The organism is Bordetella genomosp. 8, assembly GCF_002119685.1.
GTDB lineage: Bacteria > Pseudomonadota > Gammaproteobacteria > Burkholderiales > Burkholderiaceae_B > Bordetella_C.
Map to the genome: position 1 here is coordinate 5,705,480 of NZ_CP021108.1, position 456,477 is coordinate 6,161,956.

The 456,477-nt window shown below is 65.7% G+C and carries 429 protein-coding genes, 5 tRNA genes, 2 pseudogenes and 1 riboswitch (2 of these 437 only partly in view); of the genes and pseudogenes, 156 read left to right on the forward strand and 280 right to left on the reverse strand.

Annotated features, from left to right (window positions below; genetic code table 11):
* The 13 genes from CAL12_RS28345 to CAL12_RS25840 all read right to left on the reverse strand — a co-directional run.
* Nucleotides 1-754, reverse strand: the 5' portion of a protein-coding gene (locus tag CAL12_RS28345) for a hypothetical protein (RefSeq protein WP_086067213.1). The gene continues 185 nt to the left of window position 1, outside the view; only the first 754 of its 939 coding nucleotides appear in the window; it begins with the start codon at nt 752-754; the stop codon falls past the left edge of the window.
* A 159-nt stretch (nt 755-913) separates the two neighbouring features.
* Nucleotides 914-2,083: a PepSY-associated TM helix domain-containing protein gene (locus CAL12_RS25785; protein WP_086067214.1), complete on the reverse strand. Its 1,170-nt coding sequence runs from the start codon at nt 2,081-2,083 to the stop codon at nt 914-916.
* Between the two features lie 196 nt (nt 2,084-2,279).
* Nucleotides 2,280-2,705: a F0F1 ATP synthase subunit epsilon gene (locus CAL12_RS25790; RefSeq protein WP_086067215.1), complete on the reverse strand. Its 426-nt coding sequence runs from the start codon at nt 2,703-2,705 to the stop codon at nt 2,280-2,282.
* A gap of 9 nt (nt 2,706-2,714) precedes the next feature.
* A complete protein-coding gene (gene atpD, locus CAL12_RS25795; RefSeq protein WP_086067216.1) occupies nt 2,715-4,115 on the reverse strand; it encodes a F0F1 ATP synthase subunit beta in 1,401 nt (466 codons plus the stop codon).
* Nucleotides 4,116-4,191: 76 nt separating this feature from the next.
* Nucleotides 4,192-5,091: a F0F1 ATP synthase subunit gamma gene (atpG, locus tag CAL12_RS25800; RefSeq protein WP_086067217.1), complete on the reverse strand. Its 900-nt coding sequence runs from the start codon at nt 5,089-5,091 to the stop codon at nt 4,192-4,194.
* Nucleotides 5,092-5,196: 105 nt separating this feature from the next.
* Nucleotides 5,197-6,738, reverse strand: a complete 1,542-nt coding sequence (gene atpA, locus CAL12_RS25805; protein ID WP_086067218.1) for a F0F1 ATP synthase subunit alpha — start codon at nt 6,736-6,738, stop codon at nt 5,197-5,199.
* A 41-nt stretch (nt 6,739-6,779) separates the two neighbouring features.
* Nucleotides 6,780-7,319: a F0F1 ATP synthase subunit delta gene (locus CAL12_RS25810; protein WP_086067219.1), complete on the reverse strand. Its 540-nt coding sequence runs from the start codon at nt 7,317-7,319 to the stop codon at nt 6,780-6,782.
* A 12-nt stretch (nt 7,320-7,331) separates the two neighbouring features.
* On the reverse strand, nt 7,332-7,802 hold the full coding sequence (locus CAL12_RS25815; RefSeq protein ID WP_086067220.1) for a F0F1 ATP synthase subunit B: 471 nt from the start codon (nt 7,800-7,802) through the stop codon (nt 7,332-7,334).
* 183 nt (nt 7,803-7,985) lie between these two features.
* Nucleotides 7,986-8,228 carry a F0F1 ATP synthase subunit C gene (gene atpE, locus CAL12_RS25820; protein ID WP_003815363.1) on the reverse strand — a complete coding sequence of 81 codons (243 nt, stop codon included), beginning with the start codon at nt 8,226-8,228 and terminating at the stop codon, nt 7,986-7,988.
* A gap of 109 nt (nt 8,229-8,337) precedes the next feature.
* Nucleotides 8,338-9,219: a F0F1 ATP synthase subunit A gene (gene atpB, locus CAL12_RS25825; RefSeq protein WP_086067221.1), complete on the reverse strand. Its 882-nt coding sequence runs from the start codon at nt 9,217-9,219 to the stop codon at nt 8,338-8,340.
* 66 nt (nt 9,220-9,285) lie between these two features.
* Nucleotides 9,286-9,735 carry an ATP synthase subunit I gene (locus CAL12_RS25830; protein ID WP_306437105.1) on the reverse strand — a complete coding sequence of 150 codons (450 nt, stop codon included), beginning with the start codon at nt 9,733-9,735 and terminating at the stop codon, nt 9,286-9,288.
* 142 nt (nt 9,736-9,877) lie between these two features.
* Nucleotides 9,878-11,431: a DUF1254 domain-containing protein gene (locus CAL12_RS25835; protein WP_086067222.1), complete on the reverse strand. Its 1,554-nt coding sequence runs from the start codon at nt 11,429-11,431 to the stop codon at nt 9,878-9,880.
* 162 nt (nt 11,432-11,593) lie between these two features.
* A complete protein-coding gene (locus tag CAL12_RS25840; protein WP_086067223.1) occupies nt 11,594-12,370 on the reverse strand; it encodes an enoyl-CoA hydratase in 777 nt (258 codons plus the stop codon).
* A 127-nt stretch (nt 12,371-12,497) separates the two neighbouring features.
* Between CAL12_RS25840 and CAL12_RS25845 the strand changes: the two genes are divergently transcribed.
* Nucleotides 12,498-14,264, forward strand: coding sequence for a M61 family metallopeptidase (locus tag CAL12_RS25845; protein WP_086067224.1), 1,767 nt, complete (start codon nt 12,498-12,500; stop codon nt 14,262-14,264).
* A gap of 11 nt (nt 14,265-14,275) precedes the next feature.
* A complete protein-coding gene (gene mnmH / locus CAL12_RS25850; protein WP_420042802.1) occupies nt 14,276-15,409 on the forward strand; it encodes a tRNA 2-selenouridine(34) synthase MnmH in 1,134 nt (377 codons plus the stop codon).
* A gap of 70 nt (nt 15,410-15,479) precedes the next feature.
* Here mnmH and CAL12_RS25855 read toward each other — a convergent pair whose 3' ends face one another.
* On the reverse strand, nt 15,480-16,379 hold the full coding sequence (locus CAL12_RS25855) for an NAD(P)/FAD-dependent oxidoreductase (protein WP_086067225.1): 900 nt from the start codon (nt 16,377-16,379) through the stop codon (nt 15,480-15,482).
* 166 nt (nt 16,380-16,545) lie between these two features.
* On the opposite strand from CAL12_RS25855, the gene folB reads away from it, so the two are divergent.
* Together folB and ttcA are read left to right on the forward strand one after the other, a co-directional pair.
* Nucleotides 16,546-16,905 (forward strand): dihydroneopterin aldolase, encoded by a 360-nt coding sequence (gene folB / locus CAL12_RS25860; protein ID WP_086067226.1) that lies wholly within the window; start codon nt 16,546-16,548, stop codon nt 16,903-16,905.
* Nucleotides 16,906-16,970: 65 nt separating this feature from the next.
* A complete protein-coding gene (gene ttcA, locus CAL12_RS25865) occupies nt 16,971-17,975 on the forward strand; it encodes a tRNA 2-thiocytidine(32) synthetase TtcA (RefSeq protein ID WP_086067227.1) in 1,005 nt (334 codons plus the stop codon).
* An 85-nt stretch (nt 17,976-18,060) separates the two neighbouring features.
* Here the strand turns inward: ttcA and CAL12_RS25870 are convergent, their stop codons facing one another.
* From CAL12_RS25870 to hemA, 5 genes are all read right to left on the reverse strand, one after another.
* Nucleotides 18,061-18,624 (reverse strand): UbiX family flavin prenyltransferase, encoded by a 564-nt coding sequence (locus tag CAL12_RS25870; protein WP_086068118.1) that lies wholly within the window; start codon nt 18,622-18,624, stop codon nt 18,061-18,063.
* A gap of 8 nt (nt 18,625-18,632) precedes the next feature.
* Nucleotides 18,633-18,959, reverse strand: coding sequence for a Grx4 family monothiol glutaredoxin (gene grxD, locus CAL12_RS25875; protein ID WP_086067228.1), 327 nt, complete (start codon nt 18,957-18,959; stop codon nt 18,633-18,635).
* A gap of 69 nt (nt 18,960-19,028) precedes the next feature.
* The gene (prmC, locus tag CAL12_RS25880) at nt 19,029-19,841 is read right to left on the reverse strand and encodes a peptide chain release factor N(5)-glutamine methyltransferase (protein WP_086067229.1); all 813 of its coding nucleotides are present in this window, start codon (nt 19,839-19,841) and stop codon (nt 19,029-19,031) included.
* Nucleotide 19,842: 1 nt separating this feature from the next.
* On the reverse strand, nt 19,843-20,925 hold the full coding sequence (gene prfA / locus CAL12_RS25885) for a peptide chain release factor 1 (RefSeq protein WP_086067230.1): 1,083 nt from the start codon (nt 20,923-20,925) through the stop codon (nt 19,843-19,845).
* A 91-nt stretch (nt 20,926-21,016) separates the two neighbouring features.
* Nucleotides 21,017-22,291, reverse strand: coding sequence for a glutamyl-tRNA reductase (gene hemA / locus CAL12_RS25890; RefSeq protein ID WP_086067231.1), 1,275 nt, complete (start codon nt 22,289-22,291; stop codon nt 21,017-21,019).
* Between the two features lie 167 nt (nt 22,292-22,458).
* On the opposite strand from hemA, the gene CAL12_RS25895 reads away from it, so the two are divergent.
* Nucleotides 22,459-22,534 (forward strand) — tRNA-Phe (locus CAL12_RS25895).
* A 511-nt stretch (nt 22,535-23,045) separates the two neighbouring features.
* On the opposite strand, the gene CAL12_RS25905 is transcribed toward CAL12_RS25895, so the two are convergent.
* From CAL12_RS25905 to CAL12_RS25925, 5 genes are all read right to left on the reverse strand, one after another.
* On the reverse strand, nt 23,046-23,657 hold the full coding sequence (locus CAL12_RS25905) for a nucleotidyltransferase domain-containing protein (protein ID WP_086067232.1): 612 nt from the start codon (nt 23,655-23,657) through the stop codon (nt 23,046-23,048).
* A 99-nt stretch (nt 23,658-23,756) separates the two neighbouring features.
* Nucleotides 23,757-25,427, reverse strand: coding sequence for a hydantoinase B/oxoprolinase family protein (locus tag CAL12_RS25910; RefSeq protein ID WP_198298324.1), 1,671 nt, complete (start codon nt 25,425-25,427; stop codon nt 23,757-23,759).
* A complete protein-coding gene (locus CAL12_RS25915; RefSeq protein WP_086067233.1) occupies nt 25,424-27,475 on the reverse strand; it encodes a hydantoinase/oxoprolinase family protein in 2,052 nt (683 codons plus the stop codon). Before CAL12_RS25915 ends, CAL12_RS25910 begins: the two co-directional genes overlap by 4 nt.
* A gap of 72 nt (nt 27,476-27,547) precedes the next feature.
* Nucleotides 27,548-28,522 (reverse strand): Bug family tripartite tricarboxylate transporter substrate binding protein, encoded by a 975-nt coding sequence (locus tag CAL12_RS25920; RefSeq protein ID WP_086067234.1) that lies wholly within the window; start codon nt 28,520-28,522, stop codon nt 27,548-27,550.
* 137 nt (nt 28,523-28,659) lie between these two features.
* A complete protein-coding gene (locus CAL12_RS25925; RefSeq protein WP_198298325.1) occupies nt 28,660-29,556 on the reverse strand; it encodes a LysR family transcriptional regulator in 897 nt (298 codons plus the stop codon).
* 120 nt (nt 29,557-29,676) lie between these two features.
* Here CAL12_RS25925 and CAL12_RS25930 point away from each other — a divergent pair, with 120 nt between their 5' ends.
* Entirely contained in the window at nt 29,677-30,624 is a 948-nt protein-coding gene (locus CAL12_RS25930; protein ID WP_086067236.1) for a 2-hydroxyacid dehydrogenase, read from the forward strand.
* A gap of 17 nt (nt 30,625-30,641) precedes the next feature.
* On the opposite strand, the gene CAL12_RS25935 is transcribed toward CAL12_RS25930, so the two are convergent.
* From CAL12_RS25935 to CAL12_RS25965, 7 genes are all read right to left on the reverse strand, one after another.
* Nucleotides 30,642-31,403: an amino acid ABC transporter ATP-binding protein gene (locus CAL12_RS25935; protein WP_086067237.1), complete on the reverse strand. Its 762-nt coding sequence runs from the start codon at nt 31,401-31,403 to the stop codon at nt 30,642-30,644.
* Nucleotides 31,404-31,413: 10 nt separating this feature from the next.
* Nucleotides 31,414-32,058: an amino acid ABC transporter permease gene (locus tag CAL12_RS25940; RefSeq protein WP_086067238.1), complete on the reverse strand. Its 645-nt coding sequence runs from the start codon at nt 32,056-32,058 to the stop codon at nt 31,414-31,416.
* Entirely contained in the window at nt 32,051-32,707 is a 657-nt protein-coding gene (locus CAL12_RS25945; protein WP_086067239.1) for an amino acid ABC transporter permease, read from the reverse strand. Before CAL12_RS25945 ends, CAL12_RS25940 begins: the two co-directional genes overlap by 8 nt.
* 24 nt (nt 32,708-32,731) lie before the next feature.
* The gene (gene ehuB, locus CAL12_RS25950) at nt 32,732-33,613 is read right to left on the reverse strand and encodes an ectoine/hydroxyectoine ABC transporter substrate-binding protein EhuB (protein WP_086067240.1); all 882 of its coding nucleotides are present in this window, start codon (nt 33,611-33,613) and stop codon (nt 32,732-32,734) included.
* An 89-nt stretch (nt 33,614-33,702) separates the two neighbouring features.
* Entirely contained in the window at nt 33,703-34,875 is a 1,173-nt protein-coding gene (locus CAL12_RS25955) for a mandelate racemase/muconate lactonizing enzyme family protein (protein ID WP_086067241.1), read from the reverse strand.
* A gap of 128 nt (nt 34,876-35,003) precedes the next feature.
* On the reverse strand, nt 35,004-35,738 hold the full coding sequence (locus tag CAL12_RS25960; protein ID WP_086067242.1) for a GntR family transcriptional regulator: 735 nt from the start codon (nt 35,736-35,738) through the stop codon (nt 35,004-35,006).
* Between the two features lie 46 nt (nt 35,739-35,784).
* Entirely contained in the window at nt 35,785-36,579 is a 795-nt protein-coding gene (locus CAL12_RS25965) for a helix-turn-helix domain-containing protein (RefSeq protein WP_086067243.1), read from the reverse strand.
* A 180-nt stretch (nt 36,580-36,759) separates the two neighbouring features.
* On the opposite strand from CAL12_RS25965, the gene CAL12_RS25970 reads away from it, so the two are divergent.
* The 6 genes from CAL12_RS25970 (at nt 36,760) to CAL12_RS25990 (ending at nt 40,995) form a co-directional block, all read left to right on the forward strand.
* Nucleotides 36,760-37,728 carry a Bug family tripartite tricarboxylate transporter substrate binding protein gene (locus tag CAL12_RS25970; protein ID WP_086067244.1) on the forward strand — a complete coding sequence of 323 codons (969 nt, stop codon included), beginning with the start codon at nt 36,760-36,762 and terminating at the stop codon, nt 37,726-37,728.
* The gene (locus CAL12_RS25975) at nt 37,721-38,593 is read left to right on the forward strand and encodes a PhzF family phenazine biosynthesis protein (protein ID WP_332458707.1); all 873 of its coding nucleotides are present in this window, start codon (nt 37,721-37,723) and stop codon (nt 38,591-38,593) included. The genes CAL12_RS25970 and CAL12_RS25975 overlap by 8 nt, the downstream gene beginning before the upstream one ends.
* A 92-nt stretch (nt 38,594-38,685) precedes the next feature.
* Nucleotides 38,686-39,069, forward strand: coding sequence for a BlaI/MecI/CopY family transcriptional regulator (locus CAL12_RS25980; RefSeq protein WP_086067246.1), 384 nt, complete (start codon nt 38,686-38,688; stop codon nt 39,067-39,069).
* Nucleotides 39,066-39,191, forward strand: a complete 126-nt coding sequence (locus CAL12_RS28660) for a hypothetical protein (RefSeq protein WP_269768414.1) — start codon at nt 39,066-39,068, stop codon at nt 39,189-39,191. Before CAL12_RS25980 ends, CAL12_RS28660 begins: the two co-directional genes overlap by 4 nt.
* Nucleotides 39,184-40,302 carry a serine hydrolase gene (locus tag CAL12_RS25985; RefSeq protein ID WP_086067247.1) on the forward strand — a complete coding sequence of 373 codons (1,119 nt, stop codon included), beginning with the start codon at nt 39,184-39,186 and terminating at the stop codon, nt 40,300-40,302. The genes CAL12_RS28660 and CAL12_RS25985 overlap by 8 nt, the downstream gene beginning before the upstream one ends.
* 12 nt (nt 40,303-40,314) lie before the next feature.
* Complete coding sequence (locus CAL12_RS25990) at nt 40,315-40,995, forward strand: DNA-3-methyladenine glycosylase I (RefSeq protein WP_086067248.1); 681 nt, start codon at nt 40,315-40,317, stop codon at nt 40,993-40,995.
* Nucleotides 40,996-41,081: 86 nt separating this feature from the next.
* Here the strand turns inward: CAL12_RS25990 and CAL12_RS25995 are convergent, their stop codons facing one another.
* Nucleotides 41,082-42,095 carry a cation diffusion facilitator family transporter gene (locus tag CAL12_RS25995; RefSeq protein WP_086067249.1) on the reverse strand — a complete coding sequence of 338 codons (1,014 nt, stop codon included), beginning with the start codon at nt 42,093-42,095 and terminating at the stop codon, nt 41,082-41,084.
* A gap of 279 nt (nt 42,096-42,374) precedes the next feature.
* On the opposite strand from CAL12_RS25995, the gene CAL12_RS26000 reads away from it, so the two are divergent.
* The gene (locus CAL12_RS26000; RefSeq protein ID WP_157793131.1) at nt 42,375-44,732 is read left to right on the forward strand and encodes a hypothetical protein; all 2,358 of its coding nucleotides are present in this window, start codon (nt 42,375-42,377) and stop codon (nt 44,730-44,732) included.
* Between the two features lie 56 nt (nt 44,733-44,788).
* Here CAL12_RS26000 and CAL12_RS26005 read toward each other — a convergent pair whose 3' ends face one another.
* The 4 genes from CAL12_RS26005 to CAL12_RS26020 all read right to left on the reverse strand — a co-directional run bounded on the left by CAL12_RS26005 (nt 44,789) and on the right by CAL12_RS26020 (nt 49,473).
* Complete coding sequence (locus CAL12_RS26005) at nt 44,789-45,805, reverse strand: 2Fe-2S iron-sulfur cluster-binding protein (protein WP_086067251.1); 1,017 nt, start codon at nt 45,803-45,805, stop codon at nt 44,789-44,791.
* 18 nt (nt 45,806-45,823) lie between these two features.
* Nucleotides 45,824-46,303, reverse strand: a complete 480-nt coding sequence (locus CAL12_RS26010; RefSeq protein WP_086067252.1) for a GlcG/HbpS family heme-binding protein — start codon at nt 46,301-46,303, stop codon at nt 45,824-45,826.
* A gap of 49 nt (nt 46,304-46,352) precedes the next feature.
* Nucleotides 46,353-47,813 (reverse strand): aldehyde dehydrogenase family protein, encoded by a 1,461-nt coding sequence (locus CAL12_RS26015; RefSeq protein WP_086067253.1) that lies wholly within the window; start codon nt 47,811-47,813, stop codon nt 46,353-46,355.
* Between the two features lie 124 nt (nt 47,814-47,937).
* Entirely contained in the window at nt 47,938-49,473 is a 1,536-nt protein-coding gene (locus CAL12_RS26020; protein WP_086068120.1) for a hypothetical protein, read from the reverse strand.
* Between the two features lie 272 nt (nt 49,474-49,745).
* Here CAL12_RS26020 and CAL12_RS26025 point away from each other — a divergent pair, with 272 nt between their 5' ends.
* Nucleotides 49,746-50,465 carry a GntR family transcriptional regulator gene (locus CAL12_RS26025; RefSeq protein ID WP_086067254.1) on the forward strand — a complete coding sequence of 240 codons (720 nt, stop codon included), beginning with the start codon at nt 49,746-49,748 and terminating at the stop codon, nt 50,463-50,465.
* 31 nt (nt 50,466-50,496) lie between these two features.
* Here CAL12_RS26025 and CAL12_RS26030 read toward each other — a convergent pair whose 3' ends face one another.
* Genes CAL12_RS26030 through CAL12_RS26045 form a run of 4 tightly spaced genes read right to left on the reverse strand, consistent with a single transcriptional unit; the run spans nt 50,497 to nt 52,225 of the window.
* Nucleotides 50,497-50,799: a 2Fe-2S iron-sulfur cluster-binding protein gene (locus CAL12_RS26030; protein WP_086067255.1), complete on the reverse strand. Its 303-nt coding sequence runs from the start codon at nt 50,797-50,799 to the stop codon at nt 50,497-50,499.
* A gap of 54 nt (nt 50,800-50,853) precedes the next feature.
* Complete coding sequence (locus tag CAL12_RS26035; RefSeq protein WP_086067256.1) at nt 50,854-51,180, reverse strand: hypothetical protein; 327 nt, start codon at nt 51,178-51,180, stop codon at nt 50,854-50,856.
* Nucleotides 51,177-51,479 (reverse strand): 2Fe-2S iron-sulfur cluster-binding protein, encoded by a 303-nt coding sequence (locus CAL12_RS26040; RefSeq protein ID WP_086067257.1) that lies wholly within the window; start codon nt 51,477-51,479, stop codon nt 51,177-51,179. Before CAL12_RS26040 ends, CAL12_RS26035 begins: the two co-directional genes overlap by 4 nt.
* A gap of 14 nt (nt 51,480-51,493) precedes the next feature.
* On the reverse strand, nt 51,494-52,225 hold the full coding sequence (locus CAL12_RS26045; RefSeq protein ID WP_086067258.1) for a TenA family transcriptional regulator: 732 nt from the start codon (nt 52,223-52,225) through the stop codon (nt 51,494-51,496).
* A 171-nt stretch (nt 52,226-52,396) separates the two neighbouring features.
* On the opposite strand from CAL12_RS26045, the gene CAL12_RS28190 reads away from it, so the two are divergent.
* The gene (locus tag CAL12_RS28190) at nt 52,397-52,612 is read left to right on the forward strand and encodes a hypothetical protein (protein WP_157793132.1); all 216 of its coding nucleotides are present in this window, start codon (nt 52,397-52,399) and stop codon (nt 52,610-52,612) included.
* A 156-nt stretch (nt 52,613-52,768) separates the two neighbouring features.
* On the opposite strand, the gene CAL12_RS28350 is transcribed toward CAL12_RS28190, so the two are convergent.
* The gene (locus CAL12_RS28350; RefSeq protein ID WP_198298326.1) at nt 52,769-52,942 is read right to left on the reverse strand and encodes a hypothetical protein; all 174 of its coding nucleotides are present in this window, start codon (nt 52,940-52,942) and stop codon (nt 52,769-52,771) included.
* Between CAL12_RS28350 and CAL12_RS28355 the strand changes: the two genes are divergently transcribed.
* The 4 genes from CAL12_RS28355 to mdoH all read left to right on the forward strand — a co-directional run bounded on the left by CAL12_RS28355 (nt 52,941) and on the right by mdoH (nt 57,910).
* A complete protein-coding gene (locus tag CAL12_RS28355; RefSeq protein ID WP_198298327.1) occupies nt 52,941-53,099 on the forward strand; it encodes a hypothetical protein in 159 nt (52 codons plus the stop codon). The two genes, CAL12_RS28350 and CAL12_RS28355, sit on opposite strands and share 2 nt — an antisense overlap.
* A 127-nt stretch (nt 53,100-53,226) precedes the next feature.
* Entirely contained in the window at nt 53,227-53,490 is a 264-nt protein-coding gene (locus tag CAL12_RS26055; protein ID WP_086067260.1) for a DUF1488 family protein, read from the forward strand.
* 375 nt (nt 53,491-53,865) lie between these two features.
* Nucleotides 53,866-55,395 carry a glucan biosynthesis protein G gene (locus CAL12_RS26060; RefSeq protein WP_086068121.1) on the forward strand — a complete coding sequence of 510 codons (1,530 nt, stop codon included), beginning with the start codon at nt 53,866-53,868 and terminating at the stop codon, nt 55,393-55,395.
* Nucleotides 55,376-57,910: a glucans biosynthesis glucosyltransferase MdoH gene (gene mdoH, locus CAL12_RS26065; protein WP_086067261.1), complete on the forward strand. Its 2,535-nt coding sequence runs from the start codon at nt 55,376-55,378 to the stop codon at nt 57,908-57,910. Before CAL12_RS26060 ends, mdoH begins: the two co-directional genes overlap by 20 nt.
* Before the next feature lie 45 nt (nt 57,911-57,955).
* Here mdoH and CAL12_RS26070 read toward each other — a convergent pair whose 3' ends face one another.
* From CAL12_RS26070 to apaG, 5 genes are all read right to left on the reverse strand, one after another.
* The gene (locus tag CAL12_RS26070; RefSeq protein WP_086067262.1) at nt 57,956-58,909 is read right to left on the reverse strand and encodes a D-2-hydroxyacid dehydrogenase family protein; all 954 of its coding nucleotides are present in this window, start codon (nt 58,907-58,909) and stop codon (nt 57,956-57,958) included.
* Nucleotides 58,910-58,956: 47 nt separating this feature from the next.
* Nucleotides 58,957-59,871: a DsbC family protein gene (locus CAL12_RS26075; protein ID WP_086067263.1), complete on the reverse strand. Its 915-nt coding sequence runs from the start codon at nt 59,869-59,871 to the stop codon at nt 58,957-58,959.
* Between the two features lie 31 nt (nt 59,872-59,902).
* Nucleotides 59,903-61,072 carry a UbiH/UbiF family hydroxylase gene (locus tag CAL12_RS26080; RefSeq protein ID WP_086067264.1) on the reverse strand — a complete coding sequence of 390 codons (1,170 nt, stop codon included), beginning with the start codon at nt 61,070-61,072 and terminating at the stop codon, nt 59,903-59,905.
* Nucleotides 61,069-62,388 carry a murein transglycosylase A gene (mltA, locus tag CAL12_RS26085; RefSeq protein ID WP_086068122.1) on the reverse strand — a complete coding sequence of 440 codons (1,320 nt, stop codon included), beginning with the start codon at nt 62,386-62,388 and terminating at the stop codon, nt 61,069-61,071. The genes CAL12_RS26080 and mltA overlap by 4 nt, the downstream gene beginning before the upstream one ends.
* Before the next feature lie 66 nt (nt 62,389-62,454).
* Nucleotides 62,455-62,829 (reverse strand): Co2+/Mg2+ efflux protein ApaG, encoded by a 375-nt coding sequence (gene apaG / locus CAL12_RS26090; RefSeq protein WP_086067265.1) that lies wholly within the window; start codon nt 62,827-62,829, stop codon nt 62,455-62,457.
* 99 nt (nt 62,830-62,928) lie between these two features.
* On the opposite strand from apaG, the gene rpe reads away from it, so the two are divergent.
* From rpe to CAL12_RS26125, 7 genes are all read left to right on the forward strand, one after another.
* Nucleotides 62,929-63,633 (forward strand): ribulose-phosphate 3-epimerase, encoded by a 705-nt coding sequence (rpe, locus tag CAL12_RS26095; protein ID WP_373454505.1) that lies wholly within the window; start codon nt 62,929-62,931, stop codon nt 63,631-63,633.
* Nucleotides 63,634-63,682: 49 nt separating this feature from the next.
* Nucleotides 63,683-64,426, forward strand: a complete 744-nt coding sequence (locus CAL12_RS26100) for a phosphoglycolate phosphatase (RefSeq protein ID WP_086067267.1) — start codon at nt 63,683-63,685, stop codon at nt 64,424-64,426.
* 271 nt (nt 64,427-64,697) lie between these two features.
* Nucleotides 64,698-66,218, forward strand: a complete 1,521-nt coding sequence (gene trpE / locus CAL12_RS26105) for an anthranilate synthase component I (RefSeq protein WP_086067268.1) — start codon at nt 64,698-64,700, stop codon at nt 66,216-66,218.
* A gap of 40 nt (nt 66,219-66,258) precedes the next feature.
* A complete protein-coding gene (locus tag CAL12_RS26110; RefSeq protein WP_086067269.1) occupies nt 66,259-66,828 on the forward strand; it encodes an anthranilate synthase component II in 570 nt (189 codons plus the stop codon).
* A 36-nt stretch (nt 66,829-66,864) separates the two neighbouring features.
* Entirely contained in the window at nt 66,865-67,890 is a 1,026-nt protein-coding gene (trpD, locus tag CAL12_RS26115) for an anthranilate phosphoribosyltransferase (RefSeq protein WP_086067270.1), read from the forward strand.
* A gap of 1 nt (nt 67,891) precedes the next feature.
* The gene (gene trpC / locus CAL12_RS26120) at nt 67,892-68,680 is read left to right on the forward strand and encodes an indole-3-glycerol phosphate synthase TrpC (protein WP_086067271.1); all 789 of its coding nucleotides are present in this window, start codon (nt 67,892-67,894) and stop codon (nt 68,678-68,680) included.
* A 20-nt stretch (nt 68,681-68,700) separates the two neighbouring features.
* The gene (locus tag CAL12_RS26125) at nt 68,701-69,219 is read left to right on the forward strand and encodes an acyl-CoA thioesterase (RefSeq protein WP_086067272.1); all 519 of its coding nucleotides are present in this window, start codon (nt 68,701-68,703) and stop codon (nt 69,217-69,219) included.
* On the opposite strand, the gene CAL12_RS26130 is transcribed toward CAL12_RS26125, so the two are convergent.
* Nucleotides 69,197-70,870, reverse strand: a complete 1,674-nt coding sequence (locus CAL12_RS26130; RefSeq protein WP_086068123.1) for a response regulator — start codon at nt 70,868-70,870, stop codon at nt 69,197-69,199. The genes CAL12_RS26125 and CAL12_RS26130 overlap by 23 nt on opposite strands.
* Nucleotides 70,871-71,062: 192 nt before the next feature.
* On the opposite strand from CAL12_RS26130, the gene CAL12_RS26135 reads away from it, so the two are divergent.
* Nucleotides 71,063-73,000: a glycoside hydrolase family 15 protein gene (locus tag CAL12_RS26135; protein WP_086068124.1), complete on the forward strand. Its 1,938-nt coding sequence runs from the start codon at nt 71,063-71,065 to the stop codon at nt 72,998-73,000.
* A gap of 18 nt (nt 73,001-73,018) precedes the next feature.
* On the opposite strand, the gene CAL12_RS26140 is transcribed toward CAL12_RS26135, so the two are convergent.
* Both CAL12_RS26140 and CAL12_RS26145 read right to left on the reverse strand, forming a co-directional pair.
* Entirely contained in the window at nt 73,019-74,593 is a 1,575-nt protein-coding gene (locus tag CAL12_RS26140) for a DHA2 family efflux MFS transporter permease subunit (RefSeq protein ID WP_086067273.1), read from the reverse strand.
* Nucleotides 74,594-74,656: 63 nt separating this feature from the next.
* The gene (locus CAL12_RS26145; protein ID WP_086067274.1) at nt 74,657-75,154 is read right to left on the reverse strand and encodes a MarR family transcriptional regulator; all 498 of its coding nucleotides are present in this window, start codon (nt 75,152-75,154) and stop codon (nt 74,657-74,659) included.
* Nucleotides 75,155-75,322: 168 nt separating this feature from the next.
* On the opposite strand from CAL12_RS26145, the gene CAL12_RS26150 reads away from it, so the two are divergent.
* Nucleotides 75,323-76,078, forward strand: a complete 756-nt coding sequence (locus CAL12_RS26150; RefSeq protein ID WP_086067275.1) for an aldolase — start codon at nt 75,323-75,325, stop codon at nt 76,076-76,078.
* A gap of 48 nt (nt 76,079-76,126) precedes the next feature.
* Here the strand turns inward: CAL12_RS26150 and CAL12_RS26155 are convergent, their stop codons facing one another.
* On the reverse strand, nt 76,127-76,912 hold the full coding sequence (locus CAL12_RS26155; RefSeq protein WP_086068125.1) for a MetQ/NlpA family ABC transporter substrate-binding protein: 786 nt from the start codon (nt 76,910-76,912) through the stop codon (nt 76,127-76,129).
* Nucleotides 76,913-77,211: 299 nt separating this feature from the next.
* On the opposite strand from CAL12_RS26155, the gene argB reads away from it, so the two are divergent.
* The 3 genes from argB (at nt 77,212) to slmA (ending at nt 79,498) form a co-directional block, all read left to right on the forward strand.
* Nucleotides 77,212-78,111 (forward strand): acetylglutamate kinase, encoded by a 900-nt coding sequence (argB, locus tag CAL12_RS26160; protein WP_086067276.1) that lies wholly within the window; start codon nt 77,212-77,214, stop codon nt 78,109-78,111.
* Entirely contained in the window at nt 78,111-78,857 is a 747-nt protein-coding gene (locus CAL12_RS26165) for a pyrimidine 5'-nucleotidase (RefSeq protein ID WP_198298329.1), read from the forward strand. Before argB ends, CAL12_RS26165 begins: the two co-directional genes overlap by 1 nt.
* A 65-nt stretch (nt 78,858-78,922) precedes the next feature.
* Nucleotides 78,923-79,498 carry a nucleoid occlusion factor SlmA gene (gene slmA, locus CAL12_RS26170; RefSeq protein WP_086067278.1) on the forward strand — a complete coding sequence of 192 codons (576 nt, stop codon included), beginning with the start codon at nt 78,923-78,925 and terminating at the stop codon, nt 79,496-79,498.
* Nucleotides 79,499-79,588: 90 nt separating this feature from the next.
* On the opposite strand, the gene CAL12_RS26175 is transcribed toward slmA, so the two are convergent.
* From CAL12_RS26175 to gpmA, 4 genes are read right to left on the reverse strand one after another with little or no spacing between them, the layout of a single operon-like run.
* Nucleotides 79,589-80,380, reverse strand: coding sequence for a HesA/MoeB/ThiF family protein (locus CAL12_RS26175; protein WP_086067279.1), 792 nt, complete (start codon nt 80,378-80,380; stop codon nt 79,589-79,591).
* Entirely contained in the window at nt 80,377-81,846 is a 1,470-nt protein-coding gene (locus CAL12_RS26180; protein WP_086067280.1) for a S41 family peptidase, read from the reverse strand. Before CAL12_RS26180 ends, CAL12_RS26175 begins: the two co-directional genes overlap by 4 nt.
* A 33-nt stretch (nt 81,847-81,879) precedes the next feature.
* Nucleotides 81,880-83,520: a murein hydrolase activator EnvC family protein gene (locus tag CAL12_RS26185; protein ID WP_086067281.1), complete on the reverse strand. Its 1,641-nt coding sequence runs from the start codon at nt 83,518-83,520 to the stop codon at nt 81,880-81,882.
* A gap of 3 nt (nt 83,521-83,523) precedes the next feature.
* Nucleotides 83,524-84,276, reverse strand: a complete 753-nt coding sequence (gene gpmA, locus CAL12_RS26190) for a 2,3-diphosphoglycerate-dependent phosphoglycerate mutase (protein ID WP_086067282.1) — start codon at nt 84,274-84,276, stop codon at nt 83,524-83,526.
* A gap of 159 nt (nt 84,277-84,435) precedes the next feature.
* On the opposite strand from gpmA, the gene CAL12_RS26195 reads away from it, so the two are divergent.
* The 5 genes from CAL12_RS26195 (at nt 84,436) to CAL12_RS26215 (ending at nt 87,961) form a co-directional block, all read left to right on the forward strand.
* On the forward strand, nt 84,436-84,858 hold the full coding sequence (locus CAL12_RS26195; protein ID WP_198298330.1) for a rhodanese-like domain-containing protein: 423 nt from the start codon (nt 84,436-84,438) through the stop codon (nt 84,856-84,858).
* Between the two features lie 68 nt (nt 84,859-84,926).
* A complete protein-coding gene (gene grxC / locus CAL12_RS26200) occupies nt 84,927-85,181 on the forward strand; it encodes a glutaredoxin 3 (RefSeq protein ID WP_086067283.1) in 255 nt (84 codons plus the stop codon).
* A gap of 88 nt (nt 85,182-85,269) precedes the next feature.
* Nucleotides 85,270-85,782 carry a protein-export chaperone SecB gene (gene secB / locus CAL12_RS26205; protein WP_086067284.1) on the forward strand — a complete coding sequence of 171 codons (513 nt, stop codon included), beginning with the start codon at nt 85,270-85,272 and terminating at the stop codon, nt 85,780-85,782.
* A complete protein-coding gene (locus CAL12_RS26210) occupies nt 85,766-86,869 on the forward strand; it encodes an NAD(P)H-dependent glycerol-3-phosphate dehydrogenase (protein ID WP_086067285.1) in 1,104 nt (367 codons plus the stop codon). The genes secB and CAL12_RS26210 overlap by 17 nt, the downstream gene beginning before the upstream one ends.
* Nucleotides 86,870-86,989: 120 nt before the next feature.
* Complete coding sequence (locus tag CAL12_RS26215; RefSeq protein WP_086068127.1) at nt 86,990-87,961, forward strand: Bug family tripartite tricarboxylate transporter substrate binding protein; 972 nt, start codon at nt 86,990-86,992, stop codon at nt 87,959-87,961.
* Nucleotides 87,962-88,022: 61 nt separating this feature from the next.
* On the opposite strand, the gene CAL12_RS26220 is transcribed toward CAL12_RS26215, so the two are convergent.
* The 3 genes from CAL12_RS26220 to CAL12_RS26230 form a co-directional block, all read right to left on the reverse strand.
* Nucleotides 88,023-90,755: a hypothetical protein gene (locus CAL12_RS26220; protein ID WP_086067286.1), complete on the reverse strand. Its 2,733-nt coding sequence runs from the start codon at nt 90,753-90,755 to the stop codon at nt 88,023-88,025.
* A 311-nt stretch (nt 90,756-91,066) separates the two neighbouring features.
* Nucleotides 91,067-91,537 (reverse strand): tRNA (cytidine(34)-2'-O)-methyltransferase, encoded by a 471-nt coding sequence (locus tag CAL12_RS26225; RefSeq protein WP_086067287.1) that lies wholly within the window; start codon nt 91,535-91,537, stop codon nt 91,067-91,069.
* A gap of 77 nt (nt 91,538-91,614) precedes the next feature.
* Nucleotides 91,615-92,517, reverse strand: a complete 903-nt coding sequence (locus CAL12_RS26230; protein WP_232464637.1) for a ComF family protein — start codon at nt 92,515-92,517, stop codon at nt 91,615-91,617.
* A gap of 117 nt (nt 92,518-92,634) precedes the next feature.
* Between CAL12_RS26230 and CAL12_RS26235 the strand changes: the two genes are divergently transcribed.
* Nucleotides 92,635-93,570: a methyltransferase domain-containing protein gene (locus CAL12_RS26235; protein WP_086067288.1), complete on the forward strand. Its 936-nt coding sequence runs from the start codon at nt 92,635-92,637 to the stop codon at nt 93,568-93,570.
* A gap of 14 nt (nt 93,571-93,584) precedes the next feature.
* Here the strand turns inward: CAL12_RS26235 and CAL12_RS26240 are convergent, their stop codons facing one another.
* The 8 genes from CAL12_RS26240 to CAL12_RS26275 form a co-directional block, all read right to left on the reverse strand.
* Nucleotides 93,585-94,832: a YbdK family carboxylate-amine ligase gene (locus CAL12_RS26240; RefSeq protein WP_086067289.1), complete on the reverse strand. Its 1,248-nt coding sequence runs from the start codon at nt 94,830-94,832 to the stop codon at nt 93,585-93,587.
* 249 nt (nt 94,833-95,081) lie between these two features.
* The gene (locus tag CAL12_RS26245) at nt 95,082-96,572 is read right to left on the reverse strand and encodes a TrkH family potassium uptake protein (RefSeq protein ID WP_086067290.1); all 1,491 of its coding nucleotides are present in this window, start codon (nt 96,570-96,572) and stop codon (nt 95,082-95,084) included.
* Between the two features lie 14 nt (nt 96,573-96,586).
* Nucleotides 96,587-97,966, reverse strand: a complete 1,380-nt coding sequence (trkA, locus tag CAL12_RS26250; RefSeq protein WP_086067291.1) for a Trk system potassium transporter TrkA — start codon at nt 97,964-97,966, stop codon at nt 96,587-96,589.
* Nucleotides 97,963-98,640 (reverse strand): response regulator, encoded by a 678-nt coding sequence (locus CAL12_RS26255; protein WP_086067292.1) that lies wholly within the window; start codon nt 98,638-98,640, stop codon nt 97,963-97,965. The genes trkA and CAL12_RS26255 overlap by 4 nt, the downstream gene beginning before the upstream one ends.
* Nucleotides 98,641-98,652: 12 nt before the next feature.
* Nucleotides 98,653-100,965, reverse strand: coding sequence for a sensor histidine kinase (locus CAL12_RS26260; RefSeq protein WP_086067293.1), 2,313 nt, complete (start codon nt 100,963-100,965; stop codon nt 98,653-98,655).
* On the reverse strand, nt 100,962-101,546 hold the full coding sequence (locus tag CAL12_RS26265) for a DUF4390 domain-containing protein (RefSeq protein WP_086067294.1): 585 nt from the start codon (nt 101,544-101,546) through the stop codon (nt 100,962-100,964). The genes CAL12_RS26260 and CAL12_RS26265 overlap by 4 nt, the downstream gene beginning before the upstream one ends.
* Before the next feature lie 39 nt (nt 101,547-101,585).
* Nucleotides 101,586-102,929 carry a 16S rRNA (cytosine(967)-C(5))-methyltransferase RsmB gene (gene rsmB, locus CAL12_RS26270; protein ID WP_086067295.1) on the reverse strand — a complete coding sequence of 448 codons (1,344 nt, stop codon included), beginning with the start codon at nt 102,927-102,929 and terminating at the stop codon, nt 101,586-101,588.
* Nucleotides 102,930-102,997: 68 nt separating this feature from the next.
* A complete protein-coding gene (locus tag CAL12_RS26275) occupies nt 102,998-103,804 on the reverse strand; it encodes a MipA/OmpV family protein (protein WP_332458723.1) in 807 nt (268 codons plus the stop codon).
* Nucleotides 103,805-103,933: 129 nt separating this feature from the next.
* Here CAL12_RS26275 and CAL12_RS26280 point away from each other — a divergent pair, with 129 nt between their 5' ends.
* Together CAL12_RS26280 and CAL12_RS26285 are read left to right on the forward strand one after the other, a co-directional pair.
* A complete protein-coding gene (locus CAL12_RS26280) occupies nt 103,934-104,599 on the forward strand; it encodes a response regulator transcription factor (RefSeq protein ID WP_086067296.1) in 666 nt (221 codons plus the stop codon).
* Nucleotides 104,596-105,996, forward strand: coding sequence for an ATP-binding protein (locus CAL12_RS26285; RefSeq protein WP_086067297.1), 1,401 nt, complete (start codon nt 104,596-104,598; stop codon nt 105,994-105,996). The genes CAL12_RS26280 and CAL12_RS26285 overlap by 4 nt, the downstream gene beginning before the upstream one ends.
* A 9-nt stretch (nt 105,997-106,005) precedes the next feature.
* On the opposite strand, the gene CAL12_RS26290 is transcribed toward CAL12_RS26285, so the two are convergent.
* Nucleotides 106,006-106,932 carry a LysR substrate-binding domain-containing protein gene (locus CAL12_RS26290; protein ID WP_086067298.1) on the reverse strand — a complete coding sequence of 309 codons (927 nt, stop codon included), beginning with the start codon at nt 106,930-106,932 and terminating at the stop codon, nt 106,006-106,008.
* 99 nt (nt 106,933-107,031) lie between these two features.
* Between CAL12_RS26290 and metC the strand changes: the two genes are divergently transcribed.
* From metC to CAL12_RS26305, 3 genes are all read left to right on the forward strand, one after another.
* Nucleotides 107,032-108,210 (forward strand): cystathionine beta-lyase, encoded by a 1,179-nt coding sequence (gene metC, locus CAL12_RS26295; protein WP_086067299.1) that lies wholly within the window; start codon nt 107,032-107,034, stop codon nt 108,208-108,210.
* 66 nt (nt 108,211-108,276) lie between these two features.
* Nucleotides 108,277-108,927 carry an amino acid ABC transporter permease gene (locus tag CAL12_RS26300; protein ID WP_086067300.1) on the forward strand — a complete coding sequence of 217 codons (651 nt, stop codon included), beginning with the start codon at nt 108,277-108,279 and terminating at the stop codon, nt 108,925-108,927.
* On the forward strand, nt 108,924-109,706 hold the full coding sequence (locus CAL12_RS26305; protein WP_086067301.1) for an amino acid ABC transporter ATP-binding protein: 783 nt from the start codon (nt 108,924-108,926) through the stop codon (nt 109,704-109,706). The genes CAL12_RS26300 and CAL12_RS26305 overlap by 4 nt, the downstream gene beginning before the upstream one ends.
* A 61-nt stretch (nt 109,707-109,767) precedes the next feature.
* Here CAL12_RS26305 and CAL12_RS26310 read toward each other — a convergent pair whose 3' ends face one another.
* Nucleotides 109,768-110,829, reverse strand: coding sequence for a succinylglutamate desuccinylase/aspartoacylase family protein (locus CAL12_RS26310; protein WP_086067302.1), 1,062 nt, complete (start codon nt 110,827-110,829; stop codon nt 109,768-109,770).
* On the reverse strand, nt 110,823-111,731 hold the full coding sequence (locus CAL12_RS26315) for a transporter substrate-binding domain-containing protein (RefSeq protein WP_086067303.1): 909 nt from the start codon (nt 111,729-111,731) through the stop codon (nt 110,823-110,825). The genes CAL12_RS26310 and CAL12_RS26315 overlap by 7 nt, the downstream gene beginning before the upstream one ends.
* A gap of 336 nt (nt 111,732-112,067) precedes the next feature.
* Between CAL12_RS26315 and CAL12_RS26320 the strand changes: the two genes are divergently transcribed.
* Entirely contained in the window at nt 112,068-112,937 is an 870-nt protein-coding gene (locus CAL12_RS26320) for an ABC transporter substrate-binding protein (protein ID WP_086067304.1), read from the forward strand.
* A gap of 88 nt (nt 112,938-113,025) precedes the next feature.
* Here CAL12_RS26320 and CAL12_RS26325 read toward each other — a convergent pair whose 3' ends face one another.
* Both CAL12_RS26325 and CAL12_RS26330 read right to left on the reverse strand, forming a co-directional pair.
* Nucleotides 113,026-114,021 (reverse strand): GlxA family transcriptional regulator, encoded by a 996-nt coding sequence (locus CAL12_RS26325; protein WP_198298331.1) that lies wholly within the window; start codon nt 114,019-114,021, stop codon nt 113,026-113,028.
* A 7-nt stretch (nt 114,022-114,028) separates the two neighbouring features.
* A complete protein-coding gene (locus tag CAL12_RS26330; RefSeq protein ID WP_086067306.1) occupies nt 114,029-115,003 on the reverse strand; it encodes a tripartite tricarboxylate transporter substrate-binding protein in 975 nt (324 codons plus the stop codon).
* 259 nt (nt 115,004-115,262) lie between these two features.
* Here CAL12_RS26330 and CAL12_RS26335 point away from each other — a divergent pair, with 259 nt between their 5' ends.
* The 3 genes from CAL12_RS26335 to rimO all read left to right on the forward strand — a co-directional run bounded on the left by CAL12_RS26335 (nt 115,263) and on the right by rimO (nt 118,014).
* Entirely contained in the window at nt 115,263-115,928 is a 666-nt protein-coding gene (locus CAL12_RS26335; protein ID WP_232464997.1) for a DJ-1/PfpI family protein, read from the forward strand.
* A 271-nt stretch (nt 115,929-116,199) separates the two neighbouring features.
* Nucleotides 116,200-116,463, forward strand: coding sequence for a helix-turn-helix domain-containing protein (locus CAL12_RS26340; RefSeq protein ID WP_086067307.1), 264 nt, complete (start codon nt 116,200-116,202; stop codon nt 116,461-116,463).
* A 60-nt stretch (nt 116,464-116,523) separates the two neighbouring features.
* Complete coding sequence (rimO, locus tag CAL12_RS26345) at nt 116,524-118,014, forward strand: 30S ribosomal protein S12 methylthiotransferase RimO (RefSeq protein ID WP_232464638.1); 1,491 nt, start codon at nt 116,524-116,526, stop codon at nt 118,012-118,014.
* 79 nt (nt 118,015-118,093) lie between these two features.
* Here rimO and CAL12_RS26350 read toward each other — a convergent pair whose 3' ends face one another.
* The gene (locus CAL12_RS26350) at nt 118,094-118,639 is read right to left on the reverse strand and encodes a ferritin-like domain-containing protein (protein ID WP_086067308.1); all 546 of its coding nucleotides are present in this window, start codon (nt 118,637-118,639) and stop codon (nt 118,094-118,096) included.
* A gap of 202 nt (nt 118,640-118,841) precedes the next feature.
* Here CAL12_RS26350 and CAL12_RS26355 point away from each other — a divergent pair, with 202 nt between their 5' ends.
* Nucleotides 118,842-119,426 (forward strand): TIGR00730 family Rossman fold protein, encoded by a 585-nt coding sequence (locus CAL12_RS26355; protein WP_086067309.1) that lies wholly within the window; start codon nt 118,842-118,844, stop codon nt 119,424-119,426.
* Between the two features lie 117 nt (nt 119,427-119,543).
* Nucleotides 119,544-120,074, forward strand: a complete 531-nt coding sequence (locus CAL12_RS26360) for a hypothetical protein (RefSeq protein ID WP_086067310.1) — start codon at nt 119,544-119,546, stop codon at nt 120,072-120,074.
* Between the two features lie 10 nt (nt 120,075-120,084).
* On the opposite strand, the gene CAL12_RS26365 is transcribed toward CAL12_RS26360, so the two are convergent.
* Nucleotides 120,085-123,036 (reverse strand): hypothetical protein, encoded by a 2,952-nt coding sequence (locus CAL12_RS26365; RefSeq protein WP_157793134.1) that lies wholly within the window; start codon nt 123,034-123,036, stop codon nt 120,085-120,087.
* Nucleotides 123,037-123,258: 222 nt separating this feature from the next.
* Here CAL12_RS26365 and CAL12_RS26370 point away from each other — a divergent pair, with 222 nt between their 5' ends.
* On the forward strand, nt 123,259-123,885 hold the full coding sequence (locus CAL12_RS26370) for a pyridoxamine 5'-phosphate oxidase family protein (RefSeq protein WP_086067312.1): 627 nt from the start codon (nt 123,259-123,261) through the stop codon (nt 123,883-123,885).
* 20 nt (nt 123,886-123,905) lie between these two features.
* Here CAL12_RS26370 and fmt read toward each other — a convergent pair whose 3' ends face one another.
* Both fmt and def read right to left on the reverse strand, forming a co-directional pair.
* Nucleotides 123,906-124,850 (reverse strand): methionyl-tRNA formyltransferase, encoded by a 945-nt coding sequence (gene fmt, locus CAL12_RS26375; protein WP_086067313.1) that lies wholly within the window; start codon nt 124,848-124,850, stop codon nt 123,906-123,908.
* A 2-nt stretch (nt 124,851-124,852) separates the two neighbouring features.
* Complete coding sequence (gene def, locus CAL12_RS26380; RefSeq protein WP_086067314.1) at nt 124,853-125,356, reverse strand: peptide deformylase; 504 nt, start codon at nt 125,354-125,356, stop codon at nt 124,853-124,855.
* A gap of 194 nt (nt 125,357-125,550) precedes the next feature.
* Between def and dprA the strand changes: the two genes are divergently transcribed.
* From dprA to CAL12_RS26395, 3 genes are read left to right on the forward strand one after another with little or no spacing between them, the layout of a single operon-like run.
* Nucleotides 125,551-126,750: a DNA-processing protein DprA gene (gene dprA / locus CAL12_RS26385; RefSeq protein ID WP_086067315.1), complete on the forward strand. Its 1,200-nt coding sequence runs from the start codon at nt 125,551-125,553 to the stop codon at nt 126,748-126,750.
* Between the two features lie 38 nt (nt 126,751-126,788).
* Nucleotides 126,789-127,697: a hydroxymethylglutaryl-CoA lyase gene (locus CAL12_RS26390; protein ID WP_086067316.1), complete on the forward strand. Its 909-nt coding sequence runs from the start codon at nt 126,789-126,791 to the stop codon at nt 127,695-127,697.
* 48 nt (nt 127,698-127,745) lie between these two features.
* The gene (locus CAL12_RS26395) at nt 127,746-128,234 is read left to right on the forward strand and encodes a hypothetical protein (RefSeq protein ID WP_086067317.1); all 489 of its coding nucleotides are present in this window, start codon (nt 127,746-127,748) and stop codon (nt 128,232-128,234) included.
* Nucleotides 128,235-128,236: 2 nt separating this feature from the next.
* Here CAL12_RS26395 and CAL12_RS26400 read toward each other — a convergent pair whose 3' ends face one another.
* The 8 genes from CAL12_RS26400 to CAL12_RS26435 form a co-directional block, all read right to left on the reverse strand.
* Nucleotides 128,237-129,211, reverse strand: a complete 975-nt coding sequence (locus tag CAL12_RS26400) for an amino acid ABC transporter substrate-binding protein (protein WP_198298528.1) — start codon at nt 129,209-129,211, stop codon at nt 128,237-128,239.
* 207 nt (nt 129,212-129,418) lie between these two features.
* Nucleotides 129,419-130,708, reverse strand: coding sequence for a phenylacetate--CoA ligase family protein (locus tag CAL12_RS26405; RefSeq protein WP_086067319.1), 1,290 nt, complete (start codon nt 130,706-130,708; stop codon nt 129,419-129,421).
* Nucleotides 130,709-130,755: 47 nt separating this feature from the next.
* On the reverse strand, nt 130,756-131,577 hold the full coding sequence (locus tag CAL12_RS26410) for an ABC transporter ATP-binding protein (RefSeq protein WP_086067320.1): 822 nt from the start codon (nt 131,575-131,577) through the stop codon (nt 130,756-130,758).
* Nucleotides 131,574-132,908 carry an ABC transporter substrate-binding protein gene (locus CAL12_RS26415; RefSeq protein ID WP_086067321.1) on the reverse strand — a complete coding sequence of 445 codons (1,335 nt, stop codon included), beginning with the start codon at nt 132,906-132,908 and terminating at the stop codon, nt 131,574-131,576. The genes CAL12_RS26410 and CAL12_RS26415 overlap by 4 nt, the downstream gene beginning before the upstream one ends.
* Nucleotides 132,909-132,991: 83 nt before the next feature.
* The gene (locus CAL12_RS26420) at nt 132,992-134,056 is read right to left on the reverse strand and encodes a branched-chain amino acid ABC transporter permease (protein WP_086067322.1); all 1,065 of its coding nucleotides are present in this window, start codon (nt 134,054-134,056) and stop codon (nt 132,992-132,994) included.
* Between the two features lie 32 nt (nt 134,057-134,088).
* Nucleotides 134,089-135,018 carry a branched-chain amino acid ABC transporter permease gene (locus CAL12_RS26425; protein ID WP_086067323.1) on the reverse strand — a complete coding sequence of 310 codons (930 nt, stop codon included), beginning with the start codon at nt 135,016-135,018 and terminating at the stop codon, nt 134,089-134,091.
* Nucleotides 135,019-135,036: 18 nt separating this feature from the next.
* On the reverse strand, nt 135,037-135,786 hold the full coding sequence (locus tag CAL12_RS26430; protein WP_232464998.1) for an ABC transporter ATP-binding protein: 750 nt from the start codon (nt 135,784-135,786) through the stop codon (nt 135,037-135,039).
* 157 nt (nt 135,787-135,943) lie between these two features.
* Nucleotides 135,944-137,851 (reverse strand): AMP-dependent synthetase/ligase, encoded by a 1,908-nt coding sequence (locus CAL12_RS26435; RefSeq protein WP_232464999.1) that lies wholly within the window; start codon nt 137,849-137,851, stop codon nt 135,944-135,946.
* Nucleotides 137,852-138,115: 264 nt separating this feature from the next.
* On the opposite strand from CAL12_RS26435, the gene CAL12_RS26440 reads away from it, so the two are divergent.
* Nucleotides 138,116-138,802: a Crp/Fnr family transcriptional regulator gene (locus CAL12_RS26440; RefSeq protein ID WP_086067326.1), complete on the forward strand. Its 687-nt coding sequence runs from the start codon at nt 138,116-138,118 to the stop codon at nt 138,800-138,802.
* 189 nt (nt 138,803-138,991) lie between these two features.
* Complete coding sequence (locus tag CAL12_RS26445) at nt 138,992-141,349, forward strand: hypothetical protein (RefSeq protein WP_157793135.1); 2,358 nt, start codon at nt 138,992-138,994, stop codon at nt 141,347-141,349.
* Nucleotides 141,350-141,371: 22 nt separating this feature from the next.
* Here CAL12_RS26445 and CAL12_RS26450 read toward each other — a convergent pair whose 3' ends face one another.
* From CAL12_RS26450 to CAL12_RS26475, 6 genes are all read right to left on the reverse strand, one after another.
* The gene (locus CAL12_RS26450) at nt 141,372-142,094 is read right to left on the reverse strand and encodes an ABC transporter ATP-binding protein (RefSeq protein ID WP_086067328.1); all 723 of its coding nucleotides are present in this window, start codon (nt 142,092-142,094) and stop codon (nt 141,372-141,374) included.
* A gap of 47 nt (nt 142,095-142,141) precedes the next feature.
* Nucleotides 142,142-144,070, reverse strand: coding sequence for a branched-chain amino acid ABC transporter ATP-binding protein/permease (locus CAL12_RS26455; RefSeq protein WP_086067329.1), 1,929 nt, complete (start codon nt 144,068-144,070; stop codon nt 142,142-142,144).
* 31 nt (nt 144,071-144,101) lie between these two features.
* Nucleotides 144,102-144,974: a branched-chain amino acid ABC transporter permease gene (locus CAL12_RS26460; RefSeq protein ID WP_086067330.1), complete on the reverse strand. Its 873-nt coding sequence runs from the start codon at nt 144,972-144,974 to the stop codon at nt 144,102-144,104.
* A gap of 85 nt (nt 144,975-145,059) precedes the next feature.
* Complete coding sequence (locus tag CAL12_RS26465) at nt 145,060-146,289, reverse strand: ABC transporter substrate-binding protein (protein ID WP_086067331.1); 1,230 nt, start codon at nt 146,287-146,289, stop codon at nt 145,060-145,062.
* A 55-nt stretch (nt 146,290-146,344) separates the two neighbouring features.
* Entirely contained in the window at nt 146,345-146,527 is a 183-nt protein-coding gene (locus CAL12_RS26470; protein WP_086067332.1) for a hypothetical protein, read from the reverse strand.
* 311 nt (nt 146,528-146,838) lie between these two features.
* On the reverse strand, nt 146,839-147,468 hold the full coding sequence (locus tag CAL12_RS26475) for a LysE/ArgO family amino acid transporter (protein WP_086067333.1): 630 nt from the start codon (nt 147,466-147,468) through the stop codon (nt 146,839-146,841).
* A 66-nt stretch (nt 147,469-147,534) separates the two neighbouring features.
* On the opposite strand from CAL12_RS26475, the gene CAL12_RS26480 reads away from it, so the two are divergent.
* Entirely contained in the window at nt 147,535-148,437 is a 903-nt protein-coding gene (locus CAL12_RS26480; protein ID WP_086068132.1) for a LysR family transcriptional regulator ArgP, read from the forward strand.
* Between the two features lie 33 nt (nt 148,438-148,470).
* Nucleotides 148,471-149,040, forward strand: a complete 570-nt coding sequence (locus CAL12_RS26485) for a copper chaperone PCu(A)C (protein WP_086067334.1) — start codon at nt 148,471-148,473, stop codon at nt 149,038-149,040.
* 123 nt (nt 149,041-149,163) lie between these two features.
* Here the strand turns inward: CAL12_RS26485 and CAL12_RS26490 are convergent, their stop codons facing one another.
* Nucleotides 149,164-150,138 carry a Bug family tripartite tricarboxylate transporter substrate binding protein gene (locus tag CAL12_RS26490; protein ID WP_086067335.1) on the reverse strand — a complete coding sequence of 325 codons (975 nt, stop codon included), beginning with the start codon at nt 150,136-150,138 and terminating at the stop codon, nt 149,164-149,166.
* 59 nt (nt 150,139-150,197) lie between these two features.
* Nucleotides 150,198-150,917: a YggS family pyridoxal phosphate-dependent enzyme gene (locus tag CAL12_RS26495; protein ID WP_086068133.1), complete on the reverse strand. Its 720-nt coding sequence runs from the start codon at nt 150,915-150,917 to the stop codon at nt 150,198-150,200.
* A gap of 139 nt (nt 150,918-151,056) precedes the next feature.
* Here CAL12_RS26495 and CAL12_RS26500 point away from each other — a divergent pair, with 139 nt between their 5' ends.
* A complete protein-coding gene (locus CAL12_RS26500) occupies nt 151,057-152,301 on the forward strand; it encodes an aminotransferase-like domain-containing protein (protein ID WP_086067336.1) in 1,245 nt (414 codons plus the stop codon).
* On the opposite strand, the gene CAL12_RS26505 is transcribed toward CAL12_RS26500, so the two are convergent.
* The 5 genes from CAL12_RS26505 to CAL12_RS26525 are packed head-to-tail and all read right to left on the reverse strand — an operon-like array spanning nt 152,285 to nt 158,447.
* Complete coding sequence (locus CAL12_RS26505) at nt 152,285-153,679, reverse strand: four-carbon acid sugar kinase family protein (RefSeq protein WP_086067337.1); 1,395 nt, start codon at nt 153,677-153,679, stop codon at nt 152,285-152,287. The genes CAL12_RS26500 and CAL12_RS26505 overlap by 17 nt on opposite strands.
* Nucleotides 153,672-154,937: a ribulose-bisphosphate carboxylase large subunit family protein gene (locus tag CAL12_RS26510; protein ID WP_086067338.1), complete on the reverse strand. Its 1,266-nt coding sequence runs from the start codon at nt 154,935-154,937 to the stop codon at nt 153,672-153,674. The genes CAL12_RS26505 and CAL12_RS26510 overlap by 8 nt, the downstream gene beginning before the upstream one ends.
* Before the next feature lie 7 nt (nt 154,938-154,944).
* Entirely contained in the window at nt 154,945-155,484 is a 540-nt protein-coding gene (locus tag CAL12_RS26515) for a VOC family protein (RefSeq protein WP_086067339.1), read from the reverse strand.
* Between the two features lie 13 nt (nt 155,485-155,497).
* Nucleotides 155,498-157,387, reverse strand: a complete 1,890-nt coding sequence (locus CAL12_RS26520; RefSeq protein WP_086067340.1) for a TRAP transporter large permease — start codon at nt 157,385-157,387, stop codon at nt 155,498-155,500.
* A 43-nt stretch (nt 157,388-157,430) separates the two neighbouring features.
* Entirely contained in the window at nt 157,431-158,447 is a 1,017-nt protein-coding gene (locus CAL12_RS26525) for a TRAP transporter substrate-binding protein (RefSeq protein WP_086067341.1), read from the reverse strand.
* 134 nt (nt 158,448-158,581) lie between these two features.
* Between CAL12_RS26525 and CAL12_RS26530 the strand changes: the two genes are divergently transcribed.
* Nucleotides 158,582-159,499, forward strand: a complete 918-nt coding sequence (locus CAL12_RS26530) for a LysR family transcriptional regulator (protein WP_086067342.1) — start codon at nt 158,582-158,584, stop codon at nt 159,497-159,499.
* Between the two features lie 82 nt (nt 159,500-159,581).
* On the opposite strand, the gene CAL12_RS26535 is transcribed toward CAL12_RS26530, so the two are convergent.
* Together CAL12_RS26535 and selD are read right to left on the reverse strand one after the other, a co-directional pair.
* Entirely contained in the window at nt 159,582-160,232 is a 651-nt protein-coding gene (locus tag CAL12_RS26535; RefSeq protein ID WP_232464639.1) for a 2-hydroxychromene-2-carboxylate isomerase, read from the reverse strand.
* A 48-nt stretch (nt 160,233-160,280) separates the two neighbouring features.
* On the reverse strand, nt 160,281-161,354 hold the full coding sequence (selD, locus tag CAL12_RS26540) for a selenide, water dikinase SelD (protein ID WP_086067343.1): 1,074 nt from the start codon (nt 161,352-161,354) through the stop codon (nt 160,281-160,283).
* 120 nt (nt 161,355-161,474) lie between these two features.
* On the opposite strand from selD, the gene CAL12_RS26545 reads away from it, so the two are divergent.
* The 5 genes from CAL12_RS26545 (at nt 161,475) to CAL12_RS26565 (ending at nt 166,623) form a co-directional block, all read left to right on the forward strand.
* Complete coding sequence (locus CAL12_RS26545) at nt 161,475-161,939, forward strand: HIT family protein (RefSeq protein WP_086067344.1); 465 nt, start codon at nt 161,475-161,477, stop codon at nt 161,937-161,939.
* Nucleotides 161,940-161,990: 51 nt separating this feature from the next.
* Nucleotides 161,991-162,452 carry an STY0301 family protein gene (locus CAL12_RS26550; RefSeq protein ID WP_086067345.1) on the forward strand — a complete coding sequence of 154 codons (462 nt, stop codon included), beginning with the start codon at nt 161,991-161,993 and terminating at the stop codon, nt 162,450-162,452.
* Entirely contained in the window at nt 162,453-163,205 is a 753-nt protein-coding gene (locus CAL12_RS26555) for a uracil-DNA glycosylase (RefSeq protein ID WP_086067346.1), read from the forward strand.
* Nucleotides 163,206-163,510: 305 nt separating this feature from the next.
* Entirely contained in the window at nt 163,511-165,250 is a 1,740-nt protein-coding gene (locus CAL12_RS26560) for a DEAD/DEAH box helicase (RefSeq protein WP_086067347.1), read from the forward strand.
* A gap of 170 nt (nt 165,251-165,420) precedes the next feature.
* Complete coding sequence (locus CAL12_RS26565) at nt 165,421-166,623, forward strand: class I SAM-dependent methyltransferase (protein WP_086067348.1); 1,203 nt, start codon at nt 165,421-165,423, stop codon at nt 166,621-166,623.
* Between the two features lie 7 nt (nt 166,624-166,630).
* Here CAL12_RS26565 and CAL12_RS26570 read toward each other — a convergent pair whose 3' ends face one another.
* Nucleotides 166,631-167,737 carry a CCA tRNA nucleotidyltransferase gene (locus CAL12_RS26570; protein WP_086067349.1) on the reverse strand — a complete coding sequence of 369 codons (1,107 nt, stop codon included), beginning with the start codon at nt 167,735-167,737 and terminating at the stop codon, nt 166,631-166,633.
* 31 nt (nt 167,738-167,768) lie between these two features.
* Nucleotides 167,769-169,928 (reverse strand): lytic transglycosylase domain-containing protein, encoded by a 2,160-nt coding sequence (locus CAL12_RS26575; RefSeq protein WP_420042803.1) that lies wholly within the window; start codon nt 169,926-169,928, stop codon nt 167,769-167,771.
* Nucleotides 169,929-169,950: 22 nt separating this feature from the next.
* Between CAL12_RS26575 and CAL12_RS26580 the strand changes: the two genes are divergently transcribed.
* The 5 genes from CAL12_RS26580 (at nt 169,951) to CAL12_RS26600 (ending at nt 174,976) form a co-directional block, all read left to right on the forward strand.
* On the forward strand, nt 169,951-170,574 hold the full coding sequence (locus CAL12_RS26580; RefSeq protein ID WP_086067351.1) for a 5-formyltetrahydrofolate cyclo-ligase: 624 nt from the start codon (nt 169,951-169,953) through the stop codon (nt 170,572-170,574).
* Between the two features lie 228 nt (nt 170,575-170,802).
* Nucleotides 170,803-172,194, forward strand: coding sequence for a circularly permuted type 2 ATP-grasp protein (locus CAL12_RS26585; protein ID WP_198298529.1), 1,392 nt, complete (start codon nt 170,803-170,805; stop codon nt 172,192-172,194).
* A gap of 2 nt (nt 172,195-172,196) precedes the next feature.
* Nucleotides 172,197-173,168 carry an alpha-E domain-containing protein gene (locus CAL12_RS26590; protein WP_086067353.1) on the forward strand — a complete coding sequence of 324 codons (972 nt, stop codon included), beginning with the start codon at nt 172,197-172,199 and terminating at the stop codon, nt 173,166-173,168.
* Between the two features lie 35 nt (nt 173,169-173,203).
* On the forward strand, nt 173,204-174,004 hold the full coding sequence (locus CAL12_RS26595; RefSeq protein ID WP_086067354.1) for a transglutaminase family protein: 801 nt from the start codon (nt 173,204-173,206) through the stop codon (nt 174,002-174,004).
* Nucleotides 174,005-174,112: 108 nt separating this feature from the next.
* Nucleotides 174,113-174,976 carry a proteasome-type protease gene (locus CAL12_RS26600; RefSeq protein WP_086067355.1) on the forward strand — a complete coding sequence of 288 codons (864 nt, stop codon included), beginning with the start codon at nt 174,113-174,115 and terminating at the stop codon, nt 174,974-174,976.
* Nucleotides 174,977-175,007: 31 nt separating this feature from the next.
* Here the strand turns inward: CAL12_RS26600 and CAL12_RS26605 are convergent, their stop codons facing one another.
* The 9 genes from CAL12_RS26605 to leuC form a co-directional block, all read right to left on the reverse strand.
* Nucleotides 175,008-175,868 (reverse strand): CDP-diacylglycerol diphosphatase, encoded by an 861-nt coding sequence (locus CAL12_RS26605; protein ID WP_086067356.1) that lies wholly within the window; start codon nt 175,866-175,868, stop codon nt 175,008-175,010.
* A 168-nt stretch (nt 175,869-176,036) separates the two neighbouring features.
* Nucleotides 176,037-176,885 carry a methylenetetrahydrofolate reductase [NAD(P)H] gene (gene metF, locus CAL12_RS26610; protein ID WP_086067357.1) on the reverse strand — a complete coding sequence of 283 codons (849 nt, stop codon included), beginning with the start codon at nt 176,883-176,885 and terminating at the stop codon, nt 176,037-176,039.
* Nucleotides 176,882-177,220, reverse strand: a complete 339-nt coding sequence (locus CAL12_RS26615; protein WP_086068135.1) for a phage holin family protein — start codon at nt 177,218-177,220, stop codon at nt 176,882-176,884. The genes metF and CAL12_RS26615 overlap by 4 nt, the downstream gene beginning before the upstream one ends.
* A gap of 81 nt (nt 177,221-177,301) precedes the next feature.
* Nucleotides 177,302-178,720 (reverse strand): adenosylhomocysteinase, encoded by a 1,419-nt coding sequence (ahcY, locus tag CAL12_RS26620; protein ID WP_086067358.1) that lies wholly within the window; start codon nt 178,718-178,720, stop codon nt 177,302-177,304.
* 139 nt (nt 178,721-178,859) lie between these two features.
* Nucleotides 178,860-179,005: riboswitch (S-adenosyl-L-homocysteine riboswitch) on the reverse strand.
* The gene (locus CAL12_RS26625) at nt 178,998-180,119 is read right to left on the reverse strand and encodes a glycosyltransferase family 4 protein (protein WP_086067359.1); all 1,122 of its coding nucleotides are present in this window, start codon (nt 180,117-180,119) and stop codon (nt 178,998-179,000) included. (Overlaps the previous riboswitch by 8 nt.)
* Nucleotides 180,120-180,220: 101 nt before the next feature.
* A complete protein-coding gene (locus CAL12_RS26630) occupies nt 180,221-180,448 on the reverse strand; it encodes a DUF1289 domain-containing protein (protein WP_086067360.1) in 228 nt (75 codons plus the stop codon).
* 151 nt (nt 180,449-180,599) lie between these two features.
* Nucleotides 180,600-181,490 carry an alpha/beta fold hydrolase gene (locus CAL12_RS26635; protein ID WP_086067361.1) on the reverse strand — a complete coding sequence of 297 codons (891 nt, stop codon included), beginning with the start codon at nt 181,488-181,490 and terminating at the stop codon, nt 180,600-180,602.
* Nucleotides 181,491-181,550: 60 nt separating this feature from the next.
* Nucleotides 181,551-182,192: a 3-isopropylmalate dehydratase small subunit gene (leuD, locus tag CAL12_RS26640; protein WP_086067362.1), complete on the reverse strand. Its 642-nt coding sequence runs from the start codon at nt 182,190-182,192 to the stop codon at nt 181,551-181,553.
* A 31-nt stretch (nt 182,193-182,223) separates the two neighbouring features.
* Complete coding sequence (leuC, locus tag CAL12_RS26645; RefSeq protein ID WP_086067363.1) at nt 182,224-183,651, reverse strand: 3-isopropylmalate dehydratase large subunit; 1,428 nt, start codon at nt 183,649-183,651, stop codon at nt 182,224-182,226.
* Nucleotides 183,652-183,748: 97 nt separating this feature from the next.
* Here leuC and CAL12_RS26650 point away from each other — a divergent pair, with 97 nt between their 5' ends.
* Nucleotides 183,749-184,672 (forward strand): LysR family transcriptional regulator, encoded by a 924-nt coding sequence (locus CAL12_RS26650; RefSeq protein WP_086067364.1) that lies wholly within the window; start codon nt 183,749-183,751, stop codon nt 184,670-184,672.
* A gap of 33 nt (nt 184,673-184,705) precedes the next feature.
* Here the strand turns inward: CAL12_RS26650 and CAL12_RS26655 are convergent, their stop codons facing one another.
* The 6 genes from CAL12_RS26655 to metK form a co-directional block, all read right to left on the reverse strand.
* The gene (locus CAL12_RS26655) at nt 184,706-186,385 is read right to left on the reverse strand and encodes an ATP-binding protein (protein WP_086067365.1); all 1,680 of its coding nucleotides are present in this window, start codon (nt 186,383-186,385) and stop codon (nt 184,706-184,708) included.
* Nucleotides 186,382-187,401 (reverse strand): ATP-binding SpoIIE family protein phosphatase, encoded by a 1,020-nt coding sequence (locus CAL12_RS26660; RefSeq protein WP_086067366.1) that lies wholly within the window; start codon nt 187,399-187,401, stop codon nt 186,382-186,384. Before CAL12_RS26660 ends, CAL12_RS26655 begins: the two co-directional genes overlap by 4 nt.
* Nucleotides 187,386-187,799: an anti-sigma regulatory factor gene (locus CAL12_RS26665; RefSeq protein ID WP_086068136.1), complete on the reverse strand. Its 414-nt coding sequence runs from the start codon at nt 187,797-187,799 to the stop codon at nt 187,386-187,388. Before CAL12_RS26665 ends, CAL12_RS26660 begins: the two co-directional genes overlap by 16 nt.
* Nucleotides 187,799-188,173, reverse strand: a complete 375-nt coding sequence (locus CAL12_RS26670; RefSeq protein ID WP_086067367.1) for an STAS domain-containing protein — start codon at nt 188,171-188,173, stop codon at nt 187,799-187,801. Before CAL12_RS26670 ends, CAL12_RS26665 begins: the two co-directional genes overlap by 1 nt.
* Before the next feature lie 4 nt (nt 188,174-188,177).
* Nucleotides 188,178-189,044: an STAS domain-containing protein gene (locus CAL12_RS26675; RefSeq protein WP_086067368.1), complete on the reverse strand. Its 867-nt coding sequence runs from the start codon at nt 189,042-189,044 to the stop codon at nt 188,178-188,180.
* Nucleotides 189,045-189,329: 285 nt separating this feature from the next.
* Nucleotides 189,330-190,493, reverse strand: coding sequence for a methionine adenosyltransferase (gene metK / locus CAL12_RS26680; protein WP_086067369.1), 1,164 nt, complete (start codon nt 190,491-190,493; stop codon nt 189,330-189,332).
* A gap of 270 nt (nt 190,494-190,763) precedes the next feature.
* Between metK and CAL12_RS26685 the strand changes: the two genes are divergently transcribed.
* The 5 genes from CAL12_RS26685 to xerC are packed head-to-tail and all read left to right on the forward strand — an operon-like array spanning nt 190,764 to nt 195,133.
* A complete protein-coding gene (locus CAL12_RS26685; protein WP_086068137.1) occupies nt 190,764-191,648 on the forward strand; it encodes a lysophospholipid acyltransferase family protein in 885 nt (294 codons plus the stop codon).
* Complete coding sequence (locus tag CAL12_RS26690) at nt 191,645-192,535, forward strand: lysophospholipid acyltransferase family protein (RefSeq protein WP_086067370.1); 891 nt, start codon at nt 191,645-191,647, stop codon at nt 192,533-192,535. The genes CAL12_RS26685 and CAL12_RS26690 overlap by 4 nt, the downstream gene beginning before the upstream one ends.
* Nucleotides 192,536-192,569: 34 nt before the next feature.
* Nucleotides 192,570-193,487, forward strand: a complete 918-nt coding sequence (gene dapF / locus CAL12_RS26695; RefSeq protein ID WP_086068138.1) for a diaminopimelate epimerase — start codon at nt 192,570-192,572, stop codon at nt 193,485-193,487.
* 18 nt (nt 193,488-193,505) lie between these two features.
* A complete protein-coding gene (locus tag CAL12_RS26700) occupies nt 193,506-194,165 on the forward strand; it encodes a DUF484 family protein (protein ID WP_086067371.1) in 660 nt (219 codons plus the stop codon).
* A 14-nt stretch (nt 194,166-194,179) separates the two neighbouring features.
* The gene (xerC, locus tag CAL12_RS26705; protein ID WP_086067372.1) at nt 194,180-195,133 is read left to right on the forward strand and encodes a tyrosine recombinase XerC; all 954 of its coding nucleotides are present in this window, start codon (nt 194,180-194,182) and stop codon (nt 195,131-195,133) included.
* Between the two features lie 2 nt (nt 195,134-195,135).
* On the opposite strand, the gene CAL12_RS26710 is transcribed toward xerC, so the two are convergent.
* The 3 genes from CAL12_RS26710 to aztA are packed head-to-tail and all read right to left on the reverse strand — an operon-like array spanning nt 195,136 to nt 197,797.
* The gene (locus CAL12_RS26710; RefSeq protein ID WP_232464640.1) at nt 195,136-196,158 is read right to left on the reverse strand and encodes a metal ABC transporter substrate-binding protein; all 1,023 of its coding nucleotides are present in this window, start codon (nt 196,156-196,158) and stop codon (nt 195,136-195,138) included.
* A 35-nt stretch (nt 196,159-196,193) separates the two neighbouring features.
* Nucleotides 196,194-197,066: a metal ABC transporter permease gene (locus tag CAL12_RS26715; protein WP_086067374.1), complete on the reverse strand. Its 873-nt coding sequence runs from the start codon at nt 197,064-197,066 to the stop codon at nt 196,194-196,196.
* A complete protein-coding gene (gene aztA / locus CAL12_RS26720) occupies nt 197,063-197,797 on the reverse strand; it encodes a zinc ABC transporter ATP-binding protein AztA (protein WP_086067375.1) in 735 nt (244 codons plus the stop codon). The genes CAL12_RS26715 and aztA overlap by 4 nt, the downstream gene beginning before the upstream one ends.
* A gap of 441 nt (nt 197,798-198,238) precedes the next feature.
* On the opposite strand from aztA, the gene CAL12_RS26725 reads away from it, so the two are divergent.
* From CAL12_RS26725 to CAL12_RS26760, 8 genes are all read left to right on the forward strand, one after another.
* On the forward strand, nt 198,239-198,790 hold the full coding sequence (locus CAL12_RS26725; protein WP_086067376.1) for a Fur family transcriptional regulator: 552 nt from the start codon (nt 198,239-198,241) through the stop codon (nt 198,788-198,790).
* Nucleotides 198,791-199,138: 348 nt separating this feature from the next.
* Nucleotides 199,139-200,236: a CobW family GTP-binding protein gene (locus tag CAL12_RS26730; protein WP_086067377.1), complete on the forward strand. Its 1,098-nt coding sequence runs from the start codon at nt 199,139-199,141 to the stop codon at nt 200,234-200,236.
* A gap of 49 nt (nt 200,237-200,285) precedes the next feature.
* Nucleotides 200,286-200,750 carry an RNA polymerase-binding protein DksA gene (gene dksA / locus CAL12_RS26735; RefSeq protein ID WP_086067378.1) on the forward strand — a complete coding sequence of 155 codons (465 nt, stop codon included), beginning with the start codon at nt 200,286-200,288 and terminating at the stop codon, nt 200,748-200,750.
* A gap of 166 nt (nt 200,751-200,916) precedes the next feature.
* Nucleotides 200,917-201,456, forward strand: a complete 540-nt coding sequence (gene hslV, locus CAL12_RS26740; protein ID WP_086067379.1) for an ATP-dependent protease subunit HslV — start codon at nt 200,917-200,919, stop codon at nt 201,454-201,456.
* Between the two features lie 25 nt (nt 201,457-201,481).
* The gene (hslU, locus tag CAL12_RS26745) at nt 201,482-202,816 is read left to right on the forward strand and encodes an ATP-dependent protease ATPase subunit HslU (RefSeq protein ID WP_086067380.1); all 1,335 of its coding nucleotides are present in this window, start codon (nt 201,482-201,484) and stop codon (nt 202,814-202,816) included.
* Between the two features lie 166 nt (nt 202,817-202,982).
* Nucleotides 202,983-203,450, forward strand: coding sequence for a GNAT family N-acetyltransferase (locus tag CAL12_RS26750; RefSeq protein WP_086067381.1), 468 nt, complete (start codon nt 202,983-202,985; stop codon nt 203,448-203,450).
* On the forward strand, nt 203,443-204,006 hold the full coding sequence (locus CAL12_RS26755; protein ID WP_086067382.1) for a cob(I)yrinic acid a,c-diamide adenosyltransferase: 564 nt from the start codon (nt 203,443-203,445) through the stop codon (nt 204,004-204,006). Before CAL12_RS26750 ends, CAL12_RS26755 begins: the two co-directional genes overlap by 8 nt.
* 78 nt (nt 204,007-204,084) lie before the next feature.
* Nucleotides 204,085-204,675 (forward strand): DUF4142 domain-containing protein, encoded by a 591-nt coding sequence (locus tag CAL12_RS26760; RefSeq protein WP_086068139.1) that lies wholly within the window; start codon nt 204,085-204,087, stop codon nt 204,673-204,675.
* Nucleotides 204,676-204,700: 25 nt separating this feature from the next.
* Here CAL12_RS26760 and CAL12_RS26765 read toward each other — a convergent pair whose 3' ends face one another.
* From CAL12_RS26765 to CAL12_RS26795, 7 genes are all read right to left on the reverse strand, one after another.
* Entirely contained in the window at nt 204,701-205,360 is a 660-nt protein-coding gene (locus tag CAL12_RS26765; protein ID WP_086067383.1) for a YoaK family protein, read from the reverse strand.
* A gap of 17 nt (nt 205,361-205,377) precedes the next feature.
* Nucleotides 205,378-206,433, reverse strand: coding sequence for a lipoyl synthase (gene lipA / locus CAL12_RS26770; RefSeq protein ID WP_232464641.1), 1,056 nt, complete (start codon nt 206,431-206,433; stop codon nt 205,378-205,380).
* Nucleotides 206,434-206,505: 72 nt separating this feature from the next.
* Complete coding sequence (locus CAL12_RS26775; RefSeq protein WP_086067384.1) at nt 206,506-207,249, reverse strand: tetratricopeptide repeat protein; 744 nt, start codon at nt 207,247-207,249, stop codon at nt 206,506-206,508.
* Nucleotides 207,250-207,312: 63 nt separating this feature from the next.
* Nucleotides 207,313-207,933, reverse strand: a complete 621-nt coding sequence (gene lipB, locus CAL12_RS26780; protein WP_086067385.1) for a lipoyl(octanoyl) transferase LipB — start codon at nt 207,931-207,933, stop codon at nt 207,313-207,315.
* A gap of 7 nt (nt 207,934-207,940) precedes the next feature.
* Nucleotides 207,941-208,216 (reverse strand): YbeD family protein, encoded by a 276-nt coding sequence (locus CAL12_RS26785; protein ID WP_086067386.1) that lies wholly within the window; start codon nt 208,214-208,216, stop codon nt 207,941-207,943.
* Between the two features lie 5 nt (nt 208,217-208,221).
* A complete protein-coding gene (locus tag CAL12_RS26790) occupies nt 208,222-209,115 on the reverse strand; it encodes a D-amino acid aminotransferase (RefSeq protein ID WP_086067387.1) in 894 nt (297 codons plus the stop codon).
* 24 nt (nt 209,116-209,139) lie between these two features.
* A complete protein-coding gene (locus CAL12_RS26795) occupies nt 209,140-210,465 on the reverse strand; it encodes a D-alanyl-D-alanine carboxypeptidase family protein (RefSeq protein WP_086067388.1) in 1,326 nt (441 codons plus the stop codon).
* Nucleotides 210,466-210,793: 328 nt separating this feature from the next.
* Between CAL12_RS26795 and CAL12_RS26800 the strand changes: the two genes are divergently transcribed.
* On the forward strand, nt 210,794-212,311 hold the full coding sequence (locus CAL12_RS26800) for a putative bifunctional diguanylate cyclase/phosphodiesterase (RefSeq protein ID WP_086067389.1): 1,518 nt from the start codon (nt 210,794-210,796) through the stop codon (nt 212,309-212,311).
* Between the two features lie 107 nt (nt 212,312-212,418).
* Complete coding sequence (locus CAL12_RS26805; protein WP_198298334.1) at nt 212,419-213,801, forward strand: aminotransferase class III-fold pyridoxal phosphate-dependent enzyme; 1,383 nt, start codon at nt 212,419-212,421, stop codon at nt 213,799-213,801.
* On the opposite strand, the gene CAL12_RS26810 is transcribed toward CAL12_RS26805, so the two are convergent.
* Genes CAL12_RS26810 through CAL12_RS26830 form a run of 5 tightly spaced genes read right to left on the reverse strand, consistent with a single transcriptional unit; the run spans nt 213,754 to nt 218,138 of the window.
* Nucleotides 213,754-214,404: an alpha/beta hydrolase gene (locus tag CAL12_RS26810; RefSeq protein WP_086067391.1), complete on the reverse strand. Its 651-nt coding sequence runs from the start codon at nt 214,402-214,404 to the stop codon at nt 213,754-213,756. The two genes, CAL12_RS26805 and CAL12_RS26810, sit on opposite strands and share 48 nt — an antisense overlap.
* Before the next feature lie 12 nt (nt 214,405-214,416).
* Nucleotides 214,417-215,220, reverse strand: a complete 804-nt coding sequence (locus CAL12_RS26815) for an ABC-type transport auxiliary lipoprotein family protein (protein WP_232464642.1) — start codon at nt 215,218-215,220, stop codon at nt 214,417-214,419.
* On the reverse strand, nt 215,217-216,173 hold the full coding sequence (locus tag CAL12_RS26820; RefSeq protein ID WP_086067392.1) for an MlaD family protein: 957 nt from the start codon (nt 216,171-216,173) through the stop codon (nt 215,217-215,219). The genes CAL12_RS26815 and CAL12_RS26820 overlap by 4 nt, the downstream gene beginning before the upstream one ends.
* The gene (locus CAL12_RS26825; RefSeq protein ID WP_086067393.1) at nt 216,160-217,005 is read right to left on the reverse strand and encodes an ABC transporter ATP-binding protein; all 846 of its coding nucleotides are present in this window, start codon (nt 217,003-217,005) and stop codon (nt 216,160-216,162) included. The genes CAL12_RS26820 and CAL12_RS26825 overlap by 14 nt, the downstream gene beginning before the upstream one ends.
* A complete protein-coding gene (locus CAL12_RS26830; RefSeq protein WP_086067394.1) occupies nt 217,002-218,138 on the reverse strand; it encodes an MlaE family ABC transporter permease in 1,137 nt (378 codons plus the stop codon). The genes CAL12_RS26825 and CAL12_RS26830 overlap by 4 nt, the downstream gene beginning before the upstream one ends.
* 244 nt (nt 218,139-218,382) lie before the next feature.
* Between CAL12_RS26830 and CAL12_RS26835 the strand changes: the two genes are divergently transcribed.
* Genes CAL12_RS26835 through CAL12_RS28360 form a run of 3 tightly spaced genes read left to right on the forward strand, consistent with a single transcriptional unit; the run spans nt 218,383 to nt 220,384 of the window.
* Nucleotides 218,383-219,294, forward strand: a complete 912-nt coding sequence (locus CAL12_RS26835) for a biotin--[acetyl-CoA-carboxylase] ligase (RefSeq protein ID WP_086067395.1) — start codon at nt 218,383-218,385, stop codon at nt 219,292-219,294.
* The gene (locus tag CAL12_RS26840) at nt 219,291-220,226 is read left to right on the forward strand and encodes a type III pantothenate kinase (RefSeq protein ID WP_086067396.1); all 936 of its coding nucleotides are present in this window, start codon (nt 219,291-219,293) and stop codon (nt 220,224-220,226) included. Before CAL12_RS26835 ends, CAL12_RS26840 begins: the two co-directional genes overlap by 4 nt.
* Nucleotides 220,226-220,384, forward strand: coding sequence for a hypothetical protein (locus tag CAL12_RS28360; RefSeq protein WP_086067397.1), 159 nt, complete (start codon nt 220,226-220,228; stop codon nt 220,382-220,384). The genes CAL12_RS26840 and CAL12_RS28360 overlap by 1 nt, the downstream gene beginning before the upstream one ends.
* A gap of 2 nt (nt 220,385-220,386) precedes the next feature.
* Here CAL12_RS28360 and CAL12_RS26850 read toward each other — a convergent pair whose 3' ends face one another.
* The 10 genes from CAL12_RS26850 to CAL12_RS26895 form a co-directional block, all read right to left on the reverse strand.
* A complete protein-coding gene (locus CAL12_RS26850) occupies nt 220,387-220,830 on the reverse strand; it encodes a GtrA family protein (protein ID WP_086067398.1) in 444 nt (147 codons plus the stop codon).
* Entirely contained in the window at nt 220,827-221,732 is a 906-nt protein-coding gene (locus CAL12_RS26855) for a class I SAM-dependent methyltransferase (protein ID WP_086067399.1), read from the reverse strand. Before CAL12_RS26855 ends, CAL12_RS26850 begins: the two co-directional genes overlap by 4 nt.
* 91 nt (nt 221,733-221,823) lie before the next feature.
* A complete protein-coding gene (locus CAL12_RS26860) occupies nt 221,824-222,627 on the reverse strand; it encodes a class I SAM-dependent methyltransferase (protein WP_157793136.1) in 804 nt (267 codons plus the stop codon).
* Between the two features lie 13 nt (nt 222,628-222,640).
* Nucleotides 222,641-224,593, reverse strand: a complete 1,953-nt coding sequence (locus CAL12_RS26865; RefSeq protein WP_086067401.1) for an NAD-dependent epimerase/dehydratase family protein — start codon at nt 224,591-224,593, stop codon at nt 222,641-222,643.
* The gene (locus CAL12_RS26870) at nt 224,593-225,504 is read right to left on the reverse strand and encodes a transketolase family protein (protein ID WP_086067402.1); all 912 of its coding nucleotides are present in this window, start codon (nt 225,502-225,504) and stop codon (nt 224,593-224,595) included. Before CAL12_RS26870 ends, CAL12_RS26865 begins: the two co-directional genes overlap by 1 nt.
* The gene (locus tag CAL12_RS26875; protein ID WP_086067403.1) at nt 225,501-226,283 is read right to left on the reverse strand and encodes a transketolase; all 783 of its coding nucleotides are present in this window, start codon (nt 226,281-226,283) and stop codon (nt 225,501-225,503) included. The genes CAL12_RS26870 and CAL12_RS26875 overlap by 4 nt, the downstream gene beginning before the upstream one ends.
* A 51-nt stretch (nt 226,284-226,334) precedes the next feature.
* Nucleotides 226,335-227,891 carry a hypothetical protein gene (locus CAL12_RS26880; RefSeq protein WP_157793137.1) on the reverse strand — a complete coding sequence of 519 codons (1,557 nt, stop codon included), beginning with the start codon at nt 227,889-227,891 and terminating at the stop codon, nt 226,335-226,337.
* 84 nt (nt 227,892-227,975) lie between these two features.
* Nucleotides 227,976-229,274, reverse strand: coding sequence for a 3-deoxy-D-manno-octulosonic acid transferase (locus CAL12_RS26885; RefSeq protein WP_086067405.1), 1,299 nt, complete (start codon nt 229,272-229,274; stop codon nt 227,976-227,978).
* A 45-nt stretch (nt 229,275-229,319) separates the two neighbouring features.
* Nucleotides 229,320-230,255, reverse strand: coding sequence for a lipopolysaccharide heptosyltransferase I (gene waaC / locus CAL12_RS26890; protein WP_086068142.1), 936 nt, complete (start codon nt 230,253-230,255; stop codon nt 229,320-229,322).
* A gap of 156 nt (nt 230,256-230,411) precedes the next feature.
* The gene (locus tag CAL12_RS26895; protein WP_157793138.1) at nt 230,412-231,563 is read right to left on the reverse strand and encodes an acyltransferase family protein; all 1,152 of its coding nucleotides are present in this window, start codon (nt 231,561-231,563) and stop codon (nt 230,412-230,414) included.
* A gap of 141 nt (nt 231,564-231,704) precedes the next feature.
* On the opposite strand from CAL12_RS26895, the gene CAL12_RS26900 reads away from it, so the two are divergent.
* Both CAL12_RS26900 and CAL12_RS26905 read left to right on the forward strand, forming a co-directional pair.
* A complete protein-coding gene (locus tag CAL12_RS26900; RefSeq protein WP_086067407.1) occupies nt 231,705-232,544 on the forward strand; it encodes an ABC transporter permease in 840 nt (279 codons plus the stop codon).
* A complete protein-coding gene (locus tag CAL12_RS26905) occupies nt 232,534-233,859 on the forward strand; it encodes an ABC transporter ATP-binding protein (RefSeq protein ID WP_086067408.1) in 1,326 nt (441 codons plus the stop codon). The genes CAL12_RS26900 and CAL12_RS26905 overlap by 11 nt, the downstream gene beginning before the upstream one ends.
* Nucleotides 233,860-233,887: 28 nt before the next feature.
* On the opposite strand, the gene CAL12_RS26910 is transcribed toward CAL12_RS26905, so the two are convergent.
* From CAL12_RS26910 to CAL12_RS26920, 3 genes are all read right to left on the reverse strand, one after another.
* On the reverse strand, nt 233,888-235,228 hold the full coding sequence (locus tag CAL12_RS26910) for a glycosyltransferase family 4 protein (protein ID WP_086067409.1): 1,341 nt from the start codon (nt 235,226-235,228) through the stop codon (nt 233,888-233,890).
* Nucleotides 235,225-238,602 carry a glycosyltransferase gene (locus CAL12_RS26915; RefSeq protein ID WP_086067410.1) on the reverse strand — a complete coding sequence of 1,126 codons (3,378 nt, stop codon included), beginning with the start codon at nt 238,600-238,602 and terminating at the stop codon, nt 235,225-235,227. Before CAL12_RS26915 ends, CAL12_RS26910 begins: the two co-directional genes overlap by 4 nt.
* 73 nt (nt 238,603-238,675) lie before the next feature.
* A complete protein-coding gene (locus CAL12_RS26920) occupies nt 238,676-239,620 on the reverse strand; it encodes an NAD-dependent epimerase/dehydratase family protein (RefSeq protein ID WP_157793139.1) in 945 nt (314 codons plus the stop codon).
* A 294-nt stretch (nt 239,621-239,914) separates the two neighbouring features.
* Between CAL12_RS26920 and CAL12_RS26925 the strand changes: the two genes are divergently transcribed.
* Together CAL12_RS26925 and CAL12_RS26930 are read left to right on the forward strand one after the other, a co-directional pair.
* Nucleotides 239,915-242,422 carry a rhamnan synthesis F family protein gene (locus CAL12_RS26925; protein WP_086067412.1) on the forward strand — a complete coding sequence of 836 codons (2,508 nt, stop codon included), beginning with the start codon at nt 239,915-239,917 and terminating at the stop codon, nt 242,420-242,422.
* A 22-nt stretch (nt 242,423-242,444) separates the two neighbouring features.
* Nucleotides 242,445-244,352, forward strand: coding sequence for a hypothetical protein (locus CAL12_RS26930; RefSeq protein WP_086067413.1), 1,908 nt, complete (start codon nt 242,445-242,447; stop codon nt 244,350-244,352).
* 16 nt (nt 244,353-244,368) lie between these two features.
* Here CAL12_RS26930 and CAL12_RS26935 read toward each other — a convergent pair whose 3' ends face one another.
* From CAL12_RS26935 to CAL12_RS27025, 19 genes are all read right to left on the reverse strand, one after another.
* Entirely contained in the window at nt 244,369-246,366 is a 1,998-nt protein-coding gene (locus CAL12_RS26935) for an ArnT family glycosyltransferase (protein WP_157793140.1), read from the reverse strand.
* Nucleotides 246,363-246,746: a GtrA family protein gene (locus CAL12_RS26940; RefSeq protein ID WP_086067415.1), complete on the reverse strand. Its 384-nt coding sequence runs from the start codon at nt 246,744-246,746 to the stop codon at nt 246,363-246,365. The genes CAL12_RS26935 and CAL12_RS26940 overlap by 4 nt, the downstream gene beginning before the upstream one ends.
* Nucleotides 246,743-247,696 carry a WxcM-like domain-containing protein gene (locus CAL12_RS26945; RefSeq protein WP_086067416.1) on the reverse strand — a complete coding sequence of 318 codons (954 nt, stop codon included), beginning with the start codon at nt 247,694-247,696 and terminating at the stop codon, nt 246,743-246,745. The genes CAL12_RS26940 and CAL12_RS26945 overlap by 4 nt, the downstream gene beginning before the upstream one ends.
* Complete coding sequence (locus CAL12_RS26950) at nt 247,693-248,700, reverse strand: glycosyltransferase family 2 protein (RefSeq protein WP_086067417.1); 1,008 nt, start codon at nt 248,698-248,700, stop codon at nt 247,693-247,695. The genes CAL12_RS26945 and CAL12_RS26950 overlap by 4 nt, the downstream gene beginning before the upstream one ends.
* Nucleotides 248,701-248,705: 5 nt before the next feature.
* Nucleotides 248,706-249,821, reverse strand: coding sequence for a DegT/DnrJ/EryC1/StrS family aminotransferase (locus tag CAL12_RS26955; RefSeq protein WP_232464643.1), 1,116 nt, complete (start codon nt 249,819-249,821; stop codon nt 248,706-248,708).
* Between the two features lie 98 nt (nt 249,822-249,919).
* A complete protein-coding gene (locus tag CAL12_RS26960; RefSeq protein WP_086067419.1) occupies nt 249,920-250,315 on the reverse strand; it encodes a GtrA family protein in 396 nt (131 codons plus the stop codon).
* A complete protein-coding gene (locus CAL12_RS26965) occupies nt 250,312-251,622 on the reverse strand; it encodes an NAD(P)/FAD-dependent oxidoreductase (protein WP_086067420.1) in 1,311 nt (436 codons plus the stop codon). The genes CAL12_RS26960 and CAL12_RS26965 overlap by 4 nt, the downstream gene beginning before the upstream one ends.
* Before the next feature lies 1 nt (nt 251,623).
* Nucleotides 251,624-252,562: an NAD-dependent epimerase/dehydratase family protein gene (locus tag CAL12_RS26970; RefSeq protein WP_086067421.1), complete on the reverse strand. Its 939-nt coding sequence runs from the start codon at nt 252,560-252,562 to the stop codon at nt 251,624-251,626.
* Nucleotides 252,559-254,067, reverse strand: coding sequence for a hypothetical protein (locus tag CAL12_RS26975; RefSeq protein WP_086067422.1), 1,509 nt, complete (start codon nt 254,065-254,067; stop codon nt 252,559-252,561). Before CAL12_RS26975 ends, CAL12_RS26970 begins: the two co-directional genes overlap by 4 nt.
* A 16-nt stretch (nt 254,068-254,083) precedes the next feature.
* Nucleotides 254,084-254,827, reverse strand: coding sequence for an SDR family oxidoreductase (locus CAL12_RS26980; RefSeq protein WP_086067423.1), 744 nt, complete (start codon nt 254,825-254,827; stop codon nt 254,084-254,086).
* On the reverse strand, nt 254,824-256,140 hold the full coding sequence (locus CAL12_RS26985) for an FAD-binding oxidoreductase (protein ID WP_086067424.1): 1,317 nt from the start codon (nt 256,138-256,140) through the stop codon (nt 254,824-254,826). Before CAL12_RS26985 ends, CAL12_RS26980 begins: the two co-directional genes overlap by 4 nt.
* Nucleotides 256,140-257,570 (reverse strand): UbiA family prenyltransferase, encoded by a 1,431-nt coding sequence (locus CAL12_RS26990; RefSeq protein WP_086067425.1) that lies wholly within the window; start codon nt 257,568-257,570, stop codon nt 256,140-256,142. The genes CAL12_RS26985 and CAL12_RS26990 overlap by 1 nt, the downstream gene beginning before the upstream one ends.
* 12 nt (nt 257,571-257,582) lie before the next feature.
* Complete coding sequence (locus CAL12_RS26995) at nt 257,583-259,538, reverse strand: glycosyltransferase family 2 protein (protein WP_086067426.1); 1,956 nt, start codon at nt 259,536-259,538, stop codon at nt 257,583-257,585.
* Nucleotides 259,535-260,092, reverse strand: a complete 558-nt coding sequence (rfbC, locus tag CAL12_RS27000; RefSeq protein WP_086067427.1) for a dTDP-4-dehydrorhamnose 3,5-epimerase — start codon at nt 260,090-260,092, stop codon at nt 259,535-259,537. The genes CAL12_RS26995 and rfbC overlap by 4 nt, the downstream gene beginning before the upstream one ends.
* The gene (gene rfbA / locus CAL12_RS27005) at nt 260,089-260,985 is read right to left on the reverse strand and encodes a glucose-1-phosphate thymidylyltransferase RfbA (protein WP_086067428.1); all 897 of its coding nucleotides are present in this window, start codon (nt 260,983-260,985) and stop codon (nt 260,089-260,091) included. Before rfbA ends, rfbC begins: the two co-directional genes overlap by 4 nt.
* On the reverse strand, nt 260,982-261,899 hold the full coding sequence (rfbD, locus tag CAL12_RS27010) for a dTDP-4-dehydrorhamnose reductase (protein WP_086067429.1): 918 nt from the start codon (nt 261,897-261,899) through the stop codon (nt 260,982-260,984). Before rfbD ends, rfbA begins: the two co-directional genes overlap by 4 nt.
* A complete protein-coding gene (gene rfbB, locus CAL12_RS27015; RefSeq protein WP_086067430.1) occupies nt 261,896-262,966 on the reverse strand; it encodes a dTDP-glucose 4,6-dehydratase in 1,071 nt (356 codons plus the stop codon). The genes rfbD and rfbB overlap by 4 nt, the downstream gene beginning before the upstream one ends.
* Nucleotides 262,967-262,968: 2 nt before the next feature.
* Nucleotides 262,969-263,958 carry a glycosyltransferase family 2 protein gene (locus CAL12_RS27020; protein WP_232464644.1) on the reverse strand — a complete coding sequence of 330 codons (990 nt, stop codon included), beginning with the start codon at nt 263,956-263,958 and terminating at the stop codon, nt 262,969-262,971.
* Nucleotides 263,955-265,067 (reverse strand): MraY family glycosyltransferase, encoded by a 1,113-nt coding sequence (locus CAL12_RS27025; protein ID WP_086067431.1) that lies wholly within the window; start codon nt 265,065-265,067, stop codon nt 263,955-263,957. The genes CAL12_RS27020 and CAL12_RS27025 overlap by 4 nt, the downstream gene beginning before the upstream one ends.
* Before the next feature lie 426 nt (nt 265,068-265,493).
* Here CAL12_RS27025 and CAL12_RS27030 point away from each other — a divergent pair, with 426 nt between their 5' ends.
* Both CAL12_RS27030 and CAL12_RS27035 read left to right on the forward strand, forming a co-directional pair.
* Nucleotides 265,494-266,063: an SRPBCC family protein gene (locus tag CAL12_RS27030; protein WP_086067432.1), complete on the forward strand. Its 570-nt coding sequence runs from the start codon at nt 265,494-265,496 to the stop codon at nt 266,061-266,063.
* Between the two features lie 86 nt (nt 266,064-266,149).
* Nucleotides 266,150-267,031, forward strand: coding sequence for a DMT family transporter (locus CAL12_RS27035; RefSeq protein WP_086067433.1), 882 nt, complete (start codon nt 266,150-266,152; stop codon nt 267,029-267,031).
* Nucleotides 267,032-267,113: 82 nt separating this feature from the next.
* On the opposite strand, the gene CAL12_RS27040 is transcribed toward CAL12_RS27035, so the two are convergent.
* The 8 genes from CAL12_RS27040 to CAL12_RS27075 form a co-directional block, all read right to left on the reverse strand.
* Nucleotides 267,114-268,313: an acetyl-CoA C-acyltransferase gene (locus tag CAL12_RS27040; protein ID WP_086067434.1), complete on the reverse strand. Its 1,200-nt coding sequence runs from the start codon at nt 268,311-268,313 to the stop codon at nt 267,114-267,116.
* Nucleotides 268,314-268,407: 94 nt separating this feature from the next.
* Nucleotides 268,408-270,912: a 3-hydroxyacyl-CoA dehydrogenase/enoyl-CoA hydratase family protein gene (locus CAL12_RS27045; protein ID WP_086067435.1), complete on the reverse strand. Its 2,505-nt coding sequence runs from the start codon at nt 270,910-270,912 to the stop codon at nt 268,408-268,410.
* A gap of 150 nt (nt 270,913-271,062) precedes the next feature.
* Nucleotides 271,063-272,304 carry a cardiolipin synthase ClsB gene (gene clsB / locus CAL12_RS27050; protein WP_086067436.1) on the reverse strand — a complete coding sequence of 414 codons (1,242 nt, stop codon included), beginning with the start codon at nt 272,302-272,304 and terminating at the stop codon, nt 271,063-271,065.
* Nucleotides 272,301-273,161: an endonuclease/exonuclease/phosphatase family protein gene (locus tag CAL12_RS27055; protein WP_086067437.1), complete on the reverse strand. Its 861-nt coding sequence runs from the start codon at nt 273,159-273,161 to the stop codon at nt 272,301-272,303. The genes clsB and CAL12_RS27055 overlap by 4 nt, the downstream gene beginning before the upstream one ends.
* Before the next feature lie 20 nt (nt 273,162-273,181).
* The gene (aspS, locus tag CAL12_RS27060) at nt 273,182-274,969 is read right to left on the reverse strand and encodes an aspartate--tRNA ligase (RefSeq protein WP_086067438.1); all 1,788 of its coding nucleotides are present in this window, start codon (nt 274,967-274,969) and stop codon (nt 273,182-273,184) included.
* Between the two features lie 92 nt (nt 274,970-275,061).
* Nucleotides 275,062-275,724 (reverse strand): DUF502 domain-containing protein, encoded by a 663-nt coding sequence (locus CAL12_RS27065; protein ID WP_198298534.1) that lies wholly within the window; start codon nt 275,722-275,724, stop codon nt 275,062-275,064.
* A gap of 16 nt (nt 275,725-275,740) precedes the next feature.
* Nucleotides 275,741-276,088, reverse strand: a complete 348-nt coding sequence (locus tag CAL12_RS27070; RefSeq protein WP_086067440.1) for an FmdB family zinc ribbon protein — start codon at nt 276,086-276,088, stop codon at nt 275,741-275,743.
* A 207-nt stretch (nt 276,089-276,295) separates the two neighbouring features.
* A complete protein-coding gene (locus CAL12_RS27075; RefSeq protein ID WP_086067441.1) occupies nt 276,296-277,561 on the reverse strand; it encodes a putative Na+/H+ antiporter in 1,266 nt (421 codons plus the stop codon).
* Nucleotides 277,562-277,760: 199 nt separating this feature from the next.
* Between CAL12_RS27075 and CAL12_RS27080 the strand changes: the two genes are divergently transcribed.
* Entirely contained in the window at nt 277,761-278,633 is an 873-nt protein-coding gene (locus tag CAL12_RS27080) for an HpcH/HpaI aldolase/citrate lyase family protein (protein ID WP_086067442.1), read from the forward strand.
* A gap of 67 nt (nt 278,634-278,700) precedes the next feature.
* Here CAL12_RS27080 and CAL12_RS27085 read toward each other — a convergent pair whose 3' ends face one another.
* The 4 genes from CAL12_RS27085 to CAL12_RS27100 all read right to left on the reverse strand — a co-directional run bounded on the left by CAL12_RS27085 (nt 278,701) and on the right by CAL12_RS27100 (nt 287,868).
* Nucleotides 278,701-283,908 carry an autotransporter outer membrane beta-barrel domain-containing protein gene (locus tag CAL12_RS27085; RefSeq protein ID WP_086067443.1) on the reverse strand — a complete coding sequence of 1,736 codons (5,208 nt, stop codon included), beginning with the start codon at nt 283,906-283,908 and terminating at the stop codon, nt 278,701-278,703.
* 375 nt (nt 283,909-284,283) lie between these two features.
* The gene (locus tag CAL12_RS27090; RefSeq protein WP_198298535.1) at nt 284,284-285,936 is read right to left on the reverse strand and encodes a GMC family oxidoreductase; all 1,653 of its coding nucleotides are present in this window, start codon (nt 285,934-285,936) and stop codon (nt 284,284-284,286) included.
* Between the two features lie 203 nt (nt 285,937-286,139).
* A complete protein-coding gene (dapA, locus tag CAL12_RS27095) occupies nt 286,140-287,045 on the reverse strand; it encodes a 4-hydroxy-tetrahydrodipicolinate synthase (protein ID WP_086067444.1) in 906 nt (301 codons plus the stop codon).
* A 334-nt stretch (nt 287,046-287,379) separates the two neighbouring features.
* Nucleotides 287,380-287,868: a GAF domain-containing protein gene (locus CAL12_RS27100; protein ID WP_086067445.1), complete on the reverse strand. Its 489-nt coding sequence runs from the start codon at nt 287,866-287,868 to the stop codon at nt 287,380-287,382.
* Nucleotides 287,869-288,133: 265 nt separating this feature from the next.
* Between CAL12_RS27100 and CAL12_RS27105 the strand changes: the two genes are divergently transcribed.
* Together CAL12_RS27105 and ubiA are read left to right on the forward strand one after the other, a co-directional pair.
* Nucleotides 288,134-289,339 carry an aminotransferase-like domain-containing protein gene (locus CAL12_RS27105; protein WP_086067446.1) on the forward strand — a complete coding sequence of 402 codons (1,206 nt, stop codon included), beginning with the start codon at nt 288,134-288,136 and terminating at the stop codon, nt 289,337-289,339.
* A 9-nt stretch (nt 289,340-289,348) separates the two neighbouring features.
* Nucleotides 289,349-290,290, forward strand: coding sequence for a 4-hydroxybenzoate octaprenyltransferase (ubiA, locus tag CAL12_RS27110; RefSeq protein ID WP_086067447.1), 942 nt, complete (start codon nt 289,349-289,351; stop codon nt 290,288-290,290).
* Nucleotides 290,291-290,332: 42 nt separating this feature from the next.
* On the opposite strand, the gene CAL12_RS27115 is transcribed toward ubiA, so the two are convergent.
* Nucleotides 290,333-291,817, reverse strand: coding sequence for a DUF1254 domain-containing protein (locus tag CAL12_RS27115; RefSeq protein ID WP_198298335.1), 1,485 nt, complete (start codon nt 291,815-291,817; stop codon nt 290,333-290,335).
* A gap of 247 nt (nt 291,818-292,064) precedes the next feature.
* On the opposite strand from CAL12_RS27115, the gene panB reads away from it, so the two are divergent.
* Nucleotides 292,065-292,907: a 3-methyl-2-oxobutanoate hydroxymethyltransferase gene (gene panB, locus CAL12_RS27120; protein WP_086067449.1), complete on the forward strand. Its 843-nt coding sequence runs from the start codon at nt 292,065-292,067 to the stop codon at nt 292,905-292,907.
* A 3-nt stretch (nt 292,908-292,910) separates the two neighbouring features.
* On the opposite strand, the gene CAL12_RS27125 is transcribed toward panB, so the two are convergent.
* Genes CAL12_RS27125 through CAL12_RS27160 form a run of 8 tightly spaced genes read right to left on the reverse strand, consistent with a single transcriptional unit; the run spans nt 292,911 to nt 300,547 of the window.
* The gene (locus tag CAL12_RS27125) at nt 292,911-293,690 is read right to left on the reverse strand and encodes an SDR family NAD(P)-dependent oxidoreductase (protein WP_086067450.1); all 780 of its coding nucleotides are present in this window, start codon (nt 293,688-293,690) and stop codon (nt 292,911-292,913) included.
* A 49-nt stretch (nt 293,691-293,739) separates the two neighbouring features.
* Nucleotides 293,740-294,813 carry an ABC transporter substrate-binding protein gene (locus CAL12_RS27130; RefSeq protein ID WP_086067451.1) on the reverse strand — a complete coding sequence of 358 codons (1,074 nt, stop codon included), beginning with the start codon at nt 294,811-294,813 and terminating at the stop codon, nt 293,740-293,742.
* Complete coding sequence (locus CAL12_RS27135; protein WP_086068145.1) at nt 294,810-296,078, reverse strand: NAD(P)/FAD-dependent oxidoreductase; 1,269 nt, start codon at nt 296,076-296,078, stop codon at nt 294,810-294,812. The genes CAL12_RS27130 and CAL12_RS27135 overlap by 4 nt, the downstream gene beginning before the upstream one ends.
* Nucleotides 296,075-297,511, reverse strand: a complete 1,437-nt coding sequence (locus tag CAL12_RS27140; RefSeq protein WP_086067452.1) for an FAD/NAD(P)-dependent oxidoreductase — start codon at nt 297,509-297,511, stop codon at nt 296,075-296,077. The genes CAL12_RS27135 and CAL12_RS27140 overlap by 4 nt, the downstream gene beginning before the upstream one ends.
* Nucleotides 297,508-297,819, reverse strand: coding sequence for a (2Fe-2S)-binding protein (locus CAL12_RS27145; RefSeq protein WP_086067453.1), 312 nt, complete (start codon nt 297,817-297,819; stop codon nt 297,508-297,510). Before CAL12_RS27145 ends, CAL12_RS27140 begins: the two co-directional genes overlap by 4 nt.
* Nucleotides 297,816-298,610, reverse strand: coding sequence for an ABC transporter permease (locus tag CAL12_RS27150; protein ID WP_086067454.1), 795 nt, complete (start codon nt 298,608-298,610; stop codon nt 297,816-297,818). The genes CAL12_RS27145 and CAL12_RS27150 overlap by 4 nt, the downstream gene beginning before the upstream one ends.
* Before the next feature lie 3 nt (nt 298,611-298,613).
* Nucleotides 298,614-299,474 (reverse strand): ABC transporter permease, encoded by an 861-nt coding sequence (locus CAL12_RS27155; protein WP_086067455.1) that lies wholly within the window; start codon nt 299,472-299,474, stop codon nt 298,614-298,616.
* On the reverse strand, nt 299,471-300,547 hold the full coding sequence (locus CAL12_RS27160; protein WP_086067456.1) for an ABC transporter ATP-binding protein: 1,077 nt from the start codon (nt 300,545-300,547) through the stop codon (nt 299,471-299,473). The genes CAL12_RS27155 and CAL12_RS27160 overlap by 4 nt, the downstream gene beginning before the upstream one ends.
* A gap of 238 nt (nt 300,548-300,785) precedes the next feature.
* Here CAL12_RS27160 and CAL12_RS27165 point away from each other — a divergent pair, with 238 nt between their 5' ends.
* The 3 genes and pseudogenes from CAL12_RS27165 to CAL12_RS27175 all read left to right on the forward strand — a co-directional run bounded on the left by CAL12_RS27165 (nt 300,786) and on the right by CAL12_RS27175 (nt 303,362).
* Complete coding sequence (locus CAL12_RS27165) at nt 300,786-301,628, forward strand: IclR family transcriptional regulator (protein ID WP_086068146.1); 843 nt, start codon at nt 300,786-300,788, stop codon at nt 301,626-301,628.
* 140 nt (nt 301,629-301,768) lie between these two features.
* Nucleotides 301,769-301,984 (forward strand): annotated as a pseudogene (locus tag CAL12_RS27170) (helix-turn-helix domain-containing protein); the annotation flags it as partial.
* 37 nt (nt 301,985-302,021) lie between these two features.
* Complete coding sequence (locus CAL12_RS27175; protein WP_086067458.1) at nt 302,022-303,362, forward strand: type II toxin-antitoxin system HipA family toxin; 1,341 nt, start codon at nt 302,022-302,024, stop codon at nt 303,360-303,362.
* A 29-nt stretch (nt 303,363-303,391) separates the two neighbouring features.
* On the opposite strand, the gene CAL12_RS27180 is transcribed toward CAL12_RS27175, so the two are convergent.
* The gene (locus tag CAL12_RS27180) at nt 303,392-304,261 is read right to left on the reverse strand and encodes a LysR substrate-binding domain-containing protein (protein ID WP_198298336.1); all 870 of its coding nucleotides are present in this window, start codon (nt 304,259-304,261) and stop codon (nt 303,392-303,394) included.
* A 156-nt stretch (nt 304,262-304,417) separates the two neighbouring features.
* Here CAL12_RS27180 and CAL12_RS27190 point away from each other — a divergent pair, with 156 nt between their 5' ends.
* From CAL12_RS27190 to CAL12_RS27215, 6 genes are all read left to right on the forward strand, one after another.
* On the forward strand, nt 304,418-305,413 hold the full coding sequence (locus CAL12_RS27190; RefSeq protein ID WP_157793142.1) for a Bug family tripartite tricarboxylate transporter substrate binding protein: 996 nt from the start codon (nt 304,418-304,420) through the stop codon (nt 305,411-305,413).
* Complete coding sequence (locus CAL12_RS27195) at nt 305,410-306,801, forward strand: MmgE/PrpD family protein (RefSeq protein ID WP_157793143.1); 1,392 nt, start codon at nt 305,410-305,412, stop codon at nt 306,799-306,801. Before CAL12_RS27190 ends, CAL12_RS27195 begins: the two co-directional genes overlap by 4 nt.
* A gap of 227 nt (nt 306,802-307,028) precedes the next feature.
* On the forward strand, nt 307,029-308,003 hold the full coding sequence (locus CAL12_RS27200) for a Bug family tripartite tricarboxylate transporter substrate binding protein (RefSeq protein WP_086067461.1): 975 nt from the start codon (nt 307,029-307,031) through the stop codon (nt 308,001-308,003).
* A gap of 55 nt (nt 308,004-308,058) precedes the next feature.
* The gene (locus CAL12_RS27205; protein ID WP_086067462.1) at nt 308,059-308,967 is read left to right on the forward strand and encodes an NAD(P)-dependent oxidoreductase; all 909 of its coding nucleotides are present in this window, start codon (nt 308,059-308,061) and stop codon (nt 308,965-308,967) included.
* A gap of 142 nt (nt 308,968-309,109) precedes the next feature.
* A complete protein-coding gene (locus CAL12_RS27210) occupies nt 309,110-309,625 on the forward strand; it encodes a MarR family winged helix-turn-helix transcriptional regulator (RefSeq protein WP_086067463.1) in 516 nt (171 codons plus the stop codon).
* Nucleotides 309,615-311,213 (forward strand): MFS transporter, encoded by a 1,599-nt coding sequence (locus tag CAL12_RS27215; protein ID WP_232464645.1) that lies wholly within the window; start codon nt 309,615-309,617, stop codon nt 311,211-311,213. The genes CAL12_RS27210 and CAL12_RS27215 overlap by 11 nt, the downstream gene beginning before the upstream one ends.
* A gap of 54 nt (nt 311,214-311,267) precedes the next feature.
* Here CAL12_RS27215 and CAL12_RS27220 read toward each other — a convergent pair whose 3' ends face one another.
* Together CAL12_RS27220 and CAL12_RS27225 are read right to left on the reverse strand one after the other, a co-directional pair.
* Complete coding sequence (locus CAL12_RS27220) at nt 311,268-312,329, reverse strand: alpha/beta fold hydrolase (protein ID WP_086068148.1); 1,062 nt, start codon at nt 312,327-312,329, stop codon at nt 311,268-311,270.
* A gap of 56 nt (nt 312,330-312,385) precedes the next feature.
* Nucleotides 312,386-313,786, reverse strand: coding sequence for an amidase (locus CAL12_RS27225; protein WP_086067465.1), 1,401 nt, complete (start codon nt 313,784-313,786; stop codon nt 312,386-312,388).
* Between the two features lie 147 nt (nt 313,787-313,933).
* Here CAL12_RS27225 and CAL12_RS27230 point away from each other — a divergent pair, with 147 nt between their 5' ends.
* Nucleotides 313,934-314,497, forward strand: a complete 564-nt coding sequence (locus tag CAL12_RS27230; RefSeq protein ID WP_086067466.1) for a TetR/AcrR family transcriptional regulator — start codon at nt 313,934-313,936, stop codon at nt 314,495-314,497.
* A gap of 27 nt (nt 314,498-314,524) precedes the next feature.
* On the opposite strand, the gene CAL12_RS27235 is transcribed toward CAL12_RS27230, so the two are convergent.
* The 3 genes from CAL12_RS27235 to CAL12_RS27245 all read right to left on the reverse strand — a co-directional run bounded on the left by CAL12_RS27235 (nt 314,525) and on the right by CAL12_RS27245 (nt 316,409).
* On the reverse strand, nt 314,525-315,466 hold the full coding sequence (locus CAL12_RS27235; protein ID WP_086067467.1) for a LysR family transcriptional regulator: 942 nt from the start codon (nt 315,464-315,466) through the stop codon (nt 314,525-314,527).
* 43 nt (nt 315,467-315,509) lie between these two features.
* Nucleotides 315,510-315,905: a cupin domain-containing protein gene (locus tag CAL12_RS27240; RefSeq protein WP_086067468.1), complete on the reverse strand. Its 396-nt coding sequence runs from the start codon at nt 315,903-315,905 to the stop codon at nt 315,510-315,512.
* Between the two features lie 108 nt (nt 315,906-316,013).
* On the reverse strand, nt 316,014-316,409 hold the full coding sequence (locus CAL12_RS27245; RefSeq protein ID WP_086067469.1) for a carboxymuconolactone decarboxylase family protein: 396 nt from the start codon (nt 316,407-316,409) through the stop codon (nt 316,014-316,016).
* Nucleotides 316,410-316,779: 370 nt separating this feature from the next.
* Between CAL12_RS27245 and CAL12_RS27250 the strand changes: the two genes are divergently transcribed.
* From CAL12_RS27250 to CAL12_RS27265, 4 genes are all read left to right on the forward strand, one after another.
* Nucleotides 316,780-317,745: a tripartite tricarboxylate transporter substrate binding protein gene (locus CAL12_RS27250; protein WP_086068149.1), complete on the forward strand. Its 966-nt coding sequence runs from the start codon at nt 316,780-316,782 to the stop codon at nt 317,743-317,745.
* 13 nt (nt 317,746-317,758) lie between these two features.
* The gene (locus CAL12_RS27255) at nt 317,759-319,237 is read left to right on the forward strand and encodes an aldehyde dehydrogenase (protein ID WP_086067470.1); all 1,479 of its coding nucleotides are present in this window, start codon (nt 317,759-317,761) and stop codon (nt 319,235-319,237) included.
* Between the two features lie 124 nt (nt 319,238-319,361).
* Entirely contained in the window at nt 319,362-320,087 is a 726-nt protein-coding gene (locus tag CAL12_RS27260; RefSeq protein WP_086067471.1) for a GntR family transcriptional regulator, read from the forward strand.
* Nucleotides 320,088-320,307: 220 nt separating this feature from the next.
* A complete protein-coding gene (locus CAL12_RS27265) occupies nt 320,308-321,690 on the forward strand; it encodes an MmgE/PrpD family protein (protein ID WP_086067472.1) in 1,383 nt (460 codons plus the stop codon).
* A 103-nt stretch (nt 321,691-321,793) separates the two neighbouring features.
* Here the strand turns inward: CAL12_RS27265 and CAL12_RS27270 are convergent, their stop codons facing one another.
* The 5 genes from CAL12_RS27270 to CAL12_RS27295 form a co-directional block, all read right to left on the reverse strand.
* A complete protein-coding gene (locus CAL12_RS27270; RefSeq protein ID WP_086067473.1) occupies nt 321,794-323,026 on the reverse strand; it encodes an ABC transporter substrate-binding protein in 1,233 nt (410 codons plus the stop codon).
* 69 nt (nt 323,027-323,095) lie between these two features.
* Nucleotides 323,096-323,803 carry an ABC transporter ATP-binding protein gene (locus tag CAL12_RS27275; protein ID WP_086067474.1) on the reverse strand — a complete coding sequence of 236 codons (708 nt, stop codon included), beginning with the start codon at nt 323,801-323,803 and terminating at the stop codon, nt 323,096-323,098.
* Complete coding sequence (locus tag CAL12_RS28575) at nt 323,796-325,829, reverse strand: branched-chain amino acid ABC transporter ATP-binding protein/permease (protein ID WP_232464646.1); 2,034 nt, start codon at nt 325,827-325,829, stop codon at nt 323,796-323,798. Before CAL12_RS28575 ends, CAL12_RS27275 begins: the two co-directional genes overlap by 8 nt.
* Nucleotides 325,826-326,788 (reverse strand): branched-chain amino acid ABC transporter permease, encoded by a 963-nt coding sequence (locus tag CAL12_RS27290; RefSeq protein WP_198298337.1) that lies wholly within the window; start codon nt 326,786-326,788, stop codon nt 325,826-325,828. Before CAL12_RS27290 ends, CAL12_RS28575 begins: the two co-directional genes overlap by 4 nt.
* 39 nt (nt 326,789-326,827) lie before the next feature.
* A complete protein-coding gene (locus CAL12_RS27295; protein WP_086067475.1) occupies nt 326,828-327,571 on the reverse strand; it encodes an SDR family NAD(P)-dependent oxidoreductase in 744 nt (247 codons plus the stop codon).
* Between the two features lie 236 nt (nt 327,572-327,807).
* Here CAL12_RS27295 and CAL12_RS27300 point away from each other — a divergent pair, with 236 nt between their 5' ends.
* Nucleotides 327,808-329,331, forward strand: coding sequence for a glucosyltransferase domain-containing protein (locus tag CAL12_RS27300; RefSeq protein ID WP_086067476.1), 1,524 nt, complete (start codon nt 327,808-327,810; stop codon nt 329,329-329,331).
* 67 nt (nt 329,332-329,398) lie between these two features.
* Here CAL12_RS27300 and CAL12_RS27305 read toward each other — a convergent pair whose 3' ends face one another.
* Nucleotides 329,399-329,827: a hypothetical protein gene (locus CAL12_RS27305; RefSeq protein WP_086067477.1), complete on the reverse strand. Its 429-nt coding sequence runs from the start codon at nt 329,825-329,827 to the stop codon at nt 329,399-329,401.
* A 165-nt stretch (nt 329,828-329,992) separates the two neighbouring features.
* Here CAL12_RS27305 and gspG point away from each other — a divergent pair, with 165 nt between their 5' ends.
* From gspG to CAL12_RS27365, 12 genes are all read left to right on the forward strand, one after another.
* Nucleotides 329,993-330,469 carry a type II secretion system major pseudopilin GspG gene (gene gspG / locus CAL12_RS27310; protein WP_086068152.1) on the forward strand — a complete coding sequence of 159 codons (477 nt, stop codon included), beginning with the start codon at nt 329,993-329,995 and terminating at the stop codon, nt 330,467-330,469.
* Nucleotides 330,441-331,070, forward strand: a complete 630-nt coding sequence (locus CAL12_RS27315) for a prepilin-type N-terminal cleavage/methylation domain-containing protein (RefSeq protein WP_086067478.1) — start codon at nt 330,441-330,443, stop codon at nt 331,068-331,070. Before gspG ends, CAL12_RS27315 begins: the two co-directional genes overlap by 29 nt.
* The gene (gene gspI / locus CAL12_RS27320) at nt 331,067-331,438 is read left to right on the forward strand and encodes a type II secretion system minor pseudopilin GspI (protein ID WP_086067479.1); all 372 of its coding nucleotides are present in this window, start codon (nt 331,067-331,069) and stop codon (nt 331,436-331,438) included. Before CAL12_RS27315 ends, gspI begins: the two co-directional genes overlap by 4 nt.
* Nucleotides 331,439-331,446: 8 nt before the next feature.
* A complete protein-coding gene (locus tag CAL12_RS27325) occupies nt 331,447-332,163 on the forward strand; it encodes a PulJ/GspJ family protein (protein ID WP_157793144.1) in 717 nt (238 codons plus the stop codon).
* 74 nt (nt 332,164-332,237) lie between these two features.
* Nucleotides 332,238-333,254, forward strand: a complete 1,017-nt coding sequence (gspK, locus tag CAL12_RS27330; protein WP_157793145.1) for a type II secretion system minor pseudopilin GspK — start codon at nt 332,238-332,240, stop codon at nt 333,252-333,254.
* Nucleotides 333,251-334,306, forward strand: a complete 1,056-nt coding sequence (gene gspL / locus CAL12_RS27335; RefSeq protein WP_086067482.1) for a type II secretion system protein GspL — start codon at nt 333,251-333,253, stop codon at nt 334,304-334,306. Before gspK ends, gspL begins: the two co-directional genes overlap by 4 nt.
* A complete protein-coding gene (gene gspM, locus CAL12_RS27340) occupies nt 334,303-334,905 on the forward strand; it encodes a type II secretion system protein GspM (RefSeq protein WP_086067483.1) in 603 nt (200 codons plus the stop codon). The genes gspL and gspM overlap by 4 nt, the downstream gene beginning before the upstream one ends.
* Complete coding sequence (gene gspN, locus CAL12_RS27345) at nt 334,902-335,651, forward strand: type II secretion system protein N (RefSeq protein ID WP_086067484.1); 750 nt, start codon at nt 334,902-334,904, stop codon at nt 335,649-335,651. Before gspM ends, gspN begins: the two co-directional genes overlap by 4 nt.
* A 15-nt stretch (nt 335,652-335,666) precedes the next feature.
* Complete coding sequence (gene gspD / locus CAL12_RS27350) at nt 335,667-338,468, forward strand: type II secretion system secretin GspD (RefSeq protein WP_086067485.1); 2,802 nt, start codon at nt 335,667-335,669, stop codon at nt 338,466-338,468.
* Nucleotides 338,469-338,487: 19 nt separating this feature from the next.
* Nucleotides 338,488-339,912, forward strand: coding sequence for a type II secretion system ATPase GspE (gene gspE, locus CAL12_RS27355; protein ID WP_086067486.1), 1,425 nt, complete (start codon nt 338,488-338,490; stop codon nt 339,910-339,912).
* Nucleotides 339,913-339,917: 5 nt separating this feature from the next.
* Entirely contained in the window at nt 339,918-341,129 is a 1,212-nt protein-coding gene (gene gspF / locus CAL12_RS27360) for a type II secretion system inner membrane protein GspF (protein WP_086067487.1), read from the forward strand.
* Between the two features lie 87 nt (nt 341,130-341,216).
* On the forward strand, nt 341,217-341,558 hold the full coding sequence (locus CAL12_RS27365) for a four-helix bundle copper-binding protein (protein ID WP_198298338.1): 342 nt from the start codon (nt 341,217-341,219) through the stop codon (nt 341,556-341,558).
* A gap of 22 nt (nt 341,559-341,580) precedes the next feature.
* On the opposite strand, the gene CAL12_RS27370 is transcribed toward CAL12_RS27365, so the two are convergent.
* The 3 genes from CAL12_RS27370 to CAL12_RS27380 are packed head-to-tail and all read right to left on the reverse strand — an operon-like array spanning nt 341,581 to nt 343,175.
* Nucleotides 341,581-342,183, reverse strand: a complete 603-nt coding sequence (locus CAL12_RS27370) for a papain-like cysteine protease family protein (RefSeq protein WP_086067488.1) — start codon at nt 342,181-342,183, stop codon at nt 341,581-341,583.
* 30 nt (nt 342,184-342,213) lie between these two features.
* Nucleotides 342,214-342,720, reverse strand: coding sequence for a hypothetical protein (locus CAL12_RS27375; protein ID WP_086067489.1), 507 nt, complete (start codon nt 342,718-342,720; stop codon nt 342,214-342,216).
* A 32-nt stretch (nt 342,721-342,752) separates the two neighbouring features.
* The gene (locus CAL12_RS27380) at nt 342,753-343,175 is read right to left on the reverse strand and encodes a hypothetical protein (protein ID WP_086067490.1); all 423 of its coding nucleotides are present in this window, start codon (nt 343,173-343,175) and stop codon (nt 342,753-342,755) included.
* 340 nt (nt 343,176-343,515) lie between these two features.
* On the opposite strand from CAL12_RS27380, the gene CAL12_RS27385 reads away from it, so the two are divergent.
* On the forward strand, nt 343,516-344,781 hold the full coding sequence (locus tag CAL12_RS27385) for a hypothetical protein (RefSeq protein ID WP_157793146.1): 1,266 nt from the start codon (nt 343,516-343,518) through the stop codon (nt 344,779-344,781).
* On the opposite strand, the gene CAL12_RS27390 is transcribed toward CAL12_RS27385, so the two are convergent.
* The 3 genes from CAL12_RS27390 to CAL12_RS27400 form a co-directional block, all read right to left on the reverse strand.
* A complete protein-coding gene (locus CAL12_RS27390) occupies nt 344,734-345,405 on the reverse strand; it encodes a YrbL family protein (protein ID WP_086067492.1) in 672 nt (223 codons plus the stop codon). The genes CAL12_RS27385 and CAL12_RS27390 overlap by 48 nt on opposite strands.
* A 288-nt stretch (nt 345,406-345,693) precedes the next feature.
* Entirely contained in the window at nt 345,694-346,218 is a 525-nt protein-coding gene (gene ssb / locus CAL12_RS27395) for a single-stranded DNA-binding protein (RefSeq protein ID WP_086067493.1), read from the reverse strand.
* 268 nt (nt 346,219-346,486) lie between these two features.
* The gene (locus CAL12_RS27400; RefSeq protein WP_086067494.1) at nt 346,487-347,671 is read right to left on the reverse strand and encodes an MFS transporter; all 1,185 of its coding nucleotides are present in this window, start codon (nt 347,669-347,671) and stop codon (nt 346,487-346,489) included.
* A 152-nt stretch (nt 347,672-347,823) separates the two neighbouring features.
* Between CAL12_RS27400 and uvrA the strand changes: the two genes are divergently transcribed.
* The 3 genes from uvrA (at nt 347,824) to CAL12_RS27415 (ending at nt 353,024) form a co-directional block, all read left to right on the forward strand.
* A complete protein-coding gene (gene uvrA / locus CAL12_RS27405; protein WP_086067495.1) occupies nt 347,824-350,721 on the forward strand; it encodes an excinuclease ABC subunit UvrA in 2,898 nt (965 codons plus the stop codon).
* A gap of 72 nt (nt 350,722-350,793) precedes the next feature.
* Entirely contained in the window at nt 350,794-351,459 is a 666-nt protein-coding gene (locus CAL12_RS27410) for a glutathione S-transferase family protein (protein WP_086067496.1), read from the forward strand.
* 116 nt (nt 351,460-351,575) lie between these two features.
* Nucleotides 351,576-353,024, forward strand: a complete 1,449-nt coding sequence (locus CAL12_RS27415) for a DHA2 family efflux MFS transporter permease subunit (RefSeq protein ID WP_086067497.1) — start codon at nt 351,576-351,578, stop codon at nt 353,022-353,024.
* On the opposite strand, the gene CAL12_RS27420 is transcribed toward CAL12_RS27415, so the two are convergent.
* Genes CAL12_RS27420 through CAL12_RS27430 form a run of 3 tightly spaced genes read right to left on the reverse strand, consistent with a single transcriptional unit; the run spans nt 353,018 to nt 355,773 of the window.
* On the reverse strand, nt 353,018-354,154 hold the full coding sequence (locus tag CAL12_RS27420; protein WP_086067498.1) for a deoxyguanosinetriphosphate triphosphohydrolase: 1,137 nt from the start codon (nt 354,152-354,154) through the stop codon (nt 353,018-353,020). The two genes, CAL12_RS27415 and CAL12_RS27420, sit on opposite strands and share 7 nt — an antisense overlap.
* Before the next feature lie 48 nt (nt 354,155-354,202).
* Complete coding sequence (gene aroB, locus CAL12_RS27425; protein ID WP_086067499.1) at nt 354,203-355,279, reverse strand: 3-dehydroquinate synthase; 1,077 nt, start codon at nt 355,277-355,279, stop codon at nt 354,203-354,205.
* Nucleotides 355,276-355,773 (reverse strand): shikimate kinase, encoded by a 498-nt coding sequence (locus CAL12_RS27430; RefSeq protein WP_232465003.1) that lies wholly within the window; start codon nt 355,771-355,773, stop codon nt 355,276-355,278. The genes aroB and CAL12_RS27430 overlap by 4 nt, the downstream gene beginning before the upstream one ends.
* A gap of 243 nt (nt 355,774-356,016) precedes the next feature.
* Here CAL12_RS27430 and CAL12_RS27435 point away from each other — a divergent pair, with 243 nt between their 5' ends.
* The gene (locus CAL12_RS27435; protein WP_086067501.1) at nt 356,017-358,452 is read left to right on the forward strand and encodes a penicillin-binding protein 1A; all 2,436 of its coding nucleotides are present in this window, start codon (nt 356,017-356,019) and stop codon (nt 358,450-358,452) included.
* 2 nt (nt 358,453-358,454) lie between these two features.
* Here the strand turns inward: CAL12_RS27435 and cyaY are convergent, their stop codons facing one another.
* Entirely contained in the window at nt 358,455-358,784 is a 330-nt protein-coding gene (gene cyaY, locus CAL12_RS27440; RefSeq protein WP_086067502.1) for an iron donor protein CyaY, read from the reverse strand.
* A gap of 31 nt (nt 358,785-358,815) precedes the next feature.
* On the opposite strand from cyaY, the gene lptM reads away from it, so the two are divergent.
* Nucleotides 358,816-359,043: an LPS translocon maturation chaperone LptM gene (gene lptM / locus CAL12_RS27445; protein ID WP_086067503.1), complete on the forward strand. Its 228-nt coding sequence runs from the start codon at nt 358,816-358,818 to the stop codon at nt 359,041-359,043.
* Nucleotides 359,040-360,332 carry a diaminopimelate decarboxylase gene (gene lysA / locus CAL12_RS27450; RefSeq protein WP_086067504.1) on the forward strand — a complete coding sequence of 431 codons (1,293 nt, stop codon included), beginning with the start codon at nt 359,040-359,042 and terminating at the stop codon, nt 360,330-360,332. The genes lptM and lysA overlap by 4 nt, the downstream gene beginning before the upstream one ends.
* Before the next feature lie 81 nt (nt 360,333-360,413).
* Here the strand turns inward: lysA and ccsB are convergent, their stop codons facing one another.
* The 3 genes from ccsB to CAL12_RS27465 all read right to left on the reverse strand — a co-directional run bounded on the left by ccsB (nt 360,414) and on the right by CAL12_RS27465 (nt 364,726).
* Entirely contained in the window at nt 360,414-361,703 is a 1,290-nt protein-coding gene (ccsB, locus tag CAL12_RS27455; RefSeq protein WP_420042804.1) for a c-type cytochrome biogenesis protein CcsB, read from the reverse strand.
* A gap of 61 nt (nt 361,704-361,764) precedes the next feature.
* Nucleotides 361,765-363,768, reverse strand: a complete 2,004-nt coding sequence (locus CAL12_RS27460) for a cytochrome c biogenesis protein ResB (RefSeq protein ID WP_086068154.1) — start codon at nt 363,766-363,768, stop codon at nt 361,765-361,767.
* Nucleotides 363,769-364,024: 256 nt separating this feature from the next.
* Nucleotides 364,025-364,726, reverse strand: a complete 702-nt coding sequence (locus CAL12_RS27465) for a c-type cytochrome (protein ID WP_198298339.1) — start codon at nt 364,724-364,726, stop codon at nt 364,025-364,027.
* 212 nt (nt 364,727-364,938) lie between these two features.
* Here CAL12_RS27465 and yihA point away from each other — a divergent pair, with 212 nt between their 5' ends.
* On the forward strand, nt 364,939-365,562 hold the full coding sequence (gene yihA, locus CAL12_RS27470) for a ribosome biogenesis GTP-binding protein YihA/YsxC (protein ID WP_086067506.1): 624 nt from the start codon (nt 364,939-364,941) through the stop codon (nt 365,560-365,562).
* Entirely contained in the window at nt 365,559-366,572 is a 1,014-nt protein-coding gene (gene hemB, locus CAL12_RS27475) for a porphobilinogen synthase (RefSeq protein WP_086067507.1), read from the forward strand. Before yihA ends, hemB begins: the two co-directional genes overlap by 4 nt.
* 36 nt (nt 366,573-366,608) lie before the next feature.
* Here the strand turns inward: hemB and dsbD are convergent, their stop codons facing one another.
* From dsbD to CAL12_RS27585, 22 genes are all read right to left on the reverse strand, one after another.
* A complete protein-coding gene (gene dsbD / locus CAL12_RS27480) occupies nt 366,609-368,660 on the reverse strand; it encodes a protein-disulfide reductase DsbD (protein ID WP_086067508.1) in 2,052 nt (683 codons plus the stop codon).
* 11 nt (nt 368,661-368,671) lie between these two features.
* A complete protein-coding gene (cutA, locus tag CAL12_RS27485; RefSeq protein ID WP_086067509.1) occupies nt 368,672-369,019 on the reverse strand; it encodes a divalent-cation tolerance protein CutA in 348 nt (115 codons plus the stop codon).
* Nucleotides 369,020-369,090: 71 nt separating this feature from the next.
* Nucleotides 369,091-369,483 (reverse strand): 50S ribosomal protein L17, encoded by a 393-nt coding sequence (gene rplQ / locus CAL12_RS27490; protein ID WP_086067510.1) that lies wholly within the window; start codon nt 369,481-369,483, stop codon nt 369,091-369,093.
* Nucleotides 369,484-369,757: 274 nt separating this feature from the next.
* Nucleotides 369,758-370,744, reverse strand: a complete 987-nt coding sequence (locus tag CAL12_RS27495) for a DNA-directed RNA polymerase subunit alpha (protein ID WP_086067511.1) — start codon at nt 370,742-370,744, stop codon at nt 369,758-369,760.
* 154 nt (nt 370,745-370,898) lie between these two features.
* Nucleotides 370,899-371,522 (reverse strand): 30S ribosomal protein S4, encoded by a 624-nt coding sequence (gene rpsD, locus CAL12_RS27500; RefSeq protein WP_086067512.1) that lies wholly within the window; start codon nt 371,520-371,522, stop codon nt 370,899-370,901.
* 11 nt (nt 371,523-371,533) lie between these two features.
* Nucleotides 371,534-371,935 (reverse strand): 30S ribosomal protein S11, encoded by a 402-nt coding sequence (gene rpsK, locus CAL12_RS27505; RefSeq protein ID WP_086067513.1) that lies wholly within the window; start codon nt 371,933-371,935, stop codon nt 371,534-371,536.
* A 15-nt stretch (nt 371,936-371,950) separates the two neighbouring features.
* Complete coding sequence (gene rpsM / locus CAL12_RS27510) at nt 371,951-372,316, reverse strand: 30S ribosomal protein S13 (protein WP_066357338.1); 366 nt, start codon at nt 372,314-372,316, stop codon at nt 371,951-371,953.
* A 39-nt stretch (nt 372,317-372,355) separates the two neighbouring features.
* On the reverse strand, nt 372,356-372,469 hold the full coding sequence (gene rpmJ / locus CAL12_RS27515; protein ID WP_066357345.1) for a 50S ribosomal protein L36: 114 nt from the start codon (nt 372,467-372,469) through the stop codon (nt 372,356-372,358).
* Between the two features lie 34 nt (nt 372,470-372,503).
* Nucleotides 372,504-372,722 (reverse strand): translation initiation factor IF-1, encoded by a 219-nt coding sequence (gene infA, locus CAL12_RS27520; protein ID WP_086067514.1) that lies wholly within the window; start codon nt 372,720-372,722, stop codon nt 372,504-372,506.
* 8 nt (nt 372,723-372,730) lie between these two features.
* Nucleotides 372,731-374,062, reverse strand: coding sequence for a preprotein translocase subunit SecY (gene secY, locus CAL12_RS27525; RefSeq protein ID WP_086067515.1), 1,332 nt, complete (start codon nt 374,060-374,062; stop codon nt 372,731-372,733).
* A gap of 10 nt (nt 374,063-374,072) precedes the next feature.
* Nucleotides 374,073-374,513, reverse strand: coding sequence for a 50S ribosomal protein L15 (gene rplO / locus CAL12_RS27530; RefSeq protein WP_086067516.1), 441 nt, complete (start codon nt 374,511-374,513; stop codon nt 374,073-374,075).
* A 9-nt stretch (nt 374,514-374,522) separates the two neighbouring features.
* Complete coding sequence (rpmD, locus tag CAL12_RS27535) at nt 374,523-374,708, reverse strand: 50S ribosomal protein L30 (protein ID WP_066357352.1); 186 nt, start codon at nt 374,706-374,708, stop codon at nt 374,523-374,525.
* A gap of 3 nt (nt 374,709-374,711) precedes the next feature.
* On the reverse strand, nt 374,712-375,233 hold the full coding sequence (gene rpsE / locus CAL12_RS27540) for a 30S ribosomal protein S5 (protein ID WP_066641764.1): 522 nt from the start codon (nt 375,231-375,233) through the stop codon (nt 374,712-374,714).
* Between the two features lie 15 nt (nt 375,234-375,248).
* A complete protein-coding gene (gene rplR / locus CAL12_RS27545; RefSeq protein ID WP_086067517.1) occupies nt 375,249-375,614 on the reverse strand; it encodes a 50S ribosomal protein L18 in 366 nt (121 codons plus the stop codon).
* A 21-nt stretch (nt 375,615-375,635) separates the two neighbouring features.
* Nucleotides 375,636-376,169 (reverse strand): 50S ribosomal protein L6, encoded by a 534-nt coding sequence (gene rplF / locus CAL12_RS27550; protein ID WP_086067518.1) that lies wholly within the window; start codon nt 376,167-376,169, stop codon nt 375,636-375,638.
* A gap of 10 nt (nt 376,170-376,179) precedes the next feature.
* The gene (gene rpsH, locus CAL12_RS27555) at nt 376,180-376,575 is read right to left on the reverse strand and encodes a 30S ribosomal protein S8 (protein ID WP_086067519.1); all 396 of its coding nucleotides are present in this window, start codon (nt 376,573-376,575) and stop codon (nt 376,180-376,182) included.
* A gap of 10 nt (nt 376,576-376,585) precedes the next feature.
* Entirely contained in the window at nt 376,586-376,891 is a 306-nt protein-coding gene (rpsN, locus tag CAL12_RS27560; RefSeq protein ID WP_086067520.1) for a 30S ribosomal protein S14, read from the reverse strand.
* An 11-nt stretch (nt 376,892-376,902) separates the two neighbouring features.
* Entirely contained in the window at nt 376,903-377,442 is a 540-nt protein-coding gene (gene rplE / locus CAL12_RS27565; protein WP_086067521.1) for a 50S ribosomal protein L5, read from the reverse strand.
* 12 nt (nt 377,443-377,454) lie between these two features.
* Nucleotides 377,455-377,775 carry a 50S ribosomal protein L24 gene (rplX, locus tag CAL12_RS27570; RefSeq protein ID WP_066357369.1) on the reverse strand — a complete coding sequence of 107 codons (321 nt, stop codon included), beginning with the start codon at nt 377,773-377,775 and terminating at the stop codon, nt 377,455-377,457.
* Between the two features lie 10 nt (nt 377,776-377,785).
* On the reverse strand, nt 377,786-378,163 hold the full coding sequence (rplN, locus tag CAL12_RS27575) for a 50S ribosomal protein L14 (RefSeq protein WP_066357374.1): 378 nt from the start codon (nt 378,161-378,163) through the stop codon (nt 377,786-377,788).
* Between the two features lie 361 nt (nt 378,164-378,524).
* Nucleotides 378,525-379,277, reverse strand: a complete 753-nt coding sequence (locus CAL12_RS27580) for an aspartyl/asparaginyl beta-hydroxylase domain-containing protein (protein WP_232464647.1) — start codon at nt 379,275-379,277, stop codon at nt 378,525-378,527.
* Between the two features lie 38 nt (nt 379,278-379,315).
* On the reverse strand, nt 379,316-380,236 hold the full coding sequence (locus CAL12_RS27585) for a LysR family transcriptional regulator (protein WP_086067523.1): 921 nt from the start codon (nt 380,234-380,236) through the stop codon (nt 379,316-379,318).
* Nucleotides 380,237-380,338: 102 nt separating this feature from the next.
* Here CAL12_RS27585 and CAL12_RS27590 point away from each other — a divergent pair, with 102 nt between their 5' ends.
* From CAL12_RS27590 to CAL12_RS27605, 4 genes are all read left to right on the forward strand, one after another.
* Nucleotides 380,339-381,364, forward strand: a complete 1,026-nt coding sequence (locus CAL12_RS27590) for a Bug family tripartite tricarboxylate transporter substrate binding protein (protein ID WP_086067524.1) — start codon at nt 380,339-380,341, stop codon at nt 381,362-381,364.
* A 38-nt stretch (nt 381,365-381,402) separates the two neighbouring features.
* A complete protein-coding gene (locus CAL12_RS27595; protein WP_086067525.1) occupies nt 381,403-381,789 on the forward strand; it encodes a Rid family hydrolase in 387 nt (128 codons plus the stop codon).
* 3 nt (nt 381,790-381,792) lie between these two features.
* The gene (locus tag CAL12_RS27600; RefSeq protein ID WP_086067526.1) at nt 381,793-382,593 is read left to right on the forward strand and encodes an alpha/beta fold hydrolase; all 801 of its coding nucleotides are present in this window, start codon (nt 381,793-381,795) and stop codon (nt 382,591-382,593) included.
* A 216-nt stretch (nt 382,594-382,809) separates the two neighbouring features.
* On the forward strand, nt 382,810-384,237 hold the full coding sequence (locus CAL12_RS27605; protein WP_086067527.1) for an NAD-dependent succinate-semialdehyde dehydrogenase: 1,428 nt from the start codon (nt 382,810-382,812) through the stop codon (nt 384,235-384,237).
* 86 nt (nt 384,238-384,323) lie between these two features.
* Here the strand turns inward: CAL12_RS27605 and rpsQ are convergent, their stop codons facing one another.
* From rpsQ to CAL12_RS27685, 16 genes and pseudogenes are all read right to left on the reverse strand, one after another.
* Complete coding sequence (gene rpsQ / locus CAL12_RS27610; protein ID WP_066357377.1) at nt 384,324-384,605, reverse strand: 30S ribosomal protein S17; 282 nt, start codon at nt 384,603-384,605, stop codon at nt 384,324-384,326.
* Nucleotides 384,606-384,607: 2 nt separating this feature from the next.
* Nucleotides 384,608-384,799 (reverse strand): 50S ribosomal protein L29, encoded by a 192-nt coding sequence (gene rpmC / locus CAL12_RS27615; protein ID WP_086067528.1) that lies wholly within the window; start codon nt 384,797-384,799, stop codon nt 384,608-384,610.
* A gap of 10 nt (nt 384,800-384,809) precedes the next feature.
* Nucleotides 384,810-385,226 (reverse strand): 50S ribosomal protein L16, encoded by a 417-nt coding sequence (gene rplP, locus CAL12_RS27620; RefSeq protein WP_066357379.1) that lies wholly within the window; start codon nt 385,224-385,226, stop codon nt 384,810-384,812.
* Nucleotides 385,195-386,023: pseudogene (gene rpsC, locus CAL12_RS27625) on the reverse strand (30S ribosomal protein S3). The gene rplP and the pseudogene rpsC overlap by 32 nt, the downstream one beginning before the upstream one ends.
* A 9-nt stretch (nt 386,024-386,032) precedes the next feature.
* A complete protein-coding gene (gene rplV, locus CAL12_RS27630) occupies nt 386,033-386,362 on the reverse strand; it encodes a 50S ribosomal protein L22 (RefSeq protein ID WP_086067529.1) in 330 nt (109 codons plus the stop codon).
* A 3-nt stretch (nt 386,363-386,365) separates the two neighbouring features.
* Nucleotides 386,366-386,641: a 30S ribosomal protein S19 gene (gene rpsS, locus CAL12_RS27635; protein WP_086067530.1), complete on the reverse strand. Its 276-nt coding sequence runs from the start codon at nt 386,639-386,641 to the stop codon at nt 386,366-386,368.
* 12 nt (nt 386,642-386,653) lie between these two features.
* Nucleotides 386,654-387,481 carry a 50S ribosomal protein L2 gene (gene rplB, locus CAL12_RS27640; RefSeq protein WP_086067531.1) on the reverse strand — a complete coding sequence of 276 codons (828 nt, stop codon included), beginning with the start codon at nt 387,479-387,481 and terminating at the stop codon, nt 386,654-386,656.
* Entirely contained in the window at nt 387,482-387,778 is a 297-nt protein-coding gene (rplW, locus tag CAL12_RS27645; RefSeq protein WP_066641800.1) for a 50S ribosomal protein L23, read from the reverse strand.
* On the reverse strand, nt 387,775-388,392 hold the full coding sequence (gene rplD, locus CAL12_RS27650) for a 50S ribosomal protein L4 (RefSeq protein WP_086067532.1): 618 nt from the start codon (nt 388,390-388,392) through the stop codon (nt 387,775-387,777). Before rplD ends, rplW begins: the two co-directional genes overlap by 4 nt.
* 5 nt (nt 388,393-388,397) lie before the next feature.
* Entirely contained in the window at nt 388,398-389,087 is a 690-nt protein-coding gene (gene rplC / locus CAL12_RS27655) for a 50S ribosomal protein L3 (RefSeq protein WP_179283491.1), read from the reverse strand.
* Between the two features lie 321 nt (nt 389,088-389,408).
* The gene (rpsJ, locus tag CAL12_RS27660; protein ID WP_066357409.1) at nt 389,409-389,720 is read right to left on the reverse strand and encodes a 30S ribosomal protein S10; all 312 of its coding nucleotides are present in this window, start codon (nt 389,718-389,720) and stop codon (nt 389,409-389,411) included.
* 62 nt (nt 389,721-389,782) lie between these two features.
* Nucleotides 389,783-390,973, reverse strand: a complete 1,191-nt coding sequence (gene tuf, locus CAL12_RS27665; protein ID WP_086067534.1) for an elongation factor Tu — start codon at nt 390,971-390,973, stop codon at nt 389,783-389,785.
* A gap of 78 nt (nt 390,974-391,051) precedes the next feature.
* Entirely contained in the window at nt 391,052-393,157 is a 2,106-nt protein-coding gene (gene fusA / locus CAL12_RS27670) for an elongation factor G (RefSeq protein WP_086067535.1), read from the reverse strand.
* Between the two features lie 18 nt (nt 393,158-393,175).
* Nucleotides 393,176-393,646 (reverse strand): 30S ribosomal protein S7, encoded by a 471-nt coding sequence (rpsG, locus tag CAL12_RS27675; RefSeq protein ID WP_066641805.1) that lies wholly within the window; start codon nt 393,644-393,646, stop codon nt 393,176-393,178.
* 187 nt (nt 393,647-393,833) lie between these two features.
* Nucleotides 393,834-394,211 (reverse strand): 30S ribosomal protein S12, encoded by a 378-nt coding sequence (gene rpsL, locus CAL12_RS27680; protein WP_066641807.1) that lies wholly within the window; start codon nt 394,209-394,211, stop codon nt 393,834-393,836.
* Between the two features lie 350 nt (nt 394,212-394,561).
* A complete protein-coding gene (locus CAL12_RS27685) occupies nt 394,562-395,878 on the reverse strand; it encodes a serine/threonine protein kinase (RefSeq protein ID WP_157793148.1) in 1,317 nt (438 codons plus the stop codon).
* 470 nt (nt 395,879-396,348) lie between these two features.
* Between CAL12_RS27685 and CAL12_RS27690 the strand changes: the two genes are divergently transcribed.
* The 5 genes from CAL12_RS27690 to CAL12_RS27710 all read left to right on the forward strand — a co-directional run bounded on the left by CAL12_RS27690 (nt 396,349) and on the right by CAL12_RS27710 (nt 400,209).
* Entirely contained in the window at nt 396,349-396,747 is a 399-nt protein-coding gene (locus tag CAL12_RS27690) for a TssQ family T6SS-associated lipoprotein (RefSeq protein ID WP_086067537.1), read from the forward strand.
* 410 nt (nt 396,748-397,157) lie between these two features.
* Nucleotides 397,158-397,877 carry an amino acid ABC transporter permease gene (locus CAL12_RS27695; protein ID WP_086067538.1) on the forward strand — a complete coding sequence of 240 codons (720 nt, stop codon included), beginning with the start codon at nt 397,158-397,160 and terminating at the stop codon, nt 397,875-397,877.
* 1 nt (nt 397,878) lies between these two features.
* Nucleotides 397,879-398,574, forward strand: a complete 696-nt coding sequence (locus CAL12_RS27700) for an amino acid ABC transporter permease (RefSeq protein WP_086067539.1) — start codon at nt 397,879-397,881, stop codon at nt 398,572-398,574.
* Nucleotides 398,571-399,308 (forward strand): amino acid ABC transporter ATP-binding protein, encoded by a 738-nt coding sequence (locus CAL12_RS27705; protein ID WP_086067540.1) that lies wholly within the window; start codon nt 398,571-398,573, stop codon nt 399,306-399,308. The genes CAL12_RS27700 and CAL12_RS27705 overlap by 4 nt, the downstream gene beginning before the upstream one ends.
* A 13-nt stretch (nt 399,309-399,321) precedes the next feature.
* A complete protein-coding gene (locus CAL12_RS27710) occupies nt 399,322-400,209 on the forward strand; it encodes an amino acid ABC transporter substrate-binding protein (RefSeq protein ID WP_086067541.1) in 888 nt (295 codons plus the stop codon).
* A gap of 53 nt (nt 400,210-400,262) precedes the next feature.
* On the opposite strand, the gene CAL12_RS27715 is transcribed toward CAL12_RS27710, so the two are convergent.
* The 5 genes from CAL12_RS27715 to CAL12_RS27735 all read right to left on the reverse strand — a co-directional run bounded on the left by CAL12_RS27715 (nt 400,263) and on the right by CAL12_RS27735 (nt 405,451).
* Entirely contained in the window at nt 400,263-401,717 is a 1,455-nt protein-coding gene (locus CAL12_RS27715; protein WP_086067542.1) for an N-acyl-D-amino-acid deacylase family protein, read from the reverse strand.
* 8 nt (nt 401,718-401,725) lie between these two features.
* On the reverse strand, nt 401,726-402,718 hold the full coding sequence (locus tag CAL12_RS27720) for a Bug family tripartite tricarboxylate transporter substrate binding protein (protein WP_232464648.1): 993 nt from the start codon (nt 402,716-402,718) through the stop codon (nt 401,726-401,728).
* A 54-nt stretch (nt 402,719-402,772) separates the two neighbouring features.
* Nucleotides 402,773-403,912: a hypothetical protein gene (locus CAL12_RS27725; protein WP_086067544.1), complete on the reverse strand. Its 1,140-nt coding sequence runs from the start codon at nt 403,910-403,912 to the stop codon at nt 402,773-402,775.
* 110 nt (nt 403,913-404,022) lie between these two features.
* Entirely contained in the window at nt 404,023-404,484 is a 462-nt protein-coding gene (locus tag CAL12_RS27730; RefSeq protein ID WP_086067545.1) for a GNAT family N-acetyltransferase, read from the reverse strand.
* Nucleotides 404,485-404,497: 13 nt separating this feature from the next.
* Nucleotides 404,498-405,451, reverse strand: coding sequence for a LysR family transcriptional regulator (locus tag CAL12_RS27735; RefSeq protein ID WP_086067546.1), 954 nt, complete (start codon nt 405,449-405,451; stop codon nt 404,498-404,500).
* Between the two features lie 496 nt (nt 405,452-405,947).
* On the opposite strand from CAL12_RS27735, the gene CAL12_RS27740 reads away from it, so the two are divergent.
* Nucleotides 405,948-407,636 (forward strand): hypothetical protein, encoded by a 1,689-nt coding sequence (locus tag CAL12_RS27740; protein WP_157793149.1) that lies wholly within the window; start codon nt 405,948-405,950, stop codon nt 407,634-407,636.
* Between the two features lie 88 nt (nt 407,637-407,724).
* On the opposite strand, the gene rpoC is transcribed toward CAL12_RS27740, so the two are convergent.
* The 16 genes from rpoC to CAL12_RS27820 form a co-directional block, all read right to left on the reverse strand.
* Nucleotides 407,725-411,972: a DNA-directed RNA polymerase subunit beta' gene (rpoC, locus tag CAL12_RS27745; protein WP_086067548.1), complete on the reverse strand. Its 4,248-nt coding sequence runs from the start codon at nt 411,970-411,972 to the stop codon at nt 407,725-407,727.
* The gene (gene rpoB, locus CAL12_RS27750) at nt 411,972-416,084 is read right to left on the reverse strand and encodes a DNA-directed RNA polymerase subunit beta (protein WP_086067549.1); all 4,113 of its coding nucleotides are present in this window, start codon (nt 416,082-416,084) and stop codon (nt 411,972-411,974) included. Before rpoB ends, rpoC begins: the two co-directional genes overlap by 1 nt.
* Before the next feature lie 170 nt (nt 416,085-416,254).
* Complete coding sequence (gene rplL, locus CAL12_RS27755; RefSeq protein ID WP_086067550.1) at nt 416,255-416,638, reverse strand: 50S ribosomal protein L7/L12; 384 nt, start codon at nt 416,636-416,638, stop codon at nt 416,255-416,257.
* Nucleotides 416,639-416,715: 77 nt separating this feature from the next.
* Nucleotides 416,716-417,240, reverse strand: coding sequence for a 50S ribosomal protein L10 (gene rplJ / locus CAL12_RS27760; RefSeq protein WP_086067551.1), 525 nt, complete (start codon nt 417,238-417,240; stop codon nt 416,716-416,718).
* A gap of 311 nt (nt 417,241-417,551) precedes the next feature.
* The gene (rplA, locus tag CAL12_RS27765) at nt 417,552-418,256 is read right to left on the reverse strand and encodes a 50S ribosomal protein L1 (RefSeq protein WP_086067552.1); all 705 of its coding nucleotides are present in this window, start codon (nt 418,254-418,256) and stop codon (nt 417,552-417,554) included.
* Between the two features lie 2 nt (nt 418,257-418,258).
* On the reverse strand, nt 418,259-418,690 hold the full coding sequence (gene rplK / locus CAL12_RS27770; RefSeq protein ID WP_066357453.1) for a 50S ribosomal protein L11: 432 nt from the start codon (nt 418,688-418,690) through the stop codon (nt 418,259-418,261).
* Nucleotides 418,691-418,766: 76 nt separating this feature from the next.
* Entirely contained in the window at nt 418,767-419,300 is a 534-nt protein-coding gene (gene nusG / locus CAL12_RS27775) for a transcription termination/antitermination protein NusG (RefSeq protein WP_086059100.1), read from the reverse strand.
* 10 nt (nt 419,301-419,310) lie between these two features.
* Entirely contained in the window at nt 419,311-419,691 is a 381-nt protein-coding gene (gene secE, locus CAL12_RS27780; RefSeq protein ID WP_086068156.1) for a preprotein translocase subunit SecE, read from the reverse strand.
* Nucleotides 419,692-419,763: 72 nt separating this feature from the next.
* Nucleotides 419,764-419,839: transfer RNA gene (locus CAL12_RS27785), tRNA-Trp, on the reverse strand.
* Between the two features lie 278 nt (nt 419,840-420,117).
* Nucleotides 420,118-421,308 (reverse strand): elongation factor Tu, encoded by a 1,191-nt coding sequence (tuf, locus tag CAL12_RS27790; RefSeq protein WP_086067534.1) that lies wholly within the window; start codon nt 421,306-421,308, stop codon nt 420,118-420,120.
* A gap of 51 nt (nt 421,309-421,359) precedes the next feature.
* A tRNA-Thr gene (locus tag CAL12_RS27795) sits at nt 421,360-421,434 on the reverse strand.
* A 60-nt stretch (nt 421,435-421,494) separates the two neighbouring features.
* Nucleotides 421,495-421,568, reverse strand: a tRNA-Gly gene (locus CAL12_RS27800).
* 294 nt (nt 421,569-421,862) lie between these two features.
* A tRNA-Tyr gene (locus CAL12_RS27805) sits at nt 421,863-421,949 on the reverse strand.
* Nucleotides 421,950-422,047: 98 nt separating this feature from the next.
* On the reverse strand, nt 422,048-423,238 hold the full coding sequence (locus tag CAL12_RS27810) for an iron-containing alcohol dehydrogenase (RefSeq protein ID WP_086067553.1): 1,191 nt from the start codon (nt 423,236-423,238) through the stop codon (nt 422,048-422,050).
* A gap of 57 nt (nt 423,239-423,295) precedes the next feature.
* Nucleotides 423,296-424,684 carry an aldehyde dehydrogenase family protein gene (locus CAL12_RS27815; protein WP_086067554.1) on the reverse strand — a complete coding sequence of 463 codons (1,389 nt, stop codon included), beginning with the start codon at nt 424,682-424,684 and terminating at the stop codon, nt 423,296-423,298.
* Nucleotides 424,685-424,703: 19 nt separating this feature from the next.
* The gene (locus tag CAL12_RS27820) at nt 424,704-426,089 is read right to left on the reverse strand and encodes a glutamine synthetase family protein (protein WP_086067555.1); all 1,386 of its coding nucleotides are present in this window, start codon (nt 426,087-426,089) and stop codon (nt 424,704-424,706) included.
* Nucleotides 426,090-426,277: 188 nt separating this feature from the next.
* On the opposite strand from CAL12_RS27820, the gene CAL12_RS27825 reads away from it, so the two are divergent.
* Nucleotides 426,278-427,048, forward strand: a complete 771-nt coding sequence (locus tag CAL12_RS27825) for a DeoR/GlpR family DNA-binding transcription regulator (protein ID WP_086068157.1) — start codon at nt 426,278-426,280, stop codon at nt 427,046-427,048.
* Nucleotides 427,049-427,103: 55 nt separating this feature from the next.
* Here CAL12_RS27825 and CAL12_RS27830 read toward each other — a convergent pair whose 3' ends face one another.
* From CAL12_RS27830 to CAL12_RS27860, 7 genes are all read right to left on the reverse strand, one after another.
* Entirely contained in the window at nt 427,104-428,111 is a 1,008-nt protein-coding gene (locus CAL12_RS27830; protein ID WP_086067556.1) for an asparaginase, read from the reverse strand.
* Nucleotides 428,104-429,021 (reverse strand): ParB/RepB/Spo0J family partition protein, encoded by a 918-nt coding sequence (locus tag CAL12_RS27835; protein WP_086067557.1) that lies wholly within the window; start codon nt 429,019-429,021, stop codon nt 428,104-428,106. Before CAL12_RS27835 ends, CAL12_RS27830 begins: the two co-directional genes overlap by 8 nt.
* Before the next feature lie 33 nt (nt 429,022-429,054).
* Complete coding sequence (locus tag CAL12_RS27840; RefSeq protein WP_232464651.1) at nt 429,055-429,855, reverse strand: GNAT family N-acetyltransferase; 801 nt, start codon at nt 429,853-429,855, stop codon at nt 429,055-429,057.
* Nucleotides 429,856-429,859: 4 nt separating this feature from the next.
* A complete protein-coding gene (locus CAL12_RS27845; RefSeq protein ID WP_086067558.1) occupies nt 429,860-430,660 on the reverse strand; it encodes a ParA family protein in 801 nt (266 codons plus the stop codon).
* Complete coding sequence (gene rsmG / locus CAL12_RS27850) at nt 430,657-431,349, reverse strand: 16S rRNA (guanine(527)-N(7))-methyltransferase RsmG (RefSeq protein ID WP_086067559.1); 693 nt, start codon at nt 431,347-431,349, stop codon at nt 430,657-430,659. Before rsmG ends, CAL12_RS27845 begins: the two co-directional genes overlap by 4 nt.
* Nucleotides 431,346-433,262 carry a tRNA uridine-5-carboxymethylaminomethyl(34) synthesis enzyme MnmG gene (gene mnmG, locus CAL12_RS27855; RefSeq protein ID WP_086067560.1) on the reverse strand — a complete coding sequence of 639 codons (1,917 nt, stop codon included), beginning with the start codon at nt 433,260-433,262 and terminating at the stop codon, nt 431,346-431,348. The genes rsmG and mnmG overlap by 4 nt, the downstream gene beginning before the upstream one ends.
* 1,169 nt (nt 433,263-434,431) lie before the next feature.
* Nucleotides 434,432-434,638 carry a cold-shock protein gene (locus tag CAL12_RS27860; protein WP_066357490.1) on the reverse strand — a complete coding sequence of 69 codons (207 nt, stop codon included), beginning with the start codon at nt 434,636-434,638 and terminating at the stop codon, nt 434,432-434,434.
* Nucleotides 434,639-435,030: 392 nt separating this feature from the next.
* On the opposite strand from CAL12_RS27860, the gene CAL12_RS27865 reads away from it, so the two are divergent.
* Nucleotides 435,031-436,197 (forward strand): pyridoxal phosphate-dependent aminotransferase, encoded by a 1,167-nt coding sequence (locus CAL12_RS27865; RefSeq protein ID WP_086067561.1) that lies wholly within the window; start codon nt 435,031-435,033, stop codon nt 436,195-436,197.
* A 1,100-nt stretch (nt 436,198-437,297) separates the two neighbouring features.
* Nucleotides 437,298-437,579 carry a hypothetical protein gene (locus CAL12_RS27870; RefSeq protein ID WP_086067562.1) on the forward strand — a complete coding sequence of 94 codons (282 nt, stop codon included), beginning with the start codon at nt 437,298-437,300 and terminating at the stop codon, nt 437,577-437,579.
* 46 nt (nt 437,580-437,625) lie between these two features.
* Here the strand turns inward: CAL12_RS27870 and CAL12_RS27875 are convergent, their stop codons facing one another.
* Entirely contained in the window at nt 437,626-438,084 is a 459-nt protein-coding gene (locus CAL12_RS27875; RefSeq protein WP_086067563.1) for a MarR family winged helix-turn-helix transcriptional regulator, read from the reverse strand.
* Between the two features lie 183 nt (nt 438,085-438,267).
* Here CAL12_RS27875 and CAL12_RS27880 point away from each other — a divergent pair, with 183 nt between their 5' ends.
* Nucleotides 438,268-439,641, forward strand: a complete 1,374-nt coding sequence (locus CAL12_RS27880; RefSeq protein WP_232464652.1) for an MATE family efflux transporter — start codon at nt 438,268-438,270, stop codon at nt 439,639-439,641.
* Nucleotides 439,642-439,681: 40 nt separating this feature from the next.
* On the opposite strand, the gene CAL12_RS27885 is transcribed toward CAL12_RS27880, so the two are convergent.
* Nucleotides 439,682-440,896: an MFS transporter gene (locus tag CAL12_RS27885; protein WP_086067565.1), complete on the reverse strand. Its 1,215-nt coding sequence runs from the start codon at nt 440,894-440,896 to the stop codon at nt 439,682-439,684.
* A gap of 77 nt (nt 440,897-440,973) precedes the next feature.
* Between CAL12_RS27885 and CAL12_RS27890 the strand changes: the two genes are divergently transcribed.
* Nucleotides 440,974-441,969 carry an AraC family transcriptional regulator gene (locus CAL12_RS27890; protein WP_086068159.1) on the forward strand — a complete coding sequence of 332 codons (996 nt, stop codon included), beginning with the start codon at nt 440,974-440,976 and terminating at the stop codon, nt 441,967-441,969.
* A gap of 9 nt (nt 441,970-441,978) precedes the next feature.
* Here CAL12_RS27890 and mnmE read toward each other — a convergent pair whose 3' ends face one another.
* Complete coding sequence (mnmE, locus tag CAL12_RS27895; protein ID WP_086067566.1) at nt 441,979-443,337, reverse strand: tRNA uridine-5-carboxymethylaminomethyl(34) synthesis GTPase MnmE; 1,359 nt, start codon at nt 443,335-443,337, stop codon at nt 441,979-441,981.
* A gap of 106 nt (nt 443,338-443,443) precedes the next feature.
* On the opposite strand from mnmE, the gene CAL12_RS27900 reads away from it, so the two are divergent.
* The 7 genes from CAL12_RS27900 to CAL12_RS27930 all read left to right on the forward strand — a co-directional run bounded on the left by CAL12_RS27900 (nt 443,444) and on the right by CAL12_RS27930 (nt 451,190).
* The gene (locus CAL12_RS27900; protein WP_086067567.1) at nt 443,444-445,045 is read left to right on the forward strand and encodes an ABC transporter substrate-binding protein; all 1,602 of its coding nucleotides are present in this window, start codon (nt 443,444-443,446) and stop codon (nt 445,043-445,045) included.
* Between the two features lie 77 nt (nt 445,046-445,122).
* Nucleotides 445,123-446,097: an ABC transporter permease gene (locus CAL12_RS27905; RefSeq protein WP_086067568.1), complete on the forward strand. Its 975-nt coding sequence runs from the start codon at nt 445,123-445,125 to the stop codon at nt 446,095-446,097.
* Nucleotides 446,094-447,026, forward strand: coding sequence for an ABC transporter permease (locus CAL12_RS27910; protein WP_086067569.1), 933 nt, complete (start codon nt 446,094-446,096; stop codon nt 447,024-447,026). The genes CAL12_RS27905 and CAL12_RS27910 overlap by 4 nt, the downstream gene beginning before the upstream one ends.
* A gap of 45 nt (nt 447,027-447,071) precedes the next feature.
* Nucleotides 447,072-448,067 carry an ABC transporter ATP-binding protein gene (locus CAL12_RS27915; RefSeq protein ID WP_086068160.1) on the forward strand — a complete coding sequence of 332 codons (996 nt, stop codon included), beginning with the start codon at nt 447,072-447,074 and terminating at the stop codon, nt 448,065-448,067.
* Complete coding sequence (locus CAL12_RS27920) at nt 448,064-449,125, forward strand: ABC transporter ATP-binding protein (protein ID WP_086067570.1); 1,062 nt, start codon at nt 448,064-448,066, stop codon at nt 449,123-449,125. The genes CAL12_RS27915 and CAL12_RS27920 overlap by 4 nt, the downstream gene beginning before the upstream one ends.
* A gap of 5 nt (nt 449,126-449,130) precedes the next feature.
* A complete protein-coding gene (locus tag CAL12_RS27925; protein WP_086067571.1) occupies nt 449,131-449,991 on the forward strand; it encodes an N-formylglutamate amidohydrolase in 861 nt (286 codons plus the stop codon).
* A complete protein-coding gene (locus CAL12_RS27930) occupies nt 449,988-451,190 on the forward strand; it encodes a M20 aminoacylase family protein (protein WP_086067572.1) in 1,203 nt (400 codons plus the stop codon). Before CAL12_RS27925 ends, CAL12_RS27930 begins: the two co-directional genes overlap by 4 nt.
* A gap of 61 nt (nt 451,191-451,251) precedes the next feature.
* Here the strand turns inward: CAL12_RS27930 and CAL12_RS27935 are convergent, their stop codons facing one another.
* Nucleotides 451,252-451,743 carry a hypothetical protein gene (locus CAL12_RS27935; protein WP_086067573.1) on the reverse strand — a complete coding sequence of 164 codons (492 nt, stop codon included), beginning with the start codon at nt 451,741-451,743 and terminating at the stop codon, nt 451,252-451,254.
* A gap of 190 nt (nt 451,744-451,933) precedes the next feature.
* Complete coding sequence (locus CAL12_RS27940) at nt 451,934-452,401, reverse strand: winged helix-turn-helix transcriptional regulator (protein WP_086068161.1); 468 nt, start codon at nt 452,399-452,401, stop codon at nt 451,934-451,936.
* A 96-nt stretch (nt 452,402-452,497) separates the two neighbouring features.
* Here CAL12_RS27940 and CAL12_RS27945 point away from each other — a divergent pair, with 96 nt between their 5' ends.
* The gene (locus CAL12_RS27945; protein ID WP_086067574.1) at nt 452,498-453,343 is read left to right on the forward strand and encodes an SDR family oxidoreductase; all 846 of its coding nucleotides are present in this window, start codon (nt 452,498-452,500) and stop codon (nt 453,341-453,343) included.
* A 22-nt stretch (nt 453,344-453,365) separates the two neighbouring features.
* Here CAL12_RS27945 and CAL12_RS27950 read toward each other — a convergent pair whose 3' ends face one another.
* Both CAL12_RS27950 and CAL12_RS27955 read right to left on the reverse strand, forming a co-directional pair.
* Complete coding sequence (locus tag CAL12_RS27950; protein ID WP_086067575.1) at nt 453,366-454,523, reverse strand: acyl-CoA dehydrogenase family protein; 1,158 nt, start codon at nt 454,521-454,523, stop codon at nt 453,366-453,368.
* 109 nt (nt 454,524-454,632) lie between these two features.
* Nucleotides 454,633-456,477 carry the 3' portion of an acetate--CoA ligase family protein gene (locus tag CAL12_RS27955; protein WP_086067576.1) on the reverse strand. Its footprint extends 234 nt past the window's final position, so the window shows 1,845 of its 2,079 coding nt (coding positions 235-2,079); its start codon lies off the right edge, out of view; it ends in the stop codon at nt 454,633-454,635.

Below are 456,477 nucleotides of genomic sequence, written 5' to 3' on the forward strand. Positions count from 1 at the left end.
GCGACTTGGCGATGCGGAAGGGTTCGTCGGGATGCACGCGCGGCGCCGCCTGGATGGCCAGCAGCCCGCTGTCCAGCGCTTCCCGTGGCAGGCGCGGCCGCGCGTCCCCCAGGCCCAGGGCCATGGTCGCGGCACGCGCGGCCCGCGTGATCGCGGCCGGGACGGGACCGGTTTCGTAGTACGGCGCCATGGGCTCCCGCACTGCCCTGGGCATGGCGAGGGATGGCGGCCACGACTTGGCCGGCGGGACGGCGCTCGGATCGGCGTTCGGGGCAACGTTCGAGGCAATGTTCGGGGCGGCGCGATCCCCGCCCGCCACCCGGTCCACCCGCACCCGCAGCTCTTCAGGGCACAGCGGATCGCGCACGAAGTCCTTCATGCCCAGCATCAGCAGGTCCTGCACGGCGGCGGCCTTCAGCCCGCGCGCCAGCCCGATCAGCGGGGTGTGCAGGCCACCGCCGGCGCAGGACAGCGCCATGCGCGTCCAGCCCAGCGTATCGGGTGTGATCGGCAACAGGCAGGCATCGAAGCGGCGCAGGGACAGGGCCAGCCGCGCCAGGACGTGTCCGGCGGCCTGCGCGCCGGGGCAAGCCGTGGCGATGCCGTCCGCGCCCGCCACCAGCGTGCTGTCGTCCAGCGCGACAGCGTGCAGGCGTAACCGTGTCGTCTGGCCCGCATGCCGCTGCATCCAGGCATCCATCCAGCCGGCGTGCGCCGGCACCATGAGCACGCCGCAATCTAGCGTCTCGCGCATTGCCACTCCTTCGTATCCATCGAAGCAGCAAGGCTAAATAGCGCGTGGCGCGGCGGCAATCCGCAAAGTCCACACTGCGGCTTATACGTAGGGGCTTACCCGCGCGACACGTGCACGGAAACTACCGCATACGCCGGCCCGCATCAGCCGCATGCCCTGTCACGCCTTGGCGCCCTGCGCCCAGGCCTTGTGCCGCGCCTCCAGTTCCGCGATGCGCGCGGCCGCCGATTTCCGCCGCGCGATCCACAGATACAGGCCGCTGCCCAGCACGATGATGGTGATCAGGTCCAGCACGGCCCAGATGATCTTCAAGGGGATGCCGGCGTAATCCCCGAAGTGGAGCGGCCGTGACACTTCCAGCGCGCGCAGATACCACGGCATTTCGACCTGGGTGCCCAGGGCGCCGGTGCGGGCATCCAGCAGTACCGGGCTGAACAGTCGCGACGTCAAGGCGGTATCGCCATTCAGCCACACCACGTAGTGGTAAGGACTGCCATAGGGATTGCCGGGAAAAGTGACGGTATTGACGGTCATGCCGGGCTGCGCCTTGCGGGCCGTGTCGTATGCGGCATCCACCGAACTCAGCTCGGCCAGTTGCGGCCTCGTCTTGCCCTTGTAGGGCGCCAGCAGCGCCTGCATCGCCGTGCCTTGCCAATACTTGAACATGGGGGTCGACAGCTCGTTGATCACGCCGGTGAAACCGACGACGAACGCCCACGCCAGCGTCACGACGCCAAGCAGATTGTGCAGGTCCAGCCACTTGATGCGCGCCGAGCGCTCGCCGCGCACGCTGCCGAAGGGAATTTTCTTCATATAGGGTCCGTACAGGACCACGCCCGACACCACCGCCACGCAGAACAGCAGGCCCATGAAGCCGAGGAAAAGTTCGCCCGCCAGGCCGGCGAACAGGTCCACGTGCAGATGCAGCATGATCTCCATGAAACCATGGCCTTCCTGCTCCGCGGGTGGGAAGTGCTTCAACATCTCACCCGTATGGGCATCGAAGCGCAGCCGGTGCGCCAGGTCCTGGTTGCCCGGCTGCGGATTCATGCCGATGACGACCTGCGGATCGTCATCGTCGATCCACAGGTATTCGATGCCTTCGTTCGGAAACAGGCGTTTGCTGTGGGCGATCATGCCATCCAGGCTGGCGCGCGGCGTGCCGGGCTCGACCTGGGCATAGGGCTTGGCATCATCCAGCCAATGATCGATTTCGTGCGCGAAGATCAGCGGCAGGCCGGTCAGGCAGAGCAGCAGCAGGAAAACGGTGCAGACCAGGCTGCTCCACTTGTGTATTTCGAACCAGGTCTTGATGGACAGCTTCCCCATCTGTCGAACTCCAAAAAGGCCCCCGCGTGCCGTGGATGCGTCGTTAGTAATAAGAATCTATCTCACTATTGTACCCATTTGGGAGTACCGGACGCGGGGCGGCCCTGGACGTAAAAAAGCCAGGCATAGCCTGGCTTTTTTGTGAGCATCGTCTATCCGTTCCGAGGCCGGGCACCGCCCGGCGCGCTGGCGCGGATCAATGCCCGCGGTGAGGCGTCTTCAGGCGACGCGCCGCAAGGGCCTGGGCCGCCAGCATGGCGAGCTCGGCTTCCACGACGGCGATGTCGGCCTTGTCCTTGGCGTTGCGCAGGGCTTCTTGCGCCTTTTGACGGGCGGCTTCAGCCTTGGCTTCGTCCAGGTCGGCGGCACGGATGGCCGTGTCGGCCAGCACCGTGACGCTGCCCGGCTGCACTTCCAGAATGCCGCCGGCGACAAAGACGTTCTCTTCGCTGTTGTCCTCGCGGACGATCTTCAGCGTACCGGGGCGGATACGCGAGATCAGCGGGGTGTGGCCGGGCAGGATGCCCAATTCGCCCGATTCGCCAGGCAGAACCACGAACTTCGCCTCGCCGGTGAAGATCGCCGATTCCGCGCTGACCACATCGACATGCAGGGTAGCCATACCGGATCCTTATTGCAGTTTCTTGGCCTTCTCGAAGGCCTCGTCGATGGTGCCGACCATGTAGAACGACTGTTCCGGCAGCGCATCGCATTCGCCGTCCACGATCATCTTGAAACCGCGGATGGTTTCGGCCAGCGGCACGTACTTGCCCGGCGAGCCGGTGAACACTTCGGCCACGTGGAAAGGCTGCGACAGGAAGCGCTGGATCTTCCGGGCGCGCGACACGGCCAGCTTGTCTTCCGGCGACAGTTCGTCCATGCCCAGAATCGCGATGATGTCGCGCAGTTCCTTGTAGCGCTGCAGCGTCTGCTGCACGCCGCGGGCGACCGCGTAGTGTTCTTCGCCGACCACCTGGGGATCCAGCTGGCGGCTGGTGGAATCCAGCGGGTCCACGGCCGGGTAGATACCCAGCGCGGCGATGTCACGCGACAGCACGACGGTGGAGTCCAAGTGCTGGAAGGTCGTGGCGGGCGACGGATCGGTCAAGTCATCCGCCGGCACGTACACGGCCTGGATCGACGTAATCGAGCCGGTCTTGGTGGACGTGATGCGTTCCTGCAGCTTGCCCATTTCTTCGGCCAGCGTGGGCTGGTAGCCCACGGCGGAAGGCATACGGCCCAGCAGCGCCGACACTTCGGTACCGGCCAGCGTGTAGCGGTAGATGTTGTCGACGAAGAACAGGATGTCGCGGCCTTCGTCGCGGAACTTCTCGGCCATGGTCAGGCCGGTCAGGGCCACGCGCAGACGGTTGCCCGGGGGCTCGTTCATCTGGCCGAACACCATCGCGACCTTGTCCAGCACGTTCGACTCTTCCATTTCATGGTAGAAGTCGTTGCCTTCGCGGGTACGCTCGCCCACGCCGGCGAACACCGACAGGCCGCTGTGCTGCTTGGCGATGTTGTTGATGAGTTCCATCATGTTCACGGTCTTGCCCACGCCGGCGCCGCCGAACAGGCCCACCTTGCCGCCCTTGGCGAACGGGCAGACCAGATCGATAACCTTGATGCCGGTTTCGAGCAGTTCCACGGAGGGCGACAGTTCGTCGAACCGCGGTGCGTTCTGGTGAATGGCGCGCTTTTCTTCGTGCTGGACGGGGCCGGCTTCGTCGATCGGACGACCCAGCACGTCCATGATGCGGCCCAGCGTACCCGTGCCGACCGGCACGGAAATGGGCGCGCCGGTGGCGGCCACCACCATGCCGCGACGCAGGCCGTCGCTGGAACCCAGCGCGATCGTGCGGACCACGCCGTCACCCAGCTGCTGCTGGACTTCGAAGGTCAGGCCCTTTTCCGCGAAGGCGTTGCCTTCTTCGGTCAGCGAAAGCGCTTCGTAGATCTTGGGCATTTGATCGCGGGGGAACTGAATGTCCACCACGGCGCCGATGCACTGAACGATGGTTCCGTTGCTCATGTCGATTCCTTTGATAACTCTATGTCCTGTCAGGATGTCGCGTCCGCGGACGCCGGTGACGATGTCGAACCGGGCGTCAAACGGCGGCGGCGCCCCCCACGATTTCCGAAATTTCCTTGGTGATCGCGGCCTGGCGGGTCTTGTTGTAGACCAGTTGCAGGTCGCCGATCACTTTCTTGGCGTTGTCCGAAGCGGCCTTCATGGCCACCATGCGGGCGGATTGTTCCGAAGCCATGTTCTCCGCGACCGCCTGGAACAGCACGCCTTCGACATAACGTTGCAGCAGATCGTCGATGACCGTGCGGGCATCCGGCTCGTAGATGTAGTCCCAGCTGTACTCGGACTTCAGCGCCGCCGTGCGCTCGCCGGCATGGAAGGGATCTTCCAGGTCGCCGCCGGGCAGCGGCAGCAGGCGCATGAAGATGGGTTCCTGCTTCATCGTGTTGACGAAACGGGTGGTCGCGACATACAGCTCGTCGATCCGACCATCCAGATAGGCATCCAGCTGCACCTTGATCGCGCCCAGCAGGCGGGCCAGTTGCGGCTGGTCGCCCAGGCCGACTTCCTGCGACACCAGGTTGGCGCTGATACGGGTCAGCAGGCCCAGGCCTTTATTGCCCAACGCCGTGAACTGCACCTTGACGCCGCGTTCCTGGAATTCCTTCAGCTTGGCCAGCGTGACGCGGGACACGTTGGTGTTCAGGCCCCCACACAGGCCCTTGTCGGTGGTGACCAGTACGACGCCGACCGCCTTGACCTGTTCGCGCTCGACCAGATAGGGATGGCTGTATTCCGGATTGGCCTGCATCAGGTGCGACGCGATGGCGCGCACCTTGGTGGCGTACGGACGGCCGGCGCGCATCCGTTCCTGCGCCTTGCGCATTTTGGACGCGGCGACCATTTCCATCGCCTTGGTGATCTTGCGCGTGTTCTGCACGCTCTTGATCTTGGTACGGATTTCCTTGATTCCGGGCATTGCGCTTTCCTGGTGAGACGGTCGGCGTGGGCAGCACCCGCTGCCCCGCCTGGTCGGCCGGCCGCGGCGCTAGGCACCCGCCGGCCTCGTCACAGTCAAAATGTCTTAAAAAGCACCGTGCTTCTTGAACTCCTGGATTTCCGCGGCCAAGACGGCTTCGTCATCCTTGGAGAGTTCCTTGGTATCTTCGATGCGCTGGATCAGCTCGGGCATCTTGGACTTCAGGTGATCCTTCAGCGCCTTTTCGAAGCCCAGCACCTGCGGCACTTCGACGTCATCCAGGTAGCCGTTGTTCACGGCGTACAGGCTGACCGCGAGTTCCCAGACCTGCAGCGGCTGGTACTGGGGCTGCTTGAGCAGCTCCACCACGCGCTTGCCACGCTCCAGCTGACGACGGGTCGCGTCGTCCAGGTCGGAGGCGAATTGCGCAAAGGCCGCCAGTTCACGGTACTGCGCCAGGTCGGTACGGATACCGCCGGACAGCTTCTTGACCACCTTGGTCTGCGCGGCGCCACCGACGCGCGACACCGAGATACCCGCGTTGATGGCGGGACGCACGCCGGCGTTGAACAGGTCGGTTTCCAGGAAGATCTGGCCGTCGGTGATCGAGATCACGTTGGTCGGCACGAAGGCCGACACGTCGCCCGCCTGCGTCTCGATGATGGGCAGCGCGGTCAGCGAACCGGTCTTGCCCTTCACGGCGCCGTTGGTGAACTTCTCGACGTACTCTTCATTGACGCGCGCGGCACGCTCCAGCAGACGCGAGTGCAGGTAGAACACGTCGCCGGGGTAGGCTTCGCGGCCCGGCGGGCGGCGCAGCAGCAGCGACACCTGGCGGTAGGCCCAGGCCTGCTTGGTCAGGTCGTCATAAATGATCAGGGCGTCTTCGCCGCGGTCGCGGAAGTACTCGCCCATGGTGCAGCCGGCATACGGGGCCAGGTACTGCATGGCCGCGGAATCCGAAGCCGAGGCGGCGACGACGATGGTGTATTCCATCGCGCCGTGCTCTTCCAGCTTGCGCACCACGTTGTTGATCGTCGACGCCTTCTGCCCGATGGCGACGTACACGCAGGTGACGCCCTTGCCCTTCTGGCTAATGATGGTGTCGACGGCGACGGCGGTCTTGCCGGTCTGGCGGTCGCCGATGATCAGCTCGCGCTGGCCACGGCCGATGGGCACCATGGAGTCGATCGCCTTGATGCCGGTCTGCACCGGTTGCGACACGGAACGACGCGCGATCACGCCCGGCGCGACCTTTTCGATCACGTCGGTTTCCTTGGTGTTGACCGGACCACGGCCGTCGATGGGCTCGCCCAGCGTGTTGACCACGCGGCCTTTCAGTTCGGGGCCGACCGGCACTTCCAGAATGCGGCCGGTCGTCTTGACCTGGTCGCCTTCCGACACGCCGGTGTAGTCGCCCAGAATCACGGCGCCGACGGAGTCGCGCTCGAGGTTCAGGGCCAGGCCGAAAGTGTTGTTGGGAAATTCGAGCATTTCGCCCTGCATCACGTCGGACAGGCCGTGGATGCGGGTAATACCGTCAGTCACGGAAACGACCGTGCCCTGGGTACGAATATCGGTCGAAGCGCCCAGGCCCTCGATGCGGCTCTTGAGCAGTTCGCTGATCTCGGAGGGATTGAGTTGCATGTTCAGACTCCTGGAATCCTGTTAGTCGCCTGGCGATGGGCTTATGCCGCCAGCGTGTCGCGCATGCGGGCCAATTGGGCTTGCACGGATGTATCGAGTACCTGGTCCCCGACGGCCACGCGGACGCCCCCGATCAGGGAAGCGTCGACCGTGACTTGAGGCTTCAGCTTGAGGCCGAACTTCAATTCCAGCGCGCTGAGCAGGTCCTTGACCTGTTCGGGGGTCATCTCGAAAGCGCTGGTGATATTGGCCTGCGCCGTGCCTTCGTGGCGGTTCTTCAGCGCCACGAACTGCTCGGCGATTTCCGGCAGCAACAGCAGGCGGCCGTTTTCGACCAGCAGGTCGATGAAATTGCGGGCGGCCTTCGGTACGTCCCCTTGCAGCAGGCCGGCGAAGGCCTGGGCGCGCTCGGCATCCCCGAGGCGCGGGTCCGCCATGGCCTCACGGACGTCCGCGTTGGCGGCGACCTGGGCCATTTGATTCACCAGGCCGGCCCAGAGGTCCAGCCCGGCCTTGTCGTCGCAGGCGGCGGCGAACAGGGCTTCGGCATAAGGCCGGGCGACAGTCGATAGTTCAGCCATGACGTTTCCGGATTAAAGCTGGGCCTTGAGCTGGGTCAGCAGCTCGGCATGGGCGCGGGCGTCGATCTCGCGCCGCAGGATCTGCTCGGCACCCTTGACGGCCAGCGCGGCGACTTCGTCGCGCAGGCTGTCGCGTGCACGCTGCACTTCCAGCTCGGCGTCCTGCTTGGCTTGCGCCAGGATGCGCGCGCGTTCGGCTTCCGCTTCACGGCGGGCCTGATCGAGCAGCTGGCCGGCCTGCTTTTCAGCTTCCACCATGCGGGCGTGGTTTTCGGACTTGGCAGAAGCTTCGATCAGACTGATGCGCGCCTGTGCCTGGGCGAGGTCGGCCTTGCCCTTTTCAGCCGCGGCCAGGCCGTCGGCGATTTTCTGGCGGCGCTCATCCATCGCCTTCGTCAGGGGTGGCCACACGAATTTCATCGTGAACCAGCCCAGTACGAAGAACACGAGCATCTGGAAAAAGATCGTCGCGTTCAGATTCACGGTCGTTTCCCTTTAACACCTTAAGGCTCGGACGTTTCCATGGAAACGCCAACGAGCACTCGATACTTGCCGGTGGCAAGGCCTGTGTGCGGCATGCGGCTGCATCGGATCAGGCCCGGCCCCGGCTTCTTCGACCCGCCGGACACCGGCGGGCATGCGCCATCAACTGACGACTCAGCCGAATTAACCGACGAACGGGTTGGCGAACGCGAACAGCATCGCGATACCGACGCCGATCAGGAACGCCGCGTCGATCAGGCCAGCCAGCAGGAACATCTTGGTTTGCAGGGCGTTCATCAGTTCAGGCTGACGAGCCGAAGCTTCCAGGTATTTGCCCCCCATCAGCGCGATACCGATGCAAGCGCCGATAGCGCCCAGACCGATGATGAGACCGCAGGCGAGAGCAACGAAAGCTACGTTGGTCATGACAACTCCTTGTTGAGAAATCTGAATGTCTAGAGATTGGAAGTGGTACAGCGCAATGCAAGAAGATCTTGCGTCCCGGCGCGGGCCGGAACCCACGCCGAAAAACCGGTCAATGTCCTTCGTGAGCCTGGCCGATGTACACCAGCGTCAGCATCATGAAGATAAAGCCCTGCAGCAGCACGATCAGGATGTGGAAGATCGCCCAGATCGAACCGGCCAGCAGCTGGCCGATACCCAACCCGATGCTGCTGCCGTTCAGGCCCGTCCACGCGCCGCCCAGCAGGGCGATCAGCATGAAAATCAGTTCGCCGGCGAACATGTTGCCGAACAACCGCATGCCCAGCGATACGGACTTGGCGGCGTATTCGATGATGTTCAGCAGCAGGTTGAAGGGGAACAGCAACACGGCGGCAAAGCCATGCGCATGGAACGGCGCGCTGACCAGGTCCTTGAAGAAACCGCCCGGGTGCTTGATCTTCAGGCCGTAATAGAACATCAGCAGCAGCACGCCCAGCGACATGCCCATCGGCACGTTGAGGTCGGCGGTCGGCAGAATACGGTGGTAGTACAGCAGGTCGCCGTGATGGGCGCCCCAGCCCGTCCAGCGCAGGACCGTGGCCAGCAGGTCGACCGGAATCAGGTCGAGCGCGTTCATCATCACGATCCACAGGAACACGGTCAGCGCCAGCGGCGAGACGAAGCGGCGCGAGACCTCGTTCGGAACGATGGACTTGGCCTGCTCTTCGACCATGTCGACCAGCGACTCGACGAACATCTGGAAACGGCCGGGCACGCCGGTGGTCGCGCGGCGGGCGGCGCGCCACAGGAAGAACACCACGACCAGGCCCATCAGGATGGACCAGAACAGGGAGTCGTAGTTGATGACACCGAAATTGGCGATCGCGGTCTGCTTTTCGCCAATATTGTTGAAGTGCACCAGATGGTGCTGGATGTATTCGGACTGAGGCGACACGCCGCTGGCAGCAGCCATTATTCCCTACCCTGTTTGCTGTCGCTGGCGCGTCACGCCAGCCATTTTGAACGATTAGTAGCGTCGCTACGACAACTTGCCGAACATCAAGAGCAGCACGTACCCCTTCAGCGTACAGATCAGGCCAACCAGCATGGCCGGCCAGACTATCCTGTCGCCCCCAAGGCGCACCGCCAGCCACAACAGCAATACCGTTGCGACAAGCTTGAACGCTTCGCCCAGGAAGAAGGTGAACGGATTGGTTTGGCCCGGCCGGTGAGTATCCAGCAGCAACCGTAGCGCAAACAAAGTGTTTGGCACTAGATACGCCCCCGCCCCCACCAGCGCCGAAATACCCGCCGCCGTCCCCGCTACTCCCCACGCGATGGCCGTTGCCAGTACCGCCATGACGCACTGCGCCAACACGGCCCTGCCCAGCCCTCGACTTGTTCTCGCACGCAACGCGGCCTGCTGTTCCGCACTGAGCACCAGCCTGGTCGGCTCAGTTTCGAACCCGTCCTCGGACGACCCAGTCACGATGCTATCCCGCAAGCGTCAAACTATTGGAGTATAGCTGGAATTCAGCTTGGGTCGCAAATGGACCAGGCTGACAAGACGCTGAGCGGCGCCCAGAAAAAAGGGGGCGGTTGCCCGCCCCCGATACCAGCTTCCTCTACCGTCAGTCACGCACCGGCGGCGGCGCCCATTGCTGGTCCAGGGCGATATCGCGCGGCCAGTACAGCCGCATGTTCAGCATGAAGGGACCGCTCTCGGGCGTCGGCAGCCAGTTGGCCTGGCGGTCGCGGCTGGGCGCGCGCCGCTGGATGTAGATATCCAGCGAGCCGTCCGAGTTGTAGCGCAGGTTATCCGTACTGCGGATCGCGTAACGGCGGGCCTGGTTCTCCACGAAGGTCTGGTTGGGACCGTACAGGTTGATCGACCAGAACGCGTTGACCGGCGGCAGCTGCCCCTTGTCGAAGTGCAGCACGTAGTCGTCATCGCCGGTCAGCATGTCGCCGTCGGAGTCGATCAGCGTCACCGGATACAGGATGTCCTCCGGCAGGCCCGCCCCCAGCCCCGCGTAGGCCACGGCCGCGCGGCGCAGATAGTTGGTGCCGTAGGTGCCGATGCCGCCGAACACGGTATTCCAGCCGTTGATGCCGGTCCCCAGATGGCTGACATAGTCGGCGATGCGGCGGCCGGCTTCCGGGGCAGCCTGGGTCAGGGCCTGCTGCACGGCGGGCTCCAGCTGCGAGAACGCCATCGGCGCGCTGGTGCCCAGGCCGATGCGGCGCAGGCGGTCCAGCATGGGATAGTCATTGGCGTGCGGCGGATTGTTGCGGACGGCGTCGGCGAACACGCCGAAGAAGGTGGCGGCGTCCATGGCGGCAACCTGCTCCACCGGCGGCGCGGAGCTGGGCGGCACCTGGGTGGTCGGCGTGTAGGCCGGCGGCAAGGGCATGGGCGTGATCGGCTGAGGGCCCGGACGGTTGGCATACATGGGAGTCAGCGATCCCGGCGCCGCGGGGCGGCCCGCGACCGGCGCGGGGGGCGGCGCGACGAAAGGCGTCACCGCGATATTGGCCTGCCACTGGTTGACGGCCGGATAATCCTGCTGGCCCATGGACTGCACATGGCCCACCACCCAGCCCATCGACGTGGGGCTGCGCACGACGTCGACGCCCGGCGGCAAGGTGCCGTTCCAGTAAGGTCCGACGATGGCGAAGGTCTGCGCGCCACCACCGTTGGTGCGGGTGCCCCGCGAGGCGAAGACGTCCGTCCACATGTCGAGCAGGGACAGGACATAGAAACGCTGGCCCGCGTCCGGCACCCGGACGATCAGCGGACCGTTGCTGACGTCGTACCACATGCTGGAGTACAGCGTATCGGTGTTGGGCCAGCGCGCATTGGGGGTGCCGGCGTCGGGAAACGACGTCTTGTGCCCGAACTGGTTCATGGGCGCCTTGCCATCCGCCGGCGAAGCCACGCTGGTGGTGTTGCGGCGGGTCAGCTCCATCAACACCATCGGATAGGCGTAGACATAGGCGTCGACGGCGGTGTCGTGCAGCTCCTGCGCGGTCATGGGGGCGAGCGGCGCCGGCGCGCTGACGGGGGTCTGCGACACCATCCGCAGGGTGGGCTGGGGAGATTGCGCGGACGCGATGCCGCTGACGCCGAAAATGCAGGCCAGGGCGGCCAGCCGCCATTTGGCGGAATGGGGGGCAGTGCGCATGGATGGGCTCCTTTGTTGTTGCCGGACGGGGCCCGTCAGCAACCGGCGCGCCTGCTCATCCGCACCAGGCCAAAGGCCCCGCCTTCGTTCGTAGGAACCCCAAGAATAGGCGTGTGCCCTGATACATCCTCTGCAAGATCGTATCAGGGCGTAACTGCACGGTCAGCGGTGGTGGAAGTTCGGCTTGCGCTTTTCCACAAAGGCCGCCATGCCCTCTTTCTGGTCCGGCGTGCCGAACAGGGAGTGGAAGGAGCGGCGCTCGAACAGCATGCCCTCGTTCAGGGGCGCCTCGAAGGCGCGGTTCACGCATTCCTTGGCCATCATGGCGGCCTGCAGCGGCATGGAGGCGATGACGGTGGCGACCTCGATGGCTTCTTCCAGCAGCTTGTCCGCGGGGACGACGCGCGCCACCAGGCCGGCGCGCTCGGCTTCTTCCGCGCCCATCATGCGGCCGGTCAGCACCATGTCCATGGCCTTGGCCTTGCCTACCGCCCGCGGCAGGCGCTGGGTGCCGCCCGCGCCGGGAATGACGCCCAGCTTGATTTCCGGCTGGCCGAACTTGGCGGTGTCGGCGGCGACCAGGATGTCGCACATCATGGCCAGTTCGCAGCCGCCACCCAGCGCATAACCCGCCACCGCGGCGATCACCGGCTTGCGGACCCGTTTCAGGGTTTCCCAGTTGCGCGTGATGTAGTCGGTGCCATACACGTCCATGTATGACCAATCCTTCATCGCGCCGATATCCGCGCCCGCCGCAAAGGCCTTGTCGCTGCCGGTGATGACGACGGCGCCTATCGTGGCATCCTGTTCGAAGGCCAGCAGCGCCTGGCCCAATTCATCCATCAAGGCATCGTTCAAGGCGTTCAGGGCCTTGGGCCGGTTCAACGTCAATAAACCGACGCGGCCGCGCGTCTCGATCAGAACCAGCGATTCACTCATGGATGTCTCCTGTGGTCAAAAATGCTCAGGCCAACCAGGGCCGGACGGCGGGACAAACGCCGCGCCTCGGGCCTGGAACGGGTCTAACCATTAGAATGCGCCCATTTGATGACGCGCTATCGGAACAATGGACCCGCACCCCGTAATTTACCGCCTGCAACCCCGTGACCTGGCGGGTCATCGTTTCCATATCGTGCTTACGATCGAGTCGCCCGACCCGGGCGGCCAGTCGCTGAGCCTGCCTGCCTGGATACCCGGCAGCTACCTGATCCGCGACTTTTCCCGCCAGATCGAGACGCTACGGGCCCATGCGGGCGGACGCGCGGTACCGGTGGCCAAGACCGACAACCATACCTGGAAAGCGGCGCCCGTGGTGGGCCCTTTGACCGTGGAATACACGGTTTATGCCTGGGACCTCTCGGTGCGCGGGGCGCACCTGGACGAAACCCACGGGTTTTTCAATGGCACCAGCGTGTTCCTTTGCGTGGACGGGCAATCCCACCTGCCCTGCCTGGTGGATCTGCAACCGCCGCCCGGCATCGACAACTGGAAGGTCTATACCAGCTTGCCGGAGGCGCGCGGCGTCAAGGGCGCCGCGCGGCGCCATGGCTACGGCCTGTACCGCGCGCCCGACTACGACGCCCTGATCGACCACCCGGTGGAAATGGGCACGCCCCAGGTCGCGCGCTTTACCGCGCATGGCGCCGAGCATGAACTGGTGTTCACGGGCGTCATCCCGCGCCTGGACCTGGCGCGCATCACGCGGGACGTCCAGCGCATCTGCGAAACGCAGATCGCCTTCTTCGAACCGCAGTCGCGCCGCGCGCCCTTCCTGGACAGCAGCGACCGCTATGTGTTCATGACGATGGTGACCGGCGACGGCTACGGCGGCCTGGAACACCGGGCGTCCACGGCGCTGATGGCCGCCCGCAAGGACCTGCCGGTCAAGGGCCAGACGGGCCAGGGCGAGGGCTACCGGGGATTCCTGGGCCTGGTCAGCCACGAGTATTTCCATACCTGGAACGTCAAGCGCATCAAGCCGGCCGCGTTCGTGCCGTATGACCTGGCGCGCCCGGCCCTGACCCGGCTGTTGTGGGTCTTCGAAGGCTTCACCTCTTACTACGACGACCTGTTCCTGCTGCGCGCCGGCACCATCACGCGTACCGACTACCTGCGCCTGCTGGGCAAGACCATTACGTCCGTGGCGCGGGCGCCCGGCCGCGCCAAGCAGTCCGTGGCGGAAAGCTCCTTCGACGCCTGGACGCGGTATTACAAGCAGGACGAGAACTCGCCCAACGCCATCGTCAGCTATTACACCAAGGGCGCGCTGGTGGCCCTGGGACTGGACCTGACGATCCGGCGCAAGAGCGGCGGCCGGCACACGCTGGACGACGTCATGCGGCTGATGTGGCGGCGCTATGGGCGAGACTTCTATCGCGGGTCGCCGGCCGGCATCCCGGAAGATGCCCTGCCGGCGCTGGTACGCGAAGCCACCGGCGTGGATGCGCGTGCCTACCTCGCGCGTCATGCGGATGGCCGCGCCGATCCGCCGCTGGCCGAACTCCTGGCGGAGCACGGCATCACCCTGCAATGGAAGCCTTCCTCCAACCTGCCCAGCCTGGACGTGCGCACGCGCAAACAGGGCGACGCCTTGGCGCTCGCCAGCGTGCTGGAAGGCGGCGCGGCGCACAAGGGCGGGCTGTCCGCCGGCGACGTGCTCGTGGCCATCGACGGCCTGCGGGTGGATGCGCCCGCGGGCATGGAGGTGCTGCTGGCCCAGTACCGGCCCGGCGATACCGTGACGGTCCACGTATTCCGACGCGACGAACTGCGGGCATTCCGCGTGCGGCTGGCCGCCCAATCCGCCCTGGATTGCGTTTTGAGCGCCGCTTGAGTTCCGATTTAATGCCCGACTCGATGTCCGATTCCGTCGTCCGTGAGGACGCCCGTACTTTTCGCGACCTGTTCCTGTCCGACGTGCCGCTGATGGATGTCCGGGCGCCGGTCGAATTCGGCCGCGGCGCCTTTCCGACAGCGGTGAACATCCCGCTGATGGACGACGGCGAACGCGAACAGGTGGGCTTGCGCTACAAGGAACAGGGCCAGCAGGCCGCCATCGTCCTGGGCACGCAACTGGTCTCGGGCGATATCAAGCGGCGCCGCATCCAGGCCTGGGCAGAGTTCGCGCGGGCCCATCCACAAGGCTATCTGTATTGCTTCCGCGGCGGCCTGCGTTCGCAGATCACCCAGCAATGGCTGCGGTCGGAAGCCGGCATCGCCTATCCGCGCGTGATGGGCGGCTACAAGGCGATGCGCACCTATCTGGCGGACGTCATACGCGCGGCCGCCGCGACGCCGGGACACCTCGTGCTGGGCGGCCTGACGGGCACCGGCAAGACCGACGTGCTGCGGGAGATCGACAACGCCATCGACCTGGAACGCCATGCCAACCATCGCGGTTCGGGCTTCGGCAAGCGCGTCACGCCGCAACCCTCGCAGATCGATTTCGAACACCGCGTGGCGATCGACCTGCTGCGCAAGCAGGCGAACGGCTGGCAAAGCGTGGTGCTGGAAGACGAAAGCCGGCTGATCGGCGTCAACGCCCTGCCGCTGGAGCTTTTGCACGCGATAGGCGCCGCCCCCCTGGTCTGGCTGGACGCCAGCCTGGAGGATCGTGTCGAACGCATCCTGCGGGATTATGTCGTGGAGCTGCGCGCTGAATTCGTGGCCCGGCATGGCGAGGCCGGCGACGCCCTGTTCGGCCAACGCCTGCAGGACAGCCTGACGGGCATTTCGCGCCGGCTGGGCGGGGAACGCCATGCCCGGCTGATCGCGCTGATGCGCGACGCCTTGGCGCGCCAGATGGCGACCGGCGAGTGCGATGCGCACCGAGCCTGGATACAAGGGTTGCTGAGCGAATACTACGACCCGATGTACGCCAGGCGCATGGAGGAAAAGACGGCACGCATCGTCTTCCGCGGCAATGCCGTGGAAGTCGCCGGCTACCTGCGCGACCAGGCGGCTCGCGCACGGCTATAGGGCCCCCGAAGGGTCCCCGAAGCGCTCCCGAAGGGTCACCGATAGGGTTCCCGAAGAGCCACCGACAGGGTCAGCCCGCGCGCTCCAGCTCCGCCTGTATGGCCTTGGCCGCCACCACGCCGTCCGCCATCGACGTCACGACGCAGGGATGCATGCGATTGGCGACCTCGCCGATCGCATAGACGCCCGCGGCGCTGGTGCGCGCGGTCGCCGGTTCGGTGGTGATGTAGCCGCGCGCGTCGCGCTCCAGCTGCAGGCCGTCCGCGAAGGCGGCCTGCGGCTCCCAGCCATAGAACACCAGGATCAGGTCGTAACGGCGGCCATTGACGCTGCGGGCATTCGGTTCCACCACGTAGTCCCCGACGTGCAGATCCGGCGTGGCGGCCGCCGCGACCAGCTGCGATCGCGCCCGCACCGTGCGCGAATACAGATGCACTTCCCGCGCGCCGCGACCGCGCACGTAGGCGTAGTTCTCGAAGCCGTTGTCGCCGCCACCCAGGATCGCCACCGACAGGCCGCGGTAATCCTGTTCCTGGATCGCCACGCCCGGACCGACCAGCACGCCGGGCCATTGCTGGCCTGGCTCCGCGCCAGGCAGTCCGCGCGCCCGCACCCCGGTGGCGATGACCAGGAAACGGCCATGCAGCCGCGCGGGCGCCCCGCCCGCCGTCTCGAGCACGAGGTCGAAGCCGCGACCGGCGCGGGCGACCTGTCGCGCGCGATGTTGGGTCAATGCCGGCACGCGGGCGGCCGCCACGCTTTGCGCGATATTGGCGGCGACCTGCTGCCCGGTCACGCCCGGCAGCACGGCGATCCAGTCATCCCGGAAAGGATTGTCGTTTTCCAGGCCGCCCAGGCGCGGCGCGGCCTCCACCAGCACGGGCGACAGGCCCAGCCTGGCCAGCCAGATCGCGCAGGAGGCACCCGCCGGGCCGCCGCCTACAATGATGGCATCCGATGTATCCCGCATTCCCTAGCGATTTCCGTTCCGGTTAGCACGCGCCGATCGCGCCGTTTCGCGACGATTGTAGCGACAGCTTCGACCGCGCAGTGTGGAACGGTACGCGGCATACAATTGCGGCTCACATCCTGAACTCGACGCCGGACCGCCAGCCGCGGACGCGTGCCTTCCGACCATGCCTACTCGCCGTATCATTTTTTCGCGCCTCGCCCTGGATGCCCGCATCGGCATCCTGGAGCACGAGCGCCGCGCCACGCAGCCGCTGCACGTGGACGCCGAAATCGACGTGGACATCACGCGCAACGTGGACGACCACGATATCCACAGCGTGCTGGACTACCGCGCCCTGCGCGAGGCCATCGTCGAAGAATGCACCCACGCGCACGTCAATCTGATCGAAACGCTGACTGAGCGCGTGGCGGACCGGCTGATGGCGGACTTCAAGGACATCCGGGCGGTGCGCATCCGCATCAGCAAGCCCATGGCATTTTCCGACTGCGCCGCCGTCGGCGTGGAGATCTACACGAGCCGTTGACGCTCCCGCCGACTTCGCCGCCGGCATCTGGTGGCGGTGGCGCGGCACCCGACCCGCATTCCATCATGAACGCTCCCGATACCTCCGCCTTACGCTTCCAGACCGCAGACCCGGAACCCGGCACCCCGCCAGGCACGCGCGCCGCGCGGGACAAGGCCCGCGTGGACGCCAACAAGCTGGCCAAGCGGCTGGCCCGCGAAACGACGCGCGCCATCTCGGACTACAACATGATCGAAGCCGGCGACCGCGTGATGGTCTGCATGTCCGGCGGCAAGGATTCCTACGGGCTGCTGGACATCCTGATGCGGCTGCGCGAACGCGCGCCCTTTCCTTTCGAACTGATCGCGGTCAACCTGGACCAGAAGCAACCCGGCTTCCCCGACCACATCCTGCCCGAATACCTGCGCGGCCTGGGCGTGCCCTTCCATATCGAGACGCAGGACACGTATTCGGTCGTCACGCGCGTCATCCCGGAAGGCAAGACGATGTGCTCCCTGTGCTCGCGCCTGCGGCGCGGCATCCTGTATCGCGTGGCGGGCGAGCTGGGCGCCACCAAGATCGCGCTGGGGCATCACCGCGACGATATCCTGGGCACCTTTTTCCTGAACCTGTTCTACGGCGGCAAGATCAAGGCCATGCCGCCCAAGCTGGTGTCGGACGACGGCAAGCACACGGTGATCCGTCCCCTGGCCTACATACCGGAAGCCGACATGGCCGCCTACGCCGAACAGCGCGGCTTTCCCATCATTCCCTGCAACCTGTGCGGCTCGCAGGAGAATCTCAAGCGCAAGGAAGTCGGCCGCATGATCCAGGAGTGGGATCGCAAGCATCCGGGCCGGGCGTGGAATGTGTTCAATGCGCTGGCCAACGTGGTGCCGTCGCACCTGATGGATCGGCAGCTGTTCGATTTCGTGGGCTTGCGACCGACCGGACTGGCCGACGCCAACGGCGACACGGCTTTCGACCAGGAAGATCCGGGCAGCCCGGAAACCGCTTGCGGCGACCACTCGGGCAGTGCTGGCGCCGAGGCCGGCCGCGAACAGAGTTTGAGCTTCGTCCGCTTCGAATAGTAGCGGGACCAGCGTTGGGGCCAGAAGCGGGACCGGCCGGCAGGCGACCGTGCCGCCAAGACGGCACGCGTCGAGCAGCCAGCCTTCAGCGGGCGCCTTCCCAGGTCGGCCCTGGAACGTGGATGCCGAACAGTTCCAGCACCCGCACGATGCTCTGGTCCACCATTTCCTGGATGGACCCCGGCCGGAAATAGAACGCCGGCAAGGGCGGGAAGATGATTCCGCCCATCTCCGTCACCGCGGTCATATTGCGCAGGTGGGCAAGGTTGTAGGGAGCCTCGCGCACCATCATCACCAAACGGCGGCGCTCCTTCAGCGTGACGTCGGCCGCCCGCGTGATCAGATTGTCGGACAGGCCATGGGCCACGGCCGCCAGCGTGCGTATGGAGCACGGGACGATCACCATGCCAGCGGTGGGAAACGCGCCGCTGGCCAGGGCGGCGCCCACGTCGCGCACGCTATATACCTGATCCGCCAGCGCCTGCACCTGTGCCCGGGTCATGTCAAGCTCGTGCTTGATATTCAGAACGCCGGCCGCCGAGACGACCAGATGCGTTTCCACATCCGGCACGTCGCGCAGCGCCTGCAGCAGCCGGATCGCGTACAAGGATCCGGTCGCACCCGTCACGCCGACAACCAGCCGGCGCACGGCCATCGTCATGCAGTGGCTCCGACGCCATCCAGCAGCGACTTCAGTTCGCCGCTTTCATGCATCTGGCCCAGGATGTCCGAACCGCCGACGAATTCGCCGCCCACGTACAGCTGCGGGATGGTCGGCCAGTTGGAAAACTCCTTGATGCCCTGGCGGACTTCGTCGTCGTCCAGCACATTGACGGTGACCAGCTTCTTGACGCCACAGCTCTTCAGCAGCTGGATGGCCTTGCCCGAGAAGCCGCATTGCGGAAACTGCGCCGTGCCCTTCATGAAAAGCACGACCGGATGTTGCGTCACGGTCTCGCGGATGAATTCTTGAACGTCGCTCATGGTGTACTCACAAAAGTGATTCTTCCGATCAGGGAAGTGATACTTCCATTATAGGTATCTGCCAGCATTTCACAGATACCCCCCAGAAATCCTTTCAATGCCCGCCAGGTCGCGCCGGCTGTCCACCCCGCGCAGGCCGGCCGCGGCCAGCAGGCCGCGCACCGCCTCGGCCTGGTCCCAGCCGTGCTCCACCCACAGCATGCCGCCGGGCTTCAAGTGGGCCGGCGCACCGCCGATGATGGCGCGCAGGGCATCCAGGCCGTCGGCATCGTCGGTCAACGCCAGTCGCGGCTCGAAACGCAGGTCTCCCTGCTCCAGATGGGGATCCCGCGCGTGGATGTAAGGGGGGTTCGACACGATCACGTCGAATTTTTGCGCGGCGGTCAGCGCGCCGTACCAATTGCCCTCGGCAAAATGGAGCTGCGCCTCCAGCCGGATGGCGTTCTCGGCCGCCACTTTCAGGGCCTTCAAGCTGCGATCGGTGGCCAGCACCGCGGCATCCGGCCGCGCCAGGGCGATGGATATCGCGATCGCCCCGCTGCCGGTGCCCAGGTCCAGCACGGACAGCGACTCGAAACCCGCCAGCCACTCCAGGGCCGCCTCGACCAGCAGTTCCGTCTCGGGCCGCGGGATCAACACGTCGGGCGTGACCTTGAACATGCGGCCCATGAATTCGCGCTCACCCACCAGGTAGGCCATGGGCTCGCCGGCCGCGCGGCGGGCCGCCAGCACGGTGAAGGCGCGCACGGCCTGCGGCGGCAGGGGGTCGGTATCGTGCGCCAGGATCCAGGCGCGCGGCTTCTCCAGCACGTGCTCCAGCAGCATGCGGGCTTCCAGCCGTGGCAGGCCCGATGCGAACAGGATGTCCTTGGCGCAGGCCAACTCAGACCTCTTCGCCCAGGGCGGCCAGTTGCTCGGCCTGGTGTTCGGCGATCAGGGCGCCGGTCAGTTCGTCCAGGTCGCCTTCCATGATCTGCTGCAGCTTGTACAGCGTCAGGTTGATACGGTGGTCGGTCAGGCGGCCCTGCGGAAAGTTGTAGGTGCGGATGCGTTCCGACCGGTCGCCGGTGCCCACCAGGCTCTTGCGTTCGGCCGCTTCCTTGCTCTGCCTTTCGCGCTGCTGCTTGTCCTTCAGGCGCGCGGCCAGCACCTGCATGGCCTTGTCCTTGTTGCGGTGCTGCGAACGATCGTCCTGGCATTCCACCACCAGGCCGGTCGGGATGTGCGTGATACGCACCGCCGAATCGGTTTTGTTGATGTGCTGACCGCCGGCGCCGCTGGCCCGGAAGGTGTCGATGCGCAGGTCGGCCGGGTTGATGACGATCTCGCTCACCGCGTCGGCTTCCGGCATGACGGCCACCGTGCAGGCAGACGTATGGATGCGGCCTTGCGCTTCCGTGGCCGGCACGCGCTGCACCCGGTGCGCGCCGGATTCGAACTTCAGCCGACCGTACACGCCCTCGCCTTCGATGCGGACGATGACTTCCTTGTATCCGCCCAGCTCGGAGGGACTTTCGGACATCAGTTCCACCCGCCAGCCCTGGCGTTCGGCATAGCGCGAGTACATGCGCAGCAGGTCGCCGGAGAACAGCGCGCTTTCGTCGCCCCCCGTGCCGGCGCGGATTTCCAGGAACACGCTGCGGCCGTCATCGGGATCGCGCGGCAGCAGCAGGCGCTGCAAGGCGGCGTCCAGCTCTTCCAGCTTGGCCTTGGAGACCTTGATTTCGTCTTCCGCCATGCTTTTCATGTCGGGATCGGAGAGCATTTCCTGGGCGGTCGCCAGATCGTCTTCCGCGCCGCAATAGGACGCAAAAGCGGTGACCACGGGCTCGACTTCGGCGCGCTCGCGCGACAGTTTGCGGAAGCGGTCCATGTCGGACGCGGTATCGGGTTCGGCCAGCATGGCATCCACTTCGACCAGGCGGCGGGACAACTGCTCCAGCCGGTCACGCATGGAAGATTTCATAAACGATGGGAATGAGAAAGTGGGACGGGCGCGGGCGCTGCAAGCCAGGGCCGGCGCGTCGGCGCGGCATGGCGGTATCCAGGGAGCGTCGCTAACGCCGCGTGTCGCGGCCGGGGAATAGGCGCGGGACCATGGCCAGCAGTTGGTCGCGATCGGCGCCTTCGCTGCGATTGAGCGCGGCCATGGGGCCGTGCAGGTATTTTTGTGTCAGGCCGTGGGCCAGCTGTTCCAGTACAGCCTCCGGCGACTCGCCCCGCGCCAACATGCGGCGGGCACGTTCGAGTTCCGCGGTACGGATCGCGTCGGCACCCTGCTGCAGTTCCTGCACCACCGGCACGATGGCACGCGACGCCATCCACTGCATGAAATTGCGCACGCGGGCGTCGATGATGGCTTCGGCCTGCACCATCGCCGCACGGCGCGCGTCGGTGCCGCTTTGCACCAGCCGGCCGAGGTCGTCGACGGAATACAGATAGACGTCGTCCAGGCGGCCGACTTCGGGCTCGATATCGCGCGGCACGGCCAGGTCGATCATGACCATGGGGCGATGGCGGCGCTGCTTGGTGGCACGTTCGACCATCCCCAGGCCGAGGATGGGCAGCGAACTGGCCGTACAGGAGACGATGACGTCGAATTCGTGCAGCCGTTCCGTCAGGTCGGCCAGGCGCATGGTGCCCGCCGAGAAACGGCCGGCCAGCGTTTCGGCGCGCTCGACGGTGCGGTTGGCCACCACCATTTCGCGCGGCCGCTGGGCCGCGAAGTGGGTGGCGCACAGCTCGATCATTTCACCCGCGCCGATGAACAGCGTGCGCGCGTCGGCCATATCGCCGAACACCCGCTCGGCCAGGCGCACCGCGGCGGCGGCCATGGAAACCGAATGGGCGCCGATCTCGGTGGTCGACCGCACTTCCTTGGCGACGGAGAACGTGCGCTGGAACAGCTGATGCAGCAAGGTGCCCAGCGATCCGGCTTCGTCGGCGGCGCGGACCGCGTCTTTCATCTGGCCCAGGATCTGCGGTTCGCCCAGCACCATGGAATCCAGGCCGCTGGCCACGCGGAAAGCGTGGCGCACGGCGCCGTCCTGCTGGTGCTGATAAAGATGCGGCTGCAGATCGATGGCCTGTACCTGATTGACGTCCGCCAGCCAGGCCGGCAGATGCTCGACCACATGGGGCTCGGCCGCGCAATAGACTTCCGTGCGATTACAGGTGGACAGGATGGCGGCTTCGCGCACGGAGCCGCCGAAGGCGCCCCGCAATCCTTCCAGGGCCGGGCGCAGCAGATCGACAGGCATGGACACGCGTTCGCGCACCGACACGGGCGCGGAAGTGTGATTCAAGCCGAAAGTAAGAACGTCGACCGACATTTGCCATTGCCTGCGTCGCGCCGCAGGGCCGGATAGTGAGGGCAGTCCCGGGGCGCCCAAACAGGCTGGCCAGGGCTGGAACGCGTTGAATTATAGCGCTTTGCTACCGAACGGTACGTGAGCTGAGCACGACCCCGAAAAAGTGTGTATAGTAGCGGGCTCACGTTGGCCTGGTAGCTCAGTCGGTAGAGCAGAGGATTGAAAATCCTTGTGTCGGTGGTTCGATTCCGCCCCAGGCCACCAAAGAATTTGCTTGTCACTGTTCGCTTGTCACTCAAGCACGTACGCCGCGTCTTAACGCGGCGTTTTTGTTTTCTACTTCACGTCGAACAAAGACCTCAGACATTTGCGTGCGCAGGCGGCAACGCGTCCACCTTCTCCGCCACAGCCTGGCACGCAGCCACAAGGTCGGTGACGATACGGTCATCGACATTGAGATCGCCTTCATACTCGCCAAGGTTGCGAACGTTATGGCATTTCGAAAGGACTCGCCAAACTTCGGGCCCGAGGCCAAGCGTGTGAGGTAGCAGCTGGAATACCCAGATACCGATTAGCACAGCGGTAGCCATTCCATCGAAGCGCGGCCAGACACAGTGCGTGGGCGGCGTTGTAGGCCAAGTCGAACCGGCTCTCGATTGAAAGCGTGGTATTGAGAGCGTCCCGCAATCGCGCATGGCCGGATCGCTTCAGGCCCTCGAGTTCTCGTAGGTCTGGAGGTTCGGCCTTGAGCGGCTTCCCCGGCCCGGTCAGGCCATCAAATGGGGAGGTCATCTTGGCCTCCTAATATCCAGATCTTGGGTTGATCCAGCACCCGCGTCAGAAAAGACTCTCGCGCAACGGAGCGTTTCTTGAATTCCTCACGGGTCAAGATGGTCGGATTCACTGGTCGGCCGAGCCTGATCCCAGCCTCTTCCAGGATCGCGAACACATCGCTGTAAGTGATATGGTCGCTGATCAACATGAGATCGATGTCGCTACCGGAATGATCTGTTCTCTTGGCAACGGAGCCATACACGAACGCCGCTACAACTTTTTGCCTGAGAGGCTCAAGCGCAGCACGCAACGGTTCTGCCACGGCGATCGTCTTCTCGACGATCGCGCATAGCTCCGCAAAGATGGGGCAGTCGGGGTTAGCTTGATAGTGCTTCTGGTTGCCGACGGGCTTCATGGTGATGAGGCCGCTCTGCAGCAGCGTGGCCAACTCGCGCTGCACCGCTCCCGATCCACTATTAACGAGCCCAATCAGCTCCGCGGCGTAAAAGCTGCGCCCCGGGTGCCCGTATAGCCACCCTAGCACCCGCTGTTTGGTGCCAGGAAAAAGGGCGTCTGCGATGCCACAGCCGGGGTGGGGCCTGGTCGCCGCCATACCGTCTCCTGGGTTTAAACCCTATTTGGGTTTCATTAAACCTTAAATGGGTTTTATGTTACCCAATTTGAGAACCTTGTCAAACAGCGCTCGGCGCGCCTAGCTTTCGTCATATGCGTAGACCTGACGCGCCGTTGTGACGTCAATGTTCCCGGCGCGCAAGTCTTCCCGCACCAGGTCCCGCGGACGTTCGCGCGGATCGCCGTAGCCTCCCGCGCCCGGGGTAATCACCTCCACGATGTCGCCGGCTTTCAGCACCCCAATGTTGCCCTGGAACGGCTTCGTACCCGCGCCGAAGCGCAGTTCGCCCTTCCCGCCGGGGCCTCCGCCGTCCAGGCCCCAGGGCGAATACTTGTGCCGGGAGCCGTTCACCATCATGCGGCAGTCACGTTCGGCACGGTAGACGCGGCGCAGGCCCATGCCGCCGCGATGCCGTCCAGGGCCGCCGGAGTCGTCGACCAGCTCGTAACGCAGCAAGGTCAGCGGATACTCCTGTTCCAGGGATTCCGCCGGCAGGTTGGATGTATTGGTCATATGGACGTGTACACCGTCCAGGCCGTCCAGATGCTGGCGCGCTCCCATGCCGCCGCCTATGGTTTCAAGGTAGGCCCAGGTACTGCCGTCGTCCCGGATCCCTGAGAACACCGCGGACACGCACGACCCATTGCCCGCAGCGGTGACGCGATCCGGGATGGCGGGGGCCAGGGCGCCGTAGACCAGGTCCACCACGCGCTGGCAGGCGTTGATGCGGCTGTTGACCGCAGCGGGATGCTTGCAGTTCAACACCGTGCCTTCCTCGGCCGTCACCGCCAGCGGCCGCGCCAGGCCGCTGTTGGGCAATACCTCCGGATCCACCAGGCTCTTGACGGCGAAGTACACGGCGGCCAGCAAGGCCGTGTAGACCACGTTGATCGACGCGCGCACCTGCGGCGGGCTATCGAAATGCAGGCGCATCGCGTCGCCTTCGACGACGATCTCCACCGACATCTCCAGGTCCAGATCCTGGCCAAAGGGATCGAAGCGGTCCGTATAGCGATAGGTGCCGTCCGGAATCCGGGCGATGCCGGCCCGCATTTTCTTTTCCGCATAATCCTGCAGGGCCTGCCCGGCCGCCACGATGGTGTCGGCGCCGTAGCGCGCGCACAGCGATTGGATGCGCTGCACGCCCAGCTGGTTCGCCGCGCGCTGTGCGCGCAGGTCGGACAGGCGCTCTTCCGGCACCTGGCAATTCAGCAGGATCAGCGCCTGCACTTCGCGTTGCAGTTCTCCGGCCCGATACAGCCGCACCGGCGGGATACGCAGGCCTTCCTGGTAGATGTGGGCGTTGCCGCGGTCGATGAAGTCCGCGTGGTGAGCGGTATTCATGGCCCAGGCGACCACGCGGCCATCGAAGAAGATGGGTTCGGCCAACACGATGTCGGGCAGGTGGGTGCCACCGCCTTCGTAGGCATCGTTGCCGATGAAGACATCGCCCGGATTCAGCGTCTCGGGGCTGTAGCGCGCCAGGATGTGAGGCAGCATCGCCAGGAAGCTGCCCAGGTGCATAGGAATATGCTCGGCCTGGCACAGCACCTGCCCCTGCGCATCGAACAGCGCTGTCGAGCAATCCCGGCGCTCCTTGATGTTTGTCGAGTAACTGGTTCGCACCAGGGCCTCGCCCATTTCGTCGGCGATGGACGCAAACGCATTGCCCAGGATCTCCACGGTGATCGGGTCCAGCCTGGCGGGCGATCCCGTGCCCGCCACCGGGACGGATTGCTGCATGTTCATTGAAACTCCAGGATGATGTTTTCTTGCGTGTCGACAGTGGCGCGCATGTCCGGCAACACCAGCGTCGTGGCGTCCATCTGCTCGACGATCGCCGGCCCCTGGAATGCATGGCCGGACCGCAGGGACTGCCGCGTATACACCGGACACGTCATCCACGACTTTTTCTCCGAGAACCAGACGTCGCGCTGGCCGATCACCGCGCCTGCGACGCCATCCCCGGTAGGCTCGATGTCCGGCAAGGCGATCTTCGGCGTCTTCCCTATCGCGGCCAGCCGGCAGGTGACCAACTCTATCTTTCCGTCTGGCACCACGAAGCCGTACTGGCGTTGGTGGGCCTGCTCGAAGCCGTCGACCAGGCCGCGCAGCAATGTCGCGTCGTCGTCCGCTTGCGGCACGGTCACCGGCAATTCATAGTTCTGGCCCGCATAGCGCATGTCCACGGTCATTTCGACGACCCGAGCGCCAGCCAGCACGCGCTCGCCCCCGAACCAGGCGGATGCTTCACCGGCCAGCTTGCCGAAAGTGTCGCGTATGACCGGCACGGCTTCCGGACGCAGTTCCTGGAACTGCGTCTGCATGAAATCGGTGCGCAGATCCGTCAACAGCAGGCCCATCGCGCATAGGATGCCGGGCGTCTTGGGAACGATGATCCGCTGCATGTCCAGCTCGCGCGCCAGCCTGGCCGCGTGCAGGGGCCCTGCGCCGCCGAAGGCGAACAGCGCATACCCGCGTGGGTCGTGGCCTCTTTGCACGCTGATCACGCGTATGGCCTTGGCCATGTTGGCCGTGGCCACCGCGATGATTCCGTGCGCGGCTTCCATCAGGCTCAGTCCCAGCCTGTCCGCCAGGCGCTGAATGGCGGCTTCGGCAAGATCCTTACGAACGGTCAGACGCCCGCCAAGCAGGGTGGTCGTGTTCAGCGTACCCAGCACGATATTCGCGTCCGTGACCGTCGGCTCGTCATTGCCCTTGCCATAGCAGGCGGGACCGGGATCCGCCCCCGCGCTGCGCGGCCCGACCTTGAGCAGGCCGCCGCTATCGACGTAGGCGATCGAACCGCCGCCCGCGCCGACCGCGTGGATGTCCAGCATCGGCGCCTTGATCGGATAGCCGCCGGCATCCGCCTGGTTGGCTTGCGCGCATTGGCCGTCGGTCAGCAGCGCCACGTCGCTGCTGGTGCCACCCACGTCGAAGGTAATGACGTTGGGAAAGCCGGCCTTGCGCGAAATGGCCTGCGCGGCCACCACCCCGGTGGTCGGGCCGGACAGGATGGTGCGCACGGGCAGGCTCGCCGCCGTATCGAAGCTGATGATCCCGCCGTTGGACTGGGTCAACTTGGGCTCGACCCCGATGCCCAGGCTCTTGATACGGTCGTACAGGCGCCGGATATAGCGCTGCATGACCGGGCCGAGATACGCATTGACCACCACGGTCGACATGCGCTCGAACTCGCGGAACTCCGGAGCCACGTCGCTGGATGCGCAAACGAAGACGCCAGGCAATTCTTCCTGCAGGAGTTCCAGCGCGCGGCGCTCGTGCGCCGGATTGCGGTAGCTGTAGAGAAAGCACACGGCCACCGACTGCACGCCTTCTTTCGCCAGGTCTCGCGCGGCCGCGCGCAGTCCATCCTCGTCCAGCGCCAGGTCCACTGAACCATCGTGGCGCAGGCGTTCGACCACGCCCTTGCGCAACACGCGGGGCACGAGTACGGTCGGCTTCATCGCCTGGGTGTCGTATAGATGCGGCCGCTTCTGCCGGCCGATTTCCAGCAGGTCGCGGAAGCCATCCGTGGTGATAAGTCCCGTGGGCACACCGCGCAGCTGTATCAGCGCATTGGTCGCGACGGTGGTGCCATGGCCCAGGAAGCCTACTTCGCCCGGGTCGGCGCCGGCTCGTTCCAGCGCCTGCGCAATCCCGTCGGCGATGCCTATCGAGGGATCCTCGGGCGTGGAGGAAAGCTTCCAGACATGGCTCGCGCCCGTCCTGTCATTGAATAAACACACGTCCGTGAACGTGCCGCCGGAATCGACGCCTAGTCGCCAAGCCATGTTCCATCCTGTTCCGCGTTATCTACATAAGGCCCGCCGGTACCGCGAAGGCGGCCGCGCGAGCCATCATCGCTACTGCAATTCCAAGCCCAATCGGTCGATGACGTTCTTGAATTCCCTGTTGTCGGACCGCACGCGCTGGGTGGCTTCTTCCGTGCTGGATACCACCGGGACCAGACCCATGTCCTCCAGCTTCGCGCGCGTGCCGGGGTCGTTAAGGAAGGCCGCGATTTCACCCTGGATCTTCCGGACCACGTCCGCCGGCGTCGCCTTGGGCGCCGCGACGCCGTACCAGGGCAGGCTCTGGAACGACACCCCCGATTCTTCGAATGTCGGCACGTCCGGCAACTGGCGGATGCGCTTCGCGCTGGAAATCGCCAGCGGCCGCACCTTGTTCATGCGGATCATCGGGATTTCGGTAATGACGTTGTCCATCATCGAATCGAGGGAGCCGCCCAGCAGGTCGGTCTGCTGCTGCGGCGTGCCCTTATACGGAATCAGGTTCAGCTCGATGTCGGCAGCCGCGACGAACTGCTGGGCGGCCATGTATTGATGCGAGCCTATGCCCGAAGAACCCAAGGCCAGCGAGCGGGGCCTGGCCTTGGCCGCGGCCAGGTAATCCGCCAGCGTCTTGATGGAGGACTTCTGGTCCACCACCAGGACGAAGGGCACTTCGCCGATCACGATGATATTGACGAAATCACGGTCGCTGTCGAACGGCGGCTTCTTGTACAGATACGGCGTGATCGAGGTATTGCCCGACGACGTCAGGACCAGCGTGTAGCCGTCCGGCTCCGACCGCATCGCCTGCGTCATCGCGATGACGCCGCCCGCCCCCGGCTTGTTCTGCACGATCACCGACTGGCCCCACACCTTGCCCAGGTGCTCGGCCAGCATGCGCGCCATGATGTCGGATGTTCCACCCGATGTGAAAGGCACGAGCAGTGTTATCGGCTTATCCGGATAAGCCGCCGATGCCACGCCGACGCGGCAAACCAGCATGGCGGCAAGCAGCCAACCCACGAGACCCACGAAACGCCTGATCATGCACTTCCCCTTGTAAGAGACGGGCTCCGCTTTTTGATGCGGGATGCCCGGAAGCCGTCATGATCGAAGACGCGTGCACCCGTCGCAAATTCTTTGTACGCGTGCAGCCATTCACTTCAGGAATGACCGTGATAACCCTAGAGTTCTTTCAGGCACTGTTCCAGCGTTTCGACGAAGCGCTGCCCCTGCATCGACAAAGGCACGCGCTCCGAAAGCACCAGGCCGACGCGCATCAGGCACTCCGGCAGGAAGGGTCGGCATTCGATATTGGAATAGTTGTTCGCGGCCAGCGAAAGGCGATCGACCACCGCCACGCCGTATCCTTCCTCGACGATGCGACAGGTCACGCCAGTATTGTTCACGCGGATTTCCGCGGGCAAGGGCACGCCCGCGCTGGTGAACGCGTTTTCCACCATTTTTCCCAAGCCCAGGCTGGACCGGTATGCGATCAGCGGCTGTCCCGCCAGGTCTTCCGGAGTGATTTCAGCCCTGGCAGCCAGCGCATGTCCCTTGGGAAAGATGCACACCATGGGTGCCGACCATACGGTGCGTACCAGGGGGAATTCTTCTTCCGGGCCCGTGATGACGATGCCGATATCCGTGTGCTGGTTGCGCACGCTGCTGACGATGGCGTCCGCGCCTGACACCGTCAGGCTAAGCCTGGATTCGCGCCATGCCTGCTTGTAGCGCGCCACGACGCGCGGCAGAAGGTAGGTCGCTATCGCCGCGGTCGACTGCACGTTCAGGTGCGCCGCCTGTCCCGCCTGCAGCTCGGCGGCGACCTGCAGGAAGGATCGCAGTTCTTCGTTGACGCGATTGCCTTCCACCATCAATGCGTAGGCGTCGGCGGTAGGCTTGAGCCGGCTTCCGGCGGTGCGGACGAACAGCTGGAATCCCAATTGCCGTTCCAGCGCACCCAGCGTCTTGCTGATGCTGGGTTGCGTCGTGCACAACAGGTTGGCGGCACCCTGCGCGGAGCCGGTCTGCATCAAGGCCAGGAAGACCTCGATGTATCGAAGGCGGATTGAAGTCATGCTCGAAACGAATAGGCTTGCGGTGAAAAAGAATTGGCGGGCCCATCGATGCGGCCTCACCATATGCCTGCAAAGTTCAAAACCGATACTCCGGACACGAACAAGAGCAAGGGTCGAAGAATGAAACTCCTACTGTATGTTGGCGGTGACGCGACACGGACGCGGATGTTCCTGGATGCATTTACCGAACGCCTGCCGGATGCGCATATTCGCGTATGGGAAGCTGGCGATACCGCGCCGGCCGACTACGCGCTGGTCTGGAAACCGCCCGTCGAACTGCTGCGCGCCCGCCCCGGCCTGAAGGCGGTGATCTATCTGGCGGCGGGCGTGGAATATCTGGCCGACCTGCTGCGGCGCAATCCCGGCCTGCTGCCCGCCAACGTGGCCTTGCTGCGACTGGAAGACGCCGGCATGGGCCGGCAGATGGTGGAGTATGCGAAGTACCATGTCCTGCGCTATTTCCGCCGCATGCACGAATACGACCTCGACCGCGGCAAACGGGAATGGCGCAAGCGCCCGCCCGAAGCGCTATCCGGGTTTTCCGTCGGTGTCATGGGCCTGGGCGTGCTGGGCCGGCAGGTCGCGACCGATATCGCGGAAATGGGCTTTCCGGTACGGGGCTGGAGCCGCTCGTCCAAACAGATCGAAGGCATACGATGCCATGCGGGCCAAGGGCAGCTGGGCGATTTCCTTGACGGCCTGCGCGTGCTGGTGAACCTGCTCCCGCTTACGCCGGAAACCGAGGACATACTCAATCGCGATTGCTTCGACCGCATGCGCGCTCCCGGCTATCTGATCAACATCGGGCGCGGCCACCACCTGGCCGAAGGCGATCTGCTCGCCGCCATCCAGGACGGTCGCATCGGCGGCGCGGCGCTGGACGTGTTCCGGCAGGAGCCGCTGCCAACCGACCATTTCTTCTGGAGCGAGCCTCGCATCAACATTACTCCGCACATTGCAGCCGTCACGCTGAACGATGAAGGGATAGCCCAGGTCGTACAGAAACTGCGCGCTCTGCAGGATGGACTGCCCGTGTCCGGCCACATCGATATGGCCCGCGGCTATTGAAGCCGCGGCAACCGCGGTCAGTGCAGCAGCTGGGCCAGGAAGCGCTGGCTGCGTTCGTGCTTCGGCGAACCGAAGAAGGATTCCGGCGTGTCCTCTTCGACGATCGCGCCGCCGTCCATGAAGACGACGCGGTCGGCCACCTCGCGGGCGAAGCCCATTTCATGCGTGACGCAGATCATCGTCATGCCATCGTTGGCCAGTGTCCGCATGACGTCCAGGACTTCCTTGATCATTTCCGGGTCCAGGGCGGAAGTCGGTTCGTCGAAAAGCATGATGCGCGGCTTCATGCATAGCGATCGCGCGATGGCGACCCGCTGTTGCTGGCCGCCCGAAAGCTGGCTGGGGTATTTGCGCGTGTGATCGCCCATGCGCACCCGTTCCAGCAAGGCGTTGGCGATATCCTCGGCTTCGGCTCGCGCAATGCGTCGCACCCGCGTCAGCGCCAGCGTGCAGTTCTGCAGCACCGTCAGGTGCGGGAAAAGATTGAAATGCTGGAACACCATGCCGGTGTTCTTGCGGATCTCGCGCATCGTCCTGGCGTCTTCGCCGACCGCCAGCCCGTTGGCCAGGATCGTGCCCTGGTGATGCCGTTCCAGCCCATTGATGCACCGTATCAGCGTCGACTTGCCGGACCCCGAAGGCCCGCAGATGACGATGGTCTCACCCGGCGCCACGGTCAGGTTGACGTCGCGCAATGCGTGGTACTTGCCGTACCACTTGTTCAAGCCATCGATTTGCACGGCGGGGCCCGAAGCTGCCACGCGCTGATCTTGTGTCATGGAGTTTTCCTCAGCGCTTTGCCGAGCGCATCATGTGAAGTTCGAGCAGGCGCACCAACTGCGCGATAGCGATCGCCAGCACCAGGAAAATGACTTCGGTGGCGACCATGGGTTCCGCGTAGCGGAAGCTGTCGGAACCCAGCTCCAGCGCCGCCCCCAGCATTTCCGGCACGGCGATCACGGCCAGATAGGGCGTGGCCTTCAGCAGTGACACGAAGTAGTTGCCCATGGGCGCGGCCACGTGCCGCAGCATCTGCGGCATGATGATGCGGATCACCTGGTCCGCCCAGGACAGGCCCAGGCTCTGCGCCGCCTCGGTCTGGCCGCGCGGTATCGCATCGATGCCCGCCTTGAAGACTTCCGCCAGATAAGCCGAGTAGTACAGCCCCAGTGCGAATACGCCGATGACGAGCGCGGGCAAGGTAATGCCGAACCTGGGCAGAACGAAATAGAAGAAATAGATCTGCACCAGGATGGGCGTGGACCGGATGAAGTCCGTGATGAAGCCGAACCACTTGTTGGCGCGACGCAGGAGCTCCAGCGCGAAGCCCAGCACCGTGGCGAGGATGCAGGAAGCGACCGTGATCCACAACGTCGTTCCCAGCGATTCCAGGATGACCGGGAACGCCTTGATCAGGAATTGGGCATCAAACATCCTGCTTGCGCTCCCGCATGCCATGGTGCCTTTCCAGGTAGCGGCCCAGGATCGTCAATGGATAACAAAGGACGAAGTACGACAGCAGCAAGGCCGTGTATGCCGTGGTGGGCATGAAGGTGACTTGCGCGATTTCCTTCGCCCGGAAGGTCATGTCCGCCAGGCTCAACAGCGAGACCAGCACCGTACCCTTGATCAGCTGTATCAGCAGGTTGATGTAGGTGGGGATGCCGGCACGCAGCGCCTGCGGCAGCTGTATCAGCAGCAGGTTTTCCAGCGGCGACAATCCCAGCGATATGCCGGCTTCCTTCTGCCCCGGATCCAGCGCCTGCAATCCGGCGCGCACCGCCTGGGTCCCGTAGCCGCCGATGTTCAGGCCCAGCACCATGCAGCCCACCGCCAGGGCGCTCAGCTCGATGTGGATCATGGGCAGCGCGTAGTAGAAGACGAACAACAGCACGATGATCGGCGAGCTGCGCCAGAACTCGATGATCGAGGTGACGACGAACCGCTTCCAGCCCGTCAGCTCGTGCTGCAAGGTGCCGAACACCAGGGCGAACGGAATTCCGTACAGCAACGCCAGCGCCACTACGCTGGCCGTGATGCCGAATCCGCTCCAGACATTGCCGAGAATAGCGAAGAAATCCATGGCACGAGATCCTGGTCCCCGGCTTCAGCCGGCGGCGCAGATCTGGCTGCTGGTCAGCCCGTCGGGAGCCTTCTCTTCGATGCTGAAGCCATATTTTTCGGCGATCTTGTTGATGGCGCCGCTGGCTTTCAGCTTGGCCAGTTGCTGGTTGTAGGCGTCGCGCAGCGGCTGGCTGTCCTTGCGGAAGGCCGCGCCGATATAGGATTGCACGACCTTGCCGGTCTTCGCGTCGATCAATCCGGTGAACGGCTTGGCGCGCTCGATCTTGTCGCCCACGTTCGGGCCTTCCAGCAGGGCGTTGGCGGTGCCGGAGGTGAACACGATGCCATCGACCCGATTCGCCAGCAGGGCCGAGACGGTGGACTCGGTGTTCTGGAACTGTTGAAGCTGGTCGCCCGTCACGCCCGCGGATGCGGCGTTCTTGGTCTGCTGGCCGCCGCGGCTGCCACCGATCTTCAGCGCGGGATTCTTGACCACGTCATCGAAGCTATGGATCTTGCGTGGATTGCCCTTGAGTACCAGCAGGGCGTCCAGGCTGGTCAGTTCCGGGTCGCCGAACAGCACCAGTTCGCAACGCTGCGGCGTGATCACCACGCCGGAATCGACCACGTCGAAGCGCCGGGATGCCAGCCCCGGGATGAGCGAGCCGAAGTCGCCGACGGTGAAGTTGAAGTGCTTGACGCCCAGCGGTTCGAACACGGCGCGTAGGATGTCGATGTTCACGCCCTTGTAGGCGCCGTCCGTATCGCGATAGGCCCAGGGCTTGTTGTTGGCGATGCCGACGGTCAACGTATCCTTGTCCAGGGCCGGCGCCGTATCGGCCGCCAGGCTCGCCGCAGTCGCGCCCAATCCCGCGGCGGTCACGGCCAGCATGCCGGCGAGTTTCTTCAGATCGATGCGTTTCATGTTTTCCCCTTTTTCTTTGGAGTGAGCAACTGATCAGGCATCGCCGCGCTTCGCGACGCGGCGTGCACGAATGAATCTGGAACGAAGGCTTAGGCGGCGGTGACGGTGTGCGCCAGGAAGGACTTGATTGCATCCGTCCTCAGGTTCACGCCCCAACCCGGCTTGTCCGAAATGGCCAGGCGGCCGCCCTTGATGCGAGCTTCCGGAGGTTCGTCCAGGATCTCGATGTAGCCGGGCATGGTTTGCCAGTACGGGTAGATTTCCTGGATGGCGAAGTTGGGAATGCAGGCATCCAGGTGCAGCGCGATGGCGGTCGACAGTGGACTGCCGCACACATGCGGCTGCACGCGGACGTCATAGGCTTCGGCCATCGCGGCGATTTTCTTCGCTTCCATGATGCCGCCCGTCAGCGCGATATCCGGCTGGATGACGTCCACGGCATGGGCCTCGAGCATGGGCCGGAAGCCATAGCGGGTGTAGACCCGTTCCCCCGCCGCGACGGGGATGCGGACGTGGTCGGAAATTTTCTTCAACGCGCCGACGTCGAACGGATCGCAGGGTTCTTCGATGAAGAAGATGTCCAGCTCCTCGGCCCTGCGGCAGAAGCGGATGGTCTCGTCGCAGCTCAGGCCGCCGCTCAGGTCCAGCATGATGTCGACGTTCGGCCCCACGGCCTGCCGCGCCGCTTTCAGCTTGTCATAGGCAAGGTTGAGGATGTCCTTGTCCAGGCTGCGCATCGACGGATGGCGGGACGTCGCGCGCGGATCGGGGTCGCGATAGGCAAAGGGATAGCACTTGAGCGCGTCGAAGCCTTCGCTGACGGCCTTTTCTGCGGCATCGGCGAACGGCTTCACCTCCCGATGGGGCTGCCCCCAGCCATTGGAATACAGGCGCACGTCTTCGCGGATCTTGCCGCCCAGCATCTCGTACACCGGAACGTTCAGGGCCTTGCCCTTGATGTCCCACAGGGCCGTTTCGATCGCGCTGATGGCGCCATAGACGATGGCCCCGCCGTTGCCCTTGGCCCAGAACGTGTGGTCATACATCTCCGACCACAGCGCTTCGATGCGGAAAGGGTCCTTGCCGATGAGGATGCGCTCCGCGATGTCCTTCACCATGCCGGCCGCCGCCGTCTGTCCCAGCCCGTAGGCGATGCCGGCTTCGCCTATGCCGATTATTCCCTCGTCGGTTTCGACTTCGACCACCACCGGGTGCAGGCGGGCGGTATGGATGACGTAGACGCGTACCTCACGGACCTTCATTGGCTGAACCTTGAAAAGTTAGGGGCGCCCATGGACCCGCGCGCCTTGCTGCCGGCGCTTGATAGCCGATGGGCGATAGTCGATGGTCGACCATATACGGCGAAGTATGAAACGTGATTCTGGTCGCGTCAAGAAGAAAGGATGCCCAGCTTGCCGTCCGCGGAACCGGCTTTCGGCTCGGCGCCAGCAACCTGGCGTGTTTCCAGCGCGCGCAGATGCGCCACCAGCTTTTCGCCCGCGGCGACGTTGTGCTCGGCCGACAGCCGAGCCGCGGTCTCCGCGTCGCCGGCCAATATGGCCTTCACGATCGGGCCGTGATGCTTGGGCACGGTGGCATAGACGTTCTTCGGTATGAAGTCGCTCCACGTGATGTACAGCGAGATCTGCTGTTCGACCACCTTGTACCACTGGGCCAGCCGCGCGTGGCCGCTCAACTCGATGATGGTCTGGTGCAGGCCGAAGTCGGCGCGCGAAACCGCGCGGTTGTCCTCGGCGGCACAGGCGTCCACCAGGCGCTTGTACGCCGCCTCCAACGATCCCCTGCCCTTCTCATCCAGGCTGGCGCAGGCCAGCCGCGCCGCCAGCGACTCCATGCTGGCGCGCAAGGTGTAGAGCTCCCATGCGTCGTGGGATGTGATCCTGATCGTTTCCCATCCGGTGTACGGCACGAGCTGCACCAGGCCTTCCTGCGACATGCGCTGAAGGGCGCCGCGCACGGTGGCCCGGGACAAGCCGAAGCGCTCCGCCAGGAAAGCCTCGGTCAGCTTGGAGCCGGGCGAGATCTGGCCGCTGAGGATGTATTCGCGTATGGCGTCAGCGGCCAGCTGCTCGGCCGACTGTTTTTCGATCTTGTCCAATGCCATCGCTGCGTCCTCATGCCAATTCCGCCGCGAAGTTTAACCGGTCCGCTCATGCGGCCGGCGGGGTGGCTGGCCGCGATGCGGGCACTTCCCTCAGCAGACGGCCGAGGTGGCCGCTGTTGGCAAAGCCCAGTTCCACGCTGACGCGCGCCAATGGTTCGCCGGCGGCCAGCCTGGCTCGGGCGGCTTCGGCCAGGGCCAGGCGCCGCAGCGCTATCGGGGCGAGACCGTATTCCTGCATGCAGGCGCGCTGCAGGGCGCGGACGGATACGCCGAGCTGGCTGGCGGACTGGGCGATCGACGGCAATGGCCCGCCATCCCGCAGGCTCGCCTGTATGTGGCCCAACCAGCGGCGCGCCACCTGCACCGCCGGCTCCGGCGAACTTGCGGCGGGGTGGCTGGCGCCCAATTGTTCGATCAGCGCGCGCACCAGGCCCGGCATGGCACCGGGCGACAACGCGGGCATCCACAACGCGTCCAGCATTGCTTGCGCCGCGCCATCCAGTTGCAGAGCACCGCCGCGGCCCAGCGCCCCCGGCAGGCGCCGCACCAGTTCCGGCGCCAGATAGAGTTCTCCATGCTGATGCGTGCCCACGCCCGAACGCGTGCTGTGCGACACATAGGCCGGCAGCAGTAGCGCCTGGCCGCGCACCAGCCGCCCGCGACGACCGCTACCCGCCATTTCCCACGCGCTGTCCAGCGCGCCCGCGCGCGGCCACAGCAACATGGCGCAATCGTGGGCGTGCCAATGGAAGGTATAGCCGGGCTGGCGGCTGGCGGCCAGCGCGTAGCCGTCGCGCGCGATCAGGTCTAGCTTGGAAGATAGCGGGACATGCCGAACCATGCGATTACTCCGATCGTGCGACTATGCTAACTCGCGCTTGCGTCGGCGACGGCCTGGCGCGCCGTAGGCGTTTTCCCGCAAGCAGGCGCCGCTGTCGCGATTCGGATCGCGCCATGTCGCATGCCGGTTCGCCGGCGGCGGCACAGGGACCTAGGATGGGCGCTTCCAACAGGAGTCGCCATGTCCCCACGTACCTGGTATCGCCTTGCCGGCGCGATGGCCCTGGCCATCGTCGCGCCGGCCGCGCACGCGCAATCCGCCTGGCCGCAGAAGCCGGTGACCATCGTCGTCCCCTTCCCGCCCGGCGGCGGCACCGACCTGGTCGTCCGCGCCCTGCAGCCCATGCTCGCCAGCAAGCTGGGACAGACCGTGATCATCAATAACGTCGGCGGCGCCGGCGGCACCATCGGATCGGGGCAGGCCGCCCGCGCGCCGGCGGACGGCTATACGGCGCTGGCGGTCACCACCAGCACCCACGCGGTCAGCCCCAGCCTGTACAAGAACCTGCCCTACGATCCCACACGCGATTTCGCCTATGCCGGCTTCATCGGCACATCGCCCTATGTGCTGGCCGCCAACCCGGCGCTGAAGGCGAACTCCCTTGCGGCGCTGACCCAGGCTTTGAAAGCGCGCGGCCAGGGCACCTTCGCGTCCGTCGGCGTCGGCACCGTATCGCACCTGCTGGGCGAGATGTTCCGCAAGGACCAGGGCCTGAACCTGACCCACGTGCCCTATCGCGGCGCGGCGCCCGCATATACCGATCTGATCGGCGGACAGGTGGACATCATGTTCGACAACCCCGTGGGGCTCGCGCCCTTCGTCCGCGCCGGCAAGCTGATCGCCGTCGCCACCACGGCGGCGACCCCCATCCTGCCCGATGTCCGGACGTTCGCGCAGCAGGGCATGCCGTCGTACACGCAGCAGCTGTGGTACGGACTGGCCTTTCCCAAGGGCACGCCTCCCGCGATCGTCACACGCATGAATGCCGCGTTGAATGAAGTGCTGCGCGATCCCGCCGTGGCGGCGGACCTGGCATCCAAGGGCGTGGACGTTCGTCCCGATACCCCCGCCGCCCTGGGCCAGGCGGTGGCCCGCGACACGCCGTTCTGGGGCGACATCGTGCGCGCCGTGGGAGCCCAGCTTGATTGATGCTTCGAATACGCGCCCTGCGCCAGGCACGGCCGCGATGCTGGACGTGTTCGTCGATCCAGACGCGGGCGATCGTGGCGGCAATCCCGTGCCGCTGGTCCTCGATGCCCGCGGCATGTCGGCCGGGCAGATGCAGGCGCTGGCGGCCGCGCACGGCCACGAGTCTTCCTTCGTGCTGCCGCCGGACGATCCAGCCACCCATGATTGGCGGCTGCGTTTCTTCGTTCCCGATCATGAAATGGAGATGTGCGGCCACGCGACCGTGGGCACGCTGTGGGCGCTGCGGCAATGGGGGCTGTGGTCGACGCCGACCGCCCGCGTCCAAACCCTGAGCGGCAGCGTCGACATCGAATGGGACGACACGCGGCAGTGGGCCTGGGTCTCGCAACCCGGCGTGTCCCTGCAAGCCTTGTCGGCGGCGCAGATCGAGCATATCGCCCGCGCCATGCGCATCGATCCCGCGACGCCAGGCCTGCATGCCGTCAACGCCAGCACGAGCCGCGTCAAGACGCTGGTGCGCCTGCCCGACGACCGGGCGCTGGACACGCTGGCACCTGATTTCAGCGTCATGGCAACGCTGTGCGAAGCGATAGGCTCCACGGGCCTCTATCCCTATGCCTTGCAGGAAGGCGGCGCCTGCGCCAGGCAATTTCCCAAGGCATCCGGTTATCCCGAGGACGCCGCCACGGGCATTGCCGCCGCTGCCCTGTGGGGCTATCTGCGCGCACAGGACCAGATACCGGCAACACGGATCTACACCGTGCGGCAAGGCGTGGCGATGGGCGCGCCATCCGCCATCCATCTGCGAGCCCGGGGCGAGCAAGGCGGCTGCTGGCTGGGCGGCCAGGTGCGATGGCGGCGCTGATCGGCGCGCCCCCCGGGCAAACCCTGAAGTAGACGGATCGTTCTAGAAAAAGTATTCTACGCGGCAATTTTGTTCTTCAAGCCTGCGTTTTTGTGACCCTCGCCACCCTTACCGCCAAGCCCACCGCAGCCGAGCTCCAGGTCCTCCGCGCCCTGTGGACGCTCGGCCCCGCGACGGTCAAGCAGGCCCACCTGGCCATGCAGGCGGAACGTCCCGACCTGACCTATGCCGCGGTCCTGCGCCAGATGCAGATCATGCACGCGAAGGGGCTGCTGACGCGCGACGAAAGCGAACGGTCCCATGTGTATGCGCCGGCCCACACGCAGAACGCACTGCAAAGCAGGCTGCTGAAAGACCTGATCCAGAAGGTCTTCTCGGGATCCGGCAAGGCCCTGGTGCTGGCAGCCCTGAGCGGCCACGTCACGCGAGAAGAACGCGCCGAGATCGAAGAATTCCTGCAGGGACAGCAGCCATGACCGCACGCGGCCTGCTCGCCATCCCCGCATTCCAGACGAACACGACGATGTACTCCGCCGCGGCCTCCGCGCCCGCGCAGGCCATCGCCCCACCATGGTCCGATTCGCTTTCCCATGCCTGATTTCCTGCCCCCCTTGCGCGTCCTGGCGCGCCGCGTCTCAACCGGCCTGATACTGCGGACCGCCGCGGCGACCTTCCTGGCGCTGCCGTTCGCCACCCATGCCAGCGCGGCCGACGCGCCGCAGACGACGAAGAAGCCCGCCGCCAAGAAGCCCGCCGCCAAGCCGGTCGCGGCCAAGAAGAAAACCAGCAAGATCGTCTACCGATCCCGCTCGCACGAAGCCACTTCCGCCCACGGCCGCGCCGTGACGCATAAAGCCGTGGCGACCCGCACGGCGCTCGAGCTGGACCGCTACGCCAAGCTGCCCTTCGCGCCGGACGGCAGCACGCTGCACTCCGAAATCGCCTACATGGTCGACGAGAGCACCGGTCAGCCGCTGGTCGACAAGGATGCCGACGCCGTGGTCCCCATCGCCTCGATCACCAAGTTGATGATGGCGATGGTGGTACTGGATTCCGGCGCCTCGCTGGCCGAACCGATCCGCGTCACCGAAGAAGACCAGGACTTCGAGAAACATACGGGATCGCGCCTGCGCGTAGGCTCGGTGCTGTCGCGCGAAGACATGCTGCACATCGCGCTGATGGCATCCGAAAACCGCGCGGCGGCGGCGCTGTCGCGCTACTACCCCGGCGGACGCCCGGCCTTCATCGCCGCGATGAATGCGAAGGCGCAGGCGCTGGGCATGACGCACACGCGTTTCGAGAACGTCGCCGGCCTGTCCAAGTACAACGTGTCGACGGCGCGTGATCTGGTGCGGATGGTGCAGGCGGCCGCGCATTACCCCTTGATCCGCCTGTATTCGACGGACCAGACCTATACGGTGAATACCGGCAAGGGCGTGCTGGACTATCGCAGCACCAATATCCTGGTGGGCAAGCCCGACTGGGACATCGGCCTGCAGAAAACCGGCTTCATCAATGAATCGGGGATATGCCTGGTGATGCAGACCACCGTGGAAGGCCGACCGGTGGTCATGGTGCTGCTGAACTCCAGCCGGCGCCACGCGGATTTCATGGACGCCGAGCATCTGCGCACCGCCATGTTGAACAACACCTTCCCCATGCCCAGTCTGCAACGCAATTACGCCAACGCCGACGCGCGCCCGATGTAAGCGGACGGCGCCTTGGCTACCCGTGGCAAACCCGGTAGGCCGGCAAGGCCGGCGTCCGCACCGGACCTCGCCGACAGCGGCCTGATCGTCGGCGCCGACGGCTTGGCGCGCCCGCCCTGGGCGGCGGTCGATCCGCTGCTGCAGGCGTACTACGACACCGAATGGGGCATGCCCGTGCGAGACGAGCGCGGCATGTTCGAACGGCTGGTGCTGGAAGGCTTCCAGTCAGGCCTGTCCTGGGCCACCATCCTGCGCAAGCGGGAGGCCTTCCGGGCCGCCTTTCATGGCTTCGACCCCGACACCATCGCGACCTACACGGATGACGACGTCCAGCGCCTGATGGCCGACGCGGGCATCGTGCGCAACCGGGCCAAGATCCTGGCCACGATCAACAACGCCGCCGCCACCCTCCGGCTGCGCGAGGACGGCGGACTGGCGGACTTCATCTGGTCGTTCCAGCCGGCGGAAACGCCGGCGCCGCGCACGCTCGCGGAAATCCCCACGATATCGGCCGCTTCGATCGCGTTGAGCAAGGCCTTGCGCGCCCGCGGTTTCGGCTTCGTCGGGCCTACCACCATGCACGCGCTGATGGAAGCGACCGGCATGATCGACACGCACCTGCTGGGCAGCCATCGACGCGGCTGCTCCGGTGTCTGGACGACGGCGGATAAAGCGGCGGACAAAGCGGCGTAGTGCCGCCCGGGCCGCTCAGGTCACCGGCGATTCGGCGACCGATTGGCCGATGGCGCCGAACCCGGCGATACCGATACGTAGTCCTCTCATGGCGATCCTTGTCCGGAGGCAGCGGCATCGCACCCGCCCGCGTCGGCCGCCTCCGCGTCGTGGTGGTCGGAATCCTCTACCTGCACCGTCACATGCGAGATGTTGAATCGCTCCGCGACGCGCTTGCGCACCGCCTCGATGACGTCGCGCGCGGCGACGCCTTCACGCGGAACGACGTGCAGCGTGAGCATGTGCTGCTCCGCGGTGATGGACCAGGCGTGAATATGATGCGCGACGCGCACCACGGCGAGATTCTCCTCCAGATCGGCCTTGATCGCATGCGGCTCCAGGCCGCCGGGCGTGCCTTCCAGCAGGATGTGTCCGGAAGAGCGCACCAGGTGCCACGCGCCTTTCAGCACGATCGCGGCGACCAGCACCGACAGGATGGGATCGATCGGCGTCCACCCCGTCCAGATGATCACCAACGCGGCCACGATGGCCGCCACCGAGCCCAGCAGATCGCCCATCACGTGCAACAGCGCGCTGCGCATATTCAGATTCGCCTGGCTGCCGCCCGTCAGGATCAGGAACCCGACTATGTTGGCCAGCAGGCCGGCGACGGCGATGGCCAGCATGGTGCCTGCCATGACCTGCACCGGCTGCCAGAATCGCTGGACGGCCTCGACCGCGATCCAGATCGCGATGGCGAACAAGGCCAGGCCGTTCACGAACGCCGCCAGTATTTCCAGGCGTCGATAACCGTACGACATGCGCGGTGTCGCTGAGCGGCGGCCCACGCGCAAGGCCACCAGGCTGAATGCCAGGGCCGCCGCGTCGCTGACCATATGGCCGGCGTCCGCAAGCAGCGCCAGCGATCCCGACAAGACGCCGCCGACGATCTCGACCACCATGAACACGGTGATGACACCCAGGGCCCAGGCCAGCCGGCGTTCGTCGGCGGCGCCGTGGCCGGAATGAACATGGCCGCCGTGGCTGTGCCCGCCATGGCTATGGCCGCTATTGCCGTGGCCGCCTGGGGCGGCGTGGTCATGGTCATGGACGTGCGGCATCGGGGGGCTCGGCGGAACGGGTCGCGACGAATATACCGCCGGATGCTGACAAGCGGTGGTTACTGCGTGCGCTGGCGCGCGGACAAGCAAGGCGGCGGGTGGGCGACATGCCATCGTAAGTTGCACGCCATCACTGGAATCATCCATATCCGAGACGCGCAAGCTCGAACCGACTGGGCGGGACAGGTAACCGATCTGCCGGTAAATGCCAGTACGGCAGCACCCCGGCCCGCCACGGCGGCGGCTCCGGCTCTTCAATACCCAGCAGAGTGATGCACCATGACAGCAGGCACAGCAGCCGTCCAGGCAACCTACCCCCACACCGACCCTAGCGCGTTCGACACGCAGGCCCGCCCCGGCCGATTGGGCAGCCATTCCTTCGAACCCGGCGCATTCGGCGAAACAGGCCGGGCCAGCCACAAGCACATGTACGGCGAACGACCGGTCCCGGCCGTGCGCACGCTCAGGCTGGTCGCGGGCGTGGGCCTTGCAAAAACCGAGCTCCCGCGGGCCATGACGCGCGACAGCACCGGCAGCGCGGACGCCCTTTCCCTTGCATCGGCCCACACCCCGGATTCGGGCGTGCCCCGCACCCTATCCAATGGCATCGGGTCCGCGGATTCGCTCTTCAGCGGCCTCGATGCGCTCGATACGTTCGACGAGGGCTTTCCGCTGGCGCAGGAACCGCCGATCCCGCATGTAGCCCCGGTCGCCCGCCCGCGATCCAACGTCAAGGCGCCGGGAGACACGCGCGGCACCGCTCACGCTACTTCCGACGTTTCCACGCAAACGAGCGCCGTCTCCGGCTTGTCCCTCGCGTCCACGCTGACGGCGAATGCCAGGCATCATCCGGACGTCGACCTGGTTATCGCCAAGCTGCGGCAAGCCTTGACGCCTGTCCCGTCGACGGACGACGCGCACGGCACGCCCGCCGCCCGGACAAAGTTCAAGCCCGCGGGCGCGTCGATACTGCGCCGCATCGCGCGCGCGGAACGTCAGATGCCGGACGCCCTGCACTATCGCGCCCTGGACTTCTACAAGTCGTTGATCGCGCTGACCGAAACCGACGGCGACGCGAAAGCCGTCCGTCGCGTCGCGCTGATGGTGGCCGCCCTGGCGCAACGTGGCCATGCCGAGGGCTACGACGCCGTCGACAGGCAGTTCGTCAAGCGCATCCTCGACCCGCTGATGCATAGCCTGCCGCTGGAAACGCTCAGCAGCCTGGCGCGCTTGAACGATCGCACCGATGACATGGGCGACAACATCCTGCGCGAGGCGGGCAAACTGCTCGCCGTACGTCCACCTTCCGACCGGAAAGCCGCCACGCCCAAGGCTCGGCAAGCCGCCCGCGAGCACAACGCCGCCTCGCTCCTGCTGGGCACGGTCGCCGAACTGGCGCGGGAACACATACGCGCGGCATCCTGGGATCGGCCGGGTGCCGCCATCCTGGAAGCAGCGGCCAACGGGCAAGCCCAGCAGATCGACGCCGGCATCCGGGAAATGGTCTACGGCGATCTCCTGTCGGGCGAAATCGACCTGCCTCGCGTGGAGCGCCTGATGGACTCGATGCGCCGGCTGTCCTCCACGCAGCAGTACGCCATGGCGACCATGCTCGGCGAAACGCCGGAAAGGAATGCCGCCACTCGAACGTTCGGCAAGTTCATGACCGAAGAACTGGCGGATTTCGAGCGCGACGTGGCCATACGCGACCAGATGACCCGCTTTGTCGACGACCTGCGCACCGCCTGCCGCGGGATATTGGCGGGCGCCGCGCGGGAACCCGGCTTCCGCATGCGCGGCGCGAACATTCGGGCCATCCCTGACGCCGCCCTCCCGCCGAACGCCGCCGAGGGCAGCGCGCCCACCACGGAGCCCCCGACCGGGCAGCCGGAATACCCGCCAGTCGTCACGCCCTACACGACGCTGCGCATGTCCTTCCGCAACGCCCGGCACAGCATCGCGGCCAAGCTGCGTTGGACGCCTACTCCGCAGGACGCCGCCAAGGCGCTGATCAAGGGCGCGGTGAACGCCCTGATCGCCGGGGACCGGCTGACCCACAGGCAACTGCAGGCGCTGCAAGACCTGACGCAGCGACGGGACGGCAAAGGCCGCGCCACTGCCGCCAGCATGCCCTTGAACGCACTGGTACGCGAACGCATCGCCAAGCTGGATCCTGCCAGATTGGCCCGGCTGCAAGACAGCCTGGCGGCGGCACGCCATGAACTGCAGTCGGCCGCCGCGCCGGATGCGGGCCTGGCGGAGCTCTACCGTGCGCTGCACCTTCGCCTGGAAAAGGAAGCCGGCATCAGGAAAGGCGCCGTGGCCCTGGCCGGCGTCATCGCCACGCTGCCCAGGAAAAAACAGGCCGAGGCGCTGCTCGCTGCCCTAGACAAGCTGTCCGACGCCCAATGCCAGTCCCTCAAGCACCAGAGCGAAATGGATTTCCACGAAGAAGCGCTCAACCGCCTGGGTGCGCCGGCACGCAAGGCCCTGCACAAGCTGCTGAGCGGGCGCGACGACGTTCGCCGCTATATGGAGCGCCTGCACGGCCAGATCAGCTATATGCCCAAGGTATGGCAGCAGTACCGCCAGAGCCAGTTGGAAATCCTGTCCCGCCTCGCCCCCGGTCGGGCTTAGGCAACCGGCGAGGCAGGCGGGTTAAGCAGCCGGACGCAGGCGGGCGCGGCCTACGTTCATACTGCAGGTGCGGATTCCTGGAAGGTGAAGCTGTCCGCGTACACGTGCGCCATGCTGGCTCCCAGCATGGCGAAGACGGCCTTCGCCTCCGACACCATGGCGGGCGATCCGCACAGGTATATCGCGTGTTCGGACAAGTCATCATGATCCTCGGCCACCGCGTCCTGGACATGTCCGCGCCGGCCCTGCCAGGACGCGTCGGGACGCGATAGCACAGGCACGAACTCGAACTCGTACAGCCTGTCCTTCCAGCTTTCGATGACGTCGCGCATGTACAGGTCTGCCTCGGTACGGACGCCCCAATAAAGCTTGATGGGAGGACAATCGGCGTCGTCCAGCAGCGACTCCAGTATGGCCTTGATGGGCGCCAGTCCGGTGCCCGTCGCGACCATCAACAGGGGCCGGTAGTCTTCTTCGTGATAACAGAAGCCACCGAGCGGCGCCTCTATCCGAAGCGGCATTCCTGGCGCCGCCTGGGCCAGGAACGTGTCGGTGAAGCGCCCGCCGGGTATGCGCCGGATATGCAGGTCGATCTCTCCGCCACGGCCGCGCGACGGCGACGCCATCGAAAAACTGCGCTTGCTGCCATCGGGCAACAGGATATTCATATACTGGCCCGGCCGGTATTCCGGCAGCCCGTCTTCCGGCACCGCCAGGGTGACGTGCAGCACACCGTCGCAAGCGCTGCGCACGTGCAGCACCGACGCGTCGGTCGTCGTCGGCTCGGCCAGGGCGGGGCCACGCGCGGGCAGGCTCAGGACCAGATCGGACATCGCCCTGGCCTGGCAAGCCAGCGCGTATCCTTGGGCATGCTCCGCTTCGGTCAGGGCCGGCGGCATCTCTTCATACGCGACGGCACCTTCCTGGATCTTGACCCGGCAACTGCCGCACGCGCCGAATGTGCATTCGTGCGGCATCGCCACGCCGGCGCGTTCCGCCGCGTCCAGGATGGATTCGTCGTCTTCCGCGGCGAAGGTGTCGGCGGATTCCAGTATCACCACACGGTAGGGCATGGCAGGCCTCCCTGGGTATCACTTCTTGATGTCAGCGGCCACCAGCACTTTCATGCCCTTCTCCGCCAGCAGATCGGCAAGCGCCTGCAACGCCGCCAGGCCGGCCGCCGTGTCCTGTTCGCCATTGCCGCCGCTCAGCCCCACGCCGCCGATGACCTCATCGTCGACCACGATGGGAAAGCCGCCGACGAAGACGGCGAACTTGCCGTCGAAGCTCCACTGGATGCCGAAGGCTTCGTTGCCGGGCAAGGCGGGACCATTGGGCGCCGTATTGAACAGATGCGTGGAACGCTTGTGGCCGGCCGCCGTGAATGCCTTGTTCCAGGCGATCTGCGGGCCTGTGATCCGCGCGCCGTTCATACGCTCCATGGCGATCGGATAGCCGCCATCGTCCACCACGCATACGGTTTCAAGCACGCCGATTTCCTGCGACCTGGCGATGGCCGCGGCGATCATGGCGCGTGCTTCCTCGAGTTCCAGCCTGTATACCTGCTTCATGGGATGCTCCTGCTGTGTTGCGGTCGTTCAAGCGATGTAGGCGCCGTGCCTAGGCGGCCCGATACACCGTCTTGATTTGCGTATAGAACTCCAGCCCTATCCTGCCGGACTCGCGGAAGGTCGACGTGCTGGAACGCTTCAAGCCACCGAACGGGGCGTTGATCAGGTTGCCGGTCGTCGTTCGATTGATCTTGACCGTGCCGGCCTGGATGTCCTTGGCGAAACGATGTGCATAGGCGGCACTGGTGGTGGCGATCGCCGCGGACAATCCGTATTCGGTGTCGTTGGCCTTGGCGATCGCGTCCTCGTAGCCATCGACCTCGATAATGGCAATGACAGGCCCGAAGATCTCTTCGCGCGCGATACGCATCTGCTGCGTGACATCGGTGAAGATGGCGGGCGACACGTAGTAGCCCTTGGCCAGGCCGCCTTCCATCAGGCGGTCGCCGCCATACAGATGGGTCGCCTCGCTTTTTCCCACCGCGATATACGACAGCACGTTGTCCAGCTGGCGCGCGGTGGCCAATGGCCCCAGCTCGCAGCCGGGCTCCAGGCCGCTTCCTATCTTCATCGTCTTTACCTTGGCCAGCAGCTTTTCCGTATAGGCGGCCTTCACGCCGGCATCGACCAGCACCCGGCTGGTGCCGGTGCAGGCCTGGCCGGTCAGGGAGAATCCGCCTTTGACGGTCAGGTCCACTGCCTTGTCCAGGTCGGCATCCGCCAGCACAATGAGCGGGTTCTTGCCGCCCAGCTCCATCTGCGTGCGCGTGGTCAGGCCGACCGAACGATGGATTTGTTCGCCGGCCTGCGTGGACCCGGTAAAGGAAATGGCCTTGACGTAGGGCGACTCGGTGATTGCCGGACCCACCGCCGCGGCGGGCCCGGTCAGGAAGTTCAACACGCCGTCCGGTATGCCCGCTTCGACGAAAGCTTCCGTCAGGCGATAGCCGCTGAGCGGCGCATCGGATGACGGCTTGAACACCACGGTGTTGCCCATGATCAATGCCGGCGCGATCTTGCGCGCCGGAATGGACACGGGGAAGTTCCAGGGTGAAATGACGGTCACCACGCCCAGGGGTTCCAGCTGGCTGTAGACGACCATGTCCGGGTCGTCGTTGGGAAAAGTCTCGCCTGTGAAGGACTGGCCTTCCGCCGCGTAGAAGCGCAGGGTCTGGGCGGAGCGCAGGATCTCGTCGCGACTGAGTCCGACCGCCTTGCCTTCCTCGCGCGTGAGTTCTTCGGCGAACTGGCTGGCATGGGCTTCCAGGTAGTCGGCCGCGCGGAACAGGATCTGCGCCCTTTTGGAGATGGGCGTCGCCTTCCATTTCTCGAAGGCGGCTTGCGCGGCGGCCACGGCTGCCGCGCCATCGACGTCGGCGGACGCCTGGAAATGGCCCACGATGTCATCGGTATTGGCCGGGTTGATGTTCGGCACTGTCCTGCCGCTGGCGCAGGGCGACCATTTGCCCGCCACGTAATTCATGAATTCGGTGTTCTTGAGGTCTTCCATGGCTCGCTCCGAGTTCACCAGGACGGCGCCCGATGGTCTGGAAAATGAATATTGTATACTTTAAGCGATAGTAGAAAGGCTGCCAAGAGGGGCAGCCAACCAGCGGCTTGCGGCCGCTTCCGCGTCACTGCCAGATCAGGATGGCGCAGATGGTCGATACGAACAGCGCCAGCACCACGGGCAGCAGCAGCGCGCGCACCATCTCCAGCACGTGCACGCGCGCGAATCCGGCGACCGCGATCAACGACGACCACGCGATCAGCGTCCCGCCGCCCGTCCACACCGCGCCCATCTGTCCCACCGCCGCCAGGGTGGCCGGATCGATGCCCACCACAGGCCCCAACGCACCCGACAATGTTCCTGTCAGGGGCAGGCCGGCGAATCCCGAGCCGTCGATGCCGGTCACCATGCCGACCAGCAGCACGCCGAACGCGACCAGGAAATGATTCGACGGGATCAGATGCTGGGCGGACGCGATGATCTCGAAAAGCAGTCCCGGGGCCTGCGCGCCATCCATGCCGAGGATCTGCGCCGCGGTATCGTGCGCGCCGATGAAGAAGAAGCCCGCGATCGGCAGCACCGACCCCATGGCCTTGAAGGCGAACACGAATCCGTCGGTGATGTGGTCCGGGCAGACATCCAGCATGCGGCGCGGACCTTCCGCCGCCAGCGTGACCAGCATCATCAGCGCGACGGCGACCCCGCCGACCAGCGCCGCCGCGTCGCCGCCGCGCAAGGCCGGCAGGCCGGGCACGATGCGCGGCAGCACCATGATGGCGATGACGCCCAGGAAGGCGACGGGCGTGATCACCGCGAAGGCGCGCGACCATTTTATGCGGCGGGCTTCCTCCGGCGTGGCGGCGCGGCGCGGCGGCATGCCGGGCGGCTCGTCATAGCTCGTGCCCCGCGCCAGCTCGGCCTTGTCGAAGCTGCCCTCGGATTCGATCTGCGCCAACGTGCCATCCTGCGCGCGTGCCTGCCAGGCGCTCAACAGCGCCGCGCTGCCAGGAACGATATGGCGGCGGATCATGAAGTAGGTCACCAGCAGCGCGATCCCGCCGGTGATCAGGGACAGGACGAGGGCGCGGTCCGCCACCGTGGCGGCGCTCACCGCCGCGCCCGCGGCTTTCGCGCTGATGCCGGGCGCCACGCCGATAACGTAATCCGAAGACAGCGCCATGCCCTGGCCCGCGATGGCGATGGCCATGGCGCCCGCCAGCGGCGGCAGTCCTGCGGCGATCGCCGCCGGCAGCAGTATGGCCGATACCAGCGGCACCGCGGGCGTCGGCCAGAAGAACAGCGAGATGACGTACGTACACGCGGCGATGATGAAGTAGGAAACGTGCCCGCCGCGCATGATGCGACGCATGGGCTGCACCATGCGCACGTCGGCCTGTATGGACTTCAGCGCATTCAACAGCGCCGTCATGAACGTGATCACCAGGAAGATGTTGAACAGCTCCTTGGCCGCCACGAAGCTGGCATTGAAGATGCCGATCAACGCACTGATGGGGCTCCCGGTAATGGCCAGGATCACCAGAAAGGTGCCGATCACGGACGGCACCACGACATTGGCGCGCAGGATCATCGTAAGGATGATCGCGGCCACGCTTAACAAGTACACCCAATGCGAGGCATTGAGCACCACGTCGGTATGCATCACTTTCCCCTTGCTGCCATGCCGGCAGTTCATAGTCGCGACGAACTGTATACTATATGGCGATGCCACCGCCGCCAACGGCATTCTTGCTCTACTAGGGAATACGATATGCGCTGCCGGACGGCAGCTTCTCGGGGAGAGAGGCCTGCCCGCAGGGCTTTGTTGGGATACCATATACTGGATAGCGGCCCTTGACGTCCCAGGCCGGCCGGAGACGCCGCCCCGGGTAATACAATCAACCGACCCCCATACGCTCGCTCGCACTCGCCGCCATGTCCATACAGAACCCATCACCGGCAACGAACAATCCCGCGGCGGCAGCCGCCCGCCCGCTCAAGATAGGTGAACAACATCCGCAACTGTTCGCCGTGGTTCGCGATCAATTGCGGGCCCGCATACTCAGCGGCGAATTCACGCCGGGAGACCGCCTGGTGGAAGGCCGGCTGTCCGACGAAATGGGGGTGTCGCGCATTCCCGTCCGCGAGGCATTGCGCGCCTTGGCCGCCGAAGGCCTGGTCACCATCGAACCGCGGCGGGGGGCGTCCGTATCCATATTGTCGGACGACATGGCCAGCGACATGATCGAGGTTCGTGCCACGCTCGAAGGCCTGAACGCGAAACTGGCGGCGCAACGCCGGGACCAGGGGACGGTGGCGCGACTTCAGGCCTTCCTGGACGAAGGCAACATGGCCGCGCGCGCCGATACGCTGGAACGCTTCCTGGCCTTGAATTCCGAGTTTCATGAAATGCTGGCGACCATCGCCGGCAACGTAGTGCTGACCGACCTGATGCGCTCGCTGCGCGATCGCACCGCCCTGCTGTTCGCGCCCAGCAATATGCGGCGCGCCAGGCAGAACTGGGACGAGCATGCCCAGATCCTGAACGCGGTGATCGCGGGCAACGGCGATCTGGCCGCGCTGCTGGCCAGCCAGCATGTCCACAACGCGGCCAAGGCCTACGTCGAGGCGCAGCAATCCCGCGCCGGCGCATAGGCGCATCCGGACTTGGATCCGGGATGCCCCGCTATTCCGGACGGCCGGCCCACGAGACCTTGATGTCCCCGTTGACGAAGGTCTGGCACGCCATCCTGTAGCCCTTTTCGAAGTCCTCCGGCTTCAGGTGCCGGCGCTCCTTCGGCTTGACCGCATCGGTGTTCTCCAGGCCTTCTTCGATCAGGCACTTGCACGTGCCGCAGAGTCCGCCACCGCACTTGAACGGTATGCCGCCTTTCTCTTTCAGGGAAACGCGCAGCAGATTGCTGTTGGGCGCCGCGGTCACCACCTTGCCGCCGTTGGTTATGAATGTGATTTCTACCATGATGGGAATAAGCCCCGATTGGACGCGGGATGGTTGAACGCCGGATAAGCGCGACGAACGCGATCAGCGCCTGGCCAGCGTTGCCTGCAGCGTGCCGAAGTTGGCGAGCTGGCGGATCGCGGTGCGCGCGTCGTCGAGCGATGCGTAGCGCTCCATGATGCGCATGGGGACCAGGTTTACGGTGTGGGGCGGGGCGTCTTCCACGATCCTTATCCGTCCACCCTCGATCAACTTGACGATCTGGAACACGGCCTTGGGTTTGCCGTAGAACAGGTAGTCATAGGTTTCCACGATGCCGGCTTGCGCAGGCGGCTCGCTGCGATAGACCCCAGGCCTGCTGGTCAGGACCACGTAGCCATCGGCGTCCCCGCCAGTCGCCGCACCTGTCATGCTTCGCCGTCGTCCTGGGCCAGTTCGATGTCCGCCGTCAGCCAGAGCTGGCAGGCCAGGCGATAGCCCTGGTCCAGCCGCTCGCCGAGCTGTTTCTTCTCCTTCCAGTTCGGCGGCGGCAGATGTTCGGCACCCGCCAATACCCGGCACGCGCACTTGGCGCATTTGCCCATGCCGCACTCATAACGCAGATGCGGATAGGGAAAGCGCTTGATACCCGCACGCACGACCAGGTTGGCGTTGTCCTGGACGACGTCGGTATAGCTGTGGCCGGCTTTATGGAATACGACGGTGGGCATGGCTGATCCGCGACTCAGGCGGCCATCTGCAACTCAGGCAGCGGGATATCGTGCTGGACGTAGTCGGTGTACAGGGCCGTGGTGTACAGCAGGCGCATCTGCGCGCCGATTTCGCAGATCTTCAGGCAACGCTGCTGCAGCTCCACCGTGTTGGCGTGCTCCAGCACGATCTGGTAGCCCCGTTCGCCGTGGATCTCGTCCGACACGATGTGCAGGTCGAAGAATTCGACTTCTTCGTCGCTGAAGCCGTATTTCTCCCGCAGCGTGGGTGTCTGCTTGCGATAGATCGACGGCACCTGCGACTCCAGGCCCACGACCAGGCCCGCCACGGCCACGATGGGATCCTCGCGCATGGCAACGGCATAGCACCAGCTTTGCAGCGCCCGCGTGGTCGGCGACATATTGTCGGGGTTGGTGACCCGTTCGCGGGTGGTGCCGCAGGCTTCGGCGAAGCGGATCAACAGATCGGTATGGCGATCTCCGCCGATTTCCTCTTCATACATATTGGCGAGCAGGAAGTCCTTGGCCTCGGTATAGCCGTCCGGCGTCCTCGCATACAGGTATCCCAGGTAGTCGGCGAAGGGGCCGACGTAGTGGTAGTGGTTCTCGGCCCAGCGGCAGAGATGCTCGCGGGTGAGCTTGCCGCTCGCCCACGCGATGCTGAATGGCGAGGCGTTCGCGCTCTTTCCCTTGATGGCGTTTTCCAGGGCAGTTCGGAATGCGTCTCGGCTCATGAGTTCGGCCATGGCAGGCTCCTGATTCGGCGTTGGACTGGCCCACCGGGGTGTGGGACCCATTACGGAACATTGTATACCGTATTCTTTGGCCGACACCTAGGGGAAACGCCTAGCCGGACCGACACTGAGCGGGTAGCGCGAGCTATAATGGGGGCAACACAAACGCAATTAGTATTTACCATGAGCAACGTCAAAACCTCTCTGGAGCAATACCAATCCGCACGCATCGGTGAACAAATGCGTGTGCACCTGGATCGCCGGGCCGCCATACGCCGCGCGGTGCCGCTGCTGCCGCGCCGGTGGGCGGAACTGTTCGCCCTGTGGCGCCGCCCCGCGGTTCGCGACCTGGGCAATGCGAGCGGGTCCGAAGGAAAACTGGCGCCGCAGGCCCGCTGATACGGCGTCCGGATCGAGGCCAGGCGTGCACCCCGTCCGGCGGGGCACGGCGCTTGCTCCTTCGTCGGTTCCAACAACCGGCAAGGAGATTCACATGAAGCTACGCCGTCTCACGCCCGCCTTGACTCTGGCAGCCCTGCTCGCCGCTGGTGGTGCTTACGCCCAGTCGTCGGCTCCGACCACGCCGTCCACGACGCCGAACGACTCTACCGCGACCCCGCCGAACAACCCCAAGGTTCCCCCGGGCACGGCGTCGCCCCCGGTAAATTCGACCGCTACGCCGCAGTCGAACACGGGCATGGGCACCAGCACGAAGAAGAACAGCACCATGCACAATGGTTCCCATACCAAGAGCAAGAGTGGCACCACGCATCACTCCGGCACGCGGAGTTCCACTGGCAACTCCAGCACCATGAGCGGCGATACGTCGACCTCGGGCTCGGCGCAACCGTCGAAGTCGGTCCCCGCGACCGGCGCGGGCAAGTAATCCCGCACGGCCTAGCAGGCCATCGGCCGGCCGATTCCGGCCGGCTCTTCATTTTCGCCACCGCCAGGCATAGCCCGGCAAGGCCACTTGCCGGGCAGCGGTGCGCGTAACGCGCAGGAGGGCAAGCATGGGGACGTTTGCGCAAAAGACCCACGCCCGGGTCGAAGACGACGTCATCGTCTTTTCCCTGTCCCTGAATGGGGAAGATCGCCAGTTCGAGATTTCCGGAGACGCGCTGCGTGAATATTTTGGCGCGGAAGACAACTCCGGCAGCGCATTGCTGCGCGCGTTCGAACGCGGCTGCGAGAAAATCCAGTCTGTCGCCGAGGCCGCATTCAACACCCCGACCGATGGCGTGACGACGTTGGGTACCGGCGATTTTGACGACTGACGCGCGGGACCTGCCTGCCGCGCCCGCCAGGACATTCCTGGCAGGCGCGGCGGCGCGCCAATAGCGGCTCCCCACAACGGGTCCACCACGGCTACCCGCAGTAACACCCAGCACGGCCACCAATAACAATAGGTGACCGTATTTTGACGGCAGGATCATCGCGTAAAACCGAAGAAAACCGCTCCTCGGGCGCATGCTGCCGCGCAAAAAATTATTTCAGGTTTGACAGGACGCCGACCCAATCGGATGGGACATTGTGCAAAAATCGCGCTGTCACATCGCATTCCGCCCCACCCTTGGAGCCAGAGGCAATCCCACGTGTTTGCGTATTCTTCCCGCCGGCTGACCGGCGCACTGTCCGCGCTTTGCGTGTCGATGGCCGCCTTCGCCGGCATGGGCATCGGCCAATCCGCCCACGCGTTTTCCTTCTTCGACGTCATGAAGCAGGCCCGCGATCTGGCGGACCAAAGCTATAAGGCGCCGGAACCCAATCTTCCCGATTCCCTGCAGGAATTGAAATTCGCCGGTTATCAGCAGGTACGGTTCAAGAACGACCACCTGTACTGGGGAAACGCGGGGACCAAATTCACCCTGGGTTTCTATCACGAGGGCATGCATTTCAATACGCCCGTCAAGATCAATGAGATCGACGCGGCCGGCGTGCATGAAATCAAATTCAATCCCGACGACTTCGATTATGGCAATCTGAAGCTCGATGCGGCGGCACTGAAAAACCTGGGCTTCGCGGGATTCCGCGTGCTGTACCCGGTCAATAGCAAGGACAAAAAGGACGATGAGCTGGCCTCGTTCCTGGGCGCCAGCTATTTCCGCGTGATCGGCAAGGGCCAGAACTATGGCCTGTCGGCCCGCGGCCTGGCCATCGATACCGCGCTGCCGTCGGGAGAGGAATTCCCGCGCTTCCGCGAATACTGGATCGCCCGGCCGTCGCCGGAAGACACCACGCTGACCATCTACGCCTTGCTGGATTCGCCGCGCGCCACGGGTGCCTTTCGTTTCCTGCTGCGCCCCAATGACGCGAACACCATCGTCGATGTGAAGGCGCGCGTCTTCCTGCGCGATCAGGTCGGCCGCCTGGGTATCGCGCCGCTGACCAGCATGTTCCTGTATGGCTCGAACCAGCCGTCGCCGGTGGTGAATTACCGCCCGGAAATGCACGACTCGGATGGCCTGGCCATACACACCGGCAGCGACGAATGGCTGTGGCGCCCCCTGGTCAACCCGCGCCGTCTTGCCGTCAGCGCGTTCAGCGTGGAAAACCCGCGCGGTTTTGGGCTGCTGCAACGCGGCCGCGATTTCAGCCGCTACGAAGACCTGGACGACCGCTACGACAAGCGTCCCAGCCTGTGGATAGAGCCGCAAGGCGATTGGGGCAAGGGCAGCGTCCAGCTCGTGGAAATTCCCACAAAAGATGAAACCAACGACAACATCGTGGCCTTCTGGGTGCCGGACAAGCAACCGGCCAAGGGTGATCCGCTGGACCTGACCTACAGGATGGTCTGGACGGCGGATGAAAAGAAGGTGCACGACACCCCGTTGGCCTGGGTGATGCAAACGCGCCGTTCGCGCGATGAAGTGAAAGGCCCGGACCTGATCCGCCGCTCCGACGGCAGCATCGCCTACATCATCGACTTCGTCGGGCCGTCCTTGCAGTCGCTTCCGGCCGATGCCACCATCACGGCGGATACCTGGGTGGATGGCAATGGACAGATCGTAGAAAACAGCGTGCGGCCCAATCCGGTAACGGGCGGGCGCCGCCTGACGCTGCGCGTGAATGTCAAGGACCCCACCAAGCCGGTGGAAATGCGGGCTTTCCTGACGAACGGTCAAGCTCCCCTGTCGGAAACCTGGACTTATCGCATTCCGAATGAACCTGAAGCCAAATAACAGCCTGCCCGGCGCCGACGCGGTCGAAGACTACCTCGAACGCCTGGCGCTTCCGCCCGAAACCCGAGCCGCCACGCAGGAACGCGCGGCGACGGCGGCGGAAGACGGCCGGTCCGCCCTGGACGCGGTGCACCGATCCCTGGCCGGCGACGATACGCTGGGCGGCGACCCGGTGCTGGCGTCAGGGATGGAACGCTTGCGCGTCGCCGAAGGGGACGATCCCGATATCGCCGGCATGGCCCGGCAGTTGCCTGATTCAGGCGTCTGCCTGGCCTCGGCGCCGCCGCTGAACCGCACGGCGATGTCGCCGGAGCCCTGGGTGCCCAATCCCATGGCGCGCTTCTGGCGTCGCCTGCGTGGACAGGGCCCACATATGTCCGACGACTATATGGCGACCGCGCCGCGCATGGATCCGCGCTGGCGCCAGGCCGGCAGCCGGCGCCGGATGTGCCTGGTGACCATGGTCGCCCTGCAGACCGTGATCGCCACGTATTACATGAAAGGCGTGCTGCCCTACCAGGGCAAGCAGATCCTGGAAGTCGGCATCCTGTTCCTGTTTGCCCTGCTGTTCTGTTGGGTGTCGGCCGGCTTCTGGACGGCCATGATGGGCTTCCTGCAACTGCTGATCGGCCGCGACCGCTACAGCATTTCGGCGCGCAGCACGGAAGACGCCCCCATCGACCGGTCGGCACGCACGGCGATCGTCATGCCGATCTGCAACGAGGACGTCTCGCGGGTGTTCGCGGGCCTGCGCGCGACCTATGAATCGCTGGCCCAGACCGATGCGATGGACCACTTCGATATCTTCGTCCTGAGCGACAGCTACAAGGCCGATATCTGCGTGGCGGAACAGCGCGCCTGGGTGGACCTGTGCAAGGCGGTCAAGGGCTTCGGGCGCATCTTCTATCGGCGCCGCCGGCGGCGGGTCAAGCGCAAGAGCGGCAACATCGACGATTTCTGCCGTCGCTGGGGCGGCAACTACCGCTACATGATCGTGCTGGACGCGGACAGCGTCATGACCGGCGAATGCCTGAAGCGCCTGGTCCAGCTGATGGAAGCCAGCCCGGACGCCGGCATCATCCAGAGCGCGCCACAGGCCAGCGGCATGGACAGCCTGTACGCGCGCATCCAGCAGTTCGCCACGCGGGTCTACGGGCCTTTGTTCACGGCCGGCATGCATTACTGGCAGTTGGGCGAATCGCACTACTGGGGCCATAACGCCATCATCCGGCTGGCGCCGTTCATGCGGCATTGCGTACTGGCCCCGCTGCCGGGCAAGGGCGCCTTCGCGGGCGCCATCCTGTCGCACGATTTCGTCGAAGCGGCACTGATGCGGCGCGCCGGCTGGGGCGTGTGGATCGCCTACGACCTGCCGGGCAGCTACGAGGAATTGCCACCCAATCTGCTGGAAGAGCTGCAGCGCGACCAGCGATGGTGCCACGGCAACCTGATGAACTTCCGGCTGTTTTTCATCCAGGGCTTCCATCCGGTGCACCGCGCGGTGTTCCTGACGGGCGTGATGTCGTATCTGTCGGCGCCGCTCTGGTTCCTGTTCCTGCTGCTGTCCACCGCCCTGCTGGCAGTGCACACCCTGACGGAGCCGCAGTACTTCGTCGAACCGCGCCAGCTGTTCCCGATCTGGCCGCAGTGGCATCCTGACAAAGCCATCGCGCTGTTCTCGACGACCGCCGTGTTGCTGTTCCTGCCCAAGGTGCTGGGCGTGCTGCTGGTGTGGGCCCGCGGCGCCCGCCTGTTCGGCGGCCGCCAGAAGGCCTTGTCCAGCATGCTGATGGAAGTGCTCTTTTCCATGCTGCTGGCGCCGGTGCGTATGCTGTTCCACACGCGTTTCGTGGTGGCGGCATTCCTGGGACTTTCGGCCAAGTGGATTTCACCCGCGCGCGACAACGACCAGACCACCTGGGGCGACGCCTTCAAGCGCCACGGTTCGCAGACCTTGCTGGGCATATGCTGGGCCGGACTGGTGGCGTGGCTGAACCCGGTCTTCCTGTTCTGGATGGCGCCCATCCTGGCGGCGCTGCTGTTGATCATTCCGCTGTCGGTCTATTCCAGCCGGGTCGACCTGGGCCGGCGCGCGTACCTGGCGCGCTTTTTCCGGATTCCGGAGGAAACCCAGCCACCGACCGAATTGCAGGCGACGCGCCGCTATACCGCGCAGAACCGCAGCGGGCAGCATGTGCCGGACTTCGAGGATGCCGTCGTGGATCCGGGGGTCAACGCGCTGGCCTGCGCCATGGCGACCGCGCGGCACAAGCCCAATGCGCTGAACGAAGCGTTCCGCCGCCAGCAGGTCGAGCACGTGATGGAGTATGGGGTGGATGCCCTGTCCGAACCGCAGAAGATCAAGCTGCTGGACGATCCCGTGGTGCTGAGCCACGTCCACGAGGCGATCTGGCGCAGCCGTGAGGAACACGCGGTGCAACTGCGCGAACGCACCGCCCCGCGCGACACACCGGCGGCAACGCTGGAATCCGTCGAAACGGCGCCGGCGCTTTGAGCCGCGGCCGGCGGCCGGCGAAAGCCGGGCCGCCGGCCGCGAGCATCACAGGGTGCGGATAGGCGCCCCGGCGGCCCAGGCCTTGATGGCCTCCAGCACATTCCGATAGAAAGCCTTGAAGTTGTCGGCGCTGACATAACCCAGATGGGGCGTCAGCACGACGTTCTTCAATTGGCGCACGGGGTCGTCCGCCGGCAGCGGTTCGACCGGGAATACGTCCAGGCCCGCGCCACCGATGCGCCGGTTGCGCAGCGCATCCAGGAGCGCGTCCTGATCCACCAGCCCGGCGCGCGAGGTGTTCACCAGGAAGGCGGTGGGCTTCATGGCGGCGATGCTGGCCGCATCCACCACGCCACGCGTGGACGCCGACAGGATCAAATGAACGCTGATGACGTCGGCGGTCGAGAACAGCTCCTGCTTGTCGACGTAGCGCGCGCCGCCCTGTTCGGCTCGCTCCGGCGTCAGGTTCGGGCTCCATGCCACGACATCCATGTCGAAGGCGCGGCCGACCCGGGCCAGCGCGCTGCCCAGCTTGCCCAGGCCGACGACGCCCAGGCGCAGGCCCTTCAGCGAGACCGGCATGCCGGTCTGCCACAGGCCCTTGCGCATGTTGGCGTCTTCCGTGCAGATATTCTTGAACAGCGCCAGGATCAGCGCCCAGCTGAGCTCGGCAGTGGCGTTCAGGCCGTTTTCCGAGCCCGGAGCGCCGGACACGACGACGCCCCTTGCCTTGCAGGCAGCCAGGTCGACGGAATTGTTGCGCAAGCCGGTCGTGACCAGCAGGCGCAGGTTCGGCAAGGCATTGACCAGTTCCGCCGGGAACGGCATGCGTTCGCGCATGATCACGATGACGTCGAAAGGCTGCAGCGCGGATACCCGCTGGGGGCCTTCGGGCAGATGCTCACGAAACACTTGCACGGTGGCCTGCGGCCCGAGCGATGCCCAGTCCGCGTAGTCCTGCGCCACGCCGTGGTAGTCGTCAAGAATGGCAATCTTCAATGCCGTCTCCTGGTGGATGGATGGGGATTCCGGAGCAGCGTGCCCGCTCAGCCGCCCTTCTTCGATGATTTGTCCAGATGCGCAAGCAGTTCGTCCTGCGGCAGCGCGCCGCTGACCCGGCTGCCGTCCGGGAAAAACAGCGTGGGCGTGCCACGCACCATCAAACGTTGTCCCAACGCCAGCACCTGGTCGATCGGCGCATTGCAGTTGGCGGTCGCGCCCGAGGCCGGCGGCATCTTGCCGCGCACCATCCAGTCGTCCCAGGCTTGCCCGGGCTTCTGCGCGCACCAGATGTCGCGGGCCTTGGTGCGCGAGTCGGGCGCCAGGATCGGATAAATGAAAGTGTAGACGGTCAAGTTGGGGATGCCTTCCAGCGTATGGCGCAGCTGCTTGCAGTAACCGCAGTTCGGATCCTCGAAGATCGCGACGGCGCGCGACCCGTCCCCGGTCACGCGCTTGACGGCCAGTTTCAAGGGCAACTGGTCGAACGAGATCGCGCCGATCTGCTCCTGCCTTTCACGCGTCACGTCCTGGCGGGTGGCCGCGTCGATCAGCGGGCCTTCCATCACCCAGCCCACTTTCGCGTCGGTGTAGATCAGGTCCATGCCGACCTGCACTTCGTACAGGCCGTAGGGGGTGCGGCGCACGGCGGTGACGGCCAGGTCCGGAAAACGCTGGCTGAACAGCGCGCCTACCTGCTCGGTATCGGCGGTGCCGGCCTGGCCAGTGGCGGTGCTGATCACTTTCTCACCGGGATTGGCGCCGGCGGTACTGGTGACCTTGGCGGCCGGACCGGCGCCCGAGGTACTGGTGACGGTTTCCCCCGGTTGGGGCTGTCCCGCCGACTGGGTGGAAATCACCTTGTCCGCCGCGCTGGCTGAAGCCGGCACGACGACCGCCGCCACGATGGCGGCCGCGGCGGCGGCGGCACGTATGGCGGAAAGCCAGGCTGGATTGTTCATGTGGGGGACTCCTTGACAGTGACCGGCGCGTTCAACGCCCAGAAGCTTGCTCGATCAGCAGCCGTTTGAAAACAGGGACGGCATCCACCCAGCGCATGCCCGCATTGCGCAGCCAGGCAGCGGGGGCGGCTCGGCTGGTGAAGAGCTTGTGCAGGCCGTCGGTTGCCAGGCGCATGGCCAGCACCGGCTCGGCGCGGGCGCGCTGGTAGCGCCGCAAGACCCTTGGATCACCCGCGCTGCGATAAGGTTCGCGCCCGGCGACGATGGTGGCCAAGGTTTCGGCGTCCCCCAGGCCCAGGTTCAAGCCCTGTCCCGCCAGGGGATGCACGCGATGCGCCGCGTCCCCTACCAGGGCCACGCCCGGTGCGGTCATGGGGCCGTGCTCCAGGAACAACGGAAAACCGTGCAGGCCGATATTCATGCGCAGCGTGCCGAGGCGCCCTTGCGTGACCGCCGCCAGGTGCGCGGCCACGGCGTCCGCCTGCGCGTCGGCGGGCAGCGCCTGCAAGGCCTGCGCGCGCGCGGAAGGCGCCGACCACACCATGGACACCTGCGGCCCACGCGCCGTACCGGGCAAGGGCAGCAAGGCCAGCACGCCTTCGTCGTGGAACCACTGCATGGCGGCGCCGTGGTGCGGCAAGGCCGCGTCCAGGTGGCTCACCAGGCCGACCTGGCCGTAGGGCGTGGAATGCTGCTTCAGGCCGGCCGCGGACCGCAGCGGCGATCCGGCGCCGTCGGCGCCTATTGCCAGGTCGGTGCGCAGCTGCGCACCGTTTTCGGTGAGCACGGCGCCCGCCTGGAAGCCGGCGCAACGGTCGGCGATCCACGGGATGCCGGACAGGCGTACCGCCTGGGCCAGCACGCGCTCGATTTCGGCGGCTTCGACGATCCACGCCAGGTGGGGCTGCGCGGCCTGCCAGGCGTCCAGGGTGACGGAGCCGTCCGCGTCGCCATGGATCTCCATGGTGTCGACCGGCGCGATGCGCGCCGCCGGCAGGGCATCCCAGATCCCGAGCGCCGCCAGGAACCGCTGGCTGGCCGGCGACAGCGCATACACGCGGGGCGCGTAGTGTTCCGCCGGCGCCGGCGGCACAGCGGCGGCGGGCGCCAGGACCGTCACCGGCTGCTTCCGGCGCGCCAGCGCCAGGGCGGTCGCCAGGCCGACGATGCCGGCGCCGCAGACAAGAATTCCCTGTTTCATCGCGCGCTGGGCTCCCCGGCCTGCTTGGGCCACAAAATCCACATCTGGCCGCGCTGCTTCATGCGTCCAGCCATCTGGCCGGCGGCATCGCCATAACCCCAATAGAAATCGGCGCGCGCGGCACCGCGAATGGCGGTGCCGGTGTCCTGCGCGAACACCAGCCGGTCCAGCGGACGGGCTTCCCCCGGCCAGGTGGTGCCCAGGAAAACCGGCGTACCGAGCGGCACGAACGACGTATCCACGGCGATGGACCGGCGCGCCGTCAGGCTCAGGCCATACGCGCCGCGCGGCCCCGCTTCCGGATCGGTAACGACCTCTTCCTTGAAGAAGACCACCGCCGGATTGGCGTTCAGCATCTCGCGCACCCGCTGGGGATTGCGCTGTGCCCAGGCGCGGATGTTCTGCATCGAAGCCTGGTCCGCCGTCAATTCGCCCTTGTCGACCAGCCAGCGGCCGATGGAGACATAGGGCTGGCCATTGTGGTCGGCGTAGGCCACGCGTATCGTCTTGCCGGCATCCGGGCCGTCGGTCAGCAGCACGCGGCCGGAACCCTGCACCTGCAGGAAGAAGTTGTCGACCGGATCGTCCACGTAGACCAGCGCCGGCGGGCGCCGCGCGGGATTGTTGTCGAGCTCGGCGCGGGTGTCGTAAGGCACGACGCGTTTGCCGTCCAGCTTGCCGCGCACCCGCTTGCCCGCCAGCTCGGGGTAGATGGACCCGAGGTCGATGGTCAGCAGATCCTTGGGCGGGGCATAGAGCGGCCATTGGTTCAGCCCGCCCTGCACGCGGGAACCGCGCACCAGGGGTTCGTAGTAGCCGGTGACCATGTTCGACGCCGGCTTGCCGTCCGGGGCCAGCAGGCGCCAGGGCTGCAGATAGGTCTGCAGGAAGCGCCGCACGCTTTCCGGGTCGGTGGCGACCGGCCGGCGCGCGGGATCGATCGCCGCCGCGCACACGGGCTGCCAGGCGCGCGGCGTGGCCCGCGCCGGCAAGGTCAGGTTGCCGGACGTCGGCCGCATCAGGCCCTTGCAATTGCGCAGGAACACCTGCCAGAACTGGGCCAGGTCGTCGTCGCGCCAGGCGGGAATGTCACTGAAACTGACGCGCTGGAAGCGACCCGCGAGCGGCCGGGTCGGCGAGTCGGGCAGGCTGGCCAGGGACGGCACCACCAAGGGCGTTTCCGCGGCGGTGGCGGCGCCGGCGCCCGCGCTCTCGCCAGGCGTGGCGGCGGCCCCTTCCGGTGGAATGCCGTTTTCGACGGTGGAGCAACCGGCCAGGATGAGGCCCAGCAGGGCAAGCGGGGCCAGGCGATACAAGGAATGCTTCATCTAAAGGGGGGGGCGGTATCTGGGCATGCCCGCGACGAAGGCGCGGGCTTGATGTCAATGCAGGGTGCGCGGCATGGCCAGCAGGAATTCCTCTATCTGCACTTCGAAGGGAATGCCGTTTTCGCCGACGCAATGGTAGCTGCCCCGCATGGTGCCCACGGGCGTGGGCAGCGGACAGCCGCTGGTGTATTCGAAGGTTTCGCCCGGCGCGAGCAGCGGCTGCTGGCCGACCACGCCCAGGCCGCGAACTTCCCTGACGCGCTGATTGCCGTCCGTGATGATCCAATGCCGGCTGATCACCTGGGCCGGATGCTCGCCGGTGTTGGTGATGCGCACGGTATAGGCGAACACGTATTCCTGTTCCCCCGGATTGGACTGCTCCGCCACGTAGCGCGGCTCGACAGCAACGGTTAGGTCGTAGGGTTTCACTGGCTTTCCGGCCTTTAGGGTGGGTCGGTTGATTGGACAGCGGGCGTCGATCCCGGCGAACTACAATATTGGCACATTATCCCTTGAATGCCGCCGACCATGTCCTTCCTATCCCCGGCCACCCGCATCGCGCCCAGCATCCTGTCCGCCGACTTCGCCCGCCTGGGTGAAGAAGTGCGCAACGTCGTCGCGGCGGGCGCCGACTGGATCCACTTCGACGTCATGGACAACCATTACGTTCCGAACCTGACGATAGGCCCCATGGTGTGCGCGGCGATCCGGCCGCACGTGGAAGTGCCCATCGACGTGCACCTGATGGTCGAACCGGTGGACGAACTCGTGCCCCAGTTCGCCAAGGCGGGCGCCAACATCATTTCCTTCCACCCCGAAGCCACGCGCCACGTCGACCGCACGCTGTCGCTGATCCGCGACCATGGCTGCAAGGCGGGGATGGTATTCAACCCGGCGACGTCCCTGGACCACATGGACTACGTGATGGACAAGCTGGACGTCGTCCTGATCATGTCCGTCAACCCCGGCTTCGGTGGGCAGAGCTTCCTGCCTTCGGCGCTGCACAAGCTGCGCGAAGCGCGCGCGCGCATCGACCGCTGGGCCCTGGAAGGCGGCCAGCACATCGCCTTGGAAGTCGATGGCGGCGTCAAGGTCGACAACATCGCGGAAATCCGCGCGGCGGGCGCCGACACCTTCGTCGCGGGGTCGGCCATCTTCGGCCACCCCGACTACGCCCGGATCATCGGCGACATGCGCGAGCAGATCGCCCGGGCCGGCACATTGTCCGCTTGAACCGGCGTCCCGCATCTTGGCCTGTTCCCGGGCCTGAAGGAAATCCGCTATGAAACCCTTCCAAGCCGCCCTGCTCGACCTGGATGGCACCCTGCTGGATTCCGTGCCGGACCTGGCCACGGCGGCCAACGCCATGCGCATCGAACTGGGCATGCCGCCGCTGCGCGAAGACGTCATCGCCACCTTCGTCGGCAAAGGGGTGGACCGGCTCGTGGAACGCACGCTGGCCGGCTCGCAGGACCACGATGCGCTGGATGCCGGACTGTACGCCCGCGGGCGCACGTCTTTCTACCGCCACTATCACCTGGTGAACGGCGACAAGGCCGCGGTTTTCGATGGCGTGCTGGACGGCCTGAAGGCGATGCGCGACCAGGGGCTCAAACTGGCGGTCGTGACCAACAAGGCGACGGAATTCACGATACCGCTGCTGCAGCGTACCGGCCTGGCCGGTTTCTTCGCGGCGGTCGTCTGCGGCGACACCTGCGCCCGCAAGAAACCCGATCCGCAGCCGGTATTGCACGCATGCTCGCTGCTGGGCGTGCGCCCGGAGCGCGCCGTGACCATCGGCGATTCCATCAACGACGCCCAGGCCGGGCGGGAAGCCGGCACCGGCGTGCTGGTCGTGCCCTACGGGTACAACGAAGGCGTCGATGTGCGCACGCTGGACGTCGATGGTATAGTGTCGTCGCTGGTCGAAGCCGCGCAGTGGATCGCGCGGGGCGGCGCCCAGTCGGGGATCGCCCCCGACCGCGGGATGCCTTCTAGTAGCACCCACGCTGAAAAATTCGACTGACAGACAGCACTGACAGATACGCAAGCAGACCCGCGAACGAAATGAACGTCTCCACTCCCATCCAAATGCTCGGCGCCTCGTGGCGTTGGTGGCGTTTGTCTTCCGGGTGGCGATGAAGCGATAAGCGAGCTAGCATTTCCCGGCGTCCGACGTTCACGAACCAGGCGCCGCAGCAAAAATCCCCAAAGCCCGGAACCAGCACACTGGCCGGGCTTTTTGTTTTTTGTCTTACGCCCGGCTCGACAGCAGAAAGAACCCGAACGAGACCGATATGACCGAACTGGAATTCAAAGCACTCGCCAACCAAGGCTACAACCGCATCCCGCTGGTGGCCGATACCTACGCCGACCTGGACACGCCGCTGGCGATCTATCTGAAGCTGGCCCATTCAGGCCCGGAAAACGGCCGCAACAGCTGCCTGCTGGAATCCGTGGTCGGGGGCGAGCGCTTCGGCCGCTATTCCTTCATCGGCCTGCCGGCCCATACCGTCATCCAGGCGCGCGGCACGGTGACGGAAGTCGTGCGCGAGGGCAAGGTCGTGGAAACGCATCATGGCGATCCCCTGGCCTTCATCGAGCAGTACCAGTCCCGTTTCAAGGTCGCGCTGCGGCCGGGCATGCCACGCTTCGCCGGCGGCCTGGCGGGCTATTTCGGCTACGACACGGTGCGGCACATCGAGCCGCGCCTGGGCCCGGCGGTCAAGCCCTTCCCGCCCGGGATGGACGAAGGCACGCCGGACATCATGCTGCTGCACGTGGACGAACTGGTCATCGTCGATAACCTGGCCGGTCGCATCTACCTGATGGTCTACGCGGATCCGGCGCAGCCGGAAGCCTATGCCCGCGCGCAGCAGCGGCTGCGCGAGCTGCGCCAGAAGCTGCGCAAGCCCGTGGACATCCCCTACAGCCACGCCAGCATGCAGACGGAGGAAAGGCGCGACTTCAAGAAGGAAGACTACCTGGCCGCCGTCAGGCGCGCCAAGGAATACATCGCCGCCGGCGACCTGATGCAGGTGCAGGTGGGCCAGGTCATCACCAAGCCCTTCCGCGATTCGCCCCTGTCGCTGTACCGGTCGCTGCGCTCGCTGAATCCGTCGCCGTACATGTACTTCTGGAATTTCGGCGATTTCCACGTGGTCGGCTCGTCGCCGGAAATCCTGGTCCGCCAGGAGCGCGTCGTGGAAGACGGCGAGCCCAAGTCGCGCATCACCATCCGGCCGCTGGCCGGCACCCGCAAGCGCGGCACGACGCCGGAAGAAGACGCCGCGCTGGCCGCCGAACTGCAGGCCGATCCCAAGGAGATCGCCGAACACGTCATGCTGATCGACCTCGCCCGCAACGACGTGGGCCGCGTGGCCGAGACCGGATCGGTGAAGGTCACCGACACCATGGCCATCGAGCGCTATTCCCACGTCATGCACCTGGTGTCCAACGTGGCGGGCAACCTGGACCCCGCCATGACCAGCATGGACGTCCTGCGCGCGGCCTTCCCCGCCGGCACGCTGACCGGCGCGCCCAAGGTGCGCGCCATGGAAATCATCGACGAACTCGAGCCCGTGCGCCGCGGCATCTACGGCGGCGCGGCGGGCTACCTGAGCTACGGCGGCGAAATGGACGTGGCCATCGCCATCCGTACCGGGGTGATCAAGGACGGCACCTTGTTCGTGCAGGCCGCCGCAGGCATCGTCGCGGATTCCAATCCCGAATCCGAATGGGCGGAAACCGAAGCCAAGGCCCGCGCGGTGCTGCGTGCCGCCGAACAGGTGCAGAACGGCCTGGACCAGCCTTTCTGAACCGCCGGAACCCCCCGAGAACTGAAACAAGGGTTGAGCCATGAGCCTCCTGATGATCGACAACTACGACTCCTTCACCTACAACCTGGTGCAGTATTTCGGCGAACTGGGCGAAGACGTGCGCGTCGCGCGCAACGACCAGATCACCCTGGAAGAAATCGCCGCGATGAAGCCCGACCGCATCTGCGTGTCCCCCGGGCCCTGCTCGCCCACCGAGGCCGGCATCTCGGTGCCGGTGATCCAGGAATTCGGCGGCAGGATTCCCATCCTGGGCGTGTGCCTGGGCCACCAGGCCATCGGCACGGCCTTCGGCGGCGATATCGTGCGCGCGCCGACCATCATGCATGGCAAGACGGTGCGGATCAGCCACACGGGCACGGACATCTTCACCGACCTGCCCAGCCCGTATACGGTGATCCGCTACAACTCGCTGACCATCGCGCCCGGGACGCTGCCCGATTGCCTGGAAGCCACCGCCACCGCCGAGGACGGCGACATCATGGGCGTGCGTCACAAAACGCTGCCCATATACGGGGTACAGTTCCATCCCGAATCGGTGCTGAGCGAACACGGGCACGCCTTGATGCGCAATTTCCTGAACATCCGATAAAGAACCGGGAAGCCGGTCCACCAAGAGGGAGTCCCTATGACCATCACCGCGACCGAGGCGCTGACCCGCTGCATCGAGCACCGCGAGATCTTTCACGACGAGATGCTGCACCTGATGCGCATGCTGATGAGCGGTGACATGTCGCCGCAGATCGCCACGGCCTTGCTGATGGGCTTGCGAGTCAAGAAGGAAACCATAGGCGAAATCACCGCCGCCGCCCAGGTCATGCGCGAGTTCGCCACCCCCGTCCATACGCCCTATCCGGAGCAACTGCTGGATATGTGCGGGACCGGCGGCGACGGCAGCCAGACCTTCAACATCTCCACCGCCGCCATGTTCGTCGCCGCCGCCGCGGGCGCCAAGGTCGCCAAGCACGGCGGACGCAGCGCGTCGTCGTCCTCGGGCAGCGCCGACGTCCTGGAGGCACTGGGCGCGAACCTGCAGATCAACCCCGAGCAGGTCGCCGAGTGCATCGCCAACGTGGGCATCGGCTTCATGTTCGCGCCCGCGCACCATGGCGCCATGAAGAATGTCGCCGCGGTGCGCAAGGAACTGGGCGTGCGCACGATATTCAACATCCTGGGCCCGCTGACCAACCCCGCCGACGCGCAGAATCAACTGATGGGCGTCTTCCATCCCGACCTGGTGGGCATACAGGTCCGCGTGCTGGAACGCCTGGGCTCGCGCCACGTGCTGGTGGTGCATGGACGCGACGGGATGGACGAAGCGTCCCTGGGCGCGGCCACCCTGGTCGGCGAGCTGAAGGACGGCAAGATCCTGGAATACGAAATCCATCCGGAGGACTACGGGCTATCCATGATGTCCAACCGGGGAATCAAGGTGTCCAATCGTGAAGAATCGCGCGACCTCATCCTGGAAGCGCTGAACGACAAACCGGGCCCGGCACGCGATATCGTTGCCCTGAACGCCGCCCTCGCCATCTACGCGGGCAACGTCGCTCCATCGATTGAAGCCGGCCTGAAACTGGCGGCTGATACGATTGCCTCTGGTGCCGCTCGCGGCAAGCTGGAAGAATTTTGCGCCTACACCCGGAAGTTTTGAGATGAACGACATTCTTGCGAAGATCCTCGCCGTCAAGGCCGAGGAAGTCGCCACCGCCCGCCAGATGCGCAGCGAAGCCGAGTTGCTGCGCGAAGCGCAAGCCCGCCAGGACGTGCGCGGCTTCGCCCAGGCGATCGAAGACAAGATCGCGGCGGGCAAACCCGGCGTGATCGCGGAAATCAAGAAAGCCTCGCCCTCGCGCGGCGTCCTGCGTGAGAACTTCAGCCCGGCCGAAATCGCCGCGTCCTATGCGGTGCATGGCGCGGCCTGCCTGTCCGTGCTGACCGACGTGCAGTTTTTCCAGGGCTCGCACGACCATCTGCGCCAGGCGCGCGCCGCCTGCCCGCTGCCGGTGCTGCGCAAGGATTTCATCATCGATCCATACCAGGTAGTGTTTTCGCGCGCACTGGGCGCGGACTGCGTGCTGCTGATCGCGGCCGCGCTGACGCCCGCGCAGTTGAAGGACCTGGAAGCCTGCGCCATGGACCTGGGCATGGACGTGCTGGTGGAAGTCCACGACGCCGCCGAACTGGAAATGGCCACGCAGCTGCGCACGCCGCTGATCGGCATCAACAACCGCAACCTGCGCACCTTCGAAACGAGCTTGCAGAACACACTGGACCTGTTGCCGCAGGTGCCCGCCGGCCGCCGCATCGTCACCGAAAGCGGCATCCTGCGTCCGGAAGACATCCGCATGATGCGCGAGAACAAGGTCGACGCCTTCCTGGTGGGCGAAGCCTTCATGCGCGCGCCGGATCCCGGCGCGGAACTGGCCAGGCTGATCGCCTGAAGCAGGACGGGATACAGAGCATGGATGAAGCTTTCAGCCACCAGTTGTCGATGACCATCCTGATGACTCCGGACATGGCCAATTTTTCCGGCAATGTCCACGGGGGCCATATCCTGAAGTACCTGGACCAGGTCGCCTATGCCTGCGCCAGCCGCTACGCCGGCCAGTACGTGGTCACGCTGTCGGTGGACCAGGTGGTGTTCCGCGAGCCCATCCACGTGGGCGAACTGGTGACCTTCCTGGCCTCGGTCAACTACACCGGCCGCACCTCCATGGAGATCGGCATCAAGGTGGTCACCGAGGACATCCGGCAGAAGCTGGTGCGCCATACCAATAGTTGCTACTTCACGATGGTGGCGGTGGACGAACTGGGCAATCCCACGCCGGTGCCGCCGCTGGAGCCGCGCAACGAAGAAGAGCGCCAGCGCTTCGAAGCCGCCGATCAGCGGCGCGCCCTGCGCCAGGAAATGCAGCGCCGCCACGTGGCCATCAAGCGCAACGTCGCGGACAGCGGGATCACCGCTGCAGAGCCTCGCTGACCATCGCGGCCAGCTGATCCAGATTGAAGGGCTTCTGCAGCACGCGTTCATGTTGCAGCACCGTGCCGCCGACCTGGGCGTCGGCGTAGCCGGTGGCCAGGATGATGGGCAGGTCCGGAAACAGGCTGCGCGCGCGCTCGATTACCTCGGCGCCATTCATCTTGGGCATGACGAAGTCCACCATCAGCAGGTCGGGCTGCTGTTCTTCGAGCATGGCCAGGCCTTCTTCGCCATCGGCGGCCTGCCGCACCTCATAGCCCAGTATCTGGAGGCACTCGACGATCAGGTGGCGCACCGATGCATCGTCGTCGATCACCAGGACGCTGGCGGCGCTCGCCTTGGGGTGGGCGACGGCATCGGTGGACGGCATGCCGTCCACGGCGGCGGGATCGGCCAGCGCGAGCCAGATTTCCACGACCGTACCGTGCCCCTCCACGCTGGTGACGCGGGCCGTGCCCCCGGACTGGCGGGCTATGCCGTAGACCTGGCTCAGCCCCAGGCCCGTTCCCTTGCCCACGGGCTTGGTGGTGAAGAAGGGGTCGAACACTTTGTTCAAGACGCGGGACGGAATGCCCGTACCCGTGTCCTTCACCGCCACGACGATGTAGCGGCCCGCCGGCAGGTCGCCTTCGCCGCTTTCGCGCACGGCGGTCGCCAGGCTGACTTCGCCGCCCGCCGGCATCGCGTCACGCGCATTCAGGCACAAATTCAGCACCGCCAGCTCGAGCTGGTTCGCGTCCGCCGTGGCAAGCGGCAGTTCGGGCGCGAAATCGGTCGACACGCGTACCGTGGGCCCCAGGGACAGGCCCAGGAGCTCGCGCATCCCGGCCAGCAAGGCGTTGATGTCGGTCGGACGCAGATCCAGGTTCTGGCTGCGTGAAAACGCCAGCAGTTGGGAAGTCAGCTTGGCGCCCCGTTCGACGGCGTGCTTGGCGTTGAGCGCGAGCCGCCGCAGGCGATCGTCCGATGACGTACGCTGGATCAGCTCCACGCTGCCCATGATGACGTTCAGCAGGTTGTTGAAGTCATGCGCCAGGCCGCCGGTCAGCTGGCCGATGGCTTCCATCTTCTGCGACTGCACCAGCGCGCTTTGCGTGCGTTCGCGTTCGCGGATCTCCTTCATCAGCCTGTCGTTGGCGCGCGCCAGGGCATGGGTGCGCTCGGCGATGCGTGTTTCCAGCGTCTCGTTGAACAGGCGCAGCGACTCTTCGCTCTGCCCCTGGCGATGCAGCGCCGCGCGCGCCTCGTATTGCCTGCCACGCCCCCGCAGGGCCGTGGTGACGGCGCGGCGCAGGACGTCCTCGCGCAAGGGCCGCTGCAGCAGGGTCACGTTGCCGAGCCGATCGCAGGCTCCATGGTCACCGTCAGCGGCCGCGCCGTTCGCCGCCCGCGCGGGCGGCGAGGCCGGCTCCATCACCAGGAAAGAGAAGTCGGACCACGGTTCCTGTGCGGCCACCCAATCGGCCAATCCATCCAGCACCGACGCATTCAACGATTCTTTTTCGACGATGGCGCAGGCAGCGCCGGCGCGCACCGCGGCCAGCAGCTGCGCCGCGTCGGCGCAAGCCTGGCCTTGTCCGCCCACCGCATTCAGCGCATTGCCTATGATCCGCCCGTCATCGCCATGCGGGGCCAGTACCAATACTTGCATGGCATTGTCCACCGGAGCTCCCGTTTTTCTTGGATGAGCCATTACATCAGCTCCCGTCCAGGGGTGGCTGTTACGCCGTGTTGCAGCGGGTGCGGGATATTTTCTCTGCGGAGCATGCCTAAGCATTCCATTACGAGTTTGCGTGCATGATAGGCTTAGTCTCATCCATGACGCCCTGGAGAATTGCGCTTCATGTCGAAACCGCTGGAAGACTACGGAATCATCGGCAATATGCTGTCGGCCGCGTTGGTGTCGCGCGACGGCTCCATAGACTGGCTCTGCCTGCCGCATTTCAACTCCGCCGCCTGCTTCGCGGCCCTGCTGGGGACTGAAGAGCATGGCTGCTGGCGGCTGCGTCCGCGCGGCGTGTTCAAGTCCCACCGGCGCTATATCAGCGGCACCGCGGTGCTGGAAACGCGTTTCGAGACCGCCACCGGCGCGGTCACGCTGTTCGATTTCATGCCCTTGAGCGACGACGAGGAACGCGTGGACGTCGTGCGCATCGTGCGCGGCGACCAGGGCCAGGTCGACATGGATATGGACCTGGTGCTGCGGTTCAACTATGGCCAGGCCGTACCCTGGGTGCGCCGGCGCGACTATGGCATCAGCGCCGTGGCCGGGCCCGACGCCGTCGAGCTGCATACCCAGGCGCCACTGGAAGGCAAGGACCTGCGCACTGTGTCTCGGTTCACGGTGCGGGCCGGCGAACACGTGCCTTTCACGCTTTCCTACCACCCGTCGCACAAGGTGCCGCATTTCGTCCCGGACCGCCTGGAAAGCCTGGACCGCACGGTGGCGTGGTGGAAGGAATGGTCCAAGCGCTGCCGCTCCGACCACCGCTTTCCCGAATGGCACGACGCCATCGTGCGTTCGCTGATCACGCTCAAACTGCTGACGTTCCGGCCCACCGGCGGCATCGTCGCCGCGCCCACCACGTCGCTGCCCGAGAACATCGGCGGCACGCGCAACTGGGACTACCGCTATTGCTGGCTGCGCGACTCCGCGCTGACCTTGTACGCGCTGCTGAACGCCGGCTATCGCGAAGAAGCCGAAGCCTGGCGCATGTGGCTGATGCGCGCGTCGGCGGGCCATCCCAACCAGCTGCAGATCATGTACGGGATCGCCGGCGAGCGCAGCCTGCCCGAAATGGAAATCCCCTGGCTGCCAGGCTATGAAGGCAGCAAGCCCGTGCGCATCGGCAATGCCGCGTCGGGGCAGATCCAGATGGATATCTACGGCGAGCTGATCGATACGCTGCACGCGGCGCGCGAAGCCGAACTGGCGCCGCTGGAACAGGCGTGGCGGCTGCAGCGCATCCTGCTGACGCCGTTGGAACATGGCTGGAATACGGACGATCACGGCATCTGGGAAGTACGCGGCGCGCGCCGCGCGTTCACGCATTCGCGCCTGATGTGCTGGGTGGGCTTCGACCGCGCGATCAAGTCGGCGGAACGCTTCGGCCTGCAAGGCCCCGTGCAGCGCTGGCGCCATATCCGCGACTCGATACGCGAGGACATCCTGCGCAACGGCTTCGACAGCGACCTGAACAGCTTCGTGCAGTACTACGGGGGCAAGGGGCTGGATGCCAGCCTGCTGCTGATCCCGCAGGTGGGCTTCCTGCCCATCGACGATCCGCGCGTGGCCGGTACCGTGCAGGCCATAGAAAAAGGCCTGTTGCGCGACGGGCTGGTGATGCGCTACGTGCCGGAACAGTCGGACGACGGGTTGGCGCAGGACGAAGGCGTGTTCCTGGCATGCAGCTTCTGGCTGGCGGACAGCTACGTCATGCAGGGCAGGCTGGACGAAGGCGCGGCACTGTTCGAGCGGCTGCTGTCCCTGCGCAACGACCTGGGCCTGCTGGCGGAAGAATACGACCCGGTCCGGCAGCGGATGGTGGGCAATTTCCCGCAGGCGTTTTCGCATATCGGGCTGATCAATACCGCCTTCAACCTTTTGCAGGCGCAAGGGCCGGCACGGCAGCGCTCGCGCAGCGCGGCGCCGCACAACGGGTCGGCCGCGCACAAGGAACCGCAGTCGGCGGCCGCGGCGACCGAGGCGGCGGACGCGCACGCCGCGACCGCGCATTCGGCCAGCGAACAACCCGCGGCAGGCGGCCCCCCGCCGCGATAGCGGGGCCGGTCAGGGGAGCTAATCCGCCGCCACGTGCTGCAGTTCCGCGTCATCGGCGGCCTGTTGCGCCGACGGCTGCCCCGCTGCCGGCCGCCGGGTGCGCATGAAGATCAGGCACGGGATGGCGGCCAGCGTCAGCCACATCATGAAGCGGAAGTCGTCCAGGTACGCGATGAAGGCCGCCTGGTTGGTCAGGATCTCGTTCATGCCCGCCATCCCGGCGGGCGTGCTCATGTCGAACATGCGCGACAGCGCGTCCGGATGCATCATCATGGCGCCCGCCGTGATGTAGGCGGCCAACGAGGCATGCAGGGTCGCGGTATTGCGCACCAGCAGCGTCTGCATGGCGGAAATCCCGATACTGCTGCCGATGTTGCGCGACAGGCTGTAGATCGCGGTGCCATCGGAGCGCAGCGACCGGTCCAGGGTCGAGAAGGTCATGGTGGTCAGCGGCACCGACGTGAATCCCAGGCCCAGGCCCTGGATGAATCCAGGCACGATGACGTCCCACTCCGTGATCTGCGGCGTATAGCCCGACATTTGCCACAGCGACAGCGTCGTGAGTCCGAAGCCCAGTGCAATGACCAGGCGGCCGTCGATCCTGCCCACGATCCTTCCGGCCACCAGCATGGACACCATGGTGCCCAGGCCGCTGGGCGCCGTGACCAGGCCGGTGGTCACGACCGGGTAGCCCAATATCGTCTGCAACAGCGGCGGCAGCAGGGCGCGCGTTGCGTACAGCAGCAGGCCCAGCAGGAAATAGAACGCCAGGCCCATGGCGAAGTTGCGGTCGCGCAGCAGCGCGACCTTGAAGAACGACTGTTCGCCGCTGGTCGCCGTATGCAGGATGAAGAACGTGAACGACACGAAGGCGCATACCGCATAGACGCGGATCTCTATCGAATCGAACCAGTCCGCCTGCTCGCCGCGATCCAGCAGCAGTTGCAGCAGGCCGATGGAGATCGCCAGGGTGGCGAAACCGAAGACGTCGAAACGGTTGTCGCGCCGCGCGCCGTCGTCATGGATGAAACGCGCAACCCCGTAGAAAGACAGCAGCCCCACGGGCAGGTTGATCAGGAAGACCCAGCGCCAATTCATGTTGTCGGTCAGCCACCCGCCCAGCGTCGGCCCCAGGATGGGCCCCAGCATCACGCCCATGCCCCATAGCGCCATGGCCTTGGCGTGGTCCTTGGGCTCGTTGACGTCCAGCATCACCGCCTGTGACAGGGGTACGAGCGCGGCGCCGAAAGCGCCCTGCAGCAGGCGGGCGAGCACGATCTGCACCAGGTTGCCCGCCGCCCCACACGCCAGCGACATGACGGTGAATCCGGCGATGGACACCAGGAAGACCGACTTGAGCCCGTAGCGTCCCGTCAGCCAGCCGGTCACCGGCGTCGCGATGGCGGCGGCGACGATGTACGAGGTCAATACCCAGGTGATCTGGTCCTGTGACGCCGACAGTCCGCCCGCCATGTGCGGCAGGGCGACGTTGGCGATGGTGCTGTCCAAGGTCTGCATGATCGTCGCCAGCATGATGGAGACGGTGATCATCGACTTGTGCGGGACAGCGCCCGGATGGCCGGCGGGGGACATGGATTTAATAACCTACGTTACTATCTGAAGAAAAAAAGGGGAGCGCTTCCGCCCCCGCTCGCCCTACTCCACTTGGGTCAACAACTTGCGCAGCAAGCGCTCCAATGCATCGACTTCCGCCGCGTCGAAGTTGGCGAGCAGCGACTTCAACTGCGTGCGCCGGCGCGGCAGGTATTGCCGCACGAAGTCCTGCGCCTTCGGCGTCAGTTGCAGGAACACCTGCCGGCGGTCGCTTTCCCCGGCCAGCCGTGTCACATAGCCCTGCCGTTCCAGTTCGCGCGCCACCCGAGTGCTGTTGGTGCGCGAGGAATTCATGAATACGCTCAGGTCGGACGGCTTGAGGCGATGCTGCTCGCTGGCATAGATGACGACGAGCGAGGTCCACAGCGTAGAATTCAAGCCATGTTCCCGCAGCGGTGCATCCATGTGATCCCCCAGCCGCGCCGCCACATGCATGAACAGCCGGCTGATGACCGATTCACGCAATTGATGGCGCGATGCCAGGCGCAGGGACAGTTCGTCCATGGCCTGCTCGAAGGGCTCGAAGGAAGAAGGAGACATCGCGGCTCAGCGCATCCGGCGCAACTAATAACGTACGTTATTATATCGTCGGCACTGCTGACGAAGGACTGAATCGGGCCCCAAGCCCGGACCGAATCCGCTGTCCCGCGCGTCGCGATTCGGTTTAAATCTGCGGTTCCGGCCGGCGCGCCCCACCCTACCGACACCATGTCCGTGCAATCCGAAAGCGTTCCCCACAGTTCCGACACCCTGGCCCTGCGGGCCGACCTGGCGCTGGCACTGCGTGCCGCCGCCTATCACGGGCTGGAAGAAGGCGTCTGCAACCACTTCAGCGTCGCGCTCGCCGACGGCAGCGACCGCTTCCTGATCAATCCCCATGGCCTGCACTGGAGCGAGGTCGAAGCCGACGACATCGTGATGGTGGACGGCCGTGGGGCCAGGCTGGCCGGCCGGCACAACGTCGAGGCCACCGCCATGTTCATCCACGCCGCGATACATCGCATCGCCCGCAAGACCTGCGTGCTGCACACGCACATGCCCTATGCCACGGCATTGACCCTGACGGCCCGGCGCGGCCTGGATACGCGGCTGTCGCAGAACGCCATGCGCTTCCACGGCCGTGTGGCCATCGATGCCCGCTACGACGGCCTTGCGCTGGATACGGCCGAAGGCGAACGCATCGCCCGCGCCATGCATGGCGCCGACGTGGTGTTCCTGGGCAACCATGGCGTGGTGGTGTGCGGCGAACGCGTCGATTACGCCTACGACGATCTGTACTTCCTTGAACGGGCCTGCCAGGCCGAGGTGCTGGCGCTATCCACGGGCGCGCCGCTGGAGCCGGTGCCGGAGACCATGGCGCGCCACGTGGCGATGCAGATCCAGGGCGAGCGGCTGCAATCGACGCTGTTCTTCGAATCGCTGCGCCGCCGCCTGGGCGGTGCGTCGCGCGACACGGTCCGCTGACGCGCCGCCAGGCGGACCGTACCCCGGTCCGCCGATCCGGCACTCACTTCAGAACGCCGGCACCACCGCGCCCTTGTACTTTTCCAGGATGAACTGCTTCACCGCGGGCGTATGCAGGGCCTGCACCAGCTTGCGCACGGCGGGCCGGTCCTTGTCGTCGGGCCGGGCCACCAGCACGTTGGCGTAGGGCGAGTCCGCGCCTTCGATGAACAGCGCGTCCTTGGTCGGCACCAGGCCGGCTTCCAGCGCGTAGTTGGTATTGATCAGCGCCAGGTCGACGTCGTCCAGCGAACGCGGCAGCATGGCGGCTTCCAACTCCTGGAACTTCAGCTTCCTGGGGTTGTCGGTGATATCCAGCGGCGTCGCGCGGATGTTGCCGGCGTCCTTGAGCTTGATCAGGCCCTGCTTCTGCAGCAACAGCAGGGCGCGGCCACCGTTGGTGGGATCGTTGGGTATCGCCACCGTCGCCCCGCTCTTCAGGTCCGACACCTTCCTGATCTTGCGCGAATAGGCGCCGAAGGGCTCGACGTGCACCTTGGCGATCGCCACCAGGTTGCTCTTGCGGTCCTGGTTGAACGTGTCCAGATAAGGCTGATGCTGGAAGAAGTTCAGGTCCACCTGCTTGTCGACCAGTTGCACATTCGGTTGGACATAATCGCTGAACACCTTGATGTCCAGGTCGACGCCTTCCTTGGCCAGCGTGGGCTTCACGAACGCCAGGATTTCGGCATGCGGCACCTGGGTCGCGGCCACGACCAGCTTGTCGGCCGCGGCGGCGGGCCACGCCACCAGGGCGGCCGACACCCCGGCCGCCAGCAGCGCCACGCCGGCCATCCAGGCACGGCGCGCGCGGTGCGCGGGAGCGTGGGTTGCGGGCGCGGGCTGCGCGGCGCGTGCGCGCGGCGATGATCGATTCATTTTTCTCCTCCTTGTCGGGGTTCCCGCATAGACCGTTTAATACGAAAGGGATCAAATCTACATGAACCCGGCTTTTTTGTACTCCATCTGTTTATTACGCGCTGGCATAAGACTCAACGGGTAATACAATGCCGTTCAGCGGCGGCGACCGCGCCGCATGCGCCCGTCGCGCTCGTCTTTTGCGCCCCTATCCATCATCGCGTTTTCCAGCCGCCATGACCGCCAATTCCGATACCGCCGCCCTGTCTCCCGCGCTGAAGGCCAGCGTTCTGTCCGAAGCCTTGCCCTATCTGCGGCGCTTCCACGGCAAGACCATCGTCGTGAAATACGGTGGCAACGCCATGGTCGAAGAACGGCTGCAGGAAAGCTTTGCGCACGATGTCGTGCTGCTCAAGCTGGTGGGCCTGAATCCCGTGGTCGTCCATGGCGGCGGACCGCAGATCGACGACGCCCTGCGCCGCGTCGGCAAAAGCGGCACCTTCGTCCAGGGCATGCGCGTGACCGACGCCGAAACCATGGAAGTCGTCGAATGGGTCCTTGGCGGCCAGGTGCAGCAGGACATCGTCCTGATGATCAATGAAGCCGGTGGCAAGGCAGTGGGCCTGACCGGCAAGGACGGCGGCCTGATCCGCGCCCGCAAGAAGCTGATGGAAAACAAGGAAAATCCCGACCAGCCGCTGGATATCGGCTTCGTCGGAGACATCACCCAGGTCGATCCGGCGGTGGTGAAGGCGCTGCAGGACGATCAGTTCATTCCCGTGATCTCGCCCATCGGCTATGGCCAGGACGGCAAGGCGTACAACATCAACGCCGACGTGGTGGCGGGCAAGATGGCCGAAGTGCTCGGCGCGGAAAAGCTGCTGATGATGACCAACACGCCCGGCGTGCTGGACAAGGATGGCAAGCTGCTGCGCAGCCTGTCGGCGCGCGCGATCGACGAACTTTTCGCCGACGGCACGATTTCCGGCGGCATGCTGCCCAAGATTTCCTCGTCGCTGGACGCGGCGCGCAGCGGCGTGAATTCGGTGCACATCATCGACGGGCGCGTGCCTCACTGCCTGCTGCTGGAACTGCTGACGGACCAGGGCGTGGGCACGATGATCACGTCGCGCTGATGCAGATACGCCGGCATTTGCTGCGGCCGGCGGCGCGCCTGCGCCGCTCGCGCCGCACAGTCACCGCCGCGCCCCAGCGCCTGTGGCTGTTCGATCTGGACAATACGCTGCACAACACCTCGCATGCCATCTTCCCGCGCATCGACGCAGGCATGGCGCGCGCCGTGGCGGAGACCCTGGGGGTGGACCTGGACACCGCCAACGAGCTGCGCACCAAATACTGGAAGCGCTACGGCGCGACGGTGATAGGCATGGTGCGCCATCATGGCGTGAATGCCGAAACCTTCCTACGCATGAGCCACGATTTCGACGTGCTCCCTTTGCTCAAGTCGGAAAGCGGCCTGCCGGCCAAGCTGCGGCGGCTGCCGGGACGCAAGGTGTTGCTTACCAATGCGCCGCTGCACTACGCCCGCACGGTGCTGCGGCACCTGGGCCTGCTGTCGCATTTCGACAGCCTGTGGGCGATCGAGCACATGAACTGGCACGGCAACTTCCGGCCCAAGCCTTCGGCCATACTGCTCAAGCGCGTGCTCGCGCGCGAAGGCGCGTCGGCCGCGCATACGGTGCTGGTCGAGGACACACTGGAAAACCTCCGCGGCGCGCGCCGCGCCGGCCTGCGCACGGTGCATATACACCATCCCGGCACGCCCTTCAGCAAGGGCGGCCGCAACCGGCCGGGCTATGTCGACTTGCGAGTACACTCGGTCAGCGAGCTGCTACTGCAACGCCGCCCCTTGCGGCGCTAGCGCGGTCCCTTTCAGTTTTTGTTTCCTGAACTCATTTACTGGCCGCCTCGCGGACGGCCACACCCATGGCAAGCAGACCCGGCGAAAAGAAAACGCAGATCCTGCAGACCCTGGCGGAAATGCTGGAGCAGCCTCACGCGGCTCGAATCACGACAGCGGCCCTGGCGGCGCGCATGCAGGTTTCGGAAGCGGCCCTGTACCGGCATTTCGCCAGCAAGGCGCAGATGTTCGAAGGCCTGATCGAGTTCATCGAGCAGACGATATTCACGCTGGTCAATCAGATCGGTTCGGCGGAGCCCGAGGGCGTCAGCCAGGCGCGGCGCATGGTCAACATGCTGCTGACGTTTTCCGAACGCAACAAGGGCATGACGCGCGTGCTCACGGGCGACGCGCTGGTGACCGAAGACAACCGCTTGCAGGAACGGATCAATCACATCAACGATCGCATCGAAGCCTCGTTCCGCCAGGCGTTGCGTACGGCGGTGCATGATGGAGCCCTGCCGGCGAATGCCGACGTCAGCGCGCACGCCAGCCTGCTGACGCATTTCGTACTGGGACGCTGGCTGCGGTATGCGCAAAGCGGTTGGCGCGTGGCGCCGACCGTGCACCTGGACGAACAGCTTCGCCTGGCCTTGGGCTGACGCCAAGCCAGACCACTCCACGCAGGCAGCAGGTATGGCACGGCGGGGACGTTGCGGATCCGGGCGGGCGGCTAGCCCTCCGCCGGTCCGCTAGCGTCGCCCCCTTGAGGGGGAAGCGCGCAGCGCTTCGGGGGTGGGTCTCTTGCAAATAGCGCATTCCTCGTCGCGCGGGACATTCAGGCTGCGCCATTGCATGGCCAGCCCATCCAGGCACAGCATGCGGCCGGCGAGCGTTTCGCCGATACCGGCCAGCAGCTTCAAGGCTTCCGCCGCCTGCACGCTGCCGATGATGCCCACCAGCGGCGCCAGCACGCCCATGGTCGCACAGCTGGCTTCTTCGACGTCGTCCGCTTCCGGGAACAGGCAGTGATAGCACGGCGAGGTCTCGCCACGCAGGTCGAATACGCTGACCTGTCCGTCGAAGCGGATGGCCGCGCCCGACACCAGCGGTTTACGGTGATGCACGCACGCGCGGTTGATGGCATGCCGCGTGGTGAAGTTGTCGGAACAATCGAGCACCACGTCCGCGCGCGCCACGGCGGCGAGCAGGGCATCGCCCTGCAGGCGCTGCGCGATGGTGTCGACCACGATGTCCGGATTGAACGCCAGCAAGGCACGGCGCCCTGATTCCACCTTCGCCTGTCCCAGGCTTTCCGTGGTGTGCAGCAATTGCCGCTGCAAGTTGCTGAGTTCGACGACGTCGTCGTCGACCAGGGTGATATGGCCGACCCCCGCGCTGGCAAGATACATCGCGGCCGGAGAACCCAGCCCCCCTGCCCCGATGATCAGCGCGCGCCCTGCCAGGATTTTTTCCTGCCCTTCGATACCGAGTTCGTCGAGCAGGATGTGGCGGGCATAGCGCAGCAACTGCTGGTCGTTCATTTTGCCTTGGCGGGCTCGACTCCGGACGGCGTGATCGTCATGCGTTCCGTCGGCGCCTGGGCGGCGCCGGCGGTCTGCTGCGGCGCGCCGGCCTTGTCGTTGGACGCGGTCTTGGGCACGGCCTTCTGGATCGGTTTGCCGTCCAGCAGGTTCAGCGCCTGCTTCAGCTGGAAGTCGTCCTTGCCGCCGAACTCGAACGTCTTGGGCAGTTCGATGTTGGCCGGATCGTTGGACGATTTGATCTCGCCGTTGGGCGCTTGCTGGTTGGCCAGGTGGCGCTGCAGGTCGGCTTCGCGCGGCAGGCGGAACAGGTCGCCGGTCGCCGTATCGGCCACCACATAATCCGGTTCGATGCCGGTAGCCTGGATGGAACGGCCGCTGGGCGTGAAATAGCGCGACGTCGTCAGCTTGATGGCGGTGTCTTCGCTGAGCGGCAGGATCACCTGCACGGAGCCCTTGCCGAAGGTACGGTTGCCCATCACCTTGGCGCGCTTGTGATCCTGCAGCGCGCCGGCGACGATTTCCGAAGCGGACGCGGAGCCCACGTTCACCAGCACCACCATGGGCACGGTCTTGACCCAGCCCGGCAGGCCCGACAGATAGTTGCCTTCGCCGCGCGCGTATTCGGCCGGGGTGGCCAGATACTTGTGGCGCGCGTCGGGCGTACGGCCGTCGGTGGACACCACCAGCGAATCGGCCGGCAGGAAGGCAGACGCCACGCCGATGGCGCTGGTCAGCAGGCCGCCCGGGTCATTGCGCAGGTCCAGCACCAGCGCGCGAGGCGGCTGCTTGGCGCCAAGTTCGGCAAGCTGGCGGGCCATGTCGGCACCGGTCTTTTCCTGGAACTGGGCGATGCGCACATAGGCCACATTGCCGTCCAGCATCTTGCTGCGCACGCTGCGCACCTTGATGACGTCGCGCATGATCTTCAGCACGATGGGCTGCGGATGATCGGCGCGCATGATGGTCAACGTGATCGGCGTCTTGGGCGCGCCGCGCATCAGCTTGACGGCGTCGTTCAGCGACATGCCCTTGGTGGGCGTATCGTTGATCTTGGTGATGAGGTCGCCGGCCATGACACCCGCGCGCGCGGCCGGCGTGTCCTCGATGGGCGAAATGACCTTCACGTAGCCGTCCTCGGCGCCGACTTCGATGCCCAGGCCTCCGAATTCGCCTTGCGTGGCGGTCTGCATGTCACGATAGGCGTCGGCATCCAGGTAGGCGGAGTGCGGATCGAGACCGGACACCATGCCGGAGATGGCATTGTCGATCAGCGTCTTGTCGTCCGTCGGTTCGACATAGTTGTTCTTGATGGCGCCGAAGACGTTGGTGAACTGGCGCAGTTCCTCCAACGGCAAGGGACTGCCGCCGCGCTGTGCGACCGCGGTCACGCCGACGCTTAGCAAAACACCGGCGACGACACCGAGCGACACCAGGCCGAAACTGCGAAACTTGCGAGTGCTCATGCACACTTCCTGAATTGGTTTAGCCAAACGCTTCTACTGGGCCAACCATTGGGCTGGGTCCACCGGCGCGCCACCATGACGAATTTCAAAGTATAGGCCCGATTCCACCTGCCCGCCCGTCGCGCCGGCCGCGGCGATGGTGTCCCCGGCGGCGACCCGATCGCCCACCTGTTTCAACAGGGACTGGTTATACCCGTATACCGTCATGTACTGCTGGCCGTGATCCACGATGATGAGGTTACCGAAGCCCCGTAGCCAATTGGCGTAAACCACGGTACCGGCCGCCACGGCGCGCACCGGCGTGCCTTCGGGCACGCGCAGCACGATGCCCCGCCAGACGCCGCCGTCCGGACGGCCGAGGCCGAAGCGCCCCTGCACGGTCGCGCCCGAGACGGGCACCGGCAGGCCAGGCCGCAGGCCGCGGCCCGCCGGCGCGAGCGGCCGGGCGGACGGCGACGGCGTGGAAGACGTGGCGGATGTCGTGGACGATGCCGAGGAATTGGACTGGGCATCCGCGGCCTGCGCCGATTTCGGTTCAGCTGGCTTTAAGCCTTCTATATTGCCGCGCGCCACCGGCAGACTGGCTTGCGCCGCGCGCCGCGCGGCCGCTTCGGCATCTTCCGCCTGTTTGGCGGCGGCGGCCGCCTGGCGATCCGCATTCGCGGCGGCCTCGGCATCACGGCGGGCGGCGGCTTCGACCTGCTCGCGCGCCTGGGAGGCCTCGCGCGCTTCCTGCGCGCGGCGGGCCGCGTCGGCGGCCTTGCGGGCATCGTCCGCGCGCTTGCGGGCGTCGTCGGCCTTGCGCCGCGCTTCCTCCAGCGCCAGGCGCCGCGCCTCTTCGGCCTTGCGGGCGGCCTCGGCTTCCGCCTGCCTGCGCGCTTCCTCGGCCTTGCGGCGGGCTTCTTCGGCCTTGCGCGCTTCTTCGGCCTGCTTTTCGATGGCCGCCTGCAGATCGTCGATCAGGCGAGACATGCGCTGATCGTCGCGGCCCAGCTTGACGGCCTCTTCGCGCTGCGCGGTGATCTGGCCTTCGAGGCGCGCCAGGACGCTGGCGCGCTCCTTCTGCTGCGCGACCAACTGGGTTTTCTGGTCGGCGGTCTCCTTGACCACCTGGGCGATTTCCTGGCGCCGCGCGTCGGCCTGGCCTTGCAGGCGTGCCAGTTCGTCGAGATCGCGGCGCAGGGCCTGCACCGCTTCGGCCCGGGCCTGGGAAACATAGCCCAGATAGGCCAGGTTGCGCCCCAGCTGCTGGGGGTCGTCGCCGGACAGCAGGGCCGTCCACGGGGACAAGCCGCTGGTGTACTGGGCGCGCAGTTGCTTGGCGAGTTCCTCGCGGCGCTGCGCCAGCACCGCCTGCTGCGCCGTCATCTGGCGTTCCAGGGTCGCCAGATCGGCTTCCGCCTGCTTGCTCTGCGTGGCCAGCTCGGCCAGGCGCCGGTTGATCTGCGAGATCGCGGTTTCCGACTGGCGCAGCGAATCAGCGGCTTCCTTGCGCGCCGACTCGCGCTCGTCGAGGGTTTTCTGCAGTGACTGGATGCGTTCGCGCAACGCCGACTGCTGGCGTTGCGCCTCCGTCTGTTTTTCGGCCAGGTCCGCGGGCGCGGCCCACGTCGCGCCCGCCGCCAGCGCCATCGTCAGCGCGGCGGCCGTCCATCCACTGCCAGCCAGGCGCATCGGTCAGGCCTTTTTCGCCTTGCCTTGCGCAGCCACGGCGGCCATGGCGGCTTCGATTTCGGCGGGATCGCCCAGGTAGTAATGGCGCAGGGGACGCAGTTCGTCGTCGAGTTCGTAGACCAGCGGCTGCCCGGTGGGTATGTTCAGCCCCACGATATCGTCGTCGGAGATGCCGTCCAGGTGCTTGATCAGGGCGCGCAGGCTGTTGCCATGCGCCGAAATCAGCACGCGGCGGCCGGAGCGGATGGCGGGCGCGATCGATTCGTTCCAGAACGGCAGGACGCGGGCCACGGTGTCCTTCAGGCATTCGGTGGCGGGCAGTTGGTCCGCCGGTATGCGCGCATAGCGGCTGTCGAAGCGCGGATGGCGCTCGTCGTCCACGGGAATGGGATCGGGCGCGATGGCGTAGGCGCGACGCCAGATCAGGACCTGTTCGTCGCCGAACTTGGCGGCGGTCTCGGCCTTGTTCAGGCCCTGCAGGGCGCCGTAATGCCGCTCGTTCAGCCGCCAGCTGTTGCCGATGGGGGTATACATCGCGTCCATCGCATCCAGCGCGATCCAGAGCGTGCGGATGGCGCGCTTCAGGACGGAGGTGTAGGCCAGGTCGAAGGCGTAGCCCTCACGCTTGAGCAGCTCGCCGGCGGCGCGCGCCTGTTCGCGGCCGGTATCGGTCAGGTCGACGTCGGTCCAGCCGGTGAAGCGGTTTTCCAGATTCCACTGGCTTTCGCCGTGACGCATCAGAACGAGTTTATGCATGGTGCGGTCGCTTGAAACAGAGTTGAAAGATGCCGGATTGGCATCATTTTATAATTGCCCGGTTATGCCCCTTCCGGACGGTCCCGCGCCGCCGCCCGCCGGGATGCGGCGCCCGGTGGGCTTTGATCGCCCATTAACCGTCATACTTCAGGACGTTCCGTGGATTTTGTGCATTTTCTGCTAGGTCAGAACAATATTTTCATCGTCGCCGCGGCGGTCGTGTCCGGCATCATGCTGGCCATTCCCGCGCTGCGCAAGACCGGGGGCGGATCCGCCATCGGAACGGCCGAAGCCATACAGATGGTCAATCAGCGGCAGGCGGTATGGGTGGACGTACGTCCGGCCGAACAATACCAGGCTGGGCACATCGCGCAGGCACGCAGCGTGCCGGCAGCGGACATCGACAAGAAATCCGCCGGCCTGCCCAAGAACAAGCCCCTGGTGGTGGTGTGTGAGCAGGGCCGCGACGCCAGCCGCGCCGTGGCCAGGCTGAAAGCCCAGGGGTTCGCCGAAGTGGTGGCCCTGCAAGGCGGCATGAAGGCCTGGAGCCAGGCCGGCCTGCCCGTCACGCAGAAAGCCTGAACGCGACTCCCGCCAAGGGGCGCCGGCGCCGACTGTCGCCCCTTCGCTTTCAACGTAGAGAACCGACGATGAAAAAAGTCCTGATGTACAGCACCGCCGTCTGTCCATATTGCATTCGTGCCGAAGCGCTGCTCAAGCAGCGCGGCGTGAGCGAGATCGAGAAGGTCCGCATAGATCTCGACCCCGCCCAGCGCGCCACAATGATGGAGCGAACCGGCCGCCGCACCGTGCCGCAGATCTATATCGGCGAGACGCACGTGGGCGGCTACGACGATCTGGCCGCGCTGGACCGCGCCGACAAGCTGGTCCCCATGCTGGCCTGATTCGCTGGCCTGATTTCTGGCGCCGTCCGGCGGACGGCGCCTCCCTTGCCTGCCTCAGGCTTTACTCCCTACCTTTCCGGAATTCTTCATGGCCGATCAAACCAACCAGGCGGGCGACGACGCTCCGTCGTTCAATCTGCAGCGCGTCTACCTGAAGGACCTGTCGCTGGAAATGCCCAACGCGCCGCACGTATTCCTGGAACAGGACACGCCGCAGGTTGAGGTCAGCATCAACGTCGGCGGCCAGCGGCTGACCGAAACGCTGTTCGAATCCACCGTCACCGTCACCGTGACCACGCGCGTCACCGACAAGGTGCTGTATCTGGTCGAAGGCACGCAGGCCGGCATTTTCGAGCTGGCCAATATCCCGGGCGATCAGCTGGATCCGCTGCTGGGCATCGTCTGCCCCACCATGATCTACCCGTATCTGCGCGCCAACGTGGCCGATGCGATCACCCGCACCTCGCTGCCCGCGCTGCATCTGGCGGAAGTCAACTTCCAGGCACTGTACGAACAACGCATCGCCGAGCTGCAGCAACAGCAGCAGCAATCCGGCAATGACTCCGGCATCATCCTGCCGCCCAATGTCACGCGCCAATAATCCTGCAAGCACGCCCCGTCCTCCCGCCGGCACCCAGGTGCCGCCGCGGGTGGCGGTGCTGGGCGCCGGCAGCTGGGGAACGGCACTGGCGGCCGTGGCCGCGCGCCGCCGGCCCACCTTGCTGTGGGCGCGCCAGGCCGCGCAGGCCGACGCCATGAGCGCCACACACGAAAACGCCCGGTATCTTCCGGGCGTTTCTTTGCCTGCCTCGCTGGAAATCGGCAGCGACTTCGATCGTGCGCTTTCCGTGACGGCCGCCGACGGCGGCGTGCCGCTGCTCATCCTAGGCGTGCCGGTGGCCGGGCTGGAAGCCATGTGCCTGGACCTGGCGCGGCGCCTGCCCGCGCTGGGCTGCGCTGGCTGGCATGTGGTGTGGACTTGCAAGGGCTTCGATGAATCCCACGGACGGCTGCCGCACGAAATCGCGCTGGCGTCGCTGGCCGACACCGCGGGCGTCAGCGTCGGCGTGCTGTCGGGACCGAGCTTCGCGCGCGAAGTCGCGCAAGGCCTGCCGGTCGCGTTGACGGTCGCCAGCGGCGACGCCGCCCTGTGCGCGGCCACCACGGCCGCGCTGCATGGCGGCGCGGCGCGGGTGTATGCCGGTTCCGACGTGGCGGGGGTGGAAGTGGGCGGGGCGATGAAGAACATCATCTCCATCGCCTGCGGCATCTCCGATGGCTTGATGCTGGGCACCAACGCGCGTGCCGCGCTGATCACCCGGGGCCTGGCCGAGATGACCCGCCTGGGCGTGGCGCTGGGCGCACGCGCGGATACGTTCTCCGGGCTGACCGGCCTGGGCGATCTGGTGCTGAGCGCGACCGGCGAACTGTCGCGCAACCGCCGCGTAGGCCTGGACATCGGCGCCGGCCGCAAGCTGGCCGATATCCTGGCCGGGGGCATGACCGCGGAAGGCGTGCGTGCGGCCCGCTCGGCCCTGGCACGCGCGCGCGCCCTGAATGTCGACCTGCCCATTACCGCCGCGGTATGCGCGGTGCTTTTCGACGGCGTGTCTCCCATGACCGCCGTATCCACCCTGCTGGCGCGCGACGCCCGACCGGAAAGCGGAGACCTGCGCGTGCCCGACTAAGCGCCTGTCCACGGCAGGCCCCCACCCCAAAACAGCGCACGATCGTCCGAACGCGATCGGCCATCTCAGCCAAAGGAGAAATCGATGTTTCTGTTCAACCCCGGCCACCGTGGCGCACGCATGCCACGACTGTGGCTGGCCCTGGCGAGTATCGCCACGGCGCTGACGCTGGGCGCGCCCGCGCATGCGGAATGGCCGGAGCGCCCGATCGACATGATCGTTCCCTTCCCCGCGGGGTCGTCTCCGGACCTGCTGGCGCGCATCGTGTCCGAACCGCTTTCGCAGGCCCTGGGCAAGGCCATCATCGTGCAAAACAAGCCGGGCGCCGGCGGCAACATCGGCACCCGCCTAGCCGCCGAGGCCAAGCCCGACGGCTACACGATGCTGTTCACCATCAACGGCCCGTTGACGACGGCCCCGACGCTGTATCGCAAGACGCTGGGCTACGATCCCTTCACGGATCTGGCACCGGTCACGCTGGTCGCGACCAGCCCCAACGTACTGGTGGTGCCCAGCAGCCTGGGCATCAAGACCGTGGACCAGTTCGTCAAGCTGGCCAAGGAAAAGCCGGGCGCCCTGAATTACGGCTCGGTAGGCCCCGGCAGCGCATCCCAACTGGCCATGGAAATGTTCAAGGGCCAGGCCGGCCTGGATATCGCCCACATTCCCTATCCCGGCTTTCCGCAGGTGATCAGCGCGATCATCTCGGGCGACATCCAGTCGTCCTTCATGGTGCCGGCCATCGCGATGCCTCAAGCCCGCAACGGCAAGGCGACGGTGCTGGCCGTCACCAGCCTGGAACGCACCGAGACGCTGCCGGACGTGCCCACCATGGCCGAGCAGGGCTATCCGGGCTTCGAGGCGATCTCGTGGGATGCGATCCTGGTGCCGGCCGGCACGCCCAGCGGGGTGGTGGAAAGGCTGAACAGCGAGCTGGCTCGCATCATCAGCAGCGACAAGGTGCGCGAGCAGATGGCGGTGCAGTACTTCACGCCCGCGCCTTCGTCGCCCGAGCAATTGTCCACCCGCATGCGGGATGAGAAGGCGCGCTGGGACGCCGTGATCGAGAAGCTGAACCTGTCGTTGGATTGATCGCGTTGGGTTGATCGCGTTGGGTTGAGCGCGCCGGATTGAGCGCGCTGGTTGATCGCAATCAAGCGGCCGCGGGCGTTGGCGGCACGGCAAGCGCCGCCGGCGACGGCAGCGACGCCAGGTCCGCCCGGGTATCCGGTACGCCTTCCAGCGGGGTCGAACGCTCGGCATAGCGATTCATCGGATTGTTCGCTTCGAACGATCTGCCGGAATTCAGCAGGGCCTGCTGGTAGTACCGGTAGATGAACCGGTTTTCCTCGCCGATCGTGCTGGTGACGGCCTCGGTCTTGAGGAAGTCGTCCATATGGCCTTCGTACCGGCCCAGCCGGGCCAGCATCTTGTGCATGTGGGTCTGGTTCAGACGCGCCCACGCGGCATCGTAAGTAGTGAAGTTGCCGGTGTCCGGGCCGGACCACGTGCCGCCATCTCTTTTGATCAGGCTGTCCAGGGACTGCTTGATGCCTTCATAGTCCTTCTTGGAATCTCGGTCGAACTTGTCCGACAGACGCACGAGCAGATAGGCGTGGCTGCGTGCTTCCGGCTCCTGTTCCACCGCTTCGCGCAGCGCCGCCCAGCAACGATTGGCGGTCTGTTGCCATTCCAGGGAATCGCGCGGCATCAGGCGGCCGGTGTCCAGGAATTTGTTGCGCCACCATTCCTGCACGGTGGTGACCCAGGCGAAGCGCGGCGCATTGATCCTCATATCCTGGCAAGGCTGCTGCAGATTACGGTACAGGTTCTTGAGCGCATCCGGCCCCAGGGTCGCCACCGCGCGGGAGAATTCCATGCGCAGGTATCGGTCGCAGGCCTTGGCGGGAAACTGGCTGGCCGCGAAGTGGGCACGCACGTCGTCCGCCGCGATCAGCATGTTGCGGAACGCACGCCGCACTTCCTGCGCATCGGCGGGATGACGCTCCAGGGGCTTGAACGCGGCCTGTATGCGCTGATACAGGTGGCCCGTGTGATATGAAAAGCGCGCGTGCTCCATCCTGGCGCTGCTGCCGATCACCAGGTAGCCGGCCCAGAAGGAGACCTTGTCCCATACCTTCCGCAACGGACCACGCTTCTTTACCAATAACGCGCCTTCGACGGTGTCGAAGTCCGTCAGGTCGCGCCAGCGCGTCCTGTGGCCTGTGCTGGCGGGCAGCGCGTCGCCTTTCAGGATCACATGCATTTCCTGCAGCAGGCGCCGATACTGCGGCACCATCAGGTCGCCATTCGCCGTGATGCGGCTGATACCCGCCATCAATGCATCCAATACGGCGTCCTTTCGCCAGGTCGTCGTTTCCAGCAGGGTGGCGCGCACGTCCGCCGGGGCGCGCTCCATGATCAGGCGCGACAGATAGGCGCTGCGCTGGTCGTCGCCGCGCATCGACAGGCACATGCCGCGCAACAGGGCATGCACGGCATTCCTGCCTTGCAGGTACAGGTCCAGCTGATCGGGCAGCGGCACTTCGTCATCCGCGCAGCCGCGATCGCTCATGCCCTGGATCGCATTCGCTTCGATGCGCCGGGTCAACGCGGCCAGTTCACTCAGCGGCTCGGTTTCGTAGCGGCGCATGCGTTCGTCGTTCACGGCCTCGCGCCAGGCTTCGAGCACCCCTGCGGACTTGACGCGATCGGCCTGGATCAGGATGGCGCCCATATAGCCGCCGGGCGACGCGGCGCGGCAGACCTCGTCGAAGGCGTTGTCGGAAAGACCGCGCATGGCCCGGCCCACATGGCGCTTGATGAAGTGCTGGGTTTCGGCGGTCGTGGGCGGCAGCAGGTCCAGGTCACGCGCCAGTTGCGCCGTCCAGTCGTCGCGGCCGGGATTGGGCAGGCGCTTGACCCCGTCGATCTGGCCAAGCATGCCCGCGCAGGGCTGGGCTTTTTCGTTTTGGAAATCCGCCAGGGCCTGGTCCCACTGGCCGAGTTCCGACGGACGCTGCCGGCGCAGGGATACCCCGCTTTCGATCAGGTCGCGGCATTGGCCTATGGCGCTTTCCAGGGCGACGCTACTGGGGACCTTGCCGCGCAGCTTGGCCAGTTCATGCGCGATGCGGTCGGCGTTGGCTTCTTCCTGTCCATGCGTCCACAGGCGATCGATGAGCTGCGCGGCTTCTTCCAGGGTCGGCCTGGAGGACATCCCGGTGACTTCCCTGCCCTTCTGCAGCAGGCTTTCGAGCAGGCCCGGCCCGTGGCCGCTATCCACGCGCGCCTGCGCCACGGACAGCGTCGGCAGGCCGCCGCACAGATGAGTGCTGTCCTTTTCAAGCTGGCGGCGCACGTCCTTGCGGCATTTGATGACGGCGGCTTCGATGCGGCCGAGCTTCTTGAGCGTGGCCTTGAGGGCGGGCCGCGCTTTCTTGAACGCCTTTTTGTGCGTGCGCAGGCTGGCGATGTCGCCGTCGAGCTGGCGCCGCGCCTGTTCCTGCGCGGGATCCATCGCCGCCATGATCGCGGCCCTGCGCATCACGCCGCTGCCGCCGGGCGCCAGCTTTTTCAGGACGCGCATGCCGGCGTGTATGCATGCGTGCTCCACCTTGGAAACCGCCTTGCCGATATGTCTTTGCAGCCGGCTCTCGGCCGTTTTCACCGCGACGACGCAGCTGCTCACCGCTTGCGTGCCGGCGTGGCCGACGCGCCTGTCGTTACCGGGCCTGCGCTTGGCGGACCTGGCCACGAATTGCCGGCCGTCCACCGATGCCATGCTGGCCAGCGACGAGGTTGAATTCAGGCGGCCGCGCGCGTTGGGCTGGGTGCGGTCGTCCTGGACGAGGGAGACAGCGCCGGAAGTGGGATAGACGGGCATGATGCGATCCTTCTGCTGCGGTGGGACACTCCGCCGTCGAAGGCGAACCGCATCCGGCGGACGGCGGGAGTGACCAGGTGAAGACCGGGTCGCGTGCGGCCGCCGGCGGCGCTTTCCGATCTGTTCCGGTTGTTGCCGCGGACATCTGTATCGCGATGGTCGTGTGATGGGTACACACCGCATATGCGCGGTTCCGCGGAACAAGGCGCGCGCGTTCGACCAACCGGCGGAATGCGGTACGGATCGTCGCGATATTCCACGCAAGCGTTGAAGTTTTATCTACCGCGGGGGTATTGCCGGCCGCCGGCTCGCTAGATGCCGCCAGGGTAGCCGGCCTGCCGCCAGGCTTCGAACACGACCACCGCCACCGCGTTGGACAGGTTCAGGCTGCGCTGGCCGGGACGCATCGGCAGGCGCAGGCGTTGGGCCGGTCCGAACAACGCCAACTGCGCCTCCGACAAACCCGCGGTTTCGCGTCCGAAGACGAACACGTCGCCCGGCTGGAAGGCCGCGCCGGCGAAGGAATGCTCGGTACGCGTGGTGAAGGCGAACACGCGATCCGGCGCGGCGCCGGTCGCGGCGACGGCGACCGGCAGCGATGCATGCAGGCGCACCGGCTGCCATTCGTGATAGTCGAGGCCGGCACGGCGCAGGCGCGCGTCATCCAGTTCGAATCCAAGCGGCTCGACGAGATGCAGTTGGGCGCCCGTATTGGCGCACAGGCGGATCGCGTTGCCGGTATTGGGCGGGATTTCGGGTTCGACGAGGATGACGTGATACATGGCTAATGGCATGCCGCGCCGAGCGCGGCGGGCGCAGTTGTATTGCGGATCGCCCGGGCCGGGCCGATCCCGCCAGCCTAGGGCAGGCGATATTGTGCCAGCACGCCGCCCGCGTCCGCGGGGGCCCGCGCGGCGACCAGGCCGATGATGCTGGCGGCACCGGCCGCGCGCAGCGCCAGCGCGGCGGCGTGCAGGGTGCTGCCGGTGGTCATCACATCGTCCACCAGCGCGACGGTGCATGGCGGAACGGCCACCGGGCACACGCAGGCGTCCCGCGCGACATTCAAGCGGTCCTCGCGCGACAGCGTGCTCTGCTTGGGCCCGTCGCGCCCCCGCGCCAGCCAATGCGGGCGCAGCGGCAGGCCCGTACGACGCGCCAGCGCGCGCGCGAGTTCGCCAGCGGGGTTGAATCCCCGGCGGCGCAGCGACGCGCGTGATGAAGGGATGGGGACGAGTACCGTGCCGGGGGGCAATGCGGGCGGATAGCCGCAGGGGCCCGGAAGGCGGGAGGAGCTTTGGTCCGCATCGAGGGAGGGCGACTGGCCCGCATCGCGGGCCGGCGACGGGTCGGGTTCGCCTTCGGCCGACAGGCCGGGCGTGCGCAGGATCAGGTCGGCCAGCGGCTCGGCCAGCGCGTAGCGCAATTCGATCTTGTAGCGCGTGATCAGCATATCCCCCGGCGACTCGTAGTCGAATCCGGCGAACACGGCCGCCAGCGGCGACGGGCGCCGCGCGCAGTCCGGACAAGGCGCCAGCCCCGGGGGCAAGCGCAGGGCGCATCGCCGGCAGCGCGGCTGGCCCTTGCACATCGTGGCGATGACGTCGTCCAGGCAAGGCGGACACGGCCGTCCGCCCGTCGCCGGCCCGCCGCACATCGGGCAGTGCGTGGCGATGCGCGAGACCAGGCCGTCCCGGGCGGCGCGCCACCCGCGGACCAGCCTGGACGCGCCCGTCGCGAACCCATCCATGTCGATCCCCATGCGCCCTATTCCCGCACCGCCGGATGGCCCTTGGCGGGCACGGGCGCGGCGGTGCGCAATAATGAAGGGCTTATCTCATCACATCCGCGCGGGGCCCCGGGCTCCGCCGCGACCGAAATGTCCCAGACCCCGCCCGATCTCCCCATCGTCAGCGCCCACGTGGCGCGCCAGTTTGCCCGCCGCGGGGATCTGGAGCCTGCCCAGTTCCTGTACGGCGAAATCGGCCGGCGCATGCTGGACCGCCTGCGCTACATCCGTGCGCAACCCGCCCTGCTGCTGGATGCGGGCTGCGGCGCCGCCGCCAGCTTGCCGCTGCTGCAGGAGCGCTATCCCGCCGCCGCCTACATCGGGCTGGACAGCTGCGGGCCCTTGCTCGAGATCGCGCGCCAGCGCCATGCGCCCCGCCGCGGCGGGCTGCTCGGGCTGGCCGCCCAGTTGGTAGGTCGCGGCGACAAGGCGGCCGCGCCCCGCTTCGTCCAGGCCGACCTGGCCGACACCGGCCTGCCGCCGGAATCGCTGGACCTGGTCTGGTCCAACCTGGCCCTGCATTGGCATCCACGCCCCCATGCGGCCCTGGCCGAATGGCGGCGCGTGCTCAAGGTGAACGGGCTGGCGATGTTTTCCTGCCTGGGTCCCGGCACGCTGCGCGAGCTGCGCCAGGCGATCGCCGACGCGGGCCTGGCGACGGCCACGCCGTCCTTCGTGGACATGCACGATTTCGGCGACCTGCTGGTGGAAAACGGCTTTGCCGACCCGGTCATGGACCAGGAAACCCTGACGCTCACCTATCAGACGACGGACAGGTTGCTGGAGGACGTGCGCGCGCTGGGCGGCAATCCGATCGCAGGACGCAAGGCGTCGCTGGCCACCCGGGCCTGGCGCGACCGGCTATGCCAGGCGCTGGAAGCCCAGCGCCGCCCGGACGGCACGATCGCGCTGACGATAGAGGTTGCCTACGGCCACGCCTGGCGCGCGGCGGCGCGGCAGGCCGCGCCAGGAGAAACCCGCTTGTCCGTCAGCGCGATTGGGGGCCGGCGGCAGCCTGGCCCCTGACCGCACCGCGAGACTCAGTGCAGGCGCCGCGGCACCGCGCCGGGCTCGGCCAGCGTCTGCACGCCCACCCCGCCCAGCGGTTCCGAATTGGCGCGGACGCGCCGGCGCAGCACCGACGTCGGATCGGTGCCGGCCATGCCGACCAGGCCGCTGTCGCCACGGAAGGCGCCCGTCATGGATTCGACTACGGACGGCAGGTCGCGCAGGCGGTGGAACTGGGCACGCAGCCATCGCGCGTCGTTGCCGGCACGCAGGGCATCGTCGCGCAGCGACGTCAGCATATCGGCGGTGCCCAGTTCGTCGGCAACCGGCATCAGGCGGCCGAACAGGCCGCGCAGATGGTCGATCAGCCGCAGGCGCTGGCCTTCGCCGGTGACGTAGCTGCCCTGCAAGCCGAAGCGGCATGCCTGGAAATGATTGCTGCGATAAGCCAGCCACAAGCCGCCTTCCGGCTCCGGGTCGCGTTGCAGCAGCACCGCCAGGGCCTGGGCGAACGCCGCCAACTGGCAGGCGCGCTCGACGGTCAGCGGCGTGTCGCACACGCGGATTTCCACGGTGCCGAAATCGGGCTTGGGACGTATGTCCCAGTACAGGTCCTTGATGCTTTCCGCCAGCCCCAGGGTGCGCAGCTGCGCCAGATGGGCCTCGAACTGGTACCAGTCCGTGACCTCGGGCGGCATATGGCCGGCCAGGGGAAAGCTGTTGACCGCGTTCAGGCGGCAGCACGAGAACAGCGTATCCACGCCTTCGTAATAGGGCGAGGAAGCCGACAAGGCGATGAAGTGCGGCACGTAGGCCGACAGTTGGCGCGTCAGCTTGATGGCCTGGTCGCCGCTTTTGACGCCCAGGTGGATATGCTGGCCAAAGACGGTGAACTGCCGCGCCAGGTAGCCGTACATCTCGGCCAGGTACTGGAATCGCGGGGTATCCGAAATCGAGCGCTCCTGCCAGCGCATGAAGGGATGGGCACCACCGCCAGCGACGGAGACGCCCACGGCGTCCGCCGCTTCGCACAGCGCGGCGCGCATTTCGCGCATTTCGGCCAGCAGGCCCACGGGATGTTCGTGGACCGAGGAATTCAGTTCGATCATGGACCGGGTGATCTCCGGCTTGACCCGGTCGGCGATGGGATGATCGGCCATTTGCGCGAGCAGTTCGTCCGAAGCAGCGGTCAGGTCAAACGTCCGCGGATCGATCAATTGCAGTTCGAGTTCTATGCCCAGCGTATTGGGGGCGGAAGGGACGAAGGGGATCTGTTCCATTTCCTGCTCCTATGTATCTTATGGTGGGGGACGGCGCCAGGCGCATCCTGGGCCCGGCCCGGCGGACCTGGAGGTCCGGGGCGGTGCCGAGCGGTGTCTGGTGTGTCACGCGAAGCCGCAGTTTAGCCGCCCGTTGCGGTCATAAACGGTGAAAATCGTGACATTAATGCGCAACAACGCGTAACCTGGTGGCTTCTCCCCGCCATCTGGTAAGCAAGCGCTCACAACCGAGGGTATCTCCGGAGGCCGTCAGCGGCGCCAGAAAGCCGGGGTAAAAAGCAGTAGCACCGTGAAAAGCTCCAGCCGGCCGATCAGCATGCCGAAGGTGCAGAGCCAGGTCTGGAAGTCGGTCAGGATGGCAAAACTGCCCATGGGACCGATCGGCCCCAGCCCCGGCCCGGTATTGTTGACGCTGGCGACCACGGCGCTGAAGGCGATCACCGGGTCCAGGCCGGAAATCAGCATGAGTATGGTGAGCACGGCGATGGACATGCCGTAGAACAGCATGAAGGCCAGGACAGAGGTCATCACGCGGTTGTCCACCACCCTGCCCCGCAGGCGCACCGGGCTGACCGCGTGCGGGTGCAGCATGGTCACCAGCTCGGTGCGCGCCTGCTTGGCCAGCAGGATGGCGCGGATCATCTTGATGCCGCCGCCGGTGGATCCGGCGGAAGTGGCCACGCCCGACAGCAGAAGCATCAGCAGCGGGGCGAACAAGGGCCACTGCGTGTAGTCCACGTTCGCGTACCCGGTAGTGGTGATGACGGACACCGCGTTGAAGACGCCGTAGCGCAGGGCTTCGCCGGGTGTTCCGTAGACGCCGTCGACATACAGGAACACCGAGATCGCCAGCGCGGCGCCCAGGGTCACGGCCAGGTACGGGATGGTCTGCGGACAGGTAAGGTAGGGCCGCGCGCTGCGCGCCTGCCAGGCGCTGAAATGGGTGGCGAAGTTGACGCCGGCGATCAGCATGAAGACGATCGCGACGATTTCCACCGGCACCGAGTCGAAATGCGCGAAGCCATCGTCCCAGGTGGAGAAACCGCCCAGGCCCATGGTGGTGGCCATATGGCACCAGGCCTCGAACCAGGACAGCCCCGCCAGCCGGTAGGCCACCAGGCACAGCAGGGACAAGCCGAAGTAGATGGCGTAAAGGGCCTTGGCCGTGCTGGCGATCCGGGGAGTGAGCTTTTCGTCCTTGATCGGGCCAGGGGTTTCGGCGCGGAACACCTGATGCCCGCCCACCCCCAGCAGCGGCAGGATCGCCACCGCCAGCACCAGGATGCCCATGCCGCCGAGCCAGACCAGCGTCGCGCGCCACAGGTTGATCGAAGCCGGCAGGCGATCCAGCCCGGTCAGCACGGTGGCGCCGGTGGTCGTCAGGCCGGACATGGCCTCGAAATAGGCGTCGGTGAAGGACAGCGGCGTGCCCGCGCGCTGGAAGTAGATCAGCAGCGGCATGGCGGCCACCGCGGGCAGCACGGTCCAGACCATGGAGACCAGCACGAAACCGTCGCGGGGACGCAGCTCCGTGCGATGGCGATGGGTCGCCGCCCACAGAAGGCCGCCAGCCGCCATGGAGATCAAGGCGGCGTCGACGAAGGCGGCCAGCGCCGCGTCGCCGGTATAGATCGACAGACCCAGCGGCAGGATCATGGTCAGCGAGAACAGCGCCATGATCAGGCCCAGCAGGTTGAACACGGCCGCCAGGCGGCCATCAAGGATACGAAGGGCTGGCATGGGCGCCGTAGGGTTCAGAAGAAGGACGCGGACACCTGGAACAGCTTTTCCACGCGGGCCATCTGGTTGCGGCCGGGCACGAAGACGATGACATGGTCGTCCTGCTGGATGACGGTATCGGGGTCCGGCATGATGATTTCATCTTCCCGGACCAGGGCGCCGATGACCGCGCCCTTGGGCAATCGCACCTGGCAGACCTGGCGGCCCACCACCCTCGAGGTTTTCTGGTCGCCATGGGCGACCGCTTCCAGGGCTTCGATCACGCCCTGCCGCAGCCGGTGCACCGCGACCACGTCGCCGCGCCGCACGTGGCGCAGCAGTTCGCTCATGGTGGCATGGGACGGCGAAACGGCCACGTCGATATGGCTGCCCTGCATCAACTCCCCATAGGCCTGGCGGTTGATCAGCGCGATGACGCGGCGCGCCCCGAGTCGCTTGGCCAGCAGCGACGACATGATGTTGTCCTCGTCGTCGCTGGTCAGCGCCAGCCAGGTATCCATGTCCTCGATGTTCTCGCGTTCCAGCAGGCCTTCGTCGGTGGCATTGCCATGCAGCACGAGGACGTTGGAGGGTAGCTTTTCCGCCAGGTACTGGCAGCGGGCGGCGCCGTGCTCGATGATGCGCACGCTGTAGTTTTCCTCGGCCAGCTCCTGCGCCAGGCGCAGGCCGATATTGCCGCCGCCGGCGATCATGATGCGGCGCGCGGTCCTTTCCGCCGCGCGCAGCTGGCGCACCGCGCGGCGCGCATGCCGCGTATCGGCCACGACCACGACTTCATCCCCGGGCTGGATGACGGTGCCGCGGCTTGCCTGCAGCGGCCGGCCGTCCCGCATGATGTCGACGATGCGCGCCGAGACGTCGGGCCAGACCTCCGGCAGCGCGTCCAGCGGCCGGTTGGCCATGGCGCTGCCGCGGCTGACGCGGGCCGTCACCACGCTGACGCGGCCGCCCGCGAACTCCACGACCTGCAGGGCTTCGGGAAATTCGATCAGGCTGTGCAGATAGGTCGTGACACTGCGTTCGGGACTGATCAGGGCATCGATGCAGAAACCGTCGTCGCCGAGCAGTTCGGGATGCTCGGCGACATCCGAGGACCGTACGCGCGCGATGCGGCGCGGGATATTGAACACCTGCCGCGCGATACGGCATGCCACCAGGTTGACGGTATCCGAGGCGGCGCAGGCGATGAAGAGATCGGCGTCCTCGGCACCCGCCTCACGCAGGACGGACACCTGCGCGCCGTCGCCGCGCAAGCCGCGCAGGTCGCAGCGCTCCTGCAGGTCCTGCAGACTGCGCGCGTCGGTATCGATAACGGTGATGTCGTTCTGCTCGGACACCAGGTTTTCGGCCACGCTCGTGCCCACCCGTCCCGCGCCGACGATCAGGATCTTCATGTACTGCGCTTGCGCGCGGACTCGATGCCCAGTTGCTTGAGCTTGCGGTAAAGGTGGGTGCGCTCCAGGCCGGTCTTCTCCGAGACGCGGGTCATGCTATGGCTTTCGCGCACCAGGTGGTATTCGAAGTAGATGCGTTCGAAGGCGTCGCGCGCTTCGCGCAGGGGCTGGTCCAGCGAGATGCTCCCCAGCAAGCCGTTGGATCCGGCGGGCGTTTCCGCGGCGGCGGACGGCAGGGCGGGCACGTCCAGTTCGTCTTCCAGCGGCACGGCCGACAGGGCGGCGGCGGCGGGCGCGGGCTGGGGCACGCGGCCACGCGCCAGGGCTGCCGAAATAGTTTTTAACAACCGCTGCAGCGTAATGGGCTTTTCGAGAAAATCGAGCGCCCCGATGCGGGTGGCCTCGACCGCGGTATCGATGGTGGCGTGCCCGCTCATCATGATGACCGGCATATCCAGCAGGCCTTGCGAGCCCCATTCCTTGAGCAGGCTCACGCCGTCGGTATCGGGCATCCAGATGTCCAGCAGGACGAGGTCGGGACGCGAACGTAGGCGAGCGGCACGGGCCTGGGCCGCATTTTCGGCCAGTTCGACCGTGTGTCCTTCGTCGTACAAGATTTCTGACAGAAGCTCGCGAATGCCAACCTCGTCATCAACCACCAGAATTCTGGCCATAAACCCGTCCACCTATTGCGTAGCCGCATTATCCTGTTGTTGTGCGGTTGCGTCCAGAGTATCGACCCCGCCCGCCAGGCGGGTCAACAGTATCGAAATGCGAGCCCCGCCTTCGCGCCGGTTCGCAAGATCGATACGCCCGCCATGCTCTTCCACGATCTTGCGGACGATCGCCAATCCTAACCCAGTCCCGTGCGCCTTGGTGGTGACGTAGGGTTCGAAGGCCCTTTGCATGACCTGCGGAGAGAAGCCCGGACCGGTATCGGCCACCGTGAAGCGCAGGGCCAATTGCTCTTCGCCGTCGCCCTGGCGCGCGCGCGTCAGCTGCGTGGACACGCGGACCTTGCCCTCCTGCTGGCCGGCGATGGCATCGCGCGCGTTGGCCAGCAGGTTGTGGATCACCTGCCGCAATTGCGTGGGATCGCCTTCGATGGCCGGCAGGCCGGGCTCCAGGGCGACTTCCAGGTTGAGCGAATTGACGTGATCGCGCACGAGGCCTTCGACCGGGTCCCAGCCGTACAGGGTCAGGACGTCGGAGACCAGTTCATTGAAGTCGATGCGCTTCATGACGGCCGGCGGCGTGCGCGCGAATTCGCGGAAGTCGTCGACCATGTGCTTGAGCGAGGCGACCTGGTTGACGATGGTGTTGGTGGAGCGCTCCAGCATGCTCCTGTCCTTGGGTTCCAGGCGGTCGGCGAGCTTCATGGCCAGGCGCTCCGCCGACAGCTGGATGGGGGTCAGCGGGTTCTTGATCTCGTGCGCCAGCCGGCGCGCGACTTCGCCCCAGGCAACGGCGCGGTTGGCCGACATCAGCTCGGTAATGTCGTCGAACACCACCAGATAGCCATTGCCGCGGCCATCGACGCGCAGATGGGTGCCGCGCGCCAGCAGCGTGGCGGCCTGCTGGGCGGCGGGGTGGCTGGCGGCGGGACTCAACTGGATTTCGAACTGCTGCTGCCAGTGCAGGCGCTCCGACCCCACGGCGGTGTGCGCGGCGAAGGCCTGCCGGACGATCTGCGCGAACGGCAGCATGCCCTCCACGGTTTCCAGGGGCCTGCCGATGACCGAGCGCAGGTCGGCCTGCAGGATGGTCTGCGCGCCCTGGTTCACCGTGGTGACGCGGAATCCTTCGTCGAATACCAGCACGCCGGAGGACAGGTTCGACAGCACGCTTTCCAGATAGACGTTGGAACGCTCCAGCTGCTGCCGGTTGCTTTCGACCATGCGGCGCGCTTCGTCCAGCTGGCGCGTCATGGCATTGAAGGAACGCGTCAGCTGGCCGACTTCATCGCGTTCCGGCGGTTCGGGCAGGGGCCGGTAATCGCCGATGCCCACCGCCTGCGTGCCGGCGGCCAGGCGCAGCAGCGGACGCACCAGCCGCTTGGACAGCGACAGCGCGACGGCAATGGCGGTGAACACCGATACCAGCAGGGCCAGCGTCAAGGTGATGCCATAGAGCTTGCGCAGGCCCAGGCGCGACAGCGCCAGTTCCTGGTAATCGCGGAACCCCTGCTGCACGCGGTTGGCATTGTGCGCGATCTGGTCGGGTACCGGCTGCACCAACTGCAGCCAGCGTGGTTCGCCGCCGGCGCTGCCCAGGCTATCGAAGCGGTCGGGCGAGATCAGCGGTATCACCACCCGCAGGTGCAGGCCGCCCTGCCCCCGGTCGAGCGGATCGTCGGCTTCGGCGGCGGAATAGCCGCGCGACAGGCGCAACTGGTTCAGCACCGTGGCGGGCGGCAGTTCCGGCAGCAACTGGCCGTACTGGCTGGTGGAAAAGGCGATCATGCGGCCGCCGCCCGTGAATACCAGCGCTTCCTGGACGCCGTTGGCTTCGCGCAGGCGGGTCAGCGTCAACGCGATGTTGGCTTCGCTGGAACGGTTCAGTTCCGTGGCCATGGAGCGCGCCCGCGCATCCAGGTCGGCCAGCAGCGAGTCCAGCGCGGCGCGGCCCAGGTTCAGGCCGGATTCCAGGGCGCTGTCGACCCGCACGTTGAACCAGGACTCGATGGATCGCGACATGAACTGCACCGACAAGGTGTAGATCAGGGCGCCCGGCACCACGCCGATCAGCGTGAAGGCCAGGGCGAAGCGCGCCGTCAGGCGTGCGCCGAACTGGCGCCGCCGGATCTGGCGCACGAGCTTGACGGTCAGCGCCACGACCCAGGCGAACAGCGCCAGCGCGACCACGCCGTTCAGCAGCAGCAGCGCGTCGTAGTAGCGCGCCAGGCGCGAAGCATTGCCGGTGGACCAGGCCAGCAGGCCCAGCAGCAGCATGCCGGCCAGCGCACCCGCGACCAGGGCGATGCGCAGGAGCAGCCTCATCGCTTGTCTCCCGCGGGATCGGCGAGGGCGAAGTCGAAGTCCTTCCACGGCGTGGCCAAGGACCAGGAACTGCTGTTCAAGGCGTTGACCTGGAACGGCCGCGCCAGCATCGACGTATCCAGGCGCAGGCGCAAGCGGCCGTCGTAGCGCACGCCGGTGGCCAGATCGCCGGCGTCGGCCACGGCCCAGCCGCGTATGTGCCGCACCATGTCCATGGCGGCGTCCAGCGACTGCACCGGCAGATTCAATTCGCCGACGCCGGCGCGCCACTGGCGCGTCAAGGCGTTGTAGACGATACGCCAGGTCATGTTGGTGTCGGCCACCGTGGTGTCCAGCCACCACCAGCGCGAACGCGTGATGACGATGTCGGCGGTGAAATACAGCGGCACGCCGCGTTCGGCCGCCTCGCGCAGCTGGTCGTTCAGTTCGACGCGGATGTCCGCGTCGATTTCCACCTTGCCATTGCGGATGACGGGATCGACATTGACGACCTTGGGATCGGCGGCGTGCGCGATCCCCGCCCACGGCAGCGATAGCACGGTGGCCAGCAAGAGCACGAACAGGCGCGTGGATATGGGCATACGATGAATCAGCGCTGCAACCCCTTTATTCTTGGCGATTCAGCTGGCCTTGGCAAACAAGGCATAGAAAAAGCCGTCATGTTGTGTCGTGTCTGTTGCGCCGGACGCGACGGGCAGCAACTGCCCGGGCGCTTCCAGGCGCCGCGCATCGGCGTGGCGGGCGGCGAAGGCGGCGGCCTGGCGCTCGCCTTCGTCGGGGAATACGGAACAGGTCACGTACAACAGCCGGCCGCCCGGCGCCACGGTGCGCCATAGCGCGTCGACGATGCGGGCCTGCAACTTGACGGTACGCGCGACGTCGTCGGCCCGACGCAGCCAGCGGATGTCCGGGTGCCGCCTGACGATGCCCGACGCGGTGCACGGGACGTCGGCCAGCACGGCATCGAAAGGCTTGCCGTCCCACCAGGCTCCCGGGTCGGCGGCATCGGCGGCGCGCAGCGCGACGCGCGGCGTATCCAGGCCCAGCCGGCGCAAGTTGTCGCCCACGCGCTGCAGGCGTCCCGCGTCGGCATCCAGGGCCAGCAGGTCGATATCGGCCAGCTCGAGCAGGTGGGCCGTCTTGCCGCCGGGCGCGGCGCAGGCGTCCAGCACTCGCATGCCGTCCGATACGCCCAGCAGCGGCGCGGCCAGTTGCGCGCCGGCATCCTGGACCGACCACCAGCCGTCGTCGAAACCCGGCAGGCGCTGCACCGGACGGGGCTGGTCCAGCAGGATGCCCATATCCGCCACCGGGCGGGCGCCGATGCCGGCCGCATGGAACGCGTCCAGCACCTGCTGCCGCGTGGCGCGGCGGCGATTGACCCGCAAGGTCAGCGGGGACGGGATGTTGGCGCCCGCCAATATGGATTCCCAGTGTTCCGGATAGGCCGATCGCAGCTTGTCCACCCACCATTGCGGGTGGTTCCAGCGCGCCTCGATCTGGCGCGCGAGCTGCGGCAGCAGGGTGTCCCGGTCACGCAGGAAGGAGCGCAGCAAGCCGTTCACCAGGCCCTTGAGCGGCTCGACGCGAGGCATGCCGGCGGCGGCCTGCACGGCCTGGTCGACGACGGTGTAAGGCGCGTATACCGGCGCGGATGACGTGGACGGCGCGGACGGCGTGGCCTCGGGCAGCAGCAGCGTGAGGCTGACCAGCAACAACGCTTCGGCCAGCGGCTCGGGAGGCGTGCGCGGCGCCAGGATGCGACGCAGGGCGCGGGCTTCTCCCAGCCGGCGCATGGCATGGAAGGAAAGCGCCTGCGTGCCGGCGCGCACGGGCGCCGGTACCTCGGCGATGGCGTCGGTCATGGAACGGCCCCCCAGTACCGCCCGCACGACCGCGGCGCTTTCCGCAAGGAGATCGCGCAACGGCGCCGCGGTTGCGGGGGATGACGTCGGGTCTGGCATGGGGAAGCGATAAGGCGGGGGTGGGTAACCCCGTAATGGTACCTGCTCGCGGGCGGCGCGGCCGGCGGTCAGAACCGATAGCTGATCCCCACGACTCCGAAGGCCGACGTGCGGCGCTCGACGATGGGGCTGTCGCGCGCATCGCCCAGCAGGCTGCGCACGCCCAGCGTGGTGGACAGGCTCCATTGCGGGGCCAGGTCGTAGCGCCAGTTGGCATACAGCGTGGCCGACCGGAAGCCCGCGCCCGCCGAATAGCTCCGCAAGCCGGCGTCGCTGCGCGCGGACTCCGAGCTGCTGACGCCGAACCACGTGGACATATCGTCGTGGCTGCCCCAGGCGGTTTCCGCGCCCAGGCGCACGGCGTGGGGCCCGGACTGCCACACGGCATACGATCCGTTCAGCTCCACACGCGTGCCATAACCCGACCGCAAGGCCTGGATTGCCGTCGCGGTCACGCGCCAGCGGCCGGGCTGCCAGCGCACGAAGGCGCCCGCGGTGGCATGGGTGTCGATGTCGTCCAGGCCTTCCAGGCGGTCGTAATCGTCCGCGTCCCGCCCCAGCCGCAGGCCGGCGAACACCCCGGCCTGCCAGTCCGGCGCCAGCCTGGTCTGCAGGCCCAGGGTCGGCAGGCCGTCGTTGGTGCCGACGAAAAACGCGCCGCGCTCGTAGGAAAGCTGCAGCACCGGCCTGGCGTGGTAATCCTTGGCGCCGGCGTATTCGGGTACGATCCCCACGCCCAGGCCCACGCTGTTTTCGGCGTGGGCGGCGCCGCCCGCCAGCATGGCCCACACCCCCAGCCCCGCCCAGGCGGCGTGCAGCCGGCGCCCTGCGAACGATACGCCGCGGGAACGCAGCACCCCAGATTTGATTGCCATTGATTTGCCCTCGCGCATGGCCGCGCGACGGGGCGGCCTTCCGGGACGGGATTCTCGGCAAGGCGTTTTAAAAGTTTTTTAATTCCGGACCCGTAATCTGCGCGTCATTCCCGAACCGGAGACCATGCCTTGCACATACTGCTAATCGAGGACGACCCCATGCTGGGGGACGCCCTATGCGGCGGTCTGCGGGAAGCGGGCTATGCGGTCGACTGGATGACCGATGCGGCGCAGGCGCGCGCCGCGGTGACCGACCACGACTACGGCGCGATCCTGCTGGACCTGCAGCTGCCGCACGGCTCCGGCCTGGGCATACTGAAAAGCGTGCGCGAACGCTACGACGCCACCCCCGTCGTCATCCTGTCGGCGCGCGACCGGCTCAGCGACAGGATTAAGGGACTGGACGAAGGCGCGGACGACTACCTGGTCAAGCCCTTTCCCGTCGAGGAGCTGCTGGCGCGGCTGCGCGCCGTGACCCGGCGGGCCAGCCACCGCGTGGTGCCGCTGATGCGCATCGGCGACGTCCAGGTCGACCCGACGCGCCGCCATGTCATGCTGGCGGGCCAGCCGGTCAAGCTCAGCATCCACGAGTACCGCACGCTGGTCGCGCTGCTGGAACGCCAGGGCCACGTGGTCACCCGCGAACAGCTGGAAGACGCGGTGTACGGCCGCCATGGCACCATCGAAAGCAATACCGTCGCGGTCTATATCCACCAGTTGCGCCGCAAGCTGGGCAACGAGCTGATCGCGACGGTGCACGGCTTCGGCTACCGCATCGGCGAGGCGCGGCCATGATGGCCTGGCGCGCCCTGGCCGCGCAGCACGACAGCCTGCGCTTCCGGCTGCTGTGCGCCATGCTGATCGGCATCGTTGCCTTCGGCGGCGCCTGGTATTCGCTGCGCGCCTGGGACCTGAAGCGGCCGGAGACCGGCTACCTGGACGAGCGGTTGCGCGACGTCGCCAGGCAGATCGTCGAATCCATCCCGCGCACCTTGTCGCCCCATGATTCCATCGCCGCCTACAGCCTGCCGGACAGCGAGGCGGACCCGAAGGGCGACATGCTTTTCCAGGTCTGGCACATGCCCTCGGGCAAGCTCATCCTGCGCTCGCCCCGCGCGCCGGACCGGCCCATGAAGCCCAGCTTCTCCGAAGGCTTCAGTTCCATCGACGCGGACAACGAGACCTGGCGCGTGTATGCGCTGTCGGACCGCACCGGGACGATACAGGTCCAGACCGCCAAGGGCCAGGCCGACGTGGCGGCGACCTACAAGGCATGGGTCAGGGAAGGCGTGTTCGCCGCAGTGGGGATCTTCCTGCTGCTGGCGATCATCATGTGGACGGCCGTCCACATGAGCCTGCGCGCGCTGGACCAGGCCCGCGACGTGATCGCGCGCCGCTCGCCGTTCGACAACTCGCCCTTGCGGCAGGACCGCTTGCCCAGCGAGATCCGCCCCTTCGTCATCGCGATCAATCAGTTGCTGGAACGCCAGGAAGCGGCGCTGGCGCGCGAACGCCAACTGATCGCGGATGCCGCGCATGAACTGCGCACGCCGCTGGCCGCGATCCAGGCGCAGGCCCAGCGCGCGACGTCGTCGCATGACATCGATACGACCCGCGCCGAGGCCGCCAAGCTGCAGGCCGTCGCGGCGCGCGCCGCGCGCATCGTCGAACAATTGCTGGATCAGGCCCGACTGGATTCGGACGAGGCCCTGTCCATGGAAGACGTGGACCTGGCGGATATCGTCGACCTGGTGGTGCGCGATTTCGAAAGCAAGGCCGCGCACAAATCGCAGAAGGTCGCCATCGCCGCCGAAAGCTGTCCGGTGCGGGGAAACATCGACGCCCTGGGCATCCTGCTGGGGAACCTGGTGGACAACGCCGTGCGCTATACGCCGGAACGGGGGCACATCAAGGTGTCCTGCGGCCTGGATCACGGTGTGCCGGTGCTCGCCATTTCGGACGATGGCCCGGGCATTCCGGCGGCCTATCGCCGCCGCATCTACGACCGTTTCTTCCGGGTGCCCGGCAGGGCCGAAGGCGGGACGGGCATCGGCCTGTCGCTCGTCGCGCGCATCGCGCGGCTGCACGCGGCCGAGCTGGTGGAGATGCCCGCGGAGCGGGGCTTCCATCTGGCCGTGCGCTTTGCCGCGCATGAGGGGCAGGCGGCGCAGGCGGCCTCGACGCCTGCCTGAATCGCCACTTCAAACGGCCGCGGCCTTGCTCAGCGCGTGGCGCAGTGCTTTCAGGTCGGCATCCATCTGTATGCGCATCACGCGCAGCAGCGCTTTCGCGTTCTCGGACAACGGCATGCCCGGGCGAAACACCAGGAGGCCGGTGAACCGTATGTCCAGCGACAACGGACGCATGACCAGGCCGCGTTCCAGGTAGTCCAGGCCGATGATGGGATGCACCATGCCCATGCCGACGCCGCGCAGCGCCAGCTCGCATACCGAATTCGAATACGGCGTTTCCAGGACGGCGCGGATGGCCTTGCCTTCCTTCGCCAGGGCCTGTTCCAGGCGGCGCCGGCTGGCGTCTTCCGGGTTCAAGGCGATGAAGGGATGTTCGACCAGGTCGCGCGGCTGGATCACGCGGCGCGCCGTCAAGGGATGGTCCCTGCGCATCACGATGACGCCCGGCACGCTCAGGAACTCGGAATGCTCCAGGCCCGCGACGGACAGCTCATCGGCCATCAGGCCGAAATCCAGCTGGCCCGCCGACACCTGCTGCAGCACTTCGCGCGAGCTCATGATCTGGAACGACATGTGGGCGCGCCGCGATGCCAGGTCGAATGCGGCGATCGCGCGCGGCATGAAGCCGGTACCCAGCGCGGGAAATGAAGCCACGGCCAGGCGTCCCAGGCCGAATGATTTCAAGCTGCGTATGCGATGCTCGATGATCTCGAAACCGGCGAAGCAGCGATCGACCTCGACGATCAGTGCCTGGGCCTCGGGCGTGGGCACCAGGCGGCCGCGTATGCGTTCGAACAGCCGCAGCTCGGAAGCGCCTTCCAGCTTGCGTATCGATTGGCTCACCGCGGGCTGGGACACGCCCAGCAAGGTCGCCGCCTTGCTGGTGGTGCCGGCGCGCATGACGGCACGGAAGACCTCGATATCGCGCATTTCCATATATAAGCCCTGCTTATTCACCTAATGGGATCGGCGGTTGAGTTTATAGGCAGCGCTACTAGACTGCTAGGCTCGTTTTCCCTTTCCGGCGATGCCCACATGACCCTCGCGCTTCCCAACGATGAGCCCTTCGACAGTCTTTCCCCGCCCGTGCTGCGGGCCTCGACCGTCGTGTTCAAAACCTTCGACGACTTCGTCAAGCGCAAACGGCGGCAACCCGACGGCTACAGCTATGGCATCACGGGCACGCCCACGGCGCGCCTGCTGGAAAGCCGGATCGCGGCGCTGGAAGGGGGACGGCATTGCGTGATCACGCCGTCGGGCCAGTCGGCGCTGATGACCACGGTGATGGGCTTCGTCCGGGGTGGCGACCATCTGCTGGTGTCGGCCGCCTGCTATGGCGCGCTGAAGACCTTCAGCGAAAAATGGCTAGCGCACATGGGGGTGCAGGTGGAGCTCTATCGGCCTGATATCGGCGCCGATATCGACGCGCTGATCCGCCCCAATACGCGGATGATCTGCATGGAAGCGCCGGGCACCGTCAGCATGGAGATGCCCGACATCCCCGCCGTCGCGGCCACCGCCCGGCGCCGCGGCGTGCTGACCATGATGGACAACACCTGGGCCAGCCCGCTCGGCTTCCGCCCGCTGGAACACGGCGTGGACTTCAGCATCGAGGCGGCCACCAAGCTGTTTGGCGGGCATTCGGATCTGCTGATGGGCGCGATCTCCATGAACGACCACGCCCACTACGAGGTGCTGCGCGAGACCCAGAGCATATTGGGGCAGCAGGTCAGCCCTGACGATTGCTTCCTGGTCCTGCGTGGGCTGGAAACCCTGAAGGTGAGGCTGGACGCGCAAAGCGCCACCACCCTGGATATCGCTCGCTGGCTGCAGAACCAGCCGCAAGTCGAGCGGTTGCTGTTCCCGGCGCTGGAGGGCGACGCCGGCCATGCCGTGTGGAAGCGCGACTTCCGCGGCAGCGGCTGCCTGTTCTCCGTCATCCTGAAGCCGGCGCCGGAAGCGGCTTTTCACGGCTTCTTCGATTCCCTGCAACGCTTTTCGATCGGCGCGAGCTGGGGCGGCGTGCACAGCCTGGCGGCCTACTATCCCGCGCCGCTGCAAGCCCAGCGGGCGTTTCCCGTCACCGACCAGCCCATCGTTCGCCTGGCCATCGGGCTGGAGGACAAGGACGCGCTGATCGCCGATCTGGCCGCCGCGCTGCAAGGCTATGCGCGGCATCCGTCCAACCGGGCGCCCGCCACAGGCGGAGCCTGAATCGTCGGCGCGCCCGGCGCAGAATCAGAAGCACGCCGGCCGACCGGCGGCTGAAGGGGTATATCGATGCTTGATCTTTTTTTGCGCGCCCTGCCCTTGCTGCAGAAAGCGGTGCTGGTGACCCTGGGGCTGGGATTTTCTTCTTTCATCCTGGGCAGCGCGCTGGGCATGCTGGTCTGCCTGGCCCGCATCTCCGAGATAGCGCCGCTGCGCTGGTTCGCCTTCGCCTACGTGTCGGTCTTCCGCGGCACGCCCTTGCTGATCCAGATCCTGCTGATCTACTTCGGCTTGCCGAATATCGGCCTGGTCATCGAACCGATCCCGGCCGCGCTGCTGGCCCTGACGCTGTTTTCCGCGGCCTACCTGAGCGAAAACTTCCGCTCCGGCATATCGGGTGTGGATCGGGGACAGTGGGAAGCAGCATGGTCCATGGGCATGGGCTATCGCCGCACCCTGGTCCGCATCATCCTGCCACAGGCCTTGCGCATCGCCATCCCGCCGCTGGGCAGCCGCCTGATCGCCCTGATGAAGGACACCTCGCTGGCGTCCACCATCACCGTCGTGGAGCTGACCCGCGTGGCCGACCAGCTGGGCGCCAGCACCTTCCGCTACATGGACATGTTCCTGATCGTCGGCGCGATCTACTGGATCATCAACCAGATACTGACCCTGGGCCAGACATGGCTCGAAACCACTCTGTCGAGGCGCTACCAATGACGAATCCCGACCGCGTCGAGCCGCAACGCACGGCGCTGTGCGTGCGCGGCCTGAGCAAGCGCTTTGGCGACAACATCGTCCTGCGCGGCATAGACCTGAGCGTAGGACAAGGAGAGGTCGTGGTCATCATGGGCCCCTCCGGCTCGGGCAAGACCACCTTCATCCGCTCCTTGAACTTCCTGGAACTGGCGGACGAGGGCTATATCGAGGTGGCCGGAACGGCCGTCGAAAACGCAGGCCCCAGGCTGCGGCGCGATGCCCGCCGCAAGGCGCTGGACATCCGCAGGAAGACGGCGATGGTCTTTCAATCCTTCAATCTTTTCCCGCACATGACGGCGGCCGGGAACGTGATGGAGGGACTGATATCCGTCAAGGGCGTGGCGCGCGCCACGGCCAGGGAACAGGCGCTGGCGCTGTTGACGCGCGTGGGCCTGCGTGACAAGGCCGATGCCTATCCCGGCAAGCTGTCGGGCGGCCAGAAGCAGCGGGTCGCCATCGCCCGCGCGCTGGCCATGCAGCCGGAAGTGATCTTCTTCGACGAGCCGACCTCGGCGCTGGATCCCGAACTGCGCGACGACGTGCTGCAGGTGATGCGGGAACTGGCGGCGGAAGGCATGACCATGCTGGTCGTCACCCACGAGACCCGCTTCGCACGCGACGTGGCGGATCGCATCGTGTTCATGGAAGGCGGCCATATCGTGGAAGACACGACGCCGCAGCTATTCTTCAGCGAAGCCGCCAGCGAACGCTGCCGGCAGTTCCTGCGCCGCGTGGTCTGACCGCCGGGCGCCAGGCGCGGCGCGGCCGCCCCATGGCGCCCCATGGCGCGCTTGTACGCGCTCAGACCAGCGGGCGACGTTCGCTGGCCATCTGGAAGATGCAGTCGCCGCGCCGGACCATGGCCAGCGCCCGCTTGCAGACGACTTCGCCATCGCCGGGGAAGTACACCGTCTGCGGCGGCCGCAGCGGCGTGTCCGGAAAATGGATCAAGGCGGCGGGCTGGCCTTTACGCACCTTGGCGCCCAAGGCCACCAGGGGTTCGCAGATACCGTTATCGTAGGCATACACGTAGTGCGCGCTGCGATCTATCGTCATCAGCCGCGCCTGCGCGGGCGGCGCGGCAGGCACCATGTCGCCATGCAGCACGCCCATGTAGCCCAGTAGATGCAGCAGCCCCTGCATGCCCTGCCCGACCAGCGCGGGATCGACATTGCCGCCGCCGCCGAGTTCGGTCAGGAAGCAGATGGCCCCTTGCCGCCGCGCGGCAGCCGTCACATTGACGGCGTTGGGCTGGTACAGGAAGGCCTTGGGCAAGCCGAAGGCCTTCAACAGGCCGATGACGTGCGTTTCTTCTTCGGCATCGCGAGGCTCCAGGCCCATCATGTTGGCGCCGTCGTATTGCAGCGAAGTGCCGCCCGAGTGCAGGTCCACCATGTATTGCGCGCGCGCCAGCAGCACATGCTCGATGTAGTGCGCGATGACCTGCGAAGGCGTGCCGGCGGGATCGCCGGGATAAAGCCGGTTCAGGTTGCCGTTGTCGATCGGAGACGTGCGCATGCCGGCCTCGGCCGCCGGCGCATTGGCCATCGGCAGCAGGATCAGTTGTCCCGTGACGGTTTCCGGCTCGATTTCGCGTATCAGCCGGGAAACGATGATCTGCCCTTCGTATTCGTCGCCATGCGTGCCGGCGCTGATGATGACGGTGGGCCCCGTTCCGTTGCGTATGGACGCGATGGGTATGGGCAGCCACCCATAGGCCGATCGATGGACCGAATGGGGCAGGCGCAGGAATCCCACCTGCTTGCCCGCCGCGTCCAGGTCGATCTCGCATTTGATGGGGTTGGCGACGGGTTGGCGATCCGCCGTCCCCGCCTGTGCCGTTGTGTCTGACTGCTTCACCATGCTTTCGTTGCCTTGTTCATGTTGCCTACCATGTCGTAGTCGGTGCCGACGTATTCGTGGCCAAACCGTTCCAGCGTTCCATCGGCGCGCATGTCCGTCAACGCCTTGTCCATGGCCTCGCGCAGCGCTGCCGCGCCCTTGGGAACGATGGCGGCGCCCAGCGAATACACCAGGGGCTCGCCGACCGGCTTGACGGGCAGCTTGTTGACGGTGCGCACGCTATTGCCGTGCACGTACGAGTCGATGACGGAATCCAGGCGTCCGCTGACCAGGTCGTTGTAGAGGAAGCCGCCGCCTTCATAGGTGCGTATTTCCGAATCCGGCAGATTGCGCCGCGCCCATAGTTCGTTGGACGTACCCGCGCTGACGCCGACGCTGTGGCCTTTCAGGGTGGCGGCGTCGCGGATGTCCTGGTTCTTTTCGTTGACCCAGATGCGGAAATCCTGCACCGCATAAGGCACGGTGAAATCAACGACCTTTTCACGGTCGGGCGTTTTGGCCAGGCTGTTCACGACCACGTCGTACTTGCCGGTGTTGATGCCTTCGATGAAATTCTTGAACTTGTCCGCGACGAATTCGACCTTGGGGATCCCGATGCGGCGGAACATCTCGCGCGCGACGGCAACATCGTAGCCGGCCGGGGCGTTGTCCTGTCCCAGGAAGCTCCATGGCGGGCTGGTCTGCGTATTGGCGACGCGCACGACGCCACGCTGGCGCAGGTCATTCAGCGAGTTGTCCGCCGCCTGCGCGGGCAGCGCCATCAGCAGCGCCGGGGCTGCCATCAATGCCGTGATGAAAGCACGGCGCCTCGCGGCCGTCCGTGTGGATGGTCCAAGGACCAGGTTGGTGTGCCCGGACTTGCGTCCGGCTGCCGGCGTGCGGGCAGATGTATGGTCGTTCATGAGCTGGCGCTCCCCTTGTAGCGATCGATCGTCCGGCGCGCGGCGCGGGCTTGCCGTCCACGGCCATGCGAACCGGCATGCCGGCGTAGCTGCCGGTGCCTGGCGGCATTCTTGAATGGGCGGGGGCCAGCGGCAAGCGAGCGGGGCGCTTGGCTAATAAGCGGCACTTATAGGTGCAGGCGCGCAAGGCAGCCTGGCCCCACGTAGCGCGGCTACCCGATAACCTGTGCTTCTGAACATAGTGCCGCCGGGCGTTGACCCCGCCGGGCCCGATGCCCGAGACTGCCCCGCAGCCCGCCGACCAGGCGATGGCGCCATGACATCACGGGGGAATGCATGAACATCCGCACCAAGACCTTTGCCCGCGTCCGCGCGGCCATCGCGGCCATCGTGCCCGCCTGCGCCCTGCTGGCCGTCCAACCGGCATGGAGCGCCGGCGACCGCCTGCTGGCGCGCATCCAGGCGGCGGGGGTCATCCGCATCGCCAATACCCAGAGCTCGCCGCCCTGGACCTTCCTGAACGACGCCAACCAGCCGGCCGGCTACGACATCGATATGGCGTACGAAGTCGCCAGGCGCATGGGCATTCCCAAGGTCGAATTCGTCGCGGACGCCTTCAAGAACTTCGTCGAGGGCTTGAAGGCGGACAAGTACGACTTGGTCATGAACGACCTGACGCCCACCGCCGAACGGGCGAAGCAGGTGGACTTTTCCTCGCCCTACGGCGTGGAAGACTTCCGCATATTCGTGCGCCAGGACAATACCGACATCCGCTCGCAGGACGACCTGGCGGGCAAGCGCATCGGCGTCACCACCGGCTCTTCCAACGAATCGTGGTCGCGGGCACACCTGACCCGATCGGAGATCAAGACCTATGACAACGGCGGCCTGGTGTTCGCCGACCTGGGCAACCGCCGCATCGACGCGGTCATCATTTCGCATTTCGGCGGTCTGAAGTATGCGAACGTCAATCACCTTCCCATCAAGGAAGTCGGCGAGCCGCTGACCTATCAGCTGTCGGCGGCGGCCATGGCCAAGGACGAACCGGCCCTGCGCGCGAGCGTCGACCAGGCCATCGCCGCCATGATGGCGGACGGCACCATCGAACGCATCGGCAGGAAATGGGTGGGCGAGCAATACGATATGGTCGGGACCATACGCCGCGCCGAGCAGGAGGCGGCGGCCAACGCGCAGGCCGGTAAATAGCAACAAATAGCCGGTCGAGCGGCGACGGGCGTCCGGTATCGATTGCGGCGGCACGCGCTGTAATTCATGCCACGCCCCGTCCCGGGCGCTACGCCGCCGTGCCGGCGTCCGTCCTGAACGACATGGGCGACACGCCCAGGCGGCGTTCGAAGGCGCGTGCCATTTGTTGCCGCCCGGAAAAGCCGCAGCGCAGCGCGATCTTGTCCAGCGACTGGTTCGTGCCGGACAGCAGTTCCCGCGCCAGGTCCACCTGGGCGGCCCTGATGTATTGGTTGGGCGACAGGTCGAACACGTCCTTGAACGTACGCGCCAGCTGACGCGTACCCAGGCAGACATGTTCGGCCACTTCATCCACCGTCACGCCTTGCTCCAGCCGCGCCAGGATGAAGTCGGTGGCCCGCCGCAGGCGGTCGGTGGTACCGCCGTAGGCGGCGAGCGCCGTGCTTTGCTGCCCTTGTCCCGGCGCTCGCACGCGGAACACCACCAGATCGCGCGCGATCGCCAGGGCCAGCTCCCTGCCGAAATCCTCGTCGACCAGGCTCAGGGCAAGATCGATGCCGGCGGAAGCGCCGGCCGACGTGAACATCTTGCCCTGGCGCGTGAACAGCGTGTCTTCATGCACGCGCACCGCCGGATAAAGATGGGCGAAGCGTTGGATATATCCCCAATGCGTCGTCGCCGGCCCGCCATCCAGCAGGCCCGACTCGGCCAGCACGAACGCGCCCGTGCAGACCGAGCCCACGCGCCGCACGCGGGGCGCCACCGCCAGGAGCCAGTTCCTGAGCTGCAGGTCGTGCTTCGCATTCATCACGCCGGGTCCGCCGGCGACGATCAGCGTGTCGAAGGCGCAGATGTCGGGCGGCGGCAGCGCGGCGCTCTGCAGGCGCAGGCCGGAGGACGTGGCGATCTCGCCGCCGAATGAGGAAATCGCCGTGACGCGGTAACGATCCGGTTCGTCGGCGCGGCGCTGGTGATGATTGGCCCGGCTGAACACGTCGGCGGGCCCGGTCGCGTCGAGCAGCAGGACGTCGTTGAAAACGACGATCCCGACTTCCCGAGTGCCCACGGCGGGCAGGCGCGCCACGACCGCGTCAGTCCGCGGCGAAACCGATTTCCTGGACAACCTGCTTCCACTGGGCATATTCCCTCTTCATGGTGTCGGCCAGGGTGGCGGCGTCCCCATCGCCGATTTCCAGCCCGGCGGCCAGCAGCGGCGCGCGGACTTTTTCATCCTTCACCAGGGCCTGCACGATGCTCCGGTAGCGTTCCACGGTGGCGGCGCCGACGTTGCGCGCCAGGAAATAGGAAAACCACTCCTGGCTGACCAGTTCCTTGTAGCCTTCTTCCGGAAACGTCGGCACGTCCTGCAGCTGGGAGGCGCGCGACGTTCCCGTCACGGCCAGTATCTTCAGCTTGCCCGCGCGATGATGGTCCAGGATATCACTGGGCGCCAGGAAGGCGAACGGGATCTGCCCCGACAGCACGTCGGCCAACGCCGGCGCCGAGCCGCGATAGGCGACGTGCGTGAATTTGCAGTCCATGGCGCGCTGGAGCAGCACTCCCGAGAAATGGAAGACGCTGCCGGAAGCCGGCGAACCGTAGAAGCCGAACTCGGGGTTCTGGCGGATCAGGGCGACGGCTTCCTTCAAGGTTTTGGCGGGCACCGTGGGCGCGCAGGCGAAGGCGATCGGCGCGGTGGCGACGGTGCCGACGGGAACGAAATCCTTGAATGGGTCGTAGGGCAGGTTCCGGTAGGTGTGGGGATAGATCACCATCGACGAGCCTATGGTCTGCAGCAGGACGCTGCCGTCGGTCGGTCCGGTTTTCGCGTAGCCCACGGCAACCTGTCCGCCCGCGCCGGAACGGTTCTCCACCACCACGTTGGCTTGCAACGCGGCCGCCAGGACCGGCGCCACCACTCTGGCTATCCTGTCGCCCGTCGCGCCGGGCGGGAATCCCACCAGCAAACGGATCACGCCCGGATGGGCGTCGGATGCCATCGAAAGCGCCGGGCGTATCAACGCCAGGCCGCCCAGCATGTGCAGGGCTTTGCGTCTGCGATTCATGATCGACCTTTATATAGACCGCCGACGGGCGGTTCCCCTAGCCGCGAGTTTCGCCGTCCGGGGCCATGGCGACTGGACATATGCATGCCATTTCAGGACATTCCCGGTGCGCGTATCGCGGCGATGTCCTCAAATGGCACGCAAATGTCCGGCGCGGTTGGCGCCGTGCTGGCAGGGTGACATCATGAGAACCGATACCGAAAGCCGCGATGCGCAAACCCCGGACGCCAAGGGCCAGTCCCGCAAGACCCGCATAGGGATGCTGGTCTTCCCGCTGGTGACGTCGCTGGACATCCTGGGACCCTTCGAAGTCCTGGCGCGCGCGCCGGATTGCCAGGCCGAGCTGGTCTGGAAAAACCGCGAGCCCGTCAGGGGCGACACCGGCCTGGTGCTCACGCCCGACAGGAGCTTCGACGACGCGCCGCAGTACGACGTGATCGTGGTGCCGGGCGGGCCGGGCCAGACGCCGTTGATGGAGGATGACGACGTCATCGGCTTCCTGCGCCAACAGGCGGCCGGCGCGGAGCTGGTCACCTCGGTCTGCACCGGATCGCTGCTGCTGGCGGCCGCGGGATTGCTGGACGGGCGCAAGGCTACCTGCCACTGGATGTCGATCGACCAACTGGCCTTGTTCGGCGTCGAGGCGGTGCCGGATCGTGTCGTGGTGGACGGGAACAGGATCACCGGCGGGGGCGTGACGTCCGGCCTGGATTTCGCTTTCACGGTGCTGGCCAGGCTGCGCGGCGAAGGGCCCGCGAAGGCGCTGCAGCTGATGCTGGAATACGATCCCGCGCCGCCCTACCAGAGCGGCCACCCGCGGGTCGCGGCGCCGGAACTGGTCGAGCAGGTGCGGACGTCCGCCCGCGACATGCTCGAGCGCCGGCGCGAAGTCTCCGCGCGCGTCGCCGGGAAACGCGTCGCCTAGCTGGCGAGGCCAGGGTGGCCTTGGGCCTCCGGGCGTCGTGCCTCTCGCCCATGGCCTCTGGCCCCTGGCCCTGGCCCTTTGCGCCTCTGGGCTCTGTGCCTCTTTGCCTCTGGGCCCCTGGGCCTTCATGCCTCCAAGACCCCTGCGCATACCCCCATCACGGGAATACGGCAATGCCGTATAATTCCGCCCTCATCCCCGTGCCGTCACGGCGCGGCGGCTAGAACCCGGGTGGCGGCACGCAGCCGCTCCACCCACGCATCGATCAATCATGGAAAAAAACCTCCCGCCGGCGCGCGCCGCCCGGCGGCAGCCGTCGCGCATCAGCGAAGCGCGCAGCCGCGTCGGCCTGCCCCAGGCCGACTTCGCGGAACTGCTGGGCGTCAGCGTGCGCACCTTGCAGGATTGGGAGCAGGGCCGGCGCAATCCCTCCGGCGCGGCCAAGACACTGTTGCAGGTGGCGATGCTGCACCCTGAAACCCTGCGCGACCTGCCGCGCTGGCATGCGGACGAGTCCGGCCTGCCGCCCGCCTGAATCGAAACGACTATCCCGCCGCACGGCCTGTACCCGTGCGCGTAACCACGGTGAACTAGATTGGAAATCCTGGAAAAATCGCGAGCCGCCAACGGCTCCAGCAATACGGCCGATGGCATGGGCGCCACGGCTCCCCGCAGCGACGTCGGCGCGTCGCCAGCGGGTGCTGCCGACGTCGCCGGTAACGGCCTGGCCACGGCCAAGGCCGTCACCGCGGATAGCGGCAGCAGCCGCGCGCCGCGCGTCGGCTTCGTTTCGCTGGGCTGTCCCAAGGCGCTGGTCGATTCCGAACGCATCCTGACCCAGCTGCGCACCGAAGGCTACGACGTCACGCCGTCCTATGACGACGCCGATGTCGTGGTCGTGAACACCTGTGGCTTCATCGACAGCGCCAAGGCCGAATCGCTGGAAGCGATCGGCGAAGCGCTGGCCGAGAACGGCAAGGTGATCGTCACCGGCTGCATGGGCATCGAGGAATCCGCCATCCGCGACGTGCATCCCAGCGTGCTGGCGGTGACCGGCCCGCAGCAGTACGAGCAGGTGGTGCGCGCCGTGCATCAGGCCGCGCCTCCCAGCGCCACGCACAACCCCTACCTGGATCTGGTGCCGCCGCAAGGCATCAAGCTGACGCCGCGGCACTATGCCTACCTGAAGATTTCGGAGGGCTGCAACCACCGCTGCAGCTTCTGCATCATCCCGTCGATGCGCGGCGACCTGGTCAGCCGTCCGGTCGGCGACGTGCTGAACGAAGCGGAACGGCTGGTGAAGGCCGGCGTCAAGGAACTGCTGGTGATTTCGCAGGACACCAGCGCCTACGGCGTGGACCTGAAATACCGCAGCGGTTTCTGGAACGGCCGGCCGGTCAAGACCCGCATGACCGAACTCTGTTCGGCGCTGTCGGAACTGGGCGTCTGGACCCGCCTGCACTACGTCTATCCCTACCCGCACGTCGACGAAGTGATCCCGCTGATGGCGGAAGGCAAGATCCTGCCCTATCTGGACATCCCGTTCCAGCATGCCAGCCCGCGCATCCTGAAAGCCATGAAGCGCCCGGCGTTCGAAGACAAGACCCTGGCGCGCATCAAGAAATGGCGCGAGATCTGTCCGGACCTGACGCTGCGGTCCACCTTCATCGTGGGATTCCCCGGCGAGACCGAGGAAGACTTCCAATACCTGCTGGACTGGATGAGCGAAGCCCAACTGGATCGGGTCGGCTGTTTCCAGTATTCGCCGGTGGAAGGCGCGCCCGCCAACGCGCTGGGCGATGCCGTGCCGGATGAAGTCAAGCAGGAGCGCTGGGAGCGCTTCATGGCGCACCAGCAGCAGATTTCGGCGGAGCGCCTGCAGGCGCGCGTGGGACGCGAAATCGAAGTGCTGATCGACGAGGTCGATGAAGACGGCGCCATCGGCCGCAGCAGCGCCGACGCGCCGGAAATCGACGGCAGCGTCTATGTGGCGTCGGAACGGCCGCTCAAGCCGGGCGACCTGATCCGCGCCACGGTGACGGACGCGGACGAATACGACTTGTGGGCCGACGCGATCGAGCGTTGAAAACGCGCGGCGCCGAAAAGGGCCGCGCCGCTGCCCGGGCCTGATCGCCCGGGCAGCGCGCCGTTCAATCCAGCAACGCTCAGTCCAGGAAGTCCGACAGGTCGTCGGCGTGTTCTTCTTCCACAGCCAGGATTTCTTCCATCAGGCGGCGCGTGGTGGGATCGTCTTCGCCGATATAGTCGACGATCTGCTTGTAGCTATCGATGGCGATCCGCTCGGCCACCAGGTTTTCCTTGATCATGTCTTCCAGCGAGGACGCTTCGACATATTCGGAATGGCTGCGCTTGGCAAGATTGGCCGGGTTCATGTCCGGTTCGCCGCCCAGTTGCACGATGCGTTCGGCGATGCGATCGGCGTGCTGCTGCTCTTCCGTTGCGTGCTCGGCGAATTCCGCCGCCACCGGCTCGGCGTTCATGCCGCGCGCCATGAAGAAGTGGCGCTTGTAGCGCAGCACACAGACCAGCTCGGTGGCCAGGGCATCGTTCAGCAGGCGCAGCACGGTCTCGCGGTCGGCACGGTAGGTATCGGTGACCGCGCCGTCTTCCAGGCCCTTGCGGGCACGCTCGCGCATCGCCTGCACGTCAACGTGGAAATCGGCCTTTTTCGATTGGGTGGACATATCCATATGACACTCTCCTTGTCTAGGGCGTTGGACGAAGGCGGCGACCATGGCCGCCTCGCTCGATCGTGAAATGCACCGACGGGAACTCGATCGGTGCTGTGTCCAAACGTATCGCCGCCCCGGCGGTCCCGCCGTCAAACTTGCGTAAACTACCGGGCTTCGGTCTTAGGTTTGTGCCTAAGCAAGTTTCGATCCCGACGCAAGCATGAAACTCGAAAACATCTGTGTGTACTGCGGCTCGAATGCCGGCCGGCAGCCTGTCTATGCCGAAGCGGCCCGTGCCTTCGGCCGCGAGCTGGCGCGGCGTGGCCTGGGGCTGGTGTACGGCGGGTCCAGCAACGGCATCATGGGCATCCTGGCCGACGCGGTGCTGGAAAGCGGCGGTCGCGCCATCGGCGTGATCCCCGAAGCGCTGGTCAAAAAGGAACTGGCCCACCGCGGACTGACCGAGCAGCACGTCGTGACGTCCATGCACGAACGCAAGACGCTGATGGCGGAAAAGGCCGACGGCTTCGTGGCGCTTCCCGGCGGCGTCGGCACGCTGGAAGAAATTTTCGAAACCTGGACCTGGGCGCAGCTGGGCTTTCACGCCAAGCCCTGCGGCCTGCTGAATATCGCCGGCTATTTCGACAAGCTGACGGAATTCCTGGATCACACGGTGGAAGAAGCCTTCATGCGGCCGCAGCACCGCGCCATGCTGGCGGTAGATAGCGATCCAGGTCGGCTGCTGGAGCAATTCGCCGGCTACACGCCGCCCACCGTGTCGAAATGGATAGCGCCAGCCAAGTAGTGCACGGCAGGAGCGCCCGCAGGGGCGCCGGCACGGGCACGGGCAAGGCAGGCATGCACACGAAGAATCAACGCCACGCAGGCGACCCGATCAAGACAGGCGACCCAGACAAGCTCCATGAAAACCACCACCGAACAACTGCTGCGCGATTATTTCCACGCCAAGGACGAAAACCGTCCCTGGTACATGGCCCGCGCCTTCGCGCCCGATGCGCGCCTGAACATGGTGCTCAAGACGCAGGCGATCGCCTTCCCTTCCGAAGTCGCCGGCGAACCCGCCATCGCCGATACGCTGTCGCGCGCCTTCGGCCAGACCTACGACAACGTCTACACCTTCTACCTGGACCGCCCCGCGCCGGATGCGGTGCTGGATGAATTCAGCTGCGACTGGATGGTGGCGATGACGGAGAAGGCCAGCGGCAAGGTGCGCGTGGGCTGCGGTCGCTACGACTGGCGCTTCCAGGCCGAACCGCATCGGGTCAAGCACCTGACCATCACCATCGAATCGATGGCGACGCTGCCCGCCGACACCATGCCGGCGGTGTTCGGCTGGATCACCGCGCTACCCTACCCCTGGCTGGAGCGCGGCGCGCTGGACAGCATGCCGGCGGTGCCGGGCATGGAAAACCTGCGCTGGTTGGCGCGCTGACCGGACGGCCTCACGCGTCCCGCCGCACCAGGTGGTGGCGGATCGTCAACGGCCCGATCACTTCCTGGCGCCATGCGCCCTGCGCGGCCGGAACCAGCCGCACGTCGCTGGCCAGCGACGCGAAGCTGCGCACAGGATCCAGCCTGATCGCGGAACCATCAAAGGCCGTTGCGGTATCGAGCCGGTACCAATAGGGATTGATGCGTAAGGTATAGCTGCCATCCGCCATGCGCTTGATATCGGTACGCATGTAGGCCATGCCCCCGGGCAGGACCGCGACTCCATCGTCCATCCTGACCGGCCCCGTGTCGCCCAGCGCGTGGAGCCCGCAGAGGAAGCCGGCCGCGGCGGTTTGCGTGAGATAGGTCGTCAGCGCCGCCGTGTCCGGGCCGGCCAGCCTGCGCAGCGCCAGCAGGCCGCGCTCGACGCCCGGGACGTGCGAGTCTTCCCCGGCGTGGGCACTTGAAGTGGTGTACGGAATGTAGTTGCCCTGGCGATCGACGCCCGTGACGGAGAACTGCGCGGAGACGCGCATGATCCCGTCCACCCGCAATTGCTCGTCGATCTCCACCACGGTGGGGCCGGCAGGACCGGCGATCTCGTACTGCGTGAGCGTCCGGGGCGCCAGGTCGCCGTTCAGCAGCTCGGCGGCGAAGCGTTCGTGCTGCGCGCGGCTCATCAGCAAGGCGCAGCGCCCGCGCGCCGGGTCGTACTTCACTCCGAAGTGATCGGCGACCGCCCTGCGCAAGTCGGGCGTCCAGCCGTCGATGAACGCTTCGGACCCCGCCGAACGCGATCCGGAATGGTCGTCGGCATCGTCGTCCGGAATGCACACGGCCTGCAGGGCTTCCATCAGCTGGGAAGCGAGCCGCAGGCGGCTGACCGCATGCGACTCGAGCCGATCGCGCCAATCGCGCCAATCGCCGTCGGATGGCGGATCGGCGTCCAGATCCTGCACCAGGGCGGAGGCCGCGTCGTTCAAGCCGTCATGCAGGATATAGCCCGAGCGCAGCAGGGCGGCTTCGGCGTTCCGGCGGCTGCCCGCGTGATGCGCGATGAAGCGGCGCCAGGCGAGGCTGGCAATCCGCGTGCATACGCGCATGACGTCGTCGGCCGCCATGTCGGTGAAGCTGGCGCATTCCGCGCAGGCCGATGCGGCGGATTCGGCGCCTTCGCGCAAGGCACGCATGGCGTGTTCCGGATCGGAGGCGCCACGTGCCAGGGCCTGCGCGACATCAGCCAGGTGATCGACGGCGGTTTCCATATGCGGGGCGGCGCGTTCTTGGGCGATCGCCGCCAGGGCAGCCTTGTCCAGTGACAGGCCGTAGGGCCGCAGCAGGGGTTGAGCGATGCGCAGGCACTCGACTTCGCGGTTGCACAGGGTATTGATGGCGCCGTAATCCAGCACGAGCGTGGCTAAGGCGCGGCCGGCTGAGGCGCGGCCGGCTGAGACGTGGCCGGTTGGGGCACGGCCGGCCGATACGCGGCGATCGGCATCCGGGTCGCGGGATCCACCAGGACGGGGAGACAGGCCATCAACCGCCCATTGCACGGCCGCCCGCAGGTGCTGTTGGACGTTCGGTGGCAGGGTCAGGCCCGCGGGCAGGCAATCGCTTTCCCAGGCGTCGAGCGCCAGGGCCAGCGTTTTCAGGCCTTGCGCAATGGGCCATCGCCGCGCGCCTGCACCCGTCGTTTCAAGATCGCGCAGGCCGGCGGCCAGCCTGTCGAGATGGCGTTGCGCGTGATGATCGCGCACGCTGCGCAGCAGCGCCGCGGCGCCCGCGTAATCGGGTGCGGCGCTTTCCATGGCGCGCACCAGCTGCGTCAACGTCCGTATATCCAGCCCATGGGTGTAGGCCAGGACGTCCTTCAAGCGCTTGCCCAGCAAGGCCGCGGCGATCAGCCGGGGCGCGAGGACGGGAACGCCGCCGGACGCCAGGACATCGGCATAGCCCACGATGGCCAGGCTTTTCATCAGCGACCTGGCGGCCAGCTCGTACACGGCCTGCGGCGGACGGCCCTGCTCGAGCTGGAAGTCGATCAGCCGTGACGTCGCATGGACGAAGTAATCCAGGCGATCGCAAACCGTGCGGTTCACAGCCGACCGGAGTTCGCCGATGAGACCGAGCCGCTGTTGCCATATGTCCGGCGATCCGCGCAGGTGTCGCAGCGCCCGCCCGAGCGCACACCGTGCAAGCGCGTCGGCGCCGGTGGCGGCGCGGTCCCGGCCCGGGGGCGCCGCGAGTTGCGCGGCCAAGGTCTTCAATTCGACGTGCGACAGCTGGCCTAGCGCGATGGCCAGCAGGCCATCATCCCCGCCCGTCCCCCCGGCCCGGCGCAACGCGGTGGCAAGACGGGCGCACGCCAGGTCCAGCGCATGGCCATCGGCCCGTGGGGATACCGGCAAGGCCCGGACGACCTGCTTCAGTGCCGGCAGCAGCGCGCGGCGCGCCAGTTCGCCCTCCAGCATCGCGGAGAATCCCGTCCAGGCCTCGCGGACGGGGTCCGCCCTGGGCGCGTGCGCGACCCACGGCACCGGGCCCGGCGTGGCGCTGCCCAGCGACTGCCGCAGGGTCGCGAGCTGGCTGGTGTCGGCGCCGTGGAGATAGGTCTCGGCGATGCGACGAAATACCTGGGCATGCGCCTGGCCCGCGCACCTGCGCGTGACCCGGTGGAACAGGCGCTGCATATCGTCCTGGCAAACCGGGTTGCCAGCGTAAGCCCGTGACCACTTCGCCATGGCCCGTACCCGATCGGCGCTGCCGGCCCTGGCGTACACCAAAGATAGCTTGCCGCGCAGGCCGTGCATCTGGCGCATGTCGCCGATCAGCGTTTTCAGCCGTTGTCGGCTGCCGGGCCGCGCGCGGAAAGCGGCTGCGGCGGACGCTGACGGCGGGTTGTCCGTCGAGCCATCCATGGGATAGGCCAGGCTGCCACCCCCCAGACCATCCACCGCCATCATGCTCTCCTGTTCCCTGCGTGCGCACGCCCGCGCAAGCAGCCGGGCATCGTATGGGGTGCGGACACTGGTACCGATGGAAGGGCGCGTATTTGGGGCGGAGTCCTAGGACACACGCAGGGACATCCGACCGGCGCATGCGGTGCGGCATCTGGGCTACCATGGCAGCGCTGGCTACCGGGCGCGCCCGGAGGCCGGACCCAGCCATCGATGACGAACCACGCAATGACTATCGACGACGCGCATCGGATTGCCGACCTGGATGCCCTGACCGCGCTGTACGGGCAGCCCAAGGACACTTCGCTGCTGAAAGAAAGCGCCACGCTGCATCCGAACTACTGCGCGTTCATACGCGCCGCGCCCTTTGTCGCGCTGGCGACCAGCGGGCCCGGCGGCCTGGACGTCTCGCCACGCGGCGATGCGCCGGGCTTCGTGGAAATCCACGACGAACGGACGTTGCTGCTGCCAGACCGCCGCGGCAACAATCGCGTCGACAGCCTGCGCAATGTGATCGCCGATCCGCGCGTGGCGCTGCTGTTCCTGATCCCGGGTATCGGCGAAGCGCTGCGCGTCAACGGACGCGCGCAGATCACGGTGGACCCCGCGCTGCTGGACGAGCTGTCCATGGACGGCAAGCCGCCGCGTTCGGTGCTGGTCGTCAACGTGGAGACGGTGTTCTTCCAGTGCTCGCGGGCCGTGGTGCGGTCGCGGCTATGGGACCCGGCCACGCAGCTTTCCAGGGACGCGCTGCCCAGCGCCGGGCGCATCCTGCGCGATCTGATCGGCAGCGGTTTCGATGGCGATCAGTACGACCGGGAATTGCCGGAGCGTGTGCAGAAGACGCTTTATTGAGCAATGCCGGCGGCGCAGGCCTACGCCTTCGCCTGCCAGCCGCGCGCGAAGATTTCGACCGGCTGGCGCTTGCCGCCGGCTTTCTGCAGTTCCAGCAGGCGCAGGATGCCATCCGCGGTGGCGATATCGATGCCGGTGGGCAATACGCGCAATACCGTGCCGGGCACGGTGGCCGATTCGCCGGGCAAGGCCTGGGCGCGCCATACCTTGACCGGCTCGTCCAGCCCCGGCAGACGCACGGTGGCGCCCGGCACCGGATCGAAGGCCCGCACCCGCCTGGCCAGGGTTTCCGCGGACAGCGAAAAATCCAGCGCCGCTTCGGCCTTGTCCAGTTTGGCCGCGTAGGTCACGCCCTGCTCCGGCTGCGGCGTCGGCGTCAGGGCGCCAGCGGCCAGGGCATCAAGGGCTTCCACGATCGCGGCGGCGCCCGCCGCCGCCAGGGCATCATGCAGCGACGCCGCGTTCTGTTCGGCACCGATGGGAACGCGGCGCACCAGCAGCATGTCGCCGGTATCCAGGCCGGCGTCCATCTGCATGATGGTGACGCCGGTTTCGCTGTCGCCCGCTTCGATGGCGCGCTGGATGGGCGCGGCGCCGCGCCAGCGCGGCAACAGGCTGGCGTGGATGTTCAGGCAGCCATGGGGTGGAAGATCCAGCACCCATTGCGGCAGGATCAGGCCGTAGGCCGCGACCACCATGACGTCGGGCGCGGCGGCCCGCAACTGGTCGCGGGCCTGGGCCGCTTCCTCGGGATAACGGCCGTCCAGGCGCAGGCTGCGCGGCTGATCGACGGGAATGCCGGCGGCCAGGGCCGCCTGCTTGACCGGACTGGGCGTCAGTTTCAGCCCGCGCCCGGCGGGACGGTCCGGCTGCGTGAGCACCAAGGGCACGGCATGGCCCGCCGCCAGGATCGCTTCCAGCGCCAGGCGGGCGAAGTCGGGCGTCCCCGCGAATACGACGCGCATCGCTACCCTACTTTTTCTGCTTTGCGCATCTTGGTCTTGATGCGGTTCTGCTTGAGCGGAGACAGATATTCGACGAACACCTTGCCGTCCAGGTGGTCGAGTTCGTGCTGCACGCAGACCGCCAGCAGGCCTTCGGCTTCCATCTCGTAGGGCTGGCCTTCCGCGTTCAGCGCCTTGAAGCGGATGCGCGCCGCGCGTTCCACTTCGTCGTAGATGCCGGGCACGGACAGGCAGCCTTCTTCGTAGGTCTGCTTTTCCTCGCTCTTCCAGGTGATTTCCGGGTTGATGAGCGTCAGCAGCTGGCTGCCGTCCTCGGATACGTCGATGACGACCACGCGCAGATGCACGTCCACCTGCGTGGCCGCCAGGCCGACGCCAGGGGCTTCATACATGGTGTCCGCCATATCACGGACCAGTTTCCGGATGCGGTCGTCCACCTCCGCCACGGGCTTGGCCTTGATGTGCAAGCGCGGACTCGGGTAGTGAAGGATGTTGAGCAAAGCCATGGAAAGCGCCGTATCCCGCGGCCGCGCATGCTGCGGGCGGGAAACAGGAAAGGATGATTGGAATATCGTAATGATAATTCATTAAGGGCTTGATTTCTAATAGTTTCCGGCTAACGGACGTATAGCGGGACGGATAGGACATTCCGGTCCCTGGGCGCGCCTCCAGCGGCCGGGATCGTGCGACACTGCGGCCCATGCTTTCGGACACCACACGCGACGAACTCGCCGCCTGGCTGCGGCTATCCCTGGAACCCGACCTCGGTGTGATGGGCGCCATCGGCCTGCTCAGCGCCATCGGCATGCCGGAGCAGATCTACGCCACTGGGGCCGCCGCGCTGGCCCGCCACCTGCCCCAGGAGCTCGCCCACCAGCTGGCGGCGCCGCCCCCGTCCGCCATGGCCAGGCTGATCGACGACACGCTCCGGTGGGCCGAAGGCGCGGACTGCCATCTCGTCACGTTGGCCGATCCGCGCTATCCGCGCGCGCTCCTGACCACGCCGGATCCGCCGCTGCTGCTTTACGTGCGCGGCGACCCCGCCCGCATGGCCGGGCAGGCCCTGGCCGTGGTCGGCTCGCGCAGCGCGACGGCGGGTGGCGCGGAAAACGCGCGCGCCTTCGCGCGCCACCTGGCGCAGCACGGGTGGTGCATCGTCAGCGGCCTGGCCCTGGGCATAGACACGGCCGCCCACGAGGGCGCCCTGGACGCCGGGCCCGCCGGCGCCGGCACGGTGGCCGTCATGGGCACGGGCATCGACCAGGTCTATCCACCGCGCAATGCCGGTCTGGCGGAGCGGATCGCGACGCAGGGGGCGCTGGTGTCGGAGTTGCCCCTGGGCAGCCCGGCGATCGCCAGCCATTTCCCGCGGCGTAACCGGCTGGTGGCCGGACTCGCGCAGGGTGTGCTGGTGGTGGAGGCGGCGCGTCAGAGCGGTTCCCTGATCACGGCGCGCCTGGCGGCCGAGAATGGCCGCGAGGTTTTCGCCATTCCCGGGTCCATCCATTCGCCGCTGTCGCGCGGCTGCCATGCGCTGATACGTCAAGGCGCCAAGCTGGTGGAAACGGCGCGCGACATCACCGACGAATTGGGCGGAGCGGCTGGTCGGGGTGCGGCAGGCTCAGGTGCCGCCGCCCGAGGCCGCGCCACGGATCGCCGCGTCCAGGACGAAGACATCCCCGCCCCGGCCGGCGGGGAAGCCGGTAGCGGCGCGGCGGCCGTCATCGACGCCCTGGGCCACGATCCCGTCCATCTGGACACCCTGCTGGAGCGCACCGGCCTGGATCTCGCCACGCTGTCCGCGTATCTGCTGGAGCTCGAACTGGCTGGTACGATTGCCCGCCTGGATGGCGGCCGTTTCCAGCGTTTGGCCGGCGCGCGGCGCGCCGCCAAGGGCTAATATCGCGCTATATCGCCGCACTCAGCCAGGAATACGCCATGCCTGCTCCCTCCCGCGTCAAAATCGTCGAAGTCTCCCCACGCGACGGCCTGCAGAACGAAAAGGATTTCGTTCCGACCGACGTCAAGATCGAACTCGTGAACCGGCTCGCCGCGGCGGGCTTTCCCAACATCGAAGCCACGTCCTTCGTGTCGCCAAAGTGGGTCCCCCAGATGGCCGACGCCGCGCAGGTGATGGCGGGCATAGACCGCAAGCCGGGCATCATCTACTCCGTATTGACGCCCAACATGAAGGGCTTCGAAGCCGCCCGCGACGCCGGCGCCGATGAAGTCGTGATCTTCGGCGCGGCCAGCGAAGCCTTTTCGCAGAAGAACATCAACTGCTCGATCGCCGAGTCCATCGCGCGCTTCGAACCGGTCGCGGCTGCCGCCAAGGCGGCAGGGCTGCGGCTGCGCGGGTCCATCAGCTGCGCGCTGGGATGCCCCTACCAGGGCGAAGTGCCGGTGGCCGCGGTGGTCGACGTGGCGCAACGCTACCTGGCCCTGGGCTGCGATGAAATCGACGTCGCCGACACCATAGGGGTGGGTACGCCCCGGCGCGTGCGCCAGGTGATGGATGCGGTCACCGCCGTGGTCGATCCGGCGCGTATCTCGGGCCACTTCCACGATACCTACGGCCAGGCCGTGGGCAACATCGCGGCCGCGCTGGATAGCGGCATCGCCATCTTCCATGCCTCGGTGGCGGGGCTGGGCGGTTGTCCCTACGCCAAGGGCGCTACGGGCAATGTGGCCACCGAAGACGTGCTGTACCTGCTGCGCGGCATGGACATCGATACCGGCATCGATTTCGATGCGGTCGTCGACATCGGGCAATGGATGTCCGCGAACCTGCATCGCAAGTCTTCCAGCCGCGCGGGCAACGCCGTCGCGGCCAAGCGGGCGGCCTAGCAGCCCGCCGCCTACCGATCAGCCGCTGGAGACGCCCACGCGCAAACTATGAACCGCCCCGCCGAGCCGCCTTCGTACATTCCGCTTGCCGCATTGCTGCAGGAGATCGGCCCCTTGCCGCTCAACGGCCAGGCCTGGCCGGACTGGGTGAAGATACTCGCCTGGATACTGCTGGCGGCGTTGGGGTGGGAGATCGTCACCACCATCATCCGGCTGTACAGCGGTACCTTGAATCCGCTGCTGCTCGGCGCGGTGCTGGTGTGCTTCCTGGCCTTGGGCGTGGTGGCTTGGTCCATGCAGACCTCCATCACCACGATAGACAGCCAGGGCTTGCGGCAGACCTGGCTGACGAAGCGCGAGATCGCCTGGGACGAAATCGGCAGCGCGCGCTTCGTGCCTATGATCTTTTCCAAGCGGCTGATGATCGTCAGCCGCGCGGGCAAGACGATGACCTTTCAAGGCGGCACGCGCGAACTAGAAAAGGCCTTCATGCAGATCGCCGCGACCTACCAGGGCAGGACGCCGCCCGCGCGTTGATATCAGCGGATGGGCAGCGCGTACATCAGCCCGCCCTGGTTCCACTGGGCGTTCAGGCCACGCTGCAGCTTCAGGGGGCTGCCCTGGCCGACATTGCGCTCGAAGCTTTCGCCGTAGTTGCCGACCTGCTTGACGATGTTGTAGGCCCAGTCTTCACCCAGCCCCATGTTCTTGCCGGCGCCCGCCGTCACGCCCAGGATGCGCTTGATATTGGGGTTTTCGGTGCTGCCCTTCAACTGGTCGACATTGGCCGAGGTGATGCCGTATTCCTCGGCTTCGATCATCGCCGACAAGGACCAGGACACGATGTTCAGCCAGTTGTCGTCACCCTTGCGCACGAAGGGGCCGAGCGGCTCCTTGGAGATGATCTCGGGCAGGACGACGTAGTCGTCCGGATTGTGCAGCTTGGAAATGCGTATCGACGCGAGGCCCGAGGCGTCCGTACTGAACACGTCGCAGCGGCCGGCGGCGAAGGCATTGACCACTTCGTTGAACTGCTCGATAACGACCGGCTTGTATTCGATGCGGTTGGCGCGCGCCCAGTCCGCCAGCGTGTTTTCGTTGGACGTGCCGGCCTGCAGGCACACCGTCGCGCCGTTCAGTTCCTTGGCGCTCTTCACGCCCAGCGACTTGAGGACCATGAAACCCTGGCCGTCATAGAAGTTGACGCCGGCATGGATGATGCCCAGGGCCGTATCGCGCTGCTGCGTGACCGTGGTGTTGCGCGCCAGCAGATCGATTTCGCCGGATTGCAGCGCGGTGAAGCGCTGTTGCGCGTCCAGGGGAACGATCTTGGTCTTGTTGGCGTCGCCCAGGACGGCCGCGGCCACGGCGCGGCACAGGTCGACATCCAGGCCATGCCATACGCCCTTGGCGTCCGGCGCCGAAAAGCCGGCGAAGCCGGTGGTGGTACCGCACAGCACCATGCCGCGCTGGCGCACCGTGTCCAGCGTCGCGCCGTGGGCGGCATGGGTCATCAGCGCCAACAGGACGGCGCCGACGATGGCCGGCAGTTTGAACAAACGGGAGGGGAATCCGATACGCATGAGTTTCCTTCTTGGTTCCAGCTGGATGCGGTGCGCGGCGCCCGCGAATGGGCGGTCCGGGCAGGGCCGCCCGGGCAGGGCCGCCAGCCGCCAAGCTTAACGCGCCGGCATCGATCGGTGAACCTGAAGCTTATAAGCTCAACCGTGGTTGCGGGTATCGTCGATGACCTTGCCGTCGTTGGGCAGGCTGTCCGGCGCGCACAGGATCACGTCGGCGCGCAGCTTGGCGACGTCGCGCACCGACCGCGCGATGGCCTCGGCCAGGCCGGGGGGCGCGCCGTCGGCCTCCACCCGCAGGGTCATCGTATCGGCGCCGATCTCGCCGCCGATCACCAGCCGGGCGCGCAATGCCTCGGGATGGCGGCGCAGGATGTCGGCCACCTGCGACGGGTGCACGAACAGCCCGCGCACCTTGGTGGCCTGGTCGGCCCGCCCCAGCCAGCCACGTATGCGCGTATTTGTGCGGCCGCATGGCGACGGACCGGGCAGCATGGCGGACAGGTCGCCGGTGCCGAAGCGTACCAACGGGTAGTCCGGATTCAGCGTGGTCACCACCACTTCGCCGACTTCGCCCTCCGGGACGGGATCGCCGGTGCCTGGACGCACGATCTCGACGATGATTTCCTCGCCCAGCACCAGGCCTTCGCGCGCCGGGGTTTCATAGGCGATCAGGCCCAGGTCGGCGCTACCGTAGGCCTGGTAGGCATCGATGCCGCGCGCCGACAGGCTGTCGCGCAGCGCGGCGGGAAAGGCCTCGCCAGAGACCAGCGCGTGGCGCAGCGTCGGCAGGGCAACGCCGAGCTCGTCGGCCTTGTCCAGGATGATCTTCAGGAAACTGGGCGTGCCGGTGTAGGCGGCCGGTGCCAGGTCGCGGATGGCGCGCACCTGCTGCTCGCTCTGGCCCGTGCCGCCGGGGAATACCGTGCAGCCGATGGCGTGCGCGGCGGTCTCCATCATCGAACCGGCGGGCGTGAAGTGATACGAAAAGCAGTTGTAGACCAACTGGCCCGGGCGGATGCCGGCGGCGTACAGGGCGCGCCCGAAGCGCCAGTAGTCGCGGCGCACGCTCTCCGGTTCGTAGATGGGCCCGGGCGAGGCGAAGACGCGCAGCGCCTGTCCCCAGCCGATCGCGGAGTATCCGCCCATGGCCCTGGCGGCGCCGTCCGCCCCCGGGTCGCCATCGTCCGCGGCGCCATCGCGGCTGGCCTGCTGCCGCGCCAGCAGTTCGGACTTGCGCAGCACCGGCACGCGGGCCAGGGCCTGGCGCGACACGACGGCATGCGGGTCGACGCCGGCAAGCTGCGCGGCGATGGCTGGCGCGCGCGCCATCGCCTGGGCGATGGCATGCGGCAGCGCCGCCATCAGTTCATCTTCGCGCGCCTCCGGCGGCCGCGTTTCCAGCGTATCGAAGTAAGCGGCGTGGCGCATGGGATCGGGCTCCGGCGATGCGTGGCTTGGGGGTCTGCGGGCCGGCCTCAGGCCAGCCACCGCTTGCGGCGGCGATAGAACTTGGTATCGCGGAAACTGCGACGCGCGCCGCTGGAAATGCCCAGGTAGAACTCCTTGACGTCCTCGTTGCTGCCCAGCGCGGCGGCGTCGCCGTCCATCATCACGCGGCCGTTCTCCAGGATGTAGCCGTAGTCGGCATAGCGCAGCGCGATATTGGTGTTCTGTTCCGCCAGCAGGAAACTGACGCCTTCGCGCTGGTTCAGGTCGCGCACGATCTGGAAGATTTCCTCGACGATCTGCGGCGCCAGGCCCATGGACGGTTCGTCCAGCAGGATCATGGCGGGACTGGCCATCAGGGCACGCCCGATGGCCGTCATCTGCTGTTCGCCGCCCGACGTATAACCCGCCTGGCTGCCGCGCCGCTGCTTGAGCCGCGGAAAGTACTGGTACACCCTTTCCAGTGCGGCTTCGGTATCGGCGCGGCCCAGCCGGCGCGTGTAGGCGCCGGTACGCAGGTTGTCTTCCACGGTCAGGTGGGCGAAGCAATGGCGCCCTTCCATCACCTGCACCACGCCGCGGCGCACCAGGTCGGCCGGCGACAGGCGGTCGACCCGTTCGCCGCGGTAGCGGATGCTGCCCTTGGTGACCTCGCCGCGCTCGCCGCGCAGCAGGTTGGACACCGCGCGCAAGGTGGTCGTCTTGCCCGCGCCGTTGGCCCCCAGCAGCGCCACGATGCGCCCTTCCGGCACGCGCAGCGACACGCCCTTCAACACCAGGATCACGTGGTTGTAGATGACCTCGATGCCGTTGACGTCCAACAGCGGCGCGGGATCCGCGGCGGCGCTCACCCCTGGGCCTCGCAATTGACCGGGGTGATGTTCTTCTCCTTGGCGTACTTGGCCGCGGTTTCCTTGACCAGGGGATCGACCATGCTCTTGTCGGCCTGGTACCAGTCGGAGACCACCTTGAACTTGTTCCCGTCCCATTGCACGATGCGCGCCCAGTCCGCGCCCAGGTGGTTGGCGCAGGATGTCTTGAACGGCCGCACGATCTCGCCGAAGCCCAGCTGGTTCAGCCTTTCCTGCGTCAGGTTCAGGTTCTCGAAGCCCCAGCGCACCTGTTCCGGCGTCATGGACTTGCCCTTGCCGTATTTTTCCTGCGCGGTGCGGATGGCTTCCACCTGCAGCATGGAGATGATCATGCCGCGCATATGGGCGATGGTGCCCACGGAATTGCCGGTCTTGTCGCTGCCGTCACCCTTGTCGTAGACGAACTTCTTCAGGTCCTCCGAGACCTTGCCGGGCTCGCCGCTGTTGTGGATGGTGATGGCGTTGTAGCCCTTGGCCACGGCGCCCAGGTCCTTGACGTCGCCTTCGGAGCCGGCCCACCAGATGGCGTACATTTTTTCGCGCGGATAGCCGCTGGCCTGGGCTTCGCGGATGGCCGTCGGCGTCATGATGCCGGCGCTCCACAACAGCACATAGTTCGGTCGCGACTGGCGGATCTGCAGCCAGGTGGATTTCTGCTCCACGCCGGGCGCCGTGACCGGATAGAGCAAGAGCTCGAAGCCATCCTTGGCGGCACGCCGCTGCAACAGCGGAATGGGTTCCTTGCCGTAGGGCGAGTCGTGATAGACCAGGGCGATCTTCTTGCCCTTCAGGCTGCCGCCCTCTTTCCTGGTGATGTCCTGGATCATGGTATCGGCCGCCGTCCAGTAGGTGCCCAGCAGGGGGAAATTCCACTGGAAGACCGAACCGTCGACGGCCTGCGACAGGCCATAGCCCACTGTTTCCACCGGCACCTTGTCCAGCGGCGCCTTGTCGCTGACCGCGAAGGTGATGCCGGTCGACTGCGTGTCGAAGCCGGAGGCGCCGGTCGGCGCATGCGCCTTCAGGCGCTCGTAGCACTCCACGCCGCGGTCGGTGGCGTAGGCGGTCTCGCATTCTTCGTAGGTGATCTTCACGCCGTTGATGCCGCCGTCGCGCGCATTGACCAGCTTCAGGTAGTCCAGCTTGCCGTCGGCCCACGGAATGCCCAGCGGCGCGAAGGAGCCGGTGCGATAGACCAGCAACGGGACGAACTGCTCGTCCGCCCAGGCGGGCAGGCTGGCGGAGCCGAGCACGGCGGCGAGCCCGGCGGCGGCGGCCGCGTATCGAATATTCAAGCGTTTCATCTCCATGTCCTCCTGGGTGGTGTACGTGACACCTGTTTATGCCCGGGTCCGGCGATCGGCGCCGGCCCGGAACGTTATGGATATGCCTGTCAATGCGGGAACGGCCAGATGCGCAGCTTCTCCTTGCCTATGCTCCACAAGCGCGCCAGCCCATGCGGCTCGGCGATCAGGAAAAACACGATCAGCGCGCCGAACACCATGTGCTCGATATGCGATGCGATGTCGACGGCCAGCGGCAGCCCGAGCACGCGCGGGATATTCGTCAGCAGCACCGGCAGCAGCACGATGAAGGCGGCGCCGAAGAAGCTGCCCAGTATCGACCCCAGGCCGCCGATGATCACCATGAACAGCAGCTGGAACGAGCGTCCCAGGTCGAAAGCCAGCGGCTCCCAGGCGCCCAGGTGGATGAAGCCCCACAGCACGCCCGCCACGCCGACGATGAAGGAGCTGACGGCGAAGGCGGTCAGCTTGGCGTACATGGGCCGGATGCCGATGACGGCGGCGGCCACGTCCATGTCGCGGATCGCCATCCATTGCCGGCCCATGGCGCCACGCACCAGGTTCTTGGCCAGCAGCGTGAAGACGGCCACGACGGCCAGCACGAACAGGTATTTCTGCGCCGAGCTCTGCAGCGGGACGCCGAAGACTTCCAGCGGCGGCACCGATACGCTGCCCGATGGCGAGTAGTTGGTGAAATACGGAATGCGCAGGAAGGCCCAGTCGACGAAGAATTGCGCGGCCAGCGTGGCCACCGCCAGATACAGGCCGCGGATGCGCAGGCTGGGTATGCCGAAGACCACCCCGACGGCGGTGGCGCACAGGCCGCCCAGCACCATCTGCAGCAGCAAGGGCATGGCGGGGATGCGCACGCCGAAATTCCAGGCCGCATATGCGCCCACGGCCATGAACGCGCCGGTCCCCAGGGATATCTGGCCGCAATAGCCCACCAGCACGTTCAGCCCGACGGCGGCCAGCGACAGGATCAGGAAGGGAATCAGGATGGCCCGCAGGAAATAGTCGCTGGCCAGCAGCGGCACGCCGATGAAGGCAACCGCGAGCAGTACCGCCACGAAAACCTTGTCCTGCAGGATCGGAAAGATCTGCTGGTCAGCCAGGTAGCTGGTCTTGAATTGTCCGTTCTCGCGATAGAGCATGGCGCTTTCCTAGTCCCTTGGCGACCGTCGCCCTAGATCCGATCGATGATTTTTTCGCCGAACAGGCCCTGCGGCCGGAACAGCAGGAAAGCCAGCGCCAGCACGTAGGCGAACCAGATTTCGATGCCGCCGCCCACCATCGGACCCAGATAGACCTCCGACAGCTTTTCGCCGACGCCGATGATCAGCCCGCCCAGGATGGCGCCTGGAATCGAGGTCAGGCCGCCCAGGATCACCACCGGCAAGGCGCGCAGGGCGGCCGTGGACAAGGTGAACTGCACGCCGAACTTCGAGCCCCAGATCACGCCGGCCACCAGCGCGACCAGGCCGGCCACGCTCCACACCACCACCCAGATGCGGTTCAGCGGAATGCCGACGGATTGCGCGGCCTGGTGGTCGTCGGCCACGGCGCGCAGCGCCCGCCCGGTGCCGGTGTACTGGAAGAACAGCGCCAGCAGGGCCACCATCAGCGCGGCGATCACGGCCGCGGTCAGGTCCTCCAGGTTGAGCAGCAGCCCGCCTTCGAACATCTTGTCCAGGATCAGCGCGGGCTCCTTGGGCATGCCGACATTGATGGAGTAGACCGAACTGCCGAAGGCGATCTGGCCGGCGCCATCCAGGAAGTAGCTGATGCCCAGGGTCGCCATCAGCAGCGTGGTGGCCTCCTGGTTGACCAGATGCCGCAGCACCAGCGCTTCCACCACGCGCGCCAGCGCCATCATCAGCGCCGCGCTGACGATGAATGCCAGCGTGTTGGCCAGCAGGGGCGAATCGAAACCCAGCCAGCGCGGGATCCATTCGGAAAACCGCGCCATCGCCAGCGCGGCCACCAGCACCATCGCGCCCTGGGCGAAGTTGAACACCCCCGAGGCCTTGAAGATCAGCACGAAGCCCAGGCCGATCAGCGCATAGAGCATGCCGCTCATCAATCCGCCGAACAGGGTTTCCAGGAAAAATCCCATCGCGCGCTCCTTGTCGCGTCAGTGCGATACGCCCAGGTAGGCGCGCACGACTTCTTCGTTGGCGCGCACCTGGTCCGGATCGCCGTCGCCGATCTTGCGGCCGTAATCCAGCACGACGACACGGTCGGAGATGTCCATGACCACCCCCATATCGTGTTCGATCAACACGATGGTGGTGCCGAACTCATCGTTGACGTCGAGGATGAAGCGGCACATGTCCTGCTTTTCCTCGATGTTCATGCCGGCCATCGGCTCGTCCAGCAGCAGCATGCGCGGCTCCATGGCGAGGGCGCGGCCCAGGTCCACCCGCTTCTGCAGGCCGTAGGGCAGGCGGCCGACCGGCGTCTTGCGATAGGCCTGGATTTCCAGGAAATCGATGATGTTCTCGACAAACTCGCGGTGCCGCACTTCTTCGCGGGCGGCGGGACCGATACGCAGGGCCTGCGCCAGCAGGCCGCATTTCATACGCAGGTTCCGGCCGGTCATGATGTTGTCCAGCACGCTCATCCCCTTGAACAGGGCGAGGTTCTGGAAGGTGCGGGCGATGCCCATTTCCGCCGCCCGGCGCGGGGTCATGCGCGCATAGTGCTGGCCCTGGAATACGATGGCCCCCTGCTGCGGCGTGTAGACGCCGTTGATCACGTTCAGCATGGAGCTCTTGCCGGCGCCGTTGGGGCCGATGATGGCGCGGATCTCATGCTCCCGCACGTCGAAGGAAATATCCGTCAGCGCCTTCACCCCGCCAAAGCGCAGCGAGATGTTCTGCATGTCCAGGATCACGCCGCCGATGCGGCGCGCGCGGTCCTGATGGTCGCTGCGCGCGGCATGGGCCGACGGCGCCACGTCGGCGTCGGCGCCGGCGTCGTGGGCGGTATGTAGCGGTATGGCGGCGGTGTATCCCATATCAGTCATCCATGTCGCTGCGTCAAGCCGCCTTGCCGGCCACGGCCGGGTATGTGCGCGCGTCATGGATCGCGATATCGGCGGCGATGCGACCCGTTCGCCCGTCTTCGAACTTCACCTCGGTTTCGATGTAGCGCGACGCGCTGCCGTCGTACAGCGCCTCCACCAGCACCGCGTACTTCTGCGCGATGAAGGCGCGGCGCACCTTGCGCGTGCGCGTCAGTTCGTCGTCGTCGGGATCGAGCTCCTTGTGCAGGACCAGGAAGCGACGCACCTGCGACGCCGCCAGGCGCTCGTCGCGCGCCAGTTCGGCATTGGCCTGTTCGACGCAGCCGGCGATCAACGCATAGACCTCGTTCTTGCCCGCCAGATCGGTATACCCCGCGTAAGGCAGCCCGCCCCGCTCCGCCCAGTTGCCCACGGCTTCCAGGTCGATATTGATGAACGCGCACACCGCGTCGCGGCCTGCGCCGAAGGCCACCGCTTCCTTGATATAGGGAAAGAACTTGAGCTTGTTCTCGATGTACTTGGGCGCGAACAGGCTGCCGTCCGCCAGCTTGCCCACGTCCTTGGCGCGATCGATGATCTTCAGGTGGCCATCCGCATCCAGGAAACCGGCGTCGCCGGTGTGGAACCAGCCGTCTTCGTCGCGCGCCGCAAGGGTCGCCTCGGCGTTGCGGTAATACTCCTTGAAGAGGCCGGGACTCTGCACCAGGATCTCGCCGTTGTCCGCCACCTGGATGCGCACGCCGCGCACCGGCGGCCCGACTGTATCGGCGCGCACCTGCCCGTCAGGCTGCACGCAGACGAACACCGACGTTTCGGTCGACCCGTACAGCTGCTTCAGGTTGATGCCTATCGAGCGGTAGAAGGTAAACAGGTCCGGGCCGATGGCTTCGCCCGCCGTGTAGGCCACGCGCACGCGGCTCATGCCCAGCGCGTTGCGCAGCGGGCCGTACACCAGCAGGTCGCCCAGCGCATAGCGCAGCCGGTCCACCACGCCGACAGGCTCGCCGTCCAGCAGCCGCACACCCACGCGGCGGGCCAGCGCCATGCAGGACTTGAACAGGCGGCGCTTGATGAATCCGGCGTCCTCCATGCGGATCAGCACGTGCGTGAGCAGGTCTTCCAGTATGCGCGGCGGGGCGAAGTAGTACGTGGGCCCGATGTCCCGCATGTCGATCGCCACGGTGGCCGGCGATTCGGGATGATTCACGGTGAACCCGGTCACCAGCAGCTGCGTGTAGGAGAACATGTTCTGGCCTATCCATGCCGGCGGCAGATAGGCCAGTACGTCTTCGCGGTCGGTCAGGTGTTCCATGGCTTCGACCGCGCGTGCCCGGTCGATCAGCGCCGCATGCGTCAGCACCACGCCCTTGGGCTTGCCGGTGGTGCCGGACGTGTAGAACATCGCCGCGGTCTGCTCCGGCCGCACCGCGGCGGCGCTGCGCTCGAAGAAGGACGGGTCGGCCTGGACGCGCTCGGCGCCCAGGCGCAGCAGTTCATCGAAGGACATGAGCGCGGCATCGCCGTAATGGCGCAAGCCGCGCGGATCGTCATAGACGATATGCCGCAGCGCCGGGCAGATTTCCCGCGCCTCCAGCATCTTGTCGACCTGCTCCTGGTCCTCGGCGATCGCGACGCCGACCTCCGCATCGCGCAGCACATAGGCCATTTCCTGCGCGACGGCATCCTGGTACAGCGGCACGGGAATCGCGCCCAGCGCCTGCGCCGCCATCATGGCGATGTACAGCCGCGGCCGGTTTTCGCCGACGACGGCCACGTGCTGCCCGGCTTGCACCCCCAGCGCGGCCAGTCCATGGGCGACGCGATCGGCCAGGCCGGCCACCTGGGCCCAGGTCAGGGTCTGCCAGATTCCCAGGTCCTTTTCGCGGATGGCGGGACGCTGCCCGCGCAGTCGCGCATGCATAAGCAGCAAGGCGGGGAAGGTATCCGCCGCCGGCTCCGGCGGGGCTACGGGCTGGGATGGCGCCACGTTGTCTCCTGTATGGTTCCGCCATGCCGGCGTGCCGGGCGATCGTGCCGCCACGGCATTGCCGGTCATCGCGGACCGCGCATGTTGTGATGCAAAGCTGCGCTGCAATGTGTGGTTAAGGTATAAGCTTGCATCGGACCCAACTGTCGCATTCGCGACAATTTCGGGCGATTCAGGGACGATCTAGGGTATATCCCGATGCAAGTCATCGACTCCTTGCAATTGGCTGCTGCGTGGTTTCGTTTGCTGACACCGGACGAACAAGCCCGCGTGGAAAAAGACCTGACGGTGCAGCAAGTGCCGGCGGGCACCATCATCGAGCGCAAGGGCCAGATGGCACAGGCGTGGATAGGCGTGCTGGCGGGCCTGGTGAAGGTCTCGGTCGGCAATGCCGAGGGGCGCATGGCGTCGCTGACCGGCGTGCCCGCCGGCGGCTGGTTCGGTGAAGGCTCGCTGTTGAAGCGCGAAGCGCGCAAGTACGACGTGGTCGCGTTGCGCGACTCGGTGATCGCGCGCCTGCCGGCGGCCACGTTCGAATCGCTCCTGGACAGCAGCATTCCCTTCAACCGCTACCTGCTGCACCTGCTGAACGAACGCGTGGCGCAGTTCATCGGCAAGGCGGAGAACGACCGACTGCTGGATGCCGACGCGCGGGTGGCGCGCTGCCTGGCGGAGCTGTTCAATCCCATCCTGTACCCCGGCATGGGGTTGCGGCTCAGCATCACGCAGGAAGAAGTCGGCTACCTGGCCCGGGTATCGCGGCAGCGCGCCAATCGCGCGCTCTGCAACCTTCAGCAGGCGGGGCTGCTGAAGGTGGAGTATCGCGGCGTGCGGGTGCTGGACCTGAATGGCCTGAAGGACTACGAGGCCGCCAAGCGGCGCTAGCCGCACGGCGCGGGATACGCGGCGCCCGATAGGTAGTGCTGGATACGTGCCGCCGGACACGTGGCGCGATCGGGCGCATGGAACTCGGCGGGGTGCCGCAGGACACACGGCGCAAGCTTGCCGACCCACCCCTCCGCCCCATCCCGACCGCCTCCGCCGCCCCCCTACGCCATCGCCCGTCGCCATCCCATGTATCTTCAAGTCCAGCCGCACTTCGACACCTCATTCTGGAGCCCCTACACCCCGCCATCCCGCCAGCTCGAACACGCCGGGGACGGGCCGGTGGACGATGCCGCGCCGATCAGCTATTCGGAAGCGCTGCATGGCTCGCATGACGCATTCCGCGACGGGCCGGACTTCCCGGCCTACAAGGAGGAAATGCGCGCCTGCCTCGCGTTTCTATCCGACTTCTGCGAACGGCATCGCTTGCCCGACGCGGCGGGCATCGCGGCGAACCTGGACACCTTCTTTCGCCATCGCTTCGACGACCCGCACTATTTCAGTACCCGCGCCAGCATCGTGGATTCGCGCGGCAAACAATCGCTGGACGAATTCTGCTGGATGATCCGCCACGACACGATGGACCTGGACGTGAAGAAAGCCGCCATCCGCAACCTGGCGCTGGGCATCACGGAATGCGCCGACGGCGCGGTGTCGAATCTCGTATCGGCGGCGCGCAAGCTGGCCCTGGCCGCCGGCGGCGTGCGCGGCACGCTCTGGGAAATCAAGGAGCAGGCCGCGCGCGACACGCTGTTGGGCGCGGTGCAGGAATACTTCGGGCGGCGGCCCGGCTATCACCCCGGCAACGAAATCCACTACGTCACCACCGCGTGGAACAGCCTGGCCGGCGGTTATGGATTCGACGCGGACCCCGATGGCACGAGGATGCCCGAGGCGCAGGAATACAAGTTCCTGCATATCTGCGTCGACCGTCTCGGCACGGCGTTGACGCCGGACCGGCTTGCCCTGACGCTGGCGGAAACCTGCCTGGCCCGGTTCAACGAATACCTGCCCGCGCATCGGGACTCGTCTTGGGTATCCTGGACGCCCACCGTGCAGGATGCCTTCATGGACAAGTTGCGCCAGATCGGCGGCGACTGCGGCCTGACCTGGGAGGATGGCGAAAGCCTGGACGCCGACACGCAGACATGGCGGCACCGCGAAAGCGACCTGCGCCTGCGCAGCTTCGTCAGGCTGCAACAACTTGACGATGCCTGCACCTACCTGCCGCGCACCGATGCATCGCTGATCGCCCTGGACATACTGCGCACCATGGCGGAACTGCGACTATTGCGAGCGGGCAACCAGCCGAGGAACTACGGCGAGTGGATCGAGGCGGACGGCACCCGGGCCGCGCTGTTCGCCTACGGCCAGCTGGCATGGGTCGCGCGCGCCGAAACCAGCGCGGCCTTCGCCGCGCCGCTATGGAACGCCACTGCCGTGGACATCGAGCTGGCGACCCTGCCCGACCTGATGCGGTGGCGGGACGCAAGGCTGGACGACAGCCATCTCCCGCCCAGGCCGGCGTTGACGCAGGCCATAGTGAACACCGACACGGCCCATCTGGCGCGAATGCCGATACGCTGGGTGAACGATCCCGACTGCGCCGAACGCTTCCTGACGCGGCTGGGCGAGCATGGGACGGCGCAATACCTCGATGCCCATGCGCGCACCATAGGCACGTTCACGCCGTACGAACGCGACAGGCTGCTCACCGGCCTGTTGCGCGCGAACATGCTGCGCTCCATTCCAGCCGTGACCCGGCACTGGTCCGCCAGGCTGGCGGTACGGGTCGATATCGTCCATGACCTGCTGCGCTCCCACGCCATCCCCGAACTGCGCAACGCCCTGCTGGCCGACGACGCCGCCGCGTCCGTCATGGCGTGGCTTGCGTCGTGGCGCGCATCGGGACTGCTGGATTTCGTCGCGCCCAGGATAGGCCGCTTGCTGAACGCCTTGCACATGGGCTCGCCCGTGCTATCCAGCGCCTTGCGCTCCGGCCGCGCCGCGCCGGTGGAGGCGTTCTTCATGCTGTTGAAGGAACTGCTCAAGGACGCGAACATCCGCGCGCACATCCACCCCGCGCTGCCCAAACTGCTGCGCGCCGTTGACTTCCTTGGCGCGCCATCGCTTTCCTTCGCCATGGCCAGCGGCCACGCCGCGGCGGTGCAGGCCTATTACGACGGCGTCAGCGGATTGCTCGCCGAGCCGGCCTGGACGGCGATCCGGCCCGCCCTGCTGGGAGCACTGCCGGACATGCTGACGGCGACGGCGGAGACGGGCGACTCGGGATTGGCCTACGCCCTGGCGAACGGCCATGCCGCGGTCGTCAAGGCCTTCCACGACGTCATCGTCAAATTCCTGGGCGATGCCGGCACGGCGCCCTGGTTGAGCGCACGCCTGCCGGATATGCTCGACGCGATAGACGGCGACGGCAAGGCGGGCATGATGCTGGCGGTGCAGGGCGGCCATGCGGAAGCCGCGTATGCCTACGTCGCCATACGCTCGGACCCTGTCATCCTGCCGCTGCTACCGGCGGATCGGTAGCCGGCGCGCTGTAATCGGTGCGTTAGTGGCTGGTGCCCAGGTAGGCGGCGACCACCGCCGGATCGCCCTTCAGTTTCTGCGGCGTGCCATGCACGGAAATACGGCCGTTTTCCAGCACATAGCCGTAGTCGGCGACGTTCAGCGCGGCGGCAGCGAACTGCTCGACCAGCAGCATGGTCACCCCCTGCTCCTTCAAGCGGCCGATGATGCGGAACACTTCCTCCACCAGGATGGGCGCCAGGCCCATGGACGGCTCGTCCAGCAGGACCAGCTGCGGATTCAGCATGACGGCGCGTGCCATCGCCAGCATCTGCTGCTCGCCGCCCGACAAGGTGCCGGCCAGCTGGTCGCGCCTTTCCTTCAAGCGGGGGAACAGGTCCATGGCGCGGTCCAGGTCGGCCCGGACATCGCCGCGCGGGCGGCTGCCGGTCAGCCGGGGATAGGCGCCCAGCAGCAGGTTGTCCGTGACGGACAAGGTGGGAAAGACGCGCCGCCCTTCCGGCGAATGCGCCAAGCCCAGTCGCGCGATGCGGTGCGACTCCAGGCCATCGATGCGGCGGCCTTCCAGCGTAATCTCGCCTGCGCTGGGCTTGATCATGCCGGACAGGGCACGCATGGTGGTGGTCTTGCCGGCGCCGTTGGAGCCGATCAGGGTCACCACCTTGGCTTGCGGCACTTCCATGCTGATCCCGTGCAATACCTTGACCTTGCCGTAGCCGGCTTCCAGGTTGCTGATCGATAACATGACGGTTGTTCTCCTCGTGTCCGGCTGTTGCGCCACACCTGGCCGGCCTAGGCCGTGACCGCGCCGCCCAGATAGGCTTCGACGACGCGGCTGTCGGCCTGCACCTGGGCCGGCTGGCCTTCGGAGATCTTCTGGCCGAAGTCCAGCACCGAAACGGTGTCGCAGACGCTCATCACCACGTCCATGTGGTGTTCGATCAGGATCAGCGTGATGCCGTGGTCGCGCACCTTGCGGATGATCTGCAGCAGTTCCGCGATGTCCGGGGCGGTCAGGCCCGCGGCCGGCTCATCCAGCAGCAGCAGTTGCGGGTCCAGCGCCAGGGCGCGGGCGATTTCCAGCAGGCGCTGCTTGCCATAGGGCAGGTTGCGGGCCTCTTCCGCCGCATACGATTCCAGCCCGACGAAGTCCAGGAGGGCCAGCGCACGGGCGCGCGCGGCGGTTTCCTCACCCTTCCAGCGGGAGGTGTGCAGCGCGATGTTGGTCAGTCCGGTCCGGAAGCTGTGGTGCAGGCCCACCAGCACGTTTTCCAGGGCGGTCATCTCGCCGAACAGGGCGACGTTCTGGAAGGTGCGGGCGATGCCGGCGCCGGCGATCTGCGCCGGTACCATGCCGGCCAGCGATCGGCCGTTGAATTCCACGGTGCCGCCGGTGGGTACGTAGATGCCGGTCAGCACGTTCATCATCGTGCTCTTGCCTGAACCATTGGGGCCGATCAGGCCGTGGATGGTGCCACGCCGCACCACCAGGTCGACCTGGTTCAGGGCCTTGAGCCCGCCGAACTGCATCACCACGCCCTTGGCGTTGAGCAGGACGTCGCCGCCGTCCGCGCCCGCGGCTCGCGGCACGGCCTCGATGCGATGCGCCAGCTCCGTGCTGACCGCCAGGGCCTTGCGGCCGGTCTGGAAGAACAGGTTGCGCACGAAGCCGACGATGCCGTCGGGCAGGTAATACACCACGAACAGGATCATGGCCCCGAAGATGGTCAGGCGCCAGTCGGTCAAGGCCTCGACCCAGAAGGAAAACACCGCGAGCAGGATGGTGCCGGCCACGGGCACCGCCAGCCGATTCGGCGTCGCGCGCCCCTTGGCGATGGCGATCGCCGCGCCCACCGCCATCAGGATGGCCAGCGTCAGCGCGATCGCGCGGAAGGTGCCGATGTCGTCCAGCATCTTGGGCAGCAATACGACGATCGCGGCGCCCAGCAGCGCGCCGATCCGCGATTTGCGCCCGCCCATGATGATGGCCAGCAGGAACAGGATGGTGAGTTCGAAGTTGTAGGTGTTGGGCGAGATGTACTGCTCCGAATACGAGTACAACGCGCCCGCCAGTCCGGCGAAGCCGGCGCTGATCACGAAGGCCACGACCTTGTAGCGGTAGACGGATACGCCCATGCAGTCGGCGGCGATGGGGCTGTCGCGCAGGGCTTCGAAGGTGCGGCCGATGTGCGATTTCAGGATGCGGTGCACGACCAGCAGCGCCAGCACCAGCAGCACCGCCACCAGCCAGAAGTATTCGGCCTTGGTCAGTACATGGCCGTTGAAGGACGGCTTGTTGATCTTGATGCCCAGCGGCCCTTCGGTCAGGAAGGTCATTTCGTTGATCAGGATCTGGATGATGGTGCCGAAGGCCAGCGTGACCATGGCCAGGTAGGGGCCGGTCACCCGCAGCGCGGGCAAGGCCAGCACCGCGCCGAACAGGGCGGCGATCAGGATGGCGGCCGGCAGGATGATGCCGATGGGCATTTGCAGGTGAAACACCAGCACGCCCGCGACATACGAGCCGATGCCGAACAGGCCGGCGTGGCCCAGCGATACCTGCCCGGTATAGCCCACCACGATATCCAGCCCGAAGAGCAGGATGGCGTAGATCATGATGGTTTCGATCAGGTGCAGGTAATACGGATTCGTCACGGCCAGCGGCAGCCCCGCCAGCGCGGCGATGCCCACTATCGAAGCGATGAACGTCAGGGATTTCATATCGGTTCCAGTGCGCTGTGGCGGGTCTCGTCTAGACTTTTTTTATCGCGGTCTTGCCGAACAGTCCGGCGGGCTTCACGGCCAGTACGAGCAGCAGCAACACCAGCCCGGGCACGTCCTTGTAGCCGGTCGAGATATAAAAGCCGGTGGTCGTTTCCGCGATGCCCAGGATCAGCCCGCCGACGATGACGCCGGTGCCGCTGGACAGGCCGCCGATGATGGCGACGGCGAAGGCCTTCAGCCCCAGCACCGCGCCCATGGTCGCGCCCGTCAAGGTGAGCGGCGCGATCAGCACGCCGGCGAACGCCGCCGTCAGCGATGACAGCGCATAGGACAAGGTGATGACCAGGTTGGTATTGATGCCCATCAGGCCCGCCGCGGCGCGGTCGGCCGACGTCGCTACGAAGGCCTTGCCGTAGATGGACCTGCGATTGAACAGCTCCACCAGCAGCATCATCGCCAGCGCGCCCACCACGACCAGCAGCTCCATGGGCAGCACGTTGGCCCCCGCCAGCTGGATCGGCGACATCGGCAGCGGCGATGGAAACGGCAGGTCGTCGCGACCCCATACGTTTTCCGCGACATTGCGAAAGATGATGCCCAGCGCGATGGTTGCCATGATCCAGCCGAACTCCGAGCGCGTCTTGATGGCCGGCCGCACGCCGACCCGTTCCACCAGCGCGCCCTGCAGGAAGCCGAACAGGCAGACCAGCGGAATCATGACCCAGTAGTTCACGCCCTGCCCCACCAGGGACAGGCCCACCAGCGCCCCCAGCATCAGCGCTTCGCCCTGGCCGAAGTTCAGCGTGCCCGATGTGGCGAAGGTCAGCTGGTAGCCGAACGCGATCACCGCGTAGATCATGCCCAGCGCGATGCCGCTATAGATAAGCTGTAGAAGAATCATGGGACATCCACGTCAAGGAACCGCCGCGCCGCGCCCAGAGGGCGCGGGCGGCAGCGGGAGTTACCGCGGGATGGCTCGCGCGGGGCTACTTCGCCTGCGCCGACGCGACCTTGGCGCTGGTGTCCTTCTTGCGCGGCTGCGCCGTGGCCTTGATGTCGTCCGGATAGGCATAGACCACGCGGCCGTCCTTCACCTCGCCGAACACCACCAGGTTGGCCGTGATGGCGTCGTGGTCGTCGTGCGTGAACGGATGGTCGTAGGTCATGACCACGCCTTCCACGGGCGTCTGCAGGTTTTCCAGGGCCGCGCGGATCTTCGGTCCTTCGGTGGAATTGGCCTGCTTGATGGCCGCCGCCAGCAGATAGATGGAGTCATAGCCCTGGGCCGCCGACACGGGTGAATCGATGCGGTTGTTCTTGGGCTTGAACTTGGCCAGGTAGGCGTCGATAAAGGCCTTGCGCTTGGGCGTATTGGGTTCCTGGATGAAGGTCTGCGGCATGCGCGCGCCCGAGCCGTTGGGTCCGGCGTTGTCGATATAGTTGGCCATCGACAGCGTCCAGCTGCCTATCATGGGCACCTTCCAGCCCAGCTTGGCCATGCCGTTGGCGATCTGCGCCAGTTCCGGGCCGATGCCGTAGGTCAGGATCGCCTCGGCGCCGGCCTGCTTGGACTTCAGCAGCTGCGCCGTCATGTCGACGTCCTTGATGTTGAATTTTTCCACGGCGACCGCCTTGACCCCCTTGGCCGCCAGCGCCTTTTCCAGGTCCTCGCGGCCGAGCTGGCCGTAGTTGGTGGAGTCGGCCAGGATCGCCACCTTCTTGTAGCCGTCCCGCACCACCGCTTCTTCCACGATCATGGGCGCCTGGATGCTGTCGTGCGCGGCATTGCGGAACACATAGTTGTCGGCATCGGTGAACTGGTGGGTGATCACGCTGCCGGTGGCCACGTTGTTGAAGACGGGGATCTTGGCGTCCTGGTAGAAACGCTGCGACGCCAGCGCCACGCCGGTGTTGATGAAGCCAACCGTGGCGACCACCTGTTCCTTGTTGATCAATTCCTGGGCGATCTGCACGCCGCGCTCGTTCTTGGCTTCGTCGTCGCGTTCGATCAGCACCAGCTGCCGGCCGAGCACGCCGCCGTTCTTGTTGATTTCCTCCGCCGCCAGCCGCACGCCGTCTCGCATGCTGACGCCCATAGAGGAAGAACCGCCGGTATAAGGACCGGAAACGCCGATCTTGATGGGGTCCGCGGCATAGGCGCCGCCGGCCAGTGCAATTGCGAGGGTTCCTACCAGCAGTTTTAAACGATGATTCATCGTTGTCTCCGTTGTCGATATCGATGCTGCGTTGGAAAACCGTTCTGTCGTGCGATCAGATGGGTGCGGTGGCGTGCCTCCTGACGGACGCGCCGGCGCGCGCTGCCGCGTCCATGCGCGGCAGGGGTGCGACGAAGCTGGGGAAAAGTGACAAACGCGGGACGCAGAAGTCAAAAGGCGGCGGCGTCGCGGCGGTGGCGACACCCATGTGATCGAATTCCGCGGCGGCGGAAACCATGCCTTTCTCCTAGGTCTTCTTGTGTACGGCACGGTGGCGTGCTCGGCCTGTCCATGCCACGCGGCGCGTATATGCACGGCCGCTGTCTCCTCGTGTTCCATGATAGTGAGCGCGCGGCGTGGGTCAATGCTGCTTTCATTAGGGATTGCCCGCGCGCCGAAAGTTTCGCGTAAGTTCCACTGCGTTGTTGACGCGCAAGCGGTGGTCACGATGGCCTTATGCCGTGGCTTGCCGGGTACTGGACGACACGGCGTAGCAAGCGAAACTGTCGACAAAGCGAAGCCGGCTTCGTCCGGCTATCGGTGCGCGTCCTACAGCACGCGCGCGAGCAGCCGGCACGCGAGCGCGGCCATGACGATGGCCATGCCGCCATCCAGCAGGCGCCAGGCGAGCGGATCGCGAAACAGCGGCCGCAGCAGCCGCGCACCGCCGCCCAGGGCCAGCAGCCATAGCAGGCTGGCGGTCATGGCTCCCGCGCCATAGGCCGCGGCGTTGTGGCCGAAACCCTGGGCCAGCGAGCCGACCAGGATGACGTCCATCCAGAAATGCGGATTGATCACGGTAAAGCCCAGCGCGCCCAGCATGGCGGCGCGCCGGGTTCCGGCGGCCTGCCGCGCGGGCGCGAGCGCGCTGCCGGCGGACCAGGCGCGCCGCGCCGCGCGCGCCGCATACAGGGCCAGGAAGACGGCGCCCGACCAGGCCACCGCCGGCATGATCCAGGGCGCGTGGCTCGACAGCGTGCGCCAGGCCATCACGCTGAGCGCGATGCAAAGCGCGTCGGCGGCGGCGCACACCGCCAGCACGCTGCCGATGTGGGCGCGCTGCAGGCCTTGCCGCAGGATGAAGGCGCTTTGCGCACCCACGGCAGCGAACAGGCCCAGGCCGGTGCCCAGCCCGGATAGCCAGGGAAGAAAAATGGAAGCGTTCATGATGGCGGCCATTCTGGCTTGCCGCGTTCATGAAGAACAGCTAAATTTCCTAACGCATATTTAGTGGCGCTAATGACGATGAATCTGGATCATGCTCAGCTGCGTGCCCTGGCCGCCGTGGTGCGCGAAGGCAGCTTCGAGCGCGCCGCGGCGGCCCTGCACGTGACGCCGTCGGCCGTCTCCCAGCGCATCAAGGCGCTGGAGGACCGGGTCGGCCGCCTGCTGGTGCAACGGACGACGCCGACGACGGCAACGCCGGATGGGCGGATCCTCGTCCAGTTGGCGGAGCAGGCGACGCTGCTGGAGCACGACGCCTTGAACCGGCTGGGCGTGGCCGAAGACGCACCGCAGGCCACCCTGCCGGTCGCGGTCAACCACGACAGCCTGGAAACCTGGTTCATGGACGCCGCGTTGGACTTCGCCGCCCGCACGCGCGCCACGCTGGACCTGCGGGCGGAGGACCAGGACCACACCGCCGAGCTCCTGCGCGGCGGCGCGGTGATGGGCGCGGTCACCACGCTGGCCGAGCCGGTGCAGGGCTGCCGCCTGCATGCGCTGGGCAGCATGCGCTACGCGGCCACGTGCAGCCCCGACTTCCACAGGCGTCACTTCGCCGACGGCGTCGACGCGCGTTCGCTCAGCCAGGCGCCGGTGCTGGTCTACAACCGCAAGGACGCGCTGCAGGGGCGCTTCGCCCGACGCATCCTGCGCGGCGCGGCCTGGCAACCGCCAGTGTGGTGGCTGCCTTCGGCGCGCGCCTTCGTGCGCGCCTCGCTGGCGGGATTGGGATGGACCATGAACCCCTTGGCGCTGGTGCAGGCGGACCTGGATGCCGGCCGGCTGGTGCTGCTGCGGGCGCGTGCCTTCGAAGACACTCCGCTGTACTGGCAGCATTGGCGGGTGGAGTCCGACACCATGGCGGCGTTGACGGACGCCGTGCTGGGGGCGGCGCGGGGCCTGATACGCCGGCGCGGGGGCTGAGTAAACTAGGCCCACCATCCTTGGAGACTACCTATGCCGTTTTCCCGCCTGGCCATCGCCGCCGTCGCCCTTGCTCTTTATGGCACCGCGCAGGCGCATGACTACAAGATCCGCGACATCGAGATCGAAGATCCCTGGGTACGCGCCACCGCGCCCGGCCAGACGGCGGGCGGGGGCTATATGGAAATCGAAAACGACGGCGCCACGGATGACCAGTTGATCGGCATCAAGTCGGATGCGGCCGGCAGCGTCAGCCTGCACCAGACCGTGACCAGCAACGGCGTGTCGACGATGCGTGAAGTCGACGGCGGCGTGACGGTGCCCGCCAAGGGCGAAGTCAAGTTCACGCCTGGCGGCTACCACGTCATGTTCGAAAAGCTGAAGGCGCCGTTCAAGGAAGGCATGGAAATCCCGGCGACCCTGACCTTCCGCCACGCCGGGGAGGTGCAGGTCAAGTTCGAGGTCAAGCCGCTGACGTACAAGGCGCCCGGCGCGGGCGCGAACATGCAAGGCGGCGACATGGGCCATATGCACCACATGGGGAACATGGGGAGCATGGGCGGCATGCAGGGCCAGGGCACGCCGGCCCCTGCCGGGCGCTAGGCGCTAGTACCGGGCCGATCGGATCCTGCCGCCGACCCGGCCTGCTCTGCTCCAGGCTGCTGTTCCAGGCTGCTGTTCCAGGCTGCTGTTCCAGGCTGCTGCTCCAGGCTGACTACTGACCTGCTATTCCAGCCTGATATTGGCCTTCTTGATCACGCCGGCCCACATCGCGCGTTCCTGCTCGGCGTAGGCCTTGAACTCCGCCGGCGGCATGGGCATGGGAATGACGCCCATCTCCTGCAGCTTGGCCGCGACGTCCGGCTGCGCCAGCGTTTTCTGCAGATCGGCGCTGAGCTTCTTCACCACCGCATCGGGCAGCCCGGCGGGACCGACCACGCCCTGCCAGGCGTAGGCCGTGAAATCGGCCACGCCCTGCTCCGCCATGGTGGGAACGTCGGGCAGCACCGGCAGGCGCTGCGGCGTGGCGGCCGCCAGCACGCGCAGCTTGCCGGCCTTGACATTGGGCAGCCCGGCCGCCAGGTCGATGAACATCAGGTCCACCTGGCCGCCCAGCAGATCCGTGATGGCGGGCGCGGCGCCTTTGTATGGAACGTGAAGCATATCGACGCCCGTGCGCTGCTTGAACAGCTCCAGCGCCAGGTGATGCGGCGATCCGGACCCGGCCGACGCCACGGTCAGCTTGCCCGGCGTGGCCTTGGCGGCCGCCAGCACATCGGCCACGGTCTTGTAGGGCGAATTGATGTTGACGGCCAGCAGCAGCGGCAGCTTGGCCAGGCCGCCGATGTAGGTGAACTTGTCGGGATCGTAGGAAAGCTTGGCGTACAGCGACGGGTTGTAGGCCAGCGTGCCCGAGTCGGCCGTGCCTATCGTGTCGCCGTTGGGCACGGCCTGCGCGATGGCGGTGGCGCCGATGATGGTGGCCGCGCCCGGCCGGTTTTCGACGACGATGGTCTGGCCCAGCGACTTTTCCAGCGCGGCGCCGACGTTGCGCGCCACCACGTCCGATCCGCCGCCGGCCGGATAGGGCACGATCCAGCGTATGGGTTGCGTCGGCCAATTCTGCGCGTACGCGGACGTGACGAGGGCGGCGGCGGCGAACGCGGCGCCGATGGCCGCGCGCCTGACGAAAGCGAGCATGGTTGTCTCCGTGGCACCCGCGTCGATGCGCGCGGGTCGGCGCACATTATGCCGACAAGTCAGGCCGGCGCGCCATAATCGCGCGCGCCGAACAGCGCGCTGCCGATGCGGACTTCCGTGGAGCCTTCCTGGATGGCCAGTTCGAAGTCGCCGCTCATGCCCATGGACAGGCGTTGCATGTCGACGCCGGCAATGGCTTCGTCGCGCAGGCGGTCGCGCCAGGTACGCAGGACGCGGAAGCACGCCCGGACGGCTTCTTCGTCTTCCGAATTGACCGCCAGCGTCATCAGGCCGCGCACGCGCAACGCGGGATGCTCGCGCGCCAGCGTACGCACGAAGTCCGGCAGTTCGGCCGGCTCCAGCCCGTACTTGCTGGGCTCGTCGGAAGTCTTGACCTGTACCAGCACGTCCAGCGCGCGCCCTTCCTGCCGCAGGCGCCGGTCCAGCGCCTGTGCCAGGTCCAGGCGGTCGAGCGATTGCACTTCGGCCGCCAGCCGCGCGGCATCCTTGGCCTTGTTGGTCTGCAGATGGCCGATCACCACCCAATCGATGCCGCAATCGGCCAAGGCCTCCGCCTTGTCGCGGACTTCCTGCATCTTGCTTTCGCCGAAGCGGCGCAGGCCTAGGGCCACGGCCGCGCGTATCTGCTCGGCGGGAAAGGTCTTGCTGACCGGCAGCAAGGCGACTTCGGCCGGGTCGCGGCCGGCACGAACGCAAGCCGCGGCGATGCGGGCCTGCAGGTCCGCCAGGCGGGCGGCGAAGGAGTCGGTGGAAGACATGGTCATGCGGCGGTGGACAGCCAGGAGTCTAAACCGAAACGCGGCGCCGGGAAAAATCAGGAGCCTGTGGCGGGTTTAGAATGTTCGCCGCGTTCCGGCCCGCTCCGCGCGGTACCCAGTTCCTGTACCAGGATCCACCATGTCCTCCCACTCCGTGTCCGGCTACTCGTTCGCGGCACCTTTCCAGATTCCGGCAATCTCCCCCATCCGTTCCCTGGCGCCCTACGCCAATCGTCCAGGAACGATCAGCATGTCCGGCGGGTATCCCGCGACGGAGCTCTTCGACGTCGACGGCTTGAACGCGGCGGCGGCCAAGGTGGGCGCCCGGCTGGCGTCCTGCCTGCAGTACTCCAATATCGACGGCCAGGCCGGACTGCGCATGCAGCTGGCCCGGCTGTCCGCCGAACGCGGCATCCGCTGCGATCCCGACACCGAACTCGCGGTCACCGGCGGATCCCAGCAATCGCTGGCGCTGCTGGGCCGGGTGATGCTGCAACCGGGCGACGCGGCCATCATCGAAAGCCCGGGCTTTCCGAATTCCCGGCAGGCGCTGCATTACACCGGCGCGACGCTGCACACGGTGCCGTCCGGGCCCGATGGCGTGGACGTCGACGCGCTGGCCTTGCTGGTCGAACGGGTCCGCCCCAAGCTGGTCAGCGTGGTGGCCACCTTTTCCAATCCCTGCGGCGCGACGCTGAACCTGGAGCGCCGCCGTCGCCTGGTCGAGCTGGCCGCGCGCTACCGCTTCCTGCTGGTGGAAGACGATCCTTACGGCGAACTGCGCTTCGAAGGCGAACCGATCCCGCCGCTGCTGGCGCTGGCCGAAGGCGAACAACGCAAGTGGGTCGCGTATATCGCCAGCATGTCCAAGACCATGGCGCCCGCGCTGCGCATGGGCTGGCTGATCGCACCCGCGGAAATCCGCCGCCGCTGCGTCGGCGCGAAGGCCGCCGACGATATGGCCTCGTCGGCCTGGATCCAGGAGATCGTCGCGCAGTACATCGAGGACGGCCGTTACCACGAGCACGTGCCGCGCATCCGCGCGGCCTACGCGGCGCGCGCCGATGCGCTGGCCCGCGCGCTGGCCGAGGAGATGGGCGGCCACGTGGACTTCCGCAAGCCGCAGGGCGGCATGTTCTGCTGGGCGCGACTGACCGGCGATATCGACAGCACCCGCCTGCTGCCTTACGCCATCGAGCATGAAGTCGTCTACGTGCCCGGCAAGGCCTTCTACAGCGACCCCGCGCAGGCGGACATGCAGGCCATGCGGCTGTCCTTCGCCACCATGAACGAAGCGCAGATCCGCACCGGCATCGTGCGCCTGCGCCAGGCCTTGCAGGCCTGCGCGGCGGGCGAATCCGTAAGCATCACGCTGGCGGACTAGGCGCGCTGCCGCCGGCCAGCAGGTCGCTGAACAAGGAAGGCGCGCCCATCTGGCCGCCCTTCAGCATCAATTCCACCCCGTCGGCGGGGTGGCCCGGCGCATGCACGCGGCACACGGCGACGCCCGGGCTGGGGCTGTAGGAAAACGTCAGCGCCCGCGCGCCCCAGGATTGCACCGCCAGGCTGGAAGTATCGCCGCCCGCGAAACCGGCACGTGCAAGTGGATACGCGGCCAGGACATCGGCCATCAGGCCGCCGCAGGCCAGCGCCAGCGCACGCGTGAATCCGGGACGCCGGGCGCCGCTGTCGTCGCCCAGCGTGCTGTGCGCGACCACGCTGCGGCCGGCGCGCAAGGCCTGCACGATGCGGCCGTCCAACGAGGCGCGATATTCTGCGTCGTTGGCCACCATGGCGGCCGCGTCGAGCGCGATGGAAACGAAGCCGGCCTGCTCGGCGGCGGCGATCTGCGCTGCCGTGATCGGCGAGCGGCTGCCGGCGACGATGAAAGTCTGGCTCACCTCTTGGCCATGTGTGCGGTGCACATGATCGGCAGCATAAACCGGCGTCGCATGGCCGGCAGCGGAAGCCGGCGTGGCACGGTCGACATCGGTCGCCAGCAAGGCCTGCAGCACGCCCGTGGGCCCCACGGCCAGCAGGGGCTTGCGTTCCACGGCCAGGCGGTGCCGGAGCAGCGCGCCGACGCGCGCCAGGTCGGCGGTGCGGGTGGCGTCGAACAATACGCCGGCCGCGCCCTCCCCCAGCAGCGCGTCCAGCCGGGCCGCGGCCGCGTCCGGTGCGTCGTCCAGCATCGCCAGGTCGAAGGACGCGATGCCTTCCAGGCCCTGGCGCGCCAGGTGCGCCCTGAGGTCGGACTCGTCCATGGGGGTGACGGGATGCCGGCTCATGGTGGGATGGCGGTCCAGGCGGTACACCGGGCCGTCCTGTCCCGCCCGCGCATACAGGTGGCCGAAGCTGCAATAGCGGCCCAGGTTGGGCTGGCCGCCGACGATATAGGCCGGTCGGATCTCGAGTTCGCGCCAGGCCAGCCGCACCGCGTGGCCGATGCTGCCGATGTGCGGCGCGCTGTCGAAGGTGGAACAGCATTTGTAGTGCAGGACGTCCGCGCCCGTGGCCGCCAGCCCGCGGAATATGCGCGGCAGGGCGACGTCCATTTCCGCCGGCGACATCGCCCGCGCGGTACCGGCCACGCCCACGCAATCCAGCGAACCGAAGTGCGCCAGTTCGTCGGCCGTGGGCACATCCAGGAACAGGACGGCGCGCAGGCCGGCGGACACCACCGTGGCCAGCGTATCGGTGGACCCGGTGAAGTCGTCGCCGTAGTACGCCAGGCGTGGCCGCCCGTCGCGCGGATCAGCCATAGAAATCCAGCGCGTGCGCCAGCGCCGGCCGGTCGCGTGCGAAGTCGGGCAGGGGAACGCCGGCGCGCGCCGCGTCCCAGGCGTCGCGGATGCTTTGCACGCCGGCGGCCGCGCCGTCGGGATGCCCGAGGATGCCGCCACCCGACAGGAAGATCAGGTCTTCGCTTTCCAGCCCCTGGAAGGTTGCCGGCACCGTGCCGGCCCATTGCCCTGACGAAAACACCGGCATGACCGCGTCGTCGCCGGCCATGGGCGACAGGCAGGCCCGCGCCGACTCGATGACGCTGGCGTCGCTTTCGTAGAACTTGCCGCCCAGTCCGTTCACATGCAACTGGTCGACGCCGGCCAGGCGCCACAAGGCCTGGTATGCCGGGAAAGCGATGCCCAGCGCCGGATGGCGCGACATCATGGCCATGCCGTTGCGGTGGCCGTGGATCGCCAGCGGGCTGGTGCGGCGCAGGGCCTGGATGGCGCTGAAGCCGCACCAGTTCAGGCTGGCCATGACGCAGGTACCGCCGGCGGCTTCCACGCGGGCGGCATGGCCGCGCATGGCGTCCAGGTCATCTGAAATGTTGAACGCATACATGACCTTGCGACCGGTGCGTTGGGCGTGGTCCTTGATCACCCGCATGACGGCTTCCACCCGGCGCGCCAGGGGCGAATGCGGCGGGTTGGCCATGCATTCGTCGTCCTTGATGAAATCGACGCCGGCTTCGCACAGGCTGGCCACCACACGCGCGGTCTGCTCCGGCGTCATGCCGACATTGGGCTTGATGATGGTGCCCAGGATGGGCCCTTCCGCGCGACCCGTCAACGCCCGCGTGCCGGCCACGCCGTGGCGCGGCGCGTCGAACAATTTCACGTACTCGGCGGGCAGGTCCAGCGACAGCAGCTTGACGCCGGTCATCTCGCCCAGGTCGTAGATATTGCCACCCACCGTGGCTGCCAGGGTCGGCAGGTTGGCGCCGACGTTGTCCACCGGGAAGGACACCGTGATGATGGCCTGCCGGTAGGGCCCCTGGATGTCGCGCCGCTGCAGGAAGGCATTGGGCAGGCTGGGCGTGCCTATCGTGCCGACCTGCTCGATCGACTGGACGATGGCGCGCGAACGCCGGCGCAGGTCGTCGGTTTCGCCGGCCACCCTGACGAAGGTGCCGCTGGATTGTTCGCCGGCCAGCACGTCGGCGGCCTGCTCCAGCGGGAAAGGCGTCTCGATGAAATACCGGGCGCGGAAATCGCGCCGATTGGTGTCCGTCATGGCGGGTCTACAGCGTGGAAAGATCGGGAAAGGGGCGCACAGGATCGCTGCCGTCCCAGTTGATCGAGGCTTCGCGGATCAGGCGGAACAGGCGGCCCTTGGGGCCGGCGATCTCGGACAGCTCGATCACGGTGCCGGGATGGGTTTCGGTTTCGTAGTAAACGTAGCGGCCGCGTTCCCCGACTTCGCCGCTCATGCCGACCTTCAATCCATGTTCGGCCAGGCGGCGCACGTCCTCGTCGAAGTTCTCCGTCCAGTAGGCCAGGTGCTGCAGGCCGGTGTGGCCGGCATCCAGGAAGGCCTTGTACATGGACGGCGCGTCGTTGCGCTGCTGGATCAGCTCGATCTGCAGCGGACCGGAATTCGCCAGGGCCACCGATACCTCGATGGGCGACGGCTGGCCGCGGTACATGAAATTCCTGACAGGCACGCGGTCGGCGTAGAACCAGGGGCCGATACCCAGGGTCTCGCTCCAATGCCGCATTTCCTTATGGATATCGCGCACCACATAACCTGCCTGGCGCACTTCGCCGAACAACCGACTCATGGCTACACCTCGATCACAGAAAACCCGTGGAGATCCACGGAATGAATGCCACCAGCAACACGCCGGCCACCAGCGCGACCAGGTAGCCCCACATATAGGGCATGGCCTCGTCCGGGCTGACCTTGCTGATCGCGCAGGCGCCGTAGTAGCCGACGCCGAAGGGCGGCGCGAACAGGCCCAGCCCCATGGAAAGAATCACCACCATCGCATAGTGCACTTCGTTCACGCCGACGGCGCGCGCGATGGGGAACAGCAGCGGTCCGAACAGCACGATGGCGGGTATGCCCTCCAGCACGCTGCCCAGCACCACGAAGGCGACGATGGACACCAGCAGGAAGCCGGCGGTACCGCCAGGCATGCGGCGCATGAACTCGGCCAGGTCCTGGGAGAAGCCCGATTGCGTCAAGCCCCAGGCCATCGCGGTCGCGGCGCCGACGATGAAAATGATGGCGCCGGACAGGGCCGCCGTATCCAGCAGCATGGACGGAATGCGCCGCCAATCGAAACGGCGGTACAGGCACAGGCCGGCCAGCACGGAATAGGCGATGCCGATGGTGGAGACCTCGGTGGCGGTGGCCACGCCTTCCACCACCGCGGCGCGGATCAGGAAAGGGAGCAGCAATGCCGGCACGGCCACGCAGAACAGCCGCGCGATCTCGCGTCCCGGTGCGCGGTGCACGCCGGACAGGTCTTCGCCCCGGCTGCGGCGCCATACGATCACCGCCAGCGCCAGGCCCAGCGCGGCGCCCGGCAGCATGCCGCCGGTGAACAGCGCCGCGATCGACACGCCGGTGACCGAGCCGATGGTGATCAGCACGATGCTGGGCGGTATGGTTTCCGTCTGGGCGCCGGTGCACGAAAGCAGCGCCGCCAGATTGCCCGGCCGCGCGCCGCGCTGCTTCATCTCGGGAAAGAGCGCGGGCGCCACGGCGGCCATGTCGGCCACCTTGGAGCCCGATATGCCGGACACCAGGTACATGGCGCCTATCAGCACATAGGACAGGCCGCCGCGCACGTGGCCCAGCAGGCTGGCCAGGAAACCTATCATGGCGCGCGCCATGCCGGTCATCTCGATCAGCAGGCCCAGCAGGATGAACATCGGCACGGCCAGCAGGATCAGGTGCGACATGCCTTCGTCCATGCGCCCCACCATGACCATCAGCGGGGTTTGCGTGGTCAGCGCCAGGTAGCCGAAGGTCGCGAGCGCGAAGGAAAACGCGATAGGCACGCCCAGGAAAACGTTGGCCGCCACCAGGCCGACGAAAAATACCAGCAGGTTGGCCTTGCCCAGGGTCGCCAACACAGGCTGCGCCAGCAGGAACAGCCCGGCGATGACGGCGACGGCGGCCACGGCGCCCGCTACCTGCCGCCACGACCCGACCCGCGCCAGGCGCAACAGCGCGAACACCGTCATCAGGATGAACCCGGCCGGCAGCGCCGCCGCGCGCCACGCATTGGAGATCTCCAGCGCCGGGGTGGTGACCACGGCTTCCTCGCTGGCATATTCCCAGGCGTGCGGCAGCACCATCAACATGAAGCACAACGCCGCCGCGATCGCGGCGACGTCCAGCCAGGCGCGCACCGCCGGCGTCGCGCGCGCCACCAGCGCGGTCATGCGCATATGCTCGCCGCGCCGCAGGGCTACGACCGCGCCCAGCATGGACAACCACAGGAACAGGATGGAGGCCAGCTCATCGCCCCACACCAGCGGGGCGTGGAACACGTAGCGGGCGATCACGCCGGACAACAGGACGGCGATTTCCGCCAGGACCAGCAGGGCCGCCGGGATTTCCACCGCCAGGCCCAGCACGCGGTCCAACCCGTCCAGCCAGCGGGCCGGGGCGCCGCGCGCGCCGGCAACCGGGCGCGTATCCTTGGCGTAACAGGCGGCGTGTGTCTGCATGATGTCTCCACGAGGCGTCGGCCGCCGGATCGGCCTGGCGCGTTCAGGCCAGCTTGCCGACGGCGCCTTCCAGCAGGCCCCAGGCTTCGTCGCCGAACTTGCCGCGCCATTCCTGGTAGAAGCCCGCCTTGCGCAATTGCGCCTGGAAGCTGTCCGCCTTGGGCTGGTTGAACTTCAAGCCCCTGGATTCCAAATCGCTCTGGATGGACTGGTTCATCTTCCTCAGGTCTTCCCGCTGCAGCATGCCGGCATCGTTGAACGCGGTTTCCCACAGCTTCTGCAGGTCGGGGGGCAGGCGGCGATAGGCGCGGGCATTGGCGATGAACCAGTAGCCGTCCCAGATGTGGTTCGTCAGCGAGCAATACTTCTGCACTTCGTACAGCTTGGCCGCCTGGATGATGGGCAGCGGATTTTCCTGGGCGTCGACGATGCGCGTCTGCAGCGCGGAATAGACCTCGCTGAACTGCAGGCTGGCGGGCGCGGCCGACAGGGCCTTGAACATGGAGATGGACAGCGGGCTGACCGGCACGCGTATCTTGGTGCCGTCCAGGTCGTGCGCGTCGGCGATCGGTTTGCTGCTGGTGGTGACCTGGCGAAAGCCGTTGTCCCACATCTTTTCGAAGGCGTACAGGTTGGCCTTGCCTATCCTTTCGCGCACATGCGCGCCCAGCGCGCCGTCCATGGCTTTCCAGACCTGGCTGTAATCGGAAAACGCGAAGCCCACCGCGTTGATGGCCGCCACCGGCACCACCGTGGCGATCACCAGGGCCGACGGCGTGAACAGCTCGATGCCGCCGCTGCGCACCTGCGACAGCATGTCGGTGTCGCCGCCCAGCTGGTTATTGGGAAATATGGTGATTTCCAGCCGGCCGTTGGATTCCTTGCGTATGCGGTCCACGGCGTCCTGCGCGCGCAGATGCAGCGGATGCGTCATGGGCAGGTTGTGGGCGTACTTGTAAGAGAACTCCGCGCCGGCGCAGGCCAGGCGGGGTACGCCCAGGGCCAGCGCGGGGCCGGCCGCCATGGCGCGCAGCAGGGTGCGGCGGGTCATCGTGGTCATGGATCGTCTCCTCGGCGCCGTCGCGTACGGCCGGCGCGTATTTATTCGTGGCACACGCGGCCAGGCCGGCGCGCAGCAGAAATGTACCGTGGCGACTAGAATCGGAGAAGCCGAAAATTTGGATCGATTAAGCGATGAAAGAGATAAATCTCTCGACCCGCGACCTGCGCGCTTTCCTGGCGCTGGTGGAGCAGCGCAGCTTCACGCGCGCGGCGCGCCAGTGCCACCTGTCGCAGTCGGCCTTCAGTTCGCTGATCCGGACGATGGAAGAAACGCTGGGCTACCGGCTGTTCGATCGCGATACCCGCAACGTGGAATTGACGCCGCAGGGCCGGCTGCTGGAAGCGTCGGCGCGACGGGTGCTGGATGGCTTCGACGGCATGATCGACGATTTTCGCGGGCACGCCATGCTGGACAAGGGCCGCGTGTCGGTCGCCGCGCTGCCCTCCATCGCATCGGGCTGGCTGCCCGGCGTCTTCGCCGAATTCCGGCAGCGGCATCCAGGCATCGAAATCGAGCTGGCCGACGTGTTGTCGGCGCCCTGCCTGGAACGCGTGCGCGCCGGCCGCGCCGACCTGGCGCTCGCATCGTCGGGCATCCCGGCGCAGGACCTGGACGCCAGCCTGCTATGCAACGACCGGTTCCACCTGGTGTGCCGGGCGGACCACCCACTGGCGCGACGGCGCGAAATCGGGCTGCCCGATCTTTCCGCCGCACCCTTCATCCATCTGGCGCGTTCCCATAGCGTGCGCCTGCAATTGGAACGCGCGTTTCATCCTTATCCGATGAAGACGGTCATGGAAGTCGAACAGCTGGCGACGGTGACCGGCATGATCGCGGCGGGCATCGGGATCACGGTGGTGCCGGCCCTGACGCTGTACGAATTCGAGCGGCCGGATCTGGTCAGCCGGCCGTTGAAGATTCCCGGGCTGGTGCGCCGCATCTACCTGGTGACGCGCCGCGGCCTGAGCCTGCCGCCGGCGGCCGAACGGCTGCGTGCGTTGATGCTGGAACGCCGGCCGGGAAAGCGGGGCGGTACGCGGCAGGGATGAAGGGTAGAACAAGACGCACGAATAACGTGCGGGAATAAGGCGCAAGGATCAGCGGCGGGATATACCGGGGCGGCAATCCCCCTCAGACGGGACCACCTTCGCGAGCCCAGCGCACGGCGTCCTCGACGCGGTCGTTGCCCCAGAACATTTCCCGTCCGGCGAACATCATGGGCGCGCCGAAGACGCCCAGTTCCTGGGCCCGGTCGACCTGCGCGCGAAACGCCTGCTTGATTTCGTCGCTGCCGGCGCGCGCCAGCACGGCTTCGGCATCCAGGCCCAACGCCCTGAGCCGGTCGCCGACGACGTCCCGCTTCTGGATATCCAGATCGTCGACGAAATTGGCGCGGAACATCGACAGGCAGAAGGCCTTGCCCCAATCCGCCTGCAGCCCGATATAGGCCACCCGGGATGGCAGCACGCCCACCCTCGGGAACTCGGTCGGACGCCGATAGGTGACGCCGTACCTGGCCGCCAGCCGTTGGACTTCGCGCATCATGTATTCGCCCTTGTCGGGGAACAGCCGGAAAGGCGAGTCGTCCCAGCCGCGCGCCTTGAATATCGGCCCCAGCAGGAAGGGCCGGTAATCCACCGTGACGCCCTGCGCCGCAGCGATCGGCTCGATGCGCTCGATCGCCAGAAAGCTATAGGGACTTGCGAAATCGAACCAGAACTGCAGCTGCCCCTGCGCGGCCGCGGGGCCTGATGCCGCCGGCCGGGTCTCCATCTGCGTCATGTCGCCTCTCCATATTGTTGTGCGCGCGCGGGCTGGGCGGGCGGCCAGTCAGCCGACGTCTACCCCCGGTTCTCCACGCATCATCCGCCCCACCACCGCGGCCTGGCCGAAGCCTTGTTCGCGCAACACGTCCAGCACCCGCGGCGCGGTTGCGCTGTCGCAGGCCACCAGCAGCCCTCCGGAGGTCTGCGGATCCGTCAGCAGGGCGCGCGCGACGTCGTCCACGCCGGATGCCAGCGCGACCGCCGCGCCATAGGACGCCCAATTGCGCCCGGACGCCCCGGTGATCATGCCCGCCTGCGCCATCTCCCGCACCCCGGGCAGCCAGGGCAAGGCGGCCAGATCGATGCGCGCGCGCAGGCCAGCACCGCGGCTCATCTCCAGTGCATGGCCCAGCAAGCCGAAACCGGTGACGTCGGTCAGGGCGTGCACGCCGGGCAGCGCGGCCAGCGCGGGCCCCGGCGTATTCAGGCGTGTCGTGCTGGCGATCATGGCCTGATAGCCCGCCGCGTCCAGCTGGTTCTTCTTGAGCGCGGCCGACAATATGCCCACGCCCAGCGGCTTGCTCAGTATCAGCACGTCGCCTTCGCGGGCGTCGGCGTTGCGCCGGACGCGGTCCGGATGGACCAGGCCCATGGCGGCCAGGCCATAAATGGGTTCGACGGAATCGATGGTGTGGCCGCCCGCCACGGGGATGCCGGCCTGGGCGCAGACGTCCTGTCCGCCGCGCAGGATGTCGGCGATGACTTCGCGCGGCAGCACATTGATCGGCATGCCGACGATGGCCAGCGCCATGATGGGCGTGCCGCCCATGGCATAGACATCCGACAGCGCGTTGGTCGCGGCGATGCGCCCGAAATCGTAGGGATCGTCGACGATGGGCATGAAGAAATCGGTGGTGGCGATCAGCGCCTGCTCGTCGTTCAGGCGGTACACCGCCGCGTCGTCCGCGGTTTCCGTGCCGACCATCAGGCCGGGGAAAGCCTGGGCGGGGGCGAAGCGCGCCAGCAGGTCCGCCAGCACGCCCGGGGCGATCTTGCAGCCGCAGCCGCCGCCATGCGAAAGCGAAGTAAGGCGCGGCTGCAGGCGCGGCGGCGCGTCGGCGCTAGCGTCTATGGTCATGCGAGTCTCCAGGAAAGCCGGGAAAGCATAGCACCGGCCCGCCGGCCCCTACACAAGAGCCGTCAAAACGGCCTACTATCATGATCCTTCCAAGCATGTACGCGCCCAGGCCCGAACGAGATGACGACTCTGCTTCCCGACTGTCCGCTATGCCAGCAGCACGGCGGCACGCTGCTGTGGCAAGGCACCCACATGCGCGTGGTGGAGGTCGAAGACGCCGATTACCCCGGCTATACCCGGGTCATCTGGAATTCGCACATTCCGGAGATGACCAGCCTGTCGCGCCATGGACGCGAACTGATGATGGAAGCGGTCTGGCGCATAGAGGAGACGCAGCGCGAAATCCTGCGCCCGGACAAGATCAACGTCGCGTCGCTGGGCAATATGGTGCCGCATCTGCACTGGCACGTGATTCCGCGCTGGCGCGGCGACCGGCATTTTCCCGACGCGGTGTGGGCGCCGCCGCGTATCGCCGCGGGCCAGGAACCGCCCGAATGGGCGGCGCGCATGCAGGCCATCCGGTCCGTGATGCGCCGCTATCAGGACCGCCTGCTGGAAACCTTGAATGCACTGCCGCGCCACTGACCCGGCGCCGGCCTACCCGGCGCCATGGATTTTCATGACCGCGCACACGCCATGAACACTCGCCTTTCCGCCTTCTCTCTTCCTCCGCTGCTGGCGGCGCTGGGACTGATGGCCGCCACGCCGACCTGCTTGGCCGCGCGGCCCATCAATACGCCCTGCCCCAGCACCCTGGAGCTGACGCAGACGCCGGTCAACGCGCCGGGCGGCTGGTCGATCATGCCGGATCCGCGCCGCGACGCGGACCACCGCCTGCAGGGCATCACCTTTTTCGCCGGCGATCCGCGTAATATGGTGGCCCTGGCGCCCGACACTGAAAAACGATCGACGCGCGGCTACGCATCCACCTGGCATTTCCATCCGGACGACCAGGGCTACTGGATAGGCTGCAGCTACACCGATACCAACCTGTTGGCGGTGCGCAAGCTGGCGGACAACATCAGCCAGTGCGACATGATGCAATACCTGGCCGACCGCCGCCGTCCGGGCGGCGCCGTGGAAGTGGTGTGCTACTGAATGGAAAACCGCCTGCGCACGCCCCTTTCGCTATTGGTTTCCCAGTTGCCGCCGGATTGGGCCCCGGCCCTGGCGACGCCCGCCGCGGCGCGCGTCCTGCCGGAGCTCTGCGGCCACGTCGACAGCCGCGTGGACGCGGGCGTCACGGTCTATCCACATGCGCCCTTCCGCGTGCTGGAGCTGCTGCGCCCGCGCGACGTCAAGGTCGTGATCCTGGGGCAGGACCCCTACCACGGGCCCGGACAGGCGCAAGGGCTGGCGTTTTCCGTGCCGGACGGCTGCAAGCGGCCGCCCAGCCTGCGCAATATATTCAAGGAGATTGCCGCCGAGTATCCCGACAAGGGCATACCGGCAGGCAATGACCTGACGCCCTGGGTCGAGCAGGGGGTGCTGCTGCTGAACACCTCGCTGACGGTGGAAGACGGCCAGCCGGCCTCGCATGCCAAACGCGGCTGGGAGGCAATCACCGATGCCCTGATCGAACTGGTGGCCCGGCAGTCGCAGCCCAAGGTGTTCATGCTGTGGGGCGCCCACGCGCAGTCCAAGCAGGCACTGTTGCCCGCGAACCACAACACGCTGGTCCTGATGGCGAACCACCCGTCCCCGCTTTCAGCGTCGCGGCCACCCGTCCCCTTCCTGGGTTGCGGCCATTTCCGCCGCGCCAACGAGTGGCTTCTGACGCATGAGCAGGAAATTGTCGATTGGGGTTTGCCCGAGAAAACGCTGGCGTCACAGCAGGCATTCAGGTTATGATTTTTCGCGCTGCACAAAAGAACGGCATTTTTCCGCATTGCTAGTCCGCCGCCGGTACGCCGACGGCCTCGAAACAAGTCACGGTGTATGCAGCTTCGCCAAGTAGCAGGGTAATCACCCGGACTTGGCCCATGCCGGTCTTCATCGCTTCCTGACCCCTTTCCTTACGCCAGCGTCCCCATCTGGACGCGACATGCGCATGGTTGATCCGGTCGGCGTCGATGCTCCATCAACCTGCGCTGGATCCGGCACACACACCCCGGCCCGGCCTAGATACGTGCCGCCAAAAGCGGCAAGGATAAGTCATGTCTTTCGAATCCCTGGGACTCGAGCCCACCCTGTTGTCCGCGCTGCAAGAAGCGGGCTTCGATACCCCCACTTCCGTCCAGGCCGCCGCCATTCCGCAGGCCATCGCCGGCCAGGACCTGATGGTTTCGTCGCAGACCGGCAGCGGCAAGACCGCGGCCTTCATGCTGCCGGCGCTGAACCGCATCGCCAAGATGCCCGCCAACAAGGGCACCGGCGTGCAGGTGCTGGTGCTGACCCCCACGCGCGAACTGGCGCTGCAGGTCAATGACGCCACGCGCCAGTACGGCAAGAACCTGCGCGACCTGCGCACCGCCACCGTGGTGGGCGGCATGCCCTACGGCGCGCAGTTGAAGGCGCTGTCGCGCCGCGTCGACGTGCTGGTCGCCACCCCCGGCCGCCTGCTCGACCATCTGCAGGCCGGCCGCGTCAAGCTGAACACCGTGCATACCCTGGTGCTGGACGAAGCCGACCGCATGCTGGACATGGGCTTCATCGAGGACATCGAGACCATCGTCGGCCGCCTGCCGGCCGATCGCCAGACGCTGCTGTTCTCGGCCACGCTGGACGGCACGGTCGCCAAGCTGGCGGCCAAGATGATGCGCGAACCGCAGCGCATCGAGATCGCCGGCGCCAAGGAAAAGCATTCCAACATCACCCAGAGCCTGCTGTACGCGGACGACGCCGCGCACAAGATGCAGCTGCTCGACCACGTCCTGCGCGACACGGCGCTGGACCAGGCCATCGTCTTCACCGCCACCAAGCGCGGCGCGGACGATCTGGCCGACCGCCTGTCCGACCAGGGCTTCGCGGCGGCGGCGTTGCATGGCGACATGAACCAGCGCCAGCGCACGCGCACCCTGAGCATGCTGCAGAAGCGCCAATTGAAGGTGCTGGTCGCCACCGACGTGGCCGCGCGCGGCATCGACGTGCAGGGCATCAGCCACGCCGTGAACTTCGACCTGCCCATGCAGGCGGAAGACTATGTGCACCGTATCGGCCGTACCGGCCGCGCGGGCCGCGACGGCTTGGCCTTTACGCTGGCCACGCATGCGGAACGGCACAAGGTGCGCCGCATCGAACACTTCATCGGCCAGACGCTGACACCGCAGATCATCGCCGGCCTGGAACCCAAGCGCACGGCGCGTCCTCCGTACGAACGCTCCGGTACCGGCAAGCCGGGCTTCGGCAAGCGACCGTTCAATCGCGATAGCCGTGGCGGTTTCGGCGCGCGGCCCTTCGATGGTCCCCGCCGCGAGTTCCGCGAAGGCGCGGGCCCGCAGCGTGAGCTGTCCGGCGATCGTCCGCAGCGCGCCTGGCGCGACGGGCCCCGTCCCGTCCGCCCCGAAGGCGAAGCCCGCCCCTACCGTGCGGAAGGCGAAGCCCGTCCTTTCCGTGCCGAAGGCGATCGGCGTCCCGCCGACCGCGGCTTCCAGCGCAATGACCAGGGTTACCGCGCCGAAGGCGCCGCCCGCAAGACCGAACGCAGCGGTGACGAAGGCGGTTTCCGCGCCGAGCGCGACTTCCGCCAAGGCGACCGTCCGCAGCGTCCCGAAGGCGCGTTCCGCTCCGCGCGGTCCGAAGCCGGCATGCGCGCCGACAAGGCCGCCCGCGAAGGCAATCATGCCGGCCGCGCCACGGAAGGCTACGCCCGCCCCACCGGCAGGCCGGCCTTCGACAAGGGCGCCAGCCGTTCGGGCAAGCCCTTCAAGCCGGCCTACGCCGGTCGCCGGGACTGATCGGCACCGGCCAGGCGGGTAGCAACACCACCCGCATCTGAAGAGAAAAACGGCGCGGCGCCCACCGCGCCGTTTTTCATTTCCGGTCCGCCAGGATGGCCGGCGCTGACGCAGCGGACGGGATTTCCTGAAACAATGCGGGTATCGCTCACCTTCCGCAGCCGTAGTTCATGCCCCAGACTTTCCCGCCCCCCTTGGATGACGCATCGCAAGCCCATACCGCGCGCATGGCCGCGCATCTGCGCGCCGCGATCGCGCAGGCGGGCGGCTGGCTGTCCTTCGAGCACTGGATGGCGGAAGCGCTGTACGCGCCCGGCCTGGGCTATTACGCGGCGGGCAGCGTCAAGCTGGCCGAAGCCGGAGCCGGATCCGGTTCCGGGCCCGATTCCAGTACCGGCGCGCCACCGGTGGGCGATTTCGTCACCGCGCCCGAGCTGACGCCGCTTTTCGGCCAGACCCTGGCGATGCAGGCGGCGCAGGTATTGCGCCAGACCGGTACGAACACCATCCTGGAATTCGGCGCGGGCACCGGCGCGCTGGCCGAACAGGTGCTGGCGGCCCTGGACGCCGAAGGCCTGGATGCGCGCTACCAGATCGTCGAGGTGTCCGCGGACCTGCGCGCGCGCCAGCAGGCGCGGCTGGCCGCGCACGGCGAGCGCATCCGCTGGCTGGACCGCCTGCCCGATGCCTTCGAAGGCTGCGTATTGGCCAATGAAGTCCTCGACGCCATGCCGGTGCAGGTCTTCCGCTGGGATGAAACGGGCGCCCTGCTGGAACGCGGGGTCGTCGTCACGGCCGAAGATGGCTTCGCGTGGGCGGACCGGCCCGCGCCGCCACGGCTGGCAGAAGTCATGGCGCAGCGCATGCCGCCGCTGGAAGGCTATGTGTCGGAGGTCAACCTGCAGGGCGAAGCCTGGGTGCGCGGCATGGGGCATTGGCTGCGGCGCGGAGTGGCCCTGCTGATCGATTACGGTTTCCCGCGTCACGAGTACTACCACCCGCAGCGCGCCGCCGGCACGCTGATGTGCCACCTGCGGCATCACTCGCACGCCGATCCTTTCCTGGCCCCGGGATTGCAGGACATCACCGCGCACGTGGACTTCACCGCCATGGCGGATGCCGCCTTGTCGGGGGGGCTGGATGTGCTGGGCTATCTGTCGCAGGCGCGCTTCCTGGTGAACGCGGGCCTGATGGAACGGCTGGCGACGCTGGACAGCAGCGACGCCGCGAACTACGCGCGCACCGTCGGGCCGGTGCAGAAGCTGGTCTCGGAAGCCGAGATGGGAGAGCTGTTCAAGGTGCTGGCGGTGGGCCGCGACGTCGATCCGCCGCTCATCGGCTTCCGGCGTGGCGACCGGCGCGCCATGCTGTAAGGCGTATCTAGGCCTTGCGCAGCGCGCGCAGCCGCGCGTCGCGCAGCGCCTGCTTGATGCGCGTCGGGTCGCCCGTATGTTGCCGGGCGATCGCGCCGGCATCGACGCCCTGGATGGCGTCCAGCGCGGCACGCCATGCCGCATGGTCCACCGCCACGCGTACGTCCGCCGCGCGCAGCAGGTCCAGGAAGCGCCCGGGCTTGCGCAAGGCGTCGCAACGCTCCATCAGCGCCAGCCTGGCATCGGCGTCGGCGTCGTCACCGCCGGCGGCGGGCAGCGCGGCCAAGCCCTCCAGCACCAACGGCAACAGCCGCGCATGATCCGCGCATTCGGTGGGAACGCGCAGCCGCGCCGACAGATCGGCGCGTCGCGGCGAGTCCAGGCACAGTAGCGCGTAACGCCCGGCCAGCGGCAGCCCGCGCCGCGCAGCCTCGTCCAGGTCGGCCTTGACCCGGTCATCCAGGTGCAAGCCCGGCAGGACGCGCGGCAAGGCACCGGCCTGCTCCAGCACCTCCATCATCCTCGCGGGATGCCCGGCCATCAACCCGCGCGACAACTCCTTCCATACGCGTTCGGGCACCAGGGCGTCGGCTTCGCCCGCCTCGACCATGGCGCGGCACAGCGCCAGCGTTTCCGGCGCCACGCTGAAATCGCCAAAACGCGCGGCGAAGCGCGCCAGCCGCAGTATGCGCACGGGATCTTCGGCGAAGGCGTCGCCGACGTGGCGCAGCACGCGCGCATGCACGTCGCGCACGCCCCCCAGAGGGTCGATCAACCGGCCATCGGCATCGCGGGCAATCGCATTGACCGTCAGATCGCGCCGCGCCAGGTCGTCTTCCAGCGTGACGTCGCTGCCGGTGTAGAAGGTGAATCCCTTGTATCCCCGCCCGGATTTGCGCTCGGTGCGCGCCAAGGCATATTCCTCGTGCGTCCCCGGATGCAGGAAGACGGGAAAATCCCCGCCCACCGGCGTGAAGCCGCGCCGCGTCATCGCCTCCGGCGTGGCGCCCACCACCACCCAATCGCGGTCGCCCGCCGGCAGGCCCAGCAGTTCGTCGCGCACGGCGCCGCCAACGATATAGGCCCGCAAGCCTTCCAGCACCGGATCGGTCATCGTGTCACCCGGACGCCATACCTGGCCGCCATCACGGCAGGTCTGTCCGTTCGGCCGGCTGCGGCGCGACCTGGCCCAGGCGCTGCTTGAGCGACTGCGGCTGGCCGGTGAACAGCGCGGCGTAGTACGTGGCGTTGGCCATGACGTTCTTCACATAGGTGCGCGTTTCGGTGAAGGGTATGGTTTCGGCGAAGATCGCGCCTTCCACCGGATGCGTCAGCGACGCGCGCCAGCGGATCGGCCGGCGCGGCCCGGCGTTGTAGCCGGCGCTGGCCAGCACCTGCGAGCCATCCACGTCCTGCAGCACCATGCTCAGGTAGGACGTACCCAGCAGCGTATTGGTATCGAAGTCGTTGACCTGCCCGGGCGTGAAATTGCTCAGGCCGATTTTGCCGGCGACCCATTTGGCGGTGCCCGGCATCAGTTGCATCAGCCCCGACGCGCCGACGGAGGACCGCGCATCCATGATGAAGCGCGATTCCTGGCGGATCAGGCCGTACACCCAGGCCGGATCCAGCGCCACCTGGCTGGCCTTGGCCGCCACCCGTCCTTCGAAGGGCGCGATGTAGCGCTGCGTGAAGTCGAACTCCTTTTCGGTGCGCTCCGAGGTATTCACCACACGATCGTAGATGTTCTCGCGGCGCGCCAGCTCGGCGGCCGCCAGCAGTTGCCGATCGTCCATGCCGCGCAGCGCGAAATTCCACTCGGGCACGGCGTCGCCGCGCCAGCCCAGGCGGAACAGCGCGATGGCGCGCTGCAGGCCCTGGTTGGCGCGCGCCTGTGCCATCTCCTGCGTGCTGGGTTGCGGCGCACGCGGCGGCACGGTGATGGAGCGCCCCAGTTCTTCCGCTGCCAGCTGCCCATAGAAATTGAACCTGCCGGCGATCTGGTCGTACTCGCGCTGCGCCTGTTCTCGACGCCCCAGGGCGGCCAGGCCACGCGCATGCCAGTAGATCCAGGCCGGCTCCTCGCGCGCTTCCGGCGACATGGCGTCGATGGAAGCGACGACCCACTTCCAGTCGATGCGCTGCTGCCTGAGCGCGGCGCGCACCTTCCATTCCTCGTTGTATTGCGTCAGGCGGATATGGCCGGCCTCGACATACCAATCATGGGCGCGCGGGTCCTGGTTCAGCACCGCGACCAGCGCCAGCTGTGCGCGCACCCAGGCCAGGTCCTGCCGCGGCAGGCTCTTGGCCCATTCGCGCCGCACATAGGAATCCGCGACATCCAGGTTGCCGCGCGCCAGGCGGGCCAGCGCAATGGTGACCAACTCGGTTTCCGCCGGCGTACGCAGGGTCCGCGGCTGGCGCACCAGCCACTTCATGGGATCCTTCATCATCGTGTCGTAGGCTTTCTGGTCCGGCGGTTCGAACAGATAGCCCACGTACTTGCGCGCGTCGGTCAGCTTGTTGTCTTCGATGGCGTCGCGGAACCTGGGCTGCAGGTCATTCCAGCCCAGGACGCGGTTGGCGACCAGGTCGTCGTAGAGCGACCAGCACCAGGCGCCTGGCGCGAACGTCCGCAACGCATCGGCCGCGCCGACCTTGCGGCCCGTCATGTAGCGCGCTTCAAGCGCGGCGCAGTCGGTCTGCGCGTTGCCGTTCCTGACGGGCGCCAGCTTGTTGACGGTGTCGTAATCGCCCGATCGCGCGGCCGCCAGCAGCCAGTCCGCCCGCAGCTTGTCCGCCAGGTAGGCGTCCGGATTGCGTTCGATGAAGCGGCGCAGCTGGTCCACCGGCCACTGCGCACGCGGCATATTCCACACCTGATAGCGCAGCAGCCAATACTCGGGATACATGCCCAGCACGTCCTCGCGCGCCTGCGGCACCACCACGGCCAGCGCCGACCACTGCTTGCGGGTCATGGCGTCGCGCGCGGTGATCACCGCCTGCCGCGCCGGCGTCAGCGGGTCGGCGGTCAGCAACGAGACCTGCTCCGGTTGCGCGCTGGCGGTCGGATCGTTCGCCAGGCTGGTGACCGGCACGGTGGCCAGCGCGGCGGACGATCCGCTGCCCGGGACGCCATCGGCCGGGCCAGGCGTAAGCTGCGCCTGTGGGGCGTGCTGCTGCGCATCCACCGGCGCGCACGCGGACGTCAGCAATCCCAGCAGCGGCAAGGCGCGGCCCAGCAGGCGCGCGGCGTCTCCCCCCGGCGATTTCTGATAACGTCCCCATTCCCACCTACGCATCAGCTCTCCTTCACGCCCGCACCGAATGACTACGAAAAATATGACAAAGGATAACGCAGTCGCGCTGCGCAAGCGATTGCGCGAGGCCCGCGCATCGTTGAACGATGCGCAGCGCCAACGCGGCGGCCTGCTCATGCGGGGCCGGCTCTATACCTGGGTAGGGCTGGCACGCGACGCGGCGCGCAAGGCGGGCCGGCCGGAGCTGTCGGTCATCGCGGCGTACTGGCCGCTGGCGGATGAGCCCGACTTGCGCCCCCTGCTCAGCCAATGGGTGGAAGCCGGCATCACCGTCGCGCTCCCCGTGGTGCGTGCTCCCGACCAGCCACTGGAATTCCTGCCGTGGGCGCCCGATGCGCCCATGCGCGAGGGCGCCTACGGCATCGCCGAACCCGCGGCCGGCACCGCCGTGATCCCGGAGCTGGTCCTGGTGCCCACCCTGGGGTACACCGGTCGCGGCGACCGGGTAGGCTATGGCGGCGGCTACTACGACCGCACGCTGGCGGCCCTGAAGGCGGCCGGACATGCCTGCACCACCATCGGCGTCGCCTGGACCACGGGCCGCCTGGAAGACACCCACGTGCCGGAACCGCACGACGTGCGCCTGGACGCCATCCTGACGCCGGACGGCTGGGTGCCCAAGGCGCCTTGAGCACCACGCCGGTGCAATTGCCGCCCGTCATCGGGCACCACGCACGCACCGGACCGGGGCCCGCCCGCGTGGCGGCCCGCCCGTGGAAATTGGCACAACTGTTGCTTCTTATGTTTCGTAAACGGGCGTCCCCGTCTATCGCCCGGGTATAAGGCGAAGACGCCGCCCCCGACCGGGAGGAGCGCAATCATGGACCAGCCGTCCGGCCCAGTCCGCGCCTACGACGAGATGTACGACAGCCAGGGCGGTGTGCGCCAGCACTACAACGCCCTGCAGCAGTGGCTTGCCACGCAGACCGATGAGGTCATGGCCGCGCGGCGGCTGGAGGCCGACTTCAACTTCCGCCGCGTCGGCATCACCTTTTCCGTGGCGGGGGACGACGCCGGCACCGAAAGGCTGATTCCCTTCGACCTGATTCCCCGCATCATTCCCGCCGACGAGTGGCGCGAGCTGGACGCCGGACTGAAGCAGCGCGTGCGCGCGCTGAACATGTTCATCCACGACATCTACCACGGCCATGACATCGTGCGCGCCGGCATCGTGCCGGCGGAACAGGTCTTCCTGAACTCCCAGTACCGGCCGGAGATGCAGGATGTCGACGTCGCCGAAAACATCTACTGCCATATCGCCGGCGTGGACGTCGTGCGCGCGGGCGCGGGCGCGTTCTACGTGCTGGAAGACAACCTGCGGGTGCCCTCCGGCGTGTCGTACATGCTGGAAAACCGCAAGATGTCGATGCGGCTGCTGCCCGATGCCTTCAGCCGCCTGAAGGTGGGCCCGGTGGCCCACTATCCCGATCTGCTGCTGGACAACCTGCGCGAGGTCGCGCCGCGCGGCAACGACGATCCCACCGTGGTCGTGCTGACGCCGGGCATGTACAACTCGGCGTATTTCGAACATGCCTTCCTGGCCCAGCAGATGGGCGTCGAGCTGGTCGAAGGCCGCGACCTGTTCGTGGACCACAATACCGTCTACATGCGCACCACCCGCGGTCCCCGCCGCGTCGACGTGATCTACCGGCGCGTGGACGACGACTTTCTGGACCCCTTGTCGTTCCGCGCCGATTCGGCGCTGGGCGTGCCGGGGCTGTTGTCGGTGTACCGCGCGGGCCGCATCACGCTGGCCAATGCCATCGGCACCGGCATCGCCGACGACAAGTCGACCTATCTCTACGTGCCGGACATGATCCGCTTCTACCTGGGCGAAGAGCCCATCCTGCAGAACGTGCCGACCTGGCGCTGCGCGCGGCCCGACGAGCTGTCGCACGTGCTGGCGAACATGCACGAGCTGGTGGTCAAGGAAGTCCACGGCGCCGGGGGCTACGGCATGCTGGTCGGTCCGGCGTCGACGCGGGCGCAGGTGGATGCATTCCGCGAACGCGTGCGCGCCAACCCGGCCGCCTATATCGCCCAACCGACGCTGGCGCTGTCCACCGTGCCCACCTACGTGGAAAGCGGCGTCGCGCCGCGACACGTCGACCTGCGGCCCTACGTGCTGTGCGGCAAGGAAATCCACACCGTGCCGGGCGGCCTGTGCCGCGTGGCACTGACGGAAGGATCCCTGGTGGTCAACAGCAGCCAGGGCGGCGGCACCAAGGACACCTGGGTGCTGGAGGAATGACCATGCTCAGCCGCACCGCCGATAGCCTGTTCTGGATGTGCCGCTACATGGAGCGCGCCGAGAACATGGCCCGCATGCTGGACGTCAGCCTGCAGATGTCCCTGTTGCCGCAGGACCCCGCGGCGCGCGAGCGCTCGTGGCGCGCCCTGATGCGCATTTCCGAACTGCAGACCCTGTTCGACGAGCGCTACCCCGAGGGCTCGCCGCGCGACGTGCTGCGCTTCATGGTACGCGATCCGGACAACCCGTCTTCCATCTATGCCTGCCTGCGCGCCGCCCGGGAAAACGCCCGCGCGGTGCGCGGCAGCCTGACCACCGAGCTCTGGGAAACGTACAACACCACCTGGCTGGAATTGCTGCGCCACCTGCGCGCCGACCTGCCGGAACGCAACCCGGGCGAGTTCTTCGAATGGGTCAAGTTCCGCTCGCACGTGTCGCGCGGCGTCGCCGTGGGCACGATGCTGGAGGACGAAGCCCTGTACTTCATGCGACTGGGCATGCATCTGGAACGCGCCGACAACACCGCGCGCATGCTGGACGTCAAGTTCCATGAATACGACGACGCCGCCGAAGGCATGCGCGCCGACGCGCAGCGCGGCGTGGCGGTGCGCGACGAGTTCTATCGCTGGGCGGCCATCCTCGGCTCGGTGTCGGGGCTGGAGGTCTACCGCAAGGTGTATCGCGACGTCGTCACGCCGGACCGCGTGGCCGAACTGCTGATCCTGCACGGCGACATGCCGCGCTCGCTGCTCAGTTCGGTGCAGGCGATGACCGACAACCTGGCCTTGATCTCGAACGACCGCTCCGCCGAAACGGAGCGGCGCGCCGGCATGCTGTGTTCGGAACTGCGCTACGGCAAGGTGGAAGACATCATGGCGAACGGCCTGCATGGCTATCTGGAACGCTTCCTGGACCGCGTGAACGATCTGGGCAACCGCATCAGCCACGACTTCCTGCTGCCGCTCTCGGCTTAGCGGACAGGAACATCGGGCGCCACGGGACCAAGGGCATGAGACACTTCATCAAACACGTTACGCAGTACCGCTATACCGCGCCGGTGAGCTACAGCATCCAGACGCTGCGCCTGACGCCTCGCGGCGAAGACCACCAGCGCTCGCTGCGCTGGCACATCTACGCGCCCGGCGAACTGGCGGAGCAGGTGGATGCCTATGGCAACACCACGCATATCCTGACCCTGAACCGCCAGCACAACGAGATCGACCTGCTGGTGACCGGCCAGGTGGAAATCGACCCCTTGACCGACGGCATGCTCAAGAGCGAGGAAAACCGCCTGCCGGTGGACGCCTATCGGGTGCCCACCTCGCTGACCATGCCGGACGGCACCATCGCCGCCTTCTGCGCGCGCGTGCTGCCGAACGGCCTGCGCGAGCCGGGCGACGCGCTGAAGCTGGCGCAGGCAATCTCCGACCACGTGGCCTATGAGCCGGGCATCACCGACGTGACCACGGCGGCCGCCCAGGTGCTGGCGCTGGGCCACGGGGTATGCCAGGACCACGCGCATCTGTTCCTGGCCTGCGCGCGCGCGCTGGGAGTGCCGGCGCGCTATGTCAGCGGTTATCTGTACACGGTCAACGACCATGCCGCCAGCCACGCCTGGGCGGATATCTGGCTGCCGGGCGGCGGCTGGTGCAGCGTGGACATCACCAACCGGCAATTCGCCTCGGATTGCCATTGCCGGCTGGCGGTGGCGCGAGATTACGACGCGGCCAGCCCGGTGCGCGGCGTCCGCCACGGCGGCGGCACCGAGTCCATGGTGGTGAACGTGCAGGTCCAGTCCGCTCAGCAGTAGCGCCGCGGCGCAGCCGATGTTGCGGCGTACCGACGCGGCCTCGCCGGCCGCCCTGTCATTTTTTCCCCGGTTCACTAAAATGCCCGGGTTGCCCCTCATCCCACGTCCATGACTTACTGTGTCGCGGCCCGCTTGCACACGGGCCTGGTTTTCCTGGCGGATTCACGCACCAACGCGGGCGTGGATCAGATCAGTGTGTTCCGCAAACTCAACGTCTTCGAGCGTCCCGGCGAACGCGTCATGGTGCTGCTGACGTCGGGCAACCTGGCGATCAGCCAGTCGGTGATGAACATGCTGGCCATGCACGACAGCGCCGATCCGGATTCCATCTGGAACGCGCCCAATATGTTCGAGGCCACGCGCATCGTCGGCGAAGCCATCCGCGAAGTGCATCGCCGCGATGCCGAAGCGCTGCACGACCAGGGCGTGGAGTTCAACGTCAACCTGATCTTCGGCGGCCAGATCGGCCACGAACGCTGCCGCCTGTTCCAGCTCTATTCGGCCGGCAACTTCATCGAGGCCCACGCCGAGTGCCCTTATTTCCAGATCGGCGAATCCAAGTACGGCAAGCCCATCCTCGATCGTGTGCTCGAACCGGGCACGACGCTGGACGAAGCGGCCAAGTGCGCGCTGATCTCCATGGATTCGACGCTACGCTCGAATATCTCGGTCGGCCTGCCGCTGGACCTGCTGGTCTATGAAACCGGATCGCTGCGGGTGACGCGCTTCGCCAACATCGACGAGAACAATGCCTATTTCCGGATGATCCGCGGCAGCTGGGGCGAAAAGCTGCGCCAGGTATTCGCGGAAATCGACGACCCGGTCTGGAGCAACCCCGCGTCGCCGGACAGCCTGGTGCCCGCCGGACGCATCCACCAGCCCGTGCGCGTGCTGCCCGGCAGCGCCGAGCCGACCGACGTCGCGCCCGTGCAGGCGCTGGCGGAAGGCAAGGAGCCCTTCCAGGCCCGCTGAAGCGCCCGGGAGTCTTCCCGGCGCCTGCTCATCACGCGCCTGCGATGGCGCAGCGATCGTCCAGCAGCTCTTCGGACGCCCCGCGATCCCCGGTCGGCGTTGGCCGGCCATGGCGTGCGTTTTCATCGGCCTCGCCGTCCAGGAAAACGAAGCCCGGCTTCCCATCGGGCAAGGTCACGGGCGCCATGAACAGGGTGTGGGGCATCATCGAGCCATCGGGATACACGTCACGGGCCAGCAGGCCTACCGGGTCCGTCCGGGCCAGCGTCGCATCGTCGGTCAGCAGCCCCCGGTACCGGTAAGTCTTCCCCGCCAGCGGCGGCAGCCAGTTCCACCGCCTGTCGCTCAAGATGCCAACCTCCCGCGCCAGCGCGGCGGCCACGTCAGGACGTATGCAGGTGACATGGATATGGAATTGATCCTGGGTGCGGCCAAACACGGAATTGGCGGCAAAGCCGATCTGCGTACGCTCCAGCGGCATGCCCAGCACCTTTTCCACATAGCCGCGGTTCTCGTACGCGGCGCGCCAGTAATTCGGCGTCCCGGTCATCCACAGGCGCGGGTCTTCGACACCGGTTATCCGGTCCGTCGGCAACAGCAGGAAAGCGTAGGGTTTGGCCGGGCTGTTGTCCTTCAGGACCACATATCCGGCCCGCAGGTCCACCCTGGCACAGGCGTTGGGCCGGCCGATTTCGTCCGCCGGAACCATGGCGCCAGCCTGGGCTGCCCGCACGCACCCCTGGACCACTTTCCACAGCACGCCGCGACGCTCCGTGATGGTCCAGCCAGGCCCGGGCAAGGGGTCGGGGACGCTGAGTTCCTTGGCAACGCCGGGCCGCGTCGCGGCGGCGACCGTCATCCACAGGAATACCGCCCATCTACGCACTCGCATCGCCCGCCCACCGATATCCGGCCATCCGCTGGACCGGATGGTCCGAGGATGGCGGCGATCATGGTATCGAGCGGAATGGCCTGATGGCGAGACCCGGCGCGTGCCGTGGGCAGGCGTGTCCGACCCGCGCAACACGCCGTCCTCACGGACGACGCCGTCACGCGCCTGTCAAACTTTGCTGGTGAGGTTTTTCCAGATCGCCAGGGGCGCTTCGGCACTGTTCAGGGTGTAGAAGTGCAGGCCAGGCGCGCCGCCATCGAGCAGCTTGCGGCACAGGTCCGTCACCACGTCCACGCCGAACGACCGTATCGACGCCTTGTCGTCGCCGAACTCGGCCAGGCGCAGCCGTATCCAGCGCGGGATCTCGGCGCCGCACATCTGCGAAAAACGCGCCAGCTGCGTATGGTTGGTGATCGGCATGATGCCCGGCACGATCGGCACCGACACACCCTTGGCCGCGACACGCTCGATGAAATCGAAATACGCGTCCGGGTTGAAGAAATACTGGGTGATGGCGCTGTCGGCGCCCGCGCGCACCTTGTCCACGAAATGATCCAGGTCGCGGGACGGATTGTCCGCCTGCGGATGCATTTCGGGATAGGCCGCGACTTCGATATGGAACCAGTCGCCCGTTTCCTTGCGGATGAAGGCGACCAGGTCGCGAGCGTACTTCAATTCGCCGGCGTCGCCGCCCATGCCGGACGGCAGGTCGCCGCGCAGGGCCACGACCTGCCGCACGCCTTCCTCGCGATAGGACGCCAGGATGGCGCGCAGGTCGGCCAGCGTGGCGCCCACGCAGGACAGATGGGGCGCGGCGTCCACGCCCAGGTTGCGCAGGGTGCGCACCGTGCCGGCCGTGCCTTCGCGCGTGGAGCCCCCCGCGCCGAAGGTCACGCTGACGTAGCGTGGATGGATGGCCAGCATCTGCTTGGCCGCGCGCAGCAGGCGTTCCTGCGCGGCGATATCGCGTGGAGGAAAAAATTCCAGGCTGTACGCCGGCGTCGTGGTATCGGTCATGAGACGAGCAAAGTGGACAGCAGGCCCGAGATGATGCTGTACAGAATCGCACCGATCACCGCCCACCAGAAGCCATTGACCTGGAAGCCCTTGAGGATGGACCCGGCAAACCAGAACAACAGCGCATTAAGGACGATCAGGAACAGGCCGAGCGTGACCAGGGTAATGGGCAGCGTCAACAGCACCAGCACCGGTTTGACCAGCATGTTCAGCAGTCCCAGCACCAGCGCGGCGATCAACGCCGATCCGAAGCTGGCCACCGCAATACCAGGCAGCAGATAGGCCACCACCAGCAAGGCCACCGCGTTAAGGATCCAGACCAGGATCAGGCTCAGCATGTTCGATTCTCCCGCATCGAGTCGTTGAAAGGGGCGGCGGTAGCGCAGAGCATCGCCGTCCCTTGCAAGACTACACCATCAATAGCGGTAGTGATTGCTCTTGAAGGGGCCGTCGACCGGCACGCCGATGTAGGACGCCTGGTCGGCGCGCAGCGTGGTCAGGTTGGCGCCCAGCTTCTTCAGGTGCAGGCGGGCAACTTTTTCGTCCAGCTGCTTGGGCAGCACGTAGACCTGGCCCTTTTCATAGGCTTCGTTGCGCGTGAACAGCTCGATCTGCGCGATGGTCTGGTTGGTGAAGGACGACGACATCACGAAGGACGGGTGGCCCGTGGCGCAGCCCAGGTTCACCAGCCGGCCCTTGGCCAGCAGGATGATGCGCTTGCCGTCCGGGAAAATGACGTGGTCGACCTGCGGCTTGATTTCTTCCCACTGGCAACCTTCCAGCGAGGCAACATCGATTTCGTTGTCGAAGTGGCCGATGTTGCAGACGATGGCCTGGTCCTTCATGCGATCCATGTGGTCGCGGGTGATGACGTTGTAGTTGCCGGTGGCGGTGACGAAGATGTCGGCCTTGTCGACGGCTTCTTCCATGGTCACGACCTTGTAGCCTTCCATGGCGGCCTGCAGGGCGCAGATCGGGTCGATTTCCGTGACCCAGACCTGGGCGCGCAGGGCCTGCAGCGCCTGCGCGCAGCCCTTGCCCACGTCGCCGTAGCCGGCCACCACGGCGATCTTGCCGGCCACCATCACGTCGGTGGCGCGCTTGATGCCGTCCACCAGCGATTCGCGGCAGCCGTACAGGTTGTCGAACTTGGACTTGGTGACCGAGTCGTTGACGTTGATGGCGGCAAAGGCCAGTTCGCCACGCTGCGACATCTGGTACAGGCGGTGCACGCCGGTGGTGGTTTCTTCCGTCACGCCGCGGATCTGCGCCAGGCGGGTCGAATACCACTTGGGATCGCGCGCCAGGGTGGCCTTGATGGCGGCGAACAGCACGCGCTCTTCCTCGCTGCCCGGCTTGCCGAGTACCGACAGATCCGATTCCGCCTTGGCGCCCAGGTGCAGCAGCAGCGTGGCATCGCCGCCGTCGTCCAGGATCATGTTGGCGTGTTGGCCATTGGGCCATTCGAAGATCTTGTGGGTGTATTCCCAGTACTGCTCCAGGGTTTCGCCCTTGACGGCGAAAACCGGCGTGCCGCCTTCGGCGATGGCGGCCGCGGCGTGATCCTGCGTCGAGAAGATGTTGCACGAGGCCCAGCGCACGTCAGCGCCCAGCGCCTTCAGCGTTTCGATCAGCACGGCGGTCTGGATGGTCATGTGCAGGCTGCCGGCGATGCGCGCGCCCTTCAGCGGCTGGGCGGCGGCGTATTCTTCGCGCGTGGCCATCAGGCCCGGCATTTCGGTTTCCGCGATGGCGATTTCGCGGCGGCCCCAGCCGGCCAGGCCGATGTCGGCGACGATATAGTCGGAAACGGATTTTTCGGAAACGGTATTCATGGGTTGGCTCCACGTATGAACGGACGGCGCCACACCGCGGCCGAAACGTGCGCTACGTCCAGGCCGGGAGCTTCGTTTCCGCTCCAGCCGGGAACACACCATGCAGGATAGTCGCGCCCCGCCTCTGCCACGCATGCGACAAAGGTGAGCGCCGTTGCATGCCGCCACGCCTTGCGTGGACGGCCGAACTGGTGCCTGAGCCTGGCGGGGGACATCGCGTTTTCGCGTTTGCGGGCTACCGCAATCGCGATCCACGTCCACCCCGTCGCAACGCTCCTCAGGCGTGGGCGATATTGTAGCGGGTCGCCGGGGTCAACGGAACCAGCGCGTTCAGCAGATCCGTGGCAATGGCGTCCCAGGTACGGGTCAGCGCATGCTGGCGCACCACAGCGCGGTCCAGCCCGTGCGCCCGCAGGCAGGCGTCGCGCAGGTCGTCGCCCAGGCAACCGGTGACGCCGTCCTCGATCACCGCCAGCGGCGCATCCGTGTGGAAGGCCGCCACCGGCGTGCCGCAGGCCATCGCCTCCAGCATGACCAGGCCGAAGGTGTCGGTCAGGCTGGGGAACACGAAAACGTCGGCGGCCGCGTAGTAGTTCGGCAACACGTCGTCGGCCTGCATGCCGGTGAACCGCACGCCGGGATACTTGCGGCGCAGCCGCTCCTCATCCGGTCCGCCGCCCACCACCACCTTGCTGCCGGGCAGGTCCAGCGACAGGAAGGCATCCAGGTTCTTTTCACGCGCCACGCGGCCCACGCTCAGGAAGACCGGCCGTGGCAGGCCGGCGTAGATGCCGTCCGCGTCGGCGCGCGCCTGGGAGGTGGCGGTGGCGTTGGCGGTGGAGGCGCCGAGCGCCGCCAGGCCGGCCGCGGCGGCCGCGGCATCCCGCGCCACCGGCTGGAAGCGCTGCGCGTCCACCCCGCGCGACCACACCCGCAGATTCTTCAGGCCATGGCGCGCGACGGTATCGCGTACCGTCGGCGTGGGCACCAGCACGCGCTGCGACGGCTTGTGGAACCATTGCATGAAGCGCCACGGCAGCCAGGCGGGTATGCCCATCCTTGCCTCCAGATAGTCCGGAAACATGGTGTGGAAGGACGTCGTGAAGCGCCAGCCCCGGCGCAACGCCATCCGGCGCGCGGCCAGGCCCAGGGGACCTTCGGTTGCGATGTGCAAGGCATCCGGTACCACATCGCCCAGCAGCCGCTTCAGCTGCCTGCGCGGCTGGATGCACAGCCGCAGCTCGGGCTCGGACGGCGCCGGCACGGTGCGGCTGCCTTCGGGGCTGATGACGATCACCTCATGGCCCCAGTCTCGCAGGATTTTCAGCATGGTCGTCCAGGTGCGGACAACCCCGTTCACTTGCGGATGCCAGGCATCCGTAACCAGTGCGATCAGCATGGACGTTCGACCGGCCGGCAAGCCGGAGTAGCCGGAAAGCCCATATTTGGCACGGGGTTTATGACACCGTGGCGACAGTCATGACGCCGTCGGCGCTCGCGCTAGCGCCGGGGATACCCCTGCGCCTTGATGCGCTGCCATACGACCTGTTTTTCCTCTTCCGTCATGAACACCCAGTTCGCCACTTCCATGGCGGTACGGCCGCAGCCGCGGCAGACGTCGTCGAACAGGGTGGAACATACCGCCACGCAGGGAGAATCCGTGGCGGAAAGGGAACGGTCGGGCCCGGCCGCTGCCGGCGGGCAAAGATCTGGAACGGGGGCAGGCATGGAACAAGGATAGCACCCGGCACGGGCCGCCCCGCCGGGCGCTGCGCCCCCTGGATGCCGCGCATGCCGCACATGCAGCGCACGCCGCGTGAACCGCAAAGGCAGCGCGATCGCAGCGGCCACCGGGGCGTCAGGTCGGGTGCTACACCGGTCAGGATGCCTGATCGAAGAAGTCCAATGCCTCGCTGCCGATCTCGTCCGGCAGCTCTTCAGCCAGATAGTGAGCGCCATCGACGGCATGGCCTTCCACGGTGGCGGCCACGTTGCGCCACAGCGACAGCACGTCGAAATTGCGGCCGACGGCGCCGCGCGCGCCCCACAGGACGCGCAGCGGGCATCGCACGCGGCGACCCGCCGCGCGATCCTGGCGGTCGTGCTCCAGGTCGATGGTGGCGGAAGCACGATAGTCCTCGCAGATACCCGTCGGCAGGCCGGGGGACGCGGCGCAGCGTTCATACTCCGCGAGCGCGCGCGGATCGAATATCGCCAGGCCGCCGGGACGGCCGCCCATGATGGAACGCACGTAGAACACCGGGTCGTGGCCTATCATGGTTTCGGGCATGGGCGCCGGCTGGATCAGCCAGAACCAATGGTAGTAGGCCTGCGCGAACGCGCGCGTGGTGTTCTCGTACATGTCCAGCGTGGGCGCGATATCGAGCAGCATCATGCGCCGCACGCGATCGGCGTGATCCAGCGCCAGCCGATGCGCCACGCGCGCGCCGCGATCGTGCGCCAGGACATTGAAGCGTTCATGGCCGAGCTGGCGCATCACTTCCGCCATGTCGGCGGCCATGGCGCGTTTGGCGTAAGCGGCGTGGTCGGGCGTGGCGTCGGGCTTGCCGCTGTCGCCATATCCGCGCAGGTCCGCCGCCACGCAGGTGTAGCGCGCGGTCAGCGCCGGCCATACGCGGTGCCACATGGCGCTGGTCTGCGGATGGCCGTGCAGCAGCAGCAAGGCCGGGCCTGATCCCGCCACCCGCGCCGCGATGTGCGTGCCCGGCACGTCGAACCGGCGCACCGGCGCGTCGAAGAAAGATGCCATGGATATGTCTCCCGAAGCTTCCGCGCAGCAGCTTACCGCGCCCCATGCATGCGAGCCAGCCTAGGATCCCGAGGCCGCGGTCGCGAGCGCCCTGCGCGCGTTGTCCTTCAGCCAGGGCCGTTCGCGCCAGTGCCGCGCTTCGTAGGCGTCGATCGCCGCCTGCCGCGCCAGCGTCGCGTCGACCATATCGCGGCCGTGCAGGAACATCTCGCGATGACGCGCCGACAGTTCGAAATCAGCCACGCCGCCTGATCCCGCGTCGACCCGCCCGTGCCGCACGTCGATGCGCAGGCGCGCCCGCGCCGGATCGGCCACCTGCGACAGCAAGGCCTGCACGCGGGCCTCATCCAGCGCGACCAGCAGCAAGCCGTTGTTCATCGCGTTGGAAAAGAATATCTCCGCGTAGCCCGGCGCGATCACCGCGCGTATGCCGTACTGCAGCAGTCCCCACACCGCGTGCTCGCGGCTGGATCCGCAGCCGAAATTCGGCCCACCCACCAGGATGGACGCCTGCCGCCAGGGCATGCGGTTCAGGATGAATCCGGGCTTTTCCTCACCGGTTTCGTCGAAGCGCAGGTCATGGAACAGTCCCTTGTCCAGCCCCCGCTTGTCGATGCCGCGCAGGAACTGCTTGGGCATGATCTGGTCGGTATCGAGATTGCTGTAGGGCAACGGCGCGGCGCAGCCTTCGATGATGTCCATGTCGGCTTTCCTCGCCTCGTCTTTCCCTGCGTTACTCATGGCCTTCCCGCCCAAAGGTGCGCACGTCGGTGATGCGGCCCGTCAGCGCCGCCGCGGCGGCCATCAAGGGACTCATCAGATGCGTGCGGCCACCGCGTCCCTGGCGGCCTTCGAAGTTGCGATTGGTGGTGGACGCGCAGCGCTCGCCGGGGGCCAGGGCATCGTCGTTCATGGCGAGGCACATGGAACAGCCGGGCTGGCGCCATTCGAAGCCGGCATCGATCAGCTGCCGCGCGATCCCTTCCGCCTCGGCCTGCCGCCGCACCGCACCGGAGCCCGGCACCACCATCGCGCGCACACCGTGCGCCACGCGGCGGCCGCGCGCCAGCCCGGCGACCGCGCGCAGGTCTTCGATCCGCCCATTGGTGCAGGAACCGATGAACACGCGATCCACGGGCAAGCCGTCCAGGGCGACGCCGGGCGCCAGGCCCATGTAATCAATGGCCTTGCGCAACGCCATGCGCGCGAGCCCGTCGTCCGCGCCATCGGGATCGGGCACGCTGCCGGTGACCGGCAGCGCCTGGTCGGGACTGGTGCCCCAGGTGACGTAGGGCGCGATGGCGCTGGCATCGAGCACGTGCTCCGCGTCGAAACCGGCGCCAGGGTCGCTGTGCAGGCCGCGGCTGTCCTGCAGCACCCCTTCCCATTCCCGCGCCGAAAGATGGCCGGCGTGGTCGCGCACGTAGGCCAGGGTGACGGCGTCGGGCGCGATCAGGGCCGCGCGGGCGCCGGCCTCCACGGCCATATTGCACAGGGTCATGCGGCCCTCGGCGCTCAGTGCCGCAACCGCCGCGCCGCAGAATTCCACCGCATAGCCGCGCGCGCCCTGCGCGCCCAGGCGATGGACCACGTGTATCACCAGGTCCTTGGCCGTGGTGCCCGGCGGCAGGACGCCATCGATGCGCACCCGCATGGTCCGCGCCAGGCGATAGACCAGGGTCTGCGTCGCCAGGACATGCTCCACTTCCGACGTGCCTATGCCGAAACCCAGGGCCCCCAGGGCGCCGTAAGTCGTGGTGTGGCTGTCGCCGCACAGCACCGTCATGCCGGGCAGGATCATGCCGCGTTCCGGCGCGACCACATGCTCGATGCCCTGGCCCGGATCCGTCGTATCGAACAACGCAATATCGTGCGCGATGCAATTGCGCTTCAGGTTGCGCGCCTGCAGCGCGGAAGCGGGATCGGCGATCACACGTGCCGCGGGCGGCACCGGGTGCGTGGGAATCACGTGGTCCACCACGGCCATCTGCTGCCCCGGACGGCGCACGGGCAGCGCGCGCTCGTCCAGGCCCGCAAAGGCCTGGGGACTGGTGTATTCGTTCATGATGTGCAGATCGACGTAGAGCAGGACGTGCTGGTCGTCCAGGCGCGCCACCTCATGCGTCCGGACCAGTTTCTGGTAGAGGGTCATCGCCGCCATCGCCGGGCTCCGATATGAAGGTACCGGGTCAGTTTAGGCGTGGCCGCACACTTTATAATCAATTCAAAATGGAACCATCTTTCGATCCAATTTAATAATGGACGGGCTTTCCGAACTTGCATTCTTCGCCCTGCTGGCGCGGCACGGCAACTTGTCGGCGACCGCGCGCGAGCTCGGCCTGACGCCGGCGGCCGTCAGTACCCGGCTGTCCAAGCTGGAACAGCGCCTGGGCGTGCGCCTGCTGAACCGCACCACCCGGCGCGTCAGCGTGACGGAAGAAGGCGAACGCTACCTGGCCGAAGGCACGCGCATCCTGGACGACCTGGACGCGCTCGAACGACGCCTGGCCGGAAGCCGCGCGCAACCTCGCGGCTTGCTGCGCGTCAACGCCACCTTCGGCTTCGGCCGCAAGCACATCGTTCCCGCCGTGGCCGATTTCGTGCGCCGGTATCCCGAGGTCGACGTCCAGATCCACCTGACGGATCGTCCCCTGCCGTTGCGCGACCATGGTTATGACGTCGGCATACGGTTCGGCGATATTCCCGACGCCAGGCTGACCGCGCGTCGCATCGCGGGCAATCGCCGGCTGCTATGCGCGGCCCCGGCCTATCTGAAGGCGCATGGCACGCCGCAATCGCCGCGCGAGCTGCAACGACATGCCTGCCTGGTCGTACGGGAAAACGATGCCGCCTATGGCACCTGGCATCTGCGAGCCGGCCAACGCACGGAAGCCGTCAAGGTCCGGGGCCCGCTGAGTTCGAACGATGGCGAAAGCGTGCTGCAATGGGCGCTCGCGGGCCACGGCATCGCCCTGCGCTCGGAATGGGAAGTCGCGCCCTATCTGCGCTCGCGCCGGCTGGCGCCTCTGCTGCAGGGCTGGATGGCACCACCCGCCGATATACATGTGCTCTACGCGGAGCGCGGCAATCTTCCGGCCAGGGTGACCGCATTCGTCGATTTCCTGCTGGCGCGGTACGCTGCCCAGCGGCGGCAGGCGGCCAAGGGCGAATTGCTCTGGTAGCCGCGCGCCGCGATTGAGGACATGCCGGGCGCGTCAGGCGTCGCGGGTCACCGCCCGCAACACCTCTTCCAGTTCCGCCACGTCCACCGGCTTGGACAGGTATTTGTCGAAGCCCGCTTTCGCCCCGCGCTCCATCATCGCCGTCGCGGTGTATCCGGACAAGGCCACCAGCATGCTGGTGGCCGTCGTCGCCGAGCGTCGCAGCGCGGCGGCCACTTCGAATCCGTCCACGTCGGGCAGGCCGATATCGATGACGATCACCTGGGGTGCCATGGCCTTGGCGCTGGCCAGGCCGGCTTCGCCGTTGCCGGCCGTGGCCACGGTATGCCCGGCATCCTCCAACAGCAGGCGCAGCGACTGCACGGCGTCTTCGTTGTCGTCGATCAGCAGCACGCGCAGCCCTTGCCCGCTGGGCGCGCGTACCGGCGCCGGCGCTACGACCGCCGCGTCCGGGCGCACCAGGCGCGGCATATCCACGATGAAGGTACTGCCCTGTCCCAGGCCTTCGCTGGCGGCGGTGACGAAGCCGCCATGGGCAGCCGCCAGGCGCTGCACCAGGGTCAGGCCGATACCCAGGCCGGCGTCCGTGCGGCCCAGGCTGGTGTCGGCCTGCGAAAACAGGTCGAAGACGCGCGGCAGCATATCGGCGGCGATGCCGATGCCGTTGTCGCGCACGACGATCTGCACGCGGTCATCGCTGGCCCGCACTTCCAGCTTCAGCACGCCACGCTCGGGGGTATAGCGCGCCGCGTTGTGCAGCAGATTGCTCAGGATCTGCCGGAAGCGCACACGATCCGCACGTACCCAGACGTCGGCCGGCGCCGGCAGGTATTCCACCGTATGGCGCTTGGCATTGATCGCGCCCTGGGTCATCTCCAGCGCCTGCTCCACCAGTTCGCCGACAGGCAGCGCTTCGTGGTTGAGCTCGATCTTGCCACGGGTCACCCGCGAAACGTCGAGCAGATCACTGACCAATCGGGCCAATTGTTCGGTCTGACGGGACACCAGCGCGGTCAGGCGGCGCGTATCGTCCGGGCTGGCGTCGCGCTTGCGCTTCATCAACTCCAGCGCGGTGCCGATCGCCGACAGCGGATTGCGCAGCTCGTGCGCCAGCATCGCCAGGAACTCGTCCTTGCGTTCGTCGGCTCTTTCGAGTTCGGCCTGGCGCAGCCGCAGTTGCTCCAGCGTCAGCAGCATTTCGCGATTCTGCTGTTCCAGTTCTTCCACCGGCGTCTGCAATTTACGCCGTGCGAGTTTCTCGATCAGGCTGGCCAGACCGGCCGGCTCGATGGCCGGATGGAATACGGGCAGGTGCATTTCCAGCGTCACCGTCGTGCCTTTGCCGTCGGGCGATTCGATATGGAATCCATCGACCAGGCGCCGCGCGCCGCTGATGCCCAGCTGGACCTTGCCGTCCAGGCGATTCGTACCCGAGAGTATCGCGGGTAGGTCCGCGATGCCCGGTCCATCGTCGGCGATGGTCACCACGATCGCCTGCGGCTCCGTAGGGCTGGCCGGGCGAAAGGCGAAATCGATGCGGCCGCCGCGGGCGTAGTCCACCGCGTTGCGGGCGATCTCCGATACCGCGGTCACCAGGCGCGTGCGCTGCAGGTCATCCAGCCCGAACACGTCGCCCACCTGGCGCGTACGGTCGCGCGCACCCACCAGGCCCTGGTCGCTGGCGATGCGGGTGCTCAAGATTCGATGGTTCATGAAGGGCAGCCCTTTGCGACGACAACAGTCGCGTCGTCCGTTGACCTCGCGTAATCCCGATGCATGACGCCGGCGATCAGGGATGGGTGGCGCGCGAGCAGCGAAGCCTGCTGCGCCAGATTCCAGCGCGACGACAGTCCGTCGCTCGCCAGCACCAGCACGGACGACGGCGTCCAGGTGTAGGACTGCTCGCGTATGGCGCGCACGCTATAACCCACGGTGCCGTCCATGGATGGCAGCCGCCGCTGTTCATGGTCCTGGACGAGCACCGCCGAGATATTGCCGATGCCGGCAAATTCCATGGTCCCCAGCATGGGGCGTACCACGGCAATGGCCATCACCACGCCACGTGTATGCTTGAGCTCCTTGTGTGCCGCGCGCACGACGTCATAAGGTGTCGCGGCGCCGTCCGCCTGGTGGAAGACGCCCACCGCCTGCGTGGCGGCATAGGCAGCCTGCGGGCCATGCCCCAGCCCATCCACCGCGACCACCCAGAAAGCGCCGTCCACCCAACGCGCCGACCAGGCATCGCCACAGGATTCCTGCCCAGCCTTGGCCGTCGTCAGCCCGCTGACGTCGATCGGCCGCCGGCGCACCGGGGGCGCCGCGGCGTCCAGCGGGGTTTCCTCGATCAATCGAGCCAGTATGCCGGTCCCCGCTCCCTGGGAGGTATAGATATCCACGTGCGACGACAAACGGGTAATGGTGCCCATTCCGACGCCCAGGCTGCTGCCGGTGGAATAGCCGTCGCTCATGCTTTGCTCGAGAGAAGCGATGCCGGGGCCTTTATCCAGGGCCAGGATCTCCAGGCCGGCCTCGCCGGGTGTCGGGCAGGGGCGGACGATCACTTCCCCCCCGCGGCCGTATTTGACAAGGTTGGTTGCGAGCTCCGTGATGACCAGCGCGGCGCGGTTCTGCAGCGTTTCGGATAGTCCGTTGTGCTTCGCGATGGCCACGGCCTGGCGGCGGGCCTCCGCGACCTGGCTCTGTTCCGTAACGCTTATCGGCGTTTCCATTGCGTCAGGCTCACGCGGGTGCCTTGACCCGGTTGGGATTGCACGTCGAATTCACTCACCAGGCGCTTTGCGCCGCCCAGTCCAAGGCCCATGCTTTTCGCGGTGGAAAAGCCATCGGTCAGGGCCTGCCCCAGATCGGCGATGCCAGGTCCCGTATCCTCGAAGCAAAGGCGCAAGCCGCGCACGCCCTCGCCGTTGACGATTTCCGTGATGGTCATGCGGCCGCCCAGGCCATGCACCAGCGTATTGCGGCCGATTTCACTGGCGGCGGTAATGAACTTGGTGCGGTCCAGCGTGCCGAACCCCACCTGGGTCGCCCATTCCTGCACCGTGCGTCGCACCAGGCTGAGCTGATCCTGTGTACGGAGTTCGAGTGTGGCCTGCCTGGTCTCGGTGATCACGCGAGGTCGGAGCCATGGACATCGGATTGGCGCAACAGATCCATGCCCTTGTCGACGTTCAGGGCGGTCTTGATCCCGGTCAGCGACATGCCCAATTCGATGAGTGTGATGGCCACCGCCGGGCGCATGCCGACGATGACCGTATTGGCGTCCATGATGCGTGCCATGGACGCAATGTGGGCCAGCGTGCGCCCGATGAAGGAATCGACGATCTCCAGGGCCGAGATGTCGATCAGCACGCCACGCGCGTGCGTCCGCGACAGCTGTTGCGTCAGGTCGTCCTGCAAGGTGACGGCCAGCTGGTCGTGCAGTTCGACCTGTATGGTCACCAGCAGGTAATCCCGCAGCTTGAGTATGGGAATGCGGTCCATGGCCTTATGCCTTGCCGCCCTGCATTCGGGCGACTTGCTGGCCGGTCTTGAACAGGGCCACGCGCAAGGCTTCCGACAGGGTCGACTTGGTGACCACGTCACCCAGCTCAACGCCCAGGTGCACGATGGTCTGGGCGATCTGCGGCCGGATGCCGCTGATGATGCACTCGGCGCCCATCAGGCGCGCCGCGGCAACCGTCTTCAGCAGATGCTGGGCCACCAGCGTATCGACCATGGGCACGCCGGTGATGTCGATGATGGCGATCGTGGCTTCGTGCTCGACGATGCCTTCCAGCAGGCTTTCCATGACGGTCTGCGTGCGTTCGCTGTCCAGCGTGCCGATCAACGGCAGCGCCAGGATGCCGTCCCAGATCTGGACCACCGGCGTGGAAAGCTCCAGCAACTCCTGCTGCTGGCGCTGGATGATCTGTTCGCGGCCCTTCTGGTAGGCCTCCACGGTGAACAGCCCCAGCGAATCCAGCACCACCGACAGCTTCCAGAACTCGTCGGCCAGGCGGATCGGATCGTCGCCGAATTCACGGCGCAGCGCCGACAGCAACGGCTGCTTGAGCGAGAACACGAAGACCGCCGTGTCGGAGGGGGAAAAGCCCTGCACCGCGCGGCTGCGCGACAGCGCCGACAGGAAGGCGCGGACTTCATCCCACGCCGCGCCGGGCATGCGCGCGTCCATGCTGTCCTGGATGGCGGCGGCGAATACATTCAGGAAATTGCTGCACTGTGCGCGCAGCTCGGTATCGTTGATCAGGCCTTTCGCATTGGACGACTCCAACTGCAAACCGATCCACTCCTTCAGGATCGTCTGCTCGGTCTCGCGCACGACGGCGGACAAACTGCTGCTGGATACGCTCACTTATTGCTCCAGAAAGGCTCAAATGTATGCGGCGACGATCACTCGATCGCGCGGGCCCCAAGAGCGGGGCCAAAACGACGCACAGGTTAACAGGTCGGCAAACAATATGTATTCGATTGCGACCGTGCCGTGGCGGTAAAACACAGGGATAGGGAAACTGATCCTTATGGATGAGCAACAGCGTGGCTTTGCCGACTGGCGAGAACAAAAACAATGCCGCGACAGAATCGTCGCGGTATCGCGGTAATCCTGCGCGGCGGCCCTCGCCGCCGCACCTTGCCAGTATCAGGCCGCCTTCTTCAGCGTGGCGACCTTGTCCGTGGATTCCCAGCTGAACTCCGGCTCCGAACGGCCGAAGTGACCGTAGGCGGCCGTCTTGGAATAGATCGGGCGCAGCAGGTCCAGCATGTTGACGATGCCCTTGGGACGCAGGTCGAAGTGCTCGCGCACCAGCTTGGACAGTTGCTCGTCCGGGATCACGCCGGTGCCGGCCGTGTAGACCGTGATGTTGATGGGCTCGGCCACGCCGATGGCGTAGCTGACCTGCACTTCGCACTTGCGGGCCAGGCCCGCGGCCACGATGTTCTTGGCGACGTAGCGGGCACCGTAGGCGGCGGAGCGGTCGACCTTGGACGGATCCTTGCCGGAGAACGCGCCGCCGCCATGGCGGCAGGCGCCGCCGTAGGTGTCGACGATGATCTTGCGGCCGGTCAGGCCGCAATCGCCCTGCGGACCGCCGATGACGAAGCGGCCGGTCGGGTTGACCAGGAAGCGGGTCTTGGCCGTGATCAGGCCGGCCGGGAAGCACGGCTTGATGATGTCTTCGATGACCGCTTCGCGGATGGTTTCCTGGGAAACTTCCGGCGCGTGCTGGGTGGACAGCACCACGGTGTCGACTTCGGTCGGGCGGCCGTCGACGTAGCGGAAGGTGACCTGCGACTTGGCGTCGGGACGCAGCCACGGCAGGCGGCCGTCCTTGCGCAGTTCGCTCTGGCGCTGCACCAGTCGGTGCGAATACCAGATCGGCGCCGGCATCAGGTCGGGCGTTTCATCGCAGGCGTAGCCGAACATCAGACCCTGGTCGCCGGCGCCCTGGTTCAGATAGTCTTCCGACGTGCGATCCACGCCCTGGGCGATGTCGGGCGACTGCTTGTCGTAGGCGACCAGCACCGCGCAACCCTTGTAGTCGATGCCGTATTCGGTGTTGTCGTAGCCGATGCGGCGGATCGTGTCGCGGGCGACCTGGATGTAGTCGACGCTGGCGGAGGTGCTGATTTCGCCGGCCAGCACGACCAGGCCGGTATTGCACAGCGTTTCCGCGGCAACGCGGGCGTTGGGATCCTGCGTGAAGATCGCGTCCAGGACAGCATCGGAGATCTGGTCGGCGACCTTGTCCGGATGGCCTTCGGAAACGGATTCGGAAGTAAAGAGAAAATCGCTATGTGCCACGGTTTTGCTTTCCTTGCAGGACCGCGGGCGCACTGGCCGGGGCATGGCCCCGGGCGCTGACCGCCAGCGGTCGGATTGACGAAGGTGCGTTGCACCTGGCTCGCAATCCGGAAAGATTTTGACCACGGCGCGACGCTTTAGCGGATTTTGCGTGCGAGCCCGGCGCTCTAAGCCCCGGACTGCGCGCGTCGCCCCGCAAGTTGTCGGTTAACTCGGCGACCTTTGCCATTTTAAGCGAAAATGGCGGCTTTCACCCATTCCCCCCGCATGCTGCTCGTCGCCCTGTTCCGCCTGCTGGCCCGCCTGCCGCTCTCCGTGCTGCATGGCATGGGGCGTTTCTTCGGCGTTCTGGCCTACCTGTGGCCCGGCAAATACCGCCGCCGGCTGCGCGCCAACGCCGCCCAGGCCGGCTACGGCGACCCCCGCTTCGCCCGCGAGGCCGCCGCGCAGGCCGGCGCCATGATCTTCGAAATGCCCAAGGTCTGGTTCCAGACCGACAGCTGCCTGGCGCGCGTGCAATCCGACGACGAAGCCATCGTCCAGGCCGCCCGCGCCGAAAATCGCGGCGTGCTCTTCATGACGCCCCATCTGGGCTGCTTTGAAATCATGGCGCGGCACCTGACACGCCAGTTGCCGCTCACGGTCATGTTCCGGCCGCCGCGCCAGCCCGCCCTGGCGCCGCTGCTGGATGCCGCGCGCAATACTTCCAGGCTGCGCGCCGTGCCGGCCACCATGCAGGGCGTGCGCGAATTCGTGCGGGCCCTGCGGCGCGGCGAAGGCATCGGCATGCTGCCGGACCAGGCGCCGAAGGAAGGCGACGGCGTCTGGGCGCCCTTCTTCGGACGCATGGCCTATACCGTCACCCTGCCCGGCAAGCTGGCCTTTCCCAACGACGTCCCGGTCATACTCACCGCCGGCGAACGGCTGCCGCGCGGCCGCGGCTGGCGTGTGCACTACGTCCGCGTGCCGGGCCCCCTGCCCGCCGACGCGCAAGCCCAGGCCGCCCTGTTCAATGCCGCCATGGAAACCCTGATTCGCCGCTTTCCCCAGCAGTACCTGTGGGGCTACAACCGCTACAAGACCCCGCGCGGCGCCCCACCCGCCCCGGACGCCGGCATCGCCGCGGCCGCGGCCTCCGGGGATCGCATCCAATGAGCGGTATCAAGCACCGGGCCCTGGTCGCCCTGTTTTCCTGGTTCGGCCGCGTCAGCCCCGCGACGCGGCTGCGAGCCGGCGCCATCCTTACCTGGTTCACGCTGCTGTTCGCGCGCCGCCGGCGGCGCATCGTGCGCATCAACCTGGACCTCTGCTTTCCCGACGAAAGCCCGGAAACCCGCCGGCGCTGGCTGCGCCAGCACTTCCGCGCGCTGTGCCAGTCCGTGGTCGACCGCGGCGTGCTGTGGTACGGCACGCCCGAGGCCATCCGCGACATGGTGACGGTATCCGGGCACGAGGAATTCCTGCGCCTGGGCCGGGAAAAGCAGCCGCTGATCCTGCTGGCGCCTCACTTCGTCGGCCTGGACGTGGCGGCCACGCGGCTGACCATGGAATCGCCCACCGGCGCCACCATGTATACCCCGCAACGCGACCCCGATGTCGACGCCATCGTGCGGGCGGGCCGCCAGCGTTTCAATGAGGTGCACCTGGTCAGCCGCAAGGAAGGCGTGCGCGGACTGATCCGCCACCTGCGCGAAGCGCGCCCGGTGTACTACCTTCCGGACATGGACTTCGGCCGCGAAGGCGCCGTCTTCGTGCCTTTCTTTGGCGTGCAGGCGGCAACGATACCCGCCACCGCGCAGATCGCCCGCAAATGGCATACGCCGGTGATACCCGTCATCGAGTTCTGGGATCCGGACACGGGCCGCTATCACGTCGACGTGCTGCCCGCGCTCGAGGATTTCCCCGGCACCGACACGCTGGAGGAAGCCACGGCGCGCCTGAACCGCGAACTGGAAACCTGGGTCCGGCGCTGCCCCAGCCAATACTATTGGGTGCATCGCCGCTTCAAGACCCGCCCGCCCGGCGAAGCGAAGGTGTACTGAAGCCCCACGGCGCCGCATGCGTCAAGCGGCGGGATTGGGCGATAATGTCGCAATCATGTGGAACTTCACGAAAATGCACGGCGCCGGCAACGACTTCGTCGTCCTCGACGGCGTACGCCAGGCCATCACGATGACGCCCGAACGCGCCAGGGCGCTGGGCGACCGTCATTTCGGCATCGGCGCCGACCAGATACTGGTGGTCGAACCCGCCACGGTCGCCGACGCGGATTTCCGCTATCGCATCTTCAATTCCGACGGCAGCGAAGTCGAACATTGCGGCAACGGCGCGCGTTGCTTCGTGCGCTTCGTCCACGATACAGGCCTTTCCGACCGCAATCCGCTGCGCGCGCAGATCGCCACCGGCATCCTGGTGCTGGATGAAGGCGATGACGAACAGGTCACCGTGGACATGGGCATCACGCGTTTCGAACCGGTGGATCTGCCCTTCGACGCCGCGGGACTGGCGTCGCACAAGGAAGGCGTGGACACGCTCTACACGCTGCCGCTGCCCGCCACCGATGCGCCGGCCATGCCGGCCAGCGTGGAGATATCCGTGGTCGCCATCTCCAATCCCCACGCGGTACAGGTGGTGGACGACGTCGACAGCGCGCCGGTCCATGTGATCGGCCCGGCGGTGGAATCGCACGCGCGCTTTCCGCGCCGGGTCAACGCGGGCTTCATGCAGATCGTTGACCGCCACAACATCCGCCTGCGCGTCTACGAACGCGGCGCTGGCGAAACGCTGGCCTGCGGCACCGGCGCCTGCGCCGCGGTCGCCGCCGGCATCCGCCGCGGCCTGCTCGATACGCCGGTGCGCGTTCAGGCGCGCGGCGGCATGCTGACGGTGGACTGGGACGGCCGCGCGCTGCGCATGACCGGCCCCGCGACCTCTGTCTACACCGGCGCGGTCGACATCGACAAGCTGGTCTTTTCCATGGCCTTGAACCGTTAAGCGAGCCGTACCGCACCCATGACCGACAACGCCCCCAGTCCGCAACAGGTCGCCGACTTCCTGCGGGACAATCCGGATTTTTTCACCTCGCATGCCGACGTCTTCGCGGACATGCATGTGCCGCACCCCCATGGCAGCGGCGCGATATCGCTGGGTGAACGGCAGATCCTGATGCTGCGCGAACGCAATCGCGAACAGGAATGGCGCCTGAACGAGCTGATCCACAACGCCAATGCCAACGAAGGCATCAGCAGCCGGCTCACGCTATGGTGCTCCCGCCTGCTCGCCGAAACGCAGATCGACCGCATTCCCGGCGAAATCGCCCTGGGCCTGGCGCGGGAATTCGACCTGAACGAAGTCGGCCTGCGGCTGTGGCGCTTGTCCGGCATGCAGGAAAGCGGCTATGGCGAACCGGTGTCCGAAGACGTACGCACGTTCGCGGACAGCCTGAAGGCGCCCTACTGCGGCACCGATACCGAATTCGAGGCGGCCAGCTGGCTCAGCGTCAAGCCGCGCTCGCTCGCCCTGATCCCCCTGCGCCCCGGCGCGGACGCGCCCACGGTCGGACTGCTGGTGCTGGGATCGAACGACCCCGAACGCTTCGCGCCGGACATGTCCACCACCTTCCTGGACACCGTAGGCAAGCTGGCGTCGGCGGCGCTGCGCCGACTGGCCTGAGGCCGCGTTCAAATATGGACCGCCCGCTGCCCGCGCCGATGCAAGCGTGGCTGGCGCACCTTGCCGGCCAGCGCCGTTACTCGGCGCATACGCTGGACGGCTACGGGCGCGATCTGCGGCAGCTGGCTGAACTGGCTGGCGATATTCCGCTGGAACGGCTGGCGCACGGCCATATCCGCCAATTCGTGGCGCGCCTGCATGCCCGCGACCTGGGACCGCGCAGCCTGGCGCGCGCGCTGGCGGCATGGCGCGGGTTCTACCAATGGTGGGCGCCGCAGGCGGGGCTGCCTGGCAATCCCGTCGCCGGCGTGCGCGCGCCCAAGGCGCCCCGGCCCCTGCCCAAGGCGCTCTCCGTCGAACAGGCCCAGGCGCTGATGGACCGCCCCGCGGCCGGCGGCGGCCACGACCCGGTGGCATTGCGTGACCAGGCGATGCTGGAACTGCTCTACTCCAGTGGGCTGCGCCTGTCCGAACTCACCAGCCTGGACTGGCGCTACGAACGCGGCGCCGACCACACGTCGGCAAGCTGGTTGAACCTGGATGAACGGGAAGTCGTCGTGCTGGGCAAGGGCGGCAAGCAGCGCGCGGTGCCCGTCGGCGCCGCCGCCGTGCAGGCGCTGCGGGCCTGGCTGCCCGCACGCGCGGCGCTGCTGGGCCCGCGGTCGACGCCGTCCGATGCCGCCGCGCTGTTCCTGGGTGCGCGCGGCCATCGCATATCGCCGCGCGTCGTGCAGTCGCAGTTGGCCAAGCTGGCGCGCGTCGCCGGCCTGCCCGTGCACGTGCACCCGCACGTGCTGCGCCATAGCTTCGCCAGCCACGTGCTGCAATCGGCGCAGGACCTGCGCGCCGTGCAGGAAATGCTGGGGCACGCCAACATCACCACCACCCAGGTCTATACGCGCCTGGATTTCCAGCACCTGGCCCAGGTGTACGACAAGGCGCATCCCCGCGCCGGAAGGAAATCCTGAGTTCAGGGCTTCAGCGCCGCCATGAACTGCGACAGATTCCACTGGAACATGCCCAGATAGGTGGCGGCCGGCAGGCCCGGCCTGGCCAGGGCGTCGGAATACAAGGTCCCGCCCAGCTTGGCGCCGCTTTCGTGCGCGATGCGTTGCCCCAGGCGCGGATTGCTGACGTTCTCCAGGAACACGGCGGGCACTTTTTCGCGCTTGACCTGATCGATGATGTTCGCCAGATCGGCGGCGGAAGGCTCCGCGTCGGTGGAGATTCCCATGGTCGAAATGAATGTCACGCCATACGCCTGGCCAAAGTAGCCGAAGGCATCGTGTGAAGTCACCACCCGGCGCCGTTCGGGGGGCAGCGCCGCGAAGGCCTGCTTGACGCGCTGGTCCAGGGCCTCGATTTTGGCGACGTAGGCATCCGTGCGCTGGCGGTAGGCGTCGGCGTGCGCCGGATCCGCCTCGGCAAGTGCCGCGCCGATGTTGCGGGCATAGATCGCACCATTGGCCAGGTTCTGCCAGGCGTGCGGATCGGTGTGGGCATCATGGGACCCGTGCGCGCCCGCACCGCTGCTCCGGGCACCCGCTTCAACGGCGTGGCCGGCGACGTCATCGGCGCCGAAATCGCGCGGCTGCACGCCTTGCGACGCCACCACGGTGGCGCCCTTGAAGTTCGCGCTTTTCACCAGCCGGCTCAGCCAGGTCTCGAAATTCAGGCCATTGACCACCAGCAGTCGTGCCGCGCTCAGGGCGCGGGCATCGGCCGGTGTCGGCTCGTATTCATGCGCGTCGCCATCGGGCCCCACCAGCGTATCGACCTGCACGTCCTCCCCGCCGATCTGCCTGGCCATGTCGCCCAGGATGGAGAAACTCGCAACCACGTGCAAAGGGCCGGACGCGGCATTGGCGGGCGGCGTCGGTACGCCGGGCGTCGCCACGCCGGGCGCGTCGGCCGCGTGCGCGAGCGCCGCGCACCAGGCCAGCGACAAGCCGCCCAGCCAGGCGGCCGCCCGCCGCGCCATAGTCGATTGCAAGTATCGGATCGCCATATGCGTACCTCCAGACTGCTTCAACGCGCGGCGCCGCGCGCGCGCCGCGATAGATCCAGCAAACCGCCCTGCGGGCCGAATGCCACCGAAAACAGATAAACCACGCCCGCGCTCAAAATGATGGCCGGCGACGCCGGAAGGCTGTAGTGATATGAAACCAGCAACCCGGCCAAGGACGCGGCCGCGCCCAGCAGCGCCGCCAGGGGCATCTGGCCCGCCGCGGTCCGTGTCCAGAACCGCGCGGAAGCGGCGGGCAGCATCATGATGCCGACCACCATCAGGGTTCCCAGCACCTGGAAACCCGCTACCAGGTTGAACACCACCAGCATCAGGAACGCCATGTGGACCAGCGAGCCCCTGCCGCCGGATGCGCGCAGGAATCCGGGATCCAGGCATTCCGCGACCAGCAGGCGATACAGGCCGCCCAGCGCCAGCAAGGTGATGGTCGCGCAGGCGGTGACCAGCAGCAGCGCGTCATCGTCCAGGCCGAGCACGGTGCCGAACAGCACGTGCAGCAGATCCATGTTCGAGCCGCGCAGCGACACCAGCAATACGCCCAGCCCCAGCGAGATCAGATAGAACGCCGCGAAACTGGCGTCTTCCCGCAAAGGCGTCAGGCGCGACACCAGGCCGGCCAGCAGGGCCACCGCCAGCCCTGTGACGATGCCACCCAGCAGCATCGCGGTCAGCGACAGGCCCGACAGCAGGAACCCGGCGGCCACGCCGGGCAGGATGGCATGCGACATGGCATCGCCCATCAGGCTCATGCGGCGCAGGACCAGGAACACGCCCAATGGGGCGGCCCCGAACGCCAGGGCGAACGAGCCCGCCAGCGCGCGGCGCATGAAGCCGTAATCCAGAAAGGGCGACACCGCCCACTCCATCAAGCTCATGCCAGCTCCCGATCGCGCAGTTGCCGGGCCGTGCGCAGATTGGCGTCCGTCAGCACTTCCGCGGTCGGCCCCCAGGCGACGACATCCCCGGACAGCAACAGGGTGTGCGGAAAATGCGCGCGCACCAGCTCCAGGTCGTGCAGCACCGCGACGATGGTGCGCCCCTGCCCATGGCATGCGGCCAACAGCCGCATCAAGTCATCGACGGTGTGGGTATCCACCGCCGCGAACGGTTCGTCCAGCAGGAGCACGTCGGCATCCTGCAGCAGCAATCGCGCGAACAGGGCGCGCTGCAACTGTCCGCCGGACAGCGTGCCGACGATGCGATCGCCAGCGCCGCCCAGGCCTACCGCTTCCAGCGCCTGCCGCACGCGTTCGCGCTCGTCCGCGCCGAAGCGACGCCAAGCGCCGACCCTGCGCCAGGCGCCCATCGCCACCAGCTCATGGACAGTGATAGGAAAACTCTTGTCCAGCTCGGCCGCCTGCGGCAACCAGGCCAGATCGCGGCGTCCCGCGCCGCTCACGGTCACGCGGCCCGACATCGGCCGCACCACGCCCATCACCCCCTTGATCAGGGTCGACTTGCCCGCGCCATTCGGCCCGACGATCGCCGTCATCGTTCCCGGCATGAAACTGCCGCTGACCTCGCTCACCGCGCGACGACCCCGCCAGCCGAAGGATGCCGCTTCCAGCGAGATGCGCGCCGGCGCGCGTCCCGTCCCTACCACCATCCCATCGCCCACGCGGTGAATCCCCACAGAACGCCGCTGACCAATGCCGCCGCGGCCATGCGTTGCGCGGCGGAGGCCAGCAGCCAGGAGCCATGCCCCGCAAGACGCGGGCGGCGCGCGGTGGATGAACTGGCAGGAAGGGGATCGGAAGTCATCGGATAAGGCAAGGGAACGGACGGCGGCCCCGGGCGGGCCGGGATAAGCGACCTGCCAGGCAGCGCGGCCCGGGACACGGGGACACGGGGAGACGGGGACCCGGCGACACCGGGACACCGCGCCACGCAACGCCGTCGGGCGTCGACGTATTGTTATATCATAACAAAACCAGCCGCCGCACGGGACGCTCCAGCGAAGGCTTCCCCGGCCGCGGCCTGGCCGGCGACCAGGTCGGGTATCCTCTATCCCGTCCACGCCCGGCCTCCTCCCAGGCCCGCTCGCCTTATGCCCACTACCACCCGATCGTCTCAACCCGATAGCGTCGGCGCCCAACTGGATCTCGCCGAAACGCTGTGCGCGCAACGCGGCCGGCGCCTGACGCCGATACGGCGCAAGGTGCTGGAGCTCCTGTTGCGCCACGGCCGCAGCCTGAAGGCCTACGACCTGCTGGAGGCCATGCGGGCCGTGCATCCCGGCGCGGCGCCGCCCACGGTTTACCGCGCGCTGGACTTCCTGATGGATGAAGGACTGATCCATCGATTGGACGCCGTCAATGCATGGACGGCCTGCCATGACGCCGGCGGCGCGCCGCACGACCTGCTCGTCGTCTGCACGAGCTGCGGCGCGGTGGCGGAAGTCAACGATCCGGCCATGAGCCGGCAACTGGCGGAACGCGTCGCCCGGACCGGCTACGCCTTGACCTCGCACGAAACCGAAATCCGCGCCTTGTGCCCCGCCTGCCAGCAACAGCGCGCGACCGACGCTCCGGCGGCCGGCGCTCCGGACCACGGCGCGCACGAAGACGACCACGGCCATGCACATCCGCATCGCCATTGAATGCGGCTAGTGCCTCATCAGGCCATATGATGGAGCAACGCGACCCGCCACCGCGACGTGGCGGCGCGCGCCCGATCGGGGCTCCTGCGTTCTATGGATAAAGGATTACGGATAATTTCCGATCCTGGTGTTGAAATCCCCACATCTGCCCCCATTTGGCTGCAATCTTCCTTTAAACCAGGGTAGGCCCGGGGTTTGCCCGGCGTCGCCGACTGTGCTGTAATCCTGCGTCCGGGCGGGAAGGCAGCCCCTGAGACGGCGGCCACGACACCCACGCCCACCGCGCTTCGCGCAAGGCCCAGGCGACACGCCAGGGCGTTACGCCGAAGCATTGAATCGGCAGTCATTATGAATACCTTGCGCAGTCTGGACGAAATGGTCCCCGTCACGATCCTTACCGGCTTTCTCGGCGCGGGCAAGACCACGCTGCTGAAACGCATCCTGACGGAATACCACGGCCGCCGCGTCGCGGTCATCGAAAACGAGTTCGGACCGGAAAGCATCGACAACGACCTGCTGGTGCAGGACAGCGACGAAGAAATCGTCGAGCTCAGCAACGGCTGCGTGTGCTGCACCGTGCGCGGCGACCTGATGCGCACGCTGAGCGACCTGAAGGCCAAGCGCCAGGCAGGCGAACTGAAATTCGAACGCGTCATCCTGGAAACCACTGGCATGGCCAACCCTGGCCCGGTATGCCAGACGTTCTTCATGGACGACGACATCGCCGAATACTACCGGCTGGACGCCGTCGTCACGGTGGTCGACGCCAAGCACGGCATGGCCACGCTGGACGCGCAGGAAGAATCGCAGAAGCAGATCGGCTTCGCCGACCGCATCCTGATTTCCAAGCGCGACCTGGTGAACGACGCCGACTACGAAGCGCTGCGCGCGCGCGTCGTGCGCATCAATCCGCGCGCGCCCATCACGCCCGTCAACTTCGGCGAAGTGGACCTGAAGTCCATCATCGACATCAGCGGCTTCAACCTGAACTCGATCCTGGACATCGATCCGGAATTCCTGGACCAGGAGCACCCCGACGCCCGCCACGATCATGATCACGACCATGATCATGATCATGAAGGCGACTGCGGCCCGGGCTGCGGTCACGAGCATCACCACCATCATCACGCGCACCACAACGACGAGATCGGCGCCTTCGTGTTCCGGTCCAACAAGCCGTTCGACCCCGTCCGCCTGGAAGAATTCCTGGGCGGCGTGGTCCAGGTGTACGGCCCCGATCTGCTGCGCTACAAGGGCATCCTCTATATGAAAGGGGTGAACCGGCGCATGCTGTTCCAGGGCGTGCACATGATGATGGGCGCCGAGCCCGGCAAACCCTGGACGGCCAGCGAGAAGCCGTCCACCAAGATGGTCTTCATCGGCCGCAAACTGCCCCAGGAAATATTCACCCGGGGACTGGAGCAGTGCCTGGTTGGCGCGTCCTGATCATCGGGACACGACCCATCAGGTCCGATTCATAGTGTGGAGTACTTTCATGGCTACCAAGGCAGCAACGAAAAAATCAAGCAAGTCGACGAACGAGACGCCGGTTGATCTGCCCAGCGAACAAGAATTGCTGGCCATGCCCGAATCCGACTACATGAACGATCGCCAACTGGCGTTCTTCAAGGATCGGTTGAAGCAGCTGGAGCAGGACATCCTGAACAACGCCGGCGAGACCACGGAACACCTGCGCGAAACGCAGTTCGTTCCCGATCCCGCCGACCGCGCCACCATCGAAGAAGAACACGCGCTGGAACTGCGCACGCGCGATCGCGAGCGCAAGCTGCTCAAGAAAGTGCAGCAGTCCATCGCCCGCATCGACAGCGGCGAATACGGCTGGTGCGAGGAAACCGGTGAACCCATCGGTATTCCCCGCCTGCTGGCACGTCCCACGGCCACCCTGTCGCTGGAAGCGCAGGAACGCCGCGAAATGCGCCAGAAGCTGTACGGCGACTGATCTCGCGCCACATCGCGCAAGGGCCGGATCCGCAAGGGTCCGGCCCTTTTTCCTTTGCGCGGCGAGTCAACCTTGAATCCTCGCGCCGCCGACCCCATATGCGATTGTTACAGGCATCCGCATCGTCTGAAGGGTGCCGTCCGCGTCGGCGCGAAGGAAAGCAATCATGGATCAATATCACGGCACCACCATCGTCAGCGTGCGGCGCGGCAATCGCGTCGCGCTGGGCGGCGATGGCCAGGTCACCCTCGGCAACATCGTCATCAAGGGGACGGCGCGCAAGATCCGCCGCCTCTATCACGACAAGATCCTGGCCGGCTTCGCCGGCGCCACCGCCGACGCCTTCACCCTGCAGGAACGCTTCGAAGCCAAACTGGAAAAGCACCAGGGCCACCTGATGCGCGCCGCGGTCGAGCTCACGCGCGACTGGCGCACCGACCGCGTGCTGCGCCGCCTGGAAGCCATGCTGATCGTCGCCGACCGCGACCACACGCTGGTGCTGACCGGCAACGGCGACGTACTGGAGCCCGAACACGGCCTGGCCGCCATCGGGTCCGGCGGCGCCTATGCCCAATCGGCCGCGCGCGCCCTGCTCGACCACACGGATATGTCGCCCGAGGAAATCGTCAAGAAGTCGTTGGAGATCGCCGGCGAAATCTGCATCTATACCAACCAGAACCACCTGATCGAAACGCTGGGCGAATAAGCCAGCCGCGCCCAAGGATACAAGCATGTCCGCAACGTCCATGACTCCCGGGGAAATCGTCTCCGAACTCGACAAATACATCGTTGGCCAGAACCGCGCCAAGCGCTCCGTCGCGGTGGCCTTGCGCAATCGCTGGCGCCGGCAGCAGGTGGCCGAGCCGCTGCGCCATGAAATCCATCCCAAGAACATCCTGATGATCGGGCCGACGGGCGTGGGCAAGACCGAAATCGCGCGGCGCCTGGCCAAGCTGGCCAATGCGCCCTTCATCAAGATAGAAGCCACCAAGTTCACCGAAGTGGGCTACGTCGGCCGCGACGTCGATACCATCATCCGCGACCTGACGGAATATTCCATCAAGCAGACGCGCGAACTGGAAATGCGCCGCGTGCGTTCGCAGGCCGAAGACGCCGCCGAAGACCGCATCCTGGACGCCCTGGTGCCGCCGCCGCGCACCGTCAGCGGCGATCCCGACCGCAACGAGGAAAGCAGCGCGCGCCAGACCTTCCGCAAGCGCCTGCGCGAAGGCAAGATCGATGACCTGGAAGTGGACATCGAAGTCGCCCAACCCATGCCGCAGATGGACATCATGGGCCCGCCCGGCATGGAAGAAATGACGGAGCAGCTGCGCGGCATGTTCGCCGGCCTGGCGCGCGACAAGAAAAAGTCGCGCAAACTGAAGGTCAAGGAAGCCTACAAGCTGCTGATCGAAGAAGAAGCCGCCAAGCGCGTCAATGAAGACGACCTGCGCAGCGCGGCCATCGCCAACGTCGAACAGAACGGCATCGTGTTCCTGGACGAAATCGACAAGATCGCCGCGCGCCAGGAAAGCGGCGGCGCCGAAGTCTCCCGGCAGGGCGTGCAGCGCGATCTGCTGCCGCTGGTGGAAGGCACCACGGTGAATACGCGCTATGGCATGGTGCGCACCGACCACATCCTGTTCATCGCCTCGGGCGCTTTCCACCTGGCCAAGCCGTCCGACCTGATCCCGGAACTGCAAGGCCGCTTCCCCATACGCGTGGAGCTCGATTCGCTGTCCGCCGCGGACTTCGTGCGCATCCTGTCGGATACCGACGCGTCCCTGACCAAGCAGTACACGGCCCTGCTGGCTACCGAAGACGTCCAGCTGGAGTTCACCGACGAAGGCATACAGCGCCTGGCCGAGCTGGCGTTCAGCGTCAACGAAAAGACCGAAAACATCGGCGCGCGGCGGCTGTACACCGTCATGGAAAAGCTGCTGGAAGACCTGTCGTTCGACGCCACGGCCAGCTCCGGCGGCGTGGTGCGCATCGACGCGGCCTACGTCAACGACAAGCTGGCGGAAGCCGCCGGCAGCCAGGACCTGGCTCGCTACGTGTTGTGATCCGACCAGGGGAGCCGCGAGGGCAACTGCCCCGCGGCTTGCGGCCGTGGCGGCGTGCTACTAGCATAGCGCCACTTTTCCACGGAAGACGACCTTGGCCGCAACTACTCCCTCATACATCATCCGCCCCGCCACGCCGCAGGACATCCCCGGGATCCTGGGGCTGATGCGCGAACTGGCCGAATACGAAAAGCTGCTGGATATTTTCAAGGCCACGGATGACAGCCTGCGCGCCTCGCTGTTCGGCCGCACGCCCGCCGCCGAATGCCTGGTGGCGCAGCGCACCGACGAGCAAGAGCCGGCGCTGCTGGCCTACGCGATCTGGTTCCACAACTACTCCAGCTTCCTGTCGCGCCGTGGCCTGTACCTGGAAGACGTCTACGTGCGCGCCGACCAGCGCGGCCAGGGCATCGGCGGCGCGCTGCTGCGGCAACTGGCCGCCATCGCGGTCGAACGCGGCTGCGGCCGCTTCGAGTGGACGGTGCTGGACTGGAACCAGACCGCCATCGACTTCTATGAAAGCCTGGGCGCCGACGTATTGCCGGAATGGCGCATCGTCCGCGTCACCGGTGCCGCGCTGGACAAGCTGGGCCGCGCGGGCGCGGCGCCGCTCGCAGGCCAGCAGCATGCCTAAGCGCCTGACCGTGATCGCCACGCGTGCCGGGGATGACGGCACGACGGGGCTGGGCGACGGCAGCCGCGTCGCCAAGGACAATGCGCGGATCGCGGCGCTGGGCGACGTCGACGAGCTGAACAGCGTCCTGGGCGTGGTGCTGGCCGAGCCCGGCCTGGACGCCAATATCGTGGAAGACCTGCGCGACGTGCAGCACACGCTGTTCGACATGGGCGCGGAACTGTCCATCCCCGGCTATACCCGACTGGACCGCAATCACGTGAGCTATCTCGATGGCCGGCTCGCGCATTACAACGGTACGCTGCCCGCCTTGAACGAATTCATCCTGCCGGGCGGATCGCGTCCCGCGGGGCTGCTGCACGTCGCACGCACGGTATGCCGGCGCGCCGAACGCGCGGTCATCGCATTGCAACGGCAGGAGCCTGTCAACAAGCCGGTGCTGCAGTATCTGAACCGCTTGTCCGACCTGCTCTTCGTTATGGCGCGCGTGGCCAACCGATCGCTGGGCATGGGCGACGTGTACTGGCGCAACCCCAACAAGGCGGAGTGGAAGTAAGCCTTGCGTGGGGTGTGGGCGCGGAACTTGCTCTGGAAGGAATGACGCCAAATGGCGCAACTCACCAAGGAGCATTACATGACCACACGCTTTATCACTCGCGGTCTGCTGGCCGCCGGCGTCCTGGCGATGAGCACCGGAGCCTGGGCCCAGCCCGCCGCCTCGTCCCCCACGGATAGCACCCCCAAGAAGATGGAACAGCGCAGCACGCTGGCCAGCGCCGACAAGGACTTTTTGGAAAATGCCGCGCAAGGCGGCAATGCCGAGATCGAAGGCAGCAAGCTGGCCCAGACCAAGAGCAGCAATCCCGACGTCAAGAAGTTCGCCGAGCAGATGATCCAGGATCACACCAAGGCGAATCAGGAGCTGATGGCGCTGGCCAAGCAAAAGGGCTACACGCCGCCCAATGAGCCCTCCATCATGCAGCGCACCGAGCTGAAGGCGCTGAGCGCGACCAGCGGCACGACCTTCGACAAGATGTACGTCAGCCGCATCGGCGTCGCCGCCCACGAAGATACCGTCAAGATGTTCCAGAAGGCTGCGTCGGACGCCAAGGATCCCGACATCAAGGCTTGGGCTGCCAAGACGCTGCCCGCCCTGCAGCACCACCTGGAAATGGCCAACGCGCTGCACCAGAAGGTCGACGCGGAAAGCAAGGCCAAGAAGTAATACGCCGGCCCAGACAGCCGGGTATTCAGCGGGCGCGCGTCGTGGATGCGCGCCCTATCCGCAGGGCAAGCGCGCACAGCAGCCACGCCATCGCGGCGGGCACGAAGATGGCATGGCTCGGCCACCGGTTCTGCAGCAGCGCGCCGATGATCGCGCCCACGAGCAGGCCGCAGAATGCCGCGAGATGCGGAGCCGGCCGTTGCGCCTGCCGCGTCGCGACGTAGCGCCCCAGCGACTGCCCCAGCCGTGCCAGGGCGCCCGTCACGTAAGTCAATCCCACCGATTGCCCTTCGCTCTTCTCGAAGGCCGCATTCAACACGCCCATCGCTAACACCGCGATCAGGAACGCGGCCGGCCGCCAGACGTCGGCGACGCGTTGGCCATGATCGGCCAGATACACGATCGCGCCGGACGCGGTCAGCATCAGCGCCACTGCGCCGATCACGGCCGCCTGCGCGCGCCGGCTCCATTGCGCCAGGGCTTCGCCCGCCGCGCTGCCCAGCACGAACAAGACCAGGACAAGCGCCAGGCGACCGGCATGCCCCAGGTCCGATTGGGCCAGGGCCACGCCGATATTGGTGGTGTTGCCGCTCATGAAAGAGACGTAGTTGCCGGCCGCGATCAGGCCGATCGCGTCGGTCATTCCCGCCATGCAGGACAGCGCGGCAATGAACAGCGTCCGCATGGCGGGCGCGACCGCGATCAGTTCACGCCGGCCGCGTGCGCCTGCTGATCAGCGTGATACGAAGAGCGCACCATCGCGCCCACCGCGGCGTGGGTAAAGCCCATGTCATAGGCTTCGCGCTCGAACATCGCGAAGGTATCGGGATGGACATAGCGCAACACCGGCAGATGATGCTCGGACGGCTGCAGGTACTGGCCGATCGTCAGCATGTCGACACCGTGTTCGCGCATGTCGCGCATCACCTGCAGGATTTCCTCATCGGTTTCGCCCAGGCCCAGCATCAGGCCGGATTTGGTCGGCACGTCCGGATGCAGGCGCTTGAACTCCTGCAGCAGTTTCAATGAGTGCGCGTAGTCCGAACCGGGACGCGCCTGTTTGTACAGACGAGGCACGGTCTCCAGGTTGTGGTTCATGACGTCGGGCGGGCCGGCGTTGAGGATTTCCAGCGCCCGATCCAGGCGGCCGCGGAAGTCGGGTACCAGCACCTCGATGCGCGTGGACGGCGACTGCTCGCGAACCTGGCGGATGCATTCGACGAAATGGCCGGCGCCGCCGTCACGCAGATCGTCGCGGTCGACCGACGTGATGACGACATAGGACAGCTTCAGCGCGGCGATCGTGCGCGCCAGGTTGCGCGGCTCGTCGGCGTCCAGCGGGTCGGGGCGGCCATGCCCCACGTCACAGAACGGACAGCGACGCGTGCATTTGTCGCCCATGATCATGAAGGTGGCCGTGCCCTTGCCGAAGCATTCGCCGATATTGGGACACGAGGCCTCTTCGCAAACGGTGTGCAGGTTGTGCTCGCGCAGGATCCGCTTGATGTCGTAGAAGCGCGACCCGGGGGTGGCGGCGCGCACGCGGATCCACTCCGGTTTCTTCAGGCGCTCGGCCTGCACGACCTTGATCGGAATGCGCGCGGTCTTGGCCTGCGATTTCTGCTTTTCGGTGGGATCGTAGGGCTTGGCCGAGGGTTCCGTGGCGTGGGCCGCGCCGGCAGCGCCGGTCAGCGGCTGGGCGTGCGGAACATCGGACGCGGCGGGCGTCGAAAACGAGTGGTCTGCGGGCGAAGACATAAGTCGGCTGCGCGCGGCGCCCAGGGCGCCGCCTTTGGGAAAAACCCTAGTGTACTCCCGCCCCTTGGCCGCTCAGCCCCAGGCCCCACCGGCATCCAGCATCCTCGCGAGCTCTGGCGCCGGCCCTGCGCGCAGCATCGCGGCCGCCTCGCGCAGGAAGGCCGGCGTGGCGCTTTCCGGCACCCGTCGCAGCCAGGCAATGGCCTCGTCGCGGCGTCCCCCTTGCAGCAGCAGGCGGCCGTAGTGGAACATGCCCCGGAAATCGCCGCCTTCGGCGCTGCGGCGGTAGCAGTCCAGCGCGGCGTCCATGTCGCGCGGCACGACGTCGCCTGCTTCCAGGAAGCGCCCGACCACGCCGATGGACTTGGCATGCCCCAGATCGGCGGCGCGCCGGTACCACTCCAACGCCGCGGCCCGGTCGCGCGGCACGCCGCCCCGGCCGTCGCGCAGCATGTGCGCGTGGTTGTACATGCCCCAGTCCAGGCCGCGTTCGGCCGCCAGCCTGAACCAGTACGCCGCCACCACCTGGTCGGGCGCCGTGCCCCAGCCGTTTTCGTAGCAGCGTCCCACCATGTTGATGGCCATCAGGTGATCCGCGTGCGCGGCGCGCTTGAACCAGGCCAGGCCGGCCGCCGGATCGCGTTCCACGCCCACGCCATCCAGCAGCATCTGGCCCAGGATGGCCTGCGCTTCCAGCAGGCCAAGGTCCGCCGCCGCCCGGATCCAGGGCGCGAACTGCTCGGGCGGGCCAGCCATCAGCCGCGCCAGTTGCTCGGGCGTGGTCGCGGCCACGTCGGCGGCGGTAAGGAGAATCATGGGACGGGCAGCGAATCGACAATGGTTCGCATTATCACCCAAAGCGACCCTATGCGGTCGAGGCTAGGACGCCAGGCGTGCGATCCGGGCTGCCAACCTGTCGCCGGCCTCCCGCACGGTGGCCGCGACCCCGCAGCCCGCCATGTCCATGGTCGCCAGGTTCTCGTACCCGCAGGGGTTGATGCCCCGGAAGGGCGCCAGGTCCATCGCGACGTTCAAGGCGACGCCGTGATAGGCGCAGCCGGCGCGTATCTTGATGCCCAGCGCCGCGATCTTGGCCAGTTCGCCCCCCGCGGCCGCCACGGGTACGTACACCCCCGGCGCACCGGGCTTGCGGCAGCCCGCGATCCCGTAGCTTGCCAGGGTGTCGATGACGGCGTCTTCCAGGAAGGCGACGTATTCCTTGACGTACATCCCTGCCTTGCGCAGATCGACCAGGGCATAGGCGACCACCTGCCCGGGGCCGTGATACGTGACCTGGCCGCCGCGGTCGGTACGGACGACGGGGATGACGCCGGGATTCAGCACATGCTCGGGCTTGCCGGCCTGCCCCAGCGTGTAGACGGGCTCATGTTCGCAAAGCCAGATCTCGTCGGCCGTATCCGGGGTGCGCGCCGCGGTGAAGGCCTGCATCGCCTGCCATACCGTCTGGTAATCAGCCGGCCGGTCCAGCCACTTGATCATCGAGCGCCTACAGCACCACGGAAACCATGGGATGGCCGTGCAACGCGCGATACAGCGCATCCAGCTGTTCGCGCGACGTCGCGCGCACGATGAAAGTCAGGCCGATATAGTTGCCGGCCTTGCTGGGCCGCATTTCGACCGTGGCGGGATCGAAGCCGGGGTCGAATTGCAACACGACTTCGGTCAGGGTCTGGGCGAAATCCGGATGCAGCTTTCCCATCACCTTGATGGGAAAGTCGCTGGGATATTCGATCAGGGATTCTTCGGGGGGGATAGGCTTCATGCGTACTAGATGAGGGCGTCGGCGGCTTTTCCAAGCAGCGCGGCGATGCGGTCATCATACCCCTGGCGCAGGCGCGTATAAACGGGACCGGGCTTGCCCGTGCCCACCGGCCGGCCGTCCAGGGTGAGCACCGGCAAGAGCTCGCGGGTGGCCGACGACACCATCAATTCATCGGCTTGTTCCACCTCGGCGCGCGAGATCGGCCGCATCTCGAAGGGAATGCCGGCTTCCTCCGCCAGTTCGGCCAGCAGGCCGTAGCGTATGCCTTCCAGCACCAGGTTGTCCTTCAGCGGGCCCAGCAGCTTGCCGCCGGATGCCACCCAGATGTTGCAGGTGGCGCCTTCGCTGAGCATGCCGTCGCGGAACTGCACGACTTCGTCGGCGCCCGCGTCGGCGGCGCGCTGCTTGGCCAGCACATTGCCGAGCAGGGAGACCGACTTGATGTTGCAAAGCAGCCAGCGCTCGTCGGGGATGGAAATCAGCGACACGCCTTGCTCGCGCAGTTGCGCGCTGGGCCGCGTGAAAGGCGATGTCATGCCGAAGACGGTCGGCGTGATGCGTTCCGTGGGAAAACCGTGATCGCGTTTGGCCACGCCGCGCGTCACCTGCAGATAGACCACGCATGACGGCGTCAGCGAGCGGTCGATCAGGCCTTGCACCACGTCCAGCCATCCCGCCGCGTCGAACGGCGATTCGATGCGTATCGCGGCCAGGCTGCGCGCCAGGCGCGCCAGGTGTTCAGCCATGCGGAACGGACGGCCTTCGTACACCGGTACGACTTCGTAGACGCCGTCGCCGAAGATAAAGCCCCGGTCCAATACCGAGATTTTGGCGTCCTGCAAACGCAGGAATTCGCCATTCAGAAAGGCCAGGCTATCGCCCGGCACGCCCGGAATCATGTGTGCTCCTTGCAATCAAGCTCGCTACTGCATCCAGCGCTTGACCATATCGATCATGCGTCCGAAGAACCCGGCGCGTTCGACCGGTTCGCGCACCACCAGCGGTTCGGTACGCAGGGTCTTGCCGTCCAGCGTCAGGCGCAGCGTACCCACGCGCTGGCCTTTTTCCAGGGGCGCAACCAAGGGATCGGTACGCTCGGCGACCGGCTTCACATCGGCGGCCTTGCCGCGCGGCACGGCGATCCATACGGGCGCCGGCGGGCCCAGCTTGGCGGTTTCCGTCTTGCCTTCCCAGACGCGCGCGTCCAGCGCGGGCTGGTTGGCGTCGAACAGCTTGACCGTGTCGAAGTTCTGGAAACTCCAGTTCAACAGCTTCAGGCTTTCTTCCGCGCGCGTGGCTTCGCTATCGGCGCCGACCATCACGGTCAGGATGCGGCGATCGCCGCGCAAGGCCGTGGCCACCAGGCAGTAGCCGGCGGATTCGGTGTGGCCGGTCTTCATGCCGTCCACAGACGGATCGGCCCACAGCAGGCGGTTGCGGTTGGGCTGGTTGATCTTGTTGTAGTTGAAGCTGCGCTGCTTGTAGTAATGGAAATAATTGGGATGATCGGTGATCAGATGGGTGGCGATGGTGGCCAGGTCGCGCACCGTCGTGGTGTGCTGCGGGTCGGGCAGGCCCGTCGCGTTCATGAAGTGCGAATGCTTCATGCCCAGCCGTTCGGCCTCCTGGTTCATCATCGAGGCGAAGGACGACTCGCTGCCGCCGACGGCCTCTGCCAGCGCCACCGAGGCGTCGTTGCCGGACTGCACGATCACGCCTTGCAGCAACTCATCCACCGTCACGGGCTTGCGCGGCTCGATGAACATGCGTGAACCGCCCGTGCGCCACGCGTGTTCCGACACCGGCACCTGCTGGTCCAGGGTCAACCGTTTTTCGTCCAGGGCGTCGAAGACCACATAAGCCGTCATGATCTTGGTCAGCGACGCCGGCTCGACCTGCTGGTCGGGGTTCGAGCCCGCCAGGACCTGGCCGCTATTGACGTCGATCGCGATCCAGGCGCGCGCGGCGATCGCCGGCGCGGGGATGGGCGACACCGCCACCACCTGGGAGATGCCGTTGACATCCGTATCGGCGACTTGCGATGGCGACGCGCCGGACGGCGTGGTGGCGGACTGCGTGGGATTCGTGGCGGGGGCAGCGGCAGGCGCCGCCGGCTTCGCGGCCGCCTTGCCCGGCGCCTGCGCCCAAGCGGCGGGCGCCCCTATTGCCAGCGCCGCGATCAGGCTACCGGCGACGGCTCGCCGTCCAACTATCGAAAGGGAAAAACGGGTCAAACGCGAATTCGTCATCAGCACTCGGGCGCGGGGATCGGTAGGGGCATACAAACCGCACAATTATAGGCAGCCCCATCAGGGCCCACATGGGGGAAAGCGTGCTGGCACGCGCCTTAAGATGCAACCCTATGCAACGATTAACAATAATACTTACAACCTGAAGCCTTACAGTACGATGTCTACACGCTGAAGACCGCCACACTGCACCAAATGCGCATACTGTCGTCTCGACGAAACGAAATGACGGCCCCGGTCGCGTGTCTTGTATGGCAGCAGATACATTATTGTTACTATGCTGAGCCATTCGACCTGAAGCCGTTTGGTAGCCGGGGCGCCCGGCTCTATGCAGTTTCCTACTCTGCAGTCCACCATCATGAGCGGCACCTATCTAGTTGGGACGATACTCCTGTCCCTGATCGTCGTGGCGCTGGCCGCATATACGGCGGTTCTGGCTGCGCGCTTCGCGGCCTCGCGCCGCTCGCTGGACGGATCGCTGCGCGAGGTCAGCACCGCCCTGCAGCGCCTGGCCACGACCGACATGCTGACCGAGCTGCCGAATCGCACCGCACTGGCCGGGGCGACGGACATGGCGATCACGCGCGCGCGCCACACCGGGAATGAGTTCGCCGTACTGCTGATGGACCTGGACGGCTTCAAGCACATCAACGATTCGCTGGGCCACAGCATCGGCGACGGCATGCTGCAGGCCTTCTCCCGCCGGCTGCAAACCTGCGTGCGCAGCGAAGATACCGTGGGGCGCCTGGGCGGCGACGAATTCGTCGTGCTGGTGGAAGGCCTGAACAGCCGCGAAGGCGCGGCCCGCGTCGCCCAGGCCGTCAATACGGCCATGCGCGACGATCTCGTTTTCCAGGGCATGACGCTGCGCCTGACCGCCAGCATCGGCATCGCCATGTTCCCGCACGATGGCGAAGACGTCGAAACGTTGATGAAGAACGCCGACATCGCGATGTATGGGGCCAAGGAGCGCGGACGTAACGGCTTTCGCTTCTATGAACCGCATATGGGGGAAAGCTATCGGCGCATGCTGATGATGCAGCAGGGCTTGAACGACGCGCTGGTCCACGAGCAGCTCAGCCTGGACTACCAGCCGGAGTTCGCCGATGGCGGCGACCGCGTCACGGGCGCCGAGGCGCTGCTGCGCTGGAACCACCCGCGGCTGGGCCTGGTCCCGCCCGGCGAATTCATCCCGGTTGCAGAACGGTCGGGGCAGATCATCGAGATCGGCTTCTGGGTCATGCGGACGGTATGCCGGCACATGAAACGCTGGGATGCCCGCGGCCTGCCGGCCCTGAAGGTATCGATCAACCTCTCGACCAAGCAGTTGTCCCAACCCGATTTCGTCGAGCGCATGGTCGAGATCGCGCGCCAGGAAGGCGTGCCCCCGACCCGCCTGGTGTTCGAGATCACCGAATCCGTGGCCATGCAGGACGCGGAACTCAGTTCGCGCGTGATCCGCGCGTTTCGCGCGCATGGCTTCGGCATCGCGATAGACGATTTCGGGACGGGCTATTCCAGCCTGGCCTACCTGCAGCAGTTCCGCGCGCAGCAGTTGAAGATAGACCGCTTTTTCACCCAGGGTCTGGATACCCATGGCGAGGAAGGCCGCGCCATCGTGGCGGCGATTCTCGCCATGGCGCATACGCTGAACATGGAAGTCGTGGCCGAAGGGGTGGAAACGACCACGCAGCTGGATACGCTGCGCGCGCTTGCATGCGACCACATGCAAGGCTATCTGCTGAAACGGCCCATGCCCCTGGCGGCCTTTGAGTATTTCCTTGAAGGCCTGCGCGGCGGCACGTCCGCGGCGGACAAGACCCTGGAAGGCGGCCTGCCCGCCTGATTCCCGCCATGCGGCCCCGGGTTTGTCCCGTAGGGACGGCTAGCCGGTTTATTTGTAGCATTGAGCAGACAAGGATACTTGGCGCACCGGCAGCCTCAGGAGGGGCGATGGACGCTTACGAATGGCAGGAAGCCGCGGAGCGCTGGACGGTGACAGGCGTCGCGCGACGCTCTGGCGCGGGCGAGCCGCCTGTCATCGCCCGTGCGCAGGGCCCTGTCATCCACGACACGCTGGGGCGTCGGTACCTGGATTTCGGCGCCATCCCGAGCGGCGCCGTATTGGGCCACAACCACCCCCGCTATGTGACCGCGATCCGGCAAGGCCTGCAGGTCATCGGCAGCGACGCCTTCCTGGACGGCGACGCCTTGCGGCTGCATCGCCGGCTGGGCGAGATCCTGGCGCCACCGCTGCAGAAATCGATACTGGCCCCGCGTGGCGTAGCCACCCGTCTGGCAGCCGGCATCGCACAAACGGTCACCGGCGCGGCCGGCCTGATGTGGGTCCGTCCCGCCCCTGACGGCGTATTGCGGTTCTTCCATCCGGCAGCGGCCGTCCCGGCGCAGGCGCCGATTCCTCCGCTCGTCCCCATGGTGTCGCCCGCCGCCGGAGAAGCGGCCCGCGCCTGTCCGGATCCTGCCCAGTGTGTCTGCGGCAAATCGCCAGGCGAACGCCCCTGCCCCTGGGTCGCATTCGAAACCGCGCTGCAGGCGTGCGAACGCAAGCCCGCGGGGCTGCTCATGGCACCTTTCGCGGGCGGCGCGTTCGGGCCCGGGCATGGCTGCGCCCGCCTGCTGCGGCGCCTGTGCCACCAGCACGGCATGCTGCTGGTCGTGGACGAATGCGCAACGGGTTATGGCAGGACCGGCCGCATGTGGGGGCACCAGCATGACGATATCGTCCCTGACATCCTTATCGCATCGGCCCGCTTCGGCGCGGGCCTGTCGATAGACGCGGTATGCGTCCCGCCGGACATCGCCGAGCAGGCGGCGACCAGCAGCCCTGAGGTGCTGCGTGGGGCGCTGGATGCCGGATGGCATGATCCGGTGGCCTGTGCGGCGGCCGTCACGGCCATCGATATCGTGCAAGACGAGGACCTCGTCGCTCGCGCGGCGGCCATCGGCGAGCATCTGAAGCTGCGTCTGGACGCGATGGCCCTGGACAAGCGCCTGATCGGCGCCGTATATGGCCGCGGCACGCTATTCACGATAGAGCTGACGCCCGGCGACAAAACCGGCGTGTCCGCGCGCGCACTGGCGCGCACCTTCGCGCGAGCCTGCCATGACGAAGGACTGCTGTTGCCGGCTCCCGCCATCGATGCGGCCGATGGCGCGATCCATCTGGCGCCGCCCATGGTGACGACCATCACGCAGATCGACGAAGGCCTGGATATCGTGGACCAGGTCCTGCGCGAGATGAACGACAGCGTGGTCGCGGATACCGGTTCAGGACAGGACGCGTTGCAGCCGGGTCAGCACCAACTGGCGCAATAGCAGCAACTTGCCGTGGAAGAAATGGGTGGCGCCGGGAATGACGACCACCGGTACCGAGCGCTCGCGAGTCCAGTCGAACACCTCGCCCAGGGGTACCACTTCGTCCTGCTCGCCGTGCACGATCAAGGTGTCGTCCGGCAACGCGACCTCGCGGAACTGGAAGCGCCATACCGCGGGGCCCGCCAGTATCAGGGCCGCCGGCCGCGCCGCGCCGTCCGCCGCCAGCGTGGCATCCAGTTGGGCAGCAACGGCAGTGCCGAAGGAAAACCCCGCCAGCACCCAAGGCAAGCCGGCCAGCGACGGCTGGCGTTCCAACCATTGCGCCACCAGTTCGCGCATATCCGCGGTCTCGCCCTGCGCCTTGTCGAAAGCGCCAGCCGATGCCCGCACCCCGCGAAAATCCGGGCGCAGGGCCACCAGGCCTTGCTGCACGCAGGCGCGCGCAATGGTCGTGACGACTTTGTTGTCGCGCGTCCCCTCATGCAAGGGGTGGGGATGCAGCACCAGGGCCCAGCCGCGCGGCTCGTCTTCCGGCCAGTCCACCGCGCAATCGATGCGGCCGGCCAGGCCATTGAATTCAAGGGTTTCGGTACGGGCGGACATGGCGGATGCTCGTCAAGGCAAAGAGCGGAATGTTAAACCGGCGCGCGCCGCGTCCGCCGCACCGGCCGACGTTGACGGCGCCGAGGCTGAGCCCGCCGATGAGGCGTTCGTTGTAGCCTGGCTCGCGGCCAGGCTCCGGTCCACCCACGCGGCCAGATCGGCCGCGGCGGCGTCGGTCGCCGCGCGCAGCGCCTGCACGCCGCCTTGCGCATCCTGAGTGGGCGCGGGCGCGCCACGCGCGAGGCGCACGGCGTCCACCACGCGGCGGTCGCGCAGCAGCACGGCCTGCAAGGCCACCTGCCCCGTACTGGTGCCGCCATCCGGCGCGTAGACCTGCTCGAAGCGGGTCAGCGTGACCTGCAGCAGCGGCGCGCGCGGATCGACGCCGTCCTGCACCACGGGCCCGGCGGCGGACAGGCGATCGACGACGCGCTGCTGCACCAGTTGCGAAGGCGGCGCCGCCCAGCGATACGTCGCATAGGAGTGCGGGCTGGCGCTGTCGCCGACACGCCAGATCACGCCGGTGTCGGTCAGCATCTGCGCTGCCGAGAAACTCACCGCGACAGCCTCGCGGCGCGCGCCGTCACGCAATGTGGATGCCGGGGCAGCGGCGGCGCCTGGCGCCATCGACGCTCCGGCGGTCCCGGACGCTCCGGACGCCGCGGTTGCCGTGTTCGACGGGCCCAGATCGAACAGCTGCGCGGGCGCGGCGCCGCGGCCCAGGCTGCAGCCGCCCAGGACCACCGACACTACCAGCATCAGCGGCAGCTGCCACGCCACGCCTCGTATCGCATACCCCGCCGTGCGCTTGCTCATTGCTGTGCTCTCCCGAATCCTTCGAAGCCGGCTTCGCCCGGTCCCGGCCGGGGCGGCGGCGCGCCAAAAATGATCGATTGCGGCGTATCCCCGACGCGGCGCACGGTCGACGACAGATTGCGCGCCGTGGCGCTGACCTGGTTCGCCATGCCGCTGACGGCCGGCAGCGTCTCGTTGGACAGCCGCGACGCGGCGTAGGCGATTTCGCGCAGGCTGCGCGTGGCCACCGCCAGCGGACCGTCGGGGGCATCCAGGCGCGCCACCGCGACCCGCGCCTGCTGCGCCAGCGCCGAGATGTCGCGCGCGGTCCCCTGCGCCTGGCGGGCGGTTTCGTTCAGGCTGTCCACCAGGGGCCCGATCCTCGCCATCATGGGCCGCAACTGCGTGCTGGCGTCCTTCAACGACGCCGAGACCGTCGCGGCGTCCTGCAAGGCCGACTGCAGCGCCTGCACGTTCTGGTCGTTCAACAGCACCGCCAACTGGCTGGAGATCCTGTCGAGATTTCCGACGATGTTCCCGCCGCCTTGCGACAAACGCTCGAACAGGCCCGGCCGCAAGGGAATTTCCGGCAGCGCATCGCCCTGCCGCGTCAGCCGCACATGCGAACTGCCGTCGTCGCGCAGATCGATGTTCGCCAGGCCCGTCACGCCCTGCACGCCCAATTCCGCCCAGGTCGCCGACGTCACGGGCGTGGTGGGCGCCACGCCGATGCGTATGCGCACGCGTCCAGGCACGTTGGGGTCGAAGCTCAGCGATTGCACCTTGCCCACCGGCACGCCCTGGTAACGCACCGGCGACTGCTGGGTCAGCCCGCTCACCGCCGTCTTGGAAACGATCTCGTATTCGGTCAGGGTCGTACGGTCGCGATTGATGAACAACGCGATCAACAGCACGGCCGCCAGCAGCACCAGGGTGAAGGCACCCGCCAGCAGCGCGTGGCTACGGCTTTCCATACATCAACTCCTTTGGAGCCAGGTCGCCAAGCGCGCGCCGGCCGCGCTCGCCCAGGAAGAAAGCGTGGATGAAGGGATGATCCACCTTGAGGATCTCCGGCACGGTATCGCAGGCGATGACGTGCTTGTCGGCCAGCACCGCCACGCGCGACGACAGCGCGAGCAGCGTATCCAGGTCATGCGTGACCATCACCACGGTGAAATGCAGCTGCCGGTGCAGATTGCGCACCAGATCGACGAATTCATCGGAGCGCTGCGGGTCCAGTCCCGCCGTCGGCTCGTCCAGGAACAGCAGTTGGGGATCCAGCGACAGCGCGCGCGCCAGGGCCACGCGCTTGATCATGCCGCCCGACAGATCGGCCGGACGCTTGTGCGCGTCGTCCGGCGACAGGCCGACCATTTCGAGGCGGCACATCACCACGTCCTGCACCAGCCCCTCCGGTATGGTGCGCAGCTCGCGCAGCGGCAAGGCGACGTTGTCGAACACCGACAGCGCGGAAAACAGCGCGCCGGCCTGGAACAGCACGCCCCAGCGTCGCGCGAGCTGCCCGCATTCGAAGGTGCTCATCTCCGACACCGGCATGCCCAATACCGTCACGCTGCCGGCCGCCGGCTTGTCCAGGCCCATGATCTGCCGCAGCAGCGTAGTCTTGCCCGAGCCCGATCCGCCCACCAGCGAAAGGATTTCGCCGGGGTAGACCGTCAGGTCCAGGTTCTCGTGCACGACGTGATCGCCGAAAGCCGTCTTCAGCCCCACGACCGAGATGATGGGCTCCACCGTCAGCGCGTTGTCGGTGAACAGATGCCGCTGTTGACTGATATCGTCCTTCATAAAGGCACCCCGCTCAGTATGACGGCATACAAGGCATCGACCAGGATCACGCCCGTGATCGACGTCACCACGGACGTCGTCGTACGGCGCCCCAGGCTTTCCGTATTGGGCTCGATGTTCAGCCCGAAATAGCAGGCCACGAGCGCGATCACCACGCCGAAGGTGGCGCCCTTGACCAGGCCGATGCCGTAGTTCGACAAGGTCACCGCGTCGGGCAGCGAATTCAGGAACCAGGACAGCGGCACGCCCAGCTGCGCACGCGCGGCCAGCATCCCGCCCAGCAGTGCCAACGCGTCGGTCCATACCACCAATAGCGGCATCGCCACCGCCAGGGCCACCACGCGCGGCAGGATCAGGCGCTGGCTGTACGAAATGCCCATGACGGCCATGGCGTCGAGTTCCTGCGTAACGCGCATCACCCCGATCTGCGCCGTGAAGGCGGAGCCCGAACGGCCCGCCACCAGGATGGCCGCGAGCACCGGCCCCAGCTCCCGCACGATCGACGTGCCCAGCAAGCGCACGATGAAGCGGTCGGCGCCGTAGTTCTGCAGCTGCTGCGACGACAGGTAGGAAATGACCACGCCGATCAGGAAGCCGACCAGCGCCGTGATGCCCAGCGCCTGCGCGCCGGCGCGGTAGATCTGCGCGGATATCTCGCGCCAGGGCCCGCGCGCGGGATTGCGGATCAGCGTCCCCAGGTCCAGTATCAACTGGCCCAGCATGATGATCATGGCATAGCCATGGCGCGCGCCGACCAGGATGGCCTCGCCCAGCTTGACGACGGGGCCCAGGCGGTCTTCCGGAGGCGGAGGCGGCGCCACGGTTTCGTGTGGGTGCGCGGCCAGGGCGTCGAAGACTTCTTTCATGCCGCCCGACAGGCGTACGCGTTCGGGCAGCTTGTCGCCCCAGGCATGCCAGATCAGGTTGGCGCCGACCGTGTCGAGCCGCCCGATGCCGGTCAGGTCCCAGCGGGCATCCTGTCCGGCGGCCTCCAGGGCCCGGCAGCGCGCCAGCACCTCGCCACGCCGCGCCAGGGCGTGGACGCTCCAATCGCCGCTCACATAGCAGACGCCGCCGGACAGACGGAAAGGCGGCGCGGCGGCGGACGACGGAGTCAGGGCGGTCTGGACCATGGGCGAATCGATGGGGCCGGTCTGGCGCCGACCCTCGTGGGCGCGAACAGGGGTAATGATACGCGGAGTGGGTTGCGGGGCGGTGGCCGTGCTCGGGCTCGCGGCCCTGCGGCATGGCTGCGCGGCCCACGGACCGCAGGGGACAAAGTCGGCACTGACTATAAAATCCGGTCTGGATGCCCGTATTCCCCTTCGCTTCCGCTCGCGGAAGCGCCGCCCTGCTTCAGCAATCGCCGTTCCCTCGATGCCGCGCCCACCCGAACTTCCCTCGCCCGAACACATGGCCGACGCGCTGCGCGCGCGGCTGATGGACCGAGCCGCCGCGCCTTTCGGCGGGGTGGATTGGGTGGCGGAGACGGGGTCGACCAATGCGGATCTGCTGGCGCGGGCGCGCGCAAGCGGGCTGGGGCAGACGCCCGCGCCAGGGCAGTCGCGGCAGAACGCGCCCGGCGATCATTCCTCTGCCGGCCGCGCCAGAGGCAAGCCATGGCTGCTGGGGGCCCACCTGCAGCAGACCGGCCGCGGCCGCGCCGGGCGCGCCTGGCAGAATCGGCCAGGCCAGGCCCTGATGTTCTCCTGCGCCTTCGACACCTCGCTCGCCCCCGCGAGCCTTCCCGTCCTGTCGCCGCTGGCCGGCCTGGTCGCCTGCGAGGCCCTGCGTGCCATCGCGGGACCGGGCGGCGATCGCCTGTGCGTCAAATGGCCCAATGACGTGCAATGGGGCAATGGCAAACTCGCCGGCGTCCTGGTCGAGACCACGCGCAATCCGGGCGCGCCGGCGGCGGGCCATACGGTGGTGATCGGCATGGGCATGAATCTGCTCGATGGCGCGGCGCTGTCGCAGGCGCTGGGACGCGAGGTCGCGGATTGGGCTTCGAGCGGATGCGGCGCGGCGCTCAGCGACGTCGTCGCCGAAGTCGCCCTGGCCTGGCGCGCGGCGCTGGCCCAGGTGGAAAGCGAAGGCTTCGCGGCCTTCGTCGGCCGCTTCCGGCGGCTCGATGCGCTGGAGGGACGCGATATCAAGGTGCTGGACCGAGGCAATGTGCTGCATCAGGGTCTGGGCTGCGGCGTCGATGCACAGGGCAGGCTATGCGTGCGCACCTGGGAAGGTGAAGTGCCGGTGTCCGTCGGCGAGATCTCGGTGAGGCCGGCATGAAGACGATTTTGTTGATCGATTCGGGGAATACGCGGCTGAAGGTCGCGGTGGTTGCGGTGGGCGGGGGCGGCTCGGCAGGCTCGGTCGACGCGGCGAGCGCGGCCGACGCCCTGGCCGGGACCGCCGTTGACTGGCCCCTGGCCGCGACCGCCGGCGGCATACGCGCCCACGCCATCGACACCCACGACGCCCAGGGATTCGCGGATTGGCTCGCGGGCCTGCCAGCTGCGCCAGTCGGCGCGTTGGGCACCAACGTCGCAGGCGCGGCCCGCGCCGCCGGCATCGAGGCAGCCCTGGCGCAGATAGGCTGCCCCACGCGCTGGATTCTGCCGCAAGCCCAGGCCTACGGGCTGACGTCCCGCTACACGCAGCCGGAACAACTCGGCGCGGATCGCTGGGCCTCCATGCTGGGCGTGATGACGCTGCGAACGCCAATGTCGCCCACGCCCACCGCCGGCCATACAGCGGCAGAAAGAGAAACACCCTCGCCTTTCGTGCTGGCCAGCTTCGGCACCGCCACCACGATAGACACCGTCAGCGCGGACGGCGTGTTCGAAGGCGGCCTGATCCTGCCCGGCCCGGCGCTGATGAAAAGCGCCCTGGCCGCGGGCACCGCCAACCTGCCCCTGGCCCAGGGCCAGGTCACGGCCTACCCAACCGACACCCAACAGGCGATCTCGTCCGGGGTCGCGGCCGCGCAGGCCGGCGCGCTGCTCAGGCAATGGCTGGCTGGGGTGCGGCGCTATGGTGCGCCCCCGCGCATTTACGCCGCTGGGGGCGGCTGGCCGGAAGTCGAAGGGGAGATCCGGCACTTGCTCAGCGACGCGGCGGAAAGCATGGGCTACTTGCCGCCCACCATCACCGTGATCGAAAATCCCGTACTGTATGGCCTGGCGCGCATCGCCCGCGCCGAGAACCTGGGGCTGTCCTAATGCGCATACTCTTCATCCTGATCGTGCTCGCCAACGTCGTCGTCTATGGCATCGGCCAGGGATGGCTGGGCGTGCAGCCGGACGATGAAGGCCGGGATCCGATGAAGCTGCAGCAGCAGTTGAATGCGGATAAGGTGGTGGTGGGGAAAGCCCCTTGAACTCAGGGACTGTCGTCCTCGCGGCGGTAGAACACGAAGCGGCGCATGATGAAATAAGACAGCAGGGCCATGGGCAGCGTCAAAATCAACTGCGCAAGGATGGGCCCTTCGAGCCAACGCCGCAGGGCACTGAGCGCCACATAATTGACGCCATAAATCGCCAGATAGCCGCAGATAAACCTGGGCAGCCGGGCAAGCATCAGCATGCGGAACACATAGCCGCCGATGGAGAAAAAATTGAAAACGATGCCCGCGACGATGCCGCACAGTAGCGCCACCCCGACTGGCGCGCCGGCTAACACCGCGCCGCCATAGCAAGCGAAACCCACAACGGTATTCGCTATGCCGGCGAAACAGAATCTCAGGAAGGTACTGTCCGACAGGATTGTGCCGATGCGCGACCCGCCACGCCGCTCGCCCGCGGCCGGGCGCTGCTCCAGAGTCATTGCTTGAACCCGACAGTCATCACATTGCCGACGTTGAAAGCGAGCTTTTTGGTATCCAGCCCATAGCGATTCATTGCGTTCAAAACTCGCTCTTTCGTGTTCATGCTCAAGGGCGTCAGGCGCATCCAGTATCGCAAGCTATACCGGTTCCTGAAGGGATGAACCTCTACCTCGGAATAACCGGCGCGTTCGAAAAGGGCCCGTATGCTGCGCTTGGAAAAAAGCTGCAGATGCTCGATATCGATGATAGGCGAGCGCCGCCCCAGCAGACGATTGACCGGCGCTCTGTAGTCGTGCGTCACCGTCGCAAACACGCCGCCGGGACGCAGCAGCCTGTGCGCCGCCTGCGCGATCGCCTCGGGATCACGGACATGCTCCATCGTCATGAAGCAACAAACCAGATCGAAAGAAGCAGGTTGAAAATCCGCTTCATTGAACATGCCAGCGCGTATCCACGGTCTGCGATGCTCGGGCGCGGCCGCAATCGCCGCCGTCGAAGGCTCGACACCTGCCAGCACAGTCATCCCGGACCGCGCCAGATATTCCAGGAACACACCGGTGCCCGTGCCGATTTCCAATGCGCTGCGCCCGTTGCCCAACCGCCGCAGCGCCGGCTGAATCGCGCGGCAATACGCAGCGGCGGCATCGTCGGCCTCCTCGGCGCTATCGTAGTCGGCAGAATGATATGCCTGCGCCAGCTCCGACTCGTCAGGTGGCGTGTCGGCATAGACGACGTCGCAAACAGTGCAGCGGACCAGGCGGTGCGACATGAATTCCGGAACCTTGCGGGATGCGAAGCTGAACCCCGATACCTTGGATGCATCGATGCTGTCCTCGAGGAACAGTTTGGCCTTCCGCTCGTCGGCATGGCATACAGGGCAAGGGCGTGTCATCTTTTGCATGAGAATCGAAAGTCGCTAGACTGAGCAATATAAACAGCGATCCCGGTACGGGGTCACGTCCGGCATACGCCCGTGGCAACCGCCGCCGGCATCAATCAGGGCGCCGAATCGAACGCGTTGCCTGAAGGAAATAGCCCAGCGGATCCTCCGCGGCGCCCCATCCCAGGCGGTCGGCGGCATGGGCGGCACAAACGAAAGCGGCGGCCAACAAGCCGGTAATGACGCCAAATGGCATTGTAAAAACCAGCCGCCAGCCTTGTCCGGGACTGAACAGCCGGAGCGACAACACGGTAAGCTTGTTTGCTATCGCGCCGACATCGGAACCACGTTCCGCGATCCGGATATCCGCGAACCCATGCCCGGATAAAAGCGCTCGAAGCCGGTTCCTCGTAAACCGATGGTAATCGTGGGGCAGATGATGCAGCCGCGCGGACCACGGAACGGTCAACAGCAAGGTACCGCCCGGCTTCAACACACGGAACATCTCGCTTACCAGCAACTCCGGATCGCTCGCATGTTCCATTACCTCAACGCAAAGCACCGCGTCGAATGTGCCGTCCGCGAAAGGCATGGAGCCGCCATCGTAATAGGTGACATCCCTCACCGACTCCGACATGCCGAACTCGGCGGCGTTGGCGATATCCAGGCCGAAATAATGCACCCTTTCCGGAAGCCAGCTGCGCCATGGCGACTGGCCCGCACCCACATCCAATACCTTCCCGTCCAGCGATCCCAGCGCCGGCCGCAGATGCTTCACTATCGTGGCCAGTTGCAGGTCCACCACGCAGCGGAGCCGAAAAGCCCACGGATTGGACGAGGGCGGCTTGACGGAAATCGGCTGAAACGCTTCGCCCGGCGAATCGTCGGCCTCGGCACGGGATCTGGTGCGAACCATCTTTGCCGTGTCCTTATTTGGGCAACAATTCGGTCGCCACGCCATTCCGGATCAACGAGGCGCGGATAAGGCGAGGACGACCCTTCACCTCCAGCATTATCTTCGCCACATACTCACCCACCAGGCCGATGGCGAACAGGTTGAACGAACCGAAAACCAGAATGGTAATAAGCAGCGTCGTCACCCCACGCGGCGCGATATCAGGAAAGAATATCCGTAGCAACGCCACCACCACCGCGGCAAGTATGGAGAAACCCAACGCGACCACACCCACGGAAGTCAGCATTGTCAGCGGAGTATTGCTGAAGGAAAATATGCCGCGCTTGGCCCATTCGATATTCTTCAGCAAGCTGTTGGTCGTCCGGCCAAACATGCGCTCAGGCCGGACGTAGTCCACGCCTGTCTGCTTGAATCCCACATAGGCTCGCAGGCCGCGCACGAAAAGGTCGCGCTCGGGACAATTAAGCAGCCATCCCACTACTCGCCGGTCGATCAAGGAGAAGTCACCCGCATCCAACGGGATATTCACATAGCTGAACATGGCGAAGAGCCGATAGAACAGCTTGTACATCGCCCCCCAGTACCACGGCATTTCCCGCTTCACGCGACGCCCGTAAACGACATCGTAGCCTTCCAGCCATTTCTCATGGAACTTGGCGATAAGCTCAGGCGGATCCTGCAGATCACCATCCAGCAGCACAACGGCCTCTTTGGTGGCAAGCTCCATTCCGCTGCGAAACGCCATCTGGGAACCGAAGTTCCGGGAATGCGTTATTCCGATAACCTTGGGATCCGAGAGCGAAATCTCGCGAATGACTTCAGCGCTGTTGTCCGGGCTGCCGTCGTTCACCAGGATGATCTCGTAGTCGACCCCGAGCGAACGGAAAGTCTCGGTCAGCCGTCGATACATGTACGGAATGGCTTGGCCGTCCTTGTAGCAGGCGACAATCGCGGAAATACTCCTGCGGCGCCCTTGCGCATGCTGCTTCGTTGCCTGCGCAATGTCGTCATCACTCAAGAGGCTTATCCAAGCGGCGGTTGCCCGCAAACCTTCTTCCATCCCCGTCGTGGCCTTCCAGCCCAGTTGTTCCCAGGCCTTGCTGGGATCGGAATACCAGTCAGCAAGGTCCCATTTTCGGGCCTGCATGGTGGAAAACACGGGCTCGCCCGGGATAGCGAACACCTGCTTGGCCAACGCCGCCAGATCGGCGATGGTAAATTTTTTCCCCGCGCCGATGTTGATGTTCTCGCCATACAGGCCGGGATGCATTCTCACCGCGGCCATGATGAAGGCCGCGCACACATCGTCGATATAGACGAAATCGCGCGACGTATCTGGATTGACCAGCGCCGGATACTTTCCCTGCAGGCCCTGCCTGACAATATTCGGCAATAGGCGCGACGTGTCCTCCAGCGGCCCATAGACGGAATACAGCCGCAGATTGACGCAGGGAAAGGATCGATATCGACCCATATATTGCATGTACTGCGCAATCGCAACCTTGGAAACCGCATAGGGGCTGTTGGGTTCGCAAACGCCGTCCTCGGCCGGGGCAGTGCAATTCGTACCATATTCGGAAGAGCTGCCAGCGTGCACGAAAGCCGCCACGCCGCTTTTCGCCAGCGCCTCAATAAAATTCACCGCCGACAGAAAGTTGGTCTGGTAGATCAGCGTCTGATCTTCTTCGAATGAATAGGCGCCATATGCCGCGCAATCCAGTACCGTTTGCGGACGCACGGTATTGACCAGATTCTGTACGGAGGCATAGTCGTTGAGATCGACCGCGACAATTTGGTCTTCCTTGACATCGGCAAGCCGCCAGTTGCGGTCGCGGCGCACTGCCGCGTATACGTCATTGCGACGTGCGGCGATCCGCTTGAACAGGTTCGCCCCGATGAAGCCAGAAGCTCCGGTTACCAGAATCGGCCCACGCAACGCGGCAATGTAGTCGTCTAGGGCAGGCATCAGCGCAGTTCGTCCACAACGGAGATCAAGGTTGAAACATCGAGGCCCGACTCGCGCCGGAGATAGGTTTGGGAGCCATAACGACCATAGTTGTGCGCTCTGGCATGGAGATGGCGGAAACGACCTACCAGTACACCCAGCGACGAGAGTGACAACATAAGGTCCGCCGCAGCGCTTCCCTGGCGCACATGCTCTTCCGCGACCACCAGGGCGTCACGCTCCCGGATCTGCGCGAGCATCGATTCCGGTATGCGATGCCGCGCGATAGGCAGCTCCGCCAGCGCCCACAGGTTGGGACGCGTCTCCACGGGCCTGTCCTGACATGCCGCTATATAGGTACCAGCCAACGGGCCAACCGCGACAACCACAGGCCCATCGCCCTGGACCAGTTGGCGCCACGCCCCATAGGCTGGCACGGCGTAACCCGACGGGGGTTCGCCCCGTCCCATCCGCAGATAGGCAGGACCGGCGTGGCCGCCGGCTTCGTCGACGACGGCCGCCACGTCCTCGTCGAACACGGGAACATAGACCGACATGTTCGGCAAGGTCAGGAGTACCCCGTAATCCTCGATAGCGTGGTGCGTCGGCCCCATTACGCCATAGCCGTAGCCGCCGCCATTCCCCACCAGCTTGACTGGCAGATCGTGGAAGCAAATATCATTTCTGATCTGCTCGAAGGGACGCGCATACAGGAAAGGGGCAATGCTATAGACCCACGGCGCCAGGCCTTCACGCGCCAAGGCTGCCGCCACCGAAATAAGGTTCTGTTCAGCAACGCCGCCGTTTATGAAGCGACGTCCCATGGCTTTCTGTAGCGGCTCCAAGGCCATGAAGCCCAGATCTCCCGTCAGGAACACCATACGTTCGTCGGCGCTCCGTTCGACCAGCGCGTCGCAAAGCTGCTTCCTCATGTCTTATCACATTCTTCCAGGGCCGCACTCAGCTGCTCGGCGCTCAGCGGCAGATAGTGCGAATCCATGCGGTTCTCGAGAAAGCTCACGCCATGTCCCTTCGTGGTTTGCAGAAAAACAATCCTTACCTTGTCCTGGGGCGCGGCCAGAGCCATGCGTATGCTGTCCGCATCATGGCCGTCAATAATCCGAATGTCGACATCGAAGCCGTCGAGACGGCTCCACAACGGATACATCGAAGCCACCTCGCCGGTGGAACCGAAGCCCTGGAAACCGTTGTGGTCCACCAGCACGACCAGATTGCTCAGCCGGTGATGCGCTGCGAATATCAGTGCTTCCCATGTGGATCCCTCCTGCCATTCGCCGTCCGAGGTCAGGCAGGCGACCCGGCCTTTCCCACCCTTCAGCCTGAAGGCCAGTGCGGTGCCCGCTGCCAACGAAAGTCCATGCCCCAGGCTCCCGGTAGCGAAAGGAATATCGGGGAACCCACCTGCGGGAGGATGTCCGGGCAGCATCGTATCGTCGCCGTGAAAAGTGGTCAGTTGCTCATCCGAGAGCTTTCCAAGTGTCCACAAGGCGATATAGAGCGCGCCGGCCGAATGGCCTTTGGAGAGGATAAATCGGTCATCCTCGCTCAGAAACTCGTGAAAGACGACCAGCATGGCGTCCAACGCGGACAGGTTCCCACCCAGATGGCCGACCCTGCTGTCCGCATGCATCTTCAGCAGGCGTTTGCGAGCCTGCACGAAGTCGGCGCGGCTCAGAATTCTTTTGTTCATTCCATCTCCCGCAGGGATCATCGCCGCCGCGGCAGACATCCCCGTGCACCGCTATTGCGGCTTCACGAAAAGTAGATAATAGGGCGGCATACCAGGAAGATCCACCCGACGCATATGCGATTCCAGGTATTTGAAAATCTCGCTTTCGGCGTTGCTGAACTGCAGGTCTGCCCGTCCATCCAGCGCCAGATTATTCACCAGAACGAACGCTGGCGCTGCCTTCTCTATACGGGCGATTTCCGCTTGCTGGTACGCCACGTCGCGCGGGAACGTCAAGTAATTCCCATAGATCACTGATTTACGCCCAAGAATGGGATATGCGCCTGGCCAGAACGGCGTAATCAGTACATTTTCACCGTGCGGGGCGTAGCTCGCAGCCAATTCCTTCAGCAATGCAATATCCCTGGCCGTCCCTTGGTCAACGCATAAAGCGCTCCCCGCCGCATCGACCTTTACGCATCCCCTACCGGGGCCGCTTTCCACGCCCGGCTGCAATGGCACCATCACGATAGCCGAAGCCGCCGCCAGACCGAACAGCAGAACCCATCGCAAAGGCCCTTTCGTCGCGGCAAGCAGCGCGATACACCCCAACAGCATCGGGAAAATTCCCTGCGCCAGATGGCCCACATCCGCGCGGGAAAACGCATAGTGGGCGTAAGGGATACTCAACACGGCGCTGGCGACGAGCACCGGTGAGACGGCAATCCGCCGACGGCGCGCGACGAATATCCAGATCAGCGCGAGGAGACTGAAGATGGGCAACGCCAGGAAGAACAAGCCAACCAGAAGTTGGCGCCACGGTTGAATTCCCACCAGCGAAAAATCGGCACGCCAAGGCCAGGGAACTGGAAGCGGCAGATTGGTCGCCTGCACTTCAAAGATAAATGCCACGCTTTGCCAGAAAGCGGTGGCAAAACCCGGCACGAACAGAACCATCAGCAGAATCGGGCTGTACCCCAGCAGAACACCCGCCGCCCATGCAAGAATCGTTTTACCAGCCGGTACGGTGGGCTCGTGGCTCAATCTCAACCACACGAAAACCAGCACGCTGGCCAACGCGGCATAAAACCCGTGGTTACGGCCCAGGACGGCGGCCAAGCCTACACTCATGCCGACCATGAAATAACGGCTCAGCACCGGTTTGTATACCAGATAGGCGAAAACGCCTACCAACAGGATGGATATGGAGATATCGAAAAGCTTATGCCTGGGAAACATCCATACTGCGAGCGTCAGGGCGCCAACCAGCAGGAATATCGCCCTGGAACGCCCCGGCGGCGCGGACTTGTTGATAAGTTGCAGTCCGACGAACAACCCAAGCAATTGGAAGAGCGCAACGGCCACCCGCAAGCTCATGATGCCGCTATCGCGCCAGGCACCCATCCACGCCGCGGCCCAATAGTATCGGCCAGGATCGTACGCGAGAAAATCCCGCAATGGGACTTCTCCGTCGAGCACCCGCTGCACGCCATACCAGAGGTACCCTTCATCCCATAAATTGAAGCCATTGCGGCCCTGCCAGGCGAAAAGTCCGAATACCGTGGCAGCGGCCAAGACAAGGACCGTCATCGGCGGCCTGAACCGGACCCTGGAAGGATTGGGCATCATTGGCGAATGGTTGGGTTGGGAAAAGATGCGCAATTCTACTGGCAAGCGTTGTCATCTTTGTTGCCGCGTAGCGGCTGACGGACATCAACCTCCGCTTTCGGAACCGAGCCAGGGCTCCAATGCGTTCACGATGCGGCTGGTGGCGCCGGCATGCGCGGCCGTCCAGGACAGCGCGGCCGCCTTCATCTCCTCACGGCGGCGGGTGTCGCGCAACAACTCGTAGGCCTGTAACAGTGCTTCCTCCGCGTTATCCACCTGTATTGCGCCACCCGCGGCAACGGCATCGCTTACTGCCTGCGCAAAATTGCGCATATGGGGCCCCACGATGACGGGCGTACCCGCCGCGCAGGCCTCGATCAGGTTTTGTCCACCCATTGGTGCGAAGCCCCCGGCCACGATCGCGACATCCGCCGCGGCGTAATAGAAGGCCATCTCCCCCAAGGAATCTCCGAGCAGTACCGTCAAGCCGTCTTTTACCGCATCCAGGCCATCGGAGCGCCGCATGTACGCCAGGCCTTGCGCATCAAGGATCGCCGCAGCACTGTCAAATCGCTGAGGATGGCGGGGTATCAGCACGTGCAACACCCCCGGCGGCGCGTGCTGCCTGTGTTGATCGATGGCGGAAACGAACATTTGGTCTTCGCCTTCACGGGTACTCGCGATCACGACCACGGGCGCACTACGGGCGACCCGCCAATCGCGTCCCTGCCGCATTTGGTCGACGGACGGGGTAACATCGAACTTCAAGTTGCCCACTACCTGCGGGTCGGACGCGCCAATCTCGCGCAAGCGATCGGCGTCGCCTTGAGTCTGGGCCAGCACCAGATCCAACGCACCATACGTCCGTCCCAATACCCAGCGAATCCGCCGCGACTGCCGCAGGGACCGCTCGGAGAATCGTGCACTGACGAGCACTATCGGCACGCCGAACCGCCCGGCCTCATGGATCAGATTCGGCCAAACCTCGCGCTCAATGAGAATGCCGCATCGGGGCTTGAAGAACCCAAGGAATCGACGCACCAAGCCAGGAAAATCGTAAGGCAGCCATGCCTGCCGCAGCTGACCGCTGGCGATCTCGCCGCCATAGACCCGCGCAGCCTCCTCCCAGCCGGTAGGCGTCGTATGCGTCAGCAATAGCGGAAAGCCGCGGTTCAGCAGTGTCTTAATCAGGGGATGTGCCGCGCGGACCTCTCCCAGGCTCACCGCGTGAACCCATACCCGGCCGATTCGGCCATGATCCTCCTTCCGTTCGACATAGCGACCGAACCGGGTCGGAGCCAGGATCTGCCAGCGAGCGCCATCCTTGCCCGCGCGCACACGCATCCAGAGCCAGATGAATGGCGCAAACATGCATAGAAGAACTGTGTACAGGAATCTCGTCATGGCATCAGGATAGGCCGGCGGCGACGCCGTCGTCTGCCACGCAGTTCAGGCGGCAAGCGCTTGCTCCACAGCGGCGAGTACGGCTTCGCGCGAAGGTGGCGCGCCCCGGTCTCCCAAGCTCGCGGTATAAGCATCGCCGACCAGAGGGGTGCGAACGGGTGTCGATGCTCGGTAGATCCCGACGGTAGGTCGTCCCAGGGCCGCCGAAAGATGCGTAAGGCCGCTGTCCAGACCGACCATAAGGCGCGCACCCGCCAACAAGTGGGCCACCGAAGTAAGATCCATCCGAGGCACGACTTCAGCGCCTTCCACACCGGAAATCAATTGCGCGGCACGTTCAGTCTCCTGCGCGCTGCCCGCAAGCAAGCGAAGCTTGCAATCCGCGGAGCGCAGCACCTCGAACACCGCGCGCCAGTCTTCTTCAGGCCACAATTTGTCCGGACGGCTGGCGCTAGGCATGATGACTGCGTAATTGGACGAGCCTCCAACGGAAGCGCCATTGCGGTCACCCGCAAATTGCGCTTGCCGCGCCAGTTGCTGCAAACCGAAATCCGGCTTGCCTGTCGCTGTGTAGCCGAATGTCAGACCGGCCAGCGTCCTTTGCCGTATCACTGCCGGCTGCCAGAACTCGACTGTGTGGCGCACATCGTAGAAGAGAGACGCCAGCGGCTCGCGTGCAGAACGCCAATCCAAGCCGTGCCGCACGCCACGTGCTTGCCTGACCAGCCATGCCGATTTGAGCAAGGCCTGCATGTCCAGCACGATGTCGTATCGTGTGTCGCGCAGGCGTTCGGCCAGCGCTTTGCGTTCCGCCCGCGCGGACGGCGACCACCACGCCTTGCGCCAACGGCGGTGGGCCACTTTGATCACATTGCGGATGGCAGGATGCCATGCAGGGATTTCCGCGAACGATTCTTCAGCGATCCAGTCGATATGGACGTCCGGCACATGCCGCGCAATATCGGACATCGCAGGCAACATATGCACCAAATCGCCCAGCGAAGATGTGCGGACAATAAGAACTTCCACGGCGTGGACCCGAAGGAGATGAAGGTCAGTATTTTAAGCGATGGGCCGGCACGCCAACAGCCGGATAACGGCCTGGAAGAGAACCGCACGCGACGCCGCGCCGGGCCTTCAGGCTGGCGCGTTACGGGCAAGCCGCCAGGGACGCCGGCCCAGAATGAGGTCTCTGCAAGGCTTCTCGATAAGCACGTGCACCAACCCGGCCAGTATCAGCGTGGATATCCAGTAAAGCGCACCGCTGTATGGTAGGGCTACGATGGCTGGCCGTTGCTCGAACCATAGCAGCGTCGTGGCGTGGAACAGGTATAGCGCGAAACTGGACTCGCCCAGGAACACGATCGGGCTCCAACGCAATGCCGCGGACATGGCCCCCTTGCCATAAGCGAACACGACGATGGCCAATGCGAATATCGGGGCGCTGCCGCTGTTGATCAATACGTACTGGACGACCTCCACCCAACCGGGCGGAACGAGGCTGGCCACGGGCAGGCGCGGCGTTTTGTGCAGGGAATATATGCAAGCGGCGACCGTTGCTACCTCCACGACAGTCCAGAATCCCGGGGATCTCCATAAGAAGCCGCGTATTCCGTCGATCCGGGCACGCGATGCTTCGAAGCACCGCCAAGCGACCATTCCCAAAACGAATTCCGTGAGTCTCGCCAAAGGATTCGTATACAGGACGCCCATCACACTGAAACTGGCCCGCCCGACGTCGGAGGAGATGTGATAGCGCACCGCCAACCACATGAAGAACGCGGTGAGCCCAGCTGCGACGACAAGGGGAAAAATCCACGACCGACGCAACGAAATCATCGCGAAAGGGAAGGCCAGGTAAAAAAAGGCCTCGGTCGAAATGCTCCAGGCGACCCCGTTGAAGGTCAGGAACGATTCCCTGAAAGGCACCCAAGCCTGCACAAGCAAGGCGTTGCCCAAAAGCACATACACGATATCCATCGCGCTCATCCCGGCGGAATTCCATGTGCCTGCTATCAGCGGCAAGGCCAGGATGGCCGCGATATGCGTGGGCCATAGACGCGCAACGCGTGCCCGGTAGAACGAAACCAGTCGCTCCTCGACGTTGGGATAGTTATAGGCGAGGATGAATCCCGACAGGACGAAAAAGAACGACACCCCCTGCGCCAATGACAGGTTGAGGGCGAGGCCGAAAGAGCCAAAGGCCGCATGGCTATGACCCAAAACAATCATCGCCGCCGCAAAGAAACGAAGCGAAGTTAGAGGTAGTAGTTTGTCACGCTGCGCCACAACGAGTCGCCCGGCCGATTAAGACACCGCGCAGGATACCTTATCCGCTGAGCGCGCGGCGCGCTCCAGGACCGGGAGAGCGCCTATGTCATAATTCGCCAGCCCACCCGCAGGCCGGGTCGGATCGTTTCTGGACCGCACATGAACCCTCACGTAACGCCGCCGGCTTCCCCGGCAGCCTTGCTGCTCAGCATTTCGAAGCACCGGCAATTGATCGGTCAGATGATTCGACGTGAGGTAGTCGGCAGGTATAAGGGCTCAGCCCTTGGACTTGGCTGGTCCTTTTTCAATCCATTGCTGATGCTGTCGGTGTACACGTTCGTATTCTCGATCGTGTTCAAGGCGCGCTGGGGTGTCTCTCATGCCGACGCGCCCGAGAGCAAGGCGATGTTTGCCGTGGTGCTCTTCATTGGGCTGATTGTCCACGCGCTGTTCGCCGAAATTCTGACACGCGCGCCGACTTTGATCACCGGCAATGTCAATTATGTCAAGAAAGTGGTATTTCCACTTGAAATCCTGCCAGTGGTGACCGCCGGCGCCGCACTATTTCACGCTGTGGTAAGCCTAGGCGTATGGCTGCTCGCTTATCTGATATTCGTGGGACCGCCTCACTGGACGTTGTTGTTTCTCCCCGTTATTTTCCTTCCTCTGATCATCCTGGCGCTCGGCTGCGCCTGGATTCTCGCGTCACTGGGCGTCTTCCTCAGGGATGTCAGCCAGACCATAGGAATACTGGTCACCGTCCTGATGTTCACGGCGCCGGTCTTCTACCCGGTAAGCAACCTGCCGCCGAAAATCCAGCCCTTGGTAATGCTCAATCCGCTGACCTTCATCATCACCGAGGCGCGAGACGTGGCGATATGGGGAAACATGCCACGCTTCGACTGGCTGGGCATATATTTCCTTGTCTCTGTTTTGGTCGCTTCGGCCGGCTTCGCCTGGTTCCAGAAAACTCGCAAGGGCTTCGCCGATGTCCTCTGACACCGCCATCCGCGTATCGGGCTTGAGCAAGTGTTTTCACATTTACGAGAAGCCGCGGGATCGTCTGCTGCAGATGCTGGCTCGTGGTCGGCGCAAGTACTTCAGAGAATTCTGGGCGCTTCAGGACGTCAATTTCGAGGTTCTGCGTGGCGAATCGATCGGTATCGTGGGTCGCAACGGCAGCGGAAAATCGACGTTATTGCAGCTCATTTGCGGAACGCTGACACCGACAACCGGCAACATCGAGACCTTTGGCCGCGTCGCGGCGCTGCTGGAGCTGGGTTCCGGCTTCAATCCGGAATTCACGGGGCGCGAGAACGTATATCTGAATGCGTCCGTACTCGGACTGTCGAAGGCCGAAATCGACGTCCGATTCGATAGTATCGCGGGCTTTGCCGATATCGGCGAGTTCCTCGACCAGCCCGTAAAAACCTATTCGAGCGGCATGGCGGTCAGGTTGGCCTTCGCCGTGCAGGCCCAGGTGGACCCCGACATCCTGATCGTCGATGAAGCCCTCGCCGTCGGCGACGCGCGCTTCCAGGCGAAATGCTTCGAACGGCTCCGCCAACTGAAGGAGAACGGAACAAGTATCCTGCTGGTGACTCACTCCGGTGAGCAGGTCGTCACACATTGCACGCGCGCCATCCTGCTCGACACCCACAGGATCCGCATGATCGACGCGCCGCGCGCCGTGATCAACCGGTACATGGATCTGCTGTTCGGCCGCGAACCGTCGGACGCAAATGACGGTGCCGCAGGCGAGGCGGCGGATCCGGACGCACAAGCGCTCCCGACCGACGAGCCGGACGCGCACCCGCTGAGCGTGACCGAAGACGTCTTCGCGACGAAGCCGCATTACAACCCCCACGAATACCGCTGGGGCGACGGCGCCGCGACAATTCTGGATTTCCGCTTGACGGCGGACGGCCGGGAGTTTTCCCATGGCGTCAAAACCGGCGCCAGCATGCAGATCGACGTTGCCGTACGCTTCAACGCAACGGTGGCGGCGCCGATCTTCGGCTTCACGTTGAAAACCAAGGAAGGGGTTACCGTCGCCAGCACCAATACGTACGTCGGCAACGAACCAACCTTCCGGCTGCTCGGCGACAAGGGCACCGTGGCCTTTGTGCGTCTGCGGTTTGCCGCCCGGCTGACGGGTGGAGATTATTTCTTGTCGCTGGGTGTGGCTTCACGACAATCGGAGGACATCGTCCCACACGATCGTCGCTACGACTCGATCCATCTCGTCGTCGAGCCGACCGACACGTTCTATGGTTTGGCAGATCTATCGATAGATCTGGCCGCCAACCCTTGATTGGAACCACGACCGCGCTCGCGGTCGTTCAATGCCGGATGACCGTTCGGTAAACCGCTTCGGTATCCCGCACCATATCGGCTACGGTGCGGGGAAAGGCAGTGTTGCCCGTCATGAACTCCAACAGACCATCCTCGGACACGAACCGGTTCATCTTGCGCGTCAAATCGTCGCAGGACCCACGCTCGAAAAACAGGCCGGTCTCCCCTTCGTTGACCATTTCCGTCATGCCCTCCACGTCGGAGACGATAACCGGCGTACCGGTAGCCAGGGCGTCCAACAGGACCAGCGGGCTGTTCTCGTACCAGCGAGACGGGATCACGATGACATCGACGTTGGACAACACCCTGGCCATTTCCGATTTAGGGAAAGTCCCGTGATAACGAACCCGTTCCCCGAATGAAGTCGACAACCGGTCGAAGTATGCGATGTCCTGGTCTCGCGGTCCATAAATGTCCAGGGTCGCGCTGCCTTTCGGCAATCTAGCGAATGCGTCCACCAACAAGTCGGTGCCTTTGTGCGGCGCTATCTGCCCGATGTAGCCAAATCGGACCACACCTTCCGGACGCAACGATTTACCCAGCGCACGGTCGATGTCTGTGCCAAACCATACCGAATACATCGGAAGGCGGAATCCGTTTCGCTTGTACGCATTCTGCAGAAAGCTGGTCGGCGTGATGACCGCGCTGTACTGGTCATACAGGCTCAGTAACGTCTGGGGCCGCACGCGAAGATCACGGATCACACGCGCGAAATGCGACCCCCTCACCGGGGGTATATGCCTCAACCGGACCGCCAGCGCGGCTGCCCTCTCTGCCCATTCATCATTGGCGAAAATACGATATTGTGCCGGTGCCCCGCCTTGCTCCGCCACCGCCTTGCCATAGCAGGCGACGCAGTTGGACCGCGTTGCATTGGGGCCAGCGCACAACTCGCCGGCTGCATTTTCAAGCTTGTTGTTGAAGCAGATTCCGAAAAAATCGGTAAAAGTCGCGACCGTCTTGATGCCCATTTCATTCACCACCTGCAGGAGCGTGGCCGTATGGTTTATCAAGTGCGTCACATGCACGAGGTCAGGCTGCTCCTGCCTCAGTATCTGGCGATACACATCGGCGACCGCGGGTTGGTAATAGGTATCTTGCACCCGGATATTCGGCAGATGATTTTTGTCAACGGCGATGACGGGAACACCCTGGTGTTCATACCGTTGGATCAGCTCATCGCCACCCGGCTCCCCCGGAAATATGGCGGTGATCACCACCGGCTGATGGCCCAGCTGCTGCAGATGTTGCGCCAGATTGAGCGTGTACGTTTCAGTGCCGTAAAAATGGCGCGGAAAAAAACAATGGACGAAGAGCGCTATTTTCATTGGATGACCAATTCGCCAGCCTTGGTCACGGCTGTGGCAAAAACTTCCTTATACAGATCATGGTAGGCGCCTATCATGGCTTCCAGGGCGAAGAATTGCTGCGCGCGGGCCTGATGCGCCATGGCGAGATCACGCCTGGCGCTCCTGTTGTCCAGAAGTCCGCTGACGACGCGCGCAAGGGCGCCTGCGTCGCCGGCCGGCGCGACATAACGGTCGTCGTTGATGATTTCAGGAATGGCGCCGACGTCATACCCGACGACCGGAACGCGCATATTCATGGCGAACGGGCTCACTTGCCCGAAGCTTTCCTTCCAGACTGGCGCTACGAACACCGCCATGCGCCGATATAGGTTCGGCAATTCTTCATAGGCCACATAACCCGTGAACTCAAACTGGCTGGCCACACCGGCGCTTTCCACAGCCTGCCGATACGGCTCCAGCAGCGACCCACCACCCACGATCAGCACGCGCGCGGCCGGATTCTGTTTCGCCACAGCGATGAAAGGCTCGATTGAAGCCTCGTTCAGCTTATCGCGCTCCAGCCGATACACCATTCCAACACAGTTGCCCGCCGGCTGTTCGCCCGCCTTCAAGGAAAAATGCGAGAAATTGGACCCGGGATAAATCACCCTGGCCGGCGCGCCGGGTACGCCGAAAGTATCCTGAACATAACGGCTTACGTAGACATAGTGCAGCACGGCGGCCGACACGAAAGGTTCCACTGGCGTATTGACGTTCTCGATCACACCTATGCCAAGGCTTTCCGCTGCGGCGAACGCTTGAGCGTACCAGGGCTCATCCACGTCCCCCCAGTAGTGGACATGGATCAGGTCGGGACGATGTTCGCGCAAGTAAGCGATAAAGGGCTCGACCGAATCCCGGCTGCGGATCTCGTGGACAGGGATACCGACATAGGCAGGCGGGTCCGGCAGGAAACTGGTCAGTACCGACTGTTCGTACCGATGGCCGAGCCGCTCATAAAGGTCGACCACCAATTGGGACGATCCTCCGGTCATGAAGTTCGCCAACACGTGCAATATCCGAGGCCGCCGCGCTAGCGGCGGCTTTTCCTGGCGCACGATGTAGGCGGATCGCTTGGTACCGGGGCCATCGTCGACGGGCTTGTGAGGCAGTTGTGGCACAGCTTCGGACTCGGCAGGCGCTAACATGCGTTTCAGTTGCGCGGTCAACGGCCTCAAGCGCCAGCGCAGCGAACGCGGCGTCAACATTGCCATGCCCAGATAACAGGATTTGGCGAACTCGCGCATACCAAAAGGCCGTGCGCCCAGTGTCCTGTACAGCCGCTGCCACTTCGTCTGCTCGATCGCCGCGAGTTGCGCTCGCAGCGCTGCCAGTTCCGCCTCATGAACATCGACGCCACGCGACTGCAGATTGGCCAACATTTCCTTCGAGGTATTGAATCGCGCCTCCCACAAGGCGTTCAATGCCGCGATTTCCGTATCCTTATGCTTCAAGGCCTCTTGCAGTGGCAACGTTTCTTCACGGATAGCCTGAGACTGCCGGGCAAAGGACTGCTCCTGTTCCTGGATATGTTGGTTCAAACGCCGGACCTCGGCCGTCAGGGCTTCGAGTTCGCTCCCTTTGTTCTTGATGAACAGGTCCAATCGCTTGATTTCAGTGGCCTGTTCACCCAGCGCCTTTATCTTCAATGCCAGCTCTTCGTTGAGCCTGGGCATTTCCTCCAGCGGGTTGCGCACCACACGCAATCCAGCGGTCAGTACGTCCGACGCCAGCGCGGTGGGTCTTCCCGACACCAACTGCTGCAGCTGCGCCTCCGTACGACCGTAACCCAGCAATGTCGCGTTATCGAACGCATGACCGAGCCGAGCCAGTACGCTGGCAAAAACTTTGCTAAACGAGAGTGGCGTATCGGTGGCTGGAGGTGCAACGCTACGGATTTCCCACAAGGAGCAATAGACTGCCCTAAACAGCAAATAACCGAATTCGATGGTCTCGCCGTAGCGCCATTCCAGATCGATGAACCGTGGCTTGCCGTTTTCGAAAATCAGGTTGCGCGGTATTGCATCGACCAAGGCGCCTTCCACGCGCTGAGAGAGGGCCAAGCCTTCCGGCTCACCCAACGCATGGACGGAGCACAGCGCATCCAACCAACCAGAAAACCAATCGAGCAACTCGTTCTCAGACCAGCCCGGCCGGGAAACGATGAGACTCAGCCGATGTTGCCAGTGGTCACCGCTGATGAAACGCTGCGGAGGCACGTCAAGCGGCTGCAAGCCGGATGCCACTACGGGCGCTTCCGGAAAAAGCCGACGGTTCACTACCTGGAGTTCGCCATGCTCCGCCCCAGCACGGATTTCCACTTCCTTGGCAAATTCGGGCAAGCGATCGACGGAATAATGGTATGCCTTTCCGGGTAATTCGAAAGGTGGCCTGACGCCCTGCGCCGCGACGACGAGAAACGAATTGGCAAGGTCGTGAGCGAGGCCATTGCGATATATGGGCCCCCACGTGCGCTCCAGTGAAAAGACCTCGTAGTAAGGGCGTTGCGGGTCTCCCGCGGACGCCCCTGCAATCATGGCACTGAAATCACCGGGCAGCCGGCCCGCCAGGGCATCCTCGCCGAGCAACGATACAGGCAGCTTGTAATCGGGAAAAGGGTACCACCACTCATGGCTGGCATAGCCAGCCGAGTCGAGGTGTTCCGCAAGCTCGAGGCGGCCGAAAGTGGCCACGCCATCCGCGCTGTAGCGGTCTTCGATACCGAACATCGCCGCCCCGGTATGGTCTTCGGCCGCGCCCGCGAAATACTTGAGCCCAAGACGGTTTTCGATAGCGAGAAACAGCACGCCATCCGGCGACAGTTGCTGCCGGCACGCGCGCAGCAGGGCCTGCGTGCCATCGGGCCCGAGAAACTTGCGGGCGTATTCCAGCACGCCGATAAGCATGACCGCATCGAAGGTACCCAATCGATCGATGACCTGGCTCGTAGCGTGGATGATGTCGACGTTCGGCAAATCCCGCGTACGTTCGCGTGCAATGGCGGCGCGCACCGGGCTACCTTCCACTGCGACGATCTGCGCGCCCGCCTCGCCCAGAAAACGCGTAATCGCGCCGCAGCCGCAACCGATCTCCAACACCCGTCGACCCTTGAGCCAGCCGCGAAAGGGGCGGACGATATTGCCGCGACGGGGGCTGAGATGGTAGAGCGACGGCCAGTCCTTGACCTTGGACGCCAATTCACGCGAAGTCGTGCTGACATCGCTTGAACCACGCAGCGTCTCCATCATATAGCGCTCTTGTTCTTCGCCGTCCGAATAATCGAAAGGACGCGCCGCCGGATCGCGCCAGACCCGGGCAGCTTCATCGAAAACGAAATGTTGGGAGAAATCCATGTCGACTATTTAAATCCGGGTTACGAGCAATATCCAGGCAGGATGGCTTGCCTGGGGGAAGGAAACTGCCGAGCTAGCGACGATCCATGCCTTCCCAATACATTGCACAGCCCTGCTCGAGGCTGATTTCCGGCTTCCATTGCGCAACGCTCTGGATCTTGCTTACATCCAGGTATATCGCGCGCACATCAAACGGACGTGCCGGTCCAAATTTGATCGTTGGCTCCAGGCCGGTCACCCGGGAGACATGGTCGATGACGTCGCGCAATGAATGACCGACGCCGCTGCCGACATTGAACAGATTGAATCCTCGCAACCCGGCGACTGCCAGCATCGCGCGCACTGCATCGTCCATGTGGATGTAATCGCGGACCGCGTGACCGTCACCCCAGATCTCAATAACGTCCCCATTTATCACTTTGGAGAATATCGTGGGGATAACCCCCTGGGTGCCGATCAGTGTCTTGCCCAGGCCATATGGATTCGAAAGACGCAGTACCGAAATATCGAAACCATGCAGCATCGAATACAGCCGCATATAGTTCTCAATGGCACCCTTCACCACACCGTAGGACGATATAGGGCGGAGGACGTGGTCTTCGCGGACCGGCAGCTCTTCCGGGTTTCCGTAGACCGTTCCTCCGGAAGACAGAAAGACCAGCCCGCGTACCTGTGCCGTAACCATCGCATCCAGCAGCCTCAGCGAGCCAACCAGGTTGGTCTGGACGTCCAATACGGGATTCGCATTGGAAGTGCCTGGAATGGTGGAGCTGACCAGGTGATAGACCTGATCGATACCGTCGAGCACTTCATCGAAGGCGATCTGGCCGGCAATGTCCCCCTTGACATACTCCACGCCACCGTCGACGCCGGGCGTACAACTCCTGCCCATGACCCGTACCCGGGCTCCCGCGCGCACCAGCGCCGCGGTCAAATGGCAACCGATAAATCCGTTGCCGCCCAATACCAGGATTCTCTTGCCCGCCACCGCGGAAGCCGCGGAAATCGGCTCGATCAACGTCACACTCCTAATGGAAATACGAGAGGGTGATTGCCCCCATTTCGGCGTGGAGGCAAACACCGAGGCGTCATCGGAGACGCAGCTCACGGCCGCCAGTCGCATAAAGCACGATGCATGCTCGGCTGCTGTCGGCACGGCGCGAAGCCGCGTATTGTACTTGACGGTATTAATATGCCTCGGCCCGCCCCTCCCTTCAAATTGTGTTTGACCACCACCATCTGTTAGCCGGGGCCGGGAGCCGGTGCGGCTGCCGAACTACAATCGCGAAGATTCAAGCTTTGTAGCATTCAAATGGACGACAACAAGGCCGAACGCATCGGCAACAGCGCGGATCTTCGCCCCTCCGGCGGCGGCGTCCGACGGGTTCTAGGGCGATACGCAGCGGGCCTCAGGCGGCTGTTGGGCAGGCCGCCAGGGCGGGGCGGGTCCATCCGGGCTGCTGACATCGACGACTTCGACCGTTCGTACTACCTCAAGCACAATCCCGATGTGGCGGCCAGCGGCATCGACCCCTACCAGCATTATCTGGCACACGGTAAGGCTGAGGGTCGCATTGCGGCACCCTTACGTCTCGGCTCCACCCCAGGATTCCAGCGCCTTCGACGCGACCGCGATAGCGTGCTGGTGGTTTCACACGAAGCTTCCCTGACGGGTGCGCCGGTGTTGAGCTGGAACCTGGCCGCCGAACTGACGTCGCACTATAACGTGGTGGTGCTGCTTCTGGGTGGTGGGCCCTTGGCCGACGAATTCACGCGGATCGGAGCAGCCGTCGTGGGGCCGTTTCGGAACATCATCCTGGCGCCGCAGATCGCCGACTCCGTCCTCGACGAAATCCTTCAACAGGTGCCGCTACGCTTCGCGATAACTAACAGCGTGGTGTCCACCGCCGTGTGTGCGGCTCTGGCAGGACGGTATATTCCCAACGTACCCCTGATACATGAGTTCGCGGCTTACACAAGACCGCGTGGTCTCTTCGAAAGCGCCGCGCTATGGTCCGGGCAACTAGTGTTTTCTACACGCCTGACCCTGCAGAACGCGCTTGAGGACGAGCCGGCTGTCGCGAAGTGCCGGCGCGAAATTATTCCTCAGGGGCTGTGCCGGCTCCCACCACGGGGGACCGGCGACCAGATGCCGACCGGCGAGGGCGAACGCCTCAAGCGAGCCATCCTCGGCCAGACGCCACGCGGCGACGAGTTTGTCGTCCTGGGACTGGGAACCGTACAGCTGCGCAAGGGCGTGGAACTGTTCATCGCTGCGGCCCATCGCATGGTCGCGCTCGACGTGGCCACGAATTACCGGTTCGTCTGGATCGGGCCCAATTTCCGCCCTGCGGACGATTTCGAATATTCCGCTTACCTGGTGGACCAGATAAAGCGGTCGGGCCTGAAGGAACGGCTGACCATCCTTCCCGAAACGCCGGATATCGAGGTCGCTTACGACGTCGCCGATATGCTGCTGCTCAGCTCGCGCCTGGATCCCTTGCCGAACGTCGCGCTCGACGTCATGAGCCGGGGCATCCCCCTGGTCTGTTTCGACCAGACAACTGGCCTGGCCGATGTATTGGCGGACGAAGGACTAGGCGACCGTTGCGTTGCAGCATATCTGGACGTCCATGACATGGCTGACAAGGCCTTGGCCTTCGCACGCGACGCTGAATACTGCGCTGCGACTGGGGCGGCGCTGCAGGCAATCAGCCAGCGGCGCTTCGACATGCGCCGGTATGTCACGCAATTGGAGGACCTGGCGGCGATTCGGCGGGCGGAACTCGACGCCGAACGCGAGCAGGCGCAACGCATCGCGAAAGCGCAGTTGCTGGATCCGACATTTGCATTGCCGCCTACCGTCATGTATCTGTCCCAGGAACAAGTAGCGAATTTCCACATTCGCTGCTGGACCTCCGGGATATCACGCCGCAAGCCATTCCCCGGCTTCCATCCTGGTGTTTACCGAGAAGAAGGAATGCCGTCCGGCGCGACGCAGGATCCGCTGCTGCACTACATCGAGGGCGGCCGTCCCGATGGTCCCTGGACAACCCGGGTAATCACCGAACATAGCCCCTTGACGGTGCCGCCCGCGGGGACGCGGATCGCACTGCACCTGCACGTGTATTACGCCGATATGCTGCCAGCCATACTGCGCGCACTCGAGGGCAATACCACGCTGCCCGATCTACTGATAAGCATCCCTGACGAGAGCTTATGCGGACAAATGGCCAGTGAGCTGCAGGCGTACCGTGGCAAGGTGGCACGCGTGGCGGTCGTACCGAACCGGGGCAGGGATATCGGTCCGATGCTGACGGAATTCGGCGACTTGCTTCGTGAAGGGTACGACATCTTCGGACATGTACACACCAAGAAGACCGTAGACATCGCCGACGTGAGCGTCAGCGAAAAGTGGACCGACTTCCTCTTCGAGAACGTGCTCGGCGGCGCCCATCGCATCGCGGATCGCATCGTGGGCAGACTAGCCACGGATCCGGAGCTCGGCATGATATTCCCGGATAATCCCGGCTGCATAGGCTGGGATAAGAACAGGCCGCATGCCGAGCTGCTAGCGGCGCGCCTGGGTATCACGCAACTCCCGAGCGAGTTCAATTTCCCGGTTGGAACCATGTTCTGGGCGAGAACGGATGCGCTGCGCGCGTTGCTGGATCTGCAACTGGAATGGGACGACTATCCTCCCGAACCGTTGGGCTATGACGGATCGATGCTGCATGCCCTGGAGCGCCTGCTGCCTTTGGTTGTGAAGAACGCTGGAAAGAGGATCGCGGTCACGCGATGGGGAAAATCGAATCGTTAATCACTCATTGAAAAGCAGCAGAATGAGAATACGCCGCACACCGTACCTGTACAGGACCCTGCGCACTGCCACGCTGGTCGTGCTCGTGTACACGCTGGCCTGCCTGATGATCCCGTTCGAACCCGGAATGCCGGGGCCCTCCCTCGATCCGTCATGGCGCTATGCCATCAACGAGGCAGTGGCCCGGCACTTCGTTTTCGGCAAGGACCTGATCTTCACCTTCGGTCCATATGGTTCGCTGTACACCCAGATGTACCATCCCGCCACGGACACCCGCATGCTCGCGGGCAGCGCCTACCTGGCGGTGTGCTTCATCGGACTGCTGGTCTGGCTGACGCGGCGTATCAACGTGGTGTGGCGGCTTCTGCTGATCGTGCTGTTCGCGGGCGCGATGTATTTGACGGACGCTCTGTTCTTCGCATATCCGCTGATGGTGGCATTGCTGGCCTACCGTCTGGTGACCCCGCACCTCGACGACGCAGATCGCCCGGCTGCCACGCGGGGCTCGGTTGTCCCGGTCATCCTCCTGTTTTCGCCGCTGGGGCTGATCCCCCTGGTCAAAGGTTCCATGCTGCCGCTCTGCGTGGCGGTATCCGCGCTCTCCTTTCTATACGCGCTGATACACAGGCGTCGGGGAATCGCCGTCATATCCATCCTGTCGCCGCTAATTTCCATGGTCCTATTGTGGACGGGCGCCGGACAGCCACTCCAGGCGCTGCCTGGGTACTTCTGGAACATGGTTCCGATCATTTCCGGGTATACCGAAGCCATGATCTTCCCGGCGCCGGGAGGCACCAACGAAAAGTATGTCTACGTCGCGTCCACGCTGGTGATCCTGGTCGCGCTATTCACCGCGGGGCGGCTCCCGCTACTGGCCCGTCTTTATCTGGCGTTGGTATTCGCCCTCTATCTCTTCCTCGGCTTCAAGGCAGGTTTCGTACGGCATGACGGCCACGCGTTGATCGCGCTGACCGGCGCGCTATTGGCCGCAATACTTGCACGCACGGTCGTGGGCGGAATACTGATTCCCGTAGCCACCGTCATCGCGATCGGCGGCGTCGTCATCGGCATCAAAGCCTACATCGGCCCACCCGTGCAACACACCTACTGGCGCATGGCCGAAGTGTATCGGTCGGGACCTACGGGCGTGCGTCTGCGGTTAAAGGATCCCGAACGGCTTGAACGCCATTTCGAGCGCGCGCTCGGCGTGCTGCGAGCTGAAGGCAACATCCCCTTGATGCAGGGGACCACCGACGTCTATCCGTTCGATCAAGCCTACCTTCTGGCTACGCGGAATCAGTGGGCGCCGCGTCCCGTACTGCAAAGCTATTCGGCCTACACGGAGTCGCTGGAAGAACTGGATGCGCAGCACGTCGCTGGCGACGGCGCGCCGGATAACATCGCCATACGCATTTTTTCGCTGGACGGACGTTATCCCTCGCTGGACGATGGCCCCAGCTGGCCAATCTTTTTCGCGCGCTACGAATTCGTCAGTCGGTCAGGACTGTTTTCCTACTTACGCAAGAAGACCACCTTCGAACCACCGGTGTATACCGGGCTGACCGATCTGACCGCTGCGCAGGGCCAATGGGTCGACGTGCCCAAGGCAGACATGGTTTATGTGAAGGTCCAGATCCAAAATACGCTCAAGGGCAAGGTCATTGCTCAGCTTTACCGGCCCTCCCCGCTACGAATCCGTGTCAGACTGGAAGACGGTACGGCACGCGATTATCGCTTGGTATCGCGCATGGGCGCAGCGGGCTTCGTGCTCTCGCCGTTGGTCGAAAGCGGGGAAGACTTCGAAAACGTCTATCGCGCGCCAGCGGCACTCGCGGGTAAACGGGTGACGGCTATGCAGGTAGTCGCCGAATACGGCGAGTCGCAATGGGATGACCGCTATACCGTGAAGTTCTACGCGGTCAACCCGTGACCCGTCGGCGCGTCGCCTACTGCCTGATCCACAATGAACGATACAGCGCCGATTCCGAGGCCGGGGTGCCATAGCGCAACTCGATATCGGCCCTGCCCTTGTCGTCATAGGCGAACGGGACGATATAGCCCTGGAACTCATAGCTGAGCTTGGACGCAGCCATCCGTTCTTCGCCATTCACAAGGACGGATAGCGTTTGATTGGCGACGGGCACGGTTCGCGCGCGCACGACGAGCTCGGCGCGGCTACCGGGTCGGCCGGAGGCATGAATCCGCGTTTCGCTGCCCGTGCCCCACCGGACGCGTGGCAGCTCCCACTTTGGATAAGGGCCCTCGGGATTGCGCAGGTTTTCCACCGAGGAAAAGTCCTGGAGCACATCCTCGGGCCGGCGGTAAATCAACACCTCGCCACCGCCTATGGGATCGGCGATGCGCACAGGGGGATAGAAGAGCCCACTGGCTTCGATCAACCGTATTTCACTGGCGCGAAATTCGGGGCTGGCGGTGGGCAGGTTGGGGAAGATCTCCTTGAAATCCGGAGACACCGCGAAAACCATGTCGGCACGACGGATGTAGCTTTCGTGCTCACGCAGATCGCCCGATCGCTGGATCTCGATATTTCTCGGCGGCATCAAACCGCGCCGGAAATACTCGATCTCGAGGATGGTCGGGTTCACGAACACAGCGGAGGTGGTTAGCAGGATCGTCTTGCCGACAGCATTGTGGTCCATCGCCTGGAAGGCCTCATGGACCATTTCCCAGCGACTGGCGCCATACAACGGATCGGGATTGCCGTAAGGCTGCGGCGCGCGCCAGTGGAATTGGCTGATGGATAAGCCGGCCAGCAGCACGCAGAAGACCAGGCGGGCGATCCGCGGCAGGGCCGTCGCGACGAATACCGCCGCCAAGGCGGCTGCGCAAAGGAAGACCGCGGCGAATGGCAGCCCATGCGGCCCTTTGAATGAGGGAATGGTGACGGCGAGATAAGCGATCACGACGATCGCGACCACCTGGGCGGCCGTCATTGCCATGGAACGGTGACGACGTGACAACAGGATCAACAAGGCCGCTATACCGATGCCCACGCCCAGCCACAGCCAGGGACCCAACGACTCGGCGCCGGTGGGGCCGGTCAGGTAGTAAAGGACACCGGCAAGGAAAGGCAGGGGTTGCACCCAGATCGCCGCTTCGGACCCGAAAGCGGTCGTCCAGATGTAGTCCACCACGTGGCGCCACGCCAAAACGTAGTACGGGGCGGCCAAAAGCAAACCAACGCCCATCGTCACCGCACCCGCGCGAATCACGCCGCGCCATTCACGGCGCCGCAAGGCAGGTAGGGCAGCAAAGAACATCGCGGCGATGAACAAGGCGATCGTCAAGGGGAAGACCGTAGGCTTCGCCCACAGCGCCGCGCCGAACGCCAGGCCGGCGATGACCTGCACGCGTCGCTGACCGAGCCAGTCACGGACCACCATCCCAAGCGTGCCAACGGCGATGAAGAGACTGCAGTACATGTCCGGCCGGCATTCGAGGACCGTCATGCTGAAAAACGGCGCGGCCAGGAAAGCGATCGCCAGCAGCGTCGTCTCGCGCAGAGGAAGCGGCGCCGCCATCCAGTAGAAGAGTCGGACGAAAAAGAAGAGAAGAATGCTGTTCGCGGCAACGGCTGCCCAGGGTTCTATTCCGAATAAAGCGAATCCCGAGAATGCCAGGGCCGTCGAAAGTGGCCCATGCGGCGGCGCCGCCACGGTGTAGGAGACCAGCTCATGAAGGCCGAATCGGTAGAACAGGACCAGCCGCCGCGCGGCGTCGCTGAAGTAGGAGCTGTCGTCATAGACGGGCGGCAATGACAATGCGCCGCTCTTGAGCGATTGCATGATCAACAGAGTGCAACCGATAGCGGTCACGAGCAACGCCGCCAGCCATCTAAGTGCGGAGTCGTTGCGCATACCGTCAGGACTCATTGTCTCGCCGTAAGCGGTCGTTGTCGCGGCGCGATGGGAAACAAAGGTCATGGGGTATCTCGATGGTTATCACGTTTGCGCAGCAGCAAACGCGTCGCGGCAAATGTCAAAGGAATACTGGTGACGATGACGACGAGCATCGCCACCTGCTTCGTCATGCCGACCCTGTCTATCAGGAAGGACAGCATGAGCAGGCCATAGAGATACTGCAGGCCGTACACCGCAGGATACATGGCGGCGGTCGCGACGGACGGCCGGCGCCGAAACACCAACAGGATGTTGATGGCATAGGAAAGCGCAATACCGAACACATACGTGATGGTGTAAGCCACCGAGGTACGCATGAACGACGCAAGCGCCAGGAACAACACGTATGTCACGGCCGTGTTGATGCCGCCTCCTACCAGGAAGCGGAGGAATTGCGACTTCATTCAGCTTTCTGTGCCGCGACCGCCTCGCGAAACTCTTCGTAGTTGCGGATATAGTCGCTGGAGTCGTAATGGTGCGACGCGAACACGATCAGCACCGCGTCCGAAGAATAGCGATACTGCGTACCCCATATCATCGCGGGCATATAGACGCCGAGGTTGGGCTTGTCCAGGGTCACTTCCCGGCGATTGACGCCGTCATCCAGCAGAACCTGGCAGGACCCGGACACGCACACAAGGAATTGCTCGCACACCTTGTGGGCATGTTCGCCACGCACTTCCTGGGTAGGCACACTGAACACCGTGAACTGCCGCTTGGGCATGAATGGAATATGCTGACCGAACTCCATCGCGAAAAGCGCACCCCTCATATCGGAAACGAGCTTGAAGTTATGCAGGCTCGCTGCGCCGACACCGATGGGTGTCACACCTTCCGCCAAGGGGAACGCCGGCTCGGCTTGCGGCAGCGCATTCTCACCGCCACGGCTTCCAACGTAGCCCATGATGCGCGCCGGATTGCCCGCGACGATCGCGTTGGGCGGGACGGAGCGAGTAACAACCGCGCCGGCCCCCACCATTGCATGCGCGCCGATTTCATTCCCAGCCAAGATGGTGGCATTGGCGCCAATGGATGCGCCTTCACGGACGATGGTCCGGGCGAACGACTCCGGCCATACCCGGCTACGCGGGAACAGATCGTTCGTGAACGTCGCGTTAGGCCCGATGAAGACGTCGTCTTCAAGCGTCACTTCATCCCACACCTGCACGCCGCATTTGATCGTGACACGATCGCCAATGACGACCTTGTTCTCGACGAATACCCCGTCACATATATTGCAGTCCTTCCCAATCCGGGCGCCCGGCAGGACATGGGCGAACGCCCATACACGCGTGCCTTCTCCAACATTGGGAGACTCGCACAAGGCATTAGGATGAACGAACGGAGCGGTCATGATGTCGATTCCGAGATTGCTGTGGATGCGGACGGATTTGGCGTGAAGGCGGCGCGAGGTTCGCTGCCCTCGTAGGAACGGCAACCCTGGATGACGGCGAGAGGACGCCGCTTGGTGTTTTCGTAAGCCCGCCAGGCATAGGCCCCAACCAACCCCAGGCCGAGGGTATTCAAGGCCCCGAAGAATCCGATCAGTACTATCGTGGCGGCATATCCGGGCACGGGCAGATCGCCGACCAGCTTGAGCAAAGTCACAACGATGCCCATGACCAGCGCGACCGCCGTACCGGCGAAGCCGAGAATGGTCATCAGCCGTATGGGCAGATCCGTGAAGGCGAAGATGCTATCCATCAGGTAGTTGATCTTCTTGCTCAGCGTCCACGCGCTCTTGCCATACATGCGCTTTCGACGCCCATACGTGATCTGGTGCCGACGGAAACCAATCCAGAAAAGCAACCCGACGAGGGATGAATGCGACTCTTCCAGTTTCAGTAGCTCGTCGCGAACGCGGCGATTCGCACCAAACACGTCCACGCCGCCTTCCGGGATTTCCTTGACGATCCAGCGCCGGTAGAAGTCCCAGAACATGTTGGACGCGAAACGGCTCATCGGTGGATCTTCGCGTGCCTCACGTACGCCGATTACGATGTCGTGCTGTTGGCTGACCAGGGCCGCCAGAAATTCCACCAGCAGCTCGGGAGGTTCCTGCAGGTCGGCCGCGATAACACCGACGTAGTCGCCTCTCGCGGCCTGCAGGCCGGTCCGGATGGCGGCAAACGAGCCGAAATTGCGTGCATGCAGCACCAACTGGGACGGAAATGGCGCGTCAGGCAAGGCATCGCGGAGCAGATCGTAACTGTTGTCCGGGCTGTGATCGACGACGAAGATGAACTCTGTGACTAGACCGAAGCGCTCGGCGACGATCGCCGAAATGCGGCTGAATTCCGAAATCAGATCCGGAATGAATTCCGCATTCCTATAAACAGGGATGATCACCGAGTACATAGCGGCTACCAGTCGTTGACTGCCTGCACAACACGGTCGATTTCCGGGTCGGTCAGCTCGGGATACAGCGGGATGGTCATTAGCCGCCGCGCCAGATGCTCGGTCACGGGCAGCGAAACGCTGCGCATGTGTTCACGGACGGCCGCCTGCTGGTGATCGGGCAGCGGATAGTGGATGTCGGTGGCGATGCCCGCCTTGTCCAAATGGGCCCGCAATCCGTCCCGATCACCGCATTGCACTACGTACAGGTGGCCTACATACTCGCTTCCCCGTAGCGGAGGGCAAGTCACGCGCGGATTCTTGATGCGGTCCGTGTAATGACCGGCGATGGCGCGACGCCGGTCGTTCCAGGTGTCCAGATGCGCCAGCTTCACGGCAAGGATGGCGGCCTGCATCTCATCGAGCCGGCTATTCCGCCCGCCCGTGTGGGCGACGTGGTATTTCTTGTCCCAACCGTACTGACGCAATGTACGGGCACCCGCAGCGATATCCGCGTCATTGGAAACGACCGCGCCTCCATCGCCGATCGCACCCAGGTTCTTGGTCGGGTAGAAGCTGAAGGTGGCCGCGTGCCCGAAACTGCCGGCCTTGCCGCCCGTGGTTGCCGCGCCATGCGCCTGCGCGCAGTCTTCCAGAACCCGCACCCCCTTTGCGTCGCAAAGCCGGCGGACCGCGGGCATGTCGTGCATCAGGCCGTACAGGTGAGTAATGACCACCGCATTCAGATCCGTGCTATCGAGCACCTCGGACAACTGCCGCAGGTCCATCAACATGGTATGCGGGTCCACATCGACATACACGGGATGCGCACCAATGGCCAATAGTGCCGTGCTGGTGTAGAAACCGGCATTGGCAACGGTGGCGACACGGCTTCCGCTTTTCACGCCCATGGAGCGCAAGCCGATCTCAAGCGCATCGGTGCCATTCGCGACGCCAACGCAATGGGCCGTACCGCAGTATTCCGCGAAGCGCGCTTCGAACTCCGAACATGATTTGCCATGGACAAACCAGGCGCTGTCGAGCACCGACGTCATTGCCGACAGAAGATCCTGCCGCAATGCCGAGGTCTGGCGATGGAGATCGCTCACCATAATCCTGCCGCTCATACCGCTGTACCCCATGAATCAGTGTCCAGTGAAGGACCGTATAGAAAACGTTGATTCGCTAAACACGAACGGCGCAGATTATATCCGCTTGATACGCGATGGCCGGCGGCAAACTACCTGAACGTTACCAACTTGTGCCCGATGTAGCTGGTGCCGATAGGGAACAACACGCCGACCAAATGAGCGACCGCTTGCGCATGCGGCACTCCAAGCGGTCCCAGCACCCAGCGCACCAACGCGATACTGATCACCAGCGTTTGTAATACCGCAACCAGATTGACGATGGTGAACTTGACCACCTGCGGCAAGAGGCGTCCGCCATGCGCGTGAAAGACCAGCGTACGCATGAGCACGAACGCAACGATCATTCCGACGATATACGCGCACACGATGGCCCACGCATAGGGCAGCCAGACGCTGAATGCGAAACGTGACGCGTAATTCGCAACCGCGGCGATGCCTCCCGCGATCAGGAAGCGGCCGAATGGACTGCCCAGCAACTGCCTCATGCGTCGCCCGCGCCTTCGGCCATCTTCGCCATATTGCGACCGAACCCTATGCTCTCCGAGATGCCCCGGTCCTCGGGATAGTAGTAGGAGGTATCCGCTACGAAGAGCCCCGCAATCGGCAAGGCGACCGGCGGAAGCTTGTCCAGATAGCCGGGATCGCATATCGGTTGGGCGTACCGGTAGCGGCTAGCCCGCATGGCGATGAAGTCCTCGTCCGTCAGATCGGGATTGATTTTCTTCAGGTAGCTCCGCACCTTCGCAAGGAAGACTTCATCAGGGTCCTGATAGGTGGGATGTTCGCCCGGCAGATAGAACGGCACATAGACCACGGTATCTTTCAGGGGACGCAGATTGCTGTATTCGACGACGCCCGGGATGTCCATTCCGGGATCGTTGGTATTCAACCAGAAGTTTCGGGATACCGGCTTGCGGAGCTTCGCGATCACGCACACCACCGCGATATTCCGGATGTCCCTGAACTTCTGGAGCACATCGGCCGGCAGGTCGGGGATGACACGCGGGACGAAGGGAAGAGGCACGGTGCTGACCACCGTGTCGAAGGCATGGAACTCGCCTTTGCTTTCAAGCCCCTGCACGCGGCCTTCCGACAGCACGACGCGCGTCACCGGTGCGCCCAGCCGGAACTCGCCTCCGTGTGCTTCGATAGCAGCGCGCATGGCGCGAAGCAGCGTCTCGGAGCCGCCCTCCAGATAGCCGAGTTTTTCACGGAACAGGTTATAGCGTGATCGCCCGATCCTGCGCACCCTGCTCCATATCCAGGCGGCGGACAGGCCTTCCGCGTAATCATAGAACTTGAGATCGAAAAGCTTGCGCCACAACACCTCGTAGGCTTCCTTGCCCACCCAGCGCTTTATCCAGCTTGTCGCCTCCAGCTTGTCGAGAGGCCGCCAATCATTGCGCTTCGTTGACAGGAATGCGTGCAAGCCGTAGCGGAACTTGGCGATCATCCCCAAGCCCTTGAAACGCAGCAACGCAAAAGGATTCCCCCAGGGCTGCACACGTCCCTGATAGAAATACCCCATCTTTGTCTCGACCCAATGCATCTTGCTGGACAGGCCAAGCTCTCCCAGCATCTGCAGGAAGGCGATGTCCGACGTGCAATGGAAATGGTAATAACGCTCGATGGACAGCCCGTCGAAATCGAAAGCGGCGGTCATACCTCCTATGCGGTCATCGGCTTCGAACACGACGGGGTTATAGCCGTCCTTGGCCAACTGGTATGCCACCGCCAAGCCCATGGGGCCCGCTCCCAACACCGCGATACGCTTGCCCGCTCCGCTGCTCATGTCAAAACTCCAATTCGATCTGGCTGTAGCGAGGATCGTTGAAGGTTTCGTCAATGGCCTGCGCGAATGGCGTATATCGGACGCCGAAAATACCAGGCCAATCAATGATCTCGAACTCGTCCTTGGCGACTAGGGCCTCCAACTGCTGGGTGGTGAACGGCGGATTGCTATCGAAGATTGCCCAGGTCCTCAGCAGGAAATGGAAAAGTCCATACGGTATCTTGACAATCGCCGCGCGTGCACCGGTCACCCGCTTGATATTGCGGATGATATCGATATAGTCGATGTATTCCTGCCCAGAGATATTGAATATCCCGGCGCCTTTCCGTTGCTCGATGCAGCTGATAATAATGTCGCAGAAATCGCCCGCATAGAGCGGCTGTCGCATGAAGCGCCCATCCCCAGGAATCGGGAACACGGGTGTCTTTTTCATGAAACGAGCCAGCCAGCCCAGGTGCTTGCGGTCGAACCAACCGTACATCAGCGTTGGGCGCAGGACGGGACAAGGGATGCCGCTATCCAGCACCAGTCGTTCCTGTTCACGTTTGCTGCGCGTATAGAAATCATCGGCCACCGATTCCACTACCGAGGAACTAATGTGCACCAGGTAGGGGGCGCTACCCGCCTTGATTGCTTCGAGCACCAACCGCGTGGAATCCACGTTGTTGCGCTGGAAGTCGCGATAGTCGTTTCCACCGATCTGTGCTTGCAGCATGACGACGACAGCGGCGTCCTCGATGTGGCGCATCCATGTGCCTGGTTCGGCGATGTCCGCGAACTCGACGACGATATCGGGCTGCACGCGCCGTAATACTTCGACATTGGCCCGGTGCTTGTCCAATACGACGATATTGGTGTAGCCGCGCGCCTTCAGCCTCGCCACCAGGTTCTGGCCCACCAGACCCGCGCCGCCCGGCAGAACGATTTTCTCCGTTTTCATTCAGTCTTCCCAGGTTGCCGGGATACCCCCGGCCTATTGTTCTCGCGCACTCTCGACACGCACGCTGCAAGGAGCGCCAGCGCCCCTATGATCATTACGACATATGAGTGCTTAAGTAGCGTCTGCACCAGCGGATCCAGCCGGCCGACGTGGCTTGACCTATTTTCGGCCGGCATTACCGCAGCCGGGAGGGTACTTCGTATGGCGGGATCATCCAACAAGCCTTGCAGGCGGCTCGGCCTGGGATACGGAATATCGAGCAGCGCCTTGCCGAACAGGAAGCTTTTATCGCCCGTCTGCAGGTATCCCCTCACGTTGCTCAACTGGGTCGTGCTCGTTGTCAGCTTGTCCGCCAATTGCTCCTCGATACGGCCAGATTGCTTGTACATGGCGAAGGAGACGTAAATGACCCAGAGCACGCAGACCGCGGCGCGAACCGCGTGCCGCCACCTGGCTTGCCCCAAGCACCACATCAAACAAACAAAATTGACCAACAAGCCGATCGCGTATAGATCAAGATACCGCGAACTGCGCACCACGCCGGACCTGCCGTAGGCCAAGCTGATGTCCTGGCCCCATACCCACACGATCAACGCGATAAGGAACCAATGCACCGCCGCGACGGGTTCCCGGCGCCGAAGCCATTGCAGCACCAGATAGGCTACGGCGGGGATCTGCAGAATCGCGGCGATCAGGATCTGCGACTTTCCAGGCCAGCTAAGTCCAACCTTCAGCGCATGCAGAAACTCCGGTATGGAGTGCGCTTTCATCTCGGCGTTCTGAGCAACGTCCGGCGTGAGACCATAACCAATCACGAACAGTGCCGCGAGCAGCAGCGTGGCCGCTGCACCGGTCCCCTTGCGACGCCGACCCCATATGCATTGGGCGACCGTGACGGGCACGGCAGCCGCCAGCGAGAACAATCCCGACGCCAGGGACAGGCATGCCAGCATGGCAAAGCCGAGCCCTATCCACCACGCGCGGGAGAATGACGCGCTTCCCACCAGCAGCCACAGGGCGACGAAGCTGAAAAGCAGATTGAAGTAGTACTGCGTCTGAAAGCCCGCCAGCGTGTTCTCCCAGGCGTACGGGATGCAGAACAGGACCAGGCAAAAAACCAGCAAAGCCCAGCGCTGCCATTGCGAAAGTGCCTGATTGAGGAAAAAAAGCAGCAACACCAGCGTCCCGACGACGATCACGGCATTCAGGATCATCTGCAGCAGTGGATTCCACGACCCGTTGACGATGAAAAGGCCCAGCGCAAAAAGCCGCGTGGTAAGGATACGGTGTTCATTATGCGGCTCGAGGAGCATGGCCCAGCTGAGGTCGCCCTTGACGTAGGGTCCGTACAAGGTTGCGGCCTCGCCATCCCATTGATCCCAGAACGGCACGGAACTGCCGTAATGCTGAATCAGCCACCAGCGCGCGCCCACGAGCAGGAGCGCGAACCCCAGCAGAGTCAGCGGCGTGACATAGGGGTTTCGTGATTTGTCGTGTCGATACATTGCGTGCAAGGCAGGATCACAGATTGCTTCGCTTCAGAATGAAGCTCGGCAGCGACCGGATGACTGTCATGATCAGGCGCCAGAACCCCGGCGTATAAAGCACATCCTTGCGCCGGGCGATGGCGCGAACGATGTCGGCGGCGACCTTGTCCGGTTGCGCGGTGAGCTTCGCGGGCAGGTCCAGTCCCGCGGTCATGGGGGTCGCTACGAAGCCTGGTTTGATGGTCAGTACGTGCACGCCAACCTTGAACATGCGGGCGCGCAGCCCGGACGCATATGCGTCGATGGCCGCCTTCGCCGCGCCATAGAGATAATTGCTGCCTCGTCCGCGATCGCCCGCTACAGACCCGATGATCGCGAGTACGCCTCGCCCCTGCGACTCGAAGCGATTGGCGAGCGCACCCAGAAATGCGATCGCGCTTTCACCATTGGTCCGAAACTCCTTCAACGCATATTCCCAGTCCGTTTCGGTTCGCGCCTGGTCCGGCAGCGTGCCGTGCGCAACCAAGGCTACGTCCACCGGCGGCAGGGCCTGCCAGGCGGCCATGCACATGGCCTCGATGCCCGCGTAGTCGGTCGCGTCCATGCAATAGGTCTGAACCCGCGCCGCGCCGCGCGCTTGCAAGTCGGAGGCGACCAGATCGAGCTTCTGCCGATCGCGCGCGACAAGGAAGAAAGAGGCCTGCTCGCGCGCGTAGCGGCGGGCGACCGCCTGTGCGATCGCGGAGGTTGCGCCGACGATGACAATATTCAGACTCATAGGGCCACACGTTTCCAGAAGTGGGACATCAATACGGGATCGCGCACCGCTTCCACCCTTTCCCAGGCGGGATAGGCCCGCTTGAAATGTGCCGCGCTCATATGGGCGTCCTTGGCGGGATATAGCCTTCCGCCTGCCTCGTCCACCAGGGCGTCCAATCGGCCGAAGAGGCGGCCGATCGACGGTTCGCGCTGCGGAAAATCCAGCGCCAGCGACGCACCCTGCATGGGAAAAGACATCCATCCAGGCGATAGCGCCGGACCGCATTGCTTCAACACCGCCAGGAACGATCCCATGCCGCTACGGCCGATCTCCCGCAGTATCTCGCCGATCACCGGCTCCGCGCCGGACGCCGGGACAACGCATTGATACTGTTGGAAACCGCTCCGCCCATACATGCGGTTCCAGTGCAACAGCTTGTCGAGCGGATAGAAGAACGGATCGTATCCAACCAAGGAACGTCGCTCCCGCCGCCGCTGCCGGTGGTAATACAAGGAATTGAATCCCTTGAGCGTCAGCCCGTTCACCAGCGAAAAAGGCGGGTCCACGGGCATGGAGAGGCGTCCAGGCCTCGCCGGAAGCCGGTAACCGCGAGGGGCGTGGTCCCCGGTTATGTAATGGCCGCGTCCCATGGCGCGTCCGGTGGCCAGGCAGTCGATCCACGCGACGGTATATTCGTGGGCGGCATCGTATTCCCGGCTGAGAGCGAAGAACTCGTCCAGCGCGCCGAACCGTATCGACCGCTGCGCAATCATGCCGGAACCGACGGGACGCAGCTGCAGCTCGACCGCCTGGATGATCCCGGTCAGGCCCAGTCCGCCTATCGTCGCCGAGAAGAGATCGGCGTTTTGCTCAGGGGTACAGATCACCTGGCCGCGGTCGCTGCGCTCCAATACGATACGGCGGACGTGCTGGCCGAACGTACCCATGACGTGATGGTTTTTTCCGTGGACGTCGTTGGCGACGGCGCCGCCCAATGTCACGAACTTGGTGCCGGGCGTGACTGGCGGGAACCAACCGTGCGGCAAGCCCAGGTCGATCAGTTCCGCCAGGGTGACGCCAGCCTGGGCCAACACCGTGCCGGTATTCCAGTCGGCTTCGATGAAATTGTCCAGGCCGCGCATGGCGATGACGCGATCGGACTCGGCCAGGCAGGAATCGCCGTAGCTGCGGCCACAGCCGTACGCCAGAGTGCGGCCCACCGCGCCTTCGACGTGGCGCGCCAGCAGGGGCGCTATTTCCCAGGGCCAGGAAGGCGCATCCGCGGCCTGCGGCCGCCGCGGATAACGCCCCCAGGACAAGCGCGCCGCCATCAGAAGCTCGCCGCCGCGAAGGACAGCAGAAACAAGGCCCCGACCCATCGGCTTAGCCGGTCGCGGAATGCGAAGACGATGGGATCGTCATGCATCTCGCCTCGGTGGGCCAGAAGCCAGACCCGGCTCAGCCAGAACAGCAGCAGGGGGCAGGCCGCCCACATCCATTCCGGATGACGGTACAGCTCCCAATGGCTTGCGTCGTTGATGTACAAGGCCAGAACCAGCACGGAGATATATCCCGCCGCGCCGCCCAGGGCGGCGAGCAGTTCGAAGTCGGACGGGTAATAGCCGCGTCCCGCGGCCTTCTGCACACGACCTTCCAGGCGCGCATCCCGCAATTCGGTGTAGCGCTTGACGAAGGCCAGGCTCAGGAAGATGAACATGCAGAACGCCAGGATCCAGAACGTGGGCGGGAGCGCCAGGGCAGCCGCGCCGGCGATCACGCGCACGGTGTACAGCATGGCAAGGGTGACGACATCCAGCATCACGACCCGCTTCAAGCGCAAGGAATACGCCAGCGTCAGCACGTAATACACCACGAGAACGCCGAGGAACTGCCACGGAAGCAGGATGACAGCCATTAGCGCGGCCCCCGCCAGCAGCACTGGCATGATGACCAATGCGTGCATGATAGGCATGGAACCAGCAGCCAGCGGCCGGAAGCGCTTGCTGCGGTGCAGTCGGTCATCCTGCAGATCCAGCAGATCGTTCAGCAGATAGACGCTGGAAGCGCATAGGCTGAAGGCCAGGAACGCGACAGCCCCTTCCAGCAACATCCGGGCGTCGAAGACCTTGTGCGAAGCAACCAGAGGTACGAACACCAGAACGTTCTTGGCCCACTGGTGTACGCGCAGCGCCTTCGCCAGCACCTTGAAATAGCGCGGACGGTTATCGAACACCTCGCCGACAGTGCCCAGCTTGCTCGCCGCACTCAGTACGCCGCGTCCCGCGTTGGCCACGTGTATGCGAGAGGCGGCCTCCCATACTTTCAGGTCCGGCGTGGCATTGCCTACATACTCGAAACCGCGCGGACCGTACCGTGCGACCAGCGCATCGCGCTTGCGGGACGCCGACAGATTCACATTGGTATCGGTGCCCAATACCTCGTCGAAAAAGGTCAGGTGATCCGCGACACGTCGGGCAATGCGATGATCGGATGCGGTAGCCAGCACCAGCTTCGCCCCTTCCCGGCGCCGCGTGTGCAGCCACGACACCACGGCTTCGTTATAGGGCAGGCGCGTCGCGTCAGGCAGCACCGCGTCCGCCAGCCGCGTCTTGAAATAGGCCTTGCCCTTCAGGAGCCACCCGAACAGCGCGAATACCCGCAACGGATACATCCGCAGGAACAGGAACAGGTTCTCCACGAGCATGTCCGTGAGCACCAGCGTGCCGTCGAGGTCCACAACGACATGGGCAGGCTTCTTCATTTCAGACATCATTCACCCGTGCGGCGAAGGAATGACCGGCGTGGCCGCAATCCTGGGAGGCCACGCATAGGAGAAATCCTCGTAGTCGCGGGTCAGGTTGGGGCTGTATGCGGGGTCTGCGGCCAGGATGCCGGGCCACGTGGATTTCATGTATTCCGATTCGGCCTTGAACCTGGCCTTTTTCTCGGGGGTATCTTCAAAGCCGCGCGTGACGGACTCATGGTGGTACAGCTCGGCATAGCCGGCGTAGACATTTCGATATCCCGCTTGACGAAGGCGTATGCAAAAGTCCACGTCGTTGAAGGCCACCGACAGTTTGTTTTCCTCCAGCCCGCCGACTTCCTGGTAAATCTGCCTGCGCACAAGCAGGCAGGCCGCGGTGACCGCGGACATTTCCTGCGTCAGGATCGCACGATAGAAATACCCAGGATGATTGCGCGGGAAATGCTTGTGGCCATGGCCGGCAATCCCGCCCAATCCCAAAATCACGCCGCCGTGTTGCAGCAGGTTATTGGGATAAAGCAGTCGCGCGCCCACGGCGCCGATGCCGGGTTGCAGGGCCAGCGACACCATTTCCCCGAGCCAATCGGGCGAAATGACTTCGATATCGTTGTTCACCAGCGCGACGAACTCGCCGCGCGCCATGGCCACGGCCTGGTTGTTCAATGCCGAATAGTTGAAAGGTCTGTCGTCACGCACAACGGTGACGCCATCGGTTCGCGCCAGCTCGCCGAAATATCGCAGCGCCGCGGGATCATCCGAACCGTTGTCTACCAGGATGATCTCGTAGTTCGAATACCGCGTCTTCTCGCGGATGCTGTCGATGCATTGCCGCACCAAAGACTCGCCATTGCGAGTCGGGATAATCAGCGATACCAGCGGCAACGTTTCCGGCAGGTCATAACGAACCCGATAGTAGCCACGCGGTTGCAGCGTCGCCCGCGCGCGCACGCCGATGCGGCCCAGATGGTCGTTCAGCGCTTTTTCGCCCGCCACCAGCGCATAAGGCTTGGCATCCCCCGCCTGCGCGGTGCTGCTGGCATGGATGCGCCAATGATAGAGAACACGGGGAACATGGATGATCTGCTCCGGCCGCAGCGTTTCCACATAGCGCAAGGCGAGATCGTAGTCCTGAGCGCCCTCGTAACCCAGACGGAAACCACCTAAAGCCTTCACTGCGGCGGTCCGATACGCGCCAAGATGGCTGATCAGGTTATAGGACAGGAATAATGTGTAGTTCCAGTCCGGCTTGAAGTGCGGCTCGCGCCGCTCATCCTTTTCCGTGATCTTGTCTTCGTCGGAATACACCAGTCCCGCGCCAGGATGCGTGGCGATGGCCTCGGCGATCCAAAACAGCGCGTGCTCGCTCAGAAGGTCGTCGTGATCGAACAGGCATATCCATTCGCCGCTTGCCAATTCCAGCGCGGAATTGGACGCGGCGGAGATATGTCCATTGCGATCCCGGAACACGATCTTGATGCGTGCATCCTTGGCCCGGTATTGCTCCAACGTTTCGCGGATGCGTGGATCCCCGGACGCGTCATCCGCGATGCACAATTCCCAATCGGGATAGATCTGCTTGCGAACGGACTCTATCGCGGCCACCAACCACTTCGGGTCGGGGTTGTAAACCGGCATCAGCACCGAAATGGTGGGCCGCAGGGGCATCCGCGCCACGGCAGCCGTCAAGGCCTGCCGCGTCTCGTCGGTCACGGTGTCATAACGCGCGACCCATTTTTCGTAGTTGTTCCTGTCCAGCGACGAACGACCGGACACGAGGGTGCTGATGAACGTCAGGCCTTGACGAATGCCAGCCACGCCGTCGCGGCGATACATGGCCCACGCCTTGCGCATGACATTGCGTGCGCCTCCCAGTTGGCGCAGGCCGCGCCGCAACGACGTCACAAGCCGCAGTGGTTTGAGCAGCTTGTCCTTCCACGGATTGCCTGCTTGAGTCGCTCGGTTCATTCAAAGAGGTCGGCGTCGGCCAGCTTCAATCCCAGCTTGTCCTTGTCCGACAGTCGGACTTCGGCGCCCCGCAGCTGATCGAGAGGCCACTGGATGGACAACGAGGCGTCGTCCCATGCAATGGTGCGCTCCGCCTGCGGCGCGTAATAATCGGTCGTTTTGTACAGGAAGTCCGCTGTGTCGGACAGCACCAGGAACCCATGCGCGAATCCTTCAGGGATCCACAGCATTTTCTTGTTTTCCGCGCTCAGGGTTTCGCCGACCCATTGGCCGAAGGTAGGCGACGATTTGCGCACGTCGACCGCCACGTCATACACGGTGCCTATCACCGCTCGCACCAGCTTCCCCTGCGCCTGCGAAATTTGGTAGTGCAATCCCCTCAGGACACCCTGTACCGAACGGGAGTGGTTGTCCTGTACGAAATCGACATCGCGGCCGACAGCCTCGGCGAATTGCCGCCGATTGAAGCTTTCGAAAAAGAAACCGCGATCGTCGCCGAATACTCGCGGCTCGATGACCAGAACATCAGGGATGGCGGTGGGAGTGATCTTCACGTACGAACCTCGTTCTTCAACAGCCGCATAAGATATTGCCCGTAGCCGTTCTTTGCCAATGGCAGCGCAAGCTTTTCCAGCTGCGCCGCGTCGATGAAACCTTGGCGATAGGCGATTTCCTCAGGGCACGCCACTTTCAGACCCTGGCGGTGTTCTATCGTTTCAATGAAATTGCTGGCCTCGATAAGGCTTTCATGTGTTCCGGTATCCAGCCAGGCATAGCCGCGGCCCATGATTTCCACGGACAGCTGGCCCCGCTCCAGATAGATACGATTGGCATCGGTGATCTCGAGTTCGCCGCGCGCGGACGGTTGGAGATTGGCCGCAATGTCGATGATCTGGCTGTCGTAGAAATACAGGCCGGTCACCGCGTAATTGGATTTGGGCTGCTTGGGCTTTTCTTCCAGCGACGTGGCCCGCCCCGAAGTGTCGAAATCGACCACGCCATAGCGCTCCGGATCGTGCACGTGATACGCAAACACCGTCGCGCCTTCATCGCGCTTCATGGCGCCTTCCAGCTGGACATGCAGGTCATGTCCATAAAAGATGTTGTCGCCCAACACCAGTGCCGACGGTGCGCCGTCCAGGAAATCCTTGCCTATGATGAACGCCTGCGCCAGGCCGTCAGGACTGGGCTGCACGGCATATTGCAGATTGATGCCCCACTCGCTGCCGTCCCCCAGCAATTGCTGGAACCGGGGAGTGTCCTGCGGGGTGGAGATGATCAAAATATCGCGTAATCCCGCAAGCATCAATGTCGCGAGCGGGTAATAGATCATCGGCTTGTCATAGATAGGCAGCAACTGCTTGGACACAGCCTTCGTGACCGGATAGAGCCGGGTACCGGAGCCACCGGCGAGGATGATGCCTTTGCGTTGTCGTTGGACGGTCATGGTTTGTTCTCGGAAATTTCAGCGATCATGCGCTCGACGCCCGACTGCCAGGCAGGCAGGGACACACCGAAAGCGCCACGCAACTTAGCGGTGTCCAGCCGTGAATTCAGGGGGCGACGGGCGGCCGTCTTGTAGGAGCTGGTTGGCACCGGGGCTACCTTGTCCGGCGTTGCCTTCAGTTCGAAGCCGCGTTTCAAGGCCACGCTCAGGACCAGCCTGGCATATTCGTTCCAGGATGTCTCGCCGGCGGCGACCAAGTGGTAGAGACCGCAAAGCGCGGGCTCGCGAAGCGCGCGCACCATGGCATGCGCCGTGACATCGGCGATCAGGTCCGCCCCGGTCGGCGCGCCCTTCTGGTCGTCGATGACGGATAAAGCGTCACGCTCGCCCGCCAGCCGCAACATGGTTTTGGCGAAATTGCCGCCGCGCGCGGCATAAACCCAGCTGGTGCGGAAAATCAGGTGCCGGCACCCCGCGGCCGCGATGGCTTGTTCACCCTGGAGCTTGGTGCGCCCATACACGCTGACCGGCCCGGTGGCATCGGTCTCGGTCCACGGCCTCGCACCGGAGCCGTCGAACACATAGTCGGTGGAGTAATGTATGAGCAGCGCGCCCATCGCGGCAGCTTCGCGCGCGAGCACGCCCGGTGCCAGGCCATTCAGCAACTCCGCCTGTTCCACGTCGGATTCGGCTTTATCGACGGCCGTATAGGCCGCGGCATTGACGATAACGTCGGGCCGCACCGCGCGCACAGTCCGGGCCAGGCCGTCCAGGTCAGCCAAGTCACCGCGTAGCGTATGACCTTCGGCATCCATGGCTTCCCGCCCAAGGGCAACAAGCTCGCCCAGCGGCGCGAGCGCCCGCTGCAGCTCCCAGCCGACCTGACCGTTCTTGCCTAGCAGCAGTATCTTCACTGTTCCCGGCCCGTGTAGTTCTTGTCCAGCCACTGCTGGTAGGCGCCGCTCTGGACGTTGGCCGTCCACTCGGTGTTCTCCAGATACCAGGCCACCGTTTTGCGGATGCCGGTCTCGAAGGTTTCCGCGGGCTTCCAGCCGAGTTCCCGCTCGATCTTGTGCGCGTCGATGGCGTATCGGCGGTCATGTCCCGGGCGGTCCTTCACGAAAGCGATCTGCTGCGCGTAGGACGCGCCGTCGGCGCGCGGCTTCAACTCATCGAGAATCCCGCAGATCGTCCTGACAACATCCAGGTTCGCCTTCTCGTTCCAGCCGCCTACGTTATAGGTCTCGCCGGGCTTGCCGCCCGCCAACACGGTTCGGATGGCCGAGCAGTGGTCCTTCACATACAGCCAGTCGCGGATCTGTTGGCCGTCGCCGTAGATAGGCAGCGGCTTGCCGTTCACGGCGTTCAGAATAACCAGCGGAATCAGTTTCTCGGGAAAATGATAAGGGCCATAGTTATTGCTGCAATTCGTCGTCAGGACAGGCAAGCCATAAGTATGGTGCCATGCCCGGACCAGATGGTCGGACGCGGCCTTGCTCGCCGAATAGGGGCTGTTGGGTTCGTATGCGTTGGTTTCCGCGAAAGGCGGGTCGGATGGCTCCAGCGAGCCATAGACTTCATCCGTCGACACATGCAGAAAACGGAAGGCGGCTTTTTCCGCTTCCGGCAGCGTCGACCAATATCCGCGCACGCTCTCGAGCAGATTGAAGGTGCCGACGACATTGGTCTGGATGAATTCGCCTGGGCCGTCGATGGAGCGGTCGACATGCGATTCGGCTGCGAAGTTGACCACCGCGCGCGGTTTGTGATCGCGCAGCAATCGGCCGATTATGTCGCGGTCGCCGATATCGGCCTTGACGAAGGTATAACCCGGCTGGCCGGCCAGCGTGGCCAGGGTTTCGAGATTGCCCGCGTAGGTCAATTTATCGACATTGATCAGCGCTTCATCGGTTTGCGCGAACCAATCCAGTACGTAGTTTCCGCCGATAAAGCCCGCGCCACCTGTCACCAGTATCGTCATATCTATAGTTTCTTGAAAAAAGCGGCCACGATAAGACCGATATTGCCGGCAAGGGTTTGCCGGTACACGCCCGAACGCTTCAGCCCGACGAGGCGGCGTACGATACCACCGTGCCGGGATGCATCGAATTCCAGGAAGATTTTCTGCTGCGCGGCCGGCAATTGCGCCTTGATGCGGCGTATGCCGGCCACATTGGCGTCTATCCACCGGCGCAGTTGCCCTTGCATGAGCATGCGCAGCCTGAGCAGCCGCGCCGATAATCCCTGATTGGAACCAATCAGGTTGCCGCCATGCTGACGATACAACAGGCTGGGCACGGGGTCATAGACGACCCCGCCGCCGGCCGCCGTGATCGCGAGATAGGTCCACCAGTCATGCGCGACCACGTCCACGTCCGGTCCCGCCGCCATCAGGACTTGCCTGCCCGCCGCGTTGAACACCATGGTATTGCCGCCGCCGACATTCTGCACAAGTGCGTTCCGGAAATCCGGTTTTTGTGTAAAGAGAGGTGAAAGCCCCAGCGCCGCGCCCTGCTCGTCGACCAGTTCGGTGCGCGCGCAATAGAGCGCCGGCTCATGGACTGCCAGCGTCCGCAGTCCGGCGAGGCCGCGTGCCAGCTTTTCCGGCGCCCATACGTCGTCCTGGTCCGCGTACGCGAAATAGTCCGCGTCGATCTCCGGGCGGCAGACCAGGGACAGGAAATTGGCCGCGAAGCCGCGCGAAGGGCCGCGCAGCACTTCCAGCCTGTCCGACCCCCAGGCCTGCCTATATTCCGAGAGGATTTTCAACGTGCCGTCACTGGATCCGTCGTCCGAAACCCACACCTTCCAGTCGGTGTGGGTCTGCGCCCGTATCGAATCGAGCTGTTCGCGCAGGAAGCGCTCCCCATTGTAGGAACAAAGCAGGATGGCGACGTGGCCAACGGCAACAGCGGGCGCGGCCGCGGGGCCGTCCAGCACCGCACTGGAAGCGCTGATGGTGGCGGCGCTCAAGACTCGTCCGCCTCTTTCTTCACCATCAGCCAACGCGGCGTGGCGAAACGCACCAGCGTTCGATAGAGCATGATGTAGACGATGGAAAACGCAGCGACGAATCCCATCAACACATATTCGTATTGCCAGAAGAGCACGGCCGGAATGACGGCGAGCGAGGACAATACCCATAGATAGGGAGATGTCATCGCATTGCGCTGTGTTTTATGGCGCGCTTCGGTCGAACCGACCGCCCAGCGCACCAGGCGTTTATAGACGAGCATATGCAGATGCACGCCATCCGGCATGCCGGGCGAACGGCCGCGCAACCAGCGCTTGCGATAAATCGAAAACAGGGTCTCGAACACGGGGTAAATACAAAGCAGCAGCGGAAACCACGCGGAAACATGCGGGTGCCGATACAGCAGCAATATGGATAATTCGCCTATCATGTAACCGATGAAATATGCCCCGCCATCGCCGAGGAAAATAAGGCCGCGTGGGTAATTCCAAATCAAAAATCCGCCGATCGCCCCCATCATTCCGATCGACGCCACCACCAGAAGACGATCGCCCAGGTAAAAGGACACATAGGCCATACCGGCGAGAATCATGATGGAAACCACCGCCGCCAGGCCGTTGTAGCCGTCAATGATATTGATGGCATTCGCCGCGCCGCCGACGGCGATAGCCGTGCACAGCAGCGAAACGAACCAGAATTGCAGCAGCCAGTCGATGCCGATGATGTCCAGGCGCAGCACCGCGGCGTTCAACAGCCAGAAAGCCAGCGTACCGGCCAACATGGCGAGCAGCAGGCGCCAGATGGCCCGCACGCGCTTGGTCAGATCCTCGGCCAGCCCGCCCAGGAAGGCCGGCAGGCTACAGAGCAGCAGCAGCAGCAGCAGCAGCGGTTTGACCAGCGCCGGCTCGCGCCACCCGGCGGCGCCCGCGACCACCAGCATGCCGACCACCAGGGCGATGCCGCCCACGCGGGGCACTGGCCGGACGTGGTACTTCTGCACGCCCGTCAAATCCGTATCGCCGGTATAGCGCAAGTGCCAATGTCCGAGCCTGAGCGTCAAGAGCGTGAACGCGGCAGACGCGAGAAAGGCGATGGACACATAAAGCATCGAGTATTACCTACCCCTAAGACTCTTTTCCGGTTTTCAGGGTTGGCTGCACGAATCCATTTCGTGCGAACGGAAGTCTATTCCGGCGCAGCTCATCGTTACCCCATTGATGGCGCAACGATTTTACTTCTTTTTCCTCCCCGGCCTTTCCAGCTGCCTGCTTTCCGTATGTCACTGAGTCAATACAAAAATTTGGCTGCAAACGCTTATTCCTCGCTGCTGACGCGCCGCTGCCGCGTCAGCGTGGAACGCGGCAATTATTTTAGTTACATTTGACGTATTTAGTTATATTTCTGGTCGCCTAAGGTCTCCCGGTCAGCGCAAGTTCAGTTGCAACCCGGCACCGGTTGAGTATTCCACCCCGTAGCCTTTCGCAGCAATCAGGTCCAAAATGATCCTTAGAAGGCCAAATATAAGGAGACAGCCATGCGCATTTCCGATGCTCAATGGATTCCTTCTACCCAGCATCAGACCTGGGACGCACTGACCGATTGCGCGGTCCTGCGCAAGTGCATACCCGGCTGCGTGGAAGTCGAATGCCGGTCCCCGACGGAATATGCCTTTACAGTGCGCGCCAAGGTCGCCGGCCTGGGCGCCGACTACCAGGGTGAAGTCCTGCTGTCGGACGTCAACGCGCCGCACGGCTGTACCCTGGTCTTCGAAGGCAAGGGCAACGCCGCCGGCCTGGCGATCGGCACGGCCCAGGTGAACCTGACGCCCAAGGACCATGGGACTCGGCTTTCATACACGCTGGCCGCGATGGCCGGCGGCAAGCTGGCCGAAGTTGGCGAAGGCACGCTGCTGAAGGCCGCCGAGAAAATCGTCCAAAAGTTCTTCCTGAACTTCATCGACCACATGGCGGCGCAGCCGCACGTGGCGCCGCCCCCGCCTCCCCCGCCATCGGAAGCGCACGGCTTGCGGAACTCGCGCTGGTCCTGGGCCGTCGTCACCGTGCTCATCCTGGCGTTCGTGGGCTATCACACGTTCTTCACCTGAGCACCGGCCGCGGCAATAACCGGAGCGCCCCCAGCCCGGCGGAAGGTGTATGCTGCGTTCCCTCTCTGGCATACCCGCGTCGATCCATGCGCAGCCGTGACCTGATAGACCTGCTCGTATTGGCCGCCGTCTGGGGCGGCTCCTTCCTGTTCATGCGCATCGGGGTCCCGGAGTTCGGGCCTGCTCCCTTGATGGAACTGCGGGTAGGCCTGGCGGCGCTGGCGCTGCTGGCCGTGCTGGCGTGGCGCGGCGGAATACGAGCGATGTTGCGGCATTGGAAGCCGATACTCTGGGTCGGCGCCTTCAACGCCGCCCTGCCCTTTCTCCTGTATGGCTACGCGGCTCAGCGGCTGGGCGCGGGTTTCCTTTCCGTATCGAACGCCGTGACGCCGATGTGGGGCGCGGTGATAGGCTGGATATGGCTGCGCGACCGTTTGCCGGCCGGCAGGGTGGCGGGACTGGCCATCGGATTCATGGGCATCGTGGTGCTGGTCTGGGACAAGTTCGATTTCAGCGACGGCGGGACGGGCTTGCCGGTGATCGCCGCCTTGTTGGCGCCGCTGTGCTACGGCGTGGCCGCCAACAGCACCAAGCGCTACCTGGCGGGTGTGGATGCGCTGAGCGGCGCGACCGGCAGCATGGTCAGCGCGGCCCTGCTGTTGATGCCGTTCGCGATCTGGACGTGGCCAGCGGAGCCGGTTTCGGCCCAGGCCTGGGCGGCGACGATCGCCCTGGCGCTGGTGTGCACCGCGATCGCCTATGTGATGTTCTTCCGGCTCATCGCCAGCGTGGGCCCGACCGCCGCCGTCAGCGTCACTTTCCTGGTGCCCGTGTTCGGGGTGCTATGGGGCACGCTGCTGCTGGATGAAACCGTGACCGCGACGATGCTGCTGGGCGCCGCGGTCATCCTGGTCGGCACGGCGCTGTCGCTGGGCCTGGTGGGACGGCCCAGGACCGCGCGCGCGTAGACGAGCCGGGGTTCCCCCCACCGCTGCGCGTGCAGCGGGGCCCGGGGAACGAGCACCGACGGCGCAGCGGCGCCAATGCCCGCTACACCCGCTCGAATATCCCGGCCGCCCCCATTCCGGTGCCCACGCACATCGTCACCATCCCGTATTTCGCCTGCCGCCGCCGCAGGCCGTGGACGACGGTCGCGGCACGGATGGCGCCGGTGGCGCCCAGGGGGTGGCCCAAGGCAATCGCACCGCCGAGGGGATTCACCTTCTCCGGATCCAGTCCCAGATCGCCGATGACCGCCAGCGATTGCGCGGCGAAGGCCTCGTTCAGCTCGATCCAGTCGATATCCTGCTGGCTCAGGCCAGCCTGCTTGAGTACGGCCGGGATGGCCTCGCGCGGGCCGATGCCCATAAGTTCGGGCGCCACGCCGCGCACCGCGAATGATACGAAGCGGGCCAGCGGCGTCAGCCCGTGATCGCGCACGGCACGCTCGGACGCCAGGATCAGCGCGCCGGCGCCATCGGAGGTCTGCGAGCTGTTGCCCGCGGTGACGCTGCCACGCGCCGCGAACACGGGTTTCAAGCGTGCCAGGGCTTCGATGGAGGTATCCCGCCTGGGCCCTTCGTCGCGCAGGAATTCGCCTTGCGCGATGGCGATCTCGCCCGATTGAAGGTCGGCCTGGCGCGCGACGACGGGCACGGGCGTGATCTCGGCGTCGAATTCGCCGGCATCCTGCGCCGCAATGGCACGCTGGTGCGAACGCAGGGCGTAGGCGTCCTGGGCTTCGCGCGTGACCTTCCATTGGGCGGCCACGCGTTCGGCGGTCAGGCCCATGCCGTAGGCGATGCCGACGTCTTCGTCATCGGCGAAGATGCGCGGCGAAAACGAGGGGGCAAAACCCATCATGGGCACCTGGCTGAGCGACTCGGTGCCGCCGGCGATGACGACATCGGCTTCGCCAACGCGGATACGGTCGGCGGCCATGGCGATGGCGCTCAGACCGGACGCGCAGAAGCGGTTGACGGTGATGCCCGGTACGCGGTCCGGCAGGCCCGCCAGCAGGACCGCGATGCGCGCGACATTCAGGCCTTGCGCGCCTTCCGGCCGCGCGCAGCCGATGATGGCGTCATCAATGGCGGCGGGGTCCAGCGTAGAGGCCTGGGCCAGCGCGGCGCGCAGGATGTCGGCCAGCAGTTCGTCCGGCCGGGTGTTGCGCAGCGCGCCCTTGGGGGCCTTGCCCACCGGCGATCGGGTGGCGGCGACGATATAGGCGTCTTGCAGGGTTCGGGTCATGTCGGCGTTCCTTTCGTGTGCGGTGGCTGCGATGGCTGCGGTGGCTACGTAGGCCGTCGGGCGATACGCGGGCTGCGCTTCGATGCGGGCATGGCTAATTGCGCACCGGCTTGCCGGTCTTCAGCATTCCCATGATCCGCTCATGCGTGCGCGGATTGCCCAACAGGCGAAGGAAAGCGCGGCGTTCCAGCGCCAGCATCCATTCCTCGTCCACCAGGGTGCCCGGATCGACATCGCCGCCGCAGATGACGTGGGCGACGCTGCGCGCGAGTTCGTAGTCGTATTCGGAAATGAAGCCGCCATCGCGCAGGTTGACGAGTTGGGCGGACAGCGTCGCGGCGCCGTCCGCGCCCGCCACCGGGAACGGCGCATCCAGCGGCGGCCGCCAGCCGGTATCGGCCAGCGCGGCGGCATGGCGGATGGCGGCGTACAGGACTTCGTCCTCATGCATGACGATGGGATCGGACTCGCGCAGGTAACCGATCTGGCGTGCCTCCAGCGCGGAACGCGAGACCTTGGCGGTGGCGACGGCTTCGGCGAATTTCTGCAGGAACGGCAGCAAGGGCATGTCCGGCGCGGTGGCGGCGCGCTGTTCGGCGGCGCGGCGCGCGCAATACGCCAGGCCGCCCGCGCCCGGCACCAGGCCGACGCCGATTTCCACCAGGCCGATATAGGTTTCCAGATGGGCCACGCGGGCCGCGGCATGCACCGCGATTTCGCAGCCTCCGCCCAGCGCGAGCCCTGCCATGGCAACGACGGTGGGTACCAGGGCATGGCGGAACCGTTGCGCCACGCGTTGCAGGTCGCGCTCCAGCGGCTCGATGGCGGCGGGGCCGCCCTGCATGAAGGCCGGCAGCATGGCCTGGAGATCGGCGCCCGCGGAAAACGGCGGGCGATCCTGCCACACCACCAAGCCGCGGTAGCGGGCTTCCGCCAGATCGACGGCATGCAGCAGTCCCTGGGTGACGGCAGGGCTGATGGTGTGCATCTTGGTCTTGAACGAAGCGATCAGCACGTCGCGGTAGCCATGGCCTTCCACCAGGGTCCAGAGCCGGATCGCCTCGTTTTCGAACACCGTGCGTCCGGGCGCCTGGTCGGGTTCGCCCACCAGGCGCGGCGGCGCGAGCTGGCGGCGGTACACCGGCAGGTCGCGGCGGGGCTGGAAGACGCCTTCATGCGGATTCCAGGAGGCCCCGTCCGGCTGCTCGCCTCCCGTGCGCCGGGTGCCCGTATGCACGCCACCGTCCTGTACGACCAGGCCGCCCAGGACCCAATCCGGCAGCGGCGCGGCCGACAGGGCGAGTCCGTTGTCGATGTCTTCCTGTATCCATTGCGCCACGGTGGTCCAGCCGGCAGCCTGCCAGACCTCGAAGGGCCCTTGCGCGTGGCCGAAGCCCCAGCGCATGGCGAAGTCGACATCGCGCGCGGTGTGGGCGATGTCGGCCAGATGGACCGCCGCGTAATGGAAGGTGTCGCGCAGCAGGGCCCACAGGAACTTGCCCTGCGGATGAGTCGATTCGCGCAAGGCGCGCAGGCGCCGCGCGGGATCGCGTTCCGCCAGCGCGGCGGCGACCGATGCGTCCACCGTGCCGTCGGCCGGCACGTATTGCCGCGACGCCGGATCCAGGCGCAGGATGGCCTTGCCGTCCTTGCGGTAGAAACCGGCGCCCGACTTCTGGCCCAGCGCCCCCTGGTCGAGCAGCGCCGTCAAGACCGGGGGCGTGGCGAACGCCGCGCGGAAGGGATCGTCGGGCAGGCCGGTCTGCATCGTGCGTATCACATGGGCCAGGGTATCCAGGCCCACCACGTCGGCGGTGCGGAAGGTGCCGGATTTGGCGCGGCCCAGGCGGGCACCCGTCAATTCGTCGACGACGTCATAGCTCAGGCCATGGCGGTCGGCCTCGATCATGGCCGCCAGGATGCCGAATACGCCGATGCGATTGCCGATGAAATTGGGCGTGTCCTTGGCGCGCACGACACGCTTGCCCAGATCCGACACCAGGAAGGTCTCCAGCCTGTCCAGGAGACGGGACTCGGTGTCCGCGGCGGGGATCAGTTCGACCAGCGGCATGTAGCGCGGCGGGTTGAAGAAGTGCACGCCGCAGAAGCGGGGCCGCAGGTCCCGCGGCAGGGTCTCGGCCAGCGCGGCGATGGACAGGCCCGACGTATTGGTCGCCAGGATGGCATGCGGCGCCAACGCGGGCGCGACGCGCTGGTATAGATCGCGCTTCCAGTCCAGGCGTTCCGCGATGGCCTCGATCACCAGGTCGCACTCGCGCAGACGCGCCAGGTGCTCGTCGTAGTTGGCCGGCTCGATGTGCGCCGCCAGCTCGGGCAGAGCCAGCGGCGCCGGATTCAGGCGCTGCAGGCCGGCGATGGCCTTGCGGGCGACAGCGCTGCGATCGCCGCCATCGACGGGGAGATCGAACAACACGACCGGGACGCCGGCGTTGACGCAGTGCGCGGCGATCTGCGCGCCCATGACGCCCGCGCCCAGCACCGCGATCCGCCGGATGCGAGCGGGGCCGTCGCCCTGCAGGTCGTTATGTCCGTTCGCGCCGGAGCGCGATACGGATGGGATGTCGCCAACGAGGGTCATGGCCTGTGTCTCCTGCGGTGCCGGGGTCGTGCCGTCCGCCGCGGTGTCAGCGAACGGCCAGACCCCATTGTGTCGGATCTCGCGATGGAGCGACACCCCGGCGAACCACGCGAAGCCGGCCGGTCCGATATGGGCGCCACCGCGCTGCCTTCAGTACCGCGAGGACTGCCCTGTCAACGCCACGCCGATGCGCAGCATGGTGTACGCGGCATTGTCCATCAGCCGGCGCAGCCAGCCGCGCCCGCTATGGTCGGCGGCGCGCACCAGCCGGCCGCCGCGGGCGATTTCCTGTTCCAGGCTGTCGTACAGCGCGCGCGCGAAGGCGGCATCGTCGACGACGACGTTCGCTTCGCGCGCCAGCAGCAGACTGAAGGGATCCAGGTTGGACGAGCCCACCGTGGCGACGTCGTCGATGACCGCCACCTTGGCGTGCAGATAGCTGGGCATGTATTCGTAGATTTCGATCCCGGCATTGAGCAGATCGGCATACAGCACGTGAGTCGCGTAGTACTGCAGGCGGTATTCGACCTTGCCCTGCAGCAGCAGGCGCACCCGCACGCCACGCGCCGCGGCCCGCTTGAGCGCGCGGCGAAAGCGCAAGCCCGGAAAGAAATACGCATTGGCGATCAGGATTTCGCGGCGGGCGCGGTTGATGCCATACAGGTAGGCTCGTTCGAAGGTCTGCCGCCAGCGCAGGTTGTCGCGCAGGACGAAGGCCGCGCGCAGGCCGCCCCGCGCCTGGCCGGACGCCACGCCCAGGGCTCGGTCCGGCGGCGGGCCGTACAGGCGGCGCAGGCGGCGCGTTTCGCGTTCCCGTTCGCCGCGGCGCAGCGCGGCGGGACTCAGGCGTATCCACAGCAGGTCCTGCGCGTGTACCGCATGCGCGACCAGCGGCCCACGCACTTCCACAGCGTAATCGAAGCGCGGATTGGCGGCGATCCCGTCACCGGGATCCAGATCGTCGTAATCGTCGACGATGTTGATGCCGCCGACGAAGGCGACCCGCCCGTCGATCACGGTCACCTTGCGATGCAGCCGCCGCAACCTGTTGCGCGAGAACAGCAGCCTTTGCGGCCAGCCCGGTTCGGGCCGGAAGATGCGGCACTGCGCGCCCGCATCGATCAGGCGGCGCCGGACCTCGTCCACCCACTCCCAGCTGCCGAAGCCGTCGATGACCACGCGCACCTTGACGCCGCGCTCGCAGGCGCGCGCCAGCGCGTCCAGGACGCGTCGCGCCGTGCGATCCAGCGTGAAGATATAGGTTTCCAGATGCACGGTGGTGCGGGCCGCATCGATGGCGTCGCACAGCGCCGGAAAGAATTCCGCGCCGTTCTTCAGCAGTTGGATGGCGTTGCCGTCCGACCAATGCAAGCGCAACGGCTTGGACCTCACGGCAATTCGAGCTCCGCGAGCAGGGGCGAATGATCCGACAGCTTGGCCCAGGCGCGCCCGCGCAGCACGCGCGCGCTGCGCACGCCGAAACCGCGCTGGTAGATGCGATCCAGGCGAAACCAGGGAAACACCGCGGGGAAGGTGCGCGGCGGCCGCACGATGCGCAGGCTGCCGTCCATGGTCAGCTGGTTGTTGCGTTCCAGCATGGCCAGGCTGTTGGGCACGCCGCGCAGCACATTGCTCAAGCGGCGCATGCCTTCGCGCAGGCGCGGACCTTCGCCGCCGACCAGCCGGGGCGCGTGGGAGAACACTTCATAGACGCCCAGGCGTTCGACGAACAGCGGCGCCAGCCGGTCGTTCCAGTCATTGAAGTCGCCCGCGATCAGCATCGGGGCGCCAGCCGGCACCATGCGGTCGATGCGATCCACCAGCGCCTGGATCTGCCGCGAGCGGCTGCCGGCGAACAGGCCCAGATGAACGACGAAACAATGCACCTCGCGATTGCCCACGCCGATGGTGGCGTGCAGCAGGCCGCGCTGTTCCAGCCGGTGGTCGGAGATATCCTGGTTCTCGTGCTCCAGGATGGGGTAGCGCGACAGCAGCGCATTGCCATGGTCGGTCTGGTCGCGCACCGCATTGCGGCCGTAGCACATCTCCATGTGCAGCGCGGCCGCCAGCGACATATGTTGCGCATCCAGCACGCCACGGTGTTCGTTGCGGCCCTGGACTTCCTGAAGGAAGACCAGGTCCGGGCGCAATCCGTAGAGGCCCAGGCGCAGCTCCTTCAGGGAGTCCCGCGCGCCCAGCGCGGAACGGCCCTTGTGGATGTTGTAGCTGACGATGCGCAGGACGGACATGGCGCCGGCTTACCGCACGGTTACTTCACTTCCGCGTTGCGCAGGCGGATATGCAGTTCGCGCAGCTGCTTTTCGTCCACGGGCGAAGGCGCCTGGGTGAGCAGGTCCTGGGCACGCTGGGTCTTGGGGAAGGCGATCACGTCGCGGATCGACTCGGCGCCGCTCATCATGGTGACGATGCGGTCCAGGCCGAAGGCGATGCCACCGTGCGGCGGCGCGCCGTACTGCAGCGCGTCCAGCAGGAAGCCGAATTTCTGGCGGGCTTCCTCGGCGTTGATCTTCAGAGCGCGGAAGACCTTGCTCTGCACTTCCTCGCGGTGGATACGGACCGAGCCGCCGCCGATTTCCCAGCCGTTCAGCACCATGTCGTACGCCTTGGCGTAGGCCTTGCTGGGATCGGTTTCGAGGAAGTCCTCGTGGCCGTCCTTGGGGCTGGTGAAGGGGTGGTGGGCGGCGGTGTAGCGGCTTTCTTCCTCGTCGTACTCGAACATGGGGAAGTCGATGACCCACAGCGGGCGCCAGCCGGGCGTAAAGAGCCCCGAGGTCTTGCCGAATTCGCTGTGGCCGATCTTGACGCGCAGCGCGCCGATGGAATCGTTGACGACCTTTTCCTTGTCGGCGCCGAAGAAAATGATGTCGCCATCCTGCGCGCCGGTACGCTTGATCAGCTCGGCCAGCGCGGCGTCGTGGATATTCTTGACGATGGGCGACTGCAGGCCGTCACGGCCCTTGGCGGCTTCGTTGACCTTGATCCAGGCCAGGCCCTTGGCGCCATAGATGCCGACGAACTGCGTGTAGCTGTCGATCTCGCTGCGCGACAGCGCACCGCCGCCAGGCACCCGCAGGGCCACCACGCGACTGCCCGGCGTGGCCGCGGCCGACGCGAACACCTTGAAATCGACGTCGCGCATGATGTCGCTGATGTCGGTGAATTCCAGCGACACGCGCAGGTCGGGCTTGTCCGAACCGTAGCGGCGCATCGCTTCCGTCCAGGTCATGCTGGGGAAAGGCTGCGGCAGGTCGACGTTCTGTACCACCTTGAAGACGTGGTGGATCATGCTTTCGAAGATCTCGCGGATCTCCACTTCGTTCAGGAACGAGGTTTCGCAATCGATCTGGGTGAATTCCGGCTGGCGGTCGGCGCGCAGGTCTTCGTCGCGGAAGCACTTGGTGATCTGGTAGTAGCGGTCGAAGCCCGACACCATCAGCATCTGCTTGAACAGCTGCGGCGACTGCGGCAGCGCGAAGAACTGGCCCGCGTTCACGCGCGACGGCACCAGGTAGTCGCGCGCGCCTTCCGGCGTGCTCTTGGTCAGCATGGGCGTTTCGATATCGATGAAGCCCAGGGAATCCAGGAATTTGCGCACTTCGATGGAAACGCGATAGCGCAGCATCAGGTTGCGCTGCATCTGCGGGCGACGCAGGTCCAGCACGCGATGCGTCAGGCGCGTGGTTTCCGACAGGTTGTCGTCGTCCAGCTGGAAAGGCGGCGTGACGGAAGGATTGAGGATTTCCACTTCCTTGCACAGCACTTCGATTTCGCCGGACGCCAGTTCCGGATTGGCGGTGCCTTCCGGCCGCGGGCGCACCAGCCCGGTGACGCGGATGCAGAACTCATTGCGCAAGCGTTCGGCCGTGGCGAAGGCGGCGTTGTCGGGGTCGAAAACGATCTGCGCCAGGCCGGCGCGGTCGCGCAGGTCGATGAAGATGACCCCGCCGTGGTCGCGGCGGCGGTTTACCCAGCCGTACAGGGTAACGGTTTGACCGAGGTGGTCGCGGCAAACCTGGCCGGTGTAGCAGGTACGCATTGCGGGATGACTCCGTTTCTACTTTGTTGGGGCGCCTTGGAGCGTCACGATAATGGATCGAAGGGCGGGCCGCATGCCCGCCCGGATTCTGTTCAGGGGCCGTCCTCCCCGCGCTGGCGGACGCCGGGCGCGGTGGGGATTTCGGCGGTCGGCTCAGGGACCACTGGCGGGGGCGGCCCCACCACCCCCATGGAAACGACGTACTTCAGAGCGGAATCCACGCTCATGTGCAGGTCGACGACCTCGGTGCGCGGCATCATCAGGAAGAAGCCGGACGTCGGGTTGGGCGTGGTGGGAACGTACACGCTGACATGGTCGCCGGGAAGATGCGTGGCGACCTCGCCGCTGGGAATCCCGGTCAGGAAGGCGATGGTCCAGGATCCATGCCGCGGATACTGCACCAGCACGGCCTGGCGGAACGCCTGTCCGTTCGGCGCCAGCACGGTATCGCTGACCTGCTTGACCGAGTTGTAGATGGAACGCACCAGCGGGATGCGGCCCAGCAGTTTTTCCCACTGGTCCAGCATGGTGCGGCCCAGCAGGTTGGCGGCGAAGACACCCGTCAGCAGGACCACCAGGATGACCAGCAGGAAGCGGAACCCGGGGATGTCGACGCCGAACAGCGACTCCGCCGACAGGAAGCCGGGAACGAAGCCTTCCAGCGTGGCGATGAGCACGCCCAGCACCCACACCGTGATCACCAGCGGAACCCAGATGAGCAGGCCCGTGATGAAGTACTTCTTGAAGATGCGCATCGCCATGACGGAGACGTCAGGACGCCGCGGTGGGGGGTGAGGCGGGCGTGGCGGCCGGAGTGGCCGACGAAGCCGGCGCCGCGTCGCCCGACTTGGCGCCGCCATCGGGCTTGGCTTCCGTCTTGCCCTCGGCCTTGGCCTCGGTCTTGGCGCCGCCCGGGGCGGCATTCGAACCGCCGCCGTTGTTGCGGAAATCAGTGACGTACCAACCCGAGCCCTTGAGCTGGAAGCCGGCGGCGGTCACCTGCTTGGAGAAGGTGCTGGCGCCGCATTCCGGGCATACCGTCAGCGGCGCGTCGGAGATCTTCTGCAGTACGTCCTTGGCATGGCCGCAGCTGCTGCATTTGTAAGCGTAGATAGGCATTCAATCCACTCCCTGGCCCGCCGGCACGAAACAACCCGCCCAAGGGCGCCGCGCCCGCACGTGTTCGTGGGGAGGGGCGGCGCGGCTGGAGCGGGGCCGGCAAAAATACGGGAAAGTCTTGAATTTTAGCGGGTTTTTTCGCCGGCCCCATGACCGCGATCACGCCGCGGCCGCGGGGCCGGCCCCGCCCACTGTCTGGCCTCGCGGTCAGACGGGCAGCAGGAACATTCCGGCCGCCACCAGCGTCGGCACGAAGGCGGCCAGGAAAAGCCGCCCGGCGGCGATGCTGCCGTCGGGAAAGTGGTTCTTCAGGATCGCAAAACCGGCGGGATTGGGCGCATTGGCGATAACGGTCAGGCCGCCCCCGGTGACCGCGCCCGCCACCAGCATGTAGCGCCAGGTTTCATTGGTGCCCTGCACCAGCGAGCCCAGGTAGGTCAGGGCCGCATTGTCGGTGATCGCCGTCAGGGCGGTGGCGCCCCAGAAGAGCAGCGTCGGCGACAGATTGCCCAGCAGGTCCTGCAGCCACCATTGCTGCAGGCCGCCCAGCACGACCAGCCCGGCCAGGAAGAAGCCGACCATCAGGCCTTCCTTGATCATCAGCGGGTTCTGGTGGCGCTTGTAGGCTTCGGTGAAACCGATGAACAGCATCATCAGGCCCAGGAAGATCGCCGGATGGTGGGCGTTGAGCACGATGCAGACCAGGAAGGCCAGATGCATGGCGATGACCGGCAGGGGTACGGGCGGCCGGCCGGTGCCGCGCGACGCGGCGTCCTTGCCCACCTCGCGCAGGACGCCGCGGCACACGAACGTCAGCACACCGGCATTGATGCACACCGCCACGAGGGCACGCCAGCCGAAATGCGTGGCCATGTGCGCCGCGTCCCAGCCGAAGGTGGAGGCCACCATCAGGACGGGCGGCGCGGCGTAGGAGGTCAGGACACCGCCTATGGATACATTGACGAACAGCACGCCCAAGGTCAGGTACTTGAAACCGGCACGGCCGTCGGCGCGGAAATAGGCATCGCGCAGCAGGATCGCCGCCAGCGTCATGGCCGCCGGCTCGGTGATGAACGATCCGGCCAGTGGGACCAGGGAAAGCACGACCAGGTAGGTGCTGAGCTCATTGCGGATCGGCAGGACGCGCGCGACGAGGCGCACCACGGCGTCGACGAACTCCAGGATCGGACGGCTGGCGGCGACGACCATGATCACGAACACGAACAGCGGTTCCGTGAAGTTGCGCGTGTCCATGTATTCGATGGCCTTGCCGCTGCCCGCCAACAAGGCCATGCAGACGATCAGGACGAAGGCCCAGACGCCGAACACCGCTTCCACCTCGGCCAGCATGTGCCAGACGCCGGCGTGCGGGCCGTTGCGATGCGCCAGGCGGGCGAAGAACGGGACGGAAAAAGTGTGCAGGACGGCGATGGCGAACAGCAGCGTCGCGATCGCTTCGATCGTATCGGGCATGGGCTGGGCTGACTCCTTGCTGAAGCAGCGCAGACTATACAGAAGTCCCGGCGCGATGCGCCATGGTCATGGCGACATCGCGGGCCCCCGCGATCCCGGTGCAGGGCCAGAGCCCTGGCCAGCAGGCACCGCGTGTTGACCGGCCGCGACGTGGCCCGTATCGTTCCTGACCACCGACACCCAAGCCGACGGACCCCGTATGACGGTGCTGAGATCCCTGCTGTTCGCCCCCGCCAACCATCCGCGTCGCGTGGAAAAGGCCCTTGCGCTGCAGGCGGATGCGGTGATCCTGGACCTGGAAGACGCCTGCGCGATATCGGAAAAAGTCGCCAGCCGCGTCAAGGTCAGCCAGGCGATGGCCCTGCCGCGTGGCTGCCTGGGCTATGTGCGGGTCAATCCCCTATCCACGGAATTTGCCTATGGCGACCTGGTCGAGACCGTGCGTCCCGGGCTGGACGGGGTGGTCTTGCCCAAGGTCGAATCGGCCGCGGAGCTGCTGACCGCGGACTGGCTGATCCGCCAGATGGAGCGCGAGCGCGGCATGCCCGACGGCGGCGTGGACCTGATCCCCATCATCGAAACCGCGCGCGGCCTGGCCTTCCTGCCGGAAATCCTGGCGGCCACGCCCCGCGTGAAGCGCGCCGCCTTCGGGGCGGGCGACTTCACGCTGGACCTGGACCTGACCTGGACGCGCGACGAAAGCGAGCTGAACGCCTATCGCGCCCAGATGGTGCTGCAGTCGCGCGCGGCTGGCATCGAAGCGCCGCTGGATACGGTGTGGGTGAACCTGCAGGATCCGGAAGGCTGTGCCGCGTCCGCGCGCAAGGCGCGCGAACTGGGCTTCCAGGGCAAGCTATGCATCCATCCGGACCAGCTGCCGGCGGTCAATGCCGCCTTCACCCCCAGCGCCGCGCAGGTCGAGCGCGCACGCCGCGTGCTGGACGCCTTCGCCCAGGCCGAGGCGCAGGGCTCGTCGGCCATCCAGTTGGACGGCCAGTTCATCGACTACCCCATCGTCCATGCCGCGCGGCGCGTCATGGCGGTGGCCGCGAAGATCCCGCCACAACCATGAGGCCGGCCTGACCGGCGGCCGGCGCCCCCCGCGCACGGCGCCCCGCCATCCCGGCCAACCCGGGCGATTACCAGCTGTACCGGTAACCCACCTGCCCGAACACCCCCCTGCGTTCTTCCCCGCCCAGGTTCTTCGCCAGCTTGACGGTGGCGTAGAGCTGGCCGCCCTTGCCGACCGCTTCGTTGATGCCGAAGCCTACTTCGCCCCAGGTGCGTCCGAAGTCCGAGCGTACCGAGGTATCGCCCACGGTGACCGCGCGCGGCGGGACAAAGTCGTGCAGCACGTCGAAGGTCATGTAGGGCGTACCCGATCCGGCGCCGTCGTCCGTCTTCAGGTTGGGCGCGAACAGGCGGAAACCCAGGCGTCCGCGCAAGGCATTGCTGCTGTTGCCCGAAACGCGCGAGATGCCGTCGTCGAAACTGTCCAGCTTCAGGTACTGATACACCAACTGCGCCTGCGGTTCGATGGACAGCTTGGGCATCAGCGCGAAGGGCTTGCCGACTTCCTGCGACAGCGCGATGCCGAAGCCGTTCTGGTTGCCGCCGTTGCCGTACACGTCGTCGTACTTGTTCCGGTAGTGCGTGACCTGCGCCACCGAATCCCAGTAGCTGCCATCGCGCCAGTACTTGGTGTAGTAGCCGCCCAGGCTCTGCGCCTGCGTGGTTGCGCTGCCCGCCTTGTCCGACAGCGTGGCGTTCAGGTCGCGCTTGCCGTCCTTGAAGTCGGAATCGGTCACGCCCAGCGTCGCGGTCACGCCGGCGTGCGTGCTGCCGCCTTCCTCGGATTGCGACAGGGTCCAATCCTTGCCGAACTGCATGAAGAAGGTGTGCTGGTTCACCGAGAAGCGGCCCGAATTGGCGTTCAGGCCATCGCCGCCTATGCGCCCCCAGAAGCCGTCCTTGTTGCCCTTCTGGTTCTGCTCGGTGGCGTAGACATCGCCCACCCGCTCGTGCAGGCGCCCCAGCATCGCGAAGCCGTAGTCCAGGTTCAACGCCGGCGTCATCGCGTAACCCGCGACGGCGGGACGATAGGCCACCGGCCCCGTCGGCGTGGGATCGCCTGGCGACGTCGGTCCGCCCAGCGTGGAACGCAGGAAGTAATCGTCCGCGCTGGCGCTGCCGCCGCGATACAGCAGGTACTGGTGCGCGCCCGCCTGCACCGGCGCGGCCAGGCTGAATGCGCCGGGCGCGGTGGTGCCGCCATTGGTCACCGCCACCACGTTGATGCCGTCCCCGGTGGTGCGCGCGCCCCCGCCCCCGGTGTTATTGATACGCAGCGCGGTCGTGCCCGTGGCGGTGCCGCCGTTGACGACCAGGCGATCCGACGGCGCGCCGTCGCCGGCCACATAGGTGTTCAGCGCGATGGCGCCGCCATTGCCGCGGTAGCTGCTGGCCGTGACGGTCTTGTAGCTGGCCGCCTGCGTGGGATCGCCGACGGGCGCCTGGTAGGCGATGGTGCCGGCATTCGACAGTGCCGCGGTCTCCGAGCTGCCCGTGACGTTCCAGACGCTGCTCGAGTCGATGCTGACGGCCAGCGGATCGATGCGGCCGGTCAGCGTCGTGCCATTGCGCAGGACAACCGAGCCGCTGCTGCTGGCGTCGGCGATCAGGTCGCCGTTCAGCGACACGCCCTGCGCATCGAGGTTGACCACGCTGGCGTTCGTCAGGTTCAGCAAGGTGCCGGACGATGCCGTGATCACGGTACCCGGACGCACGCTGATATCGGCGCGCGCGCCGGTCACCTCGATCGCATTGCCGGCCTGCGCGCTGAACGTGCCACCGTTGAGCACGATGTTCGAAACGTTCCCGGTAGCGGCGCTATCGGTCACGGCGATGGCCGCCGTGCCGCCCTGCACGGTACTGTTGTTCAGCGTGACCGTACCGCCCGCATTGACCAGGACGCCGGGACCGCTTGCACTGCGCATCACCGTCCCGTTGGCCGTGGCGGCGCCCGCCGGTCCTTCGACCTGCAGGGCCGCGGCGTTCGTGCCGCTGGCCAGGATGGACCCGCCCATCAAGGCGGCGGTCGCGCCGCTGTCCAGCATGATGCCCGAGGCCAGATCGCCGGCCGTGGTCACGGTGGCGTTCGTCAATTGCAGCGTGCCCGAGCTGCTGATGTGGATGCCCGCGGCACCGGCGCCGGCGGTGGCGATACTGCCGCCGTTGACCACCACGTCGCCATTGGCACCCGACGAGCTGATACCGGCCGCGCCCGAGCCGCTGGTCGTGATATTGGTGTCGGTCAACGCGATGACGCCGCCCGCGGCCTGGTTGTCCAGCGCGATGCCCGTTCCCGAAACGGTGATGCTGCCGGCCGTGCCGACCACGCTGCCGCCGACCGCGCTGGGATCCAGCAGGATCCCGTCGGCCGACCCGTTCGCCAGGATGGCGCCCGTGCCGGAGAAAGCCACCGACGCGCCCGCGCCCGTCAGGTGTACCGCTGCGGTGCCATCATCGGCGCGTATCACGCCGTTGTTGACCAGGCTGGCATTGGCGCCCTGCACCAGCGCGCCGTCGCCATGCGCGACCTGGATGGTCGCGTTGTTCTGCACGGTGCCCTGCGCGCCGACCACCACGCCGGTGGAGGACCTGCCGGTGAAGGCGATGGTGTTGTTGTTGACCAGCGTGCCCTGGTTGCGCGCGACGAAACCGACGACGCCGTCGGACGACGACTGGATGGCCGCATTGTTGACCAGTGTGGTGGGCACCGCGTCGCCCGCGGCCGCGCCGGTGATGTCGTGGCCCTGGCCGTCGACGATGCCGGCCGTCGCGCCTGCGTTCGACAGCATGATGGTCGTCCCGGCATCGATCGTGCCGGCGGCGCCGCCTTCGTTGACGATGGCGACCGCGCCGCCCGCGCCACCGGCCGCTCCGGTCACGCGCCAGGTCGAGTTGCCCGTCGACAGCGTGGTGCCCATCCCGGTGGCCACCACGCCGCGCGCATCCTTGCCGGCGACCGTGATGTCGAACGCGCCCGCCGTGGATCCGCCGGTGAAAGCCGCGCCGTCACCGACGCGGAACAGCGTCGAACGCTCGGTATCCACGGTCATCGTGGTGGCCGACACGTTGATCGCCGACCCTGCGCCGGACGCATAGAAGCCGATCTGGTCGGTGCCGCCGACGAAGCGCGGCACCGCACCCGCGGCGACGTTGACCGTGCCGCCGTTCTGGGCGAACACGCCGATGGCGCCCACGCCACCCAGGTTGACCGCGCCGCTGACTGACGCCACGCCCTGCGCGCCGTCCACCCAGACACCGAAGTTGCGCGTGCCGCTGGCGGGGTCGGCATTGCCGTTGACGTTGATCGTGCCCGTCGATTCGGCGTTCGCCGCGATGCCCGGATCGGCGTTCACCATGACGCCGATACCGTTGACGCCATTGACGTTGATCGTGCCGGCATTGCGCACGATGGCGTTGGTGCCCGCGGCGCCGTTGTCGTCGGCCAGCATGCCGATGTTCGACAGCGGCACGCCGCCCGCCGCGCCATTGATGTCGATCGTGCCATTGTTCTGCAGGAGCGACGTGACCGGCGCAGTGGAAAACATGGCCACCGCGTTCTGCGCCTGCGAACCGATCACGATACGGCCATCATTGATGGCGGTATCGCCCGTATCCATGATGCGTACGCCATAGGTCGGCCCGGCGATTTCCACATCCGCCACGGCGTCGGTGGTGGCGTATTGCGCGGCGCGGCCGATATACAGCGTGCCGCCGGCCGTGTTGGTGAAGGTGCTGCCGCCACGTACGTTCACGCCCACCACGGTCGCCGTGTAGTCGGGATTCACGCCGATATTGATGGAGCCGTTATTGGTGCCCGTCGCGCCGTTGGCCAGGCCGATGCCCGTGGTGGTATAGCCGTTGAAGCTCATGCCCGACACGTTGACCACGCCGTTGTTCAACACGGTGGTGCCCTGGCCCGAGGCCACGATGCCGGAGCCGGTGTAATAGAACAGGTCGTCGGTCGCGGTGTTGGCCTTGTCGCCGACCAGATAGCCGGCGGACACCACGCCATTGGCGGCGTTGATGAAGTGCGAACCGCTTTCCACCCGGGCGACCTGCTGGATGACGTTGCCCGACAGGATGCCGTGGTTCGTGATCGTGGCGCCGTTGGTGGCCTTTACCGCGCCCGACGCTCGCTCCATGTCCAGTTGCGCGCCGGCGGCGATGGTCGCGCTGCCGCGCGCGCCGTTCGCCAGGATGGCGTAGCGGTCGCCGTTGGGAACACGCGTCAGGTCGCCGTCGGATGTGTTGGTCGTGTAGGTGACCGGCGTATCGACGGTGTTGAAGGCCTGTGCGAAAGCCGTGTCGTAGGCGTACTGCGAGGTGATGACGCCGCTTTTCAGCGCGTCGACCAGCACGTTGTTGTAGGCCGCCAGTTCCGCGGCGTTGGTGACGGAATAGGTGGCGCCATTGAAATTCACCGTGCCGGCATAGGTGGTCACGGGCACGTATACCGTCAGGCGACCGTTGGCGTCCGGCGTGGGCAGGCCCGGGTCGATGCCCATGTCGATGGCATTGCGCGATTGCCAGACGACACGGCTGTTGGCGTTGCCGCTGCCGTCGGCCGACGTCAGGTAGGTTTGCTTGGACACCATCAGGATGGAATTGGACGACGGCGTAGCCGCAGGCGTGGCGCCCAGGTTCACGTTCAGGGTGCCGCCGCTGTTCTCGACCCGGCCGAGCGAGGCCTTGTAGTACATATCGCCGTTGACGTCTTCGAACTGGTTGACCGGCGTGGCCAGGTTCGACTGGTCGGCAAGGGACGCCGAGTCGAAGGTCCGGAACACGACGTTGGCGCCCGTGGCGGGATTGCGCGCGCTGATGGCCACGTTCTGCGGTCCGGTGACCAGCGCGCTGGAATCGAAAGTGCCGGAAATCACGTTGACCGTATTGGCCGGCACCGTGGTGTTGCCGTTGTAGCCGGTACCGACCACCGACGTGCCTCGCAGCGTGACGGTCTGGCCGTGATTGACCACGGCTTCGCCGACACCCTCGTTGCTGCCGGGGGGGTTGTAGTCGGCGATGGTGCAATGGCCGCCTACGGGCCCGGATTGATCCGCCGTGCCGGTCTTGCAGCTGGACGCCGCCGACAGGCCGGGCGTGAGCATGCCTGCCGCCAGCAGCGACAGGAAGGGAATGACGGCGCGCGCCGTCAATGCGCGGGTCGCGCGGCTGGAAGACGTCGACGCCGATTTGGCGTGTCCACGGGCGACTTCCGACGTGACGATGAATTGCTGCCTGGCCGAGTTCCAGACCGTCTTATGGAACAGATTCATTTTTACGGGCCTACCATGTCTCGTATGGTTGAGGACCTCCGCTTGGCGTAGTACGGCACAAGCGGAAGCGTTGGCCCATGATTCGGTCGAATCGTCTCGTAACCAATTGACGATTCGGTCTACGGCGTACAGGCGTCGTGAAGGTGGCTGACCGAAGGCCGCCGCGCCGTGGGTGTAGGGATGGATGAATGCCGCGGGGGGCGCCCCCTATGGCGATGCTGCCGCCACATGGCCGATTAAGCGGGTGGTCAAGGCAAACGGACTAGGACAAAGGCCACGCGGCCTACGTCCGTCCTAGTCAAAGCGGTGGGGGGTCCGACCAATGGCTTTGCGTCGCGGCCGCGCCACGGCGGGCCGCGCGCGTGGCACTTGCCACTACACCGCCGCCATCACCGTCGATGCCTCGACCGGGATGGGGGATGCCAGCCGCGATGCGCGGCGGTCTTCCAGGATCATCCGCGCGCCCTTTTCGGCGATCATGACGGTGGGCGAATTGGTATTGCCCGACGTGATCGTGGGCATGATGGACGCGTCGATGACCCGCAAGCCGTCGATGCCGTGCACGCGCAGGCGCGCGTCCACCACGGCATGCCGGTCCACGCCCATCCTGCAGGTGCCGACGGGGTGGAAGATCGTCGTGCCGATATCGCCGGCCGCGCGGGCCAGGTCCTCGTCGCTTTGCAGATGCGGGCCGGGGCGGTATTCCTCGGGCCGGTAATCGGCCAGGGCCGCCTGCGCCACGATGCGCCGCGTCAGCCGCACGCTTTGCACGGCCACGCGGCGATCTTCGTCGGTGGACAGGTAGTTGCACAGGATTTCGGGATGATCCGCGGCATCGGGCGTGGCGATGCGTACGTGGCCGCGGCTGGTGGGCCGCAGATTGCACACCGACGCGGTAAAGGCCGGGAAGGCATGCAGCGGCTCGCCGAATTTCTCCAGCGACAAGGGCTGCACGTGATACTGCACGTTGGCGCGCGCGTGCTCGGGTCCGGACCGCGCGAAGGCGCCCAACTGCGACGGCGCCATGGTCAACGGGCCCCGCTTCATGAACAGGTACTGCAGGCCCATCATGCCCTTGCCCCACAAGGTGCCGGCGATGGCGTTCAGCGTCTTCGCGCCGGTGACCTTGTAGATCAGGCGCAGTTGCAGGTGGTCCTGCAGATTGCCGCCCACGCCCGGCAGATCGTGCAGCACCGGCACGCCGTGCGATTGCAGCCACGCGCCGGGCCCGATGCCGGACACCTGCAGCAGCTGCGCCGAGCCGATGGCGCCGGCGGACAGGATGACCTCCCCGCGTGCGCGCGCCAGCTGTTCGCCACCCGTGTCGCCACGAAAGCGCACCCCCGTCACGCGGCGGCCATCGAACGCCAGTCGCGTGACGCGGGCGCCGGTGACGACGCGCAGGTTGGGCCGTTTCAGTATCGGCTTGAGGAAAGCGCTGGAGGCATTCCAGCGCACGCCGCGCCGCTGGTTGACGTCGAAGTAATCGCAGCCTTCGTTGTCGCCACGGTTGAAGTCGTCGATGGACGGGATGCCCGCCTGCGCGGCGGCCTGGCGGAAGGCATCGAGCAGATCCCAGGACAGGCGCTGGCGTTCCACGCGCCATTCGCCGCCCTTGCCGTGATAGGGCCCATCGTCGCCGTGATAGTCCTCGGTCTGCTTGAAGACCGGAAGCACGTCGTCCCAGCTCCAGCCGGGATTGCCGGCGGCGGCCCAGCCGTCGTAGTCCTGGCGTTGGCCGCGCATGTAGATCATTCCGTTGATGGACGAACTGCCGCCCAGTACACGCCCGCGCGGATAGCCCAGGTCGCGGCCGTTCAGGCCGGGATCCGGCTGGGTGCGGTAACACCAGTCGGTGCGCGGATTACCGATGCAGTACAGATAGCCCACGGGAATGTGGATCCAGTGCCAGTTGTCAGGCCCGCCGGCCTCCAGCAGCAGGACCCGTACATCCGGATCGGCGGACAGGCGATTGGCCAGCAGGCAGCCGGCCGAGCCGGCGCCCACGACGATGTAGTCGAAGTCCATGCCGTCGGCGCCGCCCGTCCGTGCCGTATCGCCGATGCGCGCGGTCGCCCGAGCCGACACTCCTTCGCCTGTCACCATCGCCATGGCTGTCTCCATATTGCTTATCGGCCATGGCCCCCGCGCGTCGCGCGAGGCCCAGGACGCTTGTTTTTCGCCGTCCCGCCGTCATGCCGGCAAACGGGGCGGTCCACTGGCGTTGTAGATCACTTGCCTGCCGAGGGCAAGGCCGCGACGGCCGCCGCGAGCGCCGCGCGCAGGTCGGCGCCCGGCGCCGTCATGGGCGCGCGCGGCGTGTCCTCGCATCCATGCACGGCGGCCAGGACCGCCTTCAACGGTCCTGGGTTGGGATGCGCGTACAGCAGCCGGATCAGCGGCGCGAGCGCATGGAAGATGGCGCGCGCGTCCGTCCATCGGCCCGCATCGGCGGCGTCGAACATCGCCACGTACAGATCCGGCCTGACGTGCGCCGTCGCGATGATGGCGCCGGCGCCGCCCAGACCCAGGGTGGTCAGCGCCTGCAGGTCTTCGCCCGCCATGACGGCCAGGCGGCCGTCGGCGATCAGAGCGATGGTCTTGTCCAGCGATCCGCCGCAGTCCTTGATGGCGACGATATTGGGATGCGCGGCCAGCGCCAGCAGCGTGGCGGTTTCCAGCGTCGCGCCGGTCCGGTACGGAATGTCGTACAGCACCAGGGGCGCGCGCGCGGCGTCGGCCAGGGTTTCGAACCACACCCGCAGACCGTCCTGCGCCGGCCTGACGTAGGCGGGCGCGGACGCCAGGACGCCCGCCAGCGGCCGCGCGGAGAATTCGCGGATGCGGGCGACGGCGTGGTTCAAGTGGTTGCCGGACAGGCCCATCGCCACGGGCAGGCCGGCGGCCTCGTCCAGGATGGTGTCCAGCACCAGCAGTTGTTCGCCCGCGTCCAGCGCGGCGGCCTCGCCGGTGCTGCCGCAGGCGACCAGGCCGTGCACGCCGGCGGCACGGTAGTGGCGGACCAGGCGGCGCAGGGCGGCCTGATCGACTTCACCGTGCCTGAAGGGCGTGACGAGCGGGATCCAGATGCCGCGGAAAGCGGGCGAAGGTTCGTGGGCAGGGCTGGGGGTTTCCATATCGACTCCAATGAACGACCGTGGGCGGTCCGCTGGAAGCGCGCCGGATACGTATGGATCGGTATGGAGTGAGAAGGCCTCCGCCCTGCCGCTGTTCCGTCGCTCTTCTGACGGAACAGCGGCTCCGGTCAGGTGAGCGGCTGTTTTTTGGCTTTGGCGACGCGCGCGCGTGCCGGTGCCATGCCCGGGGCATGGGCAGCGATGTGCGGAATGAGCAGGGTGCGCGTGACCATGGGCAGCATCATACCCTCGTAACACCGCGACGCGGGGCCGCGAGCGACGCCGGCCACCCGCGCCTGGCGGCCGGCGGGGGCATGAGGCCTGGAACCCAGCCTTACGCCCGCAGACTGTCCAGGAATACCTGGCACAGCGCCTCCATGCCGACGCGATCTTCGTCGTCGAAACGGCCGGGCACCGGGCTGTCCACATCCCAGACGCCGATCAGCTGGCCATCCCGCACCAGCGGCACGACGATTTCCGAGCGGGAGGCCGCGTCGCAGGCGATGTGGCCGGGAAAGGCATGCACGTCCGGCACGACCTGGGTGCGCCGCTGGCTGGCCGCCGCGCCGCAGACGCCGCGGTCCAGCGCGATCCGCACGCAGGCGGGCTTGCCCTGGAACGGCCCCACGACCAGTTCGGTGCCGTCGTAGAAATAGAAGCCCGCCCAGTTCAGCTCCGGCAGCGACTGGTAGACCAGTGCGGAGAAATTGGCGGCATTGGCGATGCGGTCGTGCTCGCCGGCCAATATTCCGCGCGCCTGCTCGACCAATTCGGCATAGTGTTCGGATTTGCTGGCGGCGGTGGATGGCGCGGCGGTAAACATGGCGGTGGCTCCGGGATCGCCCCCACGCGTCGCCCCCTGGAAACGGGGACACTGCCGAGACGTGCGCATTTGGGCACAATCCACGGACGCGAGCCGGGCATCCTCGCAAAAAGTGGGAGAATACCGCTTTGCCGTCCCTCTTACCCGCCGCCTGATCCCCCCGTCCTGGTTTTGCGCCCGGATGCCTTTCCGGCCCGGGCCTGGCCCGGCTTTCGCGCGGCCCGTCCGTCGGCCGCTTTCCACCCGTTCTTTGATGCCACCTTCCATGGACAAGCCTTTCGAACCCGAATGCACCTTTTCTGAACGCGCCCTGCAGCTGACCAGTTCGGCCATCCGCGAGATCCTCAAAGTCACCGAGCGGCCGGACGTCATCTCTTTCGCGGGCGGCCTGCCGGCCCCCAGCGGCTTCCCGGTGGAAGTCGTACGCGAAGCGTTCGACAAGGTACTGGTTTCGAATGGCCGGTCCGCGCTGCAGTACGGCCCGACCGAAGGCTACAGCCCCCTGCGCGCCTGGGTCGCCGACGACCTGAACCGCAGCGGCGCGCACGTCACGCCCGAGCAGATCCTGATCGTTTCCGGCTCGCAGCAGGCGCTGGACCTGCTGGGCAAGGTGCTCATCGACAAGGACAGCAAGGTCATGGTGGAAACGCCCAGCTACCTGGGCGCGCTGCAGTCCTTCAGCCTTTACCAGCCGCGCTACGAATCCGTGGCCTCCGACGAAGGCGGCCTGATACCCGAAGCGCTGACGCCGGCATCCGCCCGGGGCGCGCGTTTCCTGTACGCCCTGCCGAACTTCCAGAACCCCACCGGCCGCACGCTGACGCGCCATCGCCGCGAAGCCCTGGTGCAGCAGGCTGCCCGCCTGAACCTGCCGGTGGTGGAAGACGATCCCTATGGTGAGCTGCGCTACGCCGGCGAACATCAGCCCAGCCTGCTGTCGCTGGGCGGCGAAGCCGGCGCCCACGTCATCCGCATGGGTTCGTTTTCCAAGGTGCTGGCGCCCGGCCTGCGCCTGGGCTATATCGCCGCGTCGCGCGCGCTGATCGACAAGATGGTGCAGGCCAAGCAGGCCACCGACCTGCACACGTCCACGCTGACTCAGATGGCGGTGTACGAAATCGTCAAGGACGGCTTCCTGGCAAAGCACCTGCCCACCGTGCGCGAGCTCTATCGCCAGCAGTGCGGCTACATGCTGGACGCCCTGCAGCAGGAATTCCCCGCCGCGGCGACCTGGACCCGACCGGAAGGCGGCATGTTCATCTGGGTCACGCTGCCCGAAGGCATCGACACGACGCAATTGCTGCAACAGGCCATCGCCGAAAAAGTCGCCTTCGTGCCTGGCCAGCCCTTCTATGCCAACACGCCGGCGCCGCGCAATACGCTGCGGCTCAGCTTCGTCACCGTGCCGGAAGAGAAAATCCGCAGCGGCATGGCCACGCTGGGCCGCCTGATCAAGGCGCAATTGGGCTGAGGCCGCGGCATGTCCACGCAGCACGCGCGGCGCCGTCCGGACGGCGCCATCGACCTGAACGACATCGAGTTCGACGACTGGGTGGCCCATTGGCTGCCCCGTTCGTGGGGTCCATACGCGCGGCTGTGCCGCCTGGACCGGCCCATCGGCACCTGGCTGACCCTGCTGCCGGCGCTCGCCGCGCTGGCCCAGGCGGCGGGCGGCTGGCCGGAACCTTGGCGCGTCGTGGTCTTTTCGCTGGGCGCGCTGCTGATGCGCGGCATCGGCTGCACCATCAACGACATTTTCGACCGCGACATCGACAAGCACGTCGAACGCACGCGCTACCGGCCGCTGACCAGCGGCCAGCTGACGCTGCGGCAGGCGCTCTGGTTCCTGTTCGCGCAGCTGGCCGTGTGCGCGTCGCTGCTGCTGGCCATCAATCCCATGAGCCGCTGGCTGGCGGTGGCGCTGCTGCCCATCGTGGTCATCTATCCCCTGTGCAAGCGCATCACCTACTGGCCGCAGGCGGTGCTGGGCGTGTGCTTCAACTGGGGCATGCTGATGGCCTGGTCCGACACGCGCAACGAAGTCCCCCTGGGCGCCATTGCGGTGTATATCGGCACCATCCTGTGGCAGATCGGCTACGACACCATCTATGCGTACATCGACGTGCGCGACGACAAACGGCTGGGCCTGCATTCCACCGCGCTGCGCTTCGGCGCGGCGGGCAAGGCCTGGATCGGCGGCTTCTACGTCGCCACGCTGGCGCTGTGGGCCTGGGGCGGCCAGGCCATCGGCATGGGCTGGCCGTATGCGGTCGGCATGGTGCTGATCGGCATCCACCTGGCCTGGCAGCTGCGCAAGCTCGACCTGGACCGGCCTGAACTCGGCCTGGGATTGTTCCGCGCCAATCTCTGGGTAGGCGTGATGCTGGTGGCCGCCTCGGTGTTCGGCGGCCTGGCGGCCTGAGCCGCCTGCTCGCCGCCTTATTGGATACCCCCTCCCGGAAACCTACTGGATCCGCCGTATCGTCGGCGGCTGCCACAATCCCTCGATGGCGTCCTGCCCGGGCTGGTACAGGCGCATGACCAGCGTGAAGCGGCCGCTCTGCGGCGCGGGCAGCCAGTTGCGCACCTGCTCGCCCGTCGGCTGCGCATACTGCACATAGGCCGTCAACACACCACCCTGCCCCGGCGTCAGCGGGTGGCGGGTGCCCACCGCGTACAGGTTGACCTGATTGTCGAACAGCTCGCGGCGGTCGTTGTACAGCGTCATCGACCACAGCACGTCGGCCGGCGGCAACTGGCCACGGTCGAAGCGGACTTCGTAGCGAAAGCTGCCGTCCAGCGGGCGCCCGTCCGAATCCGCGTGCGCGCGCAGCACGATCTCGTCCTCAGGCAAGGCCACCGCTCCCAGCGCACGCGCGGCCCGCGCGCGCAGGGCGTAATCCGTCCCATAGCTGCCCAGGCGCCGATCGGGCATGCGCCACGCATCGCCGCCGCGCGGCCGCGGCTGGACGGGGGAACGCACGCTGGCCTGTCCGCGCTGCACGCCGGCCTCCACCGCCGCCTGCAGGCTGGCGGGCAGGCTGGACCAGTCGAAACGCTGCCCCGGGGCCAGGCCCAGCCGCGCCATGCGCAGCAGCATGGGCCCGTCGCCCGCATGCGGCGGATAGCGCGAGACCAATTCGGCATAGGCCGCGAAGTAGGCCTGCGGCTTCATCTCCGCGACCTGGTCCACCGGCGCGCGCCGCGACAGCGCCACGTCGAAATGTCCGTCCGGCGGTACGGTCTTCTTGCCCCAGCGCGACAAGGGTGTCGCGTCCAGGGCCATCTGGAAACCCTGGGCGCTTCCCAGGTCGCGCACGCCGCCATAGGCGATGCGCACGCGCAGCAGGCCCGCCGCCGTGGGCGCGCGGATGATCTCGGCCGGCTTGGGCAGCTTGCCGTGCCAATCGGGCCCGACGATGGCATATACGCGCGCGCCGTCCTGCACGGTGCGGCTGCCCAGGGCGGCGAAGGCATCGGCCCACATGTCCGACAGCGTGATGGAGTAGTAGCGCCCGCGCGCGTCGGGCACTTCGATCAACAGCGGTTCCCGCGAGACGTCGAACCACAATTGCGACCACAGCGTATCCAGGTCGGGGTAAGGCAGGCCGTGCAGCAGCGGTTCGGCGGCACGGCTCATGTGCGCAAAGCGGTTGACCGGCGCGCCGGCGCCCAGCGACGTATCGGGCGCCTGCACATTCGTCTGCACGCGGCGCGCGACGTCCATCAGGACCAGAGGATAGGCATAGACATAGGCATCCGCCGCGATCTCGCGCGCCTGGTTGGCATCCATCGGGGGCGCCGCCATGGCCGGCGTAATGTCCAACCCAATTCCCAAGCCCAGCGCCGCTCCCAACGCCAGCCGGCCCACGCAGCCAGCAATCGCGGCGCTCGCGATGCGGCCGATCCGCGCCTGAAGAAGAAGCGGGAAGAACTTCCGTAGCGACATACCTGCTCCGATACCGACCCGCATGGGCACACGGGGGCCCGCCCACGCCCGAGCCCGCCTGCGCCATCCTAGTCCGTCCGGCCATCCTTTCGAATCGGCAAAAGGCGCGAATAACGCCTTAGTCCACGGGGCGTTCGCGCGGGCGGGCCGACGCGCGCATTCCGCCGCCGCAGCCGATAGAATGCGCCCTATAGGTGCATGCCGCGGGGCAATGCGCCGCCACATTCATCCACTCTCAGGCACGCCCATGTATCCCACCGTCACCGACGGCGAGCAAGCGCCGCGCAAGCCCATCACCCTCGCCACCCTGTCCGCCATGCACCAGCGCGGCGAAAAGATCGCCATGCTGACCTGCTACGACGCCAGCTTCGCGGCGCTGCTGGACCGCAGCGGCGTGGACATCCTGCTGATCGGCGATTCGCTGGGCAACGTGGTGCAGGGACAATCGTCGACCTTGCCCGTGACGCTGGAGCACATGATCTACCACACCGAGTGCGTCGTGCGCGGCAACAGGACGGCGTGGGTGCTGGCGGACATGCCCTGGGGCAGCTATCACGAATCGGCCGCGCAGGCTTACGCAAGCGCGGCCCGCCTGATGGCGGCCGGCGCGCAGATGGTCAAGGTCGAAGGCATGGACGGCCGCACGCCGTGGATGTCGGATATCGTGGCCTGCCTGACCGAGCGCGGCATACCGGTGTGCGCCCACATGGGCCTGACGCCGCAGTTCGTGCACGCGCTGGGCGGGTACCGGGTACAGGGCAAGGACGAGGCCGGCGCGGCCTACCTGAAGCAGCAGGCGCGCGTCATGCGCGACGCGGGCGCCAGCATGCTGCTATACGAGATGGTGCCGGCCGCGCTCGCCGCCGAGATCACCGCGGACGTGAACATCCCGACGATAGGCATAGGCGCGGGTCCGGGATGTACCGGACAGGTGCTGGTGCTGCACGACATGCTGAACGTCTTCCCGGGCCGCAAGGCCCGCTTCGTGCGCAACTTCATGGAAGGCGCCGGCAGCATCCAGGAAGCCGTCCAGGCCTACGTGCGCGCCGTCAAGGACGGCAGCTTTCCGGCGCAGGAACACTCGTATTGACGGTCATACCGTGTAGTTGAGCGCCAGCCGCCCGCCATCGATGTACAGCGTCTCGCCCGTGATGTAGCTGGACGCGTCGCTCAGCAGATAGGCCACGGCGTCCGCCACCTCGGTCGGCTCGCCCAGGCGCCGCATCGGCGTACGGCTCATCAACCGCGCCCGCGTGGCTTCGTCGGCCAGCACGGCCTTGCTCGCCAATTCGGTGGCGATGGTGCCGGGGCCGACCGCATTGACCCGTATGCCGTGGTCGACCAGCGCCAGCGCCATGACGCGCGTCAGCTGCGCCAACCCACCCTTGCTGGCGTTGTAGGAAGCGATGGTCGGGATCGCCATGACGGCGTTGACGGAGCTCATGTGGACGATGGCGCCGCCGCCCTGCTCCACCATCAGGCGCGCCACGGCCTGGCCGACCAGGAAAGCGCCTTTCAGGTTCACGTCCAGCACGGCATCCCAATCGGCTTCCGTGATGTCCAGGAAATTGCACGGACGCACGATGCCGGCATTGCTGACCAGTTGATCGATGCGGCCGTAAGCCCCGCGCGTGGCGGCCACGGCGGCATCGACGGACGCCTTGCTGGCGACGTCGCAGCGCACGTAGCTGACGCGCGCGCCGTCACGCGCCAGCGCTTCCGCCAGGGCCTGGCCGGGCGCGTCGGCCACGTCCCAGATGGCGACGGCGGCGCCGGCCAGCACCAGGCGACGCACGCAGGCTTCGCCTATGCCCTGGGAGCCGCCGGTCACGACGGCGACCTTGCCTTGGAAATCGAAAGTGGTGTCGCTCACTGGGCGGGTCTCCTGTGCTTATCCTGGCCGGTGCGTCGCGGGCGTCGCGTCAACGCTCGACCGTGCGGTTCCAGCGCGCATTGAAGGCGGCGCGCGTGGCGTTGATGGTGTCCCAGTCCAGCACCTTGGCGGTTTCCATATAGGTCTGGAACTGCTTCAGCGTGTCCTGGTTGGCGGGATCGGCCTGCACCTTGCGGTTGGACGGGAAGTGGCCGCCGTAGCGCAAGGCGTTTTCCTGCGCCTGCGGCGACAGCAGGTATAGCGCCAGCTTCTGCGCCAGGTCCGGTTCGCTGTTCTTCGCGATCACACATTCTCCCACCATCAGGATGACCGAGCCTTCCTTGGGTTGCGCGTATTCGACCGGGATGTCGCGCTTCTTCAGGCGCGCGATGGCCGTGGGCGTCAGCGGGAAGATGGCCGCTTCGTCGGACTGGATCATTTCCGCCACCTTGGCGGAATTGGGAATGTACTCGAGCACGTTGGGGCCTATCGTGCTGCTCCACTTGGCAAAGCCGGGATCCGTGCGCTGGTCGTCGCCGCCTTCGATGCGGTTGAACATCAGGAAGGCGTGCAGGCCGAAGGTGCTGTTCGACGCCGACTGGAACACCACCTTGCCCTTGAACTTGGGATCCGCCAGGTCCATCCACGAGGTCGGCGCGGCCCAGCCGTTCTTCTTGAACAGCCGGGTGTTGTAGCCCAATCCCGTCATGCCCATGTCGATACCGGCGGCCATGCCGTCCTTCATGACAGCGGTGGGATAGAGATCCTTCAGCACGGGATCGTCGCGCAGCTTCTCGCACAGGCCCATGGAAGCCGCGCGCGCCATCACGCCGTCGTCCAGGAACATGACGTGCATCTGCGGCGAGTCCTTGTAGGCCTGCGCCTTGGCCAGGATTTCCGTGGAGGTGCCCGGCACCACCACGATCTTGACGTTGTTGGCCTTCTCGAAATCCGGGAAAACATGCTGGGTGAAGGCGCGTTCCATATCGCCGCCGTTCATGCCCACGTACAGGGTCTTCTGCTGCGCCCAGGCGCCGGCCGGCACGATGGACAGCGCGGCCACCAGGGCGGCGCCCGCCAGCCGCATGGCGCGGGATTGGGTATCTCGATTGCGGTTGCTCATGTCGACTCCAGCTCTTGCCCATGGCCTGTATGCACACGAGGCGCGGCCGCATGAGCATCGGCAGCGTATCGGTCGATGCGGAATGCATCGATGGGAATAGCGGTGCGGCCGGTCGCGGCCAGATCGGCCAGGACTTCACCCGCCGCGGGGCCGACCTGGAAGCCGGCGCCGGAAAATCCGAAGGCATGGAACAGGCCCGGCGTGGTGACGCTGGGGCCCAGCACGGGATTATGGTCCGGCATGTTGCCTTCCACCCCGGACCAGAAACGGATGATGTGGGCGCCGCGCAGGGGCGGCAACAGCGCGGCCGTCTTGGCCAGCAGCGTGCCGATCTGCGCGCGGCCCGGGCGCGCGTAGTCCGGGCTGGACGACACGCCACGGCCGCCGCCGATCACGCAATTGCCGCGATCGACCTGGCGCGCGTAGATGCCGCCGCCCTGCACCCCCAGGCTGGCGGTCATGAAACGCGGCAGGGGCTCGGTGACCATCATCAACGGGTGGATGGAGGTTTCCGGCACGGGCTCGCCGAAGCGCGCGGCAAAGCCGCCGGCCCAGGCGCCGGCGCAGTTCAGCAGCACGCGGGCGTGGATGTCGAGGGTCGCGGCGGGGCGGAGCCCACCGGCGGCATCGACGGCATCGGCGGCCGCCGTGGCGGTCGCGGTAGCGGACATCGCGGACGGCGCGAATGACGCGGAGGGCTCGCAGCGCAGGATGAACCCGTCGCCGTCGCGCGCCGCGTCCACGACGCGCAGCTGTTCGCGCACGTCGGCACCGGCCTGGCGCGCGGCCTGGGCGAAGGCCGGCGACACCAGCCGCGGATTGGCATGGCCGTCTTCCGCGCAGAACGAGCCGCCGACCACGCCGCGGCCCAGCCAGCCGAAGCGGCGATCCAGCGCGGCACGGTCCAGCATCTCCAGATGCATGCCGAAACCGCGCGTGGCGGCGCGATAGCGTTCGAGTTCGGCCATGTCGGCGTCCGTGTACGCCAGTTTCAGATGGCCGCAACGCTGGTACTCGCCGTCCGTGCCGATCAGGCCGCGCAGGTCCGCCCATAATTCGTGCGCCCGTTGCGTCAGCGGCATCTGCGCCAGGGGGCGCCCCTGGCGGCGCACGCCGCCGTAGTTGACGCCGCTCGCCTTGGCGCCACAGGCGCCCGCGTCCACCAGGACCACCGGCACGCCGCGCCGCCGCAGGAACAACGCCGCGCTGGCGCCGACGATACCGCCGCCGATGATGGCGACTTCGGTTCGCAACGCCTGCATCAGCGTCCCCCGCCGCTGGACAGCGCGGAATCCGGCGCGTCCTGCACGTCCAACGAAAACAACTGGATCGGTATGGGCTTGACCGGAGGCTGGGCGCGCAGCCAGCCCACCTGCGGCAATGCCACGCCGCTGGCGCGCGCCAGTACTTCGGCGGCGGCGGCGCCGCACATGCGGCCCTGGCAGCGGCCCATGCCGACACGCGTCAACGCCTTGCCGCGATTCAGTTCGCGCGTGCCCTCGATCTGCGCCGAGGCGCGCAGCGCGCCGACGGTGATTTCCTCGCAGCGGCACAGGACGACGTCGTCGTCCAGCGACGCGGCCCAGTCGGCGGGAAAGGGAAACGCCTGTTCCAGCGTATCGCGCACACGTTCCTGCCGCGCCAGCTTGCGTTGCAGCGCCGCGGCGCGCGCGGCGTCCACGGGCATGCCCAGGTCGGCCAGCAGTGCCAGGGCGGCGCGTTCGCCCGCCAGTTCGGCGGCGTCGGCGCCGGCAATGCCCGCGCCATCTCCCGCCAGGTAGATGCCCGGAACGGAAGCGCGTCCCGCCGCGTCCTTGACCGGCAACCACGCTCTATCACGTTCGTGATAATGGAAGCGGCAGCCCGCCACGGATGCCAGCTGGGTTTCCGACCTCAAGCCCAGGCCATAGGCGAGCGCGTCGCAGGCAATGCGCAGCGGCTTGCCGCCGTCGCCTTCGCCCTGGCGGCAGACCAGGCCGGAGATGCGTTCGTAGCCGATGGCATGGTCCGGCCGCACGCCGCTGTACATGGGTATGCCATGCAGGCGCAGCCAGCCCATGGTGTACAGGCCCTTGGCCGCCAGGCCCGGGGCGAGCAGCATGCCGGGAATGCTGGACAAGCGATCCGCGGTGGTGGCGGTGTCGAGCACGGCAACCACCTCGGCACCCGCCTTGGCGTATTGATACGCCACCAGGTACAGCAATGGGCCCGTACCCATGAATGCCACGCGCTGGCCCACGCCGCAGCCCTGGAATTTCAAGGCGACCTGGGCGCCGCCCAGGGTGTAGACGCCGGGCAGGGTCCATCCCGGGAAAGGCAGCACGCGGTCCGTGGCGCCGGTGGCCAGGATCAGGTGGCTGTAGGCGATGGTCTCGTTGCTGCCATCCCGCAGCACGTCCAGCACGCCGTCCTCGCAATTCCATACCAACGCGCCGGGACGGTAGTCGATGGCCGGCATCAGGTCGCGCATCGTCGCGTGCAGCCGGGCCGCCTTGCGGTGCTCGAAGCCGTACAGCTCCCGGCCGGAACGCTGGAAGCCGGCGGGCGGCTGGCGATAGATCTGGCCGCCGGCACGCTGGGCTTCGTCCAGCACGATGGGACGCAGGCCTGCGTCGACCAGGGCCTGGGCGGCGCGGATGCCGGCCGGGCCGGCGCCGACGATGACGGGGCGCGGTTCAGGCGGAACGGCCGGGGTCATGGCTGTCCTCCTTGTGTGTTCGACAGCAGCCGCATGCCGGCCGCGATGAAGGTGGTGCAGGCACGCAGGCGGGTACCGTCTTCGAGCCGCATCCAGCAATCCTGGCAGGCGCCCATCATGCAGAAGCCGGCGCGCGGGGCGCCGCTGAATTCGGTTTCCCGCACATGGTCGGTGTGCGTCAGGACCGCGGTCAGCACGGTGTCGCCGGCCAGCGCCCGCAGGGGGCGGCCGTCCAGCGTGAAGTCCACCGGCGCGCGATCCCGCTCGGCCAGCCGGGTCAGCAGGGATTGCGATGGCGTGGCGTTCATCGTTGCCCCACCAGGACGCGGTCCAGGCCATATACGCGGTCCAGCAGCAACATGGCGACAGCGGTCAGCGCGATGACGGTGGCCGACACGGCCGCCATCATGGGATCGATGGACTCGGTCGCGTACATGTACATGCGCACGGGCAAGGTGATGGTGGCCGGCGCGGTGATGAACACCGACATGGTGAGCTCATCGAAACTGTTGATGAAGGCCAGCAGCCAGCCGCCGAAGACGCCGGGGATGATCAGTGGCAAGGTGACGCGCAGGAACACCGTGGCGCGGCTGGCGCTGAGCGACAGCGCCGCATGCTCGACAGAGCGATCGAAACCGGTCAGCGAACCGACCAGCAGCCGCAACACGTAAGGCGTGACGATGACGACGTGGCTCGCCACCAGCCAGGTGAAGCTGCCGGCGCTGCCGATCAGGGCAAAGAAGCGCATCAGCGCCACGCCCAGGACCAGATGGGGAATCATCAGCGGCGACAGCAGCAGGCCGTTCAGGACATCGCGTCCGGGGAACTTGTAGCGCGTGATGGCGCTGGCGGCCGGCAGCGCCAGGCACACCGCCAGCGTGGCCGACAGCGTCGCCAGCAACAGGCTGTTGCGGAAGGACTGCATGAAATCCGAATGCGCGAACAGCGCGCGGAACCAGCGCAGCGAAAATTCGTGGGTCGGGATGCTCAGGGTCGACGCGGGCGTGAAGGCGACCAGGCAGACGACGACCAGCGGCGCCAGCACGAAGGCCACGACCAGGGCATTGAAGGCAAGCGCCAGGGGACCGTTCTTCAGCATGTGTTATCCCAGGCTGCGGCGATAGGACCGCTCGATGACGCGGTTGTAGGCCATCATGATGATGATGTTGGCGACCAGCAGCAGGATCGCCAGGGTGGCGCCCAGCGGCCAGTTCAGTTCGGTCAGGAACTCGTCGTAGACGACGGTGGCCACCATCTTCAGCCGGCGGCCGCCCAGCAGCGCGGGGATGGCGAAGGAGCTGGCGCTCAGGCCGAACACGATGAGGCTGCCGGACAGCACGCCCGGCATGCATTGCGGCAGCACGACGCGCAGCATGGTCTGCAGCCGGGAGGCGTTCAGGGAATAGGCGGCATGCTCGACCGAAGGGTCCAGCTTCTGCAGCGACGTCCAGACGGGGATGATCATGAAGGGCAGCATGATGTGCACCAGGCCGATGACGATGGCCGTGGGCGAGTACAGCAGCGGCCCCAGTCCCAGCGCGCGGGCCGCCTGGCCCAGCAGGCCGGCGGGGCCCAGCAGCATGCTCCAGCCGAAGGCGCGCACTACCAGGGAGATCAGCAGCGGCGACAGCACCGCCAGCAGGAAGATCGAACGCCAGGGCGCCCGCATGCGGCTCAGGATGTAGGCTTCCGGCACGCCGATGGCGACGCAGATCACGGTAGTCAGCACCGAGATCCACAAGGTGCGCCAGAAGATGCCCAGGAAGTAGGGATCGCTGAGCACCGTGGCGTAGTGGTGCAGCGTCAGGCCGGCCTGTATGCCGGTGTTGTAGTCGAAGGGGCGGAAGGTCAGGACGAAGGTCAGGCCCAGGGGAGTGACGACCAGCGCCAGGAAGACGATGCCGATAGGCAACGAGCCGAGCATCGCGGGCAGGCCATCGAGCCTGCGGCCTGGCGCGGTCATCGTAAATCCTCCTGTCGCTGCGCGGCGTCCGGCAGCACCCGGACGACGTCGGGCTGCCAGTCCACGCCGACGCGGTCGCCGTCTTCATGGGGCGCGCGGCCGTCGTTGGGGGTGAGCACGGTCAGCGCGCCCAGCGGCGTGTCCAGCTCGTACATCCACTGGCTGCCCAGGAAATAGCGGGTGGTGACGGTGCCGGTCAGCCTGCCCTGGCCGGCGGCCACCGGCAGCAGCTTTTCGGGCCGCAGGCAGACGCGCACGGCGTCGCCCTGGCGCAGGCCCTGCCCATCGACGTCCAGGCACAACTCCCCGCTGCGCACTTCCGCGCGCGTGCCCGCCCGCGTCACCGTGCCCGGCAGGAAATTCGTCTTGCCGACGAAGCGGGAAATGAACTCGCTGCCCGGATGCTCGTACATCCGGTACGGACGGTCGATCTGCGTCGCGCGTCCCTCCTGCATGACGACCACGCGATCGCTGATCGACAAGGCCTCGGCCTGGTCGTGGGTGACCATCAAGGTAGTGGTACCGGTCTTGCGCTGGATGGCTCGTAGCTCGAACTGCATATCCTCGCGCAGCTTGGCGTCCAGGTTCGACAGCGGCTCGTCCAGCAGCAGCACCGGCGGGCGGATCACCAGGGCGCGCGCCAGGGCCACGCGTTGCCGCTGGCCGCCGGACAGCTCGCGCGGATAGCGGTCGCCATGCTGGTCCAGCTTGACCAGCGCCAGCGCCTCGCGGGTGCGTTCGCGGCGCTCCGCGCGCGCCACCTTGCGCATGGACAGCCCGAACTCAACGTTGTCCGCCACCGTCAGGTGCGGGAACAGCGCATAGGTCTGGAACACGATGCCCAGGCCGCGCGTGTTGGGCGCCGCATGGGTGATATCGCGGCCGTCCAGCACCACCCGGCCGCGCGTGACTTCGGCGAAGCCCGCGATCATCTGCAGGGTGGTCGTCTTGCCACAGCCCGAAGGCCCCAGCAGGGACACGAACTCGCCTTGCTCCACGGCCAGGTCGAGATCCTGTACGACGCGCAGATCGCCGTAGTCCTTGGAAAGTTCTTCCAGGCGCAGAAATGACATGCCAGGCCCCGCCGTTTCGTGTGATGGATATCGGCCCCGCAGAGGCCGACGCTGCTCGATGCCGAGGCAGTCTAGGTTTCGTGGGCGAGGCCGGTCAATGGGGTTTTTCCGTACAGCCGATTATTTCTGTGTATTTTTCCGCTGTATAGAATTAGCATGTCGATGTGGCCCCATCTTATGCGAACCGACGGAATCCCTGATGACTCTTTCCGACGATCTGGAAAATGGAACCGGCGGCATGGCCGCCAGCGGCATGCCGGTGGATTCGGCTGCCCAGGGCGTGCTGCAACGCGCCTTCGCCGTATTGCGCGCGCTGGCGGACGCCAAGGGCGAAGCGCTGCGGCTCACCGAAATCGCCAAGCGCACCGGCCTGGCGCCCGCCACCGCGCACCGGGTGTTGCAGGGCCTGATCCAGGAGGACGCGGTGGAACAGCCCGCGGGCGGCAAGGCCTACCAGTTGAGCGTGGCCTTCTACGCGCTGGGATCGGCGGCGGGACGCTATCGATCGAACCTGCGGGAGATCTACCGGCCTTCCATGCTGCGGCTATGCGGCATGCTCAGCGACACCATCTTCATCCTGGTGCGCCAGGGTTTCGATGCGATCTGCCTGGACCGCATCGACGGTCCGTTCCCGGTGCGCTCGCATACCGGCGACATCGGCGGCCGCGTGCCGCTGGGGCTGGGCCAGGGCGCGCTGATCCTGCTGGCCAGCCTGCCGCCCGCCGAGCGCGAGGAAGTCATCCGCTTCAACATTCCGCGGCTGCATCACCTGGGCTTCATCGACGAGATCTCCATGCGGGTGCGCATCAAGCAATGCCTGGAATCGCGGTATGCGTATAGCGACGGGCCGGGCCTTTACCCCGGCATCGCCGGCCTGTCGGTGCCCATCGAGGATCGCAATGGCGATACGGTCGCGGCCCTGAGCGTCGCCGCGCCGCAGGAACGCCTCAGCGGCGAGCGCCTGCCACTGATCGTCGAAATGCTGCACAAGGAAGCGCGCGCCATCGGCGCGCAGATCAATCCTTTCGATCCGGCGCTGCGCCGGCCCAGCCATTTCCTGGGGCGTGGCAATCGGGAATAGCCGGGCAGGGCCGGTTTTACTACGTACAGGCTGTTTTTTCCAAATACAACCTGTGGAGCGTAAAGACGAAATACTACTTCCGAGTTGTATTTCATCAATACAACCGATAGACTGTATCCGGTCCGTCTATCGGAGCGCATATGGACTTCCCCGTCCGCACCCTGCAGCAACTACGGCCCGTGCTGCAAGGCTTCCGCAAGGCCAAGGGCCTGACCCAGGCACAACTCGCGGCACGGCTGGGCATCAGCCAGCAAAGCTACGCCAAACTGGAGGCCGCGCCCGCCAAGGCCAGCGTCGAACGCCTGTTCACCGTCCTGCAAATGCTGCGCGTGGAAGTCCACCTGCGCCCCATGGACCAGCAGGACGCCAACGCGTCCAGGTTGGAGTGGTGACATGGCGCGGAAGCCACTTCAGCTGAACATCTGGATGAACGGTTCGGCAGTCGGCGCGTGGCGCAACGAACCGGGCGGCTCTTCGCTGACGTACAGCGAGGCCTGGATCAACGATCCGGGCGGCCGCCCGCTCTCCCTGTCGCTGCCCTTCCGCCTGGGCAACACGCCCTACAAGGGCGCGATCGTTGATGACTTCTTCGATAACCTGCTGCCGGACAGCGACGTCATCCGGCGCCGGCTGGCGCAGCACCACCGCGCCGACAGCGCCGCTCCCTTCGACCTGTTGGCGGTGCTGGGCCGCGACTGCGTCGGCGCCATCCAATTGCTGCCACCGCATGAAGTCCCGGCCGGCCTGGACCGCATCGATGCCGAACCACTGACCGAAGCCGATATCGCGCTGATCCTGAGATCGGCCGTCAGCGGCGCGCCGCTGGGTCACGACGACCGTACCAGCGACCTGCGGCTCTCGATCGCCGGCGCACAGGAGAAAACCGCCCTGCTGCGCCAGCAGGGCCTATGGTTCCGTCCGCGCGGCAGCACACCGACCACGCATATCCTGAAACTGCCCCTGGGCCTGGTGGGCGCCATGCAGGCCGACATGCACGAATCCGTCGAGAACGAATGGCTATGCGCGCAGCTGGCCGCCGCGTACGGCCTGGCAGTCGCCCGTTGCGAAATCGCGCACTTCGAAGACCAGAAAGCGCTGGTCATCGAGCGTTTCGACCGCCGCTTCACGGATGCGGGTGCCATCGTCCGTCTGCCACAGGAAGACATGTGCCAGGCGCTGGGCATATCGCCGCTGCGCAAATACCAGGCGGACGGCGGACCAGGGATCACCGCCATCATCAAGAACGTACTGAACTCGTCGCAGCGCGAACAGGACGTCCTCGACTTCTACAAGGCACAGATCTTTTTCTGGATGCTGGCCGCCACCGATGGCCATGCCAAGAATTTCAGCATTGCCCTGCTGGCCGGCGGCAGATACCACGCGACGCCGCTGTACGACATCCTTTCGGCGCACCCCATCATCGGCACCAGGCGCGCGCAGCTCGCGCCGCAGCGCGCCAAACTGGCGATGGGCGTGAAAGGGGCCAGCGGATTGCATTACCGCCTCGCCGAGATCCGCCGCCGGCACTGGTACACGCACGCGCACGAAATCGGGCTGGATGCCGCGTCGGTGGACGGCATCATGCGGGAACTCATCGATGCGACCGAGCCCGCCATCGAGCACATCGCCGCAAGACTGCCACGGCATTTTCCCGCGCGTGTCGCGGAATCGATCTTCGCCGGGTTGCGCTCGCAGCGCGATAAGCTCTTGCAGCAGGACAGCGAGGTGGTTTGACGGCGACCGCCCGGCTCCGCGCGCCAGCCTTACGCCACCGACCGCACCCACGCCGCGAATTCCGCGCAAGGCTTGATGTCCAGCGTGCCCGGCGCACTGACCAGGTAATAGGACTCCCCGCTGCGCATGGCCACGTCCAGCGGGCGCGCCAGCATGCCCAGCGCCAGCTCCTCGCGCATATAGGCCTGCTGCGTCAGCGCGATGCCCGCACCCTGCACGGCCGCCTGCAGGCATAGCGCCGCATTCGCCAGCGGCACCAGGCGGGCGTCCGCCGCCGGCAATCCCTGCTGCGCCAGCCACGCGTCCCAGCTGGTCGGCGCGATCATCGAATGCAGGAGCTTATGTTCCAGCACGTCGCGCGGATGATGGATGGCGGCGGCCATCGACGGCGCGCAGGCCAGCGTCAGCACGTCGTCGAACAGCGCTTCGGCGTGCATGCCCGGCCACTGCCCATGGCCGCGCCGCACCACGAAATCCGCGTCGCCCAGGCTGACATCGTCGGCGCGCGTGACCGTGGCGACCTCCAGGTCGATGTCGGCATGGGACGCATAGAAGGTGGCCAGCCGCGGCATCAACCACTTGATGGCGAAACTGGGAATGACCTTCAGCCGCACACGCCGCGTCCTGCCCAGCGACGTGGCCTCGTGCACGGCTTCTTCCACGCGATCGAACAGTTCCGCCACGCGGGTGGCCAGCTGCATGCCGCTGGGCGTCAGGACGGCTTCGCGTCCTTCCTTGCGGCACAGCCGCGTATCCAGCGCGGCCTCCAGCGCGCGGATCTGGTGGCTGACGGCGCCGGGCGTGACGTGCAGGCTCTGCGCCGCGCGCGCGACACCGCCCGTGCGATTGACCGCGTCCAGCACGCGCAGCGGTCCCAGGATATTGCGCAACTTATGCATGATGCGTGAATGGTTCTCAATGTTTGCGAAAGAAATTCGGATGACGCACGCCGGCCTGCCTCCTATAGTCCCGATCAAAGACCGGTCAAGCCGACAACAAGAATTCTCAACATACAGCGACCATCGGTGTATCGGGAACATCCAGGAGGAGACATCATGAAAGCCATCATCCTTCGCCGCGCTGCAACAGCGGCCGCGGCTGCCTTGGCGCTGTGCGTCTCGGCGGCGCACGCGCGCGACGACTACCCCGCGCGTCCCTTGAAAATGATCGTGCCCTTCGCCGCCGGCAGCGCGGCGGATACCTTGTCGCGCGCGGTCGCCACCCAGCTGGCGACGCAGCTGGGCCAGGCCGTCGTCGTGGAAAACAAGGCGGGCGCGGGCGGCACGATAGGCACGATGGATATCGCCCGCGCGGCTCCCGACGGCTACACCATCGGGCTGGCCGCGCAAGGCACGCTGATCACCAACCAGGCGCTGTACGACAAGCCCGGCTACGACTCGCTGAAGGACTTCACGCCCATCGCGGTGCTGGCGGACGTGGCCAATGTGCTGGTAGTCGCGCCCGAGTCCCCCTACACGTCGGTCGGCGCGCTGGCCCAGGCCATCAAGGCCCAGCCCGCCAACAAGTTCAGCTTTTCTTCCAGTGGCGTCGGTACCAGCCACCACATCGCCGGCGTGGTGCTGGGCCAGTACCTGGGCAAGCCGCTCATGCATGTGGCCTACACCGGCGCGCCGCAGGGCATGGTAGCGATCATGAGCCGGGAAGTCGACATGGGCCTGTACAACATACCGGCCGCGCTGGGCCTGATACGCGGCGGCAAGCTCAAGCCGCTGGCCGTGACCAGCCTGGAACGGTCGCCGCTGATGCCGGACGTGCCGTCGCTGAACGAGAGCGGCATGAAGGATTTCGAAGTCACGCTGTGGTTCGGCATCATCGCGCCGGCCGGCGTCCCGGCCGACCGCGTGGCGCGCCTGCACAAGGAGCTGAACGCGGTGATGAGCCAGCCCGCGATGCGCGCCAAGCTGACCGAACAAGGCTATGACGTCGCCAAGACGCCACTGGCGCCACCGGGGGATTTCACGGCGCTGATCCGCCGCGACCTGGACAAATGGCTGCCGGTGCTGAAGACGATGAAGGGAGGCGCGCAATGACGGTGCCGGATACCGAAGCCGCCCCGGGCGCGACGATCGCGCAGACGCTGGCCGCGTTCACGGTCCGCACGCAGCTCGCCGACATCGCGCCGCTGGCGCTGGAGCACGCCAAGATGAGCCTGGCCAGCACCATCGCCAGCGCGTCCATGGGCTATCGCATCCCCTCGGCGGAAATCATCCGCCGGCTGGAAACCGGCGACGCCGGCGCGCCGCAGGCCACGCTCTGGTTCGACGGCGCGCGGCTGCCCGTGGCGCGGGCCGCGCGCGTCAACGCCGTGGCCAGCGACGCCGCCGCGTCGGACGACAGCGACCTGCGCAGCATCGCCCATATCGGCACCATCATCAGCACGGCGGCATTGGCGCTGGCCGAATGGCTGAATCGCCCCGGCCGCGACGTGCTGGCCGCCATGGTGCTGGGCTACGAGGTCGCCGGACGCATGGACGAATCGATGACGCCGGGCCGCATGCAGCGCGGCTTCCACGGATCGGTGTCGACGGTGTTCGGCGCCGCCGTGTCCGCCGGACGACTGCTGGGCCTGGACGAGCAGGCGATGACGCATGCCATCGCGCTATCCGCGACGTCGATCGGCGGCATGGCGTTGGCGGCCGACACCAGTTGTTCTCGCGAGTACCATGCCGGCATGGCCGCCATGGCGGGCATCCAGGCCGCATTGGCGGCGGGCGCCGGTTTCCAGGGCGACCCGCGCATCCTCGAAGCGCCGCGCGGCTTCCTGCAGGCCATGGGCGGACAGGCGGCCGACGACATCGTGCGCGACCTGGGCGCATCCTGGGACATCGTGACGGACATGGCGATCAAGCTGATGCCCGGCGCCCATCCCTTCCACGCCGTCGCGGAAGCCGCGGCCACCGCGGCGCGCGAACATGACGTCGATCCATCCCGGGTACGGAGCATCGTCGTATCCGCCGCGGTGCAGCACACGACCTTCGGCGGCGCGGCGCACCCACGCAACCTGGTGGAAGCCGCCCACAGCGTCGCCTACTTCGTGGCCGCGTCCGTGGTCGATCGCGGATTCGGTTGGGACAACCTGAGCCCGGAAAAAATGGCCGATCCGCGCATCGCGGCGCTGCAGGACAAGGTGCGCTATGCCAGCGAGCCGCCGCCCCTGCCCGATCGTTTCCCGCATCGCCACGGCGGCAGCGTCGCCATCCATATGGACGACGGCAGCGTGCACCAGGCGACCTGCCGCGCCGCGCGCGGCGCCGGTTCGCGCGGCATCGAGTGGGCAGACGTGGAAGACAAGTATCGCCAGCTCGCGCCACGCGCCGGCCTGGATGCCGGCCGGGTGGCGCAGACCTGGTCGATGATCCGCGATCTGGATCATCTGGACGATGTGTCGCTGCTGGTCCGCGGGCTCATGCTGCGATAAACGCGCGACCTGCCCAAACGGCGCCGCGCGCGTCGCTGCTGGCCGCCCGGCATGGAAGCCGTGTCCGACTGCCATGTCGAAAACGTGCAGTCTGCTATGTCGATTGCGTGACGTGCCGGGCTGACTCGCGTGACTAGTATTGCGTGACACGCGTACGGGCCGACCCGCGGCCCCGAGCGCGCAAAAGCGTAGGCATCGCGCCTACCGATAACATCCAGGAGACAGACATGTTGCGATTCCTTATCGGCTGTGTCGCCGCCCTGATGCTGGCCGCGCCCGCGGCCGCCGCCGACGGCTTTCCTTCCCGGCCCATCGTCATGCTGGTCGCCGTGGCGCCCGGCGGCACGCTGGACACGCTGGCGCGCCAGATTGCCAGCGGACTGACCACCGAACTGGGCCAATCCGTCGTGGTGGAGAACACCACCGGTGCGGGCGGCCTGATCGGCTACCAACGCCTGATGAAGTCGGAGCCCGACGGCTACACCCTGATGTTCAGCAATATGTCGCTGGCCATCATTCCCCTGCTCTATCCCACCGCCCACGTCGACCCCGTCCGCGACCTGAGCCCCATCGGCATGGTGGCCACCGTGCCCATGGTGCTTTCGGTGAGCAACCGCAGCGGCCTGACCAGCCTGCCCGAGATGCTCAAGCGCATGCGGTCGGGCGGGCCCAAGCTCAACTTCGGCTCGGGCGGTCCGGGCACCACCGCGCACCTGGGTGAAGGCTTGTTCCTGCACATCTCCAAGACGCAGGGCGAGCTGATCCAGTATCGCGGCTCGGGGCCCGCCATCGCCGACCTGATGGCGGGCACCATCGACGCCGTCATCGACCAGACGGTGACGATGCTGCCCTTGCACAAGGACAAGCGCATCCGCGCCATCGCCGTATCGTCGCCGCAGCGGCTCCCACAGCTGCCCGATGTCCCCACCTTCGCGGAAGGCGGCCTGCCCGCCTTCGACCTGGCCATATGGAACGGCGTGGTCGCGCCGCGCAACACGCCCAAGCCGGTCGTCGACAGGATCGCCGCGGCGCTGTCCAAGGTGCTCGACAGCCCGCAGTACAAGAGCCGCATCGACCAACTCGCCGCCATCATTCCCGACGCGGCGCAGCGGGGTCCCGCGCCAATGTCCGCCATGCTCGCCAAGGACGTCAAGGAAGTGGCGTCGCTGGCGAAACAGATCGGGCTGACGCCGCAGCAGTGAGCGGCGGACGAAAGCCGGGCACTCATCGTGATCCATCTTCCCTGAAGGAGACAACATGCAATCGGAGACTTACGGATTCATCGGCCTTGGCAATATGGGCGGCCCCATGGCCGGACGCCTGCTCGATGCGGGCTACGGCCTGGCGGTGTACGACACCGTCGCCGCGGCCGTGCAAGGCCTGGCCGGCAAGGGAGCGGCCGCCTGCACCGGCGGTCGTGAGGTCGCCGACAAGGCCGAGACGATCTTCCTGAGCCTGCCCACGCCGGAGATCGTGCAACGGGTCGCCACGGATCCCGATGGCCTGATCGCCGGCAGCCGGGTCAAGCGCGTGGTGGATCTGTCGACCATAGGCCCGCGGGCGGCCAGGGAGATCAGCGCCGCGCTCGCCAAACGCGGCATCCTGTACGTGGACGCGCCCGTCAGCGGCGGCGTGGGCGGCGCGCGCAACGGCACGTTGGCGATCATGGCGGCCTGCCCGCGCGACGAATACGACGCGCTGGTGCCGGTGCTGAAGCACTTCGGCCCGACGTTCTACATGGGTGAGAAAGCCGGCATGGGCCAGAGCATGAAGCTGGCCAATAACCTGATGTCGGCGGCCGCCGTCGCCATCACGTCCGAAGCCATGGCCATGGGCGTGAAGGCCGGCCTGGATGCCAAGACCATGCTGGACGTGATCAATTCCGGCTCGGGCCGCAACACCGCCAGCCAGGACAAGTTTCCACGCGCGGTGCTGACGGGCACCTTCGACATCGGCTTCGCCGCCAAGCTGGCCTACAAGGACGTGCGCCTGTGCGTGGACGAAGCCGAGGCCATCGGGGTACCCATGGTGGTCGGATCGGCGGTGCGTGAAATGCTGGTCCTGGCGCAAGCCATGTGCGGCGAGAATGCCGATTACACACACGTCGCCAAGGCGGTGGAAACCATCGCCGGCGTTTCGATACGACACGCCGCGCCGGCGAAATAGGCAGGTCCGTGGCACCCGGGCGCGCTCGCGCCCGGTCCCGTTTCACTCCCCCCAGATCAAAAACAACGGCCCCGCCAAGCAGGTGCTTGCCTTATACGTGCATATGCAACTAATATGGTTGCATATGCACGTATAAGGCATCATGGACCCATTACCCCGCAAACGCCCACCGTCGCCCTGTAATTGCGGCGCGTTGCGCAAGGCCGCGCGCCGCATATCCCGGCTGTACGACGAAGCCTTGGCGCCCGTCGGCATCGGCGCCGGCCAACACGCGATCCTCGCCGAACTCGCCCGCTGGGCCGATGACGCCCCCACCCTATGGGAGCTGGCCGATGCCCTGGTGCTGGATCGCACCACCATCGGACGCAACCTGCGACCACTCGAACGGGACGGCTACGTCGACATCCGCCCCTGCGCGATCGATCGCAGGAAAAAACGGGTCGGGCTGACGCCGGCGGGACGCCGGAAACTGGCTGAGTCCGCCATCCACTGGCAGCAGGCGCAAGACGCGTTCGAGCGGAGTTTCGGACCGGCGCAAGCCCGTTCGCTGCGTTCGCGGCTCCTGGCCATCGCCAACACCCAAGACATCGACATCAACGACAGCGGGACCATGCAGCCCATGGTCCAGACCCCATACCTGAAGGAACATGATGAGTGAAGCAGCGATACGAGACGACGACGCGCCTGCGCGACAGAGCACGCAAAGGAAATTCCTGATCCTGGTCACGCTCAGCCTGATCTCTTCCCTGATCATGCTGGACTCAAACATCGTCGCGGTCGCGCTGCCTTCGATCGCCAGGTCGCTCGGCGCGAATTTCACCGAGATCGAATGGGTCGTCAGTGCCTACATACTGCCTTTCGCCGCGCTCCTGCTGGCGGCCGGCGCCTATGCCGACCGGCACGGCCGCAAGCTCGCCATGCTGATCGGGATCACCCTATTCACGGTGGCTTCCGGCATCTGCGGAATGGCCAGCTCCGCGCTCATGCTGAACCTGGCGCGCGCGCTGCAGGGGGTCGGGGCAAGCCTGCTCCTGACCGCCTCGATGGCCGTCATCAATCACACCTTCTCCGGGGCCGAACGCGCGCGGGCCTACGCCTTCTGGGGCGCTTGCCAGGGAATCGCCATTACCTGCGGTCCGATCATCGGCGGCGCCATCACCACCTTCCTGGGCTGGAGATGGGCTTTCCTGATGAACCTGCCCATCTGTTTGGTGCTGTTCGCCGCCGCCTGCCTGGCAGTCCACGAATCCTCCGACCACGAAGCCAAGCGCCTGGACTACGCGGGTATCGTGACCTTCAGCGGTGGCCTGTTCTGCCTGATCTGGGCGCTGATCGATGGCAATGGCGTTGGTTGGTCCAGCCATGAGATCCTGGCGCTGCTGGGAGGCGCGGCGGTCCTGCTCGTGGCCTTCTATTTCGTCGAAGCGCGGCAACAGCGCCCGATGATCGATTTCTCGCTGTTCCGCCGCCCGACCTTTCTCGGGTCCGCCTTCGCCATGCTGGGCTATGCAGGCGGCGCGCAGGTGCTCATCTTCTTCCTACCCCTGCTTCTGCAAAACGCCTACGGTTACGCGCCGGCCGCGGCCGGCCTGGCCATGCTGCCGTTCGCGCTGCCGATGTTCCTGACACCGCGTTTCGGCGCGCGGCTGGCGTCTCGCTATTCAGGACGCACCCTGCTTACGCTGGCGCTCGCGATCACGGCGGCCGGCAATGCGCTGATGCATCTGCTGGCAGGATCGCGGGCGTCGTATCCGGTCTTCGCGATCGGCATGTTCATCGCCGGCATCGGCGCCGGCATGCTCAATAGCGAAAGCGTGAAAGTCATGCAGGGGGCGGTTCCGGCGCAACGCGCCGGCATGGCGTCCGGCATCACGGCGACCACCCGCTTCGTCGGCCTGCTGGTCGGGGTGGCGGCGCTGGGCGCGGTCCTGGCGGCGGGCGTGAGCCGCCGTTTCATGGCCTCGGCCGACCTCCACGGGCTGGATACCGGTCTGGTGGCCGCCGCGGCCAGGCGCGTGGCGTCCGGCGATATCAACGGCGTCATCGGCGCGCTGGGCATGCAGGCGCAGGACGCGATCCATGCGGCGGCGGCAGCCGCGTTCGCCGGTGGGTTTGCCGACACCAGCCTGATCGCCGCGGGGGTCGCCGCCATCAGCTGCATGCTGGCCTTCGTCCTGGTCCGGGCCGCCGAAACCGCACCCGCCAAAGGAAAGCAAGCCGCCGCCCTGGCGCCGGCCATGGAATAGTCCCCGGCCGAGCAGGGTATTCGCCACCACTCCCCGCCGCGCCGCCTGCGCGGGTTACAGCTGAAGAACCTGGAGCACCGCGTCGGCGAAGGCCTTGGGTGCCTCCTGCGGCAGGTTGTGACCGATGCCGCCCTGTACATCGCGGTGCTGGTACTTGCCCGTGAACTTCTTGGCATAGGCCGATGGCGCCTGATGCGGCGCGCCGTTGGCGTCTCCCTCCAGCGTGATGGTGGGTACGGATATCGTCGGCAGCCGGGCCAGCCGCGTTTCTAGATCGTCATACCTGGCTTCGCCCGCCGCCAATGCCAGCCGCCAGCGATAGTTGTGGATCACGACCGCCACGTGATCCGGGTTATCGAATGCTGTCGCGGTCCTGCGATACGTCGCATCGTCGAAGCCGTACCGCGGCGATGCGTTACGCCAGACCAACTTGTTGAACTCGTCCCGGTTGCGCGCGTAACCCTCGGCGCCCCGTTCGGTGGCGAAGTAGTACTGGAACCAGGCCGCGAGTTCGGCGGCGGGCGGCGCCGGGTTCCGATTGGCCTCCTGGCTGCCGATCAGGTAGCCGCTGGCGCACACCAGCGCGCGGCATCGCTCGGGCCAGAGGGCGGCGACGATATTGGCGGCGCGACCGCCCCAATCGAAGCCGGCAAGCACGGCCTTGTCGATCTTCAAGCTGTCCATCAGCACGATGAGGTCTGCCGCGAACACCGATTGCTGGCCATTGCGCGGCGTGTCCGCCGAGAGGAAGCGGGTCGTACCGTACCCCCGCAGGTAGGGCACGATGACGCGATAGCCCGCGGCCGCGAGCAGGGGTGCGACGTCGGCGTAGCTATGGATATCGTGCGGCCACCCGTGCAACAGGATGACCACGGGCCCAGTGGCGGGCCCTGCCTCGGCATAACCCACATTCAGTGGTCCGGCGTTCACGTTGCGCAGCGGTGCGAACGGCTCGGGCGATGGAGAAGCCGCGCGATTTGTCGTCGCAAGTTCCGGCGTCGACGCCGGCGCGGGCGCGGCGCGGGCCGTGTCCATCGGGTCCAGCCAGGATAGGCCACCGACCGCCGTGGCAGCGGCCAACAGCTGCCGGCGTTGCGTGCTAAATGATTTGGGCATAACGGGTACTTCCTCGGATGACTGGCGCCGCGCCTGGATCGGCACGGCGCCCGGGTTCACAGTTCGGGGCTCAATGTGCCCATGCCGCCGCGCCTTTCCAACATGCTGCCCAGCTGGAGGATGAGATCCTCGTTCAGCCAGCGCGACACCAGTTGGACGTTGATCGGCAGCTTTTCCGAGCTCATCGCATAGGGCACCGAAAGCGCCGGCAATCCGGTCAGGTTGAAGGCCGACGTCGCGCTCATGACGTGCAGCCAGGACACCGACTTGCCATTCACGGTCAGTTCCTGCGCGCCGTGCGGCGTGGCGGTCATGGGCGTGACGGGACACAACAGCACGTCGTACTGGTTGAACCAGCCGGCGAAGGCGCTGCGCAAGGCCTCGGCTTTCCTCAATGCGGCATTGAAGTCGACGAACGTGGGGTCGGACGATTCATAGATGCCCTTGCCCACCGCGTGCAGCTGGTCCTCCCGCCCTTTTGCCAGCTTCCTGATTTCGGGCACCAGCTCGCCGTAGACCAGCAGCATCAGGGGCGACAGCGGATCGTCCAGGAAGGGCAGCGCGACCTCTTCCACCTGGCAGCCCAGCTCCTTCAACTGCGCCGCGGCCCGTGACACCGCCGCGGTGATTTCCGGCTCGACGGGACCGAAGGCCGCGTCGGACACCCAACCGACGCGTATCGTCTGACCCGCGCGGCGCGGGTTGTCCGCTTGCGCGTTTCGCGCATGGACCGCATAGCCGTCCACGCCATCCGGGCCGCGCAGTATCGAATAGGCGAAGGCCACGTCGCGTACGGTGCGCGCCATGGGGCCGACATGCCACCATTGGGAAGTGACCCTGGGATAGTGCCCCGTATACGGGATGCGTCCATGCGTTGCCTTCAGCGCGGCGATGCCGGTGAAGGCGGCGGGCCCACGCACCGAGATGGCGACGTCGCTGCCGATGCCCAGGGGCGACATGCCCGCGGCAATCGCGGCGGACTCGCCTCCGGACGAACCGCCGGGCGTGCGCTCCAGGTTCCAGGGATTATTGGTGCGTCCGGTCAGGCGGTTGTCGGACTCGGTCCACGTGGAGAACTCGGGTAGATTGGTCTTGGCCAGGATGATGCCGCCCGCCGCCTTCATGCGGGCCACGGTGCTCGCATCGTTCGCTGGCACATTGCCGGCGAACAGCAGCGATCCATGCTGCGTCGGTATCCCCGCCGTATCCAGGGAGTCTTTCACGGTGAAGGGGACGCCATGCAAGGGCCCCAGCGTGTCGCCCCGGGCCACGGCCTCGTCCGCATCGGCCGCCTGGGCGAGCGCATGCTCGTTGAGCGTCACGATCGCATTGATCTTGGGATTCACCGCGGCGATGCGCTCCAGATGCGCCTGCATCACTTGCACCGCCGATAGTTCGCCACTGCGAATCAGGCCGGCAAGCGCGGTCGCGTCGCATCGTGTGATTTCAGTTTTCATGGTTCAAATCAGGTAGGGAAATTCGTTGAAAAACAAACCTACCAAGCGCTTGGTAGGGAAATACTAAGCGCGGCATGCGAGGAGCGTCAAGCCCTATCTAACACTTGGTAGGCTAATCGATTACAATGGCGCCGGGAGGTATTCAGAATGAGCAGCAATTCACGCGAGGCTATCCTGGCGGCCGCCAGGAAGGCGGCCCAGGCGCATGGCTACAACGGACTCAACTTCCGGGACCTGGCCACTGAGGTCGGCATCAAGGCGGCCAGCATCTATCACCACTTCCCCAGCAAGACCGACCTGGGCGTGGCGCTGGCGCGGCGCTACTGGGAAGACGCCGCGGCGGACCTGGACGCCATGCTCGAAAGCAACGCCGACCCGCTGGCCTGCCTGCGCTGGTATCCGGTAACCTTCCGCCGCGCGCTGGAACAGGACAATCGCATGTGCCTGTGCAGCTTCATGGCGTCCGAGGTCGACGACCTGCCGCCGCAGATCCGGACCGAAGTCCTGCGCTTCACCGACGTGAACGTTGCATGGCTAAGCAAGGTGCTGATCGCGGCGGGTGTCGTGCAGCCCGCGCAAGCCCAACAGCGCGCATATGCAATTTTCGCGGCCATCTCCGGCGCCCAGCTCGCCGCGCGCGGAAGAGGCGATATTTCGCTGTATGACGCCATCGTGGAGGGGTGCCGATCCAGCGGCCTGCTGCCGGGCTGAGGCGCGACCGCCGCGCCGGCGGCGACTTCAGGAAAACACCGCGGGATCCGGCGCCCAGCTCCCGCGGGCAATCATGTCCTGGATCTGCCGCCGCAATATCGTGCGGAGTATCCGCACCGCCTTGGTCGATGGCCGTTGCGTGGACGCGGCGATCAGCAGGGATCGCGTGATGCCAGGCTGCGCGATGCGCCAGATGCGCATGCGGCCCTGCGCGATCTGATGCGCCACGCAGGAGTACGACAGCACCGCATAACCCAGCCCGTTTTCCACCAGCTGCAGCATGGCATGCATGGCGTCGACTTCCATCTCGACGTTCGGCTCCAGTCCCAGCGCCGCCAGCGCTTCGTCGACCAGCACGCGCACGCCGTGCGGCCGGCCGGGCAGGATCATGGGCAGGCAGCTCAGCCGCGTCGCCTGCACCGGCCCCGTGCCCACGCCTGCCGGGTCGTCGCGCGGTCCCAGCAGGAACAACTCGTCGGTCAACAGGGATTCCGCCCGCAGCGAAGGAATATTCAGCCGTGGCGCATCGTAGAGGATGGCGATGTCGGTCAGGCCATTGCCCAGCCACTCCAGCACGTGGCCGCTATAGCCTTCCATGAACTTCAGCGATATGCCGGGAACGGCACGGCGAAACGCCTGGATCAGCGGGACGGACAACACCGCCGAGATCGACGCCGGCATGCCGATCACCACCGGGCCCTGCGGCACCGCGCCGGACGCCTTCACGGCGGTGACGGCGGTGCGCGTGCTTTCGACGATGCCGCGCGCATATTGCGCGAGCAGCACGCCGGCCTCTGTCAGCAGCACGCCCCGGCCCGTGCGATGGAACAGCGCCACGCCCAGCTCTTCTTCCAGCGCCTTGACGCGCCGGCTCAGTATGGGCTGGCTGATGGACAGGCGCATGGCCGCCCGCGAATAGGCGCCCGCGTCGGCGATGCCGATGAACGTTTCCAGCTGTCGTAGTTCCATCGCGCGGTCCGCCCTGATGGAAAATGCCGGCAGCCGCGCCGTGTCAGGCGGCGGCGCGCTGCGTGGGATATTGCCCGTCGGTGACGGCGTCCTGCCAATCGGCCTTGCCCAGCGACGTCGCCATATGGATCATGTAGGTATCGGTTGCCGCGCCGTGCCAGTGTCGTTCGTTGGGCCCGATCCACACCACGTCGCCCTGGCGGATCATCTGCGGCTCCTGCCCGTCCAGGCAGATCCAGCCGCATCCGGCCGTGACGTGCAGCACCTGCCCGTACTCGTGCGTATGCCAATGCGTGCGCGCGCCCGGCGAGAAGAACACGTTGTTGATGCCGACGTTGTCCATGGTGGGCATGACCGGATCCGCCCACACCACGCCCGTGAACGTGGGGCCGCGCTGTTCGGATGGGATGCCGTTCGCCCTGCCGTGAAATACCTTCATTGCTGTCTCCTGTGGGATAGCCGGATGATCGAGCAGCTCGATGGCGAACATGAGCTGCCGAAGCTGCGATACGCGCCGAAGCGGCGGTAAACGCCGAAGCCGCGCCGCTCAGCCGCGGGCCGCTTCGGCTTCGTAGGCGGCGATGGCCTCGCTGGCCACGCGGAAGGCCGCCAGCGCCAGCGGCACGCCGCAATAGATCGCCGCCTGCAGCAGCACGGCCCGTATTTCCTCGCGCGTGCAGCCATTGCGCAGCGCGCCCTTCACGTGCGAGGCAAGCTCGTGATGCTGGCTCATCGCCGTGAGCATTGCCAGGTTGACCAGGCTGCGGGTCTTGAACGGCAAGGTGTCGTCACCCCAGATCTCGCCCCAACAGTATTCCGTCACCAGCTTCTGCATCGGACGATTGAAATCGTCGGCCGCGTTCCAGGATTTCTCCACATGGGCGGCGCCCAGCACAGCCTTGCGATTCTGGAAGCCTTTCTGGAAGAGCTCGTCGTTTGCCATCGTGATTCCTTTTGTCGGCGCGGCCCGCGCCCGCGGCTGCCGCATGCCGCGCGGGGTGCCGGAGGACCCTACGCGGTAATTGCGATAATACAATCGTGCAATCATATAGTAAATGGAGAAGCGGCCGGGGGCCGCCGCCGGCTAGGGTTATCACTAGCCAGTCGATCCTCACGACGATGATACAGTCATACAATCATAAGAACTTAAAGACAGAACGTAGAGACAACGCGGCGGCCGGCGCCGGCAGTCCCGGCACGACGCGGCCACCGTCACGCAACCCGCAGGAGGAGGAGGCCCCAGGGCCCCGCCACCGCCCATGGCAGCGCAGCGCCGTGGGCGCAAGGCATGCGCCCGCCGGCCCGCGATCGCCATGAAGAAATCCGGAGCCATGCTTGCCGCCGCGCTGTTGTCCGGCCTGTTGTCCGCCACGCCGGCCCAGGCCGAATACCCCGACCGTCCCTTGCGCATGATCGTGCCCTTCGGCGCTGGCGGCGGTGTCGATGCGCTGGCGCGGCCGCTGGCCAAGGAATTGAGCCAGATACTGGGCCAGAGCGTCATCGTCGAGAACAAGCCCAGCACCAATGGCCAGATCGGCATGGCCGAAGTCGCGCGGGCAGCGCCCGACGGCTACACGATCGTGATGAGCTCGGCCGCCTACGCCATCACCCCGGCGTTCTACCAGGACCTGCCCTACGACATCCGCAAGGACTACGCGCCGGTGACCATATTGGCGTCCAATCCGCTGGTGCTGGTGGCGTCCACGCATTTCAAGGCATCCACCGTGCAGGACATGATCGCCATGGCGCGCGCCAGGTCGGGATCGGTGAACTTCGCCGCGCCAGGCAACAGCGGCATCCACTTCCTGGCCGGCGAGTTGATGGGCAGCGTGGCCGGCGTCAAATGGACCAGCGTCCCGTACAAGGGAGCCGGGCCCGCCTTTCCCGACCTGATCAGCGGCCAGGTCGACGTCATGTTCGACAATCCCGCGTCGTCGCTGCCCTTCGTGCAGTCGGGCCGCCTGAAACTGATCGCGACCACCGGCCAGCAACGGCTCGCGGCCGCCGGCAACGCGCCCACCGTGGCCGAAACGCTGCCGGGCTTCGACGCCGCCAACTGGTTCGTGCTGGCCGCGCCGGCCGGCACCCCGCCCGACCGCATCCAGAAGCTGTACGACGCCAGCAAGCGCGCAATGCGTCAGCCCGCCCTGGTCGAGTTCATGGACCGCAACGGTATCGGCGCCATCCTCAGCACACCCGCGGAAGCCGCCGGCTATATCCAGGCCGAGGCCGACAAATGGGGCGGTGTCGTGCGCGACAACCGGCTGGCCGTCCAATAACCAAGGAGCCGACATGCAGGATCTGCAAATGCTTTGCGACGGCCGCTGGGTGAACGCCCAGAACGGCGAATGGCTGGAGACCTTCAATCCGTATACCGGTGCAGCCTGGGCGCGGGTGCCGCGCGCGGGCGTGGAGGACGTCGACCGTGCCGTGCAGGCGGCAAGGCGCGCCTACGTCGGCCCGGCCTGGCGCAACCTGACGCCCACCGCGCGCGGCGCCCTGCTGCGCCGCCTGGGCGACCTGGTGGCGCGCGACGCCGATGAACTGGCCGAGCTGGAAACCCGCGACAACGGCAAACTGATCTCCGAAATGCGCGCGCAGATGCGCTATATGCCGCAGTGGTACTACTACTTCGGCGGCCTGGCCGACAAGGTGGAAGGCCGCGTCATTCCCATCGACAAGCCCGACTGCTTCAACTTCACCTGGGACGAGCCGCTGGGCGTGGTCGCCGCCATCACGCCATGGAATTCGCCGCTGCTGCTGGCCACATGGAAGCTGGCGCCCGCGCTGGCGGCCGGCAACACCGTGGTCTGGAAGCCTTCGGAACACTCGACCGCATCGGCGCTGGCCTTCGGCCGCCTGTTCGAGGAAGCCGGCTTCCCGCCGGGCGTGGTCAATATCGTCAGCGGCCTGGGCAGCGACATCGGCGAAGCGCTGGTGACGCATCCCGACGTCGCCAAGGTGGCCTTCACCGGCGGCGACCAGACCGGCCAGCACGTCTACGAAATGGCCGCGCGCGGCATCAAGCCCGTCACGCTGGAGCTGGGCGGCAAATCCGCCAACATCATCTGCGCCGACGCCGACCTGGACAACGCCGTCAAGGGCGCGGTGTCCGGCATCTTCGCGGCCACGGGGCAGACCTGCATCGCCGGATCGCGCGCGCTCGTGCACCGGGACATCCACGACAGCTTCGTCGACAAGCTCGTCGCCTTCGCGCGCACGGCGCGCATGGGCGATCCCGCGCTGCCGGAAACCCAGATCGGCCCCGTCACCACGCAGGCGCAGCTGAAGAAAATCCTGGACTACATCGACATCGCCCGCGCCGGCGGCGCGCGCTGCGTGCTGGGCGGCACGCCGGGCAGCCGCCCCGAATGCGGCCGCGGCTGGTTCGTCGAGCCCACCATCTTCTGCGACGTGCGTCCCGACATGCGCATCGCGCAGGAAGAGGTGTTCGGGCCGGTGTTGTGCGTCATTCCGTTCGACAACGACGACGAGGCCGTGCGCATCGCCAACGACACCCGCTACGGATTGGCGGCCGGACTATGGACGCGCGACATGGGGCGAGCCCTGAACCTGTCGCGCCGGCTGGAAGCCGGCACGGTATGGGTCAACACCTACCGGGCGACCAGCTTTCTTTCGCCGTTCGGCGGCTATAAACGTTCGGGCATAGGCCGCGAAAGCGGGCTGTCGGCGATCCGCGAATACCTGCAGGAAAAAAGCGTATGGATAAGCACGGGCGGGGACGTGCCCAATCCCTTCGTCATGCGTTAGGCATCCGCGCAACATGGGGCGTTGCGACGCGGCGATCCGCCACTCTGGAACGCGGGAGCGGTGCGCCCCGGGTTAAAATGCGCCCCATTGCCGCCACGCGGCCACCCATTTGCCAAACTACCGCATGAAAGCTGCCGTTGCCGCGCCCGAAGGCGATTTCAAAGTGCCGCGTGCCGCATCCGTACTGCGGCACAGCGTTACCGAAAGCATACGCAACGCCATCCTGGTGGGGCGCTTCGCGCCTGGCGAACGACTGCCGGAGCGCGAGCTCTGCGAGATGACCGGGGTAAGCCGCACCCTGGTGCGGGAGGCGCTGCGGCAGCTGGAATCCGAAGGCCTGATCCACGTGATCCCGCATCGCGGGCCGGTGGTGGACAGGCTTACGCCGGAACAGGCCGAAGGTATCTATCAAGTGCGCGAAGAACTGGAAGGCCTGGCGTGCCAGCTGTTCGCCGAACATGCCAGCGACGCACAACGCAAGGCGCTGCAAGAGGCCTTCCAGGCGCTGAAGCGCGCGATGACGCACGGCACCGCGCTGGAAAAGCTGACGGCCAAGAACTTCTTCTACCAGCAGCTGCTGGATGGCGCGGGCAACGAGGCGTTGACCACCACACTGCGGCTGCTGAACTCCCGCGTCATGCTGCTGCGTTCGACCTCGATGCAGGCGCCCGGGCGGTCGAAGAAAAGCCTGGCCGAACTGGCGGATGTGATCGACGCCGTGGCGGCACGCGATGGCAAGGCTGCCCGCCGCGCCGGCAGCCTGCACGTGCGCAATGCGGCCAAGGTTGCCATCGAGATCCTGCGGCAAGGCGATGAAGCCGCCGAAGAGGAATCCGCCGCCGCGACCTGAAGCCGCGGCAGGCCCCCAGGGAACGGACCAGCCCAGCCGGCGCATCGATTCGGCCTGCGTCACCACGCAATCCCTTTCCTGATCGTTCCCAAACGCAGACAGCGAACGACCCGCCGCGCCCCTGGCCCGGAGCGCCGGACGGTTGCGCTCGGCCCTTGCGCAAGCTCCGCGGACGATATATCTTTTATCGAAATGCCATTTCGATAAACGGAACAATAAGATGAATACATCGATCGCCACCGAGGAGATGGACCTGCAGGCGCCTTCGGCGAACCCGACCGGTACGGCGCCCTGCGCCGTGCAACTGGGACAGTTCGTCGCCGGCGTCCGCGCCGACCGCCTGCCCGCTCAGGTCGTGGACCACGCCAAGAGCCGCCTCGTGGACTGCCTGGCCACCGCGATCTCGTCGCGCGCTCTGCCCGTGCCAGCCGTGGCCGGCGCTTTCGTCGCCGACAGCCGCGGGGGCGCGAGCATCGTCGGAAGGCGGCAGTGCGCCGCCGCCGTCGACGCCAGCTTCGTCAACGCCACGCTGATCAATGGCAGCACGCATGACGATTTCCTGGCCAAGTCCCACGCCGGCGCCGTGGTCGTCCCGGCCGCGCTGGCATTGATCGAGGAACATGGCGGGACCGGCGCCGACCTGCTGGCCGCCATCGTCGCGGGCTACGAAGTCACGGCGCGCGCCTACCTGGGCGGGCCGGGGATGCTTCCGCGCTTCCGGGCGACGGGCGTGCCCGGCGCGGTCGGCGCCGCCGCGGCGGCCGCGCGCGCACTGCGGCTGGACGCCAGGGGCGCTATGCATGCGCTCGGCCTGGGCGCCATGTTCGCCTCCGGCTTCGGCGAAGGCTTCCACTCCGGCACGATGGACGTCAAGCTGAACGTCGGCTGGGCCAGCCGCAGCGGCACATCGGCGGCGCTGCTGGCCCGTGCGGGCGCCACCGCCTCGCCGACGATCTTCGAGGGCACGTCCGGGTTCTTCCATGCCTTCTCCAATGGCGTCGACAGCGCGCCGCGCACCGTGGAAGGCCTGGGCGAGAAATTCCTGATCGAGGACACGCTCTACAAGGAGCGCCCGGTCTGCATCTTCGTGCAGACCCCGGTCGAACTGGCGCATCGCCTGGTCCGCCAGCATGGCTTCGATCCGGCGGCGATCGAACACGTGCGCATCCATGCGCCGATCGCCACGTACACCAATCCCGGCTACCAGAATGCCGCGCCTTTCGCGACCGCGCTGAAAGCGCGCATCAGCGCCAGCTTCACGGTGGCGGCGGCCCTGCTGGGTCGTCCGATCGACACCTACGAATACTACGACCACACCGACGATGCGGAGGTGCTGGCGTTGGCAAAACGCGTGCAGCTCGTCGAGCCCACCTCCGACATCCATGACGTCCATGTGCAGGTGATGGTCGCGGGGCGCAGCTTCGAAGCCCGCGGCGTCGAGATGGAGTACCAGCTGCCCAGCCACGACAAAGTGGTCAGGAAGTTCCGCCGCCTGACCGCCGACCTCGAATCCGACCTGGGCGAGCGCATTCTGGCCGCCGCCCTGGAAATGGACCGAGCCCCCGACGTCGCGGAATTGACTCGGCTGCTGCGCCTGGTTTGATCGCAACCATGCCTACTCGCGGCTGGTCACCCACACCGGTCCCGTGTACGGCAGCGTGATCGGCCTGAACGGGGCGAAGGCGATATGCGGTCCGATGGTGCGGTCACTTCTTGCCCGGCCATATGGGTTGGGCGATCGCCAGGTTCTCCGGATACACCGTCACCGGCACGCCGTTCTGCCACTGGATGATGGTGAGCGAAGCGCCCACGCGATGTCCCGCATCGTCGAACTTCAACTCGCCGCCTGGGAAGTAAGGCGTGGGACCTTCGTTCAGGCTGCGCATCGCCTGCGCCACCGATTCGCGATCCGCCTTGCCGGCTTTCTCCAGCGCGGCCTTGATGATCCACATATCGCCGTAGGTGGAGATTGCGTTCTGCGTCATCCAAGGCTCCTTGTACTCCGTCTTCATGCGCTGGATCAGCTTCTCCTGCCCCTTCGCGCCCCAGTTCGCCACCGCCGACATCACGCCGTTCAGCAGCTGCGGACTGACGGTGTTCAGCACGTCGGGCTCCGCGATCGCGATGCCGAAGGAGATCACCGGTATCCGCACATTGGTTTCGTTCATCTTCTCCAGGATCAGCTTGGCGTCCGAAATCACCGTCGGCAGGAAGAACACCAGATCGGGCCGGCGCGACCGCACCCGCTGTATCAGCGATGACGCGTCGGACAGCGGCGGCGTGAACGTCTCGTCCACCACGAGCTCCAGATTGTTCTTCTGGAGCAGGCCGTCCTTCATCGCCTTCACCGAAGACAGCGACGCCGCCGTGTTGTCGGTCAGGATAGCCACCGTCTTCGGCCGCTTGCCGGACGCCTTTTCCGCCAGCTCCAGGATGATGGGCAGCGCGATATCGGCCTGACGCCCCGCCGTCGCCGACGTCTGGAAGATGTACTTGAACCCGCGCCCCGTGATCTGGTCGGAGTACGACAGGGTCAGCATGGGCAGCTTGGCGCGTTCCGTCACCTCCGTCACCGCCAGCGTGAACGAGCTCAGGTAGGCACCCGTGCCGGCCACCAGGTCGGGATAGTCCGCCACCATGCGCTGCGCCGCGCTCTTCGATTTTTCCGTCGAATCGCCCGAGTCGACCACCACCAGTTTCAGCGGCGCGCCGCCCAGCGACTTGATGCCGCCTTGCGCATTGATGTCGGCGACCGCCATCTCCGCGCCCATGCGCATGACCTGGCCCGGCCGCGCGTAGATGCCGGACATCGGCGCGATCAGGCCCACGCTGACCGGCGTGGGGTCGGCGGCGCGCGCGGGGGCCGGCATGCCGGCCGCAAGCAAGAGTCCGCACAGGGCCGTGGCGCCGAGCAGGCGCGGCATCGTCAAGGTCTTCATGGTCTCCTCCTGGTAGCCCGTTGTACGGGTCTCAAGTGTCTTTACATACAGGTCTTCACATACGGGTCTTCACATACCCAGGTATGCGCGGCGGATACGATCATCCGCCCGCAGGGTTTCGTGCGTGCCCGCCAGCGCCACGCGGCCGGTTTCCAGCACGTAGGCGTGGTCGGCGAACTGCAGGGCCTCGGCCACCCGCTGTTCCACCAGCAGTATGGTCAGGCCCGCTTCGCGGCGTATATCGATCAAACGTTCGAAAATGAAATCCGCGATCGCGGGCGACAGGCCCATCGATGGCTCGTCCAGCATCAGCAGGCGCGGCGACGACGCCAGGCCGCGGCCGATCGCCAGCATCTGCTGCTCGCCCCCGGACAGCGTGCCCGCCAGCTGCCCGGCGCGCTGCGGCAATACCGGGAACCACTCGTAGATGCGCGCCAGGTTGCGCTGCCAGTCGCGCCGTCCCGCCGCCGTATAGGCGCCCATTTCCAGGTTTTCCCGCACCGTCATCGACGCGAAGACCTGCCGGCCTTCGGGCACGTGCGCGATGCCCAGGTGGGGACGTTGCGCGGGCGGCACCGCCAGCAGGTCCTTGCCGTCGAAGCGGATGGCGCCCGACATCGCCGACACCGTGCCGGAAATGCTTTTGAACAGCGTGCTCTTGCCCGCGCCGTTCGGGCCGACGATGGACACGAACTGCCCCGCGTCGACCTGGATGGAGACATCGTGCAGCACGGGCAGCGTGGCGTAGCCGGCCACGAGGCTCTGGATCTCAAGCATCCTTGGCGCTCCACTTCTTGCCCAGGTAGGCTTCGACCACGCGCGTATCCTGGGTGATGGAGGCGGGGTCGCCCATGACCAGGACTTCACCATGGTCCAGCACCAGGAACTGGTCGACCAGCCGCACCATGGCCTGCATGGTGTGTTCGATGATCACGATGGTCACGCCCTCCCGCGACAGCGAACGGATCACCGCGAGCACATCGTCGACTTCGCCCGCGCCCAGCCCGGCCAGCGTCTCGTCGAGCAGCAACAGGTCCGGCTGTCCCGCCAGGGCGCGGGCCAGCTCCATTAGGCGCAACTGCCGTGTCGTCAGCGTGGAGGCGACCTGGTCGGCGCAGTCGGCCAGGCCGACACGCCGCACCGCCTGCCGGGCCAGCTCGCGCGCATGCGCTTCGCTGTCCGCCTTGACGTAGGCGCCTACCTGCACGTTCTGCAGTACCGTCAAACGCATGAAGGGGCGCATGACCTGGAACGTGCGGCCCATGCCCGCCGCGCACAACACGTGCGGCTTGCGCCCCGCCATGTCGACGCCGTTGACCAGCACCATGCCGGTATCGGGACGCAGGAAGCCGTTCAGCAAGTTGAACAAGGTGGTCTTGCCGGCGCCGTTCGGCCCGATGATGCCCAGAATCATGCCTCGGCGCACGCTGAAACTGACGTCGCGAACGGCCTGCAGGCCGCCGAAGCGGCGCGATACCTTGCGGACTTCCAGGATGGGGACGGCCGCGTCGCCTCGCGGCGCGGTGTCGTTGCCTGACGCGATGCTGCCACTGCCAGACGCGCCGTCGTCGCGGACAGGCGACGCAGCGGGCACTGCGCCAGGCGATGCGCCAGCGCCCATGCCGGCGGCCTCGGACGCGGGCAAGCCTTCGAACGCCATCGGCACGAAGGCGGCCGCCCCATCGGCCATGCCGCGCAAGGTGGAAGACATGGCCTGGCTCGCCATGCCTGCCGCCGCGAGCTGGCCTTGGCGCGCGGCCAGCGTGGGATAGCCCGGACCGCGCGCCGCGTCGGCTCCATCCTGGCGCGACACCGCGACGGCCGGCAAGGCCGCCGCCGCCACGCGACCGGCGTCCGCGCCACGGCGGCGCAGGTAATCGCGCACCTTCCAGAACACGCCCTCCGGCGCCGCCAGGATCACCGCGATGATGGCGATGCCCAGTATCACGCCCTGTATGCCCGGGTAGCGCGCGCCCAGCTCGGCGTGCAGCACCTCGCCCAAGGGCACCAGGATCGCCGCGCCGATGATGGGCCCCCACACGCTGCCCACTCCGCCGAACATTGCCACCGTGAGCGCCTGCGCCGACACCAGCATGCCGAACACCGACACCGGCGTCACCACCAGCAGCACCACGGCATAGAAGGCGCCCGTCGCGCCGGCGATGGCGCCGCTCAGGGCGATCGCCTTGAGCTTCCAGCGCAGTGTATCGATGCCCGCGGCCTCGGCCGCGGCCTCGTTCTGCTTGATGGCGATCAGCGCCATGCCGAAGCGCGTGCGCTCGACATGGCGCGTCAGCAGCACGAAGAGCACCAGCATGGCCATCGCCACCACGGTGTACATACCGGGATTCGAGAACTGCATATAGGCCGCGGCGTTCTCGCGCTTCATCGGGAAGGTCACTTCCTGGTAACCCAGCCATTCGAAGACATAGAGCAGCGCCAGGGGATAGGCCAGCATGGCCAGCGCGAAGTAATGCCCGCGCAGGCGGAAGGTCGGCAGGCCGACCAGCAGCCCGGCGGCCGCGCCGATGGCCGCCGACACCGGGATCATCAGCCACGGCGTCAGGCCCAGATAAATCTGCCCCAGCACGGCCGCGTAGGCGCCCAGGCCGAAGAAGGCCGCATGGCCGAAGGACACCAGCCCCGTGTATCCGCTGAGCATGTTCCACGACAGGCCGAAACACGCCCACACGAGCACCAGGGTGAAGATCAACTGGTGATAGCCGTTGTCGATCCACAGCGCGATCGCCGGGTAGGCCACGGCCAGCAGGCACAGGAACCACAGATGGCGGCGCCCGCTCATGTCCGCTCCGCCACGCGGCCGAACAGGCCCTGCGGACGCAGGGTCACGATCAGCAGGAAGAACACGAAAATGGCGGCATTCTGCAGTTGCGTCGGCAACACCAGCGCCGACAGCTGCTGCACCAGCCCGATCACCATGCCGCCCCAGAACGCGCCGGAAATGCTGCCCATGCCGCCCAGCACCACGCCGGCGTACATGATGATGACGAACTCCAGGCCGACGAAGGGATGAAACGGAAAATTGGTGGCCAGCAGGCCGCCCGATAGCGCCGTGACGCAGGTCCCCAGCGCGAAGGCGACGCGATAGGCGCGATTGACGTCTATCCCCATGTACGAAGCTGCCACCGGATTGTCCGCCGCGGCGCGCAGGGACTTGCCCAGCCGCGTCCGGTTGACCAGCGCGATCAGCAGCAGGATGGTGCCCACGGAAATCAGCGCCGCGATCCCGCGTCCCTTGTTGACGAAGATACTGACGAAGTCGCCCCACAGCGGGCCGATCTCCCAGGCGCTGCTGGATACCGACGTGCGTATCGACACCAGTTGCGGGCCGAAGAGCATCATGCCGCCGTTCTGCAGGATCAGCGCGATTCCCAGGGTCAGGATCAGCTGCGCGTAATGGCCTTCGCCTTCCAGCGCGGCGGTGCGCCCGCCGGTGACCCGCGAAATCAGCAGCCGATGCGCAAGGTAGCCCACCGCGAACATGACCGGGATCGTCAACAGGATGGACAGGTAGGCGCCCAGCGCCGATCCGGCCAGCACGTGCGCGCCCAGCGCGATGAAGAAGAAGTAGGCCACGTACATGCCCAGCATCATGAAATCGCCCTGGGCGAAATTGATGACGCGCATGATGCCGAAGATCATGGCCAGGCCCACGCACATCAAGCCGTACAACGCGCCCACCAGCACGCCGGCCGCCAACGCCTGGAGAAAGGCCTCCAGCTGTATCTGCAATTCCGTCATCGCGTCTCCCTGGCGCAACGCAGGTTTCACCGACCTGTATCAGTAGCCGCTGATCGTCAGCGCGCCATCCACCTTCAGGGTTACGCCGGCCACCGTGGCGCTTTCCTCCGAAGCCAGGAATACCGCGGCCGCGGCGATCTCCTGGCCGGTGGGCAGCCGCTTGAGCGGCGTCTTCTCCCGCCGGGTTTCCCAACCCTGCGCATCGATGACCGAACTGGCGCCCGGCGTGACGACCGGACCGGGGGCCAGCGCATTGACCCGAATGCCATGAACGCCCAGCTCCACCGCCTGCTGGCGCGTGAGCGTGTCCAGCGCGCCCTTGATGGAGCTGTACACGGCGGCATGCTTGATGGCGATGGAGACCGCCACCGAAGACAGGTTGATCACGGCGCCGCCGCCCCGGGCGATGAGATGCGGTGTCGCGGCCTGCAGGCTCCAGAAGGCGCCCTTCAGGCCGACGTCCAGCATCCTGTCGACGATGTCTTCCGGCATATCGACCAGCAGTCCGTAATGGAAATAGGCGGCGTTGTTCACCAGCACGTCCAGCCCGCCCTGGCGCGCCGCGTATCCCCCTATGGCGTCCAGCACCGCGGCGCGATCCGCCACGTTGCACACCAGCGCCTCGGCGTTCGGCGTTTCCGCCACGGCCTGCGCCAGTAGATCGGCGTTGTAGTCCAGCATGCCGACACGGGCGCCCTCGTGCGCGTAGGCCTGCGATATCGCTCTGCCTATGCCCCCCGCCGCTCCCGTGACGACCGCGACCTTGCCCTGCAGTCTTCCCATGTCCGCTCCATTGCCTTCGGTGCTGCCGGCGTGTAGTTATCGTATTAGAGGATGATTGTATTATTGCATTCTCGTTTTCACAATGGTTGAGCGAGGCCGGGTTCGCCCGCCGATCGAAGGGACGAGAAAGCCGCCTGAAAGGAGGGTGGGCGCGTCGGATATCTACACCTGGCCAACGCCCGCTCTGCTCTAATTGCTGCCGTTTCGTGACACGTCGCATACACCGGGCAGGCAGCATGCATCCCACCGCACCATCCCCATCCCGCCAGAAGGCCTTCATCGCGGCCTCCCTGCTGTACGGCCTCGCCATGTATCCCATCCTGCACGCCGATCGCTTCTACATCGACGACCTTGGACGCGCGCGCTCCGGCTACCTGGGCTGGACCACCGACGGCCGCCCGCTGTCCAACCTGGTGGTGGAGACCCTGAACCTGGGCGCCCCCATCTCCGATCTGTCCCCCCTGCCCCAATTGCTGGCCGTGCTGCTGCTGGCCTGGTTGGCCGTCACCCTGGCGCGGAAGTTCGCCATACCCGGCACCTGGCGCGCACCGCTGATACTGGCGCCCCTGGTCATCAATCCCTTTTTCCTGGAGAACCTGTCGTACAAGTTCGACGTCCTGCCGATGACGCTGGCCACCGTGCTGGCGGGGATCGCGGTCACGGCCATCGCGCCGGCCCCGCGCCGCGTGGTGTTGGGCGCGCTGGCCTTGCTGGCGACGCTATGCCTGTATCAGCCGGCCCTGAACGTCTTCCTGGTGTTCACGATCGCGGAATTCGTCATGGGACAGCGCGACCTGCTGCCCCCGCGCCGCCTGGCCGGCGCCCTGGCGGCACGCGCCGCGCAACTCCTATTGGCACTGGTCGCCTACAAGGGCGTGATCGCGGTCACCGTGAACGGCCACTACGCGACCGCACACGGCGCCATCGCGCCGATGGGCGCGCTGCCGGCCACCGTCTGGCACAACTTGCTGTCCTTCTGGCGTTACGTGACGGGCCTGCTGCCTGGGCTCTGGTCCAAGCCGCTGCTGGTCTGTATCGCGGCCGGCGCGCTGGCCAGCGTGTACTGGGCGTTGCGCTATCTGGTCATGGGCTGGCGCGCCGCGCCGGCGGCCACCAGGCTCGGCATGGCCGCATGCGCCGTACTGCTGCCCCCGGCGCTGGCGATCGCCGCCTGGGGACCCATGCTGGCGCTGGAGCTGCCGGTGTACGCGCCGCGCGTGGCCATCGGTTTCGGCGCGCTGGGCGCGGCCAGCCTGCTGTTCGCCTGGGCCGCCATGCAGCGCGTGCGTGTCAAGCCGTCCTGGCAGGTCGCGGCGCTGGCGGTGCCCGTCTACGGACTGTTCACCTTCTGCTTCGTCTACGGCAATTCGCTCAAGCTGCAAAAGGATTATGAAAACCGCGTGGCGGCGCAGATCGCCACGGACCTGAGCCGCATCGCCGCCGGACACGCCATTGCCGCCTACACGTTGGAGGGCAGCCTGGGCCACGCCGTGGTGGTGCGGCACACCCTGCGCAAATACCCGTTGATCGGCGCCCTGGTGCCCGTGCACCTGACCGAAGGATGGGGCTGGGCCTATGAGGAACTGCAGCACTTCGGCGTGGACCTGCCCTACCGCCTGACCGCGCCGCAAATGCCGCGCGTAGTCCCGGGTACGACTGCGGCGCCGGGCGCGGGCGGACCCGCGGTCGCCGTGGCGCGCGACTATCGCATCTACCTGGAAGGGGACATGGCCGTCGTCGCCTTTCTGCCTTCCTCCTGAATCACGCGCGTCGCGATTCGAGGCATCAACGCATTCGTGCGTGCCTTCAAGGGCAACAGCCGCCGCTTCAACGCACCGGCACGAATCCGGGCGTCTTCAGGGCCGGCAGCGCGGCCACCGCGACGCGTATCGCCGTCCCGCCCTGATCCAGCACCACCCCCGCCGATTCGACTTTCGCCAGCGTCACCCCATCGGCGATCGCCTGTCCCACGCGATAGGCGCGTGGCGCCGCGCCATCGATGGCCAGGATCGCGGCCCCTCGATCGCCCGCCGAGATCAGGCCCAGCACGGTCACCTTGACCGGCGCCGCCGACGTTCCGAACCAGCGCGCGAGTGCCGTGGTGTCTCCCGCCGCCCGCGCCCGCGGCACCAGCAGCGGCGGCAGGTTGGACGTGCGCGGCGCCAGCAGGATCGCGCCCCAGGTACCCACGCCCGCGGCCAGGACCAGCATGGCGGCGCCCCGGGCCAGCCGGGCGGAATCGAAGCGTTGTGGCATGGAAACGTTTACAAGGCCGACCTTGCGTCGACATATGGCTGTCATTAGGACCGTAGATGATAGGTCCCGCATATGACAGATCACCTCAATTGTTGTGACAGCCAGACGCAAGGCAAGCAGCGTCCCGGCCAGCGCGCAACGCGTCGGCGAGCGACGATGAACCCCATGAAACCTTGCGCCCACGGTATTCCCGCGCCTCGGACCCGCCGTCCCGCGCCCCGCAGCCACCCTACGCGACAACGCGGCTTCTCGCTTATCGAGATCATGGTCGTGGTGGTCATCATGGGGATCCTGGCCGGGCTCGTCGTGCCGAATCTTCTGAGACGTCCCGACCAGGCGCGCGTCGTCGCCGCGCGGCAGGATATCTCCAGTATCTACCAGGCCCTGAAACTGTATCGCCTGGACAATGGCCACTATCCCAGCGCGCAGCAGGGCCTGCAGGCCTTGGTGCAGCAGCCGGCCGACGAAAAGCTGTCAGGCTGGCACAGCTATCTCGATCGTTTGCCCAACGATCCCTGGGGCCATCCTTATCAATACCTGAACCCCGGCGTCAAAGGCGAGATCGACGTGTTTTCCCTGGGCGCCGACAACAAGCCCGGCGGCGAAGACAGCGATGCGGATATCGGATCCTGGAGCCTTTGACCGCCGCGCGGCGCGCGCGCCAGCCCAGCCACGTCGATGCCAGGCCGGTTTCAGCCTGATCGAAATGCTGGTGGTCGTCGCGATCATCGCGATCATGACCGCGGGCATCAGCCTGGCGATGCCGCGCCGTGGCGACCAGCCACTGGCGCGCGACGCCCGCCGGCTGGAGCTGCTGTTCGCGCAGGCCCAGACGGAAGCCCGCGCGGGCGGCCGCGCCATCATCTGGCGCGCCGACGAGAACGGCTACCGCTTCACGCGGCGCGCCGCCTGGCAGCCCGGCGATGCACGCGGAGTCGCACCCGCCTCGGTCACCGAGGCGCCTCGGTCCGATGATTTCCGGCAGGACGAATCGTTGCGCCCACGGCAATGGGAAGCCGGCCACGTCCGCGTGCAGGTCTACAACGACGGCCGGCCCGCGGGCGGCGCCGCGAGCGGGGCGGAAGGGACGGACGGGACGGGTGCCTTCGCAGCGAGCGCCCACGCCACCGCCGTCTTCGCGCCCGAGTGGATATCGCCGCCCATGCGCGTCGAACTCAGCGATGACTTCCGGCGCATCGACATCGTGCGTGACGCCGCCGGCCGTTATGCGACGCACCCATGAACCACCGCGATCGACAACAAGGCTTTTCGCTGCTGGAAGTCCTGGTGGCGCTGGTCATCATCGCGATCGCGCTGGGCGCCTGCGTGCGTGCGGCGGGGCAGATGGCGGCCGGCCAGGCCGCCGTGCGCGAGCGCGCGCTGGCGCTGGTGTCGGCGGAAAACACGCTGGCCGAACTGCGCGCCCAACGCCTCTATCCGCCGCTGGGGCGCCGCAGCCTACCCTGTCCGCAGGGGCCGCTGGCGCTCACCTGCGACCTTTCCATCGAATCGACGTCCAATCGCGGCTTTCGCCAGGCCACCGTGCGGGTGATGGATGCCGACAAGCGCCTGCTGTCCGAACTGCGCGGGCTGGCGGCCGCGCAGCCATGAAGAACCGCATGGCGTCACCGGCAATTCGCATACACGCTTCGGCGCAGGTGTCGCCCGGGTCGCAGCCGACGCGCGCGCGGCGCGCCGCATCGGCCCCGTCCGCGTCGGCCCCGTCCGTATCGAGCCCGGCACGACAGCGTGGCTTCACGCTGATCGAAGTACTGGTCGCGGTCGCGTTGATGGCCATCGTCAGCGTGATGTCCTGGCGGGGCCTGGACAGCGTGGTCCGCGCGCGCAACCACATGCAGCGCGAAGCCGACCGCGACGAGGCCTTGCTGCGCGTACTGGGACAGCTGCAACAGGACGTCCGCATGCGGGCGCCCGATTCCGTCCTGAACGGCGGCATTGGCGATGCGACCGCCGGCCAGGCGCTGCCCGCTGCCATCAGCATGCCGGCCAGCGCGCAGGAGGTGGATATCGTCCGCGGTCCGGCGCCGGCGGGACGCTGGCAACGCGTGCGCTGGTGGCGAGAAGGCGATACCTTGCGGCGTGCCAGCGGAGCCGGTGGCGACAGCTTCCCGCTGCCCGGGCCCGATGCCGGCGCGGACGTGCTGGACGGCGTGCTCGGCTTCGGCGTGGAAGCCTGGATACCCGGACGCGGGTGGATCGCCTTGCCCGCCGGCCAATCGAGCGCGGCCGCCACCGGGCTGGCCTTCGTGCTGCGACTCGCCGGCGCGGCACCTGGCACCACGCAGACCTATCGCCGCGTGGTGGCCCTGCCATGAAGTCCAGGTCACACAGGCCCAGGTCACGCAGGCCCACATCGCGCAAGCCCACGTCACGCGGCGGGCAGCAAGGCATGGCCGTGATCGCCGCGCTGCTGGTGGTCGCCGCCGCCGCAATCATCGCCACCACCATGCTGGATGGCCAGACCACGTACACGCGCATCCTGCAGAGCGAGAAAGCCCGCGTACAGGCGCACTGGCTGCTGATGGGCGGCATGGACTGGGCCCGGCTCATCCTGCAGGCCGACGGCAGGCGCAGCCCGGCGACACGCCCGGACCAGTTATGGGCCACGCCCATCGTCGACCTGCGCGTCGATGCGGACGATCAGCCGGGCGATCAGGCAGCCAATCAGGCCGACGCCGCCCTGTTCTCCGGGCGCGTCGACGATGAACAGGCCAAGTACAACCTGTGGAACCTGGCGCGCGCGGGACGGGTGGACCCGCGCCAGCTCGCGGTGCTCGAACGCCTGCTACAGGCCCTGGACCTGCCACCCGCCGCCGCGCCCTTGATCGCGCGTCGCATCGCGCTGAGCCAGGCCTTGCCCGAGGGCGCCGATGGCGCGGACGGCGCAGATGGTGGAGGCGGTGGAAGTGATGGCAACCGCGGAACCGGTGGCATCAATGGCAACGGCGGCACCCGCCGCGCGTCGACCGCGGGCGTCGCCGGTTCCCAGAAATCGCCCGGCCTGCAATCCCTGGACGACCTGCTTGGCGTCGCCAGGCTGGACCGGCAGGCCCTCGATCGCCTGCGTTGCTGCGTCACCATCCTGCCCGCGCGCACCGCGGTCAACGTCAACACCGCGCCGGCCGAAGTGCTACATGCCCTGATCGGACCGCTGTCGCTGGGCCACGCCATGGCCCTGGTGGCGGACCGCGAACGCGGCCGCTACTTCAATGACGAAGCGGACTTCGTCAATCGGCTCGCGGACCCCGACATCAAGCTGGATGACGACAGCGTGGACATCGGCAGCCAGTGGTTCGGCGTGACCGGCGCCGTGCGCCTGGGCAGCGCCACGGTCGCCATGCGCGCGCTGCTGCGCCGTGATGAAAGCCTATCCACCCATGTCGTCTGGATAAGGGAAGCGAATTGAAGACCGTCCTGCGCCTGGCCCTGCCGCCGCTGCGCACCCTGACCCCCGACACGCGCGTCGCCTTCGTCCTGCTGGACCGCGACTGCCGGCTCCTGCGCGAAGGCGAATTGCCCCTGCGCGAGATCGCCGCCGTCACGCCGGCCGCGCGTGTCGAGGCCGTGCTGCATCCTCTGGATACCGTCGATACCTTCATCGCGCTGCCGCCGCTGCGCGGAGACCGGCTGCAGGCCGCGGCGGTCGCGCAGGTCGAACCGCTGACGCTGTCCTCGACGGACGACCTGGCCATCGCTTTCGGTCCCCGCGATGACACGGGGCGCGCACCCGTCGCCTGGACCGATCGGGCGGCGCTGGCGCGCGGCTGGGCCGCCTTGGCCGAAGCGGGTTTCGACGTGGCGGCCCTCTACCCCACGCGCGTGGCGGTCCCCGCGGCCGAGGCCGACGGGTCGACGGGCATCGCGCCGCTGGGCCTGCCCGCCGATGCGCGCTGGCGCCACGCATCGCCGGCATGGTCCCTGGCGCTGCCTGAACTGCGGCCCGCGATGCGTGGTGGACAGCGTTGGCGCGCCCCCCTGGCCTGGGGGGTGGCCGCGCTCGCGGTCTGGCTGATCGGACTGAACATCCATGCCGCGCAACTGGCCAGCGAAGGCGCCGCATTGCGGCAGATCATGAATAGCCGCGTCGCCGAAGCATTCCCGGATCTCCCCGTGATCGTCGATCCGCTCAAGCAGGCGCAGCAACGCGTCGACGCCCTGCGCGCCGCGCGCGGCGCGGCCAGCGATGACGACTTCATGCCGCTCGCGCTCGCCGCGGCCACGCTCCTACCCGCCGGCACGCTGCAGCTGGCCGCGCTGTCCTACCAGGATGGCATTCTGGCCATCGACGTCGATGACAACGGACGCCCGCCGCCGCCCGCCAACGGCGCGCCGCAACGCCAGGCCACCGCGATGGGCCTGGCGCTGGAAAGCACCAAGACCGGCTGGAAACTGATGCCGGCGCGACTGGCCAGCACACGCACGGACCGGGGGCGCGGCGCACAGGAGCGCCAGCCATGACGGCCCGCATGCGCAAGCTGCAACGGCCCGTCTTGCCGCCCGCGCTGGTGGCACGCTCGCTCGCCGCGCGGCAGCATACGGCGGCGTACTGGACGCGACTCAGCGCCCGTGAACGCCGGCTGGTGCGGGCCCTGGCCTGCGTCATCGTCGCGGCGCTGCTGTTTCTGCTGGCGCTGCGGCCCGCCTTGCGCGACATCGCGCAGTGGCAGGACGAACTGCCGTTGCTGCGCACCCAGGCCGCCGCCATCGACGCGCTGGTGCAGGAAGCCCAGGCCCTGAAGCGCGAGCAGGGCAGGCGCATTGCCGCGAACGACATGGAAGACGCGCTGCGCGCCAGCCTGGCGCGCGGCGGACTGGGCACGACGCCCCAGGTCGGCAAGCTGGAAGACGGCAAGCGCTGGCGCATCGCTGTCGAAGGCGTGGCGGCGGCCGTGCTGTTCGACTGGCTGGCGCATGCCCCGGCGCAGCTGCATCTGCGCGTCACGCAGGTCCAACTGCTGCGGCCGCGCGATTCGCTCGGCCGCCCGGTGCCCGCCCAGGTGTCCGGCACGCTGCTGCTACGCGATGGCGACGTGCCCGCGAAAGAGGCCCGGCCATGAAGGCCCGTCGCTGGCTGCTGCCCGCCGGCGCGGCATGCGTGGCGCTCGCCGCCGCGCTGGCCGTCCTGCCCGCGCGCTGGCTGCTGCGCGCCTTCCCGGCGGACGGCCCCATCAGCGTCGTCGATGCCTCGGGCAGTGTATGGAACGGCCAGGCACAGGTCGCGGTCGGCCCGCCTGGCATGCGCCGCACCCTGCCCCAGTCCTTCAGCTGGCGCTGGCACTGGGCCTCCGGCGTCGGCCCCGCCGCGCAGCTCAGCCATCCATGGCTGGCGACACCCGTCGAAATGGCGCCGGGGCTACGCGGCATCCGCCTGGGCCAGGGCCGTCTGAACCTGCCCGCCGACGTGCTGACGGCCATCGGCGCGCCGCTGAACACGCTGGAGCCCGGCGGGCAGCTGGCGCTGGCCTGGCCCGCGATGGACCTGGGTGCCCTGCCGCCAGGCACGTCGCCGCTGCAACTGACCTGGACGCAGGCGTCGTCGACCCTGGTGCGCGTACAGCCGCTGGGCGACTACCAGGCATCGCTGTCCGCCGATGCCCAGGGCCATCTCGACCTGCGTATACGCACCCTGCGCGGCGCCCTGCACGTCGACGGCCAAGGCCGCGACCAGGCGGGCCGCTGGCGCTTCGATGGCCTGGCCAGTCCCGCGCCCGACACCGATACCGCCACGCGCGAGGCGCTGCAGCCGCTGTTGAGCGCGCTGGGCAACTACCGCAATGGCGTTTCACAACTGCGATTTCCCTGATTACCGAGCCGCTCGATGAATCCTCCTCATGTCCCTCGCAAGCGTCACGACGCCCCCGGTCTCGTCCGTCGCATCCGCCACGCCGCCCGGCCGCCTCACCGGCTGGCCCCCGCCGCGCTGGCGACCCTGCTGGCATTGAGCGGATGCGCCACGCCGGACAAGCCGGCGACGCCACCCCCGGTGCCGGACAGTCCCCTGATCAGCGCCGCGGCCAGCCAGCCCGACCTCGGCGCCACGCGCACGCGGCGCACCGACACGCCGACGGCACCCACGCCGCGCGACCTGGGCCCCCTGCACGTCCGCGTCAAGGTCAACGGCAAGGACGTCGATGGCAACGCCCCCACGCCCGGCGCCGCGGGCAGCCAGAACACCGAACCGGTGCAGCTGAATTTCGTCGATGCGGACCTGCCCAACGTGGTGCGCGCCATGGCGCGCTACACCGGCCGCAACTTCGTGGTCGATCCGCGCGTCAAGGGACAGCTGACGCTGGTGTCCGAACGGCCGGTGGACCCCAACACCGCGTACGACATGCTGCTGGGTGCGTTGCGCATGCAGGGCGTGGCCGTCATCGACGTCAACGGCGTCAGCCGCGTCGTGCCGGAAGCCGACGCCAAGCTGCAAGGCGTGCCCGTCGCGGAAAGCGGCCAGCCGGCGACCTCCGGCGGCCTGGTGACGCGCGTGTTCCGCCTGCAGTACGAAAACGCCACCAACCTGCTGCCGGTGCTGCGCCCGATGATCGCGCCCAACAATCCGATCAATGCCTATCCCAACAACAACACCCTGGTCGTCACCGACTACGCCGACAACATGGCGCGCATCGCCAAGGTGATTGCCGAGATCGACAATCCGGACTCCCTGTCCGCCGACGTCATCCCGGTGCGCTACGGCATCGCGTCCGACATCGCGCCGGTGGTCGGCGGCATGCTGGACACGCGCGGCGGCAACGATCCCAGCCAGCAGGTCACCGTCGCGGCCGATCCGCGCAGCAACAGCGTGCTGGTACGCGCGTCCAATCCAGCGCGCGCGCAGCTCGCGCGCGAACTGGTGATGCGCCTGGACAATCCACAAAGCCAGGCCGGCAATCTCCATGTGGTCTACCTGCGCAATGCGCAGGCGGTGAAGCTGGCGGGCGTGTTGCGCGGCGCGCTGACGGGACAATCCGACAATCGAGGCGGTAGCGCGGCGGCCCCGTCCGGCGGCACGCCGGGCAGCGACTATGGCAGCAATCCCTTCCGCGGCGGCACCTCGGTGATGAACCCGTCGCCATCGACGCAAACGCAGAACGCCTTGGGCACGGGGGCGAACGGCGCCAACGCATCGCAGCGCTTCGGCCAGAATGGCGACAGCGGCGACCGCGACGCGCAGGGCAACGCGTTTTCCGTCAACGGTGCCACCATCACGGCCGATCCGACCACCAACACGCTTATCATCTCCGCGCCGGAGCCCCTGTACCGCAGCCTGCGCGAAGTCATCGACGAGCTGGACCAGCGCCGCGCCCAGGTACTGGTCGAAAGCCTGATCGTCGAAGTCTCCAGCGACGATGCCGCGCAGTTCGGCATCCAGTGGATGTTCGGCGGCAACGGCTTCAACGGCAACGGCAGCTCGGTGTTCGGCGGCACCAACCTGAACGGCAGCGGCTTGAACCTGAGCTCCAGCACCGCGACCACGCTGGACGCGCTGGGCAGCGGCCTGAACGTGGGCCTGGTCAAGGGCACGGTGGACGCCCTGGGGCACCAGGTCATCAACCTGGGCGTGCTGGCGCGCGCCATGCAGGGCAGGCAGGGCACCAATATCCTGTCGACGCCCAACCTGCTGACGCTGGACAACGAACAGGCGAGCATCGTCGTCGGCCAGACCGTGCCCTTCGTGACGGGCTCCTACGTGACCAATTCCGGCGACGGCTCCGGCAATCCCTTCCAGACCATCGAACGCGAGGACGTCGGCCTGACCCTGAAGCTGCGCCCGCAGATATCGGAAGGCGGCACGGTCAAGCTGGACCTGTACCAGGAAGTCAGCAGCATCGACGACACCGCCACCAGCACCGCCGGCATCATCACGCGCAAGCGGGCGCTGGATACCAGCGTGCTGGTCGACGATGGCCAGATCATCGTGCTGGGCGGCCTGCTGGAAGATTCCGGCACCGACGGCACGCAATCGGTGCCGATACTCGGCGACCTGCCCTGGATCGGTTCGCTGTTCCGCTATACCAGCCGGCACCGCACCAAGACCAACCTGATGATCTTCCTGCGTCCGCATATCGTGCGCGGCACCAACGACAGCCGCCGCCTGACGATGGACCGCTACGACTACATGCAACGCGTGCAGGACAACGCGCGGACCCCGCACAGCTGGCCGTTGCCCGACGTCGATTCGCCGCACCTGCCCACTTTGGGCCCGGACGGCCAGCCGCTATCGTCGCGGACGCTCGACCTGCGGCCCAGCAGCGCCGACCAGACTTTGAGCCAGGACCCGCCTCCCACCATTACCGACACACGCGTCCATCCGACGACCCCGCGCCCGCCGGCACCCGCGACATCCATGGAAGGCCTGCCCGCCGTGGGTGGCCAGCTCGGTGCCGGAAGGAACGACAGTGGTAGCCAGGCGCTGGTGCTGCAGATTGCCCGCGCCGACTCGCAGGCGCAGGCGCAACAGATCGTGCAGCGCGTATCGGGCACGGGGCTGCAGGCCTATACCCAGGTCGCCCCTGGCGGCTCGGGCGTGCTGGTGCGCACCCGCGTCGCGCGCGATCCGGCGGCCGCGGGCGCGGCGGCCGAACTGCTGACCAAACTGGGCTATCAGCCGGAGACGATACGGTAACGGCCCCGGAGATCACGCGATGACCACCCTGCCCTATGCCTGGGCCCGCGCGCAGCGCGCCCTGCTGACCATCCGCCCGGAAGGCGCGCAATTGACGTTCAGCCCGCGCACGCCGGCGTGGGCCCGCGCCGAGGCACGGCGCCACCATCCCCAGGCGCAGGAACGCGAGATCGCCGACGACGAACTGGAAACGCTGCTGGCGGCCGCCTATGCCCAGGCCGGCGATGCGGCCAGCGTGGTGGCCGCATCCGAGAACGAGATAGACCTGGACCGGTTGATGCAGGACATCCCGGAAATCGAGGACCTGCTCGACACGCAGGACGACGCGCCCGTCATCCGCATGATCAACGCCCTGTTCACCCAGGCCGCGCGCGACGGCGCCAGCGACATCCACATCGAGGCCTTCGAAACGCATTCGATGGTGCGCTACCGTGTCGACGGCACGCTGCGCGACGTGGTCAGTCCGCGGCGCGCGCTGCATCACGCGCTGATCTCGCGTATCAAGATCATGGCCCATCTGGACATCGCCGAAAAACGCCTGCCGCAGGACGGCCGCATCGCCTTGCGGGTCGGCGGGCGGCCCATCGACGTGCGCGTATCGACGCTGCCCACGGGCCATGGCGAACGCGCCGTGCTGCGCCTGCTGGACAAGGAAGCCGGCCGCCTGCGCCTGGAAGGCCTGGGCATGGCGTCCGCCGTGCTCACGCGGCTGGACAGGCTGATCCACCAGCCACACGGCATCGTGCTGGTCACCGGCCCCACCGGCAGCGGCAAGACCACCACCTTGTACGCATCGCTGGCGCGGCTGGATGCCAGCACGACCAATATCCTGACCGTCGAGGATCCCATCGAATACGACCTGCCCGGCGTCGGCCAGACCCAGGTGAACGCACGCATCGACCTGAGCTTCGCCACCGCCCTGCGCGCCATCCTGCGACAGGATCCGGACGTGGTCATGATCGGTGAAATCCGCGACCTGGAAACCGCGCAGATCGCCGTGCAGGCGTCGCTGACGGGACACCTGGTGCTGGCGACGCTGCACACCAACGACGCCGTGTCGGCGATCACGCGCCTGACCGACATGGGGGTGGAACCTTTCCTGCTGTCCTCGTCGCTGCTGGGCGTGCTGGCGCAGCGGCTGGTGCGGCGCCTGTGCCCGCACTGCAGGCAAGCGGCCGAACAGGAAGACGGCCGCCCTGCCTGGCGCGCGGTGGGCTGCGCGGCTTGCGGCCACACCGGCTACAGCGGCCGTACCGGCATCCACGAACTGTTCGTCATCGACGAGGAGATCCGCCGCCTGATGCATGACGGCGCCGGCGAACCTGCCATGCGCCGCGCCGCCGAGGCCGCCGGCATGCGCACCATGCGGCAGGATGGCCAGCGCTGGGTGGATGGCGGCGAGACCTCCGCCGAAGAGATCCTGCGCGTCACGCGCGACGATTGATACCCATGCCTTCCTACAACTTCGAAGCCGCCGACGCCACGGGCCGCCTGGAGCGCGGCATGATAGACGCCGACTCGCCGCGCGGCGCGCGCAACGCGTTGCGCGCGCGCGGGCTCACGCCGCTGGACGTGCGCGATGCGTCCGGACGGCACCGCGCGGGATCCGCGCGCTGGCTGGGCAAGCATCTCGGCGACGTCGAGCTCGCCTGGGTGACGCGCCAGATCGCCAGCCTGCTGGCGGCGCGCCTGCCGCTGGACGCCGCGCTGACGGCCACGCTGGAGCAGGCTGAAAAACGCCATGTCGCGCAGGCGCTGTCCGCCGTGCGCGCCGACGTGCGCGCGGGGCACAGGCTGGCCGACGCGCTGGCATCGCGGCCGCGCGACTTTCCCGATATCTACCGTGCGCTCGTCGCCGCCGGCGAGGAATCCGGCGACCTGTCGCTGGTCATGGAGCGGCTGGCCACCTACGTGGAACAGCGCAACGCCCTGCGCGGCAAGGTGCTGACGGCCTTCATCTATCCCGCCATCGTTGCCGTCGTATCGGTGGGCATCATCTTCTTCCTGCTGGGATTCGTGGTGCCGCAGGTGATCGGCGCCTTCAACCAGACGCATCAGCAGCTGCCGCTGATCACCCGCATCATGGTCGCGATGAGCGATATCGTGCGCGATTGGGGCGCCATCGGCGTAACCGTGGCGGTCGCCGCCTTCGCCGCGTGGCGCTGGCGCCTGCGGGCCGCGCCCGCCCGCCTGCGCTGGCACGCGCGGGTGCTGCGCCTGCCCATGGCCGGCCGCTTCGTGCTGGAAATGAACGCCGCGCGCTTCGCATCCACGCTGGCCATCCTGTCGGGCAGCGGCGTCTCCTTGCTGCGCGCCTTGCAGGCCGCGGCGCAAACGCTGACCAACGACCGCCTGCGCGCCGCCGTGGCCGACGCCACCGACCGCGTTCGCCAGGGCGCGCCGCTGGCCGCCTCGCTGCAGACGCAAAAAACCTTTCCCCCGCTGCTGGTGCACCTGATCGGGAGCGGCGAACGCACCGGCGAACTGGCCCCCATGCTGGACCGCGCCGCGACCACGCTGTCGGCCGACCTTGAACGCCGCGCCATGGCCATGACGGCCCTGTTGGAACCGCTGATGATCCTGATAATGGGCGGCGTGGTGCTGGTCATCGTGCTGGCCGTGATGATGCCCATCATCGAGATCAACCAGATGGTGCAGTAGCGACCGGCATAGCCATTGCTGACATTCCTTGTCTCAATCGCCGCAGGACGCTGCCGCCCTGCCGCCAACGGCAAGGAGCCCGACGCCATGTATCCTATCCCCACCAATATGCAGCTATGCATCGACGAATGCCTGCGCTGCTATCAGACCTGTACCGCCATGGCGATGAACCACTGCCTCGAAGCAGGCGGCCGCCACGTCGAGCCGGAGCACTTCCGCCTGATGATGGCCTGCGCCGAAATATGCCGTACCTCCGCGCATTTCATGCTGATCAATGTGCCCCACCATCGGCACACCTGCGCCGATTGCGCGACGATATGCCGCCAATGCGCCGACAGCTGCGACCAGCTGGACGGAATGGATGACTGCGCAACCATGTGCCGGCGTTGCGCGGACGCCTGCGAACGGATGGCCGGCAGCGCGGGCTGACAACGCCCGGCAAGCGCGCCGCTCAGCGCATCCGCAGCGCGGGGTTTCTCGAATAAACCACCTTCGTGACCAGCTTGCCAGTCTTGGGGATGGGAAGCGGCGCGTTCTTCGTCACGTTGTTCTTCGACGGATCGGCGTAGAACCAGTTGTCCCCGCTGTAGCCATAGACGACGATGTACTTGGGATTGCCCAGCTGGTCTCCCTGCGGGGTTCCCCATCCCACCACCACGGGGGACTTGGTCCTGATCTGGGCGCGGATCGTCCCCAGGCTCTGGGCGACGCTGGCGTTGCCGGAATTCAAGGGCGAATACACCATGGTCACGTTCATGGAGCGGTCCGGCGATCCCGCCACATTCAGATTGGCAGTGCCCATGCAGCGCGTGATGACTTCCTCCTGGGTCCACTTCGTAGCCTTGCCGTTTTTCAGCAGGCCGGTGTTATAGAAGTTGCCCAGCATCACCGCCACGGTGATCCAGCTCCACTGACTTTTCTTCTGCACCTCGAAGTACGGCGCGAAAGCGATGACGAACTGGTTCGCCGCGGCATCGGGCTGCGACTGCGGGTCGGCAGCCGGGTCCTGATCCTCGTTCTGGCTTTGGCTCTGGTCTTGGTCCTGACTATCCATGGAGGTCTCCCTATGCACGTCGCCGCGCGATCAATTCGCGACGATGGAAGGATCCCAGTAGAACGGTATCCGCATCACCTGCAAGCCATTGGCGGTCAACTCCGCCTTGATCCGGTAGCCGCACGTGGCGGCATTCAGTACCTGCCCCACGAAGAACTGCCCGTTGGTGTCGCGCATGACCGGCTCGCCGGCGCTAGTGAAAGCGTCGGCCGTACCCAGGACCTCGAAGCCGATGATCCTGACCGTATCCTGCGTGGTCGGATCCACCGGCTCGATGCGCCAGCCGACGAAGTCCTCCAGATGCGCGAACGTACGAAGCTCCAGCGACCCTTCGTACAAGCTGCCGTTGGAAGCGCGGTTGTCCAGCATGTATACGCCGTTGGAGACCTGTCCGTTGTTGGCGGCCGCCGTCGTGGCGACATAGGCGGTGTCCACGAGTATCCGCACCATGGTCTGCGGATTGTCGGGGCCGTAGTCCTCCTCCCTCGCGGTCAGCGGAGAGCCGGAAGATCCTATCGTGTTCGCTTGCGTGGCCATGTTCCACTCCCAGGTGATCAGGTATGGCGCGCTCACCGCACCACGATGCTGGGCCGCGGGCTCAGCGTCATGACGTCGCCGCTGGAGAGCGATGCGTAGATGTCGATGGTGTACGCGAGCGCGGTGCACGCCCCTTCGGCGATGCCGGTGTACGCGGCGTCGCCGGCATCCGGTGATACCCCCGGCACGCCGGTGTAACCCCACGCCTGGATATCGCTGATCGACTGGATCATGAAGGTGGACGTCGAGTTGGGATTCAATGGCTCGACGCGCCAGCAGATCTTGTCGTTCAGGCTGGCGACGGTGGTCATGCCGGGGTTTCCCTGCGGCATGCTGCCGGACGCCACGCGGTTGTCGACGATATAGACCCCGTTCACCGAACCGTCCTGCAGATTGTTCTCGTCGATGAGGATGCGGATCTGGATATCGCAGTCCGTGGTGGGTGGGTTGGCCATGGTCATCTCCGTATGTGCGCTGCGCGGTTGCCGGCACAAGGGTGCGTGCGTTTCGCGGCGTACCGTCACGCTATCGCATGCGCCACGGCATGGCGCGGCGCCGCGCCATAACCTTTTGTATCGGCGTGCTAGCGGGCAGCGCGTCGCCCGGGCCGGAAATACCCGCGGACGCGTCACCCAGCGTCCTCATCCTTTGTGGCGTCCGTGCGTCCGCAATTTGGGAATTTGATGAAAATTTGACGCACCGTCATTGACACTGGCGCGCAGAAAAACTTCCGCGAGCGACATGCCCTCGATATCCACGGCGCGCAACGCGGCGCGGCCGCAGGGGCGCCGAACAATGGATACTCCCAGGACCGCCAACACATCCAGATGCGCGCAGGTCCTGCGCTCCCTCATCGACCCTGGCCGGGGCCCGCGCCTTCCGTGGGTCATGCTGCGTCCGCGCGACTTCGACGGCGAGGACATCTTCGAAGGCGACTTCGACTTCCTCATCGACGAGGCGCGCTTCGACGAGATACTGGCCCGCGTGTTCGCCATCTGCCAGGAAGCCGGCGTCAGCTTCATCCTGCGCCAGTCATCGCCCTTCAAGCGGCAGATCGAGCTGTTGCACGACGACCAGCACCGCGTAACCCTGGAGTTCTGGCCGCACGCCGAACTGCGCACGCGCGGCGACGTCGGCCGGCTGAGCCGAGGCGGCGTCGACTACGCCACCTATGAGCGGCTGGACGCCAGGAATCGTGAGGCGCTCCTGGCCGCGCTGTTCCTGCTGCACCTGCACCACAAGCGCAAGAAGCTGGATGTGCCGCTGGTGCGCGATCGCCTTGCGTACTTCGCCGACCGTGTCGCGGATATCCCGGGATTGAGCGGCGCCATGCGCGGCCTGCTGGCCGGCACCGTGGGACTGGACGCCGCGCACCATACCGCGACGGCCTACCTGCTCGAACACAACATCCCGACCGTCTCGCCCATCGCCATCGCGTTCAAGCGCCTGGCATGGCGCATACGGCGCCTTGCGCACTGGCCTTCCTGGCGCACGATCGCGGTGGTCGGGCCGGACGGCAGCGGCAAGGGCACGCTGATCGACGCCGTCCAGGCCAGTCCGCTGGGACGGCGCTTCCGTTTCAAGCGCTTCAAGCGCCTGTTCCGCAAACCGCTGTTCTACTGGGGCCGGGAGCCGCGCAACGTGCGCGAGGAAAAAAGGCTCTGGCTGGTCCTTCCCGTCGCGTGGATCGCCTTCTCGCTGGCGCAGCTGTTCGGCGGCTGGCGCCGCCCGCTGGTGCTGGACCGCTACTTCTACGATTACTTCGTCCGCAACGTCCGCCTCACCGCGACGCAGCCCTTCCGGCGCATCGCGGCCTATGGCGCATGCAGCGCGCTGGCCCCGCCGCCGCGGCATCTCATCGTCGCCACCTGTCCGCCGGACGTCATCCACCAGCGTAAACAGGAAATGTCGCGCGAGGCCATCGAATCCCTGTACGCCATGTACCTGGATCAGGTCCGGCGCGGCCGGCTCCCCGCCACGCTGTTCTGCCACACAGGCGTCAGCATGGAAGAATCAAGCCGGCACGCACTGCTTTTTCTTGGGCACCCAGAGCCGGCTTGACCGGTCGCGCAGCATGTCCAGCGTTTTCTCGCGGAACGACCGGGCCTTGTGCCGCGCGGCCCATTGCTCCAGCGCCGTGAACCTGCAGCGGGCCCAATACTTGAAGTCGAAGTGCCGCGTGCCCAGGCCGTCGACGAACACCAGATAGGCGCGTCCTTCCAGCGACGACTCCCGCACCAGGAAGTTGTCGATGCCATAGTCGGCCAGGATGACGTTATTGCGGATCAGCCAGTCGCAGGCCTCGTAGACCAGGCCCACGGCTTCCATTTCGCTGATCAGTCCGCCGCGCAAGGCCTGCGACAAGGTCGGACAGGGCGTGCCGTCCGGCCGCTGCACCAGGTCCACCACCAGGCCGCGGCCACGATTGGTCTGTACCCAGCCGTGCACACGCGGCAGGTGCGGCCCTTTGACGCCCGACCGTTCCAGGTGGACGCTGTAGTGCAGGTCGATGTCGTTCTGCGCCCGTTCATGCTGTGGCTTCGCCACCTTGACCCCAAGCGCGCGGTTCAAGGGATGCCGCCAGACCTCGCGATCATGGCCGGCGCCTATCTTCTCGGCAAGCACCAACACGACGTCCTGACCCGCGGCGGTCTTGCACGACCACTCCGGAGGAAGTGTGCTCATGAAATATTGTTGTCGTTGGCTTCTTCATTATTCTGGGTGCGATTCCATTGACATGACAACGATATTTCAGGCGCCGTCGCGCCCCGACAACGCGGGGCAGAAAAAACGTCTTGTGGCTCAACGACTTGCAAACAGATGAGCTCCCGACGGACCGGACATTTACAAAAATTCGACGCGTGCGGTGCTATCGGCGAAGGCCACCATGCAAGGAACCCGAAGCCATCGCAAAGAAAAAACCCCTGCGCAGCCAGGCTGGGCAGGGGTCTTCCGGAAAACGGACCGGGACGTTCAGAACGGAATATCGTCGTCCATGTCCGTCAGGTTCGCCGCGCCGCCGCCACCGCCGGCGGGCGGGCTGGCCGGACGCTGCGGCGCCGGGCGCTGGGCCTGCTGGCGCGGGGCCCGTTGCGGGGCGTCGTCGTATCCGCCACCACCGCCGCCACCGCCGCCGAAACCACCACCGCCTTCGCCGCCTTCACGGCCGCCCAGCATCTGCATCTGGTCGGCCACGACTTCGGTACTGTAGCGGTCGGCGCCGGTGTCCTTGTCCTGCCATTTGCGCGTCTTCAGGCGGCCTTCGATATAGACCGAACGGCCCTTCTTGAGGTATTCGCCGGCGATTTCCGCCAGACGGTTGTACATGACCACGCGATGCCATTCGGTTTCTTCGCGCCGCTCGCCGGAGGCCTTGTCCTTCCACTGCGACGTCGTCGCGACGGACAGATTGCAGATGGCGCTGCCTTCGGGGCTGTAGCGCACTTCGGGATCGCGCCCGAGGTTGCCGACGAGGATGACTTTATTGACAGATGCCATGTGCTGATTTCCCTAGATTGCCCATCCCGGAAGGGTCCATGGGGCAAATAACTTCATTTGAATGTGCGTCGCGCCGGATCGGAGCGACGCGATCCCGCGCTGTGCTGATCAGGCGCCCGACGTCGGATGCGTCCGTCGGCCCGGACAGCGATACGGCAAGCTTACCGCACCTGGGGGCCGAATTTTACCGGCGTGGACAAAACCGTCGCGCTCGCCCTGCACAGCCATGCCCCAAGGTCGGGCCAGCCCCTGCGTGATCGAGTCCGCGTCAGCCCAGCGGTTTCAAGCCCCAGGTGGCCGCCAGCCACACCACCGAAAGACCGGCCACCGTCAGGAACACGGCGCTCGGCCCCGCATGGGCAGCCAGTATCCCGCCCAGCGCCCCGCCGCAGAACAGGCCGGCCGCCTGCGACGTGTTGTAGAAGCCCAGCGCCAGCCCCTTGTACGCCGCCGGCGCGACGCGCGAGACCAGCGACGGCTGCAGGGCTTCCAGCACGTTGAACATCACGAAGAACAGGGTCAGCAGCACCAGCATGGCGTGGAAACTGCCCTGCCCCCAGCGCATCAAGCCCAGCACCACGATCAATCCCCCCACCGCGCCGACCAGCGCGCCGCGGTGCGCGCGATACTTCTCGGCCACGAACACCACGGGCACCATCAGCACGAAGGACGCCACGATGACGGGCAGGTAGATTTCCCACAGGTCGTGCACGTCCAGGCCGTCCAGCCGGGCCATCAGCGCGGGCACGACCACGAACAGCGAAACCTGGATCAGGTGCAGGCAGAACACGCCGAAATTCAGCCGCAGCAGGTCGCCGTGCAGCAATACCTGGGACGGCCGGGCACCCCGCATGGTCCGGTTGCCGCTCAGCGGCACGACCGGCACCCACCAGCGCGCCACGGCGAAGCTGAGCACGCCCAGGCAGGCGATGGTCCAGAACAGGCCGGGCAAGCCCCACCAGCCGGTCAGCAGCGGCGCGGCCACCAGCGACACGGCGAAGGACACGCCGATGGACGCGCCGACCATGGCCATCGCGCGGGTGCGGACCTCGTCGCGCGTAGCGTCGGCGATCCAGGCGGTGATGGCGGCGGAGATCGCTCCGGCGCCCTGTACCGCGCGGCCGATGGTGATCCAGAAAACATTGGGGGACAGGGCACAGATCACGCTGCCCACGACGAACAGCACCAGGCCCAGCAGCACCACCGGACGCCGGCCCCAGCGGTCCGACGCCAGCCCGAACGGTATCTGCAGCACCGCCTGCGTCAGCCCGTAGATGCCCATCGCCAGCCCGACCTTGGCAGGATCGTTGCCGCCGGGCAGGCCGCGCGCGGCCACCGCGAACACTGGCAAAAGCAGGAACAGCCCCAACATACGACAGGCAAACAACCCTGCCAGGGCGATGCTGGTGCGTCTTTCGTTGGGAGTCAGCTGAAGGCGGGGGCGTGACGGCATGCGGGGGAATCGGGTCTGCTGCGCGCGATCTGATTGTTGTGGAACGGCGGGTAAACGCGACGCCCGTGCAGAACGGCCTGGCCACGACCCCGAACACGGACGAATTCGGCGCGCTATAGTACCAAGTTGGCCTTTGGAATTGCTTAAACCCGATGGACGCGATACGCATTCGGGGTGCACGCACCCACAACCTGAAGAACGTTTCGCTGGATCTGCCCCGGCAGAAACTGGTGGTGATAACGGGTCTGTCCGGTTCGGGCAAGTCTTCGCTCGCGTTCGACACACTATACGCGGAAGGCCAGCGCCGATACGTTGAAAGCCTTTCGGCTTACGCGAGGCAGTTCCTGCAACTGATGGACAAGCCGGATGTCGATCTGATCGAGGGCCTGTCCCCGGCGATTTCCATCGAGCAGAAGGCCGCGGGCCATAACCCCCGCTCCACCGTCGGTACCATCACCGAAATCCACGATTACCTGCGCCTGCTGTTCGCCCGCGTCGGCACGCCGTATTGCCCCGACCACGGCCTGCCGCTGCAGGCGCAGAGCGTCAGCCAGATGGTCGATACCGTGCTGGGCTGGCAGGCGGACACGCGCCTGGCGATCCTCGCGCCTGTGGCGCGTGCCCGCAAGGGCACCTTCGAAGACGAAATCGCCAGCCTCCAGGCGCAGGGCTATGTGCGCCTGCGCGTCGATGGGCAGATGGTCGAAATCGACAGCCTGCCGGCGTTGAAGAAAACCGAAAAACACGACATCGACGTCGTGATCGACCGGCTGCGCGTGCGCGCCGAAAGCGGGCAGCGCCTGGCGGAAAGCTTCGAAACCGCACTGGCATTGGCCGACGGCCGGGTCGTGGCGCTGGACATGGACGGCGCGCACGAACACGTATTTTCCAGCCGCTACGCCTGTCCCGTGTGCAGCCACAGCCTGCCCGAACTCGAGCCGCGGCTGTTCAGCTTCAACAACCCGATGGGCGCCTGCCCCAGTTGCGACGGCATCGGCCAGGTAGGCTTCTTCGATCCCAAGCGCGTAGTGGCATTTCCGGAGCTCAGCCTGGCGGCCGGCGCGATCCGTGGCTGGGATCGCCGCAATGCCTTCACGCATTCGCTGCTGACCAGCCTGGCCGCGCATTACGAATTCGATATCGAAGCGCCTTTCGAAGCGCTGCCGGAATCCGTGCGCGACAAGGTGCTGTACGGTTCGGGCGAAGAGGAAATCGCCTTCGTCTATCTGAACGAAAAAGGCCGCAGCACCGTCAAGCGCCACGTCTTCGAAGGCGTGATTCCCAATCTGGAACGGCGCTGGAAGGAAACCGATTCGGCCACCGTGCGCGAAGAACTGGGCAAGTACCGCAACATCAAGGTCTGCCCCGCCTGCCACGGCTCGCGGCTGCGCGCCGAAGCGCGCCACGTGCTGATCGGCGCCGAAAAGCGTGACGACAGCGAACGGCGCGGCCTGGCGATCTACGAAGTGGAAGGCATGCCGCTGTCGGACTGCCTGCGCTGGTTCCAGGAACTGGCGCTGGCCGGCGCCAAGCAGGAAATCGCGCAGCGCATCGTGCGCGAGATCGAAGCCCGGCTCAGCTTCCTGAACAACGTGGGCTTGAACTACCTTTCCCTGGACCGCAGCGCGGATACGATCTCCGGCGGCGAGGCCCAGCGCATCCGCCTGGCCAGCCAGATCGGTTCTGGCCTGACCGGCGTGATGTACGTGCTGGACGAGCCCTCCATCGGGCTGCACCAGCGCGACAACGACCGCCTGATCGGTACCCTGCAGCATCTCAGGGACCTGGGCAACAGCGTCATCGTGGTCGAGCATGACGAAGACATGATCCGTTCCGCGGACTGGGTCGTGGACATGGGCCCCGGCGCCGGCGAACACGGCGGCCAGGTGGTGGCGCAGGGCACGCCGGCGCAAGTGCAGGACGACGCGCAATCGCTCACCGGCCAGTACCTGAGCGGCCGCCGCGCCATCCAGGTGCCCGAGCGTCGTCCCGTCAATGACGAGCTGCCCTGGCTGGTGGTGGCCGGCGCCAGCGGCAACAACCTGAAGAACGTCGACCTGCGGGTGCCCGCCGGCCGCCTGGTCTGCGTGACCGGCGTATCCGGATCGGGCAAATCCACGCTGATCAACGATACGCTGGCGGTGGCCGTGTCGCGCCAGCTGCATCACGCCCAGGCCGAACCGGCGCCGTTCGTGGCGCTGGAAGGACTGGAGCATTTCGACAAGATCATCAGCGTCGACCAGAGCCCGATCGGCCGCACGCCGCGCAGCAACCCCGCGACGTACACCGGGCTCTTCACGCCCATCCGCGAACTGTTCGCCGGCGTGCCGGAAGCGCGTACGCGCGGCTACGATCCCGGACGTTTCAGCTTCAACGTCAAGGGCGGCCGCTGCGAAGCCTGCCAGGGCGACGGCGTGGTCAAGGTCGAAATGCATTTCCTGCCGGATATGTACGTGCCCTGCGACGTCTGCCAGGGCAAGCGCTACAACCGCGAAACGCTGGAAATCCGCTACCGCGGCCGCAACGTCAGCGAAGTGCTGGACCTTACCGTCGAACAGGCGCTGGAATATTTCGACTCGGTGCCCGCCATCTCGCGCAAGCTGCACACGCTGATGGACGTGGGGCTGTCCTACCTGCGCCTGGGCCAGAGCGCCACCACGCTGTCGGGAGGCGAAGCGCAGCGCGTCAAGCTGTCGCAGGAACTGTCCAGGCGCAGCACCGGCCGCACCCTGTACATCCTGGACGAGCCCACCACCGGGCTGCATTTCCGCGACATCGAACTGCTGCTGAAGGTGCTGAACCAGCTGGTCGACGCCGGCAACACGGTGCTGATCATCGAGCACAACCTGGACGTCATCAAGACCGCCGACTGGGTGGTCGACATGGGTCCGGAAGGTGGCGACGGCGGCGGCCGCGTGGTGGCGCAAGGCACCCCGGAAGACGTGGCGCGGACGGCGGGCAGCCACACCGGACACTACCTGCAACGCGTGCTGGAGGCCGCCAACGCCGTGCCGCCCGCCGCGACGCCGCTGCGCAGGAAGGCGAAGTAGACTGCGAAGGACGGCGTCTCCGCGCGGGGCGGACACGCCGCTGCAAACAAGCCCGATTATCCTGGAGCGTCCATGTACACCCTTCTGATCGGCAATAAAAACTATTCGTCGTGGTCGCTGCGGCCGTGGCTGGCGTTGAGCGTGGGCGGCATTCCGTTCAAGGAAGAAAAGCTGACGCTGTTCACGCCCGAATTCGCGGCGCGGCTGGCGCCGCTGACGCCGTCGGGCACGGTGCCCTTGCTGCTGGATGGCGATTTCGCCGTCTGGGATTCCCTGGCCATCTGCGAATACGCGGCTGAACGCCATCCGCAGGCGCGGCTGTGGCCCGCCGACCCGCGCGCCCGGGCCCGCGCACGTTCCCTGGCCGCGCAGATGCACAGCGGCTTCGCCGATCTGCGCAATGTCCTGCCCATGAACATCGAAGCGCTGTTACCCGGCATAGAGATTTCGCCCGCGGCGCAGCAGGACATCTCGCGCGTGCAGGCGATCTGGCAGGATACGCGGGCGGAATACGGCCAGGGCGGCCCCTTCCTGTTCGGCGCGTTTTCCATCGCGGACGCGTTCTTCGCGCCGGTGGTGTCCCGCTTCATCACCTACGGCGTCACCGCCGCCGCGGGCCCGGTGCGCGAGTACATGGACGCCATCCTGGCGCTGCCGGCCATGCAGGCGTGGATGCGCGACGCCAGGGCGGAAGGCATCTTCCTGCCGCCCGACGAGCCCTATCGCACGCAACGCTGAGCCGCCTGTCGAAATCCGCTGCCGTCGATCGTCGTGCTGGATACCGACAGGCGCGGGCAGGCGTGGACGCCTCGCTTCCCGCGCCCCCGCGATCCGCACTGAAAAGGAGAAGACACATGACACACGGCATAGAAGGCCGTAGACGCTGGTACGCGCTGACGGTGCTATGCCTGGGCGTACTGATGATCGTGCTCGACACCACCATCGTGAACGTGGCGCTGCCATCCATCCGCGCCGACCTGGATTTCACCGAAACGTCCCTGGTGTGGGTCGTCAACGCCTACATGCTGACCTTCGGCGGCTTCCTGCTGCTGGGCGGCCGGCTGGGCGATCTCTACGGCCACCGGCGCATGTTCCTGGCCGGCCTGGCGCTGTTCACCCTGGCCTCGCTGGCCTGTGGCATGGCGCACACGCGCGAATTCCTGATCGCCGCGCGCGCCGTGCAGGGCCTGGGCGGCGCCGTCGTCTCGGCGGTATCGCTGTCGCTGGTGATGAACCTGTTCACCGAAGCGGGCGAACGCGCCAAGGCCATGGGCATCTACGGTTTCGTCTGCGCGGGCGGCGGCAGCATCGGCGTACTGCTGGGCGGCCTGCTGACGTCCACCCTCAGCTGGCACTGGATCTTCCTGGTCAACCTGCCCATCGGCGTGGCGGTCTATGCGCTGTGCCTGGCCCTCATCCCGCGCGGCCGCGGCATGGCCATGGACGGTCCCCTGGACGTGGCCGGCGCGATCACGATCACAGCCGCGCTGATGCTGGCCGTGTATGCGGTGGTCAACGGCAATGAAGCGGGCTGGGGCTCCACGCAGTCCGTCGCGATGCTGGCGGCGGCGGTCATCCTGCTCGCGCTGTTCCTGGCCATCGAGGCGCGCGTGCGCGCCCCGCTGGTGCCGCTGCGCCTGTTCCGCCTGCGCAACCTGGCCGTGTCCAACGTGGTCGGGGTGCTGTGGGCGGCGGCGATGTTCGCCTGGTTCTTCATCTCGGCGCTGTACCTGCAACTGGTGCTGGGCTACGACGCCATGCAGATCGGCCTGGCGTTCCTGCCGGCCAACCTGATCATGGCCGCGTTTTCGCTGGGGCTGTCCGCCAGGCTGGTCATGCGCTTCGGCATCCGTGTGCCATTGGGAGGCGGCCTGCTGATCGCCGCCATCGGCCTCGCGCTGTTCGGCTACGCGCCCGTGCAGGGCAGCTTCGCGCTGCACGTGCTGCCCGGCATGCTGCTGCTCGGACTGGGCGCCGGCGTCGCCTTCAATCCCGTCCTGCTGGCGGCGATGAGCGACGTCCAGCCCGACGAATCCGGCCTGGCATCGGGCATCGTGAATACCTCGTTCATGATGGGCGGTTCGCTGGGACTGGCGGTCCTGGCCAGCCTGGCGGCGGCACGCTCCCATGCCGCGGCCGCGGCTGGCGCGGCGCCCGCGGTCGCGCTGAACCAGGGATACCAGTTGGCCTTTCTATGCGGCGCGGGCTTCGCCCTGGCCGCCGCCATCCTGGGCGGATACTGGCTGCGCACGCGTCTGCACGCGCAGGCGGACCGGCAGGAGCCCGCGCGGGCCCATCAATAGGACATATCGAACAGCCGCTTGTGTTCGCGCATGGCGTAGCGGTCGGTCATGCCGGCGATGTAATCCGAGATGGCGCGCGGCTGCGCGTCGCGCCGCAGGTAATCCGGCGGCAGCAGGCGCGGATCCGCCAGGAAGGCGGTGAACAGGTCGCGCACGATGCGGCGCGCCTTGGACGTCATGCGCATCACGCGGAAATGCCGGTACAGGTTTTCGAACAGGAAGCGCTTGAGCTCGTCGGCCTCGGCGCGTATCCCTTCGGAAAATCCCACCAGCGCCGGCGCTTCGCGCACGTCGTCCACGCTTTCCGGCCGGTGCCTGGCGATGCGTTCCGCCGTCGTGTCGGTCAGGTCGACGATCAGCGTATTGATCATCCGGCGTATGGTTTCCGCGATCTGCCGGCGTTGCGGAACACCGGCGAACTGCACCGCCACGACATCGTAATGGCGCGCGAATATGCGTACCTGGCGCATCTGTTCCACCGTTACCAGGCCGGACCGCAGTCCATCGTCGATGTCGTGATTGTTGTAGGCGATCTCATCGGCCAGATTGGCCAATTGCGCCTCCAGCGACGGCCGGCGGCGGCGAATGAAACGCTCGCCCACCGCGCCCAGCTGCCGCGCGTGCGCCAGCGAACAATGCTTGAGGATGCCTTCGCGGGTCTCGAAGCACAGGTTCAGGCCATTGAACGCCGCGTAGCGTTCTTCCAGCTCGTCAACCACGCGCAGGCTCTGCAGATTGTGCTCGAAGCCGCCGGCGCCCGGCGCAAGCTCGTGCATGCAGGCATTCAGTTCATCCTGGCCGGCGTGGCCGAAGGGCGTGTGGCCCAGGTCGTGCGCCAGCGAGATGGCTTCCGTCAATTCCTCGTTGACGCGCAGGCTGCGCGCCAGCGTGCGCGCGATCTGCGCCACTTCCAGGCTGTGCGTCAGCCGCGTGCGGAACAGGTCGCCTTCGTGGTTGATGAAGACCTGGGTCTTGTATTCCAGCCGCCGGAAGGCGGTGCAATGGATGATGCGATCGCGATCGCGCTGGAATTCCGTGCGGTTCTGCGGCGGCGGTTCGCTGTGCGCGCGGCCCAGGCTGCGCAGGGGATCGGCGGCATAGGGAGCCAGTGTGTCCGCGTAAGTGTTCATAGGGCAATGATCGTTGATTCCTGTCTATCGGACCATCGCCGGAAGGTTTCAGGCGACGGTGCGTTCCAGCACCCGGAGCACGGCGTCCCGCGGCGCGCCCTGGATGATGGCCTGGCCGATACGTGGCGTCAGGACGAAGCGGATCTCGCCGCCTTCCGCCTTTTTGTCCACCCGCATCAAGGACAGCCAGCGTTCCGCGCCCAGGTCCGGCGCCGTGGTTGGACAGCCGATGGCCTCGACCAGTTTCCGGACGCGCGCCACGTCCTCGCGCGGCAGGCCGGCGACCTCGGCGGACAGTTCCGCGGCCTGTACCATGCCGCAGCCGACGGCCTCGCCATGCAGCCAGGCGCCATATCCCAGCCCCGATTCGATCGCATGGCCGAAGGTATGGCCCAGGTTCAGGATCGCGCGCAGGCCCGATTCGCGCTCGTCCTGGCCCACCACCTTGGCCTTGAGTTCGCAGGACACCTGGATCGCCTGTCCCAGCACGTCGCGGTCCAGCGCGCGCAGCCGCGCGGCGTTCGCCTCGCACCAGGCCCAGAAATCGGCGTCCAGGATCATGCCGTACTTGATGACTTCCGCCAGCCCGGCCGACACCTCGCGCGCCGGCAGCGTGGCCAGCACGTCGGTATCGATTTCGACGGCGACCGGCTGGTGGAAGGCCCCGATCATGTTCTTGCCCAGGGGATGGTTCACCCCGGTCTTGCCGCCGACGGATGAATCCACCTGCGCCAGCAGCGTGGTGGGCACCTGCACGAAACGGATGCCCCGCATGTACACCGCCGCCGCGAAGCCGGTCATGTCGCCGATGACGCCGCCGCCCAGGGCCACCAGCACGGAACGCCGATCGAAGCCGTTGGACAGCAGGACGTCGAAGATCTGGTTCAGCGTGCCGCTGTCCTTGTGCTCCTCGCCATCCGGCAGGTCGATGCGCACCACCTTGCGCCCCGTCCTGGCCAGCGCGCGTTCCGCGCGTTCGGCGTACAGCGCGGCCACCGTGGGATTGGTGACGAGGGCGATCGCGGTGGCATTGGGCGGGATGGCCTCATCCAGATGGTCGAGCCGGCCCGGCGCGATACGGATGGGATAACGGGCGCCGGGCACGGCGACATCGACGACTTTCATGCTTGCTTCTCGTAGGCTTGCAGCTTTGGCGTCAGCTGCTTGACCAGCGTGCTGACGGGCACGCAGCCGGTTTCGATGACCAGGTGCGCGACCTCTCGGTACAGGGGTTCGCGGCGCGCCAGCAGGTCGCGCAGGGTGCCGCGGGGATCGGCGGTGGCCAGCAGCGGGCGGTTCTTGTCGCGGCAGGTGCGGCGGTAAAGCTCATCCACGCTGGCGCGCAGGTAGACGACGATGCCCTGCTCGCGCAGCACGGCGCGGTTTTCGGCGGCCAGGATGGCACCACCGCCGGTAGCCAGCACGATGCCGCGCCGGGCGGCGCAATTCGCCAGCGCGGCGGCTTCGCGCTTGCGGAAGCCCGCCTCGCCTTCGATCTCGAATATGACCGGCACGCGCACGCCGCAGCGGGATTCCAGTTCATGGTCCAGGTCGACGAAGTCGCGGCCCAGCACGCGCGCCAGCGAGCGCCCTATCGTGGTCTTGCCCGCCCCCATCATGCCGACCAGGAAGATCGGCGTGTCGTACGGCAGGCTCACGCGCGGCGCCGCGCCCACGACGGCGCAGGTCTCGGATTCGGATTCGACGGACGGCTTGGCGGCCGTGCAATCGGGTTGGGACGCGTTCATAAGACGTATTATCCCATTCGGATCAGTTGCCCGCGCGCCACACTGAACAACGCTGTTACAGAAACCACACACGCGGCAGGGATGGCCGGCCCGCTTCCCCGTAAAATCGCGGCGATGAGTAAGCCCCAGACTCCTTCGTCCAAGAACGAAAAGCCCGATTCGAGCGGCTCCCCCTTTGTCCGTTTTTTCTTCAAGCTAGGCATTTTCTTCGCCGGCCTGGCCGGCTGCGGCCTGCTGCTGGGCGGCATGGCGCTGGCCCTGGCCTGGCCCAACCTGCCCGACCTGCACGCGATGACGGACTATCGTCCGCGCATCCCGCTGCGCGTCTTCACCGCGGACAAGGTGCTCATCGGCGAATTCGGCGAAGAGCGCCGCAACGTGTTGCGCTTCAACGAGATCCCCGATGTCATGAAATCGGCGGTGCTCGCCGCCGAGGACGATCGCTTCTACCAGCACGGCGGCATCGACTGGACCGGCGTGGTGCGCGCCGGGCTGACCAACCTGGTCAACATGTCGAAGTCGCAGGGCGCCAGCACCATCACCATGCAGGTGGCCCGCAACTTCTACCTGTCGTCGGAAAAGACCTATACCCGCAAGTTCTACGAACTGCTGCTGACGTTCAAGATCGAGGCCAGCCTCAGCAAGGACCAGATCCTCGAGCTATACATGAACCAGATCTACCTGGGGCATCGCGCCTACGGCTTCGCCGCCGCTTCGCGCACGTACTTCGGCAAGCCGCTGTCGCAGATCACGCCGGCCGAAGCCGCGATGCTGGCCGGCATCCCCAAGGCGCCGTCGCGCTTCAATCCGATCTCGAACCTGCCGCGCGCCGAACTGCGCCAGCATTACGTGCTGGGCCGCATGCGCAGCCTGGGCTACCTGACCGATCCCGAATACAAGGAATCGATGGCCCAGCCCATCGTCATCAAGTCCGCCGAAGGCACCCCCGCGGGCGGCTACTCCATCCATGGCGAGTATGTGGCCGAGCTGGCGCGCCAGCTCCTGTACGGCGTCTACCAGGACAACGTGTACTCGCGCGGCATCAACATCTACACCACCGTGCAGTCCAAGGACCAGGAAGCGGCCTACCGCGCGGTGCGTGACGGCGTGCTGGACTACACCCGCCGCGCGCCCTACCCGGGCCCGGAAGCCCAGCTCGACCTGCCCGCCGGCGTGGAAAAGGACCCGCAAGCCCTGGACGACGTGCTCGACGGCGTACTGGACAAGTATTCGGACAGCGACGACCTGCTGGTCGCGCTGGTGCTGTCGGCCAGCCCCACCGAGATCAAGGTGGCGCGCAGCTCGCGCGAGATCATCACTATCAACGACAAGAAAGTCCTGGCGGTCGTCGCCCGCGCGCTGAACCCCAAGGCCAAGGACGACCAGCGCCTGCGCCGCGGCTCCGTGGTCTACATCCACAAGATCGGGCCGGACGATTGGGAAGTCCTGAACATGCCGTCGGTGCAGGCGGCCTTCGTCTCGCTGTCGCCGCAGGACGGCGGTATCCGCTCCATGGTCGGCGGCTTCGATTTCTACCGGGGCAATTTCAACCGCGTGACGCAGGCATGGCGCCAACCGGGCTCCAACATCAAGCCGTTCATCTATTCCGCGGCCCTGGAACGCGGCCTGACGCCGGCCACCCAGATTTCCGACCAGCCCTTCGCCATGAGTGCCGCCCAGACCGGTTCCAAGGCCTGGACGCCGAAAAATTACGGCAACGAGTACGAGCCCATGCTGACCATGCGGCAAGGCCTGTACAAGTCCAAGAACATGGTCTCCATCCGCATCCTGCAGGCCATCGGCCCGCAGTACGGGCAGGATTACCTGACGCGCTTCGGCTTCGACAAGTCGCGCCAGCCCGCGGTGCTGCCCCTGGCGCTGGGTGCCGGCTCCGTCACGCCCCTGCAGCTGGCCGGCGCGTATTCGGTCTTCGCCAACGGCGGCTATCGCATCACCCCCTACCTGATCGACCGCGTCACGGACGGCAGCGGGAAGGTCATCATGCAATCCAAGCCGCTGGTGGCGGGCGATTCCGCTGCCCGCGCCATCGACCCGCGCACGGCCTTCGTCATGGACGACATGCTGCGCGGCGTGGCGACCTACGGCACCGCCGCCCGCGCCCGGGTAGTCCTCAAGCGCAACGATATCGCCGGCAAGACGGGCACGACCAACGAATCCGTGGACGCCTGGTTCTCCGGCTATACCCCCAGCCTGGAAGCCACCGCCTGGCTGGGCTACGACCAGCCCAAGTCGCTGGGCTCGCGCGAAACCGGCGGCGGCGCCGCGCTGCCGATCTGGCTGAGCTATATGCAGGAAATGCTGAAAGGCGTGCCGGAACAGAAACAGCGCCCGCGGCCGGATGGCCTGCTGGTGGAAAACGGCGAGTTCTATTTCTCTGAATTCCCGCCTGGACAGGCGGTGGCCCGCCTGGGCCTGCCGGCGCCGGGCTCGGACAGCCTGGGCGACCTGCTGAATACGCTGCGCTCGGCCAACGCCGACAACCGGCCCTCCGGGACCAGTTTCGGCGAAGGTTCACTGCCGGTGCAGTAGCCCTACACCTGGACGACGATCGGCACCCCTGCCGCCTCTGAACAGATCTGCGACAGGGCGTCATGCAGCGGCGGCCCGCCGCGCGTATCCAGCCAGTGCTGGCCGTCGTAGCGGTAATGGAAGCCCCCGCTGCGCGCCGCCACCCACAGTTCCTGCATGGCGGCCTGGCTGTTGACGACCACGTGCGTGTCGTCCTCGAAAACCAGGGTCAGTACATTGCCGCTGCGGTTGGCCTCGACATCGACGTCCAGCGAAGCCGCCCAGTCATCGGCCTGGCTTTCGATACGGTCGAGCACCTGTTCCGCCAACGCAAGAAATTCGGTTTCGTTCATAATCCAGTCTGCAAGAATTACGGAGTTCCCAGTGTCCCACCCGGCATACCGCCGTACCGCTCTGCGCATTGTAGCCACGCTGGGCGCAGCCGCATCGCTGGCGGCCTGCGGCTACAAGGGCCCGCTCATCCCGGCATCGCAGGCCCCCGTACTGAAGCCGCCCCCCAAGGTTATCGCACCCCTGGAGTTCCGTGCCGCTTCCGGCGTCCGCCTGGGCACCGCGCTTCCCGATTTCCCGCCGTCCGCCACCCAACGATGAACGCTTCCATTTCCGCGCCGGCGCAGCCGGCCGGCTACCCGCATTTCCACTACCGCGACGGCGCGCTGTGCGCCGAGGACGTGCCGCTGCAGTTGCTGGCCGACCGCCTGGGCACGCCGCTCTACGTCTATTCGCGGGCTGCGCTGCGTGCCGCCTGGGAATCCTACCGCGACGCCATCGGCGACCGCGACGTCCTGGTGTGCTACGGCATGAAGGCGAATTCCAACCTGGCGGTACTGAAGGAATTCGCCCGCCTGGGCGCCGGCTTCGACATCGTGTCGGGCGGCGAACTGCAACGCGTGCTGGCCGTGGGCGCGGATCCGGCCAGGATCGTGTTCTCCGGCGTGGGCAAGCAGGCCTGGGAAATGCGCAAGGCACTGGAAACCGACGTCAAGTGCTTCAACGTGGAATCGGAAGCCGAGCTGAATCTGCTATCGGATGTCGCCACGTCCATGGGCCGAACCGCCCGTGTGTCCCTGCGCGTGAATCCGGACGTGGATGCCGGCACCCACCCGTATATCTCGACCGGCCTGAAGGAAAACAAATTCGGCGTCGCCATCGCGGACGCCCCGCGGGTGTATCAGGCGGCCGCGTCCCTGCCAGGGATCGCGGTGACGGGCGTGGACTGCCACATCGGCTCGCAGATCACCGACGTTTCCCCCTACCTGGACGCGCTGGACAAGCTGCTCGACCTGATCGACGGCCTGGCGGCGGCCGGTATCCACATCGAACACCTGGACCTGGGCGGCGGCCTGGGCATCCGTTATACGGATGAAACCCCGCTGCGGCCGGCGGCGCTGCTGGACCAGGTCTACGCGCGCCTGGACGCGCGCGGCCTGAGCCATCTGAAACTGATCATGGAGCCAGGCCGCTCCCTGGTCGGCAACGCGGGCGTCCTGCTGACCACCGTGCAGTTCCTGAAGCACGCCGAGGCGCGCAACTTCGCCATCGTCGACGCGGCCATGAACGATCTGATCCGGCCCACGCTGTACGACGCCTGGCATGGCGTGCTGCCGGTCCACCCCCGGGGCGGGGCGACGCAGGAATACGACGTCGTGGGGCCGGTCTGCGAAAGCGGCGACTGGCTGGCCAAGCAACGCGCGCTGGCGGTGGAACGCGGCGACGTCCTGACCATCGAATCCACCGGCGCCTACGGGATGGTCATGGCGGGCAACTACAACACCCGCCCGCGTCCCGCCGAAGTCATGGTCGACGGCGCGCAATTCCACGTGATCCGCCAGCGCGAGACGGTGGAAGACCTGATGCGCGGCGAATCCACGCTGCCATGAGAAGAAACCGCGCGCCCGGACTCGATGCCCGGACGCGCGGTGGCGAAGCTTTCCGTCCTGGCGAGAAGCTCGCCGCCGGGCCTACAGTTGCCCGTAGGAATGCAGGCCGGACAGGAACATGTTCACACCCAGGAAGGCGAAGCCGGTGATCAGCAATCCCACCAGGGCCCAATATGCCGCCATCGCGCCGCGCAGGCCCTTGATCAGCCGCATGTGCAGCCAGGCGGCATAGTTCAGCCAGACGATCAGGGCCCAGGTTTCCTTGGGATCCCACTGCCAGTAAGCGCCCCAGGCATCCGCCGCCCACAGCGCGCCCAGTATGGTCGCCACCGTGAAGAACGCGAACCCCACGGTGATCGCGCGATACATGATGTCGTCCAGCACCGCCAGCGGCGGCAAGGCCGCGGCCACCCTGCGGCGCCCCACCAGGATGGCCCCCACGATGACGGCGCCCAGGCCGAAATACGTCATCCACGCCGCCGACAAGCCCTTGGTGCGGAACACCATGGGCTCCACGCACAGCAGCACGCCCAGCACGAACAAGGGCGCCAGCTTGCGCCATGACGTGGTCTCGCCGTTTTCCTTCACCAGGTAGGCGAAGCCGACCATGGCCGACAGCGAAAACGTGCCGTAGCCGATGAAATTGGCCGGCACGTGCAGCTTCATCCACCAGCTTTTCAATGCCGGCACCAGCGGCTGGATCTGCGCGGCGTCGCGCGTGAAGGCATACCACAGCAGGAACATCACGGCCGACGAGATCACCAGCAGCACGAAGCCGCCCAGCGCCCGCGTGGCGTAGCGGCGTTCGTAGTACAGGTAGAACAGCGCCGTGATCAATGAAAACAGCACGAACACTTCGTACAGGTTGCTGACCGGGATATGGCCCAGGTCCGGGCCCATCAGGTGGCTCTCGCGCCAGCGCACCAGCATGCCGGTGACGCCGGCGAACACCGCCCCCCAGGTCAAGGCCGTGCCCAGCCAGGCCGCCGTGGGACTGAACAAGCCCAGCCAGTAGGAAACCGTCGCCAGCACGAACAGGGCCGACATCCACAGGATGGCCGATTGCGACGACAGCAGGTACTTGAGGAAAAACACTTCCTCGGCGCGCGCCAGGTCATGGCCGTACAACATGACCGCCAGCCCGCTGGCCAGCGCCACCGCGACCATCAGCCGGCGCAGCGGACGCCACAGCCAGCCCATCCACGTGAGCACCAGCACGGCGCCGCTCAGGATGACCTTCTCGTAATAGTCCATGGACCCGGCGAAGCGGGTCAGCGCATAGCCGGCGCCGGCGGCCAGCAGCAGGAAGAACACGGCGTCGGTCCAGTCGGGACGTCCGCGCCGCAGGCGCGCATCGCCGCTTTCGGCCATGCCGTCCTGCCAGAGATTGTCGTGCGAAGGGGAAACCGCGGTTTCGGACATGACTAGCACCTCACTGCTTCAGGCGCAGCAGCGCCTCTTTGAGCCGCTCGAACTCTCGATGGAAATCCAGTGTACGCCGCTGGGATGTCATGGCGGCGTGCACGGCGCTGCCGCGGCCGTCCGGGCCGGGCGTCACCCAGACCCAGACGCGGCGGTCGCGGATATAGAACATGCTGAAGACGCCCAGTATCAGCAGCAGGCAGCCGACATACACGGCCTGCTTGCCCGGCGTGCGGCTGACCTGGAACACGCTGGCCTGCACCTGCTTGAAGTCCGCCAGGGTGAAGAACACCGGCGCCGGATACATCGCCAGATCGGACAGCGCCGCCACCGCCACCCGCGACCAGACCGCGGCGCGTTCGCCGGCTTCGCCGTCGCTCGGCAGCGGCGGCAGGCCGGCGCGCTCGCGCTCCATGACGCGCAGCTCGGCCACGCTCGCGCCGATCAGGCGCACGACGATATCGGCGGCGCGTTCCAGTTCGGATGCCGGCGCGTTGCTTTGCAGGAAGTTCGCCACCGCCTGCAGGCCGCCGTCGGAAAACGTGTGCAGCGCCCGTTCCGCCGCCGTCTCCAGGGGCTGGCGGTCGCTGCCCGCCGGGGCATTCTTTTCGGCGAAGCGGCGCGCGGCTTCCGCGCGCGCCTGCGGGTCGGCCAGCAAGGCGCGCAGGCGCATGAATTCGGCAACGGAGTTGTCGTCGTCCGCCGGCAGGCGCAGGTAGCGATAGTTCTCGTTGGCGTTGTTGCGCACCCCCGCCAGGAAGACCGGGAAACCGTCCAGCTGCACCGGCAGCATGTAGTTGCGGAATTCGTGCGACTGGCCGCTGGCGTCGATCAGGCGATACTCGACCGCCGGCCCGACGTTGCGCAGGTTCGCGTTGGCCTTGCCGGCGGCGCTGCCCGCCACCGACGCGACGTTCTGCGCGAAGTCGCGCGCCGGCTTGGGCGTGCCGCCGGACAGGTCTTCCACATTGATGGGACGCAACGCGGTGACGTCCACCTTCAGGTCGCGCGCCTCGGCCGGCGCGTCCTTGCCGGTCTCTGCGCTCTTGCCCACCGTGCCCGAAATATCGAAGGTGGCGGGGTCGCTGCCTCGTAGGGGATAGCCATGCAGCTTCACCGTGCTGCCGCCGTCGTCGAAGCTGGACTGGTACACCGTCACGCCCTTGAAGCGGAGCGGTTCGTTGACCTCGATGGTCTTGTCGAAGGTCTTGCCGGTATCGGGATCCCGCACCTCGACTTCGCTGGCGAAACGGCTGGGCATGCCGGTCGAGTAGTAGTCGACGATGAATTTCTTCAGCGTCAAGGTGAACGGGATGGGCTGCACCAGGGCGCCATCGCCGACCATGACCACCGCATTATTGGCGCGCCCGCCTTCCGGCACCATCATGCTGGAGCGGAAGCTGGGATTGTTCATGGACAGCCGCCCGCTGGGCGGCACGTCGCTGATCAGCATGTTTTCGACGATGGGCTTCTTGCCGCCCAGCCAGACCTGCGCGCGCACCGCCAGCTCGCTGTCCAGCAGGCCGCCCACGCAGATCACGATCAGCGCTGTGTGCGCGAAGATATAACCCAGGCGGTTGGCGCTGCCCTTCTTGCCGGCGAGCAGCACGCCTTCGCCGTCCTGGCGTTCCTTCACCGCGTAGCCCAGCGACTTCATCAGCTGGCGCGCGCGGCCCAGCGTATCGGCGGCCGCGGCGCCGCTGTCGAATTCCAGGCGCTGCGGAAACGCGCGCAGGCTGGACAGGCGTATGTATTCGCGGAAGGACACCGCGTCCCGCAGCATCTTGGGCGCGTTGCGCGTCAGGCAGATCCCGGTGGATACCACCAGGAAAGTCATGATCAGCAGGAACCACCAGCTGTTGTAGACGTGCCAGAGCGAAAACTTGTCGAACACCGCGTACCAGAACGGCCCGAACTGATCGATGTAGGCGGAAGACGCCTGGTTCTGCACCAGCACCGTGCCGACGATGCTGGCGACGCAGATGAACATGAGCAGGCTGACCGCGAAGCGCATGGAGCCCATGAGCTCCACGAAGTCCGCGGGCAGGTTGCGCAGGGTCGGGCGGGGGGAAGGCGGATTCTGATGCATCGGAAAAAAGTGGGCCCTGAAGCAGCCGGGCGACGATCCGCCAGGACGTGGGACCAGTCAGCCTGGCCGTTGGGCCCGGCCAACGGCCGCAACGGCGAGGCCCGGGGCAAGGACATGGCGCGGACGCAGCACTACGGACAATACAGCCTCCGCGCTGACGCGCCGATGACAGCCGGCGCCGTCAGCGCAGGCCGGCCGCGTAGTCGGACACCGCCTTGATGTCGTCGGCCGTCAGGCGGCTGGCGATTTCGTGCATGGGCTCGCTGTTGTTGCGGCTGCCGTCCTGGAAGAGCTTCAGCTGTTCCTCGATATAGGAGGGAAACTGGCCCGACAGGCGCGGATACTGCGCCGGAATGCCGGCGGCATTGGCGGAGTGGCAGGCCGCGCAGGCGGGGACGTTGCGATCGGGCAGCCCGCCGCGCCAGATGGTCTGGCCGCGCTCGATCAGCGACTTCTGGCCGGCGGTGGCGGGTTCCTTCAATTGCTGCTGCGACAGGTACAGCGCGATGTTCTGCATATCCTGCGGCGTCAGCGACTGCACGATGGCGGTCATCGGCGTGGGATTGCCGCCCGCGCCGTTGCGCACCGGCGCCTTGGCGCCCTGCTTCAGCTGGAAATCGCCCAACTGCTTGGCCAGGTATTCGTGCGACTGGGCCGCCAGATTGGGATTGGTGGGGATGGTGCTGTTGCCAGCGGCGCCGTGACAGCTGGCACAGGCGATGATGCCGCGGGCCTGGTCGCCGTTGGTGTAGAGCTGCTCGCCCTTGGCCGCATCCGGCTTAGCGGCCGGGGCCGAAGCGTCGGCCGCGAAAACAGGAGAAATGGCGGCCGAACCAAAAACCAATCCGCCCACAACCAACATCTGGGACAGCACACGCTTCATGAAAACCTCGACGTTCGCAGCATCGACTCACGGCGCTGATACGCGCCGATTATGATTTGCCTATGTTTTCCATTCGCCTGCCCAGACCTGCCGGTATACCCCGAGTTCTGTGATGCGACGCGGCGTGCTACACCGGTAGCGGACTGACGCCCACCCTTGCAAACGCCGGATTATACAATAGGGCCCGTACCCCTCTCCGCACCCCCGTCCCCGTGTCCCTTCTGCATCGCGCCTCGTTCTTCACCTCGGCAGCCCGCCTGGACCAGCTGCCCGCCCCCGGCGCGCCCGAAGTCTGCTTCGTCGGCCGCTCCAATGCCGGCAAGTCCACGGCCATCAACGTGCTGACCAACCAGCGCCGCCTGGCCTTCTCCAGCAAGACGCCCGGCCGCACGCGCCTGATCAATATGTTCGGCCTGCCCGATCCCTACGACCCGGACCATCCGCTGGGTTTCCTGGTCGACCTGCCGGGCTATGGCTATGCCGCCATCAGCCAGAGCGAGCGCGACAAATGGGCGGAGCTGCTCGGCGGCTACCTGGCCACGCGCGCCTCGCTGGTCGGCGTCGTGCTGCTGATCGACATCCGCCGCGGCGTGACCGACCTGGACCGCCGGCTCGCCGATTTCATCGCGCCGACCGGCCGTCCGGTGCTGGCCCTGCTCACCAAGGCCGACAAGCTGCCTTATGGCCAACGCACGCGCACGGTCTTCGCGGTGCGCAAGGACCTGGCGGACATCGGCGCCCTGCACACGGTGCCGTTTTCCGCGCCCGACCGCATCGGCCTGGAAGAAGCGGGCGAGCACATCGAAAATTGGATCTCTCCCAAGGTAGCGCCATGAATCACCATATCGTATCGGCGGGTTTCCCCGCGTCCCGCCCACGTCGCCTGCGCCGTGACGATTTCACCCGCCGCCTGGTGCGCGAAAACGTCCTCACCCCGAACGACCTGATCTATCCGGTCTTCGTCGCGGAAGGCCGGGGCCTGCGCCAGGACGTGCCGTCGATGCCCGGCGTCGTGCGCTATTCGCTCGACACCCTGCTGCCGGTGGCCGAAACCTGCATGGAACTGGGCATTCCGGTCATGGCGCTGTTTCCCGTCATCGACAGCGCCCTGAAAACGCCGGACGGCATCGAGGCGGCCAATCCCGATGGCCTGGTGCCGCGCGTGGTCGGCGAGATCAAGAAGCGCTTTCCCGAGCTCGGCGTGCTGACGGACGTGGCGCTGGATCCGTACACCAGCCACGGCCAGGACGGCCTGATCGACGAATCCGGCTACGTGCTGAACGAGCCCACCGTGGAAATCCTGGTCAAGCAGGCGCTGGTGCAGTCGCAAGCCGGCGTCGACATTGTCGCGCCCAGCGACATGATGGATGGCCGCATCGGCGCCATCCGCGAGGCACTGGAAGACGCCCAGCACATCCATACCCGCATCATGGCGTATTCGGCCAAGTACGCCAGCGCCTTCTACGGGCCGTTCCGCGACGCGGTCGGTTCGGCCGCCAACCTCGGCAAGTCCAACAAGGCCGTCTACCAGATGGACCCGGGCAATCTCGAAGAGGCCCTGCGCGAAGTCGCGGCCGACCTGGCCGAAGGCGCCGACATGGTGATGGTCAAGCCCGGCATGCCGTACCTGGACGTCGTGCGGCGGGTCAAGGACGCCTTCCGCGTGCCGACCTTCGCCTATCAGGTCAGCGGCGAATACGCGATGCTGAAGGCCGCCGCCGCGAACGGCTGGCTGGACCACGACAAGGTCATGATGGAAGCTTTGCTGGCGTTCAAGCGGGCCGGCGCGGACGGCATCCTGACCTATTTCGCCATCGACGCGGCGCGCCTGATGAAGGGGCGCTGAGCACCGCGGAGCGGTACGTGGAACAACGGGACGCGATCAACGAGCCGCGACCCGGTCCAGCGATTCCGTGAACCGGGCGGCGTCCTGGAAGCCTATCACCCGGATATCGGCCAGCTCCCGGCCGGCCGCATCGAAGAACATGATGCCCGGCGGCCCGAACAGCTTGAAGCGCTTCAGCAACGCGCGGTCGTCGGCATTATTGGCCGTCACATCCGCGCGCAGCAGCAACATTCCCGCCATGCGGGTCGCCACCGCCGGGTCGCTGAAGGTGAACTGCTCCATTTCGCGGCAGGACACGCACCAGTCCGCATAGAAATCCAGCATCACCGGCCGTCCGGCGCCGGCAACCGCGGCGTCGAGCTCGGCCAGCGAACGGACCGGCACGAAATGCAGGTTCTCGCCAGCCAGGGCATCTGGCCGGGCACGGGCCGCACTGCCTTGGCCTGCCGCCGCACCGGCGCCGCCAGCCGCCAGGTGGGCCAGCGGGCGCAGTACATCGCGCCCGCCGCTGGCGGCGCCCACCAGCATCACGACCGCCAGCAAGGCCAGCATCAGGCCCGCGCCCTTCGCGAACATGCGTCCCGTCCCGCCGGCAGCCGGCAGCGGCTCGAAAGCGCGCAGCATCACGGCGCCGACCAGCCCCAGCAGCGCCCAGCCGACCATCTGCAGCCACACCGGCAGCAGCGGGATCAGCATCCACCACGCGGTACCCAACAGCAGCATGCCGAAGAAGCGCTTGACGCCGTCCATCCATGCGCCAGCCCTGGGCAGCAGGCTGCCCGCCGAGCCGCCGACGACCAGCAAGGGCACGCCCATGCCCCAGGCCATGGCGAACAGGGCCGCGGCGCCCAGGCCGACGTCGCCGGTCTGCGAGATGTAGAGCAGCGCTCCCGCCAGGGGCGCGGCCACGCAGGGCCCGACGATCAGGGCCGACACCGCTCCCATTACGAACGCGCCTGTGCCGCGGCCGCCCGGCACGCGGGTCAGCCAATTGTTCAGCCCGGTCTGCATGCCCCCGGGCACCTGCAGGGTGAACACATCGAACATGGCCAGTGCCAGCACCGCCAACAGCGCCGCGAACAGGCCCAATATCCATGGCGTCTGCAGCCAGGCCGCCAGCCCGATACCGCTCAGCCCGGCAGCCACCCCCAGCGCGGTGTAGACCAGCGACATCCCCAGCACATAGGCGGCCGCCAGGGCCAACCCGCGGCCTCGCGTCGGCGTATGCTGCCGGCCGGCGCCCATGACCACGGACGACAGGATCGGAATCATGGGCAGCACGCAGGGCGTCAGGGAAAGCAGCACGCCAAGCAGAAAGAAAACACCGGCGGTCTTCAACAGGCCAAGGTCCGCGATGGCGCCCGCGAGCCCGACGTCATCGGTCCGCGCCAGCGCCGCCAGGCCGCCGCCCGCGTCCGTGCCAGCGGCGGGCTTGCCATCCTGGCCCGCTGATACGGCACCCGCCAGGACGCCGCCCAGGGACGGCGCCGTGGAAAACGCCGCGCCGGCCGCCGCGGCACCGGGCTCCGCCGTGCCTACCGCCGTGCCTACCGCCGTGATCCGATAACCGCCCTGCACCGGCTGCAGCGACACGGTATGCGTCATCGGTGGATAACACACGCCCTTATCGGCACAGCCCTGTCCGGTGACGTTCAGGGTGAACGCCCCGCCCCCAGGCTGCAGCGGCACCCGTATCGACAAGGGCTGGTGATAGACCTCCATATTCTTGTCGAAGGTCGGGTCGTATTTCACTTCGCCGGCCGGGAACACCGGCTCGCCCAGCGTCGCCGCGCCAGCGGGCGCCACGTCGAAGGCGAAGCGCTCACGGTACATGTAGTAGCCCTTGGCCACCTTGTAGTCGATGCGCAGCGCGGTCGGGCCGTCCATGACGGCGGCGAAGGGAAAGGCCTGTTCCGGCGCCAGGAAATCATCCGCGGCGCGCGCCGCCGGCATGGCCAGCGCCAGCCAGGCGAACAGGGCGACCAGCGCCAGTATCGCGCGCAGCACCCGCGGCAGTACCCCCGTTCGGTTCGATACGCCCGGGGCCGTCAGCGACGCTGCAGCGAATTCAGCCTGCGATGTCGGCATTTCGTATCCACTCAACCGGCCGCGGCATCTTCACGCGGCGTGGTCTGCGCGCGTACCCAGTCGCGATAAGGCGCGGCACTGGCCACCACGGGGATGGCGACGATTTCCGGAACCTCATAGGGATGCATACGGGCGATGGCCTGCATCAGCGCATCGAGCCGTCCTGCGGTGGTCTTGAACGTCATGGGCACCTCCTCCGCGCCTTCCACTACGCCTTGCCATGTGTAGATGGACAGCATGGGCGCGCCCAGGTTCACGCAGGCGGCCAGGCCTTCCTCCACCACCACATGGGCGATCCGCTTGGCCAGCAGGAGGTCGGGGGCGTTGCTGATCACCAGCACGAGGTCTTGGTCGTTCATTGTCGCCTCCATCTTCAAAAACAAAAAGCGAGCCCAGGGGCTCGCTTTCCGCCGATGAAATACCGCTGATGTTACTCAGCGCTGCCTTCTTCGGTTTCCGCGACTTCCGGACGGTCGACCAGTTCCATGAAAGCCATGGGAGCATTGTCGCCCTGGCGGAAGCCCATCTTCAGCACGCGGGTATAGCCGCCGTTGCGGGACGCGTAGCGCGGACCGATTTCGGCGAACAGCTTGACCACGGCATCGCGATCGCGCAGGCGGGCGAAGGCCAGCCGCTTGTTCGCCAACGTGGGCTCCTTGCCCAGCGTGATCAGGGGTTCGATGACCCGGCGCAGTTCTTTCGCCTTGGGCAGCGTGGTCTTGATCGCTTCGTGGGTGATCAACGAAACGGCCATGTTGCGGAACATGGCAAGACGGTGACTGCTGGTGCGGTTGAGCTTGCGCAAACCATTACCGTGACGCATGACAACTTCCTTTTGAATCTAATGACAGCCTTGCGGCCGCCGGGTTATCCGAATCTTCTATCGGCAAGCAAATGCCGCGGTCCGGTAGAGAGAAAACAAACACAAAAACCAGTTCTCGCCCCATCCGGGACGCCGCGGATCCGGGTTTCCCGGTCCGCCAGCGTCGCCCCCTGGAGGGGGAAGCGCGTCAGCGCTTCGGGGGTGGGCCTTCCTCCCGGTCCGCCGGCGTCGCCCCCTTGAGGGGGAAGCGCGCAGCGCTTCGGGGGTGGGACCCCTACGGACGCTCGAGACCCAGGGGAGGCCAGTTTTCCAGCTTCATGCCCAGGGTCAGGCCGCGTGCGGCCAGCACTTCCTTGATTTCGTTCAGGGACTTGCGGCCCAGGTTCGGCGTCTTCAGCAGCTCGTTTTCCGTGCGCTGGATCAGGTCGCCGATGTAGTAGATGTTTTCGGCCTTCAGGCAGTTCGCCGAACGCACCGTCAGCTCCAGGTCGTCGACCGGGCGCAGCAGCACCGGGTCGATCTGCGGCGTGCCGCGGACCGGGGCTTCGTACGAGTCGCCCGCGCCTTCCAGCGCCGCGAACACCGAGATCTGGTCCATCAGGATACGAGCCGCCTGGCGCACCGCTTCCTCGGGTGAAATCACGCCGTTGGTTTCGATGTCCAGCACCAGCTTGTCCAGGTCGGTACGCTGTTCGACACGCGCGCTTTCCACGGCATAGCTGACGCGACGCACCGGGCTGAACGAGGCGTCCAGGACGATACGGCCGATGGTGTGCGTACGGTCTTCCGACAGCGCCCGCACGTTGCCCGGCACATAGCCGCGGCCCTTCTCGACCTTGACCTGCATTTCGATCTTGCCAGCTTCGGTCAGGTGGCACAGCACGTGGTTCGGGTTGACGATCTCGACGTCGTGCGGCAGTTCGATGTCGCTGGCCAGCACCGGGCCTTCGCCCTGCTTGCGCAGCACCAGGGTGACTTCGTCGCGATTGTGCAGCTTGAAGACCACGCCCTTCAGGTTCAGCAGGATGTCCACGACATCTTCGCGCACGCCGGCGATGGTCGAGTATTCGTGCACGACGCCGGTCATCTGGACTTCCGTCGGCGCATAGCCCGTCATCGACGACAGCAGGATGCGACGCAGGGCGTTACCCAGCGTATGACCGTAACCGCGCTCGAAGGGCTCCATGACGATCTTGGCATGGTGCGTCCCGACGGGCTCGACTTCGATGGAGCGCGGTTTCAAAAAACCTTGAGTGGACATTTACTCGTTTCCTTTTCAATACCCTCGGCTCGTTACACCGATAAGGCTGATGGAAGTACAAAAACTCGCAAACCCGCAACGCCCTGACAGGGCATTTGCGGGTTGGCAAGCGGCAAAAATGTGTCGCAGCGCCGCGTTGCGGCGGCGCTTGGCATCAACGCGAATACAGTTCGACGACCATCGATTCGTTGACGTCGCGAGCAACGTCAGCGCGGTCCGGCGCCTGCTTGAAGACACCCGACATCTTGCTGGTGTCGACGTCGACCCACTGGGGCAGGCCGATGCTGGTGGCCAGATCCAGGGATTCGCGAATACGGCCTTGCTTCTTGGCCTTTTCACGCACGGAGATCACGTCACCGGCCTTGACCAGCATCGAAGCGATGTCGGCGGTATGGCCGTTCAGTTCGATGGCGCGGTGGCTGACCAGTTGGCGCGCTTCGGCGCGCGTGGAGCCGAAGCCCATGCGATAGACGACGTTGTCCAGGCGCGATTCCAGCAGCTGGATCAGCTTCTCGCCGGTGTTGCCGCGCACGCGGTCGGCTTCCTGGAAATACTTGCGGAACTGCTTTTCCAGCACGCCGTACATACGCTTCAGCTTCTGCTTTTCACGCAGCTGCAGGCCATAGTCGGAGGTACGGGCACCCGAAGTGCGGCCATGCTGACCGGGCTTGGAATCAAGCTTGCACTTGGAATCCAGCGAACGGCGGGCGCTCTTCAGGAACAGGTCGGTGCCCTCGCGCCGCGAGAGCTTGCATTTGGGTCCAATATAACGAGCCATTAGGATTCCCCTTAAATACGACGACGCTTCGGCGGACGGCAGCCGTTGTGCGGAACGGGCGTGATATCGGCGATGCTCGAGATCTTGATGCCCAATGCGTTCAGCGCACGAACCGACGACTCACGACCGGGGCCAGGCCCCTTGATGCGGACTTCCAGCGTCTTGATGCCGTATTCCAGAGCCACGCGGCCAGCCGTTTCGGCGGCAACCTGAGCCGCGAACGGCGTCGACTTGCGCGAACCCTTGAAGCCGGCGCCACCCGAGGTCGCCCAGGACAAGGCATTGCCCTGGCGATCGGTGATGGTGATGATGGTGTTGTTGAAGGACGCGTGGACGTGCGCAATGCCGTCCGAAACGTTCTTCTTGATCTTTTTGCGCACGCGCGAGGCGCCGCTGGTGGAAGCTTTCGCCATAATCCTGTTCCTCGATTATTTCTTCAGGGACGCCGCAGCACGACGCGGACCCTTGCGGGTACGGGCGTTGGTGCGGGTGCGCTGGCCGCGCACGGGCAAACCGCGCTTATGACGCATGCCACGATAGGTGCCCAGGTCGATCAGACGCTTGATCGACAGTTGCACTTCGCGGCGCAGATCGCCTTCGACGGTAAACACACCGACGTGTTCGCGGATACGCTCCAGCTCGGCGTCGGTAAGATCCTTGACCTTCTTGGTCGTGGGCACATTAGCAGCTTCGCAAATCTTGCGGGCGCGCGTACGACCAATGCCAAAAATGGCGGTCAGGCCGATCTCGGCGTGCTGATGCGGCGGAATGTTGATGCCAGCAATACGGGCCATGACTGTTCCTTGAATATTCTATGCGTGGAGGCCGAGCGATCAGCCCTGACGCTGCTTGTGCCGCGGGTCGGTGCAGATGACACGCACCACGCCGTGACGTTTGATGATCTTGCAGTTGCGGCAGATCCGCTTAACCGATGCCAATACTTTCATGGGTGACTCCCTGTTATTCCGTAAACCCGTCCGCCTACTTCGCGCGGAACACGATCCTGGCCCTCGTCAGGTCATAGGGCGTGAGCTCCACTGTGACCTTGTCGCCCGGCAGGATCCGGATGTAATGCATACGCATCTTGCCGGAAATATGGCCCAGCACCACATGGCCGTTTTCGAGCTTGACGCGGAATGTCGCGTTGGGGAGGTTCTCCAGAACCTCGCCCTGCATCTGTATGACGTCGTCCTTTGCCATTCTCTTCGCTAACGCATCGGCAGGTTCGAATTCGAGCCCTTGAAGTTTGCCTTCTTGAGCAATGAATCGTACTGGTGGGACATCATGTAGGCCTGAACCTGAGCCATGAAATCCATCGTCACCACGACAATAATCAACAGCGAGGTGCCGCCGAAGTAGAACGGCACATTCCAACGCATGACCAGAAATTCGGGGAACAGGCACACCACGGTGATGTACAAAGCTCCCGCCAGCGTCAGGCGCATCAATATCTTGTCGATATAGCGCGCGGTCTGTTCGCCGGGACGGATACCAGGGACGAAGGCTCCGCTTTTCTTCAGGTTGTCTGCAGTTTCGCGGCTGTTGAACACCAGGGCCGTATAGAAAAAGCAGAAGAAAATGATCGCGGCCGAATACAGCGTGATGTACAGCGGCTGACGCGGCGACAACGCGGCGGCCAGGTCACCCAGCCAACGCATGTGCTGGCTGCTGGAGAACCAGCTGGTGATGGTCGCCGGGAACAGGATGATCGACGAAGCGAAGATCGGCGGAATCACGCCCGCCATGTTCAGCTTCAGCGGCAGGTGCGAGCTCTGGCCGCCGTAGATCTTGTTCCCGACCTGGCGCTTGGCGTAGTTCACCGTGATCTTGCGCTGGCCGCGTTCCACGAACACCACGAAGGCCGTCACCACGATCACCAGGGCGACGATGAACAGCGCCGACAGCACCGACATCGAATTCGTCCGCACCAGGTCCAGCAAGCCGGCCAGCGCGTTCGGCAACCCCGCCACGATACCGGCGAAGATCAGGATGGAAATCCCGTTCCCCAGCCCGCGCTCGGTGATCTGCTCGCCCAGCCACATGATGAACATGGTGCCGGTCAGCAGGGTGACCACCGTCGTGAAGCGGAACAGCATGCCGGGATCCGTCACCAGACCAGGCTGCGACTCCAGCGCCACCGAAATACCCACCGCCTGCACCAGCGCCAGCACGACCGTGCCGTAACGCGTGTACTGCGTGATCTTGCGACGACCTGCCTCGCCTTCCTTCTTCAGCGCTTCCAGCGATGGGACGACCACCGACATCAGCTGCATGATGATGGATGCCGAGATGTACGGCATGATCCCCAGCGCGAAGATGGAGAACCGCGACAGTGCTCCGCCGGAGAACATGTTGAACAGGCCCAGGATCCCGCCCTGGTTCTGCCGGAACAGATCAGCCAGCGCGTCCGGGTTGATGCCCGGAACGGGGATGTGGGTGCCCAGGCGATAGACCACCAGTGCGAGCACGAGGAATACGAAACGGCGCTTCAGATCGCCGTATCGCGGTCCGGTCTTGCCCAGTGCCTGTGCGTTAGCCACTGATCACCTCTCAGGCGAGCGAGCCGCCCGCGGCTTCGATGGCGGCGCGAGCGCCGGCCGTCGCGGTAATGCCTTTCAGCACGACCTTGCGCGACAGTTCGCCAGACTTGATGACCTTGGCATAACGGACCTGCTGGCCAACCACGCCAGCCTGCTTCAGCACCTGGACGTCGATTTCGTCGACGGGCACCTTCTGCAGGTCGGACAGGCGGACCTCGGCGTACAGGTGCTGACCCAGGGGCGTGAAGCCACGCTTGGGCAGGCGACGCTGCAGCGGCATCTGGCCGCCTTCGAAACCGACCTTGTGGAAGCCGCCCGAACGCGATTTCTGACCTTTGTGGCCACGGCCGGCCGTCTTGCCCAGGCCGGAACCGATGCCACGGCCGACACGGCGCTTGGCATGCTTGGAGCCCTCGGCGGGCTTCAGCGTGTTGAGTTGAATTTCAGACATCGCGATTCCTTAGACTTCCGTGACGGTGACCAGGTAATCCACAGTACGGATCATCCCGCGCACCTCGGGCGTATCTTGCAGGACGCGCGAGCTATTGATACGACGCAGGCCCAGGCCGCGCACGGTGTCGCGGTGGGATTGCTTGGTACCGATAACCGAGCGCACCAGGGTGACTTTGATCTGCTTCTGAGCCATGACTTACCCCAGGATCTCTTCGACGGTCTTGCCACGCTTGGCGGCAACTTCCGACGGCGTCATGGAAGCGCGCAGGCCATTCAGCGTGGCGCGAACCATGTTGTAAGGATTGCTGGAACCCAGGCTCTTGGCCACGATGTTGCGCACGCCCATCACTTCGAAGATCGCGCGCATCGGGCCGCCGGCGATCACGCCGGTACCTTCGGGAGCCGGAGAAATCAGCACGGTGGAGGCGCCATGCTTGCCGACCACGGTGTGGTACAGGGTGCCGTTCTTCAGGGCGACCTTGAACAGGCCGCGACGGGCCTGTTCCATCGCCTTCTGGACGGACACCGGCACTTCACGCGCCTTGCCCTTGCCCATGCCGATGCGGCCATCGCCGTCACCGACCACGGTCAGCGCGGCGAAGCTCATCGTGCGACCGCCCTTGACCACTTTGCTGACGCGGTTCACCGCGATCATCTTTTCGCGCAGGCCGTCGTCGTTCTCTTTTTCCACGGCGCCTTTGCCTTGTGGTTTAGCCATTTGACTGATCCTCGCTTAGAACTTGAGGCCGGCTTCACGCGCGGCATCGGCCAGCGCCTTCACGCGGCCATGGTAACGGAAGCCCGAGCGATCGAAGGCGACCAGCTCGATGCCGGCGGCCTTGGCTTTCTCGGCCACGCGCTTGCCCACCAGTTCGGCGGCGGCCTTGTTGCCGCCACGTCCGGTCTGGCCGGCGAGCTGGTTGCGCACTTCGGCTTCCAACGTGGAAGCGCTGACCAGCACGCGGTCGCCTTCCGGCGAAATGATGTTCGCGTAGATGTGCAGGTTCGAGCGGAAGATCGACAGGCGATGAACGCGCAGTTCGGTGATCTTCCGGCGGGTCGGAACCGCACGACGCAAACGGGAGGTTTTCTTGTCCATGATTCGTCCTTGCGTGCGCCGTTACTTCTTCTTGGTTTCTTTGATGATGACGCGCTCATCCGCATAACGCACACCCTTGCCCTTGTAGGGCTCGGGCTTGCGATAGGCGCGGATCTTCGCGGCCTGCTGGCCCACTTCCTGCAGATTGGCGCCCGCGACGATGATTTCCGTCGGCGTGGGGCACTTCGCGGAGACACCCTTGGGCAGCTTGTGCTCGATGTCGTGGGAGAAACCAAGTTGCAGCTTGACGACGTCGCCTTGCACTTGAGCGCGGTAACCCACGCCAACCAGGTTCAGCTTGCGCTCGAAACCCTTGCTGACGCCGGTAACCATATTGGCGACCAGAGCGCGCACCGTGCCGGACATGGCGTTGGCATGGCGACCGTCGTTCGCGGCGACGAAGGTCAGCTTGCCTTCATCCAGCTTGACGACGACGTCGCCCGTCAGCGCTTGTTCCAGCGTGCCCAGCGGGCCCTTGACGGTGATCTGGTCTTCCTTCAACGTCACTTCGACGTTCTTCGGCACTTCGACCGGGTATTTGGCTATACGTGACATGCGAGTCTCCTTAAGCCACGTAGCACAGGACTTCGCCGCCCACGCCATTGGCGCGAGCCTTGCGGTCGGTCATGACGCCACGCGAGGTCGACACGATGGCAACGCCCAGGCCGTTCATGACCTCGGGGATGTTGCTGCGGCCCTTGTAGATACGCAGGCCGGGGCGCGAGACGCGTTCGATGCGCTCGATGACCGGGCGGCCAGCGTAGTACTTCAGGGCGATCTCGAGCTCAGGCTTGGCCTGGTTGCCCTTGACCTCGAAACCATCGATGTAGCCTTCGTCCTTCAAGACGGCAGCGATAGCGGCCTTCAGCTTGGACGACGGCATGGTCACCGTGACTTTGTCAACTTGCTGCGCATTGCGAATGCGGGTCAGCATATCGGCGATCGGATCGCTCATGCTCATATTCGTTCTCCTACCAGCTGGCCTTGGTGATGCCGGGGATTTCACCCTTCATCGCCATTTCGCGAAGTTTGTGGCGCGTCAGGCCGAACTTGCTGAACACGCTACGCGCACGTCCCGTCACCACGCAGCGGTTGCGCTGGCGGGTCGGGTTGGCGTTGCGCGGCAGCTGTTGCAGCTTGAGCCGAGCTTGGTAACGTTCTTCGTCGGTCTTCGACTGATCGTCGATGATCGCCTTCAGTGCGGCGCGCTTGGCGGCGAATTTGTCAGCCAGCTTGGCACGCTTGATATCGCGATTGATGAGTGAGAGTTTGGCCACGTCATCGTCCCTTAATTACGAAACGGGAAGCTGAACGCCGTCAACAGCGCCTTGGCTTCTTCGTCGGTCTTGGCAGTGGTCGTGATGCTGATGTTCAGCCCACGCAACGCGTCGATCTTGTCGTACTCGATCTCGGGGAAAATGATCTGCTCTTTCACCCCGATGTTGTAGTTGCCGCGGCCGTCGAAAGCACGGCCGGACACGCCACGGAAGTCACGCACCCGCGGGAAGGCCACGGTCACCAGGCGATCCAGGAAGTCGTACATCCGTTCGCCGCGCAGGGTAACCATGCAGCCGATCGGATAGTCTTCGCGGATCTTGAAGCCGGCGATAGCCTTGCGGGTCTTGGTGATCACGGGCTTCTGGCCGGCGATCTTGGTCAGGTCCGAAACGGCGTGCTCGATCACTTTCTTGTCGGCAACGGCTTCGGACACGCCCATGTTCAGCGTGATCTTGGTGATGCGCGGCACTTGCATCGCGCTCTTGTAGCCGAACTTTTCCTTCAGCTCACCAGCGATCTTGTCGCGGTACAGGTCTTGCATACGAGTCATGTCTTACGCTCCTTACGCCTTGGCGCCGACTTCGGCACCATTGGAACGGAAGATGCGGACCCGGCGGCCGTCGACTTCCTTGACGCCCACGCGGTCGCCCTTGCCCGTAGCCGGGTTGAACAGCGCGACGTTGGAAATATGGATAGGCATCGACTTTTCGACGATGCCGCCCGGGTTGTTGGCCATGGGATTCGGCTTGGTGTGCTTCTTGACGACGTTCACGCCTTCGACCAGCACGTAATCGGCATTCACGACCTGCAGCACGGTGCCGCGACGCTTCCTGTCACGACCGGTCAGGACGATGACTTCGTCACCTTTGCGGATATTGTTCATCGCTGGCTCCTTACAGCACTTCGGCCGCGAGCGACACGATCTTCATGAACTGCTCGGTACGCAGCTCACGGGTCACGGGTCCGAAAATGCGGGTGCCGATCGGTTCTTTCTTGGCGTTCAGCAGAACGGCCGCATTGCCGTTGACGCCGGGAAAGCGGATCAGCGAACCGTCCTTGCGGCGCACGCCGCTGGCGGTACGCACGACGACGGCGTTGTAGATTTCGCCCTTCTTGACGCGACCGCGCGGGGCGGCGTCGATGACGCTGACTTTGATGATGTCGCCGATACCGGCATAACGGCGCTTGGAGCCGCCGAGCACCTTGATGCAACGCACGCGGCGCGCACCAGTGTTGTCGGCCACGTCCAGCGTGGTCTGCATTTGGATCATGATTTTTCCTGTTCCCAACTTAACGGAAAGTGCTGCTGCCGCTCCCGTGGCGCCGGCCGGTATCCATACTGGCCGCCGTCAGATCGCGGGCAAAACCGCCTTTTCCGTCAGTTTTGGTCCCGTAAGGGTTTAGTCCCATAAGGGTTGATAACCCCGGTCCGCCCTGCCGAGCCTGCCGGCCTGCCCAATTCTGGACCTGCCCGTATTGCCCGTACCTGACTAACCAGGGTTGGTATCCTGCGGATTCCCCGACCGACTCCGTTGCCCGTGACTATGACCATGACTACGCCCAGCCTATTGCGACACGGATTCTGCGGGAAAGCTAACCATTCTAGCCTGATTCACGCCCAGTACGCAAGCGTTATCCCTTATCCCCGCCGTAGTAGTCTTTTTCCCACAGATCGTGGTTGGCCTTGCCCTGGCGGATCTCGCTGGTCATGGGCGCCAGCGCCAGGATCAGCAGGTTGATCCAGCGCATGGGCAGCCGGCAGGGCCGCTCGAAATCGACGAAGAGGACCACGCGCACCCCATCGGTGTCGTTATGGACCTCGTGGGGGTACAGATCGTCGAAAACGACCGCTTCGCCTTCCTTCCAGACATAGCGTTGCCCGTTTACCTCGATCCAGCAGCGCTCGCGCGGCTCCGGAACCACCAGGCCGAGGTGCAGCCGCAGCACCCCGTTATAGGGGCCGCGGTGCAAGGGGATGCGCTTGCCGGGCTCCAGGATGGAGAAGAAGGCGGTGCGTATGCCCGGAATGCGCTCCAGGGCGCGGGTGGTGGCGGGACACCGCGCCATATTGCGCGCCGAAGACAGGCCATATGCCATGAAGACGAAGGTCTTCCACTGGTCGTCGGTGGTGATGGTCGCCACGTCGGGCGACAGCTCATGGAAAGCCGGCAACCGCTCCCGGTCGGCCAGGACGTCCATCAGTTCCGCACGGATGGCCGGGGCCTGGGACTCCAGCTCCGTTATCCATGGAAACTGCGCATTGTCGAAAATGGGATGGTCGCCGACCAGGGATGCCTTGGCGATGCCGTTGTGCAGCCAGTCGATCAGCGCGAAGAAGGAACGCGATAACAGCGTGGGGGAGGATGCGGGCGCTGACGGATTCAAGGCATCAATGATGAGGACGGCACGAAGGGTTCCTTATATCAGGAGGCCGGGGCGGTAAACAAGCCGTCGAAGGCCTCCGTCATCAGCTGCACCGCCCTGCGCGCGGCGGCGGTCAGCGGACGGTCGCGACGAACGCATAGCTGCACCTCCGCGCGCAGTGCCCCGGCGCGCGAGATGGCCACGGCCTTCAGCAGCCCGAGCTGGCAATCGTATTGCGCCGACAGGTGCGGCAGGACAGACACCGCGGCGCCCCGACGCACGATGCTGCGGATCATGGCGATGGAGTTCGCCGTGAGCAGGCATGGCGCTTCCGCGCCCGCCTGCTTCAGGTAGCGGTCGAACAGCTGGCGCAGGCTATAGCTGGCATCCGGCATCGCCAGCTTGTGGCGCAGCAGTTCGGCAACGGAAATCGATCGCCGGCGCGCCAGCGCATGGGTGGGGCTGACGACCGCCACCAGCGGCTCGACGCCGCTGGCGATCACCTCGATTTCACGGCGTGGCGGCGCCTTGAACATCAGCGCGACATCGCAACGGCCGGCCGCGACGGCCTCGGCGGCCCTGTCGGTGCTCGAAACCACCACGTTGAATTCGATGCCGGGGTGTTGCGCGTGATACCGCGCGATCACCGCGGGCAGCCACGTGTCGATGGCGCCTTCCAGGCAGTGGATGACCACTTCGCCGCGCCGCAGCCCCTCCAGGTCGCCGATCAGCGTCTGCACGCGCGACAGATTGCCGTATATCGCTTCCATTTCGGCCGCCAGCAACTGTCCGGATGCGGTCAGGACGACGCCGGTGGGCCGGCGCTCGAACAGCACCGTACCCAGCCGGTGCTCCAGCTTGGCGATTTGCCGGCTGATGGCCGACGGGGTGACATGCAGCCGTGCGGAAGCCAGGCGTATGGAGCCTGTCGCCGCGGCTACCGAGAAGTACCGCAGCGCGGTCAGATCGAGGTGTTGCATTTCGCGCAAGGCCTTGTAGTTGAATAAACGCTACGCCTCCCCTGTATTTCCGCCGCATAGTCTGGTCACCGCTACGACGGTACATACAACAAGGGGAATGTAATGAACAGCGCTTTGAAATACCAGCCCGCGCGACCGCTCGCGCGCGGCTTCCTGCGGCATGCCGTGCTTGCGTCGGCTCTGTTGTGCGCCGCCCTGCCCGCACTTTCCGCCCAGGCGGCGGAGCCTGCCTATCCATCCCGACCCGTGAAGATCATCGTCGGATTTCCGCCCGGCGGCGCCGGCGACCTCATGGCGCGGCTGGTGGCGGAACGCCTGGGCCGCTCCTTGCAGCAGACCTTCGTGGTGGAAAACCGTGCCGGCGCCGGCAGCACCATAGGCGCGGGACTGGTGGCGCGCGCGGATCCGGACGGCTACACCCTGCTGCTCGGCGTAACGGCCAGCCAGACGATCGCGCCGTCGATCTATTCGAACCTGTCCTACGACAGCGCCAAGGCCTTCGCGCCGGTGGCCATGCTCGCCACCATCCCGGTCGCGCTCGTCGTCAACCCGGATGTGCCGGCGCATACGCCGAAAGAGCTGGTCCAGGTCGCGCGCCGGGCCAACCCGCCCCTGAGTTTCGCGTCCAGCGGCATCGGCGCGATCCCTCATCTCACTGCCGAGATCTTCCAGCAGGCCCAGGGCGTGAAGATGCTGCACGTACCCTTCAAGGGAGCCTCGCCGGCGATGACCGAGTTGCTGGCGGGACGGGTGCAGCTCATGTTCGACCACCTGCCATCGGTCCTGCCGTCGATCCGCGCCGGCAAGCTGCGGGTGCTGGGAATCGCGGGCGCCAAGCGCGCCGAGGCCTTGCCTGACGTGCCGACGCTGGGCGAAAGCGGCGTCGAAGGCGTGGAGGTGCGTTCCTGGTTCGGCCTGCTCGCGCCAGCCGGCACGCCCGAACCCATCATCGACAAGCTCAACGCGGAGATCGTCAAGGCCTTCGCCACGCCCGAGGCCCGGACGGCGCTGGCCAATATGGGCGCGGAGCCCCAGGTCACCACGCCCCAGGCCTTCGCGGAAATCATCCGGGCCGACACCGCGCAGTGGGCCGCCATCATCAAGAAGAACGGCATCAAGGCCGAATAGACAGTCCCCGATCAGGCCGCCCCACCAGGAGTCCATCCATGAGCGTAAAAATCATCACCCTGCCCGGTTCCCCTCCCCCGCTCGCGCCATATTCCCCGGCGACGCGCGCAGGCAACACCATCTATGTGTCCGGCATGCTCGCCATCGGCGCCAATGGCGAAACCGTAGGGGTAGGCGACGTACGGGCGCAGACGCGCCACGTGCTCGAATCCATCAAGGCGGTCCTTGCCGCGGCCGGCGCGACCATGAACGACATCGCGTTCAACCAGATCTTCGTCAAGGACCTGGCGGACTACGCCGCGGTGAACGAGGTATACGCGGCGTATTTCCCCAGCAATCCGCCCGCGCGCTACTGCATACGGGCCGACCTGGTCAGGCCGGAATTCCTGGTCGAGATCGCGTCGACCGCATACGTGGGAGACTGAGCCATGCCGCATATACAGGCGAACGGCATCTCCCACGCGTACGACCTGCACGGTCCCGCGGACGGCGCGCCCCTGGTGCTGATCGCCGGCATGGGTGGCACCGGGTCATACTGGCAGCCCCAGCTCGACGCTTTCTCGGCGGGCAGGCGTGTCCTGGTGTATGACCAACGGGGCACGGGCGGCACGGAACGCGTACCGGTGCGGGACATCCACCAGCTGGCCGACGACCTGCTTGCGCTGATGGATGGACTGGACATCGCATCGGCGGACCTGGTCGGCCACTCGACCGGCGGCGCGATTGCGCAGGTGATCGCCGCACGGCAGCCCGAGCGCGTCTCGCGCCTCGTGATCTATGCGAGCATCCACAGGGCGGACGCCTACCGTCGGCGGGTGTTCGGGCTGCGCAAGAAGATCCTGCAGGAACTGGGACCGGAGGTCTACGCGCAGGCCACGTCTCTGCTTTTCTATCCGCCTGAATACGTCGCTGAACACGACCTGGCCCTGCGTGCCGTGGAGCAACGTTCAGCCACTTCGGAGATTTCCGCGCCGGAGATCATGTTCAGCCGTATCGATTCCATCCTGGCCTTCGACTTCGCCGCCGAGCTGAAGAAGATACGCGCGCGCACGCTGGTCTGCTGCGCTGAAGACGACATGCTGACGCCCGCCTATTTCTCTCGCGAAATCGCCGCCGCGATTCCCGGCGCCCGGCTGCGCCTGAAGAACCGCGGTGGCCACGCATGGTCGCGCAGCGATGTCGCCGATTTCAACCGCATGGTCCTGGACTTCCTCGAGCTTGCGGATTGACCTTACCGGATGGGAAAAAGGGCCAGGGGCATGAGCCCTTGGCCCTTTTGCCTATTGGCCATGCAATTGCATTCAAGGAGGATAATAGGCTCCGTTCCGTCAGGCTGCGGTAGTACGCCCACTTGGGCGCGGAAACGCGGATGACGGGTATGGACCATGACGGCGTGGCGTCGACCGCGACCCGGGCGTCCCCAACTTCCAACGAGGAACCACAGCATGTACGAACAGTTGGCGTTGTATATCGATGGCGAATTCCTGTCCGGCGATGGGCGCCAGAGCCAGGACGTGACCAATCCGGCCACGCTGGAAGTGCTGGGCAAGCTGCCGCACGCCACCGAGGCTGACCTGGACCGCGCGCTGCAGGCCGCGCAACGGGCCTTCGAATCCTGGCGCCGCACCTCCCCCATGGAGCGCTCGCGCATCCTGCGCAAGGTCGCCGAACTGTCGCGCGAACGCGCCCAGGAGATCGGCCGCAACATGACCCTGGACCAGGGCAAGCCACTGGCCGAAGCAGTCCTGGAAGTCACCAGCTGCTCGGAACACTGCGAATGGCACGCCGAGGAATGCCGCCGTATCTACGGCCGCGTCATCCCGCCTCGCAATCCCGACGTCCGCCAGTTCGTGGTGCGCGAACCCATCGGCGTCTGCGCGGCCTTCACGCCGTGGAACTTCCCCTACAACCAGGCGATCCGCAAGGTTGCCGCGGCGCTGGGCGCCGGCTGCACCGTCATCCTGAAAGGTCCGGAAGATTCGCCCAGCGCGGTCATGGCCATCGCCCGCATGTTCCACGACGCCGGGCTGCCCCCTGGCTGCCTGAACATCGTGTGGGGCGAGCCACCCAAGATTTCCGAATACCTGATCCGCTCCCCCATCGTCCGCAAGATCTCGTTCACCGGTTCCGTTCCGGTGGGCAAGCACCTGGCGGCCATGGCCGGCGCGCACATGAAGCGCAGCACCATGGAATTGGGTGGCCACTCGCCGGTGCTGGTGTTCGACGATGCCGACATCGATCGCGCGGCGGAGATGCTGGCCCGCTTCAAGATCCGCAATGCCGGGCAGGTGTGCGTATCGCCCACGCGCTTCTACGTGCAGAAAGGCGCCTACGACAAGTTCCTGTCGCGTTTCACCGACGTGCTGAAGAACATCAAGGTGGGCAACGGCCTGGAGGCCGGCACGGAAATGGGCCCGCTGGCGCATGAGCGCCGCGTGCCCACCATGACGCGCTTCGTGGAGGATGCCGTCGCCAAGGGCGCCAAGGTGGTGCTCGGCGGCGCGCCGATCGAACGCGATGGCCACTTCTTCGCGCCCACCGTCATTACCGACCTGCCCGAAGACGCCATGCTGATGACGGAAGAACCGTTCGGCCCGCTGGCGCCGGTCGTGCCCTTCACCGATACGGACGAAGTCATCAAGCGCGCGAACAGCCTGCCGTTCGGGCTGTCGTCCTATGTCTTCACCAATTCGCTGAAGACCGCGACCAAGGTGTCCAACGCCTTGGAAGCCGGCATGGTGAACATCAACCACTTCGGCAGCGCCCTGGCCGAGACGCCGTTCGGCGGCATCAAGGATAGCGGCATCGGAAGCGAAGGCGGCACGGAGACCTTCGACGGCTACCTCGTGACCAAGTTCATCACGCATATCTGAGCCCAGCCGCCTGGCCGGGCCCGCCCTGGCCAGAACGCAAAAAAGCCAAGGGAGACCCTTGGCTTTTTTTCATCCGGAGCTTGCGCTCAGATGATGCGAGCGGCTTCGACCAGACGCACCACGCTCCAGGACTTGGAGCGGGAAATCGGGCGGCCTTCCGCGATTTCCACGGTGTCGCCTTCATTGATCTGGTTGGTCTCGTCGTGCGCCTTGTACTTATTGGAGCGCATGACGATCTTGCCGTAAATCGGGTGCTTCACGCGGCGTTCGACCAGCACGACAACGGTCTTGTCCATCTTGTTGGAGACGACCTTGCCGACCAGCGTACGCTTGCGCTTGGCTTGTTGGGTGTTTTGAGTTTCGCTCATGATCATTTCCCTGCCTTCTCGGTCAGCAAAGTACGCACGCGCGCGATGTCCTTGCGCACCTTGCCGAGTTGGCTGGTGTTGGCCAGTTGCTGCGTGGCCTTCTGCATACGCAGACCGAATTGGGCTCGGAGCAGGCTTTCGAGCTCTTTCTGCAGCTCGTCGGCGCCTTTCGAGCGGAGTTCTTTGGCGTTCATTTAGGACTCCTTAAGCACCGATGTGACGCGCGACGAACGTCGTCGAGATCGGCAGCTTTGCGGCGGCCAGGCGGAAAGCTTCGCGTGCGAGCTCTTCGCTGACCCCTTCCATTTCATAGAGCACCTTGCCGGGCTGGATTTCGGCGACCCAGTACTCCGGGTTGCCCTTACCGTTACCCATCCGGACTTCCGCCGGCTTCTGCGAAATCGGCTTGTCCGGGAAGATGCGGATCCAGATGCGGCCGCCACGCTTGATGTGACGGTTGATGGCACGACGAGCGGCCTCGATCTGGCGAGCGGTCAGGCGGCCGCGGCCGGTGGCCTTCAGGCCGTATTCGCCGAACGACACGTTGGTGCCGCGCGTGGCCAGCCCGGTGTTACGGCCCTTCTGCTCTTTACGATACTTTCTGCGTGAGGGTTGCAGCATGATTGTTCTCTCCTTCAGGCGCCCGGCGCGGAGTCCGCCTTGCGGGGACCGCGGCCACGACCGCCAGGACGTCCGGGACGACCGTTGTCAGGACGGTCGCCGCGCGGCGCGCGACGGGGACGACGCTCTTCTTCGGCCGGCGTCGCGGTCTCGGGGGGCAGCTCGCCATTGGCCAGCATGTCGCCCTTGTAGACCCAGACCTTGATGCCGATCACGCCATAGGTCGTGTGGGCTTCCGAAGTGCCGTAGTCGATGTTCGCCTTCAGCGTGTGCAGCGGCACACGGCCTTCGCGGTACCACTCGGTACGCGCGATTTCGATACCGTTCAGACGGCCCGAGCTCATGATCTTGATGCCCTGGGCACCCAGACGCATGGCGTTCTGCATGGCGCGCTTCATGGCACGGCGGAACATGATCCGCTTTTCCAGCTGCTGCGAGATCGAATCGGCGATCAGCTGGGCGTCGGTTTCCGGCTTGCGGATTTCCTCGATGTTGACGTGCACGGGCACGCCCATCAGACGCTGCAGATCGGCCTTCAGGCTTTCGATGTCCTCGCCGCGCTTGCCGATGACGACACCGGGACGCGCCGAGTACACCGTGATGCGGGCATTCTTGGCCGGACGTTCGATGACCACGCGACCAACCGAAGCGCTCTTCAGCTTCTTCTTCAGGTACTCGCGGACGCGAATGTCTTGAGCGAGCATGTCGCCGAAAGCCTTGTCGTCGGCGTACCAACGCGAGGACCAGTTACGGGTTACCGCGAGGCGGAACCCAGTGGGGTGAATTTTCTGACCCATCGTGACTCCTTAGGCGCCGACCTTAACCGTGATGTGGCAGGTCTGCTTCTCGATACGATTGCCGCGGCCTTTGGCGCGAGCCGAGAAGCGCTTCAGCGACTGAGCCTTGTCCACGTAGATCGTGGTTACTTTCAGCTCGTCGATGTCGGCACCGTCGTTGTGCTCTGCATTGGCGATGGCGGACTCGACAGCCTTCTTCAGGATGCCGGCAGCCTTCTTGGGGGAGAAGGTAAGGATGTTCAACGCTTGCGCGACCGACTTGCCACGGATCAAGTCCGCGACCAGACGGGTCTTCTGCGCCGAAATGTGAACACCACGGATAATGGCAGTCGTTTCCATCGCTTACCTCTTGGCCTTTTTGTCCGCCGCGTGACCCTTGAACGTACGGGTCAGCGCGAACTCGCCCAGTTTGTGACCGACCATGTTCTCGTTGATGTAGACGGGAACGTGTTGCTTGCCGTTGTGCACAGCGATCGTCAGGCCGATGAATTCCGGCAGGATCGTGGAACGGCGCGACCAGGTCTTGATCGGCTTCTTGTCTTTGACCGCGGTAGCCGTATCCACCTTCTTGATCAGGTGAGCATCGACAAACGGGCCTTTCTTGATCGAACGTGACATAGTGTTCGCCTCTTACTTGCGCTTGCGCCGTTGGACGATCATGTTGTTCGTCCGCTTGTTGCTACGGGTCTTGTAACCCTTAGCCGGAGTACCCCACGGGCTGACCGGTTCGCGGGCCTCGCCGGTACGGCCTTCGCCGCCACCGTGCGGGTGATCCACCGGGTTCATGGCGACGCCACGAACCGTCGGACGCACACCGCGCCAACGCATCGCACCGGCCTTGCCGATCTGGCGCAGGCTGTGTTCTTCATTACCGACTTCGCCGATGGTGGCGCGGCACTCGATGTGCACGCGACGCACTTCGCCGGAACGCAGGCGGACCTGGGCGTACGTACCTTCACGCGCCAGCAGCACGGCGGAAGCACCCGCCGAGCGAACCATCTGCGCACCCTTGCCGGGCAGCATCTCGACGCAGTGGATCGTCGTACCGACCGGGATGTTGCGGATCGGCAGCGTGTTGCCCGCACGGATCGGGGCTTCGATACCCGACACCAGGGTGGCGCCGACTTCCACGCCACGCGGAGCGATGATGTAGCGACGTTCGCCGTCGGCGTAGCACAGCAGTGCCAGGTGCGCCGTACGGTTGGGGTCGTATTCCAGGCGCTCGACCTTGGCGGGGATGCCGTCCTTGTCGCGACGGAAGTCGACGATACGGTAATGCTGCTTGTGACCACCGCCACGATGGCGGACGGTGATATGGCCGTTGTTGTTACGGCCCGAGCCGCGCTTCTTCTTTTCTAGCAAAGAAGCGACCGGCGCGCCCTTGTGCAGGTTCGGGCTGACGACCTTCACCATGCCACGACGGCCGGCGGAAGTCGGTTTCATTTTCACGAGGGCCATTTACTTCACCTCCGCAAAGTCGATTTCCTGGCCTTCCTTGAGCGACACATAGGCCTTGCGCTCATTGCGGCGGCGACCCATGAATCGGCCAAAGCGCTTGACTTTGCCCTTGCGATTGAGGACCTGCACGGACTCGACCTGCACCTTGAAGAGCAGTTCGACGGCAGCCTTGATTTCCGGCTTGGTGGCGGTGTCGACCACGCGGAAAGCGACTTGCTGATTTTTCTCGGCGACGAAGGTGGCCTTTTCGGTCACGATCGGAGCCAGGAGCACCTGCATCAAGCGTTCGGTGTTCATCCCAGCATCTCCTCGAGTTGAGCGATCGCGGGCTTGGTGATCAGCACTTTACGATAGTGGATCAGCGACAGCGGATCGGCATAACGCGGTTCAACCACGGCAACGTGCGGCAGGTTGCGGGTGGCGAGGTAAACATTTTCATCGACGGTGTCGGTGATGATCAGCACGGAATCCAGGCCCAGTTCCTTCAGCTTGGCCGCGGCCAGCTTGGTCTTGGGGGTATCCAGCGTGAACGTGTCGACGACGGCGATGCGGTCTTCGCGAGCCAGCTGCGACAGGATCGAGCGGATCCCGGCACGGTACATCTTCTTGTTGACCTTCTGGCTGAAGTTCTCGTCAGGCGAGTTCGGGAAAATCCGGCCGCCCCCACGCCACAGCGGCGACGAGGTCATACCGGCACGCGCGCGGCCGGTACCCTTCTGGCGCCAGGGCTTCTTGGTGGAGTGCTTGACTTCCGAACGGTCCTTCTGGGCACGGTTGCCGCTGCGGGCATTGGCCTGGAAAGCCACGACGATCTGGTGGATCAGCGCTTCGTTGTAGTCGCGACCGAAAACGGTGTCGGGCGCGCTGAACGTCGCGGCCTGACCTTGTTCATTCAGGAGCTTGAGTTCCATGGTGCTTACGCTCCCTTCTTGGCCGGGGCCTTGATGGCCGGACGCACGACGATGTCCGCGCCCTTGTGGCCCGGGACGGCGCCCTTGACCAGCAGCAGGCCGCGCTCGGCGTCGACGCGCACCACGTCCAGGTTCTGGACGGTACGGGTCGCATCGCCCAGGTGGCCGGACATGCGCTTGCCGGGGAAAATACGGCCGGGATCCTGCGCCTGGCCGATGGAGCCGGGCACGCGGTGCGAGCGCGAGTTACCGTGCGACGCGCGCTGCGAACCGAAGTGGTGGCGCTTGATCGTACCGGCGAAACCCTTACCGATGGTGGTGCCCGTCACGTCGACCTGCTGGCCGGCTTCGAACACGCTTTCCACGGCGATCACGGCACCAGCCGCGAATTCGGCGGCACGGGCGGGATCGAGGCGGAATTCCTTCAGGATGCTGCCGGCTTCAACGCCGGCTTTGGCGTAGTGGCCCGTCTGGGCCTTCGTCACGCGCGAGGCACGGCGCGTGCCGTAAGTCACCTGGACAGCGGCGTAGCCGTCGGCTTCCAGAGACTTCACCTGGGTCACACGGTTGTTCGACACGTCCAGCACGGTCACCGGAATGGATTCGCCATCCTCGGTGAAAATGCGGGTCATGCCGACCTTGCGACCCACCAGCCCGAGCCGGAACGCGGCGGGCGTGGGTGTCGAATTCGACATCGTTTTCTCCATTCCCGACTGCGATTGGTCGGGGCTAATCAGGCAAGGTAACGGCTTGCCCTACAGTTTTCGGCGGCGCCCTTGATTCCGGGGGTGGTTCCGAGAAATCGTGAACGACGCACGTATGCAACTCTGCCAAAAATGGCAAGTTTGCGAGTTTAGCAGGTTTCCAGGACGATCTGCAAGTGATCGGCCACATGCGCTGTGGCGGGACGGCAGCGGAACTGCGGCGAAACAACACCGCCGCCGAAACGAACCAGGCCGCCGATTTCCACCGGCGGCCTGGTTCGTATTACTGCTCAGCCACGGTCAAGCCCGCGACTACTCCAGCGCGATTTCGACGTCCACGCCGGCAGCCAGGTCCAGGCGCATCAGCGCGTCGACGGTCTTGTCGGTGGGATCGACGATGTCCATCAGGCGCTGATGGGTACGGATCTCGAACTGGTCGCGCGACGTCTTGTTGACGTGCGGCGAACGCAGCACGTCATAACGGCGGATGCGCGTGGGCAGCGGCACGGGACCGCGCACGACGGCGCCGGTGCGCTTGGCCGTGTCGACGATTTCAGCAGCCGACTGATCGATCAGCTTGTAATCGAACGCTTTCAGGCGGATGCGGATTTTCTGGTTTTTCATGGCGTTTCCTAAAGAACGAGAGGGGGCGGCGCTATCGGTGCCGCCCCGAGCGGCGTCGTGAGTTACTTGAGGATCTTGGCAACCACGCCGGCGCCCACGGTACGGCCGCCTTCGCGGATGGCGAAGCGCAGGCCTTCTTCCATGGCGATCGGCGCCAGCAGCGCGACCTTCATCGACACGTTGTCGCCCGGCAGGACCATTTCCTTGTCCTTGGGCAGCTCGATCGTGCCGGTCACGTCCGTCGTGCGGAAGTAGAACTGCGGACGATAGCCGTTGAAGAACGGCGTGTGACGGCCACCTTCTTCCTTGGACAGGATGTACACCTCGGCGTCGAAGTCCGTGTGCGGCGTGATCGAACCCGGCTTGGCCAGCACCTGGCCACGCTCGACGTCTTCACGCTTGGTGCCGCGCAGCAGAATACCCACGTTGTCACCGGCCTGGCCCTGGTCCAGCAGCTTGCGGAACATTTCCACGCCCGTGCAGGTCGTCTTCACCGTCGGCTTGATACCGACGATCTCGATTTCCTCGCCAACCTTCACCACGCCGCGCTCGATACGGCCAGTCACCACCGTGCCGCGACCCGAGATCGAGAACACGTCTTCCACCGGCATCAGGAACGCACCGTCCACCGCGCGCTCAGGCGTCGGGATGTACGTGTCCAGCGCTTCGGCCAGCTTCAGAATCGCCTGCTCTCCCAGCTCGCCCTTGTCGCCTTCCAGCGCCAGCTTGGCCGAACCCTTCACGATCGGCGTATCGTCGCCCGGGAAGTCGTACTTGCTCAGCAGCTCGCGAACTTCCATCTCCACCAGTTCCAGCAGCTCGGCGTCATCGACCATGTCCGCCTTGTTCAGGAACACGATGATGTACGGCACGCCCACCTGGCGGCTCAGCAGAATGTGTTCGCGCGTCTGCGGCATCGGGCCGTCAGCGGCCGACACCACCAGGATCGCGCCGTCCATCTGCGCCGCGCCCGTGATCATGTTCTTCACATAGTCAGCGTGGCCCGGGCAGTCAACGTGCGCGTAGTGACGCGACTCCGTTTCGTATTCCACGTGCGCCGTGTTGATCGTGATGCCGCGCGCCTTCTCTTCCGGCGCCGCGTCGATCTGGTCGTACGCCTTCGCTTCGCCACCGAACTTGTTCGACAGCACCGTCGTGATCGCCGCCGTCAACGTCGTTTTGCCGTGGTCCACGTGACCGATCGTACCCACGTTCACGTGCGGCTTGGTACGTTCAAACTTGCCTTTTGCCATGATCTCTTATCCTTTGAACTTTCAAGGAAACTCGTTAATTGCGGCGTCCCGGCGCGGCCGGGACGTATCGCGGATGATTTACTTGGTACGGGCTGCGATAACTTCGTCGGCCACGTTCTTCGGCGCTTCAGCGTACTGCTTGAATTCCATCGTGTACGTGGCACGGCCCTGGGTCTGCGACCGCAGGCTGGTCGAATAACCGAACATCTCGGCCAGCGGAACTTCGGCCTTGATGATCTTGCCGCCGCCGGGGATGTCGTCCATCCCTTGCACCATGCCGCGGCGGGACGACAGATCGCCCATGACCGTGCCGGCATAGTCTTCCGGGGTTTCGACTTCGACGTGCATCATCGGTTCCAGCAGCACCGGCGAGGCCTTGCGCATACCTTCCTTGAAGGCCATCGACGCGGCCATGCGGAAGGCGTTTTCGTTCGAGTCCACGTCGTGGTACGAACCGAAGAACAGCGTCGCCTTCACGTCCACGACGGGGTAGCCCGCCAGGATGCCGGACGGCAGCGAATCGACGATACCCTTTTCGACCGCGGGGATGTATTCGCGAGGAACCACACCGCCCTTGATGGCGTCGACGAACTCGAAGCCGGCGCCGCCAGGAGGCAGCGGTTCCAGCTTGATGACCACGTGGCCGTACTGGCCGCGGCCGCCGGACTGCTTGACGAACTTGCCTTCGGCTTCGTCGCAGCTCTTGCGGATGGTTTCGCGGTACGCCACCTGCGGCTTGCCGACGTTGGCTTCCACGCCGAATTCGCGCTTCATGCGGTCGACCAGAATTTCCAGGTGCAGTTCGCCCATGCCGGAAATGATGGTCTGGCCCGATTCTTCATCGGTACGCACGCGGAAGGACGGATCTTCCTGCGCCAGGCGCGACAGGGCCAGGCCCATCTTTTCCTGGTCGCTCTTGGACTTGGGTTCCACGGCCTGCGAGATCACGGGCTCGGGGAATTCCATGCGCTCCAGCAGGATGTGCGAATCGATATCGCACAGCGTTTCGCCGGTCGTGACGTCCTTCAGGCCCACCACGGCGGCGATGTCGCCGGCCAGAACTTCCTTGATTTCCTCGCGGTTGTTCGCGTGCATCTGCAGGATGCGGCCGATACGTTCCTTCTTGCCCTTGATCGGGTTGTAGACCGTATCACCGGACTTCAGCACGCCGGAATACACGCGCACGAAGGTCAGCTGACCGACGAAGGGATCGCTCATCAGCTTGAACGCCAGCGCGGAGAACTTTTCGCCGTCGTCGGCCTTGCGGTTGATCGCATTGCCTTCGTCGTCCTGGCCGTCGACCGGGGGAATGTCCACGGGCGAAGGCAGGTAGTCGATGACGGCGTCCAGCATGCGCTGCACGCCCTTGTTCTTGAAAGCGGTGCCGCACAGCATCGGCTGGATTTCGCCGGCGATGGTGCGCGAACGGATGCCCTGGTTGATTTCCTCTTCCGAGAGCTCACCCGATTCCAGGTACTTGTTCATCAGCTCTTCGTTCGATTCAGCGGCGGACTCGACCAGCTTTTCGCGCCATTCCTCGGCCGCCGATTGCAGATCGGCCGGAATGTCGACGTAATCGAACTTGGTGCCCTGGCTGGCTTCGTCCCAGACGATGGCCTTCATCTTGATCAGGTCGACCACGCCGGTGAAACCGTCTTCGGCGCCGATGGGGATCACGATGGGCACGGGATTGGCGCGCAGGCGCGTCTTCAGCTGGTCATAGACCTTGAAGAAGTTCGCACCGGTGCGGTCCATCTTGTTGACGAAGGCCAGACGCGGCACGCCGTACTTGTTGGCCTGGCGCCACACGGTTTCGGACTGAGGCTGCACACCACCCACCGCGCAATACACCATGCAGGCGCCATCGAGCACGCGCATGGAACGTTCGACTTCGATCGTGAAGTCCACGTGTCCCGGGGTGTCGATGATGTTGATGCGGTGCTCGGGATAGTTGCCGGCCATGCCACGCCAGAAAGCGGTCGTCGCGGCCGACGTGATCGTGATGCCGCGCTCCTGCTCCTGCTCCATCCAGTCCATCGTGGCAGCGCCGTCGTGGACTTCGCCAATCTTGTGATTGACGCCGGTGTAGAACAGGATGCGTTCCGTCGTGGTGGTCTTCCCTGCATCGATGTGCGCAGAGATGCCGATATTGCGATAGCGCTCGATGGGGGTTTTGCGAGCCATGTTTGATAAATCCTTTGATTACCAGCGGAAATGGCTGAAAGCCTTGTTGGCTTCGGCCATCTTGTGCGTGTCTTCGCGCTTCTTCATCGCGGCGCCGCGACCTTCCGACGCATCGAGCAGTTCGCCAGCCAGGCGCAGGTCCATCGACTTTTCACCGCGCTTCTTGGCGGCTTCGCGCAGCCAGCGCATGGCCAGGGCCAGGCGGCGCACGGGACGCACTTCAACCGGCACCTGATAGTTGGCGCCGCCGACACGGCGGCTCTTCACTTCGACGATGGGCTTGATGTTGTTGATGGCGGTGCTGAAGACTTCCAGCGGATCCTTGCCGCTCTTGCTTTGCACCTGCTCCAGGGCACCGTAGACGATGCGCTCGGCGACGGCCTTCTTGCCGTCCAGCATCACAACGTTCATGAACTTGGCGAGCTCGACGCTGCCGAACTTGGGATCGGGCAGGATCTCGCGCTTGGGGACTTCGCGACGACGGGGCATTTCTTGCTTCCTTGTGTCAGTTCAGTTGAACCACGGCGTGGGCCATGGCCACGGCCATCCAGACGGGATGACCACTTACGTGCCGCGCTAAAAACCGGGCGCGGCTGCACGGGGGCGGACGGCTCGGGCCGCCCGCGCAGGCATGTCCGGCCTGAAGCCCACGGGCCTCGGGCCGTAGCCTGATTACTTAGGCCTTCTTCGGGCGCTTGGCGCCGTACTTCGAACGGGCCTGCTTGCGATCCTTCACGCCTTGCAGGTCCAGCGAGCCGCGCACGATGTGGTAGCGCACGCCCGGCAGATCCTTCACACGGCCGCCGCGCACCAGCACGACGGAGTGTTCCTGCAGGTTGTGGCCTTCGCCGCCAATGTACGAAATCACTTCGTAGCCATTGGTCAGGCGCACCTTGGCGACCTTACGCAGCGCGGAGTTCGGCTTCTTGGGGGTGGTGGTGTACACGCGAGTGCACACGCCGCGTCGCTGAGGGCAATTCTCGAGCGCGGGGCTCTTGCTCTTAACGATGCTGACTTCGCGCGGCTTGCGCACGAGTTGGCTGATGGTAGGCATGACCTGGAAATTCCCTTTTACGTACCACTGGTAAGTACTTTCGTACTCGCCCCCTCCGCCCCGGCAGCCCGGCGGGCAGCGGTTCACAGGGGAGGCAGTTCGCGCAAAACCGCCTCAACAGTTACGTTAAAAGAGCGGGTCTTGCAGACAAATAAAGCGCACAAAACCTGGGTTGCCCCCCACAAAACCTGGGTTGCGCCCCTGAATTGCCCCCCAGCCAGGCTGGATTGGGCGGGGCCCTGGGCTTAGCCTGGGCAGGGTTTTGTACGCGGATAAATCAGTAAGCCCATGAATTTAGCGCAGTTTCGGGGCCCTGTCAAAAGCTTTCCCGGGAAAACCCCTAAGCCGAGCTACTGGAACACGTAGCGGATGGTGGCCGGCTGGCCGGGCTTCAAATCCAGCGACAGCCGGTACGGCGGCAGGTCTGCGTTACGCACTTCGACCGTGTGCCGCCCCGCCGGCAGGTTCAAGGTTTTGACGGGTGGACTGATCCCGCGCGAAACGCCGTCGACGAAGATTTCGCCCCACGGCTGGATGTCCACCTTGACGGCCACCGTCGCGGGACGCGCCGGACGCGCCGCCGGCGCGCCGGTTTCCGGTGTCGCCGGGTTGGCCGGCGGAACCACGGCCCCGGGCGCGGGCGATGCCGGAGCCGAGCCCGTCGCCAGCCCGTTCGCGGCGCCTTCCGCGGAATCGGCCGATACGGACGGCGACGGCCCTCCAGCCGGGCGAGTCGCGTCGCCGGCGCCCGCGAAGCCCAGGCCCGGCTGCGCCCCGCCTGCGCCAGGCGCGCCTTTCGCGGCGTCGGCCGGACCTTGCGCGAACGGCGATGGCGCGGGACTGCCGGAGGAAGAGCGCGACGACAGGACGACCGGACTCGCCCCGCGGCTTTCGGCCCGCTGGGCTGGTCCTTCATCGCGGTTCAACCAGGCCCACACTCCTGCGGCGACCAGGGCGCCGGCCAGGATGGCCGCCACGCCGCCCAAGCCGCGGCGGCGGCCGCTGCCCTGGCGCGCCGCGCCCGCGCCGCCGCCCAGGGGCATCGCGCCGGCGCCGCGGGCGTCCAGCGCGGCGTCTTCCTGGGTTTCGGGCACGCAGGAGATGCCCAGCATGTCGCAGAGTTCCTCGACCGACTGCGGGCGCTGGGCGGGCGCCAGCGACAAGCCCTGGTCGATCACCGCCAGGAAGGCGGCATCGTAGCCGCGCGGCGCACGTGCCGTGAGCGGCACGTACTGGTCGTTGGAGCGTCGCGCCAGCGCATGGGGCGGCTGCGTCCCGCTGACCAGCGAACACATGACGGCGCACAAGGCGTAGACGTCCGTCCATGGCCCGCAGGCATGCACGGGGTCGGGATCGAATTGCTCCACCGCCGCGAAGCACGACGCCGGCTCCATGGACCCGGGATGGTCCGGGTAGAGCGCCGGAACCATGAGATGGGCATAGCCGAATTCGTCCAGGCCGACGGTGTGGACCGAGATGGCGCCATGCACCTTGCCCTGCCGGTGCGCGGTCATGAGTTCCGGCGCGATTTCGGAAACCACGCGGCCAATCCGCTTCTGGGGCACGCCGCCGGCCGACGCGGCCGCGATGGCCGCCAGGGGTCTATAACCGAAGGGCTCCGGCGCGGGATGTTCCCCACCGGGCATAAAGGCCGGCGATACAGACATCGTTTTGACTCCGAAACCCATCCCGCATCCCCCGCGACCAGCCGAGCGCCGCGCTCGCCATCCCCTGACACCTCATCCACGCGTTCATCCGCCCGCGCTAATGCCTACGCAGGGAGGCGGCGCCGGGCGCCGAAATCATTTGGACGAGGGAAGAAATGGATTGAATCATGAAGAAGGCCCGCTGACACCATGTCGTGCGCGCTTTGCAACGCCGCATGGGGCGTTCCCAGAGGCGTCATTAACATTCGATAGCATCTTTTACCTTTTCCCTGCATGTCCTCGGGGCCGCGAGCGGGATGCAGCCAGGGCCCTACACCCATCCCGGACACGCCCTGTACTGGAACGTAATATCCTTCATCCACCCGCTTGTTCTTTGCCGGGCAGGCAAGACACAATATGTCGCGGTTTAAACATGCCGCGCACGGCGTCGACCATCCAGCGCCATCTGTCACCGCATACCAGGCTCCGACATGCATATCCTCGTTCGTTTGATGTTGACCGGCACGGTCGCGGCCCTCGCCGCCTGCGCTACCCCTCCCGCGCCGACGCCGCCGCCCCCCGCGCCCAGCCAGGCGGCCGTCGATGCCCTGGCCCAGGTGCGCGACCGCTATCAGGCGGGCGCCTACGGGGATGTCATTCGCACCGTCGCGACGTCGGACGCGCTGGCGACTGCACCCGTCGACATGCGCGTGGAATCCCTCAAGCTGCAGGCGTTCAGCTACTGCGTGACGGGCTATCGCGCGCTGTGCGAGGATGACTTCAAGCGCATCCTGGAGCTGGAACCGACTTTCACATTGGGACCGGCGGAGATCGGCCATCCCCTCTGGGGCCCGGTCTTCCAGCGCGCGAAGGCCGCAACAGGCGGCTGAAACCAGAGGGAACCCGTAGTGGATCTGCCCTTGACCCATCCCAAGACTTAGTACGGCTCCGACATAAGTCCAAGGTTAGAAACCGTTTTGCCGATGCGCCGATAGCCGTGGCGTCGTTTGAGCGCTGCCATCTCCTTCATGCGCTCGGTTAATGCCACAACACCCGCACGCTTACTTTCATAAGCGAATGGCGACCGGGAGATGCCTGCCAGCCCAGAGGCCCGGGTGATACCCATGCCGCGCCCGGTCATCAACGTTCTGACCGCTTCGCGTCTGGCCTGCGGGCTTGCTACCCGGACTCTTCCGCCATTACGTTTCCTGATGGCAGCAATCGCTTAGCCTCATCGCAGTCGGGTTGCGCCTGCCTAAACTCTTCGCCACACGAAGAATTTTGGGGAGCGCGAGTGTCGATGCATCTGGATTGGGCGTTGTTCAACCAGGAGCCCGGGGGAACGTATCCGACCTATGGCCGCTGGCTGATGGCGGCGTGGGGCAGCACGATCTCCGTCGCGCTACTGGCCTTCGCGCTGGCCCTGATCCTCGGAATCGCAATCGGCCTGTGTCGCACCCTACCCGAGAAAAGCTTGGGCGGCTGGATAGGCAAAGTATGGGTCGAGGGATTCCGGAACATTCCGGTCCTGCTTCAGGTCCTGCTCTGGTACCACGTCTTACCCAATTTCTTTCCTCCACTGAAGCAGCTTCCCGGCTTTGCCTTGGTGGTCATTGCGCTGGGACTGTTCACCTCCACCCGCATCGCGGAGCAGGTACGCGCCAGCCTGGCGTCGTTACCGGCCAACCAACGCAAGGCTGCCTTGGCCTTGGGCTTGACGCCGCTCCAGAGTTACACCTACGTCCTGCTGCCCGTGGCGTTTCGCATCATTCTTCCGCCGCTCACCAGCGAGGCGATGAATGTCTTCAAGAATTCAGCCGTTGCTTTCGTGGTCTCGGTCCCGGAATTGACCATGTTCGCCATGCAGGCGCAGGAAGAAACCGGACGCGGCATAGAAATCTATCTTGCCGTCACGTTGGCCTACATGGCATCGGCCCTGGTCGTCAATCGTCTGCTGGCCGGCGTGGAGAAAGCGGTGCGCATCCCTGGCATGCAGACGAAGAATCCGGGGGGCGCTTGAAATGAGCTTCGACATCGCAGTGCTCAACGCGCAAACGATACGGGACTATGTCTTGAAGGGTCTTCTCTTCAGCGTGACGCTTACCTTCGTCGCGACCGTAGGCGGAATCATACTCGGCTCGCTGATCGCCATGATGCGGCTGTCCGGCCGCCGCTTCATCAGGAATACCGCAGCGGCATACGTGAATGTGATGCGCAGTATTCCACTGGTCATGGTGATCCTGTGGGTCTTCCTCCTGATTCCACTTTTGATTGGCCGGCCCATAGGCGCGAACCTGTCTGCCTTCCTTACCTACATCGCGTTCGAGGCTGCCTATTTCAGCGAGATCGTCCGTTCCGGCCTGCGGTCCGTGCCCCCAGGACAGATGAATGCGAGCAGTGCGCTGGGCCTTACGTACCGACAGTCGATGGTGCTGATAATCCTGCCCCAGGCGCTGCGCAACATGCTGCCCGTCCTGTTGACCCAGGTCATCGTCCTCTTCCAGGATACGTCGCTGGTTTATGCGATTGGCGCCTACGACCTGCTCAAGGGCTTCGAGACAATAGGCAAGGTATACGGCCGGCCCATCGAGGCCTATTCACTAGCAACAGCCGTTTATTTCGTCATCAGCTTGGGACTTTCCCGGGCGGCCAAGCGGCTTGGACGTCCCATCCCCGCAGCGCCACTGTCCGCGCCAAAGATGCAGGAGGCGACATGATCGTCATCGACCAGATTTCCAAATGGTATGGCAGCACCCAAGTCCTGTCCGGATGCAGCATGCGCATCGACAAGGGAGACATCGTGGTGATTTGCGGCCCCTCAGGCTCGGGGAAATCCACCTTGATCAAAACGGTCAATGGGCTTGAGCCCATCCAGGAGGGAAAGGTTTTTGTGGACGGTACGTCCATCCACGATGGCCGCGTCGATTTGCCCACGATCCGCGCGCGGGTAGGTATGGTCTTTCAGCACTTCGAATTGTTCCCTCATCTTTCGGTGATGGAAAACCTGACCCTGGCGCAAGTCAAAGTCTTGCGCCGTAGTAAGTCAGAAGCGCGTGAACGGGCGCTGTGCTATCTGCGCAAAGTAGGGCTGGAACAACATCAGGACAGGTTTCCCGGTCAGCTGTCGGGTGGGCAACAGCAACGGGTCGCCATCGCACGCGCGCTGTGCATGGACCCAAAGGTCATGCTGTTCGACGAACCGACATCGGCGCTCGACCCGGAGATGGTGGGCGAGGTGCTGGACGTCATGGCCACGCTGGCCCGCGACGGCATGACGATGATGATCGTTACACACGAGATGGGATTCGCGCGCAAGGTCAGCAACCGCGTGATCTTCATGGACCTCGGCGGTCGCATCATCGAAGACTGCCCCACGGCGGCCTTCTTTGAGCACGGGCACGCGCATCATGCGCGCTCTCGCGAATTCCTGGACAAAGTTCAACAACATTAAGAGGGGTACACGGATGCACGCAGGAAAACGAAAGGCGATTGCGGGCCTTGCCACCATGTTTTGCGCCACGCTGGCGCACGCTGGCACGCTGGAGAGAATACAGGACACGGGTCAGATCAACGTGGCGCATCGGGAATCCTCGGTGCCGTTCAGTTATCTCGACGGGCCTGGACGTCCGGCCGGTTTCTCCGTCGACATTTCGTTGATGATCGTGAATGCCATCAAGAAGGAACTCGGACGGCAGGATCTCAAGGTCAACTGGATCTCGGTGACGCCCCAGAATCGCACCTTGCTCTTGAACAACGGCACCATAGACCTGGAGTGTGAAGCAGCCACCAATAATTCGAACCGTTGGAAGGATGTGAACTTCTCGGTCAATTACTTCTATACGGGAACGCGCCTGCTTGTGAAACGGGATGCTGGTATCAAGAACTACGCGGACCTGAAAGGTAAACGCGTCGCCACCACCGCCGGCAGTTCCAATCTGCTGATGCTGCGCAAGTACAACGCGGAGCAAGGCCTGGGCATGAAATTGGTCCCCGCGCGGGATCATGCGGATGCCTTGCTGATGCTGGAGAGTGACCGTGTCGCGGCCTTCGCGATGGACGATGTCATCCTTTACGGGCTGAAGAGCACCATGCGTGATCCAACCAAATACGATGTATTGGGTGATGACCTTCATGTCGAGCCGTATGCGTGCATGCTGCCCAAGGACGACCAGCGTCTGAAAACCCTGGTGGACAAAACCATAGGCGGCGCCATGACTTCCGGCGCGTTCACGAAGCTATACGACAAATGGTTCCAGGCACCGATTCCCCCAAACCAGGCCGTTATCGGGATGCCGATGGGAGAGCAATTGCGAGCTAACGTGAGCGGCCTGAGCGACCAACCTTCATTTTGATTGCGACCGGCCATGCGCACTTGCGAGTGGCCGGTGCGACGGAATAGCGGCTGTCATGCGTCGCCAGTGTGACGGCGAATGACTTTTCCGGCGCGGGCACCGGTCGCCGAGCCATTACGCCAGGAAATGGTTCCGTTGACCATCACCATGTCGATGCCGGCAGCGGGCTGGATGGGATCGAGCCAAGTAGCGGTATCAGCCACGGTGGCAGGATCGAAAACCGTGATATCGGCAAACATACCAGGGGCGAGCAGGCCGCGGTCGGACAGGCCGAAATTCAGTGCTGTCAGCCCCGTCATCTTATGGACCGCGGTTTCCAGCGAAAACAAGCCCAGATCACGGCTGTAGTGCCCCAATACCCTTGGGAATGTGCCCCAAAGCCGCGGATGGGGAGCGATGTCGTGCGGCAGGCCGTCCGATCCGATCATGGTCTGTGGAAACGCCAGTATTCTTTGCACGTCGCGCTCGTCCATCATGAAATAGATGGCGCCAGCGGGTTGCAGGGACTCCACGGCGTGCTCGATCGACCAACCCATGGTTTTGGCGATGTCGTCCAGATCCCTGCCGACGAAATCGGGGTAGGGATCGGAGCGGGTAACAATGACCCGCGACGCGCGACGAATATTCGCAAGGCGGAGCATGGATGACCCGGCGTTGTAGGGATAGCAGTCGAGGGAGACAGGTTGCCGTCTTATCGCCTGGGCAAGATAGCGCTGGGTTTCCTCCGAGCGGCCATGATTGGCACGGCCGGATAGCTTGTGGTGGGACACCACCAGCATCGCGTCGGCGGCGCGGCCAACGCAGCACGCTTCGTCTAGGGCGGGAATGATGTGCTCGCTTTCGTCGCGAATATGGCTGGCATAGACGGCGCCGTATCCGCGCGCGGCCGCAGCCAGGCGTTCGAGTTCGTCCTGCGTCGATTGTGCTGCTGGCGGATAATTCAGTCCCGTCGAAAAGCCGATGGCGCCACTCTCCAGGGCCTCTCGGAGCAAGGCCTTCATGGCCTCGATTTCGGGTTCGGTGGCGGCGCGGCCCACGGATGCCATGCAGGCCAATCGTAATGCGCTATGGCCTACCAGGCAGGCGGCATTCAGCGCCGGCGCGGTGGCGTCCACGGCATCCAGGTATGCGCCGAAGCTTCGATAGGAGAAATCCGCGGCCTCGCCCAGCAAGTCCATGGGCGCGGGAATGCACGATCCCACGGGTGCGATCCAGGGCGCCAGGCTCAGGCCGCAATTTCCAGTGACCACCGTAGTAACCCCTTGGCTAAGTTTCGCCGGCATGCCGGGATCGCAAAGCAGGTACCTGTCGTCATGGGTGTGCGCGTCGATGAATCCCGGCGCCACTACGCGCCCACTTACATCGATTTCAACCGCGGCCAAGCCGGCGCCAAAGTTTCCCAGGGCTGCTATGCGTTGTCCATGGATGGCGACATCCAGCACCATGCGCTGACCACCGCTTCCGTCGATGACGGTTCCATTGCGCAAGATTAGATCGTAGGTTGGCATGGCGGCTCCTAGTCGGCGGTAATGCCCGCGTCGCGGATAATGCGGGCCCAGCGCGCGCGCTCGTCCTTGGCCCGGCTGAACAGGGCATCGGGACGATCGATCGTGGTTTCAAAGGACAGCGCGGCCAGGCGCTCTTTCAATGCCGGCGACTGCAGCGCCTGGTTGACCTCGGCGTTGAGCTGTTCGACGATGGCAGCCGGGGTGCCCGCTGGCGCGACCAGGCCTGCCCAGGCCTCGGTCTTGAATCCCGCGACGCCGGCCTCCTGTATCGTGGGCAGTGCGGGATAGGCCGGCGACCGGCGGTCTCCCGTGACGCCCAGGGCCTTGACCGCACCTCTATCGATCTGGGGCGCCATCGAAGTCAGGTTATCGAAGAGGATATCGATTCTGCCGCCGATCAAGTCCTGGGTTGCCTGCGCCGCGCCCTTGTAAGGTACATGCGTGATGTCGACACCGGCCAAGCGCTTGAGAAGTTCGATGCTCAGATGCCCAGTGCTGCCGTTGCCGGCTGACCCCGCGCTCAGGCGGCCAGGATGGCTTTTCGCATAGGCGATCAAGTCGCTCACATTGTTCATGGGCAGATCCTTGCGCACGACCAGGACGCTCTGCACCTTTCCCATCAGGGCGATCGGCGTGAGTTGTTTGTCGGCGTCATAGGGAAGTTTCGGATAAAGCGACTGGTTGATCGCCAACGTGACGACGTTCGCGTAGCCGATCGTATAACCGTCCGGCGTTGCATTGGTCACTTCCCGGGTACCGATCAATCCGCTGGCACCCGGCTTGTCATAGACGACGATGGCTTGCCCCATCGACTTCGACATTTCCGCGGTGATCAGGCGGCATAAGATATCGGCGGCGCTTCCCGCCGTGAAGGGAACAATGAGACTGATGGCGTGTGTCGGATAACCGGCGGCGAGGCTTATTCCCTGATATCCCATCAATACAGGTAGCAGCGCGATGCCAATGCAATGTCGCAGCGTTGCGTTAATGAAGTTTGTCATGAAGATCCAGCGGGTTGAACCCGGCGATCCAGGCCAGGCGGTAGAGTGGGACGCTCAAGAAAGCGGGTTGCGGCCCGCCGTACGGACGCCGTATGAGGTCATGGCCCGTTTGACGGCGGCCAGCAAAATCGCCTCTTCCTTGCTGTCGACGTGCGTAAGTTCCAGCGTGACAATGCCATCGCCTATGCGGCTACGGCCCACGGCGATACGCGGATAGCCATCGCGCAAGCTGTCCGCCGCCGCCAGCGCCGCCTCGCGGACGCCAAAGTCCAGATGTAGCCGAGGAAAGGGGCCGTGATCGTCATCGGCCGACACCGTCGAGCGTCCTGCGAACAAAGATCCCATCGCGTTGGCGAAACGCTGTGCTCGCTCAATGTTCTCACCGCGCTGGGCGCCCAGGCGCAGCCAGTCGCGCTGCTCCAGCGCGGCCCAGGCTCCGAACAAGGCCTCTTTGGTCGGCTTCATGGCACGCCCTATACCGGCAAGATGCGCCTGCGCTGCCGTGATGGCCAGGCTTGATCCCACGAGCAGGCCGCAGGTGGGACCGGCGAGGTATTTCTGCAGGCTGAAGATGGTGAGGTCCGCCTTCGACAGTTCGTCTGTCTGGTCGAGGCGCCAGTCCTGCGCCGCGGCATCGACGATCAACCAAGCGTTTGCAGCCTTCGCATATCCAAAAAGCTGGTCGCGCGAGAGCCGCGCGGGTGTCAGCACCAGCGAAGAAGAGACGTAGACGATGGCACGCAATTGGCCGCGGCGAACCAGTTCGTCCATGGTCGCAATACGGTGTTCCGCCGAACCGCTGAGGATCGCCACCTGGCTGCCGCTAAGCCGCAATGCCTGGGTCACGGGTTGGCCGTAGTTGACGCAATGCTCTTCCTGTATAGCGATTACTCGTGTGTCATTGGATACGGGGAGTGTGGCGACCGCGGCGGCGTCGTCCCTGGTCAGGGCGCCTGCCGCGGCCAGGGTCAATGCGCCGGCCGCGCAATGACAGAAAATGGCGGACTCCGTCTTGCAGACCGCCTTGACGCGGTCGGCCACCACTCGGCTAAGTTCCGCGATGACGACGTGCCGCTGCAGACCGGAAGCGACGGCCTGGGCGACCTCTGGGCTGGACCGCGATACGCCGAATGGCGTGGGCGTGCCCCAGGCGTTGATGACCGGGGTCAATTGCTCTTCAAGTTTTTCTATCATTTGGCATTTCCATGGATTACCCAGTGTAGGAATGCCAAACTCGCCAGCCATCACTTGTCCGGATGGTCGCTATCCGGAAACGTGATGCCAGGCTCCCCGTATGGGCCTCGTCAGTCGAGCGCCAGCTTGTAACCCACATGCGAGGCAGAGAAGCCGAGTCGGTCGTAGAACCGGTGCGCGTCGGTGCGCTGCTTGTCGGTGGTCAGCTGGACCATACGGCAATTGGCTGCCCGGCACTTCTCTATCGCCCACTCGATCATGGCTTCGCCCAGCCTTGCGCCGCGTCGCTCGGAGGCGATACGCACGGCTTCGATCTGGCCGCGCCACGCGCCGCCCCGAGACAGCCCAGGAATATAGGTCAGTTGCAAGGTGCCTATGATTTCTCCGTTGTCCTCGGCCACCACCAGCAATTGATTCGGATCCTGGGAGATTGCCTCAAATGCCGCCAAATAGGATGCGGACACGGTTTCTCCGGGCAACTCGCGCAATCTGCCCAGGGGATCATCGGCCAATAGCCTTATGATGGCGCCCAAATCGTCTCTGGTTGCGGGGCGGATGAGAGCCTGGCTCATAATGCATATCCTTTCATGAATCGACGGTGCGTCTTTTGAGTGAAGCGGCCGTGGCTTTGGTGAAATAATCGACGAAATCAGCCAGGATGGTTGATTGATGGCCGCCAGTTCGGGTCACCAGGACTGGATGCAGCCGGGGGAGCTGGTTCGCAAGAGGATGGAACTCGAATATCCCCGATTCGATTTCAGGCAGGAACACCGCTTTCGAAATGAATGTGAATCCGTGCCCCAGGTGCAACACGGCTCTGAGAATTTCCGTGGAGCCCAGTTCCTGAAAAACCGGCATCTCGGCGGTCAGCCCCTCATCCTGGAAAAGCTGGCGAACGGACGCCTCGTACAGTGCCCCTTTCTGCGTGGCATAAATAGGCATGCTGGCCAATTGGGCCATGACATCGGCATCGGATCGAGACAGCAGGCCGACCTTGAATACCCATCCCATTTCGTCCACGAAGCGGGAATGGACATGGAGTGCGGAATCAACAGCGACCGCGGCGATGACGGCGCAGTCTAGCTGCTCTTCCCGCACTAGCGCACGCAATTCGTCTGTGCTGCCCATCTTGACGGTGAGATGTACGCCGCGATTGGCCGAAAGAAAACCGGCGATCAGGTCGGGCATCAGGTGCGCTGCCGCCGTATGATAGACGCCTACTCGCAGGGATGGCCGCGAAAATCCGGTGCTTGCCGCCTGGCGCTGAACCGCTTCGGCGATCTTCACGATTTGCTCGCAATAGGGAAGTAATACCTCGCCTGCCGCAGTCAATGCGACGCCGCGACTATGCCGGGAGAAAAGCTGCGCACCGAGTTGTTCTTCCAGTTGCTTGATGCGCGCGGTGACGTTCGACTGAGTCGTCGACAACTTGATCGCGGCCTTCGAGAGACTTTTTGCGTGCGCCACCTGCATAAAGTATCGGGCGAGCTGAGTTTCCAACAAGGGCATGACGGCGATCCAACGGTAGATGGATGACATTTCTTCACGTTGGCAAGTATCCGGTTTGTCTTCATCGTTGTGAAGTGGCACCCGTGGTAGCTGCCTATGGAACGCTGGCCTTCACGCCGTACCGCTGAAACCGTGATTTCACTTTTGGTGCACTTCGACCAACGGCGTACCGCTTTTCTTTGTCGCAGTGACGGCCTGCCCCCCAGGCCGCGAGCACGGAAAGCAAAAACTGGATGGCGATCGCGACGACGCCGGCGTCGTGCACGGACAGGCGGTGGTGATTCCTCGCACCACGGATCTCTGAGGCCGGCCGGAACTGATTCGCGAATAGCGCCTCGCTGATGCGCCGGCGGAATATTCCCACGCAGCTGGGGAAGGCTCTGCGCTGCGGGATGCGCGCTGCGCCGACAGACCCACGCGATAGGCCCACATAGACTCGGCCTGTTCCCAGCAACCTTCCGCCGATTCTGGCGACGCGTATCGCCGGCTGGATGCGGGCGGCATGGCGCCGCCGCGCATCCCGACGATGACAGACGTCCCAACCAGAAGTCGTGGCGCCGGTACCCCAGCGACACGCCAGCCCGCCCCCATCGGCAAGGTGGGTGACAAGCGCTTCACCGCCCAACCTGAATCCGGACACCGTACCGCTGCGCTGGCCGGCACCCAGGCCAAGAGCGTCCTGGGCGGTGTACGCCGCCTGCTGCGCACGGCGATGCACGGCTCGCTACCCCGTGCCGGCAATCCGCTGCGGCATGCACGGTTGAACCTGGACGCCGCCTACGAGTGCCTGCTGAAAACGCTGCTGGGTGGCGCGGAACCGCACGGGCCGCGCATGGCCTTCGCCCTGGCGGAGACCCTGGCGACGGAAGCTGCCTACGTCGCGGCGGGCGGCCGGCTGGCCTTGCCCCATTCGACCTACCCCAAGCCTGTTCCCACGACCGGGCCCCGGTCTGGATCCAGGTCCGGTTCCTCGTTCGTATCCGCGTCCGGTCCGCACACCGATCAACCGAACATGCCCTATGCGCCGCCGCTGGCGCCGTACGCCTTCACCGAACTGCTGCTGCTGCGCGAGTACCTGCCACGCGTGGCCATGTCGGGCCCCGACCGGATCGCGCCAGGTCCGTGCGGCCGCCTGACCATAGAACGGAGCTACAGCGCCGTCGATCGCGAGATTTCGCTGCGCGAGCAACCTTTCGTCGCCGTATTACAGGTGCTGGCCCAGGAAGGCATATCCCCTGAAGACCTGCAGGGTCCTCTGCGTACCCTGGCGATGGCGGTCAGCATGCGGGAACGGCGCGGGGAAAGCCCCATCCGCTTCCTGAGCGACCTGGCGGACAGCCGCAACAACGCCGAACTGGAAAATGCGGCGGCGGCGCTTGCATCGGCGCCGTTGCGCGTGCCCTTCGACACCGCCTCCATTCCAGGCACGCAGGGCAGGCTGACCCTTTCCGCCTACGACGGCGGGGTCAAGACCTGCGCCCGCGTCCTGAAGAACGCGCTGGACCAATGCATGCGTTCACGCCTGATCATCCGCGCCCGACTGATCCTGAAGCAAGGCGCCGAGGAAAGCCGTGCCACCTCCGACACATTGCGCAGCGTGTTCGACATGCTGTCGCAAGGCGTGGCCTCGATGAACGGCGATGCGCCGTGGACGCGCAGCCAGCGCGACGCCCAGGTCACCACATTGCTGGCGAAGGCCCTGGTCGGCGCGGACGGCCTGGATGTCCAGCGCTACGTCGCGGGCATGTCCGATGGCACGCTGCGTGTATTCGAACGGCACCTGCCCTTCCTGCCGGCGCCGCGCCGCAAGGCCGTACTGCAGATCATCGAACATGAACGCCGCCGGCGCGGCGATGGCGACCCCGGCGCACGGACCGGCGAACGATCCAGCGGGCATCTGTTTTCACGCACCATGGGGCGCGTCGGTATGCAGGCGACGCCCATACTCGCGCGGCTGTTCGCCCGCGTACAACTGGACCTGCGGCGCCAGGCCGCCACGGACAACGCCGCCGCGGATCGCGAACCAGCGCCCTCTTCCGATGCGCTGACCCGGATGTCTTTCGACGTCACGGCCCGCAACAACGGCGATTACGAGGTCTCCGTGACCGCCAATCTCACCCCGCATCGCGGTGACGACCCCGTGTCGGTCATCTACAAGAGCCGCATCGCACCCGATTTCAAACCCCTGCATGGGTCGTTCCGCCAGACGCGCTGACGGCCCATGCAAAAAAAAGCCCCGCAGGGCCGGACGATACGTCCTTTCCTGCGGGGCTTTACTACTGCGGTGATGCGGACAGGCTGCCTTATTCGGCGGCCGGCTCGTGGCCACCTTCCGGCGCGACATCGCTTTCGCTGTCCGAGCCGATGGTCGCGGGCGCTTCCTCGAACGGATTCGCCAGCTGGCGAGCTGCTTCGCGTTCGGCCGCTTCCAGCGCTTCCTTGTCCTTGCGGGCAAGGTGGTACGCCAGGCCGGTACCGGCGGGGATCAGGCGACCCACGATGACGTTTTCCTTCAGGCCGCGCAGGTCGTCGCGCTTGCCCATGATGGCGGCTTCGGTCAGGACACGCGTGGTCTCCTGGAACGAGGCAGCCGAAATGAAGGAATCCGTCGACAGCGAGGCCTTCGTGATACCCAGCAGGACGTTGTCGTAGCTGGCCGGACGCTTGTCCTCGGCGACCACGCGATCGTTCTCGTTCAACAACTCGGAACGCTCGACCTGTTCGCCAGGGATGAACGCCGTATCGCCCGCATCGACGATGTTCACGCGACGCAGCATCTGGCGAACGATCACCTCGATATGCTTGTCGTTGATCTTCACGCCTTGCAGACGGTACACGTCCTGCACTTCGTCCACGATGTAGGTGGCCAGCTTCTCGATACCCTGCAGGCGCAGGATATCGTGCGGATCCGCCGGACCGTCCACGATCATTTCGCCCTTGTTCACCACCTGGCCGTCGTGCACCAGCACCTGCTTTTCCTTCGGAATCAGGAACTCGTGGCTGACGCCTTCCAGGTCCGTGATGACCAGACGCTGCTTGCCCTTGGTGTCCTTGCCGAACGAAACCGTACCCGTGACGTCGGCCAGCATGCCGGCATCCTTGGGCGAACGGGCTTCGAACAGCTCGGCCACGCGCGGCAGACCGCCGGTAATGTCGCGCGTCTTCTGCGATTCCTGCGGAATACGTGCGAGCACTTCACCAACGGTGACCTGCTGGCCATCGCGCACCGTGATCAGCGCGCCCACCGGGAACGAGATGTTCACCGAGTGGTCGGTACCGGCGATCTTGACCTCTTCGCCAGACTCGTTGACCAGCTTGATCTGCGGACGCATGACGATCTTGCCGCCGCGCGTCTTGGGCGTGATGACGACCAGCGTCGACAGGCCGGTGACTTCGTCCACCTGCTTGGCGACGGTAACGCCTTCCTCGATGTTTTCGAAGCGCACCTGGCCGGCGTACTCCGACACGATCGGACGGGTCAGCGGATCCCAGCTTGCGAGGCGAGCACCGGCCTTGACGGCTTCGCCGTCGCCGACCAGCACCGTCGCGCCGTACGGGATCTTGTGGCGTTCGCGTTCGCGGCCGTTATCGTCATGGATGACGATTTCGCCCGAGCGCGAGATAGCCACGCGTTCGCCCTTGGCGTTGGTGACGTAGCGCATCGTGCTGGCGAAGCCCACCGTACCGTTGGACTTGGTTTCCACCGCGCTGGCCAGCGCCGAACGGGACGCCGCGCCACCGATGTGGAAGGTACGCATCGTGAGCTGCGTGCCCGGTTCGCCGATGGACTGCGCGGCGATGACACCGACGGCTTCGCCGACGTTGACCATATAACCACGGCCCAGGTCGCGGCCATAGCAATGCGCGCACAGGCCGTGACGCGTTTCGCACGTCAGCGGCGTGCGGACCTTGACTTCGTCCACGCCGATGCGGTCGATCAGGTCGACCAGGTCTTCGTCCAGCAGCGTGCCCGCCTCGATCGCAGTTTCCTGCGTATCGGGGTTGACGATATCGATCGCAGCCACGCGGCCCAGGATGCGATCGCGCAGCGGTTCGATGACTTCGCCGCCTTCCACCAGGGCCTTCATTGAGTAGCCCTGCGAGGTGCCGCAGTCGTCTTCGATGATGACCAGGTCCTGCGTCACGTCGACCAGGCGGCGGGTCAGGTAACCCGAGTTCGCGGTCTTCAGCGCCGTATCGGCCAAGCCCTTACGCGCACCGTGCGTCGAGATGAAGTACTGCAGCACGTTCAGGCCTTCACGGAAGTTCGCCGTGATGGGCGTTTCGATGATGGAGCCGTCCGGCTTGGCCATCAGGCCGCGCATTCCCGCCAGCTGGCGGATCTGGGCGGCCGAACCGCGGGCGCCCGAGTCGGCCATCATGTAGATGGAGTTGAACGATTCCTGGCGCACTTCTTCGCCGTGACGGTTGGTCACGGGCTCCGTGGCCAGCTGTTCCATCATCGCCTTGCCGACCTTGTCGCCAGCCTTGCCCCAGATGTCCACAACGTTGTTGTAGCGTTCCTGGGACGTGACCAGACCCGACGAGTACTGCTTGTCGATTTCCTTGACCTCACGGCTGGCCTCGCCCAGGATGGTTTCCTTGGCGGAGGGGATCAGCATGTCGTTCATGGCGATCGAGATGCCGCCACGCGTGGCCAGGCGGAAGCCCGACTGCATCAGCTTGTCGGCGAAGATCACCGTATCGCGCAGGCCGCAGCGACGGAAGGACTGGTTGATCAGGCGCGAGATTTCCTTCTTCTTCAGGGCCTTGTTCAGGACCGTGAAGGGCAGGCCGCGCGGCAGGATCTCCGACAGCAGCGCACGGCCGACGGTGGTCTCGTAGCGACGCACCACGGGGTGCCATTCGCCCTGCTCGTCCTTGTCGAATTCCGTCAGGCGCACGGTAATGCGGCTTTGCAGCTCGACTTCGCCGTTGTCATAGGCGCGCTGCACTTCGGCCACGTCGGTGAAGAAGATACCTTCGCCGCGGCCGTTGATGCGTTCGCGCGTCGTGTAGTACAGGCCCAGCACGATATCCTGGGACGGCACGATGGACGGCTCGCCGTTCGCCGGGAACAGCACGTTGTTGGAGGCCAGCATCAGGGTGCGCGCTTCCAGCTGCGCTTCCAGCGACAGCGGGACGTGCACGGCCATCTGGTCGCCGTCGAAGTCGGCGTTGAACGCCGCGCAGACGAGCGGATGCAGCTGGATGGCCTTGCCTTCGATCAGCACTGGTTCGAAGGCCTGGATACCCAGGCGGTGCAGCGTCGGCGCGCGGTTCAGCATCACCGGGTGTTCGCGGATGACCTCTTCGAGGATGTCCCACACCACCGGTTCCTGGCTTTCCACCAGCTTCTTCGCCGCCTTGATGGTCGTGGCCAGACCCATCATTTCCAGGCGGTTGAAGATGAAGGGCTTGAACAGTTCCAGCGCCATCAGCTTGGGCAGGCCGCACTGGTGCAGCTTGAGCTGCGGACCCACCACGATGACCGAGCGGCCGGAGTAGTCCACCCGCTTGCCCAGCAGGTTCTGACGGAAGCGACCGCTCTTGCCCTTGATCATGTCGGCCAGGGACTTGAGCTGGCGCTTGTTGGCGCCGGTCATGGCCTTGCCGCGGCGGCCGTTGTCGAGCAGCGAGTCGACGGCTTCCTGCAGCATGCGCTTTTCGTTGCGCAGGATGATTTCCGGGGCCTTCAGTTCCAGCAGGCGCTTCAGGCGGTTGTTCCGGTTGATGACCCGGCGATACAGGTCATTCAGGTCGGAGGTCGCGAAGCGGCCGCCGTCCAGCGGCACCAGCGGACGCAGGTCCGGCGGCAGCACGGGCAGCACTTCCATGACCATCCATTCGGGCTTGATGCCCGACTTCTGGAAGCCTTCCAGCACCTTCAGGCGCTTGGAGATCTTCTTGATCTTGGCTTCCGAACCGGTGGCCTTGAGCTCGCCGCGCAGCGTTTCCACTTCGCGGTCGATGTCGATGGTGCGCAGCAGTTCGCGCACGGCTTCCGCGCCCATCAGCGCGCGGAAGTCATCGCCGTACTCTTCGGTCTTGGCCAGGAAGTCGTCGTCCGACATGATCTGGCCGCGCTTGAGCGGGGTCATGCCCGGCTCGATCACGCACCAGGCTTCGAAGTACAGGACGCGCTCGATATCGCGCAGCGTCATGTCCAGCACCATGCCCAGGCGCGACGGCAGGCTCTTCAGGAACCAGATGTGCGCGACGGGGCTGGCCAGTTCGATATGGCCCATGCGTTCGCGGCGCACCTTGGCGACCGTGACTTCAACGCCGCACTTTTCGCAGATGACGCCGCGATGCTTCAGGCGCTTGTACTTGCCGCACAGGCACTCGTAGTCCTTGATCGGCCCGAAGATCTTCGAGCAGAACAGGCCATCGCGTTCAGGCTTGAACGTACGGTAGTTGATGGTTTCGGGCTTGCGGACTTCGCCGTAGGACCACGAACGGATTTTCTCGGGCGAGGCGATGCCGATCTTGATGGCATCGAACTGCTCGTCTTGCGAGACTTGCTTGAAAAGGTCGAGTAGCGCTTTCATTAGTTACGCTCCAAATCCATGTCCAGGGCCAGCGAGCGGATTTCCTTCACCAGCACGTTGAAGGATTCCGGCATACCGGCGTCGATGACGTGATCGCCCTTGACGATGTTCTCGTATACCTTGGTACGGCCCGTGATGTCGTCGGACTTGACCGTGAGCATTTCCTGCAGGGTGTAGGAAGCGCCGTAGGCTTCGAGCGCCCACACTTCCATTTCCCCGAAACGCTGGCCGCCGAACTGCGCCTTGCCGCCCAGCGGCTGCTGGGTAACGAGCGAGTACGGACCGGTCGAACGCGCGTGCATCTTGTCGTCGACCAGATGGTGCAGCTTCAGGTAATGCATATAGCCAACGGTCACCGGGCGCTCGAATTTCTCGCCGGTGCGGCCGTCGAACAGCCAGGCCTGCGTGCGGATATCAGTCAGCTGCATGCGCCGGGCTACCTCGTCGGGGTAGGCCAGTTCCAGCATCTTGCTGATTTCCTCTTCCGTCGCGCCATCGAACACCGGGGTCGCGAACGGCACGCCGCGCTTCAGGTTGCGGGCCATCTCGATGACTTCTTCATCGGTCAGGTCGGCGATGCGCGCACCGGTGCCGGTCGTGTTGTAGACCTTTTCCAGGTAGCCGCGCAGCGACTTGGCCTGCGCCGTGCGTTCGTCGCGCAGCATCTCTTCGATGCGTTGGCCCACGCCCTTGGCGGCCCAGCCCAGATGCACTTCGAGCACCTGCCCGACGTTCATCCGCGAAGGCACGCCCAGCGGGTTCAGCACGATGTCGACGGGAGTACCGTCAGCCATGTGCGGCATGTCCTCGACCGGGGTGATACGCGACACCACGCCCTTGTTGCCGTGACGGCCGGCCATCTTGTCGCCAGGCTGCAGGCGGCGCTTGACGGCCAGGTACACCTTGATCATCTTGAGCACGCCGGGAGGCAGCTCGTCGCCCTGCGTCAGCTTCTTGCGCTTTTCCTCGAAGGCCAGGTCGAACTGGTGGCGCTTCTGCTCCAGCGATTCCTTGGCCTGCTCCAGCACCAGCGCATGCTGCTCGTCGGCCAGGCGGATATCGAACCACTGCCAGCGGTCCAGATCGGACAGATAGGCCTTGGTGATGGTCGCGCCCTTGGCGAGCTTGCGCGGACCGCCGTTGACGGCCTTGTTCACCAGCATCTTCTCGATACGGTCGAACTGGTCGTTTTCGACGATGCGCAGCTGGTCGTTCAGGTCCTGGCGATAGCGGCGCAGTTCATCGTCGATGATGGACTGGGCGCGCTTGTCGCGCACGATGCCTTCGCGCGTGAACACCTGCACGTCGATCACCGTGCCCGTCATGCCGGACGGCACGCGCAGCGAGGTGTCCTTAACGTCCGAGGCCTTTTCGCCGAAGATGGCGCGCAGCAGCTTTTCTTCCGGCGTCAGCTGGGTTTCGCCCTTGGGCGTGACCTTGCCGACCAGCACGTCGTCGGGACCGACTTCGGCGCCGATGTAGGTGATGCCGGAATCGTCCAGGCGGTTCAGTTGCGTTTCCGCCAGGTTGCTGATGTCGCGCGTGATTTCTTCCGGTCCCAGCTTCGTATCGCGGGCAACGACCGTCAGTTCCTCGATGTGGATCGAGGTGTAGCGGTCATCGGCCACGACCTTTTCCGAGATCAGGATCGAGTCTTCGAAGTTGTAGCCGTTCCAGGGCATGAACGCGATCAGCATGTTCTGGCCCAGGGCGAGTTCGCCCAGGTCCGTCGACGCGCCGTCGGCCAGCACGTCGCCCTTGGCGACCTTGTCGCCGCGAGCCACGATGGGACGCTGGTTGATGTTCGTGTTCTGGTTCGAACGCGTGTACTTGATCAGGTTGTAGATGTCCACGCCGACTTCGCCAGCGACGTTTTCCTCGTCGTTGACGCGGATCACAATGCGGTCCGCATCGACGTGATCGACCACGCCGCCACGCAGCGCCTGCACGGTGGTGCCGGAGTCGACGGCCACGGTGCGTTCGATGCCGGTGCCGACCAGCGGCTTTTCCGGACGCAGGCAAGGCACGGCCTGGCGCTGCATGTTGGCGCCCATCAGCGCGCGGTTAGCGTCATCGTGTTCCAGGAACGGAATCAGCGATGCGGCGACCGACACGATCTGCGAAGGGGCGACGTCCATGTAGTGCACGTTGGTCGGCGACGTCAGCATGGTTTCGCCGGCTTCGCGGCAAGCCACCAGGTCGTCGACGAAACGGCCTTCGGGGTCCAGCGCCGCGTTCGCCTGCGCGATCACGTAGTGGCTTTCCTCGATGGCCGACAGGTAGTCGATCTGGTCGCTGACCTTGCCGTCGATGACCTTGCGATACGGCGTTTCCAGGAAGCCGTATTCGTTCAGGCGGGCATACAGCGCCATCGAGTTGATCAGGCCGATGTTCGGGCCTTCCGGCGTTTCGATCGGGCAGACGCGGCCATAGTGCGTGGGATGCACGTCGCGCACTTCGAAGCCGGCGCGTTCGCGCGTCAGGCCGCCCGGGCCCAGTGCGGAAACACGGCGCTTGTGCGTGATTTCCGACAGCGGGTTGGTCTGGTCCATGAACTGCGACAGCTGGCTCGAACCGAAGAACTCCTTGATAGCCGCGGAAATCGGCTTGGAGTTGATCAGGTCGTGCGGCATCAGGTTTTCGGTCTCGGCCTGGCCCAGGCGTTCCTTGACGGCGCGCTCCACGCGCACCAGGCCGGCGCGGAACTGGTTTTCCGCCAGTTCGCCGACGCAACGCACGCGGCGGTTGCCCAGGTGATCGATATCGTCGATCTGGCCACGGCCGTTACGCAGCTCGACCAGCACCTTGATGGTGGCGAGGATGTCCTCGTTGGTCAGCGTCATCGGACCGGTGATGTCGTCGCCGCGACCCAGGCGGCTGTTGACCTTCATGCGGCCCACGCGCGACAGATCGTAGGTTTCCTCGCTGTAGAACAGGCGCTGGAACAGTGCTTCGACGGCTTCTTCCGTGGGCGGTTCGCCGGGGCGCATCATGCGATAGATGGCCACGCGCGCCGCCATCTGGTCGGCGGTTTCGTCGGTGCGCAGGGTCTGCGAAATGTACGGACCACGATCCAGGTCGTTGGTGTACAGCGTCTGGAATTCCTTGATGTTGGCGGCGCGCAGGGCGCTCAACACGCTTTCCGTGATCTCGTCATTGGCGTGCGCGACGACTTCGCCGGTGTCGCCATCGACGATGTTCTTGGCCAGCACGCGGCCGTACAGGAATTCTTCCGGCACGGAGATGCGCTCGATACCGCCCGCGGCGAGGTCCCGCAGGTGCTTGGCGTTGATGCGCTTGTCCTTTTCGACGATGACCTTGCCCGACTTGTCATTGATGTCGAAGCGGGCCATTTCGCCCTTCCAGCGCTCGGGGATGAATTCCATCATCGCGCCTTCGCCTTGCAGATCGAAGCGATCGAAGTCGAAGAACTCGCTGAGGATGCCTTCCGGCGTCATGCCGATGGCCTTCAGCAGGATCGTCACCGGCATCTTGCGGCGACGGTCCACGCGGAAGAACAGCACGTCCTTGGGATCGAATTCGAAGTCCAGCCAGGAACCGCGGTAGGGAATCACGCGTGCCGAGAACAGCAGCTTGCCCGAGCTGTGCGTCTTGCCGCGATCGTGTTCGAAGAACACGCCGGGCGAACGGTGCAGCTGGGACACGATCACGCGCTCGGTACCGTTGATGACGAACGAACCGGTGCCCGTCATGAGCGGAATTTCGCCCATGTAGACTTCCTGTTCCTTCACTTCCTTGACGGTCGGCTTGCTGACTTCGCGATCGAGCAGGACGAGACGAACCTTCGCGCGCAGGGGCGACGCGTAGGTCAGGCCACGTTGCTGACATTCCTTGACATCGAACACCGGTTCGCCCAGCACATAGCTGACGAACTCCAGACGCGCCATTCCGTTATGGCTGACGATGGGGAAAATAGACGAGAATGCCGCCTGTAGACCATCGTTGGCCCGCTGCGACGGGGGCGTATCCGCCTGCAGAAAAGTTAGGTAGGATTGAAGCTGTGTCGCCAGCAGAAAAGGAACGTTCTGGACGTCCTCACGCTTGGCGAAACTTTTGCGGATGCGCTTTTTTTCGGTGTACGAGTAAGGCATGAGCACTCCGACTCGAGGTTACTTGGGCCGTAAACCACGGCCCGGGGTGATGCGACGCTGATACGACTCCAGGAAACCCCACTGAACCCCACTGCCAACTAGGGTTTCCTGGAAACGCAAAAGCCCGGGGACGGCAAACTGCGCTGTCCCCGGGCAACTGGCAAAAGGTCTTACTTGACTTCGACCTTGGCGCCAGCTTCTTCCAGCTTCTTCTTCGCAGCTTCGGCGTCAGCCTTGGCGATGCCTTCCTTCACAGGCTTCGGCGCGCCGTCGACCAGATCCTTCGCTTCCTTCAGGCCCAGGCCCGTCAGTTCGCGAACGGCCTTGATGACGCTGACCTTGTTTGCACCGGCTTCCGACAGGATGACGGTGAACTCGGTCTGCTCTTCAGCAGCAGCGGCGCCAGCGCCACCAGCGGCGGGGGCAGCCACGGCCACGGCGGCGGCAGCAGCCGACACGCCAAACTTTTCTTCCATATCCTTGATCAGCTCGGACAGTTCGAGCACGGTCATGCCAGCGATGGCGTCAAGGATTTCAGCTTTGCTAAGTGCCATTTTTCAAGAACTCCAGATTTTGGTAATGCCAGGTTCGGTGTCGCTTCGTCGACAACGATATTCCGTAAGGGCAGGCTTTACGCCGCGGCCTTCTGATCGCGCACGGCGGCGAGGCCACGGGCGAACTTGGTCGGAACTTCGTTGAGCGTACGTGCAAATTGCGCAATCGGGGCTTGCATGGTGCCCATCAACTTCGAGATCAACTCGTCGCGCGAAGGCAGCGTGGCCAGGGCCTTGACGCCTTCTTGGTTCAACAGGTTGTTGGGCAGCGAGCCCCCCTTGATGACCAGCTTGTCGTTGGTTTTTGCGAAGTCGGAGAGCACCTTGGCCGGCGCGACCGGATCAGCGCTGATACCGTAGATCAGCGGACCGGTCAGCTGCTTGGACAACGACTCGAAAGCCGTGCCGTCCACAGCGCGACGAGCCAGCGTGTTCTTCAGAACACGCAGGTACACGCCCGATTGACGCGCAGTCTTGCGCAGTACGGTGACAGAGGCGACGTCCAGACCACGGTACTCGGCGATAACAATCGATTGTGCCTTGGCGACTTGCGCCGAGACTTCCTCGATTACCACCGCTTTCTCTTGGCGATTGAGACTCACGGTTTGAACACTCCATCAAAAGACGCTTCAGGCGGGGGCCTGGAACGTCAACCGAATGCGGCGACCTGGTCGAGTTCTTATAAAGAAATCTTCCATGGGACGCCGTCTACGCTGGATCCGAACCGTGCGGGCTTCGGGATTAAGCTCGCCGCCTGCGTTGGCGTCCTGCTTGCGAAGGACCCCGTTGCGAAACGGCTTGCTCCAGCGGTCTTTGACAGCAACGCCCGGATGGATCCGGACGCAGCCCAAAGTTCTGTAAAGCTTCCGGTACCAGGCCTTGTACCCAAGGCCGGGGCCCGGTGAGCCGGCTATCAGGCAGCCGGCGTCGTCAGCGAGGCGATTTCCACGCGCGCGCCGCCGCCCATCGTGGACGACACGGCCAGCTTGCGCAGATACACGCCCTTGGCGGCAGCGGGACGCGCCTTGTTCAGGGCATCGACCAGAGCGGCCAAGTTGGTTTGCAGCTGTTCCACGCCAAAGGAGGCGCGACCGATGGTGGCATGGACGATACCCGCCTTGTCCGTGCGGTATTGCACCTGGCCAGCCTTGGCGTTCTTGACCGCGGTGACCACGTCGGGCGTGACCGTGCCGACCTTGGGGTTCGGCATCAGGCCGCGCGGACCCAGGATCTGGCCCAGGGCGCCGACCACGCGCATGGTGTCGGGCGAGGCGATGACCACGTCGAAATCCATCTGGCCACCCTTGATGCGTTCGGCCAGGTCTTCCAGGCCGACGATGTCGGCGCCGGCGGCCTTGGCGGCCTCCGCCTTGTCGCCCTGGGCGAACACGGCGACGCGCACGCTCTTGCCGGTACCGGCGGGCAGCACCACGGAGCCACGGACCAGTTGGTCGGACTTCTTGGGATCGATGCCCAGCTGCACGGCCACGTCGACGGACTCGTCAAACTTGGCGGCGGCGGTTTCCTTGATGAGGTTCAAGGCTTCGTTGACCGGGTACAGCTTGGTACGGTCGATCTTTTCGCGCAGTGCGATGGCGCGCTTGGACAGTTTTGCCATGATCAGATCCCCTCAACCGTGATGCCCATGCTGCGGGCGCTACCGGCGATGGTGCGCACCGCCGCTTCCAGATCGCCCGCCGTCAGGTCGGGTTCCTTGGTCTTGGCGATTTCCTCGGCCTGGGCGCGCGTCAGCTTGCCGACCTTGTCGGTATGCGGCTTGGGCGAACCCTTCTGCACGCCGGCTGCCTTCTTGATGAGGACCGTCGCGGGCGGGGTCTTCATGATGAAGGTGAAGCTCTTGTCCGCGAAGGCGGTGATCACCACCGGAATCGGCAGACCGGGCTCCATGCCCTGCGTCTTGGCGTTGAACGCCTTGCAGAATTCCATGATGTTCAGGCCGCGCTGACCCAGCGCCGGACCGATCGGGGGAGACGGGTTTGCCTTACCAGCCGGCACTTGCAGCTTGATAAAGCCGACGATCTTCTTCGCCATGCTTTGCTCCTTGCGGGTTCAAACGCCCGCGGTCAACGCGGGCTCCCCGGGGGATTGAGGGTTGATACAGCAGTAATCAGGTCTTTTCGACCTGACTGAAATCCAATTCGACAGGCGTGGCGCGACCGAAAATGGTCACCGACACCCGGACCTTGCTCTTTTCGTAGTTGACTTCTTCGACGTTGCCGTTGAAGTCCGCGAACGGGCCTTCCTTCACGCGCACCATCTCGCCCACTTCGAACAGGATCTTGGGGCGCGGCTTTTCCACGCCTTCTTCCATCTGGGAAAGAATCTTTTCGACTTCCTTCTCGGAAATCGGCGAAGGCCGGTTGCCCGAGCCGCCCAGGAAGCCGGTCACGCGATTGGTGTTCTTGACCAGATGCCACGTTTCGTCGGTAAGATCCATCTCGACCAGGACATAGCCCGGGAAGATCCGACGTTCGGAAATCGACTTCTGGCCGCCCTTCATTTCGACGACTTCTTCGGACGGCACCAGGATGCGGCCGAAGGAGGTTTGCAGGCCGGCCCGCTCGATACGTTCGAGCAGCGCCTTGTGCACGCTTTTTTCCATGCCGGAATAAACATGGACGACATACCAACGTTTGCTCATGTGCCGTCCCTTATTTCCAGCCCAGCAGCAGGCCGTAAATGATCCACTCGATGCCTTTGTCGAGCACCCACATGAAAATGCCCATGATGGCCACGAACGCGAAAACGATGCCCGTCATCTGGGTCGTTTCCTTGCGCGTGGGCCATGAGACACGCTTGACTTCGTTGTAGGACTCGCTGGCGAAACTGAGGGTACGGCGTCCCGGTTCGCTGAACCAGGCGATGACGGCGGCCACGATCAGGCCACCGACGAATACCCCGATGCGAGCAGCCATGGGCTGTGCGCTCAACACCGAGAATCCAACGATTCCAGCAATGATGACAAGCACCGCCAGGGCAAGTTTCAACCGATCGGCGGTACTGGTTACGGTTTCGACGCTGGTATTAGACATTTTGCGCAGCAAGCACGCCGTAGATGCGCAGCTTGCAAAGATTTCCGGCAGGCTGGGGAGAGGAAGGCGGGCTGGCAGGGGCAGTAGGAATCGAACCTACAACCTTCGGTTTTGGAGACCGACGCTCTGCCAATTGAGCTATACCCCTCTAGTCACGCGCTACCGTAGGCATCCGCACCATCGTGGCCATGACTGAAGCCGCACATTGCGACCCAATTTTGACCCCATTCGTGACGAATGCCACACAGCCAGCTAGAGACCCTGACCTTCGTTTCGCCGTCGGTTCGCTCCGGGTTCTGAATGGTCGAACCAAAAACGAAGGATGGAACCTTGCGGAACCATCCATAATACTACTTTTTTCGCTAGCGTGTCCAGCGAATTTCGGGGCGGGGATCAAAAATCCCACGCCCCGAGCGGCGTCGTGAGTTACTTGAGGATCTTGGCAACCACGCCGGCGCCCACGGTACGGCCGCCTTCGCGGATGGCGAAGCGCAGGCCTTCTTCCATGGCGATCGGCGCCAGCAGCGCGACCTTCATCGACACGTTGTCGCCCGGCAGGACCATTTCCTTGTCCTTGGGCAGCTCGATCGTGCCGGTCACGTCCGTCGTGCGGAAGTAGAACTGCGGACGATAGCCGTTGAAGAACGGCGTGTGACGGCCACCTTCTTCCTTGGACAGGATGTACACCTCGGCGTCGAAGTCCGTGTGCGGCGTGATCGAACCCGGCTTGGCCAGCACCTGGCCACGCTCGACGTCTTCACGCTTGGTGCCGCGCAGCAGAATACCCACGTTGTCACCGGCCTGGCCCTGGTCCAGCAGCTTGCGGAACATTTCCACGCCCGTGCAGGTCGTCTTCACCGTCGGCTTGATACCGACGATCTCGATTTCCTCGCCAACCTTCACCACGCCGCGCTCGATACGGCCAGTCACCACCGTGCCGCGACCCGAGATCGAGAACACGTCTTCCACCGGCATCAGGAACGCACCGTCCACCGCGCGCTCAGGCGTCGGGATGTACGTGTCCAGCGCTTCGGCCAGCTTCAGAATCGCCTGCTCGCCCAGCTCGCCCTTGTCGCCTTCCAGCGCCAGCTTGGCCGAACCCTTCACGATCGGCGTATCGTCGCCCGGGAAGTCGTACTTGCTCAGCAGCTCGCGAACTTCCATCTCCACCAGTTCCAGCAGCTCGGCGTCATCGACCATGTCCGCCTTGTTCAGGAACACGATGATGTACGGCACGCCCACCTGGCGGCTCAGCAGAATGTGTTCGCGCGTCTGCGGCATCGGGCCGTCAGCGGCCGACACCACCAGGATCGCGCCGTCCATCTGCGCCGCGCCCGTGATCATGTTCTTCACATAGTCAGCGTGGCCCGGGCAGTCAACGTGCGCGTAGTGACGCGACTCCGTTTCGTATTCCACGTGCGCCGTGTTGATCGTGATGCCGCGCGCCTTCTCTTCCGGCGCCGCGTCGATCTGGTCGTACGCCTTCGCTTCGCCACCGAACTTGTTCGACAGCACCGTCGTGATCGCCGCCGTCAACGTCGTTTTGCCGTGGTCCACGTGACCGATCGTACCCACGTTCACGTGCGGCTTGGTACGTTCAAACTTGCCTTTTGCCATGGCTGACTCCTGACTGGATGTGCGGATCTGACTGAAGTGAAGACAAATGCGTGGTGCCCATGACGCGGATCGAACGCGTGACCTCTCCCTTACCAAGGGAGTGCTCTACCACTGAGCCACATGGGCGTTTAAAACTGGTCCTGCAAATGCCCGGCCGTCACTGCAAGGCCGCGCACCTTAAAAACCTGGAGCGGGTGAAGGGAATCGAACCCTCGTCGTAAGCTTGGAAGGCTTCTGCTCTACCATTGAGCTACACCCGCGGCGTACCGTTCCCCATCCTGCTCACCGCTGTCGCACCAGACCGCTGCGCCTGCGCGGACCTGCCTTCCGGCCGGCGTGTGACGGATGCACCCCCCAGACACTGCAAATCCAGGCCGACTTCGCCTGGATTCCTGGTCCGGATTCCACGTGTGGATTCCACGTTTGGATCCCTGTAGATGCCTGCATTGCCGGGATCCGTTGCGACCCCTGCCAGGCATATGAGGACTGCATCAACAACACACGCACGACTTGCAAGCTACTGGCTGTTCGCCGGTCCTCGATCGCGCGGTCTCTGGTGGAGGGGATTGGATTCGAACCAATGTAGGCGCAAGGCCAACAGATTTACAGTCTGCCCCCTTTAACCACTCGGGCACCCCTCCAGCGGAGAACTTGAAATTATGGTGACTTTCGGGGCGGGTGTCAAATCGCTCGCGGCAAGAAACGGGCCAGGGGTGCCCGATGGCCGGCCGCCAGGAACTCAGGCCTTCGCCGCCGCGGGCTTCTCGTCCAGGCGGCCGGCCACGGCCGCGCGGAACAGCGCGGCGTATTGGCCGGCATCGAGCGGTACCGGATTGGTGGCGGCGGAAGGATCCGCGGCAGCCATGCGCCCTACCCGCTCCGCCTCGCTATCGTCCAAACCGATCGCCGACAGCGTATGCGGGATGCCGATGCGTTCGCGCAGCGACAGTATCCACGCCTGCACGCCTTCGGCGGAAGCGGCGGGCAGCGCCAGGTAGCGGGCCAGGGCCGCGAGCGGCGCGCGTATGGCCTGCGCGTTCGCCTGGACCACGTAGGGCATGAGTATCGCGTTGAGCAGGCCGTGATGCGCGTCGTACAGCGCCCCCAGGGGGTGCGCGAGCGCATGCATCGCCCCCAGGCCGCGCTGGAAGGCCGTGGCGCCCATGCACGACGCGACCAGCATGTGATGGCGCGCGGCCAGGTCTTCGCCATCGGCGACCACGCGCGGCAGGTGATGATGGATCAGGCGCATGCCTTCCAGCGCGATGCCGGCGGCCATCGGGTGGTACATCGGCGAACAGTACGCTTCCAGGCAGTGGGACAGGGCATCCATGCCCGTCGCCGCCGTGACCTTGGCCGGCAATCCGGTGGTGAGGGCCGCGTCCAGGATGACAGCGGCCGGCATGATGCGTGGATGGAAAATAAGCCGCTTGAGCCTGGCCTGCTCGTCGGTGATGACGGCGACGCGGCCGACTTCCGAACCGGTGCCGGCGGTGGTCGGCACGGCCACGACGGGCGCCATGCCTTCCACCCTGACGCGCCGATAGTTGTCGCCTTCATCCTCGAAATCCCACAGCGGGCGGTCCTGGCCGGCCATCAACGCGATGGCCTTGCCGGCGTCCAGCGCGGAGCCGCCGCCAAAGGCGACGACGCCGTCATGGCCGCCGCCGCGAAACGCCCGTACACCGGCGCTGACGTTGGCTTCGGTGGGATTGCCCTTGATGTCGTGGAACACGGCGCAAGCCAGGCCCGCGTCGCCGCAAGCCGCCAGCACGCGCTCCAGCATGGGCAGGGCCGCGATGCCCGGATCGGTGACGATCAGCGGCCTGCGCATGCCCAGCCCGGCGCACAGCTCCGGCAATTCGGCGATGCGTCCCGGGCCGACCTTGATCGCCGTCGGGTAGTTCCAGTTCACGTGGGGCAGATCCATGGCTATCTCTCGTGCTGAAAGCGCTCGTCCACGCGGCACGCGCGGCGATACCGGTGCCTACACCGCGCGCAGGTGGAAGGACTTGGGTTGCGTCAACTGCTCATATCCGAGCCACGACAAGGACACGCCGCGGCCGCTGTCCTTGACGCCTGTCCACGCCAGGCCCGGGTCCAGATAGTCGCAACGATTCATGAAGATGGTGCCTGCGTGAACCTGCTGGCCGATGGTCACGGCGGCATCGCGATCGCGTGTGTAGATCGCGGCGGTCAGGCCGTAATCGCTGTCGTTGATCAACGCGACCGCGTCATCGTCGCCATCCACCGGCATGACGCCGACCACGGGCCCGAAGCATTCTTCGCGCATCACGCGCATGGTGTGGTCGACGCCGGTGAGGACAGCTGGCGCCACGTAGGCGGTGTCGTCGCGCGCGGCGGGAAAATAGGCCGGGTCCGCCGCGTTGCGTGCGCCCATGCCCAGCGCGTCGGCGACGACGTCGCGTACCGACGACGCCGCGGATCGCCGCACGACCGGACCCAACGTGGTTTCGGCCAGGCGCGGATCGCCCAGCACATAACGGTTCGTGAGGTCGGCAGCCTGCTCCACGAAAGCGTCGTACAGGCGCCGGGCCACGTAGATGCGCTGTATGCCGCAACACGACTGCCCCGCGTTGAAGAACGCGCCGTCGACCAGCGATTCCACCGCGGCCTCGATATCGGCGTCGCCGCGCACGTACGCCGCATCGTTGCCGCCGAGTTCCAATCCCACGCCGATGAAGCGCCCGCAAGCGCTCTCTTCCACCGCGCGCCCGCCGCGCACCGAGCCCGTGAAGGAAACGAAGCGGACCGCCGGTGCGCGCACCAATCGCTGCGTGGTGTCGTGGTCGGCATGCACATAGGAAAACAGGCCGTCGGGCAAGCCGGCATGCGCGAATGCCTGGTGCAGCAGTTCCGCGCACAAGGGCGTCTGGTCGGAGTGCTTGAGCACGACCGCATTGCCCGCCATCAGCGCTGGAACGATGCTGTTGACGGCCGTCAGCAAGGGATAGTTCCATGGCGCGATGGTCAAGGTCACGCCCAGCGGTTCGCGACGTATGAAGCGGTCGTGTTCGGTGCCCGGCGCGGCGGCGACGGGGCGCAGCGCGTCGGGCGCGATGGCGATCATGTGTCGGGCCCGTTCGGCGAAGCCATCCACTTCCGACGGCGCATGCCGCGCGGGACGGCCCATCTGCACGGTGATCGCTTGCGCGATGTCCTGTTTGGCGGCGAGGACGTGATCGACGGCGGCGCCGAGCAGGCGCGCGCGCTCGGCCAGATCCGCGTCGCGCCACTGCATCTGCGCGCCTTGCGCGATTTGCAGCGTGCGCGCGATCTGCGACTCCGTGGCGTATGGCCTGCATACCACTTCGCGGCCGTCGATGGGGCTGATGGTGATAAGTTCGCTGGACATGCCTGGAGCTCCATTCGCCTCAGATGATTTCGAAGTAGCGCGCCAACTCCCAGTCCGTCACATGGCGCCGGAACATGCGTTCTTCCCACTCGCGCGTGGCGGCGTAATGATCGACGAAGAGATCGCCGAAGCAGGCGCGCGCCGCCTCGGATTGCTTCAGGCGCTGTGCGGCTTCCCAAAGCGTGGTGGGCAGCTTCAATTGATCGGGGAACTGCTGTTCGTAAGCATTGCCCGTGACGGGCGCTTCGGCCCGCAGTTGCTCTTCGATGCCGCGCAGCCCCGATGCAAGCGCCGCGGCCAGGGCCAGATAAGGATTCGCATCCGCCGCGCCGATACGCAGCTCCACGCGTTGCGACTTGTCGCTGCCGGGAATGACCCGCAATGCCGTCGTGCGGTTTTCGACGCCCCACGTCGCGTCCAGCGGTGCCCAGAATCCCGGGACCAGGCGGGAGTAGCTATTGATGGTCGGCGCGTACATCGCCATGAATTCCGGAAGATAGCGCTGCAGGCCCGCGACGAAGGCACTTTGCGTGGCGCCGATGCCGTGCGGCTGCGCGGGATCGAGGAAAGCCGACTTGCCGGTCGTTCGGTCGCGCAACGATAGATGGATGTGACCGCTCTGCCCGGAATGGTGATGCGACCATTTGGCCATGAAGGTCGCCATCAGCCCGTTCTGCTGGGCCAGTGCCTTGGTGAAGGTCTTGAACAGAAAGCCCTTGTCCGCGGCCGCCGCGGCGCGGTCCACGGCGAGCGCGGCTTCCAGCACGCCCGGTCCCGTTTCCGTGTGCAGGCCTTCGATGGGCATGTTCATACACTCGGACAGTTCCAGCAGCTGGCGATAGAAGTCGCTGTTGACGGTGCTGCGCAGCATGGAATAGCCGAAGTTGCCCGGTGTCCAGGTCCGCAGGTCGCGATAGCCTTTTTCGCGTGCGGACTGCGGCGTTTCCTGGAACATGAAAAACTCGTATTCCAGCGCCGCGTAGGGGTCGTAGCCCATGTCCTCGGCGCGCTGGATGACCCGCTGCAGGAGCTGGCGCGGACAGACTTCCGCCGCGGGGCCGGTGAAGTCGGCCAGGAACAGCAGCATGTCCTCTCCGCCGTATCCCTTTTCCAGCGGCAGCCGGCGGCAGGTGGCAGGATCGATACGCATCTGCGCGTCCGGGTAGGCGGTGTGCCATCCGGTGTAGCGACCATTGTCGTAGAGTTGGTCTTCGACGTCCCAGCCGAACACGACGTCGCAGAACGCCAGCCCGGAGTTCAGCGCCGACAGGAATTTTTCCTTGCGCAGATACTTGCCGCGCATGACGCCATCGATATCCGAAAGGCCGACCTTGATATGGGTCAGCGCGCTGGACTGGACCAGCCGCGCGGCGTCGTCCACGTTTCTTACCCCTTCCGCCTGCATGGTGCGCCCGTCCCTGGCTGAGTCCAAACCATAAGCGTCGCGGCGACGACGCGGCACTTGTGTGCCCGTCTGTGGCCTTGTGTGAAGCTTTGTGTATCGGGATCCCGGCGGACGGCCACCCGGGAGCCACTCTGGACACCTCGCCGCAAGTTTGCAAACATAGCCGCCACGCAATGGGACGGGTCATCATGTGGCAGGAAGAACGGTATCAGCGGATACGCAAAATGCTCGAGGCCATGCGTAGTGTGTCGACGGATCGCATCATCGACGAACTGGGCGTATCGCGCGAAACCGTGCGGCGCGATCTGATCGCATTGGAAGCACTGGGTGCATTGCGTCGCTCCCACGGCGGGGCGGTACTGCCGGAAGGCGTCGCGCCGGGCGCCGGCCCGCGGTCGACGGATGGCCGTCATGCGCGCAGTATCGCGCGGGCGGCAGCCGCCAGCCTGTCCAACGAGCAGACGGTGTACTTGGAGGCCGGCCCCATGGCGGCGCAGCTGGCCGACGCGTTGGGCGCCCTGCACGGCATGACGCTGATCACGAACTCCTTCGAAGCCGCCACGCGCGTGGCGACCGGCGAGGATCACGCCGCGCACGGCAACCGGGTGTTCGTGCTGGGCGGCGCGGTGCTGCCGACCCTGGCCGGAACGCAGGGGGACCGCGCGATCGCGGAAATCCACCGTTACACCGCGGACGCCGCCCTGCTCTTCCCTACGGGCTTCGACGCCAGACATGGTGCGACGCACGCGGACCTTGCACAAGCGGAGCTGGGACGCGCGATGGCGGCCAATGCCAGCCGCGTCATGGTGATCGCCGAAGACGCCAGCATCGCCGTCAACGCGCGAGCATCCTATTGCGCGGCCGATCGCGTCGCCGTCCTCATCACCAATCGCAAATCCGAGGCCAAGGAAGGCTATGACATGCTGGCCGGCGCGGTCGGCACCGTCGTGCTGGCGTGATGCGGTGAGGGCATGGCGGGCGTTTGGCGGGCGTCGTCGCTACGACGGCCGAGCCTTACGCGCTTTCGAAGCAGCGGCACAGCGCCGCGCGGTCCGATGTGGACATCAGGCCCAGCATGAGCAGCACGCGGGCTTTTTCGGGATTCAGATCGCCCGCGGCGATCAAGCCCAAGGCATCGTCGTTCACCTCGACATTGCGGGCCACACGGCCACGCCGGGTGCGGGACGCGCGCACGACCGCGACGCCCCGCGCGGCCGCCCTGGCCAGCGCCTGCAGCGCAGCCGCGCTGGCGTTGCCGTCACCCACACCGGCCATCACCAGTCCCTGGCAACGATCGGCCATGAAGTCGATTACGTCCACCTGCATATCGGCATGGGCATAGACGATGCCGACGCGCGGCCACTGGTCCGGCGGCGGCAGGGCCGCGGTGCGCCACGGCACGATGGGCGGCGACAATGGGAGCCCGCGATGGAAGCATGGCGCGCCCGCCTGCATGACGCCGGCGCGACCGCGATCGGGCGATGCGAACGCGGCAAGGCCGGCGGCCGCGACTTTCTGCACGCCGCGCGCCTCGTGTATGTCTTCGTTCATCACCACCAGCGCGCCGCGTCCGCGCGCGGATTCATGCCCGGCCAGCGCCACCGCCGCATACAGATTGGCGGGGCCGTCGGCACCCAGGGCGGTGGCCGGCCGCATGGCGCCGGTCAGGACCAGTGGCTTGCCGCATGGCATGGTGAGATCGAGAAAATACGCGGTTTCCTCGAGCGTATCCGTGCCATGCGTGACGACGATGCCATCGATGCCGGGATCGGCCATCAGCGCGCGTATGCGCGTTGCCAGTGCGTGCCACACCGTGTGGTTCATGTCCTGGCTGCCCACATTGGCGATCTGTTCCGGCCGCAGGTCGGCGACGCCGGCCAGCGTCGGGACGGCCGCCAGCAACGTGGCTATGTCGTACGAACCCGCGACGTAACCCACGCCTTGTTGCGCCGCTTGCGCGCCGGCGATGGTGCCGCCCGTCGCCAGGACCGCGATGACCGGCAGGCGGGTGCGTTCAGGCATTGTCGAGAACGCCAGACAGGCCCTGCTTTTCCAGCAAGGCGTTGAGATGGTCCCAACCGTGGAAATCGATGACGATCTGGCCGCGCTCGCGCGCGCCTATCTTCAGGCTGACGCGGGTGCCCAGGAAATCCGAGATCGCTTCTTCCAGACGCGCGACGTCGCGCGAACTGCCGATGCCTTTCTTGCGGGCAACAGGATCCGATTCCTTCGCCGCCTTGGCGACGAGCTTCTCGGCCTCGCGCACCGACAGGCGCTTGGCGATGACCTGGTTCGCCAGTTGTATCTGCGTGGCGCCGTCGACCGCCAGCAGGGCGCGTGCGTGACCCATGTCGATATCGCCGGCCAGCAGCATGGTCTGTACGGCGGGAGCGAGATTCAGCAAGCGCAGCAGATTGCTGGTGGCCGATCGCGAGCGGCCGATGGATTGCGCGGCCTGCTCATGCGTCAGGCCGAATTCGTCCAGCAGGCGCTTGACCCCATGCGCTTCTTCCAGCGGGTTCAAGTCCTCGCGCTGGATGTTTTCGATCAGCGCCATCACCGCGGCGTTTTCGTCCGGCACCTCGCGCACCAGCACGGGGACTTCCTTCAGTCCGGCCAGTTGCGCCGCACGGAAACGACGTTCGCCCGCGATGATTTCGTATTGCCCCAGGGCGCCGTCGCTCAACGGCCGGACCAGGATGGGCTGCATGATGCCCTGCGTACGGATGGATTCCGCCAGCTCGTTCAGCGCGCCTTCGTCCATGCGCGTGCGCGGCTGATACTTGCCGGCGCGCATCACCGTGACGGGCAGCACGTTGGGCGGCCCTTCCGGTTTTGGCGCGGTCTTGCCCAGCGTTTCGATGGCGGGCATGTCGGCGCCGAGCAAGGCGTCAAGTCCGCGCCCGAGTCCTTTTGGTTTTTTGGTGGCCATAAGAAGATATTCCCAGCGTGCCAGTCGGGCCGCTCATTCGTGTTGATGCGTACGGTACCAATACGTGTACCGGTCGGAGAAACCCAGCGATGCGTAAAGCCGCCGCGCGGCGGCATTCCCCTGCTCGACCTGCAGATACGCGCGGGCGGCGCCGGCGTCGCGGGCGACGTCGAACAGGCGATGCATGATCTGCCGCGCATATCCGCGCCGCCGCGATTCTTCATCGACGACCACGTCGAAGATACCGGCGAGTTCGCCATCGATCACCGCCATGCCCGTCGCCACGGTGCGGCCTTCATCGTCGCGCGCAACCAGCCTGACGCAGGGCACGGCCACGGTGGACAGGCGTCGCCTGTGTTCGGTCACGTGTTCGGCCCCTGAGCGGCGCAGCATGCCGGCGATCGTCGCGAATCCGTCCGCATCGGCCTGCTCGTATCGTAGCGTGCCGCGCATCGCCGGATCGGGCGTCCCGCGCATGGAGGCAACCATGACGGCGTTCTCCGCATAACGATGCCATCCACGCGCGGCGAGCTGCTCATCCAGGCCGCGGTCGGGGCTGGCCGAAGTGAGGCGGAAAATCAGCGGCTGCCGCGCGCGACCGTAGAGTTCGCGGCAGTAGGCCAGCTTTTCTTCCAGGTCACGATGGGGCGTGGCGATGACATTGATGCTGCGCGCCCGCTTGGCGACCGACGGCGCCCATCGCACGAGCCAGCCATCGTAGAGCATCTGTTCGCGCACGACCGTGGCATTCAGGGCCGCTTCTTCTATGCGCAATGCCAGCGCATCGATAGTGTCGACGGGATCGGTTGACGGAATGGCGGCAACGGCGCACACGGCGTCAATCCACCAGCGCCTGCACGCGTTCGATCATCTCCGCGCCGAAGGATATGTATGCCTGCGCGCCGCGCGACGCCCGGTCGTACACCACGCCGGGCATCCCATAGCTGGGCGCCTCGGCCAGCCGCACATTGCGCGGCACGACGGTGGCGAAAACCTTGTCGCCGAAATGCGCTTCGAGCTGCGCCGACACCTGCTGCTGCAGCGTCATGCGAGGGTCGAACATGACGCGCAACAAACCGATGACGCGCAGCTGCGGGTTGATGTTGCGGTGTACGCGCTTGATGGTGTTAACCAGATCGGACAGGCCTTCCAGCGCGAAATATTCGCATTGCATCGGAATGATGACGCCATGCGCGGCGGCAAGGCCGTTCAACGTCAGCAGCGACAACGTGGGCGGGCAATCGATCAGGATGAAGTCGTATTCCTGGGCCACCGTGTCCAGTGCGTGCCGCAACTGGCGTTCGCGCTCTTCCATCTGTACCAGATCGATTTCGGCGCCCGCCAGTTCGCGGTTGGCGGGAAGCACGTCATATCCGCCGACTTCGGAACGCACGCGCGCATCGGCGATGGTGGTGTCGCCTATCAACACCTCGTACAGATTGGACTGCAACCCTGCCTTGTCGATGCCGCTGCCCATGGTGGCATTGCCCTGCGGATCCAGGTCGACCAGCAATACGCGCTTGCCATGGGTGGCCAGCCCGGCCGCCAGGTTGATGGCCGTGGTCGTCTTGCCGACGCCACCCTTCTGGTTCGCGATGCAGAAGACGCGGGCGGTTGTACTGGGCTCAGTTTGGTTCATGGATTTCCTTGACTACCTGCGCCATCGCGGCGCATCCATATCAGGCATCGTTGCGCGTCGAGTTCAGGAACAGAGACAGGGTCGATACGAATGACGCGCCACGCATGTTCGGCGTGCAGCTGCTGGATTTCGTCATCCGGGACTTTGCCCTTCAGGGCCAGCAGGGTACCACCGGGGGCGACGTGCTGTCCCGCAAGACGGGCGAAGTCGTGCAGGGAAGCAAAGGCGCGCGACGTCACGACGTCACAGTTGCCCGCCGGGAGTTGTTCCACACGTTGATGCATGGCGGCCAGATTGGGCAGCGCAAGCGCGGCGGCCGCCTGGCGAATGAAGGCGGTCTTCTTCTCGACCGCGTCGATGCAGGTGATACGCCAGCCCGGGCGCATGATGGCCAGCACCACGCCAGGCAGGCCGGCGCCCGCACCGACGTCGTAAAGCTTGCCGTCGGGCGGCATCGCGCCGTCCAGCGGGCCCACCACGGCCAGGCTGTCGAAGAGGTGCTGCACCAGCATCTGGTCCGGGTCCCTGACCGCGGTGAGATTGTAGGTACGGTTCCACCGCTGCAGCAGCAGCAGATAGCCCAGCAGCCCGGAGACCTGCTCATCCGTAATAGAGAGTGCCAGCGTCGCGCAGGCTCGCCTGAGCCTGACGTCGTGTTCGCCCTGTCCCGATACCTGCGCCGGCGTCATGCGGCGCGTTTGCGCGAGCCGTAGTGCAGGCGCTTGAGGTGGATCAACAGCAGTGAAATAGCGGCGGGCGTGACGCCGGATATGCGCGCTGCCTGGCCTATGGTCTCGGGCCGATGCGCCTTGAGCTTCTGGCGCACCTCGAAGGACAGGCTGAGCACGGCGTCATAGTCCAGGTCCTCGGGCAGGCGTTGGCCTTCGTGCGCCATGTGCTTCTGCACTTCGTCCTGTTGGCGGGCGATATAGCCGGCGTATTTGACCTGGATCTCCACCTGCTGGGCGGCGTCGCTATCCGTGAGCCCCGGGCCGCCCACGAGATTGCCGTTCGGCAGCGTGGCGGTCATCAGCGCCTGGTAGCTGACATTGGGACGCTTCAACAGGTCTGATAGTGAGTACTCACGTTCAATCTGCTGGCCGAGCAGTGGCTCAGCCACTTCCTGTGGCAGATTCCGCGGCGTCACCCAGGTCGTCCGCAAACGCTGGACTTCCGCGTCGACGGAATCGCGTTTACGTTGGAAGGCTTCCCAACGGGCGTCGTCGACCAAGCCGAGCCTGCGGCCTGTTTCGGTCAACCGCAGGTCCGCATTGTCTTCGCGCAAGCTGAGTCGGTATTCCGCCCGGGACGTGAACATGCGGTAAGGCTCGGTGACCCCGCGCGTGATCAGGTCGTCCACCAGCACACCCAGGTAGGCCTCGTCGCGGCGAGGCGTCCACCCTTCCCTGTCCTGGGCCGCCAGCGCGGCGTTCAAGCCCGCCAGCAATCCTTGCGCGGCGGCTTCCTCGTATCCGGTGGTGCCATTGATCTGGCCTGCGAAATAAAGGCCAGAAATAGCACGGGTTTCCAGCGTGGACTTGAGGCCACGCGGATCGAAATAATCGTATTCGATCGCGTAGCCGGGCCGCAGGATGTGCGCGTTCTCCAATCCCGGTAGGGAATGGATCAATTCCAGTTGCACATCGAATGGCAGGCTGGTGGACACTCCATTGGGGTAGACCTCGTGGGTGTCCAATCCCTCCGGCTCCAGAAACACCTGATGGGAAGTCTTGTCGGCGAACCGGTGGATCTTGTCTTCGATGGACGGGCAGTAGCGGGGACCGATGCCTTCGATGACGCCGCTGTACATCGGGGACCTGTCCAGGCCGCCGCGGATGATGTCGTGCGTGCGGGCATTGGTGTGCGTGATCCAGCACGGGAGCTGACGCGGATGCATCGCCGCGTTGCCCATGAAGGAAAACACCGGGATAGGGTCAAGGTCACCGGGTTGTTCCTCCAGCACGCTGTAGTCGATGGTCCGGCCATCGATGCGAGGAGGCGTACCGGTCTTCAGGCGGCCTTGCGGCAGCTTGAGCTCCTTCAGGCGCTGGCCCAGCGTCGTGGCGGGCGGATCCCCCGCGCGCCCGGCTGTGTAGTGCTGCAGACCGACATGGATCAAGCCGTTCAGAAAAGTCCCTGCGGTAAGGACCACTTTCCTGGCGCGGAATTTCAGGCCAATCTGGGTGACGGCGCCCACAACCCGGTCACCTTCCACCATCAGATCGTCCACGGCCTGCTGGAACAGCCACAGATTGGGCTGGTTCTCCAACCGCGCACGGATGGACTTGCGGTATAGCACCCTGTCCGCTTGCGCCCGCGTCGCGCGGACGGCCGGTCCCTTGGAGCCGTTGAGTATGCGGAACTGGATCCCCGCCTCGTCCGTGGCCAGGGCCATCGCACCGCCCAGGGCATCGATCTCCTTGACCAGATGCCCCTTGCCAATGCCGCCGATGGACGGATTGCAGGACATCTGACCCAGGGTCTCGATGTTATGGGTCAGCAATAGGGTCTTGGCGCCGCTGCGGGCCGACGCCAATGCCGCTTCCGTGCCGGCGTGGCCACCACCTACAACGATGACGTCAAACTCGCGGGGATAATCCATGGTACTGAAGAGGTGAAAGAGCATTCAAGCCGCAATTATAGAGGCTGACGACCCTACGAGTGTTTCACGTGAAACTCCCGGCCCGGCACATGGTAGGCGCGTTAGTTAGATGCCGGGCACACTGTTCCACGTGAAACAGTCATCGGTTAGCTATCGCTGTCTGATTCGGCGGACATCAGGAAGATAGAAGCGCTGCGTACATGTTTCACGTGGAACACGCAGGCATAGCAAGCTTCCGGCCATTCCATTGTATGGACCTAGATACTTGACTGCTCATACCAGCCAGAGGCCTGCAAACTCGCTAACGTCCACACACTAAGCGCGGGGCGTGTCTCCTGGATTGTTGGCAGCGATGCCCCACCCTTCCGCCCGAATGATGCGGCCGGAACCCGCGTTCAACACCACGAGGACCAGGCCGGGTAGAACGATCTGCCGGACACATCAGCCACGACGCCCAGGCGTTTGTGCTGATGTTTCACGTGGAACGTAGATCGGTCTTCCTAAGCCGTTTGATCCAAGGCCGTACTCCTTCCGCACAAAATGGAGGAGAGAAACGTCGCTAACTTGCAGACCACGCGGGTTGATCCAAGCTGCTATCAACCGCTGGGAAGTCGCCAGGAACGACGAGCCGCCGCGCCGCAGCAGCCCGACTGGCGCTGCGCGAAGACGCTCGGACCACGACCTATCCACAGATGTACCCACAGCCCCGACGCGCACTGCGTCGGCGTCCTGCATGCTGGGGATAGTTTTGTGAACAACCGTCATCGACGGGCGCGAGGAATTGCGGACGCCTTCACGTCATTCGGCAAAAGGGGTGTGAAACCTACAAAAACCGGGGGAAAAAGGGGCGCGTATCTACAGGACGATATAAAAACTACCGATAGTGGCCACTTTGAGAGACAAACCGCATGATCGAGGCGGCCCGCCGCCGTCTTCGATATCTGTGTATAACCCTGCGTCGAGGCGATGTAGCCGTACCCGAAGATGGGACGCGGGACCAAATGCCTACGCAATACGCGCTATCTATCCCAGGCTTATCCACAGGGTTATTCACTGCACAAAACATAACGCCCCGGCTGCCTATAGCAACCAGGGCGATAAAAGGCCAGCGGGGCTGGCACCGCGCTAGGCGGTCCTAATAAGTTGAGTACGGTCTGGAACTGTACGACCTAGAGCGGACGGATGTCAGCAGCTTGAGGACCTTTGGGGCCGTCCTTGACTTCGAACTCCACATCCTGGCCTTCGTTCAAGCTGCGATAGCCACGTCCCTGGATCGCCGAAAAATGCGCGAAGACGTCGACACCGCCGGCGTCAGGGGTGATGAACCCATAGCCCTTGTCGGCGTTGAACCACTTCACTTTGCCCTTCTGAACCATTTCTATAACGTCCTATAAAAACACAATGCTGTGCGCAGATGTGATTCAAGGACGCTGGCGCGAACGTGTTACGACCATATCGGGGTCCCGTTCAGCGGGTCCGGTACGGATAGGCCTGCAGCGAAACGAGACAGACACTCGACTTGAATACAACGGCGAAACGAGCATACTCAGCCGTCATGACAGGGACAAATAGTTGTTTACCCCTATGTCGTTTTTTTTTAACTTGGCTCACAAGTGCCTGAGTTCCGCTTCCCGGTAAAGCCATGGTATTCGCCGTCCAGGCCACCCTTGACGCAGCAGTTGGCGGCGATGGTGGGATACTTTCGGACCGACTTCCAGACCAATATCCAGACCAACCGCATCCACCTCACCTACCACCCTTTGCGACCATGATCCGTTCCAAGCTGCCCGATATCGGCACCACCATATTCACCGTCATGAGCCGCCTGGCGATAGACCACAAGGCGATCAACCTCGGCCAGGGATTTCCGGACTTCAATCCCGATCCCGCACTGCTCGACCTGGTGACCAAAGCCATGGCCGATGGGCATAACCAGTACCCCTACATGCCCGGGGTGGCGCCATTGCGCCAGGCAATCGCCGAGAAGACGCAGAAGCTGTACGGGCATGCCTACGATGCCGAAACCGAAATAACCGTCACCAGCGGCGCTACAGAGGCCTTGATGGCCACTATCCTGGCCGCGGTGAACACCGGCGACGAGGTCGTCGTAATCGAGCCCTGCTACGACTCCTACCTGCCGGGTATCCGCTTGGCCGGGGGCACCGCGGTGCCCGTACCCCTACGTGCTCCGACGTCCGATGACCCTTACTATCGGATCGATTGGCAGCGGGTGCGCGATGCCATCACGCCGAAAACCCGCCTGCTGATGTTGAACTTCCCCCATAACCCCACGGGCGCCGTCCTGCAGGACGCCGACCTGGACGCGCTGGAAGGCATCGTTCGGGACACCGGCGTGCTGCTCGTGTCCGATGAGGTCTATGAACATATCGTTTTCGACGGCCGCGAGCATGCAAGCCTGTCCCGCCGACCCCTGCTGGCGGAACATGCCTTCGTGATCTCATCATTCGGCAAGACCTACCATACGACCGGGTGGAAGCTGGGTTATTGCTGCGCACCGCGTCATCTGACCGCGGAGCTGCGGAAAGTCCATCAATTCATGGTGTTCACGGTCCCGTCGCCGATGCAGTTCGCCTACGCCGAATACATGCGCGATCCTGCCCCCTATTTGCAATTGCCGGCCTTCTACCAGGCCAAGCGGGATCGGCTGCACGCCGGACTCGCGCAGAGCCGGTTCCGGCCGCTTCCCAGCCCTGGCACTTTTTTCATGATGGCGGACTACAGCGAGATATCGGATCTGCCGGAAGCCGAGTTCGCCCGATGGCTGACGACGAAACATGGGGTAGCGGTGATTCCCATATCGGCCTTCTATCAATCTCCAGATGCGCCGGCGTCCAACCATAAGCTCATCCGCTTCTGCTTCGCCAAGCGGGACGAGACGCTGGACCAGGCGCTGGAACGCTTGATGGGGGTCTGACCTGTCGGCCGCTCGGATAGCCCAAGCAGGGCCCGGTCAACGCAAAGCAGCCCTACGGGCTGCTTTTTTATTTGGGCAGTGGAGCGCGGCGCTGGATGCCATCTCTTTTTCTCTTCTTTTCTTTTATATAAAAAGAATGGTGGTGATGGGTGTCTGTGGATAACTGGACAAGTTCAGATTTGCTTTTCCTGCCATGGACTTACGCTGGTTTTCCGGTGTGCGCTAGCCATGTTCTGCATGTAGGCTGAAGTTGAACAACTTTGCGCTCCAACCAAAAACAGGTGTTTGTTCGCTGGCCATCCACATCGTTTGCACAGCAGGCCGTCATAGCAGTTATGCACAGGCCGTCTCGGGCCTAGCGTAAATCCGGCGGGTTAAACGCTGGCCGGCCGGGTGGGGATCGCTGCTCGTCATTCGCGTCGCTCCCGGCCTGGGGATGCCGGAGTGTGGTCGACGGCGGACGCCCGAGCCGTGTCCTGAGTGTGGAACTACGGTGTCCAGGGGGCTTCAGGCGCGCGCCGGTGCAGGGAGGCTACCTGGGGCACTCCAATCGTCCTGTGGACCTCTGGACGTGGCCTTGGGCCCCGCTCAGCCTATTCCACGCCGGCAGTTGCCAGGGCTGCGTTGTACCAGCGCGCCGTCCGCTGCAGGGCTACGGAAAAGTCGGAGTTCCCTTGAGGTCTTTTGGCAGGGCCTCCCCCGGTGCCGGGTGAGGGAAGATCTTTTCATATCTTTTCTTCTATATATAAAGACTAATAATAATGGGTGTCTGTGGATAACTGCACAACCATCGAAAAGCCCAACAATGACAAAGGCTTGGCGAGGTTTTTTTCTGTGCAGGACTTCTGTGTGGCAGTGGGGGAAAACATGAGCAACTTTTCCTGGCCGAGCAAAAGCGTCGCTTATGCCCAAGCCATCCACATGCTTCGCACACCGCTTGTTCATAGAGGATGTCCACAGCCAAGGGACGTTGATTACAGCTCTCCGTGGAACAGAGTTTCCAGTTTTAAGGGTTTACCCTAGTCGTCTACTGCGCAAAAATCTCACCATTCCAGCGGCAAGGCCGCCGAGCCCCTGGGGCTCTTATTCCGGAGAATGTCATGAGAACCTTTGCGACTTCCTTGTTTCTCGTTTTCGCCCTGATCGGGGGCGGTGCGCAGGCCGGCCAGAACACGCTGGCGGCAGGCGGCGGATCGGACGATGCGGGCCAGACGATGCTGGCCAGCGGTGATGGCAGCGACGATGCCGGCCAGACAATGTTGGCCAGTGGTGACGGCAGCGACGATGCGGGCCAGACGATGCTGGCCACTGGCGGCGCTGACGACAATGGTCGGACCTTGCTCGCGACGGGCGGCGACGACCAGACCACCCAGTTGGCCTGAGGCCGATACGCCCTGAACTACAGGCTAGTGGCCTGGCGTTGACCGATCAGGCATGGTTGAACGCTTCGGCGAATTCGTCGGAGAAGATGTCGGCGAGGGCAACCCGCAGCGCGGCGGCGCGTTCCGTACCGTACGCCGCTTCGAAACGGTTCTGTGCCTGGCGCCAAAGCCGGGTGGCTTCGGCCAGCTTGCGGCGCCCTTCGGGCGTCAATTGGACGCGGCGGCTGCGGCCGTCATATTCGTCGCGGATCTGCACCAGATACCCATCGCGCTCCAGCGGCTTGAGGTTGTGCGCGAGCGCTGACCGGTCCAGCACCATGGCATGCGCCAGTTCCGACATGGTCGGTGTGCCCGCGCGGTCCACATGAAGCAGGATCGACCGTTGCGATACCTTCAAGCCGCAGGGCGCCAGCACGGTGTCGTAGAGCTGCGTCACCCGGCGCGTCGCCTTGCGCAAGGCGGCACCGTTGCATACGCCGGGGTCTTTGGAATCTGGTTTGGGCATGGCGGTCTGGAGGTGGAACGTCGTGCATCGCGATGGCGCGCATAATCGTGCGCCGGTCCCTATTCTATTCCTGTGGCGAATGGCTGTTCGCCGGCATCGTTGACCTTATGGGCGTATGCAAGTAAATTGCCCAGATAGTTGCATATGCCAGTATAAGTCCAACCTCGCCGTCGCCGTGCCCACATGACAACCGCTACTTCCAGCAGCCCCGCTGCTGGCGCGAATCCTCGCCTGCAAGCCATGCTGCAGGCGCCGGTCGCCGCCACGCTCATCCGCTTGAGCTGGCCGAACATGTTGATGATGCTGGCGCAGTCGTCGACCGGCCTGATCGAAACCTGGTTCCTCGCCAAGCTGGGCACCGAGGTGCTCGCCGGTGTCGCGGTCGTGGTGCCGGTGCTGATGCTGATGCAGAACATGTCGCAAGGCGCCATGGGCGGCGGGATATCTTCCGCGATCGCACGTGCGCTGGGCGCGGGCCGCCGGGATGATGCCAATCACCTGGTGCGCCATGCGGTCGCGTTGAACGCCGGCATCGGCCTGGTGTTCACGGTCTTGCTCCTGTTATTCGGCAGGCAGTTGTACCACCTGCTGGGCGCGGATGGACCCGCGCTGGACGCCGCCACCGATTATGGCCACGTCGTCTTCGCCGGCTTGACGCTGATGTGGATGATGAACGCCCTCGCGAGCGCGATACGCGGCACGGGGAACATGCTGGTCCCCGGCGCGGTCATCTGCGGCGGCGCCGTGTTGCTGATACCGCTTTCGCCCTGCTTGATATTCGGCCTGGGCCCGTTGCCGCCGCTGGGCGTGGTCGGCGGCGCCTGGGCGCTGGTGGTGTACTACGGCGCCGGCACCCTGATATTGGGTGCCTACTGCCTGAGCGGCCGTAACCCGGCAAGGCTGGTGCGCGGCGGACTGCAATGGCGGATGATGCGCGGCATCCTGACGGTAGGCGGCTTCGCCTGCCTGAATCCGGTGCTCACCAATGCCATCATCGCGGTCACGGGCGCGTTGGTCGGCGCCTATGGCGGGACGGCGGCGCTGGCCGGCTATGCGACCGCGGCTCGCCTGGAATATTTGCTGATGCCCCTGGCCTTCGGGCTGGGCGCACCCATGGTGGCCATGGTCGGCTCGAACATCGGGGCGGGACAACCGGAAAGGGCCAGGCATATTGCCATGGCTGGCGGCGCCATGGCGTTCGCACTGGCCGAAGTGGTGGGCTTGCTGGCCGCCACCTTTCCTTACGCATGGCTGCGCCTGTTCGGGACGGATGCCCATCTGCTCGAGGCCGGCGCGGCCTATCTCCGCTTGGTCGGGCCCTTCTATGGCTTCTTCGCGATGGGGTTTTCGCTGTACTTCGCTTCGCAGGGCGCCGGCAAATTGAAGTGGCCGTTGACCGCCGGCGGATTGCGGCTTTTTCTGTACGTTGGCGTGGGCGGCGCGGTACTGGCGGCGACCGGATCGCTGACCGCCTTCTATATCCTGGGCGCCATTGCGATGGTGACCTACGGACTTGTGGTGCTCTGGTCGGTCGCCGCGCGTACCTGGTTTCGCTAGTCGCGTCGCCTGACCGGCCGCGCGGAACTGCGGCGGGCCGTCAGGCGGCCACGGGCACGGCGCGGGGCCGCAGGCCCAGCAATACCAATAGCGTGGCCAGCAGCAGCGCCAACCCGCTGCTCGTGAATACACCGAGTGCGCCGGTCGTATCGAACACGGCTCCCCCAACCGCCGCGCCCAGCGTGATCGCCAGCTGTACGGCCGCTACGATGAGGCCACCGCCGCTTTCGGCTTCGTCGGGTGCGCGCTGCGTGATCCAGGTGGACCAACCTACCGGCACTGTACCGAAGGCGAATCCCCACAAGGCCACCATGATGGAGTCCGCGAACGGAGCGCTACCCAGGGCTGCCAGCGCCAGCGCCAGGCCGCCCATCAGCAAGGGCATCAATGCTAGCGTCAGCCGCAGGTTGCGTTCGAGCATGAAACCCGCCGCCGATGTGCCGATGAAGTTGGCCACGCCGAAGCCGAGCAGGATCGCCGAAAGCCCATTGACGCCGACACCGGTGACGGTCTCCAGGAAAGGCCTCAGGTAGGTGAAGAACGCGAAGTGCCCCGTGAACACCACGATGACGGCCAGCATGCCCATGCTTATGCCTGGCCGTTTCAGGACATCGAGCAAGGTGCCGAGCCGGGTGTGTCCCGACGGCGCCATGCGCGGCAATGTGGCCAGTTGCCACACCAGCGCCAGCAGCCCCAGCGCCGAGGCGACCAGGAAGACGTTGCGCCAGCCTATGGTGCCGCCCAGATAGCTGCCCACGGGTGCCGCGGCGACGGTGGCGGCGGAAACCCCGCTGAACATGACGGAGAGCGCGCGCGGGATCAGGGAAACCGGCACCAGCCGCATGGCCGTCGCCGCGGACATGGTCCAGAAACCGCCGATGGCGACGCCCAGCAGTACGCGCCCGAACAGTAGCGCTCCCAGGCTGGAGGCGAAGGCGACGAACAGGTTGGAGATGATCAGCAGCACCGAAAACGCCAGCAGCACATAGCGGCGATCGATGCGCCGCGTGGCCGTGGCGATCAGCAGGCTGGTCACCAGCGCCACGGCTGCCGTCGCGGTGACGGCCTGCCCGGCCATGCCTTCGGTGATGCGCAGATCCGCGGCCATGGGGGTCAACAGGCTGGCGGGCAGGAATTCCGCCGTCACCAGTCCGAACACACCCAGGGTCATGGAGAACACGGCCTGCCAGGCCGGGCGTTCCGGCGGGCCGCCGTGGGTGGCGTTCTTGATGGTCGGGACTTCACCTGCGTGCATGATGGCTTCTCATATTGCTTTCAATGGCGTGCAGAATAAGCTAGAGTTTCCGGACGATCCATGCCATGGAATCCGAAATGTTTGATCAAGAATCCGACCCGGCCGTAAGCGCCCCGCCAGACGATGCCCATCCTGGCGATGTCGTCAGCGAACTGTTGCTGGGCATGCGCCTGTTTGGCATCCAGTACCGCCGGATGCAGTTCGCGCCTCCTTTCGGGGTGGAATTCGCGGCTGCCGCGGGGCGCGCGCAGTTTCACTTCATCGCCCGAGGGACCGCTTTCCTGCGTACCGATAGCGGCGCCCTGCATCGCCTGAAGGCGGGCGACGCCGTGCTGCTGCCGCATGGCCGCGCGCATGAGCTGCTTTCGGATCCGGAGCGCGCGGCACGCGATATCGCCAGCTTCGATACGCAGAAGCTTTGCGAAACCGTGTGCGCGGTGCTGGACAGCGGCGAAGCCTGCGACCATGCCCATGATGCCTTGATTTTCAGCGGCTGCATGGCGTTCGATCTGGGCGGCATGCATACCCTGGTGGCGTCCATGCCGGAAGTCATGCGCGTCGATACGCTGCTGGATCGCTATCCCGAAATCCTGCCCATGCTGGAAGCCATGGCGCGCGAATCGTGCGAAGAACGCGCGGGCTATGCGGGCATCCTGGCGCGGCTGGCCGATGTGGTTTCCGCTTTCATCGTGCGCGGCTGGGTGGAATGCGGTTGCGGCGATGCCAAGGGTTGGGTGGAAGCGCTGCGCGATCCGCGCCTGGGACGCGCCATCGTGGCCATGCATCGCGAGCCCGGGCGCGATTGGACGGTGGCGGAGCTGGCGGAACGCATGGGCAGTTCGCGTTCGGTATTCGCCGAACGCTTCCTGGCGGTCACCGGCATGACACCGGTGCGCTACCTGACGGAACTGCGCATGCGGCTGGCGGCGCAATGGTTGCGCGATGGCCGCATGTCGATCGAGGGCGCCGCCTATGAATTGGGATATGGATCCCAGGCGGCATTCAGCCGTGCGTTCAAGCGCATCGTCGGCCATACGCCAGGCGCGGCGCGCGGCGTAAGTCTCACGCAGTGATGCGCGGCATCACTTGCCGATGCAGAAGCGCGAGAAGATTTCGCCGAGCAGGTCGTCGCTGGTGAATTCGCCGGTGATCGATGACAGGCTTTCATGCGCCAGCCGCAGTTCCTCGGCGAACAAGTCCAGTACGCGGTCGTCCATCGCGGCGTGGCCGGCCGCGATGGTGAGATGTTCTTCGGCTTGATTCAAGGCGCGCAGGTGGCGCTCGCGCGCCAGCCAGGGGGATTCGGCGCCAGGGTTCCAGCCCGCGATGTCCAGCAGCGCCTTGCGCAGCGTGTCCAGGCCAGCGCCGGTGCGGGCGGAGATGGGCAGCACGGCGTCGGCCGCCGGCGTCGCCGCGAGCAGGTCTATCTTGTTCACGACCTTCAGCACCGGTGTGTCCGCCGGCAGCCTGGCCGAGATGCCTGCGTCCAGTGCCTCTTCGTCGACTGCCGTGGCGTCCAGCAGATGCAGGATGACGTCGGCGCGTTCGATTTCCTGCCACGTGCGCTGGATGCCTATGCTTTCCACCGGATCGTCGGTTTCGCGCAGGCCCGCGGTGTCCACGATGTGAAGCGGCACGCCGTCCAGATGGATTTCCTGCACCACTTTGTCGCGTGTTGTACCGGCGATGGGGGTGACGATGGCGACTTCATCGCCGGCCAGCGCGTTCAGCAGACTGGACTTGCCCACGTTGGGCCGGCCGGCAAGAACGACGTGCAGGCCTTCGCGCAGGATCACGCCCTGGCGCGTCTGCGCGATGATGGCGCGCAGGTCGGCGGACAAGGCGTCCAGCAACGGCCTGGCCTGGTATTTTTCGAGGAAGTCGATTTCTTCTTCGGGAAAATCCAGCGTGGCTTCCACCAGCATGCGCAGGTGCACGATGCGGTCGGCCAGGGCATTCACCTTTTCGGAAAACACGCCCGACAGCGAAGCCATCGCGCCGCGCGCGGCGGCGACGGACGTGGCTTCTATCAGGTCCGCGACCGCTTCGGCCTGCGCCAGATCGATGCGTCCGTTCAGGAATGCCCGCTGCGTGAATTCGCCGGGCTCGGCGATGCGCAATCCCATGTCGCGGCCGCCGTCCAGGCACAGTTGCAGCACGCGCCGCAGCACGGCGGGACCGCCGTGCCCTTGCAGTTCGAGGACGTCTTCACCGGTGTAGGAATGCGGCGCCGGAAAGAACAGCGCGAGGCCTTCGTCCAGGGTCTCGCCGTCCTCGGTCTTGAATGGCAGCAGATGCGCGTGGCGGGGTGTCAGCTCGCGCTGAAACAGGCGACGCACCAGTTCGGCGAGCGATGCACCGGAAACGCGCACGATGCCCACGCCACCTCTGCCGGGTGCCGTGGCGATCGCCGCGATGGGCACTGAGGGTATGGGGGACATATACGCGGATCGACTAGGCAATAAGGGAATATAACCGTTGCGCGAGGCATTTTTCCTCCGTATCTTGCGGCGTGGAGTTCAAGTACAACTTGATCAGGAGCTATTTATGTCTCGTTGGTTTACCCGCGCCGTTGCTGGGGGTTTTACCGCCATGGCGATGGCCCTTGGCGCGCACGGCAGCGCCGTGGCCAGGGACCTGGTGGTCGGTCTCAAGACCGAACCCAGTTCGCTCGACCCCCAATATCACTCGCTGACGCCGAACACGCAGATCGCGTTGACCATTTTCGATCCGCTGGTGGCTGCCGACAACCAACTCAAGCCGCGTCCCGCGCTAGCGGAATCGTGGACGGTGGACGGCAATGTATGGACGTTCAAGCTGCGTCCCAATGTGAAGTTCTCCGACGGCACGCCGTTCACCGCTGACGATGTGGTGTTCACTTTCGATCGCGTGCCCAAGGTGCCCAACAGCCCCTCGCCGTTCACGCTATATCTGAAGGACGTCGCCAAGACCGAAGCGGTCGATCCCCTGACGGTGCGCATCACCACCAAGGGTCCTTCGCCGCTGCTGCTGCCCAACCTGGGCCAGTTGCCCATCCTGTCGAAGAAAGCCGCGTCCGGCGCCGCGCCGGAAGGCAAGACCACGACGGAGCTGAACGCCGGCGACGGCCTGATCGGCACGGGCCCGTACAAGTTCGTGTCGTGGAAGCGCGGCGCCGAACTGGTCCTGGCGCGCAACGACAACTACTGGGGCAAGAAACCGGTGTGGGACAAGGTCGTCTACAAGCCCATGACCAATGCGGCCAGCCGCGTGGCCGCCCTGCTCGCGGGCGACGTGGACATGATCGAGGATCCCCCGACCGACGACCTGCCCAAGCTCAAGTCCGACAAGAACCTGTATGTGCAGCAGACGCCTTCGGTGCGCGTGATGTACATCGCCATGGACCAGTTCAATGAAGTGAGCCCCGGCATCACCGACGCCGAAGGCAAGCCCCTGGCCAAGAATCCGATGAAGGACATGCGCGTGCGTGAAGCGCTGTCGCTGGCCATCGACCGCAAGGCCATCGAAGACCGCGTGATGGGCGGCGTTTCCAAGCCGGCGGGCAACCTGCTGCCCTACCCCATGTTCGGCGCGTCGAAGACCTACGCCGAAGCGCCCAAGGCCGACGTCAACAAGGCCAAGAAGCTGCTGGCCGATGCCGGGTACGCACAGGGTTTCAACATCACGCTGGGCGCGCCGTCGGGCCGCTATATCAACGACTCCAAGGTGGCGCAGGCCATTGCATCGATGTGGAGCCGCATCGGCGTGAAGACCAATGTGGAAGCCTCGGCGCCACCGGTGTTCTTCAAGAACCGCGACTCCTACAAGTACAGCGCCTACCTGGCTGGCTGGTCGGTGACCAGCGGTGAAATGTCCAACGCGCTGGGTTCGCTGGCGGTGACGTCGGATCCGGCCAAGGGCCTGGGCACGACCAACCGTGGCCGCTATTCGAATCCCGCGATGGACAAGCTGTACATGGAAGCGGCGACCACCATGGACGACGCCAAGCGCGCCGAACTGCTGTCCAAGGCGGCCGACATGGTAATGGCCGACTACGGCTTGCTGCCCGTCCATTTCGAACTGTCCGTATGGGCGATGAAGAAGGACATCCGGTACGCGGGCCGTTCCGACCAGATGACCGAAGCGCAGGATGTCACGCTGAAGCAATAGCAGCCGGCGAGCGCGCCCGTCGCATGGGCGCGCTGCCCTTCTTTTGGGGAGGCATGGCATAGCGGCAGGAGAATTGTTTGTTAGCGACCATCATCCGCAGGCTGCTGCAGACCGTCGTCGTCATGCTCGTCATGTCGGCGCTGGTCTTCGGCGGCATCTATCTGGTCGGCGATCCGGTGTCCATGATGGCCAGCCCGGACGCCACCGAAATCGAACGCGCGGCCATACGGCAATCGCTGGGGCTGGACCAGCCCCTGTGGCACCAGTACCTGATCTTCGTCGGCAAGGCGATCCACGGCGATTTCGGCAATAGCTTCCTGACCGGCGAACCCGCCATGCGGCTGATCCTGGACCGCATGCCGGCCACCATGGAGCTCGCGGTCGTGGCGATGCTGATGTCGCTACTGATCGGGATACCACTGGGCATCCGCGCCGGGCTCAAGCCCAATGCCGCGGGCTCGCGCGCCATCATGACGGGATCGGTGCTGGGTTTTTCCCTGCCCAATTTCTGGGTCGGGCTGATGCTGATCATGATCTTCGCCGTGACCCTGGGCTGGCTTCCGGCCAGCGGCCGCGGCCCGACGGTGTCGCTGGGCGGCTTGCGCCTGAGCATCCTGACGCCGGGCGGCTGGGCCAACCTGATCCTGCCGGCGGCCACCATCGCGCTCGCGAAGTGCGCCACCATCATACGGATCACGCGGGCCGCCACGCGCGAAGCGCTGCCCATGGACTACATCAAGTTCGCGCGCGCCAAGGGCCTGTCGGAATCGCGCGTGATGCGCGTGCATCTGCTGAAGAACATCCTGATTCCCATCGTGACGGTGGCCGGGCTGGAATTCGGCCAGGTGGTGGCGTTCGCGGTGGTGACGGAATCGGTGTTCTCCTGGCCTGGCATGGGCAAGCTGCTGATCGACTCCATCATCAACCTGGACCGCCCCGTGGTGGTGGCCTATCTGCTGCTTATCGTGTTTTTCCTGGTCATGCTGAACCTGGTGGTGGACATCATCTACACCGTTCTGGACCCGCGCGTACGATTGGACGGACGACGATGACGACAACGACGACACCCCAAGGGACCGGCGCGCCCGCGACGCCGGCCGTCAAGGAAGCCGGCCCGTGGCGCCGCTTCGCGGAAGATTTTTTCGCCAGCAAGCTGGCCACGCTGGGCCTGGTGGTCCTGGTGGCCATGATATTGGCGGTGCTGCTGGCGCCGTGGATCGCGCCGCAAAATCCCTACGACATCGGCAACCTGGACATCATGGATTCCAAGCTGCCGCCGCTGAGTGAAAACGGTGCCGGCGACATGCACTACTGGCTGGGCACCGACGGCCAGGCGCGCGATATGTTGTCGGCGATCCTGTACGGCCTGCGCACCAGCATGATGGTGGGCTGTATTTCGGTGTTCTTCGCTTTCGTCATCGGCGCCACGGTGGGCCTGGTGGCGGCCTATTTCGGCGGCCGTGTCGATGCGCTGCTGATGCGCATCGCCGATATCCAGCTGTCCTTCCCGTCCATCCTCGTGGCGCTGATCCTGCTGTCCATATTGGGTACCGGCGTGGACAAGGTGATCATCGCGCTGATTGTCGTGCAGTGGGCATACTTCGCGCGCACGGCGCGCGGCGCCGCGCTGGTCGAACGCGGCAAGGAGTACGTCGAGGCCGCGCGCTGCATGTCGCTGGGATCGTGGCGCATCCTGCGCCGGCATCTGCTGCCGAACTGCATGCCGCCGCTGATCGTGGTCGCCACCATAGACCTTGCCCACGCCATCGCGCTGGAGGCCACCTTGTCCTTCCTGGGCGTGGGCGTGCCGGTGACCGAACCTTCCCTGGGCATGCTGATATCCAATGGCTTCGAATTCCTGATGTCCGGCCGCTACTGGATATCGTTCTTTCCCGGCGTGGCCCTGGCCATCGCGATCATCGCCATCAATCTGGTCGGCGATCATCTGCGCGACGTGCTGAACCCGCGCAATGCGAACTAGGGGGCATCGATGACGACGACGATGAACCCGGGTGCGCCGGCGTCCATGCAGGGCGGCCGCGACACGTCGGCGCCGGTACTGGACGTCGCGGGCCTGCGCACGCACTTCTACACCCGTGCCGGCGTGGTCAAGGCCGTAGACGGCGTGGACCTGCGGCTGGGCCAGGGTGAAATCCTGGGCCTGGTCGGCGAGTCGGGATCGGGCAAGAGCATTACCGGTTTTTCCTTGATCGGCCTGATCGACGAGCCGGGCCGTATCGTGGACGGATCCATCCGCTTCGACGGCCGCGAGTTGCGCGGCGCGCCGCCCGCGCAGATGCGGGCGCTGCGCGGCAACGACATCGCGATGATTTTCCAGGATCCGATGATGACGCTGAATCCCGTCCTGCGCGTCGATACGCAGATGATCGAGGCGATCCAGGCGCATCGCAGGATGGACCGCGCGGCGGCCCGCACGCGCGCGCGCGACGTGCTGGCCATGGTGGGCATCCCGTCGCCGGAAGAACGGTTGCGCGCGTATCCGCACCAGCTGTCGGGCGGCATGCGCCAGCGCGTGGCCATCGCCATCGCATTATTGAACGCGCCGCGCGTGATCATCGCCGATGAACCGACCACCGCGCTGGACGTGACCATACAAGGGCAGATCCTGTACGAGGTGCAGAAGCTGTGCCGCGAAACCGGCACGGCGTTGCTGTGGATCACCCATGACCTGGCCGTGGTATCGGGGCTGGCGGACCGTATCGCCGTCATGTACGCGGGACGCGTGGTAGAGACGGGCTCGACGGCCGACGTCATCGGGCGTCCGTTGCATCCCTATACCCATGGTTTGATGATGTCCATCCCCACGCCGGGAACGCGTGGGCACGATCTGGCTTCGATACCCGGCATGACGCCGTCGCTGCTGAAACTGCCGCAGGGCTGTGCCTTTCGCACGCGCTGTCCGCGCGCCACCGAGACCTGTCTGCAGGAGCCCCAGTCCGTGGAATGGCGCCCCGCGCATTGGGTGCGTTGCTGGCATGCCGGCGAACCGGAGGCGCTATGAGCACGCAATCGACACCCATACTTTCGCTGCGCGGCGCCGAGATGCGTTTCGTGCAGCCCGTCGACCTGGCGGGCCGCATCGCCAACCTGTTCGGCGCCGGCTTGCGCAAGACGGTGGTGCATGCCGTGGCCGGCGTCGACCTTGACGTGATGCCGGGCGAAGTCATCGGCGTGGTCGGCGAATCCGGCTGCGGAAAGTCCACGCTGGGCCGGATGATCAGCGGCATCCTGCCGCCGACCGCGGGCACCATCGCCTACGCCGGCCAGCCAGTGGCCGGCATGGACGACAAGCAGCGGCGCGCCTACGAGCTGGGCGTGCAGATGATTTTCCAGGACCCGTATGCGTCGCTGAACCCGCGCATGCGCGTGGAAGAAATCATCGGCGAAGCACCCATGGTGCACGGCCTGGTGAGCCGCCGCGATCGCAAGGCCTATGTCGCCGAACTGATGCGCCAGGTGGGGCTGGATCCCGCCTATGCGCAACGCTATCCGCATCAGTTTTCCGGCGGGCAGCGGCAGCGTATCGGCATTGCGCGGGCGCTGGGGCTCAAGCCCAGGGTCATCGTTTGCGATGAAGCCGTGGCCGCGCTGGACGTGTCCATCCAGGCACAGGTGCTGAACCTGTTCGCGCAGCTGCGCCGCGAGCTGGACCTGACGTATCTGTTCATCAGCCACAACCTGGGGGTGGTCGGGCATATCTCCGATCGTGTTGCCATCATGTACCTGGGCCGCGTCGTCGAACTTGCCCCCACCGATCAGGTGTTCAAGCGCCCGAATCACCCCTATACGCAGGCCTTGCTGAAGGAATTGCCCACGCTGAATCCGGAACGGCGCAGCTTCAAGCCCATACAGGGCGAATTGCCTTCGCCGCTGGCGCCGCCGCCTGGCTGTACCTTCCATCCCCGTTGCCCGCATGCGATGGACCGATGCCGCCAGGAGCGTCCAGTGCTGCGCGAGATCGCGCCCGGGCAGTTGAGCGCCTGCCATCTGAACGACCTGCCCGCCGCCGTGGCGCGGCCGGTCGATTTCCACGCCAGTCCCGTCGCCATGCAGAGCTGAACATCATGCGCACCACAGACCAGCCTTTCGAGCCCTACATCCGCATCGAGCCGCGCGCGGCGGCCTTGCCGCTGGTCTGCGATTCGCCGCACAGCGGCGTGATCTATCCCGCGGATTTCGGCTATGCCGTCGAAGCCAAGGTGTTGCGTACCGGTGAAGACACGCACGTGGACGAACTGTGGCAGGGTATCCCCGACGTGGGCGGTACGCTGATCCTGGCGCAGTTTCCGCGCACCTATATCGATCCCAACCGCGAGCCCGACGACATCGATCCCGCGCTCCTGGCGGGGCCATGGCCCGATGCGATCCATCCTTCGGAAAAAAGCCGCATCGGGCACGGATTGATCTGGAGCAAGGCCGGCGGCCGGCCGATCTACGACCGCAAGCTGGCGGTGGAAGAAGTGCGGCATCGTATCCGGGCCTATCACCAGCCTTACCATGCCGCGCTCGGTCGCGACATCGAAGCGGCGTACAAGCAGTTCGGCGCGGTGTGGCATCTGAACCTGCACTCGATGCCATCGGATTCGTATGAAGTACTGCGGGTGCCTGGCGATCGTCAACTGGCGGATTTCGTGCTCGGGGACCGCGACGGCACCACATGCGAACCGGAGCTGGTGGACGTGGTCGAGCACTCGCTGCGCGCAAGCGGCTACACCGTGGCCCGCAACGATCCCTTCAAGGGCGTTGCGCTGATCGCCCGCCTCGGCAAGCCCGCGCAGCGGCGCCACAGCCTGCAGATCGAGATCCATCGCGGGCAATACATGAATGAACAGACGTTCGAAAAGAACGAGAAATTCCCGGCCATGCAGGCCGCACTGACCAAGGCGGCGCAGGACGTCGCGCAATATATTCAAAGGCAACTATGAAAACCCTGGACGAAATCGAGCGCGCGCATGGCGAGCTCACGGCGATACGCCGCGATATCCATGCACATCCCGAATTGGCTTTCGAGGAAACCCGTACGTCGTCGCTGGTCGCGGAAAAGCTGCGCGGCTGGGGCATCGAAGTCCATACCGGCTTCGGCAAGACGGGCATCGTAGGCGTGTTGCAGGGCAATGGCGGCAAGGGCAGGACGATAGGCCTGCGTGCGGATATGGACGCGTTGCCCATGCCGGAGAACAACCGCTTCGCCCACAAGTCGACGATCAGCGGCCGCATGCACGGCTGTGGCCATGATGGCCATACCGCCATGCTGCTGGGCGCGGCGCAATACCTGTCGCAGCATCGCGACTTCGCCGGTACCGTGGTGTTCATCTTCCAGCCCGCCGAGGAGAACGGCAACGCCGGCGCGCGCGCGATGATGCAGGATGGGCTGTTCGACAAGTTCCCCTGCGACGCGGTGTTCGGCATCCACAACATGCCGGGCATGCCCGTGAACGAGTTCGGGATCCGTCCCGGGCCGACCATGGCGTCCAGCAATCGCTTCACCATCACCATCAAGGGCGTGGGCGGCCATGCCGCGCAGCCGCACAAGACGGTCGATACCATCGTGATCGCGTCGGAAATGGTTGGCGTGCTGCAAAGCGTGGTGTCGCGCACCAGGAACCCGCTGGATACGGCGGTGCTGACGGTGACGCAGATCCATGCGGGCGATTCCTTCAACGTGATCCCGGCCGAAGCCGTCATCCGCGGCACGGTGCGTACCTACACCACCGAAGTCCTCGACTTGATTGAGGACACCATGCGACGCATCGCCACGACGTTGCCGCAGGTGTACGGCGGTTCGGGCGAACTCGATTTCGTGCGCGCCTATCCGCCGCTGGTGAACTGGGAAAAGGAAACCGAGTTCGCGGCACAGGTCGCGGAAGCGGCATTCGGCAAGGACAGCGTAAACCGCGCGGTGCCGCCTTTCATGGGCGCGGAGGATTTCTCCTTCTTCCTGGAGAAGGTGCCGGGCTGCTATATCTTCCTGGGCAACGGCGAAGGCGATCACCGGCTGGAGTCGTACCACGGCATGGGTCCGTGCACGCTGCACAATCCCAATTACGACTTCAACGACGCGCTGCTGCCGGTGGGTGCGACGTATTGGGTCAAGATGGTGGAAACCTTCCTGAAGCAGGCCTAGCGCGGCATGCGCGCCGGCCGTCCGGCGCGCTGGCCATGGTGGCGCCGATATAGCCGACGCCCTAGCGGCGTTCCGAGGGTGGATTGCAGTTCACCCTCATGACACTATTGTGGCCGCCGTTTCCATCCGACCACCGGAAGGCCCCGAATACGACGTTGTAGGGCGGATTCACCGCCTTGTTGGTGATGTACACATTGAGGGTCTGCTGAGGGCCCACGATGATGTCGGTCGAGAAAGCATAGTTACTGGAATAGTTGGCTTCGCCGCCGTACGGCCAGAGCTCGAGGTCGCCCCCGATCACGCCGCTGGGATCCAGCGGATTGTCCACTCCGCTGACTGTGCAGTAAGCCGTGTGGATACTGTCTTTCCAGTACTTTGAGTAGAACGAATAGAAGTAGGCTTGGCTATCCTGGGCGTTGGTGCCGTTGCTGATTATGCATTGGGGCGAGTCTTCGTCATACGTGTATTGCGTATTGCATGCCGGATAAGCAGCGTGGCTGACGTCATGGAATAAAAACGAAGCCAGGATAATCGCGAATATCTGTGCTTTCATCACGCGTGTCCTTCTACCTGTCGGGACGACTGCAATGGCAGGACGCCACAAGTGGCCAACACCCATGCGTGGAAAACTATCCCTTTACGGTAGCAAGCGCGTTTTAATTTCCTGACGATCGTTTTGATTCGCCGCGCGGTATGCGATGGCCGCAATCGCGGCGGGGCCGGCGTTCGGCGCGTCGCGTGACTCAAGGTGTGGTGCGTGCGGATGCAGCCCTGACGGCCTCGTTCGCTGCGCCGTTGGCGGCCTGTATGCGTGGCAGGTTGACTTCGATCCAGTCCGCCAGCAGACGCACTTTCTCCGCGCATTCCAGGCCCAGCGGGGTGAGCCGATATTCGACGTGCGGCGGCACGACCTGATAGGCCTTGCGGTCGACCAGCCCGTCGGCTTCCAGCCACTGCAGGGTCTGCGCCAGCATCCGTTCGCTGACCCCGCCGATGGTGCGCTTCAGTTCGCTGAATCGATGCATGCGCTGCTCCAGGGTGATCAGGACCAGCACGCCCCACCGGCTGGTGACGTGCTTGAGGACGTCGCGCGACGGGCAATCGGCGGCGAGCAGGTCGCCGCGCAGCAGGCGTTCGGACAGCGAACCGGCCGACGCCGCCGATGGGGGCTGATCGGACGTTGTGGCTGAGCCGGGTAGCGCGGAGGTCATGTCGCGGGCGTTCATACTTACCTTTATGTGCGTACTTACGAAAGGTAAGTAATACTGCTAGATTGGCTCCGTCGTCAATTCAAACGGAGTTTTCCCATGACTATCGCCATTACGGGCGCCACCGGCCAACTGGGCCGCCTGGTCGTCCAGGAATTGCTGCGCACGGTTCCCGCCGGAGAGCTCGTGGCCCTGGTCCGTACGCCCGCCAAGGCCGCGGACCTGGGCATCGCGGCGCGCCTGGCCGACTACACCCGGCCGGAGACGCTGCCGCCCGCGCTGGCCGGCGTCGACACGCTATTGCTGATCTCGGGCAATGAAGTGGGGCAGCGCATCGCCCAGCATCGCAATGTGATCGACGCCGCGCAGCGCGCCGGTGTACGGCGCATCGTCTACACCAGCCTGCTGCATGCGGACACATCGCCCCTGAGCCTGGCCCCGGAGCACCTGGAAACCGAGAACGCCATCAAGGCATCCGGCTTGGCCTATACGCTGCTGCGCAACGGCTGGTACATCGAAAACCACACCGGCGCGATACAGCCGGCGCTGTCCACCGGCGTGCTGGCCGGCGCTTCGGGCGAAGGCAGGTTTTCCGCCGCGGCGCGGGCCGATTATGCGTTGGCGGCCGCCACCGTGCTGACCGGTTCGGGCCATGAGGGCAAGACTTATGAACTGGCCGGCGACGAACCCTATACCCGTGCGCAGTTCGCCGCGGAGGTCGCACGCCAGGCCGGCAAGCCCGTGGTCTACCGCAACATGACGGAGGCCGAGTATGCGCAGGCCCTGGCCGGCGTCGGCCTGCCCGCCCCCATTGCCCAGGCCGTGGCCAGTTGGGACGCCTTGGCCGCCGACGGCGCGCTCTACGACGACAGCGGCGTGCTGGCGCGCCTGATCGGCCGGCCGACGACGCCGCTGTCCAAGGTGATCGCCCAGGCCCTGGCCTGAGCCGGCGGGCGCCGCGCCGGGTTCATTCAGCGCGGGGGGGACGCTGGGAAAAGCTGCGTTCGAATACGCCTTCGGCAATGCGGTTCTTCAGGATTTCGATCGAACCCCCGGCGATCATCCAGCCGCGGCAGCGCCGCACGCAATATTCGACCAGCGATTCGCGGCTGTAGCCCATGCCGCCCAGCACCTGCAATGCCTCGTTGGCCACGTCGAAACCCGCCTGGTTGCAATACGCCTTGGCGATGGCGGTTTCAGTAGCCGACGGGAAACCGGTATCCGCGTTCGAAGCCGCCCGGTACAGCAACAGCTGGCCGGCATCCAGCTTGATGCGCATGTCGGCGAACTTCCATTGCAGCCCCTGGAACTCGCAGAGCAAGCGGCCAAACTGCTTGCGCTGCATCGCCCACTCGCGCGCTTCTTCATAGGCATAGCGGCCCAGGGCCAGCGAGCGGGCGGTGTTGCCGATGCGTTCGACGTTGAAGCCCGCGATCTGCTTCTTGAAGCCGCCTTCGCCCAGCACCACCATATCGTCCGGCACAAAGACATTGTCGAAGTAGATCTCCACCCATTCTTCGTCGGACATGAAGGCCGAGCGCTTGCCCAGCCTGACGCCTTCGCTCTTCGTATCGATCAACACCGAACCGATGCCATGCGTGCCGGGACCGAATCGCACATAGGCCAGGATGACGGTGGCGTGGGGCCCGTGCGTGGTGAAGATCTTCGAGCCATTGATGCGCCAGCCATCGCCGTCGCGAGTCGCGGCGGTTTTCAATTCGGTGACCGCCGAGCCTGCTTCCGGTTCGGTCATGCCGACGGAGATGAGCATGTCGCCAGCCAGCAGCGGCCGCAGGTACTTTTCCTTCTGCATGGCGTTGCCGTATTCGCCCAGCACGCGGATGGGGCCGAAGTTGCCGGCCTGCACGACGTCGGCACTGCGCGGGCAGACCGACGCGATCGTCTGGATGGCGATGACCGCATCCATCAGCGAGCCGCCGATCCCGCCGTTGGCTTCGCTGATGGTGATGCCCAGCAGCCCTTGCCGGGCCATGGAGCGCGCCACATCCCAGGGGTATTCGCGCGAGTGCGCGCGATCGCGCGCGCCGGTGCGCAGCTCGTTTTCCGCATAGCGGCGCACGGCATCCTGGAAGTCGCGCTGTTCGGGTGTCAGATTGAAATCCATATGCGATGGGTCCTCGTGATGTTCGTTATGTGTGTCGCGCCCATGGCGGGGTGCGTTGTTCCGCGCAGCGTCCGCGCGCTACTCGTGGCTGCGTCCTGCCGTCGTGGTGTCAGTCGATATGCAGCAGGCCATCCACCGCCACGACGCCATCGGCGCGCACGAACAGGGGATTGATCTCCGCTTCCGCTACCTGGACACCTTCCACCTCGGCCAGGCGGGAGAAAGCGGCAATGGCGTGCGCCAGGGCCTCGCAATCGCCGCGCGGCAGGCCGCGGAAGCCGCGCACCAGGCGTGTTGCGCGCACCTCTTCGATCATCGCGCGCGCTTCCTCCACGCCGACGGGCGCCAGGCGTATGGCGAAGTCGGGATTCAGTTCCGCCGCGATGCCGCCCGCGCCCAGCACGATCGTCGGTCCGACCAGGGGATCCAGCCGGTAGCCCAGGATCAGCTCCAGCAGACGCCCTTCCATCGCCTGCACCAGGATGCCGTCGATGTCGGCGTCAGGCGCGTGAACGCGCACGTTCCGCAGCATCTGATCGACCGCGGCGCGCAGCTGTGCCTCGTCCGCGATGCCGATACGGACCGCGCCGGCATCGGTCTTGTGCGGCACGTCGCGCGACGACACCTTGGCCACGACGGGATAGGGCAAACCATGCGCGAGATCGTCCGTGGGGAGCAGCCGCGAGGCCGCGACCGGCACGCCCAGGGCCTGGAACACCCGGCTGGCTTCATGCTCCGTCAACGCGCCCGCGCGCGGCAAGCCGGCCGGCCAGGGCACCGCGGCCGGCGGCGGAACGGGCGCCGGCTTGCGCTGGAACAGTACCGCGAGCGCGTCGGCGCAGGATTCGGGCGTGCGGAAGGCGGCAATGCCGTGCTTCCTGAGCAGGGCCAACGACGCGGGCGCTTCGGGCGCGAGGAAAGCCGCCATGGGCTTGTCGTCCGGCTTGTCGGCCTGCACCAGCGGATTCACCGCGAAGTCGGGATGGAACTGGGCCGACGACCCGATCACGCTGAGCACCGCGTCGCACCAGTCCGCCAGCAACAGTTGTTCGAGCAGATCCTTGTATTGCGCCGGCGTGGCGGCCAGGGTGAGGTCGATGACGGGCGTTTCGCGTATGCGCAGGCCGCGTCCCGCCATATGCTCGACAAAGGCCGGAGGCGGCGCGGCCGCCACCAGTCCGCGCATGCCCAGGTTGTCAACCACGGTGGCCGCGCCGCCGCCCGTGGTGGTGATCACCGCGACGCGCGGCGCCGGGGCGCGGGCCCGCGCTTCGCCATAGCGCGCCGCCAGCGGCACGATTTCGAACAGCGTTTCCAGCTGCTGCACGCGCAGCACGCCGTGCGCCCGAAAGAAGGCATCGACGGCGGCGTCGTTGCCCGCCATCGCACCCGTATGGGATTGCGCCAGCGCATCGCCCTGCTCGGAGCGGCCGAGCTTGTACGCCACGACCGGCTTGCCGGCCTGGCGTGCGCGGGCCAGCGCGGCCGCCAGCACGGGCGCTTCGCGCAGCGTTTCCAGGAACAGCAGGATGACGCGGGTGTTCGTATCGTCCACCAGCGCGTCGACGACTTCGCCGACGGTGATGTCGCTTTCATTGCCCACCGATACGGAGCTGGCGAAGCCGAAGCCGCGTGCCGCCGCGCGCGACAGCAAGGAACCCATCATGGAGCCGCTTTGCGACACCATGCTGATGTCGCCCGCGACCAGGTCGTCGGCCTCGAAGGCCGCATTCACCGAGATCACACCGCCCGTGTGCAGGTTGGCGCTGCCTATGCTGTTGGGGCCCAGGATGCGCACGCCGAGTTCGCGAGCGCGCGCCACCAGCACCTGCTGGCGTGCCATGCCTTCCGGTCCGGCTTCGGCGAAGCCGTCGGAGTAAACGGTCAGCACGCGCGCGCCCGCCGCGGGACATTGTTCCAGCACGGACAGCACCTGTTCGCCGGGGATCATGAC

Coding starts and splice junctions, on each gene's coding strand:
- CAL12_RS27365 (WP_198298338.1), top strand. CDS start 341,217: ATGTATCCTATCCCCACCAATATGCAGCTATGCATCGACGAATGCCTG.
- CAL12_RS27700 (WP_086067539.1), top strand. CDS start 397,879: ATGAGCTTCGACATCGCAGTGCTCAACGCGCAAACGATACGGGACTAT.
- rplE (WP_086067521.1), bottom strand. CDS start 377,442: ATGACTCGTATGCAAGACCTGTACCGCGACAAGATCGCTGGTGAGCTG.
- CAL12_RS25840 (WP_086067223.1), bottom strand. CDS start 12,370: ATGAGTGAATCGCTGGTTCTGATCGAGACGCGCGGCCGCGTCGGTTTA.
- CAL12_RS27845 (WP_086067558.1), bottom strand. CDS start 430,660: ATGAACCAAACTGAGCCCAGTACAACCGCCCGCGTCTTCTGCATCGCG.
- rplA (WP_086067552.1), bottom strand. CDS start 418,256: ATGGCAAAACTGTCCAAGCGCGCCATCGCACTGCGCGAAAAGATCGAC.
- CAL12_RS27140 (WP_086067452.1), bottom strand. CDS start 297,511: ATGACCCCGGCCGTTCCGCCTGAACCGCGCCCCGTCATCGTCGGCGCC.
- lipA (WP_232464641.1), bottom strand. CDS start 206,433: ATGTCTTCGCCCGCAGACCACTCGTTTTCGACGCCCGCCGCGTCCGAT.
- CAL12_RS27210 (WP_086067463.1), top strand. CDS start 309,110: ATGGACCCATTACCCCGCAAACGCCCACCGTCGCCCTGTAATTGCGGC.
- CAL12_RS27040 (WP_086067434.1), bottom strand. CDS start 268,313: ATGACCCGAACCCTGCAAGACGCCTATATCGTCGCCGCCACCCGATCG.
- gspD (WP_086067485.1), top strand. CDS start 335,667: ATGAATCCTCCTCATGTCCCTCGCAAGCGTCACGACGCCCCCGGTCTC.
- CAL12_RS27315 (WP_086067478.1), top strand. CDS start 330,441: ATGCGGATATCGGATCCTGGAGCCTTTGACCGCCGCGCGGCGCGCGCG.
- CAL12_RS26910 (WP_086067409.1), bottom strand. CDS start 235,228: ATGAAAATAGCGCTCTTCGTCCATTGTTTTTTTCCGCGCCATTTTTAC.
- secE (WP_086068156.1), bottom strand. CDS start 419,691: ATGTCTAATACCAGCGTCGAAACCGTAACCAGTACCGCCGATCGGTTG.
- CAL12_RS26150 (WP_086067275.1), top strand. CDS start 75,323: ATGTCCGTGCAATCCGAAAGCGTTCCCCACAGTTCCGACACCCTGGCC.
- CAL12_RS26725 (WP_086067376.1), top strand. CDS start 198,239: ATGCCCACTACCACCCGATCGTCTCAACCCGATAGCGTCGGCGCCCAA.
- CAL12_RS26775 (WP_086067384.1), bottom strand. CDS start 207,249: ATGATTCTCCTTACCGCCGCCGACGTGGCCGCGACCACGCCCGAGCAA.
- def (WP_086067314.1), bottom strand. CDS start 125,356: ATGGCTTTGCTCAACATCCTTCACTACCCGAGTCCGCGCTTGCACATC.
- CAL12_RS27180 (WP_198298336.1), bottom strand. CDS start 304,261: ATGCATAAGTTGCGCAATATCCTGGGACCGCTGCGCGTGCTGGACGCG.
- CAL12_RS26470 (WP_086067332.1), bottom strand. CDS start 146,527: ATGGTTTCCGCCGCCGCGGAATTCGATCACATGGGTGTCGCCACCGCC.
- CAL12_RS26815 (WP_232464642.1), bottom strand. CDS start 215,220: ATGAGCAAGCGCACGGCGGGGTATGCGATACGAGGCGTGGCGTGGCAG.
- CAL12_RS26585 (WP_198298529.1), top strand. CDS start 170,803: ATGTACGACAGCCAGGGCGGTGTGCGCCAGCACTACAACGCCCTGCAG.
- trpD (WP_086067270.1), top strand. CDS start 66,865: ATGACCATCACCGCGACCGAGGCGCTGACCCGCTGCATCGAGCACCGC.
- rplC (WP_179283491.1), bottom strand. CDS start 389,087: ATGTCGAATTCGACACCCACGCCCGCCGCGTTCCGGCTCGGGCTGGTG.
- CAL12_RS27735 (WP_086067546.1), bottom strand. CDS start 405,451: ATGTCATCCATCTACCGTTGGATCGCCGTCATGCCCTTGTTGGAAACT.
- lipB (WP_086067385.1), bottom strand. CDS start 207,933: ATGATCAAGTGGCTGGACCGGCCGGCTGATTACCAGACGGTATGGCAG.
- CAL12_RS27225 (WP_086067465.1), bottom strand. CDS start 313,786: ATGAAAACTGAAATCACACGATGCGACGCGACCGCGCTTGCCGGCCTG.
- CAL12_RS26225 (WP_086067287.1), bottom strand. CDS start 91,537: ATGTATCACGTCATCCTCGTCGAACCCGAAATCCCGCCCAATACCGGC.
- hemA (WP_086067231.1), bottom strand. CDS start 22,291: ATGTCGGTCGACGTTCTTACTTTCGGCTTGAATCACACTTCCGCGCCC.
- CAL12_RS25835 (WP_086067222.1), bottom strand. CDS start 11,431: ATGCGCACTGCCCCCCATTCCGCCAAATGGCGGCTGGCCGCCCTGGCC.
- CAL12_RS26425 (WP_086067323.1), bottom strand. CDS start 135,018: ATGGGATTTTTCCTGGAAACCCTGTTCGGCGGATTGATGAGCGGCATG.
- CAL12_RS26290 (WP_086067298.1), bottom strand. CDS start 106,932: ATGGAAATGCGCGATATCGAGGTCTTCCGTGCCGTCATGCGCGCCGGC.
- rfbB (WP_086067430.1), bottom strand. CDS start 262,966: ATGACGATACTGGTGACAGGTGGCGCGGGCTTTATCGGCGGAAACTAC.
- ttcA (WP_086067227.1), top strand. CDS start 16,971: ATGAACGCTCCCGATACCTCCGCCTTACGCTTCCAGACCGCAGACCCG.
- rplX (WP_066357369.1), bottom strand. CDS start 377,775: ATGAACAATATCCGCAAAGGTGACGAAGTCATCGTCCTGACCGGTCGT.
- CAL12_RS27435 (WP_086067501.1), top strand. CDS start 356,017: ATGAGTAAGCCCCAGACTCCTTCGTCCAAGAACGAAAAGCCCGATTCG.
- CAL12_RS26870 (WP_086067402.1), bottom strand. CDS start 225,504: ATGAGGAAGCAGCTTTGCGACGCGCTGGTCGAACGGAGCGCCGACGAA.
- CAL12_RS26475 (WP_086067333.1), bottom strand. CDS start 147,468: ATGGCCGCCATCATGAACGCTTCCATTTTTCTTCCCTGGCTATCCGGG.
- CAL12_RS26980 (WP_086067423.1), bottom strand. CDS start 254,827: ATGAGTCTGAATATTGTCATCGTCGGCGCAACCTCCGCGATCGCACAG.
- CAL12_RS26055 (WP_086067260.1), top strand. CDS start 53,227: ATGGGGACGTTTGCGCAAAAGACCCACGCCCGGGTCGAAGACGACGTC.
- leuC (WP_086067363.1), bottom strand. CDS start 183,651: ATGGCGGCGATGACCCTCTACCAGAAACTGGTCCGGACGCATGAGGTG.
- CAL12_RS26080 (WP_086067264.1), bottom strand. CDS start 61,072: ATGAAACAGGGAATTCTTGTCTGCGGCGCCGGCATCGTCGGCCTGGCG.
- CAL12_RS26405 (WP_086067319.1), bottom strand. CDS start 130,708: ATGCGCCACGCCGCTTACTTCGATACGCTGGAAACGCGGCCGCCGGAG.
- rpmD (WP_066357352.1), bottom strand. CDS start 374,708: ATGGCTCAGAAGCAGATCAAAGTCACCCTGGTGCGCTCGGTTATCGGT.
- CAL12_RS27585 (WP_086067523.1), bottom strand. CDS start 380,236: ATGCAACACCTCGATCTGACCGCGCTGCGGTACTTCTCGGTAGCCGCG.
- CAL12_RS26900 (WP_086067407.1), top strand. CDS start 231,705: ATGAACCCTCACGTAACGCCGCCGGCTTCCCCGGCAGCCTTGCTGCTC.
- rfbA (WP_086067428.1), bottom strand. CDS start 260,985: ATGACCGTCCAACGACAACGCAAAGGCATCATCCTCGCCGGTGGCTCC.
- CAL12_RS27945 (WP_086067574.1), top strand. CDS start 452,498: ATGACTATCGCCATTACGGGCGCCACCGGCCAACTGGGCCGCCTGGTC.
- CAL12_RS26945 (WP_086067416.1), bottom strand. CDS start 247,696: ATGACCGCTCCGTTCGTTCATCCTAATGCCTTGTGCGAGTCTCCCAAT.
- CAL12_RS26810 (WP_086067391.1), bottom strand. CDS start 214,404: ATGTCCGCCCGTACCGAAACCCTTGAATTCAATGGCCTGGCCGGCCGC.
- metF (WP_086067357.1), bottom strand. CDS start 176,885: ATGACCGATACCACGACGCCGGCGTACAGCCTGGAATTTTTTCCTCCA.
- CAL12_RS26465 (WP_086067331.1), bottom strand. CDS start 146,289: ATGAATCATCGTTTAAAACTGCTGGTAGGAACCCTCGCAATTGCACTG.
- grxC (WP_086067283.1), top strand. CDS start 84,927: ATGAAAAAAGTCCTGATGTACAGCACCGCCGTCTGTCCATATTGCATT.
- CAL12_RS26130 (WP_086068123.1), bottom strand. CDS start 70,870: ATGCAAGTATTGGTACTGGCCCCGCATGGCGATGACGGGCGGATCATA.
- CAL12_RS27820 (WP_086067555.1), bottom strand. CDS start 426,089: ATGCAGGCGGAAGGGGTAAGAAACGTGGACGACGCCGCGCGGCTGGTC.
- CAL12_RS27910 (WP_086067569.1), top strand. CDS start 446,094: ATGACGACAACGACGACACCCCAAGGGACCGGCGCGCCCGCGACGCCG.
- CAL12_RS27215 (WP_232464645.1), top strand. CDS start 309,615: ATGATGAGTGAAGCAGCGATACGAGACGACGACGCGCCTGCGCGACAG.
- CAL12_RS26650 (WP_086067364.1), top strand. CDS start 183,749: ATGGACGGGCTTTCCGAACTTGCATTCTTCGCCCTGCTGGCGCGGCAC.
- CAL12_RS25930 (WP_086067236.1), top strand. CDS start 29,677: ATGAAACTCCTACTGTATGTTGGCGGTGACGCGACACGGACGCGGATG.
- CAL12_RS25995 (WP_086067249.1), bottom strand. CDS start 42,095: ATGCCGCACGTCCATGACCATGACCACGCCGCCCCAGGCGGCCACGGC.
- CAL12_RS26210 (WP_086067285.1), top strand. CDS start 85,766: ATGTCACGCGCCAATAATCCTGCAAGCACGCCCCGTCCTCCCGCCGGC.
- CAL12_RS26330 (WP_086067306.1), bottom strand. CDS start 115,003: ATGAATCGCAGACGCAAAGCCCTGCACATGCTGGGCGGCCTGGCGTTG.
- CAL12_RS26975 (WP_086067422.1), bottom strand. CDS start 254,067: ATGTATCGACACGACAAATCACGAAACCCCTATGTCACGCCGCTGACT.
- CAL12_RS27200 (WP_086067461.1), top strand. CDS start 307,029: ATGTTGCGATTCCTTATCGGCTGTGTCGCCGCCCTGATGCTGGCCGCG.
- dapA (WP_086067444.1), bottom strand. CDS start 287,045: ATGGAAACCCCCAGCCCTGCCCACGAACCTTCGCCCGCTTTCCGCGGC.
- secB (WP_086067284.1), top strand. CDS start 85,270: ATGGCCGATCAAACCAACCAGGCGGGCGACGACGCTCCGTCGTTCAAT.
- CAL12_RS27030 (WP_086067432.1), top strand. CDS start 265,494: ATGCGCATTTCCGATGCTCAATGGATTCCTTCTACCCAGCATCAGACC.
- cyaY (WP_086067502.1), bottom strand. CDS start 358,784: ATGAACGAAACCGAATTTCTTGCGTTGGCGGAACAGGTGCTCGACCGT.
- CAL12_RS27265 (WP_086067472.1), top strand. CDS start 320,308: ATGAATACATCGATCGCCACCGAGGAGATGGACCTGCAGGCGCCTTCG.
- rplR (WP_086067517.1), bottom strand. CDS start 375,614: ATGGACAAGAAAACCTCCCGTTTGCGTCGTGCGGTTCCGACCCGCCGG.
- CAL12_RS27865 (WP_086067561.1), top strand. CDS start 435,031: ATGATCCGTTCCAAGCTGCCCGATATCGGCACCACCATATTCACCGTC.
- CAL12_RS27705 (WP_086067540.1), top strand. CDS start 398,571: ATGATCGTCATCGACCAGATTTCCAAATGGTATGGCAGCACCCAAGTC.
- CAL12_RS26025 (WP_086067254.1), top strand. CDS start 49,746: ATGTCCATACAGAACCCATCACCGGCAACGAACAATCCCGCGGCGGCA.
- CAL12_RS28350 (WP_198298326.1), bottom strand. CDS start 52,942: ATGGTGCTGTTCTTCTTCGTGCTGGTGCCCATGCCCGTGTTCGACTGC.
- CAL12_RS26265 (WP_086067294.1), bottom strand. CDS start 101,546: ATGCCCATATCCACGCGCCTGTTCGTGCTCTTGCTGGCCACCGTGCTA.
- CAL12_RS26235 (WP_086067288.1), top strand. CDS start 92,635: ATGTCCCAGACCCCGCCCGATCTCCCCATCGTCAGCGCCCACGTGGCG.
- CAL12_RS27205 (WP_086067462.1), top strand. CDS start 308,059: ATGCAATCGGAGACTTACGGATTCATCGGCCTTGGCAATATGGGCGGC.
- CAL12_RS26305 (WP_086067301.1), top strand. CDS start 108,924: ATGACGAATCCCGACCGCGTCGAGCCGCAACGCACGGCGCTGTGCGTG.
- CAL12_RS26440 (WP_086067326.1), top strand. CDS start 138,116: ATGCAAGTCATCGACTCCTTGCAATTGGCTGCTGCGTGGTTTCGTTTG.
- rpsK (WP_086067513.1), bottom strand. CDS start 371,935: ATGGCGAAAGCTTCCACCAGCGGCGCCTCGCGCGTGCGCAAAAAGATC.
- CAL12_RS26315 (WP_086067303.1), bottom strand. CDS start 111,731: ATGAACGACCATACATCTGCCCGCACGCCGGCAGCCGGACGCAAGTCC.
- CAL12_RS26960 (WP_086067419.1), bottom strand. CDS start 250,315: ATGAGGCAGTTGCTGGGCAGTCCATTCGGCCGCTTCCTGATCGCGGGA.
- CAL12_RS25845 (WP_086067224.1), top strand. CDS start 12,498: ATGGACCCGCACCCCGTAATTTACCGCCTGCAACCCCGTGACCTGGCG.
- CAL12_RS26010 (WP_086067252.1), bottom strand. CDS start 46,303: ATGAAGCAGGTATACAGGCTGGAACTCGAGGAAGCACGCGCCATGATC.
- CAL12_RS26145 (WP_086067274.1), bottom strand. CDS start 75,154: ATGTCTCCTTCTTCCTTCGAGCCCTTCGAGCAGGCCATGGACGAACTG.
- CAL12_RS26500 (WP_086067336.1), top strand. CDS start 151,057: ATGTCCTCCCACTCCGTGTCCGGCTACTCGTTCGCGGCACCTTTCCAG.
- hslV (WP_086067379.1), top strand. CDS start 200,917: ATGGATCAATATCACGGCACCACCATCGTCAGCGTGCGGCGCGGCAAT.
- CAL12_RS26230 (WP_232464637.1), bottom strand. CDS start 92,517: ATGGGGATCGACATGGATGGGTTCGCGACGGGCGCGTCCAGGCTGGTC.
- CAL12_RS26005 (WP_086067251.1), bottom strand. CDS start 45,805: ATGCCCTACCGTGTGGTGATACTGGAATCCGCCGACACCTTCGCCGCG.
- CAL12_RS27105 (WP_086067446.1), top strand. CDS start 288,134: ATGGACAAGCCTTTCGAACCCGAATGCACCTTTTCTGAACGCGCCCTG.
- CAL12_RS27710 (WP_086067541.1), top strand. CDS start 399,322: ATGCACGCAGGAAAACGAAAGGCGATTGCGGGCCTTGCCACCATGTTT.
- nusG (WP_086059100.1), bottom strand. CDS start 419,300: ATGAGCAAACGTTGGTATGTCGTCCATGTTTATTCCGGCATGGAAAAA.
- CAL12_RS26155 (WP_086068125.1), bottom strand. CDS start 76,912: ATGGCCGGCGTGGCGCTGCTGGCGGCCGGGGTGTCGGCCGCCCTGGTG.
- trkA (WP_086067291.1), bottom strand. CDS start 97,966: ATGAAGATCCTGATCGTCGGCGCGGGACGGGTGGGCACGAGCGTGGCC.
- CAL12_RS27075 (WP_086067441.1), bottom strand. CDS start 277,561: ATGCCCGATACGATCGAAGCGATCGCGACGCTGCTGTTCGCCATCGCC.
- CAL12_RS26700 (WP_086067371.1), top strand. CDS start 193,506: ATGACCGACAACGCCCCCAGTCCGCAACAGGTCGCCGACTTCCTGCGG.
- CAL12_RS26035 (WP_086067256.1), bottom strand. CDS start 51,180: ATGACAGGTGCGGCGACTGGCGGGGACGCCGATGGCTACGTGGTCCTG.
- CAL12_RS26135 (WP_086068124.1), top strand. CDS start 71,063: ATGTCGAAACCGCTGGAAGACTACGGAATCATCGGCAATATGCTGTCG.
- CAL12_RS27115 (WP_198298335.1), bottom strand. CDS start 291,817: ATGTCGCTACGGAAGTTCTTCCCGCTTCTTCTTCAGGCGCGGATCGGC.
- CAL12_RS26060 (WP_086068121.1), top strand. CDS start 53,866: ATGGCCGCCTTCGCCGGCATGGGCATCGGCCAATCCGCCCACGCGTTT.
- CAL12_RS26545 (WP_086067344.1), top strand. CDS start 161,475: ATGACGACTCTGCTTCCCGACTGTCCGCTATGCCAGCAGCACGGCGGC.
- rpsH (WP_086067519.1), bottom strand. CDS start 376,575: ATGAGCATGAGCGATCCGATCGCCGATATGCTGACCCGCATTCGCAAT.
- CAL12_RS27730 (WP_086067545.1), bottom strand. CDS start 404,484: ATGAGCCAGGCTCTCATCCGCCCCGCAACCAGAGACGATTTGGGCGCC.
- gspF (WP_086067487.1), top strand. CDS start 339,918: ATGCCTTCCTACAACTTCGAAGCCGCCGACGCCACGGGCCGCCTGGAG.
- CAL12_RS26370 (WP_086067312.1), top strand. CDS start 123,259: ATGACTATCGACGACGCGCATCGGATTGCCGACCTGGATGCCCTGACC.
- CAL12_RS26530 (WP_086067342.1), top strand. CDS start 158,582: ATGAAAGAGATAAATCTCTCGACCCGCGACCTGCGCGCTTTCCTGGCG.
- metC (WP_086067299.1), top strand. CDS start 107,032: ATGACCCTCGCGCTTCCCAACGATGAGCCCTTCGACAGTCTTTCCCCG.
- CAL12_RS27870 (WP_086067562.1), top strand. CDS start 437,298: ATGAGAACCTTTGCGACTTCCTTGTTTCTCGTTTTCGCCCTGATCGGG.
- rplK (WP_066357453.1), bottom strand. CDS start 418,690: ATGGCGAAGAAGATCGTCGGCTTTATCAAGCTGCAAGTGCCGGCTGGT.
- CAL12_RS26100 (WP_086067267.1), top strand. CDS start 63,683: ATGAAACCCTTCCAAGCCGCCCTGCTCGACCTGGATGGCACCCTGCTG.
- CAL12_RS27065 (WP_198298534.1), bottom strand. CDS start 275,724: ATGCGCATCTTCAAGAAGTACTTCATCACGGGCCTGCTCATCTGGGTT.
- CAL12_RS27835 (WP_086067557.1), bottom strand. CDS start 429,021: ATGGCCACCAAAAAACCAAAAGGACTCGGGCGCGGACTTGACGCCTTG.
- CAL12_RS26510 (WP_086067338.1), bottom strand. CDS start 154,937: ATGACGGACACCAATCGGCGCGATTTCCGCGCCCGGTATTTCATCGAG.
- fmt (WP_086067313.1), bottom strand. CDS start 124,850: ATGCGCGTCGTATTCGCGGGGACGCCCGACTTCGCCCGCCTGGCGCTG.
- CAL12_RS26350 (WP_086067308.1), bottom strand. CDS start 118,639: ATGGATATGTCCACCCAATCGAAAAAGGCCGATTTCCACGTTGACGTG.
- CAL12_RS26985 (WP_086067424.1), bottom strand. CDS start 256,140: ATGGCGGCGCGCTTGTCCTGGGGGCGTTATCCGCGGCGGCCGCAGGCC.
- CAL12_RS26260 (WP_086067293.1), bottom strand. CDS start 100,965: ATGAGGCTGCTCCTGCGCATCGCCCTGGTCGCGGGTGCGCTGGCCGGC.
- rpsS (WP_086067530.1), bottom strand. CDS start 386,641: ATGTCACGTTCGATCAAGAAAGGCCCGTTTGTCGATGCTCACCTGATC.
- ccsB (WP_420042804.1), bottom strand. CDS start 361,703: ATGGCCGAAAGCGGCGATGCGCGCCTGCGGCGCGGACGTCCCGACTGG.
- CAL12_RS27940 (WP_086068161.1), bottom strand. CDS start 452,401: ATGACCTCCGCGCTACCCGGCTCAGCCACAACGTCCGATCAGCCCCCA.
- CAL12_RS26865 (WP_086067401.1), bottom strand. CDS start 224,593: ATGCCTGCCCTAGACGACTACATTGCCGCGTTGCGTGGGCCGATTCTG.
- dksA (WP_086067378.1), top strand. CDS start 200,286: ATGGCTACCAAGGCAGCAACGAAAAAATCAAGCAAGTCGACGAACGAG.
- CAL12_RS26790 (WP_086067387.1), bottom strand. CDS start 209,115: ATGATTCCGGGCGTGCCGGGCGATAGCCTGGCCTTTCTGAATGGCGAA.
- rpmJ (WP_066357345.1), bottom strand. CDS start 372,469: ATGAAAGTATTGGCATCGGTTAAGCGGATCTGCCGCAACTGCAAGATC.
- argB (WP_086067276.1), top strand. CDS start 77,212: ATGACCGCCAATTCCGATACCGCCGCCCTGTCTCCCGCGCTGAAGGCC.
- CAL12_RS25790 (WP_086067215.1), bottom strand. CDS start 2,705: ATGGCTACCCTGCATGTCGATGTGGTCAGCGCGGAATCGGCGATCTTC.
- CAL12_RS26485 (WP_086067334.1), top strand. CDS start 148,471: ATGCCGTTTTCCCGCCTGGCCATCGCCGCCGTCGCCCTTGCTCTTTAT.
- CAL12_RS26560 (WP_086067347.1), top strand. CDS start 163,511: ATGTCTTTCGAATCCCTGGGACTCGAGCCCACCCTGTTGTCCGCGCTG.
- CAL12_RS27035 (WP_086067433.1), top strand. CDS start 266,150: ATGCGCAGCCGTGACCTGATAGACCTGCTCGTATTGGCCGCCGTCTGG.
- CAL12_RS27085 (WP_086067443.1), bottom strand. CDS start 283,908: ATGAATCTGTTCCATAAGACGGTCTGGAACTCGGCCAGGCAGCAATTC.
- CAL12_RS27175 (WP_086067458.1), top strand. CDS start 302,022: ATGGCGCGGAAGCCACTTCAGCTGAACATCTGGATGAACGGTTCGGCA.
- CAL12_RS27600 (WP_086067526.1), top strand. CDS start 381,793: ATGCCGCATATACAGGCGAACGGCATCTCCCACGCGTACGACCTGCAC.
- CAL12_RS26635 (WP_086067361.1), bottom strand. CDS start 181,490: ATGGCATCTTTCTTCGACGCGCCGGTGCGCCGGTTCGACGTGCCGGGC.
- CAL12_RS26495 (WP_086068133.1), bottom strand. CDS start 150,917: ATGTCTTCCACCGACTCCTTCGCCGCCCGCCTGGCGGACCTGCAGGCC.
- CAL12_RS26730 (WP_086067377.1), top strand. CDS start 199,139: ATGAATACCTTGCGCAGTCTGGACGAAATGGTCCCCGTCACGATCCTT.
- CAL12_RS26040 (WP_086067257.1), bottom strand. CDS start 51,479: ATGCCCACCGTCGTATTCCATAAAGCCGGCCACAGCTATACCGACGTC.
- CAL12_RS26180 (WP_086067280.1), bottom strand. CDS start 81,846: ATGAGCACTCGCAAGTTTCGCAGTTTCGGCCTGGTGTCGCTCGGTGTC.
- CAL12_RS26950 (WP_086067417.1), bottom strand. CDS start 248,700: ATGTACTCGGTGATCATCCCTGTTTATAGGAATGCGGAATTCATTCCG.
- aroB (WP_086067499.1), bottom strand. CDS start 355,279: ATGAAAGTCGTCGATGTCGCCGTGCCCGGCGCCCGTTATCCCATCCGT.
- CAL12_RS26875 (WP_086067403.1), bottom strand. CDS start 226,283: ATGAACAAAAGAATTCTGAGCCGCGCCGACTTCGTGCAGGCTCGCAAA.
- CAL12_RS25855 (WP_086067225.1), bottom strand. CDS start 16,379: ATGCGGGATACATCGGATGCCATCATTGTAGGCGGCGGCCCGGCGGGT.
- CAL12_RS27160 (WP_086067456.1), bottom strand. CDS start 300,547: ATGTCATTTCTGCGCCTGGAAGAACTTTCCAAGGACTACGGCGATCTG.
- CAL12_RS25940 (WP_086067238.1), bottom strand. CDS start 32,058: ATGTTTGATGCCCAATTCCTGATCAAGGCGTTCCCGGTCATCCTGGAA.
- CAL12_RS26450 (WP_086067328.1), bottom strand. CDS start 142,094: ATGTTATCGATCAGCAACCTGGAAGCCGGCTACGGCAAGGTCAAGGTA.
- mnmE (WP_086067566.1), bottom strand. CDS start 443,337: ATGTCCCCCATACCCTCAGTGCCCATCGCGGCGATCGCCACGGCACCC.
- CAL12_RS27900 (WP_086067567.1), top strand. CDS start 443,444: ATGTCTCGTTGGTTTACCCGCGCCGTTGCTGGGGGTTTTACCGCCATG.
- CAL12_RS26570 (WP_086067349.1), bottom strand. CDS start 167,737: ATGACCGATCCGGTGCTGGAAGGCTTGCGGGCCTATATCGTTGGCGGC.
- CAL12_RS27235 (WP_086067467.1), bottom strand. CDS start 315,466: ATGGAACTACGACAGCTGGAAACGTTCATCGGCATCGCCGACGCGGGC.
- CAL12_RS27195 (WP_157793143.1), top strand. CDS start 305,410: ATGACGGTGCCGGATACCGAAGCCGCCCCGGGCGCGACGATCGCGCAG.
- CAL12_RS25965 (WP_086067243.1), bottom strand. CDS start 36,579: ATGGTTCGGCATGTCCCGCTATCTTCCAAGCTAGACCTGATCGCGCGC.
- CAL12_RS26515 (WP_086067339.1), bottom strand. CDS start 155,484: ATGAGTCGGTTGTTCGGCGAAGTGCGCCAGGCAGGTTATGTGGTGCGC.
- rplD (WP_086067532.1), bottom strand. CDS start 388,392: ATGGAACTCAAGCTCCTGAATGAACAAGGTCAGGCCGCGACGTTCAGC.
- gspK (WP_157793145.1), top strand. CDS start 332,238: ATGGCCGTGATCGCCGCGCTGCTGGTGGTCGCCGCCGCCGCAATCATC.
- infA (WP_086067514.1), bottom strand. CDS start 372,722: ATGGCAAAGGACGACGTCATACAGATGCAGGGCGAGGTTCTGGAGAAC.
- CAL12_RS25915 (WP_086067233.1), bottom strand. CDS start 27,475: ATGGCTTGGCGACTAGGCGTCGATTCCGGCGGCACGTTCACGGACGTG.
- CAL12_RS26300 (WP_086067300.1), top strand. CDS start 108,277: ATGCTTGATCTTTTTTTGCGCGCCCTGCCCTTGCTGCAGAAAGCGGTG.
- CAL12_RS26795 (WP_086067388.1), bottom strand. CDS start 210,465: ATGACGAATTCGCGTTTGACCCGTTTTTCCCTTTCGATAGTTGGACGG.
- CAL12_RS25985 (WP_086067247.1), top strand. CDS start 39,184: ATGCCTGATTTCCTGCCCCCCTTGCGCGTCCTGGCGCGCCGCGTCTCA.
- CAL12_RS26915 (WP_086067410.1), bottom strand. CDS start 238,602: ATGGATTTCTCCCAACATTTCGTTTTCGATGAAGCTGCCCGGGTCTGG.
- rplQ (WP_086067510.1), bottom strand. CDS start 369,483: ATGCGTCACGGTAATGGTTTGCGCAAGCTCAACCGCACCAGCAGTCAC.
- rplP (WP_066357379.1), bottom strand. CDS start 385,226: ATGCTGCAACCCTCACGCAGAAAGTATCGTAAAGAGCAGAAGGGCCGT.
- rpsL (WP_066641807.1), bottom strand. CDS start 394,211: ATGCCTACCATCAGCCAACTCGTGCGCAAGCCGCGCGAAGTCAGCATC.
- CAL12_RS27810 (WP_086067553.1), bottom strand. CDS start 423,238: ATGGATCTGCCCCACGTGAACTGGAACTACCCGACGGCGATCAAGGTC.
- xerC (WP_086067372.1), top strand. CDS start 194,180: ATGGACCGCCCGCTGCCCGCGCCGATGCAAGCGTGGCTGGCGCACCTT.
- CAL12_RS27400 (WP_086067494.1), bottom strand. CDS start 347,671: ATGCCGTCACGCCCCCGCCTTCAGCTGACTCCCAACGAAAGACGCACC.
- CAL12_RS27930 (WP_086067572.1), top strand. CDS start 449,988: ATGAAAACCCTGGACGAAATCGAGCGCGCGCATGGCGAGCTCACGGCG.
- CAL12_RS26355 (WP_086067309.1), top strand. CDS start 118,842: ATGAAACTCGAAAACATCTGTGTGTACTGCGGCTCGAATGCCGGCCGG.
- CAL12_RS27890 (WP_086068159.1), top strand. CDS start 440,974: ATGTTTGATCAAGAATCCGACCCGGCCGTAAGCGCCCCGCCAGACGAT.
- CAL12_RS26670 (WP_086067367.1), bottom strand. CDS start 188,173: ATGGACCGCATTCCCATACTCAAGCTGCGGGATTACCTGCTGGTGACC.
- rpsE (WP_066641764.1), bottom strand. CDS start 375,233: ATGGCTAAACCACAAGGCAAAGGCGCCGTGGAAAAAGAGAACGACGAC.
- CAL12_RS26165 (WP_198298329.1), top strand. CDS start 78,111: ATGCAGATACGCCGGCATTTGCTGCGGCCGGCGGCGCGCCTGCGCCGC.
- CAL12_RS26830 (WP_086067394.1), bottom strand. CDS start 218,138: ATGGTCCAGACCGCCCTGACTCCGTCGTCCGCCGCCGCGCCGCCTTTC.
- CAL12_RS27740 (WP_157793149.1), top strand. CDS start 405,948: ATGACAGACGTCCCAACCAGAAGTCGTGGCGCCGGTACCCCAGCGACA.
- CAL12_RS26285 (WP_086067297.1), top strand. CDS start 104,596: ATGATGGCCTGGCGCGCCCTGGCCGCGCAGCACGACAGCCTGCGCTTC.
- rpsQ (WP_066357377.1), bottom strand. CDS start 384,605: ATGAGCGAAACTCAAAACACCCAACAAGCCAAGCGCAAGCGTACGCTG.
- CAL12_RS26400 (WP_198298528.1), bottom strand. CDS start 129,211: ATGACCCATGCCGCCCACGGCGCGACGCTGGACACGGTGCGCCAGCGC.
- CAL12_RS27130 (WP_086067451.1), bottom strand. CDS start 294,813: ATGAGCAACCGCAATCGAGATACCCAATCCCGCGCCATGCGGCTGGCG.
- CAL12_RS27295 (WP_086067475.1), bottom strand. CDS start 327,571: ATGGGAAGACTGCAGGGCAAGGTCGCGGTCGTCACGGGAGCGGCGGGG.
- CAL12_RS27230 (WP_086067466.1), top strand. CDS start 313,934: ATGAGCAGCAATTCACGCGAGGCTATCCTGGCGGCCGCCAGGAAGGCG.
- CAL12_RS26820 (WP_086067392.1), bottom strand. CDS start 216,173: ATGGAAAGCCGTAGCCACGCGCTGCTGGCGGGTGCCTTCACCCTGGTG.
- CAL12_RS27220 (WP_086068148.1), bottom strand. CDS start 312,329: ATGCCCAAATCATTTAGCACGCAACGCCGGCAGCTGTTGGCCGCTGCC.
- CAL12_RS26850 (WP_086067398.1), bottom strand. CDS start 220,830: ATGACTCTGGAGCAGCGCCCGGCCGCGGGCGAGCGGCGTGGCGGGTCG.
- CAL12_RS26220 (WP_086067286.1), bottom strand. CDS start 90,755: ATGCCCGTCTATCCCACTTCCGGCGCTGTCTCCCTCGTCCAGGACGAC.
- CAL12_RS25925 (WP_198298325.1), bottom strand. CDS start 29,556: ATGACTTCAATCCGCCTTCGATACATCGAGGTCTTCCTGGCCTTGATG.
- prfA (WP_086067230.1), bottom strand. CDS start 20,925: ATGAAATCTTCCATGCGTGACCGGCTGGAGCAGTTGTCCCGCCGCCTG.
- CAL12_RS27080 (WP_086067442.1), top strand. CDS start 277,761: ATGACGGTGCTGAGATCCCTGCTGTTCGCCCCCGCCAACCATCCGCGT.
- CAL12_RS27420 (WP_086067498.1), bottom strand. CDS start 354,154: ATGAACACTTACGCGGACACACTGGCTCCCTATGCCGCCGATCCCCTG.
- CAL12_RS26760 (WP_086068139.1), top strand. CDS start 204,085: ATGACCACACGCTTTATCACTCGCGGTCTGCTGGCCGCCGGCGTCCTG.
- CAL12_RS27290 (WP_198298337.1), bottom strand. CDS start 326,788: ATGACGGAATTGCAGATACAGCTGGAGGCCTTTCTCCAGGCGTTGGCG.
- CAL12_RS25920 (WP_086067234.1), bottom strand. CDS start 28,522: ATGATCAGGCGTTTCGTGGGTCTCGTGGGTTGGCTGCTTGCCGCCATG.
- CAL12_RS27925 (WP_086067571.1), top strand. CDS start 449,131: ATGCGCACCACAGACCAGCCTTTCGAGCCCTACATCCGCATCGAGCCG.
- CAL12_RS26905 (WP_086067408.1), top strand. CDS start 232,534: ATGTCCTCTGACACCGCCATCCGCGTATCGGGCTTGAGCAAGTGTTTT.
- trpC (WP_086067271.1), top strand. CDS start 67,892: ATGAACGACATTCTTGCGAAGATCCTCGCCGTCAAGGCCGAGGAAGTC.
- CAL12_RS26880 (WP_157793137.1), bottom strand. CDS start 227,891: ATGATGCCCAATCCTTCCAGGGTCCGGTTCAGGCCGCCGATGACGGTC.
- CAL12_RS27415 (WP_086067497.1), top strand. CDS start 351,576: ATGACACACGGCATAGAAGGCCGTAGACGCTGGTACGCGCTGACGGTG.
- CAL12_RS27595 (WP_086067525.1), top strand. CDS start 381,403: ATGAGCGTAAAAATCATCACCCTGCCCGGTTCCCCTCCCCCGCTCGCG.
- CAL12_RS26925 (WP_086067412.1), top strand. CDS start 239,915: ATGGACGACAACAAGGCCGAACGCATCGGCAACAGCGCGGATCTTCGC.
- CAL12_RS28660 (WP_269768414.1), top strand. CDS start 39,066: ATGACCGCACGCGGCCTGCTCGCCATCCCCGCATTCCAGACGAACACG.
- rpsJ (WP_066357409.1), bottom strand. CDS start 389,720: ATGAAAAACCAGAAAATCCGCATCCGCCTGAAAGCGTTCGATTACAAG.
- CAL12_RS26625 (WP_086067359.1), bottom strand. CDS start 180,119: ATGCTGATCGCACTGGTTACGGATGCCTGGCATCCGCAAGTGAACGGG.
- CAL12_RS26420 (WP_086067322.1), bottom strand. CDS start 134,056: ATGCTCTATCGCGAGAACGGACAATTCAAGACCAGCTACCTGGCTGAC.
- CAL12_RS26460 (WP_086067330.1), bottom strand. CDS start 144,974: ATGATTCTTCTACAGCTTATCTATAGCGGCATCGCGCTGGGCATGATC.
- CAL12_RS27430 (WP_232465003.1), bottom strand. CDS start 355,773: ATGATGGGGGCGGGCAAGACCACGATAGGGCGCTCGCTGGCGCGCGTG.
- CAL12_RS25955 (WP_086067241.1), bottom strand. CDS start 34,875: ATGAAGGTCCGTGAGGTACGCGTCTACGTCATCCATACCGCCCGCCTG.
- rsmB (WP_086067295.1), bottom strand. CDS start 102,929: ATGCCAGACCCGACGTCATCCCCCGCAACCGCGGCGCCGTTGCGCGAT.
- CAL12_RS26480 (WP_086068132.1), top strand. CDS start 147,535: ATGAATCTGGATCATGCTCAGCTGCGTGCCCTGGCCGCCGTGGTGCGC.
- slmA (WP_086067278.1), top strand. CDS start 78,923: ATGGCAAGCAGACCCGGCGAAAAGAAAACGCAGATCCTGCAGACCCTG.
- CAL12_RS25910 (WP_198298324.1), bottom strand. CDS start 25,427: ATGAACATGCAGCAATCCGTCCCGGTGGCGGGCACGGGATCGCCCGCC.
- CAL12_RS26690 (WP_086067370.1), top strand. CDS start 191,645: ATGAGCGGTATCAAGCACCGGGCCCTGGTCGCCCTGTTTTCCTGGTTC.
- CAL12_RS26395 (WP_086067317.1), top strand. CDS start 127,746: ATGAACCGCCCCGCCGAGCCGCCTTCGTACATTCCGCTTGCCGCATTG.
- CAL12_RS26660 (WP_086067366.1), bottom strand. CDS start 187,401: ATGGAAACGCCGATAAGCGTTACGGAACAGAGCCAGGTCGCGGAGGCC.
- gspE (WP_086067486.1), top strand. CDS start 338,488: ATGACCACCCTGCCCTATGCCTGGGCCCGCGCGCAGCGCGCCCTGCTG.
- rplF (WP_086067518.1), bottom strand. CDS start 376,169: ATGTCACGTATAGCCAAATACCCGGTCGAAGTGCCGAAGAACGTCGAA.
- CAL12_RS26125 (WP_086067272.1), top strand. CDS start 68,701: ATGGATGAAGCTTTCAGCCACCAGTTGTCGATGACCATCCTGATGACT.
- CAL12_RS26940 (WP_086067415.1), bottom strand. CDS start 246,746: ATGAAGTCGCAATTCCTCCGCTTCCTGGTAGGAGGCGGCATCAACACG.
- rpmC (WP_086067528.1), bottom strand. CDS start 384,799: ATGAACGCCAAAGAACTCCGCTCGAAAGGCGCCGACGAGCTGCAGAAA.
- dprA (WP_086067315.1), top strand. CDS start 125,551: ATGCTTTCGGACACCACACGCGACGAACTCGCCGCCTGGCTGCGGCTA.
- CAL12_RS27070 (WP_086067440.1), bottom strand. CDS start 276,088: ATGCCTATCTACGCTTACAAATGCAGCAGCTGCGGCCATGCCAAGGAC.
- CAL12_RS26955 (WP_232464643.1), bottom strand. CDS start 249,821: ATGGGGTACAGCGGTATGAGCGGCAGGATTATGGTGAGCGATCTCCAT.
- waaC (WP_086068142.1), bottom strand. CDS start 230,255: ATGTTGCCTGCGATGTCCGATATTGCGCGGCATGTGCCGGACGTCCAT.
- gspM (WP_086067483.1), top strand. CDS start 334,303: ATGACGGCCCGCATGCGCAAGCTGCAACGGCCCGTCTTGCCGCCCGCG.
- mnmG (WP_086067560.1), bottom strand. CDS start 433,262: ATGGATTATCCCCGCGAGTTTGACGTCATCGTTGTAGGTGGTGGCCAC.
- CAL12_RS26580 (WP_086067351.1), top strand. CDS start 169,951: ATGACTACGAAAAATATGACAAAGGATAACGCAGTCGCGCTGCGCAAG.
- atpD (WP_086067216.1), bottom strand. CDS start 4,115: ATGAGCAACGGAACCATCGTTCAGTGCATCGGCGCCGTGGTGGACATT.
- tuf (WP_086067534.1), bottom strand. CDS start 421,308: ATGGCAAAAGGCAAGTTTGAACGTACCAAGCCGCACGTGAACGTGGGT.
- CAL12_RS27260 (WP_086067471.1), top strand. CDS start 319,362: ATGAAAGCTGCCGTTGCCGCGCCCGAAGGCGATTTCAAAGTGCCGCGT.
- atpG (WP_086067217.1), bottom strand. CDS start 5,091: ATGCCCGGAATCAAGGAAATCCGTACCAAGATCAAGAGCGTGCAGAAC.
- CAL12_RS27880 (WP_232464652.1), top strand. CDS start 438,268: ATGACAACCGCTACTTCCAGCAGCCCCGCTGCTGGCGCGAATCCTCGC.
- atpA (WP_086067218.1), bottom strand. CDS start 6,738: ATGCAACTCAATCCCTCCGAGATCAGCGAACTGCTCAAGAGCCGCATC.
- CAL12_RS28575 (WP_232464646.1), bottom strand. CDS start 325,829: ATGAGCGGGCGCCGCCATCTGTGGTTCCTGTGCCTGCTGGCCGTGGCC.
- CAL12_RS26860 (WP_157793136.1), bottom strand. CDS start 222,627: ATGGTTCGCACCAGATCCCGTGCCGAGGCCGACGATTCGCCGGGCGAA.
- CAL12_RS26525 (WP_086067341.1), bottom strand. CDS start 158,447: ATGACCACGATGACCCGCCGCACCCTGCTGCGCGCCATGGCGGCCGGC.
- CAL12_RS26855 (WP_086067399.1), bottom strand. CDS start 221,732: ATGCAAAAGATGACACGCCCTTGCCCTGTATGCCATGCCGACGAGCGG.
- CAL12_RS26885 (WP_086067405.1), bottom strand. CDS start 229,274: ATGACGAGATTCCTGTACACAGTTCTTCTATGCATGTTTGCGCCATTC.
- CAL12_RS27270 (WP_086067473.1), bottom strand. CDS start 323,026: ATGAAGACCTTGACGATGCCGCGCCTGCTCGGCGCCACGGCCCTGTGC.
- selD (WP_086067343.1), bottom strand. CDS start 161,354: ATGACCATAGACGCTAGCGCCGACGCGCCGCCGCGCCTGCAGCCGCGC.
- ubiA (WP_086067447.1), top strand. CDS start 289,349: ATGTCCACGCAGCACGCGCGGCGCCGTCCGGACGGCGCCATCGACCTG.
- rplW (WP_066641800.1), bottom strand. CDS start 387,778: ATGAACACCGAACGCTTGATGCAGGTGCTCCTGGCTCCGATCGTGACC.
- atpB (WP_086067221.1), bottom strand. CDS start 9,219: ATGGCTGCTGCCAGCGGCGTGTCGCCTCAGTCCGAATACATCCAGCAC.
- CAL12_RS26320 (WP_086067304.1), top strand. CDS start 112,068: ATGAACATCCGCACCAAGACCTTTGCCCGCGTCCGCGCGGCCATCGCG.
- CAL12_RS27150 (WP_086067454.1), bottom strand. CDS start 298,610: ATGCTGAAGAACGGTCCCCTGGCGCTTGCCTTCAATGCCCTGGTCGTG.
- rpoB (WP_086067549.1), bottom strand. CDS start 416,084: ATGCCTTACTCGTACACCGAAAAAAAGCGCATCCGCAAAAGTTTCGCC.
- CAL12_RS26185 (WP_086067281.1), bottom strand. CDS start 83,520: ATGCGCCTGGCTGGCAGTGGATGGACGGCCGCCGCGCTGACGATGGCG.
- CAL12_RS27055 (WP_086067437.1), bottom strand. CDS start 273,161: ATGTCCGTCCTGCGCATCGTCAGCTACAACATCCACAAGGGCCGTTCC.
- CAL12_RS27275 (WP_086067474.1), bottom strand. CDS start 323,803: ATGCTTGAGATCCAGAGCCTCGTGGCCGGCTACGCCACGCTGCCCGTG.
- CAL12_RS26505 (WP_086067337.1), bottom strand. CDS start 153,679: ATGGCTGATCCGCGCGACGGGCGGCCACGCCTGGCGTACTACGGCGAC.
- CAL12_RS26550 (WP_086067345.1), top strand. CDS start 161,991: ATGAACACTCGCCTTTCCGCCTTCTCTCTTCCTCCGCTGCTGGCGGCG.
- CAL12_RS27410 (WP_086067496.1), top strand. CDS start 350,794: ATGTACACCCTTCTGATCGGCAATAAAAACTATTCGTCGTGGTCGCTG.
- CAL12_RS26590 (WP_086067353.1), top strand. CDS start 172,197: ATGCTCAGCCGCACCGCCGATAGCCTGTTCTGGATGTGCCGCTACATG.
- dsbD (WP_086067508.1), bottom strand. CDS start 368,660: ATGCCGACATCGCAGGCTGAATTCGCTGCAGCGTCGCTGACGGCCCCG.
- CAL12_RS26600 (WP_086067355.1), top strand. CDS start 174,113: ATGACTTACTGTGTCGCGGCCCGCTTGCACACGGGCCTGGTTTTCCTG.
- CAL12_RS27045 (WP_086067435.1), bottom strand. CDS start 270,912: ATGACCCTCGTTGGCGACATCCCATCCGTATCGCGCTCCGGCGCGAAC.
- leuD (WP_086067362.1), bottom strand. CDS start 182,192: ATGGACATCATCGAAGGCTGCGCCGCGCCGTTGCCCTACAGCAATCTC.
- CAL12_RS26715 (WP_086067374.1), bottom strand. CDS start 197,066: ATGAGCTTGATGGAGTGGGCGGTGTCGCCCTTTCTGGATTACGGCTTC.
- CAL12_RS28355 (WP_198298327.1), top strand. CDS start 52,941: ATGCACAATGGTTCCCATACCAAGAGCAAGAGTGGCACCACGCATCAC.
- CAL12_RS26215 (WP_086068127.1), top strand. CDS start 86,990: ATGCCACGACTGTGGCTGGCCCTGGCGAGTATCGCCACGGCGCTGACG.
- hemB (WP_086067507.1), top strand. CDS start 365,559: ATGAATCACCATATCGTATCGGCGGGTTTCCCCGCGTCCCGCCCACGT.
- CAL12_RS26110 (WP_086067269.1), top strand. CDS start 66,259: ATGAGCCTCCTGATGATCGACAACTACGACTCCTTCACCTACAACCTG.
- folB (WP_086067226.1), top strand. CDS start 16,546: ATGCCTACTCGCCGTATCATTTTTTCGCGCCTCGCCCTGGATGCCCGC.
- CAL12_RS26555 (WP_086067346.1), top strand. CDS start 162,453: ATGGAAAACCGCCTGCGCACGCCCCTTTCGCTATTGGTTTCCCAGTTG.
- CAL12_RS27325 (WP_157793144.1), top strand. CDS start 331,447: ATGGCGTCACCGGCAATTCGCATACACGCTTCGGCGCAGGTGTCGCCC.
- CAL12_RS27370 (WP_086067488.1), bottom strand. CDS start 342,183: ATGGATAGTCAGGACCAAGACCAGAGCCAAAGCCAGAACGAGGATCAG.
- CAL12_RS26045 (WP_086067258.1), bottom strand. CDS start 52,225: ATGGCCGAACTCATGAGCCGAGACGCATTCCGAACTGCCCTGGAAAAC.
- CAL12_RS25970 (WP_086067244.1), top strand. CDS start 36,760: ATGTCCCCACGTACCTGGTATCGCCTTGCCGGCGCGATGGCCCTGGCC.
- rpsG (WP_066641805.1), bottom strand. CDS start 393,646: ATGCCCCGTCGTCGCGAAGTCCCCAAGCGCGAGATCCTGCCCGATCCC.
- CAL12_RS26935 (WP_157793140.1), bottom strand. CDS start 246,366: ATGACCTTTGTTTCCCATCGCGCCGCGACAACGACCGCTTACGGCGAG.
- cutA (WP_086067509.1), bottom strand. CDS start 369,019: ATGAACGACCAAGACCTCGTGCTGGTGATCAGCAACGCCCCCGACCTC.
- CAL12_RS27380 (WP_086067490.1), bottom strand. CDS start 343,175: ATGGCCAACCCACCCACCACGGACTGCGATATCCAGATCCGCATCCTC.
- rpoC (WP_086067548.1), bottom strand. CDS start 411,972: ATGAAAGCGCTACTCGACCTTTTCAAGCAAGTCTCGCAAGACGAGCAG.
- CAL12_RS26990 (WP_086067425.1), bottom strand. CDS start 257,570: ATGAAGAAGCCTGCCCATGTCGTTGTGGACCTCGACGGCACGCTGGTG.
- CAL12_RS25960 (WP_086067242.1), bottom strand. CDS start 35,738: ATGGCATTGGACAAGATCGAAAAACAGTCGGCCGAGCAGCTGGCCGCT.
- rsmG (WP_086067559.1), bottom strand. CDS start 431,349: ATGACGCCGGCGCAGGTATCGGGACAGGGCGAACACGACGTCAGGCTC.
- CAL12_RS26605 (WP_086067356.1), bottom strand. CDS start 175,868: ATGCGAGTGCGTAGATGGGCGGTATTCCTGTGGATGACGGTCGCCGCC.
- CAL12_RS27875 (WP_086067563.1), bottom strand. CDS start 438,084: ATGCCCAAACCAGATTCCAAAGACCCCGGCGTATGCAACGGTGCCGCC.
- CAL12_RS26020 (WP_086068120.1), bottom strand. CDS start 49,473: ATGCATACCGACGTGGTGCTCAATGCCTCGCATTGGGTGTACTTGTTA.
- CAL12_RS26930 (WP_086067413.1), top strand. CDS start 242,445: ATGAGAATACGCCGCACACCGTACCTGTACAGGACCCTGCGCACTGCC.
- CAL12_RS25945 (WP_086067239.1), bottom strand. CDS start 32,707: ATGGATTTCTTCGCTATTCTCGGCAATGTCTGGAGCGGATTCGGCATC.
- CAL12_RS26310 (WP_086067302.1), bottom strand. CDS start 110,829: ATGGTGAAGCAGTCAGACACAACGGCACAGGCGGGGACGGCGGATCGC.
- gspG (WP_086068152.1), top strand. CDS start 329,993: ATGAAACCTTGCGCCCACGGTATTCCCGCGCCTCGGACCCGCCGTCCC.
- CAL12_RS26965 (WP_086067420.1), bottom strand. CDS start 251,622: ATGAGCAGCGGAGCGGGCAAGCGTATCGCGGTGTTGGGAGCGGGCCCC.
- CAL12_RS26255 (WP_086067292.1), bottom strand. CDS start 98,640: ATGGCCAGAATTCTGGTGGTTGATGACGAGGTTGGCATTCGCGAGCTT.
- CAL12_RS26340 (WP_086067307.1), top strand. CDS start 116,200: ATGGAAAAAAACCTCCCGCCGGCGCGCGCCGCCCGGCGGCAGCCGTCG.
- uvrA (WP_086067495.1), top strand. CDS start 347,824: ATGGACGCGATACGCATTCGGGGTGCACGCACCCACAACCTGAAGAAC.
- CAL12_RS27155 (WP_086067455.1), bottom strand. CDS start 299,474: ATGACCGCGCCAGGCCGCAGGCTCGATGGCCTGCCCGCGATGCTCGGC.
- lysA (WP_086067504.1), top strand. CDS start 359,040: ATGAACGCTTCCATTTCCGCGCCGGCGCAGCCGGCCGGCTACCCGCAT.
- CAL12_RS26970 (WP_086067421.1), bottom strand. CDS start 252,562: ATGAAAACGGAGAAAATCGTTCTGCCGGGCGGCGCGGGTCTGGTGGGC.
- CAL12_RS28360 (WP_086067397.1), top strand. CDS start 220,226: ATGCGCATACTCTTCATCCTGATCGTGCTCGCCAACGTCGTCGTCTAT.
- CAL12_RS27830 (WP_086067556.1), bottom strand. CDS start 428,111: ATGCCTGAACGCACCCGCCTGCCGGTCATCGCGGTCCTGGCGACGGGC.
- CAL12_RS27950 (WP_086067575.1), bottom strand. CDS start 454,523: ATGGATTTCAATCTGACACCCGAACAGCGCGACTTCCAGGATGCCGTG.
- CAL12_RS27165 (WP_086068146.1), top strand. CDS start 300,786: ATGGCCGCCAGCGGCATGCCGGTGGATTCGGCTGCCCAGGGCGTGCTG.
- CAL12_RS27815 (WP_086067554.1), bottom strand. CDS start 424,684: ATGTCCAGCGAACTTATCACCATCAGCCCCATCGACGGCCGCGAAGTG.
- CAL12_RS27935 (WP_086067573.1), bottom strand. CDS start 451,743: ATGAAAGCACAGATATTCGCGATTATCCTGGCTTCGTTTTTATTCCAT.
- ssb (WP_086067493.1), bottom strand. CDS start 346,218: ATGGCATCTGTCAATAAAGTCATCCTCGTCGGCAACCTCGGGCGCGAT.
- CAL12_RS26000 (WP_157793131.1), top strand. CDS start 42,375: ATGACAGCAGGCACAGCAGCCGTCCAGGCAACCTACCCCCACACCGAC.
- CAL12_RS26415 (WP_086067321.1), bottom strand. CDS start 132,908: ATGGAGATGAAACGCTTGAATATTCGATACGCGGCCGCCGCCGCCGGG.
- CAL12_RS26755 (WP_086067382.1), top strand. CDS start 203,443: ATGCCTAAGCGCCTGACCGTGATCGCCACGCGTGCCGGGGATGACGGC.
- CAL12_RS27250 (WP_086068149.1), top strand. CDS start 316,780: ATGAAGAAATCCGGAGCCATGCTTGCCGCCGCGCTGTTGTCCGGCCTG.
- rplL (WP_086067550.1), bottom strand. CDS start 416,638: ATGGCACTTAGCAAAGCTGAAATCCTTGACGCCATCGCTGGCATGACC.
- CAL12_RS27590 (WP_086067524.1), top strand. CDS start 380,339: ATGAACAGCGCTTTGAAATACCAGCCCGCGCGACCGCTCGCGCGCGGC.
- CAL12_RS26630 (WP_086067360.1), bottom strand. CDS start 180,448: ATGCCTGCCCCCGTTCCAGATCTTTGCCCGCCGGCAGCGGCCGGGCCC.
- CAL12_RS26360 (WP_086067310.1), top strand. CDS start 119,544: ATGAAAACCACCACCGAACAACTGCTGCGCGATTATTTCCACGCCAAG.
- CAL12_RS27695 (WP_086067538.1), top strand. CDS start 397,158: ATGCATCTGGATTGGGCGTTGTTCAACCAGGAGCCCGGGGGAACGTAT.
- CAL12_RS26335 (WP_232464997.1), top strand. CDS start 115,263: ATGCTGGTCTTCCCGCTGGTGACGTCGCTGGACATCCTGGGACCCTTC.
- CAL12_RS27920 (WP_086067570.1), top strand. CDS start 448,064: ATGAGCACGCAATCGACACCCATACTTTCGCTGCGCGGCGCCGAGATG.
- CAL12_RS27245 (WP_086067469.1), bottom strand. CDS start 316,409: ATGGCAAACGACGAGCTCTTCCAGAAAGGCTTCCAGAATCGCAAGGCT.
- CAL12_RS27685 (WP_157793148.1), bottom strand. CDS start 395,878: ATGTCTGTATCGCCGGCCTTTATGCCCGGTGGGGAACATCCCGCGCCG.
- CAL12_RS27255 (WP_086067470.1), top strand. CDS start 317,759: ATGCAGGATCTGCAAATGCTTTGCGACGGCCGCTGGGTGAACGCCCAG.
- aspS (WP_086067438.1), bottom strand. CDS start 274,969: ATGCGTACCTGCTACACCGGCCAGGTTTGCCGCGACCACCTCGGTCAA.
- mdoH (WP_086067261.1), top strand. CDS start 55,376: ATGAACCTGAAGCCAAATAACAGCCTGCCCGGCGCCGACGCGGTCGAA.
- CAL12_RS26455 (WP_086067329.1), bottom strand. CDS start 144,070: ATGAAATCCCTGACGTTCATCGCTTCGATAGTGGGCATCGCCGCGCTG.
- rpe (WP_373454505.1), top strand. CDS start 62,929: ATGTCCTTCCTATCCCCGGCCACCCGCATCGCGCCCAGCATCCTGTCC.
- CAL12_RS27100 (WP_086067445.1), bottom strand. CDS start 287,868: ATGTTTACCGCCGCGCCATCCACCGCCGCCAGCAAATCCGAACACTAT.
- CAL12_RS27390 (WP_086067492.1), bottom strand. CDS start 345,405: ATGAGCACACTTCCTCCGGAGTGGTCGTGCAAGACCGCCGCGGGTCAG.
- CAL12_RS27725 (WP_086067544.1), bottom strand. CDS start 403,912: ATGATAGAAAAACTTGAAGAGCAATTGACCCCGGTCATCAACGCCTGG.
- CAL12_RS27145 (WP_086067453.1), bottom strand. CDS start 297,819: ATGAACGCCACGCCATCGCAATCCCTGCTGACCCGGCTGGCCGAGCGG.
- CAL12_RS27715 (WP_086067542.1), bottom strand. CDS start 401,717: ATGCCAACCTACGATCTAATCTTGCGCAATGGAACCGTCATCGACGGA.
- CAL12_RS27375 (WP_086067489.1), bottom strand. CDS start 342,720: ATGGCCACGCAAGCGAACACGATAGGATCTTCCGGCTCTCCGCTGACC.
- trpE (WP_086067268.1), top strand. CDS start 64,698: ATGACCGAACTGGAATTCAAAGCACTCGCCAACCAAGGCTACAACCGC.
- CAL12_RS27885 (WP_086067565.1), bottom strand. CDS start 440,896: ATGCACGCAGGTGAAGTCCCGACCATCAAGAACGCCACCCACGGCGGC.
- CAL12_RS26655 (WP_086067365.1), bottom strand. CDS start 186,385: ATGAACCATCGAATCTTGAGCACCCGCATCGCCAGCGACCAGGGCCTG.
- CAL12_RS25935 (WP_086067237.1), bottom strand. CDS start 31,403: ATGACACAAGATCAGCGCGTGGCAGCTTCGGGCCCCGCCGTGCAAATC.
- CAL12_RS26535 (WP_232464639.1), bottom strand. CDS start 160,232: ATGACGCAGATGGAGACCCGGCCGGCGGCATCAGGCCCCGCGGCCGCG.
- CAL12_RS26175 (WP_086067279.1), bottom strand. CDS start 80,380: ATGAACGACCAGCAGTTGCTGCGCTATGCCCGCCACATCCTGCTCGAC.
- ahcY (WP_086067358.1), bottom strand. CDS start 178,720: ATGAATACCGTTTCCGAAAAATCCGTTTCCGACTATATCGTCGCCGAC.
- tuf (WP_086067534.1), bottom strand. CDS start 390,973: ATGGCAAAAGGCAAGTTTGAACGTACCAAGCCGCACGTGAACGTGGGT.
- CAL12_RS26800 (WP_086067389.1), top strand. CDS start 210,794: ATGCAGTTTCCTACTCTGCAGTCCACCATCATGAGCGGCACCTATCTA.
- CAL12_RS26240 (WP_086067289.1), bottom strand. CDS start 94,832: ATGGAACAGATCCCCTTCGTCCCTTCCGCCCCCAATACGCTGGGCATA.
- CAL12_RS26015 (WP_086067253.1), bottom strand. CDS start 47,813: ATGGAAGACCTCAAGAACACCGAATTCATGAATTACGTGGCGGGCAAA.
- CAL12_RS27240 (WP_086067468.1), bottom strand. CDS start 315,905: ATGAAGGTATTTCACGGCAGGGCGAACGGCATCCCATCCGAACAGCGC.
- aztA (WP_086067375.1), bottom strand. CDS start 197,797: ATGGTGGTAGGGACGGGACGCGCGCCGGCGCGCATCTCGCTGGAAGCG.
- mnmH (WP_420042802.1), top strand. CDS start 14,276: ATGCCCGACTCGATGTCCGATTCCGTCGTCCGTGAGGACGCCCGTACT.
- CAL12_RS27460 (WP_086068154.1), bottom strand. CDS start 363,768: ATGCGCTTCGCGGTCAGCCTGCTCATGTTCATCTGCGTCGCCAGCATC.
- CAL12_RS26275 (WP_332458723.1), bottom strand. CDS start 103,804: ATGGCAATCAAATCTGGGGTGCTGCGTTCCCGCGGCGTATCGTTCGCA.
- CAL12_RS26765 (WP_086067383.1), bottom strand. CDS start 205,360: ATGCGGACGCTGTTCATTGCCGCGCTGTCCTGCATGGCGGGAATGACC.
- CAL12_RS26390 (WP_086067316.1), top strand. CDS start 126,789: ATGCCTGCTCCCTCCCGCGTCAAAATCGTCGAAGTCTCCCCACGCGAC.
- CAL12_RS26435 (WP_232464999.1), bottom strand. CDS start 137,851: ATGCATGCGCGACTGCGCGGGCAGCGTCCCGCCATCCGCGAAAAGGAC.
- atpE (WP_003815363.1), bottom strand. CDS start 8,228: ATGACCAACGTAGCTTTCGTTGCTCTCGCCTGCGGTCTCATCATCGGT.
- CAL12_RS26785 (WP_086067386.1), bottom strand. CDS start 208,216: ATGAAGCCTATCCCCCCCGAAGAATCCCTGATCGAATATCCCAGCGAC.
- CAL12_RS28190 (WP_157793132.1), top strand. CDS start 52,397: ATGAGCAACGTCAAAACCTCTCTGGAGCAATACCAATCCGCACGCATC.
- CAL12_RS27305 (WP_086067477.1), bottom strand. CDS start 329,827: ATGCCACAACGCTTCGATTCCGCCCGGCTGGCCCGGGGCGCCGCCATG.
- CAL12_RS26840 (WP_086067396.1), top strand. CDS start 219,291: ATGAAGACGATTTTGTTGATCGATTCGGGGAATACGCGGCTGAAGGTC.
- rpsM (WP_066357338.1), bottom strand. CDS start 372,316: ATGGCCCGTATTGCTGGCATCAACATTCCGCCGCATCAGCACGCCGAG.
- CAL12_RS26595 (WP_086067354.1), top strand. CDS start 173,204: ATGAGACACTTCATCAAACACGTTACGCAGTACCGCTATACCGCGCCG.
- panB (WP_086067449.1), top strand. CDS start 292,065: ATGTATCCCACCGTCACCGACGGCGAGCAAGCGCCGCGCAAGCCCATC.
- rplN (WP_066357374.1), bottom strand. CDS start 378,163: ATGATCCAAATGCAGACCACGCTGGACGTGGCCGACAACACTGGTGCG.
- CAL12_RS26995 (WP_086067426.1), bottom strand. CDS start 259,538: ATGAACCGAGCGACTCAAGCAGGCAATCCGTGGAAGGACAAGCTGCTC.
- CAL12_RS26565 (WP_086067348.1), top strand. CDS start 165,421: ATGCCCCAGACTTTCCCGCCCCCCTTGGATGACGCATCGCAAGCCCAT.
- CAL12_RS27690 (WP_086067537.1), top strand. CDS start 396,349: ATGCATATCCTCGTTCGTTTGATGTTGACCGGCACGGTCGCGGCCCTC.
- CAL12_RS26750 (WP_086067381.1), top strand. CDS start 202,983: ATGCGCGAACTGGCCGAATACGAAAAGCTGCTGGATATTTTCAAGGCC.
- CAL12_RS27825 (WP_086068157.1), top strand. CDS start 426,278: ATGTGGCAGGAAGAACGGTATCAGCGGATACGCAAAATGCTCGAGGCC.
- gpmA (WP_086067282.1), bottom strand. CDS start 84,276: ATGCATAAACTCGTTCTGATGCGTCACGGCGAAAGCCAGTGGAATCTG.
- CAL12_RS27025 (WP_086067431.1), bottom strand. CDS start 265,067: ATGCTTTATGTGTCCATCGCCTTTCTCGCGTCTGCCGCGTTCACGCTC.
- CAL12_RS25810 (WP_086067219.1), bottom strand. CDS start 7,319: ATGGCTGAACTATCGACTGTCGCCCGGCCTTATGCCGAAGCCCTGTTC.
- CAL12_RS27720 (WP_232464648.1), bottom strand. CDS start 402,718: ATGACAAACTTCATTAACGCAACGCTGCGACATTGCATTGGCATCGCG.
- CAL12_RS25785 (WP_086067214.1), bottom strand. CDS start 2,083: ATGGGGAAGCTGTCCATCAAGACCTGGTTCGAAATACACAAGTGGAGC.
- CAL12_RS26825 (WP_086067393.1), bottom strand. CDS start 217,005: ATGAAGGACGATATCAGTCAACAGCGGCATCTGTTCACCGACAACGCG.
- hslU (WP_086067380.1), top strand. CDS start 201,482: ATGTCCGCAACGTCCATGACTCCCGGGGAAATCGTCTCCGAACTCGAC.
- gspI (WP_086067479.1), top strand. CDS start 331,067: ATGAACCACCGCGATCGACAACAAGGCTTTTCGCTGCTGGAAGTCCTG.
- CAL12_RS26805 (WP_198298334.1), top strand. CDS start 212,419: ATGGACGCTTACGAATGGCAGGAAGCCGCGGAGCGCTGGACGGTGACA.
- CAL12_RS26365 (WP_157793134.1), bottom strand. CDS start 123,036: ATGATGGCGGTGGATGGTCTGGGGGGTGGCAGCCTGGCCTATCCCATG.
- CAL12_RS26075 (WP_086067263.1), bottom strand. CDS start 59,871: ATGAACAATCCAGCCTGGCTTTCCGCCATACGTGCCGCCGCCGCCGCG.
- CAL12_RS27495 (WP_086067511.1), bottom strand. CDS start 370,744: ATGTCCACTCAAGGTTTTTTGAAACCGCGCTCCATCGAAGTCGAGCCC.
- CAL12_RS27915 (WP_086068160.1), top strand. CDS start 447,072: ATGCAGGGCGGCCGCGACACGTCGGCGCCGGTACTGGACGTCGCGGGC.
- rplB (WP_086067531.1), bottom strand. CDS start 387,481: ATGGCCCTCGTGAAAATGAAACCGACTTCCGCCGGCCGTCGTGGCATG.
- CAL12_RS26835 (WP_086067395.1), top strand. CDS start 218,383: ATGCCGCGCCCACCCGAACTTCCCTCGCCCGAACACATGGCCGACGCG.
- CAL12_RS26445 (WP_157793135.1), top strand. CDS start 138,992: ATGTATCTTCAAGTCCAGCCGCACTTCGACACCTCATTCTGGAGCCCC.
- grxD (WP_086067228.1), bottom strand. CDS start 18,959: ATGAGCGACGTTCAAGAATTCATCCGCGAGACCGTGACGCAACATCCG.
- CAL12_RS26520 (WP_086067340.1), bottom strand. CDS start 157,387: ATGCAGACACACGCCGCCTGTTACGCCAAGGATACGCGCCCGGTTGCC.
- CAL12_RS27300 (WP_086067476.1), top strand. CDS start 327,808: ATGCATCCCACCGCACCATCCCCATCCCGCCAGAAGGCCTTCATCGCG.
- CAL12_RS26490 (WP_086067335.1), bottom strand. CDS start 150,138: ATGCTCGCTTTCGTCAGGCGCGCGGCCATCGGCGCCGCGTTCGCCGCC.
- ehuB (WP_086067240.1), bottom strand. CDS start 33,613: ATGAAACGCATCGATCTGAAGAAACTCGCCGGCATGCTGGCCGTGACC.
- CAL12_RS26430 (WP_232464998.1), bottom strand. CDS start 135,786: ATGCAGAACATCTCGCTGCGCTTTGGCGGGGTGAAGGCGCTGACGGAT.
- rplO (WP_086067516.1), bottom strand. CDS start 374,513: ATGTCTGAAATTCAACTCAACACGCTGAAGCCCGCCGAGGGCTCCAAG.
- fusA (WP_086067535.1), bottom strand. CDS start 393,157: ATGGCTCGCAAAACCCCCATCGAGCGCTATCGCAATATCGGCATCTCT.
- CAL12_RS25905 (WP_086067232.1), bottom strand. CDS start 23,657: ATGGCGGCGACCAGGCCCCACCCCGGCTGTGGCATCGCAGACGCCCTT.
- rpsD (WP_086067512.1), bottom strand. CDS start 371,522: ATGGCTCGTTATATTGGACCCAAATGCAAGCTCTCGCGGCGCGAGGGC.
- CAL12_RS27090 (WP_198298535.1), bottom strand. CDS start 285,936: ATGGACTTCGACTACATCGTCGTGGGCGCCGGCTCGGCCGGCTGCCTG.
- gspN (WP_086067484.1), top strand. CDS start 334,902: ATGAAGGCCCGTCGCTGGCTGCTGCCCGCCGGCGCGGCATGCGTGGCG.
- CAL12_RS27190 (WP_157793142.1), top strand. CDS start 304,418: ATGAAAGCCATCATCCTTCGCCGCGCTGCAACAGCGGCCGCGGCTGCC.
- CAL12_RS26140 (WP_086067273.1), bottom strand. CDS start 74,593: ATGTCCCCCGCCGGCCATCCGGGCGCTGTCCCGCACAAGTCGATGATC.
- rplV (WP_086067529.1), bottom strand. CDS start 386,362: ATGGAAACGACTGCCATTATCCGTGGTGTTCACATTTCGGCGCAGAAG.
- CAL12_RS27605 (WP_086067527.1), top strand. CDS start 382,810: ATGTACGAACAGTTGGCGTTGTATATCGATGGCGAATTCCTGTCCGGC.
- CAL12_RS27385 (WP_157793146.1), top strand. CDS start 343,516: ATGGATACTCCCAGGACCGCCAACACATCCAGATGCGCGCAGGTCCTG.
- CAL12_RS27465 (WP_198298339.1), bottom strand. CDS start 364,726: ATGAAGCGTGTGCTGTCCCAGATGTTGGTTGTGGGCGGATTGGTTTTT.
- CAL12_RS27860 (WP_066357490.1), bottom strand. CDS start 434,638: ATGGTTCAGAAGGGCAAAGTGAAGTGGTTCAACGCCGACAAGGGCTAT.
- CAL12_RS26245 (WP_086067290.1), bottom strand. CDS start 96,572: ATGCCAGCCCTTCGTATCCTTGATGGCCGCCTGGCGGCCGTGTTCAAC.